Source organism: Nocardia goodfellowii (genome assembly GCF_017875645.1).
Taxonomy (GTDB): Bacteria; Actinomycetota; Actinomycetes; order Mycobacteriales; family Mycobacteriaceae; genus Nocardia; species Nocardia goodfellowii.
Genome location: NZ_JAGGMR010000001.1, coordinates 7,470,074 through 7,927,360 on the forward strand (window position 1 = coordinate 7,470,074; position 457,287 = coordinate 7,927,360).

Annotated in this window: 426 protein-coding genes, 6 tRNA genes and 1 pseudogene (1 of these 433 running past the window's edge); 162 read left to right on the plus strand and 271 right to left on the minus strand. The window is 67.4% G+C overall.

The features are described from left to right. Nucleotides 1–239 carry the 3' end of a M48 family metallopeptidase gene (locus BJ987_RS34640; protein ID WP_209897245.1) on the plus strand. It extends 823 nt beyond the left edge of the window, so the window shows 239 of its 1,062 coding nt (coding positions 824–1,062); its start codon lies beyond the left edge, outside the window; the stop codon is at nt 237–239. Nucleotides 240–305: 66 nt separating this feature from the next. Here the strand turns inward: BJ987_RS34640 and BJ987_RS34645 are convergent, their stop codons facing one another. After that, nucleotides 306–602, minus strand: coding sequence for a hypothetical protein (locus tag BJ987_RS34645; protein ID WP_209899763.1), 297 nt, complete (start codon nt 600–602; stop codon nt 306–308). Between the two features lie 112 nt (nt 603–714). Between BJ987_RS34645 and BJ987_RS34650 the strand changes: the two genes are divergently transcribed. Further along, nucleotides 715–2,694, plus strand: coding sequence for a glycoside hydrolase family 15 protein (locus tag BJ987_RS34650; protein ID WP_209897246.1), 1,980 nt, complete (start codon nt 715–717; stop codon nt 2,692–2,694). A 9-nt stretch (nt 2,695–2,703) separates the two neighbouring features. Here BJ987_RS34650 and BJ987_RS34655 read toward each other — a convergent pair whose 3' ends face one another. From BJ987_RS34655 to lepA, 3 genes are all read right to left on the minus strand, one after another. Continuing rightward, a complete protein-coding gene (locus BJ987_RS34655) occupies nt 2,704–4,509 on the minus strand; it encodes a GTP-binding protein (RefSeq protein WP_209897247.1) in 1,806 nt (601 codons plus the stop codon). Nucleotides 4,510–4,581: 72 nt separating this feature from the next. Next, nucleotides 4,582–6,675, minus strand: coding sequence for a hypothetical protein (locus BJ987_RS34660; protein ID WP_209897248.1), 2,094 nt, complete (start codon nt 6,673–6,675; stop codon nt 4,582–4,584). 234 nt (nt 6,676–6,909) lie between these two features. Further along, a complete protein-coding gene (gene lepA / locus BJ987_RS34665; protein ID WP_209897249.1) occupies nt 6,910–8,769 on the minus strand; it encodes a translation elongation factor 4 in 1,860 nt (619 codons plus the stop codon). A 186-nt stretch (nt 8,770–8,955) separates the two neighbouring features. Between lepA and BJ987_RS34670 the strand changes: the two genes are divergently transcribed. Next, complete coding sequence (locus tag BJ987_RS34670; protein ID WP_209897250.1) at nt 8,956–9,468, plus strand: type II toxin-antitoxin system PemK/MazF family toxin; 513 nt, start codon at nt 8,956–8,958, stop codon at nt 9,466–9,468. Nucleotides 9,469–9,520: 52 nt separating this feature from the next. Here the strand turns inward: BJ987_RS34670 and BJ987_RS34675 are convergent, their stop codons facing one another. After that, on the minus strand, nt 9,521–10,369 hold the full coding sequence (locus BJ987_RS34675; protein WP_209897251.1) for an aquaporin: 849 nt from the start codon (nt 10,367–10,369) through the stop codon (nt 9,521–9,523). A gap of 278 nt (nt 10,370–10,647) precedes the next feature. Between BJ987_RS34675 and rpsT the strand changes: the two genes are divergently transcribed. Together rpsT and BJ987_RS34685 are read left to right on the plus strand one after the other, a co-directional pair. Beyond that, on the plus strand, nt 10,648–10,908 hold the full coding sequence (rpsT, locus tag BJ987_RS34680) for a 30S ribosomal protein S20 (protein WP_209897252.1): 261 nt from the start codon (nt 10,648–10,650) through the stop codon (nt 10,906–10,908). A gap of 148 nt (nt 10,909–11,056) precedes the next feature. Then, entirely contained in the window at nt 11,057–11,311 is a 255-nt protein-coding gene (locus BJ987_RS34685; RefSeq protein WP_209897253.1) for a hypothetical protein, read from the plus strand. A gap of 69 nt (nt 11,312–11,380) precedes the next feature. Here BJ987_RS34685 and BJ987_RS34690 read toward each other — a convergent pair whose 3' ends face one another. The 16 genes from BJ987_RS34690 to BJ987_RS34760 all read right to left on the minus strand — a co-directional run bounded on the left by BJ987_RS34690 (nt 11,381) and on the right by BJ987_RS34760 (nt 30,496). Then, the gene (locus tag BJ987_RS34690) at nt 11,381–12,928 is read right to left on the minus strand and encodes an LCP family protein (RefSeq protein ID WP_209897254.1); all 1,548 of its coding nucleotides are present in this window, start codon (nt 12,926–12,928) and stop codon (nt 11,381–11,383) included. A gap of 74 nt (nt 12,929–13,002) precedes the next feature. After that, nucleotides 13,003–13,974 carry a DNA polymerase III subunit delta gene (gene holA / locus BJ987_RS34695; RefSeq protein ID WP_307869846.1) on the minus strand — a complete coding sequence of 324 codons (972 nt, stop codon included), beginning with the start codon at nt 13,972–13,974 and terminating at the stop codon, nt 13,003–13,005. A 101-nt stretch (nt 13,975–14,075) separates the two neighbouring features. Then, a complete protein-coding gene (locus BJ987_RS34700) occupies nt 14,076–14,606 on the minus strand; it encodes a PIN domain-containing protein (protein WP_307869924.1) in 531 nt (176 codons plus the stop codon). Continuing rightward, nucleotides 14,525–14,962, minus strand: a complete 438-nt coding sequence (locus BJ987_RS37630) for a hypothetical protein (protein ID WP_245367876.1) — start codon at nt 14,960–14,962, stop codon at nt 14,525–14,527. Before BJ987_RS37630 ends, BJ987_RS34700 begins: the two co-directional genes overlap by 82 nt. A 58-nt stretch (nt 14,963–15,020) precedes the next feature. Further along, nucleotides 15,021–17,654: a ComEC/Rec2 family competence protein gene (locus tag BJ987_RS34705; RefSeq protein WP_209897257.1), complete on the minus strand. Its 2,634-nt coding sequence runs from the start codon at nt 17,652–17,654 to the stop codon at nt 15,021–15,023. Between the two features lie 298 nt (nt 17,655–17,952). Continuing rightward, entirely contained in the window at nt 17,953–18,408 is a 456-nt protein-coding gene (locus BJ987_RS38160; protein ID WP_209897258.1) for a ComEA family DNA-binding protein, read from the minus strand. 1,631 nt (nt 18,409–20,039) lie between these two features. Further along, complete coding sequence (lexA, locus tag BJ987_RS34715) at nt 20,040–20,702, minus strand: transcriptional repressor LexA (RefSeq protein WP_209897259.1); 663 nt, start codon at nt 20,700–20,702, stop codon at nt 20,040–20,042. Nucleotides 20,703–20,898: 196 nt separating this feature from the next. Next, the gene (locus BJ987_RS34720; RefSeq protein WP_209897260.1) at nt 20,899–21,741 is read right to left on the minus strand and encodes a DegV family protein; all 843 of its coding nucleotides are present in this window, start codon (nt 21,739–21,741) and stop codon (nt 20,899–20,901) included. Nucleotides 21,742–21,744: 3 nt separating this feature from the next. Further along, nucleotides 21,745–22,440 (minus strand): diglucosylglycerate octanoyltransferase, encoded by a 696-nt coding sequence (gene octT, locus BJ987_RS34725; RefSeq protein WP_209899600.1) that lies wholly within the window; start codon nt 22,438–22,440, stop codon nt 21,745–21,747. Nucleotides 22,441–24,055: 1,615 nt separating this feature from the next. Next, nucleotides 24,056–24,724 (minus strand): histidine phosphatase family protein, encoded by a 669-nt coding sequence (locus BJ987_RS34730; RefSeq protein WP_209897261.1) that lies wholly within the window; start codon nt 24,722–24,724, stop codon nt 24,056–24,058. 73 nt (nt 24,725–24,797) lie between these two features. Further along, a complete protein-coding gene (gene rsfS / locus BJ987_RS34735; protein ID WP_209897262.1) occupies nt 24,798–25,214 on the minus strand; it encodes a ribosome silencing factor in 417 nt (138 codons plus the stop codon). Then, complete coding sequence (gene nadD, locus BJ987_RS34740) at nt 25,211–25,849, minus strand: nicotinate-nucleotide adenylyltransferase (protein WP_209897263.1); 639 nt, start codon at nt 25,847–25,849, stop codon at nt 25,211–25,213. The genes rsfS and nadD overlap by 4 nt, the downstream gene beginning before the upstream one ends. Nucleotides 25,850–25,908: 59 nt before the next feature. Beyond that, the gene (locus tag BJ987_RS34745; RefSeq protein ID WP_209897264.1) at nt 25,909–26,724 is read right to left on the minus strand and encodes a hypothetical protein; all 816 of its coding nucleotides are present in this window, start codon (nt 26,722–26,724) and stop codon (nt 25,909–25,911) included. A 148-nt stretch (nt 26,725–26,872) separates the two neighbouring features. Then, entirely contained in the window at nt 26,873–28,273 is a 1,401-nt protein-coding gene (locus tag BJ987_RS34750; RefSeq protein ID WP_307869847.1) for a vWA domain-containing protein, read from the minus strand. 3 nt (nt 28,274–28,276) lie between these two features. Then, a complete protein-coding gene (locus BJ987_RS34755; RefSeq protein WP_209897265.1) occupies nt 28,277–29,158 on the minus strand; it encodes an AAA family ATPase in 882 nt (293 codons plus the stop codon). A 72-nt stretch (nt 29,159–29,230) separates the two neighbouring features. Beyond that, on the minus strand, nt 29,231–30,496 hold the full coding sequence (locus BJ987_RS34760) for a glutamate-5-semialdehyde dehydrogenase (protein ID WP_209897266.1): 1,266 nt from the start codon (nt 30,494–30,496) through the stop codon (nt 29,231–29,233). 71 nt (nt 30,497–30,567) lie between these two features. Between BJ987_RS34760 and BJ987_RS34765 the strand changes: the two genes are divergently transcribed. From BJ987_RS34765 to BJ987_RS34785, 5 genes are all read left to right on the plus strand, one after another. After that, nucleotides 30,568–31,458, plus strand: a complete 891-nt coding sequence (locus BJ987_RS34765) for a ribokinase (protein WP_209897267.1) — start codon at nt 30,568–30,570, stop codon at nt 31,456–31,458. A gap of 184 nt (nt 31,459–31,642) precedes the next feature. Beyond that, the gene (gene cqsA, locus BJ987_RS34770; RefSeq protein ID WP_209897268.1) at nt 31,643–32,860 is read left to right on the plus strand and encodes an alpha-hydroxyketone-type quorum-sensing autoinducer synthase; all 1,218 of its coding nucleotides are present in this window, start codon (nt 31,643–31,645) and stop codon (nt 32,858–32,860) included. 17 nt (nt 32,861–32,877) lie between these two features. Beyond that, nucleotides 32,878–34,074, plus strand: a complete 1,197-nt coding sequence (locus BJ987_RS34775; RefSeq protein ID WP_209897269.1) for a glutamate ABC transporter substrate-binding protein — start codon at nt 32,878–32,880, stop codon at nt 34,072–34,074. A 77-nt stretch (nt 34,075–34,151) separates the two neighbouring features. Continuing rightward, the gene (locus BJ987_RS34780; RefSeq protein WP_209897270.1) at nt 34,152–35,375 is read left to right on the plus strand and encodes an RtcB family protein; all 1,224 of its coding nucleotides are present in this window, start codon (nt 34,152–34,154) and stop codon (nt 35,373–35,375) included. 62 nt (nt 35,376–35,437) lie between these two features. Next, nucleotides 35,438–35,926: a phosphatase domain-containing protein gene (locus BJ987_RS34785; RefSeq protein ID WP_209897271.1), complete on the plus strand. Its 489-nt coding sequence runs from the start codon at nt 35,438–35,440 to the stop codon at nt 35,924–35,926. 3 nt (nt 35,927–35,929) lie between these two features. Here the strand turns inward: BJ987_RS34785 and BJ987_RS34790 are convergent, their stop codons facing one another. Then, a complete protein-coding gene (locus tag BJ987_RS34790) occupies nt 35,930–36,412 on the minus strand; it encodes a hypothetical protein (protein ID WP_209897272.1) in 483 nt (160 codons plus the stop codon). Between the two features lie 260 nt (nt 36,413–36,672). Between BJ987_RS34790 and BJ987_RS34795 the strand changes: the two genes are divergently transcribed. From BJ987_RS34795 to BJ987_RS34835, 9 genes are all read left to right on the plus strand, one after another. After that, nucleotides 36,673–38,805 (plus strand): RecQ family ATP-dependent DNA helicase, encoded by a 2,133-nt coding sequence (locus tag BJ987_RS34795; RefSeq protein ID WP_372446919.1) that lies wholly within the window; start codon nt 36,673–36,675, stop codon nt 38,803–38,805. A gap of 94 nt (nt 38,806–38,899) precedes the next feature. Further along, complete coding sequence (locus BJ987_RS34800) at nt 38,900–39,082, plus strand: hypothetical protein (RefSeq protein WP_209897274.1); 183 nt, start codon at nt 38,900–38,902, stop codon at nt 39,080–39,082. 60 nt (nt 39,083–39,142) lie between these two features. Beyond that, on the plus strand, nt 39,143–40,105 hold the full coding sequence (gene ligD / locus BJ987_RS34805; protein ID WP_209897275.1) for a non-homologous end-joining DNA ligase: 963 nt from the start codon (nt 39,143–39,145) through the stop codon (nt 40,103–40,105). A gap of 85 nt (nt 40,106–40,190) precedes the next feature. Continuing rightward, on the plus strand, nt 40,191–41,141 hold the full coding sequence (locus tag BJ987_RS34810; RefSeq protein ID WP_209897276.1) for a D-isomer specific 2-hydroxyacid dehydrogenase family protein: 951 nt from the start codon (nt 40,191–40,193) through the stop codon (nt 41,139–41,141). An 88-nt stretch (nt 41,142–41,229) separates the two neighbouring features. Further along, entirely contained in the window at nt 41,230–42,207 is a 978-nt protein-coding gene (locus BJ987_RS34815; protein WP_209897277.1) for an alpha/beta hydrolase fold domain-containing protein, read from the plus strand. A 1-nt stretch (nt 42,208) separates the two neighbouring features. Further along, entirely contained in the window at nt 42,209–43,120 is a 912-nt protein-coding gene (locus tag BJ987_RS34820; protein ID WP_209897278.1) for an SDR family NAD(P)-dependent oxidoreductase, read from the plus strand. A gap of 7 nt (nt 43,121–43,127) precedes the next feature. Further along, nucleotides 43,128–44,048, plus strand: a complete 921-nt coding sequence (locus BJ987_RS34825) for a ferritin-like domain-containing protein (RefSeq protein ID WP_209899605.1) — start codon at nt 43,128–43,130, stop codon at nt 44,046–44,048. Continuing rightward, complete coding sequence (locus tag BJ987_RS34830) at nt 44,045–45,535, plus strand: flavin-containing monooxygenase (protein ID WP_209897279.1); 1,491 nt, start codon at nt 44,045–44,047, stop codon at nt 45,533–45,535. The genes BJ987_RS34825 and BJ987_RS34830 overlap by 4 nt, the downstream gene beginning before the upstream one ends. Before the next feature lie 148 nt (nt 45,536–45,683). Beyond that, a complete protein-coding gene (locus tag BJ987_RS34835; protein WP_209897280.1) occupies nt 45,684–46,442 on the plus strand; it encodes a MerR family transcriptional regulator in 759 nt (252 codons plus the stop codon). Nucleotides 46,443–46,452: 10 nt separating this feature from the next. On the opposite strand, the gene BJ987_RS34840 is transcribed toward BJ987_RS34835, so the two are convergent. Together BJ987_RS34840 and BJ987_RS34845 are read right to left on the minus strand one after the other, a co-directional pair. Then, on the minus strand, nt 46,453–47,247 hold the full coding sequence (locus BJ987_RS34840; RefSeq protein ID WP_307869848.1) for an ABC transporter permease: 795 nt from the start codon (nt 47,245–47,247) through the stop codon (nt 46,453–46,455). 22 nt (nt 47,248–47,269) lie between these two features. After that, complete coding sequence (locus tag BJ987_RS34845; RefSeq protein WP_209897281.1) at nt 47,270–48,547, minus strand: glycosyltransferase; 1,278 nt, start codon at nt 48,545–48,547, stop codon at nt 47,270–47,272. Between the two features lie 82 nt (nt 48,548–48,629). Between BJ987_RS34845 and BJ987_RS34850 the strand changes: the two genes are divergently transcribed. Continuing rightward, the gene (locus tag BJ987_RS34850) at nt 48,630–51,539 is read left to right on the plus strand and encodes a cytochrome P450 (RefSeq protein ID WP_209897282.1); all 2,910 of its coding nucleotides are present in this window, start codon (nt 48,630–48,632) and stop codon (nt 51,537–51,539) included. A gap of 12 nt (nt 51,540–51,551) precedes the next feature. Here BJ987_RS34850 and BJ987_RS34855 read toward each other — a convergent pair whose 3' ends face one another. The 7 genes from BJ987_RS34855 to BJ987_RS34885 are packed head-to-tail and all read right to left on the minus strand — an operon-like array spanning nt 51,552 to nt 60,505. Then, nucleotides 51,552–52,469 (minus strand): hypothetical protein, encoded by a 918-nt coding sequence (locus tag BJ987_RS34855; protein ID WP_209897283.1) that lies wholly within the window; start codon nt 52,467–52,469, stop codon nt 51,552–51,554. After that, a complete protein-coding gene (locus BJ987_RS34860) occupies nt 52,466–53,077 on the minus strand; it encodes a nitroreductase family protein (protein WP_209897284.1) in 612 nt (203 codons plus the stop codon). The genes BJ987_RS34855 and BJ987_RS34860 overlap by 4 nt, the downstream gene beginning before the upstream one ends. Continuing rightward, nucleotides 53,077–54,051 carry a ScbA/BarX family gamma-butyrolactone biosynthesis protein gene (locus tag BJ987_RS34865; protein WP_209897285.1) on the minus strand — a complete coding sequence of 325 codons (975 nt, stop codon included), beginning with the start codon at nt 54,049–54,051 and terminating at the stop codon, nt 53,077–53,079. The genes BJ987_RS34860 and BJ987_RS34865 overlap by 1 nt, the downstream gene beginning before the upstream one ends. Then, the gene (locus BJ987_RS34870) at nt 54,048–54,971 is read right to left on the minus strand and encodes a nucleoside-diphosphate kinase (RefSeq protein WP_209897286.1); all 924 of its coding nucleotides are present in this window, start codon (nt 54,969–54,971) and stop codon (nt 54,048–54,050) included. Before BJ987_RS34870 ends, BJ987_RS34865 begins: the two co-directional genes overlap by 4 nt. Then, nucleotides 54,968–56,044, minus strand: coding sequence for an SDR family oxidoreductase (locus BJ987_RS34875; RefSeq protein ID WP_209897287.1), 1,077 nt, complete (start codon nt 56,042–56,044; stop codon nt 54,968–54,970). Before BJ987_RS34875 ends, BJ987_RS34870 begins: the two co-directional genes overlap by 4 nt. Beyond that, nucleotides 56,041–57,783 (minus strand): nucleotidyltransferase domain-containing protein, encoded by a 1,743-nt coding sequence (locus BJ987_RS34880; protein WP_209897288.1) that lies wholly within the window; start codon nt 57,781–57,783, stop codon nt 56,041–56,043. The genes BJ987_RS34875 and BJ987_RS34880 overlap by 4 nt, the downstream gene beginning before the upstream one ends. Further along, the gene (locus BJ987_RS34885) at nt 57,773–60,505 is read right to left on the minus strand and encodes a phosphoenolpyruvate synthase (protein WP_209897289.1); all 2,733 of its coding nucleotides are present in this window, start codon (nt 60,503–60,505) and stop codon (nt 57,773–57,775) included. The genes BJ987_RS34880 and BJ987_RS34885 overlap by 11 nt, the downstream gene beginning before the upstream one ends. Nucleotides 60,506–60,708: 203 nt before the next feature. Between BJ987_RS34885 and BJ987_RS34890 the strand changes: the two genes are divergently transcribed. The 4 genes from BJ987_RS34890 to BJ987_RS34905 all read left to right on the plus strand — a co-directional run bounded on the left by BJ987_RS34890 (nt 60,709) and on the right by BJ987_RS34905 (nt 63,402). Further along, the gene (locus BJ987_RS34890; protein WP_209897290.1) at nt 60,709–61,419 is read left to right on the plus strand and encodes an ESX secretion-associated protein EspG; all 711 of its coding nucleotides are present in this window, start codon (nt 60,709–60,711) and stop codon (nt 61,417–61,419) included. Between the two features lie 73 nt (nt 61,420–61,492). Further along, nucleotides 61,493–61,867 (plus strand): hypothetical protein, encoded by a 375-nt coding sequence (locus tag BJ987_RS34895; protein ID WP_209897291.1) that lies wholly within the window; start codon nt 61,493–61,495, stop codon nt 61,865–61,867. Beyond that, on the plus strand, nt 61,864–63,069 hold the full coding sequence (locus tag BJ987_RS34900; RefSeq protein WP_209897292.1) for a hypothetical protein: 1,206 nt from the start codon (nt 61,864–61,866) through the stop codon (nt 63,067–63,069). The genes BJ987_RS34895 and BJ987_RS34900 overlap by 4 nt, the downstream gene beginning before the upstream one ends. A gap of 9 nt (nt 63,070–63,078) precedes the next feature. Next, on the plus strand, nt 63,079–63,402 hold the full coding sequence (locus tag BJ987_RS34905; protein WP_209897293.1) for a hypothetical protein: 324 nt from the start codon (nt 63,079–63,081) through the stop codon (nt 63,400–63,402). 54 nt (nt 63,403–63,456) lie between these two features. On the opposite strand, the gene proB is transcribed toward BJ987_RS34905, so the two are convergent. The 10 genes from proB to BJ987_RS34955 form a co-directional block, all read right to left on the minus strand. Beyond that, nucleotides 63,457–64,572, minus strand: a complete 1,116-nt coding sequence (proB, locus tag BJ987_RS34910) for a glutamate 5-kinase (RefSeq protein WP_209899611.1) — start codon at nt 64,570–64,572, stop codon at nt 63,457–63,459. A gap of 105 nt (nt 64,573–64,677) precedes the next feature. Continuing rightward, nucleotides 64,678–66,162, minus strand: coding sequence for a GTPase ObgE (gene obgE / locus BJ987_RS34915; protein ID WP_209897294.1), 1,485 nt, complete (start codon nt 66,160–66,162; stop codon nt 64,678–64,680). Between the two features lie 122 nt (nt 66,163–66,284). Next, the gene (rpmA, locus tag BJ987_RS34920; RefSeq protein ID WP_209897295.1) at nt 66,285–66,551 is read right to left on the minus strand and encodes a 50S ribosomal protein L27; all 267 of its coding nucleotides are present in this window, start codon (nt 66,549–66,551) and stop codon (nt 66,285–66,287) included. 22 nt (nt 66,552–66,573) lie between these two features. Further along, on the minus strand, nt 66,574–66,885 hold the full coding sequence (rplU, locus tag BJ987_RS34925) for a 50S ribosomal protein L21 (protein ID WP_209897296.1): 312 nt from the start codon (nt 66,883–66,885) through the stop codon (nt 66,574–66,576). A 214-nt stretch (nt 66,886–67,099) separates the two neighbouring features. Next, on the minus strand, nt 67,100–70,309 hold the full coding sequence (locus BJ987_RS34930) for a translation initiation factor IF-2 N-terminal domain-containing protein (protein WP_209897297.1): 3,210 nt from the start codon (nt 70,307–70,309) through the stop codon (nt 67,100–67,102). Between the two features lie 517 nt (nt 70,310–70,826). Then, a complete protein-coding gene (gene ndk / locus BJ987_RS34935; RefSeq protein WP_209897298.1) occupies nt 70,827–71,243 on the minus strand; it encodes a nucleoside-diphosphate kinase in 417 nt (138 codons plus the stop codon). A 22-nt stretch (nt 71,244–71,265) separates the two neighbouring features. Beyond that, a complete protein-coding gene (locus tag BJ987_RS34940; protein WP_209899614.1) occupies nt 71,266–71,601 on the minus strand; it encodes a DUF4233 domain-containing protein in 336 nt (111 codons plus the stop codon). 74 nt (nt 71,602–71,675) lie between these two features. Continuing rightward, nucleotides 71,676–73,085, minus strand: coding sequence for a bifunctional tetrahydrofolate synthase/dihydrofolate synthase (folC, locus tag BJ987_RS34945; protein ID WP_443677981.1), 1,410 nt, complete (start codon nt 73,083–73,085; stop codon nt 71,676–71,678). Between the two features lie 68 nt (nt 73,086–73,153). Next, entirely contained in the window at nt 73,154–75,826 is a 2,673-nt protein-coding gene (locus BJ987_RS34950) for a valine--tRNA ligase (RefSeq protein WP_209897299.1), read from the minus strand. Between the two features lie 170 nt (nt 75,827–75,996). After that, on the minus strand, nt 75,997–76,935 hold the full coding sequence (locus BJ987_RS34955) for an NAD(P)/FAD-dependent oxidoreductase (protein WP_209897300.1): 939 nt from the start codon (nt 76,933–76,935) through the stop codon (nt 75,997–75,999). A gap of 173 nt (nt 76,936–77,108) precedes the next feature. Between BJ987_RS34955 and BJ987_RS34960 the strand changes: the two genes are divergently transcribed. Together BJ987_RS34960 and BJ987_RS34965 are read left to right on the plus strand one after the other, a co-directional pair. Then, on the plus strand, nt 77,109–77,702 hold the full coding sequence (locus tag BJ987_RS34960) for a helix-turn-helix domain-containing protein (RefSeq protein WP_209897301.1): 594 nt from the start codon (nt 77,109–77,111) through the stop codon (nt 77,700–77,702). A 129-nt stretch (nt 77,703–77,831) separates the two neighbouring features. Next, a complete protein-coding gene (locus tag BJ987_RS34965) occupies nt 77,832–78,542 on the plus strand; it encodes an AAA family ATPase (RefSeq protein ID WP_307869849.1) in 711 nt (236 codons plus the stop codon). A gap of 15 nt (nt 78,543–78,557) precedes the next feature. Here the strand turns inward: BJ987_RS34965 and BJ987_RS34970 are convergent, their stop codons facing one another. Both BJ987_RS34970 and BJ987_RS34975 read right to left on the minus strand, forming a co-directional pair. Further along, complete coding sequence (locus BJ987_RS34970) at nt 78,558–79,508, minus strand: YegS/Rv2252/BmrU family lipid kinase (protein ID WP_209897302.1); 951 nt, start codon at nt 79,506–79,508, stop codon at nt 78,558–78,560. Then, nucleotides 79,508–81,082, minus strand: coding sequence for an FAD-binding oxidoreductase (locus BJ987_RS34975; protein WP_245367802.1), 1,575 nt, complete (start codon nt 81,080–81,082; stop codon nt 79,508–79,510). Before BJ987_RS34975 ends, BJ987_RS34970 begins: the two co-directional genes overlap by 1 nt. Before the next feature lie 120 nt (nt 81,083–81,202). Here BJ987_RS34975 and BJ987_RS34980 point away from each other — a divergent pair, with 120 nt between their 5' ends. Continuing rightward, the gene (locus BJ987_RS34980; RefSeq protein WP_209897304.1) at nt 81,203–81,808 is read left to right on the plus strand and encodes a TetR/AcrR family transcriptional regulator; all 606 of its coding nucleotides are present in this window, start codon (nt 81,203–81,205) and stop codon (nt 81,806–81,808) included. A 31-nt stretch (nt 81,809–81,839) separates the two neighbouring features. Next, entirely contained in the window at nt 81,840–83,390 is a 1,551-nt protein-coding gene (locus BJ987_RS34985; protein ID WP_209897305.1) for a glycerol-3-phosphate dehydrogenase/oxidase, read from the plus strand. A 44-nt stretch (nt 83,391–83,434) separates the two neighbouring features. Here BJ987_RS34985 and BJ987_RS34990 read toward each other — a convergent pair whose 3' ends face one another. Beyond that, entirely contained in the window at nt 83,435–83,962 is a 528-nt protein-coding gene (locus BJ987_RS34990) for a GNAT family N-acetyltransferase (RefSeq protein WP_245366272.1), read from the minus strand. A gap of 19 nt (nt 83,963–83,981) precedes the next feature. Then, the gene (locus BJ987_RS34995; protein ID WP_209897306.1) at nt 83,982–84,647 is read right to left on the minus strand and encodes a TetR/AcrR family transcriptional regulator; all 666 of its coding nucleotides are present in this window, start codon (nt 84,645–84,647) and stop codon (nt 83,982–83,984) included. 129 nt (nt 84,648–84,776) lie between these two features. On the opposite strand from BJ987_RS34995, the gene BJ987_RS35000 reads away from it, so the two are divergent. The 6 genes from BJ987_RS35000 to BJ987_RS35025 all read left to right on the plus strand — a co-directional run bounded on the left by BJ987_RS35000 (nt 84,777) and on the right by BJ987_RS35025 (nt 92,771). After that, entirely contained in the window at nt 84,777–86,198 is a 1,422-nt protein-coding gene (locus BJ987_RS35000; protein WP_209897307.1) for an MFS transporter, read from the plus strand. Nucleotides 86,199–86,221: 23 nt separating this feature from the next. Next, on the plus strand, nt 86,222–87,058 hold the full coding sequence (locus BJ987_RS35005) for an NAD(P)H-binding protein (protein WP_209897308.1): 837 nt from the start codon (nt 86,222–86,224) through the stop codon (nt 87,056–87,058). 246 nt (nt 87,059–87,304) lie between these two features. Continuing rightward, nucleotides 87,305–88,888 carry an FHA domain-containing protein gene (locus BJ987_RS38165; RefSeq protein ID WP_209897309.1) on the plus strand — a complete coding sequence of 528 codons (1,584 nt, stop codon included), beginning with the start codon at nt 87,305–87,307 and terminating at the stop codon, nt 88,886–88,888. 47 nt (nt 88,889–88,935) lie between these two features. After that, a complete protein-coding gene (locus BJ987_RS35015; protein ID WP_209897310.1) occupies nt 88,936–91,245 on the plus strand; it encodes an FdhF/YdeP family oxidoreductase in 2,310 nt (769 codons plus the stop codon). A gap of 73 nt (nt 91,246–91,318) precedes the next feature. Then, nucleotides 91,319–92,140, plus strand: coding sequence for a formate dehydrogenase accessory sulfurtransferase FdhD (gene fdhD / locus BJ987_RS35020; RefSeq protein ID WP_209897311.1), 822 nt, complete (start codon nt 91,319–91,321; stop codon nt 92,138–92,140). An 82-nt stretch (nt 92,141–92,222) separates the two neighbouring features. Next, nucleotides 92,223–92,771 (plus strand): hypothetical protein, encoded by a 549-nt coding sequence (locus BJ987_RS35025; protein WP_209897312.1) that lies wholly within the window; start codon nt 92,223–92,225, stop codon nt 92,769–92,771. A gap of 57 nt (nt 92,772–92,828) precedes the next feature. Here BJ987_RS35025 and BJ987_RS35030 read toward each other — a convergent pair whose 3' ends face one another. After that, on the minus strand, nt 92,829–93,233 hold the full coding sequence (locus tag BJ987_RS35030; protein WP_209897313.1) for an NUDIX hydrolase: 405 nt from the start codon (nt 93,231–93,233) through the stop codon (nt 92,829–92,831). Between the two features lie 32 nt (nt 93,234–93,265). Further along, on the minus strand, nt 93,266–93,580 hold the full coding sequence (mihF, locus tag BJ987_RS35035) for an integration host factor, actinobacterial type (RefSeq protein WP_194819046.1): 315 nt from the start codon (nt 93,578–93,580) through the stop codon (nt 93,266–93,268). An 891-nt stretch (nt 93,581–94,471) separates the two neighbouring features. On the opposite strand from mihF, the gene BJ987_RS35040 reads away from it, so the two are divergent. Continuing rightward, nucleotides 94,472–94,849: a nuclear transport factor 2 family protein gene (locus BJ987_RS35040; protein ID WP_209897314.1), complete on the plus strand. Its 378-nt coding sequence runs from the start codon at nt 94,472–94,474 to the stop codon at nt 94,847–94,849. A gap of 81 nt (nt 94,850–94,930) precedes the next feature. Here the strand turns inward: BJ987_RS35040 and BJ987_RS35045 are convergent, their stop codons facing one another. The 6 genes from BJ987_RS35045 to BJ987_RS35070 form a co-directional block, all read right to left on the minus strand. After that, nucleotides 94,931–95,356, minus strand: a complete 426-nt coding sequence (locus BJ987_RS35045; RefSeq protein WP_209897315.1) for an STAS domain-containing protein — start codon at nt 95,354–95,356, stop codon at nt 94,931–94,933. 247 nt (nt 95,357–95,603) lie between these two features. Continuing rightward, on the minus strand, nt 95,604–96,884 hold the full coding sequence (gene clpX / locus BJ987_RS35050) for an ATP-dependent Clp protease ATP-binding subunit ClpX (RefSeq protein ID WP_209897316.1): 1,281 nt from the start codon (nt 96,882–96,884) through the stop codon (nt 95,604–95,606). Between the two features lie 390 nt (nt 96,885–97,274). Continuing rightward, nucleotides 97,275–97,940, minus strand: coding sequence for an ATP-dependent Clp protease proteolytic subunit (locus BJ987_RS35055; protein WP_209897317.1), 666 nt, complete (start codon nt 97,938–97,940; stop codon nt 97,275–97,277). Between the two features lie 44 nt (nt 97,941–97,984). After that, nucleotides 97,985–98,572 carry an ATP-dependent Clp protease proteolytic subunit gene (locus BJ987_RS35060; protein ID WP_209897318.1) on the minus strand — a complete coding sequence of 196 codons (588 nt, stop codon included), beginning with the start codon at nt 98,570–98,572 and terminating at the stop codon, nt 97,985–97,987. A 186-nt stretch (nt 98,573–98,758) separates the two neighbouring features. Further along, the gene (gene tig / locus BJ987_RS35065) at nt 98,759–100,126 is read right to left on the minus strand and encodes a trigger factor (RefSeq protein ID WP_209897319.1); all 1,368 of its coding nucleotides are present in this window, start codon (nt 100,124–100,126) and stop codon (nt 98,759–98,761) included. Between the two features lie 200 nt (nt 100,127–100,326). Then, the gene (locus BJ987_RS35070) at nt 100,327–100,905 is read right to left on the minus strand and encodes an FKBP-type peptidyl-prolyl cis-trans isomerase (RefSeq protein WP_209897320.1); all 579 of its coding nucleotides are present in this window, start codon (nt 100,903–100,905) and stop codon (nt 100,327–100,329) included. Nucleotides 100,906–101,026: 121 nt separating this feature from the next. Between BJ987_RS35070 and BJ987_RS35075 the strand changes: the two genes are divergently transcribed. From BJ987_RS35075 to BJ987_RS35085, 3 genes are read left to right on the plus strand one after another with little or no spacing between them, the layout of a single operon-like run. Beyond that, the gene (locus BJ987_RS35075; RefSeq protein WP_209897321.1) at nt 101,027–103,495 is read left to right on the plus strand and encodes a phosphoketolase family protein; all 2,469 of its coding nucleotides are present in this window, start codon (nt 101,027–101,029) and stop codon (nt 103,493–103,495) included. 54 nt (nt 103,496–103,549) lie between these two features. Next, the gene (locus BJ987_RS35080) at nt 103,550–105,055 is read left to right on the plus strand and encodes a 3' terminal RNA ribose 2'-O-methyltransferase Hen1 (protein ID WP_209897322.1); all 1,506 of its coding nucleotides are present in this window, start codon (nt 103,550–103,552) and stop codon (nt 105,053–105,055) included. Beyond that, nucleotides 105,055–107,715, plus strand: coding sequence for a polynucleotide kinase-phosphatase (locus BJ987_RS35085; protein ID WP_209897323.1), 2,661 nt, complete (start codon nt 105,055–105,057; stop codon nt 107,713–107,715). The genes BJ987_RS35080 and BJ987_RS35085 overlap by 1 nt, the downstream gene beginning before the upstream one ends. An 18-nt stretch (nt 107,716–107,733) precedes the next feature. On the opposite strand, the gene BJ987_RS35090 is transcribed toward BJ987_RS35085, so the two are convergent. Beyond that, nucleotides 107,734–108,657, minus strand: a complete 924-nt coding sequence (locus tag BJ987_RS35090) for an AraC family transcriptional regulator (protein WP_209897324.1) — start codon at nt 108,655–108,657, stop codon at nt 107,734–107,736. A gap of 121 nt (nt 108,658–108,778) precedes the next feature. On the opposite strand from BJ987_RS35090, the gene BJ987_RS35095 reads away from it, so the two are divergent. Then, a complete protein-coding gene (locus BJ987_RS35095) occupies nt 108,779–109,444 on the plus strand; it encodes an NAD(P)H oxidoreductase (protein WP_307869850.1) in 666 nt (221 codons plus the stop codon). 3 nt (nt 109,445–109,447) lie between these two features. On the opposite strand, the gene BJ987_RS35100 is transcribed toward BJ987_RS35095, so the two are convergent. From BJ987_RS35100 to BJ987_RS35125, 6 genes are all read right to left on the minus strand, one after another. Then, entirely contained in the window at nt 109,448–110,164 is a 717-nt protein-coding gene (locus tag BJ987_RS35100) for an ESX secretion-associated protein EspG (RefSeq protein ID WP_209897325.1), read from the minus strand. After that, nucleotides 110,161–110,736 carry a WXG100 family type VII secretion target gene (locus BJ987_RS35105; protein WP_209897326.1) on the minus strand — a complete coding sequence of 192 codons (576 nt, stop codon included), beginning with the start codon at nt 110,734–110,736 and terminating at the stop codon, nt 110,161–110,163. The genes BJ987_RS35100 and BJ987_RS35105 overlap by 4 nt, the downstream gene beginning before the upstream one ends. Beyond that, nucleotides 110,733–111,101, minus strand: coding sequence for a hypothetical protein (locus BJ987_RS35110; protein WP_209897327.1), 369 nt, complete (start codon nt 111,099–111,101; stop codon nt 110,733–110,735). The genes BJ987_RS35105 and BJ987_RS35110 overlap by 4 nt, the downstream gene beginning before the upstream one ends. 184 nt (nt 111,102–111,285) lie before the next feature. Beyond that, nucleotides 111,286–112,518, minus strand: coding sequence for an RNA polymerase sigma factor (locus tag BJ987_RS35115; protein ID WP_209897328.1), 1,233 nt, complete (start codon nt 112,516–112,518; stop codon nt 111,286–111,288). Between the two features lie 6 nt (nt 112,519–112,524). Continuing rightward, a complete protein-coding gene (locus tag BJ987_RS35120; protein WP_209897329.1) occupies nt 112,525–112,926 on the minus strand; it encodes a YciI family protein in 402 nt (133 codons plus the stop codon). Nucleotides 112,927–113,026: 100 nt separating this feature from the next. Continuing rightward, nucleotides 113,027–114,241, minus strand: coding sequence for an NAD(P)/FAD-dependent oxidoreductase (locus BJ987_RS35125; protein ID WP_209897330.1), 1,215 nt, complete (start codon nt 114,239–114,241; stop codon nt 113,027–113,029). Nucleotides 114,242–114,413: 172 nt separating this feature from the next. Between BJ987_RS35125 and BJ987_RS35130 the strand changes: the two genes are divergently transcribed. After that, nucleotides 114,414–115,058 carry a mycothiol-dependent nitroreductase Rv2466c family protein gene (locus tag BJ987_RS35130; protein WP_307869851.1) on the plus strand — a complete coding sequence of 215 codons (645 nt, stop codon included), beginning with the start codon at nt 114,414–114,416 and terminating at the stop codon, nt 115,056–115,058. 5 nt (nt 115,059–115,063) lie between these two features. Here the strand turns inward: BJ987_RS35130 and BJ987_RS35135 are convergent, their stop codons facing one another. Continuing rightward, nucleotides 115,064–115,912 (minus strand): M48 family metallopeptidase, encoded by an 849-nt coding sequence (locus BJ987_RS35135; RefSeq protein WP_209899628.1) that lies wholly within the window; start codon nt 115,910–115,912, stop codon nt 115,064–115,066. A 278-nt stretch (nt 115,913–116,190) separates the two neighbouring features. Between BJ987_RS35135 and BJ987_RS35140 the strand changes: the two genes are divergently transcribed. Next, nucleotides 116,191–116,664 carry a ribose-5-phosphate isomerase gene (locus BJ987_RS35140; protein ID WP_209897332.1) on the plus strand — a complete coding sequence of 158 codons (474 nt, stop codon included), beginning with the start codon at nt 116,191–116,193 and terminating at the stop codon, nt 116,662–116,664. An 86-nt stretch (nt 116,665–116,750) separates the two neighbouring features. Further along, nucleotides 116,751–117,548, plus strand: a complete 798-nt coding sequence (locus BJ987_RS35145) for an Fpg/Nei family DNA glycosylase (protein ID WP_209897333.1) — start codon at nt 116,751–116,753, stop codon at nt 117,546–117,548. Between the two features lie 77 nt (nt 117,549–117,625). Here BJ987_RS35145 and BJ987_RS35150 read toward each other — a convergent pair whose 3' ends face one another. Next, on the minus strand, nt 117,626–118,549 hold the full coding sequence (locus tag BJ987_RS35150; protein ID WP_209897334.1) for a GGDEF domain-containing protein: 924 nt from the start codon (nt 118,547–118,549) through the stop codon (nt 117,626–117,628). Between the two features lie 447 nt (nt 118,550–118,996). Here BJ987_RS35150 and BJ987_RS35155 point away from each other — a divergent pair. The 4 genes from BJ987_RS35155 to BJ987_RS35170 all read left to right on the plus strand — a co-directional run bounded on the left by BJ987_RS35155 (nt 118,997) and on the right by BJ987_RS35170 (nt 121,236). Beyond that, nucleotides 118,997–119,067: transfer RNA gene (locus BJ987_RS35155), tRNA-Gly, on the plus strand. 48 nt (nt 119,068–119,115) lie between these two features. Continuing rightward, nucleotides 119,116–119,189, plus strand: a tRNA-Pro gene (locus BJ987_RS35160). A gap of 441 nt (nt 119,190–119,630) precedes the next feature. Next, entirely contained in the window at nt 119,631–120,248 is a 618-nt protein-coding gene (locus BJ987_RS35165; protein WP_209897335.1) for a hypothetical protein, read from the plus strand. A gap of 742 nt (nt 120,249–120,990) precedes the next feature. Next, complete coding sequence (locus tag BJ987_RS35170; RefSeq protein WP_209897336.1) at nt 120,991–121,236, plus strand: hypothetical protein; 246 nt, start codon at nt 120,991–120,993, stop codon at nt 121,234–121,236. Between the two features lie 47 nt (nt 121,237–121,283). Here BJ987_RS35170 and BJ987_RS35175 read toward each other — a convergent pair whose 3' ends face one another. From BJ987_RS35175 to BJ987_RS35185, 3 genes are read right to left on the minus strand one after another with little or no spacing between them, the layout of a single operon-like run. After that, entirely contained in the window at nt 121,284–122,126 is an 843-nt protein-coding gene (locus BJ987_RS35175) for a helix-turn-helix domain-containing protein (RefSeq protein ID WP_209897337.1), read from the minus strand. After that, nucleotides 122,123–122,641, minus strand: coding sequence for a DUF6879 family protein (locus BJ987_RS35180; RefSeq protein ID WP_209897338.1), 519 nt, complete (start codon nt 122,639–122,641; stop codon nt 122,123–122,125). Before BJ987_RS35180 ends, BJ987_RS35175 begins: the two co-directional genes overlap by 4 nt. Then, nucleotides 122,622–122,951, minus strand: a complete 330-nt coding sequence (locus BJ987_RS35185) for a hypothetical protein (RefSeq protein ID WP_209897339.1) — start codon at nt 122,949–122,951, stop codon at nt 122,622–122,624. The genes BJ987_RS35180 and BJ987_RS35185 overlap by 20 nt, the downstream gene beginning before the upstream one ends. Nucleotides 122,952–123,481: 530 nt before the next feature. On the opposite strand from BJ987_RS35185, the gene BJ987_RS35190 reads away from it, so the two are divergent. Continuing rightward, nucleotides 123,482–123,883, plus strand: a complete 402-nt coding sequence (locus BJ987_RS35190; protein ID WP_209897340.1) for a hypothetical protein — start codon at nt 123,482–123,484, stop codon at nt 123,881–123,883. Nucleotides 123,884–124,745: 862 nt separating this feature from the next. Here the strand turns inward: BJ987_RS35190 and BJ987_RS35195 are convergent. Beyond that, nucleotides 124,746–125,545, minus strand: a protein-coding gene (locus BJ987_RS35195) for an IS5 family transposase (RefSeq protein WP_372446920.1) whose coding sequence is annotated in 2 segments (ribosomal slippage) — nt 124,746–125,215 and nt 125,215–125,545 — 801 coding nt in all. Because the reading frame shifts where the segments join, the coding sequence is not laid out codon by codon here. Nucleotides 125,546–125,721: 176 nt separating this feature from the next. On the opposite strand from BJ987_RS35195, the gene BJ987_RS35200 reads away from it, so the two are divergent. After that, complete coding sequence (locus tag BJ987_RS35200) at nt 125,722–126,225, plus strand: hypothetical protein (RefSeq protein WP_209897342.1); 504 nt, start codon at nt 125,722–125,724, stop codon at nt 126,223–126,225. 354 nt (nt 126,226–126,579) lie between these two features. Here BJ987_RS35200 and BJ987_RS35205 read toward each other — a convergent pair whose 3' ends face one another. After that, nucleotides 126,580–127,449, minus strand: a complete 870-nt coding sequence (locus BJ987_RS35205; protein WP_209897343.1) for an alpha/beta fold hydrolase — start codon at nt 127,447–127,449, stop codon at nt 126,580–126,582. Between the two features lie 84 nt (nt 127,450–127,533). Here BJ987_RS35205 and BJ987_RS35210 point away from each other — a divergent pair, with 84 nt between their 5' ends. Continuing rightward, nucleotides 127,534–128,430 carry a LysR family transcriptional regulator gene (locus tag BJ987_RS35210; RefSeq protein ID WP_209897344.1) on the plus strand — a complete coding sequence of 299 codons (897 nt, stop codon included), beginning with the start codon at nt 127,534–127,536 and terminating at the stop codon, nt 128,428–128,430. Nucleotides 128,431–128,679: 249 nt separating this feature from the next. Then, complete coding sequence (locus BJ987_RS35215) at nt 128,680–128,853, plus strand: hypothetical protein (protein WP_209897345.1); 174 nt, start codon at nt 128,680–128,682, stop codon at nt 128,851–128,853. 82 nt (nt 128,854–128,935) lie between these two features. Here BJ987_RS35215 and BJ987_RS35220 read toward each other — a convergent pair whose 3' ends face one another. Further along, complete coding sequence (locus BJ987_RS35220; RefSeq protein ID WP_209897346.1) at nt 128,936–129,547, minus strand: excalibur calcium-binding domain-containing protein; 612 nt, start codon at nt 129,545–129,547, stop codon at nt 128,936–128,938. Nucleotides 129,548–129,795: 248 nt separating this feature from the next. On the opposite strand from BJ987_RS35220, the gene BJ987_RS35225 reads away from it, so the two are divergent. Continuing rightward, the gene (locus BJ987_RS35225) at nt 129,796–130,275 is read left to right on the plus strand and encodes an NUDIX hydrolase (RefSeq protein ID WP_209897347.1); all 480 of its coding nucleotides are present in this window, start codon (nt 129,796–129,798) and stop codon (nt 130,273–130,275) included. Here BJ987_RS35225 and BJ987_RS35230 read toward each other — a convergent pair whose 3' ends face one another. Next, nucleotides 130,276–131,100 carry a phosphoribosylaminoimidazolesuccinocarboxamide synthase gene (locus BJ987_RS35230; protein WP_209897348.1) on the minus strand — a complete coding sequence of 275 codons (825 nt, stop codon included), beginning with the start codon at nt 131,098–131,100 and terminating at the stop codon, nt 130,276–130,278. 140 nt (nt 131,101–131,240) lie between these two features. Here BJ987_RS35230 and pepN point away from each other — a divergent pair, with 140 nt between their 5' ends. After that, nucleotides 131,241–133,820 (plus strand): aminopeptidase N, encoded by a 2,580-nt coding sequence (gene pepN / locus BJ987_RS35235; protein ID WP_209897349.1) that lies wholly within the window; start codon nt 131,241–131,243, stop codon nt 133,818–133,820. Between the two features lie 84 nt (nt 133,821–133,904). On the opposite strand, the gene BJ987_RS35240 is transcribed toward pepN, so the two are convergent. From BJ987_RS35240 to BJ987_RS35260, 5 genes are all read right to left on the minus strand, one after another. Continuing rightward, nucleotides 133,905–134,705, minus strand: coding sequence for an NAD(P)H-binding protein (locus BJ987_RS35240; RefSeq protein ID WP_209897350.1), 801 nt, complete (start codon nt 134,703–134,705; stop codon nt 133,905–133,907). 128 nt (nt 134,706–134,833) lie between these two features. Then, a complete protein-coding gene (locus BJ987_RS35245) occupies nt 134,834–135,298 on the minus strand; it encodes a DUF5130 domain-containing protein (RefSeq protein WP_307869852.1) in 465 nt (154 codons plus the stop codon). Further along, nucleotides 135,285–135,599 carry an aa3-type cytochrome oxidase subunit CtaJ gene (ctaJ, locus tag BJ987_RS35250; RefSeq protein ID WP_209897351.1) on the minus strand — a complete coding sequence of 105 codons (315 nt, stop codon included), beginning with the start codon at nt 135,597–135,599 and terminating at the stop codon, nt 135,285–135,287. Before ctaJ ends, BJ987_RS35245 begins: the two co-directional genes overlap by 14 nt. Before the next feature lie 50 nt (nt 135,600–135,649). Next, on the minus strand, nt 135,650–137,266 hold the full coding sequence (locus BJ987_RS35255; RefSeq protein WP_209897352.1) for a glycoside hydrolase family 13 protein: 1,617 nt from the start codon (nt 137,264–137,266) through the stop codon (nt 135,650–135,652). A 50-nt stretch (nt 137,267–137,316) separates the two neighbouring features. Beyond that, nucleotides 137,317–137,721: a globin gene (locus tag BJ987_RS35260; protein WP_209897353.1), complete on the minus strand. Its 405-nt coding sequence runs from the start codon at nt 137,719–137,721 to the stop codon at nt 137,317–137,319. A gap of 241 nt (nt 137,722–137,962) precedes the next feature. Here BJ987_RS35260 and BJ987_RS35265 point away from each other — a divergent pair, with 241 nt between their 5' ends. After that, complete coding sequence (locus BJ987_RS35265) at nt 137,963–138,670, plus strand: HNH endonuclease (protein ID WP_209897354.1); 708 nt, start codon at nt 137,963–137,965, stop codon at nt 138,668–138,670. Here the strand turns inward: BJ987_RS35265 and BJ987_RS35270 are convergent. Then, the gene (locus BJ987_RS35270) at nt 138,667–139,239 is read right to left on the minus strand and encodes a helix-turn-helix domain-containing protein (protein WP_209897355.1); all 573 of its coding nucleotides are present in this window, start codon (nt 139,237–139,239) and stop codon (nt 138,667–138,669) included. The genes BJ987_RS35265 and BJ987_RS35270 overlap by 4 nt on opposite strands. A 169-nt stretch (nt 139,240–139,408) precedes the next feature. Here BJ987_RS35270 and BJ987_RS35275 point away from each other — a divergent pair, with 169 nt between their 5' ends. Both BJ987_RS35275 and BJ987_RS35280 read left to right on the plus strand, forming a co-directional pair. Then, the gene (locus BJ987_RS35275) at nt 139,409–140,221 is read left to right on the plus strand and encodes an AzlC family ABC transporter permease (protein ID WP_209897356.1); all 813 of its coding nucleotides are present in this window, start codon (nt 139,409–139,411) and stop codon (nt 140,219–140,221) included. Continuing rightward, on the plus strand, nt 140,218–140,529 hold the full coding sequence (locus BJ987_RS35280; RefSeq protein ID WP_209897357.1) for an AzlD domain-containing protein: 312 nt from the start codon (nt 140,218–140,220) through the stop codon (nt 140,527–140,529). The genes BJ987_RS35275 and BJ987_RS35280 overlap by 4 nt, the downstream gene beginning before the upstream one ends. A gap of 20 nt (nt 140,530–140,549) precedes the next feature. Here the strand turns inward: BJ987_RS35280 and BJ987_RS35285 are convergent, their stop codons facing one another. The 3 genes from BJ987_RS35285 to BJ987_RS35295 form a co-directional block, all read right to left on the minus strand. Then, nucleotides 140,550–141,215 (minus strand): DUF8185 domain-containing protein, encoded by a 666-nt coding sequence (locus BJ987_RS35285; protein ID WP_209897358.1) that lies wholly within the window; start codon nt 141,213–141,215, stop codon nt 140,550–140,552. Between the two features lie 78 nt (nt 141,216–141,293). Next, entirely contained in the window at nt 141,294–141,746 is a 453-nt protein-coding gene (locus BJ987_RS35290; protein WP_372446962.1) for an acyl-CoA thioesterase, read from the minus strand. A gap of 212 nt (nt 141,747–141,958) precedes the next feature. Continuing rightward, nucleotides 141,959–142,834 carry a LysR family transcriptional regulator gene (locus BJ987_RS35295; protein ID WP_209897359.1) on the minus strand — a complete coding sequence of 292 codons (876 nt, stop codon included), beginning with the start codon at nt 142,832–142,834 and terminating at the stop codon, nt 141,959–141,961. Nucleotides 142,835–142,916: 82 nt separating this feature from the next. Between BJ987_RS35295 and BJ987_RS35300 the strand changes: the two genes are divergently transcribed. Next, nucleotides 142,917–144,173: an MFS transporter gene (locus BJ987_RS35300; RefSeq protein ID WP_209897360.1), complete on the plus strand. Its 1,257-nt coding sequence runs from the start codon at nt 142,917–142,919 to the stop codon at nt 144,171–144,173. 88 nt (nt 144,174–144,261) lie between these two features. Beyond that, on the plus strand, nt 144,262–144,531 hold the full coding sequence (locus BJ987_RS35305; RefSeq protein ID WP_245366274.1) for a GlsB/YeaQ/YmgE family stress response membrane protein: 270 nt from the start codon (nt 144,262–144,264) through the stop codon (nt 144,529–144,531). A 64-nt stretch (nt 144,532–144,595) separates the two neighbouring features. Here BJ987_RS35305 and BJ987_RS35310 read toward each other — a convergent pair whose 3' ends face one another. From BJ987_RS35310 to BJ987_RS35330, 5 genes are all read right to left on the minus strand, one after another. After that, the gene (locus tag BJ987_RS35310) at nt 144,596–149,560 is read right to left on the minus strand and encodes an NAD-glutamate dehydrogenase (protein ID WP_209897361.1); all 4,965 of its coding nucleotides are present in this window, start codon (nt 149,558–149,560) and stop codon (nt 144,596–144,598) included. Between the two features lie 477 nt (nt 149,561–150,037). Beyond that, nucleotides 150,038–151,714: an energy-dependent translational throttle protein EttA gene (ettA, locus tag BJ987_RS35315; protein ID WP_209897362.1), complete on the minus strand. Its 1,677-nt coding sequence runs from the start codon at nt 151,712–151,714 to the stop codon at nt 150,038–150,040. A gap of 83 nt (nt 151,715–151,797) precedes the next feature. After that, nucleotides 151,798–152,316 carry a single-stranded DNA-binding protein gene (ssb, locus tag BJ987_RS35320; protein ID WP_209897363.1) on the minus strand — a complete coding sequence of 173 codons (519 nt, stop codon included), beginning with the start codon at nt 152,314–152,316 and terminating at the stop codon, nt 151,798–151,800. Nucleotides 152,317–152,545: 229 nt separating this feature from the next. Next, the gene (locus tag BJ987_RS35325) at nt 152,546–153,523 is read right to left on the minus strand and encodes a serine/threonine dehydratase (protein WP_307869853.1); all 978 of its coding nucleotides are present in this window, start codon (nt 153,521–153,523) and stop codon (nt 152,546–152,548) included. 10 nt (nt 153,524–153,533) lie between these two features. After that, a complete protein-coding gene (locus BJ987_RS35330) occupies nt 153,534–155,576 on the minus strand; it encodes a bifunctional copper resistance protein CopD/cytochrome c oxidase assembly protein (protein WP_209897364.1) in 2,043 nt (680 codons plus the stop codon). 186 nt (nt 155,577–155,762) lie between these two features. Between BJ987_RS35330 and BJ987_RS35335 the strand changes: the two genes are divergently transcribed. Next, a tRNA-Arg gene (locus BJ987_RS35335) sits at nt 155,763–155,836 on the plus strand. Between the two features lie 468 nt (nt 155,837–156,304). On the opposite strand, the gene BJ987_RS35340 is transcribed toward BJ987_RS35335, so the two are convergent. Beyond that, a complete protein-coding gene (locus tag BJ987_RS35340; protein ID WP_209897365.1) occupies nt 156,305–156,760 on the minus strand; it encodes a GNAT family N-acetyltransferase in 456 nt (151 codons plus the stop codon). 98 nt (nt 156,761–156,858) lie between these two features. Here BJ987_RS35340 and BJ987_RS35345 point away from each other — a divergent pair, with 98 nt between their 5' ends. Continuing rightward, nucleotides 156,859–157,452: a hypothetical protein gene (locus BJ987_RS35345; RefSeq protein ID WP_209897366.1), complete on the plus strand. Its 594-nt coding sequence runs from the start codon at nt 156,859–156,861 to the stop codon at nt 157,450–157,452. Nucleotides 157,453–157,477: 25 nt separating this feature from the next. Here the strand turns inward: BJ987_RS35345 and BJ987_RS35350 are convergent, their stop codons facing one another. From BJ987_RS35350 to BJ987_RS35410, 13 genes are all read right to left on the minus strand, one after another. Further along, nucleotides 157,478–157,834: a hypothetical protein gene (locus tag BJ987_RS35350; RefSeq protein ID WP_209897367.1), complete on the minus strand. Its 357-nt coding sequence runs from the start codon at nt 157,832–157,834 to the stop codon at nt 157,478–157,480. Nucleotides 157,835–157,914: 80 nt separating this feature from the next. Further along, nucleotides 157,915–158,628: an MBL fold metallo-hydrolase gene (locus BJ987_RS35355; RefSeq protein ID WP_209897368.1), complete on the minus strand. Its 714-nt coding sequence runs from the start codon at nt 158,626–158,628 to the stop codon at nt 157,915–157,917. A gap of 84 nt (nt 158,629–158,712) precedes the next feature. After that, on the minus strand, nt 158,713–159,042 hold the full coding sequence (locus tag BJ987_RS35360; protein ID WP_209897369.1) for a hypothetical protein: 330 nt from the start codon (nt 159,040–159,042) through the stop codon (nt 158,713–158,715). 68 nt (nt 159,043–159,110) lie between these two features. Continuing rightward, nucleotides 159,111–160,118: a sugar phosphate isomerase/epimerase family protein gene (locus tag BJ987_RS35365; RefSeq protein ID WP_209897370.1), complete on the minus strand. Its 1,008-nt coding sequence runs from the start codon at nt 160,116–160,118 to the stop codon at nt 159,111–159,113. Continuing rightward, a complete protein-coding gene (locus BJ987_RS35370; protein WP_209897371.1) occupies nt 160,115–161,284 on the minus strand; it encodes a Gfo/Idh/MocA family protein in 1,170 nt (389 codons plus the stop codon). Before BJ987_RS35370 ends, BJ987_RS35365 begins: the two co-directional genes overlap by 4 nt. 8 nt (nt 161,285–161,292) lie before the next feature. Continuing rightward, nucleotides 161,293–162,339, minus strand: coding sequence for a substrate-binding domain-containing protein (locus BJ987_RS35375; RefSeq protein WP_209897372.1), 1,047 nt, complete (start codon nt 162,337–162,339; stop codon nt 161,293–161,295). A 26-nt stretch (nt 162,340–162,365) separates the two neighbouring features. Further along, on the minus strand, nt 162,366–163,379 hold the full coding sequence (locus tag BJ987_RS35380; protein WP_245366275.1) for an ABC transporter permease: 1,014 nt from the start codon (nt 163,377–163,379) through the stop codon (nt 162,366–162,368). Continuing rightward, a complete protein-coding gene (locus BJ987_RS35385) occupies nt 163,376–164,875 on the minus strand; it encodes a sugar ABC transporter ATP-binding protein (protein WP_209897373.1) in 1,500 nt (499 codons plus the stop codon). Before BJ987_RS35385 ends, BJ987_RS35380 begins: the two co-directional genes overlap by 4 nt. A 27-nt stretch (nt 164,876–164,902) precedes the next feature. After that, nucleotides 164,903–165,994 (minus strand): ROK family protein, encoded by a 1,092-nt coding sequence (locus BJ987_RS35390; RefSeq protein WP_245366276.1) that lies wholly within the window; start codon nt 165,992–165,994, stop codon nt 164,903–164,905. A gap of 245 nt (nt 165,995–166,239) precedes the next feature. Further along, nucleotides 166,240–166,962, minus strand: coding sequence for a MerR family transcriptional regulator (locus BJ987_RS35395; RefSeq protein ID WP_209897375.1), 723 nt, complete (start codon nt 166,960–166,962; stop codon nt 166,240–166,242). Nucleotides 166,963–166,984: 22 nt separating this feature from the next. Next, nucleotides 166,985–167,842, minus strand: coding sequence for an alpha/beta fold hydrolase (locus BJ987_RS35400; protein ID WP_209897376.1), 858 nt, complete (start codon nt 167,840–167,842; stop codon nt 166,985–166,987). Between the two features lie 59 nt (nt 167,843–167,901). Then, on the minus strand, nt 167,902–169,341 hold the full coding sequence (locus BJ987_RS35405) for an NAD-dependent succinate-semialdehyde dehydrogenase (RefSeq protein WP_209897377.1): 1,440 nt from the start codon (nt 169,339–169,341) through the stop codon (nt 167,902–167,904). Then, nucleotides 169,338–170,462 (minus strand): zinc-binding dehydrogenase, encoded by a 1,125-nt coding sequence (locus BJ987_RS35410; protein WP_209897378.1) that lies wholly within the window; start codon nt 170,460–170,462, stop codon nt 169,338–169,340. Before BJ987_RS35410 ends, BJ987_RS35405 begins: the two co-directional genes overlap by 4 nt. 103 nt (nt 170,463–170,565) lie before the next feature. Between BJ987_RS35410 and BJ987_RS35415 the strand changes: the two genes are divergently transcribed. Together BJ987_RS35415 and BJ987_RS35420 are read left to right on the plus strand one after the other, a co-directional pair. After that, nucleotides 170,566–172,455, plus strand: a complete 1,890-nt coding sequence (locus BJ987_RS35415) for a helix-turn-helix domain-containing protein (RefSeq protein WP_209897379.1) — start codon at nt 170,566–170,568, stop codon at nt 172,453–172,455. Nucleotides 172,456–173,062: 607 nt separating this feature from the next. Continuing rightward, nucleotides 173,063–173,719: a response regulator gene (locus tag BJ987_RS35420; RefSeq protein ID WP_209897380.1), complete on the plus strand. Its 657-nt coding sequence runs from the start codon at nt 173,063–173,065 to the stop codon at nt 173,717–173,719. Here BJ987_RS35420 and BJ987_RS35425 read toward each other — a convergent pair. Together BJ987_RS35425 and BJ987_RS35430 are read right to left on the minus strand one after the other, a co-directional pair. Next, nucleotides 173,713–174,681 (minus strand): Acg family FMN-binding oxidoreductase, encoded by a 969-nt coding sequence (locus tag BJ987_RS35425; RefSeq protein ID WP_209897381.1) that lies wholly within the window; start codon nt 174,679–174,681, stop codon nt 173,713–173,715. The genes BJ987_RS35420 and BJ987_RS35425 overlap by 7 nt on opposite strands. Before the next feature lie 156 nt (nt 174,682–174,837). Next, a complete protein-coding gene (locus BJ987_RS35430; RefSeq protein ID WP_209897382.1) occupies nt 174,838–175,518 on the minus strand; it encodes a TetR/AcrR family transcriptional regulator C-terminal domain-containing protein in 681 nt (226 codons plus the stop codon). Nucleotides 175,519–175,627: 109 nt separating this feature from the next. Between BJ987_RS35430 and BJ987_RS35435 the strand changes: the two genes are divergently transcribed. Continuing rightward, nucleotides 175,628–176,113 carry a nitroreductase family deazaflavin-dependent oxidoreductase gene (locus BJ987_RS35435; RefSeq protein WP_209897383.1) on the plus strand — a complete coding sequence of 162 codons (486 nt, stop codon included), beginning with the start codon at nt 175,628–175,630 and terminating at the stop codon, nt 176,111–176,113. A gap of 83 nt (nt 176,114–176,196) precedes the next feature. On the opposite strand, the gene BJ987_RS35440 is transcribed toward BJ987_RS35435, so the two are convergent. Next, nucleotides 176,197–177,237, minus strand: a complete 1,041-nt coding sequence (locus tag BJ987_RS35440) for a helix-turn-helix domain-containing protein (protein ID WP_307869854.1) — start codon at nt 177,235–177,237, stop codon at nt 176,197–176,199. 95 nt (nt 177,238–177,332) lie between these two features. Between BJ987_RS35440 and BJ987_RS35445 the strand changes: the two genes are divergently transcribed. The 3 genes from BJ987_RS35445 to BJ987_RS35455 are packed head-to-tail and all read left to right on the plus strand — an operon-like array spanning nt 177,333 to nt 180,098. Then, the gene (locus BJ987_RS35445; protein WP_245366277.1) at nt 177,333–178,223 is read left to right on the plus strand and encodes an alpha/beta hydrolase; all 891 of its coding nucleotides are present in this window, start codon (nt 177,333–177,335) and stop codon (nt 178,221–178,223) included. A 26-nt stretch (nt 178,224–178,249) separates the two neighbouring features. After that, nucleotides 178,250–179,230, plus strand: a complete 981-nt coding sequence (locus BJ987_RS35450; RefSeq protein WP_209897385.1) for an alpha/beta hydrolase — start codon at nt 178,250–178,252, stop codon at nt 179,228–179,230. A 55-nt stretch (nt 179,231–179,285) separates the two neighbouring features. Then, nucleotides 179,286–180,098 (plus strand): MBL fold metallo-hydrolase, encoded by an 813-nt coding sequence (locus tag BJ987_RS35455; RefSeq protein ID WP_209899648.1) that lies wholly within the window; start codon nt 179,286–179,288, stop codon nt 180,096–180,098. Here the strand turns inward: BJ987_RS35455 and BJ987_RS37930 are convergent, their stop codons facing one another. The 3 genes from BJ987_RS37930 to BJ987_RS35465 form a co-directional block, all read right to left on the minus strand. Further along, nucleotides 180,099–180,227 carry a hypothetical protein gene (locus tag BJ987_RS37930; protein ID WP_281070407.1) on the minus strand — a complete coding sequence of 43 codons (129 nt, stop codon included), beginning with the start codon at nt 180,225–180,227 and terminating at the stop codon, nt 180,099–180,101. Nucleotides 180,228–180,247: 20 nt separating this feature from the next. Then, entirely contained in the window at nt 180,248–181,570 is a 1,323-nt protein-coding gene (locus BJ987_RS35460) for a bifunctional o-acetylhomoserine/o-acetylserine sulfhydrylase (RefSeq protein ID WP_209897386.1), read from the minus strand. 65 nt (nt 181,571–181,635) lie between these two features. Then, nucleotides 181,636–182,166 (minus strand): CGNR zinc finger domain-containing protein, encoded by a 531-nt coding sequence (locus BJ987_RS35465; protein WP_209897387.1) that lies wholly within the window; start codon nt 182,164–182,166, stop codon nt 181,636–181,638. Between the two features lie 38 nt (nt 182,167–182,204). Between BJ987_RS35465 and BJ987_RS35470 the strand changes: the two genes are divergently transcribed. Continuing rightward, the gene (locus BJ987_RS35470; protein WP_209897388.1) at nt 182,205–183,203 is read left to right on the plus strand and encodes an EamA family transporter; all 999 of its coding nucleotides are present in this window, start codon (nt 182,205–182,207) and stop codon (nt 183,201–183,203) included. On the opposite strand, the gene BJ987_RS35475 is transcribed toward BJ987_RS35470, so the two are convergent. The 4 genes from BJ987_RS35475 to BJ987_RS35490 all read right to left on the minus strand — a co-directional run bounded on the left by BJ987_RS35475 (nt 183,163) and on the right by BJ987_RS35490 (nt 188,395). After that, a complete protein-coding gene (locus BJ987_RS35475; RefSeq protein ID WP_209897389.1) occupies nt 183,163–184,779 on the minus strand; it encodes an AMP-binding protein in 1,617 nt (538 codons plus the stop codon). The genes BJ987_RS35470 and BJ987_RS35475 overlap by 41 nt on opposite strands. Before the next feature lie 37 nt (nt 184,780–184,816). Continuing rightward, complete coding sequence (locus tag BJ987_RS35480; protein ID WP_209897390.1) at nt 184,817–186,127, minus strand: MFS transporter; 1,311 nt, start codon at nt 186,125–186,127, stop codon at nt 184,817–184,819. 138 nt (nt 186,128–186,265) lie between these two features. Beyond that, nucleotides 186,266–187,126 (minus strand): helix-turn-helix transcriptional regulator, encoded by an 861-nt coding sequence (locus BJ987_RS35485; RefSeq protein WP_209897391.1) that lies wholly within the window; start codon nt 187,124–187,126, stop codon nt 186,266–186,268. A 102-nt stretch (nt 187,127–187,228) separates the two neighbouring features. Further along, on the minus strand, nt 187,229–188,395 hold the full coding sequence (locus BJ987_RS35490) for an SMI1/KNR4 family protein (protein WP_209897392.1): 1,167 nt from the start codon (nt 188,393–188,395) through the stop codon (nt 187,229–187,231). A 151-nt stretch (nt 188,396–188,546) separates the two neighbouring features. On the opposite strand from BJ987_RS35490, the gene BJ987_RS35495 reads away from it, so the two are divergent. From BJ987_RS35495 to BJ987_RS35505, 3 genes are all read left to right on the plus strand, one after another. Continuing rightward, complete coding sequence (locus tag BJ987_RS35495; protein WP_209897393.1) at nt 188,547–188,984, plus strand: MarR family winged helix-turn-helix transcriptional regulator; 438 nt, start codon at nt 188,547–188,549, stop codon at nt 188,982–188,984. 102 nt (nt 188,985–189,086) lie between these two features. Then, complete coding sequence (locus BJ987_RS35500) at nt 189,087–189,530, plus strand: hypothetical protein (RefSeq protein WP_209897394.1); 444 nt, start codon at nt 189,087–189,089, stop codon at nt 189,528–189,530. 26 nt (nt 189,531–189,556) lie between these two features. After that, on the plus strand, nt 189,557–190,219 hold the full coding sequence (locus BJ987_RS35505; protein WP_209897395.1) for an HD domain-containing protein: 663 nt from the start codon (nt 189,557–189,559) through the stop codon (nt 190,217–190,219). A 41-nt stretch (nt 190,220–190,260) separates the two neighbouring features. Here BJ987_RS35505 and BJ987_RS35510 read toward each other — a convergent pair whose 3' ends face one another. Then, a complete protein-coding gene (locus BJ987_RS35510; RefSeq protein ID WP_307869855.1) occupies nt 190,261–191,505 on the minus strand; it encodes an MFS transporter in 1,245 nt (414 codons plus the stop codon). A gap of 220 nt (nt 191,506–191,725) precedes the next feature. On the opposite strand from BJ987_RS35510, the gene BJ987_RS35515 reads away from it, so the two are divergent. Further along, nucleotides 191,726–192,070, plus strand: a complete 345-nt coding sequence (locus BJ987_RS35515) for a hypothetical protein (RefSeq protein WP_209897396.1) — start codon at nt 191,726–191,728, stop codon at nt 192,068–192,070. 9 nt (nt 192,071–192,079) lie between these two features. On the opposite strand, the gene BJ987_RS35520 is transcribed toward BJ987_RS35515, so the two are convergent. Next, nucleotides 192,080–192,943 (minus strand): NAD-dependent protein deacetylase, encoded by an 864-nt coding sequence (locus BJ987_RS35520; RefSeq protein ID WP_209897397.1) that lies wholly within the window; start codon nt 192,941–192,943, stop codon nt 192,080–192,082. 293 nt (nt 192,944–193,236) lie between these two features. Here BJ987_RS35520 and BJ987_RS35525 point away from each other — a divergent pair, with 293 nt between their 5' ends. After that, nucleotides 193,237–196,731, plus strand: a complete 3,495-nt coding sequence (locus tag BJ987_RS35525) for an indolepyruvate ferredoxin oxidoreductase family protein (RefSeq protein ID WP_209897398.1) — start codon at nt 193,237–193,239, stop codon at nt 196,729–196,731. Between the two features lie 161 nt (nt 196,732–196,892). Here the strand turns inward: BJ987_RS35525 and ectB are convergent, their stop codons facing one another. Further along, nucleotides 196,893–198,152, minus strand: coding sequence for a diaminobutyrate--2-oxoglutarate transaminase (gene ectB / locus BJ987_RS35530; RefSeq protein WP_209897399.1), 1,260 nt, complete (start codon nt 198,150–198,152; stop codon nt 196,893–196,895). Between the two features lie 170 nt (nt 198,153–198,322). Between ectB and BJ987_RS35535 the strand changes: the two genes are divergently transcribed. The 4 genes from BJ987_RS35535 (at nt 198,323) to BJ987_RS35550 (ending at nt 201,440) form a co-directional block, all read left to right on the plus strand. Then, nucleotides 198,323–199,147, plus strand: a complete 825-nt coding sequence (locus BJ987_RS35535; RefSeq protein WP_245366278.1) for an ABC transporter permease — start codon at nt 198,323–198,325, stop codon at nt 199,145–199,147. Continuing rightward, complete coding sequence (locus BJ987_RS35540; protein WP_307869856.1) at nt 199,140–199,979, plus strand: ABC transporter permease; 840 nt, start codon at nt 199,140–199,142, stop codon at nt 199,977–199,979. Before BJ987_RS35535 ends, BJ987_RS35540 begins: the two co-directional genes overlap by 8 nt. A 173-nt stretch (nt 199,980–200,152) precedes the next feature. Beyond that, a complete protein-coding gene (locus BJ987_RS35545) occupies nt 200,153–201,019 on the plus strand; it encodes an ABC transporter ATP-binding protein (protein WP_245367827.1) in 867 nt (288 codons plus the stop codon). Between the two features lie 91 nt (nt 201,020–201,110). Beyond that, a complete protein-coding gene (locus BJ987_RS35550; protein WP_209897401.1) occupies nt 201,111–201,440 on the plus strand; it encodes an excalibur calcium-binding domain-containing protein in 330 nt (109 codons plus the stop codon). Between the two features lie 91 nt (nt 201,441–201,531). Here the strand turns inward: BJ987_RS35550 and BJ987_RS35555 are convergent, their stop codons facing one another. After that, nucleotides 201,532–201,852: a hypothetical protein gene (locus BJ987_RS35555; protein ID WP_209897402.1), complete on the minus strand. Its 321-nt coding sequence runs from the start codon at nt 201,850–201,852 to the stop codon at nt 201,532–201,534. A 423-nt stretch (nt 201,853–202,275) separates the two neighbouring features. On the opposite strand from BJ987_RS35555, the gene BJ987_RS35560 reads away from it, so the two are divergent. Further along, the gene (locus tag BJ987_RS35560) at nt 202,276–202,809 is read left to right on the plus strand and encodes a DUF4254 domain-containing protein (RefSeq protein ID WP_209897403.1); all 534 of its coding nucleotides are present in this window, start codon (nt 202,276–202,278) and stop codon (nt 202,807–202,809) included. 4 nt (nt 202,810–202,813) lie between these two features. On the opposite strand, the gene BJ987_RS35565 is transcribed toward BJ987_RS35560, so the two are convergent. From BJ987_RS35565 to BJ987_RS35575, 3 genes are read right to left on the minus strand one after another with little or no spacing between them, the layout of a single operon-like run. Then, nucleotides 202,814–203,113, minus strand: coding sequence for a hypothetical protein (locus BJ987_RS35565; RefSeq protein WP_245366280.1), 300 nt, complete (start codon nt 203,111–203,113; stop codon nt 202,814–202,816). A gap of 42 nt (nt 203,114–203,155) precedes the next feature. Then, on the minus strand, nt 203,156–204,304 hold the full coding sequence (locus BJ987_RS35570) for a fatty acid desaturase family protein (RefSeq protein ID WP_209897405.1): 1,149 nt from the start codon (nt 204,302–204,304) through the stop codon (nt 203,156–203,158). A 24-nt stretch (nt 204,305–204,328) separates the two neighbouring features. Further along, a complete protein-coding gene (locus BJ987_RS35575) occupies nt 204,329–205,441 on the minus strand; it encodes a ferredoxin reductase (protein ID WP_209897406.1) in 1,113 nt (370 codons plus the stop codon). Nucleotides 205,442–205,615: 174 nt separating this feature from the next. Here BJ987_RS35575 and BJ987_RS35580 point away from each other — a divergent pair, with 174 nt between their 5' ends. Together BJ987_RS35580 and BJ987_RS38325 are read left to right on the plus strand one after the other, a co-directional pair. Further along, nucleotides 205,616–206,230, plus strand: coding sequence for a TetR family transcriptional regulator (locus BJ987_RS35580; protein ID WP_245366281.1), 615 nt, complete (start codon nt 205,616–205,618; stop codon nt 206,228–206,230). Between the two features lie 182 nt (nt 206,231–206,412). After that, a pseudogene (locus BJ987_RS38325) lies at nt 206,413–207,838 on the plus strand (serine hydrolase domain-containing protein). A gap of 47 nt (nt 207,839–207,885) precedes the next feature. Here the strand turns inward: BJ987_RS38325 and BJ987_RS35595 are convergent. Then, complete coding sequence (locus BJ987_RS35595) at nt 207,886–209,241, minus strand: MFS transporter (RefSeq protein WP_209897410.1); 1,356 nt, start codon at nt 209,239–209,241, stop codon at nt 207,886–207,888. Nucleotides 209,242–209,345: 104 nt separating this feature from the next. On the opposite strand from BJ987_RS35595, the gene BJ987_RS35600 reads away from it, so the two are divergent. The 3 genes from BJ987_RS35600 to cmrA are packed head-to-tail and all read left to right on the plus strand — an operon-like array spanning nt 209,346 to nt 212,832. Next, entirely contained in the window at nt 209,346–209,960 is a 615-nt protein-coding gene (locus BJ987_RS35600; protein WP_209897411.1) for a PadR family transcriptional regulator, read from the plus strand. Beyond that, nucleotides 209,957–211,987 carry an NADPH-dependent 2,4-dienoyl-CoA reductase gene (locus tag BJ987_RS35605; RefSeq protein ID WP_209897412.1) on the plus strand — a complete coding sequence of 677 codons (2,031 nt, stop codon included), beginning with the start codon at nt 209,957–209,959 and terminating at the stop codon, nt 211,985–211,987. Before BJ987_RS35600 ends, BJ987_RS35605 begins: the two co-directional genes overlap by 4 nt. A gap of 50 nt (nt 211,988–212,037) precedes the next feature. After that, nucleotides 212,038–212,832 carry a mycolate reductase gene (gene cmrA / locus BJ987_RS35610; RefSeq protein ID WP_209897413.1) on the plus strand — a complete coding sequence of 265 codons (795 nt, stop codon included), beginning with the start codon at nt 212,038–212,040 and terminating at the stop codon, nt 212,830–212,832. A 164-nt stretch (nt 212,833–212,996) separates the two neighbouring features. Here cmrA and BJ987_RS35615 read toward each other — a convergent pair whose 3' ends face one another. Beyond that, entirely contained in the window at nt 212,997–214,856 is a 1,860-nt protein-coding gene (locus tag BJ987_RS35615) for a helicase HerA-like domain-containing protein (protein WP_209897414.1), read from the minus strand. Between the two features lie 177 nt (nt 214,857–215,033). Between BJ987_RS35615 and orn the strand changes: the two genes are divergently transcribed. From orn to BJ987_RS35630, 3 genes are all read left to right on the plus strand, one after another. After that, nucleotides 215,034–215,687, plus strand: coding sequence for an oligoribonuclease (orn, locus tag BJ987_RS35620; protein ID WP_209897415.1), 654 nt, complete (start codon nt 215,034–215,036; stop codon nt 215,685–215,687). Nucleotides 215,688–215,742: 55 nt separating this feature from the next. Beyond that, nucleotides 215,743–215,815, plus strand: a tRNA-His gene (locus BJ987_RS35625). Nucleotides 215,816–215,992: 177 nt separating this feature from the next. Then, the gene (locus tag BJ987_RS35630; protein ID WP_209897416.1) at nt 215,993–216,274 is read left to right on the plus strand and encodes a hypothetical protein; all 282 of its coding nucleotides are present in this window, start codon (nt 215,993–215,995) and stop codon (nt 216,272–216,274) included. A gap of 77 nt (nt 216,275–216,351) precedes the next feature. Here the strand turns inward: BJ987_RS35630 and BJ987_RS35635 are convergent, their stop codons facing one another. Next, nucleotides 216,352–217,560 (minus strand): L,D-transpeptidase, encoded by a 1,209-nt coding sequence (locus BJ987_RS35635; RefSeq protein WP_209897417.1) that lies wholly within the window; start codon nt 217,558–217,560, stop codon nt 216,352–216,354. 356 nt (nt 217,561–217,916) lie between these two features. Between BJ987_RS35635 and BJ987_RS35640 the strand changes: the two genes are divergently transcribed. The 4 genes from BJ987_RS35640 (at nt 217,917) to BJ987_RS35655 (ending at nt 220,201) form a co-directional block, all read left to right on the plus strand. After that, nucleotides 217,917–217,989 (plus strand) — tRNA-Lys (locus BJ987_RS35640). A gap of 782 nt (nt 217,990–218,771) precedes the next feature. Beyond that, a complete protein-coding gene (locus BJ987_RS35645) occupies nt 218,772–219,371 on the plus strand; it encodes a transglycosylase SLT domain-containing protein (protein ID WP_209899659.1) in 600 nt (199 codons plus the stop codon). A gap of 89 nt (nt 219,372–219,460) precedes the next feature. After that, nucleotides 219,461–219,784 carry a hypothetical protein gene (locus BJ987_RS35650; RefSeq protein WP_209897418.1) on the plus strand — a complete coding sequence of 108 codons (324 nt, stop codon included), beginning with the start codon at nt 219,461–219,463 and terminating at the stop codon, nt 219,782–219,784. 123 nt (nt 219,785–219,907) lie between these two features. Further along, nucleotides 219,908–220,201 carry an excalibur calcium-binding domain-containing protein gene (locus tag BJ987_RS35655; protein WP_209897419.1) on the plus strand — a complete coding sequence of 98 codons (294 nt, stop codon included), beginning with the start codon at nt 219,908–219,910 and terminating at the stop codon, nt 220,199–220,201. A 72-nt stretch (nt 220,202–220,273) separates the two neighbouring features. Here BJ987_RS35655 and BJ987_RS35660 read toward each other — a convergent pair whose 3' ends face one another. Further along, nucleotides 220,274–220,498, minus strand: a complete 225-nt coding sequence (locus tag BJ987_RS35660) for a DUF3618 domain-containing protein (RefSeq protein WP_194819787.1) — start codon at nt 220,496–220,498, stop codon at nt 220,274–220,276. A 66-nt stretch (nt 220,499–220,564) separates the two neighbouring features. On the opposite strand from BJ987_RS35660, the gene bcp reads away from it, so the two are divergent. Beyond that, nucleotides 220,565–221,035 (plus strand): thioredoxin-dependent thiol peroxidase, encoded by a 471-nt coding sequence (gene bcp, locus BJ987_RS35665; protein ID WP_209897420.1) that lies wholly within the window; start codon nt 220,565–220,567, stop codon nt 221,033–221,035. Here the strand turns inward: bcp and BJ987_RS35670 are convergent. Then, a complete protein-coding gene (locus BJ987_RS35670) occupies nt 221,032–221,763 on the minus strand; it encodes a TetR/AcrR family transcriptional regulator (RefSeq protein ID WP_209897421.1) in 732 nt (243 codons plus the stop codon). The genes bcp and BJ987_RS35670 overlap by 4 nt on opposite strands. A gap of 188 nt (nt 221,764–221,951) precedes the next feature. Between BJ987_RS35670 and BJ987_RS35675 the strand changes: the two genes are divergently transcribed. Both BJ987_RS35675 and BJ987_RS35680 read left to right on the plus strand, forming a co-directional pair. Next, entirely contained in the window at nt 221,952–222,902 is a 951-nt protein-coding gene (locus BJ987_RS35675) for an ATP-binding cassette domain-containing protein (RefSeq protein WP_209899662.1), read from the plus strand. Beyond that, on the plus strand, nt 222,902–223,714 hold the full coding sequence (locus BJ987_RS35680) for an ABC transporter permease (protein ID WP_209897422.1): 813 nt from the start codon (nt 222,902–222,904) through the stop codon (nt 223,712–223,714). Before BJ987_RS35675 ends, BJ987_RS35680 begins: the two co-directional genes overlap by 1 nt. Nucleotides 223,715–223,775: 61 nt before the next feature. On the opposite strand, the gene BJ987_RS35685 is transcribed toward BJ987_RS35680, so the two are convergent. Next, entirely contained in the window at nt 223,776–225,092 is a 1,317-nt protein-coding gene (locus tag BJ987_RS35685) for a DUF7159 family protein (protein ID WP_209897423.1), read from the minus strand. Nucleotides 225,093–225,345: 253 nt separating this feature from the next. Between BJ987_RS35685 and BJ987_RS35690 the strand changes: the two genes are divergently transcribed. Both BJ987_RS35690 and BJ987_RS35695 read left to right on the plus strand, forming a co-directional pair. Beyond that, nucleotides 225,346–225,966, plus strand: a complete 621-nt coding sequence (locus tag BJ987_RS35690) for a TetR/AcrR family transcriptional regulator (protein ID WP_245367831.1) — start codon at nt 225,346–225,348, stop codon at nt 225,964–225,966. A 16-nt stretch (nt 225,967–225,982) separates the two neighbouring features. Then, nucleotides 225,983–226,654 (plus strand): Uma2 family endonuclease, encoded by a 672-nt coding sequence (locus BJ987_RS35695; RefSeq protein ID WP_245366284.1) that lies wholly within the window; start codon nt 225,983–225,985, stop codon nt 226,652–226,654. Here BJ987_RS35695 and acpS read toward each other — a convergent pair whose 3' ends face one another. Further along, nucleotides 226,655–227,092: a holo-ACP synthase AcpS gene (gene acpS / locus BJ987_RS35700; protein ID WP_194819782.1), complete on the minus strand. Its 438-nt coding sequence runs from the start codon at nt 227,090–227,092 to the stop codon at nt 226,655–226,657. It abuts the gene before it with no gap. Between the two features lie 168 nt (nt 227,093–227,260). Beyond that, entirely contained in the window at nt 227,261–236,632 is a 9,372-nt protein-coding gene (locus BJ987_RS35705) for a type I polyketide synthase (RefSeq protein WP_209897424.1), read from the minus strand. Between the two features lie 388 nt (nt 236,633–237,020). Here BJ987_RS35705 and BJ987_RS35710 point away from each other — a divergent pair. The 3 genes from BJ987_RS35710 to BJ987_RS35720 all read left to right on the plus strand — a co-directional run bounded on the left by BJ987_RS35710 (nt 237,021) and on the right by BJ987_RS35720 (nt 238,100). Then, nucleotides 237,021–237,102, plus strand: a tRNA-Leu gene (locus BJ987_RS35710). Between the two features lie 264 nt (nt 237,103–237,366). Then, nucleotides 237,367–237,558 (plus strand): hypothetical protein, encoded by a 192-nt coding sequence (locus BJ987_RS35715; RefSeq protein ID WP_209897425.1) that lies wholly within the window; start codon nt 237,367–237,369, stop codon nt 237,556–237,558. Continuing rightward, nucleotides 237,555–238,100 carry a hypothetical protein gene (locus BJ987_RS35720; protein ID WP_209897426.1) on the plus strand — a complete coding sequence of 182 codons (546 nt, stop codon included), beginning with the start codon at nt 237,555–237,557 and terminating at the stop codon, nt 238,098–238,100. Before BJ987_RS35715 ends, BJ987_RS35720 begins: the two co-directional genes overlap by 4 nt. Nucleotides 238,101–238,103: 3 nt before the next feature. On the opposite strand, the gene BJ987_RS35725 is transcribed toward BJ987_RS35720, so the two are convergent. Further along, the gene (locus tag BJ987_RS35725) at nt 238,104–240,008 is read right to left on the minus strand and encodes a hypothetical protein (protein ID WP_209897427.1); all 1,905 of its coding nucleotides are present in this window, start codon (nt 240,006–240,008) and stop codon (nt 238,104–238,106) included. A gap of 24 nt (nt 240,009–240,032) precedes the next feature. Next, complete coding sequence (locus BJ987_RS35730; protein WP_209897428.1) at nt 240,033–240,272, minus strand: hypothetical protein; 240 nt, start codon at nt 240,270–240,272, stop codon at nt 240,033–240,035. 738 nt (nt 240,273–241,010) lie between these two features. On the opposite strand from BJ987_RS35730, the gene BJ987_RS35735 reads away from it, so the two are divergent. Both BJ987_RS35735 and BJ987_RS35740 read left to right on the plus strand, forming a co-directional pair. Further along, nucleotides 241,011–241,280, plus strand: a complete 270-nt coding sequence (locus BJ987_RS35735) for a type II toxin-antitoxin system Phd/YefM family antitoxin (protein ID WP_209897429.1) — start codon at nt 241,011–241,013, stop codon at nt 241,278–241,280. 31 nt (nt 241,281–241,311) lie between these two features. Then, on the plus strand, nt 241,312–241,737 hold the full coding sequence (locus BJ987_RS35740) for a type II toxin-antitoxin system VapC family toxin (protein WP_307869858.1): 426 nt from the start codon (nt 241,312–241,314) through the stop codon (nt 241,735–241,737). A 28-nt stretch (nt 241,738–241,765) separates the two neighbouring features. Here the strand turns inward: BJ987_RS35740 and BJ987_RS35745 are convergent, their stop codons facing one another. From BJ987_RS35745 to BJ987_RS35795, 11 genes are all read right to left on the minus strand, one after another. Next, a complete protein-coding gene (locus tag BJ987_RS35745; RefSeq protein WP_209897431.1) occupies nt 241,766–242,119 on the minus strand; it encodes a hypothetical protein in 354 nt (117 codons plus the stop codon). An 88-nt stretch (nt 242,120–242,207) separates the two neighbouring features. After that, entirely contained in the window at nt 242,208–243,167 is a 960-nt protein-coding gene (locus BJ987_RS35750) for a hypothetical protein (protein WP_209897432.1), read from the minus strand. Nucleotides 243,168–243,220: 53 nt separating this feature from the next. Then, nucleotides 243,221–243,571, minus strand: a complete 351-nt coding sequence (locus tag BJ987_RS35755) for a phage tail fiber protein (RefSeq protein ID WP_209897433.1) — start codon at nt 243,569–243,571, stop codon at nt 243,221–243,223. Between the two features lie 62 nt (nt 243,572–243,633). Beyond that, nucleotides 243,634–243,969 (minus strand): LtfC-like domain-containing protein, encoded by a 336-nt coding sequence (locus BJ987_RS35760; protein WP_209897434.1) that lies wholly within the window; start codon nt 243,967–243,969, stop codon nt 243,634–243,636. Next, nucleotides 243,966–244,358 (minus strand): hypothetical protein, encoded by a 393-nt coding sequence (locus BJ987_RS35765; RefSeq protein ID WP_209897435.1) that lies wholly within the window; start codon nt 244,356–244,358, stop codon nt 243,966–243,968. The genes BJ987_RS35760 and BJ987_RS35765 overlap by 4 nt, the downstream gene beginning before the upstream one ends. A 176-nt stretch (nt 244,359–244,534) precedes the next feature. Further along, the gene (locus BJ987_RS35770) at nt 244,535–244,840 is read right to left on the minus strand and encodes a hypothetical protein (RefSeq protein WP_209897436.1); all 306 of its coding nucleotides are present in this window, start codon (nt 244,838–244,840) and stop codon (nt 244,535–244,537) included. A 31-nt stretch (nt 244,841–244,871) separates the two neighbouring features. After that, entirely contained in the window at nt 244,872–245,861 is a 990-nt protein-coding gene (locus BJ987_RS35775; RefSeq protein WP_209897437.1) for a DUF7257 domain-containing protein, read from the minus strand. A gap of 395 nt (nt 245,862–246,256) precedes the next feature. Beyond that, the gene (locus BJ987_RS35780) at nt 246,257–246,694 is read right to left on the minus strand and encodes a phage gene 29 protein family protein (protein WP_209897438.1); all 438 of its coding nucleotides are present in this window, start codon (nt 246,692–246,694) and stop codon (nt 246,257–246,259) included. 44 nt (nt 246,695–246,738) lie between these two features. Continuing rightward, the gene (locus BJ987_RS35785) at nt 246,739–248,409 is read right to left on the minus strand and encodes a Gp37-like protein (protein WP_209897439.1); all 1,671 of its coding nucleotides are present in this window, start codon (nt 248,407–248,409) and stop codon (nt 246,739–246,741) included. 5 nt (nt 248,410–248,414) lie between these two features. Next, complete coding sequence (locus tag BJ987_RS35790) at nt 248,415–249,281, minus strand: phage tail protein (protein ID WP_209897440.1); 867 nt, start codon at nt 249,279–249,281, stop codon at nt 248,415–248,417. Between the two features lie 144 nt (nt 249,282–249,425). Continuing rightward, the gene (locus tag BJ987_RS35795; protein WP_209897441.1) at nt 249,426–250,841 is read right to left on the minus strand and encodes a hypothetical protein; all 1,416 of its coding nucleotides are present in this window, start codon (nt 250,839–250,841) and stop codon (nt 249,426–249,428) included. 157 nt (nt 250,842–250,998) lie between these two features. On the opposite strand from BJ987_RS35795, the gene BJ987_RS35800 reads away from it, so the two are divergent. Then, a complete protein-coding gene (locus BJ987_RS35800; protein ID WP_209897442.1) occupies nt 250,999–252,210 on the plus strand; it encodes a WD40/YVTN/BNR-like repeat-containing protein in 1,212 nt (403 codons plus the stop codon). Between the two features lie 61 nt (nt 252,211–252,271). Here the strand turns inward: BJ987_RS35800 and BJ987_RS35805 are convergent, their stop codons facing one another. The 15 genes from BJ987_RS35805 to BJ987_RS35875 all read right to left on the minus strand — a co-directional run bounded on the left by BJ987_RS35805 (nt 252,272) and on the right by BJ987_RS35875 (nt 265,112). After that, nucleotides 252,272–252,661 (minus strand): hypothetical protein, encoded by a 390-nt coding sequence (locus BJ987_RS35805; protein ID WP_209897443.1) that lies wholly within the window; start codon nt 252,659–252,661, stop codon nt 252,272–252,274. Further along, nucleotides 252,658–253,023 carry a hypothetical protein gene (locus tag BJ987_RS35810; RefSeq protein ID WP_209897444.1) on the minus strand — a complete coding sequence of 122 codons (366 nt, stop codon included), beginning with the start codon at nt 253,021–253,023 and terminating at the stop codon, nt 252,658–252,660. The genes BJ987_RS35805 and BJ987_RS35810 overlap by 4 nt, the downstream gene beginning before the upstream one ends. A 119-nt stretch (nt 253,024–253,142) precedes the next feature. Then, complete coding sequence (locus BJ987_RS35815; protein ID WP_209897445.1) at nt 253,143–253,475, minus strand: hypothetical protein; 333 nt, start codon at nt 253,473–253,475, stop codon at nt 253,143–253,145. A 30-nt stretch (nt 253,476–253,505) separates the two neighbouring features. Continuing rightward, nucleotides 253,506–253,676 (minus strand): hypothetical protein, encoded by a 171-nt coding sequence (locus BJ987_RS35820; RefSeq protein ID WP_209897446.1) that lies wholly within the window; start codon nt 253,674–253,676, stop codon nt 253,506–253,508. 137 nt (nt 253,677–253,813) lie between these two features. After that, the gene (locus BJ987_RS35825) at nt 253,814–254,476 is read right to left on the minus strand and encodes a phage tail tube protein (RefSeq protein WP_209897447.1); all 663 of its coding nucleotides are present in this window, start codon (nt 254,474–254,476) and stop codon (nt 253,814–253,816) included. A gap of 94 nt (nt 254,477–254,570) precedes the next feature. Then, nucleotides 254,571–255,020, minus strand: coding sequence for a hypothetical protein (locus tag BJ987_RS35830; RefSeq protein WP_209897448.1), 450 nt, complete (start codon nt 255,018–255,020; stop codon nt 254,571–254,573). Next, entirely contained in the window at nt 255,020–255,241 is a 222-nt protein-coding gene (locus BJ987_RS35835; protein ID WP_209897449.1) for a hypothetical protein, read from the minus strand. The genes BJ987_RS35830 and BJ987_RS35835 overlap by 1 nt, the downstream gene beginning before the upstream one ends. 245 nt (nt 255,242–255,486) lie before the next feature. Further along, nucleotides 255,487–256,149, minus strand: a complete 663-nt coding sequence (locus tag BJ987_RS35840) for a hypothetical protein (RefSeq protein ID WP_209897450.1) — start codon at nt 256,147–256,149, stop codon at nt 255,487–255,489. A gap of 20 nt (nt 256,150–256,169) precedes the next feature. After that, complete coding sequence (locus tag BJ987_RS35845; protein WP_245366285.1) at nt 256,170–256,892, minus strand: PE-PPE domain-containing protein; 723 nt, start codon at nt 256,890–256,892, stop codon at nt 256,170–256,172. A gap of 600 nt (nt 256,893–257,492) precedes the next feature. Beyond that, on the minus strand, nt 257,493–257,999 hold the full coding sequence (locus BJ987_RS35850; RefSeq protein WP_209897452.1) for a DUF6301 family protein: 507 nt from the start codon (nt 257,997–257,999) through the stop codon (nt 257,493–257,495). After that, on the minus strand, nt 257,989–258,738 hold the full coding sequence (locus BJ987_RS35855; protein ID WP_209897453.1) for a hypothetical protein: 750 nt from the start codon (nt 258,736–258,738) through the stop codon (nt 257,989–257,991). The genes BJ987_RS35850 and BJ987_RS35855 overlap by 11 nt, the downstream gene beginning before the upstream one ends. Nucleotides 258,739–258,859: 121 nt before the next feature. Beyond that, nucleotides 258,860–259,612: a hypothetical protein gene (locus BJ987_RS35860; protein WP_209897454.1), complete on the minus strand. Its 753-nt coding sequence runs from the start codon at nt 259,610–259,612 to the stop codon at nt 258,860–258,862. 56 nt (nt 259,613–259,668) lie between these two features. Beyond that, nucleotides 259,669–262,857, minus strand: coding sequence for a hypothetical protein (locus BJ987_RS35865; RefSeq protein ID WP_209897455.1), 3,189 nt, complete (start codon nt 262,855–262,857; stop codon nt 259,669–259,671). A gap of 351 nt (nt 262,858–263,208) precedes the next feature. Next, complete coding sequence (locus tag BJ987_RS37645) at nt 263,209–263,928, minus strand: peptidoglycan recognition protein family protein (RefSeq protein ID WP_307869859.1); 720 nt, start codon at nt 263,926–263,928, stop codon at nt 263,209–263,211. Nucleotides 263,929–264,443: 515 nt separating this feature from the next. Next, nucleotides 264,444–265,112, minus strand: a complete 669-nt coding sequence (locus tag BJ987_RS35875; RefSeq protein ID WP_209897456.1) for a hypothetical protein — start codon at nt 265,110–265,112, stop codon at nt 264,444–264,446. Nucleotides 265,113–266,260: 1,148 nt separating this feature from the next. Here BJ987_RS35875 and BJ987_RS35880 point away from each other — a divergent pair. After that, on the plus strand, nt 266,261–266,530 hold the full coding sequence (locus BJ987_RS35880; RefSeq protein WP_209897457.1) for a hypothetical protein: 270 nt from the start codon (nt 266,261–266,263) through the stop codon (nt 266,528–266,530). 178 nt (nt 266,531–266,708) lie between these two features. Then, nucleotides 266,709–268,292: an FAD-binding oxidoreductase gene (locus BJ987_RS35885; RefSeq protein ID WP_209897458.1), complete on the plus strand. Its 1,584-nt coding sequence runs from the start codon at nt 266,709–266,711 to the stop codon at nt 268,290–268,292. Between the two features lie 27 nt (nt 268,293–268,319). Here the strand turns inward: BJ987_RS35885 and BJ987_RS35890 are convergent, their stop codons facing one another. From BJ987_RS35890 to BJ987_RS35915, 6 genes are all read right to left on the minus strand, one after another. Next, nucleotides 268,320–269,741, minus strand: coding sequence for an FAD-binding oxidoreductase (locus tag BJ987_RS35890; RefSeq protein WP_209897459.1), 1,422 nt, complete (start codon nt 269,739–269,741; stop codon nt 268,320–268,322). Between the two features lie 219 nt (nt 269,742–269,960). Then, a complete protein-coding gene (locus BJ987_RS35895; RefSeq protein WP_209897460.1) occupies nt 269,961–271,430 on the minus strand; it encodes an alpha-amylase in 1,470 nt (489 codons plus the stop codon). Nucleotides 271,431–271,593: 163 nt separating this feature from the next. Further along, complete coding sequence (locus BJ987_RS35900; protein WP_209897461.1) at nt 271,594–273,585, minus strand: glycosyltransferase; 1,992 nt, start codon at nt 273,583–273,585, stop codon at nt 271,594–271,596. A gap of 357 nt (nt 273,586–273,942) precedes the next feature. Continuing rightward, the gene (locus tag BJ987_RS35905; protein ID WP_209897462.1) at nt 273,943–274,512 is read right to left on the minus strand and encodes a MauE/DoxX family redox-associated membrane protein; all 570 of its coding nucleotides are present in this window, start codon (nt 274,510–274,512) and stop codon (nt 273,943–273,945) included. Between the two features lie 214 nt (nt 274,513–274,726). Continuing rightward, nucleotides 274,727–274,876, minus strand: coding sequence for a hypothetical protein (locus BJ987_RS35910; protein WP_209897463.1), 150 nt, complete (start codon nt 274,874–274,876; stop codon nt 274,727–274,729). A gap of 1,045 nt (nt 274,877–275,921) precedes the next feature. After that, on the minus strand, nt 275,922–277,538 hold the full coding sequence (locus BJ987_RS35915; RefSeq protein WP_209897464.1) for a cutinase family protein: 1,617 nt from the start codon (nt 277,536–277,538) through the stop codon (nt 275,922–275,924). A 568-nt stretch (nt 277,539–278,106) separates the two neighbouring features. On the opposite strand from BJ987_RS35915, the gene BJ987_RS35920 reads away from it, so the two are divergent. Continuing rightward, nucleotides 278,107–279,519, plus strand: a complete 1,413-nt coding sequence (locus tag BJ987_RS35920; protein ID WP_209897465.1) for a M1 family metallopeptidase — start codon at nt 278,107–278,109, stop codon at nt 279,517–279,519. A 2-nt stretch (nt 279,520–279,521) separates the two neighbouring features. Next, nucleotides 279,522–279,857, plus strand: a complete 336-nt coding sequence (locus BJ987_RS35925) for a histone-like nucleoid-structuring protein Lsr2 (protein ID WP_209897466.1) — start codon at nt 279,522–279,524, stop codon at nt 279,855–279,857. An 87-nt stretch (nt 279,858–279,944) separates the two neighbouring features. Here the strand turns inward: BJ987_RS35925 and BJ987_RS35930 are convergent, their stop codons facing one another. Further along, complete coding sequence (locus BJ987_RS35930) at nt 279,945–281,633, minus strand: glycosyltransferase (RefSeq protein WP_209897467.1); 1,689 nt, start codon at nt 281,631–281,633, stop codon at nt 279,945–279,947. Nucleotides 281,634–282,011: 378 nt separating this feature from the next. After that, nucleotides 282,012–282,587 carry a MauE/DoxX family redox-associated membrane protein gene (locus BJ987_RS35935; RefSeq protein ID WP_209897468.1) on the minus strand — a complete coding sequence of 192 codons (576 nt, stop codon included), beginning with the start codon at nt 282,585–282,587 and terminating at the stop codon, nt 282,012–282,014. A 431-nt stretch (nt 282,588–283,018) separates the two neighbouring features. On the opposite strand from BJ987_RS35935, the gene BJ987_RS35940 reads away from it, so the two are divergent. The 3 genes from BJ987_RS35940 (at nt 283,019) to BJ987_RS35945 (ending at nt 285,174) form a co-directional block, all read left to right on the plus strand. Then, nucleotides 283,019–283,171: a hypothetical protein gene (locus tag BJ987_RS35940; protein ID WP_209897469.1), complete on the plus strand. Its 153-nt coding sequence runs from the start codon at nt 283,019–283,021 to the stop codon at nt 283,169–283,171. 240 nt (nt 283,172–283,411) lie between these two features. Next, nucleotides 283,412–283,930, plus strand: a complete 519-nt coding sequence (locus BJ987_RS37650; RefSeq protein ID WP_245366286.1) for a hypothetical protein — start codon at nt 283,412–283,414, stop codon at nt 283,928–283,930. Nucleotides 283,931–284,022: 92 nt separating this feature from the next. Continuing rightward, nucleotides 284,023–285,174, plus strand: coding sequence for a serine hydrolase domain-containing protein (locus BJ987_RS35945; RefSeq protein ID WP_307869860.1), 1,152 nt, complete (start codon nt 284,023–284,025; stop codon nt 285,172–285,174). A gap of 39 nt (nt 285,175–285,213) precedes the next feature. Here BJ987_RS35945 and BJ987_RS35950 read toward each other — a convergent pair whose 3' ends face one another. Further along, nucleotides 285,214–286,164 (minus strand): GlxA family transcriptional regulator, encoded by a 951-nt coding sequence (locus BJ987_RS35950; RefSeq protein ID WP_209899670.1) that lies wholly within the window; start codon nt 286,162–286,164, stop codon nt 285,214–285,216. Between the two features lie 93 nt (nt 286,165–286,257). Here BJ987_RS35950 and BJ987_RS35955 point away from each other — a divergent pair, with 93 nt between their 5' ends. Next, nucleotides 286,258–286,893: an HD domain-containing protein gene (locus BJ987_RS35955; RefSeq protein ID WP_209897471.1), complete on the plus strand. Its 636-nt coding sequence runs from the start codon at nt 286,258–286,260 to the stop codon at nt 286,891–286,893. A 54-nt stretch (nt 286,894–286,947) separates the two neighbouring features. Beyond that, a complete protein-coding gene (locus tag BJ987_RS35960) occupies nt 286,948–287,295 on the plus strand; it encodes a hypothetical protein (protein ID WP_209897472.1) in 348 nt (115 codons plus the stop codon). Between the two features lie 4 nt (nt 287,296–287,299). On the opposite strand, the gene BJ987_RS35965 is transcribed toward BJ987_RS35960, so the two are convergent. Further along, nucleotides 287,300–288,358 carry an alpha/beta fold hydrolase gene (locus BJ987_RS35965; protein ID WP_209897473.1) on the minus strand — a complete coding sequence of 353 codons (1,059 nt, stop codon included), beginning with the start codon at nt 288,356–288,358 and terminating at the stop codon, nt 287,300–287,302. Between the two features lie 150 nt (nt 288,359–288,508). On the opposite strand from BJ987_RS35965, the gene BJ987_RS35970 reads away from it, so the two are divergent. From BJ987_RS35970 to BJ987_RS35980, 3 genes are read left to right on the plus strand one after another with little or no spacing between them, the layout of a single operon-like run. Then, the gene (locus BJ987_RS35970; RefSeq protein WP_209897474.1) at nt 288,509–289,093 is read left to right on the plus strand and encodes a hypothetical protein; all 585 of its coding nucleotides are present in this window, start codon (nt 288,509–288,511) and stop codon (nt 289,091–289,093) included. Further along, nucleotides 289,090–289,401, plus strand: a complete 312-nt coding sequence (locus BJ987_RS35975; protein WP_209897475.1) for a transcriptional regulator — start codon at nt 289,090–289,092, stop codon at nt 289,399–289,401. Before BJ987_RS35970 ends, BJ987_RS35975 begins: the two co-directional genes overlap by 4 nt. Before the next feature lie 37 nt (nt 289,402–289,438). Further along, nucleotides 289,439–290,104: an NAD(P)H-binding protein gene (locus BJ987_RS35980; RefSeq protein ID WP_209897476.1), complete on the plus strand. Its 666-nt coding sequence runs from the start codon at nt 289,439–289,441 to the stop codon at nt 290,102–290,104. Here BJ987_RS35980 and BJ987_RS35985 read toward each other — a convergent pair. Together BJ987_RS35985 and BJ987_RS35990 are read right to left on the minus strand one after the other, a co-directional pair. Continuing rightward, nucleotides 290,085–291,119, minus strand: coding sequence for an LLM class flavin-dependent oxidoreductase (locus BJ987_RS35985; protein WP_209897477.1), 1,035 nt, complete (start codon nt 291,117–291,119; stop codon nt 290,085–290,087). The genes BJ987_RS35980 and BJ987_RS35985 overlap by 20 nt on opposite strands. 162 nt (nt 291,120–291,281) lie before the next feature. Continuing rightward, a complete protein-coding gene (locus BJ987_RS35990; protein ID WP_209897478.1) occupies nt 291,282–291,827 on the minus strand; it encodes a gluconokinase in 546 nt (181 codons plus the stop codon). Nucleotides 291,828–291,911: 84 nt separating this feature from the next. Here BJ987_RS35990 and BJ987_RS35995 point away from each other — a divergent pair, with 84 nt between their 5' ends. Then, entirely contained in the window at nt 291,912–292,958 is a 1,047-nt protein-coding gene (locus tag BJ987_RS35995) for a glucose 1-dehydrogenase (RefSeq protein WP_209897479.1), read from the plus strand. A 30-nt stretch (nt 292,959–292,988) separates the two neighbouring features. Here the strand turns inward: BJ987_RS35995 and BJ987_RS36000 are convergent, their stop codons facing one another. The 8 genes from BJ987_RS36000 to BJ987_RS36035 all read right to left on the minus strand — a co-directional run bounded on the left by BJ987_RS36000 (nt 292,989) and on the right by BJ987_RS36035 (nt 304,156). Then, complete coding sequence (locus BJ987_RS36000) at nt 292,989–294,428, minus strand: sugar porter family MFS transporter (RefSeq protein ID WP_209897480.1); 1,440 nt, start codon at nt 294,426–294,428, stop codon at nt 292,989–292,991. Next, nucleotides 294,425–295,156 (minus strand): respiratory nitrate reductase subunit gamma, encoded by a 732-nt coding sequence (gene narI / locus BJ987_RS36005; protein WP_209897481.1) that lies wholly within the window; start codon nt 295,154–295,156, stop codon nt 294,425–294,427. Before narI ends, BJ987_RS36000 begins: the two co-directional genes overlap by 4 nt. Beyond that, nucleotides 295,153–295,785, minus strand: coding sequence for a nitrate reductase molybdenum cofactor assembly chaperone (gene narJ / locus BJ987_RS36010; protein ID WP_209897482.1), 633 nt, complete (start codon nt 295,783–295,785; stop codon nt 295,153–295,155). Before narJ ends, narI begins: the two co-directional genes overlap by 4 nt. Then, complete coding sequence (gene narH, locus BJ987_RS36015) at nt 295,782–297,383, minus strand: nitrate reductase subunit beta (RefSeq protein WP_209897483.1); 1,602 nt, start codon at nt 297,381–297,383, stop codon at nt 295,782–295,784. The genes narJ and narH overlap by 4 nt, the downstream gene beginning before the upstream one ends. Continuing rightward, nucleotides 297,383–301,084: a nitrate reductase subunit alpha gene (locus tag BJ987_RS36020; protein WP_209897484.1), complete on the minus strand. Its 3,702-nt coding sequence runs from the start codon at nt 301,082–301,084 to the stop codon at nt 297,383–297,385. Before BJ987_RS36020 ends, narH begins: the two co-directional genes overlap by 1 nt. A gap of 224 nt (nt 301,085–301,308) precedes the next feature. Beyond that, entirely contained in the window at nt 301,309–301,836 is a 528-nt protein-coding gene (locus BJ987_RS36025) for an RICIN domain-containing protein (protein ID WP_209897485.1), read from the minus strand. A gap of 144 nt (nt 301,837–301,980) precedes the next feature. Next, nucleotides 301,981–302,994, minus strand: coding sequence for a TIGR03617 family F420-dependent LLM class oxidoreductase (locus BJ987_RS36030; RefSeq protein WP_209897486.1), 1,014 nt, complete (start codon nt 302,992–302,994; stop codon nt 301,981–301,983). Between the two features lie 10 nt (nt 302,995–303,004). Continuing rightward, entirely contained in the window at nt 303,005–304,156 is a 1,152-nt protein-coding gene (locus BJ987_RS36035) for a YhgE/Pip domain-containing protein (RefSeq protein WP_209897487.1), read from the minus strand. 200 nt (nt 304,157–304,356) lie between these two features. On the opposite strand from BJ987_RS36035, the gene BJ987_RS36040 reads away from it, so the two are divergent. Then, a complete protein-coding gene (locus tag BJ987_RS36040) occupies nt 304,357–304,998 on the plus strand; it encodes a phosphoribosylanthranilate isomerase (protein WP_209897488.1) in 642 nt (213 codons plus the stop codon). On the opposite strand, the gene BJ987_RS36045 is transcribed toward BJ987_RS36040, so the two are convergent. The 5 genes from BJ987_RS36045 to BJ987_RS36065 form a co-directional block, all read right to left on the minus strand. After that, complete coding sequence (locus BJ987_RS36045; protein WP_209897489.1) at nt 304,975–305,373, minus strand: NYN domain-containing protein; 399 nt, start codon at nt 305,371–305,373, stop codon at nt 304,975–304,977. The genes BJ987_RS36040 and BJ987_RS36045 overlap by 24 nt on opposite strands. Before the next feature lie 45 nt (nt 305,374–305,418). Further along, entirely contained in the window at nt 305,419–306,306 is an 888-nt protein-coding gene (locus BJ987_RS36050; protein ID WP_209897490.1) for a metal ABC transporter permease, read from the minus strand. A 2-nt stretch (nt 306,307–306,308) separates the two neighbouring features. After that, nucleotides 306,309–307,064 (minus strand): metal ABC transporter ATP-binding protein, encoded by a 756-nt coding sequence (locus tag BJ987_RS36055; RefSeq protein ID WP_209897491.1) that lies wholly within the window; start codon nt 307,062–307,064, stop codon nt 306,309–306,311. Continuing rightward, nucleotides 307,061–307,993 carry a metal ABC transporter substrate-binding protein gene (locus BJ987_RS36060; protein ID WP_245366287.1) on the minus strand — a complete coding sequence of 311 codons (933 nt, stop codon included), beginning with the start codon at nt 307,991–307,993 and terminating at the stop codon, nt 307,061–307,063. The genes BJ987_RS36055 and BJ987_RS36060 overlap by 4 nt, the downstream gene beginning before the upstream one ends. 117 nt (nt 307,994–308,110) lie before the next feature. After that, entirely contained in the window at nt 308,111–309,355 is a 1,245-nt protein-coding gene (locus tag BJ987_RS36065; RefSeq protein ID WP_209897492.1) for a vWA domain-containing protein, read from the minus strand. Between the two features lie 180 nt (nt 309,356–309,535). Here BJ987_RS36065 and BJ987_RS36070 point away from each other — a divergent pair, with 180 nt between their 5' ends. After that, nucleotides 309,536–311,305 (plus strand): DUF3556 domain-containing protein, encoded by a 1,770-nt coding sequence (locus BJ987_RS36070; RefSeq protein WP_209897493.1) that lies wholly within the window; start codon nt 309,536–309,538, stop codon nt 311,303–311,305. Here BJ987_RS36070 and BJ987_RS36075 read toward each other — a convergent pair. Both BJ987_RS36075 and BJ987_RS36080 read right to left on the minus strand, forming a co-directional pair. Beyond that, a complete protein-coding gene (locus BJ987_RS36075; RefSeq protein WP_209897494.1) occupies nt 311,243–312,751 on the minus strand; it encodes a YfcC family protein in 1,509 nt (502 codons plus the stop codon). The two genes, BJ987_RS36070 and BJ987_RS36075, sit on opposite strands and share 63 nt — an antisense overlap. Next, entirely contained in the window at nt 312,748–314,097 is a 1,350-nt protein-coding gene (locus BJ987_RS36080) for a M20/M25/M40 family metallo-hydrolase (protein ID WP_209897495.1), read from the minus strand. The genes BJ987_RS36075 and BJ987_RS36080 overlap by 4 nt, the downstream gene beginning before the upstream one ends. A gap of 116 nt (nt 314,098–314,213) precedes the next feature. On the opposite strand from BJ987_RS36080, the gene BJ987_RS36085 reads away from it, so the two are divergent. Together BJ987_RS36085 and BJ987_RS36090 are read left to right on the plus strand one after the other, a co-directional pair. After that, nucleotides 314,214–316,256 carry a M3 family metallopeptidase gene (locus BJ987_RS36085; RefSeq protein ID WP_209897496.1) on the plus strand — a complete coding sequence of 681 codons (2,043 nt, stop codon included), beginning with the start codon at nt 314,214–314,216 and terminating at the stop codon, nt 316,254–316,256. Between the two features lie 108 nt (nt 316,257–316,364). After that, entirely contained in the window at nt 316,365–317,303 is a 939-nt protein-coding gene (locus tag BJ987_RS36090; RefSeq protein WP_209897497.1) for an SMP-30/gluconolactonase/LRE family protein, read from the plus strand. A 21-nt stretch (nt 317,304–317,324) separates the two neighbouring features. Here the strand turns inward: BJ987_RS36090 and BJ987_RS36095 are convergent, their stop codons facing one another. Further along, nucleotides 317,325–317,942, minus strand: a complete 618-nt coding sequence (locus BJ987_RS36095; RefSeq protein ID WP_307869861.1) for a TIGR03086 family metal-binding protein — start codon at nt 317,940–317,942, stop codon at nt 317,325–317,327. Between the two features lie 103 nt (nt 317,943–318,045). Here BJ987_RS36095 and BJ987_RS36100 point away from each other — a divergent pair, with 103 nt between their 5' ends. Continuing rightward, nucleotides 318,046–318,474, plus strand: coding sequence for a MarR family winged helix-turn-helix transcriptional regulator (locus BJ987_RS36100; protein ID WP_209897499.1), 429 nt, complete (start codon nt 318,046–318,048; stop codon nt 318,472–318,474). A gap of 3 nt (nt 318,475–318,477) precedes the next feature. Here the strand turns inward: BJ987_RS36100 and BJ987_RS36105 are convergent, their stop codons facing one another. The 3 genes from BJ987_RS36105 to BJ987_RS36115 all read right to left on the minus strand — a co-directional run bounded on the left by BJ987_RS36105 (nt 318,478) and on the right by BJ987_RS36115 (nt 320,779). Further along, nucleotides 318,478–319,311: an SGNH/GDSL hydrolase family protein gene (locus BJ987_RS36105; protein WP_209897500.1), complete on the minus strand. Its 834-nt coding sequence runs from the start codon at nt 319,309–319,311 to the stop codon at nt 318,478–318,480. A gap of 85 nt (nt 319,312–319,396) precedes the next feature. After that, nucleotides 319,397–319,990 carry a hypothetical protein gene (locus BJ987_RS36110; RefSeq protein WP_209897501.1) on the minus strand — a complete coding sequence of 198 codons (594 nt, stop codon included), beginning with the start codon at nt 319,988–319,990 and terminating at the stop codon, nt 319,397–319,399. Between the two features lie 198 nt (nt 319,991–320,188). After that, nucleotides 320,189–320,779, minus strand: a complete 591-nt coding sequence (locus BJ987_RS36115; RefSeq protein ID WP_209897502.1) for a TIGR03086 family metal-binding protein — start codon at nt 320,777–320,779, stop codon at nt 320,189–320,191. A 152-nt stretch (nt 320,780–320,931) separates the two neighbouring features. Here BJ987_RS36115 and BJ987_RS36120 point away from each other — a divergent pair, with 152 nt between their 5' ends. Beyond that, on the plus strand, nt 320,932–321,279 hold the full coding sequence (locus tag BJ987_RS36120) for a DoxX family protein (RefSeq protein ID WP_209897503.1): 348 nt from the start codon (nt 320,932–320,934) through the stop codon (nt 321,277–321,279). Between the two features lie 58 nt (nt 321,280–321,337). Here BJ987_RS36120 and katG read toward each other — a convergent pair whose 3' ends face one another. The 9 genes from katG to BJ987_RS36165 form a co-directional block, all read right to left on the minus strand. Next, on the minus strand, nt 321,338–323,563 hold the full coding sequence (katG, locus tag BJ987_RS36125) for a catalase/peroxidase HPI (RefSeq protein WP_209897504.1): 2,226 nt from the start codon (nt 323,561–323,563) through the stop codon (nt 321,338–321,340). 32 nt (nt 323,564–323,595) lie between these two features. Then, nucleotides 323,596–324,009 (minus strand): Fur family transcriptional regulator, encoded by a 414-nt coding sequence (locus BJ987_RS36130; protein ID WP_245367844.1) that lies wholly within the window; start codon nt 324,007–324,009, stop codon nt 323,596–323,598. A gap of 311 nt (nt 324,010–324,320) precedes the next feature. Continuing rightward, complete coding sequence (hrpB, locus tag BJ987_RS36135; RefSeq protein WP_209897506.1) at nt 324,321–326,750, minus strand: ATP-dependent helicase HrpB; 2,430 nt, start codon at nt 326,748–326,750, stop codon at nt 324,321–324,323. A gap of 32 nt (nt 326,751–326,782) precedes the next feature. After that, on the minus strand, nt 326,783–328,360 hold the full coding sequence (locus tag BJ987_RS36140) for an alpha/beta hydrolase (RefSeq protein ID WP_209897507.1): 1,578 nt from the start codon (nt 328,358–328,360) through the stop codon (nt 326,783–326,785). A gap of 106 nt (nt 328,361–328,466) precedes the next feature. After that, nucleotides 328,467–329,486, minus strand: a complete 1,020-nt coding sequence (locus BJ987_RS36145) for an ABC transporter substrate-binding protein (RefSeq protein ID WP_209897508.1) — start codon at nt 329,484–329,486, stop codon at nt 328,467–328,469. Between the two features lie 38 nt (nt 329,487–329,524). Beyond that, complete coding sequence (locus BJ987_RS36150; protein ID WP_209897509.1) at nt 329,525–330,337, minus strand: ABC transporter ATP-binding protein; 813 nt, start codon at nt 330,335–330,337, stop codon at nt 329,525–329,527. Then, nucleotides 330,334–331,344 (minus strand): FecCD family ABC transporter permease, encoded by a 1,011-nt coding sequence (locus tag BJ987_RS36155; RefSeq protein ID WP_209897510.1) that lies wholly within the window; start codon nt 331,342–331,344, stop codon nt 330,334–330,336. Before BJ987_RS36155 ends, BJ987_RS36150 begins: the two co-directional genes overlap by 4 nt. After that, nucleotides 331,341–332,357 carry a FecCD family ABC transporter permease gene (locus BJ987_RS36160; RefSeq protein ID WP_245366288.1) on the minus strand — a complete coding sequence of 339 codons (1,017 nt, stop codon included), beginning with the start codon at nt 332,355–332,357 and terminating at the stop codon, nt 331,341–331,343. The genes BJ987_RS36155 and BJ987_RS36160 overlap by 4 nt, the downstream gene beginning before the upstream one ends. A 16-nt stretch (nt 332,358–332,373) precedes the next feature. Then, nucleotides 332,374–333,144: a (2Fe-2S)-binding protein gene (locus tag BJ987_RS36165; RefSeq protein WP_209897511.1), complete on the minus strand. Its 771-nt coding sequence runs from the start codon at nt 333,142–333,144 to the stop codon at nt 332,374–332,376. Between the two features lie 429 nt (nt 333,145–333,573). Between BJ987_RS36165 and BJ987_RS36170 the strand changes: the two genes are divergently transcribed. The 3 genes from BJ987_RS36170 to BJ987_RS36180 all read left to right on the plus strand — a co-directional run bounded on the left by BJ987_RS36170 (nt 333,574) and on the right by BJ987_RS36180 (nt 336,783). Beyond that, nucleotides 333,574–334,827, plus strand: coding sequence for a cytochrome P450 family protein (locus tag BJ987_RS36170; RefSeq protein WP_209897512.1), 1,254 nt, complete (start codon nt 333,574–333,576; stop codon nt 334,825–334,827). Between the two features lie 305 nt (nt 334,828–335,132). Next, nucleotides 335,133–336,440, plus strand: coding sequence for a DUF5933 domain-containing protein (locus tag BJ987_RS36175; protein WP_209897513.1), 1,308 nt, complete (start codon nt 335,133–335,135; stop codon nt 336,438–336,440). 103 nt (nt 336,441–336,543) lie between these two features. Next, nucleotides 336,544–336,783 (plus strand): hypothetical protein, encoded by a 240-nt coding sequence (locus tag BJ987_RS36180; RefSeq protein WP_209897514.1) that lies wholly within the window; start codon nt 336,544–336,546, stop codon nt 336,781–336,783. 4 nt (nt 336,784–336,787) lie between these two features. Here BJ987_RS36180 and BJ987_RS36185 read toward each other — a convergent pair whose 3' ends face one another. The 5 genes from BJ987_RS36185 to BJ987_RS36205 all read right to left on the minus strand — a co-directional run bounded on the left by BJ987_RS36185 (nt 336,788) and on the right by BJ987_RS36205 (nt 338,836). Further along, nucleotides 336,788–337,057 (minus strand): DUF2277 domain-containing protein, encoded by a 270-nt coding sequence (locus tag BJ987_RS36185; RefSeq protein WP_209897515.1) that lies wholly within the window; start codon nt 337,055–337,057, stop codon nt 336,788–336,790. A 121-nt stretch (nt 337,058–337,178) separates the two neighbouring features. Continuing rightward, nucleotides 337,179–337,655: an aggregation-promoting factor C-terminal-like domain-containing protein gene (locus BJ987_RS36190; protein WP_245366289.1), complete on the minus strand. Its 477-nt coding sequence runs from the start codon at nt 337,653–337,655 to the stop codon at nt 337,179–337,181. A 49-nt stretch (nt 337,656–337,704) separates the two neighbouring features. Beyond that, nucleotides 337,705–337,926 carry a hypothetical protein gene (locus BJ987_RS36195; protein WP_209897516.1) on the minus strand — a complete coding sequence of 74 codons (222 nt, stop codon included), beginning with the start codon at nt 337,924–337,926 and terminating at the stop codon, nt 337,705–337,707. Between the two features lie 5 nt (nt 337,927–337,931). Next, nucleotides 337,932–338,399 (minus strand): DUF4352 domain-containing protein, encoded by a 468-nt coding sequence (locus tag BJ987_RS36200; RefSeq protein ID WP_209897517.1) that lies wholly within the window; start codon nt 338,397–338,399, stop codon nt 337,932–337,934. A 59-nt stretch (nt 338,400–338,458) separates the two neighbouring features. Then, on the minus strand, nt 338,459–338,836 hold the full coding sequence (locus BJ987_RS36205; RefSeq protein WP_209897518.1) for an Rv3235 family protein: 378 nt from the start codon (nt 338,834–338,836) through the stop codon (nt 338,459–338,461). 344 nt (nt 338,837–339,180) lie between these two features. On the opposite strand from BJ987_RS36205, the gene BJ987_RS36210 reads away from it, so the two are divergent. Further along, nucleotides 339,181–340,758 (plus strand): ATP-binding protein, encoded by a 1,578-nt coding sequence (locus BJ987_RS36210; protein ID WP_209897519.1) that lies wholly within the window; start codon nt 339,181–339,183, stop codon nt 340,756–340,758. Here BJ987_RS36210 and BJ987_RS36215 read toward each other — a convergent pair. The 7 genes from BJ987_RS36215 to BJ987_RS36245 form a co-directional block, all read right to left on the minus strand. Continuing rightward, nucleotides 340,739–341,446 (minus strand): Mut7-C RNAse domain-containing protein, encoded by a 708-nt coding sequence (locus BJ987_RS36215; RefSeq protein ID WP_209897520.1) that lies wholly within the window; start codon nt 341,444–341,446, stop codon nt 340,739–340,741. The two genes, BJ987_RS36210 and BJ987_RS36215, sit on opposite strands and share 20 nt — an antisense overlap. 116 nt (nt 341,447–341,562) lie before the next feature. After that, nucleotides 341,563–342,939 carry an AIM24 family protein gene (locus BJ987_RS36220; protein WP_209897521.1) on the minus strand — a complete coding sequence of 459 codons (1,377 nt, stop codon included), beginning with the start codon at nt 342,937–342,939 and terminating at the stop codon, nt 341,563–341,565. Between the two features lie 85 nt (nt 342,940–343,024). Beyond that, on the minus strand, nt 343,025–343,921 hold the full coding sequence (locus BJ987_RS36225; protein ID WP_209897522.1) for a CE1 family esterase: 897 nt from the start codon (nt 343,919–343,921) through the stop codon (nt 343,025–343,027). Nucleotides 343,922–344,005: 84 nt separating this feature from the next. Beyond that, a complete protein-coding gene (locus BJ987_RS36230) occupies nt 344,006–344,728 on the minus strand; it encodes a disulfide bond formation protein B (protein WP_209897523.1) in 723 nt (240 codons plus the stop codon). Further along, nucleotides 344,728–344,892 (minus strand): hypothetical protein, encoded by a 165-nt coding sequence (locus BJ987_RS36235; protein ID WP_209897524.1) that lies wholly within the window; start codon nt 344,890–344,892, stop codon nt 344,728–344,730. Before BJ987_RS36235 ends, BJ987_RS36230 begins: the two co-directional genes overlap by 1 nt. 80 nt (nt 344,893–344,972) lie before the next feature. Beyond that, a complete protein-coding gene (locus tag BJ987_RS36240) occupies nt 344,973–347,477 on the minus strand; it encodes an MFS transporter (RefSeq protein ID WP_209897525.1) in 2,505 nt (834 codons plus the stop codon). A gap of 271 nt (nt 347,478–347,748) precedes the next feature. Then, the gene (locus BJ987_RS36245) at nt 347,749–349,629 is read right to left on the minus strand and encodes a hypothetical protein (protein ID WP_245366291.1); all 1,881 of its coding nucleotides are present in this window, start codon (nt 349,627–349,629) and stop codon (nt 347,749–347,751) included. Between the two features lie 448 nt (nt 349,630–350,077). Between BJ987_RS36245 and BJ987_RS36250 the strand changes: the two genes are divergently transcribed. Further along, the gene (locus BJ987_RS36250) at nt 350,078–350,794 is read left to right on the plus strand and encodes a PaaX family transcriptional regulator C-terminal domain-containing protein (protein ID WP_209897526.1); all 717 of its coding nucleotides are present in this window, start codon (nt 350,078–350,080) and stop codon (nt 350,792–350,794) included. A gap of 1 nt (nt 350,795) precedes the next feature. Here the strand turns inward: BJ987_RS36250 and BJ987_RS36255 are convergent, their stop codons facing one another. After that, complete coding sequence (locus BJ987_RS36255) at nt 350,796–352,427, minus strand: acyl-CoA dehydrogenase family protein (RefSeq protein ID WP_209897527.1); 1,632 nt, start codon at nt 352,425–352,427, stop codon at nt 350,796–350,798. A gap of 72 nt (nt 352,428–352,499) precedes the next feature. On the opposite strand from BJ987_RS36255, the gene BJ987_RS36260 reads away from it, so the two are divergent. Both BJ987_RS36260 and BJ987_RS36265 read left to right on the plus strand, forming a co-directional pair. Next, nucleotides 352,500–353,528, plus strand: coding sequence for a crotonase/enoyl-CoA hydratase family protein (locus BJ987_RS36260; protein WP_209897528.1), 1,029 nt, complete (start codon nt 352,500–352,502; stop codon nt 353,526–353,528). A 168-nt stretch (nt 353,529–353,696) separates the two neighbouring features. After that, nucleotides 353,697–353,930 carry a CsbD family protein gene (locus BJ987_RS36265; protein WP_209897529.1) on the plus strand — a complete coding sequence of 78 codons (234 nt, stop codon included), beginning with the start codon at nt 353,697–353,699 and terminating at the stop codon, nt 353,928–353,930. A 54-nt stretch (nt 353,931–353,984) separates the two neighbouring features. Here BJ987_RS36265 and BJ987_RS36270 read toward each other — a convergent pair whose 3' ends face one another. Genes BJ987_RS36270 through BJ987_RS36280 form a run of 3 tightly spaced genes read right to left on the minus strand, consistent with a single transcriptional unit; the run spans nt 353,985 to nt 355,655 of the window. Then, nucleotides 353,985–354,656, minus strand: a complete 672-nt coding sequence (locus tag BJ987_RS36270; RefSeq protein WP_209897530.1) for a S1 family peptidase — start codon at nt 354,654–354,656, stop codon at nt 353,985–353,987. Beyond that, nucleotides 354,653–354,946: an ANTAR domain-containing protein gene (locus tag BJ987_RS36275; protein WP_443677971.1), complete on the minus strand. Its 294-nt coding sequence runs from the start codon at nt 354,944–354,946 to the stop codon at nt 354,653–354,655. Before BJ987_RS36275 ends, BJ987_RS36270 begins: the two co-directional genes overlap by 4 nt. Nucleotides 354,947–354,989: 43 nt before the next feature. Then, complete coding sequence (locus tag BJ987_RS36280; RefSeq protein WP_443677982.1) at nt 354,990–355,655, minus strand: PAS and ANTAR domain-containing protein; 666 nt, start codon at nt 355,653–355,655, stop codon at nt 354,990–354,992. A gap of 227 nt (nt 355,656–355,882) precedes the next feature. On the opposite strand from BJ987_RS36280, the gene BJ987_RS36285 reads away from it, so the two are divergent. Beyond that, nucleotides 355,883–356,716: a DUF72 domain-containing protein gene (locus BJ987_RS36285; RefSeq protein ID WP_209897532.1), complete on the plus strand. Its 834-nt coding sequence runs from the start codon at nt 355,883–355,885 to the stop codon at nt 356,714–356,716. Between the two features lie 7 nt (nt 356,717–356,723). Here the strand turns inward: BJ987_RS36285 and BJ987_RS36290 are convergent, their stop codons facing one another. The 3 genes from BJ987_RS36290 to BJ987_RS36300 form a co-directional block, all read right to left on the minus strand. Beyond that, nucleotides 356,724–357,653 (minus strand): phosphatidylinositol mannoside acyltransferase, encoded by a 930-nt coding sequence (locus BJ987_RS36290; protein ID WP_209897533.1) that lies wholly within the window; start codon nt 357,651–357,653, stop codon nt 356,724–356,726. Nucleotides 357,654–357,716: 63 nt separating this feature from the next. Then, complete coding sequence (locus tag BJ987_RS36295; RefSeq protein WP_209897534.1) at nt 357,717–357,887, minus strand: hypothetical protein; 171 nt, start codon at nt 357,885–357,887, stop codon at nt 357,717–357,719. A 100-nt stretch (nt 357,888–357,987) separates the two neighbouring features. Beyond that, nucleotides 357,988–359,265 carry a fatty acid desaturase family protein gene (locus BJ987_RS36300; RefSeq protein ID WP_209897535.1) on the minus strand — a complete coding sequence of 426 codons (1,278 nt, stop codon included), beginning with the start codon at nt 359,263–359,265 and terminating at the stop codon, nt 357,988–357,990. 260 nt (nt 359,266–359,525) lie between these two features. Between BJ987_RS36300 and BJ987_RS36305 the strand changes: the two genes are divergently transcribed. Beyond that, nucleotides 359,526–359,912 (plus strand): DUF5994 family protein, encoded by a 387-nt coding sequence (locus BJ987_RS36305; RefSeq protein ID WP_209897536.1) that lies wholly within the window; start codon nt 359,526–359,528, stop codon nt 359,910–359,912. Nucleotide 359,913: 1 nt separating this feature from the next. On the opposite strand, the gene BJ987_RS36310 is transcribed toward BJ987_RS36305, so the two are convergent. The 3 genes from BJ987_RS36310 to BJ987_RS36320 form a co-directional block, all read right to left on the minus strand. Next, nucleotides 359,914–361,182 carry a hypothetical protein gene (locus BJ987_RS36310; protein ID WP_209897537.1) on the minus strand — a complete coding sequence of 423 codons (1,269 nt, stop codon included), beginning with the start codon at nt 361,180–361,182 and terminating at the stop codon, nt 359,914–359,916. 78 nt (nt 361,183–361,260) lie between these two features. Further along, a complete protein-coding gene (locus BJ987_RS36315) occupies nt 361,261–361,449 on the minus strand; it encodes a ferredoxin (protein ID WP_209897538.1) in 189 nt (62 codons plus the stop codon). Then, complete coding sequence (locus tag BJ987_RS36320) at nt 361,446–362,909, minus strand: cytochrome P450 (protein ID WP_209897539.1); 1,464 nt, start codon at nt 362,907–362,909, stop codon at nt 361,446–361,448. The genes BJ987_RS36315 and BJ987_RS36320 overlap by 4 nt, the downstream gene beginning before the upstream one ends. Nucleotides 362,910–363,010: 101 nt before the next feature. On the opposite strand from BJ987_RS36320, the gene BJ987_RS36325 reads away from it, so the two are divergent. Next, a complete protein-coding gene (locus BJ987_RS36325; RefSeq protein ID WP_209897540.1) occupies nt 363,011–363,658 on the plus strand; it encodes a TetR/AcrR family transcriptional regulator in 648 nt (215 codons plus the stop codon). A gap of 1 nt (nt 363,659) precedes the next feature. Here BJ987_RS36325 and BJ987_RS36330 read toward each other — a convergent pair whose 3' ends face one another. Next, nucleotides 363,660–364,685 (minus strand): cation diffusion facilitator family transporter, encoded by a 1,026-nt coding sequence (locus BJ987_RS36330; RefSeq protein WP_209897541.1) that lies wholly within the window; start codon nt 364,683–364,685, stop codon nt 363,660–363,662. 215 nt (nt 364,686–364,900) lie between these two features. Here BJ987_RS36330 and BJ987_RS36335 point away from each other — a divergent pair, with 215 nt between their 5' ends. Both BJ987_RS36335 and BJ987_RS36340 read left to right on the plus strand, forming a co-directional pair. Further along, complete coding sequence (locus BJ987_RS36335) at nt 364,901–365,710, plus strand: SAM-dependent methyltransferase (RefSeq protein WP_209897542.1); 810 nt, start codon at nt 364,901–364,903, stop codon at nt 365,708–365,710. 25 nt (nt 365,711–365,735) lie between these two features. After that, nucleotides 365,736–367,025: a diguanylate cyclase domain-containing protein gene (locus BJ987_RS36340; RefSeq protein ID WP_307869863.1), complete on the plus strand. Its 1,290-nt coding sequence runs from the start codon at nt 365,736–365,738 to the stop codon at nt 367,023–367,025. Here the strand turns inward: BJ987_RS36340 and BJ987_RS36345 are convergent. Further along, complete coding sequence (locus BJ987_RS36345) at nt 367,022–367,189, minus strand: hypothetical protein (protein WP_209897543.1); 168 nt, start codon at nt 367,187–367,189, stop codon at nt 367,022–367,024. The two genes, BJ987_RS36340 and BJ987_RS36345, sit on opposite strands and share 4 nt — an antisense overlap. 25 nt (nt 367,190–367,214) lie before the next feature. Here BJ987_RS36345 and BJ987_RS36350 point away from each other — a divergent pair, with 25 nt between their 5' ends. Then, nucleotides 367,215–367,715: a CGNR zinc finger domain-containing protein gene (locus BJ987_RS36350; RefSeq protein WP_209897544.1), complete on the plus strand. Its 501-nt coding sequence runs from the start codon at nt 367,215–367,217 to the stop codon at nt 367,713–367,715. A 1-nt stretch (nt 367,716) separates the two neighbouring features. Here the strand turns inward: BJ987_RS36350 and BJ987_RS36355 are convergent, their stop codons facing one another. The 7 genes from BJ987_RS36355 to BJ987_RS37655 all read right to left on the minus strand — a co-directional run bounded on the left by BJ987_RS36355 (nt 367,717) and on the right by BJ987_RS37655 (nt 373,630). Next, the gene (locus BJ987_RS36355; RefSeq protein WP_209897545.1) at nt 367,717–368,106 is read right to left on the minus strand and encodes a hypothetical protein; all 390 of its coding nucleotides are present in this window, start codon (nt 368,104–368,106) and stop codon (nt 367,717–367,719) included. 207 nt (nt 368,107–368,313) lie between these two features. Then, nucleotides 368,314–369,492, minus strand: coding sequence for an ROK family protein (locus BJ987_RS36360; protein WP_245366295.1), 1,179 nt, complete (start codon nt 369,490–369,492; stop codon nt 368,314–368,316). A gap of 40 nt (nt 369,493–369,532) precedes the next feature. After that, a complete protein-coding gene (locus BJ987_RS36365) occupies nt 369,533–370,771 on the minus strand; it encodes a sugar ABC transporter permease (protein ID WP_209897546.1) in 1,239 nt (412 codons plus the stop codon). Continuing rightward, nucleotides 370,768–371,541 (minus strand): ATP-binding cassette domain-containing protein, encoded by a 774-nt coding sequence (locus tag BJ987_RS36370; protein WP_209897547.1) that lies wholly within the window; start codon nt 371,539–371,541, stop codon nt 370,768–370,770. The genes BJ987_RS36365 and BJ987_RS36370 overlap by 4 nt, the downstream gene beginning before the upstream one ends. A 72-nt stretch (nt 371,542–371,613) precedes the next feature. Next, nucleotides 371,614–372,690, minus strand: a complete 1,077-nt coding sequence (locus tag BJ987_RS36375; protein ID WP_209897548.1) for a sugar ABC transporter substrate-binding protein — start codon at nt 372,688–372,690, stop codon at nt 371,614–371,616. Between the two features lie 114 nt (nt 372,691–372,804). Further along, nucleotides 372,805–373,470 carry a 2OG-Fe(II) oxygenase gene (locus BJ987_RS36380; protein WP_307869926.1) on the minus strand — a complete coding sequence of 222 codons (666 nt, stop codon included), beginning with the start codon at nt 373,468–373,470 and terminating at the stop codon, nt 372,805–372,807. A 40-nt stretch (nt 373,471–373,510) separates the two neighbouring features. Then, nucleotides 373,511–373,630 carry an MGMT family protein gene (locus BJ987_RS37655; RefSeq protein WP_245366297.1) on the minus strand — a complete coding sequence of 40 codons (120 nt, stop codon included), beginning with the start codon at nt 373,628–373,630 and terminating at the stop codon, nt 373,511–373,513. A 160-nt stretch (nt 373,631–373,790) separates the two neighbouring features. On the opposite strand from BJ987_RS37655, the gene BJ987_RS36385 reads away from it, so the two are divergent. From BJ987_RS36385 to BJ987_RS36415, 7 genes are all read left to right on the plus strand, one after another. Further along, nucleotides 373,791–374,624: an SMP-30/gluconolactonase/LRE family protein gene (locus BJ987_RS36385; protein ID WP_209897550.1), complete on the plus strand. Its 834-nt coding sequence runs from the start codon at nt 373,791–373,793 to the stop codon at nt 374,622–374,624. Between the two features lie 139 nt (nt 374,625–374,763). Beyond that, a complete protein-coding gene (locus BJ987_RS36390; RefSeq protein WP_209897551.1) occupies nt 374,764–375,861 on the plus strand; it encodes a BMP family lipoprotein in 1,098 nt (365 codons plus the stop codon). A 9-nt stretch (nt 375,862–375,870) separates the two neighbouring features. Further along, a complete protein-coding gene (locus BJ987_RS36395; RefSeq protein ID WP_209897552.1) occupies nt 375,871–377,388 on the plus strand; it encodes an ABC transporter ATP-binding protein in 1,518 nt (505 codons plus the stop codon). Beyond that, entirely contained in the window at nt 377,385–378,641 is a 1,257-nt protein-coding gene (locus BJ987_RS36400; RefSeq protein ID WP_209897553.1) for an ABC transporter permease, read from the plus strand. Before BJ987_RS36395 ends, BJ987_RS36400 begins: the two co-directional genes overlap by 4 nt. Continuing rightward, nucleotides 378,638–379,927, plus strand: a complete 1,290-nt coding sequence (locus tag BJ987_RS36405) for an ABC transporter permease (protein WP_209897554.1) — start codon at nt 378,638–378,640, stop codon at nt 379,925–379,927. The genes BJ987_RS36400 and BJ987_RS36405 overlap by 4 nt, the downstream gene beginning before the upstream one ends. 46 nt (nt 379,928–379,973) lie before the next feature. Further along, nucleotides 379,974–380,984: a DNA polymerase III subunit beta family protein gene (locus tag BJ987_RS36410; protein ID WP_307869864.1), complete on the plus strand. Its 1,011-nt coding sequence runs from the start codon at nt 379,974–379,976 to the stop codon at nt 380,982–380,984. A 39-nt stretch (nt 380,985–381,023) separates the two neighbouring features. Beyond that, nucleotides 381,024–381,527, plus strand: coding sequence for a hypothetical protein (locus tag BJ987_RS36415; RefSeq protein WP_209897555.1), 504 nt, complete (start codon nt 381,024–381,026; stop codon nt 381,525–381,527). A gap of 10 nt (nt 381,528–381,537) precedes the next feature. Here the strand turns inward: BJ987_RS36415 and BJ987_RS36420 are convergent, their stop codons facing one another. Beyond that, nucleotides 381,538–381,951 (minus strand): nitroreductase family deazaflavin-dependent oxidoreductase, encoded by a 414-nt coding sequence (locus BJ987_RS36420; protein WP_209897556.1) that lies wholly within the window; start codon nt 381,949–381,951, stop codon nt 381,538–381,540. Nucleotides 381,952–382,031: 80 nt separating this feature from the next. After that, complete coding sequence (locus tag BJ987_RS36425; protein WP_209897557.1) at nt 382,032–383,489, minus strand: flavin-containing monooxygenase; 1,458 nt, start codon at nt 383,487–383,489, stop codon at nt 382,032–382,034. Nucleotides 383,490–383,498: 9 nt separating this feature from the next. Here BJ987_RS36425 and BJ987_RS36430 point away from each other — a divergent pair, with 9 nt between their 5' ends. Further along, complete coding sequence (locus BJ987_RS36430; RefSeq protein ID WP_307869865.1) at nt 383,499–384,560, plus strand: AraC family transcriptional regulator; 1,062 nt, start codon at nt 383,499–383,501, stop codon at nt 384,558–384,560. On the opposite strand, the gene BJ987_RS36435 is transcribed toward BJ987_RS36430, so the two are convergent. Further along, nucleotides 384,557–385,264 carry a hypothetical protein gene (locus BJ987_RS36435; RefSeq protein ID WP_209897558.1) on the minus strand — a complete coding sequence of 236 codons (708 nt, stop codon included), beginning with the start codon at nt 385,262–385,264 and terminating at the stop codon, nt 384,557–384,559. The genes BJ987_RS36430 and BJ987_RS36435 overlap by 4 nt on opposite strands. Nucleotides 385,265–385,430: 166 nt before the next feature. On the opposite strand from BJ987_RS36435, the gene BJ987_RS36440 reads away from it, so the two are divergent. From BJ987_RS36440 to BJ987_RS36465, 6 genes are all read left to right on the plus strand, one after another. Further along, nucleotides 385,431–385,808, plus strand: a complete 378-nt coding sequence (locus BJ987_RS36440) for a hypothetical protein (RefSeq protein WP_209897559.1) — start codon at nt 385,431–385,433, stop codon at nt 385,806–385,808. Nucleotides 385,809–385,858: 50 nt separating this feature from the next. Continuing rightward, nucleotides 385,859–386,389 (plus strand): YdcF family protein, encoded by a 531-nt coding sequence (locus BJ987_RS36445; protein ID WP_372446963.1) that lies wholly within the window; start codon nt 385,859–385,861, stop codon nt 386,387–386,389. A 61-nt stretch (nt 386,390–386,450) separates the two neighbouring features. Continuing rightward, complete coding sequence (locus BJ987_RS36450) at nt 386,451–387,173, plus strand: VIT1/CCC1 transporter family protein (protein WP_209897560.1); 723 nt, start codon at nt 386,451–386,453, stop codon at nt 387,171–387,173. 172 nt (nt 387,174–387,345) lie between these two features. Then, the gene (locus BJ987_RS36455) at nt 387,346–388,119 is read left to right on the plus strand and encodes a GAF and ANTAR domain-containing protein (protein WP_209897561.1); all 774 of its coding nucleotides are present in this window, start codon (nt 387,346–387,348) and stop codon (nt 388,117–388,119) included. A 109-nt stretch (nt 388,120–388,228) separates the two neighbouring features. Continuing rightward, a complete protein-coding gene (locus tag BJ987_RS36460) occupies nt 388,229–388,936 on the plus strand; it encodes a phosphoribosyltransferase (RefSeq protein ID WP_209897562.1) in 708 nt (235 codons plus the stop codon). A gap of 124 nt (nt 388,937–389,060) precedes the next feature. Then, a complete protein-coding gene (locus BJ987_RS36465) occupies nt 389,061–389,729 on the plus strand; it encodes a phosphoribosyltransferase (RefSeq protein ID WP_209897563.1) in 669 nt (222 codons plus the stop codon). Between the two features lie 9 nt (nt 389,730–389,738). On the opposite strand, the gene BJ987_RS36470 is transcribed toward BJ987_RS36465, so the two are convergent. The 5 genes from BJ987_RS36470 to BJ987_RS36490 form a co-directional block, all read right to left on the minus strand. Further along, nucleotides 389,739–390,098, minus strand: coding sequence for an ADP-ribosylation/crystallin J1 (locus tag BJ987_RS36470; RefSeq protein ID WP_209897564.1), 360 nt, complete (start codon nt 390,096–390,098; stop codon nt 389,739–389,741). 110 nt (nt 390,099–390,208) lie between these two features. Further along, entirely contained in the window at nt 390,209–390,418 is a 210-nt protein-coding gene (locus BJ987_RS36475; protein WP_209897565.1) for a CsbD family protein, read from the minus strand. A gap of 11 nt (nt 390,419–390,429) precedes the next feature. Beyond that, on the minus strand, nt 390,430–390,585 hold the full coding sequence (locus tag BJ987_RS36480) for a DUF6131 family protein (protein ID WP_194819630.1): 156 nt from the start codon (nt 390,583–390,585) through the stop codon (nt 390,430–390,432). Between the two features lie 52 nt (nt 390,586–390,637). Further along, a complete protein-coding gene (locus BJ987_RS36485) occupies nt 390,638–391,051 on the minus strand; it encodes a hypothetical protein (protein WP_209897566.1) in 414 nt (137 codons plus the stop codon). A 103-nt stretch (nt 391,052–391,154) separates the two neighbouring features. Next, nucleotides 391,155–392,735: a Na+/H+ antiporter gene (locus BJ987_RS36490; RefSeq protein ID WP_209897567.1), complete on the minus strand. Its 1,581-nt coding sequence runs from the start codon at nt 392,733–392,735 to the stop codon at nt 391,155–391,157. 123 nt (nt 392,736–392,858) lie between these two features. On the opposite strand from BJ987_RS36490, the gene BJ987_RS36495 reads away from it, so the two are divergent. Next, complete coding sequence (locus BJ987_RS36495) at nt 392,859–394,019, plus strand: cytochrome P450 (protein ID WP_209897568.1); 1,161 nt, start codon at nt 392,859–392,861, stop codon at nt 394,017–394,019. Between the two features lie 6 nt (nt 394,020–394,025). Here the strand turns inward: BJ987_RS36495 and BJ987_RS36500 are convergent, their stop codons facing one another. The 11 genes from BJ987_RS36500 to BJ987_RS36550 form a co-directional block, all read right to left on the minus strand. Further along, nucleotides 394,026–395,039, minus strand: coding sequence for a DUF418 domain-containing protein (locus BJ987_RS36500; RefSeq protein ID WP_209897569.1), 1,014 nt, complete (start codon nt 395,037–395,039; stop codon nt 394,026–394,028). 423 nt (nt 395,040–395,462) lie between these two features. Further along, nucleotides 395,463–395,705, minus strand: a complete 243-nt coding sequence (locus BJ987_RS36505) for a hypothetical protein (RefSeq protein WP_209897570.1) — start codon at nt 395,703–395,705, stop codon at nt 395,463–395,465. 8 nt (nt 395,706–395,713) lie between these two features. Further along, nucleotides 395,714–396,391: a hypothetical protein gene (locus BJ987_RS36510; RefSeq protein WP_209897571.1), complete on the minus strand. Its 678-nt coding sequence runs from the start codon at nt 396,389–396,391 to the stop codon at nt 395,714–395,716. A gap of 188 nt (nt 396,392–396,579) precedes the next feature. After that, the gene (locus BJ987_RS36515; RefSeq protein WP_245366300.1) at nt 396,580–397,542 is read right to left on the minus strand and encodes an MlaD family protein; all 963 of its coding nucleotides are present in this window, start codon (nt 397,540–397,542) and stop codon (nt 396,580–396,582) included. After that, entirely contained in the window at nt 397,539–398,621 is a 1,083-nt protein-coding gene (locus tag BJ987_RS36520) for an MlaD family protein (protein WP_307869866.1), read from the minus strand. Before BJ987_RS36520 ends, BJ987_RS36515 begins: the two co-directional genes overlap by 4 nt. Then, nucleotides 398,618–399,718, minus strand: coding sequence for an MlaD family protein (locus tag BJ987_RS36525; protein WP_209897572.1), 1,101 nt, complete (start codon nt 399,716–399,718; stop codon nt 398,618–398,620). Before BJ987_RS36525 ends, BJ987_RS36520 begins: the two co-directional genes overlap by 4 nt. Beyond that, nucleotides 399,718–400,749: an MlaD family protein gene (locus BJ987_RS36530; RefSeq protein ID WP_209897573.1), complete on the minus strand. Its 1,032-nt coding sequence runs from the start codon at nt 400,747–400,749 to the stop codon at nt 399,718–399,720. The genes BJ987_RS36525 and BJ987_RS36530 overlap by 1 nt, the downstream gene beginning before the upstream one ends. Beyond that, a complete protein-coding gene (locus BJ987_RS36535; RefSeq protein WP_209897574.1) occupies nt 400,737–401,741 on the minus strand; it encodes an MlaD family protein in 1,005 nt (334 codons plus the stop codon). Before BJ987_RS36535 ends, BJ987_RS36530 begins: the two co-directional genes overlap by 13 nt. Beyond that, nucleotides 401,738–402,772 (minus strand): MlaD family protein, encoded by a 1,035-nt coding sequence (locus BJ987_RS36540; RefSeq protein WP_209897575.1) that lies wholly within the window; start codon nt 402,770–402,772, stop codon nt 401,738–401,740. Before BJ987_RS36540 ends, BJ987_RS36535 begins: the two co-directional genes overlap by 4 nt. A gap of 3 nt (nt 402,773–402,775) precedes the next feature. Then, entirely contained in the window at nt 402,776–403,642 is an 867-nt protein-coding gene (locus BJ987_RS36545; protein WP_209897576.1) for an MlaE family ABC transporter permease, read from the minus strand. Next, entirely contained in the window at nt 403,643–404,521 is an 879-nt protein-coding gene (locus BJ987_RS36550; RefSeq protein ID WP_245366301.1) for an MlaE family ABC transporter permease, read from the minus strand. A gap of 498 nt (nt 404,522–405,019) precedes the next feature. On the opposite strand from BJ987_RS36550, the gene BJ987_RS36555 reads away from it, so the two are divergent. Then, entirely contained in the window at nt 405,020–405,508 is a 489-nt protein-coding gene (locus tag BJ987_RS36555; protein WP_209897577.1) for a DUF4377 domain-containing protein, read from the plus strand. A 21-nt stretch (nt 405,509–405,529) separates the two neighbouring features. On the opposite strand, the gene BJ987_RS36560 is transcribed toward BJ987_RS36555, so the two are convergent. After that, entirely contained in the window at nt 405,530–406,441 is a 912-nt protein-coding gene (locus BJ987_RS36560; protein WP_209897578.1) for a LysR family transcriptional regulator, read from the minus strand. A 70-nt stretch (nt 406,442–406,511) separates the two neighbouring features. On the opposite strand from BJ987_RS36560, the gene BJ987_RS36565 reads away from it, so the two are divergent. Further along, nucleotides 406,512–407,651: a TDT family transporter gene (locus BJ987_RS36565; protein ID WP_209897579.1), complete on the plus strand. Its 1,140-nt coding sequence runs from the start codon at nt 406,512–406,514 to the stop codon at nt 407,649–407,651. An 8-nt stretch (nt 407,652–407,659) separates the two neighbouring features. Here the strand turns inward: BJ987_RS36565 and BJ987_RS36570 are convergent, their stop codons facing one another. Further along, complete coding sequence (locus BJ987_RS36570) at nt 407,660–408,490, minus strand: RNA polymerase sigma factor (protein ID WP_209897580.1); 831 nt, start codon at nt 408,488–408,490, stop codon at nt 407,660–407,662. A gap of 18 nt (nt 408,491–408,508) precedes the next feature. Continuing rightward, nucleotides 408,509–409,378 carry a haloalkane dehalogenase gene (locus BJ987_RS36575; protein WP_209897581.1) on the minus strand — a complete coding sequence of 290 codons (870 nt, stop codon included), beginning with the start codon at nt 409,376–409,378 and terminating at the stop codon, nt 408,509–408,511. A 193-nt stretch (nt 409,379–409,571) separates the two neighbouring features. On the opposite strand from BJ987_RS36575, the gene BJ987_RS36580 reads away from it, so the two are divergent. Beyond that, nucleotides 409,572–410,336: an HNH endonuclease family protein gene (locus BJ987_RS36580; RefSeq protein WP_209897582.1), complete on the plus strand. Its 765-nt coding sequence runs from the start codon at nt 409,572–409,574 to the stop codon at nt 410,334–410,336. Nucleotides 410,337–410,371: 35 nt separating this feature from the next. Next, nucleotides 410,372–410,596, plus strand: coding sequence for a hypothetical protein (locus tag BJ987_RS36585; protein WP_209897583.1), 225 nt, complete (start codon nt 410,372–410,374; stop codon nt 410,594–410,596). A 2-nt stretch (nt 410,597–410,598) separates the two neighbouring features. On the opposite strand, the gene BJ987_RS36590 is transcribed toward BJ987_RS36585, so the two are convergent. Genes BJ987_RS36590 through BJ987_RS36600 form a run of 3 tightly spaced genes read right to left on the minus strand, consistent with a single transcriptional unit; the run spans nt 410,599 to nt 412,485 of the window. Beyond that, the gene (locus BJ987_RS36590; protein WP_209897584.1) at nt 410,599–410,958 is read right to left on the minus strand and encodes an ACT domain-containing protein; all 360 of its coding nucleotides are present in this window, start codon (nt 410,956–410,958) and stop codon (nt 410,599–410,601) included. 29 nt (nt 410,959–410,987) lie between these two features. Continuing rightward, entirely contained in the window at nt 410,988–412,007 is a 1,020-nt protein-coding gene (locus BJ987_RS36595) for a zinc-dependent alcohol dehydrogenase family protein (RefSeq protein WP_245366303.1), read from the minus strand. A gap of 46 nt (nt 412,008–412,053) precedes the next feature. Beyond that, nucleotides 412,054–412,485, minus strand: coding sequence for a hypothetical protein (locus BJ987_RS36600; protein WP_209897585.1), 432 nt, complete (start codon nt 412,483–412,485; stop codon nt 412,054–412,056). An 86-nt stretch (nt 412,486–412,571) separates the two neighbouring features. Here BJ987_RS36600 and BJ987_RS36605 point away from each other — a divergent pair, with 86 nt between their 5' ends. Then, a complete protein-coding gene (locus tag BJ987_RS36605) occupies nt 412,572–413,360 on the plus strand; it encodes a helix-turn-helix domain-containing protein (protein ID WP_209897586.1) in 789 nt (262 codons plus the stop codon). Between the two features lie 28 nt (nt 413,361–413,388). On the opposite strand, the gene BJ987_RS36610 is transcribed toward BJ987_RS36605, so the two are convergent. Next, entirely contained in the window at nt 413,389–414,309 is a 921-nt protein-coding gene (locus BJ987_RS36610) for a LysR family transcriptional regulator (protein WP_209897587.1), read from the minus strand. Nucleotides 414,310–414,395: 86 nt separating this feature from the next. Between BJ987_RS36610 and BJ987_RS36615 the strand changes: the two genes are divergently transcribed. Both BJ987_RS36615 and BJ987_RS36620 read left to right on the plus strand, forming a co-directional pair. Beyond that, nucleotides 414,396–415,091 carry a type 1 glutamine amidotransferase domain-containing protein gene (locus tag BJ987_RS36615; protein WP_209897588.1) on the plus strand — a complete coding sequence of 232 codons (696 nt, stop codon included), beginning with the start codon at nt 414,396–414,398 and terminating at the stop codon, nt 415,089–415,091. 49 nt (nt 415,092–415,140) lie between these two features. Next, on the plus strand, nt 415,141–415,608 hold the full coding sequence (locus BJ987_RS36620; protein ID WP_209897589.1) for a hypothetical protein: 468 nt from the start codon (nt 415,141–415,143) through the stop codon (nt 415,606–415,608). A gap of 4 nt (nt 415,609–415,612) precedes the next feature. On the opposite strand, the gene BJ987_RS36625 is transcribed toward BJ987_RS36620, so the two are convergent. The 9 genes from BJ987_RS36625 to BJ987_RS36665 all read right to left on the minus strand — a co-directional run bounded on the left by BJ987_RS36625 (nt 415,613) and on the right by BJ987_RS36665 (nt 437,161). Beyond that, a complete protein-coding gene (locus BJ987_RS36625; protein WP_372446964.1) occupies nt 415,613–416,425 on the minus strand; it encodes an ABC transporter permease in 813 nt (270 codons plus the stop codon). Then, nucleotides 416,422–417,240 carry an ABC transporter permease gene (locus BJ987_RS36630; protein ID WP_209897591.1) on the minus strand — a complete coding sequence of 273 codons (819 nt, stop codon included), beginning with the start codon at nt 417,238–417,240 and terminating at the stop codon, nt 416,422–416,424. Before BJ987_RS36630 ends, BJ987_RS36625 begins: the two co-directional genes overlap by 4 nt. Next, nucleotides 417,237–418,211 (minus strand): ATP-binding cassette domain-containing protein, encoded by a 975-nt coding sequence (locus BJ987_RS36635; protein WP_209897592.1) that lies wholly within the window; start codon nt 418,209–418,211, stop codon nt 417,237–417,239. The genes BJ987_RS36630 and BJ987_RS36635 overlap by 4 nt, the downstream gene beginning before the upstream one ends. Further along, on the minus strand, nt 418,208–431,554 hold the full coding sequence (locus BJ987_RS36640; RefSeq protein ID WP_209897593.1) for a non-ribosomal peptide synthetase: 13,347 nt from the start codon (nt 431,552–431,554) through the stop codon (nt 418,208–418,210). Before BJ987_RS36640 ends, BJ987_RS36635 begins: the two co-directional genes overlap by 4 nt. A gap of 177 nt (nt 431,555–431,731) precedes the next feature. Next, a complete protein-coding gene (locus BJ987_RS36645; RefSeq protein WP_209897594.1) occupies nt 431,732–432,142 on the minus strand; it encodes an AMP-binding protein in 411 nt (136 codons plus the stop codon). 180 nt (nt 432,143–432,322) lie between these two features. Continuing rightward, the gene (locus BJ987_RS36650) at nt 432,323–433,522 is read right to left on the minus strand and encodes an FAD-dependent oxidoreductase (RefSeq protein ID WP_209897595.1); all 1,200 of its coding nucleotides are present in this window, start codon (nt 433,520–433,522) and stop codon (nt 432,323–432,325) included. A gap of 198 nt (nt 433,523–433,720) precedes the next feature. Then, nucleotides 433,721–434,368, minus strand: a complete 648-nt coding sequence (locus BJ987_RS36655; RefSeq protein ID WP_209897596.1) for a PadR family transcriptional regulator — start codon at nt 434,366–434,368, stop codon at nt 433,721–433,723. 66 nt (nt 434,369–434,434) lie between these two features. After that, nucleotides 434,435–436,471 carry an MDR family MFS transporter gene (locus BJ987_RS36660; RefSeq protein ID WP_209897597.1) on the minus strand — a complete coding sequence of 679 codons (2,037 nt, stop codon included), beginning with the start codon at nt 436,469–436,471 and terminating at the stop codon, nt 434,435–434,437. Between the two features lie 51 nt (nt 436,472–436,522). Continuing rightward, a complete protein-coding gene (locus BJ987_RS36665) occupies nt 436,523–437,161 on the minus strand; it encodes a TetR/AcrR family transcriptional regulator (RefSeq protein WP_209897598.1) in 639 nt (212 codons plus the stop codon). A gap of 110 nt (nt 437,162–437,271) precedes the next feature. Between BJ987_RS36665 and BJ987_RS36670 the strand changes: the two genes are divergently transcribed. Both BJ987_RS36670 and BJ987_RS36675 read left to right on the plus strand, forming a co-directional pair. Continuing rightward, nucleotides 437,272–437,568, plus strand: coding sequence for a hypothetical protein (locus tag BJ987_RS36670; RefSeq protein WP_209897599.1), 297 nt, complete (start codon nt 437,272–437,274; stop codon nt 437,566–437,568). Between the two features lie 181 nt (nt 437,569–437,749). Then, nucleotides 437,750–438,721 carry a sigma-70 family RNA polymerase sigma factor gene (locus BJ987_RS36675; RefSeq protein ID WP_209897600.1) on the plus strand — a complete coding sequence of 324 codons (972 nt, stop codon included), beginning with the start codon at nt 437,750–437,752 and terminating at the stop codon, nt 438,719–438,721. Nucleotides 438,722–438,725: 4 nt separating this feature from the next. Here BJ987_RS36675 and BJ987_RS36680 read toward each other — a convergent pair whose 3' ends face one another. Beyond that, complete coding sequence (locus tag BJ987_RS36680; RefSeq protein ID WP_209897601.1) at nt 438,726–439,358, minus strand: TetR/AcrR family transcriptional regulator; 633 nt, start codon at nt 439,356–439,358, stop codon at nt 438,726–438,728. 94 nt (nt 439,359–439,452) lie between these two features. Between BJ987_RS36680 and BJ987_RS36685 the strand changes: the two genes are divergently transcribed. The 3 genes from BJ987_RS36685 (at nt 439,453) to BJ987_RS36695 (ending at nt 441,189) form a co-directional block, all read left to right on the plus strand. Further along, the gene (locus BJ987_RS36685) at nt 439,453–440,328 is read left to right on the plus strand and encodes an oxidoreductase (RefSeq protein ID WP_209897602.1); all 876 of its coding nucleotides are present in this window, start codon (nt 439,453–439,455) and stop codon (nt 440,326–440,328) included. Nucleotides 440,329–440,413: 85 nt separating this feature from the next. After that, nucleotides 440,414–440,851, plus strand: a complete 438-nt coding sequence (locus BJ987_RS36690) for a transcriptional regulator (RefSeq protein WP_372446921.1) — start codon at nt 440,414–440,416, stop codon at nt 440,849–440,851. Next, nucleotides 440,848–441,189 carry a DUF3817 domain-containing protein gene (locus BJ987_RS36695; RefSeq protein WP_209897604.1) on the plus strand — a complete coding sequence of 114 codons (342 nt, stop codon included), beginning with the start codon at nt 440,848–440,850 and terminating at the stop codon, nt 441,187–441,189. Before BJ987_RS36690 ends, BJ987_RS36695 begins: the two co-directional genes overlap by 4 nt. A gap of 6 nt (nt 441,190–441,195) precedes the next feature. Here BJ987_RS36695 and BJ987_RS36700 read toward each other — a convergent pair whose 3' ends face one another. The 10 genes from BJ987_RS36700 to clpS form a co-directional block, all read right to left on the minus strand. After that, nucleotides 441,196–441,807 carry a non-canonical purine NTP pyrophosphatase gene (locus tag BJ987_RS36700; RefSeq protein WP_209897605.1) on the minus strand — a complete coding sequence of 204 codons (612 nt, stop codon included), beginning with the start codon at nt 441,805–441,807 and terminating at the stop codon, nt 441,196–441,198. Further along, nucleotides 441,804–442,571 carry a ribonuclease PH gene (gene rph, locus BJ987_RS36705; protein ID WP_209897606.1) on the minus strand — a complete coding sequence of 256 codons (768 nt, stop codon included), beginning with the start codon at nt 442,569–442,571 and terminating at the stop codon, nt 441,804–441,806. Before rph ends, BJ987_RS36700 begins: the two co-directional genes overlap by 4 nt. 94 nt (nt 442,572–442,665) lie before the next feature. Continuing rightward, a complete protein-coding gene (locus BJ987_RS36710) occupies nt 442,666–443,430 on the minus strand; it encodes a cyclic nucleotide-degrading phosphodiesterase (protein ID WP_209897607.1) in 765 nt (254 codons plus the stop codon). Nucleotides 443,431–443,499: 69 nt separating this feature from the next. Further along, on the minus strand, nt 443,500–444,186 hold the full coding sequence (locus BJ987_RS36715; RefSeq protein WP_209897608.1) for a rhomboid family intramembrane serine protease: 687 nt from the start codon (nt 444,184–444,186) through the stop codon (nt 443,500–443,502). Nucleotides 444,187–444,288: 102 nt separating this feature from the next. Beyond that, complete coding sequence (locus BJ987_RS36720; RefSeq protein WP_209897609.1) at nt 444,289–445,251, minus strand: PLP-dependent cysteine synthase family protein; 963 nt, start codon at nt 445,249–445,251, stop codon at nt 444,289–444,291. An 8-nt stretch (nt 445,252–445,259) separates the two neighbouring features. Further along, nucleotides 445,260–445,532 (minus strand): MoaD/ThiS family protein, encoded by a 273-nt coding sequence (locus BJ987_RS36725; RefSeq protein ID WP_209897610.1) that lies wholly within the window; start codon nt 445,530–445,532, stop codon nt 445,260–445,262. A gap of 26 nt (nt 445,533–445,558) precedes the next feature. Further along, nucleotides 445,559–445,972: a M67 family metallopeptidase gene (locus tag BJ987_RS36730; protein ID WP_307869867.1), complete on the minus strand. Its 414-nt coding sequence runs from the start codon at nt 445,970–445,972 to the stop codon at nt 445,559–445,561. A 1,036-nt stretch (nt 445,973–447,008) separates the two neighbouring features. After that, nucleotides 447,009–448,070: a P1 family peptidase gene (locus BJ987_RS36735; protein ID WP_209897611.1), complete on the minus strand. Its 1,062-nt coding sequence runs from the start codon at nt 448,068–448,070 to the stop codon at nt 447,009–447,011. A 529-nt stretch (nt 448,071–448,599) separates the two neighbouring features. Further along, a complete protein-coding gene (gene aosR / locus BJ987_RS36740; protein ID WP_209897612.1) occupies nt 448,600–449,172 on the minus strand; it encodes an oxidative stress transcriptional regulator AosR in 573 nt (190 codons plus the stop codon). Nucleotides 449,173–449,195: 23 nt separating this feature from the next. Then, nucleotides 449,196–449,522 (minus strand): ATP-dependent Clp protease adapter ClpS, encoded by a 327-nt coding sequence (gene clpS / locus BJ987_RS36745; RefSeq protein WP_209897613.1) that lies wholly within the window; start codon nt 449,520–449,522, stop codon nt 449,196–449,198. A 95-nt stretch (nt 449,523–449,617) separates the two neighbouring features. Between clpS and BJ987_RS36750 the strand changes: the two genes are divergently transcribed. Next, nucleotides 449,618–450,919 carry a nicotinate phosphoribosyltransferase gene (locus BJ987_RS36750; RefSeq protein WP_307869868.1) on the plus strand — a complete coding sequence of 434 codons (1,302 nt, stop codon included), beginning with the start codon at nt 449,618–449,620 and terminating at the stop codon, nt 450,917–450,919. Here the strand turns inward: BJ987_RS36750 and BJ987_RS36755 are convergent, their stop codons facing one another. Next, a complete protein-coding gene (locus BJ987_RS36755; protein WP_209897614.1) occupies nt 450,920–451,147 on the minus strand; it encodes a hypothetical protein in 228 nt (75 codons plus the stop codon). 136 nt (nt 451,148–451,283) lie between these two features. Here BJ987_RS36755 and BJ987_RS36760 point away from each other — a divergent pair, with 136 nt between their 5' ends. From BJ987_RS36760 to BJ987_RS36770, 3 genes are all read left to right on the plus strand, one after another. Then, nucleotides 451,284–451,847 carry a nicotinamidase gene (locus BJ987_RS36760; RefSeq protein ID WP_209897615.1) on the plus strand — a complete coding sequence of 188 codons (564 nt, stop codon included), beginning with the start codon at nt 451,284–451,286 and terminating at the stop codon, nt 451,845–451,847. A 53-nt stretch (nt 451,848–451,900) separates the two neighbouring features. Then, nucleotides 451,901–453,937, plus strand: a complete 2,037-nt coding sequence (locus BJ987_RS36765; RefSeq protein WP_209897616.1) for an ATP-dependent DNA helicase — start codon at nt 451,901–451,903, stop codon at nt 453,935–453,937. A gap of 206 nt (nt 453,938–454,143) precedes the next feature. Beyond that, nucleotides 454,144–454,845: a class I SAM-dependent methyltransferase gene (locus BJ987_RS36770; RefSeq protein ID WP_245366304.1), complete on the plus strand. Its 702-nt coding sequence runs from the start codon at nt 454,144–454,146 to the stop codon at nt 454,843–454,845. Nucleotides 454,846–454,893: 48 nt separating this feature from the next. Here the strand turns inward: BJ987_RS36770 and BJ987_RS36775 are convergent, their stop codons facing one another. From BJ987_RS36775 to BJ987_RS36785, 3 genes are all read right to left on the minus strand, one after another. Then, nucleotides 454,894–455,382: a hypothetical protein gene (locus tag BJ987_RS36775; protein ID WP_209897617.1), complete on the minus strand. Its 489-nt coding sequence runs from the start codon at nt 455,380–455,382 to the stop codon at nt 454,894–454,896. Nucleotides 455,383–455,588: 206 nt separating this feature from the next. Then, nucleotides 455,589–456,071: a hypothetical protein gene (locus tag BJ987_RS36780; RefSeq protein WP_209897618.1), complete on the minus strand. Its 483-nt coding sequence runs from the start codon at nt 456,069–456,071 to the stop codon at nt 455,589–455,591. Next, nucleotides 456,062–456,751 (minus strand): hypothetical protein, encoded by a 690-nt coding sequence (locus BJ987_RS36785; protein ID WP_209897619.1) that lies wholly within the window; start codon nt 456,749–456,751, stop codon nt 456,062–456,064. Before BJ987_RS36785 ends, BJ987_RS36780 begins: the two co-directional genes overlap by 10 nt. Nucleotides 456,752–457,287: the final 536 nt, after the last annotated feature.

A 457,287-nucleotide genomic window follows, 5' to 3' on the forward strand; every position in this document is an offset into this window, starting at 1 on the left:
GTCACTACCCGCACCGCGACACCGACAAGAACGCGCGCATCAGCGAGGAGATCAAGGAGGCGGCGCGCAACTACAAGCAGAGCTTCGATCAGTCCGAGGATCCGCTGGTCCGCACGGTACGCAACCTGGGCAAGGATGTCGGGGCCGCGGTGAGCACGGTGGGTCAGGAAGTGGGCGACACCGTCACCAAACTCGGTAAGCGCCTCAACGATTGGCGCAACGGCGGTGCTACCGCGTAAGCAACCAGGCCAGCACGACGAGGACGAGCAGGGCGATCAGGGCGAGCTGGACGCGGGAACGCGGCATCAGCGGACCCCGCTCTGCGCGTGCTCGAGCGATGCCAGGTTCGCCGGGATCTGCAGATCGGGCCGCGCGAAATCGGGGCCGAGGCGGAGTTCGGCGGTGTCGGCGGCCTGGGTCGCGGCGGCGGCGCGGTTGCGGCCCAGTAGCGCCATCGTGACGCGGACGCCGCGGTCCAGCAGGTAAGCGATCGCGAAGCTGATCGGCACCATGCCGACCAGAACCACGAGGAACTGCGGAATGAACGGCAATCCCGCGACCCACAGCTCGAAGCTGTCCCACCATCCTGCGATGCTCTGCACGCCGCCAGCCTAGTAGGCGATCCTGAGAGCAAGCGAACAGCGGACTCAGGGGTGGTAGTCGGATTCGACATAGAGAGTGGACGCCACGGTCGGCGGCGACCCAAGATGAGGTATGGCGTCCTCCGATCACACCGAACCCGCGGATCTGCCGGTACCCAGCGCGATGACGCAGGTGAACCATCATGCCAGCTATCCCCCGATCGACGACTACGCCTTTCTCTCCGACTGCGAGACGACCTGCCTGATCGCCAGCAACGGGGCGGTCGAGTGGATGTGCGTGCCGCGGCCGGACTCACCGAGCATCTTCGGGGCAGTGCTCGATCGCAGCGCGGGTCACTTCCGCCTCGGACCGTACGGCGTCAACGTGCCCGCCGCCCGGCGCTACCTGCCCGGCGGCATGATTCTGGAGACCACCTGGCAAACCCAGACCGGCTGGTTGATCGTGCGCGACGCCCTGGTCCTGGGCCCCTGGCACAACAACGACCAGCGCAGCCGCTCCTACCGCCGCACGCCGATGGACTGGGACGCCGAGCACATGCTGCTGCGCACGGTGAAATGCGTGAACGGCACGGTGGAATTGGAGATGGGCTGCGAACCGGCCTTCGACTACCACCGTGCCACCGCGCGCTGGGAGTACACGGGCAAGGTCTACGAGGAGGCCACGGCCGTCCGCAGCGACGATCCGAGCGCCGGGCCCAGTCTGGTACTGACCACCGATCTACGGCTGGGCCTGGAAGGCCGCGAAGCCCGCGCCCGCACCCGGCTCTCGGAGGGCGACGAACGCTATGTGGCGCTGACCTGGTCGGAGCTGCCGGCACCGCGCACGTTCGACGAGGCCGCGCACAAGATGTGGGCGACCTCGGAATGCTGGCGGCAGTGGATCACCCTCGGCAAGTTCCCCGATCACCCGTGGCGGAACTATTTGCAGCGCAGCGCGCTGACCCTCAAGGGGCTGACCTACGCGCCGACCGGTGCGCTGATGGCCGCCGCCACCACCTCGCTGCCGGAAACGCCCGGCGGGGAACGCAATTGGGACTACCGCTACACCTGGGTGCGCGACTCCAGCTTCGCGCTGTGGGGTCTGTACACCCTGGGACTCGATCGGGAAGCCAACGACTTCTTCGCCTTCCTCAACGACGCCACCACCGACGATCACGGCAAACCGGTGCCACTGCAAGTGCTCTACGGCATCGGTGGCGAACGCGTCATCACCGAGAGCACCCTGGACAACCTGTCCGGCTACGACCGTGCGCAACCGGTCCGCATCGGCAACGGCGCCTACAACCAGGATCAGCACGATATCTGGGGCACCATGCTCGACGCGGTGTATCTGCACGTGAAATCGCGCCAGCGAGTGCCGGAGAAGCTGTGGCCGATGCTGGAACGACAGGTGCAGGCGGCCATCGCGCACTGGCGCGAACCCGATCGCGGCATCTGGGAGGTGCGCGGGGAGCCCCAGCACTTCACCTCCTCGAAGGTGATGTGCTGGGTGGCGCTGGACCGCGGCGCGAAACTGGCCGAACTGCACGGGCAGTTGCGGCACGCCGCCGAGTGGTACGTCATCGCCGAGGAGATCAAATCCGACATCCTGGCCTACGGAGTGAACGCCGACGGCGTCTTCACCCAGACCTACGGCGGCGAAACCCTCGACGCGTCACTGCTTTTGGTGGTGCTGCTGCGGTTCCTGCCGCCCGACGACCCGCGGGTGCGGTCCACCGTGCTCGCGATCGCCGATCACCTCACCGAGAACGGGCTGGTGCTGCGCTATCGCACCGAGACCACCGACGACGGATTGTCCGGAGCCGAGGGCACTTTCACCATCTGCTCGTTCTGGCTGGTGTCGGCACTGGTGGAAATCGGCGAACTGGAACGCGCCCGGCACCTGTGCGAGCGGCTGCTGGGATACGCCAGCCCACTGCGGCTCTACGCCGAGGAGATCGACTCGCGCAGTGGGCGCCACCTCGGGAACTTCCCCCAGGCGTTCACCCATCTGGCGCTCATCAACGCCGTCACGCACGTCATCCGGGCCGAGGAAACCCACAGCGCGGTGAATTTCCAGCCCGCGCATTCCCCGGCGAATCACCCTGGGTGACAAGGCCGTTCAGGCAGCGACGAGAGTCTCGGCGCGTTCCCGGATCGCGCGCAGCGTGCTCATCCGACCGTCGAGTTCGGCGATCCGCTCTTCGCGGCGGTCGCCGTACTTGCCGTAGGCCTCCTCGGCCGCGCGCAGCGACTCGTCGGCGGTGCGCAGCGTGTCGTTGGCGAGATCGGTGAAATGGTCGCGCAGCGCACGCTGCATGGCGCGCAAGCGATTCCGCGATTCCTTGCTCACCTGGAAGATCACGTCGTCCATCAAGCGGGCGACGGCGACCTTGGCTTCGGCGCGGCGGCGCAGTTTGCGATTCTTGCGGTCGTCCCACAGCGCGTTCACGCCCAGCAGCACACCCGCGCCCGCCGAGTACCAGTTCACCAGCGACATGCCGAGCAGGCTGGTGGCCAGGCCGACCATCAGGATGCCGCCGTAGGAGCCGCGCAGACCGGACAGCAGTTGCTGGGTCACACTGGCTTTCGCGCTGTCGAGGGCGTCCAGCGGCGCGACCGGTTCCAGCACCTCGCCCGGATTCTCCAGGCGCAGATCCGGCAGCGGCGGCACGCGATGATCGGCGGGGAACTTCGCGGCGACCTGCTCACACAACTCGACCGATCGGTAGTGCGCCATCACGAAGTTCTCTTCCACGGCCTCGCAGATGCGCGCGTCGAGCTCGGTACCGAAGTCTTTCCAGCCGCGCGCCGGATCGGTCTGCGCGATCTCGGCTTCGGCGTCGCGCACCAGGCTGCGCAGCCGGTGCCGCAGATCGTGCTCGATATCGGCCATCAGCTCGGTGCTGCCGTCCACCAGGGTGACCTGCCAGTTGGCGGTGCGCTGGCGCAGCTCGTCGGCCAGATTGCGCGCGGCCAGCAGCTGCTCGGTGATCTCCGCGCGGCGGCGCGGATCTCGCAGCGCCTCGGCCTCCGAGCGCACCGTCACCGCCAGATGATCGGTGACCAAGCGGATATCGCGGACCGCGGCCTCGATCGCCACGGCATCGGCGCGCGACACCACGTAGTCACGCAAATGGTCGATGAGCTGCGGCATTCCCGATTCGATATCGCGCTGATAGTCGCCTGAAGTCTCGGCCTGCAGGTGCAGCAGCGCCGACACCGGCGCCACCGCGAACCCGAGACCGGCCGCGTCGAGCAGCTCACGGTTGCGCTGCTGCACGTGTGACCACTGCGGGAAACGATCGATCTTGTTCAGCACACAGATCACCGTCGGACACAACTGATGGATCCGCTGCAGATGCTCGAGCTGCGCGGGCGTCAGCTCCCGGCTCGCGTCCACCACGTAGAGCACGGTGTCGGCGGCGGCGATCATCGACCACTTGGTGTGCTCGTCGCCGGCGGCGCCCGGAGCGTCCATCACCACGATGCCGTCGGCGAGCAACGGACTGGGTTCGGTGAACTCGGCCCGGACCACGCCCTGAGCGGTCAGTGCCGGACCTGGGTGCAGCGGGTCCACAGCCTGGCGTTCCACCCGGCCGTTGCCGTGCGACTTCACCAGATTCGCGGTGGCCTGCGGGCCGTACTCCACGATCACCGGCACGCTCAGCGCCGTGTCGGTGGCGCTCACCGGCGCCCCGACCAGGCTGTTGACCAAGGTGCTCATCCCGTGCTTCGGCTCACCCACGACGACCAGACGCACTCGCGGGTCGGTGACCCGCGCGCGCACCATGCCCAAACGGCCCCCGAGATCGTCGCGGCCCGCGGCTCGGGCCATCTCGCGCAGTTCGTCCAGAATCCGGATGAGCGGGGCCATCGCGTCCGGATGTTTCACCGTCGCGGCCTTCAGCCCTGCTGCGGCAGACAACCCTGCTCCTTACTCTTGCTTCTATCTTCGCGTGCGCGGAGGAAACCCCTTGGTACCCGTTCGTCGAAGCGGCTACACCAACGTGACGTCCGTCCCGTCGTGCTGCGACAGCGGCGAATCCTGGTGCGGCATAAGCCCGCTGGACAACCCCGAGGCGAACAACAGGTGATCGCCGGGCGGAGTGTACTGGGCGGCCTGATAGTCGACGGTGTCGCTGATCGGCTTCGGGTTCGGGTTGAGCGTCACCGGCGGCTTGATCGGAGTCACCGGGGCCTGGGTCGGAATATGCACCGGGGGCGGAGCGATATCGGCCGTCGGCACCGTGATGCTGTGCGTCATCGTCGGCTGCTGCGTCGGCAGCGAGACGGTCGGCACGTCCACCGTGCTGGGCACCTCGACGGTCGGCCGGGTGTGCGTCGGATCCACCGTCTTCGGCGGGGTCGGCGCCGGCTGCTGCGTGGTCGGCACGCTCGGCCGGGTGCCATCCGGATCGATGGTCGGGGCCGGCTTGGTGCCGGGCAGCGACGGGGTGACGGTCGCACCCGGAATCTTGCTGGGCGTGCCGTCCAGATCGATGGTCGGGACCGGCAGCGTGACGCCCGGCGTGTTCGTGATGCCGCCCAGATCGGGGAGCTTCCCGGTGGTCGGATCGAGCGGGTTGCCCGTCGCCGGAACCGGAACCGAGTTGGTGATCGTGGTGGGCACCTTGCTCACCGGGCTGGTTCCGGTGTGCCCGATATCGGGGTGCCGTGGGTCGAGGCTCGTCGCCGGCACCGGCTTCGGCGGATCGAACAAGGCGGGCGCGACCGCCGCGGGGGCGGTCAGCGGGGAGGCGCCGCTGGGACCCGTCAGCACATTCGCGATCGGGGTACTCGCGGCCTCGGGCTGGATCGTGGTCTGCAGCGGCGTCGCCGCCACCGGCTGGACCACGACGGGCGCGGCGACAGCGGGGGCTACCGGAACCGGCGCGACAGTCGCCGGCGCTACCGGGGCGGGAGCGGCCGGGGCGACCGGAGCCGGGGCCGCCGCCGCGACGGGAGCGGGTGCGACGTGCGCGATCGGAACCGGAGCGGCCAGGGCCGGGGCGACGGGCGCGGCGGCCGGAGCCGTAGTCGAGCCGGGCGTACCGCCCGTGCCGAGACCCGAATTGGCGGACCCGGCTTGGTCATTGGTGGCTCGGGCCGAGCCCGTGCCCGCGCTGGGCTTGCTGTCGAGCCAGTCCGAGAACTGATCGAGTTGGTCGCCGACATTGTCGCCCACGGCCGCCTGCACCGACACCTCCGCGGACGCCTCCAGCCACGCCTCCGTGTGCAGGTACAACCCGTCCTGCTCGTTGAGACCGAATTCGACGGTGAACTCGCCGTCCAGTTTCGCGCTCGAGTCGACACCGAAGAAGATGCCGAAATCGGAGTCGGTGCCGCTGTCGTTATCGCCGAACAGTCCGCCGTTGCCGAACAGACTGTCCCAAGAGTCGCCGTCGAGTTCGGCGGACGGGCCGAAACCGTTGCCGCTCCCGTGATCCGGCGTGTGCGCGGTGGCGTCTTCCGCGTCGCCCGCGGCCGGAACGCGCAGACCGAAGGGATCCGGGCCACTGAAGGCCTGGGTACCGGGCAGCGCGAACGGGCTGTGGCCGGGCAGCGCGTGGTCCGGGCTGTCCAGCCAATCCATCGGACCGGACTCCGCCTGGCTGGACTGCGTACTGCCGTCCACCCAGCCGGGGGCCGAAGGATCGTCGTCCGGCGTCTCCTCCGTGAAATACCAGCTCGTGGTCTGGTCGGAGGAATCCCAGGAGGCCCGGCTGTCCGGCTCCATCCAGCCCGGGGTGGACGGAGCATGTTCCAGCGGCGCGGGCTGCGGCTGCTGCGAGTGCGACGGCTCGGGCGGCGCCCAGGTCGGTTCGGGATCCGGGAAGGTGACCACCGGACTCGGCACATCCGGGTCGGGGTCGGGATCGGTGTGTGCCCAGCCCGTGTGCAAGCTGTCGAGGCGCGCGTCACCGGGGCGCGCGGGCGTACCGGTGTTGGACGCGACCAGCGCGCCGCCGGTGACATACGCCCCCGCCCGCGCCACCCGCGCGACACCGGTCGCTACCCGATAGGCCATATCACTGCCGGCCTCGTCCACCTCGGTGTCATCAGTGCCGTCGAAGGGCAGGTCACGCGTCATGCAAGGCTCCACATCTAGGTTCCAGCATCCTCACCACTGAGCCCACCCACCCCGACGGCCGACGCCGCCTGCCGACCCCCGAAGGCCCGGACCGAGTGAAGATCACCTCGAGGATATTTGCGCAGAACCCAACTGTCACATCCTCCAAGAAGTTCGAGTTCGTGACGGTGACGAGCACCATAACCCTGCCATCCGGAAAACCGACCGACAAGCCCCTTATTCGGGGGCTCGAGACTACTTCCCCTTCGGCTTATCCGAGGCGGCGTCCGAGGACAGGGCGGCCACGAAAGCTTCCTGCGGAACATCGACGCGGCCGATGGTCTTCATCCGCTTCTTGCCTTCCTTCTGCTTCTCCAGCAGCTTGCGCTTGCGGCTGATGTCACCGCCATAGCACTTGGCGAGCACGTCCTTGCGGATGGCGCGGATGTTCTCGCGGGCAATGATCTTCGAGCCGATGGCGGCCTGGATCGGCACCTCGAACTGCTGGCGCGGAATGAGTTCCCGCAGCTTGGTGGTCATCTTGTTGCCGTAGGCCTGCGCCGCGTCCCGGTGCACGATGGCACTGAACGCGTCCACGGCCTCACCCTGCAGCAGGATGTCCACCTTGACCAGCGCGGCCGTCTGTTCGCCGGCCTCTTCGTAATCCAGGCTGGCGTAGCCGCGGGTGCGCGACTTCAGCGAATCGAAGAAATCGAAGATGATCTCGGCCATCGGCATCGTGTAGCGCAGCTCGACGCGAGTCTCCGACAGGTAGTCCATGCCGCCGAGCTCGCCGCGGCGACTCTGGCACAACTCCATGATGGAGCCGATGAACTCGCTCGGGGAGATGATGGTGCACTTCACGATGGGCTCGAAGACGGCGCGCGCCTTGCCTTCCGGCCAGTACGAGGGGTTGGTGACGACATGCTCCTTGCCGTCTTCCATCTCCACGCGGTACACCACGTTCGGTGCGGTCGAGATCAGGTCCAGGTCGAATTCGCGCTGCAGCCGCTCCCGGGTGATCTCCATGTGCAGCAGACCCAGGAAGCCGCAGCGGAAGCCGAAGCCCAGCGCCACCGAGGTCTCCGGCTCGTAGGTGAGCGCGGCGTCGTTGAGTTGCAGCTTGTCCAGCGCGTCGCGCAGGTCCGGGTAGTCCGAGCCGTCGACGGGGTACAGGCCCGAGTAGACCATCGGCCGCGGTTCGCGGTAACCGGTGAGGGCCTGGGTGGCCCCGTTGCGTGCGTGCGTGACCGTGTCGCCGACCTTGGACTGACGCACGTCCTTCACGCCGGTGATCAGATAACCGACCTCGCCGACGCCCAGCCCCTGTGTGGGTTTCGGTTCCGGCGAGACGATGCCGATCTCCAGCAATTCGTGCGTCGCGCCGGTGGACATCATCTTGATCTTCTCGCGCGGGGTCAGCTTGCCGTCCACCACACGCACATAGGTGACGACGCCGCGGTAGGTGTCGTAGACCGAGTCGAAGATCATGGCGCGGGCCGGGGCGTCGGGATCGCCGACCGGGGCCGGCACCACCTCGATCACCTTGTCCAGCAACTCCGTCACGCCGACACCGGTCTTGCCGGAGACGCGCAGCACCTCGTCCGGCTCACAGCCGATGATGTGCGCGATCTCGGCCGCGTAGCGGTCCGGATCGGCCGCCGGCAGATCGATCTTGTTGAGCACCGGGATGATCGTCAGATCCTTGTCCAGCGCCAGGTACAGGTTGGCCAGCGTCTGTGCCTCGATGCCCTGGGCGGCGTCGACCAGCAGCACCGCGCCTTCGCAAGCCTCGAGCGCGCGCGAGACCTCGTAGGTGAAGTCGACGTGACCGGGAGTGTCGATGAGATGCAGTACGTAGTCGGTGTCGCCCACCTTCCACGGCAACCGCACGTTCTGCGCCTTGATGGTGATGCCGCGCTCGCGCTCGATATCCATCCGGTCCAGGTACTGGGCGCGCATCGCCCGCTCCTCGACCACACCGGTGAGCTGCAGCATCCGATCGGCCAGCGTCGACTTGCCATGGTCGATGTGCGCGATGATGCAGAAGTTCCGGATCCGGGCGGGATCGGTGAACGTTGTGTCGGCGAAGCTGGCAGGCACTCCACTCCTCATGGGTATCGGCAAACTAGCCCCTATCGTCCCACGAGCACGCGGCACCGAATGCCACTGGTGCGTCGTAGCGCAGGTCACAACCCGGTGCGAGCGATCCGCCGCTGGTCAGGCCGGCCGGCAATCCCGCGCCGGCGCAAGGCATTCCGCGCGGATGAGAACAGCGCGACCCGCCGTTACCATCCAAGAATGGCCCGAACTTGGAACACGATCGGCAAGCAGCTCGGCATCATCGCCAAAGCGCAGGGCCCGAAGATCGGCAAGAAGAGAGGACGCAACGGCCCGGCCATCACGGTCCGCCCGGCGGCGTCCACGCCCGTACCGACCGCGCATCGCGCGCGGCAGATCGTCTACTGCCCGCACCTGGACGGCCGCGCCGATCCGGGCGAGATCGTCTGGACCTGGGTGCCCTACGAAGAGGATCCGAACAACGGGAAAGACCGGCCGGTGCTCGTCGTCGGCCGCGACCGCGCCACCCTGCTCGGGCTGATGCTCTCGTCGAATCCCGAGCGCGCCCGCGACCACAACTGGGTCGGCATCGGCAGCGGCCCCTGGGACCACGAGGGTCGACCCAGCTGGGTCCGGCTGGATCGGGTGCTCGATGTGCCGGAGGCGGGAATTCGCCGCGAGGGGGCGATCGTGCCGCGCAAGAGTTTCGATCTGGTCGCGCACCGGCTCGTCATCGAATATCACTGGAGCTGAAACGATTCGACCCCGGCTCGGTGATCACCGGGCCGGGGTCGAGTGCGCTGGATCAGGCGGCCGAGGTCTCGCGGGTGCCGCGCCCGAAGATCATCGCGTACACCAGCGCACCGAGTACGCCGCCGATCAGCGGGAACACGATGAACGCCCACACCTGACCGGGCGCACCGTTCTGGTACCACGCGACGGCGAGGCTGCGAGCCGGGTTGACCGAGGTGTTGTCCACCGGAATCGAGATCAGGTGGATCACGGCCAGGGTGACGCCGATGGACAGACCGGCCAGCGGTGCGTCGGAAATCTCGTCGGTGGAAGCCAGCACCACGAAGACCAGCAGCGCGGTCAGCATCACCTCGATGATGATCATCGAGGCCAGGCCGTAGCCGTTCTGGATGACAACCTGCCCGAGCGGCCCCGTCTCGGCAGACGGGCTGTGCGCGCCCCAGCCGTTGGCCCCGAGACCGTCCACGGCCCGGTCGTAGGAGGGCAGGTTCTTCGCGAGCGCGAACAGCACCAGACCGGCCAGCAATCCGCCGACCACCTGCGAGATCCAGTACCCGACCGCGTTGCGGGTAGAGATTCGGCCCATCAGCATCTGCCCCAGCGTCACCGCCGGATTGACGTGGCAGCCGGAGATCGGCCCGATCGCGTAGACCAGGAACATCAGGGTGAGACCGAAGGCGAGCGCCACCCCCAGCGCACCGACCCGCTCCCCCGCCAGCACCGCGGTACCCACACCGCCCATCACCAGGATGAACGTGCCGAGGGCCTCAGCGGCGAACTTCTTGCCCGCGGGCACCTCCACCAGTCCCCCGGGAACCTGGGGGTAGGCGCCCGGGGGAATGTTGTCGCCGCCGGATGCGACGACCTCTTCGCTGACAATTTCCCGCTCCGCGTCAGACATCTGCCACCTTCCGCCGTTCATAGCCACTGGGGACGAGATACCGCTGGAAAATCACGCCTACGGCCGCGCCGAGACGCGGGACGTCTGCGCTGAAGATACCGTTCACGAGGGACAATTCCCGGGAGGTCGCGCACCGATTTCGTGCCCTGCGGGGTGGCTGGTACCCTTGATCTTCGGCGTTGCGTGACCGGAAAACTCCGGGTGTGTCGCACGCGTACGACTTGCTTTACAGATTCCGTCAGCACAGACCCCCAGCGAAGGAACACGAGGAAACAGGCGTGGCCAACATCAAGTCCCAGATGAAGCGGATCCGTACCAACGAAGCCGCTCGCAAGCGCAACCAGTCGGTGAAGTCCGCACTGCGCACCGCGATCCGCAGCTTCCGCGAGGCCGCCGCCGCCGGCGACAAGGACGCCGCCGCAGCGCGTCTGCAGGCCGCCAGCAAGAAGCTGGACAAGGCCGCCTCGAAGGGCGTCATCCACGCCAACCAGGCTGCCAACAAGAAGTCGGCGCTGGCGCTCGCGCTGAACAAGCTCTGATATTCCGGTAGCGGGTTCCGCTACCACCCAGGCATTGACGCAGCCGCCGTGGCTTTGACGACCACGGCGGCTTTTGTCGTGCCGGTACCAGGGTTCAGTTCACCCGGTAGTTGCCAGCTTGTCGGTGGGGGCGGTTACCATTCCGCGCATGGTTACCGTGTACGCGAATCAGACTGTGGTCAGGGCCGAGGATCTGCCGGAGGTGATTCGGGCGGCCGAGGTGCTAGGAATCGGGATCAAGATCGAGAACGTGCTGGTTCCGGATGAGGACGGTACCCAGTCGCTGGAATGGATCGTCACCAGGGAAGAAGACGTCCCGGCCTACGAGGAATGGGAAGGCCGCTACGAGGAGTCCGACGAGGACGAGGACGAGCCGGTCTTCGCGGCCGCCGCCGGCGAATAACGCCCTCGGGACGGCCTTGCCGGGCGGGCTCGATCCGCCCGGCCGATACCGTCGGCTCGGTTGACGGGTCTAGTTCACGCAGGGGATGGAATCACCGGCGATGACGGTGTCCACCGGTTTGCCCGCATCTGGGGTTCCGCTGGTGGCGACCGGGGTGGTGGTCAGGTCGGCGGGGAGGGTGAAATCGCTGCCCAGCACCACTTTCAGCCGGCCCGTGGCTACCGATGCGGATTCCGCGACGGGGAGACCGAGGGTGTCGGCCAGACGCTTGGCGTCGGCTTCGCCGCCCGACGGGTAGTAGATGGTCGATGTCGTCGTCATGGTCGTGCCGTTTCCGACAGCGCCCGCTGTATAGCCGCGGCTGCTCAAAGCTGCGGACAGGGTCGCCGCCATGCCGTCCGCGGCGCCCGAGTTCGACACGTCGACGGTGCCGGTCGGCGAGGTCTGCGCGGGCATGGGCGTAGCGCTGAACGCGGCGGCGACCTCGCGGCGGATGGCCGCCGGGTCGACGATGTTCACCTCCTGCCCATCCACGATGTCGTAGCGCAGGATCGGGAGCGTGCGGAATTCCACGGCGGGACTACCGGCCGCGCCGAGGGTGCGCAGGAAGTCGGTGACGTTCCAGCCCTGGGAAAGCACCACGTCGCGGTGCGCGGCGTCCATCAGCGCCGATAGTTTGCCGACGTCGGTGAACGTGCCCGACTTCCGCAGATCCAGCGCGACCGAGGTCAGAAAAGCCTGTTGGCGGTGGGTGCGATCCAGGTCGCCGTTCTCCAGGCCGTGACGCTGGCGGACGAAGGCCAGGGACTGCTCCGGGTTCAGCCGCTGCCGGCCCGCCGGGAAGTCGGCGCCGGAGTACTCGAGGTCCCGCACCGGCTTCTTCAGGCAGACCTCGACGCCGCCGAGCGCCTGCGACAGGTCGTAGAAACCGGCCAGGTTCACCTCGGCGAACCGATCGATCGGGACGCCGGTCAGGTCGCGCACGGCATTGACGACAGAGGCTCGGCCCGCCTCCCGGGCGGCGAACTCCATGGCCTTCTGGTCCGTCATGCCCTGGGCAGCCAGTTGATCATGCACCGCGGCCTTCTTCAGGCCGTAGGCTTCCTTGATCTTGACGTTGGTGTAGCCCGGGATACCGGACACTTTGACGTAGTCGTCGCGGGGAATCGACACCGCGGTGATTTTCTTCATGTCCGCCGGGATGTGCACCAGAATCAAGGTATTCGCGTTGTAGCCGCCCTCCTGACCGTCACCGGCGTGCAGCTTGTCCAGTACCTGTTTCGGGAGGTCGTCGCCGTTCAGGTCCTTGCGACTGTCCAGGCCGATCAGCAGGATATTCAGATCGCCGCCGAGTGAGCGGGGGCCGTCGCCGATGGCGTCGGACCGGCCGAAGCCGTTGTCGAAACTGCTCTCCGTGGCCCAGCCGACGGCGGTGCCCGCGAGGACGACGGCCGACAGGGCTCCCGCCGCCACCCTGGTCGCGAGACGGCCGCGGCGGCGCGGGCCGGAACTCCGGTGCGCCGAACGGTTTTCGCGACGAGAACGGCGCCGAGCGTGCCGGGTGCCGGCACGCTCGGAGTTGTCGAATCTGGAGCTGGGTCCCGCGTATTCGTCCATAGCCACCTTCCACACTGCCCGATAGCTGGACGTTTGCCCACGTGATAGTGGTCTCGTGCGGACGTTTTCGCAGGTCAGCCGGCGGCGTACAGATCCAGGATGCGGGTCAGCGCATGCTCGAGGGCGTAGCTGGAATCCGCGGCACCGCCCTTCACATCGGCATTGAGCGTGGCGACGACCTGCAGGGCGGAACCGATGGTGGCGGGCGTCCAATTGCGGGCCTGCGCCTGGGCCTTCTTCACCTTCCACGGCGGCATGCCCAGCGACTGCGCCAGCTTGAACGGGTCGCCACGGCCGGCCGAACCTACCCGCGCGATGGTGTGCACCGAATCGGCCAGCGCGTCGGCCAGCAGCACATGCGGGACACCGCGATCATTGGCCCAGCGCAGCGCCTCCATCGCGGCCGGCCGATCACCCGTCACCGCGAGCTCGGCGACATCGAAGCCGGAGATCTCGGCCTTGCCGGAGTAATAGCGGCGCACGGCGGCGACATCGATCTTGCCGCCGGTATCGGCGGCCAGCTGCGAACAGGCGGCGGCCAACTCCCGCAACTCCGAGCCGACGGCCTCGATCATCACCTGCACGACATCGGGCGATACTCGGACACCAGCCGCGCGGAACTCGGCCCGCACGAACTCGACCCGCTCGGCGGCCTTCGTCAATTTGGCGCAGTTGTGCACCACCGCGCCCGCCTTCTGCAGCGCCGGAGCCAGGGCCTTCGCCCGGCCGCCACCGGAATGCACCACCACCAGAACCACACCCTCCGGTGGGTCGGTGGCCGCTTCGGTGATCACCGCGACCGCGTCCTTGCCCGCCTCCGCGGCCGACTCCAGCACGATCACGCGGTCCTCGGCGAACAGCGAAGGGCTCAGCAGCTCAGCCAGTTCCGCGGTGCTCGCGTCACCGGCACGCATCCGATCCACTGGAACCCCTTCGGGATCCGGCGCGACAGCACGCACCTGCCTGGTGATCTCGGCGATGGCCCGCTCGACGAGCAACTCCTCGTCGCCGAGCACCAACTGGACGGACGCGGGGCGCTCACTCACCGGCGGACCGCCGCACCGGCCGGAGTGCATTGCTCGATCGCTCGCTGCGCTGGGCTCACGACGGAGATCCTACGGTCCCGCACCGACACTCCGCCCGGGCCTCATAGCGTGCCCTTCTGGGCCACCCACTCGTGCCGGAATTCCGGTACGACGGTCTTGATGTGGTCGAAGTCCGCGTCGTAGTGCACCACGGTGACGTTGTAGCGGAGCGCGATCGCCGCGATGGCGCAATCGACCACGCCCACGGAACGCATCCGGCCGGAATGCCACAGTCGTTGCTGGATATCCAAGGCCATCGCATGTGTAGTCGGCGTGGGCTCCAACAACGTATGCCGCCGCAATTCTGCGTTGTAGGTGTCCCACTGGTTCGGATTCCGCGCTGTGAACAACAGCTCGAGCAGTTGCACGGTAGTGGTCACCAGTAGGGCACGTGCGTAACGCTGGGAGATCGCTCGCTCGTCGAGCTGTCCAGATTTGATCCGTGACCACGCACTGCAATCCAGCAGATACGGTCCGCGGGCGCGGAAGCCACCGAGTGAACCCGGCGAATTCAGCGACGGGCTTGCGCCCGAAATTCGGGATCGGCCAGCCGGGCCAGATCCGATGGGACCGCCAAAATGCGCTGCACCGATTCCGACTGCCGCTGGTGCAGCAGAGCGAACCGGACCAGATCCAGCAGCATCTCCTCTTCGCCGGGATAGCCGAGCTCTCGACGCGCATCCTCCAGAAACCCTTCGCGCGCCGCCACTGTCGTCGGCTTCCACTCCCCCGGTAAGTAGAACCAGTCCGGGTACCGGATCGGAAGTGGCTCCCCCCAAGGGCCGGGATCGGTCGCCTGCTCCTCCAGAGGGTTCTGCCGGATGTAGGCCAACTCTCGCCGCACCAGGTCCACCAGCATCTCTTGCTGGGTCGCGTAACCCAGCTCGTTCCTGGCCTCCTTCAGGAATCCGACGGGAGCATGGAATTTGGTTCTCTGCATCGCCGCCATGGGCACGCTCCTCATTGATAGCGAACTCCTCTCACGATCATAGGTGGATTCCGGGGGACTATCCGCTGGATTTCGAGCGACGGGCAGTAAGCATTCGGACCTGGTTGGCCGTGCCGGCGACGAGGACATCGCCGTGGGTGTCGGTGCGGGCGATGGTGGCGCCCAAAGCCGAGAGTTCCGACAGGATCGCTGGGTGTGGGTGGCCGAAGGTGTTGCGGGCACCCGCGCTGACGATCGCGAGTCTGGGTCGCACCGCGGTCAGGAAATCCTTTGTGGTGGTCCGGGATCCGTGGTGAGGGACTTTCAGGATGTCGGCGTGCACGGTCGCACCGGAGGTGACCAGGCGGCGCTGGGCCGGAGCCTCGATATCGCCGGTGAGCAGGATGCGGCCCACGGGCGTGGTCGCGGCGAGCACTACCGAGCGATCGTTCGCCTCGTCCGGGTCGAGGTCGGGTGCGCGGGACGCGGCGGTGGGAGCGAGCACCTCCAATTCGATTGGGCCGAAGGACATTACCTGTCCAGCTGTCAGTTCGACAGTCGGGATGCTTGCCCGGTGTGCTATCCCGGCGATCTCCGCCGAGGTGGTGACCGGGCTGCGGTGGTGCGAAGGGTGCTCGGGACCAGCAGGATTCGTTCGATCCAGATCGGGATCGGTCGCGGCGCGGTCGTTCTGTGTCCCACCGCAGGCACGGCCGTCCCGATGTGCATCGGCGCAGCTCCGCAGCGCTTCTGCACCGCGAGTTGTCATCTGATTGTCGAGCCCTGCGGCCTGTGTATCTTCCGAACTGCCGCAGCCGGATTCACTGCGAGGCAACTCGTGCGGGCCGACGGCAATGGCGACTACCGTGCGGCCGTGCAGTGCACCGGCCAGCCCGCCGATATGGTCGGCATGGGGATGAGTCAGCACCAGCAGTTCGATTCTGTTGATACGCAGCCGATCCAGGCACGTCCGCATCGGTCGCGGGTCGGGGCCGACGTCGATGACGACGGCACTGCGGTTGCCCAGAGACAGTGCCAACCCGTCGCCTTGACCGACGTCGCAGGCGGCCAGCACCCAGTCATCCGGTGGCCAGCCAGGGTTCCAGATTCGCACCGGTATGAGGACCGCCGCCATCCCGGTCAGCGCCACCATCGTGACCCTGCGCACGAGGGCAGACCGCAACGCCCACACCACCACCGCTACCAGCACCGCGGCGGACATGCCGCCGGCCGCTCCACCCGGTACCGATACCGTCGCGCCGGGCAGGCCCGCCGTCCGTTCGGCCACCGACAGCAGCCACCACAGCGGCGGCGCGGCACAGCGCAGCAGGAGTTCCGCCGGTGCGGCCCAGGCGCACGACAGTGCCGCACCCGCAGCCCCGAGCACCGTGATCGGTGCGATCACCGGAGCCACCAGGACGTTCGCGAGCACCGCCAGCATGCTGACCCGGCCGGTCAGCGCGATCATGATCGGCACCGTGACCACGAACGCTCCTGCCGAGACCGCGACCACCTCGGCCGGCAGTCGCCACCATCCCCGCGACCGCAGCCAATCAGCCCAGCTGGGCGCCAACAGGATCAAACCCGCCGTCGCGAATACCGACAATGCGAATCCGGCCCGCACCGCCAACTCGGGCCACACCGCCAGTAGCCCGATGACAGCCGCGCACAGCGCGGGCAGCGCCTGCTTGCGCCGACCGGTTACCAAAGCCAGCAACGTGATCGCGCCCATGGCCGCGGCCCTCAGCACACTCGGATCCGGCCGGGCGACCACAACGAACATGGCCAACGCACCCGCCGCGACCATCGCCGCGACCCGCGGTCCAAGCGTCAGCATCCGGACTAGGAACAGCACGACGGACAACAAGATCGTGAAGTTCGCACCACTGACTACGCAAAGGTGCTGCAGGCCGGCGATTTCGAAATCTTCGCGCACCGGATCCGGCAACCGCGAGGTGTCACCGATGACCAGCGCGGGCAGCAGCCCCGCCGGATCAGCCGCCAGCGCCTGCCCTGCGGCAGCGGCGAAATCGGCGCGCACCGACGCGGCCGCCCGCTGCCACCACGGCAGCGGGCCAACCACCTTCGGCGGGCCCAACGCTCGCAGCGACGCCACCGTCAGGTCCCGGTGCTGGGGTGGCTCGACCCGCGCACGAACCTGAACCGCCTGACCGGGCAGGACCCGCCCCCATTCCGGCCCGGGCGCCAGAATCACCACCGATCCCCCAGCCCGCACAGTCGTCCCCGCACGCTGGAACTCCACCAACCTCGCCCGCACCAGCCACCGCTGCTCACCGCCGAACGCACTCGCCCGCAACGGTTTCGGATCATCGCTCGGCGTGAGAACAACCTGCACCGACGACCCACCCGCACCCCGCAGCGGATGGGCCGCCACACGCTGTTCGCGCCACGCCGCAGCCGCCGCGAACCCCGCACCCAGCAACACCGCGGACAGCGCCACTACCGCCACTGCCCGCCACCGCTCCGCACGATGCGCCGTCGACCACAACAACAACACCCACAACCCGATGGCTGCCAGCACCAACCCACCCGCCACCATCAGCCCCACCCACCACCCAGCCGTCAGCGCGACAATCGTCGCGGCCCAGCAACACAGCGCCGCGGGTAGCAACCGCGCATCCAATACCGGCGTGGCCGAGCCCTCCCCTTCGATCTCTTGCTCCCGCTCGGCGACCCCACCCCACACCGTCATCCAGCCACCGCCTGGAGACGAACCGCCGCGGCCCCACGCAGCGGACACCTATCCCGCTGTATGTCCGAATGTGCCGCCCCGAATTCGTCTGCGCTCGAATCAACTAGGCGGTCGTTCGCACTCCAGCCACATTCAGATGTTCGGTCTTGGCAGAACCGGGCACCGTTTCCAGAGCTGGCTTCCGCGAGCGATCGTCCCCCGCCAGGTCCCAGCCCAACCCAGTTCGTAACCTCCGGCGAAGACAGCAATAGGTCGACGCCTCGGGATCGAAAGAGGGCGGAGTTTCCGTGCGATCGGTTCATATCCGGACCAGGTCGCGGAGGCGGGCGAGGCGAGCCGGGCCGATTCCGTCTACTTCACCGAGTTGGGTGGGGTCGGTGAACGGCCCGTTTGTAGTACGCCAGGTGATGATGGCGCGGGCGGTGATGGGGCCTACGCCGGGCAGGGCGTCGAGTTCGGACTCGGTCGCGGTGTTGAGATTGAGGCGAGTGGTAGGTGTCGCGCCCTTGGTTGGGGCGGCGGAACTACCTGTGCTGATCGTTCCGCTGCCGAGTTGTGGGGTGCCGGGGGTAGCTGCGGAGGGATTCGTGCCGACGAGAACCTGGTCCCCGTCGAGGAGTCGTTGGGCGAGGTTGAGACCGGTCAGGTCTGCGGTCGGGATCGGCGTGCCCGCAGCGGTGAGAGCGTCGGCGACGCGGGATCCAGCAGGCAGGCGGACCAGGCCAGGACGATGGACGTGACCGACGACACTCACCACCAGTTCGGTAGGCGTGGCTGGTTCCGGAGCCGCAAGATTTGAAGGAGCGTTGTCTGACAGTCCGGCGTTGGCGGAAGGCCGGGCCAGCGCGGTTGTCCGCAGAACTGACAGGGGTGGAACAGTCTGGGCCACAGGGCGTTCCCGCAAAACCACCACCGCCGTGACAACGATCGCGAACAGGCCCACCACCGCGAGGGTCAGCACTCCCCGACGTCCCGAATCCAGCCGCGCGCCCCGGAATCTGTCCGGCACCCAACGATCCCAGCGCCCAGGATGTGGCTTCGGCTCCCGCAGCCAACCCGGTGCTACGACCTCACCGACCCCCTCGCGTGCCCTCGCCGGCCTATCCGCAGGCAGCTCTTCGAGATCCCAGAGATCAGGATCGTCAGACGAATCATCGAAATCCGCACGCGGCGAAGCCCTTTCAAAGGCCGGTGGTCGCAGCGCCTCCCCGGCGAGCACGGCTCCACCCCGACCCCGCTGCCCGTCGCGCCTTCCTACTCCAGCTGATGCACCGTCACCGCCGTGCACCCATGCGGAACGTCGCGCCACACCAGCCGAATTCGTAGCCGCCGTCGCAAACTCGCCAGCTCGCAGGGATTCCGCCGACTCCGCCACCCGCCGAAACCCACCCGACTCCGCCACCCACTCAGATGCCGTCGACTCGGTTACACGACGGTGCCCCGCCAAGTCCGCCTCTCGCCCAGATGCCGTCGACTTCGCGGCCCGCCCAGATCCCGCCAACTCGGCCACCCGCCGAAACGCCGCCGCCTCCGCCACCCGCCCAGATCCGGTCGACTGCACCTTCCGCCGAAATCCGGCCACCTCGGCCACCCGCCCAAATCTCGCCGACTCCGCCACACGCCCGGGCTTCGCCGACTCCGCCTCTCGCCCGGATCCCGCCGATTCGATTTCACGACGGAACCCGACCGAGTCCGCCTGCCGCCCGAATCGCGCCGACTGCGCTTCCCGCCCAGCTCGCGCCGACTGCGCTTCCCTGCGGGATCCCGGCACCTCGGCCACACGCCCGGGTTTCGCCAATCGGCCAGGTCCTGCCACCTCGGGCACCCGCCCAGATCCCGCCGACTCCGCCACACGCCCGGAACCCGCCGACTCCGCCACACGCCCGGATTCCGCTGACTCCGCCACTCGGCCATTCCCCGCCGACTCCGCCACCCGCGGCAACTCCTCCGAACCACCCCCGCCCGCATACGCCGACAACTCGGCGCCACCTGCACGACCAGTTCGCTCACCATGGCGTACGTCCTTCAGGGGCTCCGACGCACGCACGTACCGTTTGCCGCAGGAGGCACCGCCGGCCGTTCTGGGGGTCCAGGGCTGGTTTCGGTTGTCTGTCGGCGGGGTGGGTCGGCCGGTGGTGATCGGGAGGCCGGCGGTTCGGCTGGCGTCGACTCGGGCAGTCAGTGCTCCCAGACGGCGCCGGATTCGTTCGCGTTCGTCGTGTCGTGGCATGGGCGCGACGGTACGTGGAGATCGGTGGGCGGAGAGGCGCGCGAGCTGGGCTTTTGATAGGGCTGGGGATAACTGTGAAGCTGTGGACAACTAGCTCGATCGGCTGGCGGACATGGCGATTCGTTCAGCGGGTCGGCAGGTCAACGCGCGTGGTGTCAGACGCGTCGCATCACTGAAACGACTTTGCCGAGCACCACTGCTTTGTCGCCGTCGATGATGTCGTAGTCCGGGTTGCGGGGTTCCAGGTAGACGTGGCCGTTGCGGCGGCGATAGACCTTGACGGTGGCTTCGCCGTCGATCATGGCGGCGACGATTTCGCCCGAATGCGCTTCGTGCTGTTGGCGGATCACCACGATGTCGCCGTCGCAGATGGCGGCGTCGATCATCGAATCGCCGCGAACGCGCAGGCCGAAGACGGTGCCACGGCCGACCAGATCGCGGGGCAGGGTGAGGGTGTCGTCGGCGTGTTGCTCGGCGAGGATGGGTGTGCCGGCGGCGATGTCGCCGAGTACCGGGACCGCAACCGACGCTTCGGATTCAGTGCGTGACGGGGTCGCCTGCAGGAACATGCGGACGTCGATCGGGCGTGACATGGTCGCGCTGCGGCGCAGAAAGCCGCGGTCCTCCAGGCTCTTCAGATGTTTGGACACCGACGAGGCCGACCGCAGGCCCACAGCGTCACCGATCTCGCGGGTGTTCGGCGCGTAGCCGTGTCGCTGCACCCAGTCCCGGATGGTGGCGAGTATCTGGTGCTGGCGTGGGGGCAACGTCGAAGTGTCGAGGTGGTCGAACCCGTCGAAGTGGTCGTATCCGGTCACCCGCGAATCCTAAAGGGCACGGATCGATTCCAGCGCCAGCCCACGTCGATAATTGGGCGCGTCGAGACGACCGAGGGCCCCAACCATGTCCGCGGCGACCTGCCGGAGACGCAGACAGCGACACTCGGCCCTGTGCGATTCGTCGCATGTAGGCAGCTGCGGTTGCTGATCGGTGCCTGAACCTCAGGCGGGTCGGTCAGCCACACCCGCCCGGAACCACCAGAACGCCGACCGCCCCGGCCCCGAGGTGCACGCCGAGGGCAGGCCCGAACTCGTTGATGATGAGCTCTCGGATGCCGGGCACGGTTTCGCGCAGTTGCGTGGCAAGGGTTTCCGCCGCGTCCGGCGCGCCGAGATGCTGCACCGCGACGGCGACACCGTCGTCGCCTGCCGCGTCCACCGCTGCCGCGACGAGTTTCGCGTAGGCCTTGGAGCGGGTGCGGACTTTTTCCCGCAGTTCGAGCTTGCCGCCCACGATCTGCAGTAGTGGTTTGGTGACCAGTTCGCTGCCGAAAAACGCTGCCGCGCTGCTCAACCGGCCACCGCGGCGCAGCTGTTCGGTGCGATTGACGAGGATGAACGTGCGGGCGCGACTGGACGCGGCGACCGCGGTGTCGTAGACGACATCTCGTGCCGCGCCGGCCCGTGCCCGGCGGGCGGCGGCGAGCACGGGCAATCCGGTGGCCAGGCCCGCGCCGAGCGAATCGACGAGGTGGATGCGGTCGCCGGCGTCCAAGTCACGCACAGCCTGCCGGCCTGCTTCCCAGGTGCCGGACAGCTGTCGCGAAATGTGCACGGCGACAACCCCGTCACCGCCGCTGCGGGCCAGCGCCGCCTCATAGGCGGCACGCATCTCGCCGGGTGAAGGCGCGGAGGTCGTCACCGTGTCGGCGCTGTAGTCGATGTCGATGGGATCGACGCCCTCCCGTACCGCCCGGTCCCCGACCAGGACGTGCAGGGGCACGACGTCGATGTCCAGCTCGGCGGTGAGGGCGGCAGGCAGGCTTGCGGACGAATCGGTGACGACCACGACGGCCACGGACTACCGAACCTCCTGCAAGGTCTTCACCATCGCGGTGGCCACGGCGGTGTGCCCGGCCCAGCCCCAGTGGATGCCGTCCGGATTCGCCTCACCGGAGAAGATGTTCTCACGCACCGCTTCTCCGAGATCGACCAGCGGCACCGAGGTGCGCGCCGACCAGGCCTGCAACGCTCTCACCGCGCGCGGACGGCCGCGGTGCACGCGCCCGTAGGCGGCACAGTTGTGCACCGACGGCAGCACACCGATGAACGGCAGATCGGGACGCAACTGCGCCAGCGCTTCCCGCGACTGCTCCAGATAGTCGACGCTGACGCGCGGCGGAAGTGCCACGGGGCGGCCGAGTTTCGCGAGCTTGGGTTGCAGCCAGTTGTAGGTGGCTCGGACGATCCGGCGCAGACGCGGCGGTCGCACGTAGCGGATCTGCTCGCGCAGCGCGGTCGGCAACGGCGACGGCAGGCTGTCCATGCCGCCGACGGCGAACACCACCGCACCCGCGTGTGGGACCGCGGCCCACACCCGAGGGTCGCCGATCAACGCCCAGTAGGCGTCGCGGCAGGTCCAGCCGATCCGACCGACCAACTCGACATCCCAATCGAGTTCGGCGGCAACGAGGTTCGGCCAGATCCTCGGATCGTCGGCGGGCAAGCCGCCCTTGGGGCCGAAATAGGACAGCGAATCGGCGATCACCAGCAGCACCGGTCGCTTCGATTGCTTTGCGCCGACGGCGGTTTCGGCGGCAGCCGCCGGCGTCGCGGACGCCGCGACCGAGATCTGCGCCTCGGCGTCGGCCGGAGAGACGCGACCGGTGGCCGGAGCGACGAGATCGGACTTAGCCGGAGCAACCAGACCGGCAACCTTCGAAGTGACGGAATCAGCTTCTGCCGGGGCGACCGAATCGGCTCCCGCCGAGGTGACGGAATCGGCTTCAGCCGGAGCAACCACGCCAGCAGTGGCCGTAGTGACGGAATCTGCTCCCGCCGGAACGACCACGCCAGCAGCCCCCGGAGTGACGGAATCAGCTCCCGCCGGAACAACCAGACCAGCAGTGGCCGGAGCACCGGAATCGGCCCCATGACCAGCGACTCCCGGAGCAGCCGCATCGGCTCTCAGCGGAACCACCAGACCAGCCGCTACGGGGGCGACGGAGGCAACGGCAGCTGGATTAACTACACCGGTTGCGGTCGGAGTAAGCGCATCGGATCCGGCAGGTGGCGGCTCTGCTTCCGCCGGGGGAATGGCGGGATCGACCGTATCGGCGGCGGCCGCGTCCACCGGTGTTGAAAGGTTGGTCGGGTCGGCAGCCGAATCAACTTCTGCGGGAGCGAATTCAGTGGTTCTTGCCGGGGCGACTCGCTCGGTGTCCGCCGCCGAGCCAGGGTCGGATTCGGCAGGGCCCGCGAGTTCGCCTGCGGCGGCAACAGATTCCAGCTTGGATGCATCCGGGGAGCCGCCCACTCGATTACCCATGTCCGCAGCTCCGGTATCCACCTTCGCAGATCCGGGATTCACACCCCGGGCTTCGGTGTTCATCTCGGCAGCTTCGACATTCGCGCCCGCAGCCGCGGTGTTCGCGCCCGAAACTGCGGCGTCCACGCCCGCAGCCTCCATGTTCGCGTCCGTAGCTTGAATGTTCCCGTCCGAAACTGCGGCCTTCACGCCGGCAGCCGCGGTGTTCGCTTCCGCAGCTTCAATGGCGCCCAGAGCTTCAATGTTCGCGTCCGAAGCTACGGCTTTCGCATCCGCAGTTTCAATGTTCGCGTCAGCAGTTTCGGTGTTGGCGTTCGCGGTTTCCCTGTCCGCGTCCGCGGATTTCCTGTCCGCGCCCGCGGCTTCGGTATTCACCTCCGCGGCTTCAGTCGTCACGCCAGCGGCTTCGGCCTTCCCTGTGCCACTGCTCGCGGCCTCAACCGCTGATTCACTCACCCCGGCGGCCCCCGCGACACCACCCCGCCCGGAGTCCTCCGTGCCATCACCAGCTTCAGCCGAATCACCAGACCCCGCAACCGTTCCCGCGCGCTCGCCGGTCCCAACCGGGTCGACCTCCGCAACGGCGTTCTCGCCCGATTCCGGCACCTTGGGCGACGGCGGTGGTCCGAACAGCGCATCCGGCAACTGCCGCTGGGCTTTTCGTGTCACCTGCTTGAAGAGCTCGTCCGGGACCGACCGAATCGGCTCCTCGGCATCGGCTTTCTTCGACGCCCTGGCCGGTTTCGGCGCGGGCGCCGGACCGAACAGGGCATCGGGGAGTTGTCGCTCAGCCTTTGCCGTGACCTTCTTGAACAACTCGTCCGGTACCGACTTGATCGGCTCTTCAGAGGACATCGGGAGCTACCTTCGCCGCTGCGTTCCACACATCGAGGCGCCACCCGGGCTGGTCGATACCTGGACCGTGGCTGCTCAGTTGCACCCAGCTGGTATTGGCCAGTCCACCGAGGACCGGCCAGTTCTGTGGCGGCAAGTCGAGCAGCGCGGCCGTAAGGGCGGCGATCAGCCCGCCGTGCGCAACCAGGATGATAGTCCGGCCGGGCCAATCCTGTCGCTCGGAGAACAATTCCCGCACCACGGGCAGGGCACGCGCGCCCACTTCGAGTTTACTTTCGCCGTTCGGCGGCCGGTAGTCGGCGTTGAGCCGCCACTCCACGCGGGCCCCGGGATAGTCGGCGTCGACTTCCAGATGAGTCAGGCCCTCCCAGTCGCCGAGATGGGTTTCGCGCAGCCGCCGGTCCAGCACCACGGGCACATCGGTGTGTTCGGACAGGGCCAGCGCGGTGTCGTGGGCACGGCGCAGATCCGACGAGACGATGGCGATCGCATTGCGCGACACCAGCTCTCGGGCCGCTTCTTTCGCCTGCCTACGACCGAGTTCGGTGAGATCGGTATCGATCTGCCCCTGCATCCGGTCGGCGGCGTTCCATTCGGTCTGCCCGTGCCGCAGTAAGATCAGGGTGCGTACACCGGCCTGTCTCCATGCTCGACTCATGCCTGTGCCTCGCCGTCGCTCGGCTTTGCCACGCGCCCGGCACGCCGGCACACGGTCCGCTCGCTGCGCTCACTCACTCGTCCGCGTCCGCCGCTTCCGAAGCCGTCGCAGCGCCATTGGCTCCCGGCTCGCCGATACCCTCCACCGGAACGACCGGGCAGTCCTTCCACAGACGTTCCAGCGCATAGTAATTGCGCTCATCGTTGTGCTGGACGTGCACCACCACGTCGACATAGTCGAGCAGCGCCCAGCGACCCTCGCGGGTGCCTTCACGGCGTACCGGCTTGTGCCCGGCCACCCGCAGCTTCTCCTCGATATTGTCGACGATCGCGTTGACCTGGCGCTCGTTCGGCGCGGAGGCGATGACGAAGCAGTCGGTGATCACCAGCTGCTCGGAGACGTCGAGCACCACCACGTCGGAGGCCAGCTTCTCGTCCGCCGCGCGCGCGGCGACCTGCGCCATTTCAACCGCTTCGGCCGTTGCCGTCACTTGGCTACCTTCCGTTCCGCGGGCTCATACAGGCGCCGCTTCGATATGTATTGCACTACGCCGTCCGCAACGAGGTACCACACCGGCCGGCCTTCGGCGGCCCGGCGGCGGCATTCGCTGGACGAGATCGCCAGTGCGGGAATTTCGATCATGGTGACCGCGTCCGCCGGGAGGTCCCGCAGATGTTCGGTCAGATGATCGGTGTTCAGTTCGTACCCCGGCCTGCTCACCCCGACGAACTTGGCCAGTTCGAACAGTTCGGCCCAATCCTGCCATGTGAGGATGTTGGACAGTGCGTCCGCACCGGTGATGAAGTACAGCTCGGCGTCGGGGTGCTGGGCGCGCATCTCGCGCAGGGTGTCCACGGTGTAGGTCACCTTGCCGCGATCGATGTCGGCGCGACTGACCGAGAACCGCGGATTCGAGGCGGTCGCGATGACCGTCATCAGGTAGCGGTCCTCGCCCGGGCTGACCTGGCGGTCGGCCTTCTGCCACGGCTGCCCGGTCGGCACGAATATCACTTCGTCCAGGTCGAAACGATGCTGGACCTCGCTGGCAGCGACGAGGTGGCCGTGATGGATGGGATCGAACGTCCCGCCCATCACCCCCAGCTTGCGCCGCCTTGTTTTCTGCATGACTCGCGAGCTTAGCGTCCGGCTACGATGCGCTCGCGCCCGCGCGGGTTTCCGGCGGCCTACTGCTCCTCCATGTCCGCGAGCTGTCTGCGCGTGTGCGCCAGCTCGTTCCGTATCGCCGCGGAGGGCTCGGTTCGTTCCAGCTGTTCGAGTTCCGCCAGCAACCCCCGCATCGCCGCCGGGCCGCCGGAGTCGGCCGGGTTGCTCCAGAACTGCAGCCAGGCCGCCGAGCGGAGGCAGCGGGCTCGCTTGGTCACCTGTCCGAGGTCGCCCCAGAGTTGGGCTGCTCGGCGGTAGACGAGTTGGGCCTGGTCGTCTTCGCCGCCGCAATCCAGTGCGGAGGCGGCGGACCAGGTCAGTTCGGCGTGCAGTTCCCGGCGGGCGGGGTCGGGCTGTACCAGCCGGGCTCCCTCGATGAATTGGTGGGCCGCTTCGCGGTATCGCCCGAGCAGTTTCAAGGATCTGCCGTACTGGCTGAGTACCAGGGCCATCTCCGCCGGCGGGTATGGTGCGGCGCCGGCCGTGAACGGGACGGCGAACGCGGCCGCGGCGGCGCTGTGCTGTCCGGCCCGGTGCAAGGCCCGCGCGGCGACGAAGGTCAGGTGCATGGCATCGGCTTCGGAGATCGCCGCCCACCGCGTCGCCGCCTCCCGTGCGGCCGCGGCGAGTTCGGTCTCACGGCCCCGCTGCCCGGATATCACCATCACCAACTGCGAACTCAACCGTGCCAGGTGTTCGGGAGGCAGAATGCCCTCGCCTCGGGAAAGAGCCTGCCGCAGATACTTTTCCGCATCCCCCGGTTGGTCCAGCAGTCGCATCGCGGCCTGATCCGCCAGCCGGACCGCCTCCAGCGCCTCCCCGTCACTGCCCGGCACGGCACACCCGCTGCCGCACGCGAAGCACTCGCCCCGTCAACACTTCATTGTTCCCCGCCACACCGCTGACGCTCGGCGTTCTCTTCACCATGGGTGCGGATCATGAGCCGCACCGCCAAAAGTTCTCTTAACGAAGACTGATGGTCCGCTATACCGGGAGCAGCCGGGACACCACTTCGGTGAGCTGGCGGGCCGAGCGGCATTCGTGCATATCGATGACCTGGCCGTATTTGTCGGCGGCGGAATCGCCGGAGCCCCATTGGCTTCGGGGTTCCGGGTTGAGCCAATGCGCGTGTTTGGCGGTGTCGGTCAGCGTGCTCAGCGTGGCGAGTTCGGGGTCGCGGTAGTTGGTGCGGGCGTCACCCAGGATGAGCAGGGAGCTGCGACTGGTGACGGCGTCGGGATATCTGCGGGCGAAGCTCGCCAGGGCATTGCCGTAGTCGGAGTGCCCGTCGAGGCCGACGACGCCGGATTCGGTGAAGATCCGCGTCATCGCCTGATCCAGCGGCGTCCGCGGGTCGAAGAAATGGGTGACCTCGTCGACCTGATCCACGAAGGCGAAGATGCGGACGCGGGAGAACTGTTCGCGCAGCGCGCTGACCAGCAGCAGGGTGAAGCTGCTGAAACCGGCGACCGAGCCGGAGACATCGCACAGCAGAACGAGTTCCGGGCGACCCGGCCGGGGCTTCCGCGTGACCAGATCGATGGGGACGCCACCGGTGGACATCGACTTCCGCAGCGTCTTCCGCAGATCGATCTCGCCGCGGCGCGAATGCTTGCGGCGCACCGCGAGCCGGGAGGCGAGTATGCGCGCCAGACGCTGGCTACTGCGCTTGAGCTCGGTCAGCTCGCGCTCGGAGGCGCGCAGGAAATCGACGTCTTCGGCTTGGCGGGCGACGCCGTATCCGGCCACCCGCTCCCGGCCGATGCGCTCGGCGACGCGCCGGCGGGTTTCGGCTTCGACCGAGGCCCGGAAACCGTCGATGCGCTGCCGGGCGGCGCGGCGGGCGATCTCGGTGTCGAAATCGCTTCCGCCGACTCCGTTGGCGAGTCCGGCCAGAATTTTCGCGAGCAGTGTCTGCGGCTGCACCTCACGTAAGGCCTGATACGCGGAAAAGGACGGTCCCTGCGCGGACTGATATTGGCCGAGCTGCTCGACCAGCTGCGCGGCGATCTGTTCCAGACGCTCCGAAGCGTCTTCCCGCGCAAGCAGTTCCGCGAGCATCTCGCGCAGGGCGGGAATATCGATATCGCCGGTGTGGGTGCGCGGCAGATCGGTGTCCTCGATCGCGCTGCGCTGCCCGATGGCCACCGGGAACCACAGATCGAACAATCCGTCGAAGGTGGCCCGGTGGGTGGTGCGGCGCAGCAGCGCGCATGCCAGCCCCTCGCGCAGCACCTCACGGTCCATCAGGTCGAGCACGGTCACCACCTGGCCCGCGTCCACGGTCTCCGACGGCCCGACCGGAATTCCGCGGGCCCGCAACGCTTCGACGAAACCGACGAGATGACCGGGCAGCCCGTGCGGAGCCGCCAACTCGGGGCCCACGGTTCAGGCCAGTTTCAGTTCGGCCAGCGCGCGCTGGTGGTCGGCCTGATGTTTGAGCACCACGCCCAGGGTGGCGCGCACCGTGGCATCGTCCATGTCCTGCATGCCGAGCGCGAGCAGCGTCCGGCCCCAGTCGATGGATTCCGCGACCGAGGGCAGCTTCTTCAACTGCATCCCGCGCAGCACGTGCACGATCCGGACCAGCTGCGCGGCGACCGCGGCGGAGAGCTCCGGTACCCGGCTGGCCAGGATGCGCCGTTCCAACTCCTCGTCCGGGAAATCCAGGTGCAAGTAGAGGCAGCGGCGCTTCAAAGCTTCGGACAGCTCGCGGGTGGCGTTGGAGGTGAGCACCACGAACGGCTTGCGGGTCGCGGTGATGGTGCCCAATTCCGGCACGGTGACCGCGAAATCGCTGAGCACCTCCAGCAGCAGGCCCTCGATCTCGACGTCGGCCTTGTCGGTCTCGTCGATCAGCAGCACCGTCGGGTCGGCGCGGCGGATGGCGGTCAGCAGGGGCCGGGAGAGCAGGAACTCCTCGGTGAAAACGTCGGCTTTGGTTTCCTGCCAATCGTTTTCACTGGAGGCCTGGATCCGCAGGATCTGCTTGGCGTGATTCCACTCGTAGAGCGCACGGGCCTCGTCGACGCCCTCGTAGCACTGCAGGCGCACCAGCTCCGCGCCCGCGGTCTGCGCGACGGCGCGAGCCAGCTCGGTCTTGCCGACCCCGGCGGGACCTTCGATCAGCAGCGGCTTGCCGAGCCGGTCAGCGAGGAACACCGACGTCGCCGTCGCCTTGTCCGCCAGATAGCCGGTGCTCGCCAGCCGGTCGATCACATCCTCGACCGAGCTGAAGATCGGCGCCTGAACCGCGCTTTCGGAACCCACGTGGTGTCCTTCCTTCTAAACCCTCCCTCAGGCTAGCCTTACGCGCCCTGGCGGCCGCCATCCCCGTGGCGGCTAGACCGGACGGACCTGCCCGTCACCCCAGACGATCCACTTGGTGGAGGTGAGTTCGGGCAGGGCCATCGGCCCGCGGGCGTGCAGTTTCTGGGTGGAGATGCCGATCTCGGCGCCGAAACCGAACTGCTCGCCGTCGGTGAACGCGGTGGAGGCGTTGACCATGACCGCGGCCGCGTCCACCCGGGTGGTGAACTCCCGGGCCGCCGCCAGATCGGCGGTGACGATGGCCTCGGTGTGCCCGGTACCCCAGGTGTTGATGTGCTCGACCGCGCCGTCCAGGTCGGGGACGACCTTGAGCGCGATGTCGAGGCTGAGGTATTCCTCGCCCCAGTCCTTGTCGTCGGCGGGAACCAGGCCCGGCAGATCGCCGTGCACGGTGACCCCGTGCTTTTCCAGCGCCTCGATCAGCTTGGGCACCGCGGTGGTCGCGATGGCGTCGTCGATCAGCACCGTCTCGGCGGTATTACAGACGCTGGGCCGGCGGGTCTTGGCGTTGATCAGGATCTGCTCGGCCATGTCCAGGTCGGCGGCGGCGTGCACGTAGACGTGGCAGTTGCCGGTGCCGGTCTCGATGGTGGGCACCTGTGCGTCGCGGACGACGGCGTTGATCAGGCCGGCGCCGCCGCGCGGGATGACCACGTCGACCAGGCCGCGCGCCTGGATCAGATGCGTCACGCTGGAGCGGTCGTGGCTGGGCAGCAGCTGGACCGAGTCGGCCGGAAGACCCTGGGCGGCAAGCGCTTCGCGCAGCACCCGCACCAGCGCGGCGTTGGAGTGCGCGGCGGAGGAGGAGCCGCGCAGCAGGGCCGCGTTCCCGGACTTCAACGTCAGCCCGAAGGCATCGACGGTGACATTCGGCCGTGCTTCATAGACCATGCCGACCACGCCGAGCGGCACCCGCGTCTGCCGGATCTCCAGACCGTTGGGCAGCGTCGACCCGCGCACCACGACGCCGACCGGATCCGGCAGGCCCGCCACCTGGCGCAGACCGGAGGCGATGCCGTCGATGCGCGGCTTGCTCAGCCGCAAGCGGTCCAGCAGCGATTCCTCGGTGCCGGCCGCCTGCGCGGTCGCGATGTCCTCGGCGTTGGCCGCGAGCACGTCATCGGCCGCGGCGAGCAGCGCGTCGGCGGCGGCGTGCAACGCGTCGTTCTTCTGGGCGGTGGTCAGCTGGGCCAAGACGCGGGACGCGACGCGAGCCTTTCGCGCGGCCTCGTGCACCACCTCGCGGGTATCGATCTCGGTCGTCGTTCCTGCATTCATGGGGTACAGCCTACTGACCGCGTCGACTCGAAATAACGGCGGATATCCGGCATCGGGACTACCGTCGCGGCATGACGAAGCCGCCCAGGGTCGCCGTGCTCGGCAGTATCAATATGGACCTGGTCTGTACGACCGAGCAGCGACCGGAGCCGGGTGAAACGGTGCTGGGCACCGGGTTCACCATGGTTCCCGGCGGCAAGGGCGCCAACCAGGCGATCGCGGCACGGCGGTCCGACGCGCTGGTAGAGTTCCTGGGCGCGGTCGGCCGGGACATGTTCAGCACACCGCTGCGCCAGGTGCTCACCGATTCCGATGTCGGTGCCGCGCGGTTGCGGTCGCTGCCGGGCTCCAGCGGGGTCGCCACGATCGTGGTCGAGCAGGGTGGCGAGAACAGCATCATCGTGACGCCCGGCGCCAACGCGCAGCTCACCGAGCTCGACGAGTTGGACCTCCAGAGCATCGCCGAGGCCGATATTCTGTTGTGCCAGTTGGAGATTCCGATCGACACGGTGACCGCCGGCGCGCGGCATGCGCGCGCCCACGGGACCACGGTGATCGTGAATCCGTCACCGGTACGCGAACTGCCCGACGAGCTCTGGCGCGACATCGATGTGGCAGTGGTGAATTCGGGCGAATCGGATCGGTTGGGCGAAACGCTCGACCGGGTCGCCCATGTGATCACCACGCGCGGCGCGAACGGAGCGGATTACCGCGGACCGGACGAAGATTTCCACTGCTCCAGCCCGAAGGTTCGAGTCGTCGATACCACCGGCGCCGGGGACGCCTTCACCGGTGCGCTCGCGGCCGCCTGGCATCGCGGACCGCGGCGGGCCTTGGCCTGGGCGTGTGCCGCGGGTGCGCTCGCGGCCACCGAACTGGGTGCGAGCAAGTCCATCCCGGACGCGGACGCCATCGCCGCGCTGCTCGACGACTCGGCGCTCGACTCCAGAAGCGACCGCTAGGTCTATCAAGGCGAATACCCTTCCGCCCCACCCGTTTCGAGGTCGACCGACCAGCACGCTTCGCGCGCCCGCCGGAAGCGATTCAGCCGCCGCGAATTCGGCCGAACTTCCGCACGACACGAGTGCCGGTGGTTCAATCACACGCGATGCTCTCGAGTAGCTAGACAGTGAAGGGAGTTCGTCTGTGATTCCCACTATCGCCGATCGGGTGCAGAGCCGAGTCGATCGCTTCTCTTACGGCCGCGTTGTCGGCGAGTGGGGTGGCCGGCATCTGCTACACGGCCTGCCACCCGGACCGGATGCTGTACTCCTGAATAGCAACGATTACCTGGGCCTCGCGGGCGACCCGCGGATCGCCGAGGCCATGTGCGCGGCCCTCGCGGCGGGCGGCGGGCCGTTCACCTCGGGCGCCTTCGTACACGGCGAGCACCCCCAGGTCACGGTGGAACGCGAGTTAGCTGACCATATGCGGGCTCCCGCCGGAATCCTCTGCCAGTCCGGCTGGGACGCGAATATCGGTCTGCTGCAATCGATTGCGGATCCACGCACGCCGGTCTATCTCGACAGCCTCGCGCACATGTCGATGTGGCACGGCGCGAAAGCGGCCGGCGCGCCGATTCACCCGTTCCGGCACAACTTCCCCGGCCACCTGCGCGAGGAGATCCGCACCTACGGGCCCGGCATCATCGCGGTCGATTCCATCTACAGCACCAATGGATCACGCGCGCCGCTGGCCCAGCTCTGCGATGTCGCCGAGCAGACCGGCAGCCTGCTCGTCGTCGACGAATCGCGCTCGCTGGGCACCGACGGACCACTCGGCGCCGGATCGGTGGTGGCGCTCGGGCTCACCGAACGGGTCCCCTTTCGCGTCGCCAGCCTGTCCGGGGCGCTGGCCGGTCGGGCCGGGTTCGTGGCGGCCAACGGCTTGGATTTCGTCGACTACTTCCGGTTGGAGTCCTTCCCGTCGGTGTTCTCCGGCACCCTGCTGTCACACGATCTCGCCGGGATCTCCGCCGCGCTCGCCGCGGCCCGCGCCGACGACTGGCGCCGGGAACGACTCGTCCTGCTCGCCGAGCGGGTTCGTAATGCCCTGAGCGCCTTGGGCTTCGATCTGGAATCGGCGGCAAGTCATATCGTCTCGTTGCAGGCCGGGCCGGACCTGCGTGCCCTGGCCATCCGCGACTTCCTGGAAGCGCGCGGCATTTTCGGCAGCGTGCTCTGTCCGCCCGCCACCGCGCGCCACCGCACCGTCATCCGCTTCTGCCTGCACGCCACCCTCACCGACACCGACGTCGACCGAATCATTCAGGCCTGCACCGAAGTCCGCGACGCGTTCGGCCCGATACCGCCCACCGCGCCCATTCGCACCACCGCGCCCGTACCCAACCAATCCACCGTCTAGACAGGAGATCCGACTCGATGAAGCGTTCGATCCTTGCTGTCCCCCTCATGGCCGCCCTGCTGCCCGTCGCGTGTGCCCGCTCGGAGGTCGCGGCGCCGGAATACGTGGTCGGCATCAAGTACGACCAGCCGGGGCTGTCACTCATGGCGAAGGGCGGGCCGCGCGGATTCGACGTGGAGGTCGCGAACTACATCGCCGCGCATCTCGGCACCGAACCCGGGGAAATCACCTGGGTGGAGGCGCCGACGAGCAAGCGGGAAGACCTGCTGCGCGGCGGCGACGTCGATTTCGTCGTCGGGTCGTACTCCATCACCGCCGAAAGGCTCCGGCAGGTCGCCTTCGCCGGACCGTATTTCGTTGCGGGCCAGGATCTCCTGGTCCGCGCGGCGGAAACGACCATCGACCGGCCGGAAGATCTCAACGGGCGCACCGTGTGCTCGGTCGCGGGTTCCACCTCGGCGGACAAGATCAAGCAGGACTTCGCCACCGGTGTGAAACTCACTACCCGCGAAGGCTTTTCGCCGTGCGTGGACGACCTGCGCGCCCGCAGGGTCGACGCGGTGACCGCCGACGACGTCATCCTCGCGGGCTACGCCGCCCAGTCCCCGGGAGAACTGCGCGTTGTCGGCCATCCCTTCACCCGGGAACGCTATGGCGTCGGCGTGCGCAAAGGTGACACCGAACTTCAGTCCAAGATCACCGCCGCGATCCAGTCCATGATCGCCGACGGCAGCTGGGACCGCGCGGTCCGGACCCACCTCGCTCCCTCGGGGTACACCCCGCTTCCGGCTCCACCGGTCTTCACCGCCACCGACGCGCGGATCCAGCCCGGCGATCCGGCCACCCTGGACCCCGCGTTGATCCGGACCGTCAGCCAGCTCACCGAAGCGGCCAACACCCAGCAATGGGAAACCTTCGACTCCATGATCTGCCCCGAGGCCTCCCCCGCGGTCAGTTCCTTCGTCATGCAGTACACGCCGCAGTACGACAACCATCTCGGCCCGGAAGTCATGGACGCCGACTACCGGCACACCGCCACCGGCATCGCCCAGCACACCCCCGACTCGGCCACCTTCCTGGCCCGCGAAACCTTCAGCAATATCCCCGCCAAATACCGGCAGTACTTCAAGGACATCGATTACGCCGCCACCATGACCCGCCGGGACGGGCAGTGGCGGTTGTGCGGGCTGGCGGCGGACTTCGTCGAGTCCTGAGCTGCGAATAATTCGAGTGCGTGGCCGCGGCGCGATCCCTATCGTCGATCTCGTAGACAAACGAGAGGATCGAAGACATGTTTCCCGTCGAGCTGCGCGGTACCCGGGCGCAGACGCTCATGTGGGCCCACGAGCACGAGGTCGAACAGGCCGCGCTGCAACAGTTGCGCAACATCGCCCAACTGAAATGGGTGCACGGCGTCCGCGTCATGCCGGACGTGCATCTCGGTAAGGGTGCGACCGTCGGATCCGTGATCGCGATGCGGGACGCGGTCGCGCCCGCCGCGGTGGGGGTCGATATCGGCTGCGGCATGGAGAGCGTGCGAACCGATCTGACCGCGGCCGACCTGCCCGAGGATCTGCGTTCGCTGCGGTCCCGGATCGAGGCGGCGGTCCCGGTCGGTTTCGCGGCGCACAAGGAACCTGTCGACGTGCGCAAGCTCGACGCCCAGCTGGTCGGCTCGCACGGCGAAGCGGCCAAGCGGACGCGCGGCTGGCAACAGTTCTGGTCGGCGTTCGGCGAGCTGCACCCCGGTGTGCAGGCGCTGGAAGCCAAGGCGCACAAGCAGATGGGTTCCATGGGCGGCGGCAATCACTTTGCCGAACTGTGTGTGGACGCAGACGATTCCGTGTGGATTCTGCTGCACTCGGGCAGCCGCAACATCGGCAAGGAACTCGCCGAGCGGCATATGGCGATCGCGCGCAAGTTGGACCACAACGTGGATCTGCCGGATCGCGATCTGGCCGTATTCCTTTCCGGGACTACGGAAATGGCTGCCTACCGGCGCGACCTGACCTGGGCCCAGGAATTCGCCGCGCGCAACCGCGCGGTGATGCTGGCCCTGATCTGCCAGGCGGTGCGGGACGAATTCGCCGGGCGCGAAGTGCGTTTCGACGAGCCCATCTCGTGCCACCACAATTATGTGGCCGAGGAGCTGATCGACGGCGTGCCCATGCTGGTGACCAGGAAGGGCGCCGTGCGCGCGGGCGCCGGTGAGCTGGCGTTGATTCCGGGGTCCATGGGGACGCGGTCGTATGTGGTGCGCGGCAAGGGGAATCCGGCCTCGTTCCAGTCCGCGTCGCATGGGGCGGGACGGCGGATGAGCCGGAACGCGGCAAAGCGGCAGTTCACGGTCGCGGATCTGGTCGCGCAGACCGAGGGCGTCGAATCGCGCAAGGACGCGGGCGTGGTCGATGAGATCCCGGCCGCGTACAAGGACATCGACCAGGTGATCGCGGCACAGCGAGATCTGGTGGATGTGGTTGCCACGTTGCGTCAGGTGCTGTGCGTAAAGGGCTGACAAACGAACCGGCCCCGGCAGGCTTGCCGGGGTCCGGTTCGGCTCGGCCATAGGGTGGCGGTGTGGGATCATCTCGACGGCCGTTGGCCGTGTTCGACCTCGACAACACCCTGGCCGACACCGCGCATCGGCAGCGGTTCCTGGAACGGTCACCGCGGGATTGGGCGGCGTTCTTCGCCGCCGCGCCGCATGATCCACCGCTCGCGGAGGGGGTGCGGCTGCTGCGGGCGAGTGCGCGGGAGTGCGAGATCACCTACCTGTCCGGCCGACCGGAGCGTTGCCGGGCGGACACTCTGACCTGGCTTTCCGAGCACGGTCTGCCCCAAGGGCGAATCTTCCTGCGGCGCAACGCTGATCGCAGACCCGCCCGCCACGCCAAACTCGAGGTGCTGCGCCGGCTGTCCCGCGGCCGGGACATTCGGATGCTGGTCGATGACGACGAACTGGTGTGCGTGGCCGCGGAACGAGCGGGTTTCCGGGTGATCCGGGCACGGTGGGCCACCGCGTCCACGACGCTGCGCCAGGCGCAGGAGACCGACGGCCGGACCTGAGGCCTACCGCCGCCGGAAGATCGCGGCCGCGCCCGCACCCACGAGGAGCACCCCGGCCAGGAAGACGCACCCGTTGATCACCCAGGCGTGCACCGCCAGCCGCGTCTCCTCGGACAGCAGCGGGATTTCGGTGATCCGGCGGTAGGTGTCCTGGGGGGACATGAAGTAGATGACGCCTGGGGAGACGCCCCAGGCCAGCCCCGCGATGATCGGGCCCGCGGGTGAATAGGCCGCGAGCCCCGCCACCAGCAGCAAGAGCCCGGCGCCGATCAGGATTTGAGCGGTCGAACCGACGCGGTCGGCGGCGGCACCGGCAACCACCCACTGCCGGGCGCCGGCCGCGCCGTACGCGGCGAGACCGATGCCGACGGGTGTGACCAGCAAGCAGATCAGCGTGCCGATCAGGAAGCGGGAAAAGCCGCCGCTGGTACGGGATTCCGCGCCGGGCGGGGACCAGCCGGCAGGTGGCTGGTACTGGTAGGACATCGATCGCCTCCTGGTGCTTTGCTCTCCATTGTCGCTCCACACCAGCATGCTCGCCCGATGGCGGAGGTCGACAAGCGATTCCGCGCCGGTCCTCGTCGCGGGTAGAAACGGTGCCCTCCCGATCGCCCGTCCGCCGGGTTTCGCGCACCGCCGGTGCTGGGATCCAGGCCCCTGGACTGAAAGGATCGCCCCGCTCAGCGCCCGGATCGCGGCCCGACCCCTCCCCGCGGCGATCTCGGCTGTCGGTGCGGTGCGGCACGATGGACCCCATGACCACGGCCCGCGACACCTCAGCAATCGATCTCACGGCGCCCGACCTGCGCGATCGGGCCGAGCAGCTGTTACGTGAGCTGGCCGGTCCGTCGGCGCGGTTGCGTGCAGATCAGTGGACCGCGATCGAAGCATTGGTGGTGCAGCGGCGGCGGGCACTGGTGGTACAGCGCACCGGCTGGGGTAAGTCGGCGGTGTACTTCATCGCGGCGAAGCTGCTGCGCGGGGCCGGTCGCGGGCCGACGGTGATCGTCTCCCCACTGCTGGCGCTGATGCGCAACCAGGTCGCCGCCGCCGAACGCGCGGGAGTCGTCGCGGCGACCATCAATTCGGGCAATATGACCGAGTGGGACGAGATCCATCAGCGCGTGGCCTCGGGTGATATCGATGTGCTGCTGGTCAGCCCGGAACGATTGAACAACCCCGACTTCCGCGATCAGGTACTGCCGAAGCTGGCCGCCGACGCGGGACTCGTGGTCATCGACGAGGCGCACTGCGTCTCGGACTGGGGCCACGATTTCCGGCCCGATTACCGCCGCATCCGGACACTTATCGCCGATCTCGGCTCCGACGTCCCGGTGCTGGCCACCACGGCCACCGCGAACGACCGCGTGGTCACCGACGTCGCCACCCAAATCGGCACCGAGACACTGGTTTTGCGCGGCACCCTGGATCGCGAATCCCTGCACCTGTCGGTGGTGCGCTTCGACGACGCGGTGGAGCGGACGGCCTGGCTGAGCCGGCATCTGGGCGACTTCAAGGGCTCGGGCATCGTCTACACCCTCACCGTGGCCGCCGCCCACGACCTCGCCGACGTACTGAATTCGCACGGCCACACCGTCGCCGCCTATACCGGCCAGACCGACCCGGCCGAACGCGAGGTGCTGGAGCAGGCGCTGTTGAACAACGAGGTGAAAGCGCTGATCGCGACGTCGGCCCTGGGCATGGGCTTCGACAAACCCGATCTGGGTTTCGTGGTGCACGTCGGCGCGCCCTCCTCCCCGATCGCCTACTACCAGCAGGTGGGCCGCGCCGGCCGCGGCACCGACCGCGCCGAGGTCATCCTGCTGCCCGGCCCGGAGGACGCCCGCATCTGGAGTTACTTCGCCTCGGTCGCCTTCCCGCGCGAGCACATCGTTCGCGCCGTGCTGGACGCGCTGGATTTCGATCGACCGATGTCCACCATCGCGCTGGAACCGCTGGTCGAGTTGAATCGCTCCCGCCTGGAAATGGTGCTGAAGGTGCTCGACGTCGACGGCGCGGTGCGCCGGGTCCGCGGCGGCTGGCTCGCCACCGGCCAGGAGTGGACCTACGACGCCGAGCGCTACGAACGCCTGGCCGCCGCCCGCGAGGTGGAACAGCAGGCGATGATCGACTATCAATCGACCACCGCCTGCCGGATGACCTTCCTGCGCCGCCAGCTCGACGACCCGGGCTTGGCCGCGCTGGACGGCGATACCGCGGACTGCGGCCGCTGTGACAACTGCACCGGCACCCGCCCGGACACCACCGTCGACGCGGCCGATCTGGCCGCAACGCGTGCCCGTCTGGACCGCCCCGGCCTCGATCTGGCGCCGCGCAAACAGTGGCCCACCGGCCTGGCGAAGCTCGGCATCCCGTTGTCCGGCAAGATCACCCAGGGCGCCGAAACCGGCCGGGCGCTGGGTCGCCTCACCGATCTCGGCTGGGGTCAACGGCTGCGCGCCCTGCTCGACGCGCCCGACGACCCGATTCCCGACCATGTCTTCGACGCGTGCATCGCGGTGCTGCGCGGCTGGGATTGGGCGACCCGCCCGACCACCGTCCTGGCGCTGGAGAACCCCGACTACCCGGTGCTCACGGCCACGCTCGCCGCGCGCCTCGCCGAGGTCGGCCGCCTTCGCGATCTCGGCACCCTGCCGGCCAAGCCGGGCCGTCCGCCGGTGTCGGCCGCCAATTCCGCGCACCGGGTCGCCGGTCTGTACGACTCGTGGGACATTCCGGATCTGTCCACCGTCGACGGTCCCATCCTGCTGGTCGACGCGATCACCGATACCGGCTGGACTCTCACCCTCGCCGCCCACGCCTTGCGCGCGGCCGGCGCGCCCGCCGTGCTGTCCTTCGCCCTCGCCAGCGTCACCTAGCGCAACGGTCCGCTGGATAACAATCCCGACCTTCCGGATCACCAATCGGGCACAACTCGAGGATCCGGCACCGCCAGCGGGAACTGAAATGGGCATGGACCCGAACAAACTCGACGAATGGATGGCTGCTCGCCTGGATCGCGAGCAGTCGGCGAACTCGGCCGCCAACAGCCGGTGCCCGAATCCCGGGTGCCCGCGCGCGTGGCACGGCCTGCCGTTCGGCGCCTGCGAAGGATCGTGGGCGCACGAATTCGGCACGCGCGACGCAGCCGCCTGACGTGGTGCGTCGTCGCGCGACGACCAGCGCGGTAGCCGCGCGCCCGCTATCGTCGGACGCGTGGCCGGTAAGTCTGGGAGTCCCGCGATCGAGCTCGATGTCGGGGATCGCACGGTGCGGATCTCGAATCCGGACCGGGTGTATTTCCCCGAGACCCGGGCGACGAAGCTCGACCTGGTCCAGTACTACCTGAGCGTCGGCGACGGCATCGTCAACGCGTTGCGTGACCGGCCGTGCATGCTGCACCGATTCCCGAAAGGATTGGCCGGCGACAAGGTCCATCAGAAACGACTACCCGCGGGCGCGCCGCCGTGGGTTCCGACCGTCCGGGTGTTCTTTCCCCGCTACAGCCGCACCGCCGACGAACTGTGCGTCAGCGAATTGGCGGACGTGATCTGGGCGGTGCAGATGTCGACCGTCGAGTTCCATCCGTGGAATTCCCGCCGCGCGGACACCGAGCGCCCCGACGAGTGGCGCATCGATCTGGATCCCATGCCGGACTGCCCGTGGTCGCGGGTGCAGCGGGTGGCGGGGGTGGTGCACGAGGTGCTCGACGACCTCGGTGCGGTGGGGTGGCCGAAAACTTCCGGTGGGAATGGTCTGCACGTGTACGTCCGGATCGCGCCGGAGTGGGGTTTCGCCGAGGTACGCCGCGCCGCGCTGGCGTTCGCGCACGAGATCGAGCGTCGCGCGCCCGACGACGTGACGACCACCTGGTGGCGCAAGGACCGCGATCCGAAACTGCTGTTCGTCGACTACAACCAGAACGCCCGCGACCACACCATCGCCGCCGCCTACTCGGTACGCGGGGTGCCGGCGGCGACGGTCTCCACTCCGGTCCGCTGGGACGAGATACCCGATATCGATCCGCGCGACTTCACCATGAAAACGGTGCCGAAGCGCTACGCGGAGCTGGGCGACCTGCACGCCGAGATCGACAACGCGGTGTTCGGTATCGAGCAACTGCTGGAGTGGGCCGACCGCGACAGCATCGCGGCCGACCTCCCCGAGGACCAGCCCTGACCTGTCGCGAACCGGCGGTCGACGACGCCTATTAGGGTAGTTCTGGGCCGGTACGGCCGGCGCACGCACAGGGAGGTCCGCGAGGATGAGTGACACAGTCGTACCGATCGCCGTCGGCCCGTCCCGGCCCGATCCGACCTTGCTGGTCAAAGCCGTCGGTGAGGGTGGCGCCACGCTCTCCGACCTCGCGGAGGCACGCGCGCTGATCTGGGCCGGTGGCCCCGGTGAATTCCCCGACGAGTTGCCCGCGAGCATCGAGTGGGTCCAGTTGCCCGCCGCCGGTGTCGAAGACTGGTTCACCGCGGGCATCCTCGCCCGGCACCCGCAGGTCCGTTTCACCTCGGCGGCAGGCGCTTTCGCCAATAGTGTGGCCGAGCACGCGCTCATGCTGTTGCTCGCCGGCGTGCGCTATCTGCCGGAGCATCTGCGGGCGGCGAGCTGGCGGCAGCAGGATTTCTTCCCGCACGTGGGCACGTTGCGCGGCAAGACCGTCACCATCGTCGGCGCGGGCGGTATCGGCCGCGCGCTCATCCCGCTGCTGGTTCCGCTCGGTGCGCAGATCATCGCGGTCAACCGGTCCGGCCGCCCGGTCACCGGTCCCGGCATCCCGGATTCGGTGGAGACCGTGCCCGCCGAACAGCTGGGCAAGATCTGGAGCCGCACCGATCACGTCGTGATCGCGGCTCCGGCCACCGCCGCCACCCGGCATCTGGTCGGCGCGGAGGAGCTGGCCCGGCTCAAGCCGTCGTCCTGGATCATCAACGTCGCGCGTGGCAGTTTGATCGACACCGACGCCCTGGTCGCCGCCCTGGCTTCGGGCGCCATCGCGGGCGCGGGTCTCGATGTCACCGAGCCGGAACCGTTGCCCGACGGTCACCCGCTCTGGGTGTTGCCCAATGCCATTGTCACCCCGCATGATTCGAACCCGCCGCAGCTGCGGCTGGCCGCGTTCGCCGACCATGTGGCCGCGAACGTCAGCCGGTTCGTCGAGGGCCGGGAGTTACTCGCACCAGTCGATCCCGCGCGCGGCTACTAGAGAAAAGCGGGCCACTCACCTGGCCCGCTATCTTTTCGTCGCCAACATGCCATTGACAAATGGCACATTCATCGCTGATTCTGAACGCATGACAAGGTCAACGAGGACCTCGGTCCCCGCCATTCCGGCGACACCCTCGCTGCGTGCCTCCGTCGCGGCCACCGCCGCCGCGTACGCGCTGCGACCGGTGCACAACGCGATCCCGATGAACCCGCCTGGCATTTGGTTCGCCCGTCAGCTCATTGCCACGCTGATGACCGTCGGCGGTCCGCCGATGACCGGAATCTCCGTCAGCAAGGTCCGCGAGGGCGCCGTGCGCGGCGAGTGGGTGCGCGCACCGGGTGTCACCTTCGGACCACGGGCGGTGTATTACATACACGGCAGTGGGTATGTGCTGTGCTCCGCGCGGACCCACCGCGCCCTGGCCGCCCGGTTGTCGAAGCAGACCGGCTTACCGGTCTTCGTCGTCGACTACCGGCTCGCGCCCGAGCACCCGTTCCCCGCCGCCGCCGACGACGTGGCGGCGGCGTACGCCTGGTTGCTGCGCCGCTACGCGCCCCAGGATCTGGTAATCGGCTGCGACTCGGCGGGTGGGCATCTCGCCCTCGATCTCCTGCTCGAGAACGATCGCCACAACCGGCCCCAACCGGCCGCGGTCGCGATGTTCTCCCCGTTGCTCGACCTCACCCTCGGACTGGCGGCCGAACAGGAACGCCGCCGGCCGGATCCGCTCGTCACCGCTGTCGCGGCGAGCAAACTGCCGTTGCAATACACCCGGGGCCAGTCCGCCGACCATCCGCGGCTGCGACTCAGCATCCCGAAAGGCACTGTGCTGCCGCCGATTCTGGTGCAAGCCGGTGGCACCGAGATGCTCTCCGCCGATGCCCGCGCACTGCACGCCATGGTGCGCGCGGCGGGCGGGAGCTGCGTGCTCGAGATCTGGCCGGGTCAGGTGCACGTCTTCCAGGCGCTGCCCGTGCTGGTCCCGGAGGCCGACCGGGCACTGGCCCGGGCCGCCGACTTCCTGTGCGCGGCACAGGTTTCCACCGTCGAGAAGGTGAGCTGAGATGTTCGGATTGGAAAAGCTGATACCGGTGGCGGTGCGGCCACGCCGCTCCTATGGTGCGCGAGCCGTGGTCACGGGCGCGGGCAGCGGTATCGGCCGCGCCTTCGCCCTGGAGATCGCCGCCCGGGGCGGCCAGGTCATCTGCGCCGATATCGACGAGGCCCGCGCCGACGACACGGTCGCGCTCATCGAACGCGAGCATCCCGGGACCGCGCATGCCTTCCGCTGCGATGTCGCCCAGCGCGAGGACGTGCAGAACCTGGCCCGTTTCGCCGCTTCGATCTTCGACGGCCCGGCCTCGCTGGTGATCAACAACGCCGGCGTCGGAATCGGCGGAAAACACGTGGGCGACATCGGTTTCGAGGATTGGAACTGGGCCCTCGGCATCAACCTGTGGGGTGTGGTGCACGGCTGTGAGGTGTTCACCCCGCAGCTGCGGGCATCCCGGGAACGGCCGCGCGGCATCATCAATGTCGCCTCGGCGGCCGGTTTCGCCGCGGCGCCGTCGATGGCGGCCTACAACACGGCCAAGGCCGCGGTGATGTCGCTGTCGGAGACCATGGCCGCCGAACTGAACAAGACCGGCGTCGGTGTGACGGTGCTGTGCCCGACCTTCGTCAAGACCAATGTCGCCCGCGACGGCCGGATCACCGGCGAGGCCACCCGCCTCGCCGAAACCCTCATGCGCATCACCGGTTTCACGCCCGATCAGGTCGCGAAAACCACCCTGGACGCGCACGACCGCGGCCAGCTGTACGTGCTGCCGCAGTGGGACGCGCACGTCGTCTGGCGGCTCAAGCGCTACTTCCCCGCGCAGTACACGCTGGTCCTCGGGCTACTGGAACGCCTGCTGCCGCAGGACACTTCGCCTTCCCCCGACCAGATCACGGTCACCGACAAGACAGGAGTCTGACATGGCTATCGCTATGGACTTCGACGATATGCTCCGCAAGATCAAGGACCGGCAGTGGGCGCTGGCCGACATCGACTGGGATGCCCCTGGCGCGGAGACGATTTCGCCGGAACTGCACGCCAAACTCAAGCCGTTCATGGCTGATCTGATGTGGATCGAGAACGTGGGCGCCCGTGGCTTCGCCGCGATGGCCAAGAAGGCCCCGACCGAAACGCTGCGCGAGATCTACCGCTACTTCCACGCCGAGGAGCAGAAGCACGCCAACGCCGAGCTGGCGCTGATGCGGCGCTGGGGCATGCTCGACGGCGAGGAGATCCCGCAGCCGAACATCAACGTCAAACTGGTCATCGACTTCCTGGACCAGTATTCCGACGACATGTCGCTGTCGTTCCTGGGCACCGTGATTCCCATGCTCGAGGTGGCGCTGGACGGCGCACTGGTCAAGTTCATCATGGACGAGATCGAGGACCCGGTCTGCCAGGCGGTGTTCAAGCGCATCAATGCCGACGAATCCCGCCATCTGGCCGTGGATTTCGCGGTGATGGACGTGCTGGGTCACGCGGAGATGCGCAAGCTGCTGATCGAACTGGTCGGCGGCTGGGTGAAACCGACATTCCTGATCGGTGTGCTCAGTTATGTGCCGCTGCTGAACAAGATGCGCGACAACATCGTGGCGATGGGCGTCGACGAGGAGAAGCTGTACGCGGCGCTCAAGCGGTACGGCAATGTCGGTGAGCGCAGCGAATTCGCCCGGCGACTGCCGATGTATCAGATCGTGAAGATGCACGGCAGCTGGGTGATCAATCGGCAGCATCCCTACCACCTGCTGGCCGACGCGCTGGTGAAGATCACCGCCCGGGTGCCGAAGGCACTGTTGCGAAAGGACCCGACGTGGTCGAAGGAAATCACCTACGAGCCCGCGGCATGAAAACGATCGACGTCGCCATCATCGGGGCCGGGTTCGCGGGTATCGGGGCCGCCATCCGGTTGCGGCAGAAGGGCGTCCACGATTTCACGCTGTTCGAGCGGGGCACCCGGATCGGCGGGACCTGGCGCGACAACACCTATCCCGGTGCGGCCTGCGATATTCCGTCACGGCTGTACTCCTACAGTTTCGCGCCGAATCCGGATTGGTCGCACACCTACTCCGGCAGCAAGGAGATTCTCGGCTACATCGAGTCGATGGCCGCCGAGTTCGGCCTGCACGAACGGATCCGCTTCGGCCACACCGTAACCGGAATCGAGTTCGACGAGTCCGCCGGACACTGGACCATCGCATTCGACGGGCGCGAACCGGTCCGGGCCCGCTCGGTGGTGCTGGCCTCGGGGCCGCTGGCCAACGCGAGCTTCCCGGCCATCCGCGGTATCGAGGACTATCAGGGACACAAGATCCACAGTGCCCGCTGGGATCACGACTACGACTTCACCGGCAAGAAGGTCGCGGTAGTCGGCACCGGAGCCAGTGCGGTGCAGATCATTCCGGAGCTGGTGCGGCAGGCGGCCTCGGTCAAGGTGTTCCAGCGGACGCCCGGCTGGGTGCTGCCGCGCGTCAACCGGCGCACCAGCCCGCTGCTCAAACAGCTCTACCGGCAGGTGCCCGCCGCCGAATCGCTGGCCCGGCAGATCTGGTTCTACGGGCACGAATCGGTGGCACTCGGCGTGGTCTGGAACACCCCGCTGACCCGCGTGGTGGAAATGGCCGGCAAGGCGCAGCTGCGCCGGCAGGTCAAGGATCCGTGGCTGCGCCGCCAGCTCACGCCGGAATTCCGGGCGGGCTGCAAACGGCTGCTGATGACCGACGACTACTACCCGGCGTTGCAGCGGGACAACTGCAAGCTCATCACCTGGCCGATCGCCCGGATCTCGGAAAAGGGCATCCGCACCGCGGAAGGCATTGAGCACCAGGCGGATTGCATCGTCTTCGCGACCGGATTCGATGTGTCGAAGGCGGGCACACCGATCCCGATCGTCGGGCGCGACGGCCGGGTACTGGCCGAGGAATGGTCCAGGGGCGCCTACGCGTACAAGAGCGTCGCGGTGTCGGGGTATCCGAATCTGTTCTTCACTTTCGGCCCGAACTCCGGCCCCGGCCACAATTCGGCGCTGGTGTACATGGAGGCGCAGCTGGACTATCTGTCCGACGCCATCAAGACCATCCTGGACCGGAACCTGCGCGTACTCGACGTGCGCCGGGACAAGCAGGACCGATACAACGCGGCCATCCAGCGCCGGCTCACCGCCACCACCTGGAATTCGGGCTGCCACAGCTGGTACCTCACCGAGGACGGTTTCAACGCGACCATGTACCCGGGTTTCGCGACGCAGTACGTCAACCAGCTGCGGACCCTGAAACTGGACGACTACGAGGTGCTGCCCGCCAGCCCGGCGCGGCCGAAGATCGCCGCCGTGTCGTGACGGTCGCGGTTCGCGGCTCCCGGATCGGGAGTCGCGAACTGTCGGTGCCGTCGGCGCTGGCAAACGGTTCCGGCCGTTAGACTCGATCGGCGATCGGGTTGTCGGAGCGTCGGTAGCGGCGCATGGTGGGCGAGGGAAGGTGGGATCGATGCCGGAGTACCGGATCGACGACCTCGCTCGCGCCGCGGGCACCACCACCCGCAATGTCCGCGCTTATCAGGAACGCGGCCTGCTCCCGCCGCCGATCGGCAAGGACGGCCGAGCCAGCCTCTACGGCGACGGGCATCTCGAGCGCCTGCGCCTGATCGACGCTCTGCTGCAGCGCGGTTTCACCACCGCCCACATCGCCGACTTCATCACCAGCTGGGAAACCGGCAAGGACCTCACCGAGGTCCTCGGCCTACAGCACGCGGTCACCGCGCCGTGGGGCGCCGACGAAACCTTCGAGGTCTCCCGCGAACTCATCGGGACCATTCTCGGCACCGACACCGATGAACTCGTCGAACGGCTGCAGGAGATGAAACTGGTGCGGCTGGAGGGCGACACGGTGGTCTTCACCGACACCCAGTTACTCGCCTCGTTCGCCGAGTTGCACGAGTACGGCATCGAGCTGCGCATGCTGATCGAGATTTACGCCAAGGTCGCCGACCGCATCGATGACATCACCCACATCATGATCACCGCCGCCAAACAGCACATCGTGGACGAGCACGGCGCGGGCTGGCTGCCGGATACCAGCGCCGAGATCGCCGAGACCACCACGATGCTCAACAAGATGCGGGAGCTCGCGGTGGCGTCGGTGCACAGCACCCTGGCGCGGTCGATGGATATCACCCTGCGCCGTGAACTCGGTGACTATCTGGCCACCGCCGCCGAACGCACCCCCTCCCGGCCGGACAAGGCCTGACGGGGTCACCTCATCGGCGTTCGTACAGGACCGCCGCCCCGGCGTAGCCCAGCGCGGCCAGGCCGAGGCACCAGATCACGGCGCTGCCCGCGCTGCCGTTGCCCGCACCGCCCCATTGCGCGCGCAGAGTGTCCACTACGGCGGTGGCGGGCTGATTGTCGGCGAATCCGCGCAACCACCCCGGCATGGTTCCGGTCGGCACGAACGCGCTGCTCAGGTAGGGGATGAACATGATCGCGTAGGTGAACCCGCCCGCGGCTTCGGGACTGTGCGCCAGCAGTCCGAGTGCGACGGCGATCCAGGTGACCGCCAGGACGAAGAGCACGATCAGGGCGAGCGCGGTCAGCCAGTCGGAAATGTCCGCGCGCGGCCGGAATCCGAGCGGCACCGCGAGAACCAGCACGATCGCGATGGCCGCAAGATTTCGCAACACCCCCTCCCCCGCATGCCCGGTCAGCAGCGCCTGCCGGAACATCGGCAGCGTCCGGAACCGCTGCACCGCACCAGAACTCATGTCGCCCGCCACCGCCGTCGCGGTGATCGATGCCCCGAACCCGGTGCACAGCAGCACTATTCCCGGAACGACATAGTCCGGATAGGAACCCTCGACCTCGATCGCGCCGCCGAAGACGTACACGAACAACAGCATGATCAGTATCGGCAAGAGCACCGAGATCACCAGGGTGTCGCGGCTACGCAACGTGTGCCGCCCACAGCGTACGAGCAGCACAGCGCAGTCGGCGCACGCCTGGGTGATCCGCCTTGTCCTGCCGCGCGCAGGATGACCGGACGCCGTTTCGGTCACCGAACCCGGTGCGGTTCGGCGCTCATGCGGTGGACTCCACGATATCGGCCGTGCGCGAGGTGGCGTCCGAGTGGGAATGCAGCTGAGCGGCAAGGGTTTTCGTGCGCCCCCGAGTCTCCTCGGCCAGCGCGGTACGCAAGGCCGACGTCAAATGCGCACGATCGAGTTTCCGGAACGACAGGTGCGCGCCGACACCGAGGCGTTCCACCTGGCCACCCCACATCGGCTGGTCGAAGGACACCGAGCACACCACCGTCGGCAGACCCGCGCGCAGGCTCTCGAAAGTGGTGCCGATGCCGCCGTGATGGACCGCCGCCGCACACAGCGGGAAGACGATGTCGTGCGCCAGCGGGCCGACGACCTTGACTCGCGGACCGGTTTCGGCGTCGGCCAGATCGAGGTCGCTCCACCCCGCGCTCACCAGTGCCCGTTGCCCCAGCCGGTCGCACACGTCCTCGACGATCGACAGCACCGCGTGGGTGTCGCGGATCGGCATGCTGCCGAAACCGAAGTACACCGGCGGTTCGCCCTCTCCGATCCACGCGAGCACCTCCCCGTGGTCGGCCGCGAGTTCACCGATCGCCTCGCGGGTGAACCGCTCCAGCGGCAGGAACCCCACCAGCGGCCGGCTCGCACCCCATTCCTCGGCCAGTCCCGGTACCAGCGCGGGGTCGTAGATCTGGATCTCCGGCACCCCGCGGCGGGCCAGCATTTCCGCCGGGCTGGCGAAGGATCGGCGCAGCCCGAGCTCGCCGCGCAGCTGGTTGAGGTACTTCAGGAAGACCACGCGACGCAAATTCTCGGCCAGCACCCAGGTCGCGCGATTGACCAACGCCGGCGGACGGGCGGTCGGCGGCAGCACGCCGGGAAACGGGTAGGCGCCGTTCATCCGGGACGGGAATCCGTGCAGCGACACCATCGGGACGTCCATCGCCTCGGACACCGATGCCGCCCGGTCCTCGGTGAGCATGGTCGAGACGATGATGTCCGCGCCCGCGCACACATCGATCACCTCGCGATTCATCCGGGCCGCGTACCCGGCCATCTGCTTGCCGACCAGTTGCATCAACCGGAAACTGCTGCCCGCGGCGAGCGCCCGCTGCCCCTCGTCGGAGGAGTAGAGCTGCTGTACGTCGGGTCCGCACGAGGCCGCCGTCAAACCGGCCCGGGTGACGAAGTCGATCAGATTCGGTGGCGCGCCGACGAAGACATCGTGCCCGCGCCGGCGCAATTCCAGCCCCAGCGCGACGGCCGGCTGGACATCCCCGCGCGTGCCCGTCAACGGGATCGCGACTCTCATGATCGACCCCATTTCCGCTCGCTCCGGCGCGAGCTGTGCAAATCGTGACTCATGAACCCTCCGGGGTCCGTACGGTGAACCCGTGCACATCGCACTGTTCAGCGACTTCCATCCCGCGACGATCGGGGGGATCCAGTCCTCGATGCGCGCCCAGCGACGGGGGTTGGAACGGCTCGGGCATCGGGTCACCGTGTTCACCGCACCCACGCCGGAATCTACCGAACCCGACCCCGATGTGGTGGTTCTTTCGGCTGTCGCGGGTTTATGCGTCAACGGATTCGCCGTCGTCGGACCCACTCGGACGAACAATCGGGCGATCGACGCGGAATTCGCCGCGCGCGGCCCGATCGATGTGGTGCACCTGCACACCACCTACGGGGTCGCCATCGCCGGGCTGCGCGCCGCCCGCCGCCACGGGATACCGGTGGTGCAGACCATCCACAGTCGCGACGACGCCTTCATCGAGCACACCTCGCCGGTGCCCTACCTGTCGGCGCTGCTGTTGCGCGCGGTGCACGGGAGCTTCGTTCCGCATCGGGGTGCGATGCCGCGCCGGGCCGAGTCCCGCGCCGCCCGCCACGCCTGGCGGACCATGATCGGGCAGGCGCGTGCCGCCGACCGGGTGATCGTGCCCTCCGCGCACTTCGCCGGATTGCTGCGCGCACACGGCTTCGACCGGCCGCTAATCGTGCTCTCCAACGGCGTCGCCGACGAACCGCTCGATCGTGCGCTGGGTCTCCGCCCCAGCGCGGAAGTTCCCGACCGGCCTGGCGGGACGCGCTCGACCGAACTCGCCGATGGCACGGCTTCCGACGCCAACGCTGGGTCGGCCGCGAGTCGATCCGGCGACACGGCTTCCCAGAACAACGCGGGGTCGGCCGCGATCGAATTCAGCGGCACAACTCCCCAGAAGAACGGGGGGTCAACCGCGATCGGCCCCGACGACACAACTTCCCAGAACGACACGTGGTCGGCCGCGATCGAATTCAGCGGCACAACTTCCCAGAACAACGCGGGGTCAACCACGATCGGACCAGGCGGCACAGCTTCCGAGGATGCGAAGTCCGCCGCGATCAAACCCGGCCGCGCGGATGGGCCGCGCGCCGGGTTCCTGCGAGTGTTGTGGTGCGGGCGGTTTTCCCCGGAGAAACGGCTGCTCGAGGCTATCGAGGCGGTCGGGCTCGTGCCGACTTGCACGCTGAATATTTATGGCACGGGAGACCTTTCGGAGCGCGCACGAGCCGCGATCGAAGCCGCTGGCATCGGAGATCGGGTGCAGTTGTGCGGCGGGGTGTCGCAGGACGAGTGCCTGGCGGCGATGGCCGAGCACGACGTGTTGCTGTTCCCGTCGTGCGGGTTCGATACGCAGGGGATGGCGTTGCTCGAGGCCGTCGCGATGGGGCTGCCGGTCGTCTACTGCGATCCGGATCTGGCCGAGTCCGTGCCGGAAGGTGGGGGCGTGTGTACCGCCGACCCCTCGGTGGCCGCCATCGCCGCGACCTTGCGTGAACTCGCCGACGACCCGGCCGTGTTGACGCCGATGCGCAAGATCCTCGCGGTCCACGCGGATTCCGCGCGACAGTCGCGCCTCACCGGACGCCTGGTCGAGGTCTATAAGGACCTCCTGTCCGACCTCTCGCCGATCGAATCGGAACTCCCTGTGCACCAGAATATTCCGACTGCCCCGCATCGCCTGCCGCTGGTCGGCCACAGTCTGATCGTGCTGCGCGACGCGTTGACCTTCGTCAAATCCCTGTCCGCGCTGGGTCCGATCGTTCGCGTCTACCTCGGCCCGCGCCCGGCCTACGTGCTGACCACGCCGGAGCTCGTGCGGTCGGTCGGGCTCGGCGAGGCAGGCAACTTCCACCGGGAGGAACTGCGCGAGACGATGCAGGAGGTGATCCGGGCCGCGTCCAATGTGCTCAGCGGCGAACCGCACACGGTGCGACGCCGCATGATCGCACCCGCGCTCCGCCAGCGCCGGATCAACGAATACGCCGTGACGGCCGCGGATTCGGCGAACAAATGGGCCGAGCGCTTACCCGCCGGCCGCGAACTGGATCTGGTCGAGGAGGCGCACGAGCTCGTCCTCGACATCATCTCCTCGACCCTGTTCACCGCCGATTTCACCGCTGCCGCGAAACACCAAGTGCGCCAGAACATTCCGTGGCTGCTGGAGCAGGTCATCGTGCGAGCGGCGATACCCGAGCCGGTGCGGCGGCTGCGGTTCGTCGCCAACCGCCGGTTCTCCGCGAAAGCCGCCCGGTTGCGCGCCGAGGTCGGCGCGGTCGTCGCCGAATACCGCCGCACCGACCGGGAATTCCCCGATGTGGCCTCGGCGCTGGTACGCCATGTCGACCCGGAGACCGGCGCCCGGCTGACCGACGCGGAGGTCGTCGACGAACTGCTGCTGATGCTCGCCGCGGGTGTCGGCTCCACCGCCTCCATCCTGGCCTGGGTCTGGCACGAGGTGTTGAGTCATCCGGACGTCGAAGCCGAATTACGCCGGGAGCTAGCCGATTTCGTCGGACCGGGCCCGGTCCGGCCCGACCATGTCACAACGCTGCCCTACCTGCGGCTGGTCATCCAGGAAACCCTCCGGTACTGGGCGCCGTGGGTCAGCACGCACACCGCCGACGGCCCGATCACCCTGGGCGGCGTCACCCTCCCCGACGGCGCGATGATCGTCTACAGCCCATATCTGATCCACCACAGCGAGCACTACTATCCGGCTCCGGAAAACTTCGATCCGGACCGATGGTTTCCCGGCCGCGTGGAAGAGATCGACAAGAAGGCGGTTCTGCCGTTCGGAATCGGTGCACGTCACTGTCCCGGCAACACTTTCGCGCTGATGACGATCACCCTGTGCACCGCCGCCCTGTTCTCGACCTGGCGCCCGGTCCCCGAGCCGGGCCGTACCGTCGAACCCAAGACCCGCGACTTCGTCCCCACGCCCAACCGGCTGCCGGTCCGCCTGCGCCGGGCGCGGTAGCCCCGGACCGGCTCACGTGCTCGGTGACAGCGCCTGGGCGATCAGCGTCAGGTAGAACAGCAGGGTGAAGGCGACGGCTGGGAGCACCGGATACTCCGGGCGGCTCGACCGCGCGAACCGCCAGGTGGCCGCAGCCGGTAGCAGCATGAGCGCCACCGCGATCCACGCGAGTGACCCGGTGGCCAACGGCCGCACCAGGACGATGTAGCTCGCGACCGCGAATCCCGCCAACAGCAGGACAGCCAGAGCGCTGCCGGTGGGCCCGAGCGCGTTGGAGTAGAGGAGCTCGCCGGGGCGTGGGTCGCGCGTGGTTTTGCGCGCGATCTCGAAGTGCAGGAAGACGCCGGTGGAGATCAGGGCCACGGCGGCAGTACGCCATTCGAGCCGCAGTTCGCCGGTATCGGCGGCGGAAACCACGACGTAGCTGATGACCAGGAACTGGATCGGATAGGTGATCGCCAGATTCAGCAGGACATTGGCGCGCAGTGCGTTCGAGCGTTGCTCTGCGCCCCAGAGCAGCAAGGCATAGGCCAGAACCGCGGCGATCAGCACAGCTGAACGCGCCGAGAACGACAGACTGATCGCCATCGCGGCGATCGCGAGAACCGCCATCGCTGCGCGCAATTCGGCCGCGCTGACCGCTCCGGTGACGAGCGGACGGTCGGGGTGCTGGACGCGGTCGTAGTCGAGGTCCTTCTGTTCGTCGACCATGCGGAGATAGAGCAGCGTGATCGCGACGACCACGATCCGCAGGGCAGTCGCACCGGTGGGCCGCCACGCGGTATCCGGTTGCGCGAGAACGGCCGCCGTCCCTTCCAGCGCCAGCACCCAGACGATCGCGTACAGCAGGTAGTGCGGCTTGTACATCACCTTGGTGAAGTGCGCCAGGCGCGCGATCGAGGTGAGCAACGCCGATCCGGTACCGGTCATCCGTTGTCCCAGTGCTCCCACCTGGTGAGCTCCGCGGCCGGAGTACGCCGGCCCGGTGTGGAATCCGGTCCCGGCTTCAGGTGCGCCACCGGCAGCAGCGCGACCTGCGATACGTCCTCGAACGGGATGCCCAGCAGCTCGGCGACCTCACGTTCGAAAGCGAGGTGGGCTGTGGTGAGCGTGGAGCCGAGCCCGCGCGCGTGCAAGGCGAGCAGCAGATTCCACACCATCGGGTAGATCGAGCCGTAGAAGCTGGCCAGCTGGAGCGGGGTCGCCGGTGGCCTGCCCGGCGAGCAGACGAGGACCAGCGCCGGGACCTCGTGCAGGTGCTCGGCCAGGTATCGGCCCGACGCCAGATCACGGCGTTGATCCGGACGCGGTGTGCGCGCGGAAAGGTAAGCGGCGAAACCTTTCCGGTAGTACTCGGCGACCTCGCGCTTGATCGCCGGATCCTCGATGACGAGGAATCGCCACGGTTGCCGGTTGGTGCCGCTGGGGGCGTGCACCGCTACATCCAGACAGTCCAGCAGTTCCCGCCGGGAGACCGGGCGGGTGAGATCCAGACGCCGCCGGAACGCCCGGGTCGTGGTCAGCAACTCGACATCCATCACGGGTTACCGTCCAACGCGGAAACCACCGTGTCCGCCCCGAATTCGAGATCGATCCGGGCCGCCACCGCTCCGGCCTGCTCGATCGCACACCGCACGACGGTGGGGTGGATCTCGGACTCGACGATCTCCGCGACACACTCGGCGGGACGATCCAGTTCGACGAACCGATCGAATGCGCTTGCCACACTGAGCAATCGGGGTAGGTCGGGCAGCAGGGTGAGTGCGGTCTGCCGGGCCGCCTCGATCAGCAGGCTGCCGGGTACGTGGTCGAGCTGGTGATCGAACAGGAACGGGTGCGTGAGGTCGGCGACGAGCGCGGCCCGGGCGGTCCGTCCGTCGAGTCGTGGCGCGCCGATCACCACGTTGCGCCGATTCTCCCGCCCCACCGAGGCCGCCGGGGCGCGCTCGGTCAGCGGCCCGCTGCCACGAAACGGGCCCAGCCCCAAGCTGTTCCGGAATGTTCGCCGCATCCCGACCCAGCGCGGCGGGGTGATCCAGGAGAACGACCCGTCCACGGTCATCATCGGCGCATCGTCGCAGGCGATTTCCAGGACGAGGTCCAGCCCGTGCGGGACACCGCCGCGCTCGTGCCGCGCCGAGACGCGGACATTCAGCACCAGATCCGCGGGCGCGGCGCCCGTCTCCCACACCGCGGTGTCGCTACCGGTGCCATTGAAGGTCCGTACCATGAACGCCATTTCCGTTGGTACACCGAAGAATTCGTGGGTCGAGGCGATCGCGGCCTGCCGGGCCGCCTCCATCACCGCCAGCGGGTCATGGCGCAGCCCCAGCGCTCCCACGTGATCGCCGTAGTACGCGTGCATCCGCGGCAACTGCGCCCCGACCAGGAATTCGTCCGCGCCGAGCCGATCCATGGAGGTCACGAAGACCTCCGATACGGCGCACCGGTGCGCCAGCACTCGGGAAACGGTGCGTAGATGCGTTGCCGTTACGGCTGAAGTCTGGGTCATGTTCCGACCTCCAACCAGGTCGCCGCCGTTACCGGCGGTAGTGTCTGCGGACCGCTGCCGGTCCGCATGGGAAGCACGTAGGATCCGAGTACCAGCACCGACCACGGGTCGAGTTCGTAACCGGCGTCCCACGCCTCGTTCAACAGCCGCGCACAGTCGGCATCCGAAAGTCCCGGTGCGACAGGCACACCCACGTCGGCGAGACCGCGCCGCACCTGTCCCATCGCCTCGGCGCGATCGAAACTTCGCGCCGGCGTCTCCGCGTAGATTTCCCGCGCGAGCTCGGCCGCCACGGCCGCGCCGTCGACCGACCGGGTGAGCAGACGCGCCCGCGTCCGCTCGTCGAAGAAGATCGAGAACTCCCGCAGCACATCCGCGGGGTCGTCGGGCGAATGCACCAGGTTCAGCAGGAAGTTGTGTCGCCCGAGGACATAGCGCAGCTCGCCGGGCACTCGTTTGCTCGGGTCGGTGGGGCCTTTCGCCGCGGTCAACCGCACCGGAACGGGCAGTTCACCGTCGGTCCCCCGCACCACCAGCACCAAGGCGTCCGACATCCCGACGAGCAGGTCGGCCAGCCGCCGCCGTTCCGCCGAGGCGATATTCCAGGCGAAGTACCAGATCGCGCGCACCAGGTGCCGGTTCACCGCCAACCGGTGCGCGTCGACAACCTGGAAACCGTTCTCGCCCAGCCAGTCCAGCGTCGGTTCGACCGCTCGCGCCACCATGGCGTCGGGCTTGAGCAGTAGCAGCGAATGCTCGCGTGCGAACCCGCCGGGCTCGATGCCGAGCCGCACCAGGTGCTCGACGGTTTCCTGCACGTAGGTGTCCTCGGCATAGGCATCCACTTTCGCCGCCGACGGTGTCAGCGGATGCAGCAGCAGCCGCAGCGGCGGGTGCGTCCCCCGATCCACCGCGGTCATCGGCCCGGCCCATCGAATTCGCGCGCCGCCGGTTCCCCGGGCAGCGCACCCAGATATCCCGATTCGAGGCAGTAGTCCAGCAACACGCGCAGGTACTCCTTACCGGTGGCCGGGGACGGGCGGCCGAGCAGGATATCGGCGCGCGTAGTGTCGAAAGCCAGGCGGCGCTGGAAGTAGCTGGTGTAGCGGGATCCGATGCGGCGGTAGCTTTCTCGCTCGGAGGCCGGGAGTTCCGCTTCGGCGAAGACCGTTTCCGGAACGAACGTCGCCACCTCGAACGACGGGTATTCGGCGAGCACGTCGGAGATCTCGCGCAGCGAGAGGGCATCCCGGCCCAGCGCGTGCAGCGTCCGGCCCGCCGCCGAGTCGAAATCGAGAACCGCCGCGGCGATCACGTCGGCGACGTGATCGATCGGCGCCAGCGCCAGGGTCGCGTCGTAGCGGCCGGGCAGAGTCCGAAGTTTGCCCTCGACAATGTGTTTCACCACTGAGTACAGGTTCTTGTATTCGCGGATGGCGCCGGTGCCGGTGGCGCCGGTGACGATGCCCGGCCGGACAACGGCCCAGTGCACCTCCGGCTCGGCGGCCCGCACCAACTGCTCGGCCCGGAACTTGCTCTGCTCGTAGCCGTTCGCGAATGACTGGCCCGCGTCCAGTTCGTCCTCACCGATCGTGCCGCCGCGAGAACCACAGACATACGCGGTGCTGACGTGGACCAGCGGCACGTCCCAGGCTCGGGCCAGCTCGAGGGCGTGCGCGGTGCCGCGCACATTCAGTTCCTCGTAATCCGCGGCGGCGGCGTTGAACGCTGTCGTCGCCGCGCTGTGCACGATGATCCCGACCCGCTCGGCCAAATCGGCGGCGTCACGGTCGGGCATGCCGAAACCCGGCAACCGGATGTCGCCGGACACCGAGCTACCGGGCTCCAGCACGGTGCCGTCGTTGCGGACGATGCTCGAATCCTTGTGCAGCAGCGCGGCGACCGGACGTCCCGCGGCCGCCAGCCGGGCTACCACCTCGGCGCCGACCAGGCCGCTGGCCCCGGTCACCAGAACTGTGTCGCGCTGACTCATACGGCACCACCCGAGCGTAGGTGCGGCTGCCGGCCACCGGTGGTCAGCAGATCGCGGGCTTCGTCGAGCGGGAGCTCGGTATCGAGATAGGCGGCCAGACGCAGCCATTCGTAACTGATGGCCAAGGTGCGGCTCCACTGTTCGCGGGAATCGAAGGACGACGGAAAGCCGTTCGTGGCGCCGCCACCGGCCACCCAGCGGACCAGGCCCGCGAATTCGTCGAGCACCGCGAGTCCCGCCTCCGGGTCGGTGCCCTCGCGAAGAATCCGCGAAAACCGCACTCGCCGTGCCGATTCCATCGCGGCGAGCAGATCGGCGCGCCGCAGCGTGTCCGGCGGCAGCAACCGGCGCAGCGTGTCGAGCGGCACGACGTCGGCGGGCAACGGATGAATCCCGAAGGTGGACAGCAATATTCGCACCGTCATGGCGATGAACCGATGTGCGGCGACATCGGCGACGGCGCCCTGACCGTCGGCGACCGCCCCGGCCAGGTCCTCCCTGGCGTTCTCCAGCACGATGTTGGACCACACCACGTTCATCCCGCACGCGGTGAATCGTGCCGCGGGCAGCGGGCACAGCGTGGCGATCTCGTCATCACGGGCGGCTCCGGTCAATCCCAGTGCGGGCGTGTGGCCACCGGGCACCGGTGTGAACGGCCGCAGCGGCTTGCACATCGCCAGCGCCGGTTCGATCAATCCCGCTCCCCGCCACTGCAAGCCGACCAGGCCCAGGCGGACGAACTCGGCGAGTTCGGCGCGGATGTCGTGCGGGGCGCTGTCGAGCACCGCGCGCAGGGAACGGCGGAACACCACCGACCGCCAGGCGCGGGCGGCCCGCGCGGACAAGACGAAGACATCGTGATCGTCGCGCAGGACGTGGATGCGCTCGCCGATGGTCCAGTGGGTGACCTTCGGCAGGCGCGCGAGCAGCACCTGCCCCGCGTCGTCGGTCACCTCGGGGATGCCGAGCGACTCGACCAGCTCCCAGACCTGCTCCCAGGTGACCTGTTCGCCGAGCAATCGGGCCTGCCCGTCACCCAGCACGCCGGGCAGGTCCCCGACATCACGGTCGAGGTCCTCCAGCAGCCAGGAGTCGGGATCGGCGAGTTCGCGATACCGGTCGATGACTTCGTGCGGGGGCATCCGATCCAGTTGCCGCGGCAGCCATTTCGTCTCCAGATAGGTTTCGCCGCGGTGCGCCGCCCACCCTTTGATCGCCTGTAGCAAACCGTCGCGCGCCCAGTCGCCCGCTTCCGCCCGGGCGCCCAGCGCCCGCAGGGCGACGGCGTAGCGCAGCGCCCGCACCGCACGCCCGGTCCACCACTCGCCCAGTACGTGCGCGAAGCGCGAGTACGGTGCCAGTGCCCGTAGCTCGGACAGATCCACTGTCCCGGAATGGATTTCGACAGCTCGCAGAAAGCGCTGGCACCGGTTCAGCAAGTCCTCGCCGGGATCGGCCGCCAGCCGTTCGAGCTGCTCGCGCAGCTGCCGCACCGATCGGGTCCGCACCTCGACCCGTCTGCCGACGACGAACAACACGGTCGGCAGCGTGGGTAGCTCCTCGTCGCCGGGCGCCACCACCAGGAAATCCACATCCGACCCGGCATTGCCGAAACCCTCGGCCAGTGAACCCTCCAGCAGCACCGCCGAATCCGCCGGAATCGCGACGATGTCCAGTGTCCGGTCGAGCAGCTTGCGCACCCAGTCCGGCGCCTGCCGCGACGATTGATCAGGTTCCATCGCCTGTACCTTCCCGGGGTAGCACCGACACGGTGCCGGCGGAGCCGTCGACCCGCAACCGCATACCCGTGCGCACCTTCTTCGTCACGTCCTTGACCTGCACCACCGTCGGCACTCCCATCTCCCGCGCCACGATCGCCACGTGGGTCAGCGGGCTGCCGCGTTCGATCACCAGCGCCGCCGCCGACGGCAGCGCCGCCACCCAGCCGGGATCGGTGCGGTAGGTCACCAAGATGCCGCCGGCGATATCGCGCGGCTCGTCCACCACCACGGCGCCGCCGGTCGCCGAACCGGCGGCCGAGGGCGTGCCCGCCAGCACCGTGCCCACGGTCGCCGCCGGAATCTCGGTGATCGGCACCCAGCCCTGGCCCGCCAGCTCGGCCCGGCCGAAACCCGAACCGAGGGTGACGAACCGCGCCGGCGCGACCAGGTCGGCGTCCTTGGCGCGCTGGGCTTTCCGCGCGGTGACGAGCTTGCGCAACTCGCCCGGGTCGGCGCCGTCGTAGCAACCGCGCAACTCCTGCACGGTCAGGAAGAACACGTCCTCGAATTCGTCGAGCAGGTCGCGCGCCACCAGGTCCCGGCCCATGGCCCGGATCATGCGCTTGACCATTCCGAAGGCTCGGGTGCGGCAGAACCGTACGCGTTCGCGATGCGCGGCGCAGCGAGACACCTTGCCGCGTAATCGCTCGAAGATCCGGCGACGCAGCCCGCGCAGGTGACTGTCGAGATAGGCCTCGGCCTCGGCGCGGCGATCGGTCCCCGCCCGGCCGTGCTGTCGCAGGGTCGCGAGCGTGCTGCGCAGCATGATGAACAGGCTGGCCGGGTCCTCGCGCAGGTCCGGCGTCTCCAATTTCAGTTCGTCCAGACTGCGGTAGCCGTATCGGGCGAGATAGGACTCGACCTCGGCACGGAACTCCGGATGCGCGCCGAGCTTGCCGTAAACCTCCTGCGGCGGTGTGGAATTCACCAACTCGGTCAGCGCCGGGTCGGTCCCGATCCGCTCCGCCAGCGCCGTCATCGCCCGCGCGGGTTCGGCGGATTCGATATCGGCGCCCGGTCCGACCAGCGTCAAACCCAGCCACTCCGGCGCTTTCGGCAGGAACAGTTTCGTGAGCACGAACAACAGTCCCGTGCAGGTCAACAGGATCGCGTCGAGCACCATCAGCGGGCCCCAGCGCGCCACCAGATCCCGATCCACCTCGCGGTAGTTCCGGTAGGCCTGTTCTCCGGACATTCCGGTGTAGTCGAGCGCGTCGTATTCGTCGTAGACGCGGTAGAACTCGGCCAGGAACCGCTCGACCATGTCGTCGATTCCGAACAGCCGCCGCAGGTAGGTCACCGTGGTGGCGGTGCGCGCCCAGACCCGGCCGACCGGGGTGCGGAAGGTGAAGGGCCGCAGCGTGTTCGCGATGTCGTCGGCGAGCGGCTCGTCCACGCCGAGCGCCGCCTCCAGGACCTTCCGGTTCAGCCGGTACCCCGGGGCGATGCCCACCATCCGGTACCAGTGCAGCAGGTTGTAGTACACCCGGCCGTGAAAATAGCCGAGCAGCACCGGAGTCCACCGCTCGGTCTGGCGGAGCTGCCGCCCGCGCACCCGCAGAGATCTGGCGTAACCGTCGTACACCCGCCCGTAGATCTCGGCGGCCGTGGTGTAGGTCAGCGGTGAGGTGAGCCCGCTGAAACTCTCGATGATGTTGGCGTTGTCCCAGATTCGCAGCTCACCGTCGGGCACCGTCTCGCCCGCGCCCTGGATGACCGCGGCGGCCCAGCGCGCGTCCACCCCGCCGCGCACCGCGGTCGTGATCGGACGCGACTGCAACACCCAGATGCCGGTGTCGTCGATCGCCCACTCGATGTCCTGCGGTGTGCCGTGATCGCTTTCGAGCCGGCGCGCCAGCTTGGTGAGCTCCGCGAGTTCGGCGGCGCTGAGCACCGGCTGCTCCCGATCTTCCGGATCGACCTCGTGCACCAGGCAGCCCTGTTCAGCGGCCGGCGCGTAGCGGCGGTCCTTGTCCCCCAGGATGGTTTCCAGCACCACCCCGGTGGACTTCTCCACGATCACCGAATCGGCGTCCACCGCGCCGGAGACCAGCGCCTCCCCCAACCCGTACACCGCGCTGATCACCACTTCGTCGGGTGCGCCGGTGATCGGATTCGCGGAGCACACGACACCGCTGGCCCGGGCCCGCACCAGCCGTTGCAGCACCACGGCCGCCGCACCCGCCCGGGGCTGCTGCCGGGCGAAGCTGTAGCGGATGGACCGCTCCGAGAAGGCCGAGGCCCAGCAGTCGCGCACCCGCTCCAGCACCGCCGCGGCGCCGTTGACGTTCAGATACGAATCGAACTGACCCGCGTAGGAGTGGCGCGCACCGTCTTCGGCCAGCACCGAGGACCGCACCGCGATCGGCCCCGCGCCGAGCCTGGCGTAGCCGTCGAGGATCAGCGCACGAATCGCTTCCGGTAATTCGGTCGCGGTGAGTTCGGTGCGCAATGTCGCCCCCACGGCCAGGGCTTTGTCCAGATCGTCCAACGCGGCGAACTCGGTGACCGCCGCGGTCAGCCCGGCCTCGTCGGTGAATCGCTGGAAGACATCGATGCCGAGCACCACCCACTCCGGCACCCGGAAACCGCCGTTGTGCACACTGTGCAGACCGCGCGCCTTACCGCCGGCCAGCGCGGTGATCGTGGCCTGATCGGTCCATGGACCCAGTACCTGCACAGCGTCTCCGATCACCCCGACGAACCGGGGCGGAGTAGGGCACTCGACCCCTGCGACGAGGAAGCTCGCGCGCAGCCGAGCGAAACCGAGGGGTTGTGTTTTGGTATATCCGATAATCCACCGCGACGTTAGCGCGCGATCTCGGCGCGGTCACCCGTTATGCTGCCAGCAGTCATGCGGGGTTTGTGAGGAGTGATTCGGGCGTGGGTTGGATATTCACTCCGGACGAGTTCGCCCACCTGTGGCGCGAAACCGAACTGGATCGTCACCCCTACCCTTTGCGCATCCTGGAAACCCCGCGCACCGAGGACGCGGCGCACAAGCTGCGGCTGGAACTGAGCGAGCGATTACCGCTCGGCAGCGACCCGGACCTGACCGCGTGCCTGCGCATCCTCGCCGCGCCGCATACCCGGATCGTGGCCATCGGCGGCGGCCATACCCCCGGCACCGAGCTGCGACTGCTCGCGTGCGTGGTCTACGACCGCGCGGTGCTCGCCGTGCAGGAACCCGGCACCCGGCCGGACTTCGGTGGGCGCGTGAGTATTTCGATCGGGCGCAGCGACAAGCTCGGGGCCCGGATCGCGGCCCTGCTGCCCAAAGCTCCGGCGGGCCGGGAACCCTCCCGCACCGCGCCGGCCGAAGCCGTGCGAGACGCCGAGGCCGTCACGCCCCGACCCGGCGCGACCCCGATCCGCAGACTGCTGCTCAAACCCCATACCGCCGAAGGACATATCCGCATCGAGGCCAGGCTGGACCGGCCCGATCCCACCCCGCCCATCCACTACACCTGGATCGATGTGCGCGGCGACGGGCGCTATCTGATCAAAGCCGGCGACACCGTGCACATCGTGCCCGCCTCGGCCGAACAGCTCGCGAGCCAACTGCAAAAACGCATTCCGGCCCAGCAGCGCTGACCCGCTCGTTGCTTGGCTAACTGCCGGTGCTTGCGGTTAGTCTGGGTCGGACCGAGAGTTAGCAGGGGTGCGTATGACGATCGAGACCAGCCGAGCCGATATCGCCACGTTCCAGCAGCAGGCGGCCGCCGGCACCGTGAAATTCGATCCGGCGGCGGCGCGACGCTGCGCGGAAATGTATCAGCACGAGGCGGATCGGTTACTGCACCTCAAGCGCCGCCTGGCCGCGCTCGCCGAACTGCACGGCTTCGGCGGATTCGACTCGGCCCGCCAGCTACAGGCCGGTTTCGCCGCCAAATCCCGCGACGCCGCCGAACTATTGGACAACTACATCGAAGCCGCCTACGCCATGCAGGCCGCGTTCCTGACCAGCGCCGGACTTTACGAAGAAGCCGACGCCGCCAACGCCGCCGCCATGCGTGCCCTGGAAGCGAAGGTCCGAGCATGACCGGCAACGACCCGAACTACATCACCTCGATGGAACATTTCGAGTCCATGACGCACGACCAGATCTACGCCGGCACCCAGCAGATCGACGCCGCCGAGATCCTGCGCGCCTCGGTCACCTGGCTGGAAGCCGCCGGCACCCTGGCCACCTCGTTCCCGCTCACCCGCGCCAGCACCGACCGCGTCATGAACGCCATGGCCTGGGAGGGCGCCGCCGCCGACGCCGCCTATGCCAGCACCCGCAGCTTCGCCGCCTCGGTCGACGAACTGAGCGCGATCATGGGCCAGGTCGGCGCCCGCCTCGGCGGCCTGGCCGCGGCCGCCGAAGCCGTCAAACTCGCCGTCGTCCCGCCCGGCAGTTCCGGCCCGGTCGGCGCCATCGCGCGCCTGCTCGAGGCCGCCAACGTGATCAGCGCCCAGATGGCCCAGGAAGCCCTCCGCCAAGAGGCCGTCCTCGCCATGAACATGATCTACAAACCGGCCTACAGCCTGGCCGGCTCCGGCGTACCCGCCCTCCCCGAACCGCCCGCGATCCCCGGCATGCAGGACCAGCCGATCGTCACGCCCGCCGAACCGCAATACGTTCCCCCGCAAGACCTTCCACCCTCGGACACGATTCCGGGAACGCCGGAACCGGAAAGCCCGCAGCCGACACCGGAGACTCCGTCCACTCCGGAACCGACGCAGCCCGGCACTCCGGAGCCGACGCCGCCTTCCACTCCGGAGCCGACGCCGCCTTCCACCCCGGAGCCGACGCCACCGTCCACTCCCGAACCGACGCCACCGTCCACTCCCGAACCGACGCCACCGTCCACTCCCGAACCGACGCCGCCCTCCACACCGGAACCAGCACCACCGTCGACCCCGGACCCGCAGCCGACTACTCCGGAACCGGCACCCGCACCGCCGCCCAGCACCCCGCAGCCGGCACCCGCGCCCACCCCGGAACCGTCGACCCCGGCTCCCCCTGTACCAACAGCGGAACAAACCCCACCCCCACCCGCCACCCCCGAGCCGGAGCCCGGCCCGCCGAACCAAATCCCCGATTCTCAGCCCGGACCGCCGAACCAGATCCCCGACGCCGGCCAAGGCCCCGCCCTCCCGGATCCCGGCGGCCAGCCCGGCGTAACCGGCCCCATCCCCGAGGACCCCAACCAACCCACCCCCACCGCCAACCAACCAGGCCTGTTCCCCCCGAACTGAACCCGGCCGATGTCCTCGGATAGCACAGCAGAATCCCCGCTGGTCCGCGCGATCTTTCCGGACCTCGCAAGGGAACTGGTCGCCCTGCTGGAGGCCGAGGGGGAGCACGAACTCGCCTGCAGCGCACGAGATTTGCGCTTGGTCGGCACTTGCGGCTGCGGTACCGAGGGGTGCCGCAGCTTTCGTACCGGAGCGCACCCGGCCGGGCAGCCCTATGGCCCCGGCCATCGCACGATCAGCCTGTCGCCGGAGGTGGGCATGCTGATCCTCGATGTGGTCGACGACAAGATCATGTATGTCGAAGTGCTGGGCCCACCCGGTCCGCAACCCTGAACCGGGTATCGATGCGGCCGGGCGCTGGAGGCCCTCGACAGTCCTGAACGGCCCTCAGATACCGACGAGATCGTCGGCGTGAATTACCGGGCGGCGCATGGTTTCCGGGAGGTCGGTGGTGGAGCGGCCGAGCATGGTGGACAGTTCGGTGCTGTCGTATTCGACGACGCCGCGGGCTACGACGCGGTCGTCGGGGGCGATGAGGTCGACGACGTCGCCGCCCGAGAATTGGCCGCGGATACCGGTGATGCCCGCTGCCAGCAGGGAGCGGCGGCGTTCGGCTACCGCCTGCACCGCGCCGTCGTCCAGGACCAGCGCGCCGCGGCTGTCGGCGGCGTGCCGAACCCAGAATTTGCGGGCGGACAGGCGAACCGGGCGCGCGGCGAAGGCGGTGCCGACGGTGCCCGCGGTCAGGGCGAGATCCGCTTCGGCGGCCGCGGCCAGCAGTACCGGGACACCGGCGTCGGCGGCCAAACGCGCCGCGGAGAGTTTCGAGGCCATACCGCCGGTGCCCAAAGCTCCACCGCTACCGGCGATTACGCCGTCGAGGTCAGTGCTGTCGCGGACCTCGGGAATGAAATTGGCCGCACTCTTGCGAGGGTCGCCGTCGTAGAGACCTTCCACATCGGAGAGCAGTACCAGGGCGTCCGCGCCGACCAGGTGGGCGACCAGAGCGGCCAGCCGGTCATTGTCGCCGAAACGGATCTCTTCGGTGGCGACCGTGTCGTTTTCGTTCACCACCGCGACCGCGCCGAGCGAGCGCAGGCGGTCCAGAGTGCGCTGGGCGTTGCGGTGATGTTCCCGGCGGGAGAAATCGTCGGCGACGAGCAGAACCTGACCGACCGTACGGCCGTAGCGGGCGAAGGAGGTGCCCCAGGCGTGCGCCAATGCCAGCTGACCGACACTGGCCGCGGCTTGCTTGGTCGCGAGATCCCTTGGGCGGCTGGCCAATCCGAGCGGCGCGAGGCCCGCGCCGATGGCGCCGGAGGACACCACGACCACGTCGGAGCCCGCGCGCATGCGTGCCTCCACCGCGTCCGCGAGCCGATCCAGGCGCTCGGTGTCCAGCCCGCCCTGCAGACTGGTCAGCGCCGACGAACCGATCTTCACCACGACGCTGCGCGCCGAGGCGATCGCCTGCCGCGCCGCACTGAGTCCACCGGGCGACACCGCCGCGGAGAATTCCGAATTCACCTGCGTCACAATCGAACTCCCTCACCGCCACCGAACCCACGGCCACCCGGCCGGACCACGTCGTTCCGGCCGGGCTCCGAGCTACCGCTTCTTGCTCGCGTCCTGCTTGATCTCGTTGCCGTCCTCGTCCACCAGACCGCGGCGCACCCGCGAGGCGTGCTTGCGTTCGGCGGCACTGATCCGCTCGTCCTGCTCCAAGCGCAAGTCGGTGCCGCGACCGGTGGGCACCATGTCGACACCCGCGGAAATCGCCGGCTCCCACTCGAAGGTGACATCGCCGATGGTGACCGGCGCGCCCGGCTGGGCACCCTTCTTGACCAGCGCTTCCTCGACGCCGAGGCGGGCCAGCCGGTCGGCCAGGTAACCCACGGCCTCGTCGTTGTCGAACTGGGTCTGCTTGACCCACCGCTCGGGCTGCACGCCGCGCACGATGAAGGCGCCTTCCTCGTCCGGATCGGCGATGACGCTGAATCCGGACGCGTCGGTGGCGATCGGACGGATGACCGGACGCTTCGGCGCCGCCTTCGGATGCGCTTCGCGGTACTGGCGCACCATCTCGGCGAGCGCGAAGGTCAACGGCCGCAAGCCCTGATGGGTCACCGCGGAGATCTCGAAGACCGGCCAGCCACGAGCCGTGAATTCGGGGGTGACCATCTCGGCCAGCTCCTTGGCATCGGGCACGTCGGTCTTGTTCAGGATGACCACCCGCGGCCGGTCGGCCAGATCACCGAGACCGGTGTCGGCGGACAGCATCGACTTGTAGGCCGCCAGTTCGGCCTCCAGCGCGTCGACATCGGAGACCGGATCGCGACCCGGTTCCAGCGTCGCGCAGTCGACGACGTGCGCGAGCACCGCGCAGCGCTCCAGATGGCGCAGGAAGTCCAGCCCCAGCCCGCGTCCCTCGCTGGCGCCCGGAATCAGACCGGGCACATCGGCAATGACGAAGGTGGTGTCACCACTGGACACCACGCCCAGATTCGGCACCAGCGTGGTGAACGGATAATCGGCGATCTTCGGCTTGGCGGCCGACAGCACCGAGACGAGCGAGGACTTGCCCGCGGACGGGAAGCCGACCAGCCCGACATCGGCGAGCGACTTGAGCTCGAGGATCACATCGCCCTCGTCGCCGTCCTCACCGAGCAGCGCGAAACCGGGAGCCTTGCGCGCCTTGGAGGCGAGCGCCGCGTTGCCCAGACCACCCCGGCCGCCGCGAGCGGCGATGTATTGATTGCCCGCACCCACCAGATCGGCGAGCACTTCACCGTCGCGGCCCACCACGACCGTCCCGTCGGGGACCTTCAGCACCAGCGGTTCGCCACGCTTGCCGTCGCGGTTGCTGCCCTCGCCGGGTTTACCGTTGCCCGCCTTGGCGTGCGGGTGGAAGTGGAAATCCAGCAGGGTGTGCACGTTGGGATCGACCTCGAGGATCACATCTCCGCCGTTGCCGCCATTGCCACCGTCCGGACCGCCGAGCGGCATGAACTTCTCCCGGCGAACGGAAGAACACCCGTGTCCGCCCTTGCCCGCACTGACATGAAGTACGACACGGTCGATGAATTTGGACATACGCCGAATCATCCTCCTTCTGGCTGAGCGTCCTCGATGGGACAGGCGGGGTGGGAACACGAAAAGCGGGTCAGGGTTTGCGACCCTGACCCGCTTTCAGAAAGCTTGAAGCGATGCGGCGGTCAGGCCTGCACCGGCTCCGGGGTAACGATGTTGACGGTCTTGCGGCCACGCTTGGTGCCGAACTCGACCGCGCCCGCGGCGAGCGCGAACAGGGTGTCGTCACCGCCACGACCGACGTTCACGCCGGGGTGGAAGTGGGTGCCGCGCTGGCGAACCAGGATCTCGCCGGCGTTGACGGTCTGGCCGCCGAAGCGCTTGACGCCGAGGCGCTGGGCGTTGGAATCGCGACCGTTCCGGGAGCTGGACGCGCCCTTCTTGTGTGCCATAGCTGATTCTCCTCGGGATGTCTTACTTGATGCCGGTGACCTTGATGACCGTCAGCGGCTGACGGTGACCCTGGCGCTTGTGGTAGCCGGTCTTGTTCTTGAACTTGTGGATGCGGATCTTCGGGCCCTTGGTGTGCTCGACGACCTCAGCGGCCACAGAGACCTTGGCCAGCTTGTCGGCGTCGGTGGTCAGATCGGATCCGTCGACGACGAGGACCGGCGACAGCGCCACGGCGGAGCCGGGCTTGCCCTCGATCTTCTCCACCTTCACCAGGTCACCGACCGCGACCTTGTACTGCTTTCCGCCGGTCTTGACGATCGCGTACGTTGCCATCGGTCGGCTTCCTCCACTCGAATGATGTCTACTCGTGCTTGTTCACGTCGCAGGGTGCGACGCACACAATTTCTTGGCTGGTTGCTGCAAGGGGCGCGTTGGATGTCAAGTCTCGCGACTGCACGCGCATCGCCAGGCAGCGACCGACCTAGGTTACCAGACCCAGGGTGCGAGACCCAATTCGCGGGTCCCGCACCCAACTGGCAACCGTCGATCAGTCCTCGACGGGCGGACCCGCCGGGCGTCCTACCGCCCGCCGCCGCGGCTTGCGCTGCAGCAGCTCCGTGGGGACCGGTTCGGCCGCGAAGTCCACCACCGGTGCGGCGGGCTCTTCGGCACTGGACAGCACGAACACCGCGCCCGTGCTGTCGGCCGCCGGAGCGGCGGCCGAACGGGCCACTCGCCGCCTGCGGGCCGGACGTTCGGCCGGAGCCTCGGGCACACCATTGGCAACCGCACGATCGGCAGCGGGCCGGTCGGCCGGGGCGGCCGATTCCGCCGCGACTGATTCCGGCTCGGTCGATGCGGCCGGTTCCGGCTCGGCCGGTTCCGGCTCGGCCGGTTCCGGCTCGGCCAGGACCGGATCGGCGACAGTCACCTTCGCCACCGGCTCGGGCACTTCGTCCACCGGACCCGGCTCGTCTGCCGCGATCTCCTCGGCGAGCGTCGGCTCGTCGGCTTTCCGCTCGACCGGTGCGGCGGACTTGGCGGCCCGGTCGGACCGCGCCCGACGCCGTCCGCGGCCGACCCGTACCACCTCGTCGGCGGCGTCTTCCTCGGGCACGGCCACGACAGCCGCCGCGTCCTCATTCGAGTGCGGCGCGGTCTCGTGCGACTGCGCCTCCTCGTCGTGCTCACCGTGATGCGCGGCCATGGCCAACGCCACGGGGTGGGCCCGGCGGACCGCGATCTGCTCGGTCGACTCGACCTCTTCCTCCACCGGCGCGGCGGCGGACGGCGTGGCAGGCACCCCGGTCTTGTCCCGGCCCCGGCGGCGACGTGTACCCGATTCCTTGCGGCTCGCGCTGTCCTCGGACGACGCCCCGCTCTCCACCGGATAGTTGTGCACCACGATGCCGCGGCCATGGCAATGCTCACAGGTCGTGGAGAACGCCTCGACCAGACCGGTGCCCAGCTTCTTCCGCGTCATCTGGACCAGGCCCAGCGAAGTCACCTCGGACACCTGGTGCCGGGTGCGATCCCGGCCCAAAGCCTCGGTGAGCCGGCGCAGCACCAGATCCCGATTGGATTCCAGCACCATGTCGATGAAGTCGACGACGATCATGCCGCCGATATCGCGCAGCCGCATCTGGCGCACGATCTCCTCGGCCGCCTCCAGATTGTTGCGGGTGACCGTCTCCTCCAGATTGGAGCCGCCCGCACCGGTGAACTTGCCGGTGTTGACATCGACGACGGTCATCGCCTCGGTGCGGTCGATCACCAGGGTGCCGCCCGAGGGCAGCCACACCTTGCGATCCAGGGCCTTGGCCAGCTGCTCGTCGATGCGGTACGTCTCGAAGACATCCACACCGTTGTTCTCGTGCCGCTGCACGCGGTCGAGCATGTCCGGGGCGACGGTGCGGACGTAGTTCTCCACCGTCTTCCAGGACCGTTCGCCCTCGATGACCAGCTTGGAGAAATCCTCGTTGAACAGGTCACGCACGACCTTGACCAGGAGATCGGGCTCTTCGTACAGGGTCTTGGGGCCGTTGCTCTTGTCGGTGGCGGCCTTCTCGATGGTGCGCCAGGTGGCCTGCAGCCGTTCCACGTCGCGGGCCAGCTCGTCCTCGGCCACACCCTCGGACGCGGTGCGGATGATGACGCCGGCATCGGCGGGCACGATGTCGCGCAGGATCTCCTTGAGCCGCTTGCGCTCGGTGTCGGGCAGCTTGCGGCTGATCCCGGTCGACGTACCGCCCGGCACGTACACCAGGAAGCGACCGGCCAGACTGATCTGGGTGGTCAGGCGAGCGCCCTTGTGCCCCACCGGATCCTTGGACACCTGCACCAGCACCTGATCGCCGGGCTTGAGCGCCTGCTCGATCTTGCGTTCCTTGCCGCCGAGCCCCGCCAGATCCCAATTCACCTCACCGGCGTAGAGAACGCCGTTGCGGCCGCGGCCGATGTCGATGAACGCCGCCTCCATGGAGGGCAGCACGTTCTGCACCCTGCCGAGGTAGACATTGCCCACCATCGACGCGGACCCGGTGTTGGTGACGAAGTGCTCGACCAGGATGTCGTCTTCGAGGACGGCGACCTGGGTGGTGATCGGATGGTCGGAATTGCCGACACCGGTGAAGTGCTTCTCGCGCACCACCATCACCCGGTCCACCGCTTCGCGGCGGGCCAGGAATTCCGACTCGGTCAGGATCGGCGGGCGCCGGCGACCGGCTTCCCGGCCGTCGCGGCGGCGTTGACGCTTGGCCTCGAGCCGGGTGGACCCGGTGATGCCCTGCACCTCGTCGACGGTGGCGCGGCCGCGGCTCTTGTTCCGCGGCTCACGCTCGTGCACGACGGTGTTCGGCGGATCGTCCTCGGACACGGCTTCGTTCTCGCCGCCTTCGCCACCGACCTTGCGGCGGCGACGGCGCCGACGGCGGCGGGTCGAGCCCTCGCCGTTCGAATCATCGTCGTCGTTGTCGTTGTCGTCGTCGCCGGTCTCGGCGGCGTCGGTCGATTCGGCGGACTCGGCGTGGTGTTCGTCGTCGCCGGGCTCGTCGCCCTCGTTGTCGGCGTGCTGCTCACCGCGGCCCCGGCCACGGCCACGGCGGCCCCGGCGACGGCGGCGCGGCTGGTCGTCATCACCGGACTGGTCGGTGCTGTCCGACTCGTCCTCGGCGCTGGTGTCCTCGACCTCGTCGGCCTCGACCGGCGGCTCCTCGACGCGGCGTTCCTTTTCCTCGGCACGACGCGACCGGCGTTGCTTGCGCACCTGCTCGACCGCCGAAGCGTCCGGCGGCAGGAACAGCGGCGCGGCCACCGCGGCCGCGGCCTCGAACACCACCGGCTCGGCGACGTGCGGTTCTTCCCGGACGGGATGGGTGAACAGCTGCACCGAAGGCTGGTGGGCGGGTTCGGTGGAACCACTGCCCGGATGTGGCTCGCCGTGCTGCGATTCGGGCGCGGAGAACAGCAGCCCCGGCTGCGAGGCGGGCGTCGGCTCTTCGGGGGCCGCCGCCGCGACCTGGGTGTCGGGAGCCGGGTTCTCGGTCTCGGGTTCGGCCAGCGCGTCGCGCACGGACTCCGCGACCGCCCGGTCGACGTTCGACTGCGCACTGCGCGCGTCGGAACCCAACTCGGTGAGTTTGGCCAGGATGCGTTTGCTCGTCACTCCCAGCCGTTTGGCAAGTGCATGAACTCGGATTCGCTCCGGCAATTGATCGGCATCCTGTGATGTTGTTTCCAGCGGCTCTTGATCGGCCACGAAGTCTCCTCGGGCCCCCGGGCGCGTCCCTCCCGGTATGGAGTAACGCGGCCGACGCGGGGGCACTGTCCGTTCACCTCACACCGGTGGTGCGAGGTCCTGTGGTCTCGCCCCGCGTGTCCGGTTACCGCCAACGGTTCTCGTCGGTCGGGCTCACGGGTCACGCGGCGCCTGGCTGTTGGCTGAACTCCGCGGGGTGAGCGTCCATCCAGCATGCCGACGCGAACACCCCCGCCCCAACCGGGCGTGGACATCCGTGGCAGCGATGATCGGCATCGAACCGCGGTGTCATCCGGTTACCCGGCTCCGATAATTCGCGTACCTGCGCGAATAGTCGGCGCCTGTGGCAACCACTGCCAGTATCCCACACCGGGCACCGCTCGCTCGCCATCGGCGCACGACTAGACCTCGCCGGCGCTCGGTCGAATCGGGCCCCGGGGGCGCTGTGCCCGCGGTTCGCGCACAGACCTGTCGCGCCGATGGCGACCGTTCAGCGCACTCGATTATCCGAGCGCAATCAGGCCGGGAACTCCGGGAACCACAGGGCGATCTCGCGTTTGGCGGACTCGGGGGAATCGGAACCGTGCACCAGGTTGTACTGGGTCTCCAGGCCGAAGTCACCACGGATGCTGCCGGGGACGGCCTTCTCTACGGGATCGGTGCCGCCGGCGATCTGACGGAACGCGGCGATGGCGCGCGGTCCCTCCAGGATGGCCGCGACTACCGGGCCGGACGTGATGAACTCGATCAGCGAGCCGAAGAACGGCTTCTCCGCGTGTTCGGCGTAATGCGCCTTGGCTACCTCGTCGGACACGTTCTTCTGCTCGAGCGCCACGATCTTGAGGCCCTTGCGCTCGATACGGGCGAGTATCTCACCGGTCAAGCCGCGCGAAACGCCGTCCGGCTTGATGAGTACCAACGTCTGTTCAGTCACCGCGACAGCATAGAGGGGGCCGCTATCGCTGGGTGCGCTGGCTCGGCAGCAAACCCGCGTCCATGCGGCGGCGCACGTCGTTGCGCAGGATGACGATGAATCCCCACACCACCGAGAACAGCACGCCGATGACGCCGATGGACGGGTGGAAGAACACCCCCAGCAGAACCACTACCTGCAAACTCAGGTTGAACGCCAGCGCCCAGGACCGGCGCTGCAGGCCCGCGCCGAGGATCATCAGCAGCGCCAGCGCCACGCAGTAGGTGCCCGACACCCAGGTCACTCCGCCCGCTACCGCCCCCAGCACGGGCAGGGCCAGCAGTACCACGATGGCTTCGAGGATCAGCGTGCCCGCCATGACACCGCGGAAGCCCTTCCACGGATCGGTGGCGGGGGCGGGCACGGCTTGTTCTTCACTCACTGCCAACACCTTTACGCTGGATTCTTTCCGAACAGGGAGCGGGCCGCGCCCGCCGTGACCACCGAACCGGTCACCACGACCCCCGCGCCGGACACCATCTCCCCCGCTTCGCTCGCTTCCTCGGCCAGCGCGATGGCGGTCTCGAGCGCGTCGGGCAGGGTGTCGGCGGTGACGACGCGTTCATCACCGAAACGCTGCACCGCGAGGTTGGCGAGACTGTCGACATCGAGGGCGCGCGGCGACCCGTTGGTGGTGACGACGATTTCGTCGACCACCGGTTCCAGCGCTTCCAGGATGCCGGCGGCGTCCTTGTCGGCGAGCACGGCGACGACGCCGACCAGCTTGCGGAAGTCGAACTCCGCGGTGAGCGTGGCGGCGAGCGCCTTCGCGCCGTGCGGGTTGTGCGCGGCATCGATGAAGATGGTCGGCGCGCTGCGCATGCGCTCCATCCGGCCGGGGCTGGCGACACTCGCGAATCCGGATCGGATCGCCTCGATGTCGAGCCGACGATCCTTGCCCGCGCCGAAGAACGCTTCCACCGCGGCGAGCGCGAGCGACGCGTTGCGCGCTTGATGCTCACCGTGCAGCGGCAGGAAGATCTCGTCGTAGACACCGCCGAGGCCCTGCAGTTCGAGTTGCTGTCCGCCGACGGCGATCTGACGGGCCAGCACCCGGAATTCCGCGCCCTCGCGGGCGACCGCCGCGTCGACCTCGACGGCGCGGCGCAGCAGCACCTCCATCGCCTCCGGTTCCTGCTCGGCGATCACCGCGACGGTGTCGTGCGGGATCAGCAGGTCGTCCGGCGCGCGCTTGATGATGCCCGCCTTCTCCCCGGCGATACTGGCGAGGTCGGGGCCGAGGTAGTCGGTGTGGTCCAGCCCGATCGGGGTGATCACGGCGACCTGGCCGTCGATCACATTGGTGGCGTCCCAGGTGCCGCCCAACCCCGTTTCCACCACGGCGACGTCGACGGGCGCCTCGGCGAAGGCGGCGAACGCCATGCCGGTGAGCACCTCGAACTTGCTCATCTTCGGGCCGCCCGCATCCGCGGACTGCTTGTCGATCATCTCGATGTAGGGCTGGAGTTCGCGGAAGGTCTCGACGTAGCGGGCGGGGGTGATCGGCGCGTTGTCGATGCTGATCCGCTCGGTCGCCAGTTGCAGATGCGGGCTGACGATGCGGCCGGTGCGCCGGTGCAGCGCGGTGAGCAGGGCGTCGATCATCCGGGTGACCGAGGTCTTGCCGTTGGTGCCCGCGACGTGGATGGCCGGATAGCTCTGCTGCGGCGAGCCGAGCAGGTCCATCAGGGTGGCGATGCGGGTGAGCGACGGCTCGATCTTGGTTTCCGGCCAGCGCTGGTCGAGTTCGGCCTCCACCAACGCCATTTCGGCCAGATCCACCGGTGAGGGGCCGGCGCTCAGCCGCGCCTCGGCGAACTGGCGCTCCGGTTCGGGATTGTCACCGTCGTAGTCGATATCCTCGCCGTCGGTCACTTGCCCTCCAGTTCGGTCAGTCGGGCCTTGATCCGGTCCACTTCGGCGGCGGCGACATCGCGGCGGCCCTTGATCTTGTCGACGACGTTCTCCGGGGCCTTGGCCAGGAAGGCCTCGTTGCCGAGTTTGGCGGTGGTCTGGGCCAGCTCCTTCTCGGCGGCGGCGAGGTCCTTCGCCAAGCGGCGGCGTTCGGCGTCGAGATCGATGGAACCGGAGGTGTCCAGTTCGACGGTCACCGTGCCGGTGCTGAGGCGGATCTCCAGCGAGGCGGTGGCCGAGAAGTCCGCGCCCGGTTCGGTGAGGCGGGCCAGGTTCGCCACCGACGCCTCCTGCGCGGCGAGGTCCGCGTCGTTCAGACCGAGCAGTTTCGCGGCGACCTTCTGCTTGTCGGCCAGGCCCTGATCGCTGCGGAAGCGGCGGATCTCGGTGATCAGACGCTGGGTGTCGGCGATGCGGCGATCGGACACCGGGTCGGCGGGCACCCCGGACACCGTGGGCCAGGCCGAGATCACGATGGACTCGCCGCCGGTCAGCGCCTGCCACAGCGATTCGGTGACGAACGGGATCGCCGGATGCAGCAGGCGCAGCAGCGAATCCAGCACGTTGCCCAGCACCACGCGGGTGGCGGCGGCACGCTCCTCGGACTCGGTGAACTGGACCTTGGCCAATTCCAGGTACCAGTCGCACATTTCGTCCCAGGCGAAGTGGTACAGGCCCTCGAACGCCTTGTTGAACTCGTAGCGGTCCAACGTCGAATCCGTCTCCGCGACAACCTCGTCCAGACGGTCGAGGATCCAGCGGTCGGCGTCGGTGAGGGTCTCCCGCGCGGGCAGTTCACCCGGCTCGGCGCCGTTCATCAGCGCGAACTTGGTGGCGTTGAACAGCTTGGTGACGAAGCTTCGCGAGGCCGTCACGTGCGGAGTGCCGACGGAGAGGTCACCGCCCGGCTGCGCGCCGCGGGCGAGGGTGAAGCGCGTCGCGTCCGCGCCGTATTCGGTGATCCAGTCCAGCGGGTCGATGCCGTTGCCGCGCGACTTGGACATCTTCTTGCCGAACTGGTCGCGAATCAGGCCGTGCAGGAACACATCCCGGAACGGCACCTGCTTGTCCGTCTTGCCCGCGGTGAGCACCGCGTCGTCGGAGACGTACATGCCGAACATCATCATCCGCGCCACCCAGAAGAACAGGATGTCGTAGCCGGTGACGAGCACACTGGTGGGATAGAACTTCCGCAGCTCCGGAGTAGCTTCGGGCCAGCCCATGGTGGAGAACGGCCACAGGCCCGAGGAGAACCAGGTGTCGAGCACATCGTGGTCCTGCACGAAGCCTTCCGGCGCTTGCTCGTCCGGGCCGACGCAGACGACCTCGCCTTCCGGGCCGTACCAGATCGGGATGCGGTGACCCCACCACAGCTGGCGCGAGATGCACCAGTCGTGCATGTTGTCGACCCACTCGAACCAGCGCGGTTCCTGGCTGGCGGGATGGATCCGCACGTCGCCGTTGCGCACCGCGTCACCGGCGGCCTTGGCCAGCGATTCGACCTTCACCCACCACTGCATGGACAGGCGCGGCTCGATCGGTTCGCCGGAGCGTTCGGAGTGGCCGACGCTGTGCACGTATGGATGCTTGCGCGCGACCACCCGCCCTTCGGATTCCAGGCGCATACGAATCTTCTCGCGCGCCTCGAACCGGTCCATGCCGTCGAATTCGGTCCCGCTACCGGCGATTTTGCCGGTCTCGTCCATGATCGTCGGCATCGGGAGGTTGTGGCGCAGGCCGAGTTCGAAGTCGTTCGGGTCGTGCGCGGGGGTGATCTTCACCGCGCCGGAACCGAATTCGGGGTCGACGTAGTCGTCGGCGACGATCGGGATCTGGCGACCGGTGATCGGGTGGTACAACGTGGTGCCGATGAGCGACTTGTAGCGCTCGTCGTCGGGATGCACGGCCACCGCGGTGTCACCGAGCATGGTCTCGACCCGGGTGGTGGCGACGATCACGTGCGGCTCGTCGTCGTCGAGCGAGCCGTACCGGAGCGAGACGAGTTCGCCCTCGACGTCCTTGTAGTCGACCTCGAGATCGGAGATACCGGTCTTCAGCACCGGCGACCAGTTCACCAGACGTTCGGCGCGGTAGATCAGGCCCGCGTCGTAGAGGCGCTTGAACATGGTCTGCACCGCGCGCGAGAGGCCTTCGTCCATGGTGAACCGGTCGCGGCTCCAGTCCACGCCGTCACCCAGGTGGCGCATCTGCCCCTGGATCTGTCCGCCGGATTCGCGCTTCCAGTCCCAGACCTTGTCGATGAACAGTTCGCGGCCGAAGTCTTCCTTGGTCTTGCCGTCGACGGCGAGCTGCTTCTCGACCACCGTCTGGGTCGCGATGCCCGCGTGGTCCATGCCCGGCAGCCACAGCACCTCGTAGCCCTGCATACGCTTGCGGCGCGAGAGGGTGTCCATCAGCGTGTGGTCCAGAGCGTGGCCCATGTGCAGGCTGCCGGTGACGTTCGGCGGCGGCAGCACGATGGAGTACGGCGGCTTGCCGCTGGCCGGGTTGGCGGCGAAATATCCGGCGGCTACCCAGCGCTCGTACATCCCGCTCTCTACCTGGCTGGGGTCCCAGCTCTTGGGCAGGGCGTCGGCACGATTCGGCTTATCAGAGGCTGCGCTGGTCACCCAGGCATTCTAGTGGTCGGCACGCGGGCGTATTGCCGCGCCCGCCCCTGGCACATTCCGCGGACATACAGAAGGCGAAGTCTTCGGTGGATGAGGGACACCGAAGACTTCGCCTACGACACTGAGCTTACCGGCGATCCGAGGCCCGGCCCCGAATCCATAAGTAATTCTCAGACTCTCGCGTCGACCAGGATTCGGGTGTCCTCCTCGACCAGATCGCCGTTGAGCATCCCGGCCGCGGCCGACCCCGCGCCCGCGGCGACGATCACCTGGGCACTCGGGTCGACCACATTGCCCGCCGCCGAGACGCCGGGCACACTGGTCCGCCCGAACCGGTCGGTGATCACCCAGCCGTTCTCGTCGAAGTCACAGCCGAGTTCCCGCAGCAGCGTGGCGTTGGGCACGAAGGCCGGCGTGACGAAGATCGCGGCCCGCGGGATCGCCCGCCCGTCGGCCAGTTCGACACCGCGCAGCTCGCCGTCCACGACCAGGCGGGACACTTCGCCCTCGACGACGCGCACGCCGCGGGCGTCGAGCCGGGCGCGGTCCTGCTCCGACAGTTCCAAGCCGTTGGCGAACAGGATCACATCGGCCGACCACTGCGGCACCAGCAGGGCGACGTGCACGGCCCGAGCCCGAGCGCCGGGATCCGTACCGCCGAGAACCGCGATCGGCTGGTCGCGGACCTCGTAACCGTGGCAATACGGGCAGTGCAGCACATCCAGACCCCACCGCTCGCGGACCCCGGGCACCTGCGGCAATTCGTCGCGCAGTCCGGTGGCGATGAGCACACGGCGGGCCCGCAGGGTCCGGCCACTCGCCAGCTCCACGGTGAAACCACCTGTGACCGTGTCCTTTTCGGCTCCGATCACCTCGTCATCGATGAGTTCTCCACCATATCCGGCCACCTCGTCAGCTCCGGTGCGCAGCAGTTCGGCAGGCGGCATACCGTCCCGGGACAGGAAGCCGTGCATGTGCTCGGCGGGCGCGTTGCGCGGCGGCCCGCCTCGCACCACCGCTACCCGCCGCCTGGACCTCGTCAGCACCAGAGCCGCCGACAGTCCGGCCGCACCGCCACCCACGATCACCACGTCATATGTTTCGTTCATTCGACGATCACCTCCGCGACCCAGGCTGCCGCCGAAATGCGGTCCCGGCAACAATCGTTGCTGTTTCCGGGAAATCCGAGGATCGGCCGCCGCGCGCTGCCGCCGTCGACCGGTCGTCCCGATAACGGCAACGAAGGTTGCCGCAATCGGAACGAAGGTGTGCACTGGAGGGTATGCAGAATCAGCCAGGTGTCGCAGGGACCCTTGCCGGGATCGGGCCCCGGCTCAAGGCGCTGCGCACCCACCGTGACATCACGCTGACCGCGTTGGCCGAGACCACCGGGATCTCCAAGAGCACACTGTCGCGGTTGGAATCGGGACAGCGCAAGGCGAGCCTGGAGTTGCTGCTGCCGGTGGCGATGGCGTTGCAGGTGCCGCTGGACGAACTGGTGGCGGCGCCGAAGATCGCCGACCCGCGCGTGCACCCGACCGTTCGCAAGGTCAACGGCACCACCGTGCTGCCCCTGACCAAGCAGCCGGGTCCACTACAGGCCTACAAGATGATCATTCCGCCGGATCGATGCGAACCGGATCCGCGAGTACACGACGGCCACGAGTGGCTCTATGTGCTCTCGGGGCGGTTGCGGTTGATCCTGGCCGAGCACGATCTGATCCTGGGGCCCGGCGAGACCGCGGAATTCGATACCCGCCAACCACATTGGTTCGGCAGCACGGGGCAGGGTCCCGTGGAGATCCTCAGCTTGTTCGGCAGTCAGGGTGAACGCATGCATGTGCGGGCGCGCCCGAAGGGCAAAACGCAGTCGTGACGCCGTCCACATCGATCGACTGAACCGGCTGGTCGGACCGTTATTCGGGCACGGCTCAGGGCAAATCCGGTGCGAATTCAGGGTTTTCCCGGTTGCCGAACCGTGGCGGACTGGTGAACGCTAGGAGGGGTGAACCCCCCGCTCGACGCCCTCCCGGTGCACTCCCCGGAGCCGCACTTCCCCGATCCTGGATACCGAACCACGTCCGTGCACGCTGTGGCGCCGGACGCGATCCATGATCTGCGCGGCGCCGCGATCGACGAGTTGCGTTACCCCACCGCTTCCGCGCTGATCTTCGCCGGCGTTCCCGGAGCGGGCAAGAGCACGGCGTTGCGGATGTTCTTCGGTGCGACAGCCGACCTCGAGACACCCCCCCGGGGCCCGGCCGGTTCCATCGTGCTCGATTCGCAGCACACGCGGAATCGGTTGCGGCACAAGCTCGGCTGGCTGCCCTACCCGCTGTGGCGGCCGGTGGTGCACGTCGCGCACTACGCGGGCATCCGGGCCGCACTGCGGGACGCGCGCGGACCGGTGGTGATCCACGACTGCGCCACCTTCGGCTGGGCGCGCCGGATGATCGCGCGCTGGTCGGTGCGCTACGGCCGGGAACTGCACCTGGTCATGCTCGACGTGCCCCCGACGGTGGCGCGGGCCGGTCAGTACGCGCGCGGACGGCGGGTCAACGGGTTCTTCTTCACGCTGCACTGCCGCCGCTGGGAGCGCATGATGCGCCGCCTGGCCGCCGACGAACCCCGGCCCCCGGTGCGTTCCTCGTCGGTAGTGCTCGCCGACCGCGCGATGGTCAACCGGATGCACCGGGTGGTTTTCGACGCGGCCTAGCACTCCGCGGCCGAATCAGGGAACCAGCACGGTGAGGGCGTCCGGGACCGCGCGCAGGGTGATGGGAAGCGTGCCCGCCGGCTCCCCGTCGGCGGTGGCCGGGGCGTCCGCCGCGGTCACAGTGATTGCCGTGACACGGTATTGAGTGACCGCCGGGTGATCGATCCGTTTGCCCGCCGACAATGCCGGAAGCAGTTTGAGCATCTCCCGCCGCGGCACCGCGCCGACGACGGTGACGTCGAGCAAGCCGTCGTCGGGTTCGGCGTCGGGGCAGATCAGCATGCCGCCGCCATAGGTGCGGGTGTTGCCGATGGCGACCATGACCGCGTCGGTGTCCAGCACGGTGTCGCCGTCCGGATTGTCGAGGACGCCGGGCGCGACGCCGGACAGCTCGATCCGGTAGGGCACCGAGAGCCCGCCGGCCAGTTCGGCCAGCGCGGCGAAGGTGTAGCGCAGCGGACCCTTCGGCCAGCGCATATCGTTGGCGCGCAAGGTCACTCGGGCGTCGAAACCGGTGCCGGTGATGGTCGCGAACCACATCGGCGCGGCGCCGGGCGCTTCGATGCGCCCCAGGTCCAGGACTCTGGTCTTACCCGCGACCGCCACGTCGGCGGCGGCCGCCGGGTCGTCGGTGGGCACGCCCAGCGCGCGGGCCAGATCGTTGCCGGTGCCGCTGGGCACCAAACCGAGCGGAACCCCGGTCAGTGCCACGGCTTGCAGCATCACGTTCATCAAACCGTCGCCGCCGACGCAGATGACGGCATCCGGCCGGGCATCCGGGGCGCCGAGCGAATCGCGCACCAGGCGAACGGATTCCGCCGCCGAGGGGGCGCGGATCTCGGTGACCTCGACGCCACGTTCAGCGAGACGGGCGATGGCGGCGGTCGCGACGTCGTGCCCTTTGCCCAGCCCGGAGAGCCGGTTGGTGACGACGAGGGCCGAAGACAGGGGTGACGCCGATGTCATCAGATCAGTTTTCCAGGATTGAGGATGCCGGCGGGATCCAATTCCTTTTTCACGGCCCGCAATACGCGCACCCCGAGTTCGCCGACCTCGCCCGGAATCCATTGCCGATGGTCGGTCCCGACCGCGTGATGGTGCGTAATGGTGCCGCCGGCAGCCATGATCGCGTCGCCCGCAGCCTGTTTCGCGATGCTCCACTGCGCGAGCGGGTCGCTGAGTTGCTTGGCGACCACGGTGAAGTACAGCGACGCACCGGTCGGGTAGGTGTGCGAAATGTGGCACATGACCAGGGCGGGGGTGCCCTGCGCGGAAAGCGAATCCGTCAGCGCCGCAGTGACTTTCGCTTTGAGTGCGGCCAGGTTGGACCAGGCGGTCGCGGTTTCCAGGGTTTCGCACAGGACCCCGGCGTCCAGTAGGGCGTCACGCATGTACGGGGCTTTGAAGCGGCCGTGCTCCCATTCCTGCGCGGGCTTCGCGCCCAGCGCGGTCCCGCCCGCGGCGGTGAGCACGGCGTGCGCCTCGGCCGAACGCGCGACGACGTGCGCCTCGGCCCCTTCGAAAGTAGTGACGGCCAGGCAGCCGGTGACCGCGTCGCCGCCGATATCGCCGGAGCGTGCCAGGTTCAGGCCGGTCTCGGCCTCGTCGGACAACCGCAGCACCGTCGGCGCGGCGCCCGCCTGCACCACAGCGCGCAGCGCGGCGGCGCCGGTCGCGAAGTCGGGGAACGACCAGGCCTGGTAGGCAACGGTTTCCGGTTTCGGATGCACCCGCAGGGTGACCTCGGTGATCACGCCGAGCGCGCCCTCCGAGCCGACGAACAGTTCGCGCAGGTCCGGGCCCGCCGCCGAGGCCGGGGCGCGGCCGAGTTCCAGTGTCCCCATGGGCGTGGCCACTTTCAGCCGCTGAACCATGTCGTCGAAGCGGCCGTAGCCGGCCGAGGCCTGCCCGGAGGATCGGGTGGCAGCGAAACCGCCGATGCTGGCGAATTCGAAACTCTGCGGGAAGTGTCCGAGCGAAAGCCCTTGCGCGCCGAGCAATTCCTCCGCCTGCGGACCGGTGAGCCCGGCGCCGAGGGTAGCGGTGCCGCTGACCGGATCGACGTCTCGCACCCATGCCAGTCGTCGCAGGTCGAGCGCGATGAGGGTGGCGAAGCGCCCGCGCACCGGGTCGACGCCGCCGACCACGCTGGTGCCGCCGCCGAACGGCACGACGGCGATCTCGTGGGTGGCGCAGTACTCGAGCACCGCCAGCACCTGCTCGTGGTCGGCCGGGAAAACCACCGCGTCCGGAGCGTCCTGCGGGCCATCGGCCCGGCGCCGCAGCAGATCGGGGGTGCTCTTGCCGCCCGCGCGCAGCAGGCGATCGTGATGGTCGACCGACACATCGGCCGCGCCGACCACCGCGACCAGCCCGTCCCGCTGCGCCGGCGTCAACGCCGACTCGCGGAGGGGCACGTCGCCCTCATCGCGGCGCGCCACCGGGTCGCCGGACACTCCGAACACCTGCGCCAGCAGGCCCCGGATCTGTGCCGAAAGTGGCTGCTGTCCGGCCGGAATACCCCAGGCGTCCCACACCATACTCGCCGCCTCCGGCGCGTCGCCCGGGTTTGCGAGGGGTTGGGACTGCGCCTCGGCGCGCTGCGTATCGACCATGCGTTACAGTTTGACATAGAGTGTCAAGCAGTAACGAGGAGACGTATGTCTGAGCACGACACCGAACCCGAGCTGTCCCCGATAGACCTCGCGATCTTCGACGCGGCCCGCGCCTGCGTCGAGGAATTCGGCGTCCGGCGCACCACCCTGACCGAGGTGGCGCGCCGTGCCGGAGTCAGCCGCCCGACCGTCTATCGCCGCTGGCCCGACACCGGGGCACTGGTCGCCGAGTTGCTGGTGCGTGAACTCCGCACCGTTCTCGCCTCCGCCATGCCCAGCGCGGGCACCGGCCGCGCCCGACTGGTGCGGGGCATCGTCACCGGGGCCGCGCGGATCCGCTCGAATCCGCTGTTCGGCAAGATCTTCCGCACCGACACCGACCTCATGCTCACCTACGTCTTCGGCCGCCTCGGCCGCAACCAGCGCACCCTCATCACCCTCTTCGCCGCCGGGATCCGCGCCGGGCAGCACGACGGCTCCATCCGCGCCGGCGACCCCGAGCACCTCGCGACCATGCTGCTGCTGATTTCGCAGTCCGCCGTGCAATCCGCCGGCACCGTGGCACAACTTCTCGCCGGCCCGGCCCTCGACACCGAACTGGGCCACGCCATAGACGGATACCTCCGGCCCACCGAACCGACGCACTCCTGACGCCGCCACCCATCCTCCGAAAGGCACTGTGATGACAACGAATTCGGGTACGGCGCGAGATTCGGCCCTCAATGCCGTGCGGCGGGCACGAGAGCTGCGGGAGCTCGGCGACGCGGGCGAGATCGACCTGCTGGTGATCGGGGGCGGTGTCACCGGGGCCGGGGCCGCGTTGGACGCGGCATCGCGCGGGCTGCGCACCGTGCTGGTGGAGCGACATGACCTGGCGTTCGGGACCAGCCGGTGGAGTTCGAAGCTGGTGCACGGCGGGCTGCGGTATCTGGCGAGCGGGCAGGTCGGGATCGCGCACGAAAGTGCGGTCGAGCGCGGCATTCTGCTCCGGACGACAGCTCCACATCTGGTCCGGCCGCTGCCGCAGGTGGTGCCGCTGCTCCCGCAGATCGGCGCAGCGCACCGGACGTTGATCCGGGCCGGCTTCGTGGCCGGAGACGCGTTGCGGCGCGGGGCCGGAACCCCGCCCGCGCTGCTACCGCGCTCGCGCCGGATCGCCGCCGCCGAAACACTGCGCCTCGCGCCGACCGTACGCCGCGAAGGATTGCGCGGCGGCCTGCAGGCATGGGACGGACAGCTCGTCGACGACGCCCGCCTGGTGGTCGCGCTGGCCCGGACCGCGGCGGCGCAGGGCGCGACCGTACTCACCCGGGTGGAAGCCCTTGCCGTGACCGGCGATTCGGCCACCCTGCGGGACACGCTCACCGGCGAGACGTTCCCGGTCCGGGCGCGCGCCGTGCTCAATGCGACCGGTGTGTGGGCCGATCAGGTCGATCCGAGTATCGAATTGCGGCCGAGCCGCGGCACCCATCTGGTGTTCGATGCCGCGTCCTTCGACGGACTCACCGCCTCGCTGACCGTACCTGTCCCGGGTTCCACCAGCCGTTTCGTCTTCGCGTTTCCCGCCGCCCACGGTCGCGTCTACCTCGGCCTCACCGACGAGGACGCCCCCGGCCCGGTCCCCGACGAACCCGAGCCCACCGAGACGGAGATCGACTTCCTCCTCGACACCATCAGTACCGCACTGCGAGAACCGCTGACCCGAGCCGACATTCGCGGCTGCTACGCGGGCCTGCGCCCCCTGTTGAAGACCGGCGACGGCAGCACCGCCGACATCTCCCGCCGGCATGCGGTCCTGCGCTCCCCCAACGGCGTCATCACCGTCGTCGGCGGCAAACTGACGACCTACCGTCAGATGGCCGAGGACGCCGTCGACGCGGCACTCACCGCCGGAAATCTCACCGCCGCGCCGTGCCGTACCAAACGACTTCCGTTGGTAGGCGCGGTATCCGGCGCGGCCCGCGACCGCATCGCGGCCCCGCGAATCCTGGTCGAGCGCTATGGCAGCGAGGCCCCGGCGGTACTCGCCGCCGCCGAACAGCACCCCGCCTTACTCGACCAGGTCGCCCCCGGAATGGACGTCACCGCAGCGGAATTCGCGTTCGGTGTCACGCACGAGGGCGCGCTCGTCGCCGACGATCTCCTGGATCGCCGCACCCGCATCGGATTGGTCCGCGAAGACCGCGCCGCCGCCCTTCCCGCCGCCACGGCCTGCATCACCACCATCAGCTGAGGCGACCCATCGCGGCGGGCGCTCCCGCACCGCGATGCACGGCGTCAGCCGAAACGCCAGTCCGCCAATTCCGCGCGCATGCAGGCGCGGGGCCAGCGGTCGAGACCGTGGGCGGATTCCGCGGCACGGAGTTCGCGGAGACCCGGCGTCTCCTCGGCCGGTGTGAGGTAACGGAAACCGAGGCGTTCGTAGTACGGGCCGTTCCATGGAACCTCGGTGAAGGTGGTGAGCGTAATGGCTTGCAGGCCCGCTGTTTTCGACCATCGCACCGCGTGGTCGATCAGGCTCTTGCCGATGCGCAGGCCCGCGTGTTCGGGGTCGACCGACACCTGGTCGATGTGGGCGTTGCCGTCGACGAGGGCCAGCACCAGGTAACCGACCGGGTCGTCCGCGTCATCGGGGTGGACCCAGGCGCGGCCCGCCTGCCGGAATTCCCGCAGCGTCGACAGGGCCGGTGGCTCGTCGTCGGCGACCGCCTGCATTCCTATGTCCGCGAACGGTTTTCCGGCGGCCCGTTCGATGTCCTGCAGTACCGGCAGATCGGCCTCGGTCGCCTGCCTTATCTTTCGCATCACCGATCCTGGCACGAATTCATTCGGCCGGTGTGGCGAGTATTCCGTTGACGAGAACCCGCAGCGCCCAAGCTTCACGGGCGTCGCCACCGTAGAGCATGTGCGCACGCAGGCCCACGATCATCGGGTATCGATCCGCCGGTAGCTCGTCGAATTTTCGCTGGGCGGCGGCGATAGTGGCTTCCGGGGTACCGCCTTTGACGTTGTAGGCGTTCTGTTCGGCGGCTTGCGCGGTGATGTACAGGTACAGCAGGTCGACGGCCCAGGAGTTGGTACGCGAGTCCAGGCCCCCTTCGTCGAGCAGTGTCAGCATGCGCTCGATCAACGCGAGGGCGTTCGGACTGGTCGGGATCGCGCCCAGGGCGACCAGCGCGAGGCCTTCGTGCTTGCTCATGGCGGCCACCGCCGACTCGATCAACGCCTCCAGCCGTTCCCGCCAGGTGCCGCCGGCCGGTTCGGGCACGGTGCCGAGCACATGGTCGAGCATGGCGGCCATCAGGTCGTCGCGGTTGGCGACGTAGACGTACAGCGAGGCCGCGCCGGTATCGAGGTCTTGGGCTACGCGGCGCATGGTGAGCGCCGCGAGTCCTTCACGATCGAGGATGCGGAGCCCGGTTTCGACGATGACATCCCGGCTGAGCGGCGCTTTCGCCGGGCGGGCGCGACGACTGACGGGTGCACTCATGGCAGCGAGCATACGCGGCGACGAACGACGTTTGACACGAACATCGTTCGTTCTTTACGGTTCGTGCAACGAACGGCGTTCGTAACGAGCGTCGTTCGATCGGCTTTCCCTTCTCGAAAGAGGCAAATCATGACCACCCTCGCGCAGTCACCACCGGCGCCGAAATCGCAGGTCACCGCCCGCATGTGGGCGATGCTGGCCGTCGTGCTCGTGGCCGATGTCCTGGACCTGCTCGACTCGACCATCACCACTATCGCGGCGCCCACCATCGCCAGGGACCTCGACGGCGGACAGTCGCTGATCCAGTGGCTCGGCGCCGGCTACGCCCTGTCGCTGGGCGTCCTGCTCGTGGTCGGCGGCCGGCTCGGCGACCGCTTCGGCAAACGCCGCATGTTCCTGATCGGCCTGGCCGGTTTCACCCTGGCCTCGGCGGCCTGCGGTCTGGCCTTCGGCCCGGTGTCACTGATCGCCTCGCGCCTGATCCAGGGCGCGTTCGGCGCGCTCCTGATTCCGCAGGGCTTCGGCATCGTGACCAGGGTGTTCCCCCGCGACCAGATCGGCAAGGCCTTCGCCGTCTTCGGCCCGGCCCTCGGCCTGGCCGGGGTATGCGGCCCGATCCTGGCCGCTTTCCTGGTGGACGCCGATCTGTTCGGCCTCGGCTGGCGCGCCATGTTCCTGATCAATATCGCGCTCGGCGGTGCGGCACTGGTCGCCGCCTACAAGTTGCTGCCCGCCGACGACGGCGACCACACCGTCGCCATCGACGCGCTCGGTTCGGCACTGCTCGCCGTCGCCATGTTCGGCGTGCTGTTCGGCCTCATTTACGGCTCCGAACAGGGCTGGACCGCAGCGCCTTTCGGGTTCCTGGCGCTCGGCGCGGGCGCCTTCGGCCTCTTCGCTCGCCGGCAGACGACCGCGACCGCCCCGCTGCTCGAGCCCACCCTGCTGCGGAACCGCGGCTTCACCTCCGGCCTGATCCTCGGCTTCGCGATCTTCGCCGCCGTGTCCGGTCTGCTCTATGTGCTGTCGCTGTTCATGCAGCGCGGACTCGGCTACGGCCCCACCCGGGCCGCGCTCGGTCTCGCTCCGCTCGCGGTCGGTATCGTCGTCGCCTCCATCGCGTCGCACCAGTTGCTGCCGAAGCTCGGCCGCACCCTCATCCTGGGCGGGCTGCTCAGCACGCTGTCCGGCGTCGGCCTGCTGCTTGCTCTCGTACTCGCCGCCGGGACCGCGGTCGCCCCTGTGGCCATGGCCGGGGCGATCCTGCTACTCGGCGTGGGCATGGGTACCTGCTTCGGCACCATCTTCGTGGTCACCATCGGCGATCTCGATCCCGCCGAAACCGGGAGCGGCAGCGGCTCTTTGGCGGCCGTGCAGCAGCTCGCGAACGCGGTCGGCGCGGCCGCTGTCACCACCGTCTACTTCCACACCGCCGGCTCCGGCCAGGCGCACGCACTCACCGTCAGCCTGGTCGCGGTCGCGGCCATCACCCTGCTCGGCTGCGGGCTGGTGCGCCTGCTACCCCGCCGCGCCGCCATGCAAGCCCACTGATCCCTTCTCTCCCAGGAGTTCTCATGATTCTCGTAACCGGCGGCCGCGGTTCGGTCGCCGCCGGCCTACTCGCTCTGCTGCGTGCTGACGGTCATGCCGTCCGCGTCGGTTCGGCGCGCCCCGGCGAACTCCCGGCCGACGTGGCCGCCGTCGCCTGCGATCTGCAGGACCCGCGCACCTTTGCCACCGCTCTGCACGACGTCAGCTCGGTCTTCCTCTACGCCGAAGCCGCGCATATCGCCGAATTCGTCACCGTCGCAGCCGAATCCGGGGTAGATCACATCGTGCTGCTGTCGTCCTCGTCCACGCTCGACCCCGATGCCGCCACCAACCCGGTCGCGAAATCGCACCTCGACGCCGAACTCGGCCTCGCCGACGCTCCGATGAACGTCACCGTGCTGCGCCCCGGCGCCTTCGCGGGCAACGCCCGTGGTTGGGCCTGGGCGATCCGCGCGGGCCGTCCGGTCCGCCTCCCCTACCCCGGCGCCTACGCCGACCCGATCCACGAACTCGACCTCGCCACCGTCGCGCACGCCCTGCTCACCCGGCCGGACCATCGCGGCCACCCGCACACCCTGACCGGCCCGCAAACCCTCACCTTCACCGAACAGCTGGAACTGATCGGCGAGATCATCGATCATCGGATCGACATCGAGCAGGTACCACCGGAGGTTTGGCGCGCAGAGGTCGCCGACTACATCCCCGCCACCTACGCGGACGGCCTCCTCGACTACTGGGCCCGCTGCGACGGCGTGCCCAGCCCCCTTTCCGATGCCGTCGAGACGATCACGGGCCGGCCCGCCCGCTCGTTCGGCCAGTGGGTGCACGAGCATCGCGATGTGTTCGATCCGGGCGCATGATCCTCATCACCGCAGGCAGTGACCGAGGCGGCCGCGCCTGCCCACGACCGCAGCACCGAATCCGCACCACACGGCGCGGGCCCGCACCAGTTCGGGTCCGCGCGCGTGGTTTCCGCGACCCGGATCGGGCGGCTTCCGACGCCCTATGCTGGACGCCGGTATGAGCGAGCGTGGCCACCGAATCCGCCGTTCATACCGCGGCCGCGCGTCAGCGAGCCGCAAGCGGGTGCTCGGAAGGAGGCGCGGGTGGTCAAGAACCCGTCGACCGTTGGGATCGCGCCGGGCGAGGGTCTCATCGCACGTTTCGGCGAGGTCGTCATCTACCTGGGCGGCGAAACCGCCGCTACCGATCGCATTCTCGGCGCGATCGAGGCTGTCGCCGGCGGCGACCACCCCGGGGCGGCGATTGTGCAGCGGCTGGCCGCCGTGATCTTCGTCGGCGGTTCGGAGCCGCCGCCGTTCGGACTGGTCGCGCCGACCTCCGACGGCACTGTCATCCTGCTGCGCGGGCCGCTGATCGCCGAAATCCAAGGCGCGGAAGGAACTCGGCGGCTATCCGGGGCCCGCGCCTTCACCTGGGTCGACGAGATCGTGCGGGAACCGGTGCGCCGGATCAGCGTCAGCGGCAATATCGAGATGCCGGTGCACCCGCGCTCGAACCTGCGCGACGGGATCGTGCCGGGCGGTGGTTTCGAACTACGGGTCGGACTCCGGCGGGGCGGGAAACGCCCGGCCCAGCGACCCACGGCGAAACCACAGACCGACGAGCCCGCACAGACCATGCCGGCGGGTTTCGACGCGCTCGACGAGCCGACCGTGCCGGACCGTTCGGACGAGCGCGCAGCCACCACCGGCCCCAACCGCACAGCGGCCTCGGGTTCGGGTCGCTCCCCTGCCACGCCCAACCGCACGGAAACCTCCGGCCGCTCCTCCGCCACATCGAACCGCACGGAAACTTCAGGTCCGGGCCGCTCCTCCAACCCGACGGAAGTCTCGGGCCCCGGTCGCTCTGCCGCACCCAGCCGCACGGAAACCTCGGAGTCGGGCCGCTCTCCCGCCCCACCTCACCACACAGAGACCTCCGATCCGGGCCGCTCTCCCGCCCCACCTCACCGCACGGAAACCTCCGGGCCCGGTCGCTCTCCTGCCGCAATGAACCGCACGGAAACGCACGCGCCGGGAACTCCTTCTGCCGCGCCACCCACCCGGGCCGAAACATCCGGCCCCGGCCGCTCGCCCCTTTCACCCGCGGGCGGTAAGCCCGCGCACCCCCGTCGCGTCCCCGATCCCGAGGGTCCCACGGCCAAGGCGCAGGGCGGCCGGGCCGAACCGGCCGGCACCGAGGCGATGCCGCAGGCCTGGTCGCAGGTCCCGGATTCGGATCCTATTGTGCTACAGAAGGATCCAACTCCGGAGCTGCCGCGTCCACCGGCTACTCCACCCGCCGCTCGCGGGCCGCACACCGGCGCGCTCGTCTTCGAGGACACCGCCTTTCCACTGGATCGCGCCTATGTCATCGGCCGCAGCCCCGCGGCCGACGACTCGGTCCGCTCGGCCGCGGCCGCGCCACTGCAGGTCCCACGCGACCGGCATGTCTCCCGAGTGCACGCCTATGTCACCCCGGAACGCGGCAAGGTCTTCGTGCGCGACGCCTCGACTCCCGCGGGCACCTTCATCGCCGCGCCGGGCGCCGAGAAGTGGACGCGCATCGGTACCTCGGCAACCGAGCTTCCGCCCGGCTGGAGCATCCGCATCGGCGAGCGGGTGGTGACCTACCGGCCTGGTGAACGCCGCTCCGCGGTACCGAAGATCTTGCAGAAACGGCGCTGACCGGGGGTTGCTGGCGAATCGCCAGCGGAGAGAGGACAATACCGACCATGCACCGCAGCAGTCCCAGACAGGACATCGACGAGTCGGCTCTCAGCGTGACCCCGCCGAAGCAGCAGGCGGCCGGCCTCACCGCCGTGGCCGTCTCACTGAAGCGGTCGGTCGAGGAGATGGGCGTCGTGCGCACGGCCCGCACGCTGGCTCGCGTCAATCAGGTGCACGGATTCGACTGTCCCGGCTGCGCGTGGCCCGAGCCGACCGGCCATCGCCGCCCGGCGGAGTTCTGCGAGAACGGCGCGAAGGCGGTCGCGGAGGAAGCGACGCTGCGCACGGTCACCCCGGACTTCTTCGCCACGCATTCGGTCGACGAACTGGAGAGCAAGTCGGGGTACTGGCTGGGACAGCAGGGCCGGCTCACCCACCCGATGGTGCTGCGGCCCGGCGCCACCCACTACGCGCCCATCGCCTGGGACGAGGCCTACCGCCTCATCGCGGATGAGTTGCGCGCCTTGGCATCTCCGGACGAGGCGGTGTTCTACACCTCGGGGCGCACCGCCAACGAGACGGCGTTCCTCTACCAGCTGCTGGTCCGCAGTTTCGGCACCAACAACCTGCCCGACTGCTCTAACATGTGCCACGAATCCTCGGGTTCGGCGTTGATCAGCTCCATCGGCATCGGCAAGGGCTCGGTGTCCATCGATGATTTCGGCAAGGCCGATCTGATCATCGTGGCGGGCCAGAATCCGGGCACCAATCATCCACGCATGCTCAGCGCGCTCGCCGGCGCGAAAGCCAACGGCGCCAAGGTGATCGCGGTCAACCCGCTGCCGGAGTCCGGCCTGCTGAGCTTCCGGGATCCACAGACCGTCAAGGGTTTGACCGGTGGTGTCGACCTCGCCGACGATTTCCTGCAAATCCGGCTCGGTGGCGATATGGCTCTGTTCCAGGGCTTGGGGCGGCTGCTGTTCGAGGCCGAGGATCGCGCGCCCGGCACCGTGGTCGATCGCGCGTTCGTCGACGCGCACTGCGCCGGTTTCCACGCCTACGAAAACCACGCCCGCGCGGTGGATCTCGACACCGTGCTGCGGGCCACCGGACTCACGCGCGCCGATCTCGACCGCACCGCGGCCCTGTTCGCGCGCTCGGAGCGAATCATCATCTGCTGGGCGATGGGCCTGACCCAGCAGGCGCACGGCGTCGCCACCATCGAGGAAGCCACGAATCTGCTGCTACTACGCGGCATGATCGGCAAGCCGGGCGCGGGCGTCTGCCCCGTGCGCGGCCACTCGAATGTCCAGGGTGACCGGACCATGGGCATCTGGGAGAAGATGCCGGACGCCTTCCTCGATGCCCTGGACCGCGAATTCGGCATCACCAGCCCGCGCGCGCACGGCTTCGACACCGTCAACGCCATCCGGGCCATGCGCGAGGGCCGGGCGAAGGTGTTCTTCGGCATGGGCGGCAATTTCGTCTCCGCCACCCCCGACACCGAGGTCACCGAGGCCGCGCTGCGCGGCTGCGGCCTGACCGTGCACGTCTCGACCAAGCTGAATCGCAGCCACGTGGTGCACGGCCGCACCGCGCTCATCCTGCCGACCCTCGGCCGCACCGACGCCGACATCCGTGACGGTGTGAAACAGCAGGTCTCCGTGGAGGATTCGATGTCCATGGTGCATTTATCCACCGGCCGATTACCTCCGGTCAGTGCACACCTGCGCAGTGAGGTCGGCATCGTCTGCGAGCTCGCGCTCGAGCTGTTCGGGCCGGATCATCCGGTGCCCTGGGACCGCTATCGCCGCGACTACGACAAGATCCGCGACGCCATCGCCCGCGTCGTTCCCGGGTGCGCCGATTACAACCGCCGGGTCCGCGAACGCAACGGCTTCGTCCTGCCGCATCCGCCGCGCGATACCCGCGAATTCCGCACGACCACCGGCAAAGCCAATTTCGCGGTGAACCAGCTGCATTGGCTCTCGGTGCCGCCGGGCAAGCTGATCCTGCAGACGCTGCGCAGCCACGACCAGTACAACACCACCATCTACGGCCTCGACGACCGCTACCGCGGCGTGCACGGCGGCCGCCGCGTGGTACTCCTGCACCGCGACGACATCACCGAATTCGGTTTCGCGGACGGCGATCTGGTGGATGTGATCTCGGAATGGAAAGACGGCTCCGAGCGCCGCGTCACCGCCTTCCGCCTCGTCGCCTATCCCACCCCGCGCGGCAACGCCGCCGCCTACTACCCCGAAACCAACCCCCTGATCCCCCTCGATCACGTTGCCGCCCGGTCGAATACACCCGTCTCCAAGGCCGTCACCATCCGTCTGGAGCCGCACGTGCACGTCGGCGCGCAGTCGTGAGGGAGCAACGCGAGCGAACCAGCGACACAGCGCGGCGGCGTACGACGGAGCCGAGTGGCAGCGAGGCGCAGTCGTGAGCAGAGTGACCGCCCGCAGGCCTACACTGCGTGTCACCGCAACCGGCGAGGTCAAACGTCCCGACACCCTCGCTGTCGAGGAGCCGCTCGAAATACGGCTCGGCGGACAGTCTTTGACGGTGACCATGCGTACGCCGGGCAGCGATATCGACCTGGTGCACGGTTTCCTGTTGAGCGAGAACATCATCGCTACCGCGGACGACATCGTCAGCGCACGCTACTGCGCGGGGACCGACGAGAACGGCCGGAACACCTACAACGTTCTCGATGTCCACCTGCGTTCCCCTGTCCCGGTGCGCCCCCGCGCTTTTCTCACCACCGGTGCCTGCGGGCTCTGCGGCAAAACGGCGCTCGACGAGGTCCGGGCACGCACGAGGTATCCGATCCCGGCCGACGGAGGCACCGTCGGCATCGCCGCCCTCACGGCCATGCCGGAGTCCCTGCGGGCGCGGCAGGCGGTGTTCGACGCGACCGGCGGCCTGCATGCGGCCGGGCTGTTCACCCCGGACGGCACCTTGCTGGCCGTCCGGGAGGACATCGGCCGGCACAACGCCGTCGACAAGGTGCTCGGCTGGGCGCTGCGCGAAAACCGCGTTCCCGCACACGATCTCATTTTGATCGTCAGTGGTCGCGCTTCGTTCGAACTGGTGCAGAAGGCTGTTCAGGCCGGCGTTCCGATGCTCGGCGCCGTTTCCGCCCCCAGCTCACTGGCGGTCGACCTGGCCGCCGACTCCGGTCTGACCCTGGTCGGATTCTTGCGCGGTGCGACTATGAACATCTACACCGGGGCGCACCGCATCACTGGGATCCAGCAGTAGCCTTTCCCGGATTGTTGCCGGTACCTGTGTCGCGGGTTTACGGTGACAGCACCGATCTCCTCGGCAGGAATGGGAGCGACCGATGCGGATCAGGGTAGAGGGTAAGTCCGGCGGGGTGCGGGTCCGGATGCAATTCGAACAGCATCGCCGCCGCTGGCTGGCCGTACGCGTCATGCTGGGTATCTTGACCGCCACGGGCTTGGTGACCGGCCTGTGGGCGGTGCTCGCACCGCGGTCCTGGTACACCAGCTTCCCCGGGCTCGGGCTGCGGTGGGTCGCGGTGGACGGCCCGTTCAACCATCACTTGGCCGGCGATGTCGGCGGTTTCTTCCTGAGCCTGGGCGCCATCTCGGCCTTCGCGCTGTGGCGCGGCGGGCCCGCCCTGGCGCAGGCGGCGGGTCTGGGCTGGCTGGTGTTCTCGGTGCCGCACCTGATCTACCACGCCACCCACAAACCGGCCGAGCTCGGTTCGTTCAGTTACACGATGAGCCTGTTGGCTGTCCTGGCCCTGCTGGGGCTCGGACTGGCCTGCATGCTGGTGCCGCCACGCGGCCCGCATGTCCCGGACCCGCAACCGATCGAATTCCGCTTCCCCAGCCGCCGCGATCCGAGCCGCCGAAACCCGCGCTGAAACTGCGACGCCCCACAGCCTTTGGAAGCGCCGCGGGGCGTGCACAGGTCTGCGGGTTCAGGCCCAGTCCCAACCTCGGACCGTGGTGAGATGGCGCAGTGCCCGCACCACGGCCGGAGCGCAGAGGTGGCCGTCTTCCGGTCCGAGCCAAGCCATTTCGGCGATTTCCGCGGCCGGGGCGGGCACACCTTGTCCCGGTGCGCGGAAACAATGCATTTCGACGAGGGTGCCGGGGCGACCGTGGGCCGGAGCCGTAATGGTCATCTCGGGTCTGATGGCGCGTTCGGAAAGCTCGACGCCGACTTCCTCGCGGACTTCACGGACGAGCGCTCGGGTCAGGGTTTCCCCCGGCTCGGGTTTGCCGCCGGGTAGATAGAAGGCGTCGCGGCCCTGCGTGCGGACCGCGAGCAACCTGCCATCCTCGACACACAACCAAGCAACGGACGTGAGCGTTCGTTCCATGCCCAGCAGACTACGACGAAACCCGGTGGAACTCAGGCCTCGAGCGCGTCCAGCAGGGCAGCCCGCTGGCGGGCGCCCAGCCCACCGATGCGGCGATCCTCGGGGATCTCGGCCTGGTCCATCAGCTTGGCGGCCTTGACCGGTCCGACACCGGGCAGCGCCTTGATCACGGCCGCGACCTTCGTCTTCTTCACCAGGTCATCGGTCTCTGCCTTCTTCAGCAGTTCGGCGACCGAGACCTTGCCCGCCTTCACCTTGCCGATCAGTTCGGAGCGCGCCTTGCGCACCGCGGCCGCTTTGGCCAACGCCTCGGTGCGCTGCTCGGCGGTCATCGTGGGCAGTGCCATAACTCCTCCGCTTTCACTCGTCACTCGAACATCTGGATCGAACGTCTGGTTGACCGGACCGAGTAAACAGCACGTACCTGGGTGTTCCACCGCGACACACCGCGTAAAGGTCGCGATGAGTTTCTGGTGTCGCGGCGTCAGAACTGCTGTAACACCCGTTATTTACGGGCGAAACGGACGAAACGAATACGGAACATGCGGCTTTCACTCACCCGGTTCGGCACCATGGACGGCGCCTACCAGGCACCCGGCGGTCCGGAGGAAGATACCAGTGCCGATTTCGTGCCCCGGCGGGGGGCCGACCTTCTCTCGATATGCTCCTGACCGAGGCATTCGAGCAGGTAGACGCCCTCCCGACCGCTCACACGCCTGGACATACTCCGCGAATTATCTGCGGCGGCAAGAAGATCCGGTCGACACGATCGCGCGCACGCCGCGAAATACCGAAATACGTTGCTGTGCCGATACATAAGGTCCACGACCATCCGGACGTCCACTGCCGCAGGCGATTACGGCCATTTCCAACCGTGCATCGAAATATCCGGCCGACCGCATCGAATAGCGCCTTTCCCGCTGTTTCAACCGACCGGTCTCCAGCTTTCAGCAGGCGTAACAATGGGCCGCCGCAGGCCGACAGAATGAACGTAGAGACCTGTAAGGACAAAGGTTCAACGGCGAACCAGGGGAGCAACGACGCTCCCCACCCCGGGCGCGACGCAGTGGTCGTCACCGGTCCACAGCAGCGATCAGCATCTGCCACAACCAGGATTTCCGGGCCGTCGGCGCCGCACTCCGCCCGGGCGGCCCGCCTGGTGAGATCTTCCCCGCTCGACCGCGCGGTCGACTGCTACGCTCCGAATTGGAACACGTTACAATTCGCTAGGGGTTTTCATGACACAGCAGATCCGCGATGTGGTCGAGCAATACGTGAAGCTGGTCGGTTCCGGCCCGACCGAGGACATCGTGCAGCTCTATGCCCCCGATGCCACGGTCGAAGACCCGATCGGCACCGAACCGCGCCGCGGCCACGACGCCATCCGCGAGTTCTACGAGGTGATCGCCAACCTCGATCGGGAGACCGAACTGCGCCCCGACAGCGTGCGAATCGCCGGCAAGCACGCGGCCTTCATGTTCACCCTCGTCACCAAGTTCGGCGACCAGAGATTCAGCCTCGCCCCCATCGATGTGATGGAGTTCGACGACTCGGGCAAGATCGTCCGGATGCGCGCCTACTGGAGCCAGGAAGACATGAGCAGCGCCCCCGACTGATGTGGTCGAGGGCGCTCGGGTCATGCTGCGGCGGACGCTCGAGCCCCGGGTCTGGAGCCCGAGCCGTCCGCCGGGCGGCAGCTAGGCGATGTCGCGTAGTGCGGTCGCCCGATCGGGTGCGATATCGAAAGTAGCGGTATCCGAAGCGAGTTCGAGCAGTCGATCGACACAGCGCGGGCCGGTGACCAAGCGCAGGGTGCGCCCGGTGTGCCCGGTCCATTCGCGCGCTTCGGTGAGCACGCGGAGCCCGGACACGCAGAAGAAGGTCACCAGAGACAGGTCGACGACCACGGCGGGTGCGGCGGTATTCAAGCACCCGATGAGGTCACGCCGGAAGTCTTCGATGGTGAATTGATCGATCTCGCCGGCTACGGCACATAGGGTGACGGATTTGCCGGGCTGGGTAACGGAAACCCGGAGCCGGGCGGCAGGGTCTGGACGCTTGGCTGTGGCAGTGCGCCGCTTTGTCTGCGTGGCAGTGATGTGAGTGGCAATGACGGTGGACATGGGAACCCCGGTCCTGTCGCGCTCGGCAACCTGAAACCGTTGCCGGCGTGAGTGTTTCGTCGCGAGCAATGTGGCTCACGACTGGGCTGGCTGCTCAACCCTTATTCAGGTGTACCCCAACAGACAGGTCTGTACACCTGGAGATCACGAATTTGTTGCGACTGTCTCAGCCCGCACCGGCTGCTCTGACTCCGCGAAATCCCGGTGCCACCTCGATGGCACCGGGCCGGGCCGGTTGCTGGGAATGCTAGGCCGACTTCTCGCGACGCTCGGTGCGCTGCGCCTTACGCGGCACGATGGTCGGCAACACGTTCTCGGTGACGGTGTCGGCGTTCACGACCACCTTGGCGACGTCGTCGCGACTGGGGATGTCGTACATCACCGGCAGCAGGACTTCCTCCATGATCGCACGCAGACCGCGCGCGCCGGTGCCGCGCAGGATGGCCTGATCGGCGACCGCCTCCAGCGCGTCCTGGGTGAATTCCAGGTCCACACCGTCCATTTCGAACAGGCGGATGTACTGCTTCACGAGCGCGTTCTTCGGCTCGGAGAGGATCTTGACCAGCGATTCCTTGTCCAGGTTGGTCACCGAGGCGACGACCGGCAGACGGCCGATGAACTCGGGGATCAAGCCGAACTTGATCAGATCTTCCGGCATCACCTCGGCGAAGTGGTCGATCGTGTCGATGTCCGCCTTGGAACGCACCTCGGAACCGAAGCCGATGCCCCGATGGCCGGTGCGCTCGGAGACGATCTTCTCCAGGCCCGCGAACGCGCCCGCCACGATGAACAGCACGTTGGTGGTGTCGATCTGGATGAACTCCTGGTGCGGGTGCTTGCGTCCGCCCTGCGGCGGCACCGAGGCCTGGGTGCCCTCCAGGATCTTCAGCAGTGCCTGCTGCACGCCTTCGCCGGAGACATCCCGGGTGATCGAGGGGTTCTCGCTCTTGCGGGCGATCTTGTCGACCTCGTCGATGTAGATGATGCCCGTCTCGGCGCGCTTGACGTCGTAGTCGGCGGCCTGAATCAGCTTGAGCAGGATGTTCTCGACATCCTCGCCGACGTAGCCCGCCTCGGTGAGCGCGGTGGCGTCGGCGATGGCGAACGGGACGTTCAGCATCTTGGCCAGCGTCTGCGCGAGATAGGTCTTACCGCAGCCGGTGGGGCCGAGCATCAGGATGTTCGACTTGGCCAGCTCGACCATCTCGCCGCGGCTGTCCCGGCTCTTGTCGCCGGCCTGGATGCGCTTGTAATGGTTGTAGACAGCCACGGCGAGGGTGCGCTTGGCGGTGTCCTGGCCGATGACGTAGTTCTCCAGGAAATCCCGGATCTCGGCCGGCTTGGGCAACTCATCGAGTTTGACCTCGCTCGACTCGGCCAGCTCTTCCTCGATGATCTCGTTGCACAGGTCGATGCACTCGTCGCAGATGTACACCCCTGGTCCCGCAATGAGCTTCTTGACCTGCTTCTGGCTCTTTCCGCAGAACGAGCACTTCAGCAGATCGCCGCCATCTCCGATGCGCGCCATCTCGTGGGTCCCTACTTCCTTGTCCGCGTGCAACCGTCTGTCCAGGTTGCCAGCTATCCGCCACACTCGCGTGTAATCACGAACACTTCGAGCATTTCCCGCGGGTCGAGCCCTGCTGTCAACCGGGAGCAAAGGTCCCTAGCTCGACCGTACCCGGTGAGTGCGATGGAGGTCGACAACTCGAGCATGTTTCTCGCCCCGGGATGTGCGAGTTCTCACTGCTTTGTAACACGTTCCGCGCTACGAGGGCGGATTCACCGCACCCTGAGCCCGGAATCGCCGATCCACCCTCCGCCACGAGTGGATCCGCTGACGCAAACCGGCCGGGCAGTCTGCCGCGAGGCGCCCTGCCCGGCCGAATTCATCTGACCAACAGCAACTTCCGAGCGTTTATTTCTGCGCGCTCAGCTTGCGGTAGTCGAACACCGTGTCGACGATGCCGTATTCCTTGGCGTCGTGCGCGGTGAGGATCTTGTCGCGGTCGGTGTCCTTACGGATGGTGTCCGCGTCCTTGCCGGTGTGGCGCGCCAGGGTGGTCTCCATCAGGCGCCGCATGCGCTCGATCTCGGCCGCCTGGATCTCCAGGTCCGACACCTGCCCCTGGATGCCGCCCTCCAGCGAGGGCTGGTGGATGAGCACGCGGGCGTTGGGCAGGCAGGCACGCTTGCCGGGGGTGCCGGCGGCCAGCAGCACGGCGGCGGCGGAAGCGGCCTGGCCCAGGCAGACGGTCGCGACATCGGCGCGCACGTACTGCATGGTGTCGTAGATCGCCATCAACGAGGTGAACGAGCCACCCGGCGAGTTGATGTACATGGTGATGTCACGGTCGGGATCCAGCGACTCCAGCACCAGCAGCTGCGCCATGACGTCGTTGGCCGAGGCGTCGTCCACCTGCACGCCGAGGAAGATGATGCGCTCCTCGAACAGCTTGTTGTACGGGTTGGACTCCTTCACACCGAAGCTCGAGTGCTCGATGAACGAAGGCAGGATGTAGCGCGCCTGGGGGCTCGCCGGTGCGATGCCGGACAGGCCGGCGCGCGGGTCGATCAGGGCCATCTTCGTCTCCAAAGTGTCTGTGGGTGAGCGGTTTTCGCTGCGGCTCAGTTGCCCGCGCCGCCGGCCTGGTTCGCGTGGCTGACCACGTGGTCGATGAAGCCGTACTCCAGCGCCTGCTTGGCGGTGAACCAGCGATCGCGGTCGGCGTCGGCGGTGACCTGCTCGACCGACTTGCCGGTGTGCAGCGCCTGGAGCTCGTTGAGCTCCCGCTTGGTGTGCGCGAACTGCTCGGCCATGATCGCGATGTCGGCGGCCGAGCCACCGATACCGGCGGAGGGCTGGTGCATCATGATCCGCGCGTGCGGCAGCGCGAACCGCTTGCCCTTGGTGCCCGCCGTGAGCAGGAACTGCCCCATCGACGCGGCCAGACCCATGCCCACGGTCTTGATGTCGCACTCGGCGAACTGCATGGTGTCGTAGATGGCCATACCCGCGGTGACCGAGCCACCGGGCGAGTTGATGTAGAGCGAGATGTCCTTGGTGGGATCCTCCGCCGAGAGCAGCAGGATCTGAGCGCACAGCTTGTTGGCGATATCGTCGTCGACCTGCGTCCCCAGGAAGATGATGCGCTCACGCAGCAGGCGCTCGTACACCGAATCACTGAGGTTGAGACCAGCAGTCGCGGCTGTCATGACGACCCCTGCCTGGTTGTTTGTCACGGATACCTGCCTTCTCTTCGCACCGGCTTGCATGTCGGAAAACCTACACAGCGTTCGCTGTCACAAACACTAACGAAGCGGGGCGGCACCGAAATCCGGTACCGCCCCTTCTTCGCTGAGAGCGCAATCAGAATGGAGCTGCGCTGGGCCTTTGCCGATTTATTCGGCAGCGGCGCTGACTTCCGCCTCGTCGGCGGCCGCATCGTCCGGGGCACCGAACATCTCGGCGGTGTCGACCGTGTCGCCGTTGGAGTCGGTGACCTTGACCTGACCGACCACACCGGCGAGGGCCTTGCCGCGGCGCACATCGGCGAAGATCGCGCCGAGCTGGCCCGCCTGCTGCACCTGCTGGATGAACTGCTCCGGCGACAGGCCGTAGCGCTGAGACTGGAACAGGATGCGCTCGGTGAGCTCCTCCTGGCCGACCTGGGTGCCCTCGGCCTCGGCGATGGCGTCCAGCAGCAGCTGGGTCTTCACCGACTTCTCGGCCGATTCCTTGGTGTCCTTCTTGAACTCCTCGAGGGAGGAGCCCTGCTCTTCCAGCGCCTCGGCCAGCTTGGCCTCGTCATGGTCGAAGCTGTGCACCGCGTCGTGCTCGACGGCCTCGATCTCGGCCTTGACCACGGCCTCGGGCAACGGCACGTCGACCTTCTCCAGCAGGGTCTCGAGCACCTTGTCGCGGATCTCGCCCGCCTGGGTGACCTTCTTGACCCGCTCGACGCGGCCCTTCAGATCGTCTTTCAGCTCTTCGAGGGTGTCGAATTCCGAAGCCAGCTGGGCGAATTCGTCGTCTGCCTCGGGCAGCTCGCGCTCCTTGACCGACTGCACGCTGACCTTGATGACGGCATCCTTGCCCGCGTGCTCGCCGGCCACCAGCTTGGAGGTGAACTCGGCGGACTCACCGGCGGAGAGACCGATCACGGCCTCGTCCAGGCCCTCGATGAGCTGACCGGAGCCGACCTCGTGGGACAGGCCGGTGGTGGAGGCGTCGGGTACCTCTTCGCCGTCCACGGTGGCGGACAGGTCGATGGAGATGAAATCGCCGTCCTGGACCGGGCGCTCGACCGCGTTCAGGGTGCCGAAGCGCTGCCGCAGCGACTGCAGCTGCTCGTCGATGTCGGCATCCTCGATGGTGAACGCGTCGACGGTGACCTCGATGTCGTCGTAGGCCGGGAGGGTGATCTCCGGGCGCACGTCGACCTCGGCGGTGAAGGCGAGCTCCTGGCCGTCTTCGATCTTGGTGATCTCGATCTCCGGCTGGCCGATGACCTTCACGTCGGCGGCCTGGACGGCCTCGCTGTAGCGGCCGGGCAGCACGTCGTTGACGACCTGCTCCAGCACGGCGCCGCGGCCGACGCGAGTCTCGATCAGCTTGGCCGGGGCCTTGCCGGGACGGAAGCCGGGGATACGAACCTGCTGGGCCAGCGCCTTGTAGGCCTTGTCGAAGTCGGGCTTCAGCTCCTCGAAGGGCACCTCGACATTGATCCGGACCCGGGTCGGGCTCAGCTGCTCGACGGTGCTCTTCACGGACATGCTCCTTGTTCGTTGTTCGGTTCGGTGATCGTTGCGGTAGCTCTAAAAACCTGTGCGTGCGCACGCCGAAGCCCGGCCCCGATGGTGGAAGGGACCCGCTCGCCTGGTCGACGAGGCGGTGTGCGCATCCCGACCAGGTTAGTTGAACGCCGCCGAGGGTGTATTTCCACCCCCGGCGGTCGGTGCCGCGGGTGCTACTTGCCGATCTTGACCGCGTCGGTCACGAAGACCAGCGTCTCGTTCGGATTGACGCCGTTGCCGCCCGCGCCGTAGCCGAGGTCCGGCGGCACGATCAGCAATCGGCGCGCGCCCTGCTGCACGCCGGTCAGGCCCTGATCCCAGCCCTGGATGACCTGGCCCGCGCCCAGCGTGAGCGGGAACGGCTTGCCGCGATCGAAGGAACTGTCCAGCTTCTGCTTGTCGGACCAGGTGATGAGCGAGTAGTTCATGGTCAGCGCCTGACCCGCGGCCGCGCCGGGTCCACTGCCCGCGACCAGGTCCTTGACGACGAGCTTGCTCGGCGCGGTACAGGTGTCCGGGATGGTGATCTTCGGCGCCGCGCCGAAGCCGCCGACCACCTGGATGTCGTCGGCGGTGCACTCCGCGCCGGTGTTCTGCGCGGGGGTCGTGCCGAAGGTGGCCTGCGCGGCGGTCGTCGAGGTCGCCGATGCGGCCGAGTCGGCCGAGTCCTTGTCGTCGCCGCCGCATGCGGTCGACGCGAGTGCGGCCGCGGCGACGGCGGCGATTCCGATGATCCTGCCGAGTGTTCGCATGCGGCGGACCCTATTGCACCGGCCGGTGGGCCGGCCATCCGGCCTCGGTGCGGCCATACCTCACGCAAAATGGGTACTGCACGCAAGACGGCTGGACAACACCGAGCGTGAGGAGTCCGAAATGACCCACATGGCGAGCGCCGGGGGTGATACCTCGGCCGATAATGTCGGCAGTAAGGGTGGAGAGACGGTCGCGCCCAGCCCGTATCGATTGACCGACGCACCCGGCCCGCTCGATCGCGACGAACTGACTTCGGTCGATGCCTGGTGGCGCGCCGCGAATTATCTGGCGGTCGGCCAGATCTATCTGATGAGCAATCCACTGCTGCGCGAACCGCTCGCGGCCGAGCACATCAAACCGCGGCTGCTGGGGCATTTCGGCACGGTGCCCGGCTTGAATCTGGTCTGGGTGCACGCCAATCGGGCGATCCGGCAGCGCGGGTTGAACGTGGCGTTCGTCGCGGGCCCGGGGCACGGCGGGCCCGGCCCGAACGCGTGCGCCTGGCTGGAGGGCACCTATTCCGAGCTGTACAGCCACATTCCGCGGGACGGGGCCGGGATGGGCGCGCTGTTCGCGCAGTTCTCGTTCCCGGGTGGGGTGCCGAGCCATTGCGCGCCGGAAACCCCGGGCTCCTTCCACGAGGGCGGCGAGCTCGGCTATTCGCTGCTGCACGCCTATGGCGCGGCGCTGGACAACCCGGATCTGACGGTCTTCTGCGTGGTCGGCGACGGCGAGGCCGAGACCGGCCCGCTGGCCGCCAGCTGGCATGCCAACAAGTTCCTCAATCCCGCTCGCGACGGCGCGGTGCTGCCGGTACTCGCGCTGAACGAGTACAAGATCGCCAATCCGACCATCTTGGCGCGCATCCCGGAGGAAGAGCTGGTCTCGCTGCTGCGCGGGTACGGCTACGACCCGCTGATCGTCGCGGGCAGTGACCCCGCGGCCGTGCATCAGGAGATGGCGACCGCGGTCGACACCTGCATGGAACGGATCGGGCAGATCCAGCGCGCCGCCCGTGGCGGCACCGACGGGGAACGGCCGAGCTGGCCGATGATCGTATTGCGCACGCCGAAGGGCTGGACCTGCCCGCCCAAGGTGGACGGCGATCAGGTCGAGGGCACCTACCGCGCGCATCAGGTGCCACTGCCCGCCGCCCGGACCGACGACACCCATCGCCAGGTGCTCGAGCAGTGGCTGCGGTCCTATCGCCCGGAGGAGCTGTTCGACGGGGCCGGGCGGCCGGTCTCGGAGTTGGTCGACCTGGTGCCCGACGGCGACCGCCGGATGAGCGCCAATCCGGTTGCCAACGGCGGCATGCTGGTTCGCGATCTCCGGCTGCCGGACTGGCGGGACTACGGGGTGCCGGTCGACGCGCCCGGCGCCGGCCAGCACGAGGCGACGCGGGTGCTCGGCGCGTGGCTGCGCGATGTCACCGCCGCCAACCCGGACAACTTCCTCACCTTCGCGCCGGACGAGCTGGCGAGCAATCGCCTCCAGGACATCCTGGAGGTCACCGGACGGGACTGGCAGGCCGAAATCGGCACCTACGATACGAAATTGGACCGCACCGGCCGGGTGATCGAGGTGCTCTCCGAGCACATGTGCCAGGGGCTGCTGGAGGGCTATCTGCTCACCGGGCGGCACGGGGTATTCACCTGCTACGAGGCGTTCATCCACATCATCGACGCCATGTTCAACCAGCACGCCAAGTGGCTGGACGCCAGCGCGCAGGTGCCTTGGCGGCGGCCCATCGCGAGCTTGAACTACCTGCTCTCCTCGCATGTCTGGCGGCAGGACCACAACGGGTTCACCCACCAGGACCCCGGTTTCCTCGATGTCGTGCTGAACAAGAAGCCGGAGATCGTGCGGGTGTATCTGCCGCCGGACGCCAATACGTTGCTGTCGGTGTACGACCACTGTCTGCGGTCCAAGCATTACGTGAATGTGGTGGTGGCCGGGAAACAGCCGCAGCCGGACTGGCTTTCGGTGTCCGACGCCGCCGTGCACTGCGCGCGCGGCGCCGGAATCTGGGATTGGGCGGGGCACAACGACACCCTCGGCAGCACCCCCGATGTGGTGCTCGCCTGCGCGGGTGACGTGCCGACGCTGGAGACGCTCGCCGCCGCCGCCATTCTCCGAGACCGTATGCGGGATTTGCGCATTCGAGTGCTGAACGTGGTCGACCTGATGCGGTTGCTGCCCGAGCAGGATCATCCGCACGGCCTGCCGGATCGAGAATTCGACACGCTGTTCACCCGGGATCGGCCGGTGATCTTCGCCTTCCACGGATATCCGTGGCTGATTCACCGGCTCACCTACAAGCGCACCAACCACGCCGAGATCCATGTCCGCGGCTACAAGGAGAAGGGCACCACCACAACGCCTTTCGACATGGTGATGCTCAACGACATGGACCGCTATCACCTGGTGATCGATGTGATCGACCGGGTACCCGGCTTGCGGGAGAAGGCGGCCGGGCTCCGGCAGGAGATGGTGGACGCGCGCTGGAACGCCCGGACCTGGACCCGTGAGCACGGCGAGGACATCCCGGTCGTCGCGAATTGGCGGTGGCCCGACCCCAGTCGCTGAGTTACCTGCGGAAACTCCCTTGCGACGTTCGCACAGGTGAGCGACGATCGCTGCATGCTCTTGACGATCACCTGTACACCGCCGGAAGGCGCGGCCTGGCCCGCGTCCGATCTGGGGTTCTTGCTGCACAAGAACCCCAGCCGGGTGCAGGCGTTCGAGCAGTCCTACGGGACCGCGCACGTGCTGTATCCGGAGGCGAGCGAGCAGCGCTGCACCGTGGCGCTGCTGCTCGAGGTAGATCCGATTGGATTGGTGCGCGGGCGTTCTCGCAATACGCCGGATTTCAGTCTCGGCCAGTATGTGAACGATCGGCCGTACGCGGCGTCGTCGCTGCTGTCGGTGGCGCTCGGGTCGGTGTTCCGGACAGCGCTGCGCGGCCGGTGTGAGCTGCGACCGGAGTTGGCGCAGGCGGCGCTGCCGCTGCGAGTCGAATTGCCGGCGGTGCCGTGCAAGGGTGGGCCCGAAGCCGCGCGGAAGGTGTTCGCACCGCTCGGCTGGGCGGTTACCGCCACTGCCCTGCCGTTGGATCCGGTTTTCCCGGAGTGGGGCGAATCCCATTACCTGCGACTGGAACTCACCGGGACCATGCGGCTCGCGGACGCGTTGTCGCATCTGTACGTACTGCTGCCGGTGTTGGACGGGGCCAAGCACTACTGGCTGGCCGCCGACGAGGTCGACAAGTTGATCCGCACGGCGTCCGGCTGGCTCGCCGAGCACCCGGAGCGGGCGTGGATCACCCGCCGGTACCTGGCGCGACGGCAGTCGCTGGTGCGGACCGCGCTGGCCCGGCTGGCGGAGCTGGACGACGTCGATCCGGAGCAGTTGGACGCGGTGGAGGACACCGGCGATGCCGAGACGGCGCAGCAGGACGCGCACGCCGCCACGCGCGAAACGGAGAATCTCGCGTCAACCGAAACCGAGGCGCGCACGCCGTCGTTGGCCGTGGCGCGGCGGGCGGCGGTACGGGCCGCACTAGGCGAAGAAGGGGCGCGCCGCGTGCTCGACCTCGGCTGCGGTGAGGGTGTACTTCTGCGAGAGCTGTTGTCGGACAATATGTTCACCGAGATCGTCGGCGTCGACGTGTCCATGCGCGCGCTCAATATCGCCAAACGGCGCTTGCGGCTGGACCGCATGCCGGAGCGGACGGCGCAACGGCTGACGTTGCTTCAGGGTGCGCTCACCTACACCGACGAACGCCTGCGCGGCTATGACGCCGCGGTGCTGATGGAGGTGATCGAGCACGTCGATCCACCACGGCTCGGCGCGCTCGAGCATGCCGTATTCGGTTCCGCCGCCCCGGCTTCCGTGCTGGTCACCACGCCGAACGCGGAGATCAACGTCCGATTCGAGGGCCTCGCGCCGGGCGAATTCCGGCACGACGATCACCGATTCGAATGGACCCGTGCGGAATTCGCCGCCTGGGCCGCGGGTGTCGCGGCACGCTACGGCTATGCCGTGCGCTACGTCCCGATCGGCACTCCCGACCCGGAATTCGGACCGCCCACCCAAATGGCGGTTTTCACCAAGCCGACGCACAACGACGAGAAAGGAGCCGCGTGATGACTTCGGCCATTCCCCTGGGCATCCCGGAGCTTTCGCTCGTCGTGCTCATCGGTAGTACCGGTTCGGGCAAGTCCACCTTCGCGCGCAAGCACTTCCGCGCCACCGCGATCGTGTCGTCGGACGCCTGCCGCGGCATCGTCAGCGACGACGAGAACGATCAGTCGGCGACCCCGGAAGCGTTCGCGCTGCTGCACCACATCGCGGGTGTGCGGTTGCGGCGCGGGCTGCGCACCGTCGTCGATGCCACCAATGTGCAGCCGAAGGCCCGGCAGGAACTGGTCGCGGTCGCTCGGGCGCACGATGTGCTGCCGGTGGCGATCGTGCTCGATGTGCCCGATTCGGTGTGCCTCGACCGTAATTCGGCCCGCCCGGATCGCGCCCACCTCGGCGCACACGTCGTGACCCGGCAGCAGCGCGAGCTCCGGCGCGGTCTGCGCGGTCTGGAGCGGGAGGGCTTCCGCAAGGTCTACGTGCTGCGGGGCGTCGAGGAGATCGATGCGGCGACCATCGCCGACGAGAAGGCGTGGAACGACAAGCGCGAACTCACCGGGCCGTTCGATGTCATCGGTGACGTGCACGGCTGCCGCGCGGAGCTGGAAACCCTGCTGGGTGTCCTCGGCTACGAAGTGGAACGCGACGAGTCGGGCCGCGCCGTCAACGCCCGGCACCCGGCCGGACGCACCGCCGTATTCGTCGGTGACCTGGTCGATCGCGGCCCGGACACCCCGGGCGTCCTGCGTTTGGTGATGGGCATGGTCGCCGCGGGGACCGCCCTGTGCGTCACCGGCAATCACGAGTACAAGCTGGTCCGCGCGCTCAGCGGCAAGAAGGTCAATCCAGCCCACGGCCTGGCCGAATCCCTGGCCCAGCTCGATGCCGAGGACGAGGACTTCCGTAAGTCGGTGCTCGACTTCTGCCGCGGCCTGATCAGCCATTACGTCCTCGACGGCGGCAATCTCGTCGTCGCGCACGCGGGTCTGAAGGAGGAATACCACGGCCGCGCCTCCGGCCGAGTCCGGTCTTTCTGCATGTATGGCGAAACCACCGGTGAGACAGACGAATTCGGCCTACCGGTGCGCTACCCGTGGGCCGCGGACTATCGCGGCCGCGCCACCGTCCTCTACGGTCACACTCCGATGGCCGAACTGCACTGGGTCAACAACACCCTGTGCCTGGACACCGGCGTGGTCTTCGGCGGGCGGCTCTCCGCTCTGCGCTACCCGGAGCGCGAGCCGGTTTCCGTTCCGGCGGAGCAGGTTTGGTACGCCCCGGTGCGTCCGCTGGAGGCCACCACCATCGCCACCCCGGCGGGGGTGGTGCACCGCGACCCGGGCGTCCTCGACCTCGACGACGTCGTCGGCCGCCGTGTCGTCGAAACCCGGCACCACGGCCGGGTCGGGGTCCAGGAGGAGAACGCCGGCGCCGCACTGGAAGTCATGAGCCGCTTCGCCCTGGATCCACGCTGGCTGGTCTACCTGCCGCCGACCATGTCACCCTGCGCGACCTCGACACTGGCGGGCTACCTCGAACACCCGGCCGAGGCGTTCGCCTATTACCGCTCCGAGGGCGTCGATCGCGTGCTGTGCGAGGAGAAGCACATGGGCTCGCGCGCCATCGTCGTGCTCACCCGCTCGGCCGAGGCGGCCCGGGCCCGCTTCGGCGTCGAGGACGGCCGGACCGGTGTGCTCTACACCCGCACCGGACGTCCGTTCTTCGACGACATCGCGCAGTCCGAAGCGCTGCTCGCCCGGGTGCGCGACGCCGCCGAATCAGCGGGCCTGTTCGAGGAATTGAACACCGACTGGCTGATCTTGGATACCGAACTGATGCCGTGGTCGGCCAAGGCCATCGGCCTGCTGCGCAGCCAGTACGCGGCAGTGGGGGCGGCAGCCCGCGCTTCGCTCGGCACAGCGTCCTCGATTCTCGCCGCGGCGGCGGAACGCGGCCTCGACGTCGCCGATCTCGCGGCTCGCACCGCCGCCCGCCACACCGACGCGAAGGCCTTCAGCACCGCCTACGGCCGCTACTGCTGGCCGGTCGACGGCCTCGACGGCATCCGCCTCGCCCCGTTCCAGATCCTGGCGGCCGAAGGCGCCAATTACGCCACGCGCGACCACGATTGGCACCTGAGCCGGATCGACCGCTTGGTCGCCGCGGACAGCGAACTGTTCACCGCCACCGGTCGAGTGATCGTCGACCTGACCCAGCCCGACGGCGAACGCGCCGCCACGGCATGGTGGACGGAGCTGACCGAGGCCGGTGGCGAAGGCATGGTCGTCAAACCGGTCGAGTCGCTCGTTCGCGGCGCTCCGGGCAAGAAGTCCGGCGCGGCGGCGACCGTCGAATCGGGCACCGACGATGGGGCTTCCGCTTCGCGCGAGGCAGCACACGTCGGCCGGCTCGTCCAGCCGGGCGTGAAATGCCGTGGCCAGGAATACCTCCGGATCATCTATGGCCCGGAGTATCTCCACGACGCCAATCTGGCCCGGCTCCGTAACCGTGGACTGGGCCGCAAACGCTCGATGGCCTTGCGCGAGTACGCCCTGGGTTTGGAATCCCTGGACCGCTTCGTCGCGGGCGAACCGCTCTGGCGCGTCCACGAGGCCGTCTTCGCGGTGCTCGCGCTGGAGTCCGAGCCGGTCGACCCGCGCTTGTGACCGCGCGACCGCCGCGGCCTACGCGGCGGCGCGGAACGCGGTGGGGCTCATGCCCCGATAGCGTTTGAAGGCCGCGCTGAACCCGAATGGGTCAGCGTAGCCGACGGACTTCGCCACCTGGGCGACGGTGAGGTCGGTGGTGGCGAGAAGTTCTTCGGCTTCGTCCATGCGGTAGTCGGTCAGGTAGGACAGGGGCGGCCGGCCCATCAGGTCGGTGAAGCGTTTGGCGAACAAGGCCCGGGAGACGCCCGCCTCGGCGGCCAGGGTTGCCACCGACCACGGCCGAGCGGGATTGCCGTGCATGGCGTTCAGGGCCGGCGCGAGCACCGGGTCGGCCAGACCGCGGTACCAGCTGGGCGCGGCGGCGCCGGCCCGGTCGAACCAGGTGCGCAGGGTGCAGACCAGGGCCCAGTCGAGCAGGCGGTCCATGAGCGCTTGGGACCCCGCGACGTGGGTGGCGGAATCGATCGCGGCCTTCTCCAGCCACTCGCAGGTATCGACATCCTCCTGGACCACCAGCGCCGGTGGCAGGGCGCGCAGCAGCCGCTCGTGCCGGCGGCCCGCGGCACGGTACGCCCCGACGATGAGAGCCGTTTCGGAATCGCCTTCGCTCCAGCAGATTCCACTGAGTTCGTCGGCCGACTTATCGGGATCCGGTGCGAAGCAGGCTATCTCGTACTCGCACAGCGGGCGATTCTGCGCATCGGGATCGTCGACCAGAGCGAAGGGTTCGGTCGCGCGGACCACCGCGGTGTCGCCCTTGCCGACGCGCGTCCGGGTGCCGTCGGCCAAGACCAGCGTCCCGCCGCCGCGCAGCACGGAGATCATGGTCAGCGGGGCGCGCTCGGCGAAACGAATGGTCCAGGGCGCCTCCAGGCGCGCGTTGCTGACCACCGAACCTTCGGCGCGGATGCCGTTCAGAAGTGCACTCACCGGATCCATGCCACGATCGTAGACGAACTCCTATCCATCGGAGCGTTTCTCCTATGGATCGTCTACTTGATCGGCGGTCTACTGGAAACCTCGCACCTCGAGAGAACGACTCAGTAGATCAGGAGACATCGTGCAGAACCGCACCGCACTCGTCGTCGTCGCCCACCATCGCACCGATTCGCTCACCGCGCACACGGCCCGCCGCACCACGCAGCGGCTGGAGGCGGCCGGCTTTCGCGTCGACTATATGGATCTGCATGCCGAGGGCTTCGACCCGCGCATGAACCTCGAAGACCAGCCCGAGTTCGGCAACCGCGAGAAGCCGTATTCCGCCGAGGCGCAGGCACATATGCGGCGGATCCTGGACGCCGACATCGTGGTCGCGGTCTTCCCGGTCTACTGGCAGAGCGTGCCCGCCATCATGAAGGGCTGGATCGATCGGGTCTGGAATTACGGGTTCGCCTACGGCCGCAGCAAACCGCGTCTGGCGGGCAAGCGCATGTTGTGGCTCGGACTCGCGGGCATCGCCGGGGACGACGCCTTCCTGCCCGACATGCAAGCGACCATGGAGGCCCATCTCAGCGCCGGCATCGCCTACTACTGCGGTTTCGCCCACTCCCGCGTCGGACTGCTGCCGGATGCCGAGGAACGTCCGCAGCGCCTCGACGCCGAGGGCAATCTGTCCATCGGTGACGCCGTCACGGGGGCCGAGCGGATCGCCTACTACGAGGAATTCGACCGCAAGGCAGCGGACTACCTGACGGAGTTCCTGGCCACCGAAGCGGTCCCGGTCTGAGCGTCAGCCGATCGCCGCGAGGCGCTTGAGCTGGGTGGCCAGGGTCTGATCGGTGACCGGAGCCAGCGTGAGATCGGTGCTGGTGGTGAGGAGATAGCGGCCGTCACCGGTGAAGTCGAGCCACGTGCGGTGGCGCGTGGGCGGGGACATCGGATCCTCGGGCGCGACGGTGACGGTGATGAAACCGCGCGCGTCGATCGGACGGTGCAGAGTGTGCCGCAATGTGGCGGCGCGACGCGCGGTTTCGGTGTGCTGCCAGTGATTCGGGTCGTCGTAGAGGACGGCTTCCCGCGGTTCGCGCATGGCGGCCAGCCGGCCCGAGGGCGCGGTGCCGATGGCCGTTACCAGGTGGTGGGGGACATTGCGGGCGTGACAGGCGATGACCGTGACATCGCACGGGCCCGCGATCAGCACCGTCCCCCACACCAGGTGGGTGGCGCCGAACGCGAGGATGGTCTCCTCGGATTGCCCGTCGGGGGTGAAGCGGTCACCGGAGACCGTGATGGTGGTGGCGTCGGAGCGGGCGCACAGGGTGAGCGCGCCGGTCAGATCCGGATCGGCGTTGCGTGCGAAGCGCTCCGCGAGTTTCAGTTTGTCCCAGTCGTTTTCGCTACGCACCGTGCCGCGATGCGCCATGTTGATCGGGTACGGCCGGCGATCCAGGCCGGTCTCCACCGACCACACGTAGGTGAACTCGTCCGGGCTGAATTCCCATCTCACGGAGCGCACTCTCTTCCGCCTGGGCCGAAGGCGGGCACCGCGTCACCCGAGGCCACCAGCGTCGAGTTGTACAGGAACGTGAGCGCGTCCTGCGCGTCGGCGAGCGCGTCGGCCGCGGCGATGTCATGCGCCATCTTCCGCGGCCCGCCCTCGACCACCTCCACGACGGGATCAGGGTGCGGCACATAGGGTTCCGGCAGTTTCGGAATGGCGTCGCGCACTTTCTGCGCGGCCGCGGCGTTCGCTTCCATCAGTCGTTGCACCTCGGCGCAGACCTGCTGGGCGTCGGTACCGGCCCGGACGAACGCCTCGGTTGACTCCCGCGCCGCGGTGGCGGCTCGACCCTCCCACTCCCCGAATTCGCGGCGCACCGCGGCCGCGAAGGTCTCGAACGACTCGGCCAGAGTCTGCGCCGCCGTTCGCCAGCCATCGGCCGTGCGACCGAGTGCGACCGGGTCCAGCGCCTCGTGCACCAGGTCCCAGATCTCCTGGTGGGTGTAGGCGTCGAAGGATTCACGATCGGGAACATAAGCCGGATCGGTCCCCGCCGCACCCGGACCGTTGTCGGTCATCGTGTGCCCTCCAGTTGCTCGTCCACCGCTCGCAGCGCCGCGCGAGAGGCGACATCGGCCTGCTCCAGCAGCTGCCCGGCGGTCGAATACCCGGCTCGCAGGCGCAGTGCAGCCGCTTCGAGACCGGCGAGCGTCGCGCGGTACTCGTTCCCCTTGCCCCCGAACCCCCGGGCCAATGCGTGGCCGGAGGGTAGCTCCGGAAAGCCTTGCACCTCAATAATTTCCGCGCACTCCGCGCGCGCTTGCCGTAGTTCTGCCACCAGCGCGTCACAGGCTGCCCCGAGCCGTCGCGCGGCATCCGCCGGCATCCGGAACCCGCCGCTCGCGGCCGCGTCGAGCAACCCGCGCCCCTCGTCCGATCGCACCAGGTCTGCCCCCTCGATCTAGGCCTGCACCACTGTCATCGAGCCCCGGCAGCCTATCAGCGGGCGCGATTACGGCACGGATTAACCCAGGCGGTGGTAGCAAAATCCAATCACACAGGGCGGCGGTTGTATTCGTTCACGGCCGTGGGCGTGAACGAAATATGACGTACCGGCCGAGGGCCGCTCAGCTGGGAGTTCCGGCGGCGCGCAAGTGCGCGGCGCGCAGGGTGAGGTAGTCCCGTTCGGGAGTACTGGTGGTGCGGGCGGCCGCCGACAGGTACGCGGTGATCGCCGCGGCATGCTCGCCCGCCATTTCCCGCAGATGCCCGCGCACGGCGGCGAGGCGGTGGTTGCCGGAGAGCTGGTCTTCGAGCGTGTCCGCCAAAGCCAGTCCGGCGGAGGGACCCTCGACCATGGCCAGGGCGACCGCACGGTTCAGCGTCACCATCGGATTCGGGGCCAGGCGTTCGAAAATGTTGTACAACGCCAGGATCTGCTTCCAGTCGGTCTCCTCGGCGCGCAATGCCTTGGCGTGCACAGCGGCGATCGCGGCCTGGATTTGATACGGGCCCGAAAGCCCTTGCGCGAGCGTGCTTGTCGTGAGTCGCACACCCTCCGCGATCAACCTGCGGTCCCACACGCCACGGTCCTGCTCGGCGAGCGGGATCAGTTGACCGTGCGCACCGGTGCGAGCCGCGCGGCGGGCATCGGTGAGCAGCATGAGTGCGAGCAGCCCGGTGACCTCGGCGTCCTCGGGCAGCAACGCGTGGATCGAGCGGGTCAGGCGGATGGCTTCGCCCGACAGATCGGTGCGCTGGAGTTCGGCGCCGGCGGTCGTGGTGTGCCCCTCGGTGAAGATCAGGTACAGCACGTGCAGGACCGGACCGAGCCGGCTGCGCCATTCGGCGTCGCCGGGTCGGGCGAACGGACGGTCCACCGTGGACAGCTTCTTCTTGGCGCGGGTAATCCGTTGCGCCATGGTCGCTTCCGGAAGCAGGAAGGCGCTGGCGATCTCACCGGTGGTGAGGCCGCCGACCGCGCGCAACGTCAGGGCGATGGCGGCGGCGTCCGACAGCGCCGGATGACAGCACAGAAAATACATGGCGAGCGTGTCATCCCGGTCCACGGCCTCCGCGTCGACCACCTCGCGATCGAAAACCGTTGTCTCCCTGCGCCGCCGGGCCACCTCGGCACGGACGACATCGGTCATCCGGCGCTGCGCGACCTGAATCAGCCAACCGCGCGGATTGTCCGGCAGACCATCCTCGGGCCACTGCGTCGCCGCGGCCAGCAGCGCCTCCTGCACCGCGTCCTCGGCGCTGTCGAAATCGCCGAAGCGGCGCACCAGCGTGCCGAGGACCTGCGGCGCCAGTTCGCGCAGTAGGTCCTCGGCGGTTCTGGAGAGAGCTTTCGGCACGGTGCGCTAGTGGCTGTTCGCCGGAGCGCTCATCAGCGCGCGCACCTCGATGTACTCACCGACCGGCTTGCCACCGGGACCGGGACCGGCCGAAGCCCGCGCCGCGATCTCCAGCGCCCGCTCCGGGCTGTCTACGTCCACCAGCCAGTATCCGGCCAGGAATTCCTTGGTTTCCGGAAAGGGCCCGTCGGTGACCACCGGCGCCGAACGTCCGTCGGAGCAGACGATGCGCGCCTCCTCCGGCCCGGCCAGCCCCTGGGCATCGACGAGCTCACCGGACTTGGCCAGCTCCTCGCCGAGCGCACGCTGGAATTCGATGTGCGCGACGATGTCCTCGGGCGCCCACTCGCCGATCGGGGTGTGGCAGTAGGCGGTTTCGCGGTAGGTCTTGAGCAGCATGTACTTCATGGTTCGGCTCCTTGCCGTTCGGTGCGCCCGTCCGGCGCTCTCGAAGGTAGGTCGGAGCCATCGCGCCGCTCTCGACCCATTTTCTACAAAGTGACCCAGATCACAAGTCGACAGAAGTATCGGCGAGGCGAGTGAGGTCGACCGGAGCCCCGGTGGTGATGAGCTCCTTGATCCGATCGGTCACATCCCAGACGTTGACGTTCATGCCCGCCAGTACCCGGTCCTGCGGATCGAGCCAGAAGGCGACGAACTCGCGCGCGGCCTGATCACCGCGCACCACCACACGCTGGTACTCCCCCGGCGACGCGTAACCGGTGTACTCCATACCGACGTCGTACTGATCGGTGAAAAAGTAGGGCAGCCGGTCGTATTCGGCGGGCTTGCCGAGCATGGTGACGGCCGCGACGGCAGGCTGGTTCAGCGCGGTCGCCCAGTGCTCCACCCGGATTCGGCGACGCAGGCGGGGATGGTCGTGGGCCGCGATATCCCCGACGGCGACGATGTCGGGATCACTGGTGGTCAGGCCCGCGTCGACGAGCACGCCGTTGTCGACGTCGAGGCCCGCCTCTCGGGCCAGCTCGATATTCGGGGTCGCGCCGACGGCGACGAGCACCGCGTCGGCGGCGACGGCGCCTCCGTCCGCGAGCCGGAGGCCGGAGGCGTCGATTCCGGCCACTTCGGTGTCCAATCGCAGGTCGACACCGTTGTCCCGGTGCAGCTTGGCGAAGAACTCCCCCATCTCGGGCCCGAGCGCACCGAGCAGCGGTAGCTTCGCGGACTCCACGATGGTCACCTCCACCCCGGCCGACCGGGCCGCGGCGGCGACTTCCAGGCCGATCCAGCCCGCGCCGATAATGGCCAGCCGCCCGATCTTCGGGGTGCCGCTGAACAGCTTCAGCAGCGTGTCGGAGTCCTCGATGGTGCGCAGCTGATGGACGTTGGGCCCGTCCGCGCCGGGCAGCTCGAGGCGGCGCGGCGCGGAGCCGGTGGCCAGCGCCAGCTTGTCGTAGGCGAGCGTCGAATCATCGGGCAGCGTCACGGTTTTCGCGGCGCGGTCGATCGCTCGCACCGCGGTGCCGAGCCGGACCTCGATGCGATGATCGCGATACCACTGCCCCGGCGCGGCGACGAAGTCGTCGAAATTCTTCTTCCCGAACAGATGATCCTTGGACAGCGGTGGTCGCTCGTAGGGCAGATGCTCCTCGGCGCCGATCAGCGTGACCTGACCCTCGAAGTCGTTGGCGCGCAATGCTTCCGCCAGCTTGGCGGCGGCCAGGCCACCGCCCACGATGACGAAATGACGTTCCGAGGTCATGGCGGACTCCTTGCCGTGGGTGAACCGGGACTCCAGGCCCAACCCTACTGGCGGCGAACCCGCGAAACCGGCGATCCGGGGAACGAATCGGGGGGTCCCGTGGTTTATGTCCGGTAACGGCCTTGTCGCGCGTGGTCGCGGCTGCCGAACCCCCGATCGAGAGGACAGACCCGTGACCGATACGGCCGAGAAGAATGTCGCCGACTTCTGGTTCGACCCGCTGTGCCCGTGGTGCTGGATCACCTCGCGCTGGATCCTGGAGGTCGAGAAGGTCCGCGATATCGAGGCCCACTTCCACGTGATGAGCCTGTCGGTCCTCAACGAGGACCGCGCGGACCTGCCCGAGCAGTACCGGGAACTGATGGCCAGCGGCTGGGGCCCGGTCCGGGTCGCCATCGCCGCCGCGCAGGAGCACGGCGACAAGATCCTGGCGCCGCTCTACACCGCGCTGGGCACCCGCATCCACGACCGCCGGGCCGACTACGAACGCGCCACCACCGCGGAAACCCTGTCGGTGATCATCACCGACGCGCTGGCCGAGGTCGGCCTGCCCGCCGAGCTGGCCCGAGCCGCCACGAGCACCGACTACGACGCCGCACTGCGCGCGAGCCACCACGCCGGAATGGACAAGGTCGGCAAGGATGTCGGCACGCCGACCATCCATGTCAACGGTGTCGCGTTCTTCGGACCGGTGCTGTCACGGATCCCGCGCGGCGAGGACGCCGGCAAGGTGTGGGACGGCGTGGTGGCGCTCGCGTCCTACCCGCACTTCTTCGAACTGAAGCGCACCCGCACCGAAGAGCCGGTCTTCGACTGAGGTCGCTACGGCACAGGTTTCGGCGGTTGCGCCGGAACCTGGCCGTACGGTGTCGCGGCACCCACCGGCGGTGGCGTCTCCGGTCGCATGAAGAGCTTGCCGTGCCGGTTGCGGTCGCGTAGCGCCCACATCCGCCAGGTCAGCACCGGATGGCTGGACATGGCGTTGTACACCCAGACGAAGAAGCCCTTCTCGACCCCGGCCCGATTGGCCATTTCGTCATAGGCGACCAATGTATTGAGGTATTTGCCCGCCGCGAGCGTGCCCATCGCGGCGGGCGTGCCCGAATAGCGGAAGCAGACGCCGTGGTTGTCGGCGGTGTATTCCTGCGCGCGCAGCAGCGCCGGGCCCAGGATCGGCAGGAACGGCGCCAGATACATACCGAGCATTCGCCAGTACGATGCGTGCCCGGCCGCGATGTGCCCGACCTCGTGACCGATGATGAACGCGAGCGCGTCGGGTTCGCGTGCCGCGCCGCCGATTTCGAACAGGTCGCTGTGGACGGCGACGAACCGCCGGAAGCCGTGACCGGAGGCGAACGCGTTGATCTGGCCGTTGCCGAGCACGACATAGGCGTCGGGCACCGTCGGCATCCCGAAGCGGGCGGCCGCCTCGACCACCATCTGATAACCCTCGGGGAACTGAGTCGGCGACATCTTCACGCCGTTGACCCGCAATCGGGCATAGAGGGTGCCGCGGCCGAACCACACCAGCAGCGGAGCCGCCAGCAGGAAGAGGGCGTAGTCGTAGATCGTGCCGGTCAAGGTGACCAGCACGGCGGCCAGGAAGATCAGCGCCGAGATCAGCACCACGACGACCAGTAGTCCGATCTCCCAGCTGTGCCGGGCGGGCATGCCATAGGGCGACAGACCGCGCGGCAGGTGCTGCGGCGGCGTCGGCGGCGGGCCGTAGCCGTACGGCGCGGGGTAGCCGCCTGTCGGATAAGGGCCGTAGGCCGTCGGCCCGCCGACCGGTTCGCGTGCGCCTTCCTGGGCATACGGTTCCGGATTCGACGGTGGATCCTGCGACTGCATATTTCGACCGTACCGTTCCGCGAGCTGTGGTCCGGACCCGCTTTGCGAGGCAGTCCCCTGTCGCGGACGCCGCTGACCGGCCTGACAGAATCGCTGCCATGCGCGTATACCTGGGTGCCGACCATGCCGGTTTCGAACTGAAGAATCACGTCAAGGCCCATCTGGAGCAGTCGGGTCACGAGGTTGTCGACTGTGGCGCCCTCGAATACGACGCCCTCGACGACTACCCCGCCTTCTGCATCGAGGCGGCGCGGCGCACCGTCGCCGACCCGGGCAGCCTGGGCCTGGTGTTCGGCGGCAGCGGCAACGGCGAGCAGATCGCCGCCAACAAGGTGCCCGGCGCTCGCTGCGCGCTTGCCTGGAGTGTCGAAACCGCCCAGCTGGCCCGTCAGCACAACAACGCGCAACTGATCGGCGTCGGTGGCCGCATGCACTCCACCGAGGAGGCGCTCGCCATCGTCGACGCGTTCCTGGCGGCCGAATGGTCCGACGAAGAGCGCCATCAGCGCCGCATCGACATCCTCGCCGACTACGAGAAGACCGGTGCGGCCCCCGCGGTGCCCGCCTACTGAGCACAGTTCTACCGAGTGGGACATGACTGAAAGCGCGCCGCCGCTGTCATGTCCCATTTTCGTTGTCAGCTTCGAGAGGAACGGTTGTGCCCGAGGGACATACGCTGCATCGCCTGGCTCGGGCGCATCAGAAGGCGTTCGGCGGTGACGTGGTCCGGGTGTCGAGCCCGCAGGGCAAATTCGCGACCGGCGCGGCGCGGGTCGACGGGCAGGTGCTCGTCAAGGCCGAGGCGTGGGGAAAGCATCTGCTGCACCGCTACGAATCCGGGCTGATCGTGCACGTGCATCTCGGGCTGTACGGCGCGTTCACCGAAACGGCCGTGCCGATGGGTGAACCCGTGGGGCAGGTCCGGATGCGGATGGTCGGAGCCGCGCAGGGCACCGATCTGCGCGGGCCGACCGCGTGCGAGCTGTACACCGAGGCGGAGGTGACCGCGCTGACCGAGCGGCTCGGTCCCGACCCGCTCCGCCGTGGCGCCGACCCCGACCGGGCCTGGCAGCGAATCCATCGGTCCCGCAGGCCCATCGGCGCGTTGCTGATGGATCAGCGGGTGCTCGCCGGAGTCGGCAATGTCTACCGGGCCGAACTGCTGTTCCGGCATGGCATCTCACCGCACCGGCCCGGCACCTCGATGAATGCCGAAGAGTGGCAGGCCATGTGGACCGACCTGGTCGCGCTGATGAAGGTCGGCGTGCGGGTCGGCAAGATGGTCGTCGTCCGTCCCGAACACGACTACGGCGCACCCTCCTACGCGCCCAACCGGCCGCGCACCTACGTCTACCGCAGGCAGGGCGAGCCGTGCCGGTTGTGCGGGACGCCGGTCCTGCACGCTGTCATGGACGCGCGAAACCTCTTCTGGTGCCCCACCTGTCAGCCCGGGTGATCCCGGGCCCGTCACTTCGGTACCCCGCGCGGAGGCCGTTGGCCGCGCAGTCGCGAGACCACGCGGCCGCGCCTGAGTCAGCCCGCGACGGCGGCGTCGATCTCCGGTTCGTCGGACTCCGAGAACGCGAAGCGGCGCCCGCCCGCCGTCTTCGCCGAGTACATCGCTCGATCCGCACGGCGCAGCAGATCGGTGAAGTCGCAGGGCGTCCCCGGCGGGTTGTAGGCGGTGCCGACGCTGGCCGACACCGGGACCGGACCGGCCGAGGTCCAGACCGGGTCACGCAGGGCCGCCACGATCTGATGCGCGATGCCGGCGAGAGTGCCGAGATCGCGGTCGACCGCGAGCACGAACTCGTCGCCGCCGTACCGGCAGATGACAGTGTCCGGCGGGCAGACCTCACGCAGCCGGTTGGCCAGCTCCACCAGCACCTCGTCGCCGACCGCGTGGCCGTAGCCGTCGTTGATCTGCTTGAAGCGGTCCAGGTCGATCAAGAGCAGCCCGACCCGGCCGGCCGGGTCGGCGGCCATGCGGCGCACCCGGTCCTGCAGCAGGGTGCGGTTGGCCAGGTCGGTGAGTGCGTCGTGGGTGGCCTCGTGCCGCAGGCGGTGCTGCAGCGCCGCGATTTCCTGTACGCGCAGTGAGACTTTCGCCGAGAGCTTCTGCTCCTGCTGGACCAGCGCACGCTCCTGGAGCGCCTGGGCATAGCTGTCGATAGCCTGGCTGGCCACGAACGGCCATCGCGTGGCCACCAGCGACCCGGGTCTGCCCGCAGGGAAACCGAGCAGCCAGCGGCTGGCCTGGGCCAGCATTCGGGTGCGCTCGAACGGCGGTTCGGCCAGCCGGGCGCCCAGAGCCCGCGCGTCCAGCATCGGGAAGGGCTCCGATTCGGCCAGATCGAGCAGCCGATTGACGATGTCGATGAGAACCGGTTCCAGGTCCTTCATCGTGGTGTGCGAGCCCGGTTCGGCGCACACGGCCTGCGCCCAGGCGCGCGCCATCTGTCTGACGGGAGGAGACGATTCGGACATCGCACTCACCCGCCACGAATGGCATCGATAGCCCGGCGACATGCGCCCAGGCAGGAGCCGGCCGCACCTCGACTGCCACGCGGTTCGGTCCACCAAGCACGGCGCACGCTCACCGCCCCCTTTCCAGATACCCCCGTCCGGCAAAAAGGATCCTAGCAAGCCACCCGGCACCGAAAAATGACGTTTTACAACGAGTTTCCGTTGCCTCGCGAATGGCGATCGGATGTGTGATCGCTCCAGGCCGCCGAGCGTTACACCCAACTTTCGTTCGCTGGAGAGTCGCGGGCAGACACGCCGAGAGTGTGCGGGAACCGACACACGGACACCCCGGCCGGGGCGATTGGCATTTCCGCGGTGACATTCGGTACAGTCGTTGCGCACACGACATCTGGCGATCCCATCGATGTCGTATGCCTTGCGGGTGTAGTTCAATGGTAGAACCTCAGCCTTCCAAGCTGATGGTGCGGGTTCGATTCCCGTCACCCGCTCTTCACCGGGGGTTCATTCGTCCACGGCGCCCTCAGGGCCGTGGCTGACGGGGTGTAGCGCAGCTTGGTAGCGCATCCGCTTTGGGAGCGGAGGGTCGCAGGTTCAAATCCTGTCACCCCGACAAAATTTCGAGGGCTTCGGCCCAGGTCAGGGGCTTAACCGGCCTTTCTGCAATGTGGACGCAGGTACCGAAAGCCGCCGGTTTTGACCGCTGTTGACCGGCGTCTCTCGCACGTAGATCGCACAACCGTAGTCGGCAAATTCTCCTCCCCTTGCTTCCTCATACTGGCCATCCTGTGCTGAGGGAAGGGCAAGTCAAGGGTGGCCGTGGCCATCGCGTAGCGACGCGCAGCGCCCTTTACTCGCCCGCACTGCAGTCAGACACTCGGGGCCATAGGAGGAAGCGCGGGCTTCACTGCGCCCAAGGAGCGGTCCTCACTTGCAGTTGCGCTGCGGGCATTCATTCGTGTCGGCGCCGTCAGATACAGTGCAGCCCAACAGTCTCGCGGGCCCCGTCGTCAAGCAGCAGTTAGGACACGTAGTGAATCCTATGATCCCTGCCATGGCTGCGCTGGGTGCTGTAATCGCTGCTCTGGTCGGCGCTGTCTTGGGCGCAAGGCTCACCCAACGGCGCGAAGCGGACAATTGGAGCCGCGATCAGCGGCTTGCGGCCTACACGGCGCTGCTTGAGGCGGTTGAGGAGTGCAGTGAGGCGTTCACGTTGCTCGCATCCTCGCTCGACCTCTGGAGGTATGACTGGGACCGCATCAAGAGCAACAAACCCAAGGTCAGCAAGCTGCTAGGCGACTGGGATGCTGGCGGGGCGAAGGTTGATAAGGCTGTTACAGCAGCTGAACTCGTGGCAAGCAGCGAACTGCTGCCAACGGTAATAGTCACCCGGTTCGCTTACCACAGACAGTCGATTCTGCTGATGCAGTTCGACTACATGCAGCAAATCGATGCCGACGCGTGGAAGTCCGTCCAGAGTCAGACTTTTGACACTTTGAACAAGTTGCGGGCAGCATTCCGTCATGACATACAGCGAACCCTGAACCCCGAGACGGCCTGGGCGTCTATGGCGCGGTCCTCGGGACGCCGAGGCAAGGCTCTGCTGCAACGACTGCGCCACAGTGTCTCGCGTGCGACGAGTGGCGAGTTGGCGCCGAGCCATCAGCAGTGATGCGCGCATGTCTAGTACCGAGATGCCCGCGACGGGAGAGGAATTGCGTCGCGGGCATCGTCGTGTCCCGGGCCTGGGAACCGTCGCCGTTGACGGACCCGCTGTCCGGCGTCGTTGCAGGTGCCGGAGGTTCAACTGTAGTCGTCCGGTATCGGCTTCCATGGCGGCCGGCCCAGTAGGTAGCGATGCAGGCTCCGCAGATCATGTCGACCTTGTCGTGTGGTGCGTTCCAGGGGAGGAATTCGCGGCAGTGGTCACATCGCTTCGGGGTGATGAGATTAGTGGCCACGATGAGGTTTCTCGCCGCTCGGTTGGTCTGGCGGAGGACGGCACGATCACGAATGTGCTGGGTGTCCAGGGTGGGTTTGTCCCATCACGCAGTGACGCGTATCGCCCTAGATTCCCAGCTCAGGCGTGATAGTCCTCGATCAGTCAGACCGGACCGAGTGGAGTGGAACCTAGCTGCCGCCGACATGCCCGCGGTGACTTCTCCGGATGCTCGGGTTCCTGGGACGTGAGCACAGCCGGTTGACCGGGCTGGGTGCCAGCGCAGGCGTGGTTGGCCGCGGGAGGTAAGTCCGGTAGAACAGACCAAGTGCCCACACTTCCCGGCTCAGTGCCAGCAGTGGACGGCAGCCACCCGCGTTCCGCCATGTTGGGGCCTCCTGCTCGGGCATGAGTTGTCGATCGTTCGCTGAGCGGCCTGCGGCCAGCCCTAGTAAAGGCATTCGCGAATCATCACATGCCGCGTCATCTCGAAAAGCTAGCCCGCGCCATGGCCGACGAACGACACCTCTTCATACCCGTGCATCTGAGCGCGTTGCCGTTCTCCGTAGTCGACGGATTGATGACGAGCGAGTCGGTGCCACCCGACCCACCGCCGCTGCCGGAAGAGATCACTCATCTGTGGCTGGCACCGCCATTTTCGCGCCGGGTACTGCTGTGGGACGGCTTCACGTGGACCAACCACTTACCGTACGACAACTGACCGAACTCGACTATCAAGCCTCGACCAAGAGAGCATCCGAGTATCGGTTACTGCGATGTGTCACGGGCTTTCAGCTCGGTCATGATGAGTGCGCGAGCAGCCTCCCCGGTGACTGACTGGCCAGCAAGCGCTTTGAAAGCGCGCCCGTAGAGAGCGATCTCTCGCGGCTGGGTAATGGTCATCTCAGCGGTAACCGTTTCGACCATGACAAGACGGTTGTCGAACATGATGAAGTTTGAGATGGGTACGTCGTAGCGGGTTCTCGCAGGGACAATGCCTAGTGTCACCTGTGGCATGGACGCGACAGCAAGGAGCCTGTCGAGCTGGCCGATCATGGTGTGATCGCTTCCGACCGTGGTGTGCAGCGCCTGTTCGGCTATGACGAAGTGGAACGCGTGGTTGCGACGGTACAAAACCTGTTGGCGCTCCATGCGTTTCGAGACACCCTGTTCCAGGTCGTTGGCGGTCTTGTAGAAGTTGATGACGCTTCGCAGGATCTCTTCGGCGTACTCCGCAGTTTGCAGCAGCCCCGGGATCAGGAACGGCTCAAACCAGCGCATGAACTCGGTTTCGGTCTCCAGCTTGACCGATACCTGTTGGCGTCGCTTAGTGCCAGTGCCGAGCACGCGCCGCCATTCCAAGTAGGCGGCTTCGATGTTGCGCACCGTCGCAATGAGGTCCGGAATCTGCGAGGCAGCGTCGGTAAGGGCACACCAGGTGCGTATGTCGGCGTCGGAGGGCGTCTGCTTCCCGTACTCGATTTTCGGGACCTTGGTTTGGTGCCATCCAGCTTGCCGGGCAAGCTCGGTACCCGATAGGCCAGCGTCAAGGCGAAGCTCCCGGAGCCTTTGCCCGAGAGCTTCTTTTGCCTGGTGAAGCGAGCTGGTCACTGGTCGCTGTACTCCAGGAGCGGAACGGCCAGGGACCAGACCTGTTTTTTCACTTTCCGGGCGTACTCGACCAGGCGGCGGTCTGTTGTGACCGCAGCGCCGACCCACGTCCCGTCCGGCTCGAACGCCGTGAATGCGAGAACCGCGTCATCGAACAACCACCAGTCATCGGCCGTCAGCTCATCAGGGTCGATTCGGTGGCGCGTCAGATACCGAACATCCTCGCCCGCTTCAATATTGAAGCGGGCAACGTCCTTGGCGAACCGGGTGTAGTCGGTGTGCGGCGTGGTGACCACCCGCGCGCGTTTGACGGCTACCCCGCGACTTGTCGTCTCTCGAACATGGTTGAGCCAAGGCTGAAACCACATGTAGTCGTCGGCTTCGTTCTGGATGAACTTTCGAAACGGCTCGGACTCCTCGGGGGTCTCATAAGTGTCTTGCACCTCGAGGTGGAACGCTTCCCGCGTGGACTCGTGGAAGAGGTTCAGGAAGTCCTCACCTTGTGCGAGTAGCACCGTAAAACCTCCTCTTAGCCTTGGGCACTTCCACACACGTCTCGTCGGGGTAGATATCCATCTGTCGGAGAGCTTCCGGGTCGGTTACGGGACTCCCGGCAAGGGTGAACGTTCCCCTTCCAGTGTCGGACATGCTTGCGCCGATGAACGTGTCCGGTTGGGCGAACCCTGTTAGAAGATGCGGGATTTCGATTCGATCGGCAACGTCGGTTCTCCATCCCTGGACGACGTAGGTTCCCCTGTCGGTGACGTAGAGGCTCGGGCAACCGCCGCCGGTGGTCCCGCCTTTGCCAAGAAGATGTAGCCGCATGGTTGGCTCCAATCGAGGTTATGCGTGGTCATGCGTAGATACCTTCGATGATGCCCGTCAATCGTGCAGCCCATGCAGCAATCAGTCAGGTCAAGCATTCTCGCGCATAGTGATAGTCGAGCTCAGGGCGCAGTTCGTAGCGTCTAGATCAGGCGCTCCATACCAAACGTCACTCGACCTGGTACCGAGTGCCAGCCCACGACGACGTACAAGGGGCAGCGGATGGCGATAACCCTTACACGAGCCAAAGTGCTTGTGGTGCTTGCAATTTTGGAGCCAACGGAAGCACTGACGGTCAGACAGCTTTGCGCAACAACAGGTTTCGCGGAGGGAACGATCCGCCAAGGCTTGAGGGAGAGCACATACGAAGGGCTCGCGGCATGCTCGCGCAGGCAGCCGCCAGGGTGGCGAATCACTGCGAAGGGCCGGCTACTCATGGGCACCAGGCTGTTCCAAGACATGCTGCCGCCATTTTTCCGGGACCAGATTCCCCCGCAGGCAGAGTCCGTGACCGCGAACGGGGTGCCCCGATGAGGGAGCGGCCTACCGCGATCGGGTACCTACGTCGGGATGTTTCCGGCATCTCCCAGACCTGGGATGAGATTCAAATCCGGAGTCTGTCAAAGCGGCTCGGCTACGACCTGGCCAAGACAGTGGTGTTCGGGTCCGAGACGGAGCACCTGTTGGTCCGGTTGATCGGGGCGGTCCGGCGAGCCGACGCTGACGCCGTGATCGTGCCGAGCACGTTGCATTTCTACCGCGCCGACATTCCGGTTGAACTGGTGCACGCGTGCGACGTGGTCACCGTGAACCCGGAAGCGACCTACGCGCGCAGCGTCGCATCTTCGCTGACCCTGCATGACAGCTACGACGCTGGAAAGGAGGTGAGTAGTGATGATCGAGGATGGAACTCCGGACGGCAACGCCGGTGAACCGCAGGACATCCAGGCACCGAAGACCGTGACAGTGCGGTCACACGGCGTTGTCTACCGGTTCTTCAATCAAGAGGACGACTAATCATGGTGTGCCTCGGTGCGCCCCGGCAACCTTTCGCGCCGGGGCGTTCGCAACGTAGTACAGGCGGACACCAATGAACCGTCCATCGGTCCGGAAGTCATCCCGTTCGATCGGTGGGCAGGCAACCCCGCGCGCCGACTGTGACTGCTTGGACTGTTGGGTGTGGATGATGGACAACCCTGCGCCGGTTGTCTTGGGTCCTACCGATCCGCCCGAAGCGGCGACCATCTCAACGCTAGGTGGGCGTACCGAAATCCTGAAGCCGCCCAGCGGATACACCGTGCTTGTCGCTCCGGAATCTGCGCCGCCCTGACGGTGGCGAACCTGCGCCACTGAGGGTTACAGACCCACGCGCACCAGAGTGATGCGGGCACCAACTGACACTCGTCACTCGGGATCCGGGAGGTAAGGGCAGGGGTCGGGCCGCCGGCCACCAGCGCCGCGGAGAGGCCGGCGGCCCGCGAATTGCCGTTTGAGAGCGCAATCACCGAATGGTTCCGGCGGTTTGTCGCCGCTTCCGGCGAATCGGAGTCGCTGTCGCAGAAGCGTTTCAGACGCGGAGTCCGCCTCACCGACTATCGCGACCCACCATTTTGTTCCCACCGAATCGCGTGCTCCGAACTCGCCCGCACGAATTCGCTCGCTTCTGCGCGCCGGGCGCGCACGGGGTCGAAGATCAGGTGAGGTGGCAGCACACAGCAGGATATCAACTCGTCGCGCCGACCTCTGCATGCGCAAGGCGGCGACTCGGCAAACTCCGATCGCCGCTAAGAGCTCCTATCGGGTTCGGTTGCTGAATCGTCGCCAACAGATCAGGGCTGCGGCGAGGTCGAGGAATCCGTGGTGGATGTCGGTGCGTCGTTCCCATCGGATGGCCAGGCGCCGGTATTGGTGGAGCAGGGCGAAGGTTTGCTCGACGATCCAGCGGCCGGCGGTGACCTTGTCGCGGGTGCCGCGGCGGGCGATGTAGCCGCTGATACGTCGCTGCTGCAGTTCGGAATACACGCTGGGGTAGTCGTATCCTTTGTCCGCGATCAAGGTGGTGATCCGGCGACGTGGCTGGCCCGACCGTCCGCGCAGAGGCCGGACCCGGTCGAGCAGGGTCGGCAAAAGCAGGTGATCGTTGAGGTTGGCTGCTGAGAGCGCGACCGCCAGCGGGAATCCGTTCCCGCAGGTCAGGATGTGGTGTTTGGAACCGGTTTTGGCGCGGTCGACTGGGCTGGGACCTGTTGCGGCGCCCCTTTTTTGGCCCGCACGTGCGAGCCGTCGACGATGACGCGGTCGAAGTCGATCAACCTGGCGGCGTGTGCGCGAGCAAGCACGGCCTGATGGATCTGCTTGAACGCCCCGGCGGCTTGCCAGTCCCGCAACCTGCGCCAACAGGTCATCCCAGACCCGAACCCCAATTCCTGGGGTAGGTCTTCCCATCCGATCCCGGTGATCAGAACGAACAAGATCCCCTGCAGCACCCGACGGGAGTCCATCTGCGGCGGTCCCGGTGTCCCGGCCGGTTTCACCGGTAGTAGCGGTTCGATTACCGCCCACAACTCGTCATCCACGATCCAGGGTGCTGCCACAGCGAAACATCCTGCACTGCAACAGAACCCGACGCCAACCGACCGATCCTGTTAGGAGGTCTAAGCGCATGAGGGCCGACCCGTCGAGGGGTGGTATTGAGTTTCGCTACCCTCGGCAATTACGCTGCGCGCCGGGGGGACAGGTTCATCTGGATTCGCGCATACCAGGAGGAACCATGGCCAAGGACCGGCCGTATACCGAGGCGGAGCGCCGCCAGCGCGCATTGTTTCAACAGGCACCAGTCTGGATCGAGTGGCTGGCCGCCATGGACGAGCAGAGAGCGCGCTTTTTCAGCGAGACCGTTCCGGACATGCCGGCCGACCCTTGGAGCCCGGAGGGACTCGACCATGCCGAGGCCGCCGCGCTCCGGCGGTTTCCCGATATGGAATCTGTTGAGCTGCCAAAGAACCGAGACATCGCCGACCAGTTCCACCGATACGTCGGGGAAACATTCCGACGCAATTTCGGGGGCAAGTGGTACAACGTGCCGAGCTTCGATGACGAGCAACGCTCCCGTGGTTTTGGTCCGATAATTCGCGATGAATTCAGCGCCGAATACTTGGATGTGATTACACTATTGACTGCTTCCATGCATCGGCGTACGGGGTCAGAGTGGAGCCGCATTTTCGGTTTCGTCGCACAGGAATATGCGGCGTGGAAAGAGGGCAGCTCGACATGATCGTGCTGACCAAGCGATGTACTCGGGCTCGCGCCGGAGGTCTCGAAAGCCCTCCACCCCGGCAGTCCCATGCCGGGCGAGGAAGCCCGCGACCCAACCGACCGGCTACCCCAGGACGACCACCGGGCCCGCGAGCGCAACTAGAGCGTGACCGGGTCGCGGCGAGAGAACGCGGCCGGGCGCTGGCGGAATAGCCAGGGACACCTGATGTTCGCGAAAGTGATTGGCGTTCCTAAATAGTTGGATCCCGGTGAGCAAGCAGGCCGGCACCCGCCGGGATACACCGCGGTTTCGCGCTGCCCTTGCTTGACGAGGTACCGCGCCCTGTCACGATCGAGGTCCGTGCGACCTCACCTAGCCGCGCAGGAGGTGACTCCGCAGCTCCGGAATGATTTGGTCCCACACCGCCGGTGGCGGGATCTCGTGACCCACTCCATCCATGCGCACGAGCCGGGCGTCCGGGATCATTCGGGCGAGCGCTTCGCCGTGTGGGAGAGGAAACATGGGGTCGTCGGCGCTGTGCAGGACGAGTGTCGGAACGCGAATCTCGGTGGGGTCCACTGGCTTTCCGGTTTCGGCGAGGAAGTGGTTGGCCATCGAGGAGGCCATGTTGCGGGTGCGGTGTACTTCGAGTGTTGCCAGGGCTCGCACGCGAGGTTCGTCGAGGCCGTGTGGGCCGGCGTAGGGGCGTTCGACCTCGACGCGGTAGTCGATTACGGCGGTTTGGTCGGTCCAGTCGATCTCTGGTTCGGGGTCGGTCCAGGTGGCCGTGACGGCGGGGGTTGGGGGTGGCAGGGGGCCGGCGTCGCCGCCGATGGGGCTGGTTTCGATGAGGGTCAGGGTGTGGACGCGTTCGGGGGTGCGGGCCGCGATGGTCTGGGCTATTCCGCCGCCCATGGACATTCCGATCAGGTGGGCCTGTGCGATGCCGAGGGCGTCGAGTATGCGTAGTGGGTCGGTGGCGAGGTCCTCGCCGGTGTAGGCGGGGCGGCCGGGAGGGGAGGTGCTGGATTGGCCGGTGTCGCGGTGGTCGTATCGGATGACCTGGAGGTCATTGCCACCGAGCAGGTCGCAGAATTCCGGGGTCCACCAATCCATCGACTGGCCACCGCCCGCGATGAGCAGCACAGCGGGTGCGCCGACCGGTCCGGTGCGCCGGATCGCGAGGTCGACACCGCCCAATTCGAGGATTTCCGTGGTCTGATGTGTGTCATTCGTTGTCATGACACTGACTCTAGGATCGCGGATTCATTATGAAAAGCGATTGCTAGCGATCATTCTGATCGCTATCGCTTATGCTCCGAGGTTATGGTCGACGTTGAACTTCGCCATCTCCGGACCATGGCCGCCATCGCCGAGGAAGGGACGTTCGGGCGAGCGGCCGATCGGCTCGGCTACACCCAGTCATCGGTTAGCCAGCAGGTCGCCTCGCTGGAGAAGGCAGTCGGCGGCGCGCTTTTCGATCGGCCGGGCGGTCCGCGGCCGGTGCGGATCACTCCGCTGGGCGAAGTGGTTTTGGCGCACGGGCGCGAATTGCTCGCGAGGGCAAAGGTTCTGGACGATGCTGTCGATCGTTTCCGAGCCGGCAACGGCCGCATCGACATCGGGTCGTTCCCGGGTGTCGCCAGCCGCATCCTGCCGAAGGTCGTGCGGCGTCTGCTCGACGAGCACCCCGGTTGTGACATTCGGCTTTCGGAGGTGAACTCGACAGACCCGCAGCTCGGTAACCTCGACCTGTTGTTCTACGACGACCGGATCGACGGCGACGCCGAGCACGTGAAGCTACTCGACGAGCACTATCTGTTGGTGGCCGAAGCCGGCACTTTCCCCGAAGGTCCAGTTCCGGTGCGGCTACTCGATGACGCCCCGATGGTTGCCTGGCCACCCACCTACCACCAGAAATGGTTGGAACGAACCTTGGCCGATTCGGGCGCGCGGCCCCGCATCGTCTTCCGCACCACCGGGCACGAAACCGTCGTGGCGATGGTGCGCGCGGGCATCGGTTCAGCGGTCCTGCCCTGGCTGGCGCTGCACGGCTCCGACGTGTTCACCGACACCCAGCTCACCATCCACCACCTCCAACCCTCACCCACCCGCGAGATGTACCTGTATTGGCCGCCCGAACGTACCCAGTCACCTTTGGTGGCGCGGGCCATCGACATCGCCGTCGAAGCCGCCACCGAGCTGACCGACCAGAGGCGATAGACCACCGCCTTCGCCCGTGCGAGAACCGGTTCCGCGGCCCGCACCGCAGACTTGTATCGCCGTCGAGCCGCAGCTGCGCGCCTAACCAGAGGTAACAACCGCCGCTTGCACTGTGCCAGGACATGTTTCGCAGCGGGCACCACAACGCAGATCTGTATATTGCTGTCGGAGAGCGCCTTTCGTATTCGCGTCCTGCGCCATCGCCCCATGGCCCCTGCGACCCGAACCCATCGCCTGCCACAGACACGCATGCGCCACAGCGCCGACATCGACCGGTTCGAGCAGCCGACCACTCGGTTTCGCGGATGGGCTACCGCGACCGCGATTCTCGTCGTCCTCTACATGGTGTCGTTCCTCACGCTGCCCGCCGTCGAAGAATTTATGCACCAGAATGCGATCGAACTGGGCTGGATCGTCAAGTAGCCAGTCGTGCCACCGGTCAGCTATCGCCCCACAGGCAACGGTTGCAGAATTCCGCCCCACAGACCTTCAGCTGAACAGGTCCTCAGACCTCGCCGGCAATGCCATCGTTGTCACGGTCGAGTTCGGATCTGTAGCCGGGCTCACCGAGAAACAAGGGTGCCGCGCCCGCAGCGCGAGCCGCGGTGCAATTGCGGTAATAGACGCCAGGAGATGACGGGGGCACCGGCGAAGTGTTGGACTCCGGCGCAGGCGAAGTCTCAGATTCCGACGTAGGCGAAGTCTCAGATTTCGGCACCGACGAAGTCTCGAGTTCCGGCGCAGGCGGTGGCGCAGGTAGAGGCGGTGGCGCCGGCGCGAACGGCGCACGTCGTAGGGGCTCAACAGTCGTTGTTGTGGTGGAGGTGGTCGTTTCCGTCGTAGCGGTGGTGGGGGTTGTGGTGGTCGGCGCTGCCGTCGTTTTCGACTCCGTGGCCGGTGACGCCGTGGCGCTGGGCGCCGGCCCGTCGCCCGAGCGTTGGTCGGGTGCGATGACGACAATCAACGCCAGTACGACGAACGAGGCGGCGAGCAACCAACCAGCTTGCTTGCGATTGCGGAGGCCAGCCCAATCGAGGCTTCCTCGCAGGAGCCCCACGATGGCGATGAGAACTATCGCTAACCACAAGAGTCCGAGAAGGATCACTACTGCTTGCATAAAGCGGCTCCTCAGAGCCAAGGCCGCTGGATGGGTGAACCTTCGCCGGCGGCTCCAGCGGCATAGCCGCGGTCGGTTCACCTATGCCTCCATATCGACCCGAACCGACCAGACGTTTCCTCACTGGCTATCCATTAGCAACATTTCGACTGCTCGCGACCAGTGATGCGCACGCCCCGGCATCGGCGAGAATTCCCCTGACCGACCGCCGCGACTGAGTGTCGTACCGGTCCGGCAGACTGCACAGCGTGGCAGAGACCTATAGCGCGGGCGTGCTGTTGTTCCGGCGGACTTCCGAGGGTGGGACCGAGGTGCTGCTCGGGCACCTGGGTGGGCCGTTCTGGGCGCGGAAAGACCTTGGGGCGTGGTCGATTCCGAAGGGTGAGTATGTGCCGGGGGAAGAGGATTCGGAGGTGGCGGCGCGGCGGGAGTTCACCGAGGAGTTGGGGCTGCCGGTGCCCGAGGGGGTGTGGATGCCGCTCGGGGAGGTCGGTTACGGGAGTGGGAGCAAGCGGAAGACCGTGGTGGTGTGGGCGGTGGAAGCCGATCTCGATCCGGCTCAGGTCGTGCCGGGGACCTTCGAGATGGAGTGGCCGCCGCGCTCCGGGCGGAGGGCGGAGTTTCCGGAGATCGACCGGGTCGAGTGGTTCGAGCTGGAGACCGCGCGGGAGAAGCTGAGCAAAGGCCAGCAGCCCTATATCGAGCGGCTGGCCGGACAGCTCGGCTGACTACGCCCAGGTGCGGCCGGTGATGAGTTCGTAGGCCTCGACGTACTTGCGGCGGGTGGCCGCGACGATGTCGGCGGGGATCTCGGGGCCGGGGGGTTCTTTGTCCCAGCCGGTGGAGGTGGACCAGTCGCGGGCGAACTGTTTGTCGAAGGACGGCTGCGGGTGGCCGGGTGTCCACTGATCAGCCGGCCAGAAGCGTGACGAATCGGAGGTGAGGACCTCGTCACCGAGCGTGAGAACTTCACCGTCCCAGCCGAATTCGAGCTTGGTATCGGCGACGATGACGCCACGCGAAGCCGCGTGCTCGGCGCCGCGGGTGTAGATGTCGAGGGTCAGATCGCGGAGTTTTTCGGCGACCTCGCGGCCCTCCTGGTGCACCACGTCGTCGAAGGTGATGGCTTCGTCGTGACCTTCGGAAGCCTTGGTGCTGGGAGTGAAGATCGGCTCGGGAAGCTTGTCGCCGTCGCGCAGACCGGGCGGCAGCGCGATACCGGAGACGGTGCCGGTGGCCTGGTACTCCTTCAGGCCGCCGCCGGTGAGATAGCCGCGGGCGACGCACTCGACCATGACCATCTTCATCGGCTTGACGCGGACAGCGCGGCCCGCGAACTCGGCGGGCACGTCGGTGGTCGACACCACGTGGTTGGGCACATCGGCGAAGAACTCGAACCACCAGTTCGACAGCTGGGTCAGCAGCGCGCCCTTGTCTGGGATCGGGGTGGGCAGTACGACGTCGTAGACCGAGATCCGGTCCGAAGCCACGAGCAGCAAGGTCTCGCCGTCCTCGTACAGGTCGCGCACCTTACCGGCGTGCACATGCTTCAACGTCGAGCCTCCAAGTCCTGAGTAGCGGATGAGCTGCACAATACCGGCGCGGAAAACTCGGCGGAGCGCGGCGGTGCGGAGGATTAGGGTGGTGAGCAGAATCTTCCGCTGTGCCCGTTCTTCGACACCGAAGGAGCCTCATGTCCGCACCCAACCTCACACGTGAACAGGCGATCGAACGCGCCTCGACCGTGCAAGTCGAGAACTACCGCGTCGAACTCGACCTCACCGACGGGGCGGGCAAACCGGGCGTGGAGACTTTCTTCTCCCGCAGCACAGTCACTTTCACCGCGCAGCCGGGCGCGAGCACCTACATCGACATCGTGGCGCGCGGGGTGCGGTCGGCCGTGCTCAACGGGACCCCGGTCGAGGTGTCGGAGTACGACGAGGAAAAAGGCATCGCCCTGACCGGCCTGGCCGAGCGCAACGAGCTGGTGGTCGAGGCCGACTGCGAGTACTCCAACACCGGTGAGGGCCTGCACCGCTTCGTCGACCCCACCGACGACGCGGTGTATCTCTACACGCAGTTCGAAACCGCCGACGCCAAGCGCATGTTCGCCTGCTTCGACCAGCCGGACCTCAAGGCCACCTTCGACATCCGCGTCACCGCGCCGTCGGACTGGAAGGTCATCTCGAACGGCGCGGCGGTGGACAGCCTGATCGCGGAACCCGGCAAGCACGTCTTCAAGACCACCCCGCGGATGAGCACCTACATCGTCGCGCTGATCGCCGGCCCCTACGCGGAGTGGACCGACGAGTACACCGACGAGCACGGCACCATCCCGCTCGGCATCTATTGCCGCGCGTCGCTGGCCGAACACATGGACGCCGAGCGCCTGTTCACCGAGACGAAGCAGGGATTCGGCTTCTACCACAAGAACTTCGGCGTTCCCTACGCCTTCGGCAAGTACGACCAGCTGTTCGTGCCGGAGTTCAACGCGGGCGCGATGGAGAACGCGGGCGCGGTCACGTTCCTGGAGGACTACGTCTTCCGGTCCAAGGTGACGCGCGCGTCCTATGAGCGCCGCGCCGAAACCGTGCTGCACGAGATGGCGCACATGTGGTTCGGCGACCTGGTCACCATGAAGTGGTGGGACGACCTGTGGTTGAACGAGTCGTTCGCGACCTTCGCCTCGGTGCTGTGCCAGTCCGAGGCCACCGAATACAAGAGCGCTTGGACGACATTCGCCAACGTGGAGAAGTCCTGGGCGTACCGGCAGGATCAGCTGCCCTCGACGCACCCGATCGCGGCCGACATCCCCGACCTGCACGCGGTCGAGGTGAACTTCGACGGCATCACCTACGCCAAGGGCGCTTCGGTACTCAAGCAGCTGGTCGCCTACGTCGGTCTGGAGCCGTTCCTGGCGGGTCTGCGCGCGTACTTCGCCGAACATGCCTATGGCAACGCCACTTTCGACGATCTGCTGTCGGCGCTGGAGAAGTCCTCGGGACGCGACCTGTCGGACTGGGGCGCGCAGTGGCTCAAGACGACCGGGCTCAATATCCTGCGGCCGGACTTCCAGGTCGACGCGGACGGCAACTTCACCTCGTTCGCGGTCGTCCAGGAGGGCGCGGCCCCCGGTGCCGGCGAGCGCCGGGTGCACCGTTTGGCCGTCGGCGTCTATGACGATCAGGACGGGAAGCTGGTCCGTACCAAGCGGGTCGAGCTGGATCTACCGGCCGCCGAACGCACCGACGTGCCCGAACTGGTGGGTGTGCCGAGCGGCAAGTTCGTGCTGGTCAACGACGACGACCTGACCTACTGCTCGGTGCGGCTGGATCCGGATTCGCTCGACGTGCTGGTCAATCGGATCGGCGATATCGCCGAACCGCTCCCCCGCACGCTAGCCTGGTCGGCCGCGTGGGAGATGACCCGGCAGGCCGAGATGCGGGCCCGGGATTTCGTCGCGCTGGTCCAGCGCGGCGTCGGCGCGGAGACGGAAATCGGTGTGGTGCAACGACTGCTGATGCAGGCGCACACCTCCATCGGCAGCTACGCGGATCCGGCCTGGGCGGCCGCCACCGGCTGGCCCGAATTCGCCGACCGCCTGCTGGAATTGGCGCGCGCCGCCGAAGCGGGCTCGGATCATCAGCTCGCCTTCGTCAACGCGCTCACCGGAGCGAAGCTGGAGAAGCGGCACACCGAGGTAATACGCGCGCTGATCGACAGCGATCCGGCCGAGTCGGGTCTGGCGGGGCTCACCGTAGACACCGATCTGCGCTGGCGACTGGTGACGGCGCTCGCCGCCGCCGGCGAGATCGACGCCGAGGGCCTCGAAACCCCCTTCATCGACGCGGAATTGGAGCGGGACCCGACCGCGGCGGGCAAGCGCCAGGCCGCGGCCGCCGCCACCGCCCGGCCGCAAGCCGCGGTCAAGGAGCAGGCCTGGAACACGGTGATGAACGACGACTCGCTGCCCAACATCACCGCGCGCTCCATCGTCGGCGGTTTCGCCCCGGCCGGCCAGGGTGACCTGCTGCACGCCTACACCGACCGCTACTTCTCCGACGTGCCCGGCGTCTGGGAACGCCGTTCCAGCGAAGTGGCCCAAACCGTGGTGGTCGGCCTCTACCCGTCCTGGGACATCAGCCAGGACGCCGTCGCCAAGGCCGACAAATTCCTGGCCGACAACCACCCGCCGGCCCTGCGCCGTTTGGTGAGCGAAGGCAAGGCGGGCATCGAAAGGTCGTTGCGCGCCAGGGCTTTCGACGCAAGCTAGGGCACGTCCGAACGCACCGCGCACCGTGCTTCTCGACGGAGCGCGGTGCGCGGTCGGACGCGGGCCGACCGCGGATACCTCGTCTCAGCGGAACTGGTCGGCGTTGGTCGTTGCCCACTGGGCGAAAGTGGTTGCCGCACCGGTGAGATCGGCGACGGTGGTGGTGGCCTGCTGGGGATGGTCGATCATGCTCGTGATGCCGTCGACATACCATTCGGCGTACTCGCCCATACCTGGCTGCAGGAGCCGGATCGCCTCCTCGCGCGACACTTTCACGACGTCGAGGTCGCGGCCCAGGGCTACGCCGATCTGGCGGATCTTCTCGCCGCGAGTCAATGTCTCGGGTCCGGTGAGCTCGTAGGTTTTGCCGGCATGCCCGTCCGACAGCAGTACCTTCGCCGCGACGCGGGCGATATCGTCCATGGTGATCGGTGCGTTCGCGGCCTCCGGGCAGGGGTCGCGGACCTCGTCGGAGGCCCGGATCTGCTCGCACCAGATCGTCGCGTTCTCGCTGAACTCGCCGGCGAACAGGTGCGTCCAGTCGGGGCCGGACTGCTCGACCGCCCGTGCGATCGGCTGCCAGTCGGTGCTCTCGTCACCGGACAGGTCGACGATGTGCCGCACGCCCGCCTTGCGGGCCAGCGCGACGACTTCCTCGACGGTCTCCAGTACCGGCGCGAGGTACATCCGGTCCACGCCCTCGAACGCGCCGGCCAGCGAGGACACCTTGCCCAGATATCCGCGGACTACCTCGACCTCGTCCGGGAACGCGGCGCGCTCCGGATGGTTGGACAGGGCGCGCACATCCTCGGCGCCCGCCGCGAGGAGATGATCGACGACCTTGCGACCGATGTTTCCGGTGGCGGCCGTGACAAGAATCTTCATGCCCCCACGGTGCCCGGAAAATCGATCTCCATGCAAGCCCCAAAAGTGCCGCGCACCAAGTAGTCCCGCACAACGCGACCGGCGCGCCCACCCTGCTGGGTGGACGCGCCGGAAGCGGATGTTCGAAATTACCGCCCGATGGCGGCGGCCATCACGCGGACCGCGGAGACCAAACCGTCGATGAGCTCGCCCTGACGGAACGAACTCATGGCGGCGGTGACGCCGAGCTGGCAGACGCGATCGTTGGCGCGATCGGCGACCTCATGGCCGGAGCGCACCTCGATGGCGTTGTCATTGGGCGAGACGGCGATGAGCACCGAGCGCGCGGCCTCGAGAGTGCCGGGGAAGATCGCGTCCGCGCCGGCGGCCGGGTCGGCGCCGAGATCGCCGATGTAGACGTTGAAGCGGACCTTGGTGGCGCGGGTCGCTTCGGTGAGCACGTTGTCCATCAGCAACCGCTCGTGATCGCTGAACGGCGCCTCATAGAAGAGGTCACCCGCCTCGTGCACGCCGGACACCCGTCCGCTGCTGGTGAGTGCGTATCCGTGCGGTAGTTCGGACTCGACCACCGCGGGCCACTTAGAACCTGCCACTTGCCCGACCTCCGATCAGCTCCACACCGGTGGATTCGATGGCCGCATGCGTGCCATGCGACTCCTGGGGATCGTAGTCGGTGGAGCCGACGTGGGGCGTAGGCACAGGGTGGTGGCTGTGCCCGGTCACCTCGTCGGTGGCACTCCACAGCACCGGCGGCTGCGTCCACTTCTGACCGAGGTCGAAGTGGGCCGGCTTCTCACCGGCGAGTGGCTTACCGAGATACGACAATCCAGCGATCGCGGCGTAGATCACCAGCGGAATGCCGACGAAGATCAGCACTGTCTCGAGAATGCTCACGACGGCAACGGTATCCGATGGCGTGTAGTAGTTCAGCTACCACCTCGGGGTTAGGTGATCGTGTCGACTCGGACCAGCCACGCCGCAGCGTCGGCGGGTAGCCGGCCGGACGCCAGGGGCATGCTGGCCAGCAGGAACTCCCCGGGCGGCAAGGGGATCGGATCAGGGCTGGTATTGACCACGCAGATCAGACCGCCGGGTCGCCGGAACTCCAGGCACCCCTGCGGGCTGTGCCGCCACTCGAGTTCCGAACCCCGGAATTCCGGGCGGGTGCCGCGCAGCTCGATCGCCATCCGGTACAGCGACACAGTCGAACCCAGATCCTCCAACTGCTTGTCCGCGGTCAGCGCGGCCCACTGCGGTGGCATCGGAAGCCACGGCTCGCCGGTGGTGAAGCCGAACGGCGGCGCGTCACCCTCCCAGGGCATCGGCACCCGGCAACCGTCGCGCCCGCGCTCGGTATGCCCGGAGCGTTCCCACATCGGGTCGCGCAGCGCTTCCTCGGGCAGGTCGTCGACATTGGGCAGGCCCAGTTCGGCGCCGTTGTAGAGGAAGACCGCGCCGGGCAGCGCCAACTCGACCAGAATCATCGCCCGGGCCCGTGCCACTCCCGCGGCGCCACCGCCGTACCGGGTGACTTCGCGTTCGATGTCGTGGTTGGACAGCGTCCACGTGGGTGACGCGCCGACCGGTTCGACCGCGGCGAGGGAATTCTCGATCGCGTCGCGGATCGCCGCGGCCTCGAATCGGACCTCGGCGAGCCGGAAGTTAAAGGCCAAGTGCAGTTCATCGGGACGCACGTACTCGCCGAACCGGGTGTTGTCGTCGACCCACACCTCGCCGATCGACACCGCGTGCGGATATTCGTCGAGCACCTTGCGGATCTTGCGGTGGATCTCGTGCACGGCGGGATTGTTGAATCGTGGATCGTTGGCGTCGTGGGCCAGCAACCTCGAGACGTCGAGCTCCGGCATATCCGGTAGGTCTTCGGGTTTGGCCATCCCGTGCGCGACGTCGATGCGGAATCCGTCCACGCCCCGGTCCAGCCAGAAACGCAGGGTCTGCTCGAAATCCGCGGCGACCTCAGGGTTTTCCCAGTTCAGATCCGGTTGTTCGGGCGCGAAAATGTGCAGGTACCACTGCCCCGGTCTGCCGTCGGTCTCGGTAACCCGGGTCCACGCCGGACCACCGAAGATGCTGGGCCAGTTGTTGGGCGGCTCGTCGCCCGCGGGCCCGCGGCCGTCCCGGAAGAGGTAGCGATCGCGTTCCCGGCTGCCCGGTCCGGCGGCCAAAGCGGCGGCGAACCAGGGATGTTCACTGCTGGTGTGATTGGGCACCAGGTCCATGGTGACCTTGATCCGGCGGGCGCGGGCCTCGGCGAGCAGCGCGTCCATCGCGGCCATACCGCCGAAGAGCGGATCGATATCGCGCGGATCGGAGACGTCGTAGCCGCCGTCGGCCATGGGCGAGCGCATCACCGGGCAGATCCACAGCGCGTCGACGCCGAGCAGTTCCAGGTAACCCAGCTTCTCCCGCACCCCGATCAGATCGCCGATGCCGTCACCGTCGCCATCGGCGAAGGAACGGGGATAGACCTGATAGAACACGGCCGCGCGCCACCACGGTTGAGCCGCACGAACCTCCGGCGTGTCAGTCACACCAGCCATGGTGCCAAACGCCGGCGACAATGTCGCTCAGGCGGGCGCACCTGTCGAATTCACCACTCGCTGTTGATCAGCGAATTCGCGGCCATCTCCAGGTAGTCGAGCAACTGCTTGCGGTGCGCGTCGTCCAGCATCTCCGGCTCGATCTCGGCGACGCCGATGCGCATGCAGCGCAACCAGGCGTCGCGTTCCACCGGGCCGATCTTGAACGGCATGTGCCGCATACGCAGGCGCGGATGGCCACGCTCGTCGGAGTACGTGCGCGGGCCACCCCAGTACTGCTCCAGGAACATCCGCAACCGGCGCTCCGCGGGACCGAGATCTTCCTCCGGGTAGAGCGGACGCAGAACCTCGTCGGCGGCGACCTCGCGATAGAACGCGGCGATGATGCGGTGGAAGGTCTGTTCCCCACCGACCGCCTCGTAGAACGACGTGGTTGCTTGCTCTCCGGAACTCATCAGATCCTCTCGACTCAGGGTGCGCCGCAGTCCATTGTGCCCGCCGCCACGGGATGGCACCTACCCGCGCGGACCTCCCGAGATAGCGGCACGGCAGCACTTCAGCCGCAGTTAACCCAACATTGTGCGAAATCACCGTGCAATCAGCCGGTTTCCATGGTCATATTGGGGTCAGTCTCTGCCGAATACCACATGATCTTGAAGCCGACGCGGTCGGCCCTCCCGAGAACAGGGTTCGCACATGAAACAACGGCACGGCCGCCCACACGAGGCCCGGACGCACCGACAACTCCAGCCCGCCGACGTCCACAATCGTGGGTCGGGGGCTACTCCGCTGCATATCTTGTCCGACCACCATCCGGGCGCCGCTCATCGCGCCGGTGAGGTACATCACGGCCATCACCTCACCGCTGTTTCCACCGAGGCCGTCAACTGGTTGAAGCGCCCGGTGCTGCTGCTGAACGCCACCTACGAGCCGCTCACCGCTCTGTCCGCCCGTCGCGCGGTCGTCCTGCTCATCTGCGACAAAGCCGATCCCGTGCATCACAGCGTCGAAGGCCCGGTCGTGCATTCCGCGGAATCCTCGATCCCGGTGCCCTCGGTCATCCGCCTGCGCAACTACGTGCACGTCCCCTATCGCGCCCGCGTACCGATGACCAGGGCAGCGCTCATGCATCGCGACCGGTACCGCTGCGGGTACTGCGGCGCGAAGGCCGAGACCATCGATCACGTCATCCCGCGCAGCCGCGGCGGCGAGCATTCGTGGGAGAACTGCGTCGCCAGCTGCGCACCCTGCAATCACCGCAAGGCCGACAAAATGCTGAGCGAACTCGGCTGGACCCTGCGTCACCCGCTGGTCTCGCCGAAGGGACCGCACTGGCGATTGCTGTCGACCTCCACCGAGCTGGATCCGGTGTGGTTGCAGTACCTCGGTGAAGGCGCCGCCTAGGACGCGTATTCGTTGACCAGCGTCGCCCAGGTGCCCGCCTCGAGGGCTTCGAAGACGTGCGGGGCGTCGCCCGGGTAGCAGATGTAGTCACCGGGGCCGAGTTCCACCGGCGCGTCCACCGGCCCGACCAGTGCGCGGCCGCTGGCGAGCAGCACATGCTCGGTGCAGCCGGGCATATGCGGGTCCGAGACGCGGGCGTGGCCGGGCTCGGCGGTGATCCGGAACAGATCGCGCCGGCTGTTCGGCGGGCTCACCGCGAGCAGGGTCGCGCTGTAGTCGGAGTGCTCGGCCGCCAGGCGCGGGCCCTCCCCCGCGCGGATGACGTGCACGTTGGGCCGGGGCGGGTCGAGCAGGCGGGAGAACGGCATGTTCAGCGCCACGCACAGCGCCCAGAGCGTTTCGATGCTCGGATTGCCGCTGCCCGATTCCAGTTGGGAGAGTGTGGATTTCGCGATGCCCGCGCGGTTCGCCACCTCGGTGAGCGAGAGCCCGGCGCGGGCGCGCTCGCGCCGCAGCGACTCGGCGATCACCGCCTGTGGTGACGCCGTCATCGGTTCGTCCTGCACCATCCCAGCTCCCGTTCCCGTCGGAACGCTGAGTTTACCCACGCCGTCGGCGGCGCCAGTTCCGCCGATCGCGCATCACCGGGCCGCGTGAAACGCCCGGGATCGCGGCGTCGCGTCAGGCGCGCGGTAACCGTGTTGACGAACGCGGGGTCCAGCGTTCACCATAAACAACATGCGTTCGATATGGCGAACACTCGGCCGGGATACCGCCTCCGGCGTCGCGGCCGTCCTGCTGGCGGTCTGGGTCATCGGATTGTCCTACGGCGCCACCGCCGTCAGCTCGGGCTTCCCGATCTGGCTACCCGTGGTGCTGAGCTTCGCCGTGCTCGCGGGCGGCGCGGAGTTCCTGTTCATCGGCATCATCGCCGGTGGTGGCAGTCCGATCGCGGCCGTGCTGGCCGGGCTGGTTGTCAACGCCCGGCACCTGCCGTACGGACTGTCCGTGCCCGATGACGTGGTGGGCAAGGGCTGGCGGCGGGCGCTCGGCGTGCACGTGATGAACGACGAGTCCGTCGCGATGGCGCTGGCGGAGTCGGATACGGCGCGCAAGCGGGTCGTGTACTGGGTCTGCGGGCTCGGTGTACTGCTGGCCTGGCCGGGCGGTGCGGTGCTGGGCGCGTTGATCGGCTCCGTCGTGCCGGACACGTCCGCGCTCGGGCTCGACGCGGTCTTCCCCGCGGTGCTGCTGGCACTGGTGGTGCCCGCGCTACGGGACCGGACGACGCTGGGGTCGGTCTGCGTGGGCGTCGTGGTGGCCATGCTGAGCTCACCGTTCCTGCCTGCGGGAATGCCTGTGCTGGTGGCGCTTTCGGGTGTGCTGTGGGCGGCGTTCCGCACCCGGGGTGAGGCGGATGGCCCGGTCGGCAGCGAGGATCGAGCCCCAATGACGGACGTGTCCGCAGCGGCAGACGAGATCGGCACCATCGAGCACGGCAGCTGGGATCTCACGAAAGAACGCGCACAACTGTCAGGAGCACCCAGATGATGCTGGCCGCTGGAATCATCGCGCTCGCCGTCGGCACCTACGCCTTCCGCTGGGCCGGTCCCGCTCTACGCAGCCGGATCCAATTCCCCGACCGCGCGAAGCGACTTCTCGAAGTCGGCGCGACGGTCCTGCTCGCGGCACTCGTCGCCGTCGAGACCCTTCCCTTCACCGAGGATCACGTCAGCGCCGCACTGCCCGCAGGTGTTCTGGTCGCCGGAGTACTGGCTTGGCGGCGTTTCCCGTTGCTGCTGGTGATCCTCGCCGCGGCCGCCACCACCGCGGGTCTGCGCGCCCTCGGCGTCGCCTGAGAACCGGCCCCGCCGGTTGGTCAGTTCGGGAAGAGCGGGATAGCTCCGGCGCGGCGGCGGGCGACCGAGCCGTAGCGGGCGTCGATGCGCAGCCAGGTGGGTGTGGCGCGGACGCGGACGATCTCGGTGGGCTGGATGCGGCGGGATTCCGCCTTCTCGCCGGAGTGCGGGATGAAATCCATTGCGGTGAGGGCGAAGACGACGCGCATCGGGACTTCGACCTCCAGGCCGGGGGCCGAGACCGTGAGCACCGTCTGGTCGAGTAGCGCGGCGGGCGGGCCGTGCGCGCTGCCATGTTCCTTCGCCAGTTCCGCGCCGCGTTCGGCGAGTTCGACGAGGGTGCGGGCGGGAACGTCGTCGACGTGAGCGAAGCCGTCGGACGGCGGGAGGGCGCCGCGCCAGGCCGAATCCATCGAGTAGCCGAGGTCGATCGCACTACCGGAGGGAAGGCCCGCCAGCACCAGGTCCGCGCCGACGGTGACATCGTCGACACCGAGTTCGGCGACCACCGTGCGCACCGCGAGCGTCTCGAAACCGGTAGCGACCCAAGCGGATACGAGTGTGGCGTCGCGGCGGCGCAGCCGGACCACGGCGGCCTGGTCCAGCCGGACCGCTCGGCCCAGGAAGGTGGCCAGGTTCTCCCGTTCGGCCGGATCGGACACGTACAGCACCCGTTGCTCTGCCATCACCGCAGCCCTGCCCTCACGAAAGCCCTACCCTCACAACAACTCTGCCGTACTCGACCAAATCCCGGCGGGTATCGGCTACTTCCACTCGCTCAGGTACTCGCGTTCGCCCTCGGTGAGCCGGCGCAGCCGCTGGGTCTGGATATCGAAGGCCGCCAGCTGGGTGGAAGCGGTCACCGCGGGCGGCGAATCCGGGGCCGCACCCGCGGCCCGCACCTCGTAGCCGACGGTGAAATCGACGGCGCGCAGCTGTTCGATCCACATGGCGACATCGAGCGGAGTGTCCTCGTGCCGCAACTGACCGCGGTAGCGCACGTGCAGGTCGGCCAGCACACACCCCTCCCGCAGCGCGACGGTCGGGCGCCCGTCGTCGAACAGCCACGGAATCCGCGCCTCCTCCAGCAAGGTCACCATGCGGGCGTGGTTGACGTGCTGGAACGCGTCCATATCCGACCAGCGAACCTCTACCTTGGCGTGGAAGCGCTTGGGTAGCAATAGTGTCGCGCCGGGCTGACGCCCGTTCCCGTTCACCGAACTCGTCAACGTGGTACCTCCGATTGGTTGCCCGCCGCACTCGCCCTGCCACGCTGCCCTGGGCGATCCGGCGAGATCGTTGGACTTCGAACATTCCGACTCCGCGGCCCCGGAAATTCCGGGCCGGAGAGCGATCTCGGCACCCAGTATGGCAATGTCCACCGCCGCCGCCGGACAGGGGCGGTGGGACGGCGCGCCTGCCCCGGTGTTCAGGGCCTGGGCCAAGTGGATTCGAGGAAGTGGTGAAAGCGGGCCGCGGGCGGCGCGAGCGGATGGTCGGTACGCCAGGTGAGACCGATGATGCGCCGGGCGGCGGGCGTCGTCAAGGGCAGACCGATGGTGCCCGACGCGCCGGCGAATTGTTCGGGTAGGACGGCGACGCCGAGACCGGCGGCCACCAGGCCCTCGATCGTGGCGAGGTCGGCGCTTTCGAAGGAGATCTTCGGCAGGAAGCCGGCCTCGGCGAACAGGCCGTCGAGCAGCGAACGGTAGCCGAAGCCGACCGGTGTCGTGACGAATTCGTCGTCCGACAGGTCGGCCAGGGCGACCCGTTTGCGTTCGCGCAGGCGATGCGCCGGAGGGACGACGAGCACCAGTCGTTCGCGCTGCAGTGGGAGCCAGCCGAAGCTGCCCGGTTCCTGCCAGGAGGTGACAGCCAGTTCGACGGCCCCGGACTGCAAGTCGTTGCGGATGTGGTGGTGTGGTTCCTGACTGAGCAGGACACGGACGCCGGGTGCGTGCTGGTGGAAGCCGCGCAGGAGTTGGGGAACCAGCGAGGTGGCCATGGAATCGAGAAAGGCCAGGCGAACGACGCCGCTGTCGGGGTTCAGGCGGGCGGCCAGCTGCACGGTCAGCTGGTCGTAGCGGCCGATCAGGTCTCGGGCGGCGGCGACTACCAGTTCACCGTCCGGGTTCAGGTGGACGCCGGTCGGCACCCGCTCGAACAGGCGGGTGCCGAGTTCGGCTTCGATACGGGCCAGCGCGCGGGACAGGGTGGGCTGACTGACGCCGAGGATCGCGGCGGTGTCGGTCATGTGCTGGTGGTCGGCGAGAGCCACCAGCCAATCCAGGTCGCGCAACAGCACACAGCGCATCATACGTTCGACGCATCGAGATCTTGCGATCCTGACATTGGACGTATGGGATCGGGCGGCTCAGGATCGTCGAGTGACCACAGTCGTCGAACCCGAGAATCAGCAGCTCGACATGGGATACCTGCCCGGCAGCCCGGGGTATCGCCGGGTGCTGGTGGCGCTGTTCGCCGCGGGGATGGCGACCTTCGTGCTGCTGTACGACACTCAGGCGCTGCTGCCGGAGTTCGTGACGGCGTTCGGCATCTCCCCCGGCGAGAGCACGCTCGTCATGTCGGTGACCACCGCCGCACTCGCCCTGGCGCTGCTGGTCTTCGGGCCGCTGTCCGAGGCGGTCGGGCGCACTCGGCTCATCCACTTCTCGCTGATCTCCTCGGCCGTACTCGCGCTGGCGTGCGCGTTCGCGCCGAACTGGCACGCGCTGTTGGCGCTGCGGCTGCTGGGCGGAATCGCACTGGCCGGGCTGCCCGCCGTGGCCACGGCATATCTGCGCGAGGAACTGCACCCGTCGACGCACGGTCGCGCGGCGGGCCTCTATATCGGCGGAACGGCGCTCGGTGGCATGGCGGGGCGACTCGTGACCGCACCGATCGCCGAGGCGGCGGGGTGGCGGTGGGCGCTGGTGGCCGCCGCCGGTGTCGCACTGACGTGCGCGGTGATCGTCGCGCTCATCCTGCCCGCCTCCCGGCATTTCGTGGCGCGTCCGGCCCGGCCCGAAAACATACTGGCGATGGCGCGCGGTGCGCTGTCGGATCGGGCACTGCTCGCGCTGTACGTGATCGGCGCCTGTTCGGTGGGCGCCTTGGTCGCGGCGTTCAACGCGCTCGGATTCCGGCTCACCAGTTCGCCTTTCCTGCTCGGAGTCGGTGTCGTGAGTCTGGTCTATCTGGTGTACCCGCTGGGCTCGATCGGCTCCATGGTGTCCGGTCGCCTCGCCGACCGCCTGGGCCGTCGCGCGATCATGCCGATCGGTAGTGCGCTGGCGCTCGTCGGCGTGGGCCTGACACTGTCGGATCGGCTGCCGATCGTGGTCGCGGGGGTCGCCGCGCTCACCGTCGGCTTTTTCATCACGCACGGATTGGCCAGCGGCTGGGTGGCGGCTCGCGCGCATGCCGGCGGGGCCAGTACGAGCCAAGCCGCCTCGTTCTACCTGTTCGCGTACTACGTCGGCGCGTCGGTGTTCGGCAGCCTCGGCGCGCACGCCTGGACCAGCGCGGACTGGCACGGCGTAGCGGCGCTGACGGCAGCGTTGATAGCCGTAGCGGGCATCCTCGCACTCGCACTGCGCCGCATACCCGTGCTGACCCCGGCACAATTCCCGGACCCGAGTTGAAACCGTTGCCGGACAACCGTATCCAGAGATCAATCGGAGTCATACACTGGCGGAGCGGTTTTCGCGCAGGGTTCGAGAAAGGCTCCCCATGCGGATTTTCGGGATGCTGTTGTTCGCCATTCTTATCGGGCCGCTCGTCGGCGCCTTGGCCAGGCTGATTCTGCCTGGGAAGCAAGATATTTCGTTCTTCAAGACCTGGGGGCTCGGCACGCTCGGCGCCTTCGTCGGCGGGATCGTGGCGTTGATCCTCGGTCTCGATTCCACCAGCGGCATCGACTGGGCGCAGTGGATCCTCCAGATCATTTGCGCCGCAGTGCTGATCGCCGCCGCCAGCCGCTCCAGCCTCGTGCGACGGTAGCGCCGCGGTAGGACTCGCCCCGGTGGGCGCCGGCATGTCGTGCCGGCGCCCATCGACGGTCAGTTCAGCGCGGGACCTCCGATTGGGCCCCGACTCCGCTGACCATGCTGCGGACCTGTCGCGCCGCCACCGAGAGCGTGGCGAGGTCGTGGGTGCCGGATTCGAACAGCTCGGCAAGCGCGGCGCGGGCGCGGCCCAACCGCGACTGGTTCTTGGATTCCCAGTAGGCGATCTTCTCGTCGGCGGTCTCCTCCGGGTCTCCGGCGGAGAGCACGTCCAGGGTCAGCGAACGCAGCGAACCGTACATATCGTCGCGGAGCGCCAGACGGGCGAGAGCATGCCAGCGGTCGCCGCGCTCGAGATGACTGACGGCCTGCAGCAGCCAGTCGATCTTCAGGTGCTCGTTGAGCGCGTAATACAGCGAACCGACCTCGTCGCCGCTGCGGTCGGTGATGTCGGCGATATCGAGGACATCGAGCAGCGGGAACAGGTTGAGCAGCCCGTAGACCTCGGTGGTGAGGTCGGCGGGCGCGCCGCGCTTGACGAGCTCAGCCGACTGGTCGTTGAGCATGGCGACGTGGTGTCCACGCAGCCAGCCCTGCACCTTCGGCGCGAGTTCGCGAACACCGCGGCTGTAGCGGTTGATCTCGGCGCCGACAGCGATGGGTTGCGGACGGTTGCTCAACAGCCAGCGTGAAGCCCGGTCGAGGGTCTTCTTGGTTTCCAGTTCGAGTTCGTCGCGAACGCCGATGGAGGTGTCGGCCTCGCGGATCCGCGCCCACATCGCGTGCAGGTCGAAGATCTCGCTCGCGGCGGCGAAAGCGCGCACGGAATCGGTCGCGCTGGCACCCGTTTCCTCGTTGAGCCGGTGCGCGTAGGTGATGCCGCCGTAGTCGACCACCTCGTTGACGATCATGGTGGTGAGAATTTCCCGGCGCAGCGGATGCTTCTTGATGGCGGCGCCGAAACGCACGCGCAGCGGCTCCGGGAAATAGTCGGGCAGCCGGGTGGCGAAGTACTGCATGTCCGGCAGATCCGAGTCGAGCAGGTCTGCTTTCAGCGAAAGCTTCACGTGCGCCATCAGATTCGCGAGCTCCGGGGAGGCGAGCCCGGAACCTTCCTCGAGGCGGCGCTTCATCTCCGCCTCGCTGGGCAGCGCCTCCAGTTCGCGATCCAAGCCGCGCCGCTCTTCCAGATCATCGATCAGCCGCATGTGCACGTTCAGCATGCGCGCCGCGTTGAAACGCGAGATGCCCATCAGGAAGTTCTGCGAGACGTTGTCCTGCAACACCATCCGGGCGACATCGTCGGTCATGGAGGCGAGCAGCGGGTTGCGCTCGGGTTCGGGCAACAGACCACCGCTGACGACGCTGTCCAGCAGCACCTTGATATTGACCTCGTGGTCGGAGCAATCCACACCGGCCGAGTTGTCCAGGGCATCGGTGTTCATCTTGCCGCCGCCCCGGCAGAACTCGATGCGGCCCAGGGCGGTGGCGCCGAGGTTGCCGCCTTCACCGATCACCTTGACGCGCAACTGGTTTCCATTGACGCGCACCGGATCATTGGACTTGTCACCGACGTCGGCGTTGGACTCGGTGCTCGCCTTGATATAGGTGCCGATACCGCCGTTCCAGAGCAACCCGACCGGAGCGAGCAGGATCGCGCGCACCAGATCCGGCGGCGACAACGAGACCACATCGTCACTGAGCCCCAAGGCCTTGCGTGCCTGCGGGCTGATCGGCACCGCCTTCACGGTGCGGTCCCACACCCCGCCGCCCGCGCTGATCAGCGAGGTGTCGTAATCGGCCCACGAGGAACGCGGCAACTCGAACATGCGCTGCCGTTCGGCATAGGAGGTGGCCGCGTCCGGGTTCGGATCGAGGAAGATGTGCCGATGGTCGAACGCGGCGACCAAGCGAATGTGCTCGGACAGCAGCATGCCGTTACCGAACACGTCACCGCTCATATCGCCGATGCCGACCACGGTGAAATCCTGGGTCTGCGTGTCGATGTCCATTTCGCGGAAGTGCCGCTTCACGCTCTCCCACGCGCCCTTGGCGGTAATGCCCATCGCCTTGTGGTCGTAGCCCGCGGAACCGCCGGAGGCGAAGGCGTCACCGAGCCAGAAGCCGTAGCGCTGCGCCACATCGTTCGCGATATCGGAGAAGGTCGCGGTGCCCTTGTCGGCGGCGACCACCAGATAGGTGTCGTCGCCGTCACGGCGGATCACCCGCGCGGGCGGGCGCACCTCGCCGGTGGCACGGTCGACGTTGTCGGTGATGTCGAGCAGACCGGAGATGAAAGTCCGATAGCAGGCCACGCCTTCCGCGCCCAGCGCCTGCCGATCCACGCCCGGATCGCCGGTGGCGGCGGGCGGCTGCTTCACCACGAAACCGCCCTTGGCGCCCACCGGCACGATGACCGCGTTCTTCACCGCCTGCGCCTTCACCAAGCCCAGGATCTCGGTGCGGAAATCCTCCAGCCGATCGGACCAGCGCAACCCGCCGCGCGCCACCGGACCGAACCGCAGGTGCACGCCCTCCACCCGCGGCGAATACACGAAGATCTCGAATTGCGGTTTGGGCTTGGGCAATTCGACGATCAGCTGCGGCTCGACCTTGATCGAGAGGAAATCGCGCGGGTTGCCTTCGATATCGGTGACGTAGTAGTTGGTGCGCAGGGTGGCCTTGATCAGACCCAGGATGGCGCGCAGGATGCGGTCGGCGTCGAGGCTGACCACGTCATCGATGCGGCCGCGCAATTGGGCCTCCAGCTTCTGCGCGTCGTCCTCGTCCACGGTGTCGGGATCGAACCGGGCCGCGAACAGGTCGACGAACAACCGCGCCACATCCGGGTAGGTGAGCAGGACGCGGCAGATATTGGCCTGGCTGTACGGGAAACCGGCCTGCTGCAGGTATTTCGCGTAGGTACGCAGAATCGACACCGCGCGCCACGGGAGCCGGGCCCGCAGCACCAGTTCGTTCAGGCCGTCGGCCTCCGCACTGCCGTACCAGACCGCTTCGAAAGCGTCGGTGAAACGCTCCCGCAGGCCGCGGACTTCGTCTTCCAGCGCGTCGGCGCGAGCGGAGGCCTCCAGCAGTTCGGCGTCCAGGTCGCGGTCCAGCGAACTGCGCAGCAGCTCCGGCCGAGCCAGCAGGCCGAAATCGTAGATCCAGCGTTCGCTGGTCAAGCCGCCGGGCAGGTCGAACACGATCCGATACGGGCGCTCGTCTACCACCTCGACGCCGAGACTCTGCAACACCGGCAGCACCTGGCTCAGCGAGACGCCGCTGCCGCCGATGTAGAGGCTGAACCGCCACGACCCGGGCTCGGAACCCTGCTTGCGGTACAGATGCTGATCGATCCGGCCCTCGGCGAGACGTTCCAGCCGGACGATGTCGCCGAGCGCGTGCCGGGGGCCGAAATCCTGCTTGTAACCCTCGGGGAAGGCGGCGGCATAGCGTTGCACCACACCGGGATCCAGCACCGTAGAGTTGCTGACCTCGTCGTTGAGATGGTCGTCCCAGGTGTGACTGGCCTCGGCGAGCAGCCGTTGGAGGCGCAGCCGGTTCGGTTCGGACGTGTCGGCCAGGGTCCGGGCCGCACGGGGCGCGCTGGAATCCGCGTCCGGCATCCGGACCGTGAAATACACACTGGCGAGTTCGCTTTCACTCACCCGCGCGGAATAGTCGATGGAGACGCCGCCGAGCTCGCGGACCAGGATGTCCTGCATTTCCAAGCGCACCCGGGTGGTGTAGCGGTCGCGCGGCAGATAGACCAGGCAGGCCACGAAGCGGCCGTAGCTGTCCTCCCGCATGAACAGCCGCACCTGCCGGCGCAGGCCGACGTTCAGCACCGCCACCGCGGTTTTGCGCATGGTGTCGATATCGGCGGAGAACAGCTCGGTGCGCGGGAACGACTGGATGACCTCGAGCATGGCCTGCCCGGAGAACGAATCCAGGTCGAAGCCGCTGTCCTCGATCACCGCGCGCACGCGGCGTTCGATCACCGGGATGTCGAGCACGTTCTCGTGCACCGCGGTGACGGTGAAGACGCCGATGAACAGGTGCTCGCCGATGATGTTGCCGTGCTCGTCCCAGTCCGCGACGCCGACGAAATACGGGTAGACCGAACGGTGCACGGTGGCCGGCACCAGGCCCTGGGTGAGCATGAGCAGGGGGCGGTCGCCGCCATTGATCGGAACGCGGAAGTCGGTGCCGACGTCCGGGCGCAGCACGCCCAGGCAGGTGCCGGGCATCGGGTTGGAGGTGGTCAGGCCGTCCTCGGTGGTGTCGAGGCGGTACTGGGCGAAACCGAGCACGGTGAAATTGCCGCTGGCCAGCCAGCGCAACAGATTCGCGGTGTCGATCAGATCGGCGGCGGAGAACGGCGCGCCGCCGGCCTTGGCGGCCTGTTCGAGATCGTCGGCGAGCTTGCTCTGCACCGCCTGGATGGCATCGGTGTCGCCGATCACCTGTCGCACGTCGGCGATGACATCCGGCATCGCCTGCTCGATCCGGTCCAGCAGTTCACGGCTGGTGGAGGGGTGCAGTTGCAGGTGCATCCAGGATTCGCGCAGTACCCCGCCATTGCGGTCGACCTCGTGCGGGACGGCCTTACTCAGACGGCCGTCCTCGTCGCGCTCGACCTCGAAGATCGGGTGGATGACCTCACTGACGCTGACGCCCATCCGGCTCAGCGAGGAGGTGATGGACTCCACCAGCAGTGACATGTCGTCGGTCACCAGTTGCACCGCCGCGCCGAGCCCGGACGCGTCGTCCGGGTGATACACCCGGACAAGTGCACGGCCCTTCGGCCGGGTCATCGCCAATTCCAGGTGCCGCCGGAAGATTTGGGTGATCCCGGTGATCGCACAGTCCACATCGCCCGCGTCGACGTGGCGGAAGTACGCCTCCTCGAGTGTCCCGAGCGCATCCCGCAGCGAACCGGGCAAACTCGCGGACCAGGCCGCGGTCTCCGCTCGATCCAGATGCCGCCCGCCATTGGACAATTCGGACGAGACCGTCATAATTTTTCGCCAACTCCTCGGATTCGGTTCCGCAACAAAGTGACGCCGGTCCGAGAGTAGCTGTGCGATACGCGCGCGGGGGTGAATTCCCTTCTAAACACAGGGTGTTCACCACTGCCGTAGTGGTAGCCGCCGAATTGCCAAGGTCAAAAACGCTGGCACAGCACCGATCGGACCGACACCCTCACGTAGACGCGATCGCAGTGAGTACTACCCATTGCCTGGACTGCGCCTGCGCATGCACGGACACAACACTAGCGAGAGTTGCGCACCTGTCCAGGTGAACCAAATTTCCTTCGACTGACCTGGGCTCCGGCGCGTTGCTGCCGCAAGTCCTTCGGCAAGATGGCGCTTTTGTGACACCTTCGGCGGAATCGGGCTTTCGACAGCGTGTTCGGGCGCACTACGCCGAACGGCGGGGCGATGCGCCGCTGCGCTCGCCCCGCCGTGCTACGTGAACCGGGATTCCGGCCGCGTTCAGTCGCGAGTCAGCTTGCGGTGCGTAACCCGGTGCGGGCGAGCGGCTTCCAGGCCCAGGCGCTCGATCTTGTTGGCCTCGTACGCCTCGAAGTTGCCCTCGAACCAGAACCACTTGGCGTCATTGTCCGAATCGCCCTCCCAGGCGAGGATGTGGGTGCAGGTGCGGTCCAGGAACCAGCGATCGTGCGAGATGACCACGGCACAACCGGGGAACTGCTCGAGCGCGTTCTCCAGCGAACCCAGCGTTTCCACGTCGAGGTCGTTGGTCGGCTCGTCGAGCAGGATCAAATTGCCGCCCTGCTTGAGGGTCAGCGCCAGGTTCAGGCGGTTGCGTTCACCACCGGAGAGCACCCCGGCCGGCTTCTGCTGATCCGGGCCCTTGAAGCCGAACGCGCTGACGTAGGCACGCGAGGGCATCTCCTGATTGCCGACCTCGATGAAGTCCAGTCCTTCGGAGACGACCTGCCAGACGTTCTTCTTCGGGTCGATGCCCGCGCGGTTCTGATCGACGTAGCTCAGCTTGACCGTCTCGCCGACCTTCACCTCGCCGCTGTCCGGCGCTTCCAGTCCGACGATGGTCTTGAACAGCGTGGTCTTACCGACACCGTTCGGGCCGATGACGCCGACAATGCCGTTGCGCGGCAAGGTGAACGACAGATCCTTGATCAGCTGACGATCGCCGAAGCCCTTGTCCAGGTTCTTCACCTCGACCACGACGCTGCCCAGGCGCGGACCGGCCGGAATCTGGATCTCCTCGAAATCCAACTTCCTGTGCTTGTCGGCCTCGGCCGCCATTTCCTCGTAGCGGCCCAGGCGCGCCTTGTTCTTGGCCTGACGCGCCTTGGCGCCGGAACGGACCCAGGCGAGTTCGTCCTTGAGGCGCTTCTGCAGCTTCTGGTCTTTCTTGCCCTGCACCTCCAGACGCTGGGCCTTCTTCTCCAGGTAGGTGGAGTAGTTGCCCTCGTACGGGTAGGCGCGGCCGCGGTCCAGTTCCAGGATCCATTCCGCGACGTTGTCGAGGAAGTACCGGTCGTGGGTGACGGCCAGCACGGCGCCCGGGTAGGCGGCCAGATGCTGCTCGAGCCAGAGCACACTCTCGGCGTCGAGGTGGTTGGTCGGCTCGTCGAGCAACAGCAGGTCGGGCTTGCTCAGCAGCAGCTTGCACAGGGCGACTCGGCGACGCTCACCACCGGAGAGGTTGGTGACCGGCGCGTCCGGCGGCGGGCAGCGCAGCGCGTCCATGGCCTGCTCGAGCTGGGAGTCGACATCCCAGGCATCGGCATGGTCCAGGTACTCCTGGAGCTTGCCCATCTCCTCCATCAGTTCGTCGGAGTAGTCGGTGGCCATCAGCTCGGCGATCTCGTTGAAGCGGTCCAGCTTCACCTTCACCTCGCCGAGGCCCTCCTCGACGTTGCCCCGAACGGTCTTCTCCTCGTTCAGGTGCGGTTCCTGCATCAGGATGCCGACCGTGGCGCCCGGCGCGAGGAAGGCTTCACCGTTGTTCGGCTGGTCCACTCCGGCCATGATCTTGAGCACGCTGGATTTACCGGCGCCATTCGGGCCGACGACGCCGATCTTGGCGCCGGGAAGGAAGTTCAAGAAGACATCATCGAGCACGACTTTGTCGCCGTGCGCCTTACGAACTTTCTTCATCGTGTAGATGTACTCAGCCATATACAAAAGCCTATCGGTCTAGGGGTCGGTGGAGCGAAGCCGAGGGGATGCGCCGCGGGGTGGGTAGCACAGCGTGCCGCGGATCAGGCGTCGACCGGCTGGATATCGGCGCGGTCGGAGGAGGAGTCGCTCTGCACGGTCGTCGCATCCCCCTGGTTCTCGCCGACACGTACGCGTTCTTCAGCGCTCGATCCCAGACAAGTATTCCGCATCAGGCTCGCGGGCCCGGAGCCGGACCCGTACTCGGAGTTGCGCGTGACGCGGGCGGTGCAGCGCGACAGATCCGGCCCGACGGCATAGGCCCGCAGTTCCAGCTCGCGGCGGTCGGTACCGTCCTTGGCCCGGTAATCGACGGTGCGCCACTGCCCGTGCACGAGCACCGGATCGCCCCGGTGCAGCGAGGTGTCGACGCCGAGGGCGAGCCGCCGCCAGCAAGTGACGGTGATGAACAGGGTGCCGCTGTCCACCCACTCCCCCGCGGCGTCGCGCCGGCGCGACGTACTGCCCAGCCGGAAAGTCACCACCAGCTCCCCATTGGGCAGCTCCCGCCGCACCGGAGTGGTGACGATGTTGCCGACGATGGTTCCGGTGGTCTCGAACATGATTACGCCCCTTCGGATTCGGCCCTGGGCAGGCGCCCCGGTTGCTTGCTCCCCCAGTGCGAGGGCTCCTCCAGCGTGCGCGCCGTGGGGCCGGGATGGGACGCCGCAATCACATTTGGGGACAACTTTTCCGACTGTGGAGATCCGCCCCTTCACACCTGATGATCAGAGCTTTCAGCGCAGGCTTTCGCTGGTGGTGTCGGAGGGCCGGACTACGGTGCGCGCTCGCTCAGCCGATGTCGAGATCGGTATTGGCGCCGCAGAGCACGACCACCGGCCGCTCGCCCCGAGCCGGCACGTACGCGCCGCTCTGGATCGCCGCGAACGCCGTGGCCCCGGAAAATTCGACGACGATGCGGAACTCGCGCCACAGATAGTCGCGGGCGGTGACGATGGCGTCGTCGGTGACCAGCAACGATCGCACCGCATAGCGGCGCGCCACGTCGAGCGCGATATCGCCGATCCGGATGGCGCCCGGCACTTCCGCCCCGAGCCCGGCCGCCCGCACCTCCACCGGCCGACTCGCGCCCAGCGCCGCGTGCAGCGTCGGCACGCCCTCGGGCTCGATGCCGATCACCGGCTGCCGACGCCCCAGCGCGGCCCCGAGCCCGGCGATCAGGCCGCCGCCGCCGACTCCGGCCAGCACCGGTGGCCGGCCTCGCACCTGCTCCGCGAGTTCCAGCCCGATCACCCCCGCTCCGGCGACCACCGCGGGCAGGTCATAGGCGTGCAACTGCATGGCTCCGCGTTCCACGGCCAGTTCCTGGGCATAGCGATGCGCCTCGGTATAGGTCGTGCCGTGCCAGAGCACTTCGGCCCCGTAGGACCACATGGCGGCAACCTTGGTGTGCGGCGCCGACTCCGGCACCACCACCGTGCACCCCTTGCCGAGCTGGGCGGCGGCCAGCGCGGCCGCGATACCGGCGTTGCCGCCGGAGGCGATGACCACCTGATCGGCCGACCTGCCGCATTCCAGCAGCGCGTTCAAGCTGCCGCGCACCTTGAAAGTGCCACCGTGCTGGAGGTATTCGAGTTTCAGCGTGACCGGAACCGGACCGTTCGGCCCCAACACCGAGGTATGGAATACCGGCGTCTTGCGCACCCGGCCGGCCAGTCGCTTCCGCGCCGCCCGCACGTCCGACCGATACACCCGCCCCGCGACCCTGTCCTCACCCAGGCAATCCTCGAACAACCCGCGGTCGGTCACACCCGCTCGCTCACTCGCGGCCTCCGCGATCGCGCTTGGCCAACTCGGCGAACATCGCGTTGTGCGCGGCCAGTTCGGCGTTGTTGTCCCGGTCGGCGGCTCGGTCGGTACGTTTCGCCAGCCGCGCGTCGCTGCGCGACCACTGGATCAACAGCGCCAGCATCACCACGACCAGCGGCACCTCACCGCTGGCCCACGCGAAGCTGCCGCCGGTGCGCTGGTCGGCGAGCAAGTCCGCGTTCCAGCCGAGGCCGAGGCTGCGGAAGAACCAGCCGCCCAGCACCGTCGTCATGCTCATCAGCGCGATACCGAAGAAGGCGTGGAACGGCAGCGAACCGAACACCATGCCCAGCTTGGTCAACGGCTGTACCTCGCGGGGTTTCGGATCGATGCCGATCACCACCCAGTAGAAGAGATAGCCGCTGAGCAGGAAATGCAGGTTCATCAGCAGGTGCGCGGCGTGCGAGTCGACCACGGTGTCGTAGATGCCGCCCAGGTACAGCGCGTAGAAGCCGCCGACGAAGATGACGGACGCCACGATCGGGTGGGTCAGGAAGCGCGAGACCGGGTTGTGCACCGCTGCCAGGATCCATTCGCGTGGCCCCGGAGCGCCGTTCTTTCCGGCCGCGGGTAATGCCCGCAGCGCCAGGGTGACCGCGCCGCCGAGCGCGAAAAGGATGGGGGCGAGCATGGACAGCGCCATGTGCTGGCCCATGTGCACGCTGAACATCGCGGGCGAGTAGCGGCCGATGCCCGAGGACGTGGCGAGGAGCAGAACGGCACAGCCGGACAGCCAGGCGATGGTCCGCCCGACCGGCCAGGCGTCACCGCGCAAGCGTAAGCGGCGCACCCCGACCAAATACACCACCGCCGCCACGATGGCCAGCGTGCCGAAGATCAGGTCGAAGCGCCAGTCGAACAGCAACCTGCCCAGGGTCGGCGGCCCGGCCAGGTTGTAGCCGATCTCCACTTCCGCTGGGGTCGGCACTGTTTTCAGCGCGGGCGGGGGCGTGCGGCCGAGCCCGACGGCGAGACCGATGGTGGCCGCGAAGATCAGCGCTTCGACACCGCCGAAGCGGATCAGCGCGGCACGGTCACGCGGGTCCGCGGCCAGCGCGGGCAGGGCCGCGCGACGCTGCAGGTAACCGAACACGCCGAGCACGATCAGCGCGACGGCCTTCGCCACGATCAACTGTCCATAGGTGGTGCTGAACAGATCGGACCAGGAGACGCGGACCACGGAGTTGATGACACCGCTGGCCGCGATGACGACGAACGCGACCGTCGCGGTGAGCGAGAACCGCCGCGCCGCCAGCGCCGTGTGCTCGCCGCCGCGCATCGCGTAGGCCAGGACCGCGAACAGCCCGCCGACCCACACCGCACTCGAGATCAGATGCAGGATCAGGCTGTTCGTCGCCAGATCGTGCGCGCCGCCGGAGGACGAATGCCCGGTCAGCGCCAACGGCATCATCGTTACGATCGCGCCACCGAACAGCACCGGCGCCCAACCCCACCGCAGCGCGAGCCGGCAGCCGATCGCGACGATCAGCGCGAGCACCACCGTGGTCCGCCACGCCTGGGCCAGATCCACCAGCTCGATCGCGCGCCACAGCTGTTCCGGCCGCCAGATCTCCCCGACGCGCTGGCCCGTGGTGTCCGACACCGTCAGCGGAACCAGCAGTGCCGCGCAGCAAGCCCACATCAGCGCGAAATTCGAGGCCCGCCGCAACGCCCGATAGCCGGCGACGTCGAGCAGACCATCGGCTTGCGGCGGCACCAGAAACGCCGCGAACATCAGCGAGCCCACGGTCAGCGCCGCGAGCAGATCGGTCAGCGCCCGAATCGCGGGCAGTCCGTAGGTGGTCAGCGAGCCGGGGTCCGGAATGCCGAGCAAACTCAGCGCCTGCGCCGCCGACAGGCCGACCACCAGTGCCGCCACGACGGCCGCGACAGCGATCGAGATGGCGGTGACCACGGCGAACGTTCCCGTTGAACCGGTCCCCGCGGCGTCCGATACCTCTGCTTCGGCGTGCGGGTCCAGCGGTGACGACATACGACTGAGCGTAGTTGGATACTTAATACGTAGCCCGGCCGGGTTTGGGCCGATAACCTGTTCCTGGATCGGCACCAGCCCGACACGGCAAGATGTTTCCGTCGCTAACTAGTAGCGATCTGGACGGTCGCTATACTTGCCGTGCTGGACAGCAAGGGCCAATGTCGGCCAAGGTGGAACCCCACTGCCTCCGTAGCTCAGTTGGATAGAGCAAGGGCCTTCTAATCCCTAGGTCGCAGGTTCGATTCCTGCCGGGGGCGCTGGTCAGGGGCCGTTCTCATACGGCCCCTGACACCCGACCATCGATATCTCACGACAAGCGGCCATCACATCGGCCGCACCTTGGTGTATCCGTCCGCAGCCGAAGTAAACCTCCCGGGCCATGGAAACATGTCGGAGCCCTCGCCGGTCGGCACCGACACGCGCGGACGAAGCGGCGTAATCGAGCTACGTGGCGAGCGCCTTGCGGAAACTGTGGCTCGACACCTCCTGTACGCCGAACCGTTCGCACACCGTCACCACGTACGTGCGCTAGGGATTTGCAGGTCGGCCGGTCGAATGCCTCGATCGCGGCCTTAGTGGTCGAACGGTCTTGCAAGATCAATTCCCACGGACCGCTTGGTGTGGTGACTAGATTTCCCATTCGTCGCGGGTGATCTCATACCGGACCTCTCCATACTCGGAGCCTTCTATCGCGGGCAGATCAGGAAAGTACGTTTTGACGTGGGTCATCCCGAGTTTGCCATGACGTTGCGCGAAGCGCGGTTGACGAACATTGTTTCGGCCCAGATCATGCGCAGGCCGAGTTCGGTGAATGCTTTGTGTAGCAGGGCTTTCGAGCCCTCGGTCGCGTAGCCCTTGCCCCACGCCGGTCGGCGGAAGCGGTAGCCGAGTTCGGCCTCGTCCGTGGGGTCGTCGGCTTCGGGGCGCAGGATGAACCAGCCGAGGAATTCGCCGCTGGTCTTCGCGTGCGTCGCGAAGGTTCCGAAGTGGCCATTCCATTTGTCGTATTGGTGGAGCAGGCGGGGTAGGACCTCGTGCTGAATTCGGTGCGGAGGTGTGGGGATTCCGCCGGAGAGGTAGCGCATGACCTCGGGGTCGCTGTCCAGTTCGATGAGCAAGTCGGCGTCGTTCTCGGTGAAGTGACGCAGTAGCAGACGGTCGGTTTCGAGGTAGGTGGCCACACGGGATGGTCACATGGAGCGGATCATGCCAGCCAGTGATTTATGCCGACGTGCAGCGGAGGTGGCGCTGATTGCGGCTGCGGCAGGATGATACGAGTATGAGACCCATGGTCGGTGCTGCGCTGAGGCGGTGCGACGAGTGCGGCGGCTATGAGTACGGCGGGGCGCCGGACTGCGATCGATGCCGGGTGCTGGTCGATGAGATCGTCGAGCAGCAGTGGCGACGATTCCTTGCCGACTGGCCGGGTGAGAGCGAAAGCGATGTCGCCGGACTCGTCGTCGCGGAACCCGACCGGCACGACTGGCGGGTCGTCGACGCCGCGTTGGATCGGATCGTCTGCGATGAGTGCGGCGGCCGGCTCGGTCGCGGTCCGATGACCTGCTCGGCCTGCAACCTGGCGCACGGATTCCGTTACGCCGCTGTGGAAACCGATCGGCCGGGCGTTCCGCCGGGCAATGAGCACGCCATCCGCGTCAACGTCTCGGTGGTGCGCAGACCGCACATGACGTCTCCGCAAGAGTTGCTCGCTCGGCGGCTGCTGCTGCCGGCCCTGCTGATCGGGCTCTTGCCCACCACCGCAGAGGCACAACGCATCAGCAAGATCATCAAGTCCGATCCCGCGCCCGGCCGAGTTGCCGCAATGGTCGATGACTGGTTGCGTGCGAGCGGCATGACTGTCCCCGGGCGATAGCCGAGAACCGGTGCGGATCAAGTGATCAGTCGCCTGTCCCGTGCCCGAGCGGGAGGCCCTGCACAGGAATAGCGGCGACTGTCAGTGCGAGTCCGCGCAGCACGGATGGCAGGTGATGGGTCGGGGCCGCGCCTTGCGGGCAGTCGAGCAGGACTCCGCCGGGGCCGTACAGCTCGCATTCGAACCAGCTGCGCAAGCGTCGATCACGGCGTGCGGGGTAGTGCAGGTCCCGGTCCAGACGGGCGGCGAGTTCGGTCAGGGACGCCGCGACCTGGGCCGGGTTCCCGGCGTTGCCGACCTGCCACCACGGCTGGTTGTAGCGGCCTGGAGCCGAGATCGCCACGGTGTAGGTCAGGTGTATGTCGGTCCTGGAGTTGCCCACCCCGCCACTGTGCCAGACCGGATCGGCCGCTTGGGTGAGGCGGTACCGGCAATGTCGGGCTCGGATGCCATGGCTCGGTGTCAGTCGGTTCTCTGCTGCGCGGGCGTGCCATCGCCGCCCCGCCATGCCCGCAACGCCTCCGCCCTCAGCACGTCACCGTGACCGACACAGACCACGTCGACATCCAAGTCGGTGAGCCGGTGCGCCGCCGCGTCGACGGCGGCGCTGTCGAGGTTGAACACACCGGGCATGGTGGTGCCGTGCACGTTGGCGAGCGTGTCACCGGTGAACAACACGCGGTGCTGCGGCAGATGCAGTGCCAAGCTGCCCGCGGTGTGGCCGGGAACCGCCAAAACCCGTGCGCCACCCGCGAAGTCGAGCATCTCGCCGTCGTGCAGTTCACGGTGTACAGGGGCGGGTCGCGGGGCTGGGGTCGGTGGCAGAGCGTCGGCGATGGGGCGTTCCCAGTCGCGCAGCACGGGAGCCGGTTGCGGACGTTCACCACGCACGATGTCGGCATCGGCCTGGTGAGCCCAGATTTCGGCGCCCCACTCGGCGAGGTCGGCCGCCGATCCGAGGTGATCGTCGTGCGCGTGGGTGAGGATGACGCGCCGCACCCCGTCGGGCGTGAAACCCAATGAGCGAAGCCCTTTTTCGATCGCCGCGGCCGCGCCGGGCAGGCCGCTGTCGATCAGCGTCACCTGCGCTCCGTCGTTCCACACGTAGACGTTGAGGTCATTCACTTCGGCAAACCGAAGGGCATGTAGCTGCGGCAGCACAGACACGATCTCCACATGGGTGAACGTACTGGAGGCTTGGTGGTCTTCCTACCGGATCTGCTTTGAGCAGAACACTGCACTGAGCCCGATACACGGCGGTCACGCCTGGAGCAACCCGGCAACCAGTCCGGCGAGGACAATCAGTGGCGCCCCGGCGATCTTCCAGGACCAACGGCGCTCTCTGCCAACCACATACAGCGTCTTGATCGCCCACGTCAGCAGCGAGACACCGAGTACGGGCACGCCGATCAGCAGCCATACGAGCTGGTCGGGGTTGGTGAGGTGCCCGCCCCACGGAGCCCGGTCCAGGCGGACGCACAGCAGGATCAGGACACCAGCGAGTGCTCCGATCGAAACCGCGAGACCCGGCGCGGTCGCGGTGTGCTGACTCGGTGAATCGTCGATCGGAACCTCCTGCGTCACTGGCATGACCCGACACCGGTCTCGGGTGGACGTCGTGCGCCGCGGCCGGTCTTACCGCACCAGCCTACGAAAGCCTAGGTCTGGTTGCCGAAGGCCGCGTCGAAGGCAGCGGCGGGCGGTGTGATGGCGTTGTAGGTGCGGATGAAGGAGAGCGCTTCGGGGGCGCCGGCCAGGCGGTCCATGCCGGCGTCCTCCCATTCGATCGAGATGGGTCCGTCGTAGCCGATGGCGTTGAGGGCGCGGAAGCAGTCTTCCCAGGGAACGTCACCGCGCCCGGTGGAGACGAAGTCCCAGCCGCGGCGGAAGTCGGCCCAGGGCAGGTGCGAGGAGAGGCGGCCACGGCGGCCGTCGGTGCAGCGGAGCTTGGTGTCCTTGCAGTCGACGTGATAGATCCGGTCGGCGAAATCGAGGATGAAGGCGACGGGGTCGAGGTCCTGCCAGATGAAATGGGAAGGGTCCCAGTTCAAGCCGAAGGCGGGGCGGTGGTCGACGGCGGCCAGCGCGCGCACCGTGGTCCAGTAGTCGTAGGCGATTTCGCTGGGGTGCACTTCGTGGGCGAAGCGGACACCCTCGGTGTCGAAGACATCGAGGATCGGGTTCCAGCGATCGGCGAAGTCCTGGTAACCGCGGTCGATGGTCTCGGGTGACACCGGGGGAAACATGGCGACGGTATGCCAGATGCTCGAGCCGGTGAAACCGACAACTGTGCGGACACCCAATGCTGCTGCGGCCCTCGCGGTATCGGCCATTTCGGCGGCGGCCCGACGGCGCACACCCTCGGGTTCGCCGTCGCCCCAGACGCGCGCGGGGACGATCGCACGGTGGCGCTCGTCGATCGGATGGTCGCAGATCGCCTGGCCGACCAGGTGGTTGGAGATGGCGAAGACCTGGAGGCCGTGCCGTTCGAGTGTCTTGCGTTTGTCCGTGACGTAATTCGGATCCGCCACTGCCTTGTCGACCTCGAAATGATCTCCGGAACAGGCGATTTCGAGTCCGTCGTAGCCCCAGTCGGCGGCCAGGGCGCACACTTGCTCGAAGGGCAGGTCGGCCCATTGGCCGGTGAAAAGTGTGATCGGTCTCATGGTTGTACTCCTCCGATGGCGGTCCAGCGGCCCGCGTCGGCCGCGCTCGCCTCGACTGCCGCGAGGACCCGCTGCACGGCGAGCCCCTCGGCGAAGGTGGGTTCGGGATCTTTGCCGGCCGCGATCGCGATGACCAGGTCGGCGACCTGATTGGTGAAGGTGTGGTCATAGCCGAGGCCGTGCCCGGGCGGCCACCAGGCGCCGGCGTAGGGGTGCTGCGGTTCGGTCACCAGGATGCGCCGGAAGCCAGCGGTCTCGGGTCGCTCGGTGTGATCGTGGAACCACAGCTCGTTCATCGCCTCCAGATCGAAGGCGAGCGAACCGTGCGTTCCGTTGAGCTCCAACCGGAGTGCGTTCTTGCGGCCCGCGGCGACCCGGCTCGCCTCGAACGAAGCCAGACCGCCGCCGGAGAGCCGGCCGTGGAACAGGGCGGCGTCGTCGACCGTGACGGGTCCGCTGCCCGGCCGGTCCGGGAGCGGGCGTTCGGTGACGAAGGTGTCCAGCACGGCCGAGACCCCGGTGAGCGTTTCCCCGGTGACGAACTGGGTGGCGTCGATGATGTGCGCGCCGATGTCGCCGAGCGCACCGGAGCCGGCCCGCTGCCGGTCCAGCCGCCAGCTCAGCGGCGTGTGCGGATCGGCGAGCCAATCTTGCAGATACTGGGCCCGCACATGCCGGATCGTGCCGATCCGTCCCTGCGCCACCAGGTTTCGCGCCAATGCCAGCGCGGGTACGCGCCGATAGCTGAATCCGACCATGGAACGCACGCCCTTGCGGGCCGCGCGTTCGGCGGCCGCGGCCATCGCCTCCGCCTCAGCCACGGTATTGGCCAGCGGTTTCTCGCACAGCACGTGTTTCCCGGCTTCCAGTGCGGCGATGGCGATTTCGGCGTGACTGTCACCGGGCGTGCAGATATCGACGAGATCGACATCGTCGCGCGCGAGCAGGAGCCGCCAATCTCCCACCGCGCTCCCCCAACCGAGCCGGGCGGCCGCCACACCCGCCCGGTCGGCGTCACGGCCCGCCAGTACCGAAAGCACCGGTTGCCAAGGCAATTCGAAGATCGCGTCCACACTGCGCCAGGCGTGTGAGTGGGCGCGGCCCATGAAGGCATGGCCGACCAGGCCGATACCGATCCGCGGGCGCTGCGGCTGTGTCGATGTCATCGGGCTCCTCAGTAGCCGTTGGCTAGGTACTGATCCACGTTGTCCTTGGTCACCACCGCGGAGAAGGTCGTAATCTTCGCGGGCACATCGTGTTCGGCGAGATCGCCGAGCGCTTTACGCTGCCCCAGCAGCCGCGCCAGGGTGACGGCGGAGGACGCCATCGCCGGGCTGTAGAGCACGGTCGCCTGCAGCGGCGAGTTCCCGCCCTTGATCTCGTTCATGGCCTGAGTCGAACCGCCGCCGCCGACCATGACGAATTCCCCGGCCCGATTGGCCTGCCGGATGGCCGCCAGCACGCCGATGCCCTGATCGTCGTCGTGATTCCACATGGCGTCGATCTTCTGCACCGCCTGCAACATCTGGCTCGCCACCTGCTGGCCGCCGGCGGCCGTGAAATCGGTGGATTGCCTTGCCTGGATGCGGAATCCGGCCGCGGTGAGCGCGTCCTTGAAACCCTGGCTGCGTTCCTGGGTCAGTTGCAGACTGTCGATGCCGGCGATTTCCACGATCACCGGATTGGCGATGTTCTTCTCGCGCATCTTGCCGATGATGAAATTGCCCGCGTTGACGCCCATGCCGTAGTTGTCGCCGCCGATCCAGGTGCGGTATGCCAGCGCCGAGGCGAACACCCGATCCAGGTTGATGACCGGAATACCCGCCGACATCGCGTTTTTCGCGACCGCGGTGAGGGCGTTGCCGTCGAACGGGAGGATGACCAGGACGTCGACCTTCTGATTGATCAGCGTCTGCACCTGCTCGATCTGGCGGGCGACATCGTTGGTGCCCTCGGTGAGATCGAGTTTCACGTCGCTCAGTCCGCCGGCCTGGGCGCGGGCATTGCGGGTGATGGCCGCGGTCCACCCGTGATCGGCCGCGGGCGCGGAGAACCCGATACGCACCTCCTTCCCGGTTTCCGCGTTCGCGCCGGTGGTGCGCGCGACCTGGGTATTGGAGGTGCTCTCGTTGGAGGTACAGGCCACCGCGAGGAGGCCCGCGCCGGCGGCCAGACCGCCCAGCAGGACGCCGCGACGGGAGGGGGAATGGCTGGTGCTCATGGTATTCCTTTGGGTATCAACAGTTCTCAAGTGAGAGTTGGGACGGCCCGTGCGCGGCCGAAGCGCTGGAACAGCAGGACCGCGATGATGATTGCGCCCTTGCCGATCGCCTGGATGGGTTGCGCCAGGTTGTTGAGGATGAACAGATCCTCGATGACGGTGAAGACCAGCACGCCGAGGATCGACCCGGTGATGGTGCCGAATCCGCCGCTGAGCAGGGTGCCGCCGATGACCACCGCGGCGATCGCGTCCAATTCGTAGAGTTGCCCGTTGGTGCTGGACCCGGTGGTCGTCTGCGCGGTGAGCATGATCGCCGCGATTCCGCAGCACAGTCCGGAGATCACATACAGCAGCAGCGTGTGCCGCCGCACGTCGATACCGGCCAGCCGGGCGGCCTCCGGGTTGCCGCCGACCGCGAAGCTGCGCCGCCCGAAAGTGGTGCGCTCCAACAGAATCCAGCCGATCGCCACCACGACGAGGAACAGATAGACCAGCAGCGGGATGCCCAGCACCCGCTCCTGCGCCAAGGCCAGCAGATCGGTGGTGACCAACTGCGATTGCCGCCCCGAGATCTCCTCGGCCAGCCCGCGCGCGGCCACCATCAACGCCAGCGTCACGATGAACGGCACGAGCTTGCCGTAAGCGATCAGCGCCCCGTTCAGCAAGCCGCAGGCGGCGCCGACGGCCAAGGCGCAGAACACCATTCCCACCACGCCGTAGGACTGCGTCGCGGTGGTCGTGCACCAGACCGAGGCCAGCGCGATGATCGCACCGACCGACAGATCGATGCCGCCGCCGATGATCACGAAGGTCATTCCGACGGTGACCACTCCGATCACCGAGGCCAGGGTCAGGATGGTGATCAGGTTGCTGGTGCTGAGGAAATCCTCGCCCTTGGTCAGCGCACCGACCGCCACCAACGCCACCAGCGCGATCACCAAGGTGGCGTGTTTGCGCACCTCGCGGCGGCCCTTCCGGGTAGCGGGCCGACTCGGTCGATCCCCCGGTGGGGCAACTACTTTCGCCTGAAGCTCGCTCATAGCGCGCTCCCTTCCATGATCATGGCGATAACATCGTGTTCGGTGAGCTCGGCGGCGGGAGCCGTGTGGATGACCTCGCCGTCGCGCAGCACCAGCACGCGATCCGACAGCGCGAGCAGTTCGGGCAGATCGCTGGAAACCAGCAGCACCGCGACGCCCAGCTCGGCCAGCCGGTGGATTTGCGCGTACACCTCGGCACGGGCGCCGACATCGACGCCGCGGGTCGGTTCGTCCAGCAGCAGCACCCGGGCGTCGTCGAGCAGCCAGCGGGCCAGGATCGCCTTCTGCTGGTTGCCGCCGGAGAGTTCCCGCACCGGGTGCGTCGGGTCGGCCGGGCGAATCCCGACCCGGGCGCTCGCGGCGCGGGTGTCGGCCCGTTCGCGATGCCGATCGAACCAGCCCAGGCGGGAATAGCGTGGCAGCGCGGCCGCGGAGATGTTGCGGCCCACCGATTGCAGCAGGAACAGACCCTGCGATTTGCGTTCCTCGGGGGCCAGACCGAGCCCTGCGGACACCGCGGACCGGGTGCTGCCGGGGCGCAGCCGACGGCCGTCGACCAGCACCTGACCCGCCGAAGGGCGGCGCGCACCGTAGATCGACTCCAGGATTTCCGAGCGACCCGCGCCGACGAGTCCGGCCAATCCGACGATCTCCCCCGCGTGCACGGTGAACGACACATCGTGGAACCGGCCGGTGAGACCGAGTCCCGTCACTCGCAGCACCGCCGCGGTGGTGGCGCGCGACGAGCGCGCCGCGGCTTCCTGGAGATCACCGTTGCCGGTCATCAGCGACACCACATGCTGGGTGCTCGTCGTGCTCGCGGGCAGTCCGGTGGCGACGGTGCGGCCGTCCTTGAGCACGGTGATCCGGTCGCCGATCGTCCGGATCTCTTCGAGCCGGTGCGAGATATAAACCACCGCAACGCCTTCCGCGCGCAACTGGCCGATGATCCGGAACAGGTTGTCCACCTCGTCGTTACCGAGTGCCGCGGAGGGCTCGTCCATGACGATCAGACGCGCGTCGTAGGACAATGCCCGCGCGATGCTGACCACCTGCTTGGCCGCGGCGGGCAAGGTTCCGACCACCGTCTCCGGCCGCAATTCGGCATGGCCGAGGCGGCCGAGCAATTCGGTGGTCGCGTGGGCGGCGGGCGCTCGGCGGGTGAAACCGGCCCGCGCGTGCTCATGGCCGAGGAAGATGTTCTCGGCGATGTTCAATCCGTCGCACAGATCCAGCTCCTGATAGATCGTGGCGATGCCCATCCGCGTGGCGGCCGCCGGACCGGACAGCCGCATCGGCGCACCGCGCCAGCGTATTTCGCCTTCGTCCGGCTGATGCGCACCGGAGAGCACTTTGATCAGCGTCGACTTGCCCGCACCGTTCTGTCCGAGCAGGCAATGCACCTCTCCCTCCCGCACGTCGAGATCGACGTGATCGAGAGCACGCACCCCCGGGAATTCCTTGACGATGCCCCGCATGGTGAGCACGGTGTCCATGGTCGGCCTCCTCGCCGTCGCCGCCGATCAGGCGACGCTGAAAACGTGATCGCTGATGAGCCGCGCCGCGCCGATCAGCCCGCCGACCCCGGCGAGCTCGGACAGCACGATCGGCAGATTGCCGGTGGCCAGCGGCAGCGACCGGCGATAGACCACGCTGCGGATCTCGGCGAGCAGCGGGTGGCCGAATCCGGTGACGCCCCCGGCGATCACCACCAGTCCAGGATTGAAGAAGCTCACCAGTCCGGCCAGCACCGTGCCGAGGTGCGCGCCCGCGTCGCGAATCATGCCCACTGCCACCGGGTCTCCGGCGGCGGCCGCCTCGGCGACGTCCACCGCGGTCAAGGTGCCGGATGCGGCCAGCCGCTCGGCGAGAAAGGCCGAACGGCCGGATCGCGCGTGCACCAGCGCTTCCCGGGCCAGCGCCGCGCCGCCCGCGTAGGCCTCCAGACATCCGGTATTGCCGCAGGCACACACCGGGCCGTCGTCCGTGATGCGAATATGGCCGATATCTCCCGCGCTGCCGGACACGCCGCGGTAGATCTCACCGCCGACCACGATGCCGCAGCCGACGCCGGTGCCGATCTTCACCAGGAGAAAATCCTCGACGGAAGGCGCTGAGCCGGAATGCATTTCGCCCAGGGCGAGAATGTTCACGTCGTTGTCGACCAGCACCGGGCACCCCAGCTCCTGCGCGAGGGCCTCACGCACCGGGAACCGATGCCACCCGGGCATGATCGGCGGTGTCACCGACATCCCTTCGCGGAAACTCACCGGACCCGGCACGCCGACGCCCGCTCCGTGCAACCGAGCGCCCCCGACATGTTCGTCGCGCAGTTTGCCGAGCAGATCCAGCACCCGCTCCAGCACCGCCGCCGGACCCTGCCGGATATCGCAGGGCTCGGAAAGCTGTCCGAGCACCCGTAATTCGCCGTCGGTGACCGCGACATCGATGGAGGTGGCGCCGATGTCCACCGCGGCGAAGCGCAGCCCCGAGGCCAGCCGGGCGATCGCCGAACGCCGGCCTCCGCTGGATGCGGCGAGCCCGCCGGCCTCGACCAGTCCGAGTTCGGCCAGCCGATCGAGTTCTACCGCGAGCTTGGATCTGGACAACTCCATCGGATGTCCCAGTTCCGATCGGGACTGCGGCCCCCGATCCCGGAGCAGGCGCAAAAGCCGTACCTGGTGGGTGTTTTCGGGTCTCGCCGCGATCCGCATCCGGTCCTTCTTTCCAACGGATACCGCGATTGAACTCCTTTTGCCGCGCGCTGTCCCGACTTTCGAAAGATTCCGACGAAGTTTGTTCTGTAGCGAGACAAAGTGGAGGTCAAGTGTCAGCTCGAGGCTTCCGAGTACGAGTTCAGCTATTCCGCGCGGCGTCGCTCGGCGCGGTACGCGAGCGCGTCGACTATGCGCTGCCAGGCCGGGGACGATTCCGAGATACGAGCGAAGACCAGTTCCTGGTCGCCGGTCCGGGTGGCGGCACGGTTTTTCCGCTCCCAGGCATCCAGGTCGTCGATGAGCTGGTCGAGGCGCGGGTCGTGGGGACCCCAGTCGACCGCTTCGTCACAGGCGAGTAGTAGGCGGATCGTCTCGGGGTCGTCGAGACCGGCGTTCTTGGCGCGGACCCGCCGTGGCAGCGAGCCGGGGTCCAGCGCCCGCACCAGAATCCACGCGTCACGCTCGAGGCGGACCCGCTGCTCGCTGACGCCGAAGCCACGCATGCGGTCCAGGGTGGCGATCACCTCGGGCGGCAGCACGAGGCGCTCGCCGCTTTCCAAATCGGCGATACGGCGGCGGTGTTCGGTGAGCTGGTCGACCTTGCGCTGTAGTTCGGCGTCGATATCGGCTACGGCCGCGGCGAATTCGGCCGGACCGGCATGCAGCAGCGCGTCGATCCGGGCGAGCGGGACACCGGCGTCGGCGAGGGTCCGGATCCGGATCAGATCCACCGCCGCCTGGGCGCTGTAGCGGCGGTAGCCGGAGGCGTCGCGTTCGGGCTCCGGGAGCAAGCCGACCTGGTGGTAGTGCCGAACGGTGCGAACGGTCACGCCGGCGGCGGCCGCCAGCTGGCTGATCGTCAGCACCGTGCACCTCCTCGCAGCGAGTCTAAGGGCGACCGGCCTGGTCGATCACGTCGCGGATCGCTTGCACCACGGCATCGGGCCGGTCGAAGCAGAGCCGGTGGTGGTAGGTGTCGGAAACGAGGCGTTGTTCGCCGCGGACGACCCCGTGCACCACCGCCGCGTCCAGCCGCGCCTTCGGCTCCCGCAGGTCCGCCGCCACGGTGAGCGCGACCAACGGAACGTCGGGCAGGCCCGGCCCGGCTCGAAGTTCGGTGGCCAGATCGACCAACGCGCCACGCTCGGCGATGCCCGCCCGCAACCACGCGTCGCTGACCTTGGCCTCGAGCAGCGGCTGCCGCATCGGCTCGGGATACCCGGCGAGCAATTCGGCGTGCATCCGGCGCAGCTCCGGGCGCATGCGCCGGAGTTCCGCCAGGTCGGGTGCTTGGCGTTCGGCGGCGGCCAGGCTCGCCTCGGCCGGCATGAAGGCATCCCAGTCGTGGTGCACGGCGTCGAGCCAGACCAGGCCCGCCACGTCCTGCGGGTAGAGCTGTGCGAAACGATGCGCGAACAAGCCGCCGAGGGAGTGCGCGGCCAGCACGTACGGACCGGGAATGCCCAGTGCCCGCAGCAACTCTCGCAGTTGTCCGGCGACCGCGGCGGCGGTGCGCGGCACCGGGAGCGGGTCGCTGTAGCCGCTGCCGCCGCGGTCATACACCACCGCGGTGGTGAACTGCGAAACTTGTTGCTGCACACCGAAATAGTCCAGTCCGACCGCACTTGCTCCCGGCAGGAACACGACCGCGGGCCCGCCGCGGCCCGACCGATGCACGAACACGCGGCGGCCGTCGATCTCCTGGAATCCGCCGATCGGCGGAGCGATGGTGAGGTTGTTGGTCATCGGGCAAGAGTGCAACCCTGACGCAGCGTCAGGGTCAAACTCGAATCACGGTGCTCGGTTCAGAGTGCGAGACCGACATACTTGGTCTCGAGATATTCGTCGAGTCCCTCCGCGCCGCCCTCCCGGCCCAGCCCGGACTCCTTGACGCCGCCGAACGGTGCGGCGGGGTCGGAGATGACGCCCTCGTTCACCCCGACCATGCCGGTATGCAGGCCCTCGGCGAAAGCGAGTGTCCGGCCGAGGTTTTCGCCGTAGACGTAGCCGATGAGCCCGGCGGCGGTGGCGTTGGCCTCGGCCAGCGCTTCGGCGGTGGTGGCGAAGGTGCGGATGGGCGCGACGGGCCCGAAGATCTCCGCCTGCAGGATGCGGGCAGCCGCGGGAACGCCGGTCAGCACGGTCGGCTCGAAGAAGTAACCCGGGCCGGGCCGCCGATGACCGCCGGTGCGTACGCGGGCGCCGAGCCGCACGGCGTCGTCGACGAGTTCTTCGACGGAAGCTACGGCGTTCGCGTCGATGAGCGGACCGACCTGGGTGCCGCGTGTCATCCCGTCGCCGACGCGCAGGGCCGACAGCCGCGCGGTGAGCCGGTCGGCGAATTCGTCGGCCAAGGATTCGTGCACCAGGAACCGGTTCGCGGCGGTGCAGGCCTCACCGGAGTTGCGCATCTTGGCCTCGACCGCGCCCGCCACGGCCTTGTCCAGGTCGGCGTCGGCGAGCACCACGAAGGGAGCGTTGCCGCCCAGCTCCATCGAGGTACGCAGGACACGCTGCGCCGCCTGCGCGAGCAGTGTCCTACCGACCGCGGTGGAGCCGGTGAAGGTCAGTTTGCGCAGCGCCGGATCGGCGATCAACGGTCCGCACACGGCCGCGGCGTCCGAGGTCGTCACGCAATTCACCACGCCCGCGGGCACTCCCGCTTCGTCCAGCAGCGCCATCAGGGCGAGGCTGGTCAGCGGGGTCTGCGGCGCGGGTTTCAGCACGATGGTGCAGCCCGCGGCCAGCGCCGGGGCGATCTTGCGGGCACCCATGGCCAGCGGGAAGTTCCACGGAGTGATGGCCAGGACCGGACCGACCGGCTGCTTCATGGTGATGATGCGCCGAGCCGCCGACGGGGCGACCCGATAAGCGCCGCCGGACCGCACACTCTCCTCGGCGAACCAGCGGAAGAACTCGGCGCTGTAAGCGACCTCGCCCCGCGCTTCGGCGAACGGCTTGCCCATTTCCGCGGTGATCAACGCGGCGAACTGGCCCGCCCGCTCGTGCAGCAGTTGGAACAGGTTCATCAGCAGATCGGCGCGGGCGCGCGGACTCGTCCGTGCCCAGGCCTCCTGTGCGGCTACCGCGGCCGCGAGCGCCCGGCGGCCCACCTCGGCGTCGGCATCGGCGACCTGGGCGATCACCTCCCCCGTGGCCGGGTTCTCCACGGCGAAGGTCGCCGCGCCCCCGGCCCACTCGCCATCGATGTAATGACCGGCCGGCAGGTCCAGCAACGCCGTCATCGGGCTGTCTCCACTTCGTCGAAGGTGATGATCTGCCGGATCGCGCGCCCGTCGGCCAGCCGATCCATGGCCTCGTTGATCCGCGACAGCTCGATCCGATCCGAGATCAGCTGTTCGACGGGCAGCAGGCCGTCGCGCCACATGCGGACATAGCGCGGGATGTCGCGGGACGGCAGCGCTGAACCCAGATAGCTACCGACGACCGTGCGCGCCTCGGCGGTCAAGGTCAGCGGCGAGATCGACGCCAAGGCGTCCGGGCCGGGAAGGCCCACCGTGATGGTGGTGCCGCCGACGGCCGTCGCCGCGTACGCGGTCTCGAAGGCACGCGGATGGCCCGCGCACTCGATGACGTAGCGGGCTCGAATGCCCTTCTCCGACAGCTCATCCGGTGTGTAGACCAGGTCCGCGCCGAGCGTACGGGCCTGCTCGGCTTTCGCGCGCAGGGAGTCCACCGCGATGACCCGTCGCACGCCGAGCGCCTTGGCCACCAGCACGGCCGCCATGCCCACCCCGCCCAGACCGACGACCATGACATCGTCACCCGGCCCCGGCCGGGCCACATTGAGCACCGCGCCACCACCGGTCAGCACGGCGCAGCCGAACAGGGCGGCCACATCCGGTGGCACGTCGGAATCGACCGGCACCACCGAGGCGCGATCGACGATCGCGTGCGTGGCGAAGCCGGAAACACCGAGGTGGTGGTGGATTCGCTCGCCGTCGCGGGACAGATGCCCGCGATGGTGCAGTAGTTCGCCCGCGTTGTTCGTCCGGCTGCCCGCCGGGCACGGTAGCCGACCGCCCTCGGCGCAGGCCGGGCATTGCTCGCACCGCGGCAGGAACGACATGACCACACGCTGGCCGACAGCCAGATCCGTTGCGCCCGAGCCGGTCCGGACCACGATGCCCGCCGCCTCGTGGCCGAGCAGCATGGGCACCGGCCGAACCCGATTCCCGTCGACCACGCTGAGGTCGGAGTGGCACACGCCCGCTGCCTCGATCCGCACGAGCAGTTCGGTCGGGCCCGGCTCGCCCAGTTCTAGACGCGCGATGGTGATCGGTCTGGTCTCCGCGAACGGGCGGTCGCGCCCGATCTCCTCGAGCACGGCTCCGGTGATCTGCATGCGCCGAGGTTATGGCGAAAGATGGACTCCGAGGTATGGCTAGACTGCATATAACATTGGCAATGTGCAGGTCATACCGCACACAACAGGAGCGAGGAGCGGTATGGATTCCGCCGTCTCGGCGATCCTGGAGGGCATCCACGCCGGGATCCCGCAGTACGAATTGGAGGCGAAAGTCGCGGCCGCCGTCGCCGGAGGCGATCTCACCCCCGCCGCCGGAGCCGCCGCCCGCGACCTCTGGTTACGGGTGGCCGAACGCAGCCGCCGCGAGGAAGTGCTGCGCGCGCTGCACGACACCGCCACCGACCTCACCGGCATCCGTGATGTGGAAGCCGTCCTCCAGGCCATCGTCGGACGCACCCGCACCCTGTCCGGCAGCGATATGGCCTATCTCAGCCTCAACGATCACGCCAGCGACGAGACCTATATCCGCAAGTCCGACGGTGTGGTGACCGAGGCGTACCGGATGCTGCGCATGCCCATCGGCACCGGCGTGGTCGGGCGAGCGGCGGCCGGGGTGACGTCCTACCAGAGCGCCGATTATCTGGGCGATCCCGAAATCATCCATCTGCCCCAGGTGGACGCGATCGTGCGCGCCGAAGGGGTCCGCTCCATCCTCGGCGTCCCGATGTACTTGCACGGCAAGGCAATCGGCGCGCTGCTCGTCGCCGATCGCACACCCCGCGACTACCCCGCCGAAACCGTCGACCTGCTCGACACGATCGGAAAGCACGCGGCGGTGGCACTCGACAATGCCGAGCGGTTCTCCGCCATTCGCGGCGCGCTCGAACGACTCGGCCAGGAGCAGGCCTCGCGACAGCACGAGATGTCGGAATTGCAAAGCCTGATGGCATTGGATCGGCGACTGATCGAAACAGTGATCGGCGGTGGCGGTTACGAGGCATTCGCCGACCTGGCCCGGCACATCGTGGCGTCGCGGGTCGCCGTCCTGGACGCGGCCGACGGGGTGCTCGCGGCCCGGGGCGGCGAACACTGGGCCGCGCGCGTCAGCGAGCTGGCGACCGGCGCGCTCGCCGGTCCCCTGCGCATGGCGGCGGCGACCGGCGAGCCCCGCGAATGTCATTCCGGCGGTGACACTTTCCTGCTGGTGCCGGCCCGGACCGCCGGCGGTCATCTGGCGACGCTCGTGTTGGCGGATCGCCTGCCGGACCTGCCCGCGGGGCTGGTGGAACGACTGTCCATCTTTCTGACCATCCTGCGTCTGTTCGACCGGGCCGCACACGACGCGGCCCAGCAACTACAGATAGAGGTCCTGGACGATCTGCTCTCCGGGCGCGAAGTTTCGACGGATCGAAAACGCCAGCGGGCCAGTCGTTTCGGGCTGCGGCCGACCGACGATCTCACCGTCGTCGTCCTCGCCGCTCCGGGCGCGGACCAGCGGCGCATGGCCGCCCGGCTGCGCTCGGCCGTGCAGACGCCGCGCGCCCTGATCGCCCGCTACAACGACGACTTCTGCGTGGTCGCGACCGATGACGGTTCGGTGGCCGAGCGGATCAGGGCAGCCCTGGCCGACGAACCCAGCCCGCCCACCCTCGGATTCGCTGGCCCCGCAACCGGATTCGATCGGCTCAGCGCGTCCTACCGGCAGGCTCGCCGCGCCCTCGCGACCCTGCTGATGCTGGGCCGCACCGGAGCTTCGCTGGACGGTGCCCGTCTCGGCGCGGTCGGCCTACTGCTCGACGCCGCACACACCCTGGACCCCGCGTTCAGTCCGCTGACCGAAATCCAGCCCCTGCTGGACTACGACGCCCAGCACCGCACCGCGCTCACCGAAACCGCCTGGGCGCACCTAGAATTCGGCGCCAACATCGCCCGCACGGCCGAAGAGCTGTTCATCCACCGCAATACCGTGCGCCAGCGCCTCACGCGCATCGGTGGCCTGCTCGGCGAGGATTGGCTCGACGGGCCGCGACGGCTGGAAATTCATCTGGCCGTGCGCGTTTGGAAGTTGGCCGGTAGCGGACTCGACTGAGCGTTTGCCCTGGGGACGACGGGTAGCCCGAACTGAGCGCCCAAAATCGGGCATCCCAGCCACAAGCACCGGGAACGTCGGCAATGGCGCATAGCGGCTCGATGGCCTGTCGCCCACAGGTCGTGAGCGCGGATCTCGGTTGGGCAATGGATCGCCGCTCGGGTCACGCTGAGGGAGCAGCGGCCCTGACTGTCTCTGCCCGATACTCTCGGTCAGTGGTCGGCGAGGCCGCAGTTCTCACGAGCCAGCGCTGATCATCCGTTCCCAGATCGAGTTGACGCCGCAGCCCATTTGGCCAGTCAGGACTGCGACGGGCGACGGCCGCCGATTCAGCAACTGAATCGCAACCGAACCGCGAACCAGCAGAGACCTAGCCGTCCACCCCCGTGCGCATACCTCGGCGCGGAACGACCAAATCAATGTTGCCTCAACCAGCCCGATTACAGTTGCAACTGCCGTCGCGCGCCGACCAAGCCGTCGAGCAGCGATGAGTCCGAGCCGACAGCAAATCTCCAGCATGTAGACAGGCTTCGTTTCAGCCTGACGTCCTGTGGTAACGCTGTCAGTGGAAGCCGAGGCTTCCGCAGGGGACAGAGGAGGTGCTGCGGTGGCGACGACGGTGTTCCTGGTGGACGACCATGAGATCGTGCGTCTCGGTATCCGCGACCTCATCGACGACCAGGCCGACCTGCAGGTGGTGGGTGAGGCGGCGAGTTGTGCGGAGGCGCGGCGGCGCGTGCCGGCGTTGCGGCCTGATGTCGCGGTGCTCGATATCCGGCTGCCCGACGGCAGCGGTGTCGAGTTGTGCCGTGACCTGCTCGCGGTGACGCCGCGGTTGCGGTGCGTGATGTTGACGTCGTTCTTCGAGGAGCAGTCGATGATCGGCGCGGTGCTGGCCGGCGCTTGCGGCTACCTGATCAAGGACATCCGGGGCGATGAACTCGTCGACGCGATCCGGGCGGTCGGTCAGGGGCGTTCGCTGCTGGACGAGCGTGCTGTCGCCGCCCTGATGACGAAAGTGCGCACTCAGTCGGCGGCCGAGCACGGTCCGCTGGCGTCGTTGACCGATCGGGAGCGCACCGTGCTGGGGATGCTCGGTGAAGGTTTGACGAATCGGCAGATCGCTCGGCGAATGTACTTGTCGGAGAAGACCGTCAAGAACTATGTGTCCCAGTTGCTGTCGAAATTGGAGGTCGGCGGCCGCACCGAGGCTGCCGTACTCGCGACCAAACTCGGGCTGCCCGAGGGCCGCGACGACTACTGATCGATCACCTCGTGCACCGGCCGGCGCGGCGTCGGCGGCAGGGGTTCCGCATCCGACGACACCCAGCCGACCCGCAGCATGGCCTGCGGATAGGCGCAGTCGTACAGCACATGGGTCCGGATATCGGCTCGGAGCTCGGGCAGGCCGAGCGGCTCGGTCTGCAGGCAGGTCGACAGCCCGAGGTCGGTCGCGGTGAGCAACGCCGCGCTGATCGCCTCACCCGCGCGCAGCCGCGACTTCCGATCGTCGGCGGCCGTACAGACCACCAGCCATTCCGCGGCGTCGGGATCGCTGACCCGGTCGGCGAGCTCGGGCTCGGTGAACGCGCGCACCGGGATCTGGTCGCTCGGGTGCGGTCGGGGGCTGTTCTCTGCGGGCACTCCGTCGCTCGAGCCGTGTCGCCCACTCCACGCGGCGAGTTCGCGCTGGTACTCGATGTCGTCGGCGTGCCGCTGCACGGCTTCACGGGCCGGGCGGGCGAGACTCGCGCGCAGTGTGCCGGGGACATGCCGCACCACCGCACCCCATTGCGTGGCACGCGTGGCGATCGTACGGAGGTATCCCGGTGGCACCTGCCAGTCGCTGTAGCTCCGGCGGTCGGACTGGCGGCGCAGCAGGGCCGCGCCGAGATCGACATCGGTCTGCGTCGGCTGCCGCGGCGTGAATTCGATGGTGGCGAGATGATCGGGGTCGGAAGGATCCGGCAGGTGGGTGACCTCGGCCGACCAGCCGAGCGTCGCCAGCGCCACCCGGAAGTGATGCAGCGCCGCGCCACAACTCAGCACCAAGCCACGCCGCTGCGGGTCGGTAGCGCTGAGGTGCCGGTCGGGATCGGCGTAGAGCTCCACCGAGTGGCCGGTGAGCCGCCAGCGCCAGGGCTGGGTGTTGTGCACCGATGGTGCGCGGACCGCCATCGCGATGGCGTTGTGCAGGGTCTCGGAGTCCGGCTGCGCGGAGGTCATATGGTCGACTGCCGTCCTTTCCGGTGCACGTGCGCACTCGGATCGCGCGACGGACCGTGCCACCGAAGCCCAGTCTGCGCGCATACCGGCGGGCCGGCACCGATCCGAAGGTCCCGAATCTTCAGGCCGAATGTCCGGCCGGAGGAGATCCGCGGCTCAGAACCGCTCCCGCATTCGATCGAGACCATCGAGAATCAGGTCGAGACCGAACTCGAACTCGGTTTGGTCGTCACACCAGCCGAGTTTCGGTTCGCCGTCGTCGTGCGGCTCGTCGGCGATCATGCCCGCGATATTGGGGAACTGGTCGGCCATGGCCGCGAGCTGGGCGGTGGCTTCCGCGTCGGTTTGTTCCCCGGCGGAACCGAACAGCTCCTGGGTGAACCCCAGCGCCCGGCTGCCCAGGGCGTGCAAGGCATGGTGGGCCAGATCGTAGGAGAAACCGCCGGTGCGCAGCAACCCGATCACCGCGTCGAAGTAGGTGATGAGCGAGAGCGTCATCGGTGAGCGCGTTCCGATCAGCACTGGTGCCCACGGATGCTGGAGCAGGACCTCGCGGGCGAGCAGGATGCGCTGGCGCAGCACCGGTTTCCAGTCGGCGGGCGACTCGGCGGTGAGCGGTTCCACCACACCGTTGATCGCGCCGATCACCACCTCGGCCATCCCGTCGAGGAGTTCGGCTTTGTTCGCCACGTGGTGGTAGAGCGACATCGCCTCGACCCCGAGATCGGTGGCGACGCTGCGCATGGTGACCGCTTCCATCCCGTCGCGGTCGGCGCGGGCGACGGCGGTGTGCAGGATTTGTTCGCGGCTCAGGCGAGGTCGTTGATCGGTAACCATCGCGGGCCAACTTTACCGTACGAGGTAAGGATGCCCGCTCTTGACAGCCTTACGTTGTAATGCTTCCCTTACGAGATAAGACTTACAACGTAAGAGGGATGGTGTGATCATGTGGTTCTGGATTGCGATCGCGGTCGGAGCGCCCGTGGCACTGGTGCTGACCGGCCTCCTGTTCCTGGTGGTGGCGATGCGCACCGGCTACCGCCCGGCGCTCACGGCCGTCCGCCGCTTCAATCGACGCTTCACCAACCGGCACAACATGAAGACCGCCGGTCAGCCCGGCGCGACGTCGTCGGTCATCCGGCACCGGGGCAGATCGAGCGGGAAAGCCTATGCGACCCCGATCGGCGTGACCGAAGCCGGAGACGAGTTCGTCATCCTGCTGCCCTACGGAACCAACCCGGACTGGCTGAAGAATGTGCTGGCCGCCGGGTCGGCCGAGGTTGTCCACGAAGGCGTGCCCTACCGCGCCACCGATCCGGAAGTGGTTTCGGCCGCCTCGGTCGCCCGGCACCTCTCCCGACCGGAACGCCTGGCTCGCCTGCTGTTCGGCGTCGACGCCGCCCTGCGCCTGCACGTGACAGCCGCGGCGTAAAGGCATGCGTACGTAGGTGATTACCACAGGTCCGCACGAAACGGTCCGACGTCGACTACCTACCCGACACCGAGAAGGCGGCTCTACTCTCCACTGTGCGACAGCCGCCATGCGGTCAGCGCGAGCCGGGCGCGCAACAGTCCCGTGGGCTCGCCGAGTTCGAAACCCATTGCCTTACCCAAGTATTCGAGGCGACGAGCGACGCTGCTGTGGTGCCGGTGCAGGAGGTCGGCCGCGCGGCGCAGCGAGCCGGTGCGGCAGTAGACCTCCAGGGTGTCGAGATCGTCTGGGCTGCCCGCGATTCCGGCGATCGCGCCGACATCCGCGTTGTCCCGCAGCGTGGAAGCGGGGAGGTGTGCGAGGAGCGCGAGCACACCGAGGCTGTCGTAGTGCACGATCGGCTGGCGGGTCGTGCTGAACCGGAGCGCGGTACGCGCTTCGTACCAGGATGTTTCCGGGCTCGCTGAGCTGCCGATGCCCGCGTGGACGTCGTCCGGGAATCGCCTGTCGTCCAGCGCCGCGGCCAGGATGACACCCACATCGCCGACCGTCGCGGCTTTCACCGGGCGGGCCGGACAGATCAGGCCGCCGATCCGGTCGAGCGGAGTCCGCGCGCGCACCGCGATGACGCGGACCGGCAGTTCGGCCGGAAAACCCAAGAGCCGCAACGCTCTCCCCCTGGCCGCGGCATCGGCGCCGGCGCTGATGACCAGTTCGACCAGAGCCGGGTCGGCCATGGTGGTACGCGCCGGGCCGTAGCGCTCGACCACGGCCGCGGTGGTGATGGCGAGCCGGTCCAGCAGCAGTTCGTCCAGCGCACGCGACGATTCGCCGCGCTCGAGCCACACACTGCCGATCTCTTCGTCGTCGAGCGTGATCGGCAGTGTCATGGACGCGACCGGCGGCGGACCATCGACCTCCCGGCCGTCCGGAGCGAACCGGATCACCCGGCCGGTGCCCGCCAGCCGGATGCCGGTCACGCATTCGGCCAGGTTGGCCGACGCACGGGCGAGCGCGGGCAGATCCACCCGGCGGCGCAGCAGAGTGTCGTAGAACGAGACCACACGCAGCGCGCCTTCGGCTTCGGTATCCAGTTGCGACAGCCGCACGATCAACGCATCCACGCTTCGACGGTACGCGGCAATCGTCGCGCGGCACGGTGCGAATGCGCGACGTTCGGCGGGCGCTTCGCGGCTCGCGGACGGCGACGATGATAGGCATGGATCCCGAACTAGAGCCGTTCACCGCCTTGTTCCCGCCCGCCGACCTGTCCGACCCGCCGACCGCGCGCAAGGTGCTCGCCGAATTGACCGCGTCGATCCCGGTCGACACCACCGGGCTGGACATCGAAGACCGTTCGGTCCCGGCCCAGCCCGAGGTGCCGGTCCGGATCTACCGGCCGCAGGACTCGGCTGGCGCCATCGTGTGGCTGCACGGCGGCGGGTTCGCGATGGGCAACCTGGAGACCGAGCATCCCTGGGCCGGCGCGCTCGCCCGCAATGCCGGCGTGACGGTCATCTCCGTGGCCTACCGGCTGTCCCCGGAGCACCCGTTTCCCGCCGCGCACGACGATGTCTACGCGACGGTGCTCTGGGTGGCCGAGCACGCGGACGAACTAGGTCTGGATCCGGGACGCATCGCGATCGGCGGGCACAGTTCCGGCGCGGGGATAGCTGCGGCGGTGGCGTTGCGGGTGCGCGATGAGCAGAGCGCGCCGATCCGGTTCCAGCTGCTGCATCAACCGCTGCTCGACGACCGTCAAACAACCTGGTCGGCAACGAATTTCATCGATACACCGTTCATCACTCGCGACAAGATCACGCAGATGTGGGCGCACTATCTGGCCGCCACGCCCGCTACCCCGTATGCCGCCGTGGCGCGCGCCACCGACCTGTCCGACCTGCCGCCCGCCTATATCGCCACCGCGGAGTTCTGCCCGAATCGGGACGAGGGCATCGACTACGCACTGCGCTTGCTGCGGGCGGGCGTGCCGGTCGAATTGCATCAGTGGCCCGGCACCTTCCACGGATCGCACGTCATCCTCTCCGCCGAGATCTCCCAGCGGCAGAACGCCGAACTGGCCGCGGTGCTCCGCCGCGCGCTGGCCTGAATCACCACGAGACCGAAAGGCACATCATGCGAGGCACAATTCCCCGGAAGATGCGACTGCTGGCCGCACTCGCGCCGAAGGTGGACTGGGATTCGATGACATCAGAGCAGGTCATCGAGCTCCGCGCGGCGCAGGACCGCAAGCTCGGCACCGCGCTGGGCACGTTCATCCTCGGCACGGTCGACCGCGGCACCCGGATCAGCACCGAGGCACTGGAGCTGCCGGGGCGGCGTTTGCACGTCCGGCTGTATCGGCCCGCGGCGGGCGGCTCCGCGCTACCGCTGATCATCGCGTTTCACGGCGGCGGATTCATCAGCGGCACACCGGCACAGGACGATTGGCTGCTCAGCCATCTGGCGGCGCGGCTGCCTGCCGTGGTCGCCTCGGTCGACTATCGGCTGGCACCCGAGCACCCCGCGCCCGCCCAGGTCGCCGATGCCTACGACGCGACGACGAGCCTGGTCGAACAGGCCGCGCGGTGGGGCGGCGACCCGGACCAGGTCGTCGTGCTCGGGTCCAGCGCGGGCGCCACGCTCGCCGCGCTGACGGCGATCAGTGCGCAGGATCTGGGCATACCGGTGCGCGCGCAGGTTTTGATCAATCCACAGGTCGACTGGACCGAGCAGGTGTTCCGGTATCCCTCGTTCACCGAGAACGCGGACGCGCCGACCGCTACTCCCGGCAATTGCCGTGCGGTACAGCGATTCGCCCTGCCCGCGGGTTTCGACGCACGGTCGATGTCACCGCTGTATCGCGAGAACCTCTCCGGACTAGCCCCGGCCTGCATCGTCGCCGCGGGGCTGGACACCCTGGAGGACCAGTCGCCCGCCTACGCGGATCGGCTGCGCGCTGCCGGAGTCGAGGTCACGCTGACGCGCTACCCGGAAGCCACGCACGCCTTCCTCAGCATGCCGAGGCTGGTCCCCGCGGCGCGGACCGCCCGCGCCGACATCCTCGGCTACCTGCGTAACCACGTGCTGGAGCGGGCGCGCCCGACACCGGGATAAGCACCGGGTTTCGCTGCGCCGAGGCACCCCCGGGTGTACAAACATGGGGGTGACGATGTGGAAGATCTGCCGGACCTGCGCAGTCGAACACGAAGCCGCGGCACAGCTCTGCCGTATCTGTGCTGACGAACGGCAGTGGATGCCCGCCGACGGCCAGCACTGGGTCACCCTCGAAGCGCTTGCGGCGCAAGGCCATACGGTCGCCCTGCGGGAGCTGGAACCGGACCTGTTCGGCTTGACGGTAGAACCACAGTTCGGCATCGGGCAGGAATCGCATCTCGTGCGCACCCCCGCGGGCAACGTGCTGTGGGATGTCACCGGATATGTCGATCCCGACGCCGCCCGGCTGGTCCTCGAGCTCGGCGAGGTCGTCGCCATCGTGCCGAGTCATCCGCACCACTACGGCGTGCAGGTCGAATGGAGTCGCGCCCTCGGCGGGGTTCCGGTGCTGGTCGCCGAGCCGGATCTGGAGTGGGTCGCCCGCCCGGACAAGGCGATCCGGCCCTGGTCCGGGCAGGTCGACCTGCTCCCGGGGGTTACCCTGCGCCAGCTCGGCGGACACTTCCCGGGCAGCGCGGTCCTGCACTGGGCCGCGGGCGCGGCGGGCCGGGGCGTGCTGTTCAGCGCCGACACCGTCCAGGCCAATCCGGACCGCGAGTCGGTCGCCTTCATGCGCAGCTACCCCAACCGCATCCCGCTCTCCCCCGGCGTCGTCGAACGCGTCACCAAGGCGGTCGAGGAATTCGAATTCGACCGCCTCTACGACAATTTCGGCAAAACGATCGACGGCGACGCCCGCGCCACCGTGCGCCGCTCAGCCGAACGCTACATCGCCTGGGTACGCGGCGATTTCGACCATCTGACCTGACTACGCGCGCGCCAGGTACGCCTCGGCCAGCCGGAACTCTTCGTGCACCTCGGCCGTGCCGCGCTGGCGCAGCGGTGGCTCCACCAGCCAGCGCAGCGGCGGTCCGAAGTCGGAGCTCGAGGTCCGCACCAGGCGAGTCGCCTCCGAATTTAGTGCGCCGCCTCGAATCCCGCGCGCAGGTCCGCGAGAATGTCGTCGATGCCCTCGAGGCCGACCGCGAGGCGCACCAGGCCCGGCGTGACCCCGGAGGTGAGCTGCTGGTCCGGGGTCAGCTGGGAGTGGGTGGTGGAGGCCGGGTGGATGACCAGGGAGCGGACATCACCGATGTTGGCGACGTGACTGTGCAGGGTGAGAGCGTCCACGAACTTCTTGCCCGCGTCAATGCCGCCCGCCAGTTCGAAGGCGATGACCGCGCCGGTGCCCCTGGGCGCCAACTGCTTTCCGCGCTCGTACCACGGCGAGGTGGGCAGACCCGCGTAGGAGACCGACGTGACCTCCGGGCGGTCGCGCAGGAATTCCGCGACCGCCTGCGCGTTGCTCACATGACGCTCCACCCGCAAGCTCAGCGTCTCCAGGCCCTGGCTGATGAGGAAGGCGTTGAACGGCGCGACGGCCGCGCCCAGATCCCGCAGCAGTTGTACGCGCGCTTTCAACGCGTAGGCCGGCGGGCCCAACTCGGCGTACACGACGCCGTGATAGCTCGGGTCCGGCTCGACGAACCCCGGGAAACGCGGCGAATCGCCTTCGCGCACAGTCCAATCGAAGGTGCCGCCGTCGACGATGACGCCCGCGATCGCCGTGCCGTGCCCGCCGAGGTACTTCGTCGCCGAATGCACGACGATGTCGGCCCCGTGCGCGAGGGGCTGGATCAAATACGGTGTGGCGACGGTGTTGTCGACGATGAGCGGCAGCCCGGCGGCGTGCGCGACCTCCGCGACACCCGGAATGTCGAAGATATGGTTCTGCGGATTCGACACCGTCTCGCCGTAGAACGCCTTGGTGTTCGGCCGGACCGCCGCACGCCACTGCGCCAGATCGTCTGGGTCCTCGACGAAGGACACCTCGATGCCCAGCTTGGGCAGCGTGTAGTGGAAGAGGTTGTAGGTACCGCCGTAGAGGCGCGGGCTGGACACGATGTGATCGCCCGACCCGGCGATGTTCAGGATCGCGAGGGTCTCCGCCGCCTGGCCCGAGGCCAGCAGCAACGCCGCGACGCCGCCCTCCAGCGCGGCGATCCGCTGCTCGACCACGTCCTGTGTCGGGTTCCCGATCCTGGTGTAGATATTGCCCGGCTCGGCCAGACCGAACAGCGCCGCCGCGTGCGCGGTGTCGCGGAAGGTGTAGGAGGTGGTCTGATAGATGGGCAGCGCACGCGCCTGCGTGCCGGTATCGGGGACCTGACCGACGTGGATCTGCTTGGTCTCGAAGCTCCAGTCGGCCGTGGGATCGTTCGCGGGGGTCGGTTCGGTCATTCCCCGACGTTAGAGAGGAAACCGCCGCTCCGGGAGAGTTTCGCTCGTACTGAATCCAACGGCGTCTACTTCTTCCGGGCGCGATAGGCCGCGACGGCGTTGCGGTTGCCGCAGGCGGTGCTGCAATAGCGGCGGGACCGATTCCGGGACAGGTCCAGCACGATGCCGGCACAGGCGGCGTCGGCACAGACCGACAGCCGGCTCATCTCATCGGATCGGATCAGATCGATCAGGGCCATGGCGGTCTCCACGGCGATGCGCACGGGGAGCGGTGCGTCAGGGGGCACGGCGTGGATGTGATAGTCGACCTCGCCGTGCCGGACCAGCTGGGGTAGCGCGCGATGCTCGGCCAGCGTCTCGTTCACCAGGTGCACCGCCGCGTCCCGGTCACTGGTGAGCAGACGGCGCAGCGACGGTCGCAAAGCACGGACCTCGGCGAGTTCGGCGGCGGTGCGCGCGTGCGTGCCGGTGTACCCGTGCCGAACGAAAAACCGGTCCAGGTGGGCGATCTCGGTCAGCGTATCCGGTTCCTCGGCCGTGTTCACCAGCTCCACCGCAGCGATCAGCGACGCTTCGGTGTCATGAGCAAAAGTCATGTTGACATATTACCAACCCGCTCGTAGCGTCATTAGTCATGGCGACGATGACTCATGACAGAAATGTTCAGCGGTTGCGCACCGGGCTGATCATCGCGGTGGCCTCCGCGACGTCGTTCGGCCTGTCGGGCTCGCTGGCTCGCGGTTTGCTGGACGCGGGCTGGAGCGCCGCCGCCGCGGTCGCCGTCCGCGTGCTGGTGGCCGCCGCCGTCCTGCTGCCGATCGCGGTGGTTCAGCTGCGCGGCGACTGGCAGTTGCTGCGCCGCAACGCCGCGCTGATCACCGCCTATGGACTCCTCGCCGTCGCGGGCACGCAACTCGCGTATTTCAACGCCGTCCGGTACATGGAGGTCGGCGTGGCGTTGCTGATCGAATACACCGCGCCGATTCCGGTCGTCGCCTGGCTGTGGCTGCGGCACCGCGAACGCCCCGGTGCGGGCACGGTCGTGGGCGGACTGATCGGGCTCACCGGCCTGGTGCTCGTCATCGACCTGCGCTCGGGTCTGGCCGCCAGCTGGATCGGGATCGCCTGGGCGCTGGCCGCGATGATCGGCGCGGCAGCCTATTTCGTGCTCTCGGCGCACGGCGACGGCACCTTGCCCGGCACCGTCCTGGCCGCGGGCGGGCTGCTCGTCGGCGGGCTCGTCTTGCTGGTAGCGGGTGCGTTCGGCATCGTCCCCCTGCATTTCGGCACCGCTCCCGTGGTGTTCCGGGACTTCACGGTCAGCTGGTGGGTTCCGGTGCTCACCCTCGGTGTGGTCACCGCGGCTTTCGCCTATGTCTCCGGCATCGCCGCCACCCGCCTGCTCGGCTCCCGGCTGGCCTCCTTCGTCGCCCTCTTCGAAGTCCTTGCCGCCCTGAGCTTCGCCTGGCTGCTGCTCGGCGAGGCGCCGCGGCTGATCCAATTGCTCGGCGGCGCACTGATTCTCATCGGCGTCGTGGTGGTCCGCCGCGGTGAACTCGGCACGGCGGACCAGCGTGCGGCGCAGCCCGAGATCAGCGCTGCCGCAGCAGGAACCGCTGAACCTTCCCGCTAGGGGTCTTGGGCAGGCTGTCGACGAAGTGCACCGTGCGGGGATAGGCGTGGGCAGCGAACTTCGTCTTCACCAACTGCCGCAGTTCGGTTTCCAGCGCCGGCCCGGGTTCGGCCCCCTCCCGCAACACCACGAACGCTTCGATCACCTCACCGCGCAGTTCGTCCGGCATGCCGACGACCGCGGCTTCGATCACCGAATCATGCATCACGAGAACGCTTTCCACGTCGAACGGGCCGATCCGATAGCCCGCCATGATGATCACGTCGTCGTCGCGGGCGGAGAAGTAGAAGTGGCCGTCCTCGTCGACCATGCCCGCATCGCCGGTGAGGTACCAGCGGCCGTCGCCGGCGTAGCGGGACGCGGTCTTCTCGGGCGCGTCCACATAACCGGCGAACCACATCCCCGGGCTCCGCAGGGTGTCGACCACCACGCGACCCTGCTCCTTCGGGCCGAGCACGCGATCGGCGTCCTCGGCGAGAATCGCCATGGTGAAGCCGGGTAGCGGTTGCCCCATCGAGCCGGGCCGAGTCTCGGTGCGGACATCGTCCTGCCAGGCATTGGCGATGAGCATGCCGGTCTCGGTCTGGCCGTAGTGGTCGCGCACCGCCAGGCCCAGCGTCCCGACCGACCAGGCCGGGATGTCCGGGGTGAGCGGTTCACCCGCCGCGGACGCCCGGCGCAGCGTCAAACCGGTGGGGGCGGCGGCACTGTCGGCCCGCAGCGCGCGGTACACGGTGGGTGCGGCCGCGAAATTCGTGACGCCGAAGCGCTCCAGCACCTGCCAGGTCAGCGGGGCCGAGAAGCCGGAATGCACGAGCAGGCTGCGCATTCCGGTCACCAGCGGCGTCAGCAGGGCGTAATACAACCCGTACGCCCAGCCGGGGTCGGCGATGTTCCAGTACACGTCCTCGCGCCGGACATCGAGTCCGAACTCTTGGTAGAGCTGCAAACTGGCCAGTGCCCGCAACGGAACCGGCACGCCCTTGGGTGTGCCGGTGGTGCCGCTGGTGTACAGCTGGACGAGCAGACCGTCCGACCCCACCGCCACCGCCGCGCCCCGCGGGTCGTCGGCGGAGTACCGCGGCAGCAGGTCGCCGACCGTAAGCTCCCCCGCGGCCGTTCCCGCCACGATCACCCGCCACGCCGGATCCGCGGGCAAGTCCGCGCCGGGGGCCAGCTTGGGTAGCTGGTCGGCGTCGGCGACAACGACTTTCGCCGCACTCGAGGTCAGCCGGAAGGCGACCGCCGGTGCGGCGAACGCCGTGAACAGCGGCACATGCACCGCACCCCGCCGCCAGATACCCAGCAGCACGGTCACCAGATCGGCGGACTTACCCATCAGCACACCGACCCGGTCGCCCGGCTCGACACCGAGACCGGCCAGCGCCGCCGCGAATCGAGTGGACCGCTCACGCAGTTCACCGAACGTCAGATCCGTTGCGGTCAAATCAGTTTCGATGATGGTAAAGGCGACGGCGTCGGCCGGGTGCCGGTCACACAGCAGCTCGGCGGCGCACGCCTGCGGTGTGCCGTACTCCTCGAGCAGTTGCTGAACGCGGACGGCGGGGTCGGTCATGGTCTCTCTCCTGATCGAACGGGACGAGCGAATACGGTTACAGTGCCTTGTCTTTGGTCTCCACCAACGCCTTTGTGCAAAAGAAGCTCAGCAGCCCGATACCGGCCAGCAGCACGCCGATCGCGTTGCTGCCGTAGGCCGAGGCCAGCGGCGCGGCGATCAGCGGCGGAATGGCGCCACCAAGAATGCCGCCCAGGTTGTAGCCGAGCCCGGCTCCGGTGTAGCGGAAGCGGGTCTCGAACAGCTCCGGCAGCATCGCGCCGACCGGGCCGTAGGCGAGGCCGAAAATGCCCAGCGTGACCGCGATGCCGATCGCGAAGGCCACCGGCGATCGGGTGTCGAGCAGCGGGAACAACAGCAGCGCCCAGAAGACCGCCGCGCCCGAGGAGTACAGCACCACGCGGCGCCGGCCGATGCGGTCGGAATAGAGCGCCGAGACGACGATCGCCGCACCGAACACCAGCGCCGACGCGATGCCCACCGTCAGCACGAACGGACGGGTGAAGCCGAGCGTCTTGGTGCCGTAGCTGGCCAGGAACGCGGTACCCATGTAGAAGAAGCCGAACTGGATGGCCAGCGTGCCGCCGGTCAGCAGAATCTCCCGGGTCTGACAACGCAGCGCGTCCAGGAACGGCAGGCGGGTGGGCGCTGTCGCCGCGGCGGCATTCGCCCGGAAGACCGGCGTCTCCTCGATGGCCAGTCGCATGTAGAGCCCGATGCCGACCAGCACGATGGAGAACAGGAACGGGATCCGCCAGCCCCAGTCGAGGAACGCCTGGTTCGTATCGCCCAGCACCGCGCCGGTGACGAGGAAGGTCGCGCTGGACAACAGGAAAGCGAAGGCCGGGCCGACCTGCGGAAACATCGCGTAGAGACCTCGTTTGCCCGGTGGTGCGTACTCGGCGGTCAGCAGCGTGGCACCAGCCCATTCGCCGCCCACCGCGAACCCCTGTCCGAACCGCAACAGCACCAAGATGATCGGCGCCGCGACACCGAGGGTGCCGGCACCGGGCAGCAACCCGATCAGGAAGGTGGAGACACCCATCAGCAACAGGGTCGAGACGAGGGTCTTCTTGCGGCCCAGCCGGTCTCCGAAATGCCCGAACAGCATGGCCCCGACCGGGCGCGCGAAGAAGGCGACCGCGAAGGTCGCGAAGGAGGCGACGGTGCCCGCGGTCGATCCGAGTGCCGGGAAGAACACCTTCGGGAAGACCAGGGCGGCGGCGGTCCCGTAGATGAAGAAGTCGTAGAACTCGATGGTGGTGCCGATACAACTCGCGACAGCCACCCGGCGCACACTCGTGCCGGGTACGGTCACCGGTGCCTGGGGTGGCGACAGGCTTGTCATGTGGATCCTCTTCTCAACGTCCCCTGCGCCATCCGGTCGGGTGTGCAGGGTGAAAGGGACCATAGTGATGCGGATCACTCGGCGACTACCCCCGGAAGAGGGGAGCCGCCGACCGCTCCGCAAGGATTCGGCTACCCGCTAGGGCAGCAGCCGCAATCGGCGCGCTTGCACCACGGCTTCGTGCCGCGTTCCGGCTCCGAGTTTGCGCATAGCGCTGCGCAGATAACTCTTCACCGTGTCCATGCGGAGCGAAAGCCGCTCGGCCGCTTCGATATTGGAGCATCCGAGCGCCACCTGGGCCAAGACGTCCACTTCCCGCGGGGACAGCGACACCTCGGTGTCGGGGGCGTCGTCGCCGGAGACCAGCGCGGCGAGCCGTTCGGACAACGCGGCCAGCGCGGCCTGGAGCGCGAGGTCGCCGACCGTACCGGCGATCCCGCGTAGCTCGGCGTGGATACCGCGGATCCCCTCGACCCGAGCCGGATCGCTGGTGGCCGCCGCGACGGCCGCGGCGCGCGTCATCCGCAGCCGCCGGTCCACCTCGTCCCGGATCGCGAACTCCATCGCCAGCCGGGCCGCCGACCGGCTCACCACATCGGTGGCCCGATCGCCGACCGGTTCCGCCCGGCCCGCGGCGTACAGCACCGCCCGAGCCTGCCCGGCCACGAGCACCGGAACCGCCACCACCGACCGGATCCCCTCGCCGACCACGACGCGGTCGTAGTCGTGACTGATCGAGCGGGCGTTCGCGTAGTCCGCGACGCCGGCCGGACGTCCCAGCGCGACCACCCGGCCGCCCAGCCCGCTGGCCGGCGGCAACAGCAAGCCGTGCAACCCGCGCGTCCGAGTGCCGACGAACTCCGACAATTTCAGCACGTCCCCGGCCTGCACGACGCCGCCGAACACCACTGGAACCGCGAGTTCCCGCATGATCCGCCGCAGCTCGCCGCGCACCGCGTCGTCGTCGCGAGGGCGCAGCGAAGCCAGTGTTTCGGTCATCGGCGATCCCTTCGTCCAGCGGCCGCGGGCCTGACGGCGTAAGCGGATGCTAAGGGCATAACCGCACTGCCGTCCCGTTTTTCCGCGGAACGGGCGGCCGCGTCACCGTCCGCGTGCGCCGCTCGGGCAGCCGATTTCCCACCAGATCCGCCAGCAGGCGTGCAGCAGATGGGCCCGGACGGTGCCGGCGGAGGTGCGGTGCGCGCCGCGGGCGACGGTCGCGTCCATGAGCAGGTCCCGGACGTGGCCGTCGCGGGTATCGACGCCCTGCGGATCGGTGCCGGAGATGGCGAAGGGGACCGCGGGAATGTAGCCGATGCGTTCGGCGACGGGGGCGAGGGGTTCGGGATCGGGCAGGTCGGAATCGCGGCGATAGAGGACCTGGTCGTGATAGCAGCGATCATCTTCGATCTGCTTGCGCGCCAGCATGTCTCGCCAGCGGGCGCCGTCCAGGATCTCCGCCGTCGACAGAATGTCACCGACACCGTGATAGGGGGTGCGCAGGCCGTTGGAGACCGATAGGAGCTCGCGATGTTCCGGGTGCAGGCACCCGCCCAGATTTCGGTGCAGCAGGGCCAGTTCGTACTCGGTGGCGCCCGGGCGTAGCGGCGACGGCGTATCCGGGCGGCCGAGGGCGTGCAGTTCGGCGATCTTGGCGACGATCTCGGCCAGCGACGGCGGATGGGTGCGCAGATTGCGGCCCCACCACGGCTCGGAGTATTCGCCCAGGGTTGCCTGATCGGCCTCGGCGATCATGCTGTCGAGTTCGGCGCTGAAGAAGCTGTAGAGATCCGGGTAGGTCATCTCGGGCGGCAGCGGCACCGCCGAACCGGTTGCCAAACGGGTCGCTGAGCCGGCGAACAGGAAGATGTTTCCGGCATACCCGATGTCGTTCTCGACCACCAGCTGGTACTGCGCGGGGTCGTTGGGCGCGCCGACCTCCTCGGCCCACTCCTCGTCGTCGAACCAGATATCGGCCTGCATCAAGCCCGACGCCCAGCGCCCACCCGCGCCGATGTCCTCGGTACCGAGCAGTGAATAGGACAGATCGAAGTACTCCCACCCGTCGGCGACCGTCAGCAGTTCCCGGTATTGCGGATCCAGCCGCCGCCCCAGCCGTTGTTCGGCGGCGAGCAGACGCTCTTCGGTCGCTCCCGGATTCGGCCGGGTATCGGATTCGTACTCCCGGAACTCGACCAGCCGCCGCTTCTGCACCACCATGCGGCCGATCAGCTCCTGCCATGCCTCCCGTCCCACGGCCGCACCCATCCCACTCCTTCGCTGACAGTTTGCTACCAGGCGAGCCTAGTCAGCCACGCCGGTTCGGCCGTCCGGACGAATCGGCGTGTCGGACAACAAGTCCAGCCGCCGCCGGACGGCTCCCGGTGGGGCCGGGACCTGGGTACGGGAAAATGAACGCGTGACCACTGAGAATGCGCGGCCCGCTCCCCCGGTGACCAGCGCGTCGATCATCGTGCTGACGCTGGCACGGAAGGTGGAGACCGAACTCGCGGCAGCGCTGGCGCCCCTGGACCTCACCGTCGGCCGATTGGGCTTGCTCGGCCACATCTCCGGGATGCCGGGTGTGTCGTTCAGTGACCTGGCGCGAATGTCGGGCACGAGTGTGCAGAGTGCGCACAACGCGGTGAAGGCGCTGGTGAGCGCGGGACTGGTGCAGGATCTCACGGCGCGGGCCGGGTCGGCCTCGGCGATCGAACTCACGCCCAAGGGCAAGCGGCTGCTGACCGAAGCCCGGAAGGCGGTCTCGGAGGTGGACTCTCGGTTGTTCGGGCCGGACTCGGATCCGATCCTGCGCCAGGTCGGAGCCGCCATCCTCGCGGTGTTCGCCGAGTCGTGAGGTCTCTGTTCCACCGCTACCGGTGATTTCGGACACATCCTTCAATGTGGTTGAAGCTTCCGCTAGGCTTCAACCACATTGAAGGATGAAGGGAGCTCATCGGTGGAGCATGTGTTGCTGTCGATCCACGTGGTGGCGGGCATCGTGTTCGTGGGCGGCTCGGCGGTCGCGACCAGTCTGTTTCCGCGGTACGCGCCCGTCATCGGCGCGCCGCCCGAGTCCGAACGCAGCCTCGGCGTCGCCCGCGCCATGCATCGGATCACCGGCGGCTACGCGAAAATCGGCCTGATCGTGCCGCTCATCGGGATCGTCCTGGCCGCCGTCCAGGGCCGGATGGGAGAAATCTGGATCACCGTGGCCATGGTCCTGACCGCCGTGGCCGGCGGACTCGTCGCCGTGCAGATCTACCCGCTGCAACGTTCCGCGCTCGCCGAACCGGACGACGGCCGCCGCCTGCGCACCCTGTCCATGCTGGCCGGCATCTACAACCTGCTGTGGACGGCCGTCGTCGTCCTCATGATCGTCCGGCCCGGTTCCGCGGCCTGAGATCGAATTCCCGGAGGAGACAACGCATGTCCACCGCTCTCGAAACCCTGGTGCTGCCGTCCACGCCGCTCGCCGACAAGACCCATCGGCTGATGGTCGAAGCACTGGAACCGCACCTGGCCAATCACAGTATTCGCGGGTTCCTCTTCGCCCGGGCCCATGCCGAGGCCCAGGGGCTGCGGCCGGACCAGGACTACAACGCGGAGAACCTGTTCCTCATCTGCGCCCTGCACGACATCGGACTCGCCGAAGCAGCCGACGGCAACCAGCAATTCGAGATCGACGGCGCCGATTTCGCGGCTCGCTTCCTCGAAGACAACGGCGTCACCGACGAACGCGTCGACATCATCTGGGACGGGATCGCCGTGCATACGAACAACTTCACCGACTCACCGGTCTATCGGCGGCGCCGGCCCGCCGAGATCTGGCTGGCCACGCACGGCATCGGCATCGATATCGGGGGCGGTCCCGGCGATCTGCCACCGGGCTACGCCGATCTCGTCCATCGCGCCTACCCCCGGCTCGGCGGTACACCCGCGCTCACCCGGACGGTCGAGCTACAGGCTCTGGCCAATCCGTTGAAGGCCCCGCCGTGCACCCTGGCCGGGGAACTTGTGCACCAACGCCATCCGGAGCTGCCGTACGCGACGCTGGAGATGCTGTTCAGCCACAACGGCTGGGACGACTGAGCCGGAAGCGGACAAGATTACTCGTCGGCGGTGGCACCGACCTATCGCTGCGCCTCGACCCGTTCCTGCTCCTGGAAGCGCGGTAGCAGGAACGGCGTCAGCAGCAGAGCCGCTCCCGCGACGGCGATCCCGATACGCGAGCTGGTGAGTCCGGCCAGCAGCCCCCACAGCGCGGTCATGGCCGCGACGACGAGGTTGCTGCTGATCGACCACGCCGCCAACGTACGCGCGACCCGATCGGTCGGGGTCTGCTCCAGCCGATAGGTGGCGTACACCGGATTGAACACACCCATACAGGTGATCAAACCGAACTCGATGACGATGACCAGTGCCAGACCCGCGGCGCCCGGTCCGACGAAACACAGCCCCACCGGCCAGCACACCCGCAGCACCCCGGCTGTCATCAGCACCCGGCGCTGCCCGTACCGCGCGACCAGTGGCCGGGCCAGCCGCGCGCCCACCAAACCGCCCACACACGGCACACCGAACGCCAGCCCGTACTGCCAAGGGGCGAACCCGAGCTCACTCAGCATCAGTACCGCCATCAACGGCACTGCCGCCATGATGAGACCGCTGACCAGCGTCGTATTGAAGAACAAGGCCCGCAGCGTGGGATGCCGGAGTATGAAGCGCCATCCGGTCAGCAGCTCCCCGGCCCGCATCCGGGGTGCGGCACCGGCCCGCGGCTCCGGCTCGGTCCCGCCGATCGCCCGAATCCCCAACGCCGACAACAGATAACTGACCGCATCGGCGACCACCGTCACCACCGGCCCGAGGAAACCGATGGCCGCCGTCCCGAGCGGCGGCCCGAGCGCCGTCGCCGTCCACGTCGTCGACTCCAGCCGCCCGTTGGCGACCAGCAGATCCTCCGGCGGCACAAGCGTTTTCAAGTAGGCCCCGCTGGCCGCCCGATGCGCGATCCCCGCCGCCGCGACCACCGTCGACACCACCAGCAACTGCCAAAACCCAAGCCATCCAGCCACATACGCGACCGGCACACTCAGCAATGTCGCGCAACGCACCACATCCATGCCGATCAGCACCGGCCGTTTCCGCCGCACCTCCACCCAGGGCCCCAGCGGCACCGCCACCACGGCCCCCACCACCAGTCCCGCCGCCGCCAGCACCGACACCTGCCCGACCCCGGCCTGCAACACCAGAATCGCGATCAGCCCGAAAGCATCGAACGCCAACCGCGTCCCGAACGTGCTCACCGCATACGAAGCCCACAGCAACCCGAATCCGCGCCCGAGCGACCGTCTTTCCCGCACCTCCACCGCCGTCACCCGGAGATCAAAGCAAGCAACCGCCCACCCCGCCACCCCTTCTACGCTCTCCGCATGCTCGGCGAAACCGGTTTCCGCTGTTCCCGCTGCGGTGAAACCCACCGCTGTAATCGGGTGCGGAAGACCGCGGAAGCCCTCCCGCATCGGGATGCGCGGAGCTGACCGCATCCGGATCGCCGGGTTCGTCCCGTTCGATGGTTTCGCACCTAGACTGGGCGGCGTGAAAGTTCGACGGCTGATCGCCCTGTCCCTGTTCGCGCTGCTGACTCCGCTCGGTGCTGCCGCCTGCTCGTCGGAAGGGGCCGGGAGCAAGACCGAGTGTCAGCTCAACGGGTGCACCATCACCTTCGATCGGGGGGTGAACGCCAAGGCGTCGGTTCTCGGGATTGATGCGGAACTCGTTGCGGTGAACGGTAATACGGTCACCCTGAAGGTGGGCGGGCAGCAGGTCGACGTGCCGGTGGGCGAGAGCCAGCCCACTGACGGCTTCAATGTGGCGGTGCAGGAAGTCACCGCCGACAAGGTGGTCGTGAAGATCGCGACGGGCATCACGACCAACAACTAGCCCGGGCGGTTAGGTCGCGTGCGCGAGCAGGCCGTGTTCGGCGAGCGCCGAGAGGGTGCTGGAGCAGCCCGCGTCGATCCGCAGGTCGGCCAGGTCGTCGCCGCGGGTGCGGCCGCGGTTCACGATAATCACCGGATGGCCGAGCTTGGCGGCGTGGCGGACGAAGCGCAGACCCGACATGACGGTGAGGGACGAGCCGGCGACCAGTAGGGCGTCGGCGGCGTCGACCAGTTCGTAGGCAGCGACGACTCGTTCGCGGGGGACGTTCTCCCCGAAGTAGACGATGTCGGGTTTGAGCATGCCGCCGCAGTGGGCGCAGTCGACCATGCGGAAGGACGCGGTGTCCTCGACGATCGCGTCGGCGTCGGGGGCCACCTCGACGCCCGTTGCGGTGGCCGCGGTGACGAACCCGGGGTTCGCGGCTTCCAGCCGGTCGGCGAGGGTCATGCGGGAGATGAGCGCGTCACAGCCGAGGCAGCGGACGCGAGCGTAGGTGCCGTGCAGATCGAGGACGCGGCGGTGGCCGGCCTTGGTGTGCAGCAGGTCGACATTCTGGGTGATCAAGCCGCTGACCACGCCGAGCCGTTCCAGCCGGGCCAGGGCGCGGTGCCCGAGATTGGGCCGGGCGGCGTCCATCCGCCGCCAGCCGATGTGGTTGCGGGCCCAATAGCGCCGCCGGAACACCGGATCGCCGACGAACTGCTGGTATGTCATCGGGTTGCGCGGGGGCGACGACGGCCCGCGATAGTCGGGGATGCCGCTGTCGGTGGACAGACCGGCGCCGGTCAGCACGGCGACCCGGCGGCCGGATATCAGGTCGATCAGGGCCGCCAGATCCGTTTCGGACAGGCCCGGTGTCGAAAGGTCCGGCATGCGTTTCAGAGTACGGATCCGACGCGACCGCACGGCTACCGGATCGGGCGGCTCCGGAGCCCTATCGTGTGAGCGGATCGACGCCGCCGCCGGTTACCCCCGTCACGTGGTGGCGATCACATTTACCACGCACCCTGCGCAGCCCATGCTCAACCTGAAAGAACCATATTGCGCACTTTGCTCAATTTTTGACACGTCTCTTGTTCATTTCGCGCCACAACTACAGACTGAGGCCTACAAGTGCTCAACTAGGCGAAGCGCCCGATCGGCGCTGAGCGGATGGGTGGAGACTGATGACCGAGCTCGCTGACCGCGAACTGATCCCAGCCCCCTACGACCTCGCCGACCGCTACCGGGTCGGCGCTGGAACCGTTGTCCTCACCGGTGTGCAGGCGATTGCCCGGCAGCTGGTGGAGCAGCATGTGCGTGATCTGCGTGCGGGTCGCCGCATCGGCACGTTCGTGTCCGGCTACCAGGGCAGTCCGCTCGGCGGTGTGGACAAGATGCTGGCCGGCATGCCCGGCGTCCTGTCCGAGCACGACATCACCTTCGTTCCCGGTCTCAACGAGGAACTCGCCGCCACCGCGGTGTGGGGCAGCCAGGGTGAACTACCCGAGGGCGCCGCCACGCACGACGGCGTGGTCGGCGTCTGGTACGGCAAGGGCCCCGGCCTGGATCGCGCCACCGACGCCCTGCGGCACGCCAATATGTACGGGGCGAACGCGCGCGGCGGCATGCTGCTGCTGGTCGGCGACGATCCGGCGTCGAAGTCCTCGACCGTCCCCGCGGTGAGCGAGCGCTCGCTGGCGGCGATGAATATTCCGGTGCTGTTTCCCCGCAATGCCCGCGAGATCATCACCATGGGCCTGCACGGTGTCGCGCTGTCCCGGGCGAGCGGTTGCGTCGTGGCGCTGAAGATCGTCGCCGATGTCGCGGACGGCGCCTGGACAGTGGACGGGTCGGTCGGCGACATCGATATCGTCGTTCCCGAAATCCTTTGGGAGGGACGGCCGTTCGTCTACAAGCAGCGGCCGATGGCCGCACCCACCGACAGCGTAATCGCCGAGGCCGACCTGTACGGGCCCCGCTGGGAAATGGTGCAGTCCTACAGCACCGCCAACGAACTCGACGTGATCGAGGTGAATCCCCCGCACGCCACCGTCGGAATCGCGGCCACCGGAACCACTTTCGACGCCGTCCGGCAGGCGCTGCTCGATCTGGGCGTCGAGGACGCCGATCTGATGCGCGCCGGTGTCCGCCTGCTGCGCATCGGCATGCCGTTCCCGATCGCCGGGCCCCGGGTCCGCGAATTCGCCCAGGGGCTGGATCATCTCGTCGTCGTCGAGGACAAGACCGCGTTCCTGGAAACCCAGATCCGCGAAATCCTGTACGGGAGCGCCGATGCCCCGCGCATCATCGGCAAGCGTGACCTGGACGGCAAGCCGCTGTTCCCGCAGGACGGCGAACTCACCACCGGGCGCATCATCGCGCCGCTGCGCCGCGCCCTGAACGCGCACCCCGACATGCTCGGCCTGACCAAGAAACGTCCGCTGCCGCAGCCGCTGTCGCTGTCGGTGCTGCCCGCCAAGCGCGCCGCCTACTTCTGCAGCGGCTGCCCGCACAACCGCTCCACCGCCGTGCCGGAGGGTTCGCTCGCCGGCGGCGGCATCGGCTGCCACACCATGGTCACCATGTCGGGCCGCGAGGACTCCAAGGTGCTCGGCCTGACGCAGATGGGCGGCGAGGGCGCGCAGTGGATCGGCCAGGCGCCGTTCACCCAGGTGCCGCACCTGTTCCAGAACATCGGCGACGGCACGTATTTCCATTCCGGCCAGCTGGCCGTGCAGGCGTGTGTGGCCGCCGGCGTGAACATCACCTACAAGCTGCTCTACAACGACGTCGTCGCGATGACCGGCGCACAGGACGCCGAGGGCGCGCTGGCGGTGCCGAAGCTGACGCACAAGCTGATGATCGAGGGCGTCCAGCAGATCATCGTCTGCGCGGACGAACCGTCGAAGTACCGCAAGCGTGATCTGGCGCCCGGCACCAAACTCTGGCATCGCGACCGCCTGGACGAGGCCCAGCGCGCCCTGCGCGAGATCCCGGGCGTGACGGTGCTCATCTACGACCAGCACTGCGCCGCCGACGCGCGCCGCCAGCGCAAGCGCGGCACCCTGCCGACCCGCCGCACCCGGGTCGTGATCAACGAAGCGGTGTGCGAGGGCTGCGGCGATTGCGGCACCAAGAGCAACTGCCTGTCCGTGCAACCGGTCGAGACCGAGTTCGGCCGCAAGACCCGCATCGATCAGACGTCCTGCAACACCGATTACACCTGCATGGACGGTGACTGCCCGTCGTTCGTAACGGTGGAGCTGCCGGACCCGGCCGACGCCGAAACCAAGAAGCGCAAGAAGACCCAGCATCCGGAGCCGCCCGCGCTGCCGGCGATCGAGCACACCGCGCCGACCACCACGCAGAACGTCTTCCTCGCCGGGATCGGCGGCACCGGCATCGTCACCGTCAACCAGGTGCTGGCCACCGCCGCCCTGCGCGCGGGCTACGACGTGGCCAGCTTGGACCAGATCGGCTTGAGCCAGAAGGCTGGGCCGGTCGTCTCGCACCTGCGTTTCGTGGCAGGCGAATTGGAGCCCGCCAACCGGCTCACCCCGGGTTCGGCGGACTGCATCATCGCTTTCGACCTGCTCGCCGCCACCGACAACAAGAATCTCGCCTACGGTTCGGCGCAGACCACCCTGTCGGTAGCCTCGACCAGCCAAACTCCCACCGGGGACATGGTTTACGACAAGTCGGTGTCCTACCCGGAGACCTCCGCGCTGCTGGCCCGGCTGGAACGCGCTTCGCGTTCGGTGCGGTCGTTCGACGCGCTGGCCGCCGCCGAGGTCCTGTTCGGCAATACCGCCGCCGCGAACTTCCTGCTGGTCGGCGCCGCCTGCCAGAGCGGCGGCCTGCGGATCCCGGCCGCCGCCATCGAGGAGGCCATCAGCATCAACGGTGTCGCGGTGGCCGCGAACATCGCCGCCTTCCGCTGGGGCCGCACCGCCATCGCCGAGCCGGATGTCTTCGCCGCGGCGACCGCGCGCAAGCAGCGCGAGAAGGCCGAAATGGCCGTTCCGCCGGTGCTGTTCGACGGCTTGACGGCCACCGGTGAAACCCGCCGCCTGGTCGAGTTGCGGGCGGCGGAGCTGATCGGCTTCCAGGGCGTCAAGGTCGCCCGGGAGTACGTCGCCACGGTGCAGCGCATCTGGACCGCCGAGCAGCAGTGCACCAGCCGGACCGAATTCAGCGAGCAGGTCGCGCGCGGGCTGTACAAGTTCACCGCCTACAAGGACGAGTACGAGGTGGCCCGCCGCCTCACCGACCCGGCATTCCTGGACGAGGTGACCGCCCAGCTGCCCGAGGGCGCGAACCTCACCTACAAGTTGCACCCGCCGGTGCTGCGTGCCCTCGGTCGCAAGAAGAAGATCGGCATGGGCCCCAACAGCCACGTCGCCCTGCGCGTGCTGGCCAAGGGTAAGCGCCTGCGCGGCACCAAGTTCGACCCCTTCGGCTATGCCCACGTCCGCAGGGTGGAGCGGGCCCTGCTGGCGCACTACACCGACATGGTGTGCACGCTGGCCGCCGAGCTGACCGTCGACAACTACGACCGCGCTGTGCGGGCCGCGGGCCTGACCGACGTCGTCCGCGGTTACGAAGACATCAAGCTCGCCAACGTGGAGCTCTACCGAGAGCAGTTGCGGGCGCTCGGAATCGAACCTCCGCGGGTATGAGCACGGGCGAACGGGACGTCCGGAGCTTACGCCGGGCGTCCCGTTCGCGGCTACGCCGTTACCTACCGGCACACCGACCGTTGGAATCGCGCGATCGAATCGATTGCCCAGCCGTGACCGAATCCTGAGGCCCGCGGCGATATACAGATATGGGCACTCGATCAGCCCCCGTAGATCGCCGAGACCGCCCCGGACAGCACCGCCAGCCCGTGTTCGAGTTCGTCGTCGGTAATGGTCAGCGGCGGCAGGAGTTTGATCACCTCGTCCTCCGAGCCGGAGGTCTCCACCAGCAGGCCCCGCTCGAAGGCGAGGCGGCAGGCCTTCGCGGCCCGCGACGCGTCCTCGAAGACCAAGCCTTGCACCAGGCCCCGGCCGCGGATCGACAACCCACCATGCGCGGTGGCCAGCTCGGCCAGCGCATCGGCGACCCGTTCGCCTTTCGCCAGAGTCGACAGTTCCAGCGCCCGGTCGGTCCAATACCGCTCCAACGCCACCCGTGCCGTCACGAAAGCCGCGTTGTTCCCCCGGAAGGTGCCGTTGTGCTCGCCGGGCGCCCATTGATCCAGCTCGGGCCGGAAAAGCACCAGCGCCATGGGCAATCCGTACCCGCCGATGGACTTCGACAGCGTCACGATGTCGGGCGTGATGCCCGCGAACTCGAACGAGAAGAAGCCCCCGGTGCGCCCGCACCCCATCTGGATGTCGTCGACGATGAGCAGAATGCCGCGCGCGGAGCACAGTTCGGCCAGTTCCCGCAGCCACGCGGCGCGGGCCACGTTCACCCCGCCCTCCCCCTGCACCGTTTCCACGATGACGGCGGCGGGTGTGTCCAGCCCCGAGGACGAATCGTCGAGGGCGCGCCGCATCCAGCGCAGTTCGTCCGCGCCGCCGAGGTAGCCGTCATAGGGCATCGGGGCGACGTGCACGAGTGGCACTCCGGCCCCGGCCCGTTTGGCCGCGCTGCCGGTCACCGACAACGCGCCGAGCGACATGCCGTGAAAAGCGTTGGTGAAGTTGAGAATCGACTGCCGTCCGGTGACCTTGCGTGCCAATTTCAGTGCGGCCTCCACCGCATTGGCTCCGGTGGGGCCGGGAAATTGCACCTTGTAATCCAGCCCGCGCGGTTCGAGCAGAGTGTCGCGCAGTGTTTCCAGCAGTTTCCGCTTGGCAACGGTGGACATATCGAGCCCATGGGTGATCCCGTCGCCCGCAATGTAGTCGAGCAGCGCGCGTTTCAGCGCCGGATTGTTGTGCCCGTAGTTCAGCGAGCCCGCACCCGCGAAGAAGTCGAGGTAGTCCTTGCCCTGCTCGTCGCGCAACCAGGCGCCGCTCGCGGTGTCGAAAACGGTGGGCCAAGACCGGCAGTAACCGCGCACGTTCGATTCGAGGGTTTCGAAGACAGACCCCTGGACGACAGACATCGGCGGTCCTTCCATGAGCGTCAGAACGAATCTGAAGTGCCTGTGTTTCTAACATTGGGGCGACAGGTCTGTCTCGCTTTTCCCAAAACCGCGCGGATTCCTTCCACGCGTCCAACCGACGGCACTACAGTTGACTGCTTGTGCGCTGCAGTGCGGAGGGGGCAGGAACTTTGGCTGCGGCAGCGAAAAAGTGGCAAGCCCAACGGGTCTACCGCCAACTCGCCGTCGCCGGATTTCGTAGGCAGTCCCAATACAAGCTCGCCATGTTCGCCGGACTGTTCACCAACTGCGTCTTCGGCATGGTCCGGGCGGCCGTGATGCTGGCGGCGGTGCGCGCGGGCAGCGACTTCGGCGGGTACGACGAGGGCACCATCGGCGCCTATGTGTGGCTGTCCCAGGGACTGCTCGGCGCCATGCAATTCATGGGTCCGCCACTGGAATTGGTCGACCGAGTCAAGAACGGCGATATCGCCATCGACTTCCTGCGCCCGGTCGACATCCAACTCGGTTATCTCGCAACCGATCTCGGCCGCGCCGCGTGCACCATGCTGCCGCGCGGCATCCCCAGCGTGGCATTCGGCATGCTCACCTTCGGCCTGGCCATGCCCACCACGCCCGGACCCTACCTCTGGGGCACGCTGAGCCTGCTGTGCGCCATCACCCTGTCGTTCCTGTGCCTGTTCGCCGTCGGGCTGATCGGCTTCTGGGTCATCGAGACGCGGGGCCTGCGGGTGCTGTATCAGATCTGCGGCACGTTTCTGGCGGGTTTGTTCGTCCCGGTGCACATGTTCCCCGACTGGCTGCGCACCCTCGCCCACGCCACCCCCTTCCCGTCCATTTTGCAAACCCCCATCGATATTCTGTCCGGCCGCGTGACCGGCACGGAATCGCTGACACTCGTCGGCATCCAGCTCTTCTGGATCGTGGTCATCGGCGGAATCGGTCGCGTACTGCTCGCGTCGGGCCGGCGCAGGCTGGAGGTGCAGGGTGGTTGAGGCACACATCGATGTCGGCACCGTCCCGGCGGGCACCTGGTTCACCCCCTACGCCGCGGTGCTGCGCTCCCGGATCCGCGCCCAGCAGACCTACCGGCTGTCCTTCATCAGCGAGGTCTTCAGCGCCTTCCTGATCGGCGTGGTGGAATTCGCCGAGGTCTGGGTCATCTTCCACAAGGTGCGCGTGCTCGGCGGCCTGGATATGGACGCCGCGCTACTGCTGTTCGGATTGAGCAACACCGGATTCGCGCTGGCGCAGGTGCTGGCCGGGCACCTGGACCAACTGCCCGTCCTGATCCGCCAGGGCACGCTGGACGCCTACCATCTGCGCCCGCAACCGCTGCTCCTGCAATTGATCACCGGCGATATCTCGCTGCGCCGCCTGGCCCGCGCCGCGGTAGCCATGGTGGTTTTGGGAATCGGTTTGCTACGCAACGATATCCACTGGAGCGCGGGCGCGTTGCTGCTGCTTGCGACTACCCTGATAACCGGCGTTCTGCTCTTCGCCGGCATCTTCGTCTGTGCTGCCGGGTTGCAGTTCTTCTTGATCGACGGTGCCGAACTGACCAACAGCTTCACTTACGGGGGGTCCTTCGCCGCCATGCAGCCCGCCTCCGTCTTCCCCACCCCACTGAAACTGCTGTTCGGCTTCGCGATCCCGGTCGCGTTCACGGCCTATCTGCCCACCATCGCGCTGCTCCAGCTGCCCGGACCGGCCCTGCTGCCCGCCTGGCTGGCATGGCTGGCGCCGCTCGCCGCACTGTGGGTATGGGGCGTCGCGTTCTACCTGTGGCGGCTCGGCACCAGGCACTATCAGGGAGGCGGCGGATAAGCGTGGCGGACAGCATATTTCCGGGGTCGGCCCCCGGGCCTCCGGCGGGCCGTCGCCACGAGCTATCGGACCCGATCGTCGAAATCGAGGACCTCACCAGGCAATTCACGCTGTACCGCAAGAACGGCAGGCGCTGGCGCAGGCAGCGCGACACACTGACCGCCGTCGACCAGATGACCTTCCGGATCGAACGCGGCGCCGCGGTCGGATATATCGGCGCCAATGGCGCGGGGAAATCCACCACCATCAAAATGCTCACCGGCATTCTCGTCCCGACCTCCGGCCGCGTACGCACCTGCGGCCTGGAACCGGTGCGCCAGCGCCGGGAACTGGCCTCGCGCGTCGGCGTGGTGTTCGGGCAGCGTTCGCAGCTGTGGTGGGATCTGCCGCTGCGCGAATCGTTTTCGATCCTGGCCGCGATCCATCGCCTGGACCCGGACATGACCCGCAAACGCACCTATGAACTGGTCGAACAACTGGAGATGGCGGAAACCCTGGACACCCCGGTGCGCCAGCTCTCGCTGGGCCAGCGCATGCGCGCGGAAGTCGCCGCGGCTCTGCTGCATTGCCCCGAACTGGTGATCCTCGACGAACCCACCATCGGCCTGGACGTGCTGTCCAAACAGCGGCTCCGGGAATTCCTGCGGGCCGAACGCGTCGACCGCGGCACCACCCTCTTGCTCACCACCCACGACATGGGCGACATCGAGCGGCTGTGTGACCGCGTGCTCGTCGTCGACCACGGACGTCTGGTCTACGACGGCTCGCTCACCGGCCTCGGCGCGACGGTGGGCGCACGGCGCGTCCTGGTGGTCGACCTGGCCGAGCCCACACCCGACCTGGTGGACCTGCCCTGTCGCGCCGAACTGCTCACCAGCGAGGGCGAGGGCATCCGGCAGCGCCTCGCCTTCGACGCCCAGACCACCACGGCCGCACAGCTTCTCGCGGCCGTCTCCGACCGGGCCGAGGTCCGTGACCTGTCCATCGAGGAGCCGGAGATCGAGGACGTCGTCCGCCGGATCTACGAGTCCGCGCGCTGAACGAGCTCGAATATCGGTTGCGACATCCCGGCGTTGCGACCATACTGCTGGGCGTTCTTGCCGAACTTGTTGCCCTGGGGGGAATCTCGACATGCGCACATCTCGTCCGGCCGTGGTGGCCATCGGCGTCGTACTGATCGCCGTGCTGGTATTGACCATGAGTGGTTGCGGAAAGAGCAAGAAAAAGAAGAAGTATTCGAGCTCCTCGCCCGGTACCTCACAGACCACCGGCACGCCCTACCGCGACTGCGAGGAGGCCTGGCGCCTCGGTAACCCGCCGATCCGCAAGACGGACAAGGGCTACTCGACCACCCTGGATCGGCTCGACGGCAAGGAAGACGGCGTCGCCTGCGCCACCCGCCCGAGTTCGACCCGGACCCCGACCAAGTCCCCCACGCGCACGCCGACGAAGACCCGCTGAGCGTCGCCGGAAGACAAATCGCCCCGGATCCACTGACCGCAACCTGATAGCGAACTTAGAGGCATGGGTGTTTCAAATCACCCCGAGCCGGTCAGCTCGGCGCTTGCCCGTGCGCGGAGTACAGGCTCACTTCGCCGCCCTCACCGAGGAACGCGTTCACCAACAGGATTCGCTCCGCGCGCAGGTCTTCCGGATGCGGTGACTGGGTGGTGATCGAGATCTGCGGGATCGCCGCCCAGTTCACCACGTAGCGTTCGGGCGGCCCGTCGTCGTCGGACAACCGCGCGAGCCGGAACACCGAGACCGTTTTCCGGACGACGAGGTTGCGGACGACCTCCGCGATTCGCTCGGGGTCTTCCAGCGCGAACATGAAGCCGAATGTGAGCTCGGGCGAGGACACGTAGGCAGGCACGAACATGGAGGTTAGTACATCTGTTCACGGTGCACAGCCGCCTCGCCCAAGGCGGTTGCCACCCATACGCTCTCGCTCTCGACCTCCGCGCCGCCGCCGCGACGCCGCCGCTCGGATGGCCGACGCCGCGTGACCGATCCGTAACGGCCATAACGATTTCCCGGCAACTGACGGTCTTTTACGCTATACGGTTGCACCGATCCGACTATCGCGCTTTCCTGAATATGTCCCGATTTTCTCGGGCCGTCTTCCTCATCGCATCGTCGCGGATTTCCCGGTTTCTTTGCCGTGCTGGTGGACTATGTGGGGGGCGTCCGAGGCCCGGGGCTGCGCCGGAGCCGAGGGGTGCCCCTCCCCGAAATCCTCCTCGGCCCTGGCGCATCCAAAACAGTCGAAACGAAAACCACCGCAAGGGCGTGCACCATGCAATACGCCGAGTCTACGAGTTCCCAGCCCCGCATCGGAACCGACGAGTTGCCGCATCGCTCAGCGCTGTTACGCGCGTTCCGCGAGCCCTCGAACCCCCGTCAGCACAAGCACCGCGTCCTGGACGCCGCGCACGAGTTGGTGGAGTGCCACGAGCGGCGCAGCCGGGCGCTCCGGGCGGCGCGCACACCCGATGCCGACCCCGGCCTCGTCGCGTCCCGCAGTCAACTGGTCGAGGACATCGACGGGCAGCGGCGCGAGCTGGTCGCCTGCATCGACGACTGGGTCGCCACGCATGTCGCCCACCGCACCGGCGCCTCGTTGCACACCGAAACCCTGGGCGCGGTGATCGACCGGATGGCATCCAAATGGGTTGCGGCACAACGGGCTTTGCGAATGCTGGAGCCCAGCGCACCGCAGGTGGACGAGGACGCCCACCTGCAGTGGACCAGGCTGGCCGAGCTGGCGGACGGCTACCAGGATCTGATCACCGACGTGGTCGAGCACCGGCGCCGGCTACCGGTCTGGTGAGCGGCTAGCGGTTGTCGCCGGGTTCCACGATTTCCGGCTCGATGATCTCGGGCTCGACGACCTCGGCCGTGACGAACGAGGTGCCCGTGGGCGGCGCCGGTTCCGTCTCCTCGTCGTAGGAGGTGCCGGCCTCGGCGGCCTCGGTGTCCGAGTGCTCCATCGCGTCGCGCCGGGCGGCCGCGGCCGCCTCGTTCATCTCGATGGCGTCGGTGATCCAATCGCCGATCTCCCGGGTCACCTCCGCCACGGTGCCGGTGATGATGGAGGCGATATTGCCGACATGTCTGGCACCCGAAGCGGTCAATTCTTGAATCAGATCTTTGTTACTTTCGAATTTCCCGATCATTCACACACCGACTTCGCTTGCCTTTCGCTGACGCATCACGATAACACTGGGCGCGGACTCCGATGAGACCAGCGAAGGCGGCAGCGCGAGTTTGCAAATCTTCCACCACACCGACGCGACCTGCTTGCTCAGCGGGCCGGTGTTGTAGGGCAGACCGTACTTCTCACACAGCTCGCGCACCTCCGGCGCCATCTCCGGATAACGGTTCGCCGGCAGATCCGGGAAGAGGTGGTGCTCGATCTGGTGCGACAAATTGCCGGACATGATGTGGAACAGCTTGCTACCGCTGATATTCGCCGAACCCAGCATCTGCCGCACGTACCACTCGCCGCGCGTCTCCTCGGCCGTCTCCTCCTCGGTGAACGTTTGTACGCCGGTCGGGAAGTGCCCGCAGAAGATGATCGAGTAGGCCCAGACATTGCGGACCAGGTTGGCGGTGACGTTCCCTGCCAAGGTGCTGGCGAACAGCGGACCGGTCAGCGCCGGGAAGATCAGGTAATCCTTGAGTACCTGCTTGCCCGCTTTGCGCCACTGGCCCTTCACCAGCTTCTTGACATCGGACCAGGAGCGCCGGCCGCGCACGATGTTCTCGACCTCGAGGTCGTGGCCCATCACGCCCCACTCGAACAGCATCATCAGCGCGAAGGCGTACAGCGGCTGCCCCAGGCGCAGCGGGTTCCACTCCTGCGACTCGTCCATCCGCAGAATGCCGTAACCGATGTCACGGTCCTTGTTGTGGATGTTGGTGAAGGTGTGGTGCATGTAGTTGTGCGAGTGCCGCCACTGGTCGGCCGGGCAGACCGTATCCCATTCGAACTCACGGGAATTCAGATCCGGCTCGCGCATCCAGTCGTACTGGCCGTGCATCACGTTGTGGCCGATCTCCATGTTGTCCAGGATCTTGGACACACTCAGCGCGGCCACCGCCGCCAGCCAGACCGGCGGCAGGAAACCCAGGTACATCAGTCCGCGCCCGGCGATCTCGAAACCGCGCTGCGCCTTGATGATCGAGTAGATGTATTCACGGTCGCGGTCGCCCAGATCGGCGACGACGCGGGCCCGCAGATCATCGAGCGCCTTACCCAGCTCCTCGATCTGATCCGGGGTCAGGACCAACGGTCCATCTTTGGTTTCGGTCAGAATCGTCATGATTGTTCCCCTGTCGTTGTCTCGTCAGACGTCGATCTCGACGTCGCCCACCGGCGCACTGATGCACAACTGGATGGGCTGGTCCGGGTCACTGTTCGTTTCCCCGGTGCGGACATTGCGTGTACAGCCGGTACGGCGAACCGCGGTGCAGGAGAAGCAGATTCCCATCCGGCACCCGTACTCCGGGCTCAGCCCGGCGGCCTCGGCCTGCTCCAGCAGCGTCGCGCCGTTATTGGCGACGCTTACCCCGCTGGCCGCGAAACCAACCGTCCCGTGCACCTCGACGTCGTCGGCCGGGGCCAGCGTGAGGGTGAACTCCTCGGTGTGCAGCCGGTCGTCCAGCTGCTCGGCCTCATAGACCTTGCGCACCGCGTCCATCAGGGCCTGCGGCCCGCAGACGAAGGTCTGGGCATCGGCGAACCAGGGTGCGACGCGTTCCAATTCGTCGTAGTCGAAGTACCCGGTGCCGCTGATTTCCGTGCACGAGCGCACGGTGACCGGCTCGAGCTCGTCCGCCGCGTGCCGCCCGGGATAGCGCAGCTCGATGCGGAAGTTGCTGTGCGCCCGCGCGATTGCGTCGAGTTCGGCCCGATGCGGCACCAGCACCGGCGATTTCGCGTAATGCAGGAAGGTGAGGTCACCTCGGTAGTCCTCCGCCGCCAGCGTGCGCAGCATCGACAGCACCGGCGTGATGCCGCTGCCGCCGCTGATCAGCAGGATCCGCTCGGGGCGGGTCTCGGGCAGCGCGAAGGTGCCGGCCGCCGGTTCGAGGTCGACCACCATGCCGGGTTCGGCATGCTGGTACAGATGCTGCGAGACCAGCCCACCCGTATGGGATTTGATCGTGAGCTGAATGTGCTTGTCCCGGCGGCTCTCCGGATTGACCGGCGAGTAGCACCGGGTGTGCCGGACACCGTCGATCACCACACCGATCTGGACGTACTGGCCCGCGGTGTGCCCCCGCCACTGCCGGGTGGGACGCAAGGTCAGCGTCACCGAGCCCGGCGTCGAGCGGCGCACATGGGTGACCTCGGCCCGCAACCGCCGCGCGGTCAGAGTCGGCCGGATCAGTTCCAGGTATCGGTCCAGCGGGTGCGGCGTGGTCAGCGTCTGCACCACATCGATGAGATCCACCATTTGGTTCTCCATGCCTCTTTTCGGGGCTACGGCGTGCGGTCCAGAATTTCAGTGCACGCCTGTACACTCAACTAGTGTGACTGATGACCCCGTGCCGGTGTCAACCGGCAGATTGTGTGACCCGAACAACATCCCCAGAAGGTGCGTATGGTGAACGGATGTATGCTCACCGAGATGAATGAGCAGGCAGCGACGCGAAACGAGCGCAAGGAACGGACCCGCCAGGCACTGGTGGACGGCACCCTCGCACTCGCCGCCGAACGTGGTTTCGCGGCTTTGAGCCTGCGCGAGATCGCCCGCTCGGCCGGCATCGTCCCGACGGCCTTCTACCGGCATTTCGCCTCCTTGGACGACCTGGGCGCCACCTTGGTCGACGACGGCGTCACCGCACTGCGCCTAGCCCTGCGCGAGGTCCGCCGCAGCCCCGACGCCGGCGTATCCGCTTCGGTCCGCTTCGTATTCGAACAGGTGGACCCCAAGCGCGACCTGTTCGGCTTCCTCATCCGCGAACGCCACGGCGGCTCCGCGGCACTGCGCCAAGCCATCACCACCGAGTTGCACCTGATCGTCCGGGAACTCGTCGCCGACCTCTCCCGCATCCCCGCCCTGGACTCCTGGGCCCCGCGGGATCTGGAGATCGCCGCCGACCTCATCGTCGGCACCGTCATCCACGGCATCGGCGGCTACATCGCCGCTCCCGCGCGGGAGCAGAAGCCGATCGTCGACCGCACCGTGCACCAGGTTCGCCTGGTCGCCCTGGGCATGGGCGTCTGGAAGCCCGGCACCTAGCCTCCCCCGCGCCATCCTGGGCGGGCCGCGGATCGCGCGATGCCCGGGACAGGCGACTCTTATCGAAGGCAATTTTTTATGCCCTCTTGCGCACAGCGTTCGCACATGCGTACATTGTTCAGCACACGGGAACAGCGTTCGCAAACGCACCGGCAAGCGAAGCCAGAGAAAGAGGCAAGACCATGGGCACGACCGTCAGCGCGAGCAACAACGACATCCGGGCAACCGAAGGTGACCGCTTCTCGGTCGCACACTGGCAGGAACGACTGGACACGTTGCGCGCCGCCCGCAATGTGCCGGGCGCCGCCCTGGCCGTCCTCGTGGACGGGCACATCCATGAGCTGGCCAGCGGCCTACTGCACCGGGGCACGGGCGTCGAGGTCACCACCGACTCGGTGTTTCTCTGCGGTTCGATCGCCAAGGTCTACACGGCGACGCTGATCATGCAGCTGGTCGACGAGGGCAAACTCGATCTCGACGCCCCGGTGATCGACGTGCTGCCCGAATTCGCGGTCCCGGACGCGGCGGCCACCGAGATCATCACCACCCGCCAATTGCTTTCGCACACCGCGGGTTTGACCAATGACTTCAACTACGACAGCGGCCGCGGTGATGACTGCCTGGCCGAGTTCGTCAAGGCCGCACGCGAGGTACCGCAGGACTGCCCCACCGGCACCACCTTCTCCTATGGCGGCATCGGCTACGTCGTGATGGGCCGGATGATCGAGGTGCTGACCGGGCTGACCTGGGACCAGGCCGTCGTCGAGCGCTTGGCGAGACCGCTCGGCCTGGAGCGCACGGTAACTCTGCCGGAGCAGGCGCTGAAGTTCCGCACCGCGATGAGTCACCTCGGTGCGCCGGGTCTCGACCCGGACCCGGCGCCGGAGTGGGATCTGATGCCGCGCTCGGTGGCGCCCGCGGCCCGGATCATCCAGCGCGGGCGATATGGCCCGTTTCGCGCAGATGCACCTGTCCGGCGGCCTCGCCCAGGACGGCACCCGAGTGCTCAGCGCGGAAGCGACGGCGGCGATGCAGCGCCGCGAGATCGACTGTCTCGACAAGTGGACCGTCAGCGGGGACGGGCAGGGCCTGGGGTGGGTGCTGAACAACTGGAACGGTGTAGCCGGCTTCGGCCATGACGGCGCGGCCATCGGACAGTACGGCTACCTGCGCGTCATTCCCTCGGCCGGCATGGCGATCGTGCTACTGACCAACGGTGGCGGCGCCCGGCAGCTCTACTCCGATCTGTTCCGGGAACTGCTGGGCGAATTGGCCGGGGTGACCATGCCCGAACCGTTCGCGCCTCCGGCGCATCCGCCCGCGGTCTCGATCGCTCCGCACGTCGGCAGCTATCGGCGTGCCGGTGTCGTGATCACCGTCGAGGAACGGGACGGCAAGGCGCACATGCTGTACGAGTTCGTCGACTCGATGGCCGGTATGTCGCCGCCCCTGAGTATCGACCTGACCCCGGTCAGCGAAACCGTCTGGGCCGGAACGGGTGCGGGGCCGTCCTTCAGCGAAGGCTATATGCCGGTGATCTTCTCGGTACTGGCCAACGGTGTCCCCTGCGTGGTGGTCGGCACGCGGGCCACACCCAAGACCGACTGACCCGAATGCTGGTGCCCCGCCGGTCGATCCGGCGGGGCTTCCGCACGTCAGCTCGCGGCGTCGACCGGCCCGCGTTCCGGCGGCGCGACCGCGAGCAACGCGGCCAGCCCCGCGCCCAGCACCAGCAGCAGTCCGATGATGCCCACCCGTTCCGCACCCTCGCCGTCACCGCCGAACAGCGCGACGAACGTGCCGAAAAGCGTTGGGGCGAGGAAGGACGCGGCACGCCCGGTCGTCGTGTACAGCCCGAAGTACTGACCCTCGCGTCCCGGCGGAGTCAGCCTGGTCAGGAACGACCGCGCCGAGGCCTGGGCGGGGCCGACCGAAACGGTCAGCAGCAGACCGAAAATCCAGAACATCAGCGAACCGGACACGAACAGCAGCACGGTGCCCCACACCAGCATCGACGTCAGCGACACCACGATCACCAGCTTGGGCCCGAGCCGGTCGTCGAATCGGCCCGCGACGATCGCCCCCAGTGCCGCAACCACATTCGCGGCGACGCCGAACAGCAGCACGCGGGCATCGGTGAAGCCGTAGACCTGCACAGCGAGTACCGCGCCGAAGGTGAACACCCCCGCCAAGCCGTCCCGGAAGATGGCACTGGCGATCAGGAAGAAGACGGTGCGCTGATCGGTGGCCCAGAGTTCGGTCAGATCTCGCCACAGCACCTTGTACGACCCGAAGAACCCAGCCCGCGCGGCTCCGGGATCGGCGTCGGTGCGCGGCAATTCGGGCACGGCGAACAGCACGGGCAGCGCGAACAAGGCGAACCACACCGCCGCCAGTACCGCGACCAGACGAATGTTCAACCCGTCAGCCGTCGGTATGCCGAAGATGCCGCGGTGGTCACCGTCACCGGAGATGAAACCCAGATAGCAGGCGAGCAGCAGGAAGATGCCGCCGAAATAGCCCATGGCCCAGCCGAAACCGGAGACCCGGCCCACCGTCGCCGGCGTGGAGACCTGCCGCAACATGGCGTTGTAGGGCACATTCGACAGCTCGAAGGCGGCGGAGCCGATCGCCAGCAGCGCCAGGCCCAGCCACAGGTAGCGGGGCTCGTCCCGCACGAAGAACAACGCGGCCATCGACAGGATGGTGATCCCGGTCAGCACGGCAAGGGAAAGTTTGCGTTTCGCGGTGGCGTCGAACCACTGCCCGGCCACCGGCGCGGTGACCGCGACCACGAACCCGGAGAGGCCGAGCGCGAAACCCAGCCAGGCACCGGGCGAAATGCCGCCCGGCCGGCCCTCGCCTACCTCGTCCACCAGGTACACGGAGAAGACGAAGGTAAGAATCACGGCGTGGAAAGCGGCGGACCCCCAGTCCCACAGCGCCCACGAGACCACTTGCCGGCGCCCAGCGGCCTGCCCCACGGTCGCCTCGGCGTTCACCTCCGTCATGCGCCGGAGCTTAGTGGCGTCCGCGGAAGAATGCGGGCTAACACCCCACGAGCACGGTATGCACCCAGTTGCATAGTACCGAGTGTCACGACTATTCTGTCCGCATGGCCCTCGAGCACGCCCTCCTGGTATCGCTGACCGAGCGCGCCGGCTCCGGTTATGAGCTCGCGCGCCGCTTCGACAAGTCCATCGGCTACTTCTGGAGCGCGACCCACCAGCAGATCTACCGCGTGCTCAAGCGGATGGAGGAATCCGGCTGGGTAGACGGTGAGGCCGTGGCCCAGGACGGCAAACCCGACAAGAAGGTCTACTCGGTGAACGCCGCCGGCCGCGCCGAACTGGCCCGCTGGATCGCCGAACCTTCCAGCACCGAGATGCCACGCAGCGAACTCGGCGTCAAGATCCGCGCCGCCGAGCACGGCGATATCGACGCCCTGTGCACCGAGGTCATCCGCCAGCGCGACCAGCACGCGCAGCGCCTCGAGGTCTATCGCCTGATGGAGAAGAAGGACTTCCCCGCGCCGGAACGACTCACCGGCACACCCCTGCACCAGTACCTCGTCCTGCGCGGCGGCATCCGCGTGGAGGCCGGGTTCGTCGAATGGTGCGACGAAGTATTGCAAGCCCTGCGTCCGCGCGCGGACATGTCCGCACCTCTCCCGCCGGCTACGTCGGCTGCCATCCCCCTCGACGACGGAGAAAGTGAAGCTCCCCGATGAGTGCATTCCCCCACCTGTTCGAGCCGCTCGACCTCGGCTGCACCACCCTGCGCAATCGCGTCGTGATGGGTTCCATGCATACCGGCCTGGAAGATCGCGCCTGGGACACCAACCGGCTGGCCGCCTACTTCGCCGAACGTGCCCGCGGCGGCGTCGGTCTCATCATCACCGGGGGCTACGCGCCCAACCGCACCGGCTGGCTGCTGCCGTTCGGCGCGAAACTCACCAACAAGACCGAGGCCTACCGGCACCGCGCCATCACCAAGGCGGTGCACGACGAGGGCGGCAAAATCGCCATCCAGATCCTGCACGCGGGCCGGTACTCCTATATGCCCGGCAGTGTTTCGGCTTCCTCGATCAAGGCGCCGATCAATCCCTTCCGCCCGCGCGCACTCTCGGCCAAGGGCATCGAGCAGACGATCCAGGATTACGCCCGCTGCGCGAAGCTGGCCCAGTTCGCCGGGTACGACGGCTGCGAAATCATGGGCGGCGAAGGCTATTTCATCAACCAGTTCCTCGCGCCGCGCACCAACAAGCGCACCGACAAGTGGGGCGGATCGCCGGAGAACCGGCGCCGGATCGCCGTGGAGATCGTGCGCCGCACCCGCGCCGCGGTCGGCCCGAATTTCATCATCGTGTTCCGGCTGTCCATGGCCGAGCTGGTGGAGAAAGGGCAGACCTTCGACGAAATCGTCGCCCTGGCAAAGGAACTCGAAGCAGCGGGCGCGAACATTCTGAACACCGACATCGGCTGGCACGAGGCCCGGGTGCCCACCATCGTAACCTCGGTGCCGCGCGCGGCGTTCGTCGAGTTCACCGCGAAGATCACCCAGCAGGTCGGCATTCCGGTGTGCGCGTCCAACCGCATCAACATGCCGGAGATCGCCGAGGAGATTCTGACTCGCGGTGACGCCCAGCTCATTTCGATGGCCCGGCCGTTCCTCACCGACCCCGAGTGGGTCAACAAGGCACAGCAGGACCGGGTCGACGAGATCAACACCTGCATCGCCTGCAACCAGGCCTGCCTCGACCACGCCTTCCAGCACAAGACGGTGTCCTGCCTGCTGAACCCGCGCGCGGGCCACGAGACCGAACTGAAGCTGCTGCCGACCCGCCGGAGCAAGCGCGTCGCCGTCGTCGGCGCGGGCCCGGCGGGTCTGTCGGCCGCCGTCGCACTCGCCGAAAGGGGCCATCGGGTCGACCTTTTCGAGGCCGACGACAAGATCGGCGGCCAGTTCGACATCGCCCGCCGCATTCCCGGCAAGGAGGAGTTCAACGAGTCCATCCGCTACTACACCCGGATGCTCGAGGTCCGCGGGGTGACCGTGCACCTGAACAAGCGCGTCACCGCCGACGAACTCATCGCGGCCCGCTACGACGAGGTCGTCCTCGCCACCGGCGTGCAGCCGCGCATTCCCCAGATCCCCGGTATCGACCACCCCATGGTGTTGTCCTACGCCGAATTGGTGCGCGACGGGAAGCCGGTCGGCAAGCGCGTGGCCGTCATCGGCGCCGGCGGCATCGGATACGACATCAGCGAGTTTCTGACCGTCGACGGCCATCCCACGCTCAAACTGGACGAGTGGAAAGAAGAGTGGGGCGTCGACTCGGATAACGAGCAGGCCCCCGGTCAGCTCGCCACCCCGAAACCCTCCCCCGCCGCACGCGAAGTCGTTCTGCTGCAACGCAAGACCTCCGCCTTCGGCAAAGACCTCGGCAAAACCACCGGCTGGGTGCACCGCGCGGCCCTGAAGGCCAAGGGGGTCGAGCACGTCGGCGGCGTCAACTACGAGCGCATCGACGACAACGGCCTGCACATCAGCTTCGGCGAGAAACGTGAACGGCCGCAACTGATCCCGGTCGACAACGTCATCATCTGCGCGGGCCAGGAATCCGTGCGCGACCTGGCGGAACCACTGCGCGCGGCCGGCCTGGACCCGCACCTGATCGGCGGGGCGGAACTCGCCGCCGAACTGGACGCCAAACGCGCCATCGATCAGGGCACCCGCCTGGCCGCCCGGCTCTGACCGCCGGACGTGGCGCGGCCCGGCCGGACCGAAGCACTAGGCTCGCACCCGTGAGCTTGCCTTCCCCTACCTCCGAGAACCGCGCCGTCGTCACCGGCGCCTCCTCCGGCATCGGCATGGCCCTTGCCGCTGAACTCGCCTCGCGCGGGTATTCGCTGATCCTGGTCGCGCGGCGGGGTGAGCTGCTCACCGAGTTGGCGGAGCGGCTCACACTGACGCACGGGATCACCGCGGAGGTGCGAGCGGTGGATCTGTCCGACCGGGAGGCGCGGCGGCCGCTGGTCGAGGAGTTGGCCAAGCGAGATATCGCGATCCTGGTCAACAACGCCGGCGTGGCCACGTTCGGACCGTTGGCGAAGCTGGATCTGGACTACGAGCGCGCCATCATGGAGCTGAACGCGGTAGCGGTGCAGGATCTTTCGCTGGCGGTGCTGCCGGGCATGATCGAGCGGCGCGGCGGCGGCATCCTGATCACCGGTTCGGCGGCGGGCAATATGCCGATTCCGAACAACGCCACCTATGCCGCGTCCAAGGCGTTCACCAACACCTGGGCCGAGTCGCTGCGCGGGGAGATGAAGGAGTACGGCGTGCATGTCACCCTGCTGGCTCCCGGCCCGGTGCGCACCGACAACCCGGACCAGGAAGAGGTCAGCACCAAGATTCCGGAGTTCATCTGGGTCACCGCCGAACACACCGCCCAGATCACCGTCGACGCGCTGGCCAAGAACAAAATGCGAGTCGTCCCCGGCCTGATCAGCAAAGGTATGAGCCTGGCCGGCCAGTACGGCCCGCGCGCCATCACCTCGGTGGTCGCCGGCGCGGCGTACAAGCGACTCAGCGGCTAGCGGGTCAGCAGCTAGCGGGTCGGCGGCTAGCGGGTCGGCGGCTAGCGGGTCGGCAGCTAGCGGCTCGGCAGCTAGCGGCTAGCGGCTCGGCAGCTAGCGGCTCGGGGCTAGCGCGTCGGCGGCTAGCGCGTCGACCATCCGTTCGATGCGCGAACGGCGTGCCGCTACCGTCGGCGGGTCCCGAAGATGCTCCGGCTGATCTCGCGGCCCGCCGCCGTTGCCGCCGACCGGACGAAACTCTTCACCGCCGGGTTCTTCATGATGCGCGCCGCGGCATTGTCGTCTTCGGGCTGCCGCGAGCGGCCCGACGGCGCGGGAGCCTGGGGCGCGTCCTGAATCGCGGCCTCCATTTTCGCGGCCAGGAGCTCCGCGGCGGATTCGCGATCGATGGTCTGGCCGTACTTGGCGTACAGCGCACTGGACAGGGCGCGGGAGCGGATGCCTTCGTCGCCGATGGTGCCCATGAGCGAGCGCGGCGGTCGAATCCTGGTCCACGCCACCGGCGTCGGCGCGCCCTGTTCCGACAGCACCGTGACGATCGCCTCACCGGTGCCCAACCCGATGAGGGCTTTCTCCAGGTCGTAAGCGCTGGTCTTCGGGTAGGTGCGCACTGTCTTCGACAGTGCCTTCTGATCGTCCGGGGTGAACGCGCGCAGGGCGTGCTGGATGCGCGCGCCCAGCTGGGAAAGCACCGAATTCGGGATATCCGTGGGCAATTGGGTGCAGAAGAAGACGCCGACGCCCTTGGAACGGATCAGCTTCACCGTCTGCTGCACCTGATCCAAGAAGGCCTTCGAGGCATCGGCGAAGAGCAGGTGCGCCTCGTCGAAGATGAAGACGAGCTTCGGTTTGTCGACATCGCCGACCTCGGGCATCGTCTGGAACAAATCGGCGAGCACCCACATCAGGAACGTGGAGAACATCACCGGGCGGGCCGCCTGCGCACCGAGTTCGAACAGCGTGATCACGCCCTGGCCGCCGACGCTGCGGACCAGGTCGGCCGGATCCAATTCCGGCTCACCGAAGAACGTGTCGCCGCCCTCGCTCTCCAGGTTCACCAGCGCGCGCAGGATCACACCCACCGTCTGCGCGGAGACCCCGCCGATCCCCTGCAGATCCGCTTTGCCCTCGGGACTCGTCAGGTGCGTGATGACCGCGCGCAGATCCTTCAGGTCCACCAGCGCCAGGCCCTGTTGATCGGCCCAGTGGAAGATCAAACCGAGTGTGGACTCCTGCGTGTCGTTGAGCCCCAGCACCTTGCTGAGCAACACCGGCCCGAATGCCGAGATGGTGGCGCGGATCGGCACTCCGACGCCGCCGGTACCCAGCGACACGAACTCGGTCGGGAATCCGGCCGGCGTCCAATCGTGGTCGCCGGTCTCCTCGGCCCGCTCGGCGACTTTCTCGTTCGAGGCCCCCGGCGTCGTCAGCCCGGACAGATCCCCCTTGATGTCGGCCATCACCACCGGCACACCGGCTCGCGACAGCTGTTCGGCGATGCCCTGCAAAGTCTTCGTCTTGCCGGTGCCGGTCGCGCCCGCGACCAAGCCGTGCCGGTTCAGGGTGCGCATCGGAATCCGCACCAGCGCAGCCGGATCCGGGACACCGTCGATCACCACCGCCCCCAGCTCCAGCGCCTCGCCTTCGAAGAAGTACCCGGCGGCGATCTCCTGCGCCTGCGGCGAGCCCGAGGCGGGCTGCTCAGCCCGCGTCGTCGTGCTTGCGGTGGCATTCGCGTGTTCCGGGTCGTCGGCAGCGCCACTTTGCTGCTCGTCGGCGGCGGCACCCTGCTGCTCGTCGGCGGCGGCACCCAGCTGCTCGTCGGCGGCGGCACCCAGCTGCTCGTCGGCGGCGGCACGTTCCTGCTCGTCGGCAGCGCCACCCAGCTGCTCGTCGGCGGCCGCCTGCTGCTCCGCCCATTCGCGTTCGGCTGCCACCGCGGCCGCCTGCGCCTCGGCCGCGACCCGCGCGGCCTCCTCCGCCGCAGCCCGCGCCGCCGCGGCCTTCTCCTGGGGAGTTGTCATCGCGTCCTCCGTTTGGTCTGACACCGCTAGCGGATTGCCGTCGTACCGAAAACGCTTGCACCGAACCGTGGAGCTGGACTGCCTGCAAACTCTATCCCCGCCGATCATGTTCGGACCGGGTAAAGCGCGGTGGCGTCGGCAACAACCGGCGCGGCAGTTCCTACTAGTGTTGCCGGGGTGTCCGACAAACTAGTGGTGTGGATGGATTGCGAGATGACCGGTCTGCGTCTCGACGGCGACAAGCTGATCGAGGTGGCCGCGCTCGTGACCGACAGCGACCTCAACATTCTCGGTGAGGGTGTGGACATCGTCATCCACGCCGATGACGCGGCGCTGGCGGCGATGCCCCCGGTGGTCGCCGACATGCACGCCAAATCCGGCTTGACCGACGAGGTGCGCCGCTCCACCGTCACCCTCGAAGAGGCCGAGCGGCAGGTGCTCGACTACATCCGCACCTACATCCCGGTGGCCGGAACCGCTCCGCTGGCAGGCAATTCGATCGCCACCGACCGCGGGTTCCTGGCGCGCGACATGCCCGCGCTGGACAAGCACCTGCACTACCGGATGATCGACGTCAGCTCCATCAAGGAGCTGTGCCGCCGCTGGTACCCCCGCATCTATTTCGGCCAGCCGGAAAAGGGCCTGACCCACCGCGCCCTGGCCGACATCAAGGAATCCATCCGGGAACTGGAGTACTACCGGCGCACCGCGTTCGTCGCGCCGCCCGGCCCGTCGACCACCGAGATCGCCGTGATCGCCGCCGAAGTGAGCGGTGTCACGCCGAGCCCGGCCGAATCCGCCCAGCTCAACGGCATCGCGGACGCCGATTAGGGACTAGCGGGGTACACACGCTAATATCTATCGCGCCGGTGATTCACCGGCGATGGTGGCTGTAGTTCAGTTGGTAGAGCACCAGGTTGTGATCCTGGCTGTCGCGGGTTCGAGTCCCGTCAGCCACCCGGAGCAGAAGCCCCGGTCCATGCGGACCGGGGCTTCTGCCGTTTCCGCGGGCCGCAAGATTGTGAAACAACACTTCTCCTGAATCCGGCCCCGGCGGCGATGCTCGGCCGTACGCTCTGCAGGGCAGTGGTGTCACGGGGGCACCGCCGCACGACCAGAAAGACACAGATTTCGTGATGCGTTCCGCGGTTATCGCAGCTTTCGTCGGTGCCACACTTGTTTCGGGGACCGCGCCCGCGGGCGCCGATACCGTTGCCGGAACCGGCAGCGCGACCACCGGCTCGTCCGCCGGCTCCGCGGGTGGGGTCACCACCACAGGCTCCGGCGAAACCGGTTCCGCCGGTGGACTCGAACGGCTGCTCTTCGGCGGACCACTGATCTGCGCCGCCGTCGGCAGCGCGTTCAACGCGAATCTCACCTGTCCGGGCACGCCCGGCCCCACCATCCCGCTGCGCTGACTACCGCCACGGGTGCGGAATTGACGAAAGGCCCCCAGCAGTCGCCAGGGGCCTTTCTCGTTGTCGCCGAAGCCTTTTCAGCTGATGTCGGCGTTGCCGGCTTTCCATTCCGACCACGGGATGTTCCAGTCGCCGAGACCGTCCACGCCGGACAGCGTGCCGCCCACGGTGTTCTTGATGATCGTGATGTCACCGCGCTTGGTGTTCTCGTACACCCAGCGCGCGTTCGCCGGGCTCAGGTTCAGGCAGCCATGGCTGGCGTTGTAGCTGCCCTGCGCGCCCAACGACCACGGCGCCGAGTGGAAGAAGATGCCGCTGTAGGAGATTCGCGTCGCGTAATCGACCGGTGTCCGGTAGCCGTCCGGGGAACCCACCGCGACACCGTAGGTGGAGGAATCCATGATCAGCTTCTCGTGCCGGTCGGCCACGATGTAGATGCCGTTGTCGGTGGGCGTGCTGTTCTTGCCCATCGAGGTCGGCATCTCCTTGATCACCTGGCCGTTCTTCTCCACCGTGACCATGTGGGTGTTGTCGTCAGCGGTGAAGATCATCGCGTCGCCGACGATGAAGTGCGAGGTGATGTTGTCCTGGCCGAACAGCCCGTTGCCGAGATCCTTGCCGTAGACGTTCACATCGATGGTGACCTTGGTGCCCGGAGCCCAGAAATGCTCGGGCCGCCAACGCACCTCGCGATTGTTCACCCAGTAGAACGCGCCTTCGACCGGCGGATCCGTCTTGATCTTGATGGCGTCCTGCGCGGCCTTGCGGTCCGGGATGTTCTCGTCGAACTGGATCGCCACCGGCTGACCGATGCCCACGACCTCGCCCTCACCCGGAATCAGGTACGGCTTGGTCTGGTTGCCGGGCGAGCTGGTGGTAAAACTCATCGCCGACGAGTTCGCCCCGCCCAGGCCGATCGCGTCGGCCTCGAGCCGGTAGGTCTTGCCGTAGCCGAGCACCTCGGTGGTCTCCCAGGTCTGGCCGTCGGCGCCCAGCTTGCCGCTGACCGGCCGGCCCTCGGCGTTGACCAGTCGCACAGTGGTGAACTTGCCGTCCTCGACCTTGAAGGTCATCGGCATCGCCGGTGACACCCCCACGTCGCCGTTCTTCACCGGTGCGACCAGTTTCGGCTTGATCAGCTCGGTCATCGGGTTCCGGTCGATCGCCACCGCCGGCCCGGTGCTGCCCGAAGACGACGAGCAGGCCGAAAGCCCGAGTGTCGCCACCGCCAGCAAAATCAAGGGTGCACTGAGCATCCGTACCGACCGACCACGACCAAAGCGCATATCCAACCCCGTTTCAAGTCCCGACGCCGTTCGTCAACGCGCCGATGGCTTCGGATCCAACCGACTGCACAGCTCAACCCACCGCGCCGGCGGGATCGGTCGAGACCACGTGCCCGTCATTCTGCCAGTCCGACCGGCATGATCCAACGCGAATACCGCCCCGACACGGCGGAGTCACACCGATTAGATACGCGCGGACCCTCCCGGCGTTAACACCTCTGGGCAGCAACTTGCCCGCACTCGTTGCCGCACACCGAAAAGGCCGCTCACCAGGCGATTTCACATCTACCACTTCCGCCTGTTAATGTTTGTCCCGCACCGGAACGGAGCCAAGCGCCCCGGATCGGAGCAAACCGGCGCCATTAGCTCAATTGGCAGAGCAGCTGACTCTTAATCAGCGGGTTCGGGGTTCGAGTCCCTGATGGCGCACTCCACTTCGTAGATGGCTCATGCTCATGGAGAGCATGAGCCTTTCTCGTTTCGTCATTGTTTTTGGGGGCCGAGCCCCCAAACCCCAGCCGGAGGGCTTCGCCCCCGGACCCCCGGTCACGGGCGGGCGACCGTTTCGGGCTAATCGGACAGTTGAGCGGTTGTTGGTTCGTTACCTTCGGGGGTTCAAGTATCACGAATGGGACACTCGCGCGCCCGCTTACCCGTTCTGCAAGGCGTTCACTCTAAATAGTTTTGTGACCTACAGCACTAGCGTACTAGAGGCAAACTCCCCGCGTACATACGGTTTCATAGGCGTTGGCCAGGGGGTTCCAAGATCGAAACGACCTGCCGTTCATTTCTCGTTTACCTTCTGTTCAACATCCGTGATCACTCTGTAACGAGGTCGCAAACAGACCTGAAGTTGGTAAGACCGAGGAGTAATACAAACCCCATTCGGAAATGAACCGCTTCGGCCAGGACGAGACCATGATCCTGCTGCGGTTGGCGGAACGAGCATCCAGCTCGCGATCCCCGATTCCGAGTCAACCTCTTCGTCGGTGTGACGAGGAGATCCGCGCGACGCTGCGGACAGGGTGCGCCTAGGAGCGCGAACCCGAAGTCCGCAACCCGACCCGCGTCGTCTGGGGACAGAGTTCCCCCACAACCAAACCACACAACAGCACAGCTCTGCGGCGAGCACCCCGATGGTAGCCCGCCAAGGATCCGCGCTGCTGCGCGGCCGGATCAACCCTGTCCCCGAACAAGGAACCGACTACGTAATGAACCTCTCCACCATCCGACGTCCGAACCTCCGCGAAGGCATCTCCCTCGCAGTGGCCGCAGCGGGTATCGCGGCCGTCGCCGCATCGTCCGCGGTGTCGGTGGCCGACGATAGCGTTCCCTCGCGTGTCGCCATGATCTCCGAGGCCAAGCCGGCGAAAACCGCCGTCGCCGCCGCCGTCGCCGCCCCGGCCAAGCAGGCCGAGGCCGAGGCTCCGGTCGAGGCGCCGGTCGCCGAGAAGGTCGCTGCCGCCGCTCCGGCGCCGGCGCCGGCCTACCCGGACAACCTCGACGGCTGGATCCGCGAGGCGCTCGACATCATGCGGGCCAACAACATCCCGGGCAGCTACGAGGGCATCCTCAAGAACATCATCCGGGAATCGGCCGGCAAGCCGGACGCGATCAACCTGTGGGACTCCAATGCCGCCATGGGCATCCCGTCCAAGGGCCTGCTTCAGGTGATCGACCCCACCTTCGCCACCTACCACGTGCCCGGTACCCCCTACGATGTCTGGGACCCGGTCGCCAACATCGTCGCGGCCTGCAACTACGCCGCGCACCGGTACGGCTCGATGGACAACGTCAACTCGGCGTACTGAGCCATCGACAACTGAACAACAACCGCACAGCTTTCCGGAAGCCCCGTGACCACTAGGTTGGTCCGGGGCTTCCGGCATAGACTGCGGCGATGGCCGACGATTACGCGCACTCCGATGTGTCGGTCAGCCGCCGCGCCGAGAAGGCCCGCCGCTTGGCCACCTACCTCTGGGACCGCGATATCAGTGGGGCGGAATTGCTCGGACTGCCCGCGGCGGCGCGCCGGAAACTGGCCCGTGCCGCCGGCACCAACCCGCCCAGTACCGAGGAAACCTGGACCGTGGCCGCCCGGCTGCTCGACGAGAAAGCCGCGTGGGCAGCGCGCAACCCCGGCCACCCGGCGGCCGGCCGAGCTTGCCCCGACGAGAAGATCCTGTGGGTGAAACCGCCTGTCAGACCATGGACCGCAGGCTGAATACCTGGTGTCGCAGATTACTCTCGGTTGACAAGATGGCGGTGCGTCACAACAGTGTTGGACGGCGGCATGAAAAATTCGCAGCGCGCCATCTCCCCAACCGCAGTAGACACAGAGGAATACATGAACGTTCGCCGGCTCACCGTCAACGTCGCCGTTGCGGGCCTGACGCTCCTCGCGGCGCCCGCCGCCATGGCCAATCCCACCGGTTCCTCCGGCACCGGTTCGTCCGCCATCGATACCGGCTCCACCGCGACCGGCTCGGCGGGTCTGTCCCAGACCGGTTCTGCCACAGGAGCTTTCCGCAACTGCGAGGAGGCCAAAGTGGCGGGTCGTGCTCCCCTCTTCCGTGGGGAACAGGGTTACGGCCCGCATCTGGATCCCGACGGCGACGGATTCGCTTGCCCGACGGTCTGATACCGCTCAAACGAAAAACACCCGGTGTGTCGAACACCGGGTGTTTTTTGTTGTCGTACTCGGAGATTCAGCTCAGCGGCGGAAAACCTTGATCAGCACCAGGCCGACCACCACCGCGCCCGCACCGATCAGGCTGTACTTCACCTTGGGTTCGTTCAGCTTCGCCAGCACCATGTGCTTGGTGTCGTCGGCGATCCGCTGCGGATCGGCGCGCACAGCGATCTCGTCGAGCGTGCTCGCCAGCCGGGTGCGGGCCAGCTCGATCTCCCGCTCGATCCGCTCGGTATCCTTCGCCACTCTTGTGTCCTCCTTCGGATTTGCAGACGAGTGTATCTGTCGGCAGGTTGGGTTACCGTGCTCGGCGTGACCGACAAACGACTCTCCCCCGGCGATACCGCCCCCGCGTTCACGCTGCCCGACGCCGACGGCAACGAGGTCTCACTCGCCGATTACCGCGGCCGCAAGGTCATCGTGTACTTCTACCCGGCCGCGAGCACCCCTGGCTGCACCAAGCAAGCCTGCGATTTCCGCGACAGTCTGGCCGAGCTCGAGGGCGCGGGCATCGAGGTCGTCGGCATCTCCCCGGACAAGCCCGCCAAGCTGGCCAAGTTCCGCGACGCCGAGAAGCTGACCTTCCCGCTGCTGTCGGATCCGGACAAGTCCGTGCTGAACGCCTACGGCGCGTTCGGCGAGAAGACGATGTACGGCAAGACCGTGGTCGGTGTCATCCGATCCACCTTCCTGGTGGACGAGAACGGCAAGATCGAGGTCGCCCAGTACAACGTCCGGGCCACCGGTCACGTCGCGAAGCTGCGCCGCGACCTGTCGGTCTAGGTGTCGAAGGAGCGGATGAAGCTCTCGTAGCCGTCCAGCATCCGCTCCAGACCGAAGTCGAAATCGAGTATCTGCCAATCGATTTCGTCGTCGTTGTAGGGCCACCGGGCGAATGCCGCGGCCACGTGCGGGAAGCGTTGCGGATCGATCAGCCGCGCGAGCATCGCGTCGTAGTCTTCGTCCTCCCCCTCGTCGGCGTTGAGGCTGCGCCCCACCCGCACTCGGCCCATCACGTAGAACGTCATGTTCATCACCAGCTGCATGCGAATGGCATTCGGCACGCGGGTCTCGTCCAGTGTGGCCAGGCCCGCCTCCAGCCAGGCCATATTGTTGGGCCCCATCGGCGGTTCGTTCACCGGGATATCCAGCCACCACGGGTGCCGCTCCAGGGCCTCGTATTCCGCCAGTGCCCAGCGCCGCAGGCTTTCCCGCCACGATTCACCCGACACCGTCTCGGGCGGTAGGCCGATGGCCCGATCCAGCAGCATGTCGAACAGGGTCTTCTTGCTGTCGACATAGCGGTACAGCGACATGGCGGTGAAGCCGAGTTCTTTGGCGATCCGCCCCATCGAGATCGCCGCCAAACCCTCCGCATCGCCGATGCCGATCGCGGTGTCCAGGATCTGCTCGAGGCTGAGCCCGCGCTTGGGGCCGCGCTCCCCTGCCCCGTCCAGGCCCCACAACAGCGCCAGCGACTTCGGTATCGCCGCGTCCCCAGGTGTCGCCATCGGCTTCCGCACTCCTCTCCTGCACCCGCGCGGCGGCATCGTGCGCCACCGCGTGCGTCCAATCCTGCGCGCCCCGCATCCCGGCCGCGCACGCGGTCCCCGCAGTCGATCGGGCACTTGCGCCCGATAACTGTTTACCCTATAAACTGAGTTTAGTGCATACACAGTTTTGGATCGGAGCCTTCCTGATGTCCCCACAGCCACCTCCCGCCCTCGCCGTGCACCGGCTCGGCAAATCCTTCGGCGAACACGTCGTACTCGACGGCATAGACCTCACTGTCGCCGCCGGAACGGTCTTCTCACTGCTCGGGCCGAATGGCGCGGGCAAGACCACACTGATTCGCATCCTCGCCACGCTCAGCGCCCCAGACGCCGGTGAGGTCCGGGTCTTCGGGCACGATCTCCTGCGCGAAGCCGATACCGTGCGGCAGCTCATCGGCGTCACCGGGCAGTATTCGGCTGTCGACGGCATGCTCACCGGTCTGGAAAACCTGAGGCTCACCGGGAAATTGCTGCACCTGGACCGCACGGAAATCAACCGGCGCAGCACCGAGTTGCTGGAACGCTTCGATCTCACCGAAGCCGGTGACCGCCGTTCGGGCACCTACTCCGGCGGCATGCGCCGCCGCCTGGATCTGGCCATGAGCCTGATGGGACGCCCCCGAATCATCTTCCTCGACGAGCCCACCACCGGCCTCGATCCGCGCAGCCGGCGCGACCTGTGGGCGGTCATCCGCCGACTCGCAGCCGACGGCGCCACCGTCTTCCTCACCACGCAATACCTCGAGGAAGCCGACCAACTCGCGGACCGGATAGCGGTCCTGGACAGCGGAAGGATCGTCGCCGAGGGCACACCCGCCGAGCTCAAACGGCTCGCGCCCGGGGGCCACCTACTGTTGCGCTTCGGTGACCAGCAAGCGCTCGCCGCGGCGGCACGCGTCATCGACGGGCAGGACGATCCGGAACAACTCACGCTGCAGGTGCCCTCCGACGGGCACGCCGACGAGGTCCGCAAACTACTCAACCGCTTCGCCGAACTCGACATCCCCGTCCACCAAATCACCGTGCACGTGCCGGATCTCGATGATGTCTTCTTCGCACTGACCGGCCACCCCACCCAGACCGAGAAGGCTGCCTGATGACTACCGTGACCGCCCATTCCGACGGCTTGTCCGCGCTCCGTCCCGGACTGCTCCGATCCGTCCGGGATTCCGGCACCATGCTGGAACGCAATCTCCGGCATACCCTGCGCAGCCCCGACTCGATGATCATGACGATCGCGCTGCCGATCATGATCCTGCTGATGTTCGTCTACGTCTTCGGCGGCGCCATGGATGTGGGCCCCGGACCGTACATCGACTACGTGGTGCCGGGAATCATTCTGCTGTGCGCCGGATTCGGGGCCGCGACCACCGCGGTCAGCCTGTCCACCGATCTCACCGACGGCATCATCGACCGGTTCCGGACCATGGCTATCGCGCGCACCGCGGTCCTCACCGGACACGTGGTGGAAAGCCTGATTCGCAATATGATCACCAGTGGGCTGGTGATCATCGTGGCGGTCGCGCTGGGGTTCCGGCCGACATCGGATCCACTGCGGTGGCTGGGCGCGCTCGGCGTCATCGCGATGTTCGTCTTCGCACTCTCCTGGGTGGCCGCGGCGTTGGGACTGCTGGCCAAGAATCCGGAGGCGGCCAACGGCTTCACCTTCATCTTCATGTTCCTGCCCTATGTGAGCAGCGCGTTCGTGCCCCCGGAGTCGATGCCCACGGCACTGCACTGGTTCGCCGAAAACCAGCCCGTCACACCCGTGATCGAGACGGTGCGCGGACTGCTGATGGGCACGCCGATCGGCAACAGCGCGCTGCTGGCCGTGCTGTGGTGCGCCGGGATCGCGCTGGCGGGATACCTGGCGGCGGGCAGGTTGTTCCGGCTGCGCACCAAGGACTGAGCGCCGCGGGCACGCGAAAGGCCCGGCGCCACAAGGGCGCCGGGCCTCTCGGTGGTCGAGATCACGCAGGCATGACCTGCTGCGTCGCCCACGTCACCATCATGCGGACGTGGTTGTCCCACCACCGGTACGACTCCGGGGTGAACGCCGGCGGCGGCGGTGCCTCGCCCGGGAACAGCAGCGAACCGTTCGGTGCGCCGACCTTCGTGGTGGTCCCGCTGGGAACGCCAGCGCCCGGAAGCACCGCGGACAGGCCCTGCTCGGCCTCGTGCGTCGCGCCGAGCTCCTCGAGCGGCACCATGGCCTCCGGCCGGTCCTGAACCAGCCGCGAGCCGACCAGCGACTGCGAACCCGTCCCCGCGGGCGGGTCGAGCAGCACGATCGTCGGTTCGGGTGCCGCCCCGGTGCCGGCGATCGAACCCGTGGGTTCAGCCAACGGCGGCGCCGCCGGCTCGATCGAGACGCCGGCCGACGAACCGCTCGACGAACCGGTATCCGAGGCCGACGAACCGCTGTCCACGATGGCCCGGTTGTCCGAGCCCAGCCGGGTGTCCGCGACCACCGTGGGAGTGGCCCGCGAATTCGTGGCATACAGACCGCCCACCACGAGTCCGCCCGCCAGCACGCTGGCCGCCGCGAATACTGCCGCGGTGCCGCGCACCGGATGGGATTGCTCGGCGGAATCGGCCAGACCGCCGACATCCGCCATCGCGAACAGGGCCGCTCCGACCGCGGGCGCCACCTTCGCGATCTTGCACGGCAGTACCGGTGCGCCGAACCCGTCCACCGCGTCCCGCACCGCCGGGGTGTTGGCGGCCGATCCGATCAGCACCACCGCGTCCGGGCGAACCGCGGCCGCCTCGAACTGGTCCCATGCCGCCGTCACCGCCGCGCCGAGCGACTCCTCGGTCGCGCCGCCCGCCTGGCTGGTGGCGGCCAGCACCCGGCGGCGGTACCGGTCGACCAGGGTGAACGCCTGATATCCCGGGACCACTTCACAGATGACCAGATCGTCGAACTCGCTCAGCCAGGTCATGGCGCCGGCGACACTCAGATGCGCCGCCTTCGCCGACACCAGCGAGGCCGTATGCCATTGCCCCGACGCCAATTCGGTGACGATGGCGCGTCGTTCGGCGGCATCGCGGTAGGCGACGGCCGCCCCCGCGATCTCCAGCTCGTCGTCGAGCTCGGCGGCGATATCGTCCATTGCCGCGTGCACGGCCGCCGCTACGTCCGCCTTGGTGTCGCCGTGCGTTTTCGCCACCCGGTGCAGCAGCACGCGCTCCGGTAGCCGCTCGCCGCTTTCGGCCAGCGCTACCGCGTGCACGGCACCACGTTCGGTGGAAACGCCGAGAGTGACCACAGATCGAGCTACCACAGATACGCCTTCCCGATGTGAATCCTGAACCTCGGTCAATGCACGCGAATCCACGCGCGCTCGGTATGAGTTCGGCACTGCGCAGGGCACGGATGGGTGGTGAAATGTGACAAGACCTGGACACGCAGACCGCATGCGCGTGTCGCGCGCGTGTCGATACCGCTAGCCTGGAGCAGTGGATGTACACACGGAGGCCAGGGCAAAGCGGCACCTGGACCCCGCGTTGGAGTTGCAGGACGACCCGCAGGAACTCATGCCGCGCCGCCGGCCCACACAGGAACGCAGCAAGCGCAAGTTCGATGCCCTGCTGCAGGCATCCAGGGAACTGCTCACCGAAGTCGGATTCGAGTCGTTCACCTGTGAGGAAGTCGCGGCCCGCGCGGAAGTCCCGATCGGCACGCTCTACCAATTCTTCGCCAACAAGTACGTCATCGTCTGCGAGCTGAATCGCCAGGACCTGGTCGCCGTCTCCCGCGAGCTCGCCGACTTCCACGGCGAGGTCCCGTCCCTGGACTGGCTGCGCCACATGAACCAGTTCGTCGACCACATGGCCGGCCTGTGGATGACCGACCCGTCCCGGCGTGAGGTCTGGCTCGCCATGCAGTCGACCCCGTCGACGCGGGCGACCGGCGCTATCCACGAGAAGGAGTTCGCCGAAGTAGTCGCGCAGATGCTGCGACCGCTCACCCCGCGCACCCCGCGGGCGCGCCGGACCATGATGGCCGAGGTGCTCGTACACGTCGTGTACTCGATGTTGAACTTCTCGGTACAGGACGAGCAGAGTCACAAGGACGCGGTGTCGGAATTGAAGCGACTCATGGTCGCGTATCTCCTTGTGGCCGAGAAGGAATCCCGTTCCGCCAGCGGCCACTGAGGGTTAACATGCGGTTATGTCGATTCCGCATATGACGCAGGACGAGCAGGATCGGCCGGATCTTCCCGAGTACATGACTTGGGAGGAGCTGGCGACGCTGCCTGATCACATCGCCCGCCAGATCGAGCTCTGGGAGGGCCGTGTCGTCTGGGTGCGCACCGGAACACCCGAACATCAGCAGTTCCGCAATCGTCTCTGGAGCGCATTGGACCGAGGCGCCCGAAAGCACAGAGCCACCGCCCCGGAGCAGTGCTGGATCGCAAACAGCGAAACGAACGTATTCCTCGATCGCACCCATAGAAACGACTTCGTCACCCCGGATTTCGTGGTCTACCGATGCCTGCCGAAGGAGTACGAGTACGTACATTTCGATGATGTCGTGCTCGTGGGCGAAGTCCTGTCTCCATCGAACACCGAGAGTGATATCAGGGAGAAAAAGGCCAGGTACGCCGACGCCGGGATCTCGATGTACTGGGAAGTAGCGCTTGCGCGCGAGCCGCGAAGCATAGCCCGGATAACGATTTCCGCGTTGCTCAGATACACCGAGGAACTGTTTCCGGGCATAACCCCGTTGAAGCCGGTGCACTACGTCGAGATTGCCCAATGGACCCCCGCAGACGACCCGGACGGCGTCCATATCTCCGTGCCGTTCCCGATCCACATCCCCTGGGCGGAACTGGCGTTCTGACTACTGAGTGGCGCTGCGCCCCTCGATGATGTCCGCGAGCTCACCCGGATCCTCCAGGATGACCATCGCGGCAGCGGTGTCCCCATCGTGGGTCAGCGAGAGGTGAACCCGTACCCGCGGCAGGAATTCCGCCGCGAGGCCGTGCAGTTTGATGCTGGGCCGCCCCCAGGCGTCGTTCACCACCTCGATCAAAGGGTATGGGTTGTCGCCGATTTGAGGTGAGCGGGCGAAGCGAGTGGACGCCCACGCCTTGATCACCGCTTCCTTCGCGGCCCAGCGGGCGGCGTAGTGGCGCGCCGAGTCGGTCGGCTTGCTCTGGCAGTAGCGGCGCTCCCCCGCGGTGAAACTTTCCCGGACCATGGTGGTTCCGGAGCGTTCGAGTTGTTCGGCGAACTCCGAGATGGTCACCAGGTCCAGGCCGATACCCAGGATGGTCACTGCTTTTTGGCTCCTCTGTCTGATTGGCGGCCTTCACTGCGCCCTACATGGTTACGCTGCGCTGCCGCCTCCGGGCGCTGAGCTCAGGCCGCGGTGTCGATAAGAAGGGGCAGCCGCTGTTGCAGCGGCTGCCCCTTTGTGCTCAGTGCAGCGTAGTGGCAGAGGCCCCTACGAGGTGGCGTCCTGATCCAATTGCCCGACGATGACAGCGCCGGTGCCGCAACCGAATCCGTCGGCACGGTAGGTGCCGTTCTCGCTCAGGCGCGCCGTGGGCGACAGCAGCACGTCGGCTTCGAGTTGACGAATCTGCTTGGCGGGCGTGCCATCCGCGCCGAGGCGACGGTCGGCGGGGCGCTCGTACAGCGGGGCGCCGCCGCACATGGCCTCGGCGAACCGCTGCCGGCCGTTGAGCTGCCGTTCCTGTGCCCTGGCCTGGTACTCCTCGCGCCGGCCCGGCTCGATGGCCTGGATGAAGGCCTCCGGATGCACGATCGCGAGGAGACCGGACACGTGCCCGAAGCCGAGCGAGGTGACCAGACCGGCCTTGAGCGGGAAACGCTCACCGAAGCGCAGCGGTTCCCGCGCCCACACCAGATGCGGGTAGTCCTGCATCTTCTCGTCGACGCAGTCCAGGCTCCGATTCGGCGGCACCACACCGTTTTCCAGCACCTGGCACAGGCCGATCAGCTGGAACGCGGCCGCACCGCCCTTGGCGTGACCGGTCAGGCTCTTCTGCGACACCACGAACAGCGGTGCGCCCTCGGAGCGACCGATGGCCGTGGCGAGGCGCTCGTGCAACTCGGACTCGTTGGGGTCGTTCGCGGCGGTGGACGTGTCGTGCTTGGAGATCACCGCGATGTCGTCCGCGCCGACGCCGAGCTTGCGCAGTTCGTTGGCGAACCGCGATTCCCGGCCGCCGCGACCCGCACCCAGCGCACCGAGACCGGGCGCGGGGATGGAGGTGTGCACGCCGTCGGCGAAGGACTGCGCGTACGCGACCACACCGAGCACCGGCAGACCCATGTCCAGCGCGATGTCGCCGCGGGCCAGCAGAACCGTTCCGCCACCCTGTGATTCGACGAAACCGCCGCGGCGGCGATCGTTGGCGCGGGAGAAGTAGCGGTCGCTGATGCCCTTGGCGCTCATGGCCGCCGAGTCCGCGGTAGCCGACATGTCACCGAAGCCGACGATGCCCTCGATGCCGAGATCGTCGTAGCCGCCGGCGACGACCAGTTCGGCCTTGCCGAGCTTGATCTTGTCGACGCCCTCCTCGACCGACACCGCGGCCGTGGCGCAGGCCGCGACCGGGTGCACCATCGCACCGTAGCTGCCGACGTAGGACTGCACGACGTGCGCGAGCGCCACGTTCGGCAGCGCTTCTTGCAGAATGTCGTTCGGCCGGGGCTCACCGAGCAGGTTGTCGATGTAGAGCGAGCGCATCGAGGACATGCCGCCCATACCGGTGCCCTGGGTGTTGGCCACCAGCGACGGGTGCACCCAGCTCATCAGCTCGGCCGGGCTGAACCCGGAGGACAGGAACGCGTCGACGGTGCAGACGATGTTCCACAGCGCGACCCGGTCCACCGAGGCGGCCATGTCGGCGGAGATACCCCAGATGGTGGGGTCCCAGCCGGTCGGGATCTGGCCACCGACGGTGCGCGAGAGCTTGGCCCGGCGCGGCACCCGAATCTCGGTGCCCGCCTTGCGGGTCACGGTCCAGTCGCCGGAGTCGGCGACCGGGGTGATGATGGTCTGCTCGGGGTTGGCGGCGTGGAAAGCGCGCGCCTCGGCCTCGCTGCCGACGGTGAACGACAGGTCCTGATCCAGGAACACCGAGGTCATCAGCGGCGAGGTGTTGTCGACCATCGCGCCTTCGTCCGCGTAACGGCGCACACCGCACCGTTCGACCACCGCGTCGTGGTAGCGCTCGGCCAGCTCGGACTCCGGTACGAAGTCACCGGATTCGGTGTCGTACCAGCCCGGCTTGGGATCGTTCTCCCAGGTGATCATGCCGGTGGTCCAGGCCAGCTCCAGCACGCCCGCGGCGGAGAGCCGGTCGACGACCTCGACCTCGAAGCGGGTGCGCGCGGAACCGTAGGGGCCCAGCTCGCCGGCGCCGACGATGACGACCATGTCGGCGAGATCGGCGGTGACCTCACCCCACTCCGGCACCGGCAGCGCCGAGCTCAGGGTGGGCGGCGCGGGCAGCGCCGGAATGGTCACTGCCGCATCGTCTTCCGCGATCTCCTCGGCCAGCTGCTCGGCCGCCTGCTTGGCCAGCGCGGGCAGGTCCAGCTTGGCCCGCGCCAGTCCGCCGGTGAGGTCGATCTGCTGCGGTCCGGTAGTGGTGACCTGGCGGGCCCGCGAGGTGCACCACTTGAGCAGTTCGTCGGCCATCTCGCTGGTCGACCAGGTCTGCACGCCGGCCTTCTCGACCGCCTCGACCATCGGGTCGTTGTGGCCCATCAGACCGGTGCCGCGCACCCAGCCGATCAGCGCGTGCACCAGGGTAACCCGCGCCGACCAGGACTTCTCGGCCCGCCACTTGGCGACCACCGCGTCCAGCGCGGCCTTGGCCTCGCCGTAGGCGCCGTCGCCGCCGAACAGGCCGCGGTTCGGCGAACCCGGCAGCACCACATGCAGTTTCGCGTCCACGTCGTGGTCCGCGCCGATCTTGGACAGTCCGCCGATCAGCCGTTCGACGGACCAGAGCAGGACCCGCATCTCCATTTCGGCGCGGGCGCCGGCGTCGGCGAGGTCGCCCGCGACCCGCGGCGCCGCGAACGGCAGCAGCAGGGTGGGGGTCATCGCGTCCTTGGTCTTGATCTTCGCGCCACCGGCGTTGTCGACCTGTTCGGTGCCGACCCAGTCGATCAGCGCGTCGATGTCCTGGTAGGACGCCATGTTGGCGGGAACCACCCACAGCGCCGCGCCGTGCCGGGCGTTCTCGCGGTAGAGCTTGCGGTAGAACGCGAGCCGGTCGTCGTTGAGGCTCGAGGTGGTGACCACCACGGTCGCGCCGCCGCCGAGCAGCCGCCCGGTGACCGCCGCCGCGATGGAACCCTTGCTCGCGCCGGTGATCACGGCGATGTCGTCGGACCACAGGCCGGCGTCGTCGGTGTTCAGCGCGGCCTCCGCGATGCGGCCGTAAACACCGGCCAGCACCGAACGTGCCTCGTGCTTCGCCCGTTCCCGCCACCAGTTCGCCTGCGCGGCAACGGCCGAACCCGCACCGAGGTAGCCGTCGACCGGCACGTCGGCGGTATCGGTGTCCAGCCACAGCTTCGCCAGATCCTCGCGGGCGGTGGCCCAGCGGTCGTCGATCAGCACGGCCTTCTTGGCGTCGAACGCGGGCGCGACCAAACGCGGCCAGTCCGAACCCAATTCGGCCGAGACCAGATCCACCAGGGTGTCGGTCGTGGCTTCCGGGGCGGAGATCTGCTCGGTCAGGCCGAGCTGTTCCAGCACCACCCGGGCCGCCGTGGCGAGCACGCCGCCGCGGCCGGTGATCTGCTCGGTGAACTCACCCAGCGCCGCCGCGTCCACGGTCGCTCCCCCGCCGCCACCGGCGGAGGGCAGTGCGACCGAGACACCGCGCCGGGCCGCGACCGCCTGCACCGCGGCGTCGATCGCCGCGTCCACCGAGGCCGCGTCGCCGAGCGCACCGGAGACCAGTCCGCCCAGATCGCCGCCGCGCACGCTGGCGCCCTCGCGGGTGCCGAGCGAGACTTCGGCGGTGACGTGGCTGGCCCAGCCGTCGCCCAGTTCCCACACCTTCTTGACCCGCTCGGCGATGGCGGCGGGCCGCTTGCCGGACGGTCCGAAGACCTTGCGCAGGTGGTCACCGATGGCATCGGACAGCACCGAACCGAACGGCTTGTAGGTACGGGCCAAGCGCTCCACGGTGGCCGAGAGCGCACCCATGTCGGCATCGGCCGCACCGTCGATGGCGCCGAGCGAGAGCTCCGCACCGAGGTCGACGAGCAGCTGGTTACGCCGCGAGGAAACGCCGTCGCAAAGCCCCTCGATGGTGTCGACCGGGCCGATCTGATCCAGCCGCAGCTTGGTCCACAGCGCGATCAGCACGCGGGTGGCGTCGGCGGCGGAGAACACGATGTCGTCCGGACGGGGACCACCGGAGGCCGGGGCCGGGGCCGGAGCCGCGACCGGGGCGGCGTCCGTCACGACCTCGGTCACGGGCGCGTCGATGGGTTCGTCGTCGACCGCCGCGGGATCGGTGTCGGTCGAGTAGACGACCGCCGCCTCACGCTCGATATTGAGCACCTCGACCGTGGCGCCGGAGAAGTCCGGCAGCTTCAGCGTCTGGCTGGCCAGGTTCGCCACGGTAGGCGTCGCGCCCAAACCGATTTCGACGAATCGCTCGACTCCGAGACCGCCATGGGCGGCGTCGGTGAACAGCAGGTCCTGGGTCTCGATCCAGCGCACCGGGCTGGCGAACTGCCAGGCCAGCAATTCGATCAGCACCACCCGGCACAGTTCGGCCGGACGCTGCGCCCAGCTGTCGAAGTCGGCGAGCACCGCGTTCAGCGGCTCCGAGGGCACCAGATCCGCGATCTCCTGCAGGAAGGCGCGCTCCAGGTTGAACGGCCGCGGCACCAGGTTCGGAATGTACCGTCCGACAAGCACTTCCGGGTCCAGCACCTCGGGCAGCAGCTGCTCGAGCTTGTGCCGGAATTCCGGGACACCCTTGCGCAGCACCGTGGAGTGGAACGGCACATCGATGCCGGGCACCAGGATGAAGGCGCGCTTGCCGCCGAATTCCGCTCGGCGACGGTCGATTTCGGCCTCCAGCGCTTCCAGGCCGGCCACCGTGCCCGCGATCGCGTACTGCGAGCCGCGCAGATTCAGGTTCACGACCTCGAGGAACTCCCCGACTTGCTCGCCCACACCGGACACGAACCCGATGACCTCGTCGTCGGGCAGCCCGATCTGCGAGGGACGGATAGCGGCCATCCGATAGTCGCTGCGGCCCTGGGCATCTCGCGGCACCAGCTCGTGCATGGCCGATCCGCGCTGGAACACCACCTCGAGCACCGCCTCCAGCGGCAGCACTCCGGCCACCGCGGCGAGCGCGTTGTACTCGCCGACCGAGTGCCCGGCCAGCATCGCGCCCTCGACGAACGCACCCGCCTCACGCAGCTCGGCGACCTGCGCGACACCGAGAACCGCCATGGCGACCTGGGTGAACTGGGTCAGGTGCAGCACGCCGTCCGGATGCCGGTGCTCGACACCGCGCGCCTTGAGGTAGGTCGGGTTGTCGCGTACCACCGCGAGGATGGAGAAGCCCAGCGCGGCGCGGGTGTGCTTGTCGGCACGCTCCCAGATCTCCTTGGCGGCCTTGGAGCGCGACCGCGCGTCCAGGCCCATCCCCTTGCGCTGGATGCCCTGGCCCGGGAAGGCGTAGACGGTCTTCGGGGCGGCGGTGCGACCGGTCGCGGTCATCACCAGGTCGCCGCCGGTGCGGCAGGACACCTCGACGATCTCGGCGCCCGCGTCGACCGCGACCCGCTCGACCCGCACGTCGATCTCGGCGCCCGGCCGGACCATGCCCAGGAAGCGGGTGGTCCAGGCGGTCAGAGTCCGTGCGGGAACGGTGCTTTCGGGATCCACCGCGGACACCGCGTGCTGCGCGGCAGCCGAGATCCACATGCCGTGCACGATCGGAGCACCGAGACCGGCCAGCTTGGCGGCCGAGTCGCTGGTGTGGATCGGGTTGTGGTCACCGGAGACGTGCGCGAACGCGTGCATGGTGCGCGGCGCGACGATGGTGACATCGCGCCGGCGGCGGCGCGGGGTGTCGACCGCGGACTCCGACAGCGTCCCCGCCGCGCGCGGCGGATCGGACAGCTCGCCCGCGCCGTTGCGGCCGCGGATGGCGAAGCGCTCGGTCAGGGTGGCGACGGTCGGCATGGACAGCCCGGTCTCGGGCTTGTCGAGCATCCCGGTGATCTTCACCCGGACCTCCACGACACGTCCCATATCGGTGTCGACGGTCTCGCCCGCATTGGCCCGGACCACCAGAACGCTGGTCTCGGAGGGCAATTCACCCGCCAGCTCGATCTGGTGATCGAGGTGGACCAGGTCGAGCATGCCCTCGATGACGCTGTGCCCACCCACCCCGTCGGCTTCGCCTCCTGCCATCCCCCGGCCGCCGTCGGCGGTGCGCGTCGCGCCGAGCACGGCGAACACGGCCGGCCAGCAGGCGCCGACCAGCACATCGGGGACGGTGCGGCCCAGCGTGCTCAGGTTGGCGGGCATACCGGAGCCGGTGACGCCGGCGTGATCGGCGATGAGGTCCGGCGTCCAGGCGATGTTGAGGTGTGCGGTACCGCCCTTGACCTCGGGCAGCGACTGCCCCGCAGCGACCGCGAGCAGCGCCGACATAGCGGCGTCGGCGTCGGCCTCGGTGATGACGGGAGCGCCGCCGTTGAAGGTGGAGGCCGGGACGGTGATGCGGATGGACACCGAATCACGGCCCAGCAGCGGCACATTCAGCTCGACGTAGGAGTGGTCGGCTTCCGGTCCGCTGGTCTCGACCAGGGTGGCGCCGGTGCGCGGATGCACCGCGCCCTTGCCGTCGACGGTCCACTCGTCCAGGTCGCCGAGGCGGTGGACGGGGTTGATGGTGGTGCGGCCCGACCATTCGACGTCCGGCGCGGCCAGCACCGTGTCGATCGGACCGGCGGTCACACCCGCGACACGACGCGCGTCCACGGCGAGCGGCACGACGCCGGCCCGGACCAGCGAATACGCCGTGTCCTGCTCGAAGCGGTCGAGCAACTCGCCGACCGGCTCGTCGACGCGGGTGATGCCCGCGACGGCCACCGTGCCGGGGATGACGCAGACCTGATCGGCGGAGTAGCGCGGATCATGCGCCTGCCACAGCGAATCCGAGCGCCACCAGCGGCGCACATCGCCGTCGACGACGGGCACGAAGTTCACCGGCTTGCCCGGAGTTTTGCACAGGCTCACGAAGAACGGGACGTCGGCCGGGTGCAGCAGCGTCTGCGCGGCGGCCGGATACTGCTCCTGCAGCGCGCACAGCGCTTCCACCGGACGCTCGAAGGCGTCGTCGGAGGCGAACAGCGTGGGGATCTCACCACGGTCGGCCGGGTGCAGGCGAGATTCGGTGCGCCGCACCATCTCCGCGAAGCGGTCCCGCCAGGTGATGTCGAGCCAGACCGAGCTGGTGGCCTCCCGGATCGCGTCGCCGAGGTCGGTGCCGCAGTCGAAATCCTTGCGCCGATCCAGACCGACCGCCAGCTCGACGTACCGCTCCAGCCATTCCTGGTACGTCATCGTGGTGACATCGCCGAAATATGGCTTGGCCGTGGCGTTCAGCGCCGCGATGATCTCGTCTTTACGCCGCGCGACAGCCTCGGCGTCGCCGGCGACCTCGTCCAGCAGGCGGCCGGTGCGCGAGGCGGCGTTGTCGATCTCGTGGATATCCGCGCCCAGTTGGCTACGGCCGGAAGCCATTCCACCGTTCGCGGTGCCCGCGCCGACCCAGTCGGGGGTGCCGGGGGTGTCGACGAGCAGCTGCTTGACCTCGGGCGCGGTGGTGGCCTCGAGGGTGGCCATCGCCGCGGTGCCGATCAGCACGCCGTCCAGCGGCATCACCGGGTATCCGTGCGGGGTCGCCCACTCGCCGGTGAGGTATTCCGTTGCGCGCTCGGGAGTTCCGATGCCGCCGCCGACACACACCACGACGTTGTCGCGGCCACGCAGTTCGGCGTAGGTCTCCAGCAGCAGGTCGTCCAGGTCTTCCCAGGAATGGTGCCCGCCCGCCTTGCCGCCCTCGATGTGCATGATCACCGGGTAGTCCGGGACCGCGTCGGCGATGCGCAGCACCGCGCGGATCTGGGCGACGGTGCCCGGCTTGAACGCGACATGCGAGATGCCGACCTCGGTGAGCTCGCCGATGAGCGCGACAGCTTCTTCCAGCTCCGGGATGCCGGCGGTCACGATGACGCCGTCGAACGGCGCGCCCGCGGTACGGGCCTTCTGCACCAGTCGCTTACCGCCGAGCTGCAACTTCCACAGGTACGGATCGAGGAACAGCGAGTTGAACTGCACCGCGCGACCCGGGTGCAGCAGCGTCTTCAGCTCGGCCACGCGGTCGGCGAAGATCTGCTCGGTCACCTGACCGCCACCGGCCAGCTCCGCCCAGTGCCCCGCATTCGCCGCGGCAGCAACGATTTTCGCGTCGACGGTGGTGGGAGTCATACCCGCCAGCAGCACCGGGGAACGACCGGTCAGCTTGGTGAACGCGGTCTCCACCACGATACGTCCGTTCGGCAGCCGCACCGGCTTCGGCGCGAACGCCGACCACGGCTGATCGACCTCGGGGGCCGCGCCCGGCGTGAGCAGGCTGCGCTGCCCGGCCCGGGTGGCGGCGGCCACGATGCCGACGCCGGTGCCCTTCAGCGAGCCCGAGGTGAGCCGGCTCAGCAGATCGCCCGGCCCCAGGTCCAGCATCCACTGCGCGCCCGCGGCGACCGCGGTGTCCACGGTATCGACCCAGTCGATCGGATCGACCAGAATCTCCCGGGCGAGCGCGCCCGCGAGCGCCGCGTCCAACCCGCACTGCTCGGCCCAGCCGCCGACCAGCTCGACGGTGTCACCCAGCGCCGGGTGATGGAACGCGACGTCGACCGTCAGGTCCTCGAAGACCGGCGCGAACACCGAACCGCCGCGCACCTTGGCATCGCGCGCCTTGGCCTGCTCCTCGTGAATTCGCGCGCAGCGCTGGCGAACTCGCTCCAGCTGCGCCGGGGTGCCGGACAGCACCGCGCGGCGGCGGCCGTTGACGATCGAAACCACCGCGGCGGCAAGTGGATCCACACCCGCGCCGACCTCGGCCACCACCTGGCGCAGCCGCGCCGGGTCCACATTCGACACCGCGATCATCGGCGAACGTTCACCCACCGGCATCAGCCCGCGTCGGCGGGCCACCAAACCCGCGGCGGCACCGATCATCTGGGCGATGGCGAGCAGTTCGGCATCGCGTGTGCCCGCGAACTCCACCGAGGTCGCCGCCAGCCGGCCCTGCGAGTGCCCGACCACGGCCACCGGCGCGTGCTCGACCGGATCCAGCCCCTGCAGTTTCAGCGCCTTCAACGCGGCCAGCTGGGTCAGCAGCACACCGGGCATCGATACCGCGGCCGACCGCAGCACATGCTCCGACGGCGCGGCCGAGACCTCTTCGTCGGCGAGCTCGTCCTCGAGCATCCAGCCGACCGGGTCGAAACCGACCGGTCGCACCACCAGCAGTTGCGCCGCAACAGGTTCCAGCAGCGCCGCCGCCTCGTTGACCAGCGCGGTGAGCTCGGGTTCCAGCGCGCTGTCGCGCCCGATCTCCTCCAGCTCACCCAGCCATTGCGCGCCCTGCCCGCCGAATGCGAGCGCGTACGGAGTACCGCTCAGCAGACGATCCACCAGCGGCGCCCGCCCATCCCGCTGGGCACCAACCTTCGCGGTCGGTCCGGTCCCGGTCTCAGTGCTCTCGTTGATCGTCAAGACGCTTCGACTTCCTTACTCCTGGCGACATGCCCCCACGGACACGCCGCTCCCTCCGGTACGCAGGGTGCTGCTCAACCTCTTGGCCTGATATGGGCGAGGATTGCACAAAATCATGAGGAAAGCCTCACGTTTGCCTCCCCACCCACCGCTTACCGGTTGGTATTTCTGCACATCAGTACCAGAATGCCGACAAACATGAGGCCCACTCACGTTTGAACCTGCAGGTCCACCGGTTACCAACACGTACGAAACATGAGTGCCCCTCACATTGCCCGTTACTTAATCGTTATAACCCCAGGTCGGGTTACTCACCAGTACGCCACGCCCATCCAGTGCTTCGCGATCGCGGTCAAGGCCGGTAGAGTTTGGACGGTCGTACCACCAAGCGCGAGTGGCGAAATTGGCAGACGCGCCAGATTTAGGTTCTGGTGTCTTAGGACGTAGGGGTTCAAGTCCCCTCTCGCGCACCCACTACTGGCTAAGGTTCGAGCCAGATCCGCGAAGGGTCCCCTCGGCGCCGGGAAGCCGATACGGTTGTCCAGAGAAAGTTCTCCTGGGGCAGAGAGAGTGCCATCGTGTCAATCACCCTGCACACCCGGCCAATTCACCCGCGCGCCTGGGTTCCGACCAGGCTGCGGTGCGAGACTCCGCGTCCCACAGCGGGCGTATGCTCTGCGCTTGGCTCGTACGTATGGACGAGCCCGAAGTACAGACTTCAGGAGATTTGGCGCATGACGGTCGACCCTGGCGAGCAGGCTGCCAACGAATCGAACACCACACCGGAGGCCGCCTCGCAGCCGCCGAGCCCCGCGATTCCGCCGGAAGACCTGCCGGCACCGACACTTCCGGAGCCCACGTGGGTCCGCGGGCTCGAGTCGGATCTGGAGCCGTTCTGGGGCGCAAGGGTGGGCCAGATGTCATGAGCGAACCGATCGCCCCGATTACCCGGCTGAAGCAGCCGGGTGAAACGCTGCGAGTGGTAGCTAAGGACGATCTCGAGGCAGTGTCGGATTACCTCGACCTAGAGCTCGCGACGGCGTGGCAGCGTAAGGCCTCGTTCGAGTCGCGGGCGTTTCCGATCGTCACCATGGACGTAGGTCTGGTGACGCTTTACCTGCTGCTGATGAAGACCTTGGATCTGAAAGTTGTGACGTCCGGATTCTGGCCGACCACGACGGCGGTGCTTATTGTCATTTTCGCGGCGCTGTCGATACTTTCCGCTGCGCTAGTGGCTCTGCCCGCACAGTATCCCGGATACAGCGCCAACGGATTCGCGAGCCTGTATCTGGAGGCCGTGGAGAGTAAAAGCTCGAATCATTACCAGCGGATCATGGAGATCAAGATCCGATCATACGAAAGAGCGTGCGTTTCGAATCAGCGCAAAGCGCGGATAGTTTTTGGCTCATTTCTTTTCATGGCATTGCTCGCATGCGTGTTGATCATTTCGATACTTGTGGCGCTCTGAGGCTCACACACCGGCTTCGCTCATAGCCGATTTCCAATGCCATCGTGAATATATCTCATGATTGCTGTGCCGGTTCCATCTGCCGGTGTAGTAGGGCTCTAGAGCCGCTGGGAACCATTTTTGAACGACATCTGTCTCGGAGTAGTCGTTGTACTGCGAACTACATACCGCTTGCCCTGGTATGTGCACCATCAGCGGCATCGGCCCAGTTGTCCCAAGACTGCCCTCGACCGTCACCGCAGTCGAATCGAAGACAATCGTCGCAAGAACACTTCGTTCACGGAGGTCCCGCAATTTTCTATCAATCGCCTCGACTACCCAAACGTACTTTGGCATCTGGGTGTAGCCGACCGCTCTGGCGAGGCGGTCATCCTGCAGTCGCTTAGCTATGCTCATCTTGAATTCGGCGCCCGTCGTGATATAACTGCGTATAGCCAGCTCGCCGATCCGGCCGCCGGAAACCCGATCGACGAAGTCTTGTAGTCGATCTCGATATCGGTCGGAATCTTCGAGATGATGCAGAGCAGCCCATTCCGGCAAAGCTTTGATTCGCTCATCCGCCGCGATCGCCAGCCACTGCGCTGCCGCTTCCTCAGCGGTCGATCCGGATAGCCAGATCGAGCGTGGAAGTGGAACTACGACCTCTGTCTGCATCCTTTTGTTCGCGTCCATGAAATCGCTGACGAGATCGTCAAGTTGAACAATCTCGAACGGCCCCGATTGGTCATCGCACACGATCAATGCCACCACATCCGAATCGTCCGATGTCACCGAATCGCTGTCCGGGCGCGGATCGGCAAAGTCTCTCCGACGGAGATATCCGACCGCGACCTGCGCATGGGCGATGACGCCCCGAGCCGGTGGCGCCCGCAGCAGGATGACCGGCAGTGCCGCGTTCAGATACCGGCAAATGCTGGCACCGAGGTTTTCCTTAATCCAGAGCCGGCGCAATTGCCCCTGCGCGCTGGCGCCGCGTGCCTGGACCTTTCGTGACTCCGCCAGCGTGCGGCTGCCGCCCTCAGTCTGCAAGCGCTGCAACTTTTCCCGCACACTGTCAACCACGCCCTGCAGCCGTCGTTCCTCGGCAGCAAATTTCGCGCGGTGCGTCCAATTCAGCTGGACTGGCTTGCTTAGCGAATCGGCGTCAAGTATTTCCGGTGGCAGATCAGCCGCACGCAGCGTCGCGGCGAGTAGCTGCCGGTTCAGGCCCTGGGAGGGATAGGCACGACCAAACGCCGCGGTTTTATCACTGATTCCGTGGAATTGTGCCGTCGGACGACGCGGCACGGCGCCGCGCAACACAGCCGTGTAATGACAGACCCAGGCCGTGACGTGCGCGCACGTGAGAAGGTGACCGTCTTGCTGCATGAAAGGAACGCCGACGACCTGATGCGCCACTCCGAAGACTTGCACGTCTTCGGTTACCGCCGTGCGAACCTTGTCCGCGAGGTTTCTATCGCCCGCGATCTTGTCAACAGTGAGAGCAGCCGACACCATCGAACGGCCGATCCGTCCGGGAAACTGCGGCCGGAGAACCGAGTAGCCAAAATACTTAGTGCTCGTTTTGGCGACGAAATCTCGTAGGTGCGGCCTCTTACTCTTGGGAACTTCCCCGTGGAAGAAGTGGATTCGAGCCGTATCAGATGACCGTGATCCGAATCGCGCATCGTGGACTCTGCTGAACTCGCTGCGAAAATCGAGGTCGAAATAATCTTTCTCGACGACCACCACGTTGACTTTGGAGCAGAAGACTCTGAGCATTGAGCGCGCCGGCTGGTCTCCGCCTTGCAAGGGCGTCTTCCGGCGTAGTTTCAGCAGATCCAGCAGATGGTCGACCGGATCGTCTTTACAGAGCTCGTAAATCTCGCCGAACGCGCGCTCATCGCGCCGCGTACGTTCCTTGCACAAAAACAGCCACCCCTGAATATCTGATCAGTAGTACCACTCCACGTCGGTTTCCACGTCAATGGAGAATGCCGAGTTCAACGCGACGTTGCGGCGAAGCTCGTCGGATTTACGATACGCCTCGAACACCCTGTCCAGTACGCCTTGGCCGAACTGCTTCGCTACTCGCTCTTCGCGATTCGCCGCCAACTCCATCGGCGTCATCGGGCGATATCGTGTATAGAACTGGTCGCCATATTTCGGCAACTGCCCCTCGGGTCCAAGCATCGATGGCACCTCCGTGCCCCCTTGCGTCGCATCGGCTGATCCCAGCTCTTCTTTTCGACGGCGAGTCATACTGCTACCTCCGGCGTCGTATGGCCGTCAGCTTTCCAGCGATCCCGACCATCTGTCAACGCATTGCTCGGAACCAATTCGAACACGGAAATTATCGCGCTATCGACCAGCGTCGTTCGCAACATACCCCTGCCCTCTCATTACCCATCAGTCTAGGCCCGTCGACACCAGCACACAAGATCGAATCCGCTCCTGACCTGCGGTTTCAACTGCGCAGCCCCGGACCCTCAGCTTTTATGAAGCAACTCCCTGCTGTATTCGTTCCGAGCGCGTCATCGGATGACTCCCGCCTGGTAGAACACGTCCCGACCGACGGAGAAGTGCCCCGAAGGAACCTGGATCGAAGTTGCCCAGCCCGCTGCCCGAGCAACTCCAGCCGCCATTCGGCAAACCGAACGGACGGCCCGGGAATAGACCGGCGGGCCCTCATACTCCGAGTCTGTACCCGGGAGCGCCCAGCCGCCCCCACAATTAACTAACTCCTAGGAATATTTGCTGGCAGCCATCAGTACAGGCGGGCGCTGTCACCGATCATCCGGACTCTCGGTATGGATTTCCCCGGTCCATCCCCAAAGTGCGTCGAGGCCACAGCACCCCGCAGGAAGCTTGAGCCCCGCCCAGTTCGACACAACCGTGACACACGGTGCCACACCCCTCTACACTGACTCCATGCCCGCACAGCCGGAGATCACCCAGCGCGACCTGCGGAATCGCTCCAAAGAAATCATGGACGCCGTCCAACAAGGGCAGGCGTTCACAGTCACGCGCGACGGACACCAGATCGGTGAATTGATCCCTCTCCGCAGGCGCCGGAGGTTCGTGACCCGCGCCGAGTTCGCGGCGATGTCGCGGAGCGCGCCCGAAATCTCGATCGAAGCCTTCCGCGCCGATCAGGACGCTACGGCCGAACAGAACGCGGACGATCCGTATGCCCACTGAGCACAAGCAGGGCCTACTCGACACCAACATCATGATCCTGCGCCGCTGGATCGACCCAGCCCAACTGCCCGGGCAGATGGCGATCAGCGCGATCACCCTGGCTGAACTGTCAGCCGGACCACACGAAGTCCGCCGCAATAACGAACAAGACGACTACGACGAGCATGTCGAACGCGCCCGCCGCCTCGATGTCCTCCAGCGCGCAGAGAACGAATTCGACCCCGTCCCCTTCGGCGCCGAAGCCGCCCGCATTTACGGACGAGTCAGTGCCGGCGTGATCAGCGTCGGCCGAAAGCCTCGCCGCCGCGTCGCCGATCTGATGATCGCTTCCGTGGCGATCGCCGAAGAACTCCCGCTATTCACCACCAACCCCGATGACTTCCGCGGCCTCGAACAACTGCTAACCGTCGTCCCGGTAACACGGCCGGAAGTTCCTGGCGATCGCCCACTCCGCTAGAAGTCGCTCGTGGAAGGTAGCGCCGAAATCAGGAACCGCCCGGCAGTTCCCGCACAAGCGCGAACACCACGCCCAGCAATCCACTTCCGCCGCTGATCGTGCTGCCACCACGAGCGTCACAGTTCGTACCCCTCATCGCCGCAACTGCATTGCAGTAGAGCAACGTCGACGAGTCGTTAGTCGGGTCGGCTGCCGAACTCCACGCAGGAGCCCCCTCGTTCTCCTTGCCGGAGTACGAGGCGGTGCCGGTGGAGTCGTTGTTCCACCGCTGCCAGCCTCCTTCGCCGTTTCCGGCGACACGCGAGTTTGTGGTGCTGCCATCGGGATTGGTAATGGTTAGGTCGACGGTCTGGTTGCCGTTTCCCTTGGGTATCGTGTTCACCACTGTGCGCCCGTGAAATGACGTGTGCCGCGCTCAACCGTTGGTTGAGCGCGGCACACGGTGCGGGACGCTGTGGCGTTGTAGGCCTTTAAGCTGGCGCCCGAACGATCCGGACCTGGGTCGCGGTGCCGTCGAGCACTGCGGCACCGTGACTGGACCAGCCCTGAACGGTCACTCTGTCGCCCGCGTCGATCCGCATGGTGACCTTGGCGGTCATCGTTCCGGACCATCCGGTCGCCTCGGCGCCGGTGGCGACGACGGCACCGTTGACGAGCAATCGCACGGCCTGGCGGGGGCCGCCGAAGCCACTGAAGATCGCGTACGGGATGCTCGCCGAGACAACCACATTGAGCGCGGTTCCTCGAGCGATCAGCGCGCTTCCGGAGATCGTCGATCCCGGGAAGAGCCCGGTATCGGCATACCATCCCGTGACGTCGGCCCAGCTCCCGGTCAGGTTTTGGTCACCACCCTTGCTCATGCCCGAGGGACTGAACGGCGGCGCGACAGCCATCGAGAATGTCCCGGTACCGCTTCCGGCCATGGGGAGCGGACCGAAACGCGTGGTCGCGGAGGTCCCGGTAGTACCGAATGCGGCGGCAGCCGCCGAATGCGGGATGACCGGAGCCGACAATTCGGCCGTGGCCGAGAAGACCGCGTTGCCGGTCGCCGTGCGAGTTTCGCCGCCGAACGACGCTGCGACGATGACGCGACCGCCGGCGCCGACAGCCACTCGCGCGGTGGCGGTGCCCTGGTCGCCCAGTTTCGGCGAAATCCACTGTGACAACGGCCATGCGACCGCGGTCAACATACCTCCGCCGCCCGCCATGGCTTTCGCGGTGGCCGTAGGTTTGAGCTGCGGGGTGTTCGTGGCGGATCCGGCGAAGGCGGCGTAGACGAATGGCGGCACGTCCGGGATCCGGGAACCGTCGGTGAAAATATGAGGTGGTCTCGGCGCGTCGACCATCAGCACCGGTGCCCCCGGGACCGCGGGAGCCGCGGTCGGCGGTGTCGGCGGTTTCGCCGTGAACACCTGCGCAGGCGCTGTCATAGCGGCCTCCGATTCTTTTGTGAGCGAGTATTTTCGGACACCGGAGTGCCGGTTCAGCTCATGGTGAAGGTGGGGGTGATGAGCAGGGTGCCCTGCGCACCGAGGGTGGTGGAGGCGATGGCGACCTTGTCGATGAAAGTGCCGCCGGTCGGGGCGCTCCACAGTCCGGCGTGCGTGTAGGTGCCGGCGGGCAGATTCACCGTGACCTGACTGCCATTGATCTGCCCGTTGGCCGGAGCGCTCCACGTCGTCGCCACGCGAGCATAGGCCGGCGACCCACCGGAAGCCTCGTTGGTGCCGTCGGAACCCGGGTCGGCCTTGTGGACAGAGACGTAGACGGTGCCGGCGATGTTGGCGTATGCGGCGCACAGGGCGTTCTTGGTGGAGGTAACTGCGATAGCCATGGTGAATCTCCTTGCGGTTGTTGTGTTTAGGGGCGTCTTCGCCGACAGGTGGCGGAGAGAGGTCAGTTGCGGATGACGGAGCCGACGTACCAGGCGTAGGTGGTGACCGGGGAGGTCTGGTAGGTCACCAGCATCGTGTAGCGCGAGTTCGCAGGAATGGCGTCACACGTCACGGCCGGCACGGTCCACTTGGCGGCAGTCTGGGTGACGGTGGCCGCCCACGTGCCCAGTGGCGCACCACCCGGACCGGTCAGCACGATGGAAATCGTGGTCCCGGCCGGGAATACAGCCCCACCGGAGGGCTCGATGGTCTGCACGAAACTGGCGCCGGTGGTGAGTTTGAGGGGTTGGATCTTCGGCTGGTATCCGAGGTGTCCGGGATCGAGCGCTGTTGTCATAGGTTTCCTCTGCTGTGTTCGACCTCGTCCATCAGTTCTCTGGAGAGGTTCAGTTCCGGGATACGGCCGTGTTGGGCCGCTTCGATCACGCCGCGTAGCACGGCGAGCGCCTCACGGAACAGTCCGGTGACGCGGTCCAGTTCCTGAATGGACGCTGCCTGCGCGGCTTCTACTCCGTCCAGTCGTACGGAGACGACCCGCAATTCTTCTGCCACGCGCGATAATGTCGCCAAAGCGATGTCGTTGACTTGCTTGGCGGCGGACACTTCAAGGCGAAGGTTTTGTGCCGGTTGGGATTTCCGGGCTCGCAGCCAGGAGTAGAAGCTGGTGGCGCCGGAGCCGCTGAGAAAGGTGGCCACGCTGATGAGCGTTGTTTCGAGTAAAGGCATCAGGCCCTTCCAGACCTGGCCACGATAGGCTGGTTATGGACCAGCGCCATTGCATGCTCCAGGGGTCAGTAGGTGCGCCGACACGAGAAGGTGCGATTCGATTGCACCGAAAGGTGCTGGCATTGATCGGTTTACCGGCATTCGAAGGTGCCGGAATGATTCGCGCGATATACGCCTCAGGCGACGGTAGCGGCCGCTGGTATTTCGATGTCTTCGGCGCCGAGGGCATCGGTGATGGATTCGACAAGTTCCGACGCCGCGTCCGCCGCGGCCTCGAGCGCCGGCTCGTTCGTCACGATCCACACGTTGACGGTGCGCAGCACTTCCAAGGCTGCGAGCAGACCGGTTCCGAGCCCGGCAACCGGGCTCGGCGCATACTGCAGCAACGCGATGGATGCCGCCAGCACGCTGACAGCGCCGCCGATCATAGACACCACGGCTTTGGCGTTGCGGGCGACGAAGGCCCCTGCGTTCCCCGCCATAAGATCTCCTTCGGTGATTCGGTACGCCCACTCAGGAATAGGAACAGAGCGTGCCGTCGAAATAGGTGAATACACCCGAGGCGTCGCCGGCCATTTTGTTCGCTGCCGGAATGTAATACCCCGGAGCCCAAACACTTCCGGCACCTGCGAAGACGACGAACGATCCGGATACGTGCTTGATCGTGGAACCCTCGCTTTCGCCGGCATTCCTGGCAACTCGCCACGGGTCGGCGGGGCTGGGTGCGGTCCACAACGCCACGTTGAAGTTGTCGGACTCTCCGCACGCTCCTTCCCACAAGGCAGCAACATTCATCACGTACCAACCCGATTTCGTAACTTGAATCTGGCCGGACGGCAGATCGAGTACGTTGACATTGTTGGCCTGGCGCGCGGTATCGAAAATGGTGCCGTAGCGACTGTGGAGTGCGGTTTGCGGCACGCCTGTCGCATTCTGGCGGCACAGCGACCAGCCCGTTCCGACCACCGAAGGCGACGTGGTGTCCGCCGCGGTGAAAGAGTCGAGATCGAAGCCGAACGACAACGATCTCGAACCGTCCCAGTTCTCGACGGCGTAGCAGGCGCTGTAGAAACCGACCCACCGATTGTTCGCCCCCACTGGGGAACTGACCGCGGTATCTCGATAGCTGAGCCTGCCGACACCGTTGACCAGCACCTCGTAAGAGGGGCCGGTTGCCGTCACTGTGACAGTGTCGCCCGCGCCGAGGGCCAGGCCCGTCTTTTCCGCCCAGGTGGTGGAATTCAGCGTGCCACCGGAGAATCTGGCGTTTTGCAGCAGGATTCGCCCCGCGCCGATTTGCAGCATGACGAAGGTCGACAAGTCGGAGGCCGCTCGGATCAGGATTCCGCTGCCGGTGAAGGCGCCGGCCTGGTTGGTCCGGCCCAACACGACCGACACCGACTGGTCGTCGGTCATCATCGGGGTCTTTCGCAGGGCGAGTTCAGCACCGGTGCCGGTGTTTCCACTCTTGGAGATGCCGGCCTGATCGTCGACGACAACCATGTCGCGAACCGTACCGCCGTCGGAGATCCACTTGGACACAGTCCATTTCGTGGTATCCCAGGTCTGGAAGTTGTCCGTCGCCGACGCGCCACCGACCTGTTCCTGGGTCTGTTTGGTCTGCAGGTCCGCGATCGCCGAAGCATTCGCAGTGGAGGTGTTCTGCGCCGACTTAGCCGTGGTCTGCGCCGACGAGGCACCCACTTGCGCCCGGTTCGCCGCGGTCAGCGCGCGGTCATTCGCCGCGTTCATGTTCGAGCCGATGGCCTCGACGCCGGCGAAGGACTCCGCCACGCTGGACAGGATCGAGGCCCGCGCCGACTCCCACGTGACTTTCTGGAGATTGCGGATCGATCCGCCGGTATACGCGCCCGGTGGTACCGCCTTGTCCGGGCTGGTCATTGGGCCGCCTCGATCGACTGTTCCGCGGCGGCGGCGACTTTCGCATAGTTGAGATCGAGTTCGCGCGGATCCACCAGATGCTGCAGCTCGCCGGAGTCGCGGAGTTGCTCCACGAGGTGGGCACGCTCTTGCGGCGTCAGCTCGGTGATGTCGGGCGCGGAAGTCTCGGGCGGCCGCGGTGCGCCCTTTTCCGCCCACTGCCCCGCGCCGTTGAGCCAGTGCGCGACACCGCGCGCCGGCGGATGGTATTCCCTGGTCTGCTCGTCGGGATAGTGCCGAAATCCTAGATCCCAGAGATGCTTCGACCATTGACGCAGCACATCGGGGTGTACCAGCAGCGGCGAATTCTGAGGTCCGGGTAGGCCGACGAGCGCCCACACGAAAGCTTCATGGGGATCGTCGGGATTGCACTGCTCGAGCGAGGGGATGGACATGTTCACTCCGGAGGTTGGATAGAGATCTGGTGTTCCGCCGCGGCTTACATCTGGACCGCGAGGGCGTGGATGTCGTCGACAATGTCGGCGACCACGCGCATGGACTTGGCGAAGGGCATATCGTGGTCGCGATCCGAGCCGACGGTGACCTGCCAGGCCGGGCTCGCGGTCCGCGACCAGGCCAGCTCGAGTTCGGTCACCTGATCGACGTAGATCGAGCCGTCCGGCATGCCCTTGACCGTGGAGCCGACCCGGTCGCCGAGGAAGAAGTGGCCCTGTCCCTGGTCGCCGATCAGATACGGTTCGCCGTTGGCGACGGTGAACTTATGGGTGAAGTGCTGGCGGGTCTTCCACATACCCTCACCGAGGGTGAGCAGCGAGCCGAGGGTATAGGCGCGGTCAGCGCTGTTCTCGAAATGCTCGTGATAGTGCGACCAGCCGGCGGCCAGGGCCCGCCGCGGCGATCGGTGTCGCTGCCACGCCAGCAGCGTGTCCGACAGCAACGAGGTGGCGATCGTATTCGCCACCGCCGTGGCGGCGTTGACCGCGCCACCGGCGATCGAGCCGCCGAAAGGGATTTCGCTGAGGGCGCCGGCAATCAGCATGCCGACGACCTGGATCGCCGACGAGATCGCCTCATTCACACCAGGCATCGAATGGCCGCCGGTGAGAACTTGCACCGCTGAAGCCGGGTTGACAATGAACTGGGAAGTCTGGATGCCGGTGTTGTCGTTCTGTCGATACACCACCCACGGGTTGGACGGAAGCGTGCCCATCCAGCCCGGATTCTTGTACAGCTCGGGCACGTTCTGATCCGGCAGCACATCGGGGCTGTAATCGAGCCAGGTGTTGTCGAATACCTGCATGGTGTGCTGCAGGCCGTCCCACATATTGCCGCCGGTGCTGGTACCGGTCCAGAATCCGGACTTGTCGACGATGTCGACAACCAGACAGCCGTGCCGCAACTTCGCCCCGGGCCACGGTTCCGGGTCACCCTGCAACCAGCGCCTGGTAACCACCGCCAACTGCGCCGTTTCGAGGCTGCCCTGGGCAGCCTCGTGAAAATTCTGGAAGCGGGAACCGAAAATCGTCCACATCGACGTATCTCCCTGGAAGCCACCAGGTTTCACCACCACGCCCCACCTCGACTGGTCGAGGGTGCCCCAGGTACTGGGGTCGAGCGGATCATCCGGCAGCGTCCACAGCCCGCCCTCCAGCCGGAGCAGATTCAGATGCAACGCGGTCTTGAGCACCCAGACGCTGGGACCCGCGAGCAAGAATTGGCGCGGGAACTGCACCTGTTCCGGCAGAAAGGGATTCGACCAGCAGTAGATGTGCTTGAGATCCTGATACGAGTGCATGAACAGCAGCTCGACGGTGGTGACACCGTGCGCATCGGTCTTGATGACCGCCTTCTCCAGCCGCCCGTCCCACCGCGCACCGTCCTTGTCTACGGTGATGTGCACGTTCTTCTTGGTGCGGCCATTGATGTCGACCGCCCACTTCGCCAAGTAGTAGTCGTACGGCAGCACCAGCAGACCGGTGCCGGCCTGGTTCAGAATCCATCGGAAATCAGCGCTGATCTCCGCGCCGCAGACGCCGCGGAGGTTCCAATCGCCATCCCAGAGCCGGATCAGCGGCCGCGAGAACCGCTGTTCTTTACGAATTGTCTTGGCCGCCTGCGCACTCGCGTAGATCGCGGGAAGATCCAACACGGCCGTCACTGCAGCCCCCACGGACGCGACCAGTTACGCGGCTGCACGACCAGCACCGAAGCTCCCGAGGGAGCACCGCTGACCGAGACCGGCACCGAAGTTGCCGGGGTGTAGGGCGGCACCGGATACAGGAAGCTGACACCGTTCATCAGCGCCCAGATCTGCGAACCGTCTTTGGCGACGATCATTTCTTCCATCGGGTCGGTGTCGACCGTCAGATCCTTACCGGCAGCGGTCTGCGGCAGCGTGATCACGCGCGCGGCATCGCGATCGACCGCACCCCACGAGAAATCGGGCAGCGTCCACTTCCCCGGCGCCGAACACACCCATTTCAACCACATCGGCTGATCGGTCGGATTGGCAATGGTCACCGCACCAGCCTGGCTTTTGCCTTCGCCCGTGGTATCGATCGAGGAGGTCCAGGTACCGGTCACATCCGATTCGACCCACCACGGGTTTCCCGCGGTGCACGTCATGACCACCTTGCCGATGGACTTCAGGTGCGGATCCTTGTCCGGCTTGAAGTCCGGCTGCTCCGACATCCGCAGTTTCAGCGACCGCGTACCGAAATCGGTCGTGATCGTCAGAGTGGCATCGCGGTCATAGGCCCACGCCTTGCGCCACGCCGAATCCACCGACTCCCACGAACGACCTGAACTCTGAAAAACATTGACCGCGAATACCACATCGCGCTTGTTCGTCCGGTAACCACCGAACGACGAACCAGCCTGAAACGCCGACTGATTCCAAATCGTCGTCACCGGAGCGTCATACAGCCCGGTCGGCGACGTAGCCAACTCCACACCTTCACGACCACTCCCCTGACCGGCGATAGTCCATTGCGAACCATCGACACCGGTCACCGTGATCATCGCAGCATTAGACGCCACAGATCCACCTCAGTTCTTTGTAGTGCTACGCCCGGCAACGTGGAGATTTCTCCACTGCTGCAAGCGATTTCGAATTCTGGCGACGCCGGATCGACTCGCCATACACTTCCTCGCATGCGATCCATATCAATCGGCGCGCATCAGTTCCCATTGCTGCGAAAGGATTTTCAACCTGGCGACGATGTCCTCCTGGCTCGACATCGAAATATTCACCGTGGCGGGCTGACTCGACGGAGACCCCTGGCCGTACCCCTGGCCACCGTTGGACCGGCCGCGCTCCGACCTTTGACCACCTAGCATCTTCTGCAGGAAGTACGGATCCGCGTTCAGGGCCTGGAGGAATGGGCGGTTCATCGCCGTCGACCGCGCGTTCATGACGAACTCGCCGTCTGACAAGTAAGCCGGAATCTTGTCACCGATCGACGAACCCGGCCCCTTGACATCACCGCCGGCGGCGTACCCCGCATAACCGTGATCCGCTTCCGGAGGCTTCCTGCCGGGATCATAAAGGTCGTTCCGCGAGACTTGATAGCGCTCGTCCGGGCTGTCCGCGTAGTAATAGTCGATCGTATCTCGGGGAGCCGCTCCGCCAGCCGTAGTACCTTCTTGAACGATATCTCTACCCGTTCCATATGTTAGAAAGTTCTGCCCCAGTCCAGCACCATGCGCGGCCCGCATCAGATTGTTCATGCCGATCTTCGCTCGCGTCATCGTACTGTCATCGTCCAGGGGAATTCGCGTATCGAACTTGTAGTAATCCCAGACCTTCGGCTGGAACTGAACTCGGTAGTCGTACTCTCCTGGCCGATCCTTGGACTCGGTCACCTCGATGACGCCTGCGGCACCAACATAGTGATGTCCGAACGCATTGTGGACGTCAGCATTATCTGTGTTGTCCGAATTCGCCGGCATCCGCATCCAATCGACCTGGAGTGATTGCGGCTTACCTAGAAGATCAGGATCGACTCGTACGGCATTGACGGCCGCGTCGATCTCGGCTTGCATACCCGGTTGATACTGTGACCCCGGGGAACCGATCGGCACCATAAAGCGATCCAACTGGTGGCGAGGGTCATTCGGATCCGGAGTCAACGCACTCACGTTCTGGCCATAGAACAGCGCGCTCTTGGCCCAGGCCGAATGCAGAACAGCAGAATCGACGTCATCGGCCCCCACCCGGAAAGGGGCTCCGCTACCCGAGATGAAATGGTCCAGAAGTCTGGCTGCCATCCCCCAGCCTCGACCCTTCATATAAGTCCAGGCGTACGCTTCCGCTTCCTCGAGTTTGCGTCTCTCGTACCAGCTCTGCGGCTGCGTTCCCCAGCCTGGCTGTTTACCGATACCATCCAGCTGGGGCGGGGTTTCCGGCGCCAGCACATCCGGCGGATACAGCGGCAGTGACCCGTTCCAACCATTGGAGGGAGGCGCATCCGGATGGTTCATCCCGTCATCTCTTACGAATCGGAGAAGTGGTTCGCGGGATATCGCGTCGAGTGCCAGCCTCGAGATCGGGAGCAAGAGATTTTCTTCGAAATTGACCATACGGAGCTTCACCTTTCGGTTCGGATTTTGCTGCCCCAGACCAAAGCGGAGGGGCGACAATGCGAGGCGTGCGCAAGAGGGCGCAGTCTGTTCGCACGGCCGAGTGGGGATGGCTATGCTGTGGCGGCTGGCCGACTGCTAGCAGGTTGGAGATCGAGTGAAGAAGCGTTGGGGTTTAATCGGACTCGGCACCGCGGTGGCAATTGCAGCCGCAATCGGCATCACGGTGGTGACCACCAGGCCAGATACCCCCACACCGCCTGAATTCAGGCCGCTTTCGCTCACCTTCATCTCGGAAACTGAAGGATGGGCACTCGGGACAATCAAAGGGTGCGCGACCGGTCAACGATGCACCGCCCTGCAGCACACCACTGACGCCGGCCGGACCTGGCAGCCCGACGCCTCGATCACGATGCCGCCGAACACAGAGGTCCTCCGGCTCGCCGATCGCCGTGTGGGCTGGGCCGCCGACCTCGACGACAGACTGTGGTCGACCAACGACGGCGGCGCTACCTGGCAACCCCTGAACGCACCCGGTCTCATCTCGCCACGCGGTGCCGCACTCAGCAACCGTGCGATCATCTCCGGCAACAGGATTCAATTCGTCCAGAGCACTAGCGCGGGCGACAAGCTGGAGTTACTCACCCCCACCGTCGACCGACACGACTGGGTGACCTCCTCTTTCAACACTGGCCTGCCCCGCACCCAGAGCCCACTCCGTGTGCAAATCGCACATCGCGGGGATACAACCTGGGTCTGGGCCGACGGCACAGCCAGCAACGCTCCCGCCGCCTCGCAGCAGAGCACCGAGGTCGGAGTCAGTGCGAAACTAGACAATGGTCATTGGTTCCCATGGACACCGCCGTGCCCGCAGCCAGGGCGACTCCTCGGTCTGCAAGCATCCTCGGATACCGACGTCATTGCCTTGTGTAAAGCCGGCCCGGCCAGCGCCGGCGAACCCTGGAAGACGCGCAACAAACTATTCATCTCCCGCGACCGCGGCGAGACGTTTACCGAAGAATACGACGCGCCCGCAGCCGGGACCGCCACACTCGTCGGAACCCTCACCGCCGGTGACCTGTCCATCTCAGCGGATGGTGCCATATTGGCCAGCCACGACGGGGGACAACACTGGGAACAGACGTACAAGACCGACTCCAACGCCGTTACCCTGATCCAGGCGGACAACACCACCGTCGGATACCGCACCCCCGGATTCGTCTCTCCTGCCGATGGATTCGCAATCGAATACAACCTACCGATCGCACGCCACGGCAAAACGCCCGAACAGGAAATCGCCCTCCTCGCCACACACGACGCAGGCCGCTCCTGGGCACGGGTCGCCTTCACCGACGTTCTCCCGCGGTAGTTCCCCTGTGAGATTTCGAGACTCCGGTCACCGCGCGGAACTGTCTCGGCAGGGATCGCTTTCAGCTCACAAAGACCGACAGATGCAGTCCACTTGCGATCGCTCGCCCCGTACCGTTCTGGCTCACCTGCACGTCGAGGACATCCCCGGCACGTAGCACCGGCTGCGAGGTAAGTGGCACAGTAACCGGGATCTCCGCGGCGAGGTTCGTACCCGCGGCCAGTGTCAGACTGGCAAAGGTCCGCTGCACGACCCCATTGCGGAGCTGACGGACAGTGATGGTGGCGTTGTCGGTCGCGGTTCCGGTGAGCGTGGGATATCCCGGCGGTGCGACGAGTTGAACGTCAGTGACAGTGTCGCCGCTGTAGAAGGCCGGGGAGTAGACCCCGGCCAGGGTGGTAGTGATGGATCCGCCGGCGGCCTGGGCCGGCAGGGTCGCGGAATAGATCATTCGTCCTCCCAGGTGGATGCGGTGAACTCGTCGATGAGGTTTTGCATCGACTCGTCTCGTTGTGCGTCGCGGACGATGTCTACCGCGGTGACCGGACGGGGCATCGGTGTGAGCCGGGGCGGGTCGCCACCGGCGGCGGCGATAACTGCGGCTTGCACGCCCTGCAGTGCGTCGATGATGGACAGCAATAGGTAGCTGTCGATGGTGTAGCCCTCGGGGTTCGGCCCGGAGGGGCCTTCGGCTTCCTCGTAGAGATCGAGTTCGGCCTCGGCTTGTTCGGCGGCGAGCATCTGTTCGGCGAGTTCGCGGTCCATCGCGAGCGCGGACCGGTATTGCGAGCCGTGCGGCAGCCTGTCTTTCAATGCCCAGATGGTGCGCCAGTCACGGGTACGGATTGGGTTGGGCCCGAAGCAATCCCGGACGTCGATGCCGCGCTCGAGCAAGTCGTAGTCGAGCGCGGCACCGAAACGATCCCAGAACTCTACGAGCCCTGAGATCCCCCCGGCAGCTCCGCGGAGCCCTGGCCGAAGAGATGGGCGTAGAGATCTCTCTGAAAGGCGAACCACTCGTCGAGCGGCCGATCGGCGAACAGTCTTTCGACAGCCTCGTACTGGTCGCCCAGCACGATCGCCATCTGTTCGTCATCGCTGTTCGTCCGGCGCAGAGCCAAAACTTGGCTGCGGGTGACCGGTGCGATCGTGATGTCGTCGGTCAGGCGGTAAGACGCGCGTCGGCGCGGAGCGAGCTCTTGCTGCAGCTCGTAGAAACGACCGCCGACCTCGGCCTGAGCGGCCGCTTCGGGTGTGGATGCCATGGTGTCAGATCTCCGGGTTGTGTTGTGTTACTAGGGCTTCGAGGTGCGGCGGCGCGCAGGCTGGCCGACAGCTTCGACTTCGGCCTTCTCGGCGTGACCGAGCTTGAAGACCGCGTTCACGTATTCGCTCGCATTGGAAACGATGTAGTCGTCGACGCCGTCGGTCATGGTGACGGGGTACTCGGTGGGAATGGCGGACACGGTGGACCCGCTTTCTTCTCCGGCAAGAATGGATAAGGAAATTTGTGGGGCGTGCCATGACCGGAGACACATGACACGCCCCACGCCCAAGTCGTGGACTCGGGAGCTCGAGCAACCGTCAGGGACGGTCGGGGGCGTTACGCGGCGTTGGGGATGCCGGTCTGCGCCAGGATCTTCTTCCAGCCGGAGCCGCCGAAGCCGTGCGCGATGGCGTAGCCGGCGGTGTCATCCTTGAAGGCGACCATGGTCAGCTTCTGGGCCAGAACCTCGGTCGGATTCCACTGCTCGCCGCCGTACTTGCTGACCGCGACCTTGGGAAGCACCTTGTAGACATAGATCGGGCTGGCATCGTTGCCGTCCTTGCCGATGATGATCGCCGAGTAGTAGGTGATCTCCTCCGAGGCCGGCTGCGCGAAGAACACCTCACCGGAGGTGGCGTTGGCCTTGATCGCCGAAAGGGCGGTCCCGGTAGCCAGATTCAGCGTCAGCGCGGTCGTCTGCTGCGGCTGGAACTCGATGGTGGTGATGTCGCTGGTGACATCATTGCGCACCGGCTGCAGTTCACCGTAGGACTCGATCGGGGCGGCGGTGATGCCGCGAGCGAAAGCCACACCGGTCTTCTTGTCGATCAGGCCGACCGGCTGGTAGGCCGCAGGCAGCGTCTGCAGAGCGCCGGAGGCGTCGGTCAGCGCGGAAGGGGCCGCGGTGTAGTGCGGAGCGATGAAAACAGCCGCGTCGAGCGGCTTGAGCAGCAGCGCGCGCTGCGCGTTCTTCAGCGCGGTGAGGTTGGTGGCAGGCATGTGTCTCCATTCGAGCGCCCCTAGGCGGGCACGGTTAAAGGAACCGGCACCGAGCGGTGCCGGTGAAAAGCCCAGTCAGCGGCCAGATTCGGGCCTACTGGCGGCGGGCTTCGATAGAGAAGGCGATCTCGACCATCTGATTGAGCGGATCGAGGTCGGGGACCTCGGACAGACCGCGGCTACGGCGCAGGACCGGCGGATGGAACTTCGGCTCCTCGGCGACGATCTCCTCGGTGTAGTCGACGAGAACACCGTTGACGCGGCTGGCCGGAGCGCCCAGCAGCCCGCTGCGGATTTGCACCGAAAGCTGTTGCGCCTGAGTGCGAGTGGTACCGAATGCCACCACGCTGACTTTCGCCTTGTAGGTGATGGCGTTGATGTCCAGCGTCCCGCCGGTCGTGCGCACCCAGATCAGGGGCAGCTCGGATTGCAGATCTTCCGAGGTCGCGGGCAATGTGGTGACGGTGGTAGCGAGCGGAGTGAGCAGATCTACCATGAACTGCTCGAAGTCGGGGAATTCTCCAGGCGCGGGATAGGTTGGCATTACGCCGCTTCCGGCGCCGGCCCGACAGCCACCTCGGCCTCGAGAATGCCTGCTGGGGCCTCCGGAGCGGGCATGGCGTCAGCCACCGTCATCGCGACTCCCTGGGCCAGATTGGCCAGTGCGTTGGCGTCGGCTCGCAAGGTCGCCAGCCGTGCGACCACAGCCTGGACATCGGTGAGGATGCGTTCAGCGAGGCCATCAGGGTCAGTGGAACTGGGCACAGGTTTCTCCAAAGAGGTTGGGTTCACGGGTGATCCGTGGAAAAGAACGATCGGATATGGGCCGGCGGACGAGTGCCGGGTCCGGCCCCACGGGGTTTCCACGAACCCCGCTCTGACACTGCGATTTACAGCCCCAGCAGTGGCAGCATCAGCGGAAGGATCACGCTGAGCAGTTCGAGGACATCGACGATGTTATTGAGCATTTCTCATCACCCCCTCTCGCTCGTGCGAGCAGCGCCTGGTCTTCAACGCACGTGGCTCAGGTAGGTGGAGAGTCGGTCACGCAGCGGATCGTTGGTGAATGTCGCGCCGTATTTCTCGGTCTTGATGACATTGATGGTGGTACTCCGGTCGATCTCCGGACCGATGCGCTGTTCGAGAGTGCGCAACTGAGGCTGCACCAGTTTGGGAGCGGTTTGTCGTAGGTTCTGCGACGCCGATGAGAGGGTCTGCACAACAGATGTAACTGTGCCGGCCAAGGCGGTGCCCGCACCCGCGACGGCAGCTCCCGCCGGTCCGGCTACCGCTCCGACCAGCGCTGAGATGGCGGCTTCGCCACCGGCCGCGACGATCTCATCGCGGGTGCCTTTGTAAATGTTGTACCAGTTGTGCCATTGCAGAAAAGGAAATAGTGAACCGACCGGCGCGGTGGATAGGAAGCCACCGGCATCAGTCGGGCCGTGTTCGTCTTCCACGTCCCCGCCCGCGGCGTACGCCTTCGGCTTCAACGACCTACCCAGTGCCTGTCCCGCAGCGCCGGCCATCAGCGGCCATTGCAAGAAGGGAGCCAGGCGACCGGGGCGTGAAATCGACAGCGCGCCATCGTCATAGCCGGGTCGGCGTCCTTCTAGTTCCCCGTCGGCGAAGCGGACGAATTGCGCATCGTCTCGTACATCTTCGAAAGACATTTTCGACCATCCATTGATTTCTATGCGGTGACCGCGGTTCGGTGCGCGTTGAGTAGCGCGGCCAGCCGGTCGCAGTAGCCGTCGGTTCGGTATATGGCGTTGTGCGCGCCGCCGCGGACATACCCGTCCATGAGCGCTGCGGCCTGAGACCACGACTGCCACTGGCGGATCGGGTGCTGCCACCAGTCGCGGTGGTCCAACTGCCAACGATTGCCACGGATGCGCTCGGCCAGCGCACTGCTCCAGCCGCCCAAGGCGGCGAAGCTGAATGCGGACATGGTGTCGGCGAGGGTCCGTAGCGGCGAGTCCGCGGGGCAGCAGGTGATCCCATCGGCGTGGTGGGCTACTTCCCAGGTGATGATGTCTTCCGGCCAAGGCCCATGCTGACCGTTGATCCCGAATCCCGCCGCCCCGCGATCTACCGAATCACCCTCCTGGCGAAGGGGATTGGCGATATTGGCTGCCCACTCCACCTCGCAGTCCGGGTACTCGCCTCGCCCTTTCGCCTCGAGGAGACGAGTCACCACGAGAGCGCCGAGGCTGTATCCAAGAATCCCTACTCGGTTGGGGGTCGCGCGGATCTCTGCGGCCAAGGCCTCGACACCCAGCGCCACCGACTGTTCTTCCGAGCAACCGTCATAACGACCCTGAGGATTTACTGGTCCGATACTGGCTGGGTAGTCGACATCGGGACCGATCGAATACTTCGTGCTGTCGAGCCTCCGCGTAACGCAAGAGAGCATGTTCGCCGGCGCACCGAGACGCTCTCCGGTACCACGACATGTCAAAACAGTGATCACGCGAGCGGCCTTTCAATTTCCGGAACACCTTCTGCAGGAATTCATTTCGCTTGGTTAGACGAGTCCCGCCCCCGGAGTGAGGGAAATGCTCCGGGGGCGGGACTGTGGCGCCCCTGCGCTGCGACGACGTCTGCAACCGCGGACCACCCGCGGGAGACGGGCGCGCAAGGGGCGGGCATGCGGAACGCTCTGAACCCGCTGTCAACCTGATAGTCGTTCGGGGGCGTGCCGCATGGGCTGGAAATGACGGGCGATCAGCGCCGTCAGGATTGCTTGTATTCGAAAGGCAAAAAACTTCGGAAGGAGTTCCGATTTTCTTCTTGCCTGTGGCTAAAGCCTAGCGTGCCTTGGATAGCAAACGGGCCGAAAGGGACCAACAGCGCTGGTAGATAGCGGTTTTCGGAGTCTTCACCGAGCCCTTGAAGGCAAGGTTTCCGAAGTCAGAAGGCTCGCGGGGTGCGCGTTGCCGAGGGAGTCACCCGCTGTTAGCCCTACGGGCGAGCCCCCTCACCTTAGCCGCGCGAAATGTCGAGGTTAGCTGACTCAGTATTCCTCTGCGGTGCCCGCCACGTCACGGTCCCAAATCTCCTGCTGCTTCTGAAATTCCGGATTGACAAATCGGATCCAAATCCGGCCGCTATGCATCGAAACGAAAATCACCAGTTGTTGCAGATCCCAGCGCACGCGGGGGTCAGTACCGAATTCCCGTTTCGACGGTTCACCTAGATCTTCGCTGACCAACCTCGTTATCGCATCGAAGCTGCCGAGCAAGTCAGCAACCATTCGCTGATCAGCTGCGTCGACTTCGTCGCTCGCCGAGAAGGAGATAGTATTGATTTGATCGTCCAGCGAGACGTGAGCCAAACCATCACCCGCCGACAGGCCGGTTTCGAGCAAAGCTCCCCTTCTACGAATATGATCCACGGTCCAGCCAGCGGCCCGACAGAATCTTTCAACGTCTTCAATCGACCATTTCCAATCGAATCGGGATGCAATTTCAATGACGCCGAAAGATCCTTCCAGGTCTGTCACTGCGCGGTCACCAGCCATCCGATATCCGCATCCACGACGGGATCTCCGCAGGCGCTCGGGGGTAGTCGGCGAGCTCCTGACGGACGTCCTGCACGCTTGGCGTCGGAACCCACTCCGGAACAGAGCTCCACGAGAAGCTCGTCTCGTACCGAGAAGGCGGGGCAATCCGAATCTGGCCGCTCAACCATGCCCCGCAGACTCGGTCGTGGGTCGCTTGCTTGTGCGCGAACAGCAACCCTCGCAACGTATCCGGCAGCTCCACGTTGGTAATTGCCTCATCACCGAGCACCACCTGCATGCCCGCACCGCCTTCACGACCGACCATCGACACCCACAGCAGCGCGAACTTCCAACCCGACTCGAGTAATTTGATAGCCTCGTCAACGACCGCCTGCTCAATCAGTTCGGAACGATTCTTGGTCGGCTCCAACGACTCCCACCTGGCGGCGATTTGCTCACCCCCTAGACTCGAGTTGACAGCCTTCAGCATCTCGAACACCATCGACGTCGGCTCAGTGGCACTGAACAACACGATCTCAATCCCCTTGTCGCCCTTGACGCCGGCCCTCCTCGCCATGCGATACACCTCACCCGCCCGCACCGCACCGAGGTAGGCGTTCAGCTTCCGCCGGAAATCCTCTGTCAAGGACTCATCTGAGCCGTTCCCGTAGTTACGATCTTCGGTCATCGCCAACCGCAGTCGGCCGTCCAGTCGCACCGTTAGCTGATCGATACGATCGTATTCACGCACTGTCATGTCGAATCTTTCCAATCGTTCACTTTGTCCCACGTGCCCCCGGTGTTACAGCCCATTCGATGGAGACGAAACCGCAACGAGCAGAAGCAGTCGGTATGCAGCAGTCGGAAAGCGCTGTGATTCAACCGCGCCGCGCAGCGGCGTATTCGGGGAAGCGAGTCGACATCGCCGCGTCGAATGCCTCGACCCGCTCGGCAGAATCCCACGCATGGAACTGATCACGCCGCTTATACCAGTCCATCAGCGTCACTGCCTCGTCGATGTGTCCTCCCAGCAACGCCAAGATCACTGCACCCCGTAACCGCACGGGATCCGGATTGGACCGGTCCAAGGCCGACAGCGTCGGTGCGGTTGCCATCGCGACCAAGCCTGGCACGGTCGCTCGCTGCGCGAACCACTGCTGCACCGGCCCGCGGACACTGTCCATGAACCGATCCACGCAATAGTCGACATCGGATTCCAGAGTGATCCAGATCGTCGCCATCCCGACATGCTGCGGATACTGGAACTGACCAAACGACACGCCCTCCAGATCAGCGGGCACGCGCCTACTGGCAGCGCTTTCCAAAGCCAGAGGAGGTAGCTCGGCACGGATCTGAGCCACAGCATCCGACATCACGGAGGCCCACCCCGAAACGCCGACGCTCCCTCCGTCGCCCCGCAGCAGGTGCGCCATGATCGTCGGATTCAGTCCCGCTTCAACGTCGCCGGTCGCGGCAAACCATGCGCGTCGCCAGGTCGGATACCGCTCTCCCGGCTCCGCCTCGCCCTTCCCATCCGGAGCTGGGCACCGGACGAAGCCGTCGGCAGCCAAAACCTCGGTCAGCTGGGAAATTATCAGGTTCATCACCCTGTCGGTCATGCTGGCACCCATTACACTCTCCTCTCCAGTTGCTACCGCCATATCCTGGCAGCTCCACCCCGGCGTACCTATCGCCGTCCCAGAAGCTCCATCTCTCTCAGTTGTTCGGCAGGCGATCCCGCATCATGACGGGTAGGCGCCGGAATAGAGATATGGATAGTCAATGATTGGTTGACCCTTGTTGCGGCCTCCCTCGCAGTGCCAGATGCCGACGCGAGGCTGGAGTGCAACGGGGCCAGCAGATCGGGCATCACGGGGATCAGGCCGGCACCAGCGACGAACCCCAATGATTTCATCGCATCACCCGCACCCATAGATGGACCACCAAGAATTGCGGCCGCCCTCTGTGAGAATGTATCCACCGCACTCGCGAGCGCTCGTTGCACTCCTGAATCGGCTGGCGTCAACGCCTGCACAGCGCCTAACGAGCTACTGCGCGCCTGAAAATATAGGTAGGCGGCAGGATTGTTGGCAGCCGCCGCGCGGCGTGCGGCTTCGGCATTGAGTTCCGCGTATGCGGCAAGCGATAGATTCCAGTCGCCATCCTGTTTTACCATACTGCTCGGCCACGGATCGTTTGCAGCCTTCCAAACCGTCCGGTCAGTCGGCCCCCACCCGTCGTTCCACCGGATGGTTTTGACGCCAGCGACTTCAAGCGTTGCCGGGTCTAGTTGGAGTTCTTCAATACGCTGCAGCAGATACGGATTCTTGGCTTCGTCGATTACGAGCGCCATCCCACCTTGCCGGTAAGCCTCGTAGCCTTCGAGCTGGGCTGCCGTGTATTCGCCACCGCGCCATTTCGACTCGACAAAGACTACCTTCCCGTCCCTCATGACGATGAAGTCAGGCTCAAAATACTTCCCCGGTTGTCCCGGGATCGGGATCCTCGCCTGCTTTCCTTCAGCGAGAATTATGTCACCGTCGTCTAGCAGCTTTGCTCGCGTGAGCCCTTGACCCAACTCGCCACCAATACCACCAACGTTTCCCTTATCGGCCAAACTTGCAGTGTCCCATGGACTCGGATTCGTCCCCGGCAACTGCTGCATTCCAGACCGTTCACCGCCCGTCAATGCGGTCGCATCTTCCAATGCGTTCTGTTTCGCTTTAGGCGGTCTTACATCTTCCGCAGTGGTGAGTGGATGTCTACCTAGAGGAAGATCTTCGGCGCCCGGGTTTCCTCTAGAACCAATGATCCGGCCGTCGTTACCCATCCTCTGGCCGGGCATCAACAGCCCAGGACGTTCGCGCGATGCGGCAATGACCGCTTGGATCTGGTCATCGCGGATAATGTCGTCGGCTATCCCCTTGTTGCGTAAAGCGGCAATAATATCCGCCTCCCCCATGCCTGACCGGTATAGCTCGTCGACCTGCATCACGAGATCGCCAGCCGAACCCGGCGCCGGAGACCGGGTGACCCCCAGCGAGGGCGATGCTCCGCTTCCTCCGTGTTCGCCAGGGGCACGGCGCGGAATACTCTGGCCAGGGCGGACTCTCGGGGCGCCGAAGAACGGATCGAGCGGGCTGATATCACCGGTCCCCCATGGATCGAGTCGCTGCCAGGGTAAGACCGGTCCCGGCCCTGGTGAGAAAGGCCGAGGCACTGTCGGTTCGGGACCAAGTCCTGGAGCACCTTCAGTTCTGGGAGTATGCGGAGCGGGGCCGGGTTTACCCGGAACGCTGATCGTCCCATCCCAGTTAGGCGGGAGTGGATCGCTCGATCTGGGTACATGGAGCGTCGGTGTGGGCGGGTCGAGGTTCCTGAGGAACGGGGCGACGTTGTCCGCTGTCCCGCCTCCGACGACCAGCCCGGGCAATAACCCGTTGGTCGCCCCTCCGGGGACCCCCGGCGGAATGTCGTCCGCCCATCGCCCGATTTTGCCGAACATACCCATGAGCGGTTTTACGAAGACGCCGGGTGTGAAGGTCAGAGCGGTCATGAGTCCGCCCACCGCGGCCTGCCCGGGATCGCCGGTAAGGAGACCTTCTTGGAGGTCCTTGAGGCCGGTCACGTCACCGAGGAAGATGCGAAAGTCGGTCTCGGTGAACTTGTGCGGTTTGCCTTCGTACGGAGAATCGTCTGTGACGTACGGGCGACGTGGATCGGTGCTATACAGCCGCGGGGTGTTCTCGAGCTGCTCGGCTTGCGCTCGATCGAGCAGCGGGATACCGGCCAAGCTCAGTCGGTTTCGGGCCTCGTAGGCATTGCGCCACACGGCACTCTGCGCCTGGTCCGGAGTGAGACCGGCATCGATGTAGCGCTGAACCTCGGCTTTACGACGTGGATCGTCGACAGGCAGGTACTGGTATTGCGCGGCGAACTGGTCGTCGTCTTGATCATGCTTTGTATACGCATACTTGTTGAGCCGATCCTGTGCCTCCTGCCGTAGCCGTTCGCTGGCTGCATCGAGATTGCCGGTCGTGCTGGCAAGGCTCAGGTCGTTCGCCAATTGGGTCGGGCTGTAGCCCGGTCTGGGCAATACCGTTGCCCCGTCTGCGCCGCCTAGAAGTCCGCTCTGATTCCAGTGGGCGTTCAATCGTTCGGTGGCTGCAGCTTTCGCGGCAGCCTCTGCGACGAGCGCGCCAGCGGTATACGGGCCCATTGTTCGCGGCCCATGGAGCAGCGCGAGGTCACGGTCGCGCTGTTCGGCGGTGTAGGAATCGTCGGTGGCGAACAGACCAGCCAACTGCTGAGGGGAGTACATTGCCTGCGGGCGCGATACCAGCGGCTGATCCACACCCGGCACATTCATCGTCGACTGGTATCCGGTGAGCCCGTTCGACAACGCCACACCCTCGTAATCGATCGTGGTGCCGCTAGGCAGGGTTACCGTTTGTCCGGGCTTCGGCGGGCCATTCTTGACAAGGGCCAATGTGTCCGGCAGACCCATCGCCGCCGGGCTCGTAGACGCGGGGTCCTCGGCAGGTCCGAGGAGTCCGGGATACAGCGCAGCCACAGCTGGATCCACTGGCTTTCGAGGTTCCTTCGGCTGCTCAGGTGCCTTCGGCGCGGTCGGTGTTTTCGTTGTCTCCTGTGTGGGTTTGGCCGATTGCGGGGCGGTCGGCACCAATCCCGGATACAGCGCGGCTACCGAGGGGGCGACAGGCTTCGTCGAGGCCGGAGCGGCGGGCGGCGACTGCGGGGGTTTTTGCCCTGCCCCGGGGGCCTGGGTCGGTCCTGCTACCAGTCCGGGATAAAGCGCGGCGATCGACGGATCGATGGGCTTGCCCGGGGACGACGGTTCTGGATTCGGAGCCATTTGCAAATCTCCAGTATCTTTATGCGATTGCGTGGCCGCAGAGCGCGTCGTCCGCGCAAGTGCGCTGTGGACGACGCAGCGCCTATGGCAGCCTGAGGGCAGAACCCGATTCCAATTCGCTTGCGCAGGAACCGGATCCGAGAAAGAGGAAGGTCCCGTCCCTGGGCATGAGCGGGCCCAGGGACGGGACCATTACGCCCCGTGCGCGGCAGCAGCGTCTGCGACCGCGGGAAGTCCGCGGGAGACGGGCGCGCAACAGGGCGGGCCTGAATCGGACACAAGCTCCGCCTGCTATCGCAGTTTCCGGAGTGTGCCGGGCGGGATAGGGCAGGCGGGCAAGCGCCCGCCGGTTCAAGCAGCCGGAGGAATGAATCGAGACTCGAACTTGTCCAACCGGGCGATCACATCGGCCAGCGCGTCGACCAAGGTGCGATCGCCCAGCTGCGGCCAGCCACCGTACTGGCCTTGGTCACGCTGCTCGCGCCCGCACAGCTGTTCACGAATGTCTTTGACGTCGCTGCTGATCGGGCCGCAGAAGCCTGCGATGAAGTCCTGGATCTGGCTGACTTCTGAAGCGCTCATCGGCGCCTCCTTCCTTTCGATGAAAGCCGCTACCTCGCGGCGGAATTCGTGCATGTCGATGCCGGCCGGGTCGATCTTCCCTTCGCGGCTGTACTCCCGATGGGCCACACAGTCCTGGGCCGAGCGTCCGATGCGCGCCAGAATCGCCGCGCAGCCACGCTTGTAGGCATCCAGTTGTGCCGGAGTCCAATCGGAGCCGTCACCGCGGGACACGGCCTCGATCCCGATGACGTGGTAATTGGCGTTGTCGGTCGGCCAACCGGGCCAAGAGCCGCGCCCGGCGTGCCAGCACACTCCTGCGGCAATGACGCGGAAAGTGCCATCGCGTTCCAGAACCAACTGGGCGAGAGGGCCTTCCAGGTCGGGGCGGCCGTATTGGACAATGCGCCAGTCCTGGCTGCCACCTCCGGCGGTGTGGTGACACAACACACCCCGCAGGTCGCGGAAATCTCCATGGCCGCGGTCGCGCCAACCTTCATGCTCGATCACACGCAGCCCTGCCGCTCGTAGCACGTCGGCCAGCCAGATCGGGTCACCGGTCCAAGACATCGCGTATTCCTTCGGTGTATGTAGTCGTTTGCAGACTTGCGCCCTATACCGGGGGCCGTGAATAGCCAGGGATTCGAGCCCGCCTTGCTGGCTCCCGCTCTACTCGGCCTATTGAGATAAGCCGCGTGCGGAAGGTCCGGAAGAGCCGAGAGAGCGCAACCGGTTTCAGGGAACCAGCAAGCAGGGATTCGTGGTCGGCGCAGATTGGCCGATTAGTGTTGTTCGGACCGAAAACCTTTGTACGGCAAAGGTTCTACTTGACATTGATCCGACTGCCCGAGCCTATCAACGGTTAGGTGACAAACCGGCAAATCCGACCAACATCGCAGGAAAACGACCATTTTCGGTCGGCGCCCAGACAATCGACGCACTCGCGCGGCGGCCGCAATGACTTGCAGCGCAGCAGTATTCGACATTTCCGAGGCGACCTGCGCGAGAGCCTGAAGCTTCACCGATCAAGCAGAATCGGAATTCCTTTGAGGTGCACAGAGCTCGATCACATCGCCGAGCCGGTACACAGTCCGGCTGCTGACGACGTGGCCGGTCAGTTTTCCCCGACGGGCTAACTGCCTGATCCGCTCGGCGGAGATACGGGCACCGAAACTGTCGGACACCAGCCGCGCGAGTTCGGCTGCCGTACCCAGCATTTCGTAGGCTTGATTCAACATCTGACGACGGCGATGCCGCACCGAGACGAGCACACCGCACCCTGCGCACCGGACAATGTCGGCATCCGGCTGGGCGTAAAGCCTCAAACCACACGCGCAATCGCCAACGCTGACACGCGGCTCCGGGCGGTCGATGGTGCGGTACGCCGACCGCATCGCGCTGGACAACGCGACATCCATACCGAGTACGGCATCGGAATCGTCGGGCACCCGGGGCAAGTACCAGGCGAGGAACCTGGCCTGGTCGACGGTAGTGGCTGGTGCACGCCGACCGGCTATGGCCGAAATCGCCACCGAATAGTGGGTCAGCACAGCTCCGAGGTCTCGGAGCGACTTCGCGGCACCGGTATTGAACGGCAGAACCTGTTCGGTTTTTGTCGTGCGGGCGGAACCCAGCGAACCCGCGGAGGCAATGGAGTCCGCACGGCTGAGCGTGATGTCGAGTTCGGCCAGCAACGCCGGGACGGCCCCGAGCGCCGCCATGACGGCGGCGCGGCGCTCAGGGTTGAGTGGTTCGGTGTACATACGGCCTTCTTGACTAGCGGTCTGGACAGGTTTGATGGACAGCAGATCTTTTCTCGATGCGGCAGCCGGATCGCGGAGATGGGCGGGTGGGCGGGCGCCGATACTCACTTCGGAGGGTCGCAATTGCGCGAGGCTGCTATCTAGTACATGCAATGACGCGAGCAAGCGTAGCCGCAACTCGCTCACTCCGAGCCGATAGTCGACCAACATGCCTGGATATCCGGCGACACCGACCTCGCATCGAAATACGCAATAAATGTGTGCAATCTCGTGCAATCGAGCTGACTCGATCGCGCAGATCAGCCGCGTAGCGCCGCAAGGCAACTCAGGCAACCACGCGGCTCTCCGCAGCGCGAGGCAGGCCGGAACTTGCTGGGCGAGGCAGCAGCCCGACCGGGATCGATCAGCGCGAGCTTGTGGATCCGACTCGAATCGAGCACCCAGCCCACCCAGGCTCTACAATGGTGCAGGCGAATGTATACAAATTGCAACATCTTGTTGTAGCCTGGCGCGGTGAATGATCAACCACCTTGTCTCGGACTGCCTGGGTTCCTGCAACCCGAGGACACGAGCGGCTGGCAGGTTCTGCCGGCAACCCTTGCCGCGAAGGCGCTGTGCCAAGACAGATGTCCGCGCGATACCTTCCTGGCTTGCGCGCGTTCCGCTTTGGTCGCCGGAGCCTGCTTCGGGGAAGAGGAATCCCACGTCGCGGACGGCGTCGTAATGGCGGGAATCGTTTGCCGTGGTGACGCTTTGACCGAGAAGGCGCTTCGCCGCGTAGTCAAACAGTTCACGGAACCATCGACCAAACGCCCTACCCACTGCCTGAATTGCCGCAAGCCTATGACCACCCGCCGCCGGAAGTTGGTCGGCCACGTAGTACATGAAGGCGGCGGACTGTGCACAGGCTGTCGCCGTGCGGAGCAACGATCGGCATGAGCTGACGGGCACTGCCCGGAATCGAGCTCATCCATCTATCGGCGTATCGACAACGAACACTCCCTATGCACAGGTACCGGCGTGTCAGCGGATGTCCGACGCGCCTTCGGTGCCTTCGACCGCATTCCAGGGAGGACAAGATGAGCAGCGATCGCGCCGAGAGACTTATGACGACTCGTCAGCGGGAGTTGGTGCTCGCGGTGATCGGGGCGATCAACTCCCCCGCTAGGCCCATCAGCCCGTATCACGTCGAGCGCCTCATCGAAGCCGAGCTGATCCCACCTCCGCGACTCAGCGAAATCGCGGCTGTATTGGAAGTATTGGCGCTCCCGGAGGTCGGGTTCCGGCGCGGGGAACGGGCCGAAATCGTGCTCGCGCGCGTGCTCGAAGTGTGGGAGAGATCGGCGTAGGGAACGCGCCGGTGTGGTCGGCACGCTGCGGCCAACCGCCTGTACTCGTTCCATCTAACAGCCGGACGACAACGAACACTCTAGGCGGCGCATGGGAGCCGACGAGGTCACCGTTTTCCGAGCCATCGCCCGCGGCGAATAGCGACGTTTGCCGCGTGCGGAAGAGAAGGGTCTGCGTATGACGTTGTCACGAAGGCGATTCATCGGTGCCGCGGGCGTCGGAGCTACCGTGTTCGCCGGCGGCGCGGCCGAGGCGACTCCCGGTACCGGCTCACCTGTCTCCGGGGAGGCGCGCGCACGAGTCGTCGGGCCCGCCGACCCGGAATATCAGTCGCTGACGCTGCGCGGCTACAACCGGCGCTTCGTCGCTCAACCGTCGAAGATCTTCCTGCCCGCCAGCGCGGAGGAAACCAGCGACGCGGTCGGGCGGGCTGTGGCCGAGGGGCTGCGGGTGGCGGCCCGCTCCGGTGGGCATTGTTTCGATGGGTTGGTCGATGACGCACGGACACAGGCGATTATCGATATGAGCCGGATGAACCGGGTGTATTTCGACGAAGCCCGGCAGGCCTACTCCGTCGACGCCGGCACCGAGTTGGGCGCCATGTACGAACAGTTGTTCCGTGGGTGGGGTGTGACCATTCCGGCGGGGATCTGTTTGGGGGTCGGCGCGGGCGGATATCTGAGCGGCGGCGGCTACGGCCCGCTGTCACGGCGGCTCGGATTGGCCGCCGACCATGTCTACGGGGTCGAAGTCGTCACGGTGGATGCCACGGGAAAGCCGTCGGTAGTGGTCGCGACCAGCGACGGACCCGACGCTGATCTGTGGTGGGCGCACACCGGCGGTGGCGGCGGCAATTTCGGGGTGGTGACACGATTCTTGTTGCGGACACACAGCGCCGCTCCCGGGCGACCGTTACCCGAACCACCCGCGAACATGATGCACGCTCGACTGGTCGTTCCGTTCGCGGGCGAGGAGTCGTTCGTTCGCCTTCTGGATAACTATTTGACCTTCTTCGAGCGAAACAGCCAGCCGGACAGCCGGTTCGCGGGTTTGTACGCGCCACTGCACGTCAAGCCGATCGCGGGCGCTTCCGACATCCTGGTCCTGCTCGACGCCGATAGTCCCGATGCGCGCGCCTGTTACGACGAATTCGTCGCGGCGGTGAGCGACGGCGTATTGCCGCCGCCAGTCGTGCCGCCGCTGGAGCTGAAGTCCTACTCCGACACGGTATCTCAGGTCTACTACGCCAAGGGAGCGCAGCCGCCACGGGTGAAAGTGAAGGCGGCGTACCTGCGCCGGACTTACACCTCAGAGCAGCTGCGCACGATCTACCGGCATATGACCGACGTGCGCTACATCGGTGAATCCCAGCTGGAGTTCCTGCCTTTCGGCGGCGCGATCAACGCCAGGGCGGCCGATGCGACCGCCATGCCGGTACGCGACTCCTTCATGAAGATGTTGATCCACGCCGCCTGGCGCATCCCGGCCGAGGACGAGAAATTCCTGTCCTGGGCGCGCCAGATGTATCGCGACATCTATGCCGAAACCGGCGGCGTGCCGGTGCCTGGAGACGTCGATGGCGGCAGCTACATCAACTACCCAGACCCCGACCTGCGCGACCCGCACTGGAATACCTCCGGTGTCCCCTGGCACGCCATCTACTTCCGCGACAACTACCCGCGGCTACAACAGGTCAAGGCACAGTGGGACCCGCACAACATCTTTCGTCATCCGCTCTCCATCGATCCGCCGAGCCCCTAGGCCCTCCGGCCTGTCACGCACGCCGGGCTAATCTTTGATTCCCCACCGCAGCCTGCGATCCGGGTCGAGGGTCTGCCGGATGTGCTCGAGCCGAGGCAGATTCCCGGCGAAGCAACGCCGGCCGGTGTCAGTGGGTTGCACATGGTTGAAGAAGGCCCCCGCGGAGATCGCGCTCACCGCGCGATTGGCGGAGAGTATCCAGCGGTGCGCCTCCTCGGGCGGGTCGGGGGTGTTGACAATCCACTCCAGGCACGCGGCGTGGTCGCGCCAGGGGAAAGCGGTTTCGCCCGTGGCGATTTCGCCGACGGCCCCGTCGAGTGGTTCGATCAGCACACGTCCCACCGCACCGCTGCGCGCTCGGTCGAGGATCACGTCGACGATGAGTTCGGCTGCGGCGGGCGTGATTTCAGCGACGACGTCCGAACCGGCGATCCTGGTCGTCCGGGGCTTGGGCTTTTCCCGGTCGAGTTCCCGCATCGCGTCCAGATACAGCAGCGTGCGGCGGTCTTCGGCCGACGGCCGGGTAGCGGCGGCGTCGAGCAGGCCGGCGACGGCCTTGGCCCCACCACCGCCCGGAGACACGACCAAGACCTCACAGCGGAGGTCGTCGGCGGCCGCGACCTCGAAGCGGGCATAGACCCCGCGATCGGCCGTAGGCATCCATTGCGCCCAGCCATCGAGCACGCGAGCCGCCCTGTCGACGGGAAAAGACAGCCGCGCAATGTCTTTCGGCATTGCCGGGCACGTGTGATAGGTCAACGAGGTGACGATTCCGGTGCCGCCGCCCGCGCCGCGCAATGCCCAGAACAGCTCCGGCGCGGTGGTCGCCGTCGCTCGTTTCACGCCGCCGCTCGGGAGCACCACTTCCGCCGAGACCAGCCGATCGCAGGTCAATCCGTAGCCGCGAACCTCGACTCCGACGCCGCCGCCGAGGGTCAAACCGGCAACGCCGACGGTGCGGCACATGCCCAGTGGGAGCGTCGATCCCAACGGCGCCAGTGCATCCTGTACGGCGGCGATCGTGGTTCCGGCCCCCACGGTGACCTGGTCGCCGTGGGCGGTGATGCGGTCGAGCCTGCGCACGTCGATGATCAGTGCGCCGCTCGTCGCGGAAGCGCCGACGAACGAGTGGCCGCCGGCTCGCGCCGCGACGGGCAAGCCGTGCTCGCGGGCGAACACCATGGCGGCCTGGACGTCCTCCGGTGTCGCCGCCTGGACGACACCGAGGGGCATGTTGCCGTCGAACCGCGGATCGAACAATGCTTTGGCTGCGTGGTATTCACGGTCCTCCGGCAACACGAGCTTGCCCCGGAGCAGGCTGCTGAGCTTTCCCCATTCGGCGGATCCGACGGTCGCGCCGGCGGTGCCCGGGAACAACGCTCCGGTGACTCCGGCCACCGCGAGGCCACCTGCGCCGAGCAGCATCCTGCGCCGAGACTGCCCGGTCACCGTGGGCTTCACGTCATTCGCGCCCACGTTCATGCTGCCCGGCCGCTAGCTGGAGCCGGGCTTGCGACCACGCTCGATACCGTCGTGCCTCGCATGGGACTTCCCTTCCTTACCGTCTGATGTTGTGTGCATTCCTGTTGCCGCCGAAGCACATTCAGCATCGGACCAATGCCGTATCGCGGACGGTGACGATCCGAGTGATGCGTGCTCGGATGCGCCCTACCGCGAAACCATCGCGCCCGTGTGCAGGGCAATCCCGGTACGAGGAGCGACGGTGGCGCGGAATTCACCCGCACCGTCGACTTGGTACACGGGTCCCGTGCAGGAACCGAAGCGCAGACCGCCGTGCATGACATCGCAGTAGGTGCCCGCAGGCAATGACGTCCGGTAGGCGACCGCGGTGGCAGCGGAATCTTCGCCGTTGAGGACTACGTATCCCGCCCTGCCGCGGCCGAAGGAAATCAGATCGCCGTCGTTGTCGGACCAATCGACCACCGGCGTGTCACCCACCTGTTGCCGGAAGCCGACCATGCCGGCGATGCCTGGGCGGGCGTGTTCGCAGAGCCAGATCGGGTTTCCACAGTCGGCACCGACAGCCCGGCCGAAGGGATCGGACGGCGGTGGCTGATCGTAGCCGGCAAAGGCATAGCTGCTCAATACTTTCGGTCGACCATATGGCCAAGCCAGCATGAAAGCCTGCGCGAGGGCATAGCGGTCCCCCTCCGCAGGGGCCAGTGTGCTGCCGTCGCGGACGGTGTCGTGGTTGGCGACGAAGACCACCGACTTACCGGATGGCAGAGCCGAACCGAAATCGCGCAACTGTGCCAGTCGGCCCTGCCGGAAAGTGGCGCTCAAACTCTTGGCATACCGCAGGTCCATCACATCGCCGATGCTCAGGTACTCCTCCGGCTGCACGGCTTCGCCCGCGATGTAGTTGACCTCCTGATAGATGTAGGCAGGCCGACTCAGCCGCTGTTGGATCGCGGCGAGATCCTCGGGGGGAATGTTTTTCGCCGAGTCGACGCGAAACCCGTCGATCCCCAGGGACAGGAGATCGTTGAGGTATTCGGCGATCCGGTCGCGCACACCGTTGTCCTCGGTGACGAGATCCGCCAGCTCCAGCGTCTGGCAGTTGTGCACTTGATACCGGTCCCGATAGTCCTCGATCGCGTCGCCCGCCGTTCCGCAGTGATGGAAATCCTGGGACTCGTATGGCACTGCGGGATAAGAGAAGTGGCAATAGCGGGCTCCGGCGCTCCCCGTTCCGCAACCCTGCAGACCGGACATATTGTTGATGATGGCGTCCGCGTAGACCTGCACACCGGCGGCGTGGCAGCTACGTACCATGGCCGCCAACTCCTCCCGCGTGCCCCAGCGGCTGTTCAGCGCATACGAAGCCGCCGAATAGCTCTGCCACCACGGAAAGCCCTTCTCCGGATACACCGAGTGCTCTTGTGGCGGGGAAATCTGGACGGCTGCGTATCCCGAGGGCCCCAGAGACTCCCGGCATTCGCGCCCGATCGACGGCCAATTCCACCCGAACATCTGCGCGATCACGTCGCGCCCCGGCGCTCGGGATTCGGCACGAGCCGGTGGCGAGGTGGTGAGACTCAACGCCGCTACCAAAACGCAGAACAAGACCGAGGCACAGATGCCGCGGCGTTCCGGTCCACGAATTTTAATGTGCACCTTCCTATCGGTACCAGCGATTTCGGCACCCGCTACTCGATGCGGTCATCGCCTCGGAGGTGATTGACAACGGACGACAACGCTGCGGAATCCGCAGCGTTGCAGCGACTTCCTTCGGCGCGGCCACAGGCCCAGATCAGCCCGCCGCAATAGGGACTCGACGTTACCGACCTATCGCCGACGCCCGGACCTGTTCCAGCATCGCGATTTTGACCAGCTCCGACTGACCCGCTGGGTGGCAGATGAAATCGCCACGCCGGAAGTTGGGTACAAAGCTGTTCATCCGGCGCATTTCCAAGACTTTCACTCGCAACTCTGGCAGCAACGCTATCGCCCGCGCCATCGCCGTTTGCTCAAAGAACAGGTCGGTGACTTCCATACTCCAAGCCGCATCCAGAAATTCACGCACCGCATCGTTGCCCCGCGCGAGGAAACTACCGGAGTTGAAACCGCCCGGATCATGCGTGACGATCAGGTCATAGTCGTCATCACACAGATCCTTCAGATCTATATCGAAGTTCGTGATCGCCGCGTCGGCGTCGATCCAATACACCCAATCATGATCATCGAGGTGACGCTTTACCGCCGGAATCTTCGACCAGTGCGGCGCACGTTCCTTGGTGAATACATCGGTGTAGCCGTAGAAGGCGAAGCCGTGGCGCTCACAGTAGGCCCGTTTGTCCTCCGCGTGCGGGCGCGCCCACCCTTCGATTTTCGGCGACCACAGCGTGACGAGCCCGATCGTCGCCTGCTTCGGCGGCTGGAAACTCCACAGCGGCGGATGATCCTCACCTACCACTACCCCTTGCAGTTCGGCCATCGGCGCCGGCATCTCCACCGCGGTAGGCAACGGCCGACGGGGCCACTGAACAGGGTTGTGGCGCAGGGGTTTCCGTACGTTTGTGTGCTCTTCGACAACGGCGAGTACATCCGGACCACAGTTCCAGACGTCGCGATGCGTCCGCACCCAGCGCGACGCGGCGCGGCCGAGTTCGGCCGCCGCACCGCGATGCAGCGACACCCAGCGCAGCTTCTCCTGGACATCGGCGCAGTCCGCTCCGGCGAGCACACCGGTGAACGCCCGGTCGGGCTGAGTGTCCGGTCGCCACTTCGAAGGCTCGACAGACAAAACCAGGTCACCGGCTTCCCGGCAGACATCGGCCTGTCCTTCGGACTCCAGCGCGATGACAGGTAATCCGGTGGCCATTCCTTCGAGGAGTGTGGTGCCGAAACCCTCATTACCCAGCACCATCAATACATCGGCATCGGCGTACCACTGCGCCGTACTCGGGGTTTCCGCGGTCAACGTGTCGACGTGGATCCGTGGGTCGGCCGCCAGATGGCAGTCGGGCCAACCTTGCTGAGACTTGATCACAAGCCGGGCATCCGGATCATCCCGGAATACCTCCTGCCAGGCGCAGATACCGGCACGGAAGTCGTTGTGTTCGTTCTTCGGTCGCATCATGCCGAGCAGCAGAGTGGTGAACACCGCGCGCGGGGGGCGATCCTGACAGGGGAACGCCTCCGGATCTATACCGTCGGGGACGATGTGGATCGGCACTGTGACACCAGAACGACGGAAAGCATCTGCCACGTGATGGCTCGGCACAATAACCGCTTTCGCACGATTCAGCCCGGCGGTCCAGCGCCCTGGAATGCGCATGCTCTCACACCGGGTCCGGACGAACAGGTCCGGACCCACCAGGAATCCGAACTCCGGACGGTCCACGCACCCCGAAAATAGAATCGGCCCGTCCACCCGCGCCGACGACTTCGCGACTATGCGCCGAAGTTCACTGGAGCATCCGTGCCCGAGCTTCGACAACGGGACGGCGCTGAGCCGGACGCCGTCCCGATGCATTCCGCGCACCATGTGCTCATTCGCCCGGCTGTAAGTGTCGGGGGTGCCGAAGTCACCGAAAATCGTCAGATTCGCGAGGCCGGCCGGCCGGCGGCGTGCCGCCGAAACCGACCGGACTGCTTCACGAATCCCCGAGTACGCGGATGAGCCGAGGCCGAGGTTGCCCTTCGCTGCCTCAGTGGAGTGCATGCGAAAGACCATAAGCTGTATTGCCGCAGCCGCAGGACGACTGCCTTCCGTAGGCCGCATCGTATCCATACGCCGCGTCGTATCCGTACGCGGATTGATATCCATAAGCCGAGTCATAGCCGTACGCGGCGTCATACCCATACGCCGACCGATATCCATAAGCCGAGTCATAGCCGTACGCGGCGTCATACCCATACGCCGACCGATATCCATAAGCCGAGTCGTAACCGTACGCCGCGTCATACCCATACGCCGACCGGTAACCGTAAGCCGAGTCGTAACCGTAAGCACGGTCGTCCCCGAAGAACCTGCGCTTCTGTGATCCTCGGTTCTTACCCAACTGCTGAATCGTTTCGGCATTGGCGAACTCCGGGAAGGCAGTGGTAGCGATAGCCACCATCGCGGCCGCACCGGAAAAACGGAAGAGATTGCGCCGTGACACCATGTGGATCTCCCTTTCAGTCAGAAGCTTGCGATTTGGACCAGATTCCGCCGCTGTTCTGCCTGCCGCAAAACCACGGTTACCACACTTATCGACGCGACCATCGCCGCGACCACAACCGATTGCCGCCATGAACTCGATCCGGCCAGCGCCAAAGTTGTGGTCCCACGTAACCCGACGACGCCGACCGCCACGATGAATACAACGTTCCTGAACAACGCATAGCTGCTCGTCAAAGGCCGCAGCCGACAGAGGCTGCCGCCCGACAGCACACGTCCACGCCTGACTGCCAGCCACAACACAGTGGTAGTCGCGACGAGGACCGCGCCCGCCAGTAGTGGCCCAGCCGCACCGAATGCACCGAACAGCAACAACGTTCCGGCGAACAACTCGACGACCGGCAGCCCCTTGGCAACCGGCCCCACTATCCTGGCGGGCAGCAACTGGTGGGCAGCCAACCACACCTGCCGCCACGCGCTGACCGAAGTCAGCAGACTCGCACCTCGGGCAATGAGAAAAACGCCCACTATAAGCCGGGTGCCCATTTCGAAAACGTCCCAGAAAGATTCGGAAAATACCACTGGTGACACCGCAACAACTCCCTCGAGTACCCCGTTGCCAACGCTTGCGCTCCCCCCGCCTGCAGCGACTATGGTTCGGAGCGGATGCCGCGAGGGATGGGCCCAGCGGCCTCCTCGTCGGGAACTTCCGGATTGCGCGCTCAACAATGTACGGCGCTGCCGCCGCCGACGTAGGTCGACGACGGCAGGCTACGAGAGCGACGGCCTCGTCTTCGTCTTCGATTTAAGCGACTGGTGCGACGATGGAGCGGACGGCGTCGACGACCTTGGCCATGCCGTCGATCGCGTCGGAGATCTTCTGGTCGTCGCGCTGGCCCCTATCGCCGGACCTGCTCGCGCCCCGGTCACCACCACGGTCGCGGTCCCTATCCATGTCCCCGCCCCGGCTCCGGTCGATTACCCCGCCCCGATCCCGATCATCGCCGCCCCGGTCACGGTCGCGGTCCATGTCCACGCCCCTGCCACGGTCCATGTCCACGCCCCTGCCACGGTCCATGTCTCCGCCCCGACCCCTATCCCGATCCCGGTCCATGTCCCTGCCCCGGTCCCGATCCCGGTCCCTATCCATGTCCCGGCCCCGGCCCCGGCCCCGATCTCCGCTATCCGCGTCGTGGAGGGAAAGGTCTTGGGCGAGTGCTGTTCCGGTGAGCGTCTTGGAAATCCCGGCCTGCTGATTACAGGCGGAAGCCACACCTCCACCGAGTGTGAGCGTCGCGGCCACCGCGGCCAGACCACTCAACGCCGTGATGGCAAGTTTGGAAAACATTCGAAGCACCTTTCAGTCGACTGAATGACAGGCAGTACACACCGCACCGTCAGCTCGGGCATATAACCTTCATCCGGTCACGCTGTGCGAACGCAGCCTCCGGCCCGCGTATTCGCCGGCCAGAGGCTGCGTCGGGCTATTCCGCCGAGTGATGCCGCAACATCACCCTGATCGGGATTTGCCTCACCTCCGCGCTGCGTGGGTTCCGCCGACCCGCAGAGCTTTCGGGAGACAGCCAGGGGTTTCGTAGTTCAGAGCAGGGAATTGACGACGAGGCTGACGACCTCGGTCAGAAGGTTGCCTACGATGGAGAGAAGTCCGGACAGCATGATTGTTTACTCCTTCAGTGTTGTGGCCCGATTTCCACGGGCCGCTATTTGAATGCCATCGCCTGCCGAGAATTCTGCAGCTGCAGTCTGCAGCTCGGAACAGGAACGCTGATGACGCTTTCGTCGGCGCCGGCCAGAGCGTTCAGCCAGCGTGCCGATAAGTGATTCGGAGTCACCGGTACGGCGGATGGAAATAAATATCGCTTCCGTCAAATTACTTGTGTGACATGGGCAGGACTACAGCAGTCCGCCTGTCACGGCGCTGAGCAGTTCTCCGACGACATTGAGCACTGTCGTCACAAGGTTCAGGACAGGGCGCAGGATCATTGCGTATTCCGTTTCTTCTCGTGGGGTCGAGGGTTATGCGGGCTACGCGGTCGCTCGCGTTGTGCACCGCTGAGAAAATTCTCCTTTCGGGAACCGAGCCATGACGGCAACAGACCGATGATCATGAGCAGGAGCAGCAATTCCCAGCCCGCCCCCGCCCATCGGCCGGGTGAATCGTCGCCGGTAAGTCGCGTCTCGAACGCCAGCAACCGGGTAAGCAGGCTCGTCACGCTCGGGGAATCGACCACACGTTCCTCCGGAACGCTGCGCGGTCGGCCCTCGAGCATCCTGACCGGTGGCTTCGCGGGAGTCGGTGCGAGAGTGGAACTCTGAACCGGCGCGGGCGGTGCCGCCCGCATCGACGAACCTTCCGGGCGCGGCGAAGAGGTAGGACCCGTGACGGCTTTTCCGGCAGCCAATGCCTTGGCGAGTTCGGCGAACCAGTTCGCGACCCAAGCGGTCGACGTCTGCTCAGCGGACAGGGGAACGAAGGCGTAGGCGCCGTGTCGCGCGACCGTGTCCTGGTACCTCGCCCATACCGCCGGGTCGACGAGTTCGTGGTTGTCGGCTATCGCGGCACCGAGGGCGTCGAATACCGCCGTCAACAGATCGCTTCGCTCGTCGCCGGAAACGGGCAGATTGTCCTGCGGCTGCAGCAGCTTCGTTGCGAGACGGGTGAGTCCCGCTATCGGGTCCGCCTGGGCCGTTGCCATCACTTCGGCGACATCGTCGGTGGTCAACACCGTCCCGGCTACGGCCGTCATCGCGTTCAACGTGAGGGTCGCGAGTTTCACCAAGGCGGCTCGCGCGTTCGGGCCATCGACACGCACCCGGGGGTCGGAGGCTTCGACGAGCCTTTTACTCAGTGGCAGTTCGGCAGTCAGCGACAGATCGCCGAACTCGTTGCCGTGCAGGTCCTCTCCGATGACCGCCTGGGTGGTTTTGACCAGAGTCGTCTCGGTGGCATGGAGTACCGATTGCAGCACTGTGAACGGCCGGGTCGGGGTGAGCAACGCCTGACCGACAATGTTGGTAATGGCATGCAGAATCGGGATTTCGGGCGGCGCGTCGCACGCGAGATCACCCGTGACGCAGAATGATGCGACGCGGCCGGTGAGGTCACCGAAGCTCGCCTCGATATCGCGCTTCGGACCTATTCCGCCGCCGCTCGGCATCGGCTGTTGCAGGCGCGGCAGACCGGACAGTTCCGCGGCATCGAGCCCAGGGGCGGGATCGGGCAACACCTTGCTGGCTGCCCCGGGAAACAAGGGTGAACCAGGTCGCCGGGTCGGGTCCGAGAACAACGCGACGGCCGCGACCTTTTCGCTCGGCACGTTGCCCTGGCCGTGTCCGATCTCCTTGGCGTACAACGAGACAACGTGGGCGCCCTGGGAATATCCCACCAGAGCCAGTCGAGTCCGTTCGCAACGATCGGTGACGGCTTTCGCCATCGTGCGCAGCTGGGCCAAGCCACCGGCTACCGAGTCGGCATAGGAGAACGCGCTTCCCGGTGTGGCTCCCCCGAAACTCGCCGCGTAGGGCACATATTCGCGGGCGACTACCTGGGGGCCACCGGCATTGACGACCATGGGAGCGAAGACCGTCGCGAGCATTCCCGTGTCGATTTTCGTTTGTGCCGCCAATGAGGATTGTCCGGTTCCCTGCACACCCAGCGCGTAGAGGGCGGGACATGACTCATTCCCTTGCACCTCAGCAAGCGCTCGGTTCGGGGCGATGGTCATGACAGCCGCGATCGCGACTGCCGGCACTGAAACCGCGAGCAGACGACGAACGTCATTTGGAAATCGGATCCGCTGCAAATCCCCACCTTCAACGCTCAAGTCATAGTCGATAACTTCTTCTGGCAACCATCGGCGCAGGACACGGCACTACCACGCCCCGCAGCGTCGCGGTAGCTGGATTGCCAATTACGTGCTGAAACTTATAGCAGCAGTGTTCATTCGACGCGGACTCGCTCTCGGATTGGTGCGAATTCGGACCATTAGCGTCCGTCGGCCGCCGAACTATAGCGGACGAACCGTGCCATGATCACGTAAGGTGACCGGCATTCGACTGTCCCGAACCCATCCCCGACTCCCTCGGCAACGAAGACCACGGGGTGCTTCCAAGCGGTGTGCATCCGAAATCGGCATTATGACGTGATTGGAGCAGGGTCGTCGAATGAGGCTGTTCGGAATGTGTTGTGCCGCACTGGGTGCGGCGTTGGTTTCGGTATCCTCGCCGGTCGCGATGGGTGCGCCCGGCGGAGATCCACTCGTCGGCGCGCCCGGTTTGGGCGACCCGTACTACCCCATGGACGGCAACGGCGGATACGACGTCGGGCATTACGAGGTGAACATCGACTACGACCCGCCCGCGCACCGGATCATCGGGAAGACTCGAATCGAGGCGACCGCTACACAGGCCTTGAAATCGTTCAATCTGGACTTCACCGGTCCAGATATCGCGAACGTCGCCGTAAACGGTGTCGGCGCCGAGTTCAACCGCAACGGCGACCACGAATTGACAATCACCCCGGCACGTGTCCTGCTGCCCGGTGTGCCATTCATCGTTTCCGTCGAATACTCCGGCGCGGTCACCGAGAGCCGCTCCGGGAAGGGCTGGACATTCCTGCCCAGCGGCGGCGCGGTAGTCGCCGGTCAACCCCACTCGGCCCGCAGTTGGTACCCGCTCAACGACACACTCCTGGATAAAGCCACCTTCACCCTGGAGGCGACCGTGCCCGCGGAGTGGGATCTCGTATCGATCGGCCATCCAACGCGGAACACGGTGACCGGCGACCGGCGGGCCGTCAGGTGGGAAACGAAGGAGCAGGTGCTCGGGTATCTGACGATGCTCGCCGTCGATCATTTCGAGTATCTCGAACAACGCCGGTCCAACGGCATGCCGCTGCTCAGCGCCTTCTCGCCGGGCGCCACGGACAAGCGAGAATACGAACAGCGATTGCCGGAAGTCCTCGACTTCCTCGAAAAGCTCTATGGTCCGTATCCTTTCGAGACGGCTGGAGGTGTCTTCCACGACGCGGATATCAACACGTCGCTGGAGACCCAGACCCGGCCCGTATACGCCAGTTGGGCGGATCTGAACACCGTCGTTCATGAAATCACCCACCAATGGTGGGGTGACTCGGTCACGATGCGGCACTGGTCCGACATCTGCCTCAACGAGTGCTTCGCTGAATACACCGCCGATTACCTGTGGCCGGAGCGCGTAGAGGGCGTCGATGTCGACCAGAACTATCGCGAAGCCATCCGTGAACGCCTCGGTGACGACAAGTTCTGGCGGATCCCGCTGAACGACCCGGGCGTGCAGAACATCTTCACGTCGGCTTACTCGCGGGGACCGCTGTTCCTGCATGCGCTGCGCAAACAGCTCGGTGACGACGTATTCTTCGCCGCGGTCCGGGAATTCGCCACCACGAAGGTGCACACCGCCACCTCGATCGCCGAGTTCCGCTCGTTCATCCAGTCGAAATCGCGGACGGATATCCGCGACTTCCTGGACGCCTGGCTGAACGGCACCACTCCGCCCGCGGAGAAGTATCTCTTTCCCGGATCGCTGAGCAAAGGATAAGCATGGCGCGCAAACTCGTTGTGACACTCATCGACGACTACGACGGTAGGTCCGAAGCTGACGAGACCGTCACCTTCGCGGTAGACGGCATCGCCTACGAGATGGACCTGTCGGTCCGCAACGCAGGCGAGTTGCGTGGTCTCTTCGCGCAGTGGGCGCGGCACGCGCGCAAGATCGATCCCATGCCGCGAGGCGGCAACGGCGGTATGCGCCGGGCTGTCGACCGGGACCAAACCGCGGCTATCCGCGCCTGGGCGCGTAAACAAGGACACAAGGTTTCCACCCGCGGGCGCATCTCGAGCAAGCTCGCGACGGCCTACGACGAGGCAAGTCGGTAAGGCCTCCCCCGAATGAACCGGCGGTGCCGTGCTCCATAGCACGCCACCGCCGGTCCTATACGCAAGATACTGACCCGCACCGCGCTGTCAACGGCTGAGCCGCGAGTTGTGTGTTCGGAATGCCTCCAACAGGGCGATTTTCACGTCTGTGGGCTGTCCTGCCGCGTGGATGACGAAGTCACCGGGACGGTGTTCGTCCCAGAAACTGTTCATCGTGCGCTTCTCCAGAATCTTGACCCGCAGCTCCGGTTGCAGCGCGATCGCGCGCGCCATCGCGGTCTGTTCGTAGAACAGGTCGGTGACGTTCTGTGCCCACGCCAGGCGCAGGAACGCCCGCGTGGCTTCGTTGTTCCGAATGAGGAAGCTGCCCGAATTCAGGCCGAGTTCGTCATGGGTGGCGATGAAGTCGTAGTCGTCGTCGCAGAGCGCCCGCAGATCGAAATCGAAGTTCGTGACAGCCGCGTCCGCGTCGATCCAGTACAACCAGTCGTGATCGTCGAGGTGGCGTTGCACAGCGGGGATTTTCGACCAGTGCGGCGCGCGGTCGCCGGTGAAGACGTCGGTGTAGCCGTAGAAGGCCAAGCCGTGGCGTTCGCAGTAGGCGTACTTGTCCTGCGCGTGTGGCAGGGCCCAGCTCTCGATGTCCGGACTCCACAGGGTGACGATTCCCAGCGGCGTGGCATGCGGCGGCCGGTAACTCCACAGCGGCGGGCCATCGGGTTGGGCGACGGGGGCGGGCGATGGTGCGGAGGGGGTGGCGGGCGCCGGTGCCGGCCGCAACGGCCGGTTCCGGGCCAGCGACTTCGCGTACCGGGGAGACCGGGTGTGTTCGGCGATGACGGCGAGCACGTCGGGACCACTGTTCCAGATATTGCGCTGCGCGCGCACCCACCGAGACGCGGCCCGGCCGATGTCCGCGGCTTCGGCGCGGTGTGCCGCGACCCATCGCAATCGGGTTGCCACATCGGCTGTTTCGGGAACGGCCACCACGCCGTGGGACGCGCCGCCGTAAGGATGTTCATACGGTCGCCAGGTGGCGGGCGCGATCGGCAAGACCAGTTCCCCGGCATCCCGGCACACACCCGATTGACCTTCGCTGTCGAGCGCGACCACCGGCAACCCGGTCGCCATCGCCTCGAGCATCCCGGTTCCGAAAGACTCGTTGCCCAGCGCGAGCAGGACGTCGGCTTCGGCGTACCAGTCGGCCGTAGCGGCGGCCGGCTCGTTCAAGGTGTCGAGGTGGACCCGCGGGTCGCCGGCGATATGACAGTCGGGCCAGCCCTGCCAGGACTTGATGATGAGCCGGGCCTCCGGATCGTCTCGGAATGCCTCCTGCCATCCGGCGATCGCTTGGCGATAGTTGTTGTCCGGCTCGAGGATTCCGACGATAAGGGTGGTGAGGCCCGCACGCCCCGAGCGGTCGCGGTAGGGAAACGCATCGGGATCCACGGCGTCCGGGACGATATAGAGCGGGGTGGTGACGCCGCAGGTGCGGAACACATCCGCGGCGTACTGGCTGGGCACGATCACCGCCCGAGCCTGGTTCAGCCGTTCTACCCAGCGCGCGCAGATGCGCGAACTCTCGCACGCGGTCCGGATGAACAGGTCGGTGCGGCGCAAACAGTCGACCTCGGGACGACTGAGCCAGCCGGAGTAGAGCACCGGCCCATCCACCCGGGCAGAGGACTCGGCGAGCAAACCACGCAGCTCGCGCGAGGTGCCGCGTTGGCCGGTTCCCAGGGGGGCCAGGCTGATACGGGCGCCTGTGCGGTGCATACCGCGCGCCAAATACTCGTTCGCGCTGCCGAATGCCTCGGCGGCAGCGAAGTCACCGACCAGCGTCAGCGGGGCCGTCCTCGGTCGCCACGACCGTAGGCCGCGGACGGCCGCGATCGTATCTACACCGGGATCAGCATTCGCAGGACTTTGTCGTGCTCTTGCCGTAGTTGCGTCCATATCCTTTTCCATATGTCTTCGGGTAACCGTTGCGCCCCCGCTGCGAGACCTGGCCCTTGTTGTCCTCTCGCTGCTGTGAAGGCCACTCGGCCTCGGCGTGGGCGAATTCAGGGAAGACCGCGACAGTCATCGCGGCCACCACACTGCTCGCGGAGAGTCGAAACATAGTGCGACGCGAAAGCATTGAACTTCCTCTCGTCAAGCGCAGACGACGGCGGTGAACCGTTGTCGCTGCGCGCGGCGTAGCACGGCGATTGCCGTGCCGGCTATTCCGGTAATGACCGCCACCACCGCGGCTTGCAGCCATGCGCTCCAAGTCGCCGCCACAGCCAGCGGACTGGCGCCCTGTGCCGCGACGATCCCGATAGCGATCACGAAGACGGCGTTGCGCAGCAGTGCGGGTGGCGAAAGCAATGGGCGCAACCGGCCGAACGCACCGTCGGCAAGGCGGAGCCCGCGAGCGCGCGCCACCCCGATCGCCACGGTGGTCGAGGCCAGCACAAGACCCGCCGCGACAGACCCGCGCGACCCGAACGCGCCGAGCAGCAACAAGATCCCCGCGACCATCTCGGCGATCGGCAGCACCATGGCGATCGGGCGAACCAGTCCGGCGGGCGCGATCTGATGCACTGCCAGCCACACCTGCCGCCAAGTCTCCACCGACCTCAGCACGCCGATCCCGCGAGCGACCAGCAACCCGCCCACGACCAGTCGTACGGTGAGCTCGAAGGCAGTCCACGCCAAACCTTGGGCTGGAACTGATATGACGACCAACACGACTCCCTGAGTTTGCTCGATGCCTGGCAGATGTGATTCGGATCAGCGAGCCGCTTGGATGATACTTATACGCTATGAGTCCGATTTGGCTTTGACGCACCGCGATTCCGCTGCTGAGGCGGCAGCGGACCAGGCTGGATATCTGTTGGAACTGGGTTGGTTACGCACGCTGGGCCGGTCTTGTCCCGGATTACGATTGATAGCAAAGAGTTAGCCGGAACCGTGAGCTGTCGGCTGACCCGGTTCGCATACCAGCCGCGAGCAAGGTATCCGCCGGTGCGTTGACCGAGTGACCTGAACGTCGCTCCCTCGCACCGGGTCTCGAAAACCGACAGCTCCGATACTCTCCGGCGCGGATCCACGCATCTGCCCCGCCGCGACCACAGAATAGCGAGGTCCCCAGCAAGGTCTTCGAGAACGGAGTAGCAATGCTCGCACGACTCGTCAGCACCCTCGCTCTCACCGGTGCGCTGGCCGGCTTGTTCCTGATCTTCACACCGCATGCCACCGCCGCGGGCCTACCGAGCGACGCCGGTTCCGCAACGATGGCCGGGGTGTGCGAGGCGGTTCCGCACAGCTAGCGAGTTGGTCCCGGCTGACCTGAGCGTCGACTTCGCGTGAGCGAGGCGCACGCACGTGAACGCGGCATCGACGCTCAGGACACCATTCAGGACGACCACCATCCGGTGGCGACAGAACCGAGTCGAAGTTCCGCCCTTCGTGTTTTGCCTCGGTCCGGCCGGGTACCGACTACCCGCCGCGGGTTTGCCCGTGGTTAACCACTCCATCAGGATCAACGATGATCAAAAGGAGAGGACGACATGGCAACACCCAGGAGGATCGGAATTTTCTGCGCCGTCGCAGCCGCGGTTGCCGCACCACTGATCGCGGCACAACCGGCGGTATCCGAGCCGATCGGGGGCTGGTGTCCGGCAAGCGAGATGAGGTTCCACACCAACCCCCTCGGCATGAACACGGTGCCCATTCATGGCGGTTTCGACGCCGATATCGGTGGCTGCACCGGCACACCGACCGCCGATGTCGCGCTGCGGACCGAGTTCACCGGTAACGGCAGCTGCAACGACGCCATCGGCCACCTCGAGGGCACCTTGCAGTGGGCCAACGGCGAGACCAGCCGCGTCGCCGGGCAATGGCACGTGCCGGGCGGAAACCCGGCGGCTCCGGTCACGAACGTGCTCAACATCCTGGATGGCCCCGGAACGGGTGGCCGCCTGCACGTGGATCAGGGCCCGGTAGACAGCCAGCCCCTGGTCAACCCCTGCCTCAACGGGACCATGCAGAACGGCAAGATCCCGATCACGAGCATCCACTTCAACTAGAGCGTGGCAAGCGCGGGCACCCGGCGCGAGCCGGGTGCCCGTTGGTGTCCGCGGCATTGACCGAGATATCTAGAACCTGTTCTAATTTTGTCGTGAGTAAATGGGCCGACGGCCGCGTCGATCCCGCCTTCCGGGCAGTGCGCGAAGTCTTCGAAGCCAGCTTCGCGGACGGACGAAACACCGGGGCGGCGGTCGCGGTGTTCGCCAAAGACCGTGCGGTCGTGGATCTTTGGGGCGGGGTGGCGGATCCCCGCACACAGCGGCCCTGGCAGCACGACACTCCCACTGTGACGTTCTCGTGCACGAAGGCCGTCACCGCCACCGCGGCACTCGCCGTCGCGCACACCGGCCAGGTGGACGTGCACGCACCGGTGACAAGCTGGTGGCCGGAATACGGTGTGGCCGGCAAGGAGACGACGACGCTGGCCCACATGTTGTCCCACCGCGCGGGCCTGCCGGCCTTCGACCGCACCATCTCCGCGACGGAGGCCGCCGATCCGGTAGTGATGGCGGCGCTGCTGGCGCGTCAGCAACCCGTGTGGCGACCCGGCTCCCGGCACGGCTATCACGCGTTGACGTTCGGCTGGCTGATCGCCGAATTCATCCGGCGCCACACCGGTTCGACGGTCGGGGAATACGTGCGCCGCCACTTCGGCGACGAATTGTGGATCGGAGCGCCGCCCGAGGTGATCGCACGAGCCGCGCGCGTCGTATTCCCGCCTGCCGACGAACAACGCTGGACCGATCCCGGACCGATCGACGCGGCAACGGTCGCCACAATGGCGCGGGCCTACCAGGATCCCGACGGGTTGGCCATGCGCGCGTCTACCAATCCCGCTGGGTCGTACAACAAGCCGGAGGTGCTGGCCGGAGGATGGCCCGCCGCCGGATTGGTCACCACCGCACGGGCACTGGCCGCGTTCTACCGCGACCTCATCGGTGGTGCGCTACTACCGCCGCGGCTGCTGCGCGCGGCGATCCGGGAACAGGTACGCGGGCCGGACGCGGTGCTGTCACTCGAAAGCGCCTTCGGTCTCGGCTATATGTTGCCGTGCGAAAACCTCATCCTGCCTGAGCCCGCACGGTCCACGACTTTCGGTCATCCCGGCGCGGGCGGCTCGATCGGGCTGGGCGACATCGACAATCAGATCGCGATCGCCTTCACTCCCAATCTGCGCCGTGACTGGCTGGCCGGCGACCGCCGCGCCTACGACCTCGTCGCGGCGATCTACGACGCGCTGTAACCGCACCGCGACGGGGCCTGCGTGAAATGCCCGCGGTGATCACCGCTCCGACAGGCTGGTGCGGAATCGGGCGCGGTAGGCCGACGGGCTGACGCCCAAGTGCCGCAGGAAGACTCGGCGGAGGGACTCGTCGCTGCCCAGGCCGGAGCGGCGGGCGGACCGGGTGACGGACTCACCGGACTCGAGCATGGACTGGGCCGCTTCCAGACGGACGGTTTCGACGAAGGCCGCCGGGGTGGTGTCGAGGTGTTCGCGGAACAGGCGGGTCAGGTGGCGGACGCTCAGGGCGGCGCGGTCGGCCATGGCGGGGAGGGAATGGTCGGCGGCCGGGTCGGCGAGGACGTCGTCGAGAAGGGCACGCAGTGGGTCGTGCCGGGGACGCGGAAGCCGGGAGGCGACCGAGAATTGAGATTGGCCGCCGGGACGTTGCAGGAAGACAACCAGGTCGCGGGCCACCTCCCGGGCGGAATCCGCGCCTTCGTCCTCCTCCACCAGGGCCAGGGCCAAGTCGATGCCCGCGCTCACTCCCGCGGAGGTATAGATCGAACCGTCGCGGACGTAGATGGCGTCCGGTGCGACGGTGATCTTCGGATGCGCGCGGGCCAGTACACCGGTATACCGCCAGTGGGTGGTGGCGCGGCGGCCGTCCAGGACACCGGCCTCGGCCAGGGCGAACGCACCTGTGCAGACAGAGGCGAGGCGGCGGGACGAAGCGGCGAAACCCGGTATGACGTCGACGAGTTCGCGTGGGGCGGGGGCGTGCGGCAACCGGCCCGAGCCGGGGACGATAACGGTGTGCGCGTCCTGGATATCGGCGTAGGAGGCGCCGACCGTCAGGCTGGTACCCGCCGACGCGCGGACCGGTTCGCCGGTGGGCGAGCACAGGACGAGTTCGTAGTCGCCACCCAATTCCGTTGCGGTGCTGAATACTTCCATGGGTGCGGTGGCATCGAGCAGCCGGACGTTTTCGTATACCGCTACCGCGATCATGCGACTCACCACGTCAGCCTAATGGCCGAATCTGTGGGGTTCCCGGCCGGATGGCCATGGTGGAGCGGCGTGGCCGGCGACGAAGCTCGGAGGATGACAACGATCGCTGATATCCGGATTCCCGACAGCAACCTGGCTCGCGAGGCCACCGAATTGGTACGGGAGGCCGCCGCGCCGGTGATCTTCGATCACTCGCGGCGGGTATTCCTGTTCGGCGCACTGCAAGGCCGCCGTCGCGGCCTGGAATTCGATCCAGAACTCCTCTATGTCGGCGCGATGTTCCACGATCTCGGGTTGACCACACGTTATCGAGGTACGACGCAGCGCTTCGAGATCGACGGTGCGGACGAGGCCCGGAAGTTCCTGCGCGCGCACGGGATCGGCGACGGTAGCGCCGAACTGGTCTGGACCGCTATCGCCCTGCACACCACACCGGAGATCCCGGGTCGGATGGCTCCCGAAATCGCCCTGGTGACCGCCGGTGTGGAAGTAGACGTGCTCGGCATCGGATACCACGACATTTCGGCTGAAGCGCGAAACGCGGTAGTGGCGGCGCATCCGCGGCCGGATTTCAAGAAACACATTCTGGCCGCGTTCACCGACGGCATCGCACACCGCCCGGCATCGACCTTCGGCACTGTGAAAGCCGACGTGCTGGCACGATTCTCGCCCGGCTACACCCGGACGAATTTCGTCGAACTCATCGAAGGTTCCGACTGGCCCGAGTGAGTGTCCGTAGAGTCGCGCGGCAGGAACGAATCCGAGAGTGAGGAGTAAGACCGAATGCGTGTCGCTATCCGCCGAGGAATCATCGCCGCCGCGGCCGCCGCCGCGGGCATCGCCGGGCTGGGCCCGGTCGCCGCGGCGCAACCCACGATCTACCACCCGGTGATCACGCCGTGCGGGCATCTGTTCCGGACGCCGTTCGAGGCGCCGCGGCCGAACACCGCGGTGTATTGGAGCCCGTTCGGTACCGCGAATATCGCCTGCTTCGACGACGGTACCGGGATGCGCCGGTTCTATCAGCGAGATCCGGGCGGGGGCTGGCATGACATGAACGAGCTGGCGCCCGGTCAGTTCTTCTTCGTCATCTTCAGTTCGACCGTGCCGAACCAGGCGACCTGGGGGTAGCCGGCTACAACAACGTCCTGGCCAAGAATTCGTCGATCAGGGGCCAGGTCGTCGTGCGGGCTTGCGGGCCGGCGATCAAGGCCAGATGGTTCAGGCCGGGCACCTCGGCGAATTCGACTTCGGCTGCACCGGTGAGGATTTCGACGCCCGGGGCGATGGTGGCGGCGGGGGCGAGGGTGTCCCCGTTGCTGCCGAGCAGCAGGACTCGGCAGGTGAGCTTGCTCAGGTCGATGACGCGGTCGTCGGCCAGCTGGACTTGGCCGCGGGCGAGCTGATTGGCGACGATGAGCTGGCGGTAGGTCTGACGGTAGAGCCGGCCGGGGTAGCCGGGCATGGCGGCGATGAAGCGGTCGATGGCTTCCATCCGCGCCAGGGCCTCGGTGTCCCCGACGTTGCGGGCGATGAAGAGCGGGCGGGTCAGTTCGCGCGACAGGGACATGCCGCGGAAACCGGCCTGCACGAACAATCCGGGTATACCACCGAAAAGATGCGTCGCGTAAGTGATTTCACGACCGCCGGTCATCTTGGCGAACATGCGGACGGGCTTCAGCAGGATGTTGCGGCCGAAGTCCATCGGGGAGCCCAGGGTGGTGACGGAGCCGAGCGGCAGGTCGGCGTGGTCGGCGGCGGTGAGCAGGCTGATGATGCCGCCGAGCGACCAGCCGATCACGTCGACGTCCGCGCCGTCGTGATCGGCGCTGATGTGGGCGACGGCGGACGGGACGATGTCGTCGATCCACTCCTCGAGACCGAGATCTCGGTCGGCGGCGGTGATCCGGCCGTAGTCGATGACATAGGGCTGCCGGCCGGTGTCGAGCAGGAACTGCGCCAGGCTCTGGCCGGGACGCAAGTCGTAGCAGGAGGCGTCGACGGCCAGCGGCGGCACCAGCAGGACCGGATTGCCGGTGGCCGGGGTCGCACGGTCGAAGCGACGCAGCTGCCGGTGCGGGCGGTCGTAGAGTACGGTCGACGGGGTGCGCGTGGGCATTTCGATGCCGCCGCCGAAGGTCAGCGCCCAGCCGTTGCGCAGCGCGGGCGGCAGGCTGGTGATGGACCACGTCATCGGAGGTCGATTCCTCTCGGCGATGGACGGCCGGGCCGCCCCGAAATAGACGTTACAAACAGTAACATATAGCACTGCGCCGCCATCCCAGCAGGTCAAGGCGGGTTGAAATCACTTGTGGGAGTCTACTTTGCGGCGCAGAGTTGACATATGAACTCTGCATCGCAAAGTAATTCGGATGCCGGGGACGCGCGAGTGCTTCTCGGCGACATGGAGACGTTGGCCCGGCGGGGATGGACCTTGGCCGCACCCATGTGGTTCCCGCTGTGGTGTGTGGCCGTAGCCGTCTTGGCCTCGGTGCCCGCGACCTCGCTGCTGGACGGCCGCGACAGCGCCGGCTGGTACTGGATCGTGGTCTCCCCGCTCACCGCGGTGGTCTGCGGCTGGTACTTCGCTCGCCGACCGGCGCAACTGCCGGACGGCCGCGGTGTCGCGGCGCTGCTCACCGGTGTGGCCATGGTGCTCAGCACGCAATTCGTCGGCTGGGTGGTCGCGGGCACGTGGGCGCTGGTCGCGCCGTGGCTGGCGGTGGGATCGGGCCTTGCGGTCTTCGCCGTCGCACTGCGCTCGATGGCGACAGCCGCGGTGGCTCTTGCCGCGATCGGCGTGTCGGTGGCCGTGGCGATCATCCAGCCCGCGAACGGGTATGCCTGGCTTGCCCTGGTCGTCGGCCTCACGGCGGCCGTGGCGGCCGTGGCGGAGTTGGTGCGCGCCGATCCCGGACAGCGGCCATGACCGAGACGCACCCCATCCTCGAGCTGGATGACACTGTGCACCAACGCATTCGACTCGGCATACTCGCGCTGCTGCGCTCCGGGGTGGCCCTGGAGTTCGGGGTACTGCGCGATCAGCTGCGGCTCACCGACGGCAACCTGAACCGGCATCTCAAAGTCCTCGAGGACGCCGCCTTCGTCACCGCCCGGCGCAGCACCGGCCGGGGCCGCCGCAAAACCTGGCTCACGATCACCGACCCCGGGCGCAGCGCTTTCGACGCCGAACTGGCCGCCCTGCGGGCGCTAATCGACGCCGCCGAGCAAGCCTGAGCCCCTACCGCCGGCCGGTTCCCTAGAGTGAGCACCCATGAAGGTCTTCCAGATCGGCGCCGCCGGAGGTATCGGACGCAGGCTCGCGAGCTTGCTCACCGAGCGCGGCGACCAAGTAACCGGGATGTACCGCAATCCGAAGCAGGCCGAGGTCGTTCGCGCGACCGGAGCCACTCCCCTGCCCGCGGACCTCGTCGCCGACTCCGTCGAGGAGTTGGCCGGCAAGATGGCTGGGCACGATGCCGTGGTGTTCTCGGCCGGAGCGCACGGCACCGGCATGGATCAGACCACGTTGATCGACGGCAAGGGCCTGGAGAAGGCCGCCGACGCCGCGAGCCGGGCCGGTATCGCGCGATTCGCGCTGGTCTCGGTGTTCCCGGAAGCGGGACGGGACCGGGAGACATCGGCCGGGTTCGAGCACTACATGCGGGTCAAGAAGACCGCCGATGTCTACCTGACCCGCAGCGACCTCGACTGGCTCATCGTCCGGCCGGGCACGCTCGTCGACGACCCGGGCACCGGCCGCGTCACCGCCGGGCCCGCCATCGAATACGGCACCGTGCCGCGCGACGATGTGGCGGCTTTCCTCGCCGCCGCCTTACACCGCGCGGGACTCGGCCGGGTCATCGTCGAACTCACCGGCGGCGACACTCCGGTAGCCGACGCGGTCGAGCGGCTGAGCGCTACCGCGCACGGCCGCTGACGCCGGCAGCCAACTCCGTCGATCCGACCGCGGCGGCCAGGCGGCGGTGTGATTCGAGTCGGGCGGCGCGGTCGAAAGTGCTGGTATGCACCAGGATTTCGTCCGCGCCGGTCCGGTCGATCAACGACCGCAGCGCGGGCAGCACCTCGTCTTCGGTGCCGTGGATATGCCCGCGCATGCTCTCCTCGAAGATGCCGCGCTGACGGTCCGTCATGACTTCGCGTTCGATGTCCGCCGGGGCGCGCAGCGGCGGGAACTCGCCCCGCGTCCGGGAGTACGCGGCCGACCATGCTTCGGGCATGAGCAGTCTGCGGGCTTGCTCGGGAGTGTCGGCGAGGACCACCGAGGCCGAGACCATGACGTAGGGCGCGTCACCGCCGGGCCCGGCGCGGAAGCCGGCGCGGTACTGCTCGATCGCCGTCACCATGGCCTGCTCGCCGGAGACCGCCGCGATCACCAGCGGCAGGCCGAATCGGGCCGCGCGCTGCGCGCCGGAGCCGGTGGCCAGCAGAAAGGCGGGAATCCGGAGCCCCTCCGCGGGCCAGGCGTGCACGCCGTGCTGTCCACCGGCGAAATATCCCAGCAGCTCGGTCAGCTGAGCGTCGAAATAATCCTCGGCGTCTCCTTTGCCATGCCCCAGTGCCCGCCGCACGCCGTCGGTGAAACCCACCGACCGGCCCAGCCCCATATCGATACGGCCCGGATACAGCGACTCCAGCACGCCGAACTGCTCGGCCACCACCAGCGGTTGGTGATTGGGCAGCATCACGCCGCCGGTGCCGACCCGAATCCGCGTGGTCGCCGCCGCCACCGCCCCGGCCAGCACGGTGGGCGCGGACCCGGCCACCCCCGGCACGCTGTGGTGCTCGGAGACCCAGAACCGGTGATAACCCCACCGCTCCGCGAGTCGCCCGAACTCCACGGTCTCCCGCAGCGCCTCGGGATGGGTCTGGCCCTCCCGGGTGCGCGACCGGTCCAGGATGGAGAAGCGGGTCTCCGCGAACGCCGATGTCATGTCCAAGTCAACGCGTCCGCGCGTCGTTGATTCCGAGCGGCGGTCCCGCCGAGGTGTTCCAGCGCCAGGTCGACACGCCGATCAGCATCCCAGGCGTGCAATACTTCCGCGGCGTCCAGGGCTTCGGCATACGCCGCCGCGGCCCCGGGCAGGCGGCCCGATCTATCCGTCCCGGCGGGTTTCGACGGCGGCCGCGGCCGCGGCGACGACCTCGCGTGGAGTACCGCCGATGTCGATGGTGACGGCGTCGGGCTCGCCGGTCGGCTGTTCGAGGGTGGCGAGCTGGGAATCCAGCATCGAAGCGTGCATGTAATGGTGTTTGCGCTCGACCAGGCGCCGGTGCAGTTCCTCGGGCGAGCCGTGCAGGTAGACGAAGATCAGCGTAGCTTCGGGGTGGCCGGCCACGGCTTGCCGCAAGACATCTCGGTAGGACCGTTTCAGGGCCGAGCAGGTGACCACGGCCGAGCCGCCGGCCTCGACCCGGGCGGAGATCCAGCGGGCGATCGATTCCAGCCACGGCTTACGGTCGGCGTCGGTGAGCGGATGTCCGGAAGCCATCTTCGCGATGTTCTCCGGCGGGTGCAGGTCGTCACCCTCCAGCATCTCCCAGCCCAGGTGCGCGGCCAGGAGGTTGGCGACGGTCGTCTTCCCGGCCCCCGACACTCCCATCACGACAGCGATGCAGGGCCGGATCGCTTCGCTTGTCATGAATCCTCCTCGAACAACTGGCAAAATTACAGCAAATCACCACGTGACCCACCGATAGCGTAGCCAACACCGAATCGAGGTCCCATGCGTGCGCTCACCGTCATTCCCGAGAAGGCCGGGTCGCTGGAGGTCACCGAGGTACCGGACCCGGTGGCAGGTCCGGGTGACCTGCTGGTGCGCGGAATCGCCGTCGGCATCTGCGGTACCGATCGCGAGATCGCCGAGGGCGAGTACGGCTGGGCCCCGGCCGGGCACGAACGTCTGATCATCGGGCACGAGTCGCTCGGCGAGGTGCTCACCGCGCCGGAGGGCAGCGGCTTCGCGGCCGGTGACCTGGTGGCCGGCATCGTGCGGCGTCCCGATCCGGTGCCGTGCGGGGCATGCGCGCACGGTGAATTCGATATGTGCCGCAACGGGCAGTACACCGAGCGCGGTATCAAGCAGATCGACGGCTTCGCCTCGGAACTGTGGACCGTCGAAGCCGACTACGCGGTCGCGCTGGACGCGGCGCTCGGCCGGCTCGGCGTGCTGATGGAGCCGGCCACGGTGGTCGCCAAGGCGTGGGAGCAGATCGAGCGGGTCGGTGCGCGCGCCTGGTACGAGCCCGAGCGCGTCCTGGTCACCGGCGCCGGGCCGATCGGGCTGCTGGCCGCGTTGCTCGGCACCCAGCGCGGGCTCGACGTGCACGTGCTGGCGCTGGGCGACGAGGGGATACAGCCGGCCATGGCCCGGGCCCTCGGGGCGACCTATCACAGTGCTTCGCTGCCCGAGGTGGCCGCCGAGATCGACCCGCACATCATCGTGGAGGCCACCGGCTCGGCGCAGGTCGCGGTGGACGCCATGACGCACAACGCGCCGGCCGGAATCGTCTGTCTCACCGGTGTTTCCCCGGTGGGGCGGCCGGTCACCTTCGATGCCGGCGCCGCGAACCGCAATATCGTGCTGGAGAACGATCTGATCTTCGGGTCGGTGAACGCCAACAAGCGGCACTACCACCAGGCCGCCGCGGCGCTGGCGGCCGCTGACCAGGAGTGGCTGGCCGGGCTGATCACCCGCACGATTCCGCTGGCGCGGGCGACCGAGGCTTTCACTCCCGGCCACGACGACATCAAGGTCGTAGTCGAATTGTGAGCGCGGCGGCGTACCACAGGCTTTCGTGGGTCAACCCATGGATTCCAATGTGCGGCCCTTGGTTTCGCGCACCAGATGACGCACGAACGGAATGGAGACGACCGCCGCGAGCGCGTACAGCCCGTACGCGCCGGTCAGGCTCCAGGCCGACAGCGACGGAAACGACACGGTGATCAGCCAGTTGGCCAGCCACTGCGCACTGGCCGCCACCGACAGCGCGATGGCGCGAATGCGATTGGGGAACATCTCCCCCAGCAGCACCCACACCACCACGCCCCAGGACAGTGCGTAGAACAGCACATAGAGATTGGCCGAGACCAGCGCCACCGTGCCGGGTACCTCGGGCATCGACGGATGGTCCTGTGTCCCACCGACATAGGCGAACATCCAGGCGCAGACGCCCAGCGTCACCGCCATGCCCGTCGACCCGATCAGCAGCAGCGGCTTGCGGCCGACGCGGTCGACCAGCGACATGGCGATCACCGTGCCGACGATATTGATGACCGAGGAAATCATCGACACCAGCAGCGAATTGGAGGTATCGATCCCGACCTGCTGCCACAGCAGCGACGAGTAGTAGAAGATCACGTTGATACCCACCAGCTGCTGCAGCGCGGACACACCGATGCCGATCCACACGATGGGCAGCAGCACACCGCGGCTGTGGCTGAGCAGATCCTTCGGTCCGGAGCGGACTTCGCCGGCCATCGCCGAGCGGATCTCGTGCACGCGCTGATCGAGGTGCGCCGGATCGTCGTTCTCCACGTCCGCGAGCACCTTGCGGGCCTGGTCCTCCTGCCCGTTCGCGATCAGGTAGCGCGGTGATTCCGGAATCAGGAACGCCATGGCCCCGTAGACCAGGGCGGGCACCACCTCGGCGCCCAGCATCCAGCGCCAGGCGGAAAGCCCGTGCAGATCGGCGTCATTGGAGCCGCCCGCGGCCATGTTGATCAGATAGTTGACCACCGCCGAGAGGGCGATACCCAGAACGATCGCCAGCTGCTGGAACGAGGCCAGCCGCCCGCGGTAGGCCGGTGGCGCGACTTCGGCGATGTAGGCCGGGGCCACCACCGAGGCCGCGCCGATGGCGATTCCGCCGACGAAACGCCACACCGTCAGATCGGCGTCCCCGAAGGCGAACATGCTGCCCAGACCGCTGATCGCGAACAACAGCGCGCTGAGCTGCATGACGCGTGTGCGTCCGTAGCGATCGGCCAGCCAGCCCGCGGTCAGCGCCCCGGCCGCCGCACCCGGTAGCGCGGCGGCGACGATGAAGCCCATGGTGGCGGAGGAGACGCCGAAGTCGGATTGGATGCCGGTGACCGCGCCGTTGATGACCGAGGAGTCGTAGCCGAAGAGGAAGCCGCCCATGGCCGCCGCGGCGGCGACGAACACGACGTTCGGCCCGATGGCTCCGGGTTCGGCGTTGGCGTCCGGATGCGGCCGCCGGACGCGGGGCAGGTCGCTCATCGGCCCGAGTCGATTCGTTCCCAGCCGCGCTGCGGCGCACGCTCGGCGAGCTGCCGCGGATCGCGGGTGCGATAGATGATGTAGGGCCGGAACAGATATTGCATCGGCACGCTGAACATGTGGACCAGCCGGGTGAACGGCAGCAGGGCCAGCAGGGCCATCCCGATCACCGCGTGGATGTGAAAGGCCAGGGGCGCCTGCGCCATCAGATCGACCTCGGGGCGCAGCAGGAAGATACTGCGCGCCCAGGGTGCGATCGTGGTCCGGTAGTCGTAGCCCTCGTCGAGGCTGGAATGGGTCAGCTTGGCGAACAGGCCACTGGCGATCGAAGCCACCAGTACCACGTACATGAGCTTGTCGTTGCGGGTGGTGACGTGGAAGACGGCGGTCTGGGTGCGGCGGCGATAGACCAGCATGCCGATGCCCACGATCGCCAGAACGCCGGCCGCGGTGCCCGCGAACAGTGACAGCAGGTTGTAGGCGTGCTCGCCGAAGTGCAGCGCGTCGGTCCAGCCGGCCGGGATGAACAGGCCCATGACGTGGCCGACGAAGACGAACAGGATGCCGTAGTGGAACATCGGCGAGGCGATGTTGAGCAGCCTGGATTCGTACAGTTCGGAGGAGCGCGTGGTCCAGCCGAATTTGTCGTAGCGGTAGCGCCAGGCCAGGCCGGTGGCCAGCAGGCCGATGACCAGGTAGGGCAGCGCACCCCACAGGAAGATGCTCATCGATGGTCTCCTGTCAGCAGGGGAAGCATTCCGAGGTGGCCGTAGGGCTCCAAACCCACGGTCTCGCGGGGTGGGCCGGTGCGGGCCATGGCGCGGGCCTGCGCGCGGTCAGTGGGTGACGCGCCGGGCAACGTGGCGCAGACGCCGGTCAGCACGGCGGCGTAGTCGTTGTCGTGTTCGCTCAAGCCGATGCGCAGCAGTTCCAGCGCCGGTCGATGCTCGACCAGCAGGGCGTCCGTGCGGGCCAGGGCGCTGAACTCGAGGACGGCGGGCAGGTAGTCGGGCAGTTCGGCACCGTCGAAATCGAAACCGTATGCGCGATAGCGGTTCTTGAATCGCACCAGCGCCCGGCCGCGGTTCCGGGTGTCGCCGTCGCTCCACCAGGTCAGGTACAGGCTGTGCCGAGTGCTGAAATCGAAGGTGTCCACGTAGCTCGCGGTGCGCTGCGCTTCATCGAGTTCCGCTGTAGCGCTGAGGAACTCGCGCAGCCGGGCCGCCGCGGGATGCCGGAGCGGTTGCAGGGCCCGAGCGAATCCCGCCAGGTCCGCGGTGAATTCGGCATCGGGGTAGGCCAGGCACGCGGCCGCCACCCGGTACACGATCGCGAGGTCGTCACCGATGCGGTTCATGGCCTCGGCTCCTCCGGAGTGTCCGCGGTCTGTTGTTTGCGCATGGCGTGGAAACTCTCGATGGTCACCAGCGGCAACGACTTGCGCCCCGACCCGGTGCCGAAGGATCCGTCCTCGGACATGCCCGGCCCGCCCTCGGTCTCGAGGCTGCAACCGCTGCCCACCGCGGCCTCCTCCAACTGGTGCGCCTCGGACATGGCCGCCGTCGGAATCACATACCGGTCTTCGTATTTCGCGACAGCGAGCAGGTGGAACATCCGCTCTATCGCCGCGGCCGTCATGCCCACGGCCGCGGCCTTGTCCTCGGTGACGGTGCGACCGAGATTGAGGTCCGCCATGTGCGACCGCATGGCCGCCAGGCGGTCCAAGCTGAGGCGCACCGGGGCGATATCGCCGGCGGTGAACAGTTCGGCCAGGTATTGGATCGGGATGCGCAGCGCGTCGATCGCGCCGAACAGGTTGCCGGCGTCCTCGCCGTCGAAACCGCTGTCCGCCACCGCGTCCACCACCGGGGACAGCGGTGGGATGTACCAGACCATCGGCATGGTGCGGTATTCCGGATGCAGCGGCAATGCGACCCGGTACTCGCTGATCAGGGCGTATACCGGTGAACGCCGGGCGGCCTCGAGCCACTCGCGGGAGATGCCGTCGCGTGCCGCGGCGCGACGGACCTCCGGATCCTCCGGATCGAGGAAGCAGGCCAATTGCGCGTGGTAGAGCTGCTTTTCATCCGCGGTGGCGGCGGCCGCGGTGACCTGATCGGCGTCGTAGAGCATGACGCCGAGGTAGCGCAGCCGGCCCACGCAGGTCTCCGAGCACACGGTGGGCAGGCCGACCTCCACCCGCGGATAGCAGAAGGTGCACTTCTCGGCCTTACCGGTCTTGTGGTTGAAATAGATCTTCTTGTACGGGCAGCCGGTGACGCACTGCCGCCAGCCCCGGCACTGATCCTGATCGACCAGCACGATGCCGTCTTCGGCGCGCTTGTAGATGGCCCCGGACGGGCAGGCCGCCACACAGGACGGGTTGAGGCAGTGCTCGCAGATCCGCGGCAGGTAGAACATGAAGCTCTCTTCGAAGGTGAAGCGAATCCGCTCGCCCACCTCCTCGCGCATCCGCACCACATTCGGGTCGTCTTGCCCGTACTCGGCCGCGCCGCCCAGGTTGTCGTCCCAGTTGGCCGACCATTGCACGGACATCGGCTTACCGGTGACCAGCGAGCGCGGCGGCGCGACCGGATAGTCGTCACCCAGGGGCGCGTCGGTGAGGTTGCGATAGTCGTAGGTCCACGGCTCGTAGTAGTCGCGGATGGTGGGCAGCACCGGATTGGCGAAGAGACTGGCCAGCTTCCAGGCCCGCGAGCCCTGCTTCAGCTTCAGTTTGCCGCGCCGGGTCAGCGTCCAGCCGCCCTTCCACCGCTCCTGATCCTCGTACCGGCGCGGATATCCTTGGCCCGGACGGGTTTCCACATTGTTGAACCACGCGTACTCCATGCCGGAGCGGTTGGTCCAGGTCTGCTTGCAGGTCACCGAGCAGGTATGGCAGCCGATGCACTTGTCGAGATTCATCACCATCGCGATCTGTGCCATCACACGCATCAGAACGAAACCTCCTGGGTGCGGCGGCGGATCACGGTGATCTCGTCACGCTGGTTGCCGGTCGGTCCGAAATAATTGAAAGCCCAAGACAATTGGGCGTAGCCACCGATCAGATGCGTCGGCTTGAGCAGCACCCGGGTCAGCGAATTGTGGATGCCGCCGCGGCGGCCGTCGGTGTCGGACTTCGGGACGTTGATCGTGCGTTCCTGCGCGTGGTGCATGTACACCGTCCCGCGCGGCATCCGCGGCGAGACGATGGCCCGCGCCACCACCACGCCGTTCCGGTTCACCGCCTCGATCCAGTCGTTGTCCGCGACGCCGATGGCCTCCGCGTCTTCCACCGACATCCAGATCGCTTGTCCGCCACGGGAAAGCGACAGCATGAACAGGTTGTCCTGATACTCCGAGTGAATGGACCACTTGTTGTGCGGTGTCAGATAGCGGACCGTCACCTCGTGCTGGCCGTCGGGGCCGCGCGCGGGTTCGCCGAACAGCCGCCGCATATCCAGCGGCGGCCGGTACACCGGCAGCGCCTCGCCCAGCTCGTGCATCCAGTCGTGATCGAGGAAGAAATGCTGGCGGCCGGTGAGGGTGTGCCAGGGCTTGAGGTGCTCGGTATTGAGCGTGAACGGCGCGTACCGCCGCCCGCCCGATTCGCTGCCCGACCACTCCGGTGAGGTGATGACCGGCACCGGCGCGGCCTGGGTGTCGGCGTAGGTGATGCGCACACCCTCCTTCTCCGCCGCCAGGTGTGCCATGGGCTGTCCGGTGCGCCGCTCCAGGGTCTCGAAGCCCTGAACCGCCAAGCGCCCGTTGGTCGTTCCGGACAGGGCGAGAATCGCGTTGGCGGCTTTCAGATCGGTGTCCAGCGCGGGGCGTCCGGCGGCGATACCCTCGGCCACCACACCGTTGCGGGCGCGCAGATAGTCGATCTCGGCATCGGGACGCAGCATGATGCCCTTGGCCGGTAGGCCCAGCTTCTCGGCCAGTGGGCCCAGCGAAGCGAATTTCGTCGCGATGGCGGTGTAGTCACGTTCCACCACCGCCAGCGCGGGCATGGTTGTGCCGGGGATCGGAGCACAGTCGCCCGCACGCCAATCCAGCGCGACGCCGCCGGGCTGGGCGGTCTCCCCGGCGGTGTCGTGCTGCAGCGCCGTGGCCACCACATCGTGACGAGTGCCGAGGTGCCCGGCCGCCAGCTCGCTCAGTCGCGCGGCCAGATCGTAGAAGGCGTCGAAATCGGTGCGCGCCTGCCAGGGCGGATTCACCGCCGGTGCGAAGGAATGCACGTAGGGGTGCATGTCCGTGGACGACAGGTCGTGCTTCTCGTACCAGGTCGCGGCGGGCAGCACGACATCCGAGAGCATGGTCGAGGAGGTCATGCGGAAGTCGAGTGTGAGCAGCAGATCGAGCTTCCCCTCCGGTGCTTCGTCATGCCACACCACATCCCGGGGGCGGGCACCCGGCGGCGCTTGTTCGGCGCGCAGCGAGGAGTGCGTCCCCAGGAGGTGCTTGGTGAAGTACTCCGCGCCTTTGGCCGAGGAGCCCAGCAGGTTGGACCGCCACAGCGTGAGCACCCGCGGCCAGTTCCGCGGTGCGTCCGGGTCCTCGCACGCGAAACCCAGTCGGCCGGTGCGTAATTCGTCCACCACATAGTCGGAGACGGCGGTACCGGCGGCGGCCGCCGCGTCGGCCAGGTCGAGCGGGTTGCGATCGAAAGTCGGATACGACGGCATCCAGCCCATCCGCGCCGACTGGGCCAGCACGTCGGCTCCCGTCATCCCGGTGAAGCGGCCCGTACCCAGCGGCGAGGCCAGGACATCGGCGGTGAATCCGTCGTAGCGCCACTGATCGGTATTGGTGAAAAACCATGCGGTGCCGATCATCTGACGCGGCGGCCGAGACCAGTCGTTGGCCGAGGCCAGTGTGGCCCAACCCGTCACCGGCCGGCACTTCTCCTGGCCGACATAGTGCGCCCAGCCGCCGCCGTTGCGCCCTTGGCAGCCGGTGAGCAGCAGCAGGGACAGGAACGCGCGGTAGATCGTCTCGGAGTGGAACCAGTGGTTGGTGCCCGCGCCCATGAGGATCATGCACCGGCCCCGGGATTCCGCGGCGACAGCGGCGAACTCGCGCGCGATCTTGATTGTGCGCGCCGCCGGGACGGACGTGATCCGCTCCGCCCAGGCGGGTGTGCAGGCTGCGTCGGCATCGGCGTACGAACTCGGCCAGTCACCGGGCAAATCCGTTCGGGCGACACCGTATTGGGCCAGCAGCAGATCGAAGACGGTGGTCACCAGCGGCCCGTCCGCGCGCAGACGCCGCGCCGGCACACCGCGCCGCATCGTCGCGCCGCGGCCCTGCCCGTGCGCGCCGCCCTCGGTGTCGAAGCGCGGCAGCATCACCTCGACCCCGCTGCCGCGGCCGTGCAGGGACAACAGCGGGCGAACCTGATCGAGATCCAGATTCCAACGGCCCGTGCCGGATTCGGTCCACCGGAAACCGAGCGAACCGTTCGGCACCACCGGTTCGCCGCTGGTCTCGTCCAGCAGCACCGTCTTCCACCGCGCGCCCTCCCCCGTGTCCCCCAAGTCGGCCGCGCGCACGAACTTGTCCGGGACATACCCGCCGTCGCGTTCCACCAGGGTCACCAGGAACGGCAGATCGGTGAACTGCCGGACATAGTCGTCGAAGAACGGCACCTGCCGGCCCACGAAGCATTCCCGGAGCACCACGTGCCCCATCGCCAGAGCCAACGCGCCGTCGGTGCCCGGATGGGGGTGTAGCCATTCGTCGGCGAATTTGGCGTTGTCGGCGTAGTCGGGGGCGACGACCACGACTTTCTGCCCGCGGTACCGAGCTTCGGCCATCCAGTGCGCGTCCGGCGTCCGGGTCACCGGGACGTTGGAACCCCACATCATGAGGTAGGCCGCGTCCCACCAGTCGCCGGACTCGGGGACATCGGTCTGATCGCCGAACACCTGCGGTGAGGCGACCGGCAGATCGGCGTACCAGTCGTAGAACGACAGCATCGGCGCGCCGATCAACCCCATGAACCGGGCTCCGGCGGCATGCGAAACCATCGACATGGCGGGAATCGGCGAGAACCCGGCGATCCGGTCCGGGCCGTAGTTCTTGATCGTGTGTACGTGTGCGGCGGCGGCGATTTCGATCGCCTCGTCCCAGGTGGCGCGCACCAGACCGCCCTTGCCCCGGGCCCGCTGGTAGCGTCGCCTGCGCTCCGGGTCGGCCTGAATGTCGGCCCAGGCGCGAACCGGGTCGCCGAGGCGCCGGCGGGCCTCGCGGTACATCTCCAGCAGCACACCGCGGACGTACGGGTAGCGGACGCGGGTCGGCGAATAGGTGTACCAGGAGAACGACGCACCGCGCGGACAGCCACGCGGCTCGTACTCGGGACGGTCCGGTCCGACCGACGGATAGTCGGTGGCCTGGGTCTCCCAGGTGATGATGCCGTCTTTGACGTAGACCTTCCAGCGGCACGAACCGGTGCAGTTCACCCCGTGGGTGGAGTAGACGATCTTGTCGTGGCTCCACCGATCGCGGTAGAACACATCGCCTTCGCGCCCGCCCTCGATCTGTTCGCTGTGCAGGTCGGCCGCGGGTGCGCCGGGACGGAACCAGCGCGCCGAGCGCAGCAGCAGTTCACCGGTTTCGCCTGGACCGGCGGCCGGGGGGCTCACCATGTCTGACCCATGCCCATCATCCCTTTCCCTCGGCGCGCCAGCGGGTGCCGCCGCTGTGGAAGCCGGTATCAAGCAACAGCAATTGGGTAGCAACAGGACTCGCCAGTCGAGTCAAGCACAGAAGAATGCCGGGATTTACGGGCCACGCCGGACGATCGCCGAGGGGCGGACACGGCGGTTCCGCCGCACCCGTGAGATGCGACGGAACCGAAACGAGCGCGGGATCAGTGGCCGACTACGACCAAAATGTACTGCTGGGTCGGATCGTTCTGCGCCGGTCGGCTGACGACGCTGTAATCCTTCTCGGCGATCTCGTGAGCATCCACATAGCGATTGTTGGACGCCTGCTGGATCGTGTACTTGCCGCCGCCGATGGACCGGATATGCCAGAGCTGGGTCGGATTGTTCTGCGCGGGCCGGGTGACCAGACGATAGTCCAGGGATTCGATCTCGTGCGCGTCCAGATAGCGGTGGCTGCTGACCTGCTGCACGGTGCCGGTCCCGGTCCCGCTGTCGTCCCAGTTGATCCGCCACTGCTGGCTGGCGTCTCCCTGCTTCGGCCGGGTGACCACGTTGTAGTCGTGCGTGCCGTCGGCCCAGGCGTCGAGATACCGCCCGCTGGAGACCTGCTGGATGGTGACGACGTCGTCCGCCTGTTCGGCGTGCGCGGTGGCGGGGACAGCGACGAGGCCGGCGGCGGTGAGGGCGCCGATGAACAGTCCTGCGGCGGCGCGGCTGATGAAGTGTGTCAAGTGCGGATCTCTCTGGGCGAGGGTGCGATGTGCCTGTACGAACAATGTTCGAGCAAACGCACCCGCCGCAGAAGGCACCCTGGGGCGGTCGCCGTCCCGCCCGGGGGTGCGGAAATCACCCCCGAGAGTGGCCGCGGTCCCCGGTCAGGCGTGCAGTGCCGCGACCAGTTCGGTGAGGTTCGCGGGTGAGATGTCGTAACCCGGGAAATAGCAGCAGATTTGGGTGGCGTGCGAACCGAAGCGGTCGCGGATCCGGGCGGCGCATTCGGCCGGAGTGCCGACGACGGCGAGGGTGTGCAGCATGCGATCGTCGATCAGGGCGGACATGTCGGGGAAGGCGCCGCGGCGCGCCATGGCGGCGAGGGTCGGTTGCTTGTCCTGCCAGCCCTCCACCTCCAGGACCGGGACATAGTTCGGGGTCGAAGCGTAGAAGGCCACGAGCCTGCGGACTCCTGTTGTCGCGGCCGCCAATTCGGCATCGTCACGGCCGGTGGCGACGATCACCTGCGGGATTATCTCGAAGTCGCCGGGCGTACGGCCGGACTCCGCGAGGCCGCGTTCGACGGCGGGCAGGGTGCGTTCCTCGAAGTGGCGTTTGCTGTTGAACGGCATGACGAGCAAGCCGTCGGCGACGGCCGCGGCCGCGGTGGTCATCACCGGGCCCAGCGCGCCGAGTTGGATCGGGGGCGGCCCGTACGGGTTCGGGCCGGGGTCGAAGTAGGGGGACATCAGGGTGTGCGAGGTGAACTCGCCGCGGTAGTCGAGCCGCGAATTGCCTTCCCACGCCTCGAAAATTGCTTTGACGGCGCGGACGGTGTCGCGCATCCGGGCAGCGGGCCGGGACCAGGTGGCGCCGTAGCGGCGCTCGATGTGGGCGCGGACCTGGGAGCCCAGACCGAGGCGGAATCGGCCACCGCTGACCGTTTGCAGGTCGTAGGCCGAGTGCGCCAGGTGCAGCGGGCTTCTGGGCAACGCGATGGCCACATTGGTGAACAGCGCGAGGTCCACCGCCTGCGCGGCCATGAGCAGCGGGAAGAACACGTCGTGCTGACCTTCGAAAGTGAAGAGTCCGTCGATGCCGCATGCGGCGAGATCCGTTGCGCGGCGGGCGGCTTCGCCCGGGGCGGCATCCAGCTGAACGTGTACCTGGTACGACATTCGAGCGACGTTACGCCGCCCGGGTCCGGAATCGTTCGTTTCCGGCGGTGGCCAGCACACCGACGAGCACGCCGAGCGCCAGGCCCAGCGCGCACATGACGACCGCTTGGGTCAGGCCGGCGTCCGCGCGCGCGTCGAAGTAGAGGATCGATCGGACACCGAGATACACCTGGCGCATCGGCTCGAACGCCGCCAGCACCTGATAGACGCCCGGAGCCGCTTCGATCGGCCGGATGCCGCCCGAGGAGGGAATACCCAGCGCGATGAACAGCAGCAGGTTGATCGGCATCGAGAGGATGCCGAGGATCGGCATTTGGAAGGCCGAGGCCAGCGCGGCGGTCGCCGCCGAGATGCCCAAGGCGGTGACGCCGACGGCGAGCGCCGCGAAAACGCCGAAGCAGTAGAGGGTGAGGTGATGGTCGATCGGCATGCCGAGGCGCGCGGCGATCAGTTGATAACTGCCCGCCATCACCAGTGCGACGACCGCGGCCAGGCCCCACTTGTATCCCAGCACGCGCCACGCGGAGACATCGGGCTTGCCCGCGACCGCGGCATCGACGCCGGCACTGACCAGCACGCTGCCGGTGAATCCGGTGAGCACCAGCAGCAGCGTGTAGTAGAACACCGAGATGCCGTTGCCGGTGCCCGCGGGCAGCGGGCGGTACTGAGTGGTCGAAATTCGCACCGGGTCGGTGAGGGTGACCAGCGCGGCGTCGGACAGCTCGACGCCGTTGGCGCGGGCGCGTTCGGTGGCGTCGACGCCGAGCCGCCGGTTGATGTCGGCCAGGGTCGGCTCGAGCAGTTCGGTGGCCAGTGACGCCCCGACCGCGCCCGCTCGCGGGTTGGTCCGAATCTCGATGACGGGTGGTGTGCCGCGCTCGGCGGCGGGCCGCTCCAGGGCGGTCAACTGTGCGGTGAATTCGGCGGGAATCATGACCGCGCCGTACATATTTCCGAGCGACAGCAGTCGCTCGGCCGCCGCGGTGTCGGTGACCCGCAGCGCGACCCGGCCCGCGAGGGCGTCGGTGACTTCTGCGGCGACCTGCCTGCCGTAAACGCCCTGATCGGCATCGACCAGTACCAGCGGAAAGTCGCGCAGGTGCTGTTCCGAATTGAGGACACTGCCGAGATAGGACACTGCGAGCAGGCTCAGCAATCCCATCGCAACAACCAGTGGAATCGCCCAAGCCGAATGTTTCCGGCCGGCAGACGTGCTCGCATTCGGATCATCGCTCGACGAAGGCACGGCGCCACGCTAACAGCACATGTACAGCAACCTCAGCAGACATGCGCGCGGCACAGACGGCCCCGCCACGACACCATCCCGTCGCCACCGTCGCCGGATCGCCTAGGGTTTTCCGCATGTTCGTGAAGCTGTGCGGCCTGCGCACCGAGGAGGATGTGGTCACCGCGGTGGCGGCCGGGGCGGACGCGGTGGGTTTCGTGCTCACCGCCAGCCCGCGCCGGATTTCGGCCGAGCGGGCGCGGCGACTGGTGGCGGATGTGCCGTCACACGTGCTGTCCGTGGGCGTGGTGCACGGCATTCCAGCGGCCGAGGCCGGTGCGCTGGCACGGGCGTCAGGCGTGGACGCGTTACAGCTGCACGGTTCCTATCCACGGGCGGCCTTCGACGAACTGGCGGGCCTGCGGCTGCTGCGGGCGACCGCGCTGACCGCCGACACGGACGTGCGCACCGGCGCCTACGGCGAGGAGTGGCTGTTGCTCGACTCCCCCGTCGCCGGGTCCGGCGAACGCTGGGATCTAGGAGCGCTCGATGACGCGCGCCCGAGCGGGAATTGGCTGCTCGCGGGCGGACTGACGCCCGCGAATGTGCGCGCGGCGATCGCCGCCGCGCGGCCGTGGGGCGTGGACGTGTCCAGCGGCGTGGAGTCCAGCCGGGGCGTGAAGGACCACAACCTGATGCGCGAGTTCGTGACGGCCGCGCGGCAGCTGCCTCCGGACGGCCGCGCGGCAGCGCCCTCAGGACTCGACGCGGTCCAGTAGCCAGCGCGGACCGACGGTAACGGCCCCCAGCGCCTCGACCCGATCCCGCAGTTCGCGATCCGCGGTCACCACGATGATGGATCGCCTGCTGTCGGCTTCGACCGCTTGTGCCACCACCCGGACGATCGCGTCGTCCCCGGACCCATCGGCCGCCACCACCCGGAGCACATCGGATTCCGGTGCGTCACTGGCGATCGCCGCCTTCGCCGCCCCCTCGAGCACGACCACCACATCGCCGGGATGCTCGGTCAACGTCGCGATCTTCGACAGCAAACGCCGAGCCGCCCCAGCCCGATCCCGCCACCACCCATCGGGTTTGGCGCCCACCACATTCGCCCCGTCCACCACGATCAACTGCGTCCGCTCGTTCGCCACCTCACCAGTGTCCTCGAAACGGACTCGGCGGGTGGCGGCAACGCGTCAGCCGGCGCGGGTGGGGATGTCGGAAAGCGCGGCGCGGCGGCGAAAGGCGTTGACGCGCTTGCCGATCACGCCCTGGTGCGGCGCGAAGAGGTAGACGAGCGTGAAGACGGCGCCCTGAACGAGGACGACCATCGCGCCGGGGGCAGTGTCGAGGTGGTAGCTGAGATAGAGGCCGGTGACCGAGCAGGTGGCCGACACCATGGGCGCGATCAGGAGCATGCGGCCGAAGCGGTCGGTCAGCAGGTAGGCCGTGGCGCCCGGGATGATCAGCATGGCCACCACCAGGATGACGCCGACGGCCTGCAACGCCAGCACCGCGGTCAGCGCCAGCAGCCCCAGCAGCGCCGCACCCAGAATGCGCGGTCGCAGACCCAGGGCGTGCGCGTGGACGGGGTCGAACGCGTAGAGGGTGAAATCGCGTCGCCGGAGAACCAAGGCCACCAAGACGATTGCGGCGAGAATGGCGACTTGCAGCAGTTCGGAACGGCTGACCCCGAGCAGGTTGCCGAAGATGATGTGGTTGAGATCGGTCTGACTCGGCGTCACCGAGACCAGTACCAGCCCGAAGGCGAACAGCGTGGTGAAGACGATCCCGATGGCGGCGTCCTCTTTCACCCGGCTGGTGCTGCGCACGACCCCGATCAGCGCCACGGCGAGGAAACCGAAGAGGACCGCGCCGACCGCGAACGGCGCGCCGACGATGTAGGCCAGTACGACACCCGGCAGCACCGCGTGCGACACCGCGTCACCCATCAGCGACCAGCCGATCAACACCAGCCAGCAGGACAGCACCGCGCACACCACGGCCGTGATCACGCAGGTGATCAGGGCGCGGACCATGAAGTCGTAACCGAGCGGCTCGATCAGGAATTCGGCAGGAGTCATGGTCAACCGGCCTTCGGGAGGTTGTCCGCATCGCGGTCCAGGACGTCGATGCCGAAGGCGCGCGCCAGGTTTTCCGGTCGCAGCACCTCGTGCGGATCGCCGTGGGCCAGCACGCCGCGCATCAGCAGGACCGCGTCGTCGGCGAGGTTCGGCAGCGAGTGCAGATCGTGGGTGGAGATCAGGACCGCCGCGCCGTCAGCCGCCAGTTCTCGCAGCACTCCCGTGATGGTGGCCTCCGAGCGTTTGTCCACACCGGCGAACGGTTCGTCGAGCAACAGGATGGTGGCCCCCTGGGCCAGACCGCGGGCGACGAACGCGCGTTTACGCTGACCGCCCGAGAGCTGCCCGATCTGCCGGTGCGCCAGATCGGTCAGTTCCACGCGTGCCAGAGCGTGGGCCACCGCTTCGCGGTCGGCGCGACGCGGGCGCCGGGTGAATCCCATGTGCCCGTAGCGGCCGGTCATGACGACGTCGTGCACCGAGAGCGGGAAGCTCCAGTCGACGTCCTCGCTCTGCGGGACGTAGCCGAGCTTGCCCGCCCGGCGGGCCGCCGTGTGTGAGCCGCCGTCGATGCGGACGGTCCCGCGATCCGGGTCGGCCAGGCCCATAATGGTTTTGAACAGCGTGGACTTGCCGGAGCCGTTCATGCCGACCAGACCGCAGATCCGGCCGTGCCGCACGGTGATCGAAACATCCTCCAGCGCAAGCACTTCGCCGTAGTGCACGGTGACGGCGTCGACTTCGATCGCGATGGTCATGGTTGCCTGCCTGTCAGCGCGGTGGTGATGGTCTCGGCGTCGTGCCGGATCAGATCCAGATAGGTGGGCACCGGTCCGCCCGCCTCGGAGAGCGAGTCGACGTACAGGGTGCCGCCGAACCGGGTCCCGGTGGCTTCGACGACCCGTTGCATCGGGGCATCGGAGACAGTGGATTCGCAGAACACCGCGGGCACCTTGTTGCCGCGGACGAATTCGATGACCGAGGCGATCTGCTGCGGCGTCGCCTGCTGTTCGGCGTTGACAGCCCACAGGTACTTCTCGGTGAGGCCGGCGTCGCGCGCCAGGTAGGAGAACGCGCCCTCACAGGTGACCAGGGCCCGCTCGTTGGGCGGTAGCACCGCGAGGGTGGTGGTGAGATCGGTGTGCACCTGCCGCAGTTTCGCCTTGTAGGCGTCGCCGTTGGCGCGGAAGTCGGCGGCTTGCGCCGGATCGAGTTTCTCGAACGCGCGCACCATATTGTCCACGTAGATCTGGACGTTCAGCGGGGACATCCAGGCGTGCGGATTCGGTTTGCCCTGGTAGGCGTCCGCACCGATGGCGATCGGGGTGACACCGTCGGTGACCACCGCGTGCTCGACATCCACATCGCCCACGAACTGGGCGAACCAGGCCTCCAGATTCAGCCCGTTGTCCAGGATGAGGTCGGCTCGGGCGGCGGTGCGAATATCGCCGGGGGTCGGCTCGTACCCGTGGATTTCCGCGCCCACCTTGGTGATCGACTCCACCGTCAGGTGCTCTCCGGCGACATTGCGGGCGATATCGGCCAGCACGGTGAAGGTCGTCAGCACCATCGGCTTCCCGTCCCGGGCGGAGTCGCTACCGCAGGCCGTGAGCGCGAAGCAGACGACGATGGTCGCGGCGAGCGCGCGCAACTGGACACGCCGGAAACGATTCCACCAAACCTTCATACGCCTGAATGATAAGTTCGGTTAACCTAACTTACAAGTCCCGGTGTTACGAACAGACCGTCCGGAACGAACCTCAGCCCCGCTACCAGGCATTTACCGGAACCGTCGATCCAAACGTCAGCGCGCGACGATGCCCGCCGCCCGAGCCGCGTGCAACCAGTCGGCGAACTCGCCGAGGAGCCGCTCGTACAGCTCGGCGTCGTCCATCCGGTCGATGTCATCGGCGGTGAAGAAGCCCACGTTGTCGACCACGCGGCCCGCCATCTCGTCGAGATTGCCCAGAACGCCGTAATTGGCCTTGCCCAAGCCGACGAACTGCCAGAACGCGGGCAACCGCGCCGCCTCCCGCATCAACTCGGTGATCTCCCTCTTCTGCTTGAAACCACCGTCGGTGAAGAACAGCACCAGGGTCGGCTCATCGCCGGGCCGGAGCGTGTCGATCACGGTGCGCATGATCGGCAGTTCGTCGTTGCGCAGACCGAGCGGGTCGTACTCGATGCCCCCGTGCGTGCCGGTCAGGTGCAGATAGGTCCGCGACCACTGCTCGCTGCCGGCGACGGTGACATCCGGGAGCTTCGCGAAATGCAGCGCGTAGAGGTAGGCCTCCAGGGTTCCGTCGTCGTCGAGTTGTATCGCGATCGGAATCATCCGATCGACCACCCGGTGCACGACCTCGGTGTGGTACTGCTTGGCGATACTGCCGGTCTTGTCGATCACCAGGACGACCCGGGCGCGGACGTCACGGACGTTGCGACTGTGCAACACCTCCACCACCGCGCGTTTGCGCAGATCGAGTCGACCGCGCCGCTCCGGAGACAGTTCGGCTTCGCCTGGCACGGTACGGATTTCGACTGTTTCGGGTCCCTCGTCATCGACGCTGATGCCGTGATCGGTGACGAAGTCGGCGAAACCGCCCGCGTACCCCTGGCCGACGGCCCGCACCTTCCAGCCGGGATCACGGCGGTAGAACTCGAGTGCGATGACCACCGATTCCGCGCCCAGCCCTTCGATCCGGTAGTCGTACAGCACGTTTCCGGCCGCATCCTCGACGGTGACGGCCGGTGCGCCGAACTGCCCGAAGGTGGCGCCGGCATCCGCCGAGGTGAGCACCGCGCGCACCTGCGCGATGTCGGCGGGCACCTCGTCCAGCGAAACGTCCAGCGCCGCGGACGGTCCCGCGCGCAGCTCGACGCCCGGCGCGGCCGGTTGATTGAAGAACACGAAATCCGCGTCGGAGCGCGCCTTGCCCGACGCGATCACCAAGAGCGCCGACAGGTCCGTGGCCGCGTCCGTCCGGACCGACACCACCACCCGGGACGTTGCCAAGGGGGCGTTCTGCCCTTTGCGCAGTACGTTGCTCACCGACATTCTCCGATCGCGATCGCGCCAGCGTAGGCCAGTGCCGCCGAGCCCGCTATCGGTGCCGCAAGAGGCGGTCCTACCGAGCGGGACTGGTGCTTGACCGGCGACGGTTCGGCTGCCACCTTGTCGGAAACTCGGGTGACCCTGGGCCCGAGGGGTTTTCGGATCGGAGCGTGCTCGATGGGATTTTTGCAGCCCGACCTTCCGGTGGTCGACCTGGTGGAGTGGCGGAAGGGCACCCGGGGGGAGCGGATTCGGCCGATGGCTCGGCACTGGGCCGAGGTCGGATTCGGAACGCCGATCGCTTTGCATCTGTTCTACGTGGGCAAGGTGCTGCTGTATGTGCTCGGCGCCTGGCTGATCGCGTTGTCCACCAAGGGCATCGACGGGTTCACCCAGGTCGGGGACTGGTGGTCGGAGCCGATCGTCTTCCAGAAAGTCGTGTTGTACACGCTGCTGTTCGAGGTGGTCGGCCTCGGATGCGGGTTCGGTCCGTTGAACAACCGGTTCTTTCCGCCGCTGGGATCGATCCTGTATTGGTTGCGGCCCGGCACGATTCGGCTGCCATCCTGGCCCGGTCGGGTGCCGCTGACCAAGGGCGACACCCGAACACCGGTGGACGCCGTGCTGTACGCGGCGCTGCTGGCGGTGACCGCGGTGACGCTGTTCGCCGACGGCACCGGTGCGCGCCCGGAACTGGACACGACGGTGGGGCTGCTGCCGGTGGCTCCGGTCGTGGTGATCCTGGCCCTGCTCGCGGTCCTCGGGCTGCGGGACAAGGTGATCTTCCTGGCCGCGCGCGGCGAGGTGTACGCCACGCTGACGGTCGCGTTCCTGTTCGGTGCGGATCTCATCGTCGCCGCGAAGCTGGTTTTCGTGGTGATCTGGATGGGCGCGGCGACCTCGAAACTGAACAAGCACTTCCCGTTCGTGGTCTCGACGTTGATGTCGAACAGTCCGGTGCTGCGGTGGAAGCCGTTGAAGCGCAAGTTTTTCGAGAGTTTCCCGGATGATCTGCGCCCCGGCCGCTGGTCCCGGGTGGTCGCGCACAGCGGCACGGCGGTCGAGATGCTCGCTCCCCTGGTGCTGTTGTTCAGCCCCGGCGGCCTGCCCACGGCGATCGCGGCCGCCGTACTGGTGCTGTTCCATCTGATGATCCTGACGGCCATCCCGATGGGCGTGCCGCTGGAGTGGAACGTCTTCATGATCTTCGGCGTGCTGAGTTTGTTCGTCGCGCATGCCGATCTTGGGCTGGGCGATCTCCAGTATCCGCTGCCGGTGGCGCTGTTGATCGTGCTGATCGCGGGCATCGTGCTCGCGGGCAACATGTTCCCGCGCAAGATCTCCTTCCTGCCCGGCATGCGCTACTACGCCGGTAACTGGGATACCACCCTGTGGTGCGTCAAGCCCTCGGCCGCCGCGAAGATCGAGCAGAACCTGGTCGCGGTGGCCAGCATGCCGCAGGCCCAGCTGGCACGCTTCTACGGCAAGGACCGCATGGAGATCCCGCTGTTCATGGGATATGCCTTCCGCGCCATGAACACCCACGGCCGCGCCCTGTTCACCCTCGTGCACCGCGCCATGGCCGACGGCGACGAGTCCGACTATGTCCTCACCGACGGCGAACGTCTGTGCAGCACCGCCGTCGGCTGGAACTTCGGCGACGGCCACATGCACAACGAGCAACTCATCGCCGCCATGCAGCGCCGGTGCCATTTCGAACCGGGCGAGGTGCGCGTCGTCCTGCTCGACGCGCAGCCGATCCATCGAGGGACGCAACAGTATCGGCTGGTGGACGCCGCCACCGGCGAATTCGAGCGCGGTGAGGTCCGCGTCGCCGACATGGTCACCCGGCAACCGTGGCAGGACGATGTCCCGGTACGCGTGCTATCCGATCCAGGCGCCGACCGCGAGGAACAGGCACGTGAGCGCGAACAGGATGCCCAGTAGCGGGGCGACGAATCGCACGTAGCGGTCGTAGCGAACCTTCGCCAGGGCGAGACCGCCGGTGACCACGGCGGTGGTCGGGGTGACCAGGTTGGCCCAGCCGGAGGCGGACTGCCAGGCGGTGACCACCAGGGAGCGCGGCACATTCGCGAAGTCCGCGAGCGGGGCCATGACCGGCATGGCGAGGGTGGCGTGGCCGGAAGTGGACGGGATCAGCAGGGCCAGTGGAATGTTCACCAGGTAGACGGCGATGGCGAACAGGGCCGAGGAGGTGCCGGTGACCACGCCCTCCAGGGCGTGCAGGACGGTGCTGGTGATCTGGGTGTTGTTCATGATGACGGTGACGCCGCGAGCCAGGACGATCACGAGGCCGGCCCCGACGAAATCGCTGAAGCCCTTGCCGATGGCCTCGGTCATCCGGGCCTCCCCCAGGCCGCCGACGAGTCCGGCCAGCACCGCGCCGACCAGGAACAGCGCGGTGAGTTCGGGAAAGAACCAATCCAGTTGCCAGGCGAAGGATTCCGCTTCCGGTCCGTGGATGACCTCGGCCCAGGGAATGATCGAGAAGATCATGAACGCGAAGGTGAGCGCGACCAGCCACAGCACGACGCGCTGCCGGCCGGTCATCGGATCCGGTTGGTGCTCATCGGCTTTCACGTCCCGGTCGCCGGGCAGCCAGCCGGACCAGGACTTGTCCGGATCCGCCTGGACGCGGCGCGCGTACCAGAGCACATAGGCGATGGTGGCGGTGGTGAGCACCACGAGCATGGCCAGGCGCAGCACGATGCCCTGACCCAGCGGAATTTCCGCCGCCGCGGACGCGGTGCCGGTCGCGAAGGGATTCACCGTCGAGCACAGCACGCCCACCCCGGCCCCGCAGATGATCACGCCGACGGCGGTCATCCGGTCGTAGCCCAGCGCCAACATGAGCGGTATGAGCAGCGCGTAGAAGCCGAGGGTTTCCTCGGCGAACCCTTCGACGGTGCCCGCGAGCGCGAACACCACCATGATGCCGATGATCAACAGCAGGGTGCGGCTGCGCAGGCGGTAGGCCAAGGCGCCGATGCCGCGGTCCAGCGCACCGGTGGCAAAGGCGACGGTGATGAACGCGCCGGTGGCGAGCACGAACAGGAATACCGCCGCCGCGCCGTAGAGTTCGCCGGTCAGGTCCGGACCGACCTGCCCGGACTCGCTGTCCTGAATGCCGTAGAGCCCGTTGACCGGCGCGAGGAACAGCTCGCGCAGCCGCGCACCGAAACTCTTCGTCTCCGCGAGCCGGTGGTAGCTGCCCGCGATCGGCCGGCCTTGCGCATCGGTGCGGTAGGCGCCCGGCGGAATGAGGAAGGCCAGCAGCCACACCGCCAGCAGCACGCCCGCGAGGATCGTGAATGTGGAAGGGAAGGACCGCTTCTTCTCGTGCTCGGGTGCGGCGGTCGACGGTTCGGTCACGCGCGCATCCGCTCGGCGAACAGGTGGAAGAACTCGGCCTCGGCCAGTGCGACATTGCGCAATTCGCTCAGCAGCACACGTTCGTCGAAGCCGTGCATGTTGCAGCCGGCGTCCTCGGTGCCGAGCAACAGGATTTCGGCGCCCGGGTTCGCCGCGGCCAGCGCGTTGGTCAGCGGGATGGAACCGCCCGTGGCCGAGTCGACGACCTCCGTGCCCCAGGCGCGGCGCATGGCTGCGCGCATGGCGGCGTAGGCGGGTCCGCTGGTGCCGGCCGCGAAGCCCGCGCCGACTTCGCCCCCGGTGACCTGCAATTCGATGCCGTACGGCCGCACTTTCCGCAGATGCTCGATGACGGCCTGCCTGCCTTCGGCGGGATCCTGTTCGGGGTGTACACGCACGTTCAGCGCGGCTTTGGCGTAGGGCACGACAGCCGAGGCGGCGGTGGCGGTCGGCGGTGCGTCCAGTCCGATGACGGTGATGGCCGGGCCGTACCAGATGCGTTCACCGATGGGCCCGGTGCCGAGCAACGGCATACCCGGTTCCACGCCCGCGATCGTCGCGAATTCCGCTTCGGTGAAGTTGACGCCCGTCCACGTGTCGCGCCGCAGACCGGGGACCGCCACGTTGCCGTCCGCGTCGTGCAGCGTGGTCAGCGCGGCCATCAGTGCCAGCAGCGCGTCCGGTGCCGCGCCGCCGAATTGGCCGGAGTGCACGGGGGCCGCGAGTGTGCGCACCTCGACGAAGACGTCGGTGACGCCACGCAGTGCGGTGGTCAAGGTCGGCGTGCCCACCCGGATATTGCCCGTGTCGCAGATCAGCAGGGCGTCGGCCTGGAAGAGTTCGGGATGCTCGGCCGGGTAACCGTCGAGCACCGAACCGTATTCCTCCTGGCCTTCGATGACGACGGTGATGCCGACCGGCGGCCGACCGCCGTGCGCTCGCAGCGCGCCGATGTGCGCGATCACGTTGGACTTGCAGTCCGCGGCGCCGCGGCCGTAGATCGCGCCGTCCCGCTCGGTGGGCGTGAAAGGCGGTGTATCCCAGCGCGATTCGTCTCCGGCGGGCTGCACATCATAGTGCCCGTACAACAGCACCGTCGGCGCGCCGGGCGGGGCCGGGATCCGGCCGTAGACGACCGGGGCGGTGTCCGGCAGTTCCAGCGTTCGGATGTCCTCGACACCGGACTTCCGCAACTCAGCGGCTACGAAATCGTGCGCTCGCCGCACGTTCTCGGGCGGATAGCCGGGGAAGGCGATCGACGGTATCGCGACCAGTTGTTTCAGGAGGTGTGTCAGGTCCGGCCGCAGAGCGTCGACAATGCCAGGAAGGTCCCCGCGCGGAGTCATGCGCCCATGCAACCATCCGAGATGCCGTCATCAGTTATGCGCTGGCCACCTTTATCCAATGGAGACCCGAAACCGGTCGCACCCCGATCCGGGCGGGACCGGCATAGAGTTCAAAGGTGACCAGCAATCCGTTCTTCGAGCCCAGCACGCTCCCCTACCAGCTGCCGCCGTTCGCGGACATCCGCGAGGAGCACTACCTGCCCGCTTTCCAGCGCGGTATGAGCGAGCAGCTGGCCGAGATCGAAGCCCTCACCGCCGGTACGGACGCGCCCACCGTCGCGAATACCCTGGCGGCGCTGGAACGTTCGGGCACGATGCTGACCCGGGTGAGCAATGTCTTCTTCAATATCGCCGGCGCGAATTCCACCCCGGGCACCGACGCGATCGAGGCGGAGATCTCCCCGAAACTGGCCGCGCACCGGGACGCCATCCTGCTGAACCCGGACTTGTTCGCCCGGATCGAAACGCTCTACGAGCAGCGGCACGACCTCGGATTGAACCCGGAGGAGCTGCGCCTGGTGCAGGAGCAGTACACCAGGTTCGTGCGGGCCGGGGCCCGGCTCGACGCCGCCGGTCAAGCCAGGCTTCGTGAGTTGAACGCCGAACTGGCCGCCGCGGCAACCGAATTCGGGCAGAACAATCTGGCCGCGATGAACGCGGCGACCCTGCTGCTGGATCGAGCCGAAGAGCTGGCCGGGCTCGCACCGGCGGACATCGCGGCGGCCGCGGCCAACGCGGAATCCCTGGGCCATCCGGGCAAATGGGCGCTCAGCCTGCAGAACGTGTCGAACCAGCCGATCCTGGCCGAGCTGGCCGACCGGGACGTGCGCCGCCGGATGCTGACCGTCTCCCTCGGCCGCGGGTTCGGCGAACAGCCCAATGCCGCGCTCGCCGTACGCATTACCGGGCTGCGGGCCGAGCGCGCCGCACTCCTCGGCTATGCCGATCACGCCGCCTACCAGGTGGAGGATCAGACGGCGAAAACCACCGCGGCGGTCGAGGACATGCTCGCCCAATTGGTTCCGCCGGCCGTCGCCAACGCCGAACGCGAGCAGGCTCAGCTGGCGGCGGCGATGCGCGCCGCCGACCCCGACGCCGGCGACCTGCGGGCCTGGGATTGGCTGTACTGGTCGGAAAAGGTTCGCGCGCAACAGTTCTCCTTCGACGCCGAGGCCCTGCGGCCCTACCTCGAATTGGACCGGGTGCTGCACGACGGCGTGTTCTATGCCGCGCAGCAGGTCTACGGCATCACCGTGCGGGAGCGGACCGACCTCGTCGGCTACCACCCGGAGGTCCGGATCTTCGAGGTCTTCGACGCCGACGGCAGCGAACTCGGCCTGTTCCTCGGCGACTTCTTCAAGCGTCCGGCAAAACGCGGCGGCGCCTGGATGAACGAGCTGGTCAGTCAGTCCGGCCTTTTCGGCACCAAGGCCGTGGTGGTCAACAATCTCAATATCACCAAACCCTCCCCCGGTCAGCCCGCCCTGTTGACCTGGGACAACGTCCGCACTCTGTTCCACGAGTTCGGCCACGCCCTGCACGGGCTGTTCTCGAACGTGCGGTATCCGAGCTTCTCCGGCACCGAGGTGCCCCGCGATTTCGTCGAGTTCCCGTCTCAGGTGAACGAGATGTGGATGGCGCGCCCGGAGATCCTGCCGCACTACGCCAAGCACGTGGAGACCGGCGAGCCGATTCCGGCCGAACTGATCGAGCGGATGACAGCGGCCGAACAGTTCGGCGAAGGCTTCCGCACCGTCGAATATCTCGGCGCGGCGCTGCTGGATTGGGCGTGGCACCGCATCTCGGCCCCGGTGCGGACCACAGCCGAGGTCTTCGAGGCCGAAGCGCTGCGCACAGCGGGCGTTGCCCTCGACGCGATCCCACCCCGGTACCGCACCGGGTACTTCGCCCACATCTTCTCCGGCGGCTATTCGGCCGGGTACTACTCCTATATCTGGAGCGAGGTGCTCGACGCCGACACCGTCGATTGGTTCGAGGACGGCGAGGCGACGATTCGGGAGAAGGGCGAAATCTTCCGGCGCGCACTGCTGTCGCGCGGTGGTTCGGTGGATCCGATGGCCGCCTTCGCCTCCTTCCGCGGCCGCGGCCCCGATATCCGGCCCTTGCTGAAGCGGCGCGGTCTGCTGACGGACAGCTGACCGTACTCGCCCGCTTCAGCGAGTTTCACCGGCCAGGGACGATCGGTCGGTTATCTTGGCGGCGCGGTCGGAGGGGGCTCGGTGGACCGCCTGACAGCGAGGTAGGCAATGAACAGCATCGACAAAGTCGGAACCGCACTGGCCGTCGCGGCCTTCGCCGTCCTCACCACCGCCACCGCGCCGAGCGCGAGCGCCGCGCCGGTGTGCCCCGGCGGCGGCCAGCCCGCGGTGCAGGTCGCCGCGATACCCGGCGCCGCATTGGAAGGGCTGACCGTCGACGCGCTCGGACGGGCCTATACGACCGATCTGGGCAGTGGACGGGTGTATCGCATCGACGCGCCCGGAGCGCCCGCGGTGCCCATCGCGACGGTGCCCAGCGGCGGTGGCGGCGCCCTCGCGTGGAGCCCGGACGGTGCGCTGCTGGTCGGCTACGGCGCCGACCCGCGGGTCATCGCCGGGGACAGTCTGCGCCATGCCGGGATCGTGCGGCTCGATCCCGACACGGGCGCGATGTCCCCGTTCGCGGCCGGGCTCAGTGCCGCCAACGGCATGGATGTCGCGGCGGACGGAATCGTCTACGCCACCAACGACTTCGGCAGTCTGGTCGGCCGGGTGTACCCGGGCGGGGCGGTGCAGGCGGATTGGGCGAACCTGCCGAGCGCGAACGGTGCGGTGCTGAGTTCCGACGATCAATTCCTCTACGTCTCCCGGACCTTCGTCAACCCGGGGGTGAGCCGGATACCCGTCGGCCGCCCGGACGCACCGCAGTCCCTGCTCGACCTGGGCGGCGCAGCACCGGATGGCCTGACCTTGGATTCGATGGACCGGCCGGTGGTGCCGCTCAATACCTCCGGTCAGATCATCCGGGTCGACGGCCCCGGCCAGTCCTGCCTGCTGGGCACCTCCGGCACGATGACCAGCGTGGTCAGCTACGGGCGCGGCAGCACCGGTTTCGCGGCGGGCCGGCTCTTCGGCGCGACCTTCACCGGCGCGATCTTCGAGATCCCGGGCGGCTTCGACCCGAATGCCCGCACCGCGACACCGTGATCATTACGCAGGCCTGAGCATTCAGGCCTGCGTGTCCGGCCAGACGGGTGAACGGCCGAGCATGGCGACGATCGAGTCGAGGGCAGGAGCATCCGGCCAGGGCACTTCGGGTCCGAAGGCAGCACCCGGAGCCACCCGGATCGCACCGCCGGGCACCGCGGCGGCGATCTGCCGGGCGGTGGCCAGGACCTCGTCGTCGAAGTGCACCGGGAAGCCCAGTGTCTTCGCCACGTCCCAGGAATGGACCACATAGTCGACGAGGTGGAAGCCGATCGCCTGCGCTCCGGCGACCTGGACGTCGGCGCCGAACTCCGGTAGCGGGAACTTCCGGTCCAGCACCCCGGGTTCGGCGAACGCCGCGCGGACATGTTCGGCGGCGGCGCGGTAGCTTTCGGCGGGGTCGGCGCCGAGGCGGCGTGACTTCCACAGCTCGAGGTCGGCCTGGCCTCGCGCGGCCGCCGCGAATCCGTAGTGCTGGGCGATCATGTGGGTGAGCAGGCCGTGCAGGGTCCAGTCCGCGCACGGGGTGGGCTTGGACAGGTCCGCTCCGGTGACCTCGTCGACCACGTCGATGCTGGTCTGGATGACCCGGGCGTGCAGGGTGAGCAGATCGGCCTGAAGCTTCGAATCCGTTGTCACGGTATCCCTTTCGTTTCGGCGCGGATCGCCGTCATCCATGATCGTACGCTATCGCATACGATACGCAAGCGCTTATCATTTGTTCAGGCAGTATTTTCTAGCCATGGAGGAAATCCGCCGTCCCGACCTGGCCGCGATGATCGGACCGCTCGGCCGTGCGCTGATGGCCGCGGAAATGCCGATACTCGAGCGGCACGGGCTGTCGATGTGGGGTTACGCCGTACTGCTCGGGCTCGACACCGAACCCGTGTACACCCAGGCCGCGCTCGCCAAAGCCATCGGCGCCGACAAGACCCGCATCATCGGCGTGCTGGACGAACTACAGCACCGCGGGTTGATCGAGCGCCGCCCGGACCCGGCCGATCGACGGGTGAACCTGGTCGCGCTGACCCCGGCGGGACGCACCGTCCGCGACCGGGCCCAGCGCGAGATCCAGCAGGGGGAGGAAACTCTGCTGGCTCAACTCACACCCGCCGATCGGAAGGCTTTCCTGCGCGCGCTGCGAACGCTCGCCGCGAGCGTCGTGGACTGACGCTCAGCCGCCGAAACTGCCAGTCGGCAAGCCGGGCCCGCTGCCCAGTCGGGCCAGCACCTGGCCCGCCATCGCCTGATGCCCCAGGCTGTTCGGATGAATCGTGCGGCCGTCGCTTCCGGCCACCACCTGCGCGCCGTTGATCCAGCGCTGCGCGGCGGGCTGGCACATGTCGTGCCCGGTGGTGGCGGCCTCGGTGTCGACGTAGGTGACCCGATCCCCCGCATGCCCAGCCAGCATGGCGTTCAGCCCCTCGATCACGGTATCTCGCGCCCACGCCAGATCCTCCGCCGCGAACGGCTGCACTCCCGTGCAACTGGCTTCGTTGTCGGGGACGATCTTCGGATAGCCGACGAGCAGGATCCGCGCCTTGGGCGCGCGCTCGCGCACGGTGTCGAGCAGATTGCCGACGGCAGTGCCCGCCTTGGCGATTCGCTCGGGCATATCCGGATACTTGTCGCGACACCCGGCTCCGCCGGTGAGGATCACGCAACTACGCACGATGTCGCCGAAACCGATGTCGTTGCCGGAGATGCCGAGTGTGACGATCTCGGTGTTCGCGCCGACCGCCGACATCTGGACGGCCGCGACATCGGAGGTGGTCGCCCCGCCACAGGTGACATCGGTGAGCAGGTAGCCCTGCCGGGCCGCCACCAGGTGCGCGTAGTTCTTGTCGGACCGGTCGCAGGCCGGGTCGATGACGGTGGGAATCCCGACGCCGGCCGCGTACGAATCGCCCAGCGCCACATACGCTTCTCCGGCCGCCTGGGCCGGTGCCGCCGAGGCCGTCATCATCGCGGCGATCGCCAATACGGGTAAGCAGTGCTGCACCTTCACGAAAGCTCCTCATCCTCGATCCGTCCCGGAAAGGACGTGGTCGCCAGGATCACACCCGAGCGAAGAGGACACAAGGGGCGGCTCGCTATCCGGTACGGCGGCCCTGGCGGAAATCGAGGCTTTCGATGCGGGCGTATTCGAGGCCGGTGGCCGGGTTACTGCTGCGCAGCGGGGCTTGCAGGGCGCAGCGGCAGGCAGCGGGCTCGGCGACGGATTGGGCGCCGGGTTGGGCGCCGAAGCGGAGGGGACGGGTCATCCGGTAGCGGGCGCCGCCGGTCGGCGCGCCCACCTGGGTAGTACCTTGCCGCGGGGGTGGGAATTCCGGTAAATGGGCGGTCCATTCGGCCGGCTCGAGCGTGCTGAAGCGGAAGGGGCCGGGGCAGTCGCCGCATCGTTCGAAGGTGATGTCCATCCCCTGTCGCCACACTTCGATCAGGCCGGCGCCGTCCGGAGCCAGCGCGAGGATGCCGTTCGGGCCGGGGTCGGCATCGGGCTGCCTCAGCGTGACCTTCCCGAACTTCGGATGCGCGGCCTCGGCGACGAAGCCGGAGACCTGCAAACTCACGAAATCGGTACCGCCGGACAGTATTTTCACCACCCGCGAGCCGATGAAGTCGAGCTTCGGCAGCGGCGGCGGCAGATTCACAACCAGCGTGCCGCCGAAGCCGTCGAGGCTCATCGTGACCGTCTGCCCGGCTTCCGGCGGGAGCGCCAGCAAACCGGGCTGCGCGAGCGCGCGCCCGGACCCGGCTAGGAGTCCGAGCCCGAGAAAGGCCCCGGCGTGACCGAACAGTCCGCGTCTACTGATCGGAAGCGTCATGTCAGCAATTATGTAGCAAACATTCGGTCGTGCGTGGTCGACTGGCCGCAGCGTCGGTCAGGCGGTCCACTCCGGATCGCGGCCGAGATAGCGCAGCAGGGCGGCGACATCGTCGGAGCCGTTGTCGCGCAAGGCATCCGCGAACGCGAACCCCCGCAGCGGCTCGACCAGCGCTCGCGCGACCGGCAGCAGCCGGCGGGCCGATGCCGCGGTGAGCGGCGACGGCTGACCGGACGCCACCGCGAGATCCCACGCGTGCACCGCCGCGTCGAGCGCGCAGGCTCCGGCGCCCAGCTCCGCGCTCAGCGTGTTCGGCGGTATCGGCACCGAAACCTCCTCCGCGTCAACCGGAACCGTGGCCCACGCCGCCGCGGCCGCGGCCACCGCCTGATCGATGATCACGACGGCGGGCGCATCGAGGGTGCCCGACGGCGCGAAGGGATTCTCCGCCGGGCCCGGGCCGCCGGTGAGACATGCCGCGTACCCGACCTGATCACCGGCGGCGTGCTGAATCACCTGCGCCACAGTCCATTCCGCACATGGGGTGGGCTTTCCCAGATCCGCCGCGGTCAGCCCCCGCACCACGGTCCGCAGCGCTTCGTGCGCGCTGTCCAGAATTGCCCACTCGGTCGCGGTGTTCTCGGTCATCGGTTTCGCCTCTCGCCGCGAACCACATTCGCGCGGTCCGTCTCAGCCCAGCGTATCAGAACGGAATGATTCATTCCACTAATGTGGATGTCACACCCAGATCGGCTCCGTCGTCTACCCAGCGAAACACCCTCTTCCGCTAGGAGAATCCGATGCACACCGCCTACCTTGTCGTCACCGTCGCCGCCGCCCTGTGGGTCGGGTTCTCGGCGGTCTCACTGCTGCGCCGGGCCGCGTTCGTGGTGGAACCGCTGGTGGACTACGGCGTCCCCGAATCCTGGTGGACGGCACTGGGTTCGGCGAAAGCCGCAGGCGCGATCGGCCTGATCGCTGGCCTGTTCATCCCCGCGATCGGCGTCGCCGCGGCCATCGGACTGCTTGCGTACTTCGCGGGGGCCGTGCTCACCGTGCTACGGGCGCGCTCGTACAAGACCGTGGCCTTCCCACTGCTGTACCTGATTCCCGTCGCGGTTGCCCTCGGCCTCGGCGCCGCGGCCTGAACGCACGGCACCCCGCGAACCGAGACGGTTCGCGGGGTGCCGTGTGGTCGTAGCCGACTCAGACGTCGAAGCGATCCAGATCCATCACCTTGGACCAGGCCGCGACGAAGTCGTCGACGAACTTCTGCTTCGAGTCGTCCTCCGCGTAGACCTCCGCGAGGGCACGCAGCTGCGAGTTCGAGCCGAAGACCAGATCGACACGGGTGCCGCTCCAGCGCTCCTTGCCGGTGCCGCGGTCGGTACCGAGGTAGGTGCCGTCCTCGGCCGGTGACGGCTTCCACTCGGTAGCCATGTCGAGCAGGTTGACGAAGAAGTCATTCGTCAACGTGCCGGGGGCGGAGGTGAAGACGCCGTGCTCGGACTGCTTGTGGTTCGCACCGAGGACGCGCAGGCCGCCGACGAGGACGGTCAGCTCCGGAGCGGACAGGGTCAGCAGGTTCGCCTTGTCGATGAGCAGGTACTCGGCGGAGAGGCGGTTGCCCTTGCCGTAGTAGTTGCGGAAACCGTCGGCGCTGGGCTCCATCGCCGCGAAGGACTCCACGTCGGTCTGCTCCTGGGTGGCGTCGGTGCGGCCCGGGGTGAAGGGCACCTCGACGGCGTAACCGGCGGCCTCGGCGGCCTTTTCGACCGCCGCGTTACCTGCCAGCACCACCACGTCGGCGAAGGAGACCCGCTTGTCGCCGGTCTGCTCGGCGTTGAACGCCTCCTGGACCGACTCCAGCGCCGGAATGACCAGACTCAGCTGATCGGGCTCGTTGACCTCCCAGCCGCGCTGCGGCTGCAACCGCAGCCGGCCACCGTTGGCGCCACCGCGCTTGTCGCTGCCGCGGAACGAGGCCGCCGCCGACCATGCGACCGAAACCAGCTGCGCCACAGTCAATCCCGAGTCCAGGATGCGCCGCTTCAGCTCCGCCGCGTCGGCGGCGTCGATGAGGGCGTACTCGCGCGCCGGGATCGGGTCCTGCCACAGCAGGGTCTGCTCGGGCACCAGCGGACCGAGGTAGCGGACCTTCGGGCCCATATCGCGGTGCGTCAGCTTGTACCAGGCCTTGGCGAATGCCTCGGAGAGCTCTTCCGGGTGCTCCAGCCAGCGGCGGGTGATCTGCTCGTAGATCGGGTCCACCCGCATCGACAGGTCGGTGGTGAGCATGCCCGCCTGGCGGGTCCGACCGGCGATGTGCGCGTCCGGCACCGGGACGTCGCTGCCCTTCGGAGTCCACTGGTGGGCGCCGGCGGGGCTCTTGGTGAGCTCCCACTCGTTGCCGTAGAGGACCTCGAGGAAGGTGTTGTCCCACTTGGTCGGGGTCGGCGTCCAGGTGACCTCGAGTCCGCTGGTGATGGCGTCCTTGCCGACGCCGGTGCCGAACGAACTCTTCCAGCCCAGACCCTGCTCCTCCAGCGGAGCGCCTTCCGGCTCGGGGCCGACATGATCGGCCGGGCCCGCGCCGTGCGTCTTGCCGAAGGTGTGGCCGCCGACGATCAGCGCCGCGGTCTCCTCGTCGTTCATCGCCATCCGCGCGAAGGTCTCGCGGATGTCGGCGGCCGCGAGCAGCGGATCCGGATTCGCGTTGGGGCCTTCCGGATTCACGTAGATGAGGCCCATCTGCACCGCGCCGAGCGGCTTTTCGAGGTCGCGCTTGCCGGTGTAGCGCTCATCGCCACCCAGCCATTCGCGCTCGGGACCCCAGTACACGTCCTCCTCGGGCTCCCACTGATCGACGCGGCCGCCGCCGAAGCCGAAGGTGGGCAGGCCCATGTCCTCGATCGCGACATTGCCCGCGTAGACGATGAGGTCGGCCCAGGACAGCTTCTTGCCGTACTTCTTCTTCACCGGCCACAGCAGGCGGCGCGCCTTGTCCAGGCTGGCATTGTCGGGCCAGCTGTTCAGCGGCGCGAAACGCTGCATGCCCGCGCCCGCGCCACCGCGGCCGTCGCTGACCCGGTAGGTGCCGGCCGCGTGCCAGGCCATGCGGACGAAGAACGGGCCGTAGTGGCCGAAGTCGGCCGGCCACCAGTCCTGCGAGGTCGTCATGACCTCGACGATGTCCTGCTTGACCGCGGCCAGGTCCAGGGTGGCGAAAGCGGCGGAGTAGTCGAAGTCCTCGCCCAGCGGGTTCGCCACGGCGGGGTTCTTCTGCAGGATCTTCAGGTTCAGCTGATCCGGCCACCAGTCACGGTTGCTGCCGCCCTCGGTCGGATACTTGAGCCGACCGGCGCCGACCGGGCAGCCACTTTCCGCGGGTTCGGTGTTGGCTTCGGCGATCGGCGGGTGTTCTTGTGCCACAGCAACTTTCCTTTCGATGGGTCGGGCTGTGTTCAGGCGTGGACGCGGGACTGAGCGGCCGCGCAGTCGGGGCAGATGCCCCAGTAGATGACCTCGGCCTCGTCCAGGACGAAGCCGTTGTTGTGTGAAGCGGTCAGGCACGGTGCGTCGCCGACCGCGCAGTCGACATCGGCGATCACCCCGCAGGAGCGACAGACGACGTGGTGGTGGTTGTCCCCCACCCGCGTCTCGTAGCGAGCCACGGAGCCCATGGGCTGGATGCGCCGCAGCAGTTTCGCGGCGGTCAGCGCGCGCAGCACGTCGTAGACCGCCTGGTGGGACACCGCCCCGAGGGACTCGCGCACGAGCCCCAGAATCGAATCGGTGTCGGCGTGCGGACGGTTGTGCACCACATTCAGCACGGCCAGCCGCGGGGCCGTGACACGCAGTCCGGCCGCACGCAGCATTCGCTCGAACTCCGAATTGGTGGACACAATCCGAAGTATGACTCATTCAAGTCTGGACGGCATCTTTTGCCGAAAACTCACCGCTGACCGGCGCAGGGAGCGAACCGGTCAGCTGCCTACTATTCTGCGGAACTGGTTACTGTGCGGTAGCATCCTCGACACCTGATCGGACCCAGCGCTCTCCGCGAGCCGCTGGTCGCGGCGCGATCCCCCGAGGCGCGCTGCCCGCGGTCGAGACAGCGGCGACGGTTGTGGTCGGGCTCGGCGCGGCGCATGGGGGCCGCGCCGAGCAGATCCCGGATTTACCGCCGTCAGTTCGGGCGGGCATTGCGGGCGGTGCCGCGATGAGCGGTGACGGCGGCGGGGTCCTCGGGCCAGGCGTGCTTGGGGTAGCGGCCACGAAGATCGGCGCGAACCTGCGGCCAGCCGGTGCGCCAGAAAGAGGCGAGGTCGGCGGTCACGGCCGCTGGACGCTGGGCCGGGGAGAGCAGATGCAGCACGACCGGCACTCGGCCACCGGCAAGGCGCGGGGTGTCCGCCCAGCCGAAGATCTCCTGGACTTTGACCGCGAGAACAGGCGGGTCGGCGGCGTAGTCGAGGCGAATCCGGCTGCCGGAGGGCACTTCCAGCCGTTCCGGCGCGAGTTCGTCGAAACGGGCGGCCTCGGGCCAGGGCAGCAGGCGGCGCAGCGCCTGCTGCGTATCGATGCGGGTCAGGTCGGCCCGGCGGCGGGCGGTGGCCAGTTCCGGGCCGAGCCAGCTGTCGAGATTCGCGAGCAGGGCGGCGTCGTCGACAGCGGGCCAGGGCGCACCGAGGGTGCGGTGCAGGAAGTCCAGCCGCTGCCGCAGCGCGAGCGCGTCGGCCTCCCAGCGCAGCAGGTCGAGCGCGAACCCGCGACGGACGGCGGTGGCGACCAACGCTGGATCGGGATCACGTAAAGGGCGCTCGGACAACACGATCGCGCCCAGACGCGACACCCGGCGGGCGACGACATCGCCGTCGATCCAGTCCACCTCGTCCGCGGTGCCGAGCAGATTCGGCGCGGCGCGGCGAGCCAGTTCCGCATCGGCGCTGGCGGCCAGGCGAATTCGGCCTTCGGCGCGGCCGGGATCCCGGGCGGCGCCGGCGATCGCGAGCCACTCCGCGTCGGCCAGACCGGAACCGGGCGGCAGTGTCGCCGCGGTGCCGCCCGCCATCAGATAGCTTGTCGAGCCGGGTGCGCGGCGACGAGCGAGTCGTTCCGGATAGGCAAGCGCGGCAACATAAGCCGGATCGTCCGCACCCGCGGTCGGACCGTCGACCAGCCGGGCGATCCGCTGCACCTCTCGCTTCCAGCGCGCCGGTTGTTCGCGGCGCAGCGCGCGCACCGCGGCCACCAGATCCGTTGCGGGAGAGAGGCTGTCGTCATCGAGCAACACCACCACCTCGGCGGCCGCCCGCGCGCCCACGACGGGCGCGCCGTCGAGCAGTGCCCGCGCCAGCCGCGGATGCAGTCCGAGCACGGCCATCCGGCGCCCTCGATCCGTCACTCCCCCATTGGATTCCACCGCACCCAGCGCCCGCAGCACCGCCCGTCCCGCGTTCAGGCCACCGGCCGGTGGTGCGTCCCACCAGGCCAGCCCCTGCCCGTCGGCGGTGCCCCAGCAGGCCAGCTCCAAGGCCAGGCGGGTCAGATCGGCGGTGCGGATCTCCGGTTCGGGATAGGCGGGCAAGGTCGCGTGTTCGTGCTCCGGCCAGCACCGCCAGGCCCGCCCCGGCGCCTCCCGTCCGGCCCGGCCCGCTCGCTGCTCGGCCACCGCGGCCGACACCCGAACGGTCGCCAGCCCGGACAGGCCGCGACGGTGATCGATGCGCGGGACACGCGCCACGCCGGAATCCACCACCGCGCGCACCCCGGGCACGGTCAGGCTGGATTCGGCGACCGCGGTGGACAGGACGACCCGACGGCGCGTCCCCGGACGCAGGGCACTGTCCTGATGCGCGGCCGTCAACCGGCCGTGCAGTGGCACCACATCCACCCCGGACAGGCCGGACAGCAGATCGGCGGTGCGCCGGATCTCGGCCGCCCCGGGCAGGAAAACGAGAACGTCCCCGTCGACGTCGGCCAGCGCCATCCGGGTGACGCGGGCGACCTGGGCTTCGATCCGCTCCCGCGGCAGGGCCGGAACGTAGGCGATATCGACCGGAAAGGCCCGGCCGTGCACCTCCAGCACCGGGGCCGGATCGCCCAGCAGCGCAGCCAGGCGGTCCGCGGCCACCGTGGCCGAGGTGGCCAGCACGCGCAGGTCCGGACGCAGACCCGCACGCGCGTCGAGCAGCAACGCCAGCAGCAGATCGGCGTCGAGATGACGTTCGTGGCACTCGTCGAGCACCACCACGTCCACGCCGGACAGTTCCGGATCGCTCTGCAATCGGCGGACCAGCAACCCGGAGGTGACGACTTCGATCCGCGTCCGCGGCCCGACGCGGCGATCACCGCGCACCGAGTAACCCACGGTCGCGCCCACCTGCTCGCCCAGCAACGCCGCCATCCGGGCCGCCGCCGCGCGGGCGGCCAACCGCCGGGGCTCGGCGACCATGATCCGCCCGGCGTGCGCGGCCGCCAAGGCCAACGGCACCAGGGTGGTCTTCCCGGTGCCGGGCGGCGCGACCAGCACGGCGGTCTGCGCGGCGGCCAGCGTGGCGGTGATCCGGCCGAGGTGCGCTCGGACCGGGAGATCGGGAAGTTCGGGCAGGTTCATCGGCGTCAAGTCTGCCGGGAGCCGGGCCGGGTTCAGTCGAAGGGTGACCGGTCGATGCCGCAGCGGGTGCCCTCCGGCGGCAGCACGCCGCTGAACAGATACTCCCGTTTGATGCGCTCGGCACAGCTGCTCGGCACGTACATGCTGCTGTGGCCCGCGCCTTCGATCACGACCACCCGTGCGTCGGCCAGCTGGTCGGCACCGGCGTAGGCGCCGGGCAGCGGCGTGGCCGGATCGAAGCGGCTGTTGAGCACCAGGATCGGCGCCGCCGTGCGGCGGTCCCAAGGTCCGGTGAAGCGGTCGGCGTCGCGCGCCTGCCAGAAAGCGCAGGTGGCACTGGCGAATACCGGAATGCGGCCGAAGTAGGGCACTCGGAGGTCTTCGGAGATCGCCGCGCGCGTGTAGATCTCCGGATCGGTGGGGACGGTGCTGTCGGCGCACTGGATCGCGTGGAAAGCCTCGGTGCGGTTACCGGTATAGGACGCGCCCTTGGCGATCGGCAACAGGCCGGGCAGCGTGGTGCCCGCGTCGAACAATTTTTGCAGCAGGTTCGCGAGCTCCGGATAGGTGGCCGACTGCGATAGTTCCGCGGCCGCGTTGACGATGGCCGCATAGGTCCATGCCTGCCCGTCCAACCGGATCGGGGATAGTCGGGCACGCTCGGCCAGCGCGATCCACTTGAGTCTGGGCTCACCCGCGGCGAATGCACAGCGTGGTCCCGCCGCCGAACACTGGCCCAGGAACGCCGCGAAGGTCTCCGAGATGCCCTGGGCCACATCCTGTCTGACGTCGAGGGGGACGACGGTGCCCTGCCCGGCGTGCCCGTTGACGTTGCCCTCGAAATCCATCGAGCCGTCGAAGGCCATGGCCCGCACCCGGCTCGGGAACATATTCGCGTAGACCGCGCCGACCTGGGTGCCGTAGGAGATGCCGTGATAGGTCAGCTTCGCGTCGCCCACCGCGCGGCGCAGTAGTTCGAGGTCACGGGCGGTATTGGCGGTGGAGGCGTGCTCCAGGATCGGCCCGGCCTGCTGCTCGCAGCGCTCGCCGAACTCGCGGGCCCAGGCGTAGTAGGCGGCTTCTTCGCCTGGGGCGGTGGGCATTTCGGGAACCGACCCGAGGAAGGCCAGCTGCTCCGCCACCGTCGAGAAGCACCGTGCGGCCGAACTTCGCGCCACCGCTCGCGGATCCCAGGAGACCAGGTCGAAGCGCGCCCGCAGCTCCTCGGAGAACAGCCACGGCCACCGCGCCCGCTCCCGCAGCCGGTCCACCCCCGACGGTCCGGGCCCGCCGAAGTTGACGAACAGCGTGCCGATGCGCCGATCGGGATCGGTGGCCGGCAACTTGATCACCGCCAACTCGAGCTGCGCGCCGTTGGGCTGGTTGTAGTCCAATGGCACCGGCGCGGAAGCGCATTGGAACCCGTCCTGGCAGTCCGACCAGTGCAGCACCGGGGTGTAGGCGGCCGAGGCGAGCGGATCCACGTAGGAGTCGACAGCGTCCTCGGCGACCGCCGGAACCGGCAGGCCGAGCACGCCGACCGCGAGCACCAGCGCCGAGGCCGCGCGCCGGACCCATCGAAACCTGTTGGGTCCTATACGCGCATCCAAACCAGAGCCTCCTGCACCGAGCTACGAACCGGCTGATCGTGCCATACCGCGAGACCCGCTGCCATAAACGGAGACCTGGACCACACGGTCCAGGCTCCGCGCCCGGCTACTTCGCGGGCAGTTCGACGCCGGTCGCCGCGGCGATATCGGCGAACATGCCTTCGGCGGCTTGCACGCCGATGCCCGACATCCAGATCTCGTCGTCGACCTCGATCGCCTTGCCGTTGCGCACGGCGGGCAGGTCGCGCCAGATCGGACCGGCGGTGACCGACTTCTTCTCGGTCTTGTCCGGATCATCGATGGTGGCGATGAAGATCAGCTCGGCATCGGCGAGATCGATCTGTTCCGGACTGATCTCCTTCATGATCTTCGCGTCGGGTCCCTCGGCGATCTGGGACCGCGGTCGCGCCAGCCCGATGTCCTCGAGCACCACACCGCTGTAGGAGTTACTCATGTACAGGCGGGTGGGTCCGGCCAGGAAGCGGATCACCGAAACGGTCGGCAGGGCGCCGTTGTTCTTGGCCTTGATCGCGGTGCCGAGCGCGCGGGCGCGTTCCTCGTAGTTCTTCAGCGCGGTCGCGGCCTGCTCGTCCAGGCCCAGCGCCTTGCCGTGCACCAGCAGGTTCGCTTTCCAAGGGCCACCGGTCGTTTCGGTGAACACGGTCGGTGCGATGCCGCTGAGCTTGTCGTAGATCTTGTCGTGGCGAACCTTAGAGGACAGGATCAGGTCCGGCTTCAGCGCGGCGACCCGCTCCAAGTTCGGCTCCAACAGCGGCCCGACATCGGTCACGCCGTCGGCCTTGTCGCCGAGGTACGCCGGGAATCCGCCGCGCGTCTTGGTGTGCGGCACCACCGCGCCGACCGGCTTGACGCCGAGCAATGTCACCGAGTCGAGCTCGGCGGTGTCGAGCACCACCACCCGCTTCGGCGCCTTCGGGATCGTCACCTGACCCTTCACCGTGTCCAGGGTGCGCGGGAAAGCGCCCTGCGCGACCGCCGAGGTTCCGGAATCGGTTGTGCTGGAATCACTTCCGCAAGCGGCCAGGCCGGAGACGCCGAGGGCGGCCGCGACCAGCGCGACGGCCAGGCGGCCCGCTCCGGACCGGCGAAATAATCGGGTGGACATGACTCGTCCTCATTTCTGTTGGGGTTCTGACTCGCCGTTCAGAGGCGAACGGCGGTGTGCCGGGCCGCGCGGCCGCGCGGAACGACCAGCGGCGTCCCGGTTTCCGGGTCGGGAATCACGACGGCGTCGACCCCGAAGACGGTGCGCACCAGCTCCGCGTCGAGCACCTGCGCGGGCGGCCCGGCCGCGGCCAGCCGTCCTTCGTGCAAGACCACCAGGTGGTCGGCGTAGCGCGCCGCCTGGCCGAGGTCGTGCAGCACCATCACCACGGTGCGACCGGCGTCGGCGTGCAGATCGGCGACCAGGTCGAGCACGTCGAGCTGGTGGCGCAGGTCCAGGAAGGTGGTCGGCTCGTCGAGCAGCAGCACCTCGGTGTCCTGCGCGAGCGCCAGTGCGATCCAAGCTCTTTGCCGCTGCCCGCCGGAGAGCTGATCGACCTGCTGATCCCGCAGCTCGGCGGTCCCGGTGCGGCGCAACGCGTCCTCCACCGCGGCCTGATCCGCGGGCGACCACGGCCGCAACAGTCGCTGGTGCGGATACCGGCCGAGCCGCACCAGCGCTTCGACGGTGATCGCCTCCGGGGTGATCGGCTGCTGCGGCAGCAGACCCAGCCGCAAGGCCAGCGTCCGCGCCGGCATCCGATGGATATCGGCGCCGTCCAAGGTGACCGTGCCACCGGACGGGCGCAGCAACCGGGTCAGCCCACGCAGCAGCGTGGACTTCCCGCAGGCGTTCGGGCCGACGATCGCGGTCACCGCGCCGCCGGGCAACGCCAGATCCAGTCCGTCGATCACGGCACGATCGCCGTAGTGCAGGCCGAGGCCCCGCGCGGCCAATTCGTTGGTGCTCAAGCGGTTCTCCGATTGACCGGGCTGCTCTCCCGCAGCATCAAATACAACAACCACGGTGCGCCGATGGTGGCGGTAAGAATGCCCACCGGCAGCCCCTCGACCGGGAGCAGGTGCAGCACCACCTGATCGCAGCCCACCAGCAGCACCGCCCCGGCCAGGCCGGTGACCGCGAGAGTGGCCGCGGTGGGCGGTCCGACCAGCAGCCGCACCAGCTGCGGCACCGCCAAGGCCACGAACGCGATCGGCCCCGTCAGGGCCGCGGCCAAGGAGGCCAGCGCGACCGTCGTCAGCAGCAGTTGCAGCCGCGCCGAGGACACCGAGACGCCGAGCGTGCCGGCCGACTCGTCACCCAGATCCAGCACCGCCAGCTTCCGGTACTGCAGGAACAGCAAGCCCAGCACCAGGATCGACGCGACGGCGGCGCCCTGCACCTCGGGCCAGGTACGCCCGTAGAGCGAACCCGCGGTCCACTGTTCCGCCGCCCCCGCAAGCTCGCGCGGGAACCGCACCACGATCAGATTCACCGCCGCCGCCAGCCCCGCCTGCACGGCCAAGCCGACCAGCACCAGGCGGGTCACCGGGAACCCGGCCCGCCAGCCGATGGCCGCGAGCAGCACCGCCGCCAGCAATCCGCCGCCGAGCGCCCCGACCGGTATCAGCGCCTGACTCGCTCCGGCCGCGAGCACCGCCACCGCACCCAGCGAGGCGCCGCCGGTCACGCCCATCACATCCGGCGAGGCCAGCGGATTACGGAAAAGACGTTGCAGCACAGCGCCGCCGGCGGCCAGACCGGCCCCGGCGAGCACTCCGGCGATCAGGCGCGGGGCCCGGAACTCCTGCACGATGTAGACCTCGCCGGGATCGCCGGCGCCGAACGCGGCCCGCAGCGCTGTCGCCGCCGACATCTGGACTTCGCCGACGGACAGCGCAATGGTCGCCAGCACGACCAGAGCGCCGGCACACAGGACCCCGACCAGCAGGGTGCGGCTCACATGAATGTTCTTCATCGCAGCTCCCGGCGGCGCGCGAGCAGCGCCAGCAGCGGCGCGCCGAGGAACGCGCTGATGATGCCGACCTCGAGCTCCGAAGGCCGGGCGATGAGCCGGCCCGCGATGTCGGCGGTGAGCAACAGCAGCGGTCCCGCGATCAGGCAGCCCGGCAGGATCCGGCGCTGGTCATTACCGAAGACCAGCCGCACCAGGTGCGGCGCGGCCAGTCCGATGAACGCGATGGGCCCGGCGACCGCGACCGCCGATCCGGCCAGCAGCACCACCGATACCATGCCCGCCAGGCGAATTCGGGCGACCGGCAGGCCGAGCGCGACGGCCGCCTCGTCACCGAGGGCGAGAGTATTGAGCGCGGGGGCGATCACCAGCCCGGCCACCGCGCCGATCGCGAAGGTGGGCAGCATCGGCGTCAGCACGGCGAGGTCGCGGCCGGCGATCGATCCGGCCAGCCAGAAACGCGCTTCATCCAGGGTGCGCTCACTGAACAGCAGCACCGCCGAGGTCCAGGAGATCAACACCAGATGCAGCACCGTGCCGCCCAGGACCAGCCGGGTCGGATCCAGGTCTCCGGCGCGGCGGCCCAGCGTCAGGGTGAACATCGCGGCCCCGGCGGCCCCCGCGAAGGCGAACCACACGAATTGGACCGGCTGGGTGAGACGCAGCGCGAAAATGGCCACCACCACCGCGAAACCCGCGCCCGCGTTGATACCCATGGTGGTCGGTGCGGCCAGCGGATTACGCGTCACACCCTGCAGCACCGCCCCGGCGAGCCCGAGCGCCGCCCCGACAACGAGGCCGACGACGGTGCGCGGCAGCCGCATTCCCGTGACCGCCATCGCGTCTCGCCCCTGCGCGTCGCCCAGCAATGCCTCGACCACCGTGCCCAGCGGTACCGAGCGCGCACCGAAGGCCAGGCTCAGCAGGCAGACCAGCAGCAACGCAGCAAACGCCATGAGCAGTACCGGTATCCGGTACCGCATCGAGGCCCCGCGGGCCGTGTCTACCGATGCCATGGACGGAGAGTATAGGTTAGGCATGCCTTATCTGCGCAACGCGGGGACAGGTAGCGCAGAGCTCCGCCGGCCGGACCGTATAGAAGAGACAGCAGGTGGTTTGCGTGCGCGCCGCGTCCGGCCCGAGCCGGAAGCCCGCGCCACCCAGGTATGGCGGAGTGGCTCCGGGCAACAGCGCGTTCGCCGCCGCCGCGGCCGCCGCCGGCTCACCGAGGGCGTTGCCGAGATGCGAGATCCCGTTGGCCAGTTGATCCGTGGCGAAGCCCCACATGGCCCGGGGCCGTCGCCGGAGCACCGGCCCGAACGCCTCGAGCAGCGGAGCCAGATGCGCGGCGACAGCGTCGCGCAGTTCGGCGCGCAGTGCCGCCTCGTCCGCGACGATCCGCACGCCGTGCCGACCTTCTACGGAATCGCCTGGCAGACAGACTATTTCGTCGGCCTCGAGCAGGAGTTCGCGATCCCGCCAGGCGTAGGCGACACGATCGAGTGCCACCCTGGGCACGCGCCGCCGCAGAAACCACGGCGCGCTCATCGCCAGGCACGCGGTGAACGCGTACCGGCGCAGCACCCAGGTGGCGGCGACATCCCGGCGCGGAGTCGTGCCGTAGTCCTCGACGGCGCGCCGCTCCTCGGCTTCGATCAACTCGTCGATGACCGCCAAATCCGTTGCCAGCGAGCGCCCTTGGACCCAGCGGCCACCGGCGGCACTGCCCACACCGACGCGCACCACGGGGAGCAGTTGACCCAGCCTCTGATAGGCATCGGCCAGCGGCACGTCAGTTCCCACCTTTCGATCGAATCCCTTGCCGCGATACTAAGGTAAGCCTTACCTAGTGGCAATTCCGCTGCGCGCCCGCGGTTCGTCCGGTCCATCGATCGACCAATTCCGCTGCATCCAGCTGACTTTCGGCAAACCTTTTCGCTGTGCCTTACGACCGGGTACTGGTTTTGCGGAATCGCCGGAGATAGTAGGTTCTGTCGTCGGCGACCGTCCCGCACCGCCGCCGCATCGCTGGTTACACAGACCGTGCTCCACTGCTCAACCGCTAACAGCCGCAGATCCGGTCGATTTCCCCCGAGTTCCACCCCGAGCCGCCGTGCGTCGACGCCTCGGTCCGGCCTGCGGCGCGCGCAACCTCGAAACCGTTCGCACGTCGAAAGGACTTGGGCACGTGAACTTCCTGGACTCCGCCGCTCCGACGGCAGGTAGCCGCATATGACGACCGCCCACCAGATCGTCGAACTGACCGACGACTTCTACCAGGATCCACACGCGGTCTACCGGACGCTCTACGAACGCGGACCGATCCACCGGGTCCGGGTCGACGGCGTCGCGGGCTGGCTGATCGTCGACCACGACGTGGCCAAGCAGGCCTTCACCGAACCGTCCATCAGTAAGAAGATCGGGTCACCCGAGGGCCAGGCAGTGCTGGCGAAGCACGGCGCCGCGGACAAATTCAACGCGGCCATCACCGACAACATGCTTTTCGCCGACCCACCGCAGCACACCCGGCTGCGCAAACTCGTGCAGAAGGCGTTCGCCGGGCGCGCGATTCGCGACCTCGGCCCGCGCATCACCGATATCGCCGACCAACTGCTCGATGACATGCACGGCGCGGACACCGTCGACCTGCTCGACAGCTACGCCTTCCCGCTGCCCATCGCGGTGATCTGCGAACTGCTCGGCGTCCCCGACGACGACAAGGACGACTTCCGGGCCTGGACCGCCGGTGTGGTCGACGAATCGGCGTCGATCGAGGTGCGTACCAACGCGGGCATCAGCTTCTTCACCTATCTCACCGGCCTCATCCCCGCCCGCACCGAAAACCCGGGCGACGACCTGCTTTCCGCGCTGATCGTCGCCAAGGACGACGGCGATCAACTCGATCAGCAGGAACTCATCTCCATGCTGCTGCTGTTGCTGGCCGCCGGGCACGAGACCACCGTCAACCTGATCGGCAACGCGGTCCACGAGCTGCTGCGCGATCCACAACTCGCGGATCGGCTGCGAGCCGACCCGGCGGGCATCCCGGCATTCGTGGAGGAGATTCTGCGCACGCAGGGCCCGGTGCATCTGGCCACGGCCCGCTACACCACCGCACCGGTCACGCTGGGCGGCCAGCACATCGACGCGGGCGAGTTCGTCATGATCTCGATCGGCGCCGCCAACCGCGATGCGAAGCGCTTCCCGGACCCGGACCGCTTCGACGCCGGACGCGCCGACAACAAGCACGTGGCCTTCGGGCACGGCATGCACTTCTGCGTCGGGGCGGCGCTGGCCCGGATGGAGGCGACGGTCGCGCTCACCCGGCTGCTGGCGCGGACCTCGGCACTGTCCCTCGATGGTGAGTTCGGCGCGCTGGCCTGGCGCAAGAGCCTGCTGATCCACGGGCTCACCGCGCTGCCGGTCCGCCTCGAGGTGGCGGCGAAGTCCCGCGGGGGCGACAATCGGTGGTCGGTCGCCTCCTGAACTCCACGGCACTGAGCTCGCCGGAACGCTGCCCCCGCTACAACGCTCAGGGTCGCCGGAACGCTGACCTCGCGACAACGCGCAGGTCACCGGATCGCTGACTTCGCGGAAAGGCTGAGCTCGCCGGAACACAGACGGCGAGCTCAGCGGGGTCGGTATGTTGTCCGCAGCACATTCGCACGAGCCGGCGTACGCCTGCGTGGTCACTGTTCGACTGGCGCGCAGGGCGTTTCGCGGTCGCCGGTTCGGTCCGGGTTGTTAACCGCGTGGTATTGCGGTGTTCGCATCGTGTTTACGATGTCCGAATGCTCATTCTCGACCCGCACGAACATTCAACCCCGGCGACCGGGATCGGGCGGCGAGAAGGGCACTTTCGGCCGATCACCATCTGGGGTGGCATCGCCGCCGCGGTGCTCGTGCTCGTCGCCGGTCAGGCCATGGCGATGCACATCAACGCGCTCGGCCCGCTGACCAGTCTGGCGCGCGACTACGTCGGTATACCGAAATCCGCGAGCACTTCGTGGGCCGGGTTCCTGCTGGCGCTGGTCGGCGTCACCAACCGGGTGCGGATGACCGCGCTGGCCTCGGCGGTGGCACTCGATCTCGTCTTCGTGGCGATCCGGGCGATCGAGGGCGCGAAGTTCACCGTCGGCAACGGCCCGACCATCGTGCTGACGGTGCTGGCGATCCTCGCCGCCGTGCGCTGGAGCGGAGTCCAGCGCGAAACCGCCCTGCGCACCATCGCGCTGGGCGCTCTGCTGATCCTCGCCACCAAGGTGGGCGAGATCTGGCTGGATGTCACCGCGTGGGCCCGCCCCATGGTGCTCGATCCCTATGTCCAGGTCGCGGATCGGGCGCTGGGCAATCCGTCGTGGCTGGTCGGGCAGATGCTGGAGGCCGCGCCCTGGTTCGAGAGCCTGGTGCGCTGGGTGTATTTCGAGCTGCCGGTCGCGGCGATCGTAGTCGCCGTCTGGCAGTTGCGCGGGGTCACCGCGGGCCGGTGGCCGCGGCACCACCTGGTGCGCACGTTCCTGACCATCGGTCTCATCGGACCGCTGTTCTACGTGTTGTTCCCCGTCGTCGGGCCGATCCTGGCCTTCGGATCCTGGGGCCACGGCATGGAACTGGCGAATGTCTGGCCCGACGTCGTTCCGCCGCTGCCCGCCGCACCGGCGGCGATGCCGTTCGACGGAATCACGCCCCGCAACTGCATGCCGTCACTGCACACGGCGTGGGCGCTGTCGCTGTTCATCCACACCCGGCGCGGGCCGGCCTGGCTGCGCTGGGGCGGAGTCTTCTGGCTGATCGGCACGCTGCTCGCGACGCTGGGGCTGGGCGCGCACTACGGCGTCGATCTGGTGGTGGGTGCGGCGCTGTGCCTGACCATCGAGTCCGTGCTGCGCGACCCCGAGCGCGGCTGGGATCGCGGGCGCGTACAGGTGGTCGCATTGGGTGTCGCCACCTTCGCGGCCGTGCTGCTCGCCGTCCGCTACCTGCCCCTGACCATGGCGAACCATCCGTTCCCGGCCGGGGTCACGATCCTCGGGTTGTTCGCCGTGCTGGCGATCACCTTCTATCGCACCTGGTTCGCGCCCACCCATAGCACTTCGTAACGAATTCTCCTTTTGCAAACCTCGGGTTTGCTGGAAACCCCACTTTCCTGCATCGATGGCGAACTTGCCGCAATACCAGGGGATTAGCAATATTCTGATTCACATGGTGCGCACGGCATTAGCCGGAGCCGACCCGGACGAACCCCAACGTCCCGTGGCGGCGCCCCGGCCGGACCACCTATCGGTGGTCACAACAACACCCGAACCCGACGAGTATCAGGTGCAGGTACCCGGCGAGCCGGTGCTGACGGCCGCTGACATCGCCCGCCTTCCACCGGCCGCCAGACATCGAATAGCGGCCTATGTCCACACTCAGCTGGCCGATCTCGAAGAGATGGCCTGACGGCTCAGTCGTGCGCGTGCAGACGCGCCTGCACCTCCGGGCGACGCAGCGGCGGTACCGTCTTCGGCGGCACCTTGCGATCCGGCAGCTGCGCCAGTAACCGAGCCGTTGCCGCGGCAATGTCCGCGACCGCCTCCGTTACCGCCGGCTTAGTTGCTGCGGAAATGCTGGAGAGGCCACCCACCTTGCGCACATATTGCAGGGCCGCAGCCTGAATTTCCTCTGGAGTTGCCGCAGGCTCGAGCCCGCGCAACGCGGTGATGTTTCGGCACATATCCCGAGGCTACGAGCAGGCACCGACATGTGGGGCTCAGAGGCCAATCTTGTGATCGAGTCGCCCGCCAGGGGTGCCGCCGATCGACGACATCCGCCGACCGGTCGACCTCTGATCCGCGTCAGTACCAGTGGTTGGCCTGCCAGAAGGCCCATGCGCCCTCGGGACCGCCGTAGCGCTTGTTCATGTAGTCGTAGGTCCAGCGGATCTGGGTGACCGGGTTGACCATCCAATCCAGGCCGTGGGTGACCATCTTCTCCGGCGGCAGCGCTTGACCGAGACCGTAGGCGCCGCTGCTGGGATTCCGCGCGAGATGGTTCCAGCCGCTCTCGCGAGTGATGACCATGTCGAAGGCGTGGAACTGGTGGACGGGCACGATGGACAACGCGATCAGCTTGTTCGTCGCGCGAACCAGCACCATCGTCATGCCCGCCTGCCGGACCACGGCCGCGCACTCCGGCGTCTCGCAGTTGGGTATCTCGGCGGCGGCGTAGTCCGCAGCCGTGGGGCCGCCCTTGCCGGGGTCCGCGGCCGAGGGAGCAGCACCCAGCACCACCGCACAGAAGGCAGCAACGCCCAGTGAAACTGTCCGAGCCATAGGATTTGCTCCTTCCGCATGCAGCATGCGGAATCGAGCAAATCACTAGTTAACTCTCTGGCGGAGTTGCCACGCCGGACTGCTGGACGCGCGCCCGCCAAGCCCGTTCGGACAGGGCCTGTTTGGTCCACATCCACAGCGTCTCGTAATGCACCCCGACCGCCGGCCCGACGGCCTTGGCCGCGGCATACGCCGATCCGTGCTCCTCGACGTATGCCAGCGCCCGGCGGACGGCCTCCTCCCGCACCTGCGGCGAATAGCGTTTCGGCATCCGGCTCACCGGCCCGGCAGCGGAATTGTGCTGGCGCACACCGTATCCCGCAACTCGTGTGGAACTGCCCCGACCGGCAGGTCGTACCACAGATCCATCTCCAGCCGGTTGCCGGCGCCGATCTGCAACTCGAACAACTGCCGTTCGACGCGCATGGCGTCGACGCCGATCCGGTGGCCGCCGGACCCGGTGTCGACAAGGTGATAATCCTCCGGCCGGGTGTCGTGCACCCGGTCGCCGGTGTTGGTGATCGCGACCCGGACCCGCACGAATTGCCCCTTCGGCAGCAACTCGGCGTGGGTGCCGAAAAGATTGGCCACGCCGGGCTGCACCTCCAGCGCGTGCACCGCCAATTCGGAGCAATCCTCTTGCGTGCGCGCGAACGGGGTACTGGTGGGAACCGGCACCGGCTCGGACTCCTCGGCCCCGCAGGCCACGAGCGGCAATACCAGCAGCAGAAACAACCGACGCACTGCACCGAGGGTAGGCCCGTACCCCGGCTCCGGGCACTGAATCGCGTTGCGCCGCATACCTACACTCCCAGCACCCGGAAAACCGTCAGCTGCCATCCGCCACCGCGCACATACCTGGCCCGCGCCGCGATGGCCAGCCTGCGATGCCCGCGCAGATATCGCGCGCAGATCTCCGCGTTCTCCGCGTCGACCATGAACACGTCGACCTTGGCCAGCGTCGCGACCCCCAGTTCCCGGCTCGGCGCCGAATCACCGGCCACCATCGTGCGCACCGCCGCCAGCACCTGCGGACTCACCATTCCCCCGAGTTGCGCCACCGGCCGACGATGATCCAATACCTCCAACGCGGCCCGCAACACCCGATCAGCGAATTTCCGTGCCGCGGACTGCGCGGCACCGACAACCGGCGGCGCCTCCCGCACCCCCAACTTCCGCATCCGCGGCGAAATAGCCCGCGCATCAACCGCACACGGCTTGTCCCGCACCACCGGCGGATCAACCCATCGATCCGCCATCCCCGCCGCCCGCCGCGGCCCACACCCACAATGCCGCAGTGGCGGTTCATAATTCGGTGCCGGCCGCACATTCCTACGAACTTCGCTCACACCAACGACCCCATCCTCGAGCCCGGCCCCGCAGCCGAGCACCAACACCGCGGGCATTCATGCACTTTCCGCATGAGTTGCCCTCTACTCGTCCCCCACCAACGAACCGTTACACCTTTTCCACCACCGAAGATCACCCGGGCGTGTCGGTGTTCTGCCTGAGTAGGGTGTGCGCGGTGAGGTACTTCAACACGGTCGGTCCGTGTTATCCGGACCTGCACTACATGCTCCCCGCCGAGGATCGCCTGCCCGACGCGCAGATGTACTTCGAGTTCGGTTTCTACTTCGTTGTTCACGCGCCGCGGCAGAGCGGCAAGACCACCGCGCTGCTCGGGATGGCCCAGGAGTTGACTGCCGCCGGGCACTTTCTGGCACTCTGCGTGTCGTGTGAGACCGCGGCGGCATTCGGCGACGACTTCGGTGGGGTGGAAGAGGCGTTACTGAGCGTGATCCGCCAGGCGTCCGAATTCCAAGGGTGGGACACCGAATTGCTGCCACCCGAGGACTGGCCCGACGCCGCGCCCGGCACTCGGCTCATGGCCGGTCTAGCCGCATGGGTGGCCAAGTGTCCGCGACCCCTGGTGTTGTTCTTCGACGAAATCGATACGCTGCGCGGCGCCGGTCTGATCAGTGTGTTGCGCCAACTGCGATCGGGGTTCACCCAGCATCGGAAACAGTTCGTGCACTCGGTGGTGTTGTGCGGACTGCGGGACCTGCGTGACTACAAGGCGGCCTCGGGCGGCGATCCAGGGCGACTCGGTGGTGCCAGTCCGTTCAATATCTCGATCGAATCGATCCGCCTGGGCGACTTCACCAAGGCGGAGATGGCTCAGCTCTACCGCCAGCACACTGCCGCCACCGGCCAGGAGTTCGACGACAAGGGCATCGATCTGGCCTTCTGGTACACCCAGGGACAGCCGTGGCTGGTGAATGCCTTGGCGTGGGAAATCATCGGCCGGATGAGGGTTCGCGGGACCATCGGCATCGATCATGTCGAGGAGGCCAAAGAGCGACTGATCCTGGCGCGGGCAACACACCTGGACTCACTGATAGACAAGCTGACAGAGCCGCGGGTGCAGCGCGTGCTCGAGCCGATCATCATCGGCACGGTCCGCCCACCACAGATCGACTTCGATGACGACACCTCCTATGCCCGCGATCTGGGTTTGATCGCCCAGGGCAAGACCTTGCGCATCGCCAATCCGATCTATCAGGAAGTGATCGTGCGGCTCTTAGGGGCCAGCGCCGAGTCGGCGGTGACAGCGGAGCCTTCGAGTTTCCGGTTCCCGGACGGCCGCATCGATTTCCCACGTCTTCTCCGGGAGTTCGCGACGTTTTGGATGCAACACGGTGACGTGCTGGCGGCCCGGGACAACTACCACGAGGCGGCCGCCCAATTGGTGTTGATGGCCTACCTCCATCGCATCGTCAACGGTGCCGGGTATATAGACCGTGAGGTCGGTGTAGGCCGCGGACGCATCGATCTGCTTGTGCGACAGCCCTATTCCGAGCCCGGGGGCCGGAAAGCCGAGCAACGCGAAGCTCTGGAGCTGAAGGTTTGGGCGGGGCACCAGGCCGACCCACTCGCCGAGGGCTTGGTTCAGCTCGACAGCTACCTGGACCGGCTCAGCCTCGATACCGGGACGCTGGTGATCTTCGATCGACGGTCCAGCGCCGCGCCCATCGCCGAACGCACCGGTTTCGCGGAAGCTCGGACACCGGCGGGACGAAAGGTCACCCTGCTTCGCGCGTGAGCGCCCGGACCTTCGCGAGGGCGTGGGTGACGATGGCGTCGAGGCGGGGGTGGTGGGCGCCCTTCCAGTAGGTCTGGCCGCAGGTGGTGCATTGGGTGAGTGGGGTTGGGGTGTCCGGGGTTCGGGCTGGGCGGAGGAGGCCGTTGCAGGTGGTGCAGCGGGTCCAGGGGGTGAGGGGTGGGGCGAAGCGGGTGAGGACGTCGTCGAGTTGGTCGGGTGGGCGGTGGCTGTAGATGTAGGCGCCGGCGAAGATTTCGCGGCGGCGGAGCAGGCCGCGGTCGCGGGAGAGCAGGATGCGGTGTTCGGTGGCGGAACGGGTGGCGAGGGCGGCGTCGCCGATGTCGGGGTTTTCGTAGGCGGCGTCCAGGCCGAGGAGGCGGAGGCGGCGGGCGAGGGTGCCCAGGTGGATGTCGAGGAGGAAGCGGAGCGGTTCGGCGTGGGGTTGCGGCCGGGCGACCGCGCGGACCTCGATGGCTTCGCCCGCGGCGGGGACGTGGGCGGTCGGAGTGGGACGGCCGTCGACCAGGAGTTCGCCCACCTCCGTCAGCGGGACGCCGAGGGATTCGACGACGTGGCCGAGCGTGGAAGTTCCGTCGGTGCGGACCGGAGTGGAGCCCGCCCGCAAAGCGGCCCCGACGAACACGTGCAGCGCCGGAGCGAACTCGATGGTGATCCCCGCCGCACTCATCTCGTCAGCATGCCAGCCGGAATGGCAGACGGGCCAGCGTATTTCGCCGGCGGGTCAGCTGAACAACCCACCGAGCGCACTCCCGGACCGACCAGCCTGCGGGCCGCCGGCCAGGTTCAGCTGAACAACCCGCCGAGCGCACCACCGGACTGACCGGCCTGCTGGCCGCCGCCGGTGCCGCCGAGCAGGCCGCCGGGTGGCAGCTCCGACGGCTGCACGATGACGAAACCACGGCCGGAGAACGACAACGTCAAACCCTCCCCCGTGCTGCGGCCGATGAGGCGGCTCAGTCCGAAGGAGTCGTTGCGTTTGATGCCGGTGCTCAGGCTGGAGGACCAGGCGACCGCCGCCTGCGGGTCGGCGTAGGTGGGTTGGTCGACCTGGAGCACCACCGGGGTGCCGTGGGTGGTGATGGCGATGCGACCGCGTCCGGTGAAGACGCAGTTGAAAAGGCCCGCGTTGCTGGCGACTCCGGCCGCACCGGAAACCATTTTCACGTCGTAGCGCAGGCTCGAGTCGAAGGCCAGGACGTTGGATCCGTTGATGGTGAGACCGTCGGTGCCGTCGAGATCGACGGTGTGCACGTCGGCGGCGGCGCTGGCCAGGAACAGATCACCGCGGCCGGTGACTTTCATCAACGGCACCCCCTCACCGGTGAGCCGCTGCTGGATGGCGCGGCCGATACCGCCCGAGCCCAGCGCCTTGAACTGCAAATCGCCCTGGTAGGCCACCATCGAGCCGGAACGCGCCATCACCTCACCGGCGACAGCGACCTTGATCATCTTGCCGCCCTGCTTCTGGATGCCGGGACCGCTGGCTTCGGCGAAACTCGAGTTGAACAGATCGCTCTGCATCGGCAGTGCTCCTTGCTGGAATCGCGGCGGGGCGGAGTAGGCGGGTTGCGGCGGCGGCTGGTACGTCGGCGAGGCGGGCGGCTGATAGGCCGGGGGCGGTGGCTGATAGGCCGAGGGCTGGTGGGCGGGCATCGGGGGCGGGGCGGGTTCGTCATCGATATCGACCCCGAAAGCCGTGGCGATACCGGCCAATCCGTTGTCGTATCCCTGCCCGACGGCGCGCACCTTCCAGGCCCCGCCGCGCCGGTAGATCTCCACGCACACCACGGCCGTCTCGGTGCTGAGCCCGGTCATCGGGAAAGTCAATGTGCCGGAAGGCGATCCGATGGTCGCCAGCAGCGATCCCGCACCGGCGAAGGTGCCGGGCCGATCCAGGCTCGCGGTGACGACCACCTTGTCCACGTCGGCGGGCACCGCGGCGGTCTGCACCTCCACCACGTCCGGCCCGCCCGCGCCGTGCCGGTAGGTGACACCGGGCCCGACGGGCTGATTGAAGAACACGAAGTCGGCATCGGAGCGCACCTTGCCGTTCGCACCGAGCAGCAGCGCGGAGACATCGACGGGATCGGTGCAGCTGACGGTGACTGTCAGCCGATCGCCGGGCGCGGGCCGATTCTCACCGCGAGCCAGCGCGGTCACCGGTTCGCTCCGCGGTTTTCCACCACTCCTTGGAGTTTGCGAAACACCCCATCGAGTTTGCCGTGTGCTCCGCCGGAGTGCCAGTTCAGCTGGTGCGAGTCCGGAAAAACTCCCAGATCAGATCGGTAGCGTTGAGACCCGCCCCCGGGTCGACCAATCCGCCGCGTTGCGCACCAGGCCATGAGTGCCCCATCTCCGGCAACTTGTAGACGTGCATATCGCTGCCGTCGGCGCATTTCCCGGCTGTCAGCGTGATTCCGCGCGGGAACTCCTGCGGCACCGGGTCGGCCGCGCAGCCTTGCCGCTGCCGCCAGGTGTCGACGCCGAGGCCGAGCTGGGCGGCCGCTCGGTCCTTGCCGCCCAGGAAGGTGATCACCGAGACCGGCGCGGCCGGTTTGTAGGCCGCGTCCCGCAACGCGCGGTCTCCGATGAATCCGCCACTCACCGGTGCGATGGCTTTGAACGTGGCGGGTAATTCGACGGCGAGTTTGTACGACATATCAGCGCCGTTCGAAATGCCCGTGGCGTAGACGCGTTTCGGGTCGGCTTTCCACAGGCCGGTCATTCGGGTGACGACCTGCCCGATGAAGCCGACATCGTCTTCGGAGCCACAGCAGACCAGCGCGTTGTAGGCGTCGTTCAACCCCTGCGGGTAGACGACCAGGAAGTTCTCCTGATCGGCCTTGGCGTTCATCCCGGTGGTCTGGGCGATCTCCGCGGAAGTGCCGGGGCGATAGTGCATTACGACCACCAGCGGCAATGCGGTGCTGCCGTCGTAGCCCGGCGGCGCGTGCACCGTGTAAGTCCTTGCCTTACCGGCGAATTCGAGGGTGACGGTGTGATCACCGGGCGCCGGTTTATCAGCGGGCGGCGCGGCCGTCGAAGTCGAAGGTTTTTGTTCGCCGCCGGAATCACCACAGGACACCGCCGCAACGGCGGTCAGAACGATCGCGATGGCACCGATACCGCGTAGCCACGACATCGACCAACTATGGCACGAACACACCGCGGATAATGCCGAAATCGCTGTGCCGCATTCCGATTCGGCCGTCGAAAACGCGAGCGCTCAGTGTTGATCGGAGAAGTACACATAGCCGTCCGGCGTATCGGGCAGCTGCCAGTGCAACCCTTGCAGAAAGAAACACGCGATCAGGTTGGCGAGCGCGAACAGCGCCAGCAGTCCGAGGGTGAACACCGCGGTATCGCGCCGCCGCATCGGATAGGTGGCCGTGCCGAGCGACGGGGTCAGGAAGAGCATGAGGCCCGCGGCCAGTACCGCGCAGACGAACCCGATCAGCGCCCAGGTGTAGAGATGCACGCCGAACAACGTGCCCGCGTAGCCCGGATCCGGCGGCACGATATGCATCAGCACCTGCGCCGCGGCGACCACGGCGCCGCAGATCGCGGCGACGACCGTCCAGCCCCAGCCGGTCGCCCAGTCACGAGTCGAGAGCGCACCGGCGCGGGACCGGGCGATGACGTAGCCCGGCCCGATCGCACTGAGCAGGAACAACATTCGTTGCAGCAGGCACAGCGGGCAGGGATATTCCCACCGCACGAATTGGTAGTAGAACGCTCCGGCCAGGATCGCACAGACGCCGAGGATATAAAGGTGCGCGAAGGCGAGACCGAATCTGCGTCGCGTGTGTTGCTCGGGCACGTCGTGATCGGCGATCCGGTCGAGGGCGGGCCAGGGGCTGAGCACTCTGTCGTCGGGGCGCATGGTCATCACCCGCTTGCCGTTGACGACGGGGTCGCCGGTCATGGGTTTCCGCTCTGGCGCACTCATCAGAACTCCAGCCGGAACGTGTGCTCGAGGACATGCGAAGCGAACGCGGCGACCGCGGCGACCAGGGTCACGGCCCACAACGCGTGCGATCTGCGACCGAACCGGTCGATCAGCAGCACGGTCAGCACACAGAGCAAGGTCATCAGGAAGAGCAAGGTGTACATGGGCATCCTCGCTTGCGACGTGGTCAGCCTGAGTTAACACACAGCTACCGCACTATAGCGTCGAATGTCCGTTTTACAGCTCAGCCGTTGGCCTCGGCGCGATCGAGCAACTCAGTGTCGATTTCGCGGCCGTAGCCCAGCCGCACATCGTGTTCGACTTCCCCGCCGGACACGGTGACGCGACTGGTGACGGGCGGATAACCCCGTGCCACCACGGTGTATTCGCCTTCGGGCAGATCGGGGACGACGTATTGCCCCTCGTCGTCGGTGCGCACCGTCGCGGTGAGATCGCCGGCCACGTCCAGCACCATGATCTGCACGTCGGGGACGGGTCTGCCGTCCGCCACGGCGATGCCGGCGAGCACCGCCATCGGATCCATCTCGATGTCGTGGCGCAGCAGGCCGGTGGGCGGCACGGTGAGCGCGGCCGCGTACGGGCGCATGTGATCCGCGATGACCACCAGGGTGTAGCTGCCGGAAACCACGTCGTGGCAGACGAAGTGGCCGTCCTCGGTGGAAATGGCCGCGCCGACGACTTCACCGCGCCGATCGGTCAGGGTGACGGTCGCGCCGTCGATGGGGTTGCCGCTGACGACCGAGCGGATCACACCCGATACCTCGCTCGAACCCATGAGGGTGAGGTTCAGCTGCTGCGGCCAGGGGCCGGCGACCACGCTGATGGCGGTGGGCTGGTGCCCGGCGGCGGAGACGATCAGGACGTAGGTGCCGGGCTCGGGCGCGTAGATGGCGTAGTCGCCGTAACTGTCGCCGGTGGCGCGAGTGACCTGGTGGCCGCGTTTGTCGATCAGGGTGAGCGCGGCGTCGGGAACAGGTCTTCCGTCTTCGTGGTGGATGCGGCCGGTGAGCGAGGGCTGGCCTTGTTCGAATTCGGCCGGTGTCGCTTCGTCCTCGTCGCCGACGATATCCACGGGTGCGGTCACCTCCAGTGCCGGTTCGGGTTCGGACATGAGCGCCTGGGCTGCCCCGTCCCAGTCGTGTTCCTCGACCGGGAGCGGCTCGCGCCCGGCCTCGGCGGCGATCAGCACGTCGATCGGATCATCCTGCAACGGAAGCTCCCGCATGAACAGCAGCACCAGACCGGCGACCAGGGCGATGCCCGCGGCGGTGTAGAACACACCGTTCATCGCGTCGGTGAAGCCGATGAGGACGGGGGTTCGCAGGTCCTCGGGCATAGTGCCGATACCGCTGGTGTCGCTGATGATCCCGCCGAGCCGGGCGGCGTCGAAGCCTTCGGGCAGTTGCCCGCCGAACGCGTCGATGATCTTGTGCGGCAACAGGTTGAACAGGATCGTCAGGAAGATCGCGACGCCGAGGGTGCCGCCCATCTGCCGGAAGAAGGTCGCCGTCGCCGTGGACACTCCCATGTCCTGGCGCGGACCGGCATTCTGCGCGGCGATGATCAGCGTCTGCATGCAGAAGCCGAGCCCGGCGCCGATCACACCACCGCAGACCAGCGGCTGCCACAGCGGGCTGTCGAATTCCACCTGGGCGTGCAGCACCGCGCCGATCGCGATCAGGAAGCAACCGGCCACGGGCAACACCTTGTATCGCCCGGTGCGCTGGGTGACCATCCCGGAGATCTGCCCGCCGATCATGATGCCCACCACCAGCGGCAGCATCAGCAGACCCGACTTCGTCGGCGAATATCCGCGCACCACTTGGAAATACAACGGCACCAGCACAATGGCGCCGAACATGGCGACACCGACGATGAAGCCACCGAGAACGGACACGCTGAAGGTGGAATTGTCGAACAGCCGCATCGGAATCAGCGCCGCGTCCTTCATCAGCAATTCCACGATGACGAACAGCAGCACACCCGAGGCCGCGACGCCGTAACAGATGAGCGCGCGCTCGGACTCCCAGCCCCACTCGCGGCCCTGCTCGGCGATGATCAGCAGCGGCACCACACCGACGGTCAGCATCAACGCACCGAACCAGTCGATCCGCTGTTTCCGGCGCTGGTGCGGCACGTTCAGGAATTTGGCGACGACCACGAAGGCGAGCACGCCGATCGGGACATTCACCAGAAACACCCAGCGCCAGCCATCCAGCCGCGCGAGCTGGTCGTAGCCGGAGAAGAAGCCGCCGAGCACCGGGCCCAATACCGTGGACGAACCGAAGACCGCCATGAAATAGCCCTGGTAGCGGACCCTTTCGCGGGCCGGGACGATATCGCTGAGGATGGTGAAGGCCAGCGACATGAGACCGCCCGCACCCAGACCCTGGAAAGCGCGGAAGGCGGCGAGCTCGTACATCGACGTGGCGAAAGTGCAGGCGATCGAACCGAGGACGAACAACCCGATCGCGATGAGGTAGCAGGGTTTTCGGCCGTAGATGTCGGCCAGCTTGCCGTAGAGCGGTGTGCTGACCGTCGCGGTGATCAGATACGCCGTGGTAGCCCAGGCCTGCTCATCGAAGCCGTGCAGATCGTTGGCGATCGGCACGATGGCCACGCTGACGATGTTCTGATCCAGCGCGGCCAGGAAAATGCCCAGTAACAAACCGGACAGGATGGTGAGGATCTGCCGGTGCGACAGCGAGGTGGGGGTCGAGTTCGTCATGTAGGGGCCTCAGCTCTGATCGACCATCCGAAAGGGGGCTAGGTCTACCCACCCGACGGCTCCGCCAGCTGACGTCTCCGTGGGATAAATCAAAGTCGTGCGGTACATCTCGAACCATCGCGGGTGGCCGCCGGATACGGCGGCGCGGGCGGGCATGCGCCACAAGCGATCTGCGAGCAACTATAGAGTCCGCGCACAGAATGCGCGATAACACCCCGCCCCCGTCACCTCGTCCAGGTGCGGGGCAGGGGTGTCACGGTGCCGGAATATCTCAGCGCGTAGCCGTCCGCTGCTTGCTCGTGCGGGCCTTGCGGCGCTCGGCCTGCAACTCGGCGAGCTCCTGCTCGAGGATGTCGGCCACCCGGAACTGGCCGGTGTCGTACAGCGGATCCGGCTCGGTGGCGCTGCCCTTTTCGGCCGGAGCGGGCTTGCTCGACGCCTTGCGCTCGGCTGCCGCGGTGACCTCGGGCTGCGCCGGGGCCTCGACCTTGCGCGTGCGAACCGGCGCAACCGGCTCCACGCCTGCCTTCGCCGGAATGGCCGCCGCCACGCCACTCTTCGCGGGGGCGACCGGCTTCTGCGCGCTCACGCGCGTGGCCGGGCGCGGGTCGGCCGGTACCGGCCGGGTCTCCACCACCGTCGGGCGGTTCTCAGCCGACGTCGAGCGGGACTCGGCCGCGACGGGACGGGTCTCGGCCACCGCCGGACGGGACTCCGCCACCACGGGACGAGTCTCGGCCACCGCCGGACGCTTTTCGGCCACCACGGGGCGCGACTCGGCCACAACTGGCCGGGACTCCGCCACCGCCGGGCGCGATTCAGCTACCGAGGGACGGGATTCGGCCACCGCCGGCCGCGACTCCGCTACCAGGGAACGAGTCTCGGCCACCGTCGAGCGGGCCTCCACCACGACGGGACGGGCCTCGGCCACCGCGGGCCGGGACTCGACAACGGCCGGGGTGACGCGCTTTTCACCGTTCGCCACGGCGGCGGGCCGGCCGTTCGCCTTCCCCGTCTGATCGGACTTGACGGCGGTGATCTTGCCGGAACCGACCGGCGCACGGCGCTTTTCCGGGGCCGGACGCGGCTCGGCGGACACCGGCCCACCGTTCACGGCGGCTGCGCCGTTCTGCACCGGCGCGCCATTGCGCCGGCCGTTGCGCGCGGGCGCCTCGAGGACCTCCACCTCGACTTCCGCCACATCCTCTTCGAGGGGCTGCGGTTCGTCGACGGGTTCGGCCTCCTGGGCTGCCGCCATGGCCGTGGCACTGCGGGTGTACCCGGCGAGCGAGGGCAGCTGCTGCCGGATGCGTTCGGCCGGATCCGGCATCTCCTTGACCTGCTCGGTGGCCCGGGCGATGGCCAGCCCGTAGCGTGCGCTCGCGGCATCGTGGATGAGTAGCGCTACGCCGATCATCACCGGCGCGATCGCGTGTACCGCGACCTCGTACCACTCGGCGGCCCGGAGATACGGATATGTGTTGAGGCAGACGGTCAGGCCCAGTAGCGCCAGTTCGGCGAGGGCGACTTGGCCGCGACTGTCGACGACCCCCCACTCCGACACCTTGTTCGTGCCGATCATGATGATGATCAAGCAGACGCTGATCATGCCTTCCAGCAGATAGCTGAACCAGAACAGCGGATCCGACGGGCCGCCCGGCGCGATGTTGTGCTGCACGTTCACCGCCGACCACAGCATGCCCGCGCCGACTACACCGGCCAGCGCGCGCAGCGACCAGGCCCGATGCCGATACAGCGAGGCCAGCCGGGCGTGCGGGCTCGATTCCCGCCGTTGCGCGGCGATTGCCTTGCGGGCGACCAGAAGATCACGCATATCGGCCTTCTCGATTGCTTCGGTGGTCTGCCTGGCGCGGTCGGCGGCGGCCGCCAGTGCCTGCACTTCCTTCCAGCGCTGCCCTCGATCCTGTTCCCGGATCCGTTCGGCGAGCTCGCGTTCGGCGTGTAGCTCGTCCTCGGACAGCGCTTCGGTGAGCGCGGGATCGAATTGCCAGGCCAGCCGGCCCCGGGCCTTCTCGACCCGCCTTGCCAGCTGTGTCACCTCGTCCTCGATGGGGTGCTCGATGGTCATCTGGGCCCCCCACTGCGGACGCTCGGGGGGAGACTTGTAGTCGCGGTTGGGTTCGGCACCCAAGCATTCATAGTCGATGGCCGCCGCACGCGAAACCGTTGATTTGCCAATGGCACGCCAAACTCGGCGTGGCGCGCGGCGACACACTGTGCACCGCGATATCCGGAACGACCATTACGGCAGCGCATTGTGGACACTTTCCATAATTCGGAAGTGAAACGAAGTCTGATCGAAAGCCCCTGGGCAGCAACGAAAACGACGTGCCTCACAGTGCCATATCGCGGCCCGGCCGAGATCACCGGGGTGGTCCCCGCCGACCGATCGCGCGCGTCTTCCACCAGCAACGCACCCGCATCGGCCAAGCCCGAGGCTCTGTAGACTTTCCGGCTGGCCCGATCCCTGGCCCTTCCCGGACGAGGTGGACGAACGTGACTGACCCTTTCGAGCGACCCGCCCGTTGTCGCTGTGCCGGTCCTCTCGGCCGATCCACAAGCAGTCGCTAGCGGTGCGCATGCGGAAGCTGACCGCTCGGTCGGCGATCCTGAGCGCGCTACTGGGCGCGCATCCGGCGGAGGCGCCGGTCAGCTGGATCGTGACGGTGGCCGAGGAACTGGGGTTGCAGCAGTCGGCGGTGCGGGTGGCGCTGACCCGCATGGTGGCGGCGGGCGACTTGGAACGCAGCAACAGCGTCTATCGGCTCTCGCAGCGATTGATCGAACGCCAGCGTCGCCAGGACGCGGCGTTGCGTCCGGTGCGTAAGGACTGGAACGGGCAGTGGTACATGGCGGTGGTGACGGCGGTCGGAGACGAAGCCAGCGCGCGCATCGCCTTCCGGGACACCATGCGCGCCAATAAACTCGCCGAGTTGCGCGAGGGAGTGTGGACGCGGCCCGACAATATCGCCATCACGCTCGGCCGGGACGCCACCCGGCGCATCGCGCAGTTCCGCGCGGAGCCACAGAGCGCACCGATGAAACTCGCGGAATCGCTGTTCCGTCCGAAGAATTGGGCGCGGGATGCCGAGCGGCTGCTGCGCGCGTTCGAGTCCGGGAAGACGATGGCCGACCGCTTCGAGGTGGCGGCGGCCGCGGTGCGTCATATCCTCGACGACCCGTTGCTGCCCGAGCCGCTGCTGCCCGCCAATTGGCCCGGTCCGCGGTTGCGCGCCGAATACGAAGGATTCCGAACCGAATTCATCGCCTTCGCCGAACAGAACTTCGTCCCCTAGGTCAACCGATCTTCGGTGTCGCCCGGTCGATGATCGCGGCGGTGTCCAGGCCGGTGGGCAGCGTGCCGAAGACATCGCCGTGCTCGCCGCCCAACCGGCTCACGGTGAACGCGTCCGCGACGGCGGGATGACCGAATCGGACCAGCAGCGAGGCCTGCAAGACCTGTGCCATCTCGCCGACGACGCGGCGGGCGCGGTGCTGGATGGTGTCGAAATCGCCGAATTGTCCTTCGAGCCGGGCGATCGCGGCGTCGAGGTGCTTGTCGGCGCCGGCGGCTCGCTTCACCTCCGCGAAATAGGCGGCCAAGGTTTCGGGTTGTTTCGCCATGGCGCGCAAGGCATCCAGAGCCGCGACATTGCCCGACCCCTCCCAGATCGACAGCAATGGCGCTTCGCGATACAGCCGCGGCATGCGCGATTCTTCGACATACCCGTTGCCGCCCAGGCATTCCAGTGCTTCGGCGGCGTGCATCGGCCCGCGCTTGCACACGTGATACTTGCTGACCGCCAACGAGATACGGCGCAGCGCGTCCGCGCCCTCGACTCCGGCGACGGCCTGGTCGGTGAGGTCGGCCAGCCACAGTGCGACGGTGCTCGCGGCTTCAGCTTCGATCGCCAAGTCCGCCAGCACGTTCCGCATCAGCGGTTGCTCGGCGAGCGCGGCGCCGAACACCCGCCGGTGTGCCGCGTGATGCGCGGCCTGCGCCACGCCGGTGCGCATGGCGGTGGCGGTCCCGATCGTGCAGTCGAGCCGGGTCAGGTTGACCATTTCGATGATCGTCGGCACACCCCGGCCCTCCGGACCGACCAGCCAGCCGACGGTGTTGTCGTATTCGACCTCACCGCTGGCGTTGGAGCGGTTGCCGAGTTTGTCCTTCAGGCGTTGCAGCGCAAAGGGATTGCGTGATCCATCGGGCAGCACCCGCGGTACCAGAAAGCAGGACAGCCCGCCCGGCGCCTGTGCGAGGGTGAGGAACAGGTCCGACATCGGCGCCGAGGTGAACCACTTGTGCCCGGTGATCCGGTAACTGCCGTCCGGCCGCGGAGCCGCGGTCGTGGTGTTGGCCCGCACGTCGGAGCCGCCCTGCTTCTCCGTCATCGACATCCCCGCGAGCAAGCCACGCTTGCTCAGCGGCGTACGCAGGCCCGGATCGTATTCGCGCGCGCAGAGCAGCGGCTCGTATCGCGCGGCCAGCTCCGGGGCGGCGCGCAGGGCCGGCACCACCGCGTAGGTCATGGAGATCGGGCAGCCGTGCCCGGCGTCGACCGGACCCCACACGCTGAGTTTCGCGGCCCTGGTCAAATGCGGATGGGGCCGGGTGTCGGCCCACACGGCGCCGTGCAGTCCGAAACCGACGGCGTGGGTCATCAATTGGTGATAACCGGGGTCGTAGATCACCTCGTCGACGCGATGCCCGTACCGGTCGTGCGTCTTCAGCACCGGCGGGTGCGCTTCGGCCCGGTCGCCCAACTCCTGGGCCGCGGCACTGCCGGCGAGCCGGCCGACCTCGTGCAACTCGTCGAGGGCGTGCTCCGCGCCCGCACGCCGCAACGCCTCCAGGATCACCGGCTGCTCGGCGAGATCGTAATCGACAAGGGGCGGAACTTGATTCGTCACCGCATGTGTGCCCATGGGAGCTCCTAACGCCGCATCCAGTATTACAATACATGATCACGCGACACAAGTATGTAATAAGATGGGCCGATGGACCCAGACAAGCACCCCGGTACCCGCCCCGCCGCCTGGTACGAGGGGCTCACCGACGGCCCCGACGCTCCCTGGGCCGGGCGACCACTACCTGATCAGGACATCAGCTACCGCACCCTCAGCTACGAGGTCGACGGCCGGATCGCCCGCATCACCTTCGATCGCCCCGAGCACGGCAACGCCATCACCGCCGACACCCCGATCGAGTTGGCGCACGCCGTCGAACGCGCCGATCTGGACCCACGCGTGCACGGCATGGTGGTCTCGGGGCGCGGTAAGGGTTTCTGCGGCGGTTACGACCTGTCGATCTTCGCCGAGAACAGCGTCGATCTGGGCGTCGGCACGCACGAAACCACCGGTACGGTGCTGGACCCCGCGATGCAGGCGGCCAACCACAACCCCTGGGGCACTTGGGATCCCATGGTCGACTACGCCATGATGAGCCGGTTCAACCGCGGCTTCGCCAGTCTGCTGCACGCCAACAAACCGACGGTGGCGAAACTGCACGGCTTCGCCGTCGCGGGCGGCACCGACATCGCGCTGTACGCCGATCAGATCATCTGCGCCGACGACACCAAGATCGGCTACCCGCCCACCCGGGTGTGGGGCGTCCCGGCGGCGGGCATGTGGGCCCATCGCCTCGGCGATCAGCGCGCGAAACGGCTGCTGTTCACCGGCGACTGCCTGTCCGGTAAGCAGGCCGAGGAATGGGGACTGGCGGTCGAGGCGCCGCCCGCCGATCTGCTCGACGAGCGCACCGAAGCCCTGCTCGAGCGCATCGCCCGGATGCCGGTCAACCAGCTGATCATGGCGAAGCTGGCGCTGAACAGCGCGCTACTGGCTCAGGGTGTGCAGAACTCCGGCATGATCAGCACCGTTTTCGACGGCATCTCCCGGCACACCCGGGAGGGATACGCCTTCCAGCTGCGTGCGGCCACCGCCGGTTTTCGTGCAGCGGTGCGCGAGCGCGACGAACCGTACGGCGACTGGAAGCGCGGCCAGTTCAACCACCCGGAAAACCAGTAGCTGATTAATAACGGTAAAGGCACTATCGGATCGCAAAAGTGCCATTGAAACGCCGCCTAAAGGCCAATTCGGTGTGTTCATAGTCATTTGCCGAGTGCGCGCTGACATATCGCGAGGCACTATCGGAACTGCGCCCACCCCGGGCGCGGAAACGATCGGAGGTTTTCGATGTCTCTTCGCGACAAGTTCGACGAAGCAGCCGGTAAAGCCAAAGAAGCGACCGGCCACGCCACCGGCGACAAGGGCCTGCGCCGAGAAGGCAAGGCGGATCAGACCGAGGCCAAGGCGAAAGGCAAGTTGCACGACGTGGCCGAAGGCGCCAAGGAAGGCCTCGACGAGGTGAAGACCACCCTCGGCGGCCTGGCCGACAAGGCGAAGAACGCGGTGGACCGCAACAAGTAGGCAGGACCGGTCACCTGAGGGCGGCGAAGAGTTCTTCGCCGCCCTCAGGCTTGGCTACGGGACGGGATGGAACCCGGCGCCGACCTCGTTGCGGGCCTCCAGATCGGCGCTGATCGCCGCCATATTCGTCCCCACCTCCGGACCCAGGCAGCCGACGCCCAGGTAGGCGTTCACCATGCCCACCAGGGTCGATCCCACCATCACGGGAGCTCCGGAATCGCCTTCGAGCACACACATCTGCGTCCACGTCTCGTGGTGCGCCGCGCGGACATTCCCCCACACCACGCCGCAACTGGTGCCGGTGGTCCGCCCCTTCTTACACGCCACGGCCGGGAACTGCGCGGGCGCGCCGATCCCGGTGATCGTCGTATCCCCCATGCGCGCAACGGGATTGATCCGGCCCGGCGTGAATTCGATGAGCGCGTAGTCCAGGTCCGGGTTCGAGTAGACGAACCGGCCGACCACCCCGTAATTCGGGTTCGCCTCCGCCACCACCTTGGCTCCGGCGTCGCCGCAGTGCCCGGCGGTCAGCCCCAGCAACCGACCGTCGCGATCATGCCCGACGGTGGTCAGCGTGCACTGTGCCTGACTGTCGATGATGATGCCGGAGCCGCCACCCACCGTGGGCGGCTCGCTGCCCGCCTGCGCGGTTCCCGCGGCGGCGAAGGCGATGGCGGTGGCCGCGCAGGCCACGCCGATGGACCGGTGCCCGGCTCGTTCGTTCATCGCACTCTCGCTTCCGACGTCATCCAGAGAAACTCGTGGTTCAACAGGTGATCGAATCGCCCGCGCAGAAAGGCCACCGCGGCCCGCGAGCGCGCCATCTCCGGCAGCTCCGCCACCAGTCTGCTCGCCAGCACGCGCAATTTGGTGTTGGTTTCCTGGGACCGCTTTCGTAATACGTCGAAGGCCTGCTCCGCGGTCAAGCCGTACACCAGCATCAGCGCACCTTTGGCTTGTTCGATGACCGCTCGCGAGGCCTCCGGGTCGAGTAGCTCCCCATCCACGCCAGTCATACCTACGCACTACCCAGGCAATCCGGGTACACACCTGCGGAAACTACTTCGAACGTTCGTGCATGGTGAGCAGCAGATGATCGAACCTGGATCGGAACCCCACCGGCGCGCCACCGAGCCCGGCGATGGCGCCGACCAGCTGTTCGGCCACCTGCCGCAGCTTGGTGTTGGTCTCCTGGGAGCGCCACTGCAATACCTTGAACGCCTGCTCCGGGTGCACGCCGTAGACCAGCATCAGGATGCCCTTGGCCTGCTCGATCACCGCGCGGGCCTCGATCAGATCCGGCAAGGTCTGGTCCAGGGTGGCGCGGCTGTTCTCCTGCAAGGTTTCGGTGACATCGATGTAGTAGCCGGTGGTACCCGACACCGCGCCGTGCTCGTCGAGCAGATGGTCGCCGACGACGATCACCTCGTGGACCTCGCCGCGGGTGTCGATGATGCGGTGCCGGGAGCAGAACGCGTCACCGGTGGTGGTCACCGCGGCCAGGGTGTGCGCCACCTCGGCCCGATCATCGGGATGTTTGTGCGAGAGCAACAGCTCCGTCGTCGGGACGACGGTGCCCGGCTCGTAGCCGTGCAGAGCCGCGACTTCCTCGGACCATTCCCAGCGCTGATCGGCGAACCAGAAACGGAAACTCCCGATATTCTGCGGACGTCCGGCGATCACACGTTCGACGACGCCGGCGCTGTCTGGGTCGAGTTGCCCGATCTCGGTCACTGATCAAGTATCCGCTGTAGCGGGCCGACATACCGCATTGGGACGCTGCGCCACACGATTGTGGCTGACCCGCAATCAGGTGCGCGGGTCCCCGGTGAAGACATGGCGGGATCGTGTCACGGCGCGCGGATCGGTGCGGGCATATTCGCGATACCTGCGGTCCGCGGGTACGAAACGCGCCACTCACCGCGCCCGGCGGGTGCGCTAGCGTTTTTCGTATGCGGCTTCACGTGGGATGTGCGATGTGGCGGCACGCGGCGTGGCAGGAAGGGCAGTTGCCCGCGAGCGAGGCGTTGCGCGTCTATGCGAGTAATTGCACTGCGGTAGAGGGGAATACGACGTTCTACGCGACGCCGTCCCGGGCCACCGCGCAATCCTGGGCGGCGCAGACCGGCCCCGATTTCCGGTTTCTGATGAAGCTGCCGAAACCGATCACCCACGAACGCCGGCTCGTCGAGGTCGAGGCGCCGTTGCGGGAGTTCCTGACCGCGATGGAGCCGCTCGGGCCGCGGCTGCATGCCTGGTGGGTGCAGTTGCCCGCGTCGTTCGGACCGAACGAGCTCGGGGCGCTGGCCGGGTTCCTCCGGGCGTTGCCGTCCCGGTCGGCGGTGGAGGTCCGGCACCCCGCGTTCTTCACCGACGAGCGGGCGGCGCGTCAGCTGGAACACGTGCTGGGCCGGGTGGACGCGGAATGGGTAACCTTCGACACCACAACGCTTTTCGAGGGTTTGCCACAGAGCCCCGCCGAGCAGGAGGCGCGGGCGAAGAAGCCGCGGGTGCCGCGAAGAACCTTGGCGCTCACCGAGTTTCCCGTGGTGCGATACCACGGACGCGACGATCCGGAACGCACGATCGCGGGCTGGCAACCGTGGCTGGACACGGTGACCGGCTGGCTACGCGAGGGCCGCTCGCCCACCGTGTTCATCCACACGCCGGACAACGCGAGCTCACTGCCGCTGGCCCGCCGCTTCCACGCCGAGGTCCGGGCTCGACTACCCGAGCTGGAGCCGCTGCCCGAACCCGAACCTACCGAGCCGATGACCCTGTTCTGACGGTGTTCTAGTCGGCCATTCCAGCGGCTTGCCTGCGCGCCCGCATCTTGGCCTGGCGCGCCTCGGAGAAGTCGGCGGTCCACAGCGGCTGCAGCATGTGCCAGTCGGCGGGGTGGGCGGCGATATTCGCGGCGAATCGGTCCGCCAGCAGTTGAGTGGCCTCGTCTACGCCGCCCGACGTGTCGATCGGCGCGCCGACCGAGAAGCCCCAGCCGTCTCGGGTGAACCAGCAGTGCACCGGCAGCAGGTCCGCGCCGGTGGCGATGGCCAGCCGGGCGGGCCCGGCGGGCATGCGCATCGGCTCGCCGAAGAAGCTGACCCGCACACCGGTGCCCGTGATATCGCGTTCGCCCAGCAGACCCACCAGGTGACCCGCGCGCAGGCGGTCGGCGAGCAGGTCGAACGGCGGGGCCTCGCTACCGGTGAGTGGGATGATCTCGAACCCGAGGCCTGCGCGGAATCTGACGAAGCGCTGGTACAACGATTCCGGCCGGAGGCGTTCGGCGACGACGGTGGGTGTGCCGATACGCCGTACTACCCAGATACCGGCCAGATCCCAGTTCCCGCTGTGTGGCAGCGCCAGAATGATGCCGCGCCCATGGGCTTTGGCGGCCAGGATGTGCTCGATACCGGTGGCGGATTCCTCGATCTCCTCGGCGAGCGCCACCGGATCCATACCGGGCAGCCGGAACGCCTCCCGCCAATACCGGGCGTAGGAGCGGAGATTCGCGCGGATCAGTTCATCCGGAACGTGCTCGGGGGTGACGCCGAGGACGCGGGACAGGTTGCGCCGCAGTTGTTCCGGGCCACCACCGCGCCGCGCCGCATAGTCCGCGCCCGCGTCGAACAATCGCACCGCCCACCGCTCCGGCAGGGCGCGCACCACCCGCCAGCCCGCCGCGTACCCGAGATCCACCGCCCGCTCCTTGAGATTCACGCCTCGATTGTTCCTGGGAGAGCGTGGATCCGGGCGCAGATCGAATCGGCGGCGCGTCGCCGGTCAGTTGTCGCGGCCGCGCGGATGCACCGGTTCGTAACCGGCGAACGGCATCCTGCGCTCCCGAATGTCGTTACCTTCGAACCAGATTCGCAGCAGCGCGCGCAGCGGCGAACGGGCGCGCTGCTCGGGCGCGGACGGCACGCTGTGAAACTCCGAAGCCGAACTGAACATAGGCTGTCTCGCCTTCTCCCGGGTGCAGGAGTCAGCACCCAACCCTCGTTGTATGGGCCACCAGGGGCTGGGGCAGCTTCTTACGATTACCCGCCGACGCTCAGAATAAACGTGTTCGCGAAAGCATTCCGGCGAATGCACGAAATCGCGGCGATGATTCCACGGGACGAAAATGCCTGGGGCCGAGCCGTTTTTCGCGCAGCGCTGTACCCAGCCCGCGCCGTGCGGCGCTCGGTTCGGCGGCCGGGGCGATGCCGCCGAAGCGTCGTTCGGACGCCGTTTCCGGTGCGTCGTCGGCCGTGGCGGTGAGCAGCCGATCCGGAAGCGCCAATTTGTTGATCGTGCGCAGTGTCAGCAGATACTGCCGCGCCAATGATCCGGTGGTATACGGCAGATCGTATTCGACGCACAGCGCCCGCACCCGGGCCGCGATTTCGGCGTAACGGTTACTGGGCAGATCCGGAAACAGGTGATGCTCGATCTGATGGCACAGATTTCCGCTCATGAACGCGAGCACCGGTCCGGCCTCGAAATTCGCGGTGCCGAGCATCTGGCGCAGATACCACTCGGATTTCGACTCGTCGAGCAACGCCTCCGGCGTGAATTTTTCCGCGCCGTCCGGGAAATGACCGCAGAAGATGACTACATAAGCCCAGAGATTGCGTAGCGTATTGGCCGCGGCGTCGGCGGCGAGGGTCCGTTTCCAGCGTCGTCCGCTCAGCGCGGGGAACAGCAGATAGTCTTTGCCGGCCTGCCGGGCGATCTTGGCCAGCAGGGCTTTCGTCTGGGCCTTCTTCGCCGCCGTGTTCGTGGCGCGCTCCTGCTCGGAATACAGGTCGTGCAGTGCGATGCCCCATTCGAAAGTGGCTGCCAGGAGCCAGTTCTGCAACGGCTGCAGCAGCAGCCGGGGACGCCACGGCTGGTCCCGGGTGACGCGCATGACACCGAAGCCGATGTCGTCGTCCATGCCGAGGACGTTGGTGAACACATGGTGCCGGTAATTGTGCGAATACCGCCACTGGCTCGACAAACCCGCCATATCCCATTCCCACGTGGTGGAATGGATTTCGGGGTCGTTCATCCAATCCCATTGGCCGTGCGCGACATTGTGGCCGATTTCCATGTTCTCGATACTCTTCGCCGCCGCCAGCGCGGTCGTACCGAGAATCCAGGCGGTCCTTCCCCGGCCGCACGCGATCAACAGCCGGGCCGCGACGTCCAGCCCGCGTTGCAGGGCGATGGTGCGGCGAATATAGGCGGCGTCGGCCGCACCGCGCTGCTCGACGATATCGCGGCGAATCGCATCGAGCTTTTGGCCGAGTGTCTCGATATCCGCGTCGCCGAGATGGGCATAGGCAGCGACATCGGTGATAGCCATTTCAGTCCTCCACGGGCTGGAAGCTCAATACCACGAGGGGAAATACACGTGGCCGAGCCGATGCGCTCCACACAGCGAGGACTGGACCGGGGAGTGTGTGCACTGGCTACTACAATCCAGCGTACGCTCCCCCGGGGCAATTGTTCGCCCAGCGCGAAATCGACGCTACCGCAGGTAATTTCACCGGCTTCGCACCGCACCCGGCGGTGCGATCCCGAGCCGCGTGTAGGGTGGATTCGTCGGAAAAAAGGAGCCGTCGAATGGCGCCGAACCACCTCCGGCTGCTCTGCGGCCGCCAACATCTGCCCTCGGTGAATACCGCGCAGGTTAAATTCACACCTACCCCGCCGCAGTTCGGCGGGATAGACGGTGTGTGGTGGCCGCGGACCAGGCATCTGGGCGCCGAGTTGCCGCTCCTGCTCGAGGCGTTACGGCCGTACCTGGGCACACCGTGGCGCGTCGCCTACCATCCGCACGGCTGGGTTCTGGGTCCACCGCGGCTGCTCGACCTGGGCGAACGCGCGGTGCAACTGGTCCCACAGCGGTTCGAGCTGGGCAATATCGTGCATATCCTCGGGATCGACGGCGCCAGGATCGTGCTTCGGGTGATCCCACCCGCCACCCGGTCCCGCATCCCCTTCCGCTGAACTACTCCGCCGCGACGGGCGGCCGGAACTTTCGCACCAGCAGGAAGCCGACGGCGCACCCGATGGTCACCAGCAGGGCTGCCACCCCCGGAGCCACATCGCTGAGCAGGCCGGGGTCGGCGTACATGTCGGGCCGTCCGGCTTCCCGGAACACCCGCCCGCGCATCGCCACCACCAGTCCGGGCACGAAAAGCATCGCGATGCAGAGCATGAGGCTGCCGCTGTGCGCGGGGAACGTCGCGGTGAAGCAGTAGCCGGTGATCACCGCGAGACCGACCGCGGCAACCGCCAGGGCCGTACCGTGCGAGACCCCGCTCAACGCGGCGAGCACAGCCAGCGCGACGACGGCGGCCATACCCATCGTCGGCAGCGGCCATCGCGCACCCAGCCACAGACCGCCCGCACAGGCCGCGAACAGCGCCGGAACCAGCCACGTCGTCTGCGCGGTGAACGCGATCACGCCTCCCACGGCGCCGAGCGCCACGGACTGGGTCAGCAAGAGGCCGTCCCGGCCCGGCAGCAGAAAGGCCGCGACCGTGCCCGCCACCACCGTGGCCACCGCGACCAGGGCGATATCGAGCAGGGTGCTGCCGTGCCGGGCCAGCCACTCCGAGCCGAGCAGCGGCACCGAGGTGGTCACCAGCGCCGCCACGATCGGCCGCAACGGCAGTTCCACCGAGATGTCGGCCGGACCGCGGCGTTCGCCGCGCAGCGCGCACAGCGCTGCCAGGACGCCGGTCGGCCAGATCAGCCACATCGGCGGCGAGCCGACGACGAAACCGAAGATCGGCGAATGCCGGGCCGGGTCGCCGTACTCGGTCGCCGATACGCTCACGTCGGCCAGCGCGATGCTGGTGAGCGCGCCGAGCGTGAAGACAGCGGCGACCGGCAGCCGGGCCGATACGGCGGCGACCGCACCGCCCAGCAGGATCCCGCCGGCCAGCGAGTCGACGTAGTTCAAGGTGGTCAGCGGCGCCATCGTGGCGGAGATACTGCCCACGATGTGGTTGGCGAGCAGAATCGCCGTGCCGCTCGCCGCCGCCGACCAGGCCACCACGGCCGAGTTCGCGGTACTCACGAAGACGGCGACCATGACCGCGGCCAGACAGCCGATGGCGGTGGCGCGGGGCATGCTGTAGCCGAGCAGTTCCATCTGCAAGGTGGAGGTGCCCTCGGCCCAGGCGAGCGAGATCGGTGTGGTGAGCGCCAGGCCGCCGATCACTGCGGAAAGAAATGCCGTGACCAGCTCGAGTGCACCGGTGCGTCGCACCAGCTCACGCTAGCCGAGGCGGGTGTGAATGCCCCTCATTTGCGCACGGAAACCTCGTGCGCGAGTTAAATCCACCCGCTACTCCAGGCGCAGCGCTTGGACCGGGCAGCTGTCTACTGCGAGTTCGGTCAGCCGGCGATCCGCCTCGGTGACGGTGTCGACGAGCGGCTCGGTGATTCCGTCGTCGTCGACGCGGAAGAGCATGGGCGCCACGGCTTCACACATGCCGTGGCCCGCACAGCGTTCGCGGTCGGCCACGATCCTCACCGGCGCTCCAAACGAATCGGCAGCCCGTCCGACGGTGTCGGCCCGGTGCCCGCCACCAGCGGCACCCGGTAGTCCGGGTCCACGCTCCACCGGTACCGCAGCAGCACCTGGTGCAAAACGGCTTTCACGGTCATCCCGCCGAAGTAGAGGCCGATGCACTTGTGCGCGCCACCGCCGAACGGGGCCCACGTGAAGCGGTGCGATTTGTCCTCGCGGCGGTCGGGGGCGAAGCGCTCCGGGTCGAAAACGTGTGCGTCCGGCCAATATTCGTCGGTGTGCATCATCGCGTAGGGGCTGCACATAACCAGTGTGCCCTTGGGAAGGAAGTAATCGAGGATATTGGTGTCGGCGATGGTCTCGCGGGCTTGCTGCGCCACCGGCGCGTAGAGACGCAACACCTCACGAAAAGCCAGGTCCAACGCCGGAAGCCGATCCAGATCCGCGTAGGCAAGCGAATCTTTGCCCAGGGCAATCGATTCCGCGCGCAACCGGTCCTGCCACTCCGGGCGCCGGCCGAGTTCGTACATCAGCATGGACGCCGCGATGGTGCTGGTGTCGTGGGCGGCCATCATCACGAAGATCATGTGTTCGACGACTTCGTCATCGGTGAACGCGTCACCGTCCTCGCTGGTGGCGTGGCTGAGCACGCTGAACAGGTCGGCTCCGCCGCTTGCCCGCTTGGCGGGCAGTTCGCGCCGGAAATAGTCGGCGAGCACCCGGCGGCCGTGCAGGCCCCGGGCCCACACGCCGCCCGGAATGTTCGCCCGCACAATGGCTTTGCCGCCCGCGACCGCGTCCTCGAAGGCTCGCGCCAGCCGGGTCCCCTCCGGGCCGAGCTGGGCGCCCGCGAAGACCTCGGTGGCCTGCTCGAGCAGGAGTTGCTTGATCGCGCTGTAGGCGTGGAAGTTCCGGCTGGGCTGCCAGTCACCGATACCCTGCGCGATGCGCGGCGTGGTCAGATCCAGGTAGCCGATCAACCGGGGCCGGGTGAAGGCCTGCTGCATGATCCGGCGATGGAACAGGTGCTCGTCGAAATCGCGGAGCAGCAATCCGCCGTGGAAGAAGGGCCCGATGAGGTACTCCCAGCCGCGTTGCGCGGAGAACACCTTGTCCCGATCCAGCAGGACGGCTTCCAGCGCGGCCGGACTGCCGACCGTGACCGCGGGCCGGCCCAGGATCCCGAACCACTGGATCGGGCCGAACTGTTCGAACCGTTTGCGCGCGAAAGGGATCGGATCGGCCAGCGTGCTGAGGGTGTAGCCGATGCCGGGCGGACCGAAATTGCCCAGCACCGGCCGCAGCCCGCTGCCGGGCGGGGGCTCGGCCAGCGGACGCACCGGGGCGGGATAGCGCTCGCTCAGCCGGGCGCCGGCCAGCTGCACCTGCGCCGCGACCCTCGCTCTGGCTCGGCGCACTGCCCCGGACACGTCGTTGATCGCCGGCGGCGCGAGAAGATTCATGATCAGCACCCTTCGAGTGATGCGGGTCACTCGACCATATCGGAATCAGAGGTTTCCGTAAACGTTTGTTTCCCAACTTCTTCCATGCCAAGCTGGGCAGGGTGAGCAGAGCTTTCACCGGCACCTACCGCGGCACCTCCACCGAAGAGCGCCGCGAGGACCGGCGCCGACGGCTACTGGACGCCGCCCTGGACATCATCGGCACGCAGGGCATTTCCGCGCTCACCGTCCGCGGCCTCTGCGAACAGGCGCGCGTCGGCCCGCGGTTCTTCTACGAGGCGTTCCCGGATCTGGACACCCTCGCCGCGGAACTGCTGCGCGAGATCCAGGATTCGGCCCTGGCCCGCGCTCGCACCGCGGTCGCGAACACCACCGGCGCAGCCGCCGACCGGATCCGAGCCGGCGTGGCCGCGCTCATCACCGACCTGACCGACGACCCGCGGCGGGCGAAACTCGTCTTCGCGGCCGCTTACGGCAACGAGGCGCTGATGCGCACGCGGTTCGCGGGCATGCACCGGGTCGCCGAGGTCATCATCGAGCAGACCCGCTTGGTGCTCGACCTGCCGGCGGGCCAGGACACGGCCGTCGCCACCGTCGCCCAGCTGATCACCGGCGGCGCCGCGGAACTTGTACTGGCCTGGATCGACGGTCACCTCCCCGTCGACCAGCCGACCCTGATCAACCTGCTGGCGGACTACGCGATCGACATGATCGACCGGCTGTCCGCGGTCGGCGCGCGGCTGCCCTGAATCAGGAGCGATGCACCGGGCCGTGCGCGTCGGCGCAGTGCAGGTCCTCGGCCGGTAAGGCGACCTCGCCGGCATGGTCGACCTGCAATGTGGTGTGTTCCAAGTCGAATTCGTCGTGCAGGACGGATTCGATGACCGACCGCAGCGCGTGGCAGTCGGCGCCGTCGTCGACCAGGACGTGCGCGGACAGCGACGGCTGACCCGAGGTGATCACCCAGACGTGCAGATCGTGCACCTCCGCCACCTGCGGGATGGCCACCAGCCGAGTGCCGATGGCGTCGGGGTCGAGGTGAGCCGGGGCGGCCTCGAGGAAGATACGGCCGGATTCGCGGACCAGCCCCCAGCCCGCCTTCAGCATGAGACCGGCCACGACGAGGGCGGCGATGGCGTCGGCGCGAGGCCAGCCCGCAAGCCAGACCACCGCCCCCGCGATGGCGGTGCCGATGAACGCGTACAGATCGTTGAGGATGTGCTGGAACGCGCCCTCGACATTGAGACTGGTCCGATTGGCCTTGCTGATGCACCAGGCGGCGATGATGTTCACCACAATGCCGAACAGCGCGGTGATCAGCACCAGCGGGCCTTCGACATCGGGCGGATCGATCAATCGATGGATGCCCTCGTAGACGAACCAGACCGCGAGCAGCAGCAGTGTGATGCCGTTGGCCTGCGCGGACAGGATCTCGGCGCGTTTGTAGCCGTAGGTGTACTTGCCGCTCGCCGGGCGCTTGGCCAGCCGGATCGCGATGAGCGCGAGCACGATCGAAGCCGCGTCGGTGAGCATGTGCGCGGCATCGGTGATCAGGGCCAGGGATTGCGCGACAAGGCCGACGATCACCTCCGCGGCCATGAAGGTGGTGATCAGCGCGAGGGCGATGCCCAGCCAGCGCCGGTCCGCGTCGGCGGACACGCCGTGCTCGTGATTGTGCCCGTGATCTGCGGATTTGCTGTGATTATGAGGAGGCGACGCCGGCGCGGCGACGACTGTCGCCTCCGGCTGATCCGACCCGCAGTGATCTCCACCCATAACCCAGCGCCCTCATTTCCTGTGTCTGGCATCCGTCGGACAGCCTAGCTCAAAGTGCATGCATGCGCATGTCTGCATCTGTTATGTCCGGGACACTATCCCAGAGGTTGCCCAGTGCGCAATCGTGATCTTCTGCGGTGCACCGGGATTCACTGCTCCGACTACTATTCGGGCATTGCCTTTCGGGGCTGTCGAATGAGGTCGAAGGGGTTTCAATGGATAGGCCGGCGTGGGCGCCCGAGGGCGTGGATATGCAGCAGGCGAGCCCGGCACGGATGTACGACGCACTGCTCGGCGGCTCGCACAACTTCGAGGTCGACCGCCAAGCCGCGGCGATGGGCAAGAAGCTCGTGCCCGATCTGCCGCGCGTCGCGCTGAGCAATCGCGCGTTTCTGCGCCGGGCGGTGCGGTTCATGGCCGACGCCGGTATCAAACAGTTCCTCGACATCGGGTCCGGCATCCCGACCGCGGGCAACGTGCACGAAGTCGCGCAGAGCATCGACCCCGAGATCCGCGTGCACTACGTGGACATCGACCCGGTCGCGGTAGCGCACGCCAACGCCATCTTGCTGAGCAATGACCGCGCTACCGCCACCGAAGCCGATCTGCGCAAACCCGAGCCGTTGCTCGACGAGGTCCGCCGGAGCGGCCTCATCGATTTCGAGCAGCCGGTGGGTCTGCTGCTGGTGGCCGTGCTGCATCTGCTGGCCGATGCCGACCAGCCCGCCGACAAGGTCGCCGCGTTACGTGCCGCCGTCCCCGCGGGAAGCTTTGTCGCGATTTCGCATCTGACTTCCGAGCTTCGGCCCGAAGATGCCGCCCAACTGGGCGCGAACGCGGCGAATCAGAATCGAATCGGCATCCACTTCCGCGACCGGGCGGGTATCGAGACTATGTTCGACGGGTGGGACCTGGTCGAACCCGGAGTTGTCGAGCTGCCGGCCTGGCGGCCGGAATCCGAGCGCGATCAGCACGAAGCGCCGGGCCGGTCGCTGGGCCTGGCGGGCGTCGGCCGGAAGATCTGAAAACTGCTCTAGGAGCAGGGGGACGGTGAGTGGGTTGGGTGAGCTGGCGGTGCGCTGGGCCGACGCGCTCGACGGCGTAGTCGCCCCGACCCTCACCCGCACGCAGATCGAGACGCTGCTCGGTGATCTGGCCGAGGTGCTGCTCGCCGTCCTGCGCGAGCAGGCCGCCGCACAGGTCGCCTACGACGCGGCCGCCGTACTGGTGGCCGCCAACTACCGGGATCCGGCGGCGGTCAGCCGGTCCATCAGCTTGATCTGCCGCGACATGGTCGAGGAGGTCTGCCCGAGTCGCGGCGGTCCCGAGTACGAGCGAGTCCGCGATCGCGCCGTCACCGTCGCGGCCGAATTCGCCGCGGGCTTCACCGCCGCGCTCCGCAGTGCCGCACTCGGCGAACAGGAGACCACGCTGGCGGCGGCGCTGGCCGCGGCGCAGGAGGCCGAGGCGCGCAGGCAGCTCTCGGAGGCGAGGTTTCAGGCCGTGTTCGAGGGCGCCTCGGTCGGCATCGGCACGCTCGACACCACGGGCCAAGTGCTCGACGTGAACCGGGCTTTCGCCGAAATGCTCGGCCTACCAGCCGAACTCATGCCGGGGCGTTCGGTGGCGGAACTACTCGGCCCGGACAATATCGGTTATGCCTTCGAGCAGATGCAGCTGATGTTGGCCGGGCGGATCGACAGGTTCCGGTTGGAAACCGAACACGTGCGCCCCGACGGGGGTTTCGCCTATATCGACTTATCGATGTCGGCGGTGCGCGACACCAGCGGCCGGATCCGGTTCCTCATCGGGGTGGCCGTCGATGTCACCGAGCGTAAGCAGCTGGCGAATCAGCTCTGGCACGACGCCAACCACGACAACCTCACCGGCTTGCCGAACCGGGTGCTGTTCTTCGATCGGCTCGCGCACGCGACCGCGCCGCTGGGGGTCTGCTACCTGGACCTGGATGGGTTCAAGGAGATCAACGATCACTGGGGCCATACCGTGGGCGACCGGGTATTGCGCGATGTGGCGCACCGGCTCCGCGCGGCCGTCGAGCCGGCCGGGGGGCTCGCGGCCCGGATCGGCGGTGACGAGTTCATTGTGCTGGTGGACAGATGCGAAGGCGAGCATCAGCTTTCGGCGATCTCCCGCCGTATCCGGGTGGCGCTGGCGGCCCCGATCGAGGTGGCCGGACAGCCCGTGACGGTGGGCGCCAGCATCGGCACGGTGTTCGCGGAGGAGAAGCCCCGCGATATCGACGCGCTGATGCACACCGTCGACACGGCCATGTACCGCGACAAGTCCGCGGGGGGCGGGTCGCAGGCGCGGCACCGTTAATCCACTTCCGCGAACCGGAAGTCGCTGGTGCCCGCGGTGGCGACGACCGCGGTGTGCTCGCTGATCAGCCATTGCCCGCAGACGCACCGCAGGTAGCGGGTCGAACCGTGCGCCGAGACGAGGGTGGGCGAGGGCCATTGGCAGGTGGGGCAGCTGGTGTCCATGCGCTCAGCCTGATGTAATGGGTCAGTGCATTTCAACCCTTACGGTGGCGCGGCGGCCGAGCTGGCCGCCCAGCTGGTGAATTCGACACCGGAAACCGACCTGCAGAAGCTGCTCGACGATGCGGACTACAAGCCGCTGGGCTCGCTGGACCAAAGACAGGCCCGGGAATTGCACCGGTGGATTCACCGGCTCGACGCGGTGTTCACCGCACCCTCGGTGGCGTTGCTGAACGAGTTGCTGGCCGAGACCACCAGCGAGCCCTACATCTCCACGCACGACGGGCGGCCGCCGCATCTGCACTTCTCGCGGATGGACCTGCCGACGGTGGAACGCGTCAAGGCCTACACCGCGATGGGTCTCGCGGAGCTGTTCTGCGCGGCGCCGGAACGGATCGGGCGCTGCGCGCGGGAGGGGTGCGAACTGGTGTTCGTGGACAGCTCACGCAATGGGCGGCGCCGGTTCTGTACCACCCGGTGCTCCAACCGAGTTCATGTGGCGGAGCACCGGCGCGCGCGTTCGGCGTGACTCAGCTCGCGCTGCGCTGACCGGGTTTGCGGAAGCCGGGTAGCTGGTCGGCGACGATCCAGCGGCCGTAGGTCTTGGCTCCGGTGTCGTCGTCGCGACTGATCGGGCTGACCCAGGTGGGCCTGGGCATGGCGGCTGCCCGCTGGCCGCGGCCGATCAACGGAACCTGTTGCGCCACAAGGTAATAATCGCCCTCGCCCTTGGGTTCGGGCAGATATTCGCACAGCTGCTCGGCCGCGTCACCGAGATGCGCGGCGGCGACCACACCGCTCCACGGCCGGGAATCCTCGTCGCGCACGACGACCGCCGAGACGGTCCACATGCGATTGCCGGTGGGGTGCTGCTGAGGATCGGCGGTGTCTCCCGCGTCCGAGTACGTGTTGTCGATCATCTTGCACCTCCGGTTGCTGCCCGGGGGAGGCGAGGCCTCCCGGTCTAACGTTCCTGCGCTCTGGGCCAATTCAGCAATTCATAGGAGAACTGACCTGCAAATGCAGTGTATCGCTCTCCCAGCTGATCTCGGTGTTGTTTCCCGTGGTGAAACACGTTCTGGTACAGCCTGATTCATGTGAACCCGGGTTACGTTCCGGCGGTCGCGTCAGTCCGGTGCCCGCAGCGGATCGGTCAGCAGATCGGTGAAAGCCAGTTCGGCGGCTCCGAGCAGCGTGGCGTCGGCGCCCAGCGCCGAGGTACGCAGGCGGACCCGCTCCCGGACGGCGAGCAGGCCGTCGACCGCGAGCCGGCTGCGGACCTGCGCCGCGGCGGCCAAGTAGATTTCGCGCAGCACGCCGCCGAAGACGACCACCGAGGGATTGAAGATATTGACCAGGTTGGCGACGCCGTAGCCGAGCCAATCGCCGACTTGATGCAGGGCGTCCCGGCAGCGGGCGTCACCGCGCGCGGCGGCCTCGACGATCGCTCCGACCACCGCCCGGCCCGGCGGGTCGGTGCGACCGGCGACCGCGATCAGCGCCAGCTCACCGGCCTCGGCCTCCAGACAACCACGCGAGCCACAGGCGCAAGGTCGCCCGCCCGGGTTCACGATCATGTGACCGACTTCGCCGCCGTAGCCGCCTTCGCCGCCGATCAGGTTGCCGCCCAGAATGATTCCGCCACCGACGCCGACATCACCGTGCAGGTAGATCAGGTTTTCGACATCGACGCAGACGCCGCGCTCACGCTCGGCCAGCGCGCCGAGGTTGGCGTTGTTGCCGACCGCGACCTTCAGGCCCAGCTCCTCGGACAGACGGGCGCCGATCGGGACGTCGACCCAGCCGAGGTTCGGACCGTAGCGCACGACGCCGTCGGATTCGCGGACCATGCCGCAGAACGCGACACCCACTCCGGCACAGCGCGTACCCGGGCCCGCGCTCTCGATCATGCCGCGCGCCATCGCCGCCAGGGCGGTGATGACCTCGTCCGGGTCGAAAGTCCCGCTGGTGCGCGGAGTTTCGCTACGCGCCAGCACCGCACCGCCCAGGCCGACCCGGCCCACGGCGAGCCGGTCGGTGCCGACGTCGAGCGCGACCACGTAAACCTGTTCGGAGGGACGGACGACGAGCGATGGCCGTCCCGCCTTACCCGTCTGACCGGGGAGTTCCTCGCTCACCAGGCCCGCGGCGGCCAGGTCCGCGGTGAGCGCCAGGATGGTGCTGCGGTTCAATCCCATGCGCTCGGCGAGGACCGCCCGTGACATCGGTCCGCCGCGGTGGATGTGCCGCAGCAGGACCGCGAGATTGCGTCGCCGGATCTCCTCGGGCGAAGGGGCCGCTCGCATACTGATCGTCCCCTCTCCCCGGGTGCTTCGGTGGCCTTTCCTAGCTGTGCGACTGAGCTCGTTTGCGCGACAACGCATCCACTCCCGCTGCCAACAGCAGCACGAATCCTGTCACAACGAATTTCGTGCCCGCGCTGAAGCCCATCAGCCCCATGCCGTTGTTGATCACGGCCACCACCGCGGCGCCCAGCACCGCGTCGAGCATGCGGCCCCGGCCACCGAACAGGCTGGTGCCGCCGATGACGGCGGCGCCCACCGCGGTGAGCAGCACATCGCTGCCGCCGGTATTCGGGTCGACCGAGTTGGCGCGCGAGGCCGCGATCAGTCCGCCCACCGCCGCCATCGTCGAACACAGCACGAACGCGGTGATCTTGATGCGATCCACGGCGATGCCCGCCCGGCGCGCGGCCTCCGCGTTGCCGCCGACCGCGTAGATGTGGCGGCCGAACGCGGTGCGGCGCAAGACGAATGTCCACAGCAGTAGCAGTGCCGCGATGAGCGGCACCACGATCGGCATGCCCTGCAGCGAGTTCATCGCGGGATTGCGGCTGCGTTCGTCGTTGAGCACCGCGACGACGACACCGACCACGATCGCGACCGCCGCGATGCGCAGCGCGATCACCGGCAGCGTCTCCCCGGTGAGCCCTAATTTGGTGCGGGCGCGCAGCTTTCGGAACTGGATGATGGCGAAACCGATCAGCAGGATCGCGTACATGATCCAGCCGAGCAACGGCGGCACGTTCTTGTTGGCGATCGCGACGATGGTCGGATCGGCGATGGAGATATTGCGCCCGTTGTCCATGATCTTGAGCGCGACGCCTTGCAGGGCAAGGAAAGCCGCGAGCGTGACCACGAACGACGGAATGCCGATCCGCACCACGACCGCGCCGATCACCAGCCCGATCGCGACACCGGTAAGCAGCGAGATGCCCACGGCCGCATACCAGGGCCAGCCTTTGTCGGTGAGCAGCACCGCCAGCACCGCCGCGCACACCCCGCTGGTGAAACCCGCCGACAGGTCGATCTCGCCCAGCAGCAGCACGAAGATCAACCCCATCGCGATGACCGCGATGGCCGCGCCCTGGGTGAACAGATTCGCGAAGTTGGCCTGGGTCAAGAACACCGGGCGGGCGACGGAGAAGATCACCGACAGCACGAGCAACGCGATCACCGATGGCAGCGCGCCCATGTCGCCGCTGCGGACCCGGTCGACATAGGAGGTGACCAAATCCTTCAGCGGCGCCGAGTCAGTGGGTTCTTTGCTGAGCGCCACGCTCATCGGCCGGCTCCGTTCGTGCTGATGCCGAGATCCCCGCTGCGTCCGGCGGTTATCAATTCGACGACTTGGGCGTGGGTGACATCGGAGGTCCGCACCTGGGCGGCCATCCGCCCGAGATACAGCGCGGCGATCCGATCCGACACCGCGAACACGTCATTCATGTTGTGCGAGATCAGGACTACCGCCAGGCCGCGGTCGGCGAGGGTGCGGACCAGTTCGAGCACCTGCTGGGTCTGGGCGACGCCGAGCGCGGCGGTCGGCTCGTCCAGGATCACGACCTTGCTGTTCCAGAGCACGGCTTTGGCGATCGCGACGGTCTGGCGCTGGCCGCCGGACAGGCTCGACACCTGCTGGCGCACCGACTTCACCGTGCGAACCGACAAGCCCGCCAAGGTTTTTCCGGCCAGCTCCTCCATCCCGTACTCGTCGAGGACCAGACCGTGCCGCCGCTCCCGGCCGAGGAACATGTTCTGCACGATGTCGAGGTTGTCGCAGAGCGCGAGATCCTGGTAGACGATCTCGATGCCGAGGGCGGCCGCGTCCCGCGGGCTGTGCACGTGGACCGGCGCGCCTTCGAAGAGGAACTCGCCCGCGTCGATGGGGTGTGTGCCGCCGATGCACTTCACCAGCGTGGACTTGCCCGCGCCGTTGTCACCGACCAGCGCGGTCACCGCACCGGCGTGCGCGGTGAAGGCGACATCGTGCAGCACCTGTACCGCGCCGAAACTCTTGTCGATGCCCCGTAATTCGATGATCGGGGTGTCAGTCATCCGTGAAACTCCTCCTGCCCCGCCGCGGTCCCCTCATCGAAACCGCGGCAGGAGCTGGTGCGGTGGTGTACGTCAGATTCCGTTGTCCGCGCAGAGTTTCGCGACGTCACCGGTGCACAGTTCACTCTTGGTGACGTACCCGTCGGTGATCACGTCTTTGACGTTGGCCTTGTAGATCGGCTTGGGTTCGAGCAGCACCGAGGGCACATCCTTCTTCGATTCCGGATCCGCCACGGTGCCGTTCGTGGTGCCCTTCTGCCCCTTGGTCAGTGCGATCGCCAGCTCCGCGGCCGCGGCGGCCTCCTGTTTGATCGCCTTGTACACGGTCATGCACTGGTCGCCGGCGAGCACGTTCTGCAGGCCCTGCACCGTCGCGTCCTGACCGGTGACCGGGACCTGGCCGTTCAGCTTCTGCTTCTTCAGCACCGCGATGGCGGCGTTGGCCAGGCCGTCGTTGGCCGCGGCCACCCCGCCGAGGTTGGGCGTACCGGTGAGCATCTGCTCGAAGATGGTGCCCGCCTTGGTGTTGTCCCATTCCGGCACCGCCTGATCCGGGCCCTTCGCGTATTCACCGGAATCGAATTTCGGCTTCAGCACGCCGTCGTAGCCGCTGCGGAACAGGGCGGCGTTGTTGTCGGTCGGGCCGCCGTTCAGGTACGCCACCGTGGGCTTCGGCGCGTTCTTCTCGGTCAGGCATTTGACCAGGCCCTCACCGATCAGCTTGCCGACCTTCACATTGTCGAACGACACGTAGTACTCCGCGCCGCCGCCGAGGGTCAGCCGGTCGTAATCGATGACGGTGACGCCTTGCGAGCGGGCCTTCTCGATCACCGCTTTGCCGGTGCCGCTGTCCAGGTTGGTGATCAGCAGCACACTCGCGCCATTGGTGATCATCTGATCGGCGATGGTCTGGAACGCGCCCTTGTCCCCCTGCGCGTTCTGGATGTCGGCTTTCACCCCCGCCTTGTCGAACGCCTCCTGCAGATATTTCCGGTCGGCGGTTTCCCAGCGGGCGGAGGTCTTGCTGTCCGGCAGGATCACCCCGATCTGCGCGCCGGAGCCCTTACTGCTCTCGTCCTCGCCACAGGCGGTGAGGGAGGTGAGCAACGCGGCCGAAACAGCGGTGATGGTGAGAATGCCCTTACGCATGGTGGGCCTTTCATCGGACCGCCCCGGGTGCGCCGGGCGGTCGAGTCGAGCGAATGTTGTTTGATGCAACATATTCCACTGTGACCTGGCGCACAACCTGTTCGGGCAAATCGGTCAGGTCGCGTCGTGGAAGACCAGTCCGAGGGTGTGCCGCGTCCCCGACCGGAGCACGCTGACACCGTGCCGCATCGGCGCCTTCGACCAACCACGCGCACTCGGCACCGGGCGGTCCCGGGTAGTGAAGATCAGCCCGTGCCCGCGCGGGATGGTGGTGGCATAGCCCCGGGACTGAGCTCGCGGGCGCTGCTCGACCATCAGGAACTCGCCGCCGGTGTAGTCCACACCCGGCGCGTCCAAGCCGATCACGACCTGGAGCGGAAAGACCATGTCGCCGAAGACATCCCGATGCAGCGCGTTCCAATCCCCCGCTTCGTAGCGCAGCAGGATCTGGGCGGACTTCCGCTGACCGGCGCTGTGGCACTTCGTAATCCACTCGTCCAGCGAGTCCGGCCAGGGTGCCGGTTGCCCGAGTTTGTCCGCCCAATCCCGGGCGATCGGTAGCAGATTCGGATAGAAGGCGCGGCGCAGCTCCGCCACGACGGGCGGAAGCTCATGGGTGAAGTAGCGGTATCGGCCCGACCCGAATCGATGCCGCGCCATCTCCACGGTCGTCCGGAAGCGCTGTTCCTGCGCGAAATATCCGGCGATCTCCCGGCAGGCTTCGCGCGTGAGCAGCGGCCCGGTCAGGGCGTGACCGTGTTCGGTGAGCTCCGCGGCGATGCGCGGCCAATCTTGTTCGGTGACAGTCGAATCCGCGAGGTCAAGCACCGAGGAGCACCCCCTCGAGCGCCGGCAGCTGTTGCTTGCGCTCCAGGCCACCGGCATACCCGGTCAGCCGCAGGGTGCCCAGCGGGCTGTCTACGTGCGCGTACACCGTCATGATCAGACTCCTCTCCGCGATGTCCTGTTCCCAATCTGCGGCACGCCACGGCGTGCGGCTGGCGGAATTCGGACACGGCGCTTGGGCCGGAGATCCGCTCGATGAGTTCCGGGCCCGCAGCCCGTCTGTATGGGTATCGACGACGAAAGGGAGTCCGGACGTGACCGCACCCGAGGTTCTGCTGACCGGCATCGTGTTCGGGGAATCGCCGCGCTGGCACGCGGGCCGGCTCTGGTTCTCCGATTGGGGTGCCGGCCAGGTGATCGCGCTCGATGACGACCACCGGCACGAGATCGTCGCGAGCGTCGACTCGTTTCCGATGTGCATCGACTTCCTGCCCGGCGGGCAACTGCTGATCGTCGATTCGGCCCGGCGGCGGTTGCTTCGTCGAGATCCGTCCGGCGAGCTCGTCGAGCACGCGGACCTTGCCGCGATATCGGTGCGGCCGTGGAACGACATAGTCGCCGACGAGCGGGGCAACGTCTACCTCGACAACATCGGCTTCGATTTTCCCGGCGGCGAATTCGCGCCGGGGCTGATCGCGCTCGTCACCGCGGATGGTGCGGTCCGGCAGGTCGCGGACGACCTCGCATTCCCGAACGGGCTGGCGATCACCCCGGATGGCCGGACCCTGGTCGTGGCCGAGTCCTATGCCGATCAGCTCACCGCGTTCGATATCGACTCCGACGGCACGCTCGGCAACCCCAGGGTGTGGGCGAAAACCCCCGGCGACCATCCGGACGGCATCTGTTTCGACGCCGAGGGGCACCTCTGGTACGCCGACGTCGGCAACCGCCATTGCGTCCGGGTCGCCGCGGGCGGCCAGGTGCTGGCCACTCTCGAACTCGATCGCGGGGCCTTCGCGTGCGCGCTCAGTCGAGGCGAGAATCCGCGTCTCTATGTGGTCGGCCAGAACTGGGGCGGCGAATCCGGCGCGCCCAGCGGACAAGTGGTGGCCTTCCCCGCCCCCGCGCCGAGAGCGGGTCGCCCCTGACCGTGGCCGATACGGTGCGCCCCGGAGGAGGACCACGTCCCGGACGGTGCCGATGTGGGCGCGGCGTGGAGACCGAAATTGTGTAAAGCAATGTTTCAATTTCATTCGCCGCACCCGGATATGGGGTAAATGTGAGCAGATGAGATCAGCCACTGCCTTGAAGACCGTCGTCGCCGGCGGGGCCGCCGTCGCGCTCGCGCTGCTGTCTGCCTGCGGTTCTCCGCCGGCCGAGAAGGACGGCAAAGGGTCCGGCAACACCTATGGCGCGGCGGACGCCAAGTTCCGGGCCTGCATGGTGACCGACGCGGGCGGCGTGGACGACAAGTCGTTCAACGAATCGGGCTGGAACGGCGTCAAGGCGGCGGTCGACGCCAACAAGGCGATCTCGGGCAGCTACCGCCAGTCCAACAGCACCGCCGACTACGAACCCAACCTGCGCGCTTCGGCCGACGACGCGGACTGCGGTCTGGTGATCGGCGTCGGCGGCCTGATGGCGGACGCGATCACCACGGTCGCCAAGGAGAACCCGGACAAGCGGTTCGCCATCGTCGACTCGCACGTCGACCTACCCAACGTGTACTCGATGGAGTTCAACGCCGCCCAATCCTCCTACCTCGCGGGGTATCTGGCGGCCGGCACCACGAAATCCGGCAAGGTCGCCACCTGGGGCGGCATGCAGATCCCGGCCGTCACCATCTTCATGGACGGGTTCGCCGCCGGCGTCGCCAAGTACAACCAGGCGCACAACACCACCACCGCGGTCCTCGGCTGGGACACCCAAGCCCAGAAGGGTTCGTTCACCGGCAATTTCGACGACACCAGCGCGGGCCGGTCGCTGACGGAGAACTTCCTGGCCCAGGGCGCCGATGTCATCCATCCGGTCGCCGGCCCGGTCGGTCTCGGCGGCGCCTCGGCCATCAAGGACGCCGGCAACGCCACCATGATCTGGGTGGATTCCGATGGCTACCAGGCAGTCCCGGAGTACAAGCAGATCATTCTGTCGTCCTCGATGAAGGACATCTCCTCGGCCATCCGGGTGGCGATCGACAACGCCTTCAACGAGGGGCCCAAGGACGGCCGCTACGTGGGCACGCTGAACAACAAGGGCGTCGCGCTGGCCCCGTTCTACGAGTTCGACAGCAAGGTCCCCGATGCGTTGAAGCAGGAGATCAAGCAGCTGCAGGCCGACATCGTCGCGGGCACCGTGGTCGTCACCTCGCCGGCCGCCCCGAAGTAGCGGTCGCGCATGCGCCTCGAATTACGTGGGCTGACCAAGAAGTTCGGCGATTTCGTCGCGGATGACGCGATCGACTTGGTGGTGGCGCCGGGTCAGATCCACGCCATCCTCGGGGAGAACGGTGCGGGCAAGTCCACGTTGATGAACATGCTGTACGGGATCCTGGAACCCACCGAGGGGCAGATCCTGATCGATGACGCGCCGGTGCGATTCCGTTCGCCCGGCGACGCCATCGCCGCCGGAATCGGCATGGTGCACCAGCATTTCAAGCTGGTGGGCCCGTTCAGTGTCGCCGACAATGTGCAGCTGGGGCGCGAGCACGCCAGGGCCGGAATCCTCGATCGCGCCGCGGCCCGGCGCGCGGTGCGGGAGGTGTCGGAACGCTATGGGCTGGCCCTGGACCCGGACGCCGTCTGCGAAAACCTCCCGGTGGGTGTGCAGCAGCGCGTGGAGATCGTCAAAGCGCTTTCCGGGCACACCGAATTGCTGATCCTCGACGAACCCACCGCGGTGCTCACACCACCCGAGGTGGCCGAACTGCTGGCCATCATGCGGAATCTGGCGCGCTCGGGCATGTCGATCATCTTCATCAGCCACAAACTGAAGGAGGTGAAGGCGGTCGCCGACACGATCACGGTCATCCGGCGCGGCAAGGTGGTCGCCGAGGCCTCGCCCGAGGACGGTGAGGCGGAGCTGGCGGCCGCCATGGTGGGCCGCGAGGTGTCCCTCACCGTCGACAAGTCCCCCGCCACTCCGGCCGGAAACGCCTTGGAGATCAGAGATCTCACCGTTCTCGACGATCGCGGCGTCCCGGTCTTGGACGGCTTGAATCTGACTGTGCGCGCCGGTGAGATCGTCGGCCTGGCCGGTGTGGAGGGCAACGGGCAGACCGAATTGGCCCGAGCCATCCTCGGCACGCTCACGCCGGCGACCGGTTCGATCGAGATGGCCGGCGCCGAGGTCACCCGCTGGCACCCGTACCGGCGCATCGCGGCCGGTCTGGGCTACATCCCGGAGGATCGGGCCCGGGACGGGCTGGTCGGTGATTTCACCGTCGCCGAGAACATCGTGCTCAACCAGTATCGGGAGGCGCCGCTGTCCCACCGCGGTGTGGTCGATGACACGGCGGTGCGCGCCGTCGCCGCGAAAGCCATCGCCGAGTTCGATATTCGCACGCAGGGGCCCGAGGAGACGGTGTCCGCGTTGTCCGGCGGCAACCAGCAGAAAGTCATCATCGCGCGCGAGTTCTCCCGCCCGCGCAAGGTGCTCGTGGCGGCGCAGCCGACCCGCGGCGTGGATATCGGCGCGATCGAATTCATCCATGCCCGGCTGGTCGCCGAACGGGACACCGGCACCGCCGTACTGCTCATCTCCGCGGAGCTCGACGAGATTCTGGCCCTGTCGGATCGGGTGGCCGTCATCTACAACGGTCAGATCGTGGGCGAGGTGGCGCCGGACAGTCCGCGTTCGGATATCGGACAGCTCATGATCGGTCACCGCCCCGAGACCCCGGGAGGCGAGGCGTGAACACGACCACCGAACCGGACACCGCGCCGGGCCGAAAAGGATTCGGCCCCACCTTCGTTCGCTACCTGACCGAAGCGAACAACCTCATGGTGACAATCTATTCGTTGCTGCTGGCCTTCGCCATCGGCGCGGTGCTCATCATCGTTTCCGATCCCGGTGTGCGCGGCACTTTCAGCTATCTGTTCGCACGACCCGGCGACGCGTTCAGTTCGTCCTGGTATGCCGTCAGCACGGCCTACCAGGATCTGTTCGAGGGATCGATCCTCGATTTCGGCCGCCTGCAGCAGTTCTTCGCGGGGGACGCCACACTGGCCCAGGTCCTGCGGCCACTGTCGGAGACCCTGACCTACGCCACCCCGCTCATGTTCACCGGACTGGCGGTGGGCCTCGCGTTCCGGGCGGGTCTGTTCAATATCGGTGCTCAGGGCCAGTTCGTCTTCGGCATGCTCGGAGCGCTCATCGTCGGTTTCGCGGTGGATCTCCCACTGCTGCTGCATCTTCCGCTGGCGTTGCTGGCGGGCGGGCTCGCGGGTGGCGTCCTGGGCGCGATTCCGGGCTACCTCAAGGCGAGAACCGGTGCGCACGAGGTGATCTCGTCGATCATGCTGAACAATATCGCCGCCTACTTCCTGATGTGGGCGCTGGGCACCACCTTCATCCACTCCGTCACGTCCCAGGAGCTGGTCTCCAAGCCGGTCGCCGCCTCGGCCCGGCTGCCGCAGTTGCTCGGCTGGGCCGGTTCGGGTCTGCGGGTGAGTGTCGGCTTGCTGATCGGGTTCGCCCTGGCCGCCGCCACCTGGTGGCTGCTCAGCAAGTCCACCTTCGGCTTTCGTATCCGCGCGGTCGGCGCGAACGCCCATGCCGCGCAGACGGCGGGCATGGATATCGGGCGCACCTTCACCACCACCATGGGCGTGGCGGGCGGACTGGCCGGGCTCGGCGGCGCGGCCCTGGTGCTCGGGTTGAGCCCGTACACGGTCAATCCCGGCACCGCGGTGGAATATGGTTTCGACGGCATCACCGTGGCCCTGCTCGGACGGGCGCATCCTGGCGGAATCGTCGCCGCCGCTTTGCTTTTCGGCGCGCTGAAGTCCGGCACACTGCATATGCAGCCCGCCATCCCGGTGGAGATGTCCACGCTGCTGCAAGCAGTCATCGTGCTGTTCATCGCCGCGCCCGCCCTGGTCAAAACCCTGCTGCGGCTGCGGACACCGCGCGGCGGGCTCAACACTCTGGAAGCGAGGGGCTGGTGAACGCATCGACCGGCACCGAACCGCAGGTCGCGCTGTCCGACAAGGTTTTCCGGCGGCGCACCACGGCGGCTTACGGCTTGGCGGGCGCGGGCCTGCTCCTGGGTGGTGCGGGCCTACCGCTGATCGATTCCGGACGCACCACCACCTACCGGCTGGATCAAACCGTCGACACGAGCTGGACGATCGGGACGCTGGTGGTCGTCGCGACGCTCAGCGCGCTGGCGGTGCTGGCCGGGATCGCGCTGCTGACACTGCCCCCACCCCTGGCGCGGCGCTTCGACAGTGTGCTGATCGGCGGTGCGGTCGCCGCGCTGGTCATCGCCGCCCTGTCCTGGACCGTCACGCCGGGCGTCGGCTTCCCGGTCGAATTCGTCCTGGCGACAACGCTTTTCCTGGCGCTGCCGTTCATCTTCGGCGCGCTGTCCGGTGTCGTCGCCGAACGCTCCGGCGTGATCAACCTCGGTATCGAAGGCCAGTTCCTCACCGGCGCGTTCACCGCGGCACTGCTGGCCTCGGTCACCGGCAACGCTTACCTCGGGATGCTGGCCGCCACCCTCAGCGGTGTCTGCTCCACCCTGCTGCTGGCCTGGCTGGCGACCCGATTCCAGGTCAATCAGGTCGTCACCGGCATCATCCTCAACCTGCTCGCACTCGGCCTGACCGGCTTCCTGTACGAGCGGCTGATGCGCGCCGACGGCTCGCTCAACCAGCCCGCCACGGTGCGGAAGGTCGGGGATTCGCTCGGTTTCCTGGCCGACATACCGATCCTGGGCCCGGTGCTGTTCGACCAGAACATCTTCGTCTACGTGGCGCTGGTCTGCGTCTTCGCGGTCTCCTACCTGCTGTTCCGGACCCGATGGGGCCTGCGCACGCGCGCCGTCGGCGAACACCCGGCCGCCGCCGACGCTGCCGGCATCAATGTCAACCGCTTGCGGTTCTGGAACGTCACCGTCGCCGGTGCGCTCTCCGGTTTCGGCGGAGCCTTCTTCACCATCGCCAACAATGTGTCGTTCAGCAAGAACATGACCGCGGGCCTGGGCTTCGTCGCCTTGGCCGTCATGATCGTCGGGCGCTGGCACCCGTTCGGCGTGCTCACCGCGGCCCTGCTCTTCGGGTTTTCCAGTGCGCTGCAACGGTTCCTCAACACCATGCCCGGCAACCCGATTCCCACCGAGTTCCTGGGCATGCTCCCCTACGCGGTCACCCTCGTGGTGGTGGCCGGGTTCATCGGCCGAGCCGTCGCTCCGGCGGCGGACGGCATCCCCTATACACCCGGGAGCAAATAGCGGCCGGTGTTGACCTTCGAGTTACCTGAGGCTCCATGATTGCCCGGTGACTGAGTTGACGATCGGGGCGATGGCGCGGGCCACCGGGATCACCGCGAGCGCGCTGCGGTTCTACGACGATTGCGGGCTGTTGTCCCCGGCCCGGGTGGATCCGGTGACCGGATACCGGTATTACGCCGAGGAGCAGTGCGAGCGGGCGGTGCGGATCCGGCGGCTCCGGGAGATCGGGATGCCGTTGGCGGGAGTCGGCCGGATCCTCGGCGGCGATCCGGCGGAGGCGGCCCGGCTCCTGGACGAGCATGTGCGGGAGCTACGGCAGCGCGCACAGGAGGCGGCCGAGGTCGCCGCGGCGATCAAACAGGGACTGGGCGCGGTCGTCGTGCTCGGGGCCGCCTTGGCCGACGCGGTGCGCCAGGTCCGCCCGGCCGCCGCTATCGATGGCGAATTTCCGGTCCTGACAGGTGTTTTCATCGAAGCCGACGGCTCGTCACTGACCCTGACCGCGACGGATCGGTATCGGCTGTCGACGCGGACACTGGTCCCGCTACAGGCCGGGAACCGGTGGTCGGTCACCGCCGATGTCGAAGGGCTTGCGGCGGTGCAGGATTGGCTGCGGGCGGCCGGGGAGGTAAGTCTGTCGGCCGACGCGGACGCACTGGTACTGGCCGCCGGTGACAGTGAGCGCCGCTGCGCGCTGATCGATGAACCGTTCCCCGACTATCGCGCGGTGCTGACGGGCCTGGCCGGAATTCGGACTCGCGTGGTGGTGGAACGTGCGGTGCTGATCGCGGCGGCCGACCGGAACCCCCTGGTTCTGTCCGTCACCGAATCCGGCCTCACCGTCTCCGATTCCGGCAACCGCGAGCCACTGCCCGCGGTTGTCAGCGGTCCGCCCGTCGATATCGCGTTCGCGCCGGACGTGCTGCGGGCAGCCTTGTCCAGCGCCGTCGGCCCGGACGTGATGCTCGACATTTCCGCCGCCGACCAGCCGGTGGTGGTCCGCTCCGCGACCGACGGTGACCTCACCACCCTGGTCATGCCGATCCAGCTCCCCTGACCTGAGCCCACCGAACACCCAAGCAACAGGAGTTATCTGATGAGTGGCAAGACGTCCGCCGACTCGACCATGGACGCGATCATGCGGGCGGTAACACTGGGTCGCGACGGCCATCCCGAGCAAGCCCGCGAGGGGCTGGCCGAGATCTGGGCTTCGATCGGCCCGGAGGGTGACCCGCTGCACCGATGCACGCTGGCGCACTTCATGGCCGACCTGCAACCAGACGCCGCGCAGGCACTCGCCTGGGATATCCGTGCTCTGGACGCCGCCGCCGCCCTGACGAACGAACGTGCCCGGCAGCATCACGCGACGCTCGACGTCGCGGGCTTCTACCCGTCGCTGCACCTCAACCTGGCCGACAACTACCGGCGGCTCGGTTCTTTCGAAGCAGCACAGCGCGAACTCGACGCCACGCGAACACACCTGCACACCCTCGGCGACGACCCCTACGGGGCGACCATCCGCACAGCGGTCGACGAGATCGAATCGGCCGTCCGCGCGAAATCCACGGTCCGCCGGGATTCCGCGCCCGACCCCCGTTGACCGCTCGGACTCAGCGCCGCGGAGCGAGGGTGACCACGGGGATCACGCGGGTGGTCTTCTCGACGTAGTCGGCGAAGCCGGGCATGACCTCGACCATGGCCGCGAAGAGGCGGTCGCGCTCGGATCCCTCGTCGATCGGGGTGGCGTGGGCCTGGAACTTGTCGGTGCCGATTTCGACGGTGACCTCGGGATTGGTGCGGATGTTGTGATACCAGTCGGGATTGGTGGGTGCGCCCGCCTTGGAAGCGATGACGACGATGCGGTCGCCGTCGCGGAGGAAGGCGAGCGGACTGGTGCGCGGCAGCCCGGATTTCGCGCCGGTCGTGGTGAGCAGCAGCAGTTCGCGGCCCGCGAACGGACCGCCCACCTTTCCCGCGTTCGCCCGGAATTCCTCGATGATGTTCGCATTGAAGTCGCTGGCCATGCGGTTCCTTTCAGCAGATGTTCTGAGGAACGTACCGAGGGGATCGCGCAATTCCCGGTTGGCGCACCAGGCTCGGCCGGTCAGCGAGCGCGGGTACCGGTGAGCGTCTTGTGCAGGTTGGTGCGCATGGTGGTCGCGGTGTCGAGGATGTAGTTCTGGCGGACCTTCCACGGGTGGCGATCACCCTGGCGGGGGAAGTCGGCGATGGAGCGCTGAATGTAGCCGGAGGCCAGGTCGAGGAGGGGGCGTTCGGACAGGTTGCCCGCCGGTTCCGGCACCACCGCGGCGAAGCGGTTGCGGTCCATATGGCGCAGGACCTTGCAGACCAATCGGTGGGTGAGGTCCGCGCGTAGCGTCCAGGAGGCATTGGTGTAGCCGAGGCAGACGGCGAAGTTGGGGATGCCGGTGAGCATCGCGCCCTGCCAGACGAACTGCTCGGCGAGATCGACCTTGCGGCCGTCGACGATCGGGGTGATGCCGCCGAAGGCGAGCAGTTGCAGGCCGGTGGCGGTGATGACGATGTCCGCCGGCAACACCCGGCCTGATTTCAGCTGAATTCCTTCGGGCACAAAGGTTTCGATGTGGTCGGTGACGACCTCGGCTTTGCCCTTCTTCATCGCCTTGAAGAAGTCGGCGTCGGGTACCGCGCAGAGCCGCTGATCCCACGGGTTGTACGAGGGCGTGAAGTGTTCGGCGACCGCCTTCTCGTCCTTCAGAATTCGCGTGGTCAGACCCGTGAGCAGTTTGCGGGCGGACTCCGGGCGACGACGGCAGTACTGGTAGAAGCCGATGTTGAACAGGATGTTCTTGGTGCGGATCACCTTGTGCGCCAGATCGGGCGGCAGCAGATCCCGAAGCTTGTCGGCCTGCTTGTCGCGGCCGGGAACCGGGCTGATCCAGCTCGGACTGCGCTGCAGCATGGTGACCGAGGCGGCCGCGTCGGCCATGGCGGGTACCAAGGTGACCGCGGTCGCGCCGCTGCCGATGACGACGACGCGCTTGCCCGCGTAGTCCAGGTCCTCGGGCCAGAACTGCGGGTGCACGGTCTGACCGGCAAACGAGGCCGCACCGGGGAATTCGGGTGCGTGACCCTGGTCGTAGTTGTAGTAACCCGCGCAGGTGTAGAGGAAGCCGCAGGTGAGGGTCCGCTCGCCGGCCGCGGTCCGCACGGTCAGCGTCCAGCGGGAGATATCCGAATCCCATTCGGCGGCAACGACTTTGGTCTGATATCGAATGTGCTGATCGATACCGAATTCGGCGGCCGTCTCCTTGATGTAGCGCAGGATCGACGGACCGTCGGCGATGGCCTTCGCGTCCCGCCACGGTTTGAACGGGTAGCCGAGGGTGAACATGTCCGAGTCCGAACGAATGCCGGGATACCGGAACAGATCCCAGGTGCCGCCCATGGTGTCGCGGGCTTCCAGAATCGCGTAGCTCTTGCCGGGGCATTCGGTCTGCAGCCGATAGGCCGCGCCGACGCCGGACAGGCCCGCACCGACGATCACGACATCAACATGGTCCCGAACCTCACCGTTCATCTCTCCAGTGTGGAAAAGCAGCTCCCCAGATCCTTGACTTTGCACGACAACTATTTGATTCTGGACGACATGTCGGTGATCCGGTCCGCGGGGTTGCGCGGTTTCCGCGCGGTGGTGGCCGAACTCGGCGGCAATGCGGAGGAGTTCGCGGCCTCGGTCGGGCTGCCGGTCGCGGCGCTCGACGCCGACGACATCCTGGTCCCCGATCAGACCATGGCCGCGGTGCTCGAGCTGGCCGCGCAGCGCCTGGACTGCCCCGACCTGGGACTGCGCATCGCCTACCGGCAGGACCTCGACATGCTCGGCCCGCTGGCACTGGCCATCCGCAATTCGCCCACCCTGGCGGACGCGCTGGAGTGCACCTCGCGCTACCTGTTCGTGCACGCGCGCTCGCTCAGCCTCACCGTGGAGCCCGACCCGTACGAGGACCGCGGCATCGTCGCCCTGCGCTACGGCGTGCCGCCGGGCCTGCCCACCCCCGTGCAGGGCACCGACCTCGGCCTCGGTTTCCTGCACCGCACCATCCAGCGGCTGGTGGGGGAACGCTACGGCCTGCGCTCGGTCGAACTCCCCTATCACCCGCGGGCCGCACTGCGGACCTATGAGGACTTCTTCGCCGCGCCGGTGCGAGTCGGCCGCCCGGCGGCGGTGCTGCGGGTACCGGGCAACCTGACCGCCAAATCGCTGACCGGCGGAGACGAGAATCTGCACCGCCTGGCGATCGCCTTCCTGGCCGAACAATCCAGACACGCGGGCGTTTCCATCGTGCCGCAGGTGCGCACCGCGATTCAACAGCTACTCGGCACCACGCCACCCGAAATCGGCATGGTGGCAAGGCTTCTCACGCTACACCCGCGCACACTGCAACGGCGGCTCCGCGCGGAGGGCACCACTTTCGCGAACATCCTCGACGACGTCCGGCGCGACGAGGCCCGCCGCTACCTCACCACCACCGATATGCCGATGACCCAAATCGCCTCCCTGCTCGGCCTTTCCGAGCAGGCGACGTTGACGCGCTGCTGCCGGCGCTGGTGGGACAGCACCCCCAGCGCCGTGCGCCGCGACCGTTAGGCCGCCTGCTCCACCTTGCGGACCGCGTCGACGAACAGCTTCTGGAACACGGCCTCGTCCAGCGAATCCTGGAGCGCGCTGGCGCGCACGACCACGGTGGTGCCGCGCAGCACGGCCATACCCTGATAGCCGACCGAGGTCAGCGGCTTGCCGGCGCCGACGGTCGAGATCGTCGTGGTGCGGTAGGCGATCGCGTTGACGCCCTGCAAATCCGCGGGCGCACTGAGGTTTTCGGACTTCGCCACCGTGCTGATCTGCCTGCCCTCGACCGCGCTGGTCACCGTGACCTCGCCACAGCGTTTGTTGCCCTCGGTGACGGCCTGCAGATCACCGGTGCGCCCGGCCACGAACTCGATATACATGACACCGGATTTGGTGTCGGTGGCGGCCGCGACCGCCGAGTCCGCGAGCAGCGCCTTGCTGGCGGCGCTGAGATCCTTTGTGGTGGCGGCGCATTCGGCCGGGGTCAGCGTGGACGTGTCCTGCAGACCGGCCATATCCGCGGCGGCCGACTCCAGCTTGTCCTTCGGCACGTCCACTTTCTTGGCGCCGGCCGGGAATTCGCTCTCGCTCAGCACCAGCTGGTCGCGCGGCGTACTCGGCGCCGCCGTGCTGTCCGATGTCTTCGATTCACCACAACCGGCCAGCAGCAGCGCACCCGCCGCGACACCCGCCATCCACCGTGCACCCCGCAGATTGATCATGAGCGTCAGCATGCCAGCCCCCCACGGGGTCTCGCGCACCGGACCGGACATGACAAAGGCGGCGTCGATCACCTCTAGGCACTGCCCTGGGCGGCCCCTAGACTTCTGCCGCGGATCCGGTGTGCACCGGGTGTCGAGTGGCTGAGCCGGGTGAGGAAGGGGCCGCATGGACACGGTCAGAGAGGTTGCCGAGGAGGGCAAGCGGCTGATCGATCGGGCGTGGCTCGGTGAGTTGTCCCGCGAGGAGGCGGTACACCGATTCATCCAGGTCGGCGACGGCATGGTCTGTCCGGTGACGGCGCGGGAGATCATCGACGACGGTGTGCGCTGGCTGGATTCCAACGCCACCCGACTACGCGTGCTCGGCTGGTGCGCCTTGCTCGAATTGCCGGTGTTCGGCGGTTTCGCGGTCCTCGCGGTGCTGTTCGGCGACTATTTGACCGCCACCCTGTCCCTGCTGCTGCTCGTGGCGCTGCAACTGATCCACCGCAAACTCATGCCGCATCCCACCCCGGTCCGGAAGGTGCGCCGCGTCCGCCACTGAGCGCCGCTGCGGCCCAGCCGTTTTCGCGTATCGTCGGAAATGTGACGAGCCTGCGGTGCACGGTTTTGCTGCTGATCGCACTCGTCACCGCCGTGCTCGCGGCGGTCGGAGTGCCGGTCTACATCCACCCGCAAACCGATCCGCTCCGGCCGGCCGATGCCATCGTGGTGCTCGGCGGCACCGCCTACGAGCGCTTCGATCTCGGCCTGGACCTGGCGCGGCAAGGGTATGCGCCGCAGCTGCTGATCTCCCGGTCCACCGGCAACGACGACACGGTGATGGACAAGTACTGCGCCGGTCAGTTCGACTTCGCCGTGCACTGTTTCATCCCGGATCCGTGGACGACGGACGGGGAGGCGCGGGAAATCCGGCGGCGCGCGGCGCAATTCGGCTGGCGGCACCTCATTGTGATCACCTACACCCCGCACGTTTCGCGAGCCCGCTACATCGTCGACAAGTGTTTCGACGGTGAATTGACGATGGTGGCCAGTCCCAGTGCGTCCGGGGTGAAGTTCTGGACCTGGATGTATATCCGCCAATCCGGCGGCTACATCCGGGCTTTTCTGCACCGCGGTTGCTGAACCTCGGCACACACTCGCTCGCTCCGGCTGAGCAGCGGCGGGAACGGATAGTGTCCGGGGCATGGCCGAGCCGATCAGCGGACCGCACCCCCATGAACCGCACGCCGAAGGACTGTCGACGCGGCTGAACTGGCTGCGCGCGGGCGTTCTCGGTGCCAACGACGGCATCGTCTCCACCGCCGGTCTGGTGGTCGGCGTGGCCGCGGCGACCACCAGCACCTCGGCGATCCTCGCCGCCGGTGTCGCCGGGCTGAGCGCGGGCGCGATCTCCATGGCGGTCGGCGAGTACGTCTCGGTCAGCACCCAGCGCGATTCCGAACAGGCCCTGCTCGCCAAGGAGGCACGCGAACTCGAGGACGAGCCGGAATCCGAACTCGAGGAACTGGCCGGCATCTACACCGCCAAGGGCCTGAGCCCGGAAACCGCGCGCCGGGTGGCCGAGGAACTCACCGCGCACGACGCGTTCACCGCCCACGCCGAGGCCGAATTGGGTTTGGACCCCGACGAACTCACCAATCCGTGGCAGGCGGCGGTGTCCTCCGCGGTGGCGTTCACCCTCGGTGCGCTGCTGCCGCTGCTGGCCATCCTGCTGCCGCCGGTGCAGTTGCGCGTGCCGGTGACCTTCGTCGCGGTACTGATCGCGCTGGCGCTCACCGGCTCGGTGAGCGCCCGGCTAGGTGGCAGCGACCGCGGCCGGGCAGTGCTGCGGGTGGTCGCCGGAGGCGCGCTGGCCATGGCGGTGACCTATGGAATCGGCCAGCTGACAGGGCTTTCCGGAATCTGACGGTCCTGTTTCCGTCGCCGGCGAGCGGGTATTGCGTCACTCGAGTTCGAAACCCACCGCTACGACCCAGCACCGGGTCGGGCACCCGTGCCGCCGACCCGCCCCGCGAGGAGATTCCGAGCGCGGCAGGTACCTCGGCGACGACCCCCCTAGCCGACGGAGGTGACGAGCCATGCCGGAGGAACTGAGAGTACGAGACGATGAGAGCACCGCTTACGAACTCGTCTCCGGTATGTCCGAACTGACAGCACTGCTGCTGTCCACCAGCGATATCGAGGCTTCCCTACGTGAGCTCGCCGCGGTCGCTTCGCGCATGCTGCCCGGCAAGCCGATGGCCGGTGTGTCCATCAAGCGGGCGGGTGACACCGTGACGGTCGGCGCGACCGGCGCCGAGGCGACCCGGGTCGACGAAATCCAATTCCAGCAGCAGACCGGCCCGTGCCTGGAAGCGATGAACAGCGCCGAACCGGTGCTGGTGCCCGATGTCGCGCAGGAACGACGCTGGGGCGACTATCCGGCACGGGTGATGGCGCACGGCATACGCTCCATCTACTCACAGCCGCTGCTCAACGACGGCGAGCCCATCGGCGCGCTGAACCTGTACGCGCACGCCCCCAATGGTTTCGACGCACAGACCCGCTGGGCCATCAAACTGACCGGCGAGCACACCAGCGTCCTGCTGACGACCGCGCTGGCGATGGCCCGGCAGAACGACCGCACCGCACAGTTACGCGCCGCCCTCGCCTCCAGATCGCTGATCGACCAGGCTTTGGGAATCGTGATGGGACAACGGGGTTGCACCCGGGCCCAAGCCTTCGAAATCCTGCGCAGCGCCTCGCAGAATCGCAACGTCAAACTCGTCCGGATCGCGCGCGACATCATCCGCACCGTCACCGGCGCCGAGCCCGAGGGCAGACCGCACTTCGGCGAGGGCATCGGGCAATAGTTCCGTTTACTTCCCTGATCAGCTGACCACGTGGTTAGAATTCGAGTCCTCTCCGAGTCCCGAAGCGCGGCTCGCCCTTCGTGATCGTCAACGACTCAGGAGGACTCCTATGCCCTTTTTCGACCGCCGCGACGCGGGCCGCCGACTCGTGGAACGCCTGCGCGCGTTCCGGGGTGACGATGTGGTCGTGCTCGCCGTGCCACGCGGTGGAGCGGAGGTCGCCTTCGAGGTGGCCACCGCGCTGCGGGTACCGATGGATGTGGCGGTGGTGCGCAAGCTCGGAGTGCCGTTCCAGCCCCCGCTGGTGTTCGGCGCCATCGCCGAGGATCAGGTTCGGATTATCGACGACGACACCGTCGTGCGCGCTTTCGTCTCCGAGAAGGAGCGTCGGCAAGTACTGCTGACAGAGCGAGAAGTGCTGGCGCGCAAGGCGATTGTCTACCGGTGCGGGCGACCCCGGCTGCCGCTGGCGGGCCGCACGGCGCTGATCGTCGACGACGGCGTCACCACCGGAGCCACCGCGCAGGCCGCCTGCGCCAGCGCCCGGGCCCAAGGCGCGATCCGCGTCGTCTACGCGGTGCCGGTCGGCCCGTGCCGGCCGATCCGGCAGCTGGCCACCCTGGTCGACAATGTGGTCTGCCTCGAGACGCCGGAACTGTTCCACTCCATCGGCCAGTGGTACCGGGATTTCCACGAGGTCGACGACAAGCAGGTCGTGGACCTGCTCGATCGGGCGAACAACCGCTGGTTACAGACCCGCAGTCTGGGTACCGGACCGCCCGGTGCGGCGTGGCCGTCGCGACCGCACGCGCGATGAGCACGGCCGCGGCGCGGGCGATCGTCGCTCGCGGCGGGATCTGTTCGGGCGTAGGCTAGAAACATTCTCCGAGTCCAGCAGCGCGGCTCGACCCGTGGCGCAATTGACTCAGGAGGTCTCGTAGATGCCATTTCACGATCGTCGTGACGCCGGTCGGCGACTCGTCGAGCGGTTACGCGGATTCCGCGGTCCCGATGTGGTGGTGCTGGCGGTCCCGCGCGGCGGCGTCCCGGTCGCGCACGAGGTGGCGCAAGCGCTGGGGTTGCCGCTGGAAGTGGAAGTGGTACGCAAACTTCGGGTCCCGTTCCAGCCCGGTCTGGTGTTCGGCGCGATCGGCGCCAATGGGGTGCGGGTGATCGACGAGCCGATCCTGCTGCGCGCCTTCGTTTCCGGCCCGGAACGCGAACGGGTCGAGCGTGAAGCCCGGAACACTTTGTCCCGCAGCATCCTTCGTTACAGCGGGGACCGTACCCGCGCCCGCCTGGACGGCAAGACCGCCGTCATCGTCGACGACGGCGTCGCCACCGGCGCCACCGCCCGCGCCGCCATCGAGGTCGCCCGCGCGCGCGGCGCCGACCGCGTCGTCCTGGCCGTCCCCGTCGGCTCACCCCGCGCCATCCGCAGCCTCAGCCGCGTCGCCGACAATGTCGTCTGCCTGGAAACCCCGGCCCTGTTCCACTCCATCGCCCAGTGGTACCAGCGCTTCGACGACATCCCCGACGCCACCATCCTCGAATTACTCACCCGCAGCACCCCACCGGCCGCCCTGCCCCAAACCGACCCGGCGCTATAGCTTTACGGCCTACGGCAACGCGGCGTCCGCCGGAAAGCGGTGCACGACCTCGATACGCCCGACGATGTGCGTATTGAATTCCGCCAGATCCTCCGCGGGAATCCAATATTCGAGAATGTCGCGACCGCCCGCCTGCTGGACGTCATAGCCGGAAAGATATTCCGTTTCCACGGCGAACGTGGTGACGTATCCGGCGCCGGAAGCCGGCACATTCCAATCGCGGGCGATCATGATGGCGTACTGCTCGGTGAGAACCGGGTAGAAGATCGGCTGGTCCGGTAGCCGCGGCGGCCATCGCCGCCAGTCGGCGGCGGCGACCAGCTCCAGCTCTTCCGGCCCGGTCGGGCGCCACAGTGTTGTCGTCGACATTCGGCACATGATGCCGCACCCGGCCGGGGTGCCGCACTCCGTTTACCCCCACACACGCCGATGCCGGCCGACGGGCCCGGTGCCCGTCGGCCGGCATCAGTGCGACCAGGTCAGCGTTTGAAGGCATCCCTCAGTTTGTCCGCGGCGCGCTTCAGGTTGCCGCGGGACTGATCTCGGCGCCCCTCCGCCTCGAGTCGGCGATTATTCGTCGCACGGCCGAGGAATTTCTTGACTTTGCCTGTGGTCGCCTGGATTTGATGCTGGAACCGATTTTCCCGTCTCGGGCCGGAGCCCTGGGGACGGTCGTTGAACCCTGACATCGCCCAACCTTTTAGTAATAGTGGCGGCGGCCGCCGACCGGGCGGCCGACCGAACCGGCGATCAGCAGCACCAAGCCGATAATCAGCACGATGATGCCTGCCGTCGTAAGCAGTGGAATTCCGAGCAGCCAACCGACCACCAGAAGTACCAGTCCGAGAACAATCATGGTTCTTATCCCTTTCTCGACGATCGAACGCTGATCGCCAGGCTTGTGAAAATCACCGAGGGGCGGTGCGGGGAGCGGGCTCCACCGAACCATTCGGCTTGGGCAGGAAGCGGTTCATGCTCCATACCGGCTTGGTCCCCGACGGTGGGGTCGCCGCGGACTGCGGCTCATTGGCTCGCTGCGCGGCCGCCATTTCCCGGCGCGACTGCCGCAGTTCCCGGCGCGTGGCCCGGCTGCGCGAAGACGCACGCCAAGCACCGGCCAGCAGCAGAGCTAGTCCGAGCATCCCGACGGCCCCGACAACGATGCCGGCGAGAAACACCTCACCGGCCGTAGCGGTGAAGCTGTAATCGAATACTTCGAATTTTCCTGTCGAGGCGTCGATTCCGCCGCTGTTCGCCGCCACACCGGCGGCGCCGACGATGACCGCCGCAATCAGGACGAGCAGCCCGATGAGAATGATCATGACAATCCCGTGGTCGCTGGAGTGTGCATTACACAGGAGGCTATTCCCGGCAAATACCAACCCAAACAACGTTTCTACCAGCCACTTTTCGGGCGGCTGAAAGCTAGCCGGGTTTCGTGCGGCCGAAATCGAGGCGGCGGGTCACCCGGTCCACCACGTCCGGCGGCATCCCCGGTTCCCGGCGCGCGGCCAGCGCCTCGCGCCGACCGGCGTCGCCGATCTCCGCACGCACCTTGTTCATCAGCCGCATATCCTTCATCGCCTGCGCGCGAGCGTCTTCCTCGTCGGCGGCCTGCGGGTCGGCGCGCGCCATGCGCCGACGGAACTGCTCACGCAGCCCCTCATAGAGTTCATCGGGCAGATTCTCGCTCGCCGCAAGCTCTTTCAGTTTGGCCACCTGTGCGCGCATCACCCGCTCCCACAGTTCCCGTTCCAGCGCGCGTTCGGCCCGGGTGTCGGCGTGCACCCCGGTGAGCCGAACCACCAGCGGCAGTGTCGGCCCCTGCACCAGCAGCGTGAACAGGACCACCGCGAAGGCCGTGAACAGGATCTCGGTCCGGCCGGGGAACTGCGCGCCGGTGTCGGTCAGCAACGGAATGGCCAGCGCCAGTGCGACAGTCGCCACGCCGCGCATCCCCGCCCACCAGGTCACGATGGTCTCGCGCCAGGTGTAGGGCTCGTCGGCGTCCATTCGCCGCCACCAACCCTGGCCGATCGCCCAGGTGGCCAGCAACCACACGAGTCGCAGCAGCACGACCACCGCGACCACGGCCCCCGCGACACCGAGCAACCGCGGCCAGTCGTGCCCGGTTGCCTCCAGCACGGTGCCCAGCTCCAGGCCGATCAGCCCGAAAGCGAAACCGGCGAGCAGCATTTCGGTGATCTCCCAGAACGAATCGCTGACCAGCCGATAGTCTCGATCACCGATATCGGTGACGGCGTCGGTCAGATACAGCGCGCACACCAGCACCGCGAGTACGCCGGAACCGTGCCAGGCCTCGGCGAAACCGTAGGCGGCGAACGGCAGCAGCAGGCTCAACGCCACCTGCCAGGGCGCTTCCTCGAGGTACGCGGTCAACTTGGTCCCAGCCCAGCCCAGCGCGAGCCCGACCAGCACCGCGACGACAGCCGAGATCACGAATTCGCCGGCCGCGTGCAGTGTGGAGAAGTGCCCGGTCACCACCGCCTGGACCGCGACGGTGTAGATGACGATGGCGGTGGCGTCGTTGAACAGGCCCTCTCCGTCGAGCACCACGACCAGTCGGCGCGGCAAGCCGAGCCGGCTCGCCAGCGCGGTGGCCGCGACCGGATCCGGCGGCGCGACAATGGCACCCAGCACGATCGCGGCCGCGATCGGAAAACCTGGATACCAGTGGTGGAACACCGCGGCCACGGCCGCCGCCGTCGCCGCCACCAAGCCCACCGCGCGCAGCGCGATCGGCCGCCAGTTCTCGGCGAACTGCTGCCACGAGGTCCGGCGGGCCGCGGCATACAGCAGCGGCGGCAACACCAGCGGCAGAATCAGATGCGGTGGCAGCTGGATCCGCGGCGCCGCGGGGATCAACGCCACCACGCAGCCGAACACCGTCATCAGGACCGGCGACGCGACCCCGATCCGCCGCGCCAGCGGTTCGGCCAGGATCGTCGCGAACAGCAGCGTGAACATCAGCACCAACTGGTCCATGACCGACCAGTCTGCGGTGCCCCGCCCCGTTTTCCACCCAGCCGCGCCGACGAACCTCCGGGGAGGTGCCGGTATGGCCCCAGCGGAGTAGGTTGGGGCGGACCCGGGCGGGGCCGAGAGTGGTTGGCAGACAACATTAGTGGGGGCATGGTGCTGGATATCTTCGACAGCGGATTCGCGGCGGATCCGTGGCCGACGCTGGACCGGTTACGCCGGGCGGGCGGCGTCCATCGGGTACGCACGCCCGACGGTCCACCCGCCTGGCTGGTGACGGGATACGCCGACGTGCGGGCGGTGCTGCTGGACACCCGGCTGACTACCGGCACCCACTACGCGAACGGCCGCGACTACCGCGGGCACACGATGTATCCCGGTGCGCACGCGCGGCTACGACAGGTACTCGCCACCGAGTCGACGCCGCGCACTACGGACGAGTGGACCCGGCGAGCCCCCGAATTGGTCGAAGCACTGCTGAAAGACCTGGATCCGGCGACCATTGTCGATCTGGTCGAACGGCTCGCGGTTCCGCTGCCCGCGGCCGTGCTCGGCGAGTTGCTCGGATTGCCCGCCGCCGATCGCGAAGCGGTACTGGCGTGGGCGAATTCGACGCTGCTGTCCGCCGCCGGTCGTCCGGCGGCGCAAGCCCTCGATACCCTTCAGGCGATGCACGCCATCATCACCGGGGCCATCGATCGCACTCGCGGCACCGACACGGTGCTCGGCCGTCTCGTCGCCGCGCACGAGGGAGGTTCGATCGACGCCGAGGAGTTGCAAGCGGGATTCCGCTATCTGCTGTTTTTCTGGTACCAGGTGCTGACGGATCTGGTGACGGGTGCGATCCTCACCCTGCTGACCCATCATGACCAGGTTCCGCTGCTGCGCACCGCCCCCGACCGCGCCGTAGACGAATTGCTCCGCTACCTCTCCCCGCAGGTGCTGGCGAGCCCCCGCTTCGCGACCACCGACCTGCCCCTGGGCGATTACACCATTCGGGCCGGCCAAACAGTGCTGTGCTGTCTCGCCGGCGCCAACCACGACCCGGCCGCGTTCCACGCACCCGGCACCCTGGATCTGGCCCGCGAACCCAACCAGCACCTGAGCTTGGGCCACGGCCCGCATTCCTGCCTCGGCACCGGGCTGATCCGCGCCGTCACCGCCACCACCCTGCATCATGTCTGCACCCGCTGGCCCGCGATGACATCGACGATGGAGCCGTCGGAGATCCAGTGGCGCTCGGGTTTCCGGCATCGAGGTCCGCTCGCCCTGCCGGTGCGCCTCGCGTGAGACCCGCTACCCGAGGTGCGGCAGACCGAGGCCGACGGGTTGGGGCCGTCGTTGCCAGATCGGCACCCAGTCCCACCAGGTCACGCACCGCCACAACCATTCCACCGGCCCGTAGCGCAGCCACCGCAACCACAATCCGCTGAATATCGCCTGCACCAACATGATCGCGAGGGCCAGGAGCAGCAGCGTCCGATAGTTACCGGAGTCCGGCAACAGCGAGTCGGCCATGAGGATCAGCGCCGTCGCGCCGAGGTAATTGGTCAACGCCATCTGTCCTATCGGCCGTAACACCGCACCGGCGCGTGCGCCCAAGTCGGTGTGCAGCACGATGAGCAGCCCTGTCGCGTAGGCCACGGCGCCGAGCAGACCCGCGAGCGCGGGCGCCGGGCTACCCCAATCGAGGTAAGAGGTCCGGTACTCCCACTTCCCCGCCAGCACCGCGGCAGGTAAGGCCAACGCGAACACCAGTGCCACCAACCACCCACGCCGCCGCAGGAACTCGACGACGCCGAACCGCCCGGCAGCCATCCCGAGCAGGAAGAGCCCCGGGAGAAGGCCGAATCCGTCCCAGAGCGCCATCGCCGCCCCGGCCGTGGCCGCGAACCCGACGACCAGCACCGCCCAGCTCGGCACCGCCGAGGCGGGCAGCAGGATCACCAAAGCCACCACGGCATAAGGCAATAGCGCCTCACCCGGCTGAAACAGCTGGTGTGCCAACCCCAGCGCACCCAGTGCCAGCACTCTGCGCGCCAGCACCAGCCATGGCCGCTCCGCACGTGCCGCGACGCGTTCGGCGAACAGCGCGAAGCCCAGGCCGAACAGCACCCCGAAGATCGGCAGAAAGCACCCTTCGGCCAGCACCGCCAGCACCTGCCGCGTCGGATCCAGCACGCCGGGCGCCACGGTCGCGGGCACACCGGTCACCTGCCAGGTCTGCACGATCACCGCCCCGCATACGGCGAACCCCCGCAGCGCGTCCAGTTCCGGGACTCGCGCCCAGACATCGCGATCGCCAGTCATAGCCTCACGCTATCGAAAGGCAGGCGGGTGCTCGCGGATTTGGCCCGCGATGTCGTCCGCCGCTACCGGTGGCGACGGATGGAGCGCGTGGACGGGCGGTTCGAGGGGCGGGTGGCGGTGGGGTTGGGCCGCAGGTGATTGCCCCATGGGGCCGGGGCGGGGCGGGTGAGGCGACGCTCGGGCTTCTTGGCGGAGAAGCGACGCCACCACATCGAATTCAACGCGCCGCCCGGCGATGCTCGACCGGCCCGGGCAAACTGTCCAGCCACACCCGGCCCGGGTCACCCGCCGTTCGGACCAACCGCCGTGCGAAGAACTCCGGAACATCGATCACCCTTCAACGATCCCAGCCGCGTCCACCGATTTTCGGGACCGCCTTCAGGCGACCCCGTCAGCCAGCGTGTTCCCAGCGCCGCGGCGGAGCTATCGCGGCACGTGGCGGCAGGTCCGGGTCGGCGGTGGCCGGTGGCCGGTGTTCTCGGCGTGCGGATGCAGCCGGTGCTGCCAGGGATGCCCATCGGTGCGGCGGGGTGGGCGCGCGCCACGGTCGGGCAAAGGGGGCGGCGCGGCGTGACAGAGCCGCCCGGCCCGCCAGAGCAGGAAGATCGACAAGGCGATCAGGACCTGCCGGAAGGTGGTCCAACGTTCGCTCGATGCGGCTGCCATGCGTCCGGTCACCTCGGCGGGGGGAAGAAGGGTAGGGGAGGTAGTTCCAACTGGGGCAGCATCGGGGCCGGTGGTGGCGGCGGCGGAGGCGGTTCGTAGGGCGGTTCGGGCGCCGGCGGCGGCGGGGCATATTCGGGGATGTACTGCGGTTCCGGAACAGGCTCCGGCGCCACCTGTTCGACCGGTTCCGGTTCCGGCGGCGGAGGCGGTGGCGCGCCGGGAGCGGGCGGCGGACTCGGCACCGGTGCGCGCGGCGTACTCGAGGCCCCGGCGATCGGGTCGGGCGGCGGGGCACATGCGAAGCTGCCGTCGGGCAGGAAGTTCCAGCGTTTGACTACGCCCGCCTGCGAGCAATCCTCCCCCACCGCCTTGCCGTTCGGCCCGACCTTCACCGCGGCGCAGTTCCAATTGCCCTGCTTCATCTCCCAGCGGGCCCGCACGCCACCGGCCGAGCAATCGTCACCGATCTGACGGGCCGGGAACGGCGGGCCGGGGGGCGGTGCGACGGTGGGCGAGTTCGAGGCGGAGTAGGCGGCGGTGTTCTCGGCGGGTTCCTCCGAGCGCGTGGCCAGGGCGACGGAGACGACCACCGCGGCACCGGCCGCCAGCGCGGCCGCGATCGACAGGACACGAGTGTGGTCGCGTCGCTCGTCTCTCGGTCCGGGGTCGCCTTCGGATTCCACCATCGCACCGCCTTCTCTGTTGAAACAGGGAACACCGTCACGAATAGCCGATCTCCTGGGAGGCTACCGGAAATTTGCTGGAATCTCAGCAACCTTTGACACGAGAGATTTTCGCAGCTCAAAGCAGCACTATTAAGTTGTCTAAATATTTGCTGAATTCAGCCTGGCGCACCTCGGACAAGAAGCGCGCCTCACTTGACCGTGACCCGCACCCGCACCGCGTCGTCATCGGTCCCCTGCAAGGCCTGCGAGATCAGTGTGCTGAGATCGAGTTTCGGCGCACTGGAGGTGACCGCGTCGGCAAGTGGCCGCAGCCCGGGAATCAGCGCCCGCAATTCCGGCCCGACCTCGTTGAGCCACCGGGTGACCTGCTCCAGAAACGGCACCAGCCCATTGCCTTCCAGATACATCTCCGGCGCATTGCCGGTGGCGACGACCCGGCCCACCGCCTCCACCAGTCCGTCGAGCACCTTGCCGAATTCGACGAAGTTCGGCGCCGCGTCCGACAGCGCCGGATTCGCCCAGTCGATGTCCTTGGCGGCGAACTGGAAACTGTTGAGCAGTTCGGCGATCTTGGGCGAGCGGGTCATGATGGTCGCGGCCAGCAGGTCACCGGAGCGGGCCAGCTCCGGCATGACGGCCTCGGTCCCGGTGAGCGCTGTGCTCATGGTTCGCACCAGCGAATCGACTACGGCCGGGTCGAGCTGGTTCATGGTCTTGGTGACCATCCGGGCCACCTCGGCGATGGACAGCGGCGTGCGCACATCGGCGGTGTCCAGGCGCTGCCCGTCGCGCAGGTAGGGGCCGCCGGCCCGCTTCGGGACGAACTGCACATACGGCTCGCCGAGCGCGGAGAGATGTTCGATGGTCACCACGCTGTCGGTGGGCAGCCGCTGGTCGGCGTCGATTCGGAAGCCGACCTCGACACCGGCCGCGGTGCTGTCGACCGAGGTCACCTTGCCGACCGCGATGCCGGTGAGCAGGATCGGCGATCCGACGCCGAGCCCGCCCGAATTCTTCAGCACCATAGAAGCGTCGGTGTAGTCGGCGAACGGGTCGTAGCGCACCACGCCGAAGGTGAGATAGGCCGCGCCGAGGACCAGAATGGTGGCGATACCGGCGAGTGAGGCCAGTGAACCCGGCTTGATCTTCATCGCACAACTCCGATCATGCGCAGTGCCTGCACCATCCGGTCCACCTGTTCGGCGTCGGCCTCCGGCGAATTCACCCGCACGCCGGTGACATTCACCTTCGGTCCCCGTTCGGCGAACGGAATCACCTTGTCGCGCAGGAACGCGACCAGCATGGCCAGGTTCGACGGCGAGCGCAGATCCAGCGGACCACCGGTGGCCAGCGGCACGAACGCCTTGGCCGCGGCGTCGCCGGAGCGCGCCAGCGGCGCGAGCCATACCAGCGACTCACCGACCGGTCCGAGCACACCGAATATCTTTGTGACACCGTCGATCGACTGTGCGGCCCCGTTCACCCGCTGCACCGACTCGGCGCTGAGGATGTTGTCGAGTTCAGGCCGAAGATCGTGCAGCACTTGAGCATTGGTGCTCAGCCCGGCCAGTGCCTTGTCCACCTCGTCCAGATGCGCGGCCAGGTCCGCGGCGTCGGCGCCCAGCACCTGGGAGATCCGCGCGGTTTCCCGCGGATCCTGCGGCAGCACGGTATTGAACCGGTTGATGATGTCCTGCAACTGGCCGATGGCACCGCCCTGCACGAACAACGCCATGGCGGACATGGTGTCCTCGAGCTGCACCGGCGGGCGGCTGTGCGCCAGATCGATGACGGCGTCGGAGCCGAGCAGCCGGTCGAAACCGTCCGGGGGCGTGGTCAAGGCGATGTGGATGTCACCGAGCACGGTGTTCTGCCGCAACTCGGCGATGGTGCTCGTGGGCAGGCGCACCGACTCCGAGATCTCGGCGTCGACCACCACGTAACCACCGCGCCCGGCCGGGGCCCGGTCGGCGGGAACCACCGTCACCTGTTCGACGGTGCCGACCTGCGCGCCGTTGGCGATAACCTTCGCCCGCGCGGGCAGATTCAGCACATTCGCGAACTCGATCTTCAACCGGTAGGTCGGGCCGGGGACCGAGGTGCCCGGCACCGGCACCGACGACGGGTCGAATCCGCAACCGCCGACCGCGACCGACGCCGTGAGCGCCAGCGCCAGCGCGGTGCGCCGCACGAGCTTCCCCGCCGGAATCCGCAGAGTCACGGTTCTCACTGCGCACCAACCGATCCCAGCACCAGCTGGGTCAAGGAAACATGCAGCATGCCGTCCGCCGCACCCGCGCACCGCCCGGGGCTGATGGCATCGAGCGCGGCACACACCTGCTCCGCGTTCTGCTGCGGTATCGCGACTTTCGGTGGCGCGTAACTGATTCCGACCGCGCCCGTCTGCGGATCCAGCACGCTGCGGAACGCCGTCGCGACCACCGGCGTGGTCAGCACGATGTCGCGCAACGACCCGACATTGGCCCGCAGCAGCTTGATCAACGGCACGCTCTGGTCGAGCAGCGCACCGATCTGCCCGCCGAACATGGTGGTGATGTCATTGAGCATCGGCAGCAATTGCCGGAGCCCGTCGAACAGTTCGGTGCCCGGTCCGAGCAGTTCGGTATTCGCTTGGTGCAGCGCTGGTCCCAGCCTGGTCAGCATGGACTGCAAGTCACCCCAGTGCTTCTGCACCTGCACCGACACCGACGCGAACGCGTCGAAAATCCCCGCGAGGTTGGCGATATCGGCGTCCGGCGTCTTCAGCGCCGAGCCGAGCTTCATGATCAGCTCGTTGATCTGCGGACCGGTGCCCGCGGTCGCCCGGTCCAGGGCGGACAGGCCGTCGGCGAGCGAATTCGGCTGCGCCGGGTCGGGTCCCACGATCTGATCGGACAATTGCGCCAGCGCGGTGAGGGTTTGGGTAAGGCTCTTCGGAGTCAGCGTCTTGGTGAGGCAGCCGCTGTCCCAGCGCGCGGTGTCCTTGCCCGAGGACAGCACGGCCAGTTCCCGGTCCGCGACGACGGTGTCGGAGACCGTGGTGGCCGCGGCGTCGGCGAGCACCGGATGAGCCGCGTCCACCTCGAAGTCGACGCGCACGTCGGCGCCCTGGTTACGCACCGAAGTCACCGTGCCGACGGTGATACCGCGCATGGTCACCTGATTGCCTTCGTACAACCCGATGCTGTCCGGCATGATCGCGCAATAACTCCGCGTCTCACGCAGCGGATCGAAGGCGACGAAGTAGCCCGCGATCGCGAGCACGGCGATGACGACGGCCCCCGCGATCGACATGAACGCCTGGCTGCCGAGTACCCGGTTCAGCATCAGCACTCCTTCCCGGGTAGCGGCACACACACTCCGGCCGGCGCCGGGACGGTGGCGCCGGACTGGTCGATGACGAGCCCGCCCTCGGGGATCGCCAGCTCCTTCAGCTTCGAGGTCAGCGCGTGCGCGGAGGCGATCATCGGGTCCAGCCGGCCGCCCATCTCCTCCAGTTTCGGCAGCGCGTCGGCGAGCTGCTGCGCCCGGGGCTTCAGGGTGGAATCCCAGGTCGGCGCCAACAGCGCGAGCCGCTGCACGACGCTGTTGAAAAGCGCCACCGCCTCGCGCATTTCGGCGCGCTTGTCCACGAGCGCGGTCTCCAGCTGGTTCGCGCTGTCCATCAGCCGCCGCAGATCGCCCTTGGCGCCGTCGTACATCCGCACGTATTCACTGGCGACGGAGATGGCATTGGACACCTGGGTGCGCTGACGATCGATGGCGTCGATGTAGCTGCCCAGGGTGTCGAGGGTGGTGCGCACCGCTTCGGGGGCGGCCGCCACCGACTGGTTCAGGGTCGCGAGATTTTCCCGCAGCGTATTGCCGTCGATCTTGCTCAGCGGTGTGGTCGCGTCCTGGAAGGTCTGCACCAGGCTGTAGGGCAGGCGTACCCGGTCCGCGGGAATCGCGTTGCCGCCCAGCGGTTTGTCGCCGGCCGGGAACAGCGCGACGTAGTGGCCGCCGACCACGGTCAGCATCCGCACGTCCAGCGAGCTCTTGTCGCCGACGAACACGTCGTTGTCGACGGTGAACTTCATGACGACCTTGTCCGGCTTCAGCTCCAGCGAGGTCACCGAGCCGACCGAGACACCGGCCAGGCGGACGTCGTCACCGGTCTTCACCGACTGCGCCTCGGACAGCTCGGCGGTGTAGGTGGCCTTGCCGAACGGCACCACGTACAGCGCGCCGGCCGCGACGATGCCGATCACCAGCAGCGCCACGCCGACAATGCCCAACCGCACCTCACGGCGACGCTTCGCCGTGTCGTCGAGCACGCGCCGGTCGCCGCCGAGCAGGCGGGAGATCATGCCTGGCATATCGACACCTGCTGTCCGGCGATGAGCACCCGCAGCGGGGCCGGGACCTCCGCGGACCCCTTGCTGCACTGCGGTTTCCAGCCCGCGACGGTGTGCGGCAGCGCGTTGTCGACGGCGTCGAGCAAACCGGGCAGCTTGCCGAACACCTCGACCGCCTGCTGCGGATCGGGGAACAACCGGCGGATCTGCGCGTCCAGATCCGCCGCGCCGTCCTGGTCCAAGCCGAGCGTGCTCAGCAGCCGGTCCACCGGTCCGAGCACCGAGGGCGCGGTCATCGCGAAGCGTGCCAGGCCGCCGATGTTGTCTTGCAGCGAGACGAAGATGTCGGTCAGCCGCGCCAGCAGCGGCACCAGGTAGTGCACGCGCCCGCCGACCCGGTCGGCGATATCGGACATGTTCTTGACCAGTGTGCCGATCACCTGCTGCCGGTCGCCGACATACTTGCTGAGTTCGGCGATGGACTCCATCGCCGGGCCCAGCCCGTTGCCGTCCCCCTGCAGCACCGCGAGCATGTTCTCGGTGAATTTGTTGACCGACTCCGGCGACATGGTCGCCAGCACCGGCTTCAGTCCGTTGAACAGGCTGGTCACATCGAAGGACGGAATCGTCATGTCGGTGCCGATGGTCGCGTCGTCGGCCAGCCGCAGACCGGGATTCGGCTGCTGTTGCAGGTCGATGTAGCGCTGCCCGGTGAGATTCTGGTACCGGATCGCCAAGACCGAGTTGTCGTAGACCGGCGTCGAATCCCGCACGGTGAGACGCACTTTCGCTTTCACACCGGCCAGCGAAATGCGCTCCACCTTGCCCACCTGCACGCCGTACATGCGCACGTCGTCACCGGCCTTGAGACCGTTGGCGTCGAGGAAAAGCGCGTCGTGGGCGTGCGTGTCACCGTCGACCGGGCGCTTGATGGCGGTGAGCACCAGGGCCAGGACCACCATCATCACGCCCGCGAACACCACCAGCCGCCAAGCCGCCGCACGTACCGTCATCGCGGACCTCCCTGACCGAACAGCGGCACCGCGATACCGGGCACGTTCGCTAGCTCGACCTCCAGATTCAGCACCGGGCCGTCCGGCGTCTCCGGCATGGCCGCGCGCAACCGCTCCAGCAGCAGCCGCAGCTCCGCGGCGGACTGTTGCGGTCGCGGCACCATCTGCGCCAGCACGGTCAGCATCGGGGCGAGCATGTCGGTGGCCTCCGCCAACTGCGCGCCGGCCGCCGTCACCGTGGTCGACAGCCCCGGCAGGATCTTGCCGGTCAGCGCCGCGACGCCCACGTCGTATCGATCCTTGTCGGTCTGGATGATCCGGATGTCGTGGATCTGATCGAGGATCTGGATGGTCGCGCCCGCGAACGCGCCGCCGCCGTCGAAGGCCGGGCCCAGCTTGCCGAGCAACTCCGAGCTGGGCATGTTCTGGTTGTCGGCGATGATCTTCGACACCGTGATCAGCGCCTCCACCAACGGGGTCATCGCCTTGAAGTCCGCGGACACCTGTGCGATGACCGTGGCCAGCTGCGGTGTCAGCACGGCCGCGCCGACCTGGGACAGACTGCGCAGAATCGAACCCATGGTGGCGTCGTACACGCGATCCGCCCGCGGTCCGGTCAGATCGATGACGCTGCCCGGCCGCAGCGGCGAACCGCCCGTGCCACGCAGCAATTCGAGTTCGCTGATGCCGAACAGGTTGGCGGGCGCGTAATCCACGCGCAGGCTGTCGTCGATGCTGTGCAGCCGGTTTTCGTCCAGCCGCACCATGATTCGCTGCGTGCCGCGGGCATCCGGGGAGACTTCCTCGACCTTGCCCACCTGCACGCCGTCCAGGCGCACCTGGGTGCCCGCGCTCACACCGTCGCCGACCTCCTCGGTGTGCAACGCGATGCGCAACCCGTCCTCGGTGCGCAGATTCCGATACAGCGAGGTCGCCAAGGCCACCACCGCGATGATCGCGACGAGCACCACTCCGACCGTGCGCGCTTTCCTCTTGTCCGCGGCGACGCCGGGCAAACCGTATTCAGGCACCACTCACCCCGTAAAACTGATCGCCGAGTTGAAACCCCACAGCACGATGGACAGCACCATGTCGATGGCGATGATCGACACGAAACTGGCCCGCACCGCCCGTCCGGACGCGATACCCACGCCTTCGGGACCGCCCGTGGCGAAGAAGCCGTAATAGCTGTGCACCAGAATCACCACGGTCCCGAAAATGGCCACCTTGATGACCGCGGCGATGACGTCGAACCCGGCGACGAACTGGAAGAAGTAATGGTCGTAGACGCCCGCGGACTGCCCGTGCACCAGCGTGATCAGCCCGCGGCAGGCGGCGTAGGACAGGATCAGCGCGATCAGGAACGTCGGCACGATGGCCAGCGCACCCGCGATCACCCGGGTGGTCACCACGAACGGCACCGAGCGCAGGCCCAGCGACTCGATGGCGTCGATCTCCTCGGAGATGCGCATGGAGCCGATCTCGGCCGTGATCCGGCAGCCCGCCTGCGCGGCGAACCCGACCGCGGCGGCGATCGGCGCCAGCTCGCGGGTGGTCGCGTAGGCGGAAACCACGCCGGTGACCGGGCCCATCCCCAGCATGTCCAGCGTCGCGAACGACTCGACGGCCACCGAGGCGCCCATCACCAGGCCGAGCACGATCATCATCGGCACCGTGCCGCCGCCGACCACGATGGAGCCGCGGCCCCAGGTCATGTCGGTGATGGCACGCATGGTTTCGCCGCGATACCGCTTGAGCGTCAACGGGACGGCCGCGAGCACCTGCCAGACGAACACGGCGATGAAACCGAGCATGTCGACGGCGCGGACCACGCGGCTACCGCGCCGGAAGTACCGGCGGACCCAGCGAAAACCCTTGGGGGCGTAGGCGGAGGTCGTCATCTATGCCAGCTTCGTGGGTAGGAACATGGCGGTGACCTGGGTCATCGCCAGGTTCACGATGACGATCGAGACCACCGACAGCACCACGGCCGCGTTCACCGCGTCGGCCACACCGCGCGGCCCGCCTTTCGCCTCCAGTCCGCGCTGGCAGGCGATGATCACCACGAGGAACCCGAAGATCAGGGCCTTGAGCAGCGAAACCCACACGTCCGCGGTGGTGGTGAAGGAGCCGAAGGTGGCCCAGTAGCTGCCCGGCGTCACACCCTGTCCGGCGATCGCGACCGCGTATCCGGCGAGCACGCCGACGAAGATGATGAGGATGTTGAGCAGCGGCGCCACCAGCAGCATGGCCGCCATGCGTGGGATCACCAGCCGATGAATCGGGCTGATACCCATGGTGTGCAGCGCGTCGATCTCCTCGCGGATGGTGCGCGCGCCGAGGTCCGCGGCGATCGCGGCGGCGCCCGCGCCGCCGAGCAGGAAGCCGGTGGCCATCGGGGCGCCCTGCTTGATCACGCCGAGGCCGCCGGTCGCGCCGAGCAGCGAATCCGCGCCGAGGGTGTGGATGAGGTTGCCGACCTGGATCGAGACGATCACGCCGAACGGGATCGCGATGAGAATCGCCGGAATGGTGGTGACCGTGATCAGGCGCCAGGCTTGCAGGATGGCCTCGCGCCACTGGAACTTGCCGCGCGCGATATCGCCGGCCGCGCCGGTCACCGATTCCTCGGCCATGCCCACCGCGCGACCGAAGGTACGCAGCGACGACACCACGGTGTCGGAGAAATTCTTGCGGACGACCTGCGCCGGGGATTCGCGGCGTTTCTCCTGCCGCAGCAGTTCCAGCTGTTCCAGGGCTGCGCGGGTATCCGAGGTCATACGCGAGTTCCGTGGCCCGCGCCGAGGGCACGGGTTGTGTCGAAGTTCATCAGGTATCTCTCCGAATCCGGCATCATCGCCAACTCAGCCAAGCTAATAGGTACTCTAGGTCACAACAAAATCGCGGCCATGTGACGATGGTCACTTACTCGCCGGTTCGAGCTGTCGTGAAGTTATTCGTGCAACGCATCACTAATTTGTGACGGCTGCGGCATCCATCACAAAATCGCAGAACAGCGATAGATTCCGCATTCTTTTCGGCCTGCCACACCGAAGCGCGAACCCGGCGAACAGGACGCCTACTGCAGTCGAGGGATTCAACCCCGTTGCACACTCCGGCACTACTTCACCGGCGCTTCAGTTAGCTGAACAATTGCTTATGTGGGTTTCAGCAAACTCCGGACATGCTTTCCACCGAGGCGGCACCAGACAGAACGCCCACCGAAAGGCCAGGAAATACCGCTAATTTCCGGCTAATCCGCAATTAGGATCGGCGGAATGCGACTTCGGCTGTCTCATGTGGCCCTGTTCGGCCTCGCGATCCTGCCGGTGGCGACCGCCTGCACCTCACCGTCACTGGCCGAGTCCCCCGCGGTATCCGCCGCAGCTCCAGGTACTTCCGCACGTGAGGGCGCGTTCGGCAACTTCGGCACCGTGCACCCGCCGGGCAGCTCCGCCGACGCCGAGACAGTGCTCGAGCTCGACGTCGCGCAGGAGACCATGCGCTGCACCGAGACCTCCGACGAACAGTGCCTGCAAATCCGCCGCGACCCGAACGGCCCCTGGGAGCTCTGCTACGACGGGATCGACGGATTCGACCACGATCGGGGCTACCGCTATCACCTGCGGGTGGAGCAGAGTCCGGCCGAGAACCCCCGGGCGGAGGCGCCCGCGTGGCGGCTGCTCGAGGTGCTCGACAAACAGCGCGTCATCTCCGCGACCGGTTCGCCCCTGAACAACACCGGTCTGGAGGGCCCCGCGCGCTGATATCGGCGCGATAGCTCGGCGCTATGAGAAGGCGCGCAGCGCAATCGAATACAGCTCCCGCGCCGGACCACTGAGGCGCTGACCGACCGGCCACACCGCACGCAGACTGCGGCGCAAATCCAGATCGGGTATCTCGGGAACCACCAGGTGGCCCGCGGCGACGTCCGAAGCAACGGCGAGCGAACTCAGGACCGAGACACCGACATCCGCGGCGACCGAGGTTTTGATGGCGGTGGTGGAGGACAGCTCCAGCGCGATATTCGGCACCCAATCCGGAAGAGCTTGCGCGACAACGGTTTCGAAGAGCGTGCGACTGCCCGAACCGGGCTCGCGCTGAATCAGCGGGGTCGCCGCCAGCTCGGCCAGCCCGACCGAACCGCGGCGAGCCCATTCGTGCTGTGGCGCGACGACGACCACCAAGGTGTCGCGAGCCACCTCGTGACTCTCCAGGCCCGGAAAGGGCTGCGGGCTCTCCACGAATCCGATTCCGGCCTTACCGTCGAGCACCGCCTGCGCGACCTCGACGGAGTTGCCGGCCTCCAGCGCGATGGTGACCTCGGGCGCGGCCGCGCGCATCGTCATCAGCCAACCCGGAAACAGGTACTCGGCGACGGTCTGGCTCGCGGCTACCCGCAGCCGCGAATCGCGTTCGGTGCGCAGTGTGTCGAGGCCCGCGTCCAACTGCTCGGCCGCGTCTATCACCCGCCGTGCCCACTCGGCGATCAACGCGCCCGCGGGCGTGGGCCGGGAACCGAGCGTTGTCCGTTCCAGCACCGCCGTTCCGACCAGCCGCTCCAGATAGCGAATACGCGAGGAGGCCGACGGCTGACTGATGCCGTGCGCCTGCGCCGCGCGACCGAGGCTGCCCAGTTCGATGACCGAGAGCAGCAGATCCAGCGCGGCCAGATCCGGTACGCGCGGCGACAAGGGCATAGATCCACTCTATGCATCCATAGCAAAGCGACGGCTACTGGACCACCGGAGCGGCGGCGATGCTGAAGTCATGACCGCCACCGTGACCTCGCGCCCCCTCGGTTCGCGGCGCCTGTTCGGCGAGCTGGACCGCGATTCGCTCCGCCACCTCGGACCCAACTGGTTCGCCGCCGTGATGGGTACCGGCATCGTCGGCAATGCCGCGGCCACCCTGCCGTGGCAGCTTCCCGGATTGCGCGACGCGGCGCTCGTCGTCTGGGGCGTCGCGGCCTGCTTCCTGATCGGGTTGAGCGGCGCCTACGCGGCGCATCTGATCCGCTTCCCGGAGGACGCGCGCGCCCACCGGCACCACCCGGTCATGTCCCAGTTCTTCGGCGCTCCGCCGATGGCACTGATGACCGTAGGCGCGGGAACGCTACTGCTCGGCAAAGACCTGATCGGCCTGGGCGCCGCGGTCGCCGTGGACTGGGTGTTGTGGTCGGTGGGCACCGTGCTCGGGCTGCTCACCGCGTTCACCATCCCCTACCGGATGTTCACCCGGCACAAGATAGACCGTGATGCCGCGTTCGGCGGCTGGCTGATGCCGGTCGTGCCGCCGATGGTCTCCGCCGCCATGGGCGCACTGCTCGTCCCGCACACCCCGGCGGGGCAACCCCGGCTGACCATGATCATCGCCTGCGTCGCGATGTTCGGCCTGTCGCTGATCGCGGCACTGGTCACCATCACCATGATCTGGTCGCGGCTGGTGCATTTCGGCGTGTCCCAGGGCGGCATGGTGCCGACGCTGTGGATCGTGCTCGGCCCGCTCGGTCAGTCGGTGACCGCCGCCGGCCTGATCGCCAACGCCGCACCCAGCGCGCTACCCGACCTCTACACCAAGGGCTTGACCGTCTTCTCGGTCATCTTCGGCATCGTCGTCTGGGGTTTCGCCATGCTCTGGCTGGCCCTGGCCGTCGCGGTCACCTATCGGGCACACCGCGCCGGCGAACTCGAATTCAACCTGACCTGGTGGGGTTTCACGTTCCCGCTGGGCACCTGCGTCACCGGCAGCGCCGTGCTCTTCACCCACACCCGCGCCTACCTGTTCGCGTGGGTCGCGGTCGCGCTGTTCGCGCTGCTGGCCGGCGCCTGGGCCGTGGTCGTGGCGAAGACCCTGCGCGGACTGTCCAGCGGAGTACTGCTTACTCCATCCCCGGCACCCGCCCACTGAGCTGGTCGTCAATCCAGCAGGGGGAACTTCCCCGACCGCAGCAGCGCGCGGATCGCCTGCGTCTTCGCTCGCGGCGCGGCGTAATCGGGGTGGGCGCGGAGCACGGCGGCAGCATCGTGCAGCCGGATCATCTGGGCTTCGGCGTCGATGACCGTGCGTCCGCCGGGAGCGATCCGATGGGCCGTGTACACCGGGTCGCGGCGGTCGACGCGGTCCGATCGCAGGGCCTGCTCCACTCGCCGCGAACAGCGGCACACAGCCTGCGGGTTGGCTATGCCGCAGGTGGCGTCCAGGAAGGAGCCGATGCGTTTCTTGGCGCGCTGCAGGCGTTTCCGGTAGGCCGCCGGGGTGACGCCGAGAATGTAGGCGGCATCGGTGGAATCGAGTTCGAAGACGTCACCGAGCACGAAGGCGATCCGTTCGTCGCGGACCAGGCACTGCAGCATGGCCTGGCTGCACTGCAACCGGACCTCACCGGACAACAGCGCCGCGTCCGGGCCGCGATAGTCCTCGATCGCCAGGCCGTCGGCCAGCCGATCGGCGAACTCAGCCAGGTCGAGTTCGGCCCGCTCCTGCGGCGACTGCCGGCGCAGGTTGATCAGATAGTTGACACCGACCCGGTACGCCCAGGTCAGCAGTTTCGCCTCGGCTCGCCAGGTGCCCAGATGCCCGAGGACGCGCAGCAGGATCTCCTGCGTCGCGTCCTCGGCTTCGGTGGGGCGGCCGGTCATGCGAAGAGCCAAGCGGTACAGCGGATCCTGGAGTCCGCGCACGATCTGAGCGATCGCGGCCTCGTCCCCCGCGACCGCACGCTCGACCAGTACCGCCTCGCTGTCCACCCGGCCATTGTCGCGCGATCAGGACACTTCGGCGCTTTCGGCCGGCGCGTGCCTGTCCAGCCAGGCCGCGATGGCCGCGCCGATCTCGTGCGGGCGGTCCTCCGGAGCGTGATGCTTGGCGGGCGGGATCGAGACCTTCTCGGCGTCGGCGAACGTAGTCGCGGCCCAGTCCACCGCCGCCGCGGCGTCGCCCTGCCCGTTCTCCAACGCCATGATCAGCTTCGGGAATTCGGTGGCGCTCGCCAGATACCGACCGTAGTTCGCCACGATGGCGACCACGTCGGCCGGTGCGCCGTCGAGCGGAATCTCCCTGGGCCACGCCAGCAATGGCTTGCGGGAGGCGGGCGTCGGGTACGGGGCGCGGTAGACGTCGTGGTCCTCCTGCGACAGGTTCGTCACCTGCGCGGGCAGATTGAATTCGATGAACATGTTCTGCTCCAGCACCATTCGCTCGCCTTCGGCGCCGCGGTATGCGGCGAACAGTTCCCGGGCCTGCGGCGGCATCTCGGCAGCACTCCCCGGACGCAGGAAGGTTTCCAGTACGGCGAGACCGCGGACCCGGCCGGGATGACGTGCCGCCCAGTCCATGGCGAGCGCGCCGCCCCAGTCGTGCCCGACCAGGATCACCCGGTCGAGGTTCAGGGCCTCGAACCAGGCGTCGAGGTAGCGGGCGTGGTCGGTGAATCGATATGGGCTGTCGGGCTTTCCGGAGGCGCCCATGCCGATGAGGTCGGGCGCCAGTACCCGGGTCCGGTCCGACACATGCGGGATCACGTTGCGCCACAGGTAGGACGAGGTCGGGTTGCCGTGCAGGAACACGACGGGGATCTCGCCGGATCCGGTGTCGTGGTAGGAGAGGAATGAATCGAGAACGTCGACGGTGCGCACGACGGTGGTCCTTTCTCGGATTGGTCGAGCTGCTGACACCTGGTTTCGACACAGGTTCGCCGGCGACTGTGACAGCATTAGGAGTGACGTGCGTCACCAGCTGTGCCTAACCTCATACGCGGCATTGCCTTTCAGCGCGGTTGCGGCGAGTTACCTTGACGCCGTTCACGATTGCAGGCGTTAGGAAAAACTGATGAAGGTCACGGCCCCACGGCTGTCTCTGCTCGGCCGTGCGGCCGGGATATGTGTCGCGCTGGCCCTCGCCGGGGGATGCGGCTCGGCCACGAAAGTCTCGCCCCCGCCGCCCGATTCTCCGGGCAATCCCACGGGTTCGGCCGCCGAGATCACCGAGATGGTCGACCGGCTGCCGGTCGCCAAGGAAGCGGCGATGAGCGGTTACGACCGCGAGAAGTTTCCGCACTGGGACACGAACAAGGCCGAACACGGCTTCGGCGCGGAGTTCGCGCAATACGCCAAATGCACGACCCGCGAGGTGATGATGCTGCGGGACGCCGTCGGCGCGGTCACCCTCGATGCGAAGAGCTGCAAGATCACCGTCGGCAAGGACGGTGGCTGGCGCGACGAATACGGCTTCCTCGACGCCAAGACGGGGCAGATGAAGCCGTACAAGTGGATGACCGACCCGGCTACGGTCGACGCCGAGCACATTGTGCCGCTGGCCGAGGCCTGGCGTTCCGGCGCCGCGTCCCGCGACGAGGACACCCGCCGGCGCATCGCCAACGATTCGCTCAACCTGGAGGCCTCCGACCCGTCGGCCAACCGCTCCAAGGGTGATCAGGACGTCGCGAATTATCTGCCGCCGGGCACTTTCCGGTGCGCCTACATCGATCGATACGTGCGCGTGAAGATAAAGTACGCACTGACCGTTGATTCCGCCGAACAGTCCGCTCTGCGCACCGCGGTCGCGGATTGTGTCGCTCGAGGAGAGTTCAAATAAGCGACATCATCGAGATCCCAGCCCAAGCCGCCGTCATGACCGAAGAGGAAGGCACAGTCTCCGGTGATCTCGACGTCACCGTCGATTCCGCCGGAAAGGGCCTGGTCCGCTACCGGGGCAACAAGACCTGGTACACCATCGGCAATATCGCCGCCGAACCGCCGCGCACCTGGCAGACCGCCGCCGAACTGGCGGCGGCGATCGCCGCCGGAGCGGGCGCGCGCGACGCCGCCGGCAACACCGTGCCCTTCGAAGCCTGAACTCAGGCGGAGACGCGGTGGCCCGCGGCCTCGAGCACGGCGGTAGCCGCCTCGAGTTTGCCTTCCGGGACCAGGACGAGGTCGGCGTGATAGGTGGAGGCGACGAACACCGAGATCTTCGCCTCCGCCAGCGGACCGATCAGCGCCGCCAGCATGCCGGGCACATCGAGCCCGTGCGCCGACGCCCCGCCGTAGAACCCGACCCACTTCTCGGCATCGACCCACGGCGGCGCGTCCCGGACCACCGTGAGGCCCTCCGGCGCCCGCACCAGCGCGATCCATTCGTCGTCCTCGGGAAAGGTCGCCTCCGGAAAATGCTCGATCACGAACCGCGAGGGCACGACATTCAGGCGCTGCGACATCCCGTCACCATAGACAACGCCGCCTTCGTTCACATCGTGACAACCACTTTGCCGAACGGATCACCCGCCGCGAAGTAGGCGTACGCCGCCCCGGCCTGATCGAACGAGAAGGTGCGATCGATGACCGGGCGCACACGGTGTTCGGTGATCGCCTGGTTCATCGCTTCGAAGTGGGCGCGGCTACCGACGGCGATGCGGCGGATCGACAGGTAGGAACTGCCGAACGGATTGCCGTCGCCCGCGGTGATTCCGGGGCCCGGCCAGGCGCCGATCATGGTGAGCCGGGCGTTGTAGGCGCCGGCGGCCACCGATTTCGGCAGGGTGGGCATGCCGACGGTGTCGACGATGTGGTCCGCGCCGTCGCCGCCGGTCCGGCGGGCGACTTCCTGCTCCCAGTCCGGTGTTTCGGCGCGCACGATCACCTCTTCGGCACCGAGTTCACGGAACCGTTCCGCTTTTTCGGGAGTGGAGGTGACGGAGATGATCCGGCCACCGAGCATCCGGGCGTGCTGCACGGCGAACAGGGCGACGGCGCCGCTGCCGACGGTCAGTACCGTCTCGCCCGCGCGCACCGGGACCGGGGTGGTCAAGGCCGCCCAGGCGACGACGCCCGCGCAGGTCAGGGTCGCCGCTTCGGCATCGGTGAGGTGGGCCGGAACGTGCACCACCGAATCCTGTTCGAGCAGGGCGTAAGTGGCGAGCATGCCGTCGCGGTTCGCACCGTACTGTTCGGCGGCGTGCGCCCGGCGTTGCGGGCCGTCGACCCAGCGCACGAAGTATGTCGCGGTCACGCGGTCGCCGACTGCTGCCCGAGTCACTTTGTCCCCCAGGGCGATCACCGTGCCGACACCGTCGGACAACGGGACGACGCCGGGTGTCGCGGGCAGCGGATAGGTGCCGTCCATCAGCATGAGATCCCGGCGGTTCAGCGCAGCCGCGCGGACTTCGATGAGTACCTGGTGCGGGCCTGGTTCGGGCAGTTCCTGCGTCCACGCCGCCAGGCCGGCGCGGCCGCGGGTCGGATCGAGATGGTAGGCAAGGCCGTTCATGGGTGTCCCTTCGCGCCGGGCTGCCCGGCGCTGTTCGTGCGGTGCGTCAACCGATGTACTGGCTGTCGAGACGGATGCGTTCCTGCTCGTCGAAGGCGATGACGTCGTAGCCGCCGCCGGCGACGGTGCCGTCGGCGGCGACCATGTCCCAGCCCAGGCCGACCAGGCCGGTCGACAGCTGGGTGGCGGGACCGCGGCTGACGAATCGGTGACCCGCCAGGACGAACATCTCGTAGGCGCGGGTGATGCGGCGCTCCAGGGCTTCGTGGCCGCGCACCTGCACGGGCGGGATCGGAAAGGCCAGTTCGGCCAGCGCCTTCCGCATTGCCTCCGGCGGATCGATCAGTGACTGCATGCCGTCGGCGGCCCAGAGTTCGTGAATCAGCTTCTGCCGCAACTGGTTGTCGGGTTCGTTCCACATCGCGACGTAGCGGTCGGCGAAGGCGGTCAGGTCGCTCTCGTTCGGTTGCTTGCTCATGGGATCGAGCTTGCGGGAGCGCGTGCGGCGGTGCGATTCCCTGCGGGGAATGGTGCGCGGCCATCCGATCGGATATCACTGGACGCATGACCACTGTGGAGGCGACCGCGTTCGCACGCCAGCTCAAGCATTGGCGCACCCTGCGGCGGGTCAGCCAGCTGGACCTCGCGATCCGCGCCGAAACCAGCCAGCGGTACCTGAGTTTCCTGGAGCAGGGCCGCTCCAGACCCGGCCGCACCATGGTGGTGCGCCTGGCCGAATCGCTGGAGCTGTCCCTGCGTGAACGCAACGACCTGCTCCTGGCCGCGGGATTCGCGCCGATATTTCCCGAATCACGGTTGGACACACCCGAATTGGCGCCGGTGAAAGCCGCGCTGGAGCGGATCCTGAATGGGCATCTGCCGTATCCCGCCGTCGTCATCGCACGCTATGGCAGGTTGGTCGCGGCCAACGCCGCCTTCGACCTGCTCACCGCACCGGCCGCCGCACATCTGCTGACACCACCGATCAACGTGCTGCGCTTGGCATTACACCCGGAAGGTTTGGCGCCACACGTGCTCAATCTGCCGGAGTGGGGCCGCCATGTCACCGAATCGCTGCGCGGGCGAGTCCTGCGCAGCCCCGACCCCGCCCTGCACGACCTGATCGCCGAGCTGGAAAGCTATCTGCCCGAGTCGAATCCGGGCCCCGACCACCTCGGCTTCGCCGTCCCGCTGCGCCTGCGCCGACCCGACGGTGAACTCCAGCTCATCACTACCATCACCTCGTTCGCCACCGCCGTCGACATCACCCTGGCCGAACTGCACCTCGAAGCGTTCCTCCCCGCCGACGACTACACCGCCGCCTACCTGCACCGCCGATACGGACAGCACTAGCCGGACCCGCCCGCGCTCGGTCGAACAGTCACCAGTCCCGGGCCGCGGCTCGAATATGCCGAGCGACCTGGTCGACGTGCGGCGAGGTCGCGCCCGGCCGCCGGACGAGGAAGCCGGTGTTTATCGGCGGATCGTCGGGCTCGAGGAGTGGAATCAGCGCGCCCGCGGCCAGGTCGGCGGCGCAGAGGTAGCGCGGGAGCACGCTGATCCCGGCCCCAGCGGCGACCGCGGCGGCGACGGCACGCAGGTCCGCCACGATGACGGCGGGCTCGGCGGTCAACCGGACCCCGAAGACATGCCGCCAGTAGCGGCGCAGGATCGGCAGATCCGCCGCATAACTGATCAGCGGTAGGCCGGCCAAGGCCGGTGGGCCGTCGGTGCGCAGCGACCCGAGGTCGATGTGTTCGGCGACGGCGGGAGCCGCGACCAGCACGAACTCCTCGTCGGTCAGCGGTTCCGCGATCACGGTGCGGCCGCGCGGGCGGACCGTCGACAGCATGAGGTCGTACTGGCCCGCCCGCAGTCCGGCGAGCAGCTCATCGGAGAGTCCCGCGGTGATGTTGAGCCGCACTCCGGCCACCACCAACGGCGCGAGAGCCGGAAGTACTTGGATGGCAAGCATTTCCGCTGGCCCGGCCAGCCGGACCGGCGGTTCGGGCGCGGGTTCGGCGCGCGCCGGACGGCCGATCGCCAGTTCGAGCGCATCCAACGGTCCCGCCACCCGCGCCGCCAGTTCGGCCGCCGCCGCGGTGGGCGCCACCCCGCGCGCCAGCCGTTCGAACAGCTGGTAGCCCAGTCGCTGTTCCAACGCCCGCAGTTGCGCGGTCACCGTCGGCTGGGACAGCCCGGCCAGCCGAGCCCCTGCCGTCACCGTCCCCGCTCGATACACTGCCAAGAAGGTGCGCACCTGAGTCAGATCCAGCGATCCATCGGTTTCCCTATCGCTCACATCGGAAAGTCTATTGGCGGACCGATAGCTCAGCTTCCTATCGTCGGTACCGCGACAACCACACTCTCGACGAAAGGCTCTCCGCAATGGCCAAGATCCTGTTCGTGCTGACCGGCGCCGACCACTGGACCCTCAACGACGGCTCCACCCACCCCACCGGCTACTGGGCCGAAGAATTCCTCGCCCCCTACCGCGCGCTCACCGCGGCGGGCCACGAAGTGGTCGTCGCCACCCCCGAGGGCACCGTGCCCCCGGTCGACCAGGTCAGCCTGACCGCGGACTCCAACGGCGGCCAAGACCAGGCCGAGGAAACCGCCGCCGCGATCGCCGCGGCCCCCGAATTGCAGAAGCCGATCAAGATCGACGACGCGGTCCTCGCCGACTACGCCGCCGTCTACTACCCCGGCGGTCACGGCGCGATGGAAGACCTGCCCGCCAGCAAGGCCTCCGGGGAACTGCTCGCCGCGGCGTTGGCGTCCGGCAAGCCGCTGGCCATCGTCTGCCACGGGCCCGCCGCCATCGTGGCCGCCACGAATTCGGACGGCACCTCGCCCTTCGCCGGGTACCGGCTGACCGGGTTCACCAACGACGAGGAGAACGCCGCGGGCCTCGCGCCCAAGGCTCCGTGGCTCCTGCAAGACCGTCTCGTCGCCCTCGGCGCGGACTTCCGCGAGTCGGCCCCGTTCGCCCCGCACATCGAAGTCGACCGCAACCTCTACACCGGCCAGAACCCCGCGTCCTCGGCCCCGCTGGCCGCGGAACTGGTGCGGGCCCTGAGCTGAGGCGGCATCCCGTGCGGCAGCGCGGGCTGCCGCACGGGAGAATGACCGCATGCCTGATCTGCTGTGGGATGACGTGCGGAGCTTGTTCGACCCCGAGACCATGGGTGCGCTGCCCGATCTGCGGGTCGCCGATACGTCCGCGGCGGACTGGCAGGCGTTGTTCGATCTGATCCGGTCCAGCGGCTGGGCCTGGGAATACAGCGAGGACGGTGTACCCGCCGACCTGCCCCCGGCCCAGGAGGTGCTGGACCGGCCCGAGGATGCCGCGATGCCGGAGCTGCGGGTGCGGCCTACGCCGGATGTGCTGATGGTCTTCCGGCCCTGGGTGGCCGAGTCGATCGACTTCGACGTGGATCTGCGCGAGCTACAGGGGCAGGGCGGGGTCGACACCCTGTGCGAATTCGTCAGCACGGTCGGTCGTCACCTCGGGAAATCCGTGGTGCTGGCGCCGGAGACCGATCCGGCCCGCCCCGTACTCGGGTTCGATCCGCACGCCGATCGCGTCGTGGTGCTGTGACGCGTCAGCGGCGGCTGGCGCGACGGTAGCCGATCACCGCGGGAGTGGCGAAGACCGCGATCAACGCCAGCGACCACACCACCGTAAGGATCAGCGGGTGCGCGGTGGGGCCGCCCAGGGCCAGCGCTTTCATCGCGTCGACGGCGACCGACATGGGCTGGTTGCGGACGACCGGCTGAATCCACTGCGGATAGGCGATCAGGGGCACGAACCCGGTGCTGAAGAACATCAGCAGCGAGCTGAGGATCGTAATCCCTTCCACCAGCGTCGCTTTCGCGGTGAAGACGGCGACGGCGGTGACCATGGTGGCGAAGGCCAAGCCGAAGAGCACCGGAACGCAGACGAACGCGAGGGCCGCGAGCCAGCCCTGCTGGAAACGGAAACCCAGCAGGTGGCCGACCAGGATCACCACCAGGGTGCCCGCGAGGATGCGGCAGCCCTCGGCGAGGATGCGGGAGAGCAGTCCGGAGGCGCGGTGCACGGGCAGCACCCAGAAGCGGGCGAGCAGCCCGGCGTCGCGTTCCCGCCCGAGCAGCACACCGCCCGCGACCGCGCCGGACAGCGCCCCGACGATCGCGACCATGGGCACCGAGCCGTACAAAGCGTCGGCGCCGGAGAACTTTTCGATCTGATTGCCGACGACGATATCCAGCATCAGCAGCAGCAGGCACGGGATGATCAGGGTCTCCAGCAGGGCGATCGGGTTGCGGGACCACCTGAGCAACAGGCGCTGGGTCTGGATGACCGTATGCCGCGCCAGCGCGACCGCCGCCGTCTCGGCGGGACCGTTCGTACGAACGACCGACAACACCATCATGCCCTCCTCGAACTCAGCCGGACGATCAGCGGCACGCACACCGCCAGGATGCCGACGACCCAGAGCAGCGGCGGCCCCAGCAACGCCCAACTCACCTCGCCCGCAGCGCCTTTCGAATCTCCGGCCAATGCGCGCAGGCCGATGGCGAACTGGGAGATCGGCTGGTTGCGCACGAAAGGCTGTACCCAGGACGGGAATTGACCGGCCGGGGCCAGTCCGGTGGACAGCATGCCGAGGATCAGCGGCGGCAGCACCAGCGCCTGGGTGGTGGCTTCGGGGCTCTTGGACACCGTCCCGATCACGTCCGCGCCGAGCGTCAGCGCGATGCCGATCAGCAACGCGAACAGCAGGAATCCCACGGTGTGCGCGAAGTCGAGGTAAAAGCGGAATCCGATGACATGACCCGAGACCAGGGCGGCTGCCAAGGCGATCAACAGCCGGAAGATGTTGCCCGCCATCCGCGCCGCCACCGGGACCAGCGGCCCGATCGGCATCGCACCGAAGCGCCGATCCAGACCCGCGACCGCGTCCGTCGCGGCGCGGAAGGCCGCCCCGATCGCCGTGAACGCGGCCGCCTGCAAGATCACGATCGGCATCATGAATTGCGCGTAACTGCTGAATCCGTGCCCGGCGAAGGTCATCACCGTTTTCAGCGGGATATAGAAACTGGCCGTGAACGCCACCGGCGCGAGAATCGAGGACAGCACCTCACCGGTCCGCAGCGACGGCACGATCAGGCGCGAGGTGAGCACCCACCACTGCTGGACGCGGACGGGCGTCGCACGCGCGTCGGTCAGCCAGGCTCCGGCGGTCATCGCGCCTCCGCACCGTCGGCAGCCGCGAGATGGCCGGTCAGTTGGAGGAACACATCGTCGAGCGAAGGCCGGCGCAAGGCGATGTCGACGAGTTCGACACCCGCGTCGTCCAATCGCCGCAGCGCCTCGGCCAGGGTTTTCGCGCCGTCCGGCGCGGGGATCGCGATCCGATCCGAATCGCGGCCGAGCGTGGCCCGGTTCTCCTCCGGCAGTAGCGAACCCAGTGCCTCGGCGATGGCTGGTAGATCCTTCAGGTCCAGCGGCACCACTTCGCAATACGCGCCACCGGTGCGGGCCTTCAGCTCATCGGCGGTCCCCGCGGCGATCACCACTCCGTGGTCGATCACGATGATCCGATCGCACAGTGCGTCAGCTTCTTCCAGGTACTGGGTGGTGAGCAAGGTGGTGATCCCGTGCTCGCGGAAGCTCGACACCAAGTCCCAAACACCTTGCCTGCTGCGCGGATCCAAGCCGGTCGTGGGCTCATCGAGGAACACCACGTCCGGCCGGACCACCAGCCCGCACGCGATATCGATGCGCCGGCGCATGCCACCGGAATAGGTACCGACTCGCCGGCCCGCCGCGGTCAGCAGATCGAATTCGGCGAGCAACTCGTCGGCGCGGGCGCGGGCGGCCCGTTTGCGCAGGCCCATCAGCCTGCCGAACATCACCAAATTCTCGTAACCACTGAGCATGTCGTCCAGCGCCGCGAACTGCCCGGTCAGCATGATCGCGCGGCGCACCGCCGCCGGATCGGCGACCACATCGTGCCCGGCCACCGTGGCGCGGCCCTTATCCGGCGCGATCAGCGTGGACAGAATGTTCACGGTGGTCGTCTTGCCCGCGCCGTTGGGGCCGAGAATGCCGAGTACCTCGCCCTGCGCGGCCACGAAATCCACACCGCGCAAGGCTTTCACCGCGCCGAAGGATTTCTCGATACCCTCCACGACTACTCCGGTGCCTGTGCTCATCGGTTTCCTCCAAGATGTTCGTCGAGCACGCGCGCGATAACCGGAAGTACGTGCGGAGCCGTCATTTCGTCGTGGGTGACTGCCACGTCGTGGTCGGTGATCGTCCCGGTGACGTAGGGTCGCCATCCGGCCGGGCCGAAGATGTCCGAACTGTCCACGGTCGCGTGGAAATACAGCACGTCGCCGTGCAGGACAGGCCGCTGATAGCCGGTGCGGGTGCGCGCGGAAGCGTTGTAGGACCCAGCCATTCGCTCCAGCGTGCCCGCGTCGATGAGCGCGGCGCCGCCCATCCGGGCGCTGATCATCTCGGCGGCCTGCTGCGCGGTGGCGTCGGCGGGCACGTCCTCGATCCCGAAGACGCTGCCGAAGGCGCTGACGAACGAGCCCGCGGTGAGCGGTTCGATGCTGTCGCCGTCGATATCGGCGGTATCCGCGTCGAGCAGTGCGACGACTCCGACCTGCGCGCCGTCCCGCTGCAACCGCACGGCGATCGCATGCGCGATCAAACCGCCGAACGACCAGCCGAGCAAGTGATACGGACCCGCGGGTTGCACGGCCCGAATCTCCCGCACATAGCGCTCGGCGAACTCGTCGATGCTGCGCACCGGCGGTTGACCGCTCAGGTCCGGCGCCTGCAAGCCGTAGATCGGCCGGCCCGGAGCCAGTGCGTCCGCCAAACCCAGGTAGGTCCACGACATTCCGGACGACGGATGGATACAGAACAGGGCCGGCTCGCTACCGCCGGTGCGGATCGGCAGCACGACATCCAACCCGAGTGCCGAACCCGCCGCGGCGGCAGCCTCCGCCTGCTCCACCATCGCGCGCTCCTCGGCGGCTCCGAGCTCACGCGCCGCGGCGGTCTGCGCGAAAGAGGCTGCCGCGGTGAGTACTTCGACCCATTGCCGGGCCAATTCCGCCACGTCCGCGCGGTCCAGCAGTTCGGCGGGGAAACCGAAACTCGCCTGCAACCGGTCATCGAGCACAACCGCGTTCACGTCGATCTCCGTCTGCAACGGCACATCCGGGTGTTCGGTCGCGGGCAACTCCCCGAGTTCGTCGGTCGGCAGCCAGCCCAGACCCTCCAATCCCGCCGGGATGTCGCCCACGGAGTATCGCCCGAGATAGTTGAACCCGATCCGTCCCGGCAGTCGTCGCGGCAGTTGTCGCGCTGTGCCGGTATTCAGGTACCGCAACATGCCGAAGCCGATCCCCTTGTCCGGCACCGCCGCCAGCTGATGCTTCGCCGCCCGGATGGCGGCGCCGAGCGCGGGTCCGCCGGCGAGCGCGTCCGCCACATCGATACCGTCGAGATCGATCCGCACCGGGTAGATGCTGGTGAACCAGCCGACCGTGCGCGACAGGTCCGCGCCGGGGACCACTTCCTGCTGGCGGCCGTGTCCCTCCAGCCGTAGCAGAACGCTGCGGTCACCGCCGGCCCGCCAGGCGGTAACGGCCAGGGCCAGGGTGGCGAGCAGGGTGTCCTCGACGCTTCCGTGGAAGAGCGCGGGCAGGGTGGTGAGCAGCGCGCCGGTCACATCGGCGGGCACTTCGACGTCGACCATGCGCAGGGTGTGCGCCTGATCGACGGCGGGATCGAGCTCACGCGAGCCGAGGCCGGGATCCGGGCCGTCGATTACGCCACGCCAATAGTCGATTTCGGCCGCTCGGGCCGGGGACTGCGCGAGTTCGGCCAGCGCGTGCGACCAGCGGCGCATCGAGGTACCGGTCTCGGTCAGCACCGGGTCGGCGCCCGCGGAGATCTGCGCCCAGGCGGCCATGAAGTCCGGCACCAGGATTCGCCACGAGACACCGTCGACCACGAGGTGGTGCGCGACCACGATCAGGCGGCCCGCACGGCTGCGGTCGCCGGCCTCGCCGACCGGGTCCAGCCAGAGGAATTGCAGCACAACGCCTTCGGCGGGATTGAGCCGGTTCATCGCCGAATCCAGCTCGGACACCGCGTATTCGCGCAGGTCTACCAGGTCGGCGTCGGAGGCGAATTCGACCCGCCGAACCAGCGTGGCGGCGTCGACGGTGCCGGTTTCGGCTACCCGCAAACGCCATTCGCCCGCGTCGTCCCGCAGCAGTCGCGATCGCAACATGTCGTGGCGGTCGAGCACCGCGCCGATCGTCGCGACGAGCTGATCCGGTCGAATGCCGACGGGCAGCTCCAGCACCGCGGTCTGCGCGAACCGGTTGTGGTTCCCGCCGCGCTCGAGCATGTAGTGCACGATCGGCGGCAACGGCATCTCGCCCACGCCGCCGCCGGGCAGTTCCGCGAGCGCGACCACCGCGTCCGCGGCATCGGCGGCCGCCGCCAGGGCGGCAACGGTGCGGTGTTCGAAAACCTGGAGCGGAGTGACGATTACGCCTTGCAGCTTGGCTCGCGACACCAACTGGATCGCGAGGATGCTGTCACCACCGAGGGCGAAGAACGAATCCGCGGCTCCGACCTTCCGGCGGCCGAGGAGTTCGGCGTAGACAGCCGCCAGCACCTCCTCGGTTGGTGTGCTGGGCGGGACATACTCCACCTGATCGTCATCGAATACCGGGTCCGGCAATGCTTTCCGGTCCAGCTTGCCGACCGCGTTGAGCGGGATCGCATCGAGCACCACGAACGCCGACGGCACCATATAGCCGGGCAGGGTGTCCGCGGCGTGGGCACGCAGCGTCGGGATATCGAGCGAGAGACCCGGCTCACGGACCACGTAGGCGGCCAGCGCGGTCGCTCCGGCCGGTCCTGGAACACCCAGTGTGACAGCGAATTCCACGCCGTCGGCGCGTCCGAGAACCGCGTCGATCTCACCGAGTTCGATCCGCTGTCCGCGCACCTTCACCTGGAAGTCGGTCCGGCCGAGGTATTCCAGCTCCAGCCCGGCCGCGCGCCGGATCCAGCGGACGAGATCGCCGGTGCGATACATCCGCTCCCCCGGCGCGCCATAGGGATCGGCGACGAATCGCACGGCGTTCAGATCAGGGCGAGCGTGATATCCACGGGCCAGTGCGGCCCCCGCGAGATACAACTCGCCGGCGACACCGGCAGGCACCGGCCGGAGCCGATCGTCGAGCACCAGCGCCGCCGCACCCCGAATCGGCGCGCCGATGGTGACCGCGGTGTCCGCGGCCAGCGCCGCCGACCCGGTGGCCCAGATCGTGAACTCCGTCGGCCCGTAGAGATTGATCATCCGGCGACCCGCGCTACCTGCCGGCTCGTTACCTGCTCGTCCCAGCGGTTCTTCGGTTGCGCCACACCATCGTTCGACCAACTCCGGACCCACCGCCTCCCCTGCCACAGCCAAGCAGCGCAGGGTGGACACCTGTGCCGGATCCACCGTGGCCAGCGCCGACGGGGTGATCACCATATGCGTGACCCGCTCGGCATCGATCAGTTCGGCCAGCGCTTCCCCGCCGAACACCTCGGGCGGCGCGATCACCGAGGCACCGCCGGATCCGAAAGCCATCAGCGCTTCGAACACCGACGCGTCGAAGCTGGGCGAGGCGACCTGCAGTACCCGCGAATACTCGTCCAGGCTCATGGACTCCCGTTGTGCCACAACCACATCGGCGATACCGCGATGGCTGACGGTGACGCCCTTGGGCGTACCGGTGGATCCGGAGGTGTAGATCATCCACGCGGGATGATCCAGCGCGATCGGCTGCTCGGGGCGCACCGCCGTGCTGTCGGCACCGTGCCACCGCCGCTGGAAGTCCGGATCGTCGAGCACCAGCCAATTCCCGGTGCCGGACAGCGACTCCCGATGCGCCGCCACGGTAAGACCGAGTACGGCGCCGGAATCGGTGAGCATGTGGTCGATGCGATCCACCGGATGCTTCGGATCGACCGGCAGGAACGCCGCGCCCGCCTTCGCCACCGCCCATATTCCGGTGAGCAGCTCCACGCCGCGGGTAAGCCCCAGTGCGACAACGGTTTCCGGACCGGCTCCGGACGCGCACAACAACCGCGCGAGCTGGTTGGACCGAGCTTCCAGCTCACCATAAGTCGTCGTGCCACCGGCATAGACGAGCGCGGGCCGGTCGGTGTAGCGCGCCGCCGACTCCGTGAGCAGTTGCGGCAGGGTGCATGCTCCGGAGCTGACCGGCCCGCGCACCGGTACCAGCTCGGCTCGCTCCGCCGGCTCCAGCAGATCGATGTCGGCGACGGCCAGTTCCGGATCCGCGATGACAGCGGCCAGTACCCGCCGCCAGCGGGCCGTGAACGAGGCCACCGTGCCGGCGTCGAAGAGATCCGCCGCGTAGGTCAGCACGCCCTCGATTCCGGCCGGTTCCGCCCCGGCGAACCGCTCCCGCAGATCGAAAGCCAGATCGAACTGTCCCGCAAGACGTTCCAGGTCTTCCACCTCGACCCGCAACCCCGGCAATTCCAGCACCGGTTCCACGAAGTTCTGTAGCGACAGCGAGACCTGGAAGATCGGGTGGTGCGCGGTCGACCGCGCCGGGTTCAGCACCTGCACCAGTCGTTCGAACGGCACGTCGGCGTTCGCGAAGGCTTCGAGATCCGACGTGCGGACCGCCCTGAGGAAGGCACCGAACCCGGCATCGGGGTCCACCCGCGTGCGCAGCGCGAGGGTGTTGACGAACATCCCGACCATGGCGTCCAGCGCCGCCTCACCGCGCCCGGCCACCGCGGTCCCGATCACCACATCGTCGGTACCGCCCAGCCGCGCCAGCACGATCGCCAACGTCGCGTGCACCACCATGAACACGCTGACGTCATGCGCCGCGGCCAGCTCCAGTACGCCGCGATGCAGCCGCGCGTCGACCGCGAACGGCAGGTCCGCACTCCGCATCGACTGCACGGCGGGCCGCGGCCGGTCCCCCGGCAGCTCCAGCAGGTCGGGCGCGCCGGACAGCGACTCGGTCCAATGCCGCAGCTGCCGCGCCGCCGGTGACTCCGGATCGGATTCCGCGCCGAGCAATTCCCGATGCCACAGCGCGAAGTCGGCGTACTGCACCGGCAGCGCCGCCAACTCGCCGCCGTCACCGCCTGCCTGCGCCGCGTAGGCGGTCATCAGGTCGGTGGCCAGTGGCGCCATCGACGCGCCGTCCGCGCTGATGTGATGCACGACCAGCACCACCACGTGCACGGGCTGCGCCGCCCCGCGAGCGGGCCGAACACGGAACAGGCCCACCCGCAACGGTGGTTCGGTCGCGAGGTCGAAACCCACTCCCGCGAGCCGGTTGATCCGATCTCGCAGTGCCGCACCGTCTTCGGTGCTGATGGCTTGCAGCACCGGTGCCGCGACCTCGGCGCCGATCACCACTTGGCGCGGGCCCTCGGCGTCGGCCGGGTACAGCGTGCGCAGGCTCTCGTGCCGGCGCACCACCGCGGTCAGGGCGCGTTGCATGGCCGCGACGTCGAGGTCGCCGGTGAGCCGCAGCGCGACGGCGATGTTGTAGGCGGCCGAGCCGGGTTCGAGCTGGTTGAGCACCCACATGCGCTGCTGGGCCGGTGCGAGCGGGATCCGGTCGGGGCGGATGCGCGGGGCCAGGCCGAAACGGGCGCGGGCGTCTGCCGCGGCGGGCACGACGCGGCCCGCGAGCCGCGCCACGGTGGGTGCGTCGAACAGGTCGCGCAGGGCGATGGTCGAACCCAGTGCGGCGTTCACCCGGGCGATGACCCGGGTCGCGCTGAGCGAGTTGCCGCCGAGTTCGAAGAACGACTGATCGATGCTGACCCGTTCGACGCCCAGCACGTCGGCGAACACCGTCGCCACCGCCTCTTCCACCGGCGTGCGCGGGGCAAGGTAGCGGCGCTGGTAACTCTCGAAATCAGGGACGGGCAAGGCCTTTCGATCCAGCTTGCCGACCGGGGTGAGCGGCACGTCGTCCAGGACGAGCAAGTAGCCGGGCACCATGTAGCCGGGCAGTTTGCCCGCGACGCGGTTCCGCAGCCGCTCGGTGTCGAATTCGGTTCCGACCGCACGCCATGCCTGAGTCGGCACCACATAGGACACCAGGACGGTTTCACCGCCGGGTCCCGGCAGGCCGATCGTCGCCGCGTATTCCACGTCTTCATCGGCTCCGAGCACCGCGTCGATTTCCCCGAGTTCGATCCGCAGTCCACGAATCTTGACCTGGAAGTCGCTGCGCCCCAGGTATTCCAGCTCGAGCGCGCCATCGCGCAACACCCAGCGCACCATGTCGCCGGTGCGGTACATCCGCTCCCCCGGCTCGTCGAAGGGATTCGCGACGAAGCGCGCGGCGGTCAGGCCGAAGCGGTGGAAGTACCCGCGGGCGATCGCGGACCCGGCGAGATACAGCTCGCCCTCGACGCCGACCGGCACCGGCCGCAACCATCCGTCCAGCACCATGAGCGCGGCGCCCCGGATCGGCCCGCCCATGGTGACCGGTTCCCCGGCCCGCAGTTCGCCCGGCCCGGTGGCCCAGATGCTGAACTCCGTCGGACCGTACAGGTTGAGCATGCGGCGGCCCGACGACCATTGCGCGGTCAGCTCCGCACCGGCCGCTTCGCCGGCCACCGAGAGCACCCGCAGGTCGGGCAGGTCCCGGGAGTCCATGGTGGCCAGCACCGACGGCGTGATCACGGCATGGGTGACCCGTTCGGCGCGCAGCAAGCCTTCGAGTTCGGCCCCGCCGTAGATCTCGGGCGGCGAGAGCACCAAATGCCCGCCCATGCCGTGCGCGCACAGCATCTCGAACACCGAGGCGTCGAAACTCGGTGAAGCCACTTGCAGTTGGCGGGCGGTGTGGTCCAGTGCGAGCGATTCCCGCTGGGCCGCAACGAGATTCGCGACGCCACGGTGACTCAGCAGCACCGCCTTGGGTTTTCCGGTCGAGCCCGAGGTGTAGATCAGATACGCGGTCTGGTCCAGACGGATCGCGCCGCCTCGCTCGGCGTCGGTGATGGGACCGGCGGGCACGGTCATCACCCGGCGAATGGTGTTGAGTTCGTCGAGCAGCAGCCAGTCGATGGTGCTGGGCAGCGACTCGCCGGTGGCGTGCACGGTCACGCCGATCGGCGCTTTGGAGTCGGTGAGAATGTGCTCGATCCGCTCCACCGGATAGTTCGGATCCAGCGGCAGGAACGCGGCACCGGTCTTGACCAGCGCCCACACCGCGACCACCGATTCGATGGACCGCGTAAGCGCCAGCACCACAAAGACTTCCGCGCCGACGCCTCGGCGCAGCAGCACGCGCGCGAACCGATTGGACCAGGCGTCGAGTTCGCCGTAGGTCATGGACGCGCCGCCGAGGCTGACCGCGACGGCGTCCGGATCGATCGCCGCGCCCGCGCCGAGGATGTCGGGCATGGTGCGCCGCGGCACCGATTCCGCGCCGCGCCGGGGCAGCAGGGCCGCCCGCTCGGCGCGATCGCAGTGCTGGATCCGGGCGATCCGCGAGGCCGGCTGTTCGGCGATCTGCCGCAGCAGCAAGACGAACCGATCGAGCAGCCGCGCCGCCTGGGCTTCCGCGAAATGACCCGCCAGGTACTTCACGGAGACGCGCAAGGTGTCGCGCTGCCCCGGCGCACCGTGCTGCGGAATCACCATGAGGTTCAACGGGTACGGCGTCGCGTCGGTGCCCGCCACGTCGAGCACGCGCATCCCGGCGATATCCAGCGACCGCGACAGTGTCTCCCGATCGATCGGATAGGACTCGAAAACGGTGAGCGTGTCGAACAATTCGGCCAAACCCACCGCCTGGTGGATCTCGGCCAGGCCGACCTGTTGATGATCCAGCAGCCGCGCTTGCTCGGATTGCAACCGCCCCAGCAGGTCCGCGACCCGCTCCGCCGGATCGAGCCGCACCCGCACCGGCAGTGTGTTGATGAACAACCCGACCATGTCCTCCACCCCGGGCAGCTGCGGCGGGCGACCGGAGACGGTGCCGCCGAACACCACGTCGGTGCGCCCGGTCAGCATGACCAGCAGCAGCGCCCATGCCGCCTGAACAGCGGTATTGGTGGTGGCTCCGGCCTCGCGGGTGGTCGTTTCCAACCGCGCCATCAGGTCTACGGGCAGATCCACCGACACCATCCCGGATTCGGCCGACTCCACCCCGGCCAGCGACGGGACCGCACGCGTCGGGGCATCCACCCCGGCCAGCGCCGCTTTCCAGGCGTCGATCGAGTCCGAACCGGCCCCTTGTTCGCCGAGCCAGGTCAGGAAGGTCCGATAGGACGGCGCGGGCGGCAGCACTTCGCGCATCGACGTACCCGAGGCCGCGGCGATGTACATCGTCAGCAGCTCGCGCACCAGCAGCGGGGTCGACCAACCGTCCAGCACGACATGGTGATTGGTCATCAGCAGGGTGCTGGTCTCGCCGTCCCGGATCAACAGGAACCGCAGCAGGGGCGGTCGGGTCAGATCGAACCGGCTGTTCGCGTCGACGGCGATGGTCCGTTCCAGTTCCCGCCGCCGCGCCCCGGAGTCGGTGAGGTGCCGCAGATCCAGTTCCCGCCACCGCGCCTCGGCCGCGGCGAGCACCAATTGCCTCGGCCCGTCCTCGGTTTCCACGAAGGCGACCCGCAGGTTCTCGTGCCGGTCCACCAAAGCTTGTGCGGCGGAACGCAAGCGCTGCGCGTCCACGTGTCCGGCCAGGGTGAGCCGGGTCTGCACGGTGTAGCCGTCGGCGGTGTCGGTGTCGTACATGGCATGGAACAGCAGCCCGTACTGCAGCGGCGACAACGGCCATACCTCGGCGAGATTCGGATAGCTCCGCTCCCAGCCGTCGATCTGCCCCTGTGTCACCCTGCTGAGCGGGAAGTCGGACGGCGTGTGGCCGCCCGCCTGGGTCCCGGCGAGCGCTCCCAGCGCCTGCGCCCACAGCCGCGCCAGCGCACCGACCTGCGCCTCGTCCAGGATTCCCGTGGCATAGGCCCAGGTCACCTCGAGCTCCGTGGCGCTCATGATCGCGTTGATATCGAGGACGGCGGGCAACGGCGCCCGATCATCCTGGGTCGCCGCGAAACGCCTCGGCAACCAATCCCCTTGCGCGCCACCGGCCGCGCGCCCGAGATAGTTGAAGCTGATCTGCGGCGCCGGCGCGTCCGCGAGCACCGCCGCCGTCTCCGGATCGAGGTAGCGCAACATCCCGTACCCGACGCCTTTGCCGGGTACGGCCCGCAGTTGCTCCTTGGTCGCCTTGATCGCGGCCCCGGCCTCGATACCGCCCTCGAACGCCGCGTCCACGTCGATCCCGGCCAGATCGATGGCGACCGGATACACGCTGGTGAACCAGCCCACCGTGCGCGCCAGGTCCGCCCCGGGCAGCACCGATTCCTCGCGGCCGTGCCCCTCCAGCGTGAACAGCGCACTGCCGCGTCCCCGCCAGCGCGCCACCGCCAACGCCAGCGCGGCCAGCAGGACGTCATCCGCACCGCAGTGGAACCGCTCCGGCAGCACATCGAGCACCGTGCGCGCCACCTCGGCGGGCACGCGCGTCCGCAGCTCCGCCATGGTGGCGACCACGTCCACGGCCGGGTCCGCGGCCCGCGCCCCGATCAGCGGATCGGGCGTGCGCACGATCCGCTCCCATACCGGCAGCTCGGCGGTCCGCCGGGCGGTTTCCTCGACAGTGGCGTGGGCCCAGCGCCGGTAGGAGGTGCCGACCGGTTCGAGGGCACCGCCGCTGAACGCGGTGGCCAAGTCCGGCAACAGGGTTCGCCAGGAAACACCGTCGGTAACCAAGTGATGCAGCACCAGCCACAGCACCGGATGGCGGTCGGCCGGAACCGCTGCCGCGTTCTGCCAGGGAGCATGTTCGCGCTGCGCCATCGGTGCCTCGGGCGACGCGGCTTGCTCGGTGGTATGCGGATCGATCAGCACGAATCGCGCCATGATCCCCGCGGCGGGATCGAGAAAATCTGCGGCACGCTGCAATTCGCGTTCGCAGGTTTCGTCGAGCTCCGTCCCGGCCGCCACGACCTGGATCAGCTCGGCGGCGTCGATCGCACCTGGTTCGGCAACGGTCCATTGCCACTTTGCGCCCGGACGAGCCGGGTCCTGCCCGTCGCCTTCGCGACGCAGGGTGCTGCGCAGCACATCGTGGTGATCGATCAGCGCCTGGACGGCCGGGATCAGCCCCGCACGGGTCGTCCCGGCGGGGAGGCCGATCAATACCGCCTGGCTGTAGCGCTGCCAGGTGTCGCCGCCCGCGAGCATGGCGTGCACGATCGGCGTCAGCTCGAGCGGACCCACACCGCCGCCGGGCAATTCGCGCACCGCCGTGTCGGCCGCCTCGGTGGCGACGGCGGCCAGGGCCGCGACGGTCTTGCGTTCGAAGACATCCCGGGCGCTGAACGCCAGCCCGGCGGTCCGGGCCCGGGACACGAGCTGGATGGAGATGATGCTGTCGCCACCGAGGGCGAAGAAGTTGTCGTCGGCACCTACCGCGTCCACACCGAGGACCTCGGCGAACAATGCCGCCAGCACTTCCTCCCGGGGCGTGGACGGGGCGCGCCGCACGACGGTGCGCACGCCGAAATCCGGTGCGGGCAGGGCTCTGCGGTCGACCTTGCCGACCGGCGTGAGCGGCACGTGATCGATCACCATGATCACCGACGGCACCATGTACGCCGGAAGCTGCTCCCCGACAGCCGCTTTCAGTGCCTCGGGCCGTGGCTCGACCCCGGGTTCGCCCAGCACGTAAGCCACCAGCGCGGTAGCGCCCGCCGGGCTCTTCGCGCCGAGGGTGAGCGCGAAGTCCACGCCGGGCTGTCGTCGCAGCGCCGCGTCGATCTCGCCGAGTTCGATCCGGTACCCGCGCACCTTGACCTGAAAGTCGCTGCGGCCGGCGTACTCCAACTCCAGCCGTCCGGCGCGACGGCACCAGCGCACCAGGTCGCCGGTGCGATACATACGCGCGCCGGGCGTGTAGGGGTCGGCGACGAAACGGCTCGCCGTCAGACCGTTGCGCTGGTGATAGCCCCGAGCCACCGCGGGCCCACCCAGATAGAGCTCGCCGGTCGCACCCGGCGCGACCGGTCGCAGCCAGGGGTCCAGCACCACCGCGGCGACACCTCGGGCCAGGCTGCCGATCGTCACCGGCGCAGCGGGTTCCAGCGGTGCGCTGACGGTGACCGTGATCGTCGTCTCGGTCGGCCCGTAACCGTTGAGCAGCCTGCGTCCGGCCCACCGCGTCACCAGTTCGGGTGGGCACGCGTCGCCGCCCACGATCACGGTGCGCAACGACGGCAGCGTCGCCGGATCCAGCGAAGCCACCACGGCCGGGGTCACATTTAGATGCGTGACCTGGTGTGCGCGAAGCACTTCCGCGAGCTCCTCGCCCGCGTACGCCGCGGGCGGCACCACGGCCACGGTCGCACCGGCGGCGAAGGCCACCAGCAACTCCTCGATCGAGATGTCGAAACTGGGCGACACAGCGTGCGCCACCACCGAGTCGGCTGTCACGCCGAAGGCGGTGCCGGAGTTGTCCACCAGGTTCGCCAAGCCGCGATGGGTCACCGTGACGCCTTTGGGCAGACCGGTAGAACCCGAGGTGTAGAGCAGATACGCCGGTTGGTCGAGATGAATCGGAACGGACAGTTCGTCATCGCGTAGCGGCGCGGAAAGCTGTTCGGCGACCAGCTGTCCCATCGACTCGTCGTCCAGCGTCAGCCAAGTGACTCGATCCGGCAGCGCACCCCGCGCGGCGGCAACCGTCAGCCCGACGACCACGCCGCTGTCGCGCACCATGTATTCGATCCGGTCCGCCGGATACCCGGGATCGATCGGCACGAATGCCGCACCCGTCTTGGCCACGGCACACATCGCCAGCACCGACTCGATCGAGCGGGGTATCGAAAGCGCCACGGCGCGTTCGGGTCCCGCGCCCGCCGCGCTCAGCACCCGGGCCAGCCGGTTGGTCCGTTCCTCGAACTCGCGATAGGTCAAGCGCTGCGCGCCGGCCACGATCGCCACCGCCGACGGATCGAATGCCGCACCCTCGGCGAGTATTTCGGGCAAGGTCCGCATTCGCGCATCAACCGCGCCGCGGGCAGGCACCAGGTCGGCGAACTCGTCCTCGAACAGCACCGGCACCGCCGACAGCGGCGCATCCGGCCCGGCGGCCAGAAACCGATCCAGGAACGCGAGGAAGCGCCGATGCTGCCCGGCGAGTTCGTCGGCGCCGTACAGGTTGGGGTTGGCCTGGAAATCGATATGCGTGCTCTCCGCGCCCACGCCGGGATACAGATTGAGGAACAGGTCGTCGATCATGCCGGAGGTGAGCACGTGCATCCGTCCGATGACCGCACCGAGCTCGATCCTGGTGTCCACCATCATCAAATTGACGGTCGGCCCGAACGACGCGCCCTCGTCCACCGCCCAGCCGAGATCGCGGACGATGTCTTCCTGCCGGTAACGCTGGCGGCGCAACGCCGAGGTCAGCTCGCTCTGCGCGGCGTGGATGAGCGCTCCCACCGTCATCGCCGCGTCCATGCGCAAGCGCAGCGGCACCACATTGGCGACCATGCCGCCGGACCGGCGCAACGACGCGGTCGTGCGGCCCGAAACCGGCAGGCTCAGCACGACTTCCGGCGCACCGGTCATCGCCCCCAGGTACGCGCCGAACGCCGCGACCACGATCGGCGCGATACTGGAGTTCTCCGCTTTCGCCACGCCGTCCAAGAGTGCGGCGGTCTCCGCCGGCAGTTCACCGGCGGCGACGCGGGGGTGCGCGTCCACCTCGGCGGCGCGCCCGGCCAGGCTGACCGGCTCGGCCATACCCGCGAGATGCTCGCGCCAGTACTGCCCGTCCGCCTCGAACCGCGGCGAATCCCGGTACGCCGCATCACTGTCGATGATCTTGCGCAGATCCTCGGCCTTGCTCGGCGGCGGTTCCCGCCCGGCCAGCGCCGCGTTGTACAACTCGGCGGTCCGCTGCAACATCGTCATCGCGCCGAACCCGTCCAGCACGATGTGGTGAATACGCTGATACCAATACCAGTGGTCTTCGGCCAGCCGCAGCAGCGCGTAGCAGCCGAGCGGGTCCCGCAGCAGGTCCAGCGGCGCGGTGTACTCCGCGCTCATCCAGGCCTGCGCCGCCGCCACCGGATCGGGCTCCGCGCGCAGATCGAGCACCGGAATCCGGTCGTCCTGCTCCGTATCGACCATCTGATACGGCAAGCCGTCGACCTCGAGCAAACGCACGTAGCCGGTGCCGAATTCACGACCGGCCCGGCGGGCTACGTCGGCGAGCAGATCGACATCGACGGGCCCGGCGAATTCGACGTACTGGGCAATGGAAATGGCGGTGTCACCGGCGAAATGCTGGGCGAACCAGATTCCGCGCTGGGCTGCGGACAGCGGAAAAGCACCGGCGGGCAACTGATCCGGCGCGACCGGCGAAAGGGATCGCATAAAAGGTTCCTGGAAGTTCAGGAGATAGCCAGTGAGGACAAGGCGGAACGCGCGCCACACCGCTGCGCGGCGGGCGCGCAGCCGACCGCGACGAGCGGGGAATTCGACCAGCGTGCGCGTGTATTTCTTTCCTCGGGAGTCTATCTCGCGGCGATGCGCGGATAACTTGGAATGCGCTCAGCAGGCGTGCGGTACGTGGAACAGATCGGCGTCGGTGATCGGCGCGTCGGACCCGGTGAGGTAACCCACCAGCGTCGAACGGTCGTCGAGCACGAGCCAGTCGACCAGGTCGGTCAGGGCGGAGCGATCCTCTTTGGTGGTGACGCCGAGCCGAACCCCGTGCGCCGACTCCGCGGAAACGACGGTGGCGCCGATCTTCTCGATCGCCCAGCGGGTCACCACGAACTCCATGGCGGGCTCGACCGCCACCGCGATCCGGGTGCCGGGTGCGGCGCCACGGGCCAGCAGGACCCGGGCCAGCCGGTTGGACCAGCGGTCCAGGTAATCACGGTCGGCCTCGAGGGTGGACACCGCGACAGCCGTCTGGTCAGTTCCGGTCCGGTGCTGAGCGAGGTATGCGGTGTTCATCAGGTGGTCCTCCGAAGTCGTTCTCGATTTCCTGTACGACTTCTAATTTCCCCTGTTCAGAGGCCTACCGACAGGACCCCCAGTGCTGGTGCGGCCAACCCCCGGGGGTGATCGATTCACCACCCCAGGGTGTGCGACGGCGCTGCCGGCCGCGGCGAACCCGCGACCGGCAGCGGTTGTTCAGGCGGGCACCAGCTCCGTGGAAACCGTTGCGTCCCAATCGATCCGGTAACGCTGCTCGGCGCCGAGCTGCTTCTCCTGATCGGTCATCCGGAACATCACCGGCATCACCAGATTCATCATCTTGCGCGCCACCGGACCCGGCGTCTTGCTGTGGTTGATCCGCGCCGCGCGCTTGGCCACACCCTCCACGCGGGCCCGGCGCAACCGCTCGTAGGCTCGGAAGGCCTGCTCGTGCGGCAGATCACGCAGGCATCGAGCCAAGTGGATCGCGCTCTCGATACCCAGCGACGCGCCCTGCCCGGAACTGTTGGACGGGGCGTGCACCGAGTCGCCCACCAGCACCATCCGGCCCCGGTACCAGTGCGGCACCGGGGGCATGATGTGCAGCGCCCCGGTGACTTCCAGGTTTTCCGCTGTCGTCGCCCGCACCAGACGGCCACCCGCGGCATCGGCACCGTAGGTTTCCCGCAGGATCCGCAACCAGTGCTCGGCCGGCAGCGCCCGCGCCTCGGTCAGCGAAAGGTACTGCTTGTGCGGCAGATTCACGCCCCACATGAAGCGGCCGTCGCCCACTGCGGCGTACAGGTAGTAGGCCCGCTTGCCGAACGCGAAAACCATGGTGCCCGCCGGGGTGTCGAGATCGCAGTCGACCATCGCGCCGAAGCCGAGCATGCCGGTGTAGTCCGGCCCGGGCGCCTTCGGATCGATCAGCCCGCGCACCGTCGACCGGATACCGTCCGCGCCGACGAGCACGTCGGCGGTGGCGGTGCTGCCATCGGCGAAGTGGGCGGTGACGCCGTCGGCCGCCTCCTCCACGCGCACCAGCCGCTTGTCGTATTCGAACGGCACCCCGGCGGCGGTCGCGTGGTCGTGCAGCGCACGGTGCAGTTCACTGCGATCGACCATCTGCAACGGCTCCACACCGGGCAGGCCGGGCACCTGGTGGATCTTGCCGCCGACCGACAGCGACATGTCGGGGATCGGAAAAGCGATGTCGCGCACGCGGTCTCCGGCGCCGAGCACATCGAGCGCGGCCATACCGTTCGGCGCCAGCGCGAGCCCGCTACCGATAGTGAACGCGGGGCCGGGATAGGCCTCGAAGACACGGGCCTCGATGCCCGCCTTGCGCAGTGCGGTCGCGGCGACCGGGCCGGCGATACCGCCGCCGATGACCAGTGCGGTACGTGTTGTGGACATGGGTGATCTCCAAATCAGGTTGGTCGAGGTTGCCCGAAACCGCCCTGTTGCCCACCCGGCTATCCTGTGGTTGCCAAACCTTGGGCTGGGTGCGCGTACGCGGGCACGGTTCGAGACGGTTCGCTCAGGCTCGGCGGGGGTGTTGCCGCACCTCCGCTGAGCTTGGGTTTACATGCGCCCCGGCATCGGGGCGTCGATCTACTCCGGTTCCTTCCCCCTCTCCACCATCTCGAAGACTTCGGCGGGATCGATGTTCTCGGCATGCATGCGCCGCCAGAATCCCAGGTCGGGGAAGGTGCCGTCGACCAATTCGGCGCGGAAGGCTCGCGTCCACTCCAGTTCCGCGGCCAGCATGGTCAGCCCGTATTCGGTTTCGACGGTGAACAGTCGCGGCAGTTTGCCCTTCAGCTCGGCCAGTTCCGCTCGTCCCGAATCGAGCGTCTCCGCCAGGGCGGCGATCCGGGCGCTGAGCAGCTCGATCACCAGGTCCGGCGGCAGTACGCCGAGGATGGACAGGCCGGCGGTGAACCGCGTCGCCTCCAACTCGGGGTCGGCGATCAATTCGGTGGTCCAGCCCCGCATTTCGGCGCGCCCGGCGTCGGTGATCCGATAGATCACCCGCTCCGGCCGGGCGCCGTCGCGTTCGCTGCCGATCGCTTCCAGGAATCCGGCCTTGGCCATGTTCTGCACGACCGTGTAGAGCGAGCCCCACTTGATGTCCATATCGCGGTCTTTGCCGCGTTGCTTGAGCATGGACGCGATCTCGTAGCGGTGCATCGGCCGTTCCACGATCACCGACAGCACTGCCAGCGCCAGCAGATTGTTGACTTTGCGTTTGGCAGCCATCGCACCTCCTACTCGTCTACGAATATACGTCTACGAGTATTAGACGGCAAGCGCTCCTCGGAGCGTTCAACCTCGAGCGTCGGCATACTCAAGCTGGTCATCGAGCACTTTGCGGGCGACGTTGTCCAGCGCCTCGTCGAGTAGCACGCTGTCAGCTGGATCCCGATCGTCCCAATCGTCGATCCGGCCGCTGAGCCAGCGCCGCCAGGCGGCGTGCACCCGGTCCACTTCGACCCTTCCGGCGGCGGTCAAGTCCAGGTTCCCGTCGTCGGCGTCCACATAACCCGCGCCGATCATCTGCAGAATCACCGGTTCGATCACCTCGTCGGGCACCTTGTGCGCCAGCGCGATCGAGTCGATGGTGGCGCCGCCGCGAATCCTGTTGTGCAGGTAGATCTGTCCGAGCGCCCACGCCTGCCCCCGGCTCAACCGGCTGCCCGCGTCGGCGAGGATACCCAGACCGATCGACCCGCTCTCCGCACGCGCTTTCGCCATGGTCGCGCCGACCGCTCGTTCCAGCAGGGCGACCCGATCGGAGTGGTCCGGCATCGAGAAGCCCTCGCCCACATCCGTCGCCCCGCCGCGAATGCTGTCGCGCAGCGGCACCTGCTTCAGGAACCACGCGACGAGGAAGCCGAGCAGCGCGACCGGCACCACCCATTTGAAGACGAAGTCGATCGAATGCGCGTACGCGTCGATGATCGGCGCGGCTTTATCGGCGGGCAGATTGCGCAACGCCTCGGGACTGGCCGCGACCTCCGGCGACACCCCGGGCGACTGCGCGAGCGCCTTACCCAGATTCGGCGTGAGCTGATTGGTGTAGAGCGTGCCGAAGATGGTGGCGCCGAAAGCGCTGCCGAGCGTGCGGAAGAAAGTGACGCCGGAGGTCGCGGTCCCGAGATCCGCATACGGCACGGTGTTCTGCACCACGATGGTCAGCACCTGCATGGACAGGCCGATGCCCATACCGAGCACCAGCATGTACAGCGACTCCTGCGAGGTGCTCGTGGTCCGGCCCATGGTGGACATCAGCCACAGGCCGAGCGCCATCACGGCGGTGCCGACGATCGGAAAGTACCGGTAGCGCCCGGTTTTCGCGACCACCTGCCCCGACAGGATCGAGGTGAACATCAACCCGACCACCAGCGGCAGTGTGCGCACACCCGACATGGTGGCCGAAACCCCGTCCACATATTGGAAGTAGGCGGGCAGGAAGGTCAGGGAACCGATCATGGCGAAGCCGACGATGAAGCTCAGAATCGAACACACGGTGAAGACGTTGCTGCGGAACAACTTCATCGGCAGCATGGGCTCCCGGGCCCGCAACTCCACCGCCACGAAGGCCGCCAGTAACACCACCGAGGCGACGAACAGCCCGATGATCTGCCAAGAACGCCAAGGGTATTCCTGCCCGCCGAATTCGAGTCCGAGGATCAGGCAGGAGACGCCCGCCGCCACGAAGCCGATGCCCGCGTAGTCGATGATCGGCCGGGCGGCGGCCCGCATCCGCGGGATGGTCCGCGCGGCCAGTGCGATCATGATGATCGCGATCGGCACGTTCACATAGAAGCACCAGCGCCAGCTGGCGTGGTCGGTGAACAGACCGCCCAGCGTGGGACCGACCACCGTCGTGATGCCGAAGACCGCGCCGAGCGCGCCCTGATACTTACCGCGTTCGCGCAGCGGGATGGTGTCGGCGATCAACGCCATCGCGGTCACCATGAGACCGCCCGCGCCGATGCCCTGGACCCCGCGGGCCACGATCAGCAGCACCATGTCGTGCGCCAGGCCGGCCACGGCCGAACCGGCGATGAAAATGAGCCCGCTGATCTGGAAGATCAGTTTGCGTCCGAACAGGTCGCCGAGTTTGCCCGCCAGCGCCGTCGCCACCGCCTCGGTGAGCATGTACGCCGTGACCACCCAGGCCATATGCCCGGCGCCGCCCAGGTCCGCCACGATGCTGGGCAGCGCCGCCGACACGATCGTCTGATCCAGCGCCGCCATCAGCATGCCCAGCACGATGGTGCCGAAGATGAGGTTGATCCGGCCGCGGCTGAGCGCTTCCGGGGCGGACTTCTCGGCGACAGCAACTGCCTCGGTCATGGGCCCAGTATGGTCTGACGCCTTCCTCGCGACCCGCCAGCGACACGGCAGCTAATCGCCGTGCCGGACCGCGTAATCAGCAAGTCCGGGCGCCAGGGCGTCGAAGGCGATCACGATATATCCGGTGAGGGCGGCGGCGATTTCGTCGTTGGATTCCCCTGCCAGAGTGCGGCGCATCGTTTCGTCGAACAGCACCCGGTGCACGCCACCCAGTTGCGCCGCCGCCACCCGAGGGGTGATGTCACCGGGTTCGGCGGCGGTTTCCCCGGCGAGCGCACGAGCCAGCGCCGCCTCGCGCTCGTCGTGAAACTCCCGCAGCCGGGCGACCAGCGCCGGGCTTTCGGCGATCATCTTCGCGAACTCGAACCCCGAGAACCCCACGACCGGACTCCGCTCGGCCGCCGCCGCCAGATACACCCGGCGCAGCGCCGCCAGCGCGGATTCACCCGGCGCACGTTCGCGCACGGTCCGCGCTAGTTGCTCGACGAACACCTCCCCCAGGTCCAGCGCCAGATCCTCCTTGCGGGGGAAGTAGTTGGTCACCGTCATCTTGGCCACGTCGGCGGCCGCGGCCACCTCGGCGATCGTCACCTTGTCGAAGCCGCGCTCCAGGAACAGCAGTGTGGCCTGGTGCGAGATCTTGTCCCTGGTCTGCTGTTTCTTCCGCGCGCGGAGGCCCTGTTCGGTCATGCGGGTCAGCCTATCTGAATCCGTCACAAATTTATGCTTGACATATTTTTTGGTCTGACCTAATTTTGTCTTCGTTGCCGGCGACGGCACACGATCGAAGGAGAAACCGCGTGATCCACGGCCCTGACACCGCAGCCCCGAGCCCGTCCATCCAGACCACCACTTCCAAGGGAGCAGCCACCATGGCCGAATACACCGCGCATCTCAGCCTCGACCAGGCGATCGAGCAGCTCATGGCGAGCCCGGCACCGCAGCCGGTAGCCCGCCGTGTTGTCGAACCAGCTACCGGCGCAAGGCAATTCGCCGTCTCGGTGCCCAAGCGGCGGAACCATCGCCTCGACGCGCCGCGGCCACGTCAGGCGCACCGCACCCCGGTGCATCGCCCGCTGCGGATCCCCGGGCGCTGACAGTCCCGATCGGCGCGGAATATTCCGCCCACCGGAGTGCTTCTACCAGGCACTGATCCGCAACGACCCCGCCGATGCGCACCGCGACGCCGGATGCGGCCCAACGCATCCGACGTATCCCGGTGGCCGACGCCCAGCCGCGTCGGCCACCGGCACTCTCCACGATCGAAAAGGACCTCGTATGCCTCAGTTCTGCACCACGACCCGCCGCCTCGCCCCCACCACCGGTTCGGTCAGTGAAGACCCGATCAAGGACTACCTGCGCGCCATCGGTCGCACCCCGCTGCTCACCGCCGCCGAGGAGGTCGAGCTGGCCGAACGCATTACGGCGGGTCTGCGGGCCCGGCAGGAGCTCGACGAAAGCGCCGCTGCCGGAAGCGAACTCGACCCCGCGGCCCGGCGCGCGCTCCGACGGGCAGCGGCCGACGGCGAGCACGCCAAAGAACACATGGTCGAAGCCAATCTGCGTCTGGTCGTCTCCATCGCCAAGCGCTACCCGGTGCCGACCGGCATGTCGCTGCTGGATCTGGTGCAGGAGGGCACCTTCGGGCTGATCCGCGCGATCGAGAAGTTCGAGCCCGAACGCGGGCTGAAGTTGTCCACTTACGCCACCTGGTGGATTCGCCAGGCCATCGGCCGGGCACTGGCCGATCAGGGACGCACCATCCGCATCCCGGTGCACGTGGTGGAGGTGCTCAACAAGGTCACCCGCACCCAGCGGACGTTGTCGCAGCAGCTGGGCCGGGCCGCGACCTCGGCCGAGATCGCGGCCGAACTCGAGTTGACCACCGAACAGGTCGAGGACGTCATTCGCCATGGGCGTACACCGATTTCACTGCACACCCCGGTCGGCGAGGAGGACGACACCGAACTCGGCAGCCTCCTCGCCGACGCCGCGCCCGACCCGGCCGAACTGGTCGCGAACGGCCAGGTCCGCGGCCGGCTGGACGCGGTGCTCGCGACGCTGAGCGAGCGCGAGCGCGAGGTCATCCTGCTGCGGTTCGGTCTGGATCGCGGCGAGCCGCGCACGTTGGAACAGGTCGGCACCGCCTTGGGCGTCTCCCGCGAACGGATCCGCCAGCTCGAAGCGAAGGCGCTGGGCAAGTTGCGGCAGCCGAGCCGGGCCCGCAACCTCGCCGACATGCTGAGCTGACGAACTACTCCGGCGTCTCGATCAGCGCGAACGACAGCGGCACCAAGAGGTCGACGAGCGCGTCCACCGGGGGGCGCGGATCGGCGAGCAGCCATTCGTGCGCGAGGCCGTTGATCGCGCCGATGAGCGCCGACGCACCCAGCGATGTGCCGCCGCGCAGGCGGCCACCGGGTGCGACCCGCGGCACCACGACCGATGCGAGCAGCCCGGCCCACTTGTGCCGGCGTGCACGGCGATGCGTCTCCATCCGCGCGCTGACCCCGACCACCTCGATGAAGGCGACCTTCGCGCGGTACGGATCGGAGCCGATCGAGCCGAGGTAGGCCGACATCGCGGTGTGCATCGCCGTGCTCGCGTCCGCGGCCGGGTCCAGCATGCGAACGGCCGCGCTCACCGCGGCGGCGGCCTCGTCCTGGATCCGGTCGTAGGCCGCGACCAGCACGTCTTCCCTGGTCTGGAACTCTTCGTAGAACTGCCGCTTGGACAGGGCGGCGGCGGCGCACACGTCGGCCAGCGAGCAATCGGTGTATCCGCGCTCGGCGAAGATCCGGGTCGCGGCGTCGAGGAACCGTAGCCGGCGTTCGGCTTTGCGTTCGGTGACGGCGCGTCCGCCGTATTGCCTGCCTACGGTTGTCACGGGGCTTACGGTACTCAGCCGGTCAGCCGCGTATTGTCTGAGTCAATTCCGATTGCCCTTCCCCCGGAACTTACTCCAGAGTAAGGTTTGCCCTATGGCGTGGAAACCAACACAGATCCCGGATCAGACCGGGCGCACCTTTGTCATCACCGGCGCGAACGGCGGACTGGGCACGGAGACCACCAAAGTTCTTGCGGCCAAGGGCGCTACCGTCGTCATGGCATGCCGCAACGCCGAAAAAGCTCAGGCCGTGGCGGACAGCATCCCCGGGGATGTCCGCACCGCGACGCTCGACCTGGCCGACCTGGCCTCCATCCGCAAGTTCGCCGACACCTCCGGCGAGTTCGACGTCCTCGTCAATAACGCGGGCCTGATGAACATTCCGTTCTCCCGCACCAAGGACGGTTTCGAAACCCAGTGGGGCGTCAATCATCTCGGCCACTTCGCGCTGACCGGGCTGCTGCTGGACCGGATCGCCGACCGCGTGGTCACTCTGGCCAGCATCGCCCACAAGCAGCTGCCGAAGTTCCATATCGACGACCTGAACTACGAGCACCGCCGCTACCAAAGGAATCTGGCCTACTCCCAGGCCAAGCTGTCGAACCTGATGTTCGCCCGCGAACTGCAGCGCCGCCTGCGCGAAGCCGGTTCCGCCAAACGGTCCTACGCCGTGCACCCCGGCGTCTCGGCCACCGACCTGTTCGCCCGCACCCAGACTCCGCTGGACTGGGTCAGCAAGCCGTTCATCCGGATGGTCGGCCACGCCCCCGCCAAGGCGGCCCACTCCACCCTCTTCGCCGCGACCATGCCCGACGCGGACCCCGAGACCTATTGGGGACCGACCCGGCTGTTCCAGAGCCAAGGTCCGGTGGAGCCGGCACCGTCGACCAGCCTGTCCCAGGACAAGGAGCTGTGGCGGCGGCTGTGGGAGGAATCCGAGCGGTTGACCGGAGTCACCTACAAGTTCTGAGCACGCACGCCGTCGTCCCGGCACGGTTCGGCCGGGCGACGACCTGCTCCTACGGGCGCTGTAGTAGACGGGTACCGTGGTAGCCGTGTCTGCTCCTCCCCGCCGCTCGGCACACAATCGCCCGGCTCTCATCGCCCTGGTAATTGCGTCCGCGCTGACCTGCCTGGCCCTGGGCTGGTGGCAGTGGGAGCGGTTCGAATCGGCGAGCGGAACCGGGCAGAACCTCGGCTACGCGCTGCAGTGGCCGCTGTTCGCCGGGTTCGCGGTCTTCGCCTACTTCCGCTTCGTGCGGCTCGAACGCGAATCCGAGGACGACGGCGAGCAGACCCCGAAACCCGCCAAACCTGTTGCACCCCGGGAAATTCCGGCCGGGATCCTGCCCGAGCGGCCCAAGGCTCCACGCGACGACGACCCGGTACTGGCCGAGTACAACCGCTACCTGGCCGACCTGAACGCCAAAGATGTCGAAGAACAGGTCCGCGAAGCCGGCCTGGACGCCCGTACCGAGAGGAGCGCCGGATGAGCGCCACCGAAACCGCGCCCGGCGCGAAGACCCAGAAGATCGCCGCCGCGCTCACCCGCTACCGCGCCCTCGCCTGGATCACGGGTCTGTGGCTGCTGCTGCTGACCGGTGAGATGGTCGCCAAGTACGGCTTCGGCGTGGACACTCCGAGCTGGATCGCCGTCGTCCACGGCTGGGTCTACTTCGCCTACCTGCTGGTCACCGCCGACCTCGCGGTCAAGGTGCGCTGGCCGCTCGCGCGCACCGTCGGCACCCTGATCGCCGGCACCATCCCCTTCCTGTCGTTCTACGTCGAGCACGTGAACGCCAAGAAGGTGCGGGCGGAATTCGGGGTCTGACCCGAGCTACCCTTCGCGCGCGAGGGCCGACAGCGCCGGAAGCAGCTGCCGCAAGGCGCGGCCGCGGTGCGAAGCGGCATCCTTCTCGGCAGGGCTGAGCTGAGCGGCACTCAACTCGCCGCCGTCCGGGAAGAACAAGGGGTCATAGCCGAAGCCGTTCTCGCCCTTGGGTTCCCGGCCGATGATGCCCGGCCACTCGCCGCGGACCACGAGCTCCTCGCCGCCGGGGACGACCAGGGCGCAGGTGGAGACGAAGCGGCCGCCTCGGCGTTCGTCCGGAACATCGGTCAACTGGGCGAGCAGCAGAGCGTTGTTGGCCGCGTCGTCACCGTGCCGGCCGGACCAGCGGGCGGAGAGCACACCGGGCATGCCGTTCAGAGCATCCACTTCGATGCCGGAATCGTCTGCGACACAGGGCAATCCGGTCGCGGCGGCACCATCGCGGGCTTTGGCCAGCGCGTTGCCCTCGAAATCCGGCGCGGTTTCGGGTGCTTCCGGGTAGGGCGGGACATCGTCCAAGCCCACGATCTCGATCCCCGCGATGCCGGCCTCATCGAGGATGCGCCGCAGCTCCTTCAGCTTCTTCGCGTTGCGGCTGGCGACGAGGACGCGGCTCACTTGCGCTTCTCCACCGGTTCGGGGAGCTCGCCCGGATACGGGAGGGCGAGCGCTTCCTTCTGGATCGCGAACAGCCGCTCGCAGCCGGCCAGGGCCGAATCCAGCATCTTGTCCAGGGTGGAGCGCGGGAAAGTAGCGCCTTCGCCGGTGCCCTGAATTTCCACCAGGGTGCCGGTGTCGGTGGCGACGACATTCATGTCGACCTCCGCGCGCGAATCCTCCTCATAAGGCAGGTCCAGCCGGACCCGGCCGTCGACGACGCCGACGCTGACCGCGGCGATCGCACAGGAGATCGGCTGCGGGTCGGCCAGCCCGCCGGCCGCGCCGAGGTAGGTGACCGCGTCGGCCAGGGCGACGTAGGCGCCGGTGATGGCGGCGGTACGGGTGCCGCCGTCGGCCTGCAACACGTCACAGTCGATGGCGATGGTGTTCTCGCCGATGGCGGCGAGATCGATGCAGGCACGCAGTGAACGGCCGACCAACCGGCTGATCTCCTGGGTACGGCCGCCGACCTTGCCCTTCACCGATTCGCGCCCGGCGCGGGTGTGGGTGGCGGCGGGCAGCATCGCGTACTCGGCGGTGAGCCACCCCAGGCCGGAATCGCGGCGCCACGGCGGCACACCCTCGGTGACGCTGGCCGTGCACATCACCCGGGTCTGCCCGAATTCCACCAGCACCGAACCCGCTGGATGCGTAGTGAAACCACGGGTGATCCGGACCTCGCGGAGTTCGTCGTCCGCCCTGCCATCAGCTCGTCTCGACACGCGCACAGCCTAACGGGCACGCTTGCGCGTGGGAGATGCCGGGGATGAGCTGGCGGCAACCGCCAACCGCGAGACCTGGTCGGCGGCGGCGAGCTCAGATGTCGAAGGTCTCGCCCGGGGCGACCGCGTGCACCGGACCGGAGAAGACCGCCTTGGCTTCGGCGATCACGTCTTCCCGCGAAGTCCACGGCGGAATGTGGGTGAGCAGCAACTCCTTGACCCCGGCCCGCGCCGCGATCTCACCCGCCTCGGTACCCGAAAGATGAATGCCGGGTGGGCGATTCGCGGGGTCGTGGGTCCACGAGGCCTCCGACATCAGGATGTCGGCGTCTTGCGCGAGCTCGAGCACCGCGTCACACATGGCGGTGTCACCCGTGTAGACGAAGGTGCGCCCGGCCTTGGTGGTGATCCGCAGTCCGTAGGACTCCGGCGGGTGGAACATCCGCCGCGCTACCACGGTGTGGCCGGGGCCGAACTCGACCGGCTCGTGCTCGGCCCAGGCGCGATGATCGATCACATCAGACCAGTCGTCGCATTCGCCGCCCACCTCGGCCGAAGCGTTGCCGATCCGCAGCCCGGCATCCGACGGCCCGCGCACGATGGCCTTGCCGACCGGCGGCGTGGGGTGGTAGCGCCGCCACACCAGCAGCCCCGGCATATCCAGGCAGTGGTCGGCATGCAGATGAGTGAGGAAGATGTCGACCTCACCGGGATCGGCGTATCGCTGCAGCGCGCCGAGCACACCGGGTCCGAAATCGATGACCACCGGAGTCATGTCCGGGCCGGTCAGCAAATACCCCGACGCTGGGGAGTCCGGGCCGGACACACTGCCCGAGCACCCGAGGACGGTAAGGCGCATCCCATCATGCTGCCACGACGAATTCTCGGTCACCAACGGATCCCCCACATTCGGCTGCGGTCGAGGGTCTCACCTGGGCTGCGCAATGATCCCCGACTGATCCGTGCGGCGGCTTCGGCGTGCATCACCAGAGAGTACCCAGCCCGCGAGCAGTCCACCCAACGCGCCGAAAAGATGGCCCTGCCAAGATATTCCGGGCTGCCCCGGCAGTACACCCCACAGCGCCGAACCGTAGATCGCGAAAACCACCAACCCGAGCAGGATCTGACCGAGGTTCCGGGCGAACCAGCCGCGCGAGATCAGGTAGGTCAGCCAGCCGAAAATCAGCGACGACGCCCCGATGTGCACGCTGTACTCCGGCCCGATCGACCAGGTGCCGATTCCCGCGACGAGCCAGATGATCGCGGTCGCGGCCAAGCCCCGCCCGATCCCGCTGAGCAGCACGAAGAATCCGAGAACCAGCACCGGCACCGTATTGCTGACCAGATGCGGCCACCCGCCATGCAACAGCGGCGCCCACAGAATGCCGCCCAGTCCGTCCGCGTCGCGAGGCTCGATCCCCGCCTGATCGAGCCGGTGGGCGGCGAGCGTGTCGACCCCTTCGATCCCGTAGAGCAGTACCACGAAACCGGCGATCAGAATCGCGGCCCGCGCCCATACCCGTTGCCCGGACCCGCCGGTGGGCGTCGTCTGCCCACGCAGCCGCGCGATCCGATTCGGGTCGAACGACGGCCCGGCCCCCGTACCACCGGCCATGGCAACCTCCTCGTCAACGGGCCGCCCGAGTTCGGCACCCCGCTCTACCGAGAGTACCGGCGCACCGCACCGCAGATGCCGACGCGCGGCCCGTGCGCTAACTCAGGCCCAGAGTTGGCCGTCCAGGCGCTCTTCCGCCTCTTCCAAGGTGCCGTCGTAAGCGCCGGTCGAAAGGTATTTCCAGCCGCCGTCGGCGACCACGAAGGCGATGTCGGCGCGCTTGCCGGCTTTCAGCGTCTTGCGCGCGACGCCGAGCGCGGCATGCAGGATCGCGCCGGTGGAGATACCCGCGAAAATACCTTCCTCCAAGACCAGTTCGCGGGTGCGCTTCACCGCGTCGAACGGGCCCACCGAGAAGCGCGTGGTCAGGACGGACTCGTCGTAAAGCTCGGGGATGAAACCCTCGTCGATATTGCGCAGGCCGTAGACCAACTCGCCGTAACGCGGCTCCGCGGCGACGATTTCGATGTCCGCGACCTTCTCGCGCAGGAACCGGCCGGTGCCCATGAGGGTGCCGGTGGTGCCGAGACCAGCCACGAAATGCGTGATCTCCGGCAGATCGGCCAGGATTTCCGGGCCGGTGGTCTCGTAGTGCGCGAGCGCGTTGGCCGGGTTGCCGTACTGATACAGCATCACCCAGTCCGGGTGCTCGGCGGCGATCTGCTTGGCCTTGGCCACCGCCTGATTGGAACCACCGGCGGCAGGCGAATCGATGATCTCCGCGCCGAACATGGTCAGCAGCTGCCGACGCTCGACCGAGGTGTTCTCCGGCATCACGCAAACCAGGCGGTAGCCCTTCAGCTTGGCCGCCATCGCCAGCGAGATCCCGGTGTTGCCGCTGGTCGGCTCCAAAATGGTGCAGCCGGGCGTGAGCCTGCCCTCGGCTTCGGCCTGCTCGATCATGCGCAGAGCCGGGCGATCCTTGATGGACCCGGTCGGATTGCGATCCTCCAACTTGGCCCACAGCCGCACGTGATTCTCGCCGTCCCACTGCGGGGACAGGGTGCGCAAACCGACCAGCGGCGTGTTGCCGAGGGTCGCGATCAGCGATTCATAGCGCGCCACGGCGGGATCTAGCCTCCGGCGACGGCGGGCAGGATGGTGACGGACGCGCCCTCAGGCACCTCCGCCTCGAGACCGCCGGAAAAACGCACGTCCTCGTCGTCGACGTAGATATTGACGAAACGGTTCAGCTTGCCGTCCTTGAGCAGCCGCTCGGCCAGCCCCGGATGATTGGCGTCGAGGTCGGTGATCAGCGCGGACAGCGTGTCACCGCTGGCCTGCACCCGCTTCTCGCCGCCGGTCAGGCTGCGCATGATGGTCGGGATGGACACGGTTACCGACATGGAGGGCTCCTAGATTTCCTGGAAAATTAGTACGCGTCGACGATCTGCACGGGCTCTTCGGTGACCACACCGTCCAGGATCCGATAGCTGCGCAGCTCGTGCTGCTCGGGATCACGGGTGGAAATCAGCACGTAGTGCGCGTCGGGCTCGGACGCGAAGGAGATATCGGTCCGGCTCGGGTACGCCTCGGTCGCGGTATGCGAGTGATAGATCACCACCGGCGTCTCATCGGCGTCATCCATCGCACGCCACACCTTCAACTGCTCCCCGGAATCGAACCGGTAGAACGTAGGCGACCGCTCCGCATTGACCATGGCCACGAACCGCTCCGGCCGATCGGACCCCTCGGGCCCGGCAATGATCCCGCAGGCTTCATCCGGGTGATCAGCACGCGCATGCGCCACCATCGCGTCCACAAGGTCGCTCTTGATCACCAGCACCAGTAGAACCCTTCCGTATCCCGGCCGTCCCAGCCGACAACGACCCAGAATATTCACCTATTCCCGCTATACCGCGCACGGGAGTGGTTTGGGGTGACCTGTTGCACATGTGGGTTGGGGTTCGGGGTGATTGGTTCGGGGGCGGGGTGCGGCTTGGCCACCGGGACCTGCTTGGCCTTCTGGACTTCCGGAGATTGGCCTGTCAGGTCCCTGCTCGGCTTCCGGACTGTCCGGTCCCGCCGGACCGGCGCGGTTCTCCGGACCGGGCGGGGTCTCCGGACCGATCGCGGTCAGCACCCAGGATTGCCCTGCGCTGTCGGACAACCGTGCCTTCGATCTGAAGGCGCCGCGCAACCAGCCAATGAGACCCAAACTTTCTGTGCGGGACAGGTCTCCGCAGAACGGGCGCGTGCGCGGTATGGCAGCCCCCTCGCACAGGACCCGCTCTGCTCCCCTGACCTGCTCGGCCGGGAATCTGCCCAGTCCCTTGGTCCTGCCCAGTCCCTTGGTCCTGCCCAGTCCCTTGGTCCTGCCCAGTCCCTTGGTCCTGCTCGGTCCCTGCTCCGCCTCCCGTACCTGTCTGGCTCCGCCCGGATCTGCGCGGCGACGGGACCTGCTTGGCCTCGGGGCCTGTGGGTGAGCGATAGTGCGGGGAATGCGAGGGCGGCCGGGCTGAGTATCTGGACTGGGCGGGGCCGCAGGCGGGTGGGTTCGAGGGCCAAGGGGGTCACGAGGTCGATCCGGTCACGGGGTCGAACCGGGCCCGGGGGCCCAGGGCAGGTCCCGGGGGCCGCGCAGGTCCGGGGGCTGGACAGGTCCGAGAGCTGGGCAGGTCCGAGAGCTGGGCAGGTCCGAGAGCTGGGCAGGTCAGGGCGGGGACGGACAGGTTCGGGAGGCCGAGGAGGTCAGGGAGCCGAGCGGGACCGGGCAGGTCTGACCAGGTCCTGGGGCCGTGCAGATTCAGGCAGGTCCGGGCGGGCCGAAATGTGTCCGGGGAGGACCGGACATGTTCGTGGCGCAGCACCACACGAGGTGGCTATACCGCGAAAAGGGCTCGGTAGGAGGGTATTCCGGCTAGCGGTTCGGCCGAGAGGATGGCGTCGACGATGGCGCGTTCGACGGCGACCGCGGCGGCGGTGCAGAGGGCATCGAGGACCAGCAGGTCTGCCGGGAAGGCGGGCGGCATGGGAAAGCTCGGCGCCTGCTCGGCCGTTCCGGTCGCCAAGGCGAACAGGGTGTCGCCGTCGAGCGGGGAATGCGCGGGGCGGATCGCGCGGGCCAGTCCGTCGTGGGCGGTCAGCGCCATGCGGCGGCAGCCGATCGGGTCCAGCCGAGCGTCGGTCGCGACCACGCCGATGGTGGTATTCAGCACGGTGCCCTTGACCGGCAACGCGTTCGCCCGCGCGACCTGTTGCGGTGTGGGCGTGGGCAATCCGAAGAACGCGGGCCCGTCCGTCCCGACCCCCCACGGCAAACCGGTGCGCGGATCGAACACGGAACCAACGGGATTCGCCACGATCAACGCCGCCACCGTCAGCCCGGCGGCCGGCCCCTCCCCCAGCACGATGCTCGCACTGCCGATTCCACCTTTGATCGATCCCGCCCGCGCCCCGACTCCGGCCCCCACCGAGCCGCGAGCGAACTCGACCGCCGCCGCTTCGGCCGCCCGGTACCCGAACTCCGCGGTCGGCCGAATCCTCCAGTCTCCCACCGGAAGATCGAAGATCACCGCGCCCGGAACGATCGGAACCACTTTCCCCGGATCGGCCGGATCCATCGGAATCCCCTCTCCCCGTTCCTCCAGCCACCGCATCACCCCGTCGGCGGCAGCCAGCCCATAGGCACTGCCGCCGGTAAGCAGGATCGAATTCACCTGCCGCACAGTGTTACTCGGGTCGAGCAGATCCGTCTCGCGGGTCCCTGGTCCACCCCCGCGCACATCCACCGCCGCCACCGCCCCACCCGGCGCGCGCACCACGGTGCAGCCCGTCGCCGCCCCGCTCCCGATCGCCGCGTCAGCATCGAGGACATGGTGATGTCCCACCAACAGTCCTGCCACATCGGTCAACGAATTGCGCGCACCGGCCACCGCGTTCATGCGCCCCATTCTGCGCCGATCTCGCAACACCCGGCCCATAGCCGCGCCCGAACGCCGTGATTCGCCAGGCTCGCGCCGGTACCGCGCGCTGCTGAGCTTCGATTCCGCCCTCAGGCATCCAACCCTCAGGCGCGAATCGGGTGCGGCCGCTCAGCACTCCGCCGAGCAGGGCCCCGCCCATCGGAGCACGCTGCCGAACATCCGAGCCCGGCATCGAGCATCGGGCACGACGCCAAGCAGCCCAGCACCAGACCGAACATCGGGCCACGACATTGAACATCAGGGCACGAAGCCAGCCTTCCCAGCACGACACCAAGCGTCCAAGCACGACATCAAGCATCCGTGCGCGACACCACCAGCGGAACCCATCTCGCCGCGTAGAGAAGCGGTCCCAGCGACTGCCGCGCGTGGTCGAGCAGATAGGCGGCGGACCGGCGCAAGCAGATAGTTTCTCGCCGACCACATCGGCGCGCGACCCCGAGCATCCAAGACCGAAGCGCGCCCCTAACCGCGAGCTGCCGCTCCTGGCCTACTCCGGAGACAAGGCCTGAAGGAGCGAGTCCTGCATCCAGGTAAGCCAGTGATAGACATCAAGGTGCACCCCGCGCGGATCGCCGGGGTCGAGGTGGTCGGGAGTGTCGGCATCGATACCGAGCACGGTCCCCAGCGCCAACCGGACATCGGTCAGCGCGGTGAGCCAGGCATCGGCTTGTTCCGGGGTCAGCGAGACCTTGCCGCCCTCGGTGGGGACGGTATCGAGGACAACGGTGGCCGCGGCCACCTTGGCGTCGATGATTTCCGGTTCGTGCAGGCCGCGCAGGGCGCTGTTGAGGTCGGAGCGGTCGGCGTCTGGCGAACCGGGCTCGCTGCGGTGGAAGTCGGGCAGCAGCCGTTTGAGCCGCGGGTCGTCGGGCGGGGCGGTGTTACCGCTGCGCAGGCCGGTCAGGGCGGCGAGCTCGTCCTCCGGCGCGGACTGGGCTCGTTCGACGAGCAGCCCGGAAACGGCGCCGACCAGCGAACGCAGCACCGCGGCCTCCCGCTGGTCCATTTCGGATCGCAGTTTGAGGCCGCTCAGCGAGTTCTTCCGACTCCACTTACGCACGGAGACTCAGGGTAGTCGCACGATCAATCATCCCGTTGCATCGTGGCCCACAGGCCAGCCGCATGTAACCGGCGCACGTCCTGCTCCATTTTGTCTCGCGAGCCCGAGGACACCACCGCTTTACCTTCGTTGTGCACCTGCAGCATCAGTTCCGTGGCCTTCGCCTTGGTGTAGCCGAAAAGCTTCTGGAAGATGTAGGTGACGTAGTGCATGAGGTTGACGGGGTCGTCCCAGACGACCGTCACCCAGGGGCGATCCTCCGCCTCCAGGATCTCGGTGTACTCGACCGCTTCCGGAGTCGCCTGTGCCGCCGACAGCGTCGTTGTCAGTGGGGTTTCGCACAAGGCCATAACGTCCAGGGTACGACTCGACCGCGCGAGCACAACACCTGCGGAGCAGCTGACGGATAAGGCCACATTCGCATATCGCTGTCTACAGTGGCCGTGTGGAGACATCGAGCACCGCGCTCCTTACCGACCAGTACGAACTGACCATGCTCGCCGCGGCCCTGGCCGACGGCTCGGCCGAACGACAATGCACCTTCGAGGTATTCGCCCGCCGTTTGCCGAATGGTCGCCGCTACGGCGTGGTGGCGGGCACGGGCCGGGTGCTCGAGGCATTGGAACGATTCCGGTTCGGTCCCGAAGAATTGGCGGTGGTGTCGCGGTTCCTCGATACCCGCACTGTCGAGTGGTTGCGCGACTACCGCTTCACCGGAGAAATCGACGGCTATGCCGAGGGGGAACTGTACTTCCCGGGGTCGCCGATCCTGACCGTGCGCGGCAGCTTCGGCGACGGCGTGGTCCTGGAGACGCTGATCCTGTCCATCCTCAATCACGACAGCGCGATCGCCTCGGCCGCGGCCCGCATGGTCAGCGCGGCGGCCGGCCGCCGGATGATCGAGATGGGCTCGCGCCGGACCCACGAACTGGCCGCGCCGTCCAGCTCCCGCGCCGCCTACCTGGCCGGTTTCGACACCACCTCGAACCTGGAAGCGGCCCGCCGGTTCGGCGTGCCCAGCGCGGGCACCAGCGCGCACGCGTTCACCCTGCTGCACAGCGGCGCCGACGGCACGCACGAGAAGGCAGCCTTCCGCAGCCAGGTCGAATCGCAGGGCGTGGGCACCACGCTGCTGGTGGACACCTTCGACATCACCCAGGGCGTGGCCAACGCGATCGAGGTGGCGGGCCCGGAACTCGGTGCCGTGCGCCTGGATTCGGGCGATCTCGGTGTGCTGGCCAAACAGGTGCGCGACCAACTCGACAGCCTCGGCGCCACCGGCACCCGCATCGTGGTGTCCGGTGACCTCGACGAATACGCCATCGCCGCGCTGCGCGGCGACCCGGTGGACGTCTACGGTGTCGGCACCTCGCTGGTCACCGGTTCGGGTGCGCCGACCGCGGGCATGGTCTACAAACTGGTCGAGGTCGACGGGGTCCCCGTGGCGAAACGCAGCAGTCACAAGGAATCGCGCGGCGGTACCAAGAAGGCGATCCGGCTGTCCCGGCACACCGGCACCATCGTGGAGGAAATCGTCTATCCCGCAGCGGGTTCGATGCCGGACACGAACGGGTACGAGGTCCGGGAACTACAGGTGCCGCTGGTGCGCGAGGGCAAGGTGCTCGACGGGTTGCCGACGCTGGAGCAGAGTCGCGAGCTGGTGAAACAGGGCTTGGTGAGCCTGCCGTGGGAGGGACTCAAGCTCTCCGCCGGTGAGCCGGCGATTCCCACGACGTTCATCCGGTGATCAGCGGCGTTCGTACAGCAGGCTGAACCCGATGAACAGCGCGGCGCTCACCACCCCGCGCAGGGCGAGCCAGCCCCACTCGCCGCCGTCGATGGGTTGATCGAACAGCAACCACATGCCGCCGAACGCGAGCGCGCACGCGGCGAACATCACGCCCTTCAGCGCCCAGACGGTCAGCGTGATCCGGCAGTTGTCGTCGCGCGCCGCGACCTCGATATGGTGTGACACAACGAAATACCAATCCTGAACGGGCCTGTACACGATTCCGCGAGGCGGGGGCGGACTCGACCGCCGTGTAGCGGCGGCACAAAGTAATCGCAGGGCGGTAGCCTGCGTTTACATTCGCGGGAAAAGGAGTCTTGCCATGAACCGGGCTTTGATCATCGTCGACGTGCAGAACGATTTCTGTGAGGGCGGATCGCTGGCCGTGACAGGCGGCGCCGCGGTGGCGGAGCGCATCAGCGAGTACGTCGCGACCAGCGACTATGCCGTGGTGGTCGCGACTCGCGATTATCACATCGATCCCGGCCCGCATTTCTCCGACAACCCCGATTTCGTGGACACCTGGCCGCCGCACTGCCGGGTCGGCACGCCGGGCGCGGAATTCCATCCGAATCTCGACACCGGCCGGATCGTGGAGATCTTCTCCAAAGGCGAATATTCCGCCGCCTATTCGGGTTTCGAGGGCGCGGCCGCCGACGGCAGCACGCTGGCCAAGTGGTTGCGGGCCCGGGACATCGAGGCCGTGGACGTCGTCGGCATCGCCACCGACCACTGCGTCCGCGCCACCGCGCTGGACGCGGAGAGCGCCGGCTTCGACACCCGCGTGCTGCTCGGCCTGACCGCGGGTGTCGCACCGGCCACCATCGACGCCGCGCTCGAGCAGTTGCGCCAGGCGGGTGTCGAACTCGAGGGCGCGGTCGGCTGACGACCCACCGGACGACGAGCGCACCTGTCGGTCCCGCGCAGTAGTCTGCTCGGGTGCCTGAACTCCCCTCTGCTTTGGAGCTGTTGTCCACCGCTGTCCAAGCGCTGGGAGGTAAGGAGCGCAGCGGGCAGGTGACGATGGCGGCGGCGGTCGACCATGCCATCGACACCAAAGAACATCTCGCCGTGCAGGCCGGTACCGGTACCGGCAAGTCACTGGCGTATCTGGTGCCGAGCCTGCGGCACGCGGTGCGTACCGGGCGCACGGTGGTGGTGTCCACGGCGACCATCGCGTTGCAGCGCCAGCTCGTCGACCGCGATCTGCCGCGCTTGGCCGAGGCGTTGAAGGGCCCGCTGAAGCGGGAGGCGCAGTTCGCGATCCTCAAGGGCCGCAACAACTATCTGTGCCTCAACAAGATCAACAGCGTCATCCCCGACGAACCCGAGCAGGAATTGTTCGACGCGTTCGCGATCTCCCGGCTCGGCCGCGAGGTGCAGCGCCTCAACGAATGGGCCTCCGACACCGAGACCGGTGATCGAGACGAACTGGCCCCCGGCGTCACCGACCGCGCCTGGCGGCAGGTGAGCGTTTCCTCGCGGGAATGCCTCGGCAAGAGTCGCTGCGCCTTCGGCCAGGATTGTTTCGCGGAGAAGGCCCGTGCGGAATCGGGTCAGGCCGATGTCGTGGTGACCAACCACGCGCTGCTGGCCATCGACGCGATCAGCGGCATCCAGGTGCTTCCCGAACACGATGTGGTCATCATCGACGAGGCGCACGAACTGGTCGATCGGGTGACCGGCGTGGCCACCGCGGAACTCACCTCCACGGGGATCAGCGCGGCCGCCCGCCGTTGCGCCAAACTCATCGACGAACGGGAAGTGGATCGCCTGGAAGGCGCCGCGGAAGCCTGGCACGAACTCCTCGAAGACCTGCCCGCCGCCCGCTGGGACGTGTTGCCCGACGGTGTCGCACCGGTTTTGGCGCTGGTCCGCGACGCGGCCTGGAACGCGCGCACCGAGCTGGCTCCGCCCGGAGCCTCGAAAGAGCAGGGTGATCCGGAGGGCGCGGCGGCGCGCACGCAGGCGCTCGCGGCGATCGACGAGGTGCACGACAGCGCGGTCCGCGCGCTCACCGCCTTCGAGGAACCCGATCCGGCGGTCCGGCGGGACGTGATCTGGCTGGCCGCCGAGGACATCCGCGGCGTGCCGCGCAAGACGCTGCGGATGGCGCCGCTGTCGGTGGGCGGGTTGCTGCGCACCCGGCTGTTCGGTACGTCGACAGTCGTTTTGACGTCGGCGACGTTGCAGATCGGCGGCTCGTTCGACAGTCTCGCCGTCACCTGGGGCCTGCCCGCGCAGAACTCGAACCGGCCGGACACCGCCACCGCGAACGGCGCCCAGGCGCCGGCGGACGGGGAGACCGTGCGCTGGAGTTCGCTCGATGTCGGGTCGCCCTTCGATCACGCCAAGTCCGGAATCCTCTACGTCGCCAAGCATTTGCCGCCGCCCGGGCGGGATGGGCTGGCGCCTGCCTATCTCGACGAGATCGAACGGTTGATCAGCGCGGCGGGCGGTCGCACGCTCGGCCTGTTCTCCTCGATGCGCGCGGCCAAGGCGGCAACCGAGGCGTTGCGCTCCCGGCTGAACACCCCCGTGCTGTGCCAAGGAGATGACGCCACCGGCGCGCTGGTGCGCAAATTCGCCGACGATCCGGAGACCTCGCTGTTCGGCACGCTGTCGCTGTGGCAGGGCGTGGATGTGCCGGGTCCGTCACTGAGTCTGGTGATCTTGGATCGGATTCCGTTCCCCCGGCCGGACGATCCACTGCTCACGGCGCGGCAGCGGGCGGTGGAGTCGCGCGGCGGCAACGGGTTCATGACAGTGGCGGCCAATCACGCGGCGCTGCTGCTGGCGCAGGGCACTGGACGGTTGCTGCGCAGTGTGGACGACAAGGGTGTGGTCGCGATTCTGGATTCCCGGCTGGTCACCGCCCGGTACGGCGGTTACCTGCGGGCGACGCTGCCGCCGTACTGGGAAACCGCCGATCCCGAGATCGTGGTCAAGGCATTGAAGCGCTTGACCGCTACGTAATGTGACACCGCACACAAGAACTGGACTTGATTCCATGCGGAAGTAAATTGGATGTCGGTCCTTCGGTGATCCCCAATTCCCCACCGAAGGTATCGGCAGCCCCCGCGCCAAGCCCTGCACGCGGCGCGGGGGCACCGCTGAGGTCATCCTCACTTCGTGATGCAATTTCGGTTTCGCCATTGGGCGTCACATGAGACCGTTTGCAGATGAAGCACCCAATCGACACCGATGTCCTTGGCGAATTCCTCGTCAGCGCAAGATCTTTGGCGGAGTACCGCGCGATCTTCGATCTCACCGACGCAGACCTGAAGGGCCGCCGCATCCTCGACTGCCCCGGCGGAGCCGCGAGTTTCACCATGGAAGCCGGCGAGCTCGGCGCCCGCGTCACCGCCGCCGATCCGATCTACTCCCGCTCCGCCGAGCAGTTGCGCAGCCTGGCCACCCGCGAGACCGATCGCGGAACAAACTGGGCTACCGCCCATTACGACCGCTACCGGTGGGATTGGTACGGCGACCCGGAGGGGTTGCGCGCGATGCGCCGAGCCGCGGCAGCCCGCTTCGCCGACGACCTGACCGCCCACCCGGAGCGCTACATCGCCGCCGAGCTGCCGTCGCTCCCGTTCCGGGACAACAGCTTCGACCTGGTGCTCAGCTCACATCTTTTGTTCACCTACGCCGACCGCCTCGACGCCGACTTCCACCTCACAGCATTGCTCGAGCTGTCTCGGGTCAGCGCCGCGGAGGTCCGGCTGTATCCGCTGGTAGACCACATCGGCCGGCACCACGATGTCCTGGTCGAGCAGCTCCGCAAAGAGCTGCGCGACAAGGGTGTGCACTCGACGCTGCGGGAAACCGAGTACGAGTTCCACCACGGCGCGCACACCATGCTGATCCTGCACGGTGACTGAGCGCCGCTCGTGCCGCGTCCAGCCGACGCCGGACGCGGCACCGATCGCTCAGCCCAGGGTGAACGTCGCCGTACCCGAAATCTGCTGCAGTTCCTGATCACGATCGTTCAGGGTGACAATGCGGGCTTCCACCCGCCCCGCACCCGGCCCCATCCCGAAACCGATGATCACACCGTCGACCGTGTGCTGGATGACACCGTGCTCGTCGACCGGATGCTGCTGCCCGTTCTCCCGCCCGGTATCCAAATTCTTCCAGCGCACGGCCACCTTATAACGGCTACAGAACTCCCCCACCTGCGTAATCTTCGGCCGGACACCGAACTCGCCGGACTTTGGCTGCGGCACCACCTCAGCGGTGATGATGGCCGCACATTCCGGCCCGCCGACCCGAGTCAGCGTAGGAGTGAAACGCGCCGCCGGATCGGTCGGAAGCGCGGCCGACGGCCCTGCGAACCCCGCCATCCCGGCGACCGCAACCGCCCCGATGACACCGGCCCGAGCCGAAAACTGTTGCAGCTGCTTACGATTGAGAGTCATGCCCGGTTTGTCGGATCCCCCGCAGACGCTGTTACAACGACTGTTGCGTTAGTGAAATCACTGTAACACTCGGCACGCCCACCACCGAGGCTCTGCCCCAGGCGTTCCAAACCCGTTACCACTCCAGCGATCTCAGCACCACCGCCGGCCAGAGCCTCGACCACTAGTTACCTCTGAGCTGCGGTACCGATCCAAAGCCTCGTCCACTACTGCCATTTCAGCGCCAGCACCGGTCCAAAGGCTCGACGACTACCGCCATCTCCGGCACCAGGTCGAAACCTCGACCACTGCCGCCATCTGAACTCCAGCGCCTCGACGACACCGATGATCCATCTCCACCGCCAGCCAAAAACCTTCGCCATTCCAACCGTCTCAGTCCCACCGCCAGCCGAAACCTCGACCATTCCGGCCATCTCAGCTCCACCGCCAATGTTGACGTCGACTATCACGTCACCAACCGCGTGGATGGGGCACAGCGATTCGTAGGAGTCGTTGTAGGCCAGCAGTTCGTAGCGGGCGCTGAGCAGGCGGCCAAATATCGACCACTGCCGCCATCTGAACTCCAGCGCCGGTCCAACGCCTCGACGACACCTGCGATCCACCTCTCGCCAGCCAAAACCTCGACCATCCGGCCATCTCAGCTCCACCGCCGGCCATAATCTCGACCACTGCTTCCATCTCAGCTCCATCGCCGATCCGGCGGCAGCGGCAGCTGTTCGAGCATCCACGCGGACACCTCATCCAAATCACCGTCCCGAATCCGCCGCGGCGCTTCCGCGATCACCCAATCAGCCAGCACCGGTGCGATATTCGGGCCTTCCCGATAGCAGCACACCTCCAACCGCCCACCTAACAGCTGCTGCCCCCACTCCCGCCAAAGCTCCCGAAAATGCCGGTCGGCAGCTGCCCCCGAAGTACGCGACCACACGTCCAGCCACGGTTCCACAGCATCGGTCAACGACACCAGAAAACTGAGCACCACCGGCACCGAACGATCCGACCCGGCAAGCGTCTCCCGCCACAAAGCCTCACAAAACTTTTCGATCACCCCCGCCTCAGCCCATTCCCTCCACCCTGCCGCGAACAACCGGCAACCAACCAACTCCCCATCAATCCACGCACCATCCTCCCCAACCCACCGCAACAACCGAGGCGCAACCCATCGCATCCACTCCCCACCACCATCAAACGTCGACCCCCACTTCCACACCGCCCGCAACAACTCCCGCTCCGCAATCTCCTCCACCGGCCCCGAAAGCCGCTCCAATTCCATAGAACTGAAGCAATGCGAACACCCCTCAACCGCCCTCATCCGCCCCACCCGCGACCCGAACACCCGCTCCAACTCCCCCAACACCACCTCAACCACCACCCGACGCTAACCACCCACCCCAACCGGCGGCCACCCCTTTTCACACACAAGCGCCCGAAACACTCTCCCCAACAACCACTGCCACTGCTCTTTCAACAACCACCCGCTACACCTCTCCCCACAGCAACCGCCCGCTACGCCCCCACACAGCAATCCCTGGTACGCCCCTTTCCACAGCAACCATGTTGCGCCCCTTTCCACAGCAACCATCTTGCGCCCCTTTCCACAGCAACCATGTTGTGCCGCTTTGCGGCAGCCACCTGCCACCGCGGGACGATCTCTTCGATGACCACGGCCAGCGAGTGCGGCAGTTCACCGCACACGCCCTCCAGCGTGGCCTCCCAATGAGCTCGGCCATGAGGATTTCCTGGCTCGGCGGTGATCACGCTGTCAGGACAGAAAGTCGGGCCTCAGCCACTTCCCCACAAGAACCGCTGGGCACAACTCCCGCCACAACCGGTACGCCCGGAACGGGGCGTTGGCCGACCACAGCCCAAATGCCGTAGATGATGTTGGGAACCCGATCACCAGCC

What these genes read in the sequence shown, in the direction of transcription:
- BJ987_RS34650 (WP_209897246.1), top strand. Translation starts at nt 715, where the DNA reads ATGGCGTCCTCCGATCACACCGAACCCGCGGATCTGCCGGTACCCAGC.
- BJ987_RS34660 (WP_209897248.1), bottom strand. Translation starts at nt 6,675, where the DNA reads ATGACGCGTGACCTGCCCTTCGACGGCACTGATGACACCGAGGTGGAC.
- lepA (WP_209897249.1), bottom strand. Translation starts at nt 8,769, where the DNA reads ATGAGGAGTGGAGTGCCTGCCAGCTTCGCCGACACAACGTTCACCGAT.
- BJ987_RS34670 (WP_209897250.1), top strand. Translation starts at nt 8,956, where the DNA reads ATGGCCCGAACTTGGAACACGATCGGCAAGCAGCTCGGCATCATCGCC.
- BJ987_RS34675 (WP_209897251.1), bottom strand. Translation starts at nt 10,369, where the DNA reads ATGTCTGACGCGGAGCGGGAAATTGTCAGCGAAGAGGTCGTCGCATCC.
- BJ987_RS34685 (WP_209897253.1), top strand. Translation starts at nt 11,057, where the DNA reads ATGGTTACCGTGTACGCGAATCAGACTGTGGTCAGGGCCGAGGATCTG.
- BJ987_RS34690 (WP_209897254.1), bottom strand. Translation starts at nt 12,928, where the DNA reads ATGGACGAATACGCGGGACCCAGCTCCAGATTCGACAACTCCGAGCGT.
- BJ987_RS37630 (WP_245367876.1), bottom strand. Translation starts at nt 14,962, where the DNA reads ATGGCGGCGATGCAGAGAACCAAATTCCATGCTCCCGTCGGATTCCTG.
- BJ987_RS34705 (WP_209897257.1), bottom strand. Translation starts at nt 17,654, where the DNA reads ATGACGGTGTGGGGTGGGGTCGCCGAGCGGGAGCAAGAGATCGAAGGG.
- BJ987_RS34730 (WP_209897261.1), bottom strand. Translation starts at nt 24,724, where the DNA reads ATGAGTCGAGCATGGAGACAGGCCGGTGTACGCACCCTGATCTTACTG.
- nadD (WP_209897263.1), bottom strand. Translation starts at nt 25,849, where the DNA reads ATGCAGAAAACAAGGCGGCGCAAGCTGGGGGTGATGGGCGGGACGTTC.
- BJ987_RS34760 (WP_209897266.1), bottom strand. Translation starts at nt 30,496, where the DNA reads ATGAATGCAGGAACGACGACCGAGATCGATACCCGCGAGGTGGTGCAC.
- BJ987_RS34765 (WP_209897267.1), top strand. Translation starts at nt 30,568, where the DNA reads ATGACGAAGCCGCCCAGGGTCGCCGTGCTCGGCAGTATCAATATGGAC.
- BJ987_RS34775 (WP_209897269.1), top strand. Translation starts at nt 32,878, where the DNA reads ATGAAGCGTTCGATCCTTGCTGTCCCCCTCATGGCCGCCCTGCTGCCC.
- BJ987_RS34780 (WP_209897270.1), top strand. Translation starts at nt 34,152, where the DNA reads ATGTTTCCCGTCGAGCTGCGCGGTACCCGGGCGCAGACGCTCATGTGG.
- BJ987_RS34790 (WP_209897272.1), bottom strand. Translation starts at nt 36,412, where the DNA reads ATGTCCTACCAGTACCAGCCACCTGCCGGCTGGTCCCCGCCCGGCGCG.
- BJ987_RS34795 (WP_372446919.1), top strand. Translation starts at nt 36,673, where the DNA reads ATGGACCCCATGACCACGGCCCGCGACACCTCAGCAATCGATCTCACG.
- BJ987_RS34800 (WP_209897274.1), top strand. Translation starts at nt 38,900, where the DNA reads ATGGACCCGAACAAACTCGACGAATGGATGGCTGCTCGCCTGGATCGC.
- BJ987_RS34810 (WP_209897276.1), top strand. Translation starts at nt 40,191, where the DNA reads ATGAGTGACACAGTCGTACCGATCGCCGTCGGCCCGTCCCGGCCCGAT.
- BJ987_RS34815 (WP_209897277.1), top strand. Translation starts at nt 41,230, where the DNA reads ATGACAAGGTCAACGAGGACCTCGGTCCCCGCCATTCCGGCGACACCC.
- BJ987_RS34820 (WP_209897278.1), top strand. Translation starts at nt 42,209, where the DNA reads ATGTTCGGATTGGAAAAGCTGATACCGGTGGCGGTGCGGCCACGCCGC.
- BJ987_RS34830 (WP_209897279.1), top strand. Translation starts at nt 44,045, where the DNA reads ATGAAAACGATCGACGTCGCCATCATCGGGGCCGGGTTCGCGGGTATC.
- BJ987_RS34835 (WP_209897280.1), top strand. Translation starts at nt 45,684, where the DNA reads ATGCCGGAGTACCGGATCGACGACCTCGCTCGCGCCGCGGGCACCACC.
- BJ987_RS34845 (WP_209897281.1), bottom strand. Translation starts at nt 48,547, where the DNA reads ATGAGAGTCGCGATCCCGTTGACGGGCACGCGCGGGGATGTCCAGCCG.
- BJ987_RS34855 (WP_209897283.1), bottom strand. Translation starts at nt 52,469, where the DNA reads ATGACCGGTACCGGATCGGCGTTGCTCACCTCGATCGCGCGCCTGGCG.
- BJ987_RS34860 (WP_209897284.1), bottom strand. Translation starts at nt 53,077, where the DNA reads ATGGATGTCGAGTTGCTGACCACGACCCGGGCGTTCCGGCGGCGTCTG.
- BJ987_RS34865 (WP_209897285.1), bottom strand. Translation starts at nt 54,051, where the DNA reads ATGACCCAGACTTCAGCCGTAACGGCAACGCATCTACGCACCGTTTCC.
- BJ987_RS34870 (WP_209897286.1), bottom strand. Translation starts at nt 54,971, where the DNA reads ATGACCGCGGTGGATCGGGGGACGCACCCGCCGCTGCGGCTGCTGCTG.
- BJ987_RS34875 (WP_209897287.1), bottom strand. Translation starts at nt 56,044, where the DNA reads ATGAGTCAGCGCGACACAGTTCTGGTGACCGGGGCCAGCGGCCTGGTC.
- BJ987_RS34880 (WP_209897288.1), bottom strand. Translation starts at nt 57,783, where the DNA reads ATGGAACCTGATCAATCGTCGCGGCAGGCGCCGGACTGGGTGCGCAAG.
- BJ987_RS34895 (WP_209897291.1), top strand. Translation starts at nt 61,493, where the DNA reads ATGACGATCGAGACCAGCCGAGCCGATATCGCCACGTTCCAGCAGCAG.
- BJ987_RS34900 (WP_209897292.1), top strand. Translation starts at nt 61,864, where the DNA reads ATGACCGGCAACGACCCGAACTACATCACCTCGATGGAACATTTCGAG.
- BJ987_RS34905 (WP_209897293.1), top strand. Translation starts at nt 63,079, where the DNA reads ATGTCCTCGGATAGCACAGCAGAATCCCCGCTGGTCCGCGCGATCTTT.
- obgE (WP_209897294.1), bottom strand. Translation starts at nt 66,162, where the DNA reads ATGTCCAAATTCATCGACCGTGTCGTACTTCATGTCAGTGCGGGCAAG.
- rpmA (WP_209897295.1), bottom strand. Translation starts at nt 66,551, where the DNA reads ATGGCACACAAGAAGGGCGCGTCCAGCTCCCGGAACGGTCGCGATTCC.
- rplU (WP_209897296.1), bottom strand. Translation starts at nt 66,885, where the DNA reads ATGGCAACGTACGCGATCGTCAAGACCGGCGGAAAGCAGTACAAGGTC.
- BJ987_RS34940 (WP_209899614.1), bottom strand. Translation starts at nt 71,601, where the DNA reads ATGGCGGGCACGCTGATCCTCGAAGCCATCGTGGTACTGCTGGCCCTG.
- BJ987_RS34955 (WP_209897300.1), bottom strand. Translation starts at nt 76,935, where the DNA reads ATGAACGAAACATATGACGTGGTGATCGTGGGTGGCGGTGCGGCCGGA.
- BJ987_RS34960 (WP_209897301.1), top strand. Translation starts at nt 77,109, where the DNA reads ATGCAGAATCAGCCAGGTGTCGCAGGGACCCTTGCCGGGATCGGGCCC.
- BJ987_RS34970 (WP_209897302.1), bottom strand. Translation starts at nt 79,508, where the DNA reads ATGACATCGGCGTCACCCCTGTCTTCGGCCCTCGTCGTCACCAACCGG.
- BJ987_RS34975 (WP_245367802.1), bottom strand. Translation starts at nt 81,082, where the DNA reads ATGGTGTGGGACGCCTGGGGTATTCCGGCCGGACAGCAGCCACTTTCG.
- BJ987_RS34980 (WP_209897304.1), top strand. Translation starts at nt 81,203, where the DNA reads ATGTCTGAGCACGACACCGAACCCGAGCTGTCCCCGATAGACCTCGCG.
- BJ987_RS34985 (WP_209897305.1), top strand. Translation starts at nt 81,840, where the DNA reads ATGACAACGAATTCGGGTACGGCGCGAGATTCGGCCCTCAATGCCGTG.
- BJ987_RS34990 (WP_245366272.1), bottom strand. Translation starts at nt 83,962, where the DNA reads ATGCGAAAGATAAGGCAGGCGACCGAGGCCGATCTGCCGGTACTGCAG.
- BJ987_RS34995 (WP_209897306.1), bottom strand. Translation starts at nt 84,647, where the DNA reads ATGAGTGCACCCGTCAGTCGTCGCGCCCGCCCGGCGAAAGCGCCGCTC.
- BJ987_RS35000 (WP_209897307.1), top strand. Translation starts at nt 84,777, where the DNA reads ATGACCACCCTCGCGCAGTCACCACCGGCGCCGAAATCGCAGGTCACC.
- BJ987_RS35005 (WP_209897308.1), top strand. Translation starts at nt 86,222, where the DNA reads ATGATTCTCGTAACCGGCGGCCGCGGTTCGGTCGCCGCCGGCCTACTC.
- BJ987_RS35015 (WP_209897310.1), top strand. Translation starts at nt 88,936, where the DNA reads ATGCACCGCAGCAGTCCCAGACAGGACATCGACGAGTCGGCTCTCAGC.
- BJ987_RS35025 (WP_209897312.1), top strand. Translation starts at nt 92,223, where the DNA reads ATGCGGATCAGGGTAGAGGGTAAGTCCGGCGGGGTGCGGGTCCGGATG.
- BJ987_RS35030 (WP_209897313.1), bottom strand. Translation starts at nt 93,233, where the DNA reads ATGGAACGAACGCTCACGTCCGTTGCTTGGTTGTGTGTCGAGGATGGC.
- mihF (WP_194819046.1), bottom strand. Translation starts at nt 93,580, where the DNA reads ATGGCACTGCCCACGATGACCGCCGAGCAGCGCACCGAGGCGTTGGCC.
- BJ987_RS35040 (WP_209897314.1), top strand. Translation starts at nt 94,472, where the DNA reads ATGACACAGCAGATCCGCGATGTGGTCGAGCAATACGTGAAGCTGGTC.
- BJ987_RS35045 (WP_209897315.1), bottom strand. Translation starts at nt 95,356, where the DNA reads ATGTCCACCGTCATTGCCACTCACATCACTGCCACGCAGACAAAGCGG.
- clpX (WP_209897316.1), bottom strand. Translation starts at nt 96,884, where the DNA reads ATGGCGCGCATCGGAGATGGCGGCGATCTGCTGAAGTGCTCGTTCTGC.
- BJ987_RS35055 (WP_209897317.1), bottom strand. Translation starts at nt 97,940, where the DNA reads ATGGCCCTGATCGACCCGCGCGCCGGCCTGTCCGGCATCGCACCGGCG.
- BJ987_RS35060 (WP_209897318.1), bottom strand. Translation starts at nt 98,572, where the DNA reads ATGACAGCCGCGACTGCTGGTCTCAACCTCAGTGATTCGGTGTACGAG.
- BJ987_RS35070 (WP_209897320.1), bottom strand. Translation starts at nt 100,905, where the DNA reads ATGCGAACACTCGGCAGGATCATCGGAATCGCCGCCGTCGCCGCGGCC.
- BJ987_RS35075 (WP_209897321.1), top strand. Translation starts at nt 101,027, where the DNA reads ATGACCCACATGGCGAGCGCCGGGGGTGATACCTCGGCCGATAATGTC.
- BJ987_RS35080 (WP_209897322.1), top strand. Translation starts at nt 103,550, where the DNA reads ATGCTCTTGACGATCACCTGTACACCGCCGGAAGGCGCGGCCTGGCCC.
- BJ987_RS35085 (WP_209897323.1), top strand. Translation starts at nt 105,055, where the DNA reads ATGACTTCGGCCATTCCCCTGGGCATCCCGGAGCTTTCGCTCGTCGTG.
- BJ987_RS35090 (WP_209897324.1), bottom strand. Translation starts at nt 108,657, where the DNA reads ATGGATCCGGTGAGTGCACTTCTGAACGGCATCCGCGCCGAAGGTTCG.
- BJ987_RS35105 (WP_209897326.1), bottom strand. Translation starts at nt 110,736, where the DNA reads ATGACCGACAACGGTCCGGGTGCGGCGGGGACCGATCCGGCTTATGTT.
- BJ987_RS35120 (WP_209897329.1), bottom strand. Translation starts at nt 112,926, where the DNA reads ATGAAGTACATGCTGCTCAAGACCTACCGCGAAACCGCCTACTGCCAC.
- BJ987_RS35125 (WP_209897330.1), bottom strand. Translation starts at nt 114,241, where the DNA reads ATGACCTCGGAACGTCATTTCGTCATCGTGGGCGGTGGCCTGGCCGCC.
- BJ987_RS35135 (WP_209899628.1), bottom strand. Translation starts at nt 115,912, where the DNA reads ATGCCCGCCCGGCACAGCTGGGAGATCGGACTACTGGTCGTCGTGGTG.
- BJ987_RS35140 (WP_209897332.1), top strand. Translation starts at nt 116,191, where the DNA reads ATGCGCGTATACCTGGGTGCCGACCATGCCGGTTTCGAACTGAAGAAT.
- BJ987_RS35150 (WP_209897334.1), bottom strand. Translation starts at nt 118,549, where the DNA reads ATGGCGCGCGCCTGGGCGCAGGCCGTGTGCGCCGAACCGGGCTCGCAC.
- BJ987_RS35165 (WP_209897335.1), top strand. Translation starts at nt 119,631, where the DNA reads ATGGCTGCGCTGGGTGCTGTAATCGCTGCTCTGGTCGGCGCTGTCTTG.
- BJ987_RS35170 (WP_209897336.1), top strand. Translation starts at nt 120,991, where the DNA reads ATGCCGCGTCATCTCGAAAAGCTAGCCCGCGCCATGGCCGACGAACGA.
- BJ987_RS35185 (WP_209897339.1), bottom strand. Translation starts at nt 122,951, where the DNA reads ATGCGGCTACATCTTCTTGGCAAAGGCGGGACCACCGGCGGCGGTTGC.
- BJ987_RS35190 (WP_209897340.1), top strand. Translation starts at nt 123,482, where the DNA reads ATGAGGGAGCGGCCTACCGCGATCGGGTACCTACGTCGGGATGTTTCC.
- BJ987_RS35200 (WP_209897342.1), top strand. Translation starts at nt 125,722, where the DNA reads ATGGCCAAGGACCGGCCGTATACCGAGGCGGAGCGCCGCCAGCGCGCA.
- BJ987_RS35205 (WP_209897343.1), bottom strand. Translation starts at nt 127,449, where the DNA reads ATGACAACGAATGACACACATCAGACCACGGAAATCCTCGAATTGGGC.
- BJ987_RS35210 (WP_209897344.1), top strand. Translation starts at nt 127,534, where the DNA reads ATGGTCGACGTTGAACTTCGCCATCTCCGGACCATGGCCGCCATCGCC.
- BJ987_RS35215 (WP_209897345.1), top strand. Translation starts at nt 128,680, where the DNA reads ATGCGCCACAGCGCCGACATCGACCGGTTCGAGCAGCCGACCACTCGG.
- BJ987_RS35220 (WP_209897346.1), bottom strand. Translation starts at nt 129,547, where the DNA reads ATGCAAGCAGTAGTGATCCTTCTCGGACTCTTGTGGTTAGCGATAGTT.
- pepN (WP_209897349.1), top strand. Translation starts at nt 131,241, where the DNA reads ATGTCCGCACCCAACCTCACACGTGAACAGGCGATCGAACGCGCCTCG.
- BJ987_RS35240 (WP_209897350.1), bottom strand. Translation starts at nt 134,705, where the DNA reads ATGAAGATTCTTGTCACGGCCGCCACCGGAAACATCGGTCGCAAGGTC.
- BJ987_RS35255 (WP_209897352.1), bottom strand. Translation starts at nt 137,266, where the DNA reads ATGGCTGGTGTGACTGACACGCCGGAGGTTCGTGCGGCTCAACCGTGG.
- BJ987_RS35260 (WP_209897353.1), bottom strand. Translation starts at nt 137,721, where the DNA reads ATGAGTTCCGGAGAGCAAGCAACCACGTCGTTCTACGAGGCGGTCGGT.
- BJ987_RS35265 (WP_209897354.1), top strand. Translation starts at nt 137,963, where the DNA reads ATGAAACAACGGCACGGCCGCCCACACGAGGCCCGGACGCACCGACAA.
- BJ987_RS35270 (WP_209897355.1), bottom strand. Translation starts at nt 139,239, where the DNA reads ATGGTGCAGGACGAACCGATGACGGCGTCACCACAGGCGGTGATCGCC.
- BJ987_RS35275 (WP_209897356.1), top strand. Translation starts at nt 139,409, where the DNA reads ATGCGTTCGATATGGCGAACACTCGGCCGGGATACCGCCTCCGGCGTC.
- BJ987_RS35280 (WP_209897357.1), top strand. Translation starts at nt 140,218, where the DNA reads ATGATGCTGGCCGCTGGAATCATCGCGCTCGCCGTCGGCACCTACGCC.
- BJ987_RS35285 (WP_209897358.1), bottom strand. Translation starts at nt 141,215, where the DNA reads ATGGCAGAGCAACGGGTGCTGTACGTGTCCGATCCGGCCGAACGGGAG.
- BJ987_RS35305 (WP_245366274.1), top strand. Translation starts at nt 144,262, where the DNA reads ATGCGGATTTTCGGGATGCTGTTGTTCGCCATTCTTATCGGGCCGCTC.
- BJ987_RS35310 (WP_209897361.1), bottom strand. Translation starts at nt 149,560, where the DNA reads ATGACGGTCTCGTCCGAATTGTCCAATGGCGGGCGGCATCTGGATCGA.
- ettA (WP_209897362.1), bottom strand. Translation starts at nt 151,714, where the DNA reads ATGGCTGAGTACATCTACACGATGAAGAAAGTTCGTAAGGCGCACGGC.
- ssb (WP_209897363.1), bottom strand. Translation starts at nt 152,316, where the DNA reads ATGTTCGAGACCACCGGAACCATCGTCGGCAACATCGTCACCACTCCG.
- BJ987_RS35330 (WP_209897364.1), bottom strand. Translation starts at nt 155,576, where the DNA reads ATGTCGTCACCGCTGGACCCGCACGCCGAAGCAGAGGTATCGGACGCC.
- BJ987_RS35345 (WP_209897366.1), top strand. Translation starts at nt 156,859, where the DNA reads ATGAGACCCATGGTCGGTGCTGCGCTGAGGCGGTGCGACGAGTGCGGC.
- BJ987_RS35360 (WP_209897369.1), bottom strand. Translation starts at nt 159,042, where the DNA reads ATGCCAGTGACGCAGGAGGTTCCGATCGACGATTCACCGAGTCAGCAC.
- BJ987_RS35365 (WP_209897370.1), bottom strand. Translation starts at nt 160,118, where the DNA reads ATGAGACCGATCACACTTTTCACCGGCCAATGGGCCGACCTGCCCTTC.
- BJ987_RS35370 (WP_209897371.1), bottom strand. Translation starts at nt 161,284, where the DNA reads ATGACATCGACACAGCCGCAGCGCCCGCGGATCGGTATCGGCCTGGTC.
- BJ987_RS35375 (WP_209897372.1), bottom strand. Translation starts at nt 162,339, where the DNA reads ATGAGCACCAGCCATTCCCCCTCCCGTCGCGGCGTCCTGCTGGGCGGT.
- BJ987_RS35380 (WP_245366275.1), bottom strand. Translation starts at nt 163,379, where the DNA reads ATGAGCGAGCTTCAGGCGAAAGTAGTTGCCCCACCGGGGGATCGACCG.
- BJ987_RS35385 (WP_209897373.1), bottom strand. Translation starts at nt 164,875, where the DNA reads ATGGACACCGTGCTCACCATGCGGGGCATCGTCAAGGAATTCCCGGGG.
- BJ987_RS35390 (WP_245366276.1), bottom strand. Translation starts at nt 165,994, where the DNA reads ATGGAGTTGTCCAGATCCAAGCTCGCGGTAGAACTCGATCGGCTGGCC.
- BJ987_RS35400 (WP_209897376.1), bottom strand. Translation starts at nt 167,842, where the DNA reads ATGACCAACAACCTCACCATCGCTCCGCCGATCGGCGGATTCCAGGAG.
- BJ987_RS35405 (WP_209897377.1), bottom strand. Translation starts at nt 169,341, where the DNA reads ATGACGGCGTTGCTGGACCTGCCGGCCGGTCATTACATCGATGGCGAG.
- BJ987_RS35410 (WP_209897378.1), bottom strand. Translation starts at nt 170,462, where the DNA reads ATGCAGATCACCGGAGCCGTGCTCGAGGAGATCGGGCGCGACCGCCCG.
- BJ987_RS35415 (WP_209897379.1), top strand. Translation starts at nt 170,566, where the DNA reads ATGGATTCCGCCGTCTCGGCGATCCTGGAGGGCATCCACGCCGGGATC.
- BJ987_RS35425 (WP_209897381.1), bottom strand. Translation starts at nt 174,681, where the DNA reads ATGACCTCCGCGCAGCCGGACTCCGAGACCCTGCACAACGCCATCGCG.
- BJ987_RS35430 (WP_209897382.1), bottom strand. Translation starts at nt 175,518, where the DNA reads ATGGTTACCGATCAACGACCTCGCCTGAGCCGCGAACAAATCCTGCAC.
- BJ987_RS35435 (WP_209897383.1), top strand. Translation starts at nt 175,628, where the DNA reads ATGTGGTTCTGGATTGCGATCGCGGTCGGAGCGCCCGTGGCACTGGTG.
- BJ987_RS35445 (WP_245366277.1), top strand. Translation starts at nt 177,333, where the DNA reads ATGGATCCCGAACTAGAGCCGTTCACCGCCTTGTTCCCGCCCGCCGAC.
- BJ987_RS35450 (WP_209897385.1), top strand. Translation starts at nt 178,250, where the DNA reads ATGCGAGGCACAATTCCCCGGAAGATGCGACTGCTGGCCGCACTCGCG.
- BJ987_RS35455 (WP_209899648.1), top strand. Translation starts at nt 179,286, where the DNA reads ATGTGGAAGATCTGCCGGACCTGCGCAGTCGAACACGAAGCCGCGGCA.
- BJ987_RS35460 (WP_209897386.1), bottom strand. Translation starts at nt 181,570, where the DNA reads ATGACCGAACCGACCCCCGCGAACGATCCCACGGCCGACTGGAGCTTC.
- BJ987_RS35465 (WP_209897387.1), bottom strand. Translation starts at nt 182,166, where the DNA reads ATGACTTTTGCTCATGACACCGAAGCGTCGCTGATCGCTGCGGTGGAG.
- BJ987_RS35470 (WP_209897388.1), top strand. Translation starts at nt 182,205, where the DNA reads ATGGCGACGATGACTCATGACAGAAATGTTCAGCGGTTGCGCACCGGG.
- BJ987_RS35475 (WP_209897389.1), bottom strand. Translation starts at nt 184,779, where the DNA reads ATGACCGACCCCGCCGTCCGCGTTCAGCAACTGCTCGAGGAGTACGGC.
- BJ987_RS35480 (WP_209897390.1), bottom strand. Translation starts at nt 186,127, where the DNA reads ATGACAAGCCTGTCGCCACCCCAGGCACCGGTGACCGTACCCGGCACG.
- BJ987_RS35485 (WP_209897391.1), bottom strand. Translation starts at nt 187,126, where the DNA reads ATGACCGAAACACTGGCTTCGCTGCGCCCTCGCGACGACGACGCGGTG.
- BJ987_RS35490 (WP_209897392.1), bottom strand. Translation starts at nt 188,395, where the DNA reads ATGGGTGCGGCCGTGGGACGGGAGGCATGGCAGGAGCTGATCGGCCGC.
- BJ987_RS35505 (WP_209897395.1), top strand. Translation starts at nt 189,557, where the DNA reads ATGTCCACCGCTCTCGAAACCCTGGTGCTGCCGTCCACGCCGCTCGCC.
- BJ987_RS35520 (WP_209897397.1), bottom strand. Translation starts at nt 192,943, where the DNA reads ATGCCGGACCTTTCGACACCGGGCCTGTCCGAAACGGATCTGGCGGCC.
- BJ987_RS35525 (WP_209897398.1), top strand. Translation starts at nt 193,237, where the DNA reads ATGACCGAGCTCGCTGACCGCGAACTGATCCCAGCCCCCTACGACCTC.
- ectB (WP_209897399.1), bottom strand. Translation starts at nt 198,152, where the DNA reads ATGTCTGTCGTCCAGGGGTCTGTCTTCGAAACCCTCGAATCGAACGTG.
- BJ987_RS35545 (WP_245367827.1), top strand. Translation starts at nt 200,153, where the DNA reads ATGACCTTCCGGATCGAACGCGGCGCCGCGGTCGGATATATCGGCGCC.
- BJ987_RS35550 (WP_209897401.1), top strand. Translation starts at nt 201,111, where the DNA reads ATGCGCACATCTCGTCCGGCCGTGGTGGCCATCGGCGTCGTACTGATC.
- BJ987_RS35560 (WP_209897403.1), top strand. Translation starts at nt 202,276, where the DNA reads ATGCAATACGCCGAGTCTACGAGTTCCCAGCCCCGCATCGGAACCGAC.
- BJ987_RS35570 (WP_209897405.1), bottom strand. Translation starts at nt 204,304, where the DNA reads ATGACGATTCTGACCGAAACCAAAGATGGACCGTTGGTCCTGACCCCG.
- BJ987_RS35575 (WP_209897406.1), bottom strand. Translation starts at nt 205,441, where the DNA reads ATGGTGGATCTCATCGATGTGGTGCAGACGCTGACCACGCCGCACCCG.
- BJ987_RS35580 (WP_245366281.1), top strand. Translation starts at nt 205,616, where the DNA reads ATGAATGAGCAGGCAGCGACGCGAAACGAGCGCAAGGAACGGACCCGC.
- BJ987_RS35595 (WP_209897410.1), bottom strand. Translation starts at nt 209,241, where the DNA reads ATGACGGAGGTGAACGCCGAGGCGACCGTGGGGCAGGCCGCTGGGCGC.
- BJ987_RS35600 (WP_209897411.1), top strand. Translation starts at nt 209,346, where the DNA reads ATGGCCCTCGAGCACGCCCTCCTGGTATCGCTGACCGAGCGCGCCGGC.
- BJ987_RS35605 (WP_209897412.1), top strand. Translation starts at nt 209,957, where the DNA reads ATGAGTGCATTCCCCCACCTGTTCGAGCCGCTCGACCTCGGCTGCACC.
- BJ987_RS35615 (WP_209897414.1), bottom strand. Translation starts at nt 214,856, where the DNA reads ATGACAACTCCCCAGGAGAAGGCCGCGGCGGCGCGGGCTGCGGCGGAG.
- BJ987_RS35630 (WP_209897416.1), top strand. Translation starts at nt 215,993, where the DNA reads ATGCGTTCCGCGGTTATCGCAGCTTTCGTCGGTGCCACACTTGTTTCG.
- BJ987_RS35635 (WP_209897417.1), bottom strand. Translation starts at nt 217,560, where the DNA reads ATGCGCTTTGGTCGTGGTCGGTCGGTACGGATGCTCAGTGCACCCTTG.
- BJ987_RS35645 (WP_209899659.1), top strand. Translation starts at nt 218,772, where the DNA reads ATGAACCTCTCCACCATCCGACGTCCGAACCTCCGCGAAGGCATCTCC.
- BJ987_RS35650 (WP_209897418.1), top strand. Translation starts at nt 219,461, where the DNA reads ATGGCCGACGATTACGCGCACTCCGATGTGTCGGTCAGCCGCCGCGCC.
- BJ987_RS35655 (WP_209897419.1), top strand. Translation starts at nt 219,908, where the DNA reads ATGAACGTTCGCCGGCTCACCGTCAACGTCGCCGTTGCGGGCCTGACG.
- BJ987_RS35670 (WP_209897421.1), bottom strand. Translation starts at nt 221,763, where the DNA reads ATGGCGACACCTGGGGACGCGGCGATACCGAAGTCGCTGGCGCTGTTG.
- BJ987_RS35675 (WP_209899662.1), top strand. Translation starts at nt 221,952, where the DNA reads ATGTCCCCACAGCCACCTCCCGCCCTCGCCGTGCACCGGCTCGGCAAA.
- BJ987_RS35680 (WP_209897422.1), top strand. Translation starts at nt 222,902, where the DNA reads ATGACTACCGTGACCGCCCATTCCGACGGCTTGTCCGCGCTCCGTCCC.
- BJ987_RS35690 (WP_245367831.1), top strand. Translation starts at nt 225,346, where the DNA reads ATGCCGCGCCGCCGGCCCACACAGGAACGCAGCAAGCGCAAGTTCGAT.
- BJ987_RS35695 (WP_245366284.1), top strand. Translation starts at nt 225,983, where the DNA reads ATGTCGATTCCGCATATGACGCAGGACGAGCAGGATCGGCCGGATCTT.
- BJ987_RS35715 (WP_209897425.1), top strand. Translation starts at nt 237,367, where the DNA reads ATGACGGTCGACCCTGGCGAGCAGGCTGCCAACGAATCGAACACCACA.
- BJ987_RS35720 (WP_209897426.1), top strand. Translation starts at nt 237,555, where the DNA reads ATGAGCGAACCGATCGCCCCGATTACCCGGCTGAAGCAGCCGGGTGAA.
- BJ987_RS35730 (WP_209897428.1), bottom strand. Translation starts at nt 240,272, where the DNA reads ATGCTTGGACCCGAGGGGCAGTTGCCGAAATATGGCGACCAGTTCTAT.
- BJ987_RS35735 (WP_209897429.1), top strand. Translation starts at nt 241,011, where the DNA reads ATGCCCGCACAGCCGGAGATCACCCAGCGCGACCTGCGGAATCGCTCC.
- BJ987_RS35740 (WP_307869858.1), top strand. Translation starts at nt 241,312, where the DNA reads ATGATCCTGCGCCGCTGGATCGACCCAGCCCAACTGCCCGGGCAGATG.
- BJ987_RS35750 (WP_209897432.1), bottom strand. Translation starts at nt 243,167, where the DNA reads ATGACAGCGCCTGCGCAGGTGTTCACGGCGAAACCGCCGACACCGCCG.
- BJ987_RS35755 (WP_209897433.1), bottom strand. Translation starts at nt 243,571, where the DNA reads ATGGCTATCGCAGTTACCTCCACCAAGAACGCCCTGTGCGCCGCATAC.
- BJ987_RS35760 (WP_209897434.1), bottom strand. Translation starts at nt 243,969, where the DNA reads ATGACAACAGCGCTCGATCCCGGACACCTCGGATACCAGCCGAAGATC.
- BJ987_RS35765 (WP_209897435.1), bottom strand. Translation starts at nt 244,358, where the DNA reads ATGCCTTTACTCGAAACAACGCTCATCAGCGTGGCCACCTTTCTCAGC.
- BJ987_RS35770 (WP_209897436.1), bottom strand. Translation starts at nt 244,840, where the DNA reads ATGGCGGGGAACGCAGGGGCCTTCGTCGCCCGCAACGCCAAAGCCGTG.
- BJ987_RS35775 (WP_209897437.1), bottom strand. Translation starts at nt 245,861, where the DNA reads ATGGTTGTCGTCGACGATCAGGCCGGCATCTCCAAGAGTGGAAACACC.
- BJ987_RS35780 (WP_209897438.1), bottom strand. Translation starts at nt 246,694, where the DNA reads ATGTCCATCCCCTCGCTCGAGCAGTGCAATCCCGACGATCCCCATGAA.
- BJ987_RS35790 (WP_209897440.1), bottom strand. Translation starts at nt 249,281, where the DNA reads ATGATCACGGTGACCGGTGTCGATGGTTCGCAATGGACTATCGCCGGT.
- BJ987_RS35795 (WP_209897441.1), bottom strand. Translation starts at nt 250,841, where the DNA reads ATGGTCAATTTCGAAGAAAATCTCTTGCTCCCGATCTCGAGGCTGGCA.
- BJ987_RS35805 (WP_209897443.1), bottom strand. Translation starts at nt 252,661, where the DNA reads ATGATCTATTCCGCGACCCTGCCGGCCCAGGCCGCCGGCGGATCCATC.
- BJ987_RS35815 (WP_209897445.1), bottom strand. Translation starts at nt 253,475, where the DNA reads ATGGCATCCACACCCGAAGCGGCCGCTCAGGCCGAGGTCGGCGGTCGT.
- BJ987_RS35825 (WP_209897447.1), bottom strand. Translation starts at nt 254,476, where the DNA reads ATGCCTGCCACCAACCTCACCGCGCTGAAGAACGCGCAGCGCGCGCTG.
- BJ987_RS35830 (WP_209897448.1), bottom strand. Translation starts at nt 255,020, where the DNA reads ATGCCAACCTATCCCGCGCCTGGAGAATTCCCCGACTTCGAGCAGTTC.
- BJ987_RS35840 (WP_209897450.1), bottom strand. Translation starts at nt 256,149, where the DNA reads ATGTCTTTCGAAGATGTACGAGACGATGCGCAATTCGTCCGCTTCGCC.
- BJ987_RS35845 (WP_245366285.1), bottom strand. Translation starts at nt 256,892, where the DNA reads ATGCTCTCTTGCGTTACGCGGAGGCTCGACAGCACGAAGTATTCGATC.
- BJ987_RS35850 (WP_209897452.1), bottom strand. Translation starts at nt 257,999, where the DNA reads ATGGCTGGTGACCGCGCAGTGACAGACCTGGAAGGATCTTTCGGCGTC.
- BJ987_RS35855 (WP_209897453.1), bottom strand. Translation starts at nt 258,738, where the DNA reads ATGACAGTGCGTGAATACGATCGTATCGATCAGCTAACGGTGCGACTG.
- BJ987_RS35860 (WP_209897454.1), bottom strand. Translation starts at nt 259,612, where the DNA reads ATGGGTGCCAGCATGACCGACAGGGTGATGAACCTGATAATTTCCCAG.
- BJ987_RS35865 (WP_209897455.1), bottom strand. Translation starts at nt 262,857, where the DNA reads ATGGCTCCGAATCCAGAACCGTCGTCCCCGGGCAAGCCCATCGATCCG.
- BJ987_RS35880 (WP_209897457.1), top strand. Translation starts at nt 266,261, where the DNA reads ATGAGCAGCGATCGCGCCGAGAGACTTATGACGACTCGTCAGCGGGAG.
- BJ987_RS35885 (WP_209897458.1), top strand. Translation starts at nt 266,709, where the DNA reads ATGACGTTGTCACGAAGGCGATTCATCGGTGCCGCGGGCGTCGGAGCT.
- BJ987_RS35900 (WP_209897461.1), bottom strand. Translation starts at nt 273,585, where the DNA reads ATGGATATCAATCCGCGTACGGATACGACGCGGCGTATGGATACGATG.
- BJ987_RS35910 (WP_209897463.1), bottom strand. Translation starts at nt 274,876, where the DNA reads ATGGATAGGGACCGCGACCGTGGTGGTGACCGGGGCGCGAGCAGGTCC.
- BJ987_RS35915 (WP_209897464.1), bottom strand. Translation starts at nt 277,538, where the DNA reads ATGCTCGCGACGGTCTTCGCTCCCATGGTCGTCAATGCCGGTGGCCCC.
- BJ987_RS35920 (WP_209897465.1), top strand. Translation starts at nt 278,107, where the DNA reads ATGAGGCTGTTCGGAATGTGTTGTGCCGCACTGGGTGCGGCGTTGGTT.
- BJ987_RS35925 (WP_209897466.1), top strand. Translation starts at nt 279,522, where the DNA reads ATGGCGCGCAAACTCGTTGTGACACTCATCGACGACTACGACGGTAGG.
- BJ987_RS35930 (WP_209897467.1), bottom strand. Translation starts at nt 281,633, where the DNA reads ATGCACCGCACAGGCGCCCGTATCAGCCTGGCCCCCCTGGGAACCGGC.
- BJ987_RS35940 (WP_209897469.1), top strand. Translation starts at nt 283,019, where the DNA reads ATGCTCGCACGACTCGTCAGCACCCTCGCTCTCACCGGTGCGCTGGCC.
- BJ987_RS37650 (WP_245366286.1), top strand. Translation starts at nt 283,412, where the DNA reads ATGGCAACACCCAGGAGGATCGGAATTTTCTGCGCCGTCGCAGCCGCG.
- BJ987_RS35950 (WP_209899670.1), bottom strand. Translation starts at nt 286,164, where the DNA reads ATGATCGCGGTAGCGGTATACGAAAACGTCCGGCTGCTCGATGCCACC.
- BJ987_RS35955 (WP_209897471.1), top strand. Translation starts at nt 286,258, where the DNA reads ATGACAACGATCGCTGATATCCGGATTCCCGACAGCAACCTGGCTCGC.
- BJ987_RS35960 (WP_209897472.1), top strand. Translation starts at nt 286,948, where the DNA reads ATGCGTGTCGCTATCCGCCGAGGAATCATCGCCGCCGCGGCCGCCGCC.
- BJ987_RS35965 (WP_209897473.1), bottom strand. Translation starts at nt 288,358, where the DNA reads ATGACGTGGTCCATCACCAGCCTGCCGCCCGCGCTGCGCAACGGCTGG.
- BJ987_RS35970 (WP_209897474.1), top strand. Translation starts at nt 288,509, where the DNA reads ATGAACTCTGCATCGCAAAGTAATTCGGATGCCGGGGACGCGCGAGTG.
- BJ987_RS35975 (WP_209897475.1), top strand. Translation starts at nt 289,090, where the DNA reads ATGACCGAGACGCACCCCATCCTCGAGCTGGATGACACTGTGCACCAA.
- BJ987_RS35980 (WP_209897476.1), top strand. Translation starts at nt 289,439, where the DNA reads ATGAAGGTCTTCCAGATCGGCGCCGCCGGAGGTATCGGACGCAGGCTC.
- BJ987_RS35985 (WP_209897477.1), bottom strand. Translation starts at nt 291,119, where the DNA reads ATGACATCGGCGTTCGCGGAGACCCGCTTCTCCATCCTGGACCGGTCG.
- BJ987_RS35990 (WP_209897478.1), bottom strand. Translation starts at nt 291,827, where the DNA reads ATGACAAGCGAAGCGATCCGGCCCTGCATCGCTGTCGTGATGGGAGTG.
- BJ987_RS35995 (WP_209897479.1), top strand. Translation starts at nt 291,912, where the DNA reads ATGCGTGCGCTCACCGTCATTCCCGAGAAGGCCGGGTCGCTGGAGGTC.
- BJ987_RS36000 (WP_209897480.1), bottom strand. Translation starts at nt 294,428, where the DNA reads ATGAGCGACCTGCCCCGCGTCCGGCGGCCGCATCCGGACGCCAACGCC.
- narI (WP_209897481.1), bottom strand. Translation starts at nt 295,156, where the DNA reads ATGAGCATCTTCCTGTGGGGTGCGCTGCCCTACCTGGTCATCGGCCTG.
- narJ (WP_209897482.1), bottom strand. Translation starts at nt 295,785, where the DNA reads ATGAACCGCATCGGTGACGACCTCGCGATCGTGTACCGGGTGGCGGCC.
- narH (WP_209897483.1), bottom strand. Translation starts at nt 297,383, where the DNA reads ATGCGTGTGATGGCACAGATCGCGATGGTGATGAATCTCGACAAGTGC.
- BJ987_RS36020 (WP_209897484.1), bottom strand. Translation starts at nt 301,084, where the DNA reads ATGGTGAGCCCCCCGGCCGCCGGTCCAGGCGAAACCGGTGAACTGCTG.
- BJ987_RS36030 (WP_209897486.1), bottom strand. Translation starts at nt 302,994, where the DNA reads ATGTCGTACCAGGTACACGTTCAGCTGGATGCCGCCCCGGGCGAAGCC.
- BJ987_RS36035 (WP_209897487.1), bottom strand. Translation starts at nt 304,156, where the DNA reads ATGGGATTGCTGAGCCTGCTCGCAGTGTCCTATCTCGGCAGTGTCCTC.
- BJ987_RS36040 (WP_209897488.1), top strand. Translation starts at nt 304,357, where the DNA reads ATGTTCGTGAAGCTGTGCGGCCTGCGCACCGAGGAGGATGTGGTCACC.
- BJ987_RS36050 (WP_209897490.1), bottom strand. Translation starts at nt 306,306, where the DNA reads ATGACTCCTGCCGAATTCCTGATCGAGCCGCTCGGTTACGACTTCATG.
- BJ987_RS36055 (WP_209897491.1), bottom strand. Translation starts at nt 307,064, where the DNA reads ATGACCATCGCGATCGAAGTCGACGCCGTCACCGTGCACTACGGCGAA.
- BJ987_RS36060 (WP_245366287.1), bottom strand. Translation starts at nt 307,993, where the DNA reads ATGAAGGTTTGGTGGAATCGTTTCCGGCGTGTCCAGTTGCGCGCGCTC.
- BJ987_RS36070 (WP_209897493.1), top strand. Translation starts at nt 309,536, where the DNA reads ATGGGATTTTTGCAGCCCGACCTTCCGGTGGTCGACCTGGTGGAGTGG.
- BJ987_RS36080 (WP_209897495.1), bottom strand. Translation starts at nt 314,097, where the DNA reads ATGACTCCGCGCGGGGACCTTCCTGGCATTGTCGACGCTCTGCGGCCG.
- BJ987_RS36090 (WP_209897497.1), top strand. Translation starts at nt 316,365, where the DNA reads ATGAACAGCATCGACAAAGTCGGAACCGCACTGGCCGTCGCGGCCTTC.
- BJ987_RS36100 (WP_209897499.1), top strand. Translation starts at nt 318,046, where the DNA reads ATGGAGGAAATCCGCCGTCCCGACCTGGCCGCGATGATCGGACCGCTC.
- BJ987_RS36110 (WP_209897501.1), bottom strand. Translation starts at nt 319,990, where the DNA reads ATGAGCCTCGACGGCTTCGGCGGCACGCTGGTTGTGAATCTGCCGCCG.
- BJ987_RS36115 (WP_209897502.1), bottom strand. Translation starts at nt 320,779, where the DNA reads ATGACCGAGAACACCGCGACCGAGTGGGCAATTCTGGACAGCGCGCAC.
- BJ987_RS36120 (WP_209897503.1), top strand. Translation starts at nt 320,932, where the DNA reads ATGCACACCGCCTACCTTGTCGTCACCGTCGCCGCCGCCCTGTGGGTC.
- BJ987_RS36130 (WP_245367844.1), bottom strand. Translation starts at nt 324,009, where the DNA reads ATGCTGCGTGCGGCCGGACTGCGTGTCACGGCCCCGCGGCTGGCCGTG.
- hrpB (WP_209897506.1), bottom strand. Translation starts at nt 326,750, where the DNA reads ATGAACCTGCCCGAACTTCCCGATCTCCCGGTCCGAGCGCACCTCGGC.
- BJ987_RS36145 (WP_209897508.1), bottom strand. Translation starts at nt 329,486, where the DNA reads ATGTCCACCCGATTATTTCGCCGGTCCGGAGCGGGCCGCCTGGCCGTC.
- BJ987_RS36155 (WP_209897510.1), bottom strand. Translation starts at nt 331,344, where the DNA reads ATGAAGAACATTCATGTGAGCCGCACCCTGCTGGTCGGGGTCCTGTGT.
- BJ987_RS36160 (WP_245366288.1), bottom strand. Translation starts at nt 332,357, where the DNA reads ATGGCATCGGTAGACACGGCCCGCGGGGCCTCGATGCGGTACCGGATA.
- BJ987_RS36170 (WP_209897512.1), top strand. Translation starts at nt 333,574, where the DNA reads ATGACGACCGCCCACCAGATCGTCGAACTGACCGACGACTTCTACCAG.
- BJ987_RS36175 (WP_209897513.1), top strand. Translation starts at nt 335,133, where the DNA reads ATGCTCATTCTCGACCCGCACGAACATTCAACCCCGGCGACCGGGATC.
- BJ987_RS36180 (WP_209897514.1), top strand. Translation starts at nt 336,544, where the DNA reads ATGGTGCGCACGGCATTAGCCGGAGCCGACCCGGACGAACCCCAACGT.
- BJ987_RS36185 (WP_209897515.1), bottom strand. Translation starts at nt 337,057, where the DNA reads ATGTGCCGAAACATCACCGCGTTGCGCGGGCTCGAGCCTGCGGCAACT.
- BJ987_RS36190 (WP_245366289.1), bottom strand. Translation starts at nt 337,655, where the DNA reads ATGGCTCGGACAGTTTCACTGGGCGTTGCTGCCTTCTGTGCGGTGGTG.
- BJ987_RS36195 (WP_209897516.1), bottom strand. Translation starts at nt 337,926, where the DNA reads ATGCCGAAACGCTATTCGCCGCAGGTGCGGGAGGAGGCCGTCCGCCGG.
- BJ987_RS36205 (WP_209897518.1), bottom strand. Translation starts at nt 338,836, where the DNA reads ATGCGGAAGTTGGGGGTGCGGGAGGCGCCGCCGGTTGTCGGTGCCGCG.
- BJ987_RS36215 (WP_209897520.1), bottom strand. Translation starts at nt 341,446, where the DNA reads ATGAGTGCGGCGGGGATCACCATCGAGTTCGCTCCGGCGCTGCACGTG.
- BJ987_RS36225 (WP_209897522.1), bottom strand. Translation starts at nt 343,921, where the DNA reads ATGTCGTGGCTACGCGGTATCGGTGCCATCGCGATCGTTCTGACCGCC.
- BJ987_RS36230 (WP_209897523.1), bottom strand. Translation starts at nt 344,728, where the DNA reads ATGAGTGCGCCAGAGCGGAAACCCATGACCGGCGACCCCGTCGTCAAC.
- BJ987_RS36235 (WP_209897524.1), bottom strand. Translation starts at nt 344,892, where the DNA reads ATGTACACCTTGCTCTTCCTGATGACCTTGCTCTGTGTGCTGACCGTG.
- BJ987_RS36240 (WP_209897525.1), bottom strand. Translation starts at nt 347,477, where the DNA reads ATGACGAACTCGACCCCCACCTCGCTGTCGCACCGGCAGATCCTCACC.
- BJ987_RS36250 (WP_209897526.1), top strand. Translation starts at nt 350,078, where the DNA reads ATGCGGAAGCTGACCGCTCGGTCGGCGATCCTGAGCGCGCTACTGGGC.
- BJ987_RS36255 (WP_209897527.1), bottom strand. Translation starts at nt 352,427, where the DNA reads ATGGGCACACATGCGGTGACGAATCAAGTTCCGCCCCTTGTCGATTAC.
- BJ987_RS36260 (WP_209897528.1), top strand. Translation starts at nt 352,500, where the DNA reads ATGGACCCAGACAAGCACCCCGGTACCCGCCCCGCCGCCTGGTACGAG.
- BJ987_RS36265 (WP_209897529.1), top strand. Translation starts at nt 353,697, where the DNA reads ATGTCTCTTCGCGACAAGTTCGACGAAGCAGCCGGTAAAGCCAAAGAA.
- BJ987_RS36270 (WP_209897530.1), bottom strand. Translation starts at nt 354,656, where the DNA reads ATGAACGAACGAGCCGGGCACCGGTCCATCGGCGTGGCCTGCGCGGCC.
- BJ987_RS36275 (WP_443677971.1), bottom strand. Translation starts at nt 354,946, where the DNA reads ATGACTGGCGTGGATGGGGAGCTACTCGACCCGGAGGCCTCGCGAGCG.
- BJ987_RS36285 (WP_209897532.1), top strand. Translation starts at nt 355,883, where the DNA reads ATGCGGCTTCACGTGGGATGTGCGATGTGGCGGCACGCGGCGTGGCAG.
- BJ987_RS36295 (WP_209897534.1), bottom strand. Translation starts at nt 357,887, where the DNA reads ATGTTCAGTTCGGCTTCGGAGTTTCACAGCGTGCCGTCCGCGCCCGAG.
- BJ987_RS36300 (WP_209897535.1), bottom strand. Translation starts at nt 359,265, where the DNA reads ATGGCTATCACCGATGTCGCTGCCTATGCCCATCTCGGCGACGCGGAT.
- BJ987_RS36305 (WP_209897536.1), top strand. Translation starts at nt 359,526, where the DNA reads ATGGCGCCGAACCACCTCCGGCTGCTCTGCGGCCGCCAACATCTGCCC.
- BJ987_RS36320 (WP_209897539.1), bottom strand. Translation starts at nt 362,909, where the DNA reads ATGAATCTTCTCGCGCCGCCGGCGATCAACGACGTGTCCGGGGCAGTG.
- BJ987_RS36330 (WP_209897541.1), bottom strand. Translation starts at nt 364,685, where the DNA reads ATGGGTGGAGATCACTGCGGGTCGGATCAGCCGGAGGCGACAGTCGTC.
- BJ987_RS36335 (WP_209897542.1), top strand. Translation starts at nt 364,901, where the DNA reads ATGGATAGGCCGGCGTGGGCGCCCGAGGGCGTGGATATGCAGCAGGCG.
- BJ987_RS36345 (WP_209897543.1), bottom strand. Translation starts at nt 367,189, where the DNA reads ATGGACACCAGCTGCCCCACCTGCCAATGGCCCTCGCCCACCCTCGTC.
- BJ987_RS36355 (WP_209897545.1), bottom strand. Translation starts at nt 368,106, where the DNA reads ATGATCGACAACACGTACTCGGACGCGGGAGACACCGCCGATCCTCAG.
- BJ987_RS36360 (WP_245366295.1), bottom strand. Translation starts at nt 369,492, where the DNA reads ATGCGAGCGGCCCCTTCGCCCGAGGAGATCCGGCGACGCAATCTCGCG.
- BJ987_RS36365 (WP_209897546.1), bottom strand. Translation starts at nt 370,771, where the DNA reads ATGAGCGTGGCGCTCAGCAAAGAACCCACTGACTCGGCGCCGCTGAAG.
- BJ987_RS36370 (WP_209897547.1), bottom strand. Translation starts at nt 371,541, where the DNA reads ATGACTGACACCCCGATCATCGAATTACGGGGCATCGACAAGAGTTTC.
- BJ987_RS36375 (WP_209897548.1), bottom strand. Translation starts at nt 372,690, where the DNA reads ATGCGTAAGGGCATTCTCACCATCACCGCTGTTTCGGCCGCGTTGCTC.
- BJ987_RS37655 (WP_245366297.1), bottom strand. Translation starts at nt 373,630, where the DNA reads ATGACGGTGTACGCGCACGTAGACAGCCCGCTGGGCACCCTGCGGCTG.
- BJ987_RS36390 (WP_209897551.1), top strand. Translation starts at nt 374,764, where the DNA reads ATGAGATCAGCCACTGCCTTGAAGACCGTCGTCGCCGGCGGGGCCGCC.
- BJ987_RS36395 (WP_209897552.1), top strand. Translation starts at nt 375,871, where the DNA reads ATGCGCCTCGAATTACGTGGGCTGACCAAGAAGTTCGGCGATTTCGTC.
- BJ987_RS36415 (WP_209897555.1), top strand. Translation starts at nt 381,024, where the DNA reads ATGAGTGGCAAGACGTCCGCCGACTCGACCATGGACGCGATCATGCGG.
- BJ987_RS36420 (WP_209897556.1), bottom strand. Translation starts at nt 381,951, where the DNA reads ATGGCCAGCGACTTCAATGCGAACATCATCGAGGAATTCCGGGCGAAC.
- BJ987_RS36425 (WP_209897557.1), bottom strand. Translation starts at nt 383,489, where the DNA reads ATGAACGGTGAGGTTCGGGACCATGTTGATGTCGTGATCGTCGGTGCG.
- BJ987_RS36435 (WP_209897558.1), bottom strand. Translation starts at nt 385,264, where the DNA reads ATGATCAATCTGCGGGGTGCACGGTGGATGGCGGGTGTCGCGGCGGGT.
- BJ987_RS36440 (WP_209897559.1), top strand. Translation starts at nt 385,431, where the DNA reads ATGGACACGGTCAGAGAGGTTGCCGAGGAGGGCAAGCGGCTGATCGAT.
- BJ987_RS36450 (WP_209897560.1), top strand. Translation starts at nt 386,451, where the DNA reads ATGGCCGAGCCGATCAGCGGACCGCACCCCCATGAACCGCACGCCGAA.
- BJ987_RS36455 (WP_209897561.1), top strand. Translation starts at nt 387,346, where the DNA reads ATGCCGGAGGAACTGAGAGTACGAGACGATGAGAGCACCGCTTACGAA.
- BJ987_RS36460 (WP_209897562.1), top strand. Translation starts at nt 388,229, where the DNA reads ATGCCCTTTTTCGACCGCCGCGACGCGGGCCGCCGACTCGTGGAACGC.
- BJ987_RS36465 (WP_209897563.1), top strand. Translation starts at nt 389,061, where the DNA reads ATGCCATTTCACGATCGTCGTGACGCCGGTCGGCGACTCGTCGAGCGG.
- BJ987_RS36470 (WP_209897564.1), bottom strand. Translation starts at nt 390,098, where the DNA reads ATGTCGACGACAACACTGTGGCGCCCGACCGGGCCGGAAGAGCTGGAG.
- BJ987_RS36475 (WP_209897565.1), bottom strand. Translation starts at nt 390,418, where the DNA reads ATGTCAGGGTTCAACGACCGTCCCCAGGGCTCCGGCCCGAGACGGGAA.
- BJ987_RS36480 (WP_194819630.1), bottom strand. Translation starts at nt 390,585, where the DNA reads ATGATTGTTCTCGGACTGGTACTTCTGGTGGTCGGTTGGCTGCTCGGA.
- BJ987_RS36485 (WP_209897566.1), bottom strand. Translation starts at nt 391,051, where the DNA reads ATGATCATTCTCATCGGGCTGCTCGTCCTGATTGCGGCGGTCATCGTC.
- BJ987_RS36490 (WP_209897567.1), bottom strand. Translation starts at nt 392,735, where the DNA reads ATGGACCAGTTGGTGCTGATGTTCACGCTGCTGTTCGCGACGATCCTG.
- BJ987_RS36500 (WP_209897569.1), bottom strand. Translation starts at nt 395,039, where the DNA reads ATGACTGGCGATCGCGATGTCTGGGCGCGAGTCCCGGAACTGGACGCG.
- BJ987_RS36505 (WP_209897570.1), bottom strand. Translation starts at nt 395,705, where the DNA reads ATGGCAGCCGCATCGAGCGAACGTTGGACCACCTTCCGGCAGGTCCTG.
- BJ987_RS36510 (WP_209897571.1), bottom strand. Translation starts at nt 396,391, where the DNA reads ATGGTGGAATCCGAAGGCGACCCCGGACCGAGAGACGAGCGACGCGAC.
- BJ987_RS36515 (WP_245366300.1), bottom strand. Translation starts at nt 397,542, where the DNA reads ATGAAGATCAAGCCGGGTTCACTGGCCTCACTCGCCGGTATCGCCACC.
- BJ987_RS36525 (WP_209897572.1), bottom strand. Translation starts at nt 399,718, where the DNA reads ATGCTGAACCGGGTACTCGGCAGCCAGGCGTTCATGTCGATCGCGGGG.
- BJ987_RS36530 (WP_209897573.1), bottom strand. Translation starts at nt 400,749, where the DNA reads ATGCCAGGCATGATCTCCCGCCTGCTCGGCGGCGACCGGCGCGTGCTC.
- BJ987_RS36535 (WP_209897574.1), bottom strand. Translation starts at nt 401,741, where the DNA reads ATGACGGTACGTGCGGCGGCTTGGCGGCTGGTGGTGTTCGCGGGCGTG.
- BJ987_RS36545 (WP_209897576.1), bottom strand. Translation starts at nt 403,642, where the DNA reads ATGACGACCTCCGCCTACGCCCCCAAGGGTTTTCGCTGGGTCCGCCGG.
- BJ987_RS36550 (WP_245366301.1), bottom strand. Translation starts at nt 404,521, where the DNA reads ATGACCTCGGATACCCGCGCAGCCCTGGAACAGCTGGAACTGCTGCGG.
- BJ987_RS36555 (WP_209897577.1), top strand. Translation starts at nt 405,020, where the DNA reads ATGCGACTTCGGCTGTCTCATGTGGCCCTGTTCGGCCTCGCGATCCTG.
- BJ987_RS36560 (WP_209897578.1), bottom strand. Translation starts at nt 406,441, where the DNA reads ATGCCCTTGTCGCCGCGCGTACCGGATCTGGCCGCGCTGGATCTGCTG.
- BJ987_RS36565 (WP_209897579.1), top strand. Translation starts at nt 406,512, where the DNA reads ATGACCGCCACCGTGACCTCGCGCCCCCTCGGTTCGCGGCGCCTGTTC.
- BJ987_RS36580 (WP_209897582.1), top strand. Translation starts at nt 409,572, where the DNA reads ATGAAGGTCACGGCCCCACGGCTGTCTCTGCTCGGCCGTGCGGCCGGG.
- BJ987_RS36585 (WP_209897583.1), top strand. Translation starts at nt 410,372, where the DNA reads ATGACCGAAGAGGAAGGCACAGTCTCCGGTGATCTCGACGTCACCGTC.
- BJ987_RS36590 (WP_209897584.1), bottom strand. Translation starts at nt 410,958, where the DNA reads ATGTCGCAGCGCCTGAATGTCGTGCCCTCGCGGTTCGTGATCGAGCAT.
- BJ987_RS36595 (WP_245366303.1), bottom strand. Translation starts at nt 412,007, where the DNA reads ATGAACGGCCTTGCCTACCATCTCGATCCGACCCGCGGCCGCGCCGGC.
- BJ987_RS36600 (WP_209897585.1), bottom strand. Translation starts at nt 412,485, where the DNA reads ATGAGCAAGCAACCGAACGAGAGCGACCTGACCGCCTTCGCCGACCGC.
- BJ987_RS36605 (WP_209897586.1), top strand. Translation starts at nt 412,572, where the DNA reads ATGACCACTGTGGAGGCGACCGCGTTCGCACGCCAGCTCAAGCATTGG.
- BJ987_RS36615 (WP_209897588.1), top strand. Translation starts at nt 414,396, where the DNA reads ATGGCCAAGATCCTGTTCGTGCTGACCGGCGCCGACCACTGGACCCTC.
- BJ987_RS36620 (WP_209897589.1), top strand. Translation starts at nt 415,141, where the DNA reads ATGCCTGATCTGCTGTGGGATGACGTGCGGAGCTTGTTCGACCCCGAG.
- BJ987_RS36625 (WP_372446964.1), bottom strand. Translation starts at nt 416,425, where the DNA reads ATGATGGTGTTGTCGGTCGTTCGTACGAACGGTCCCGCCGAGACGGCG.
- BJ987_RS36630 (WP_209897591.1), bottom strand. Translation starts at nt 417,240, where the DNA reads ATGACCGCCGGAGCCTGGCTGACCGACGCGCGTGCGACGCCCGTCCGC.
- BJ987_RS36635 (WP_209897592.1), bottom strand. Translation starts at nt 418,211, where the DNA reads ATGAGCACAGGCACCGGAGTAGTCGTGGAGGGTATCGAGAAATCCTTC.
- BJ987_RS36640 (WP_209897593.1), bottom strand. Translation starts at nt 431,554, where the DNA reads ATGCGATCCCTTTCGCCGGTCGCGCCGGATCAGTTGCCCGCCGGTGCT.
- BJ987_RS36645 (WP_209897594.1), bottom strand. Translation starts at nt 432,142, where the DNA reads ATGAACACCGCATACCTCGCTCAGCACCGGACCGGAACTGACCAGACG.
- BJ987_RS36650 (WP_209897595.1), bottom strand. Translation starts at nt 433,522, where the DNA reads ATGTCCACAACACGTACCGCACTGGTCATCGGCGGCGGTATCGCCGGC.
- BJ987_RS36655 (WP_209897596.1), bottom strand. Translation starts at nt 434,368, where the DNA reads ATGGCTGCCAAACGCAAAGTCAACAATCTGCTGGCGCTGGCAGTGCTG.
- BJ987_RS36660 (WP_209897597.1), bottom strand. Translation starts at nt 436,471, where the DNA reads ATGACCGAGGCAGTTGCTGTCGCCGAGAAGTCCGCCCCGGAAGCGCTC.
- BJ987_RS36665 (WP_209897598.1), bottom strand. Translation starts at nt 437,161, where the DNA reads ATGACCGAACAGGGCCTCCGCGCGCGGAAGAAACAGCAGACCAGGGAC.
- BJ987_RS36675 (WP_209897600.1), top strand. Translation starts at nt 437,750, where the DNA reads ATGCCTCAGTTCTGCACCACGACCCGCCGCCTCGCCCCCACCACCGGT.
- BJ987_RS36685 (WP_209897602.1), top strand. Translation starts at nt 439,453, where the DNA reads ATGGCGTGGAAACCAACACAGATCCCGGATCAGACCGGGCGCACCTTT.
- BJ987_RS36695 (WP_209897604.1), top strand. Translation starts at nt 440,848, where the DNA reads ATGAGCGCCACCGAAACCGCGCCCGGCGCGAAGACCCAGAAGATCGCC.
- BJ987_RS36710 (WP_209897607.1), bottom strand. Translation starts at nt 443,430, where the DNA reads ATGCGCCTTACCGTCCTCGGGTGCTCGGGCAGTGTGTCCGGCCCGGAC.
- BJ987_RS36715 (WP_209897608.1), bottom strand. Translation starts at nt 444,186, where the DNA reads ATGGCCGGTGGTACGGGGGCCGGGCCGTCGTTCGACCCGAATCGGATC.
- BJ987_RS36725 (WP_209897610.1), bottom strand. Translation starts at nt 445,532, where the DNA reads ATGTCGGTAACCGTGTCCATCCCGACCATCATGCGCAGCCTGACCGGC.
- BJ987_RS36735 (WP_209897611.1), bottom strand. Translation starts at nt 448,070, where the DNA reads ATGAACGCGGTGGCCGGTGCGCGCAATTCGTTGACCGATGTGGCAGGA.
- clpS (WP_209897613.1), bottom strand. Translation starts at nt 449,522, where the DNA reads ATGGCCTTGTGCGAAACCCCACTGACAACGACGCTGTCGGCGGCACAG.
- BJ987_RS36760 (WP_209897615.1), top strand. Translation starts at nt 451,284, where the DNA reads ATGAACCGGGCTTTGATCATCGTCGACGTGCAGAACGATTTCTGTGAG.
- BJ987_RS36770 (WP_245366304.1), top strand. Translation starts at nt 454,144, where the DNA reads ATGAAGCACCCAATCGACACCGATGTCCTTGGCGAATTCCTCGTCAGC.
- BJ987_RS36775 (WP_209897617.1), bottom strand. Translation starts at nt 455,382, where the DNA reads ATGACTCTCAATCGTAAGCAGCTGCAACAGTTTTCGGCTCGGGCCGGT.
- BJ987_RS36780 (WP_209897618.1), bottom strand. Translation starts at nt 456,071, where the DNA reads ATGGAGCTGAGATGGAAGCAGTGGTCGAGATTATGGCCGGCGGTGGAG.